The sequence below is a fragment of the Chitinophaga sp. HK235 genome, from assembly GCF_018255755.1.
In the GTDB taxonomy this organism is placed as follows: Bacteria; Bacteroidota; Bacteroidia; order Chitinophagales; family Chitinophagaceae; genus Chitinophaga.
In genome coordinates, this window is record NZ_CP073766.1 from 519,044 (window position 1) to 980,416 (window position 461,373).

General features: G+C 47.0%; 389 protein-coding genes, 3 tRNA genes and 1 riboswitch (2 of these 393 only partly in view). Of the genes, 213 read left to right on the forward strand and 179 right to left on the reverse strand.

Annotated elements, in window-relative coordinates:
• From KD145_RS01415 to KD145_RS01465, 11 genes are all read right to left on the reverse strand, one after another.
• A protein-coding gene (locus KD145_RS01415; protein WP_212004143.1) for a prolyl oligopeptidase family serine peptidase crosses the window boundary here: on the reverse strand, positions 1-172 show its 5' end (the start). The gene continues 614 nt to the left of window position 1, outside the view; only the first 172 of its 786 coding nucleotides appear in the window; its start codon is at positions 170-172; its stop codon lies off the left edge, out of view.
• Between the two features lie 49 nt (positions 173-221).
• Positions 222-956, reverse strand: coding sequence for a TolC family protein (locus KD145_RS01420; RefSeq protein WP_212004144.1), 735 nt, complete (start codon positions 954-956; stop codon positions 222-224).
• Positions 957-958: 2 nt separating this feature from the next.
• Complete coding sequence (locus KD145_RS01425; RefSeq protein ID WP_212004145.1) at positions 959-2,473, reverse strand: O-antigen ligase; 1,515 nt, start codon at positions 2,471-2,473, stop codon at positions 959-961.
• A gap of 131 nt (positions 2,474-2,604) precedes the next feature.
• A complete protein-coding gene (locus tag KD145_RS01430) occupies positions 2,605-3,819 on the reverse strand; it encodes a glycosyltransferase (RefSeq protein ID WP_212004146.1) in 1,215 nt (404 codons plus the stop codon).
• Positions 3,804-5,153, reverse strand: coding sequence for a flippase (locus tag KD145_RS01435; RefSeq protein WP_212004147.1), 1,350 nt, complete (start codon positions 5,151-5,153; stop codon positions 3,804-3,806). Before KD145_RS01435 ends, KD145_RS01430 begins: the two co-directional genes overlap by 16 nt.
• 27 nt (positions 5,154-5,180) lie before the next feature.
• Positions 5,181-6,245, reverse strand: coding sequence for an acyltransferase (locus tag KD145_RS01440; RefSeq protein ID WP_212004148.1), 1,065 nt, complete (start codon positions 6,243-6,245; stop codon positions 5,181-5,183).
• A gap of 48 nt (positions 6,246-6,293) precedes the next feature.
• The gene (locus tag KD145_RS01445) at positions 6,294-8,480 is read right to left on the reverse strand and encodes an exopolysaccharide transport family protein (protein WP_256441249.1); all 2,187 of its coding nucleotides are present in this window, start codon (positions 8,478-8,480) and stop codon (positions 6,294-6,296) included.
• A gap of 102 nt (positions 8,481-8,582) precedes the next feature.
• Positions 8,583-15,389, reverse strand: a complete 6,807-nt coding sequence (locus KD145_RS01450; protein WP_212004150.1) for a fibronectin type III domain-containing protein — start codon at positions 15,387-15,389, stop codon at positions 8,583-8,585.
• 474 nt (positions 15,390-15,863) lie between these two features.
• Complete coding sequence (locus tag KD145_RS01455; protein WP_212004151.1) at positions 15,864-16,940, reverse strand: acyltransferase; 1,077 nt, start codon at positions 16,938-16,940, stop codon at positions 15,864-15,866.
• Positions 16,928-17,686 carry a class I SAM-dependent methyltransferase gene (locus KD145_RS01460; protein WP_212004152.1) on the reverse strand — a complete coding sequence of 253 codons (759 nt, stop codon included), beginning with the start codon at positions 17,684-17,686 and terminating at the stop codon, positions 16,928-16,930. Before KD145_RS01460 ends, KD145_RS01455 begins: the two co-directional genes overlap by 13 nt.
• A gap of 83 nt (positions 17,687-17,769) precedes the next feature.
• Complete coding sequence (locus tag KD145_RS01465; protein ID WP_212004153.1) at positions 17,770-18,963, reverse strand: glycosyltransferase family 2 protein; 1,194 nt, start codon at positions 18,961-18,963, stop codon at positions 17,770-17,772.
• Between the two features lie 517 nt (positions 18,964-19,480).
• Between KD145_RS01465 and KD145_RS01470 the strand changes: the two genes are divergently transcribed.
• The 12 genes from KD145_RS01470 to KD145_RS01525 all read left to right on the forward strand — a co-directional run bounded on the left by KD145_RS01470 (position 19,481) and on the right by KD145_RS01525 (position 33,571).
• The gene (locus KD145_RS01470; protein WP_212004154.1) at positions 19,481-19,864 is read left to right on the forward strand and encodes a response regulator; all 384 of its coding nucleotides are present in this window, start codon (positions 19,481-19,483) and stop codon (positions 19,862-19,864) included.
• A 51-nt stretch (positions 19,865-19,915) separates the two neighbouring features.
• Positions 19,916-21,049 (forward strand): sugar transferase, encoded by a 1,134-nt coding sequence (locus KD145_RS01475; protein WP_249219705.1) that lies wholly within the window; start codon positions 19,916-19,918, stop codon positions 21,047-21,049.
• 21 nt (positions 21,050-21,070) lie between these two features.
• A complete protein-coding gene (locus tag KD145_RS01480; protein ID WP_212004155.1) occupies positions 21,071-21,991 on the forward strand; it encodes a glycosyltransferase family 2 protein in 921 nt (306 codons plus the stop codon).
• A gap of 11 nt (positions 21,992-22,002) precedes the next feature.
• On the forward strand, positions 22,003-23,031 hold the full coding sequence (locus KD145_RS01485; RefSeq protein ID WP_212004156.1) for an NAD(P)-dependent oxidoreductase: 1,029 nt from the start codon (positions 22,003-22,005) through the stop codon (positions 23,029-23,031).
• Positions 23,031-24,164 carry a glycosyltransferase gene (locus KD145_RS01490; RefSeq protein WP_212004157.1) on the forward strand — a complete coding sequence of 378 codons (1,134 nt, stop codon included), beginning with the start codon at positions 23,031-23,033 and terminating at the stop codon, positions 24,162-24,164. Before KD145_RS01485 ends, KD145_RS01490 begins: the two co-directional genes overlap by 1 nt.
• Positions 24,165-24,173: 9 nt before the next feature.
• Positions 24,174-24,947: a bifunctional 2-polyprenyl-6-hydroxyphenol methylase/3-demethylubiquinol 3-O-methyltransferase UbiG gene (locus KD145_RS01495; protein ID WP_212004158.1), complete on the forward strand. Its 774-nt coding sequence runs from the start codon at positions 24,174-24,176 to the stop codon at positions 24,945-24,947.
• Positions 24,948-24,950: 3 nt separating this feature from the next.
• Entirely contained in the window at positions 24,951-26,156 is a 1,206-nt protein-coding gene (locus tag KD145_RS01500) for a glycosyltransferase family 2 protein (protein WP_212004159.1), read from the forward strand.
• Between the two features lie 111 nt (positions 26,157-26,267).
• A complete protein-coding gene (locus KD145_RS01505; RefSeq protein WP_212004160.1) occupies positions 26,268-27,782 on the forward strand; it encodes a bifunctional GNAT family N-acetyltransferase/carbon-nitrogen hydrolase family protein in 1,515 nt (504 codons plus the stop codon).
• 238 nt (positions 27,783-28,020) lie between these two features.
• Positions 28,021-28,323: a thiamine-binding protein gene (locus tag KD145_RS01510; RefSeq protein WP_245957660.1), complete on the forward strand. Its 303-nt coding sequence runs from the start codon at positions 28,021-28,023 to the stop codon at positions 28,321-28,323.
• A 44-nt stretch (positions 28,324-28,367) separates the two neighbouring features.
• Entirely contained in the window at positions 28,368-28,865 is a 498-nt protein-coding gene (locus KD145_RS01515; RefSeq protein WP_212004161.1) for a PH domain-containing protein, read from the forward strand.
• Positions 28,866-29,012: 147 nt separating this feature from the next.
• Positions 29,013-32,153 (forward strand): SusC/RagA family TonB-linked outer membrane protein, encoded by a 3,141-nt coding sequence (locus KD145_RS01520; protein ID WP_212004162.1) that lies wholly within the window; start codon positions 29,013-29,015, stop codon positions 32,151-32,153.
• Positions 32,154-32,167: 14 nt separating this feature from the next.
• On the forward strand, positions 32,168-33,571 hold the full coding sequence (locus tag KD145_RS01525; protein WP_212004163.1) for a SusD/RagB family nutrient-binding outer membrane lipoprotein: 1,404 nt from the start codon (positions 32,168-32,170) through the stop codon (positions 33,569-33,571).
• An 89-nt stretch (positions 33,572-33,660) separates the two neighbouring features.
• On the opposite strand, the gene KD145_RS01530 is transcribed toward KD145_RS01525, so the two are convergent.
• Genes KD145_RS01530 through KD145_RS01540 form a run of 3 tightly spaced genes read right to left on the reverse strand, consistent with a single transcriptional unit; the run spans position 33,661 to position 36,853 of the window.
• A complete protein-coding gene (locus tag KD145_RS01530) occupies positions 33,661-34,344 on the reverse strand; it encodes a DUF2625 domain-containing protein (protein WP_212004164.1) in 684 nt (227 codons plus the stop codon).
• Between the two features lie 4 nt (positions 34,345-34,348).
• Complete coding sequence (locus KD145_RS01535) at positions 34,349-35,593, reverse strand: YeiH family protein (RefSeq protein ID WP_212004165.1); 1,245 nt, start codon at positions 35,591-35,593, stop codon at positions 34,349-34,351.
• A 27-nt stretch (positions 35,594-35,620) separates the two neighbouring features.
• Positions 35,621-36,853, reverse strand: a complete 1,233-nt coding sequence (locus KD145_RS01540; RefSeq protein WP_212004166.1) for a nucleoside recognition domain-containing protein — start codon at positions 36,851-36,853, stop codon at positions 35,621-35,623.
• 67 nt (positions 36,854-36,920) lie between these two features.
• Here KD145_RS01540 and ychF point away from each other — a divergent pair, with 67 nt between their 5' ends.
• The 4 genes from ychF (at position 36,921) to KD145_RS01560 (ending at position 45,236) form a co-directional block, all read left to right on the forward strand.
• Complete coding sequence (gene ychF / locus KD145_RS01545) at positions 36,921-38,024, forward strand: redox-regulated ATPase YchF (RefSeq protein ID WP_212004167.1); 1,104 nt, start codon at positions 36,921-36,923, stop codon at positions 38,022-38,024.
• A 230-nt stretch (positions 38,025-38,254) separates the two neighbouring features.
• On the forward strand, positions 38,255-41,578 hold the full coding sequence (locus KD145_RS01550; protein ID WP_212004168.1) for a HEAT repeat domain-containing protein: 3,324 nt from the start codon (positions 38,255-38,257) through the stop codon (positions 41,576-41,578).
• A 25-nt stretch (positions 41,579-41,603) separates the two neighbouring features.
• Positions 41,604-43,256: an SWIM zinc finger family protein gene (locus tag KD145_RS01555; RefSeq protein WP_212004169.1), complete on the forward strand. Its 1,653-nt coding sequence runs from the start codon at positions 41,604-41,606 to the stop codon at positions 43,254-43,256.
• A gap of 402 nt (positions 43,257-43,658) precedes the next feature.
• Positions 43,659-45,236 carry a reverse transcriptase family protein gene (locus KD145_RS01560; protein ID WP_212004170.1) on the forward strand — a complete coding sequence of 526 codons (1,578 nt, stop codon included), beginning with the start codon at positions 43,659-43,661 and terminating at the stop codon, positions 45,234-45,236.
• Between the two features lie 88 nt (positions 45,237-45,324).
• Here KD145_RS01560 and KD145_RS01565 read toward each other — a convergent pair whose 3' ends face one another.
• Positions 45,325-48,195, reverse strand: a complete 2,871-nt coding sequence (locus KD145_RS01565) for a TonB-dependent receptor (protein WP_212004171.1) — start codon at positions 48,193-48,195, stop codon at positions 45,325-45,327.
• A gap of 276 nt (positions 48,196-48,471) precedes the next feature.
• The gene (gene metX, locus KD145_RS01570; protein ID WP_249219706.1) at positions 48,472-49,527 is read right to left on the reverse strand and encodes a homoserine O-acetyltransferase; all 1,056 of its coding nucleotides are present in this window, start codon (positions 49,525-49,527) and stop codon (positions 48,472-48,474) included.
• A 105-nt stretch (positions 49,528-49,632) separates the two neighbouring features.
• Between metX and KD145_RS01575 the strand changes: the two genes are divergently transcribed.
• The 5 genes from KD145_RS01575 (at position 49,633) to KD145_RS01595 (ending at position 55,149) form a co-directional block, all read left to right on the forward strand.
• Positions 49,633-50,052 carry an OsmC family protein gene (locus KD145_RS01575; RefSeq protein ID WP_212004172.1) on the forward strand — a complete coding sequence of 140 codons (420 nt, stop codon included), beginning with the start codon at positions 49,633-49,635 and terminating at the stop codon, positions 50,050-50,052.
• Between the two features lie 21 nt (positions 50,053-50,073).
• A complete protein-coding gene (locus KD145_RS01580; protein WP_212004173.1) occupies positions 50,074-51,261 on the forward strand; it encodes an O-succinylhomoserine sulfhydrylase in 1,188 nt (395 codons plus the stop codon).
• 252 nt (positions 51,262-51,513) lie between these two features.
• Entirely contained in the window at positions 51,514-51,870 is a 357-nt protein-coding gene (locus KD145_RS01585; RefSeq protein WP_212004174.1) for a hypothetical protein, read from the forward strand.
• Between the two features lie 78 nt (positions 51,871-51,948).
• Positions 51,949-54,468 carry a DUF5686 family protein gene (locus KD145_RS01590; RefSeq protein ID WP_212004175.1) on the forward strand — a complete coding sequence of 840 codons (2,520 nt, stop codon included), beginning with the start codon at positions 51,949-51,951 and terminating at the stop codon, positions 54,466-54,468.
• A gap of 474 nt (positions 54,469-54,942) precedes the next feature.
• Positions 54,943-55,149 (forward strand): hypothetical protein, encoded by a 207-nt coding sequence (locus KD145_RS01595; RefSeq protein ID WP_212004176.1) that lies wholly within the window; start codon positions 54,943-54,945, stop codon positions 55,147-55,149.
• 108 nt (positions 55,150-55,257) lie between these two features.
• Here KD145_RS01595 and KD145_RS01600 read toward each other — a convergent pair whose 3' ends face one another.
• Entirely contained in the window at positions 55,258-55,650 is a 393-nt protein-coding gene (locus tag KD145_RS01600) for a response regulator transcription factor (protein WP_212004177.1), read from the reverse strand.
• A 248-nt stretch (positions 55,651-55,898) separates the two neighbouring features.
• Between KD145_RS01600 and KD145_RS01605 the strand changes: the two genes are divergently transcribed.
• Positions 55,899-56,174 carry a helix-turn-helix domain-containing protein gene (locus tag KD145_RS01605; protein ID WP_212004178.1) on the forward strand — a complete coding sequence of 92 codons (276 nt, stop codon included), beginning with the start codon at positions 55,899-55,901 and terminating at the stop codon, positions 56,172-56,174.
• A gap of 221 nt (positions 56,175-56,395) precedes the next feature.
• Complete coding sequence (locus tag KD145_RS01610) at positions 56,396-57,412, forward strand: rhodanese-related sulfurtransferase (protein ID WP_212004179.1); 1,017 nt, start codon at positions 56,396-56,398, stop codon at positions 57,410-57,412.
• Between the two features lie 178 nt (positions 57,413-57,590).
• On the opposite strand, the gene KD145_RS01615 is transcribed toward KD145_RS01610, so the two are convergent.
• The 7 genes from KD145_RS01615 to abc-f form a co-directional block, all read right to left on the reverse strand.
• On the reverse strand, positions 57,591-60,689 hold the full coding sequence (locus KD145_RS01615) for an efflux RND transporter permease subunit (RefSeq protein ID WP_212004180.1): 3,099 nt from the start codon (positions 60,687-60,689) through the stop codon (positions 57,591-57,593).
• Positions 60,690-60,701: 12 nt separating this feature from the next.
• Complete coding sequence (locus KD145_RS01620; protein ID WP_212004181.1) at positions 60,702-62,021, reverse strand: carbohydrate porin; 1,320 nt, start codon at positions 62,019-62,021, stop codon at positions 60,702-60,704.
• A 13-nt stretch (positions 62,022-62,034) separates the two neighbouring features.
• Positions 62,035-63,126 (reverse strand): efflux RND transporter periplasmic adaptor subunit, encoded by a 1,092-nt coding sequence (locus tag KD145_RS01625; RefSeq protein ID WP_212004182.1) that lies wholly within the window; start codon positions 63,124-63,126, stop codon positions 62,035-62,037.
• Between the two features lie 4 nt (positions 63,127-63,130).
• The gene (locus KD145_RS01630; protein ID WP_212004183.1) at positions 63,131-64,408 is read right to left on the reverse strand and encodes a TolC family protein; all 1,278 of its coding nucleotides are present in this window, start codon (positions 64,406-64,408) and stop codon (positions 63,131-63,133) included.
• Positions 64,409-64,506: 98 nt separating this feature from the next.
• Entirely contained in the window at positions 64,507-65,874 is a 1,368-nt protein-coding gene (locus KD145_RS01635) for a cell wall metabolism sensor histidine kinase WalK (RefSeq protein ID WP_212004184.1), read from the reverse strand.
• 6 nt (positions 65,875-65,880) lie between these two features.
• Positions 65,881-66,567: a response regulator transcription factor gene (locus KD145_RS01640; protein ID WP_212004185.1), complete on the reverse strand. Its 687-nt coding sequence runs from the start codon at positions 66,565-66,567 to the stop codon at positions 65,881-65,883.
• A gap of 78 nt (positions 66,568-66,645) precedes the next feature.
• Positions 66,646-68,619, reverse strand: coding sequence for a ribosomal protection-like ABC-F family protein (gene abc-f, locus KD145_RS01645; protein ID WP_212004186.1), 1,974 nt, complete (start codon positions 68,617-68,619; stop codon positions 66,646-66,648).
• Positions 68,620-68,847: 228 nt separating this feature from the next.
• Between abc-f and KD145_RS01650 the strand changes: the two genes are divergently transcribed.
• Together KD145_RS01650 and KD145_RS01655 are read left to right on the forward strand one after the other, a co-directional pair.
• Positions 68,848-69,438, forward strand: a complete 591-nt coding sequence (locus KD145_RS01650) for a DUF3347 domain-containing protein (protein WP_212004187.1) — start codon at positions 68,848-68,850, stop codon at positions 69,436-69,438.
• A 70-nt stretch (positions 69,439-69,508) separates the two neighbouring features.
• Positions 69,509-71,869: a TonB-dependent receptor gene (locus KD145_RS01655; protein ID WP_212004188.1), complete on the forward strand. Its 2,361-nt coding sequence runs from the start codon at positions 69,509-69,511 to the stop codon at positions 71,867-71,869.
• Between the two features lie 22 nt (positions 71,870-71,891).
• Here KD145_RS01655 and KD145_RS01660 read toward each other — a convergent pair whose 3' ends face one another.
• Positions 71,892-72,416, reverse strand: coding sequence for a hypothetical protein (locus KD145_RS01660; RefSeq protein WP_212004189.1), 525 nt, complete (start codon positions 72,414-72,416; stop codon positions 71,892-71,894).
• Between the two features lie 30 nt (positions 72,417-72,446).
• The gene (locus KD145_RS01665) at positions 72,447-72,758 is read right to left on the reverse strand and encodes a hypothetical protein (RefSeq protein WP_212004190.1); all 312 of its coding nucleotides are present in this window, start codon (positions 72,756-72,758) and stop codon (positions 72,447-72,449) included.
• A gap of 469 nt (positions 72,759-73,227) precedes the next feature.
• On the opposite strand from KD145_RS01665, the gene thrS reads away from it, so the two are divergent.
• Complete coding sequence (gene thrS / locus KD145_RS01670; protein WP_212004191.1) at positions 73,228-75,168, forward strand: threonine--tRNA ligase; 1,941 nt, start codon at positions 73,228-73,230, stop codon at positions 75,166-75,168.
• Positions 75,169-75,337: 169 nt separating this feature from the next.
• Positions 75,338-76,015, forward strand: coding sequence for a translation initiation factor IF-3 (gene infC / locus KD145_RS01675; protein ID WP_212004192.1), 678 nt, complete (start codon positions 75,338-75,340; stop codon positions 76,013-76,015).
• 75 nt (positions 76,016-76,090) lie between these two features.
• Here infC and KD145_RS01680 read toward each other — a convergent pair whose 3' ends face one another.
• Together KD145_RS01680 and KD145_RS01685 are read right to left on the reverse strand one after the other, a co-directional pair.
• Positions 76,091-76,603 (reverse strand): hypothetical protein, encoded by a 513-nt coding sequence (locus tag KD145_RS01680; RefSeq protein WP_212004193.1) that lies wholly within the window; start codon positions 76,601-76,603, stop codon positions 76,091-76,093.
• Between the two features lie 16 nt (positions 76,604-76,619).
• A complete protein-coding gene (locus KD145_RS01685) occupies positions 76,620-77,207 on the reverse strand; it encodes an HD domain-containing protein (protein ID WP_212004194.1) in 588 nt (195 codons plus the stop codon).
• A gap of 178 nt (positions 77,208-77,385) precedes the next feature.
• Here KD145_RS01685 and KD145_RS01690 point away from each other — a divergent pair, with 178 nt between their 5' ends.
• On the forward strand, positions 77,386-78,363 hold the full coding sequence (locus KD145_RS01690; protein ID WP_212004195.1) for a cation diffusion facilitator family transporter: 978 nt from the start codon (positions 77,386-77,388) through the stop codon (positions 78,361-78,363).
• Between the two features lie 101 nt (positions 78,364-78,464).
• Here KD145_RS01690 and KD145_RS01695 read toward each other — a convergent pair whose 3' ends face one another.
• The gene (locus KD145_RS01695; RefSeq protein ID WP_249219709.1) at positions 78,465-79,676 is read right to left on the reverse strand and encodes a serine hydrolase; all 1,212 of its coding nucleotides are present in this window, start codon (positions 79,674-79,676) and stop codon (positions 78,465-78,467) included.
• 319 nt (positions 79,677-79,995) lie between these two features.
• On the opposite strand from KD145_RS01695, the gene serA reads away from it, so the two are divergent.
• The 3 genes from serA (at position 79,996) to KD145_RS01710 (ending at position 83,848) form a co-directional block, all read left to right on the forward strand.
• Positions 79,996-81,231, forward strand: coding sequence for a phosphoglycerate dehydrogenase (serA, locus tag KD145_RS01700; RefSeq protein ID WP_212004196.1), 1,236 nt, complete (start codon positions 79,996-79,998; stop codon positions 81,229-81,231).
• A 214-nt stretch (positions 81,232-81,445) separates the two neighbouring features.
• Positions 81,446-82,231 (forward strand): hypothetical protein, encoded by a 786-nt coding sequence (locus KD145_RS01705; RefSeq protein ID WP_212004197.1) that lies wholly within the window; start codon positions 81,446-81,448, stop codon positions 82,229-82,231.
• Between the two features lie 21 nt (positions 82,232-82,252).
• Positions 82,253-83,848: a S41 family peptidase gene (locus KD145_RS01710; RefSeq protein ID WP_212004198.1), complete on the forward strand. Its 1,596-nt coding sequence runs from the start codon at positions 82,253-82,255 to the stop codon at positions 83,846-83,848.
• Positions 83,849-83,895: 47 nt separating this feature from the next.
• Here KD145_RS01710 and KD145_RS01715 read toward each other — a convergent pair whose 3' ends face one another.
• Positions 83,896-86,139 (reverse strand): family 20 glycosylhydrolase, encoded by a 2,244-nt coding sequence (locus KD145_RS01715; RefSeq protein WP_212004199.1) that lies wholly within the window; start codon positions 86,137-86,139, stop codon positions 83,896-83,898.
• A gap of 135 nt (positions 86,140-86,274) precedes the next feature.
• The gene (locus KD145_RS01720; RefSeq protein WP_212004200.1) at positions 86,275-102,894 is read right to left on the reverse strand and encodes a gliding motility-associated C-terminal domain-containing protein; all 16,620 of its coding nucleotides are present in this window, start codon (positions 102,892-102,894) and stop codon (positions 86,275-86,277) included.
• Positions 102,895-103,325: 431 nt separating this feature from the next.
• On the opposite strand from KD145_RS01720, the gene rpmI reads away from it, so the two are divergent.
• Both rpmI and rplT read left to right on the forward strand, forming a co-directional pair.
• Positions 103,326-103,523 carry a 50S ribosomal protein L35 gene (gene rpmI, locus KD145_RS01725; RefSeq protein ID WP_127035357.1) on the forward strand — a complete coding sequence of 66 codons (198 nt, stop codon included), beginning with the start codon at positions 103,326-103,328 and terminating at the stop codon, positions 103,521-103,523.
• Between the two features lie 49 nt (positions 103,524-103,572).
• Positions 103,573-103,917 (forward strand): 50S ribosomal protein L20, encoded by a 345-nt coding sequence (gene rplT / locus KD145_RS01730; RefSeq protein WP_078673350.1) that lies wholly within the window; start codon positions 103,573-103,575, stop codon positions 103,915-103,917.
• 3 nt (positions 103,918-103,920) lie between these two features.
• Here the strand turns inward: rplT and ispE are convergent, their stop codons facing one another.
• The 4 genes from ispE to KD145_RS01750 all read right to left on the reverse strand — a co-directional run bounded on the left by ispE (position 103,921) and on the right by KD145_RS01750 (position 107,379).
• On the reverse strand, positions 103,921-104,730 hold the full coding sequence (gene ispE / locus KD145_RS01735) for a 4-(cytidine 5'-diphospho)-2-C-methyl-D-erythritol kinase (RefSeq protein ID WP_212004201.1): 810 nt from the start codon (positions 104,728-104,730) through the stop codon (positions 103,921-103,923).
• Between the two features lie 72 nt (positions 104,731-104,802).
• A complete protein-coding gene (locus tag KD145_RS01740) occupies positions 104,803-105,402 on the reverse strand; it encodes a bifunctional nuclease family protein (RefSeq protein ID WP_212004202.1) in 600 nt (199 codons plus the stop codon).
• Between the two features lie 216 nt (positions 105,403-105,618).
• Positions 105,619-106,593, reverse strand: coding sequence for an electron transfer flavoprotein subunit alpha/FixB family protein (locus KD145_RS01745; RefSeq protein ID WP_212004203.1), 975 nt, complete (start codon positions 106,591-106,593; stop codon positions 105,619-105,621).
• Between the two features lie 45 nt (positions 106,594-106,638).
• Positions 106,639-107,379 (reverse strand): electron transfer flavoprotein subunit beta/FixA family protein, encoded by a 741-nt coding sequence (locus KD145_RS01750; RefSeq protein ID WP_212004204.1) that lies wholly within the window; start codon positions 107,377-107,379, stop codon positions 106,639-106,641.
• A gap of 155 nt (positions 107,380-107,534) precedes the next feature.
• Between KD145_RS01750 and KD145_RS01755 the strand changes: the two genes are divergently transcribed.
• Together KD145_RS01755 and tilS are read left to right on the forward strand one after the other, a co-directional pair.
• Entirely contained in the window at positions 107,535-107,846 is a 312-nt protein-coding gene (locus tag KD145_RS01755; RefSeq protein ID WP_113619605.1) for a lipopolysaccharide assembly protein LapB, read from the forward strand.
• Between the two features lie 18 nt (positions 107,847-107,864).
• A complete protein-coding gene (gene tilS / locus KD145_RS01760) occupies positions 107,865-109,199 on the forward strand; it encodes a tRNA lysidine(34) synthetase TilS (RefSeq protein WP_212004205.1) in 1,335 nt (444 codons plus the stop codon).
• A gap of 67 nt (positions 109,200-109,266) precedes the next feature.
• Here tilS and KD145_RS01765 read toward each other — a convergent pair whose 3' ends face one another.
• Together KD145_RS01765 and KD145_RS01770 are read right to left on the reverse strand one after the other, a co-directional pair.
• Positions 109,267-109,872, reverse strand: coding sequence for a rhomboid family intramembrane serine protease (locus KD145_RS01765; RefSeq protein ID WP_212004206.1), 606 nt, complete (start codon positions 109,870-109,872; stop codon positions 109,267-109,269).
• Positions 109,873-109,901: 29 nt separating this feature from the next.
• Positions 109,902-110,375, reverse strand: a complete 474-nt coding sequence (locus KD145_RS01770; RefSeq protein WP_113619602.1) for a 23S rRNA (pseudouridine(1915)-N(3))-methyltransferase RlmH — start codon at positions 110,373-110,375, stop codon at positions 109,902-109,904.
• A gap of 123 nt (positions 110,376-110,498) precedes the next feature.
• Here KD145_RS01770 and KD145_RS01775 point away from each other — a divergent pair.
• The 3 genes from KD145_RS01775 to galB all read left to right on the forward strand — a co-directional run bounded on the left by KD145_RS01775 (position 110,499) and on the right by galB (position 115,935).
• Positions 110,499-110,572: transfer RNA gene (locus KD145_RS01775), tRNA-Arg, on the forward strand.
• 257 nt (positions 110,573-110,829) lie between these two features.
• Positions 110,830-113,379, forward strand: a complete 2,550-nt coding sequence (locus tag KD145_RS01780; protein WP_212004207.1) for a glycoside hydrolase family 2 TIM barrel-domain containing protein — start codon at positions 110,830-110,832, stop codon at positions 113,377-113,379.
• A 24-nt stretch (positions 113,380-113,403) separates the two neighbouring features.
• Positions 113,404-115,935: a beta-galactosidase GalB gene (gene galB / locus KD145_RS01785; protein ID WP_212004208.1), complete on the forward strand. Its 2,532-nt coding sequence runs from the start codon at positions 113,404-113,406 to the stop codon at positions 115,933-115,935.
• On the opposite strand, the gene KD145_RS01790 is transcribed toward galB, so the two are convergent.
• Positions 115,936-116,892, reverse strand: a complete 957-nt coding sequence (locus tag KD145_RS01790) for an AraC family transcriptional regulator (protein ID WP_212004209.1) — start codon at positions 116,890-116,892, stop codon at positions 115,936-115,938. It lies immediately after the preceding gene.
• A gap of 90 nt (positions 116,893-116,982) precedes the next feature.
• Between KD145_RS01790 and KD145_RS01795 the strand changes: the two genes are divergently transcribed.
• Positions 116,983-117,966, forward strand: a complete 984-nt coding sequence (locus KD145_RS01795; RefSeq protein ID WP_212004210.1) for an NAD(P)-dependent oxidoreductase — start codon at positions 116,983-116,985, stop codon at positions 117,964-117,966.
• A gap of 20 nt (positions 117,967-117,986) precedes the next feature.
• Here the strand turns inward: KD145_RS01795 and KD145_RS01800 are convergent, their stop codons facing one another.
• Positions 117,987-118,811 (reverse strand): LexA family transcriptional regulator, encoded by an 825-nt coding sequence (locus KD145_RS01800; RefSeq protein WP_256441250.1) that lies wholly within the window; start codon positions 118,809-118,811, stop codon positions 117,987-117,989.
• A gap of 70 nt (positions 118,812-118,881) precedes the next feature.
• Between KD145_RS01800 and KD145_RS01805 the strand changes: the two genes are divergently transcribed.
• From KD145_RS01805 to KD145_RS01870, 14 genes are all read left to right on the forward strand, one after another.
• Positions 118,882-119,616, forward strand: coding sequence for an ImuA family protein (locus tag KD145_RS01805; RefSeq protein WP_212004212.1), 735 nt, complete (start codon positions 118,882-118,884; stop codon positions 119,614-119,616).
• A 4-nt stretch (positions 119,617-119,620) separates the two neighbouring features.
• Positions 119,621-121,114 (forward strand): DNA polymerase Y family protein, encoded by a 1,494-nt coding sequence (locus KD145_RS01810; protein WP_212004213.1) that lies wholly within the window; start codon positions 119,621-119,623, stop codon positions 121,112-121,114.
• Positions 121,115-121,125: 11 nt separating this feature from the next.
• Positions 121,126-124,350, forward strand: coding sequence for an error-prone DNA polymerase (locus KD145_RS01815; RefSeq protein ID WP_212004214.1), 3,225 nt, complete (start codon positions 121,126-121,128; stop codon positions 124,348-124,350).
• A gap of 5 nt (positions 124,351-124,355) precedes the next feature.
• The gene (locus tag KD145_RS01820) at positions 124,356-124,973 is read left to right on the forward strand and encodes an alpha-ketoglutarate-dependent dioxygenase AlkB (protein ID WP_212004215.1); all 618 of its coding nucleotides are present in this window, start codon (positions 124,356-124,358) and stop codon (positions 124,971-124,973) included.
• Between the two features lie 253 nt (positions 124,974-125,226).
• Positions 125,227-125,300: transfer RNA gene (locus tag KD145_RS01825), tRNA-Arg, on the forward strand.
• A gap of 143 nt (positions 125,301-125,443) precedes the next feature.
• Positions 125,444-125,517 (forward strand) — tRNA-Arg (locus tag KD145_RS01830).
• Between the two features lie 110 nt (positions 125,518-125,627).
• Positions 125,628-126,161, forward strand: a complete 534-nt coding sequence (locus KD145_RS01835) for a GNAT family N-acetyltransferase (RefSeq protein WP_212004216.1) — start codon at positions 125,628-125,630, stop codon at positions 126,159-126,161.
• A 184-nt stretch (positions 126,162-126,345) separates the two neighbouring features.
• Entirely contained in the window at positions 126,346-126,549 is a 204-nt protein-coding gene (locus KD145_RS01840; RefSeq protein ID WP_212004217.1) for a hypothetical protein, read from the forward strand.
• 257 nt (positions 126,550-126,806) lie between these two features.
• The gene (locus tag KD145_RS01845) at positions 126,807-127,256 is read left to right on the forward strand and encodes a hypothetical protein (RefSeq protein ID WP_212004218.1); all 450 of its coding nucleotides are present in this window, start codon (positions 126,807-126,809) and stop codon (positions 127,254-127,256) included.
• 70 nt (positions 127,257-127,326) lie between these two features.
• Entirely contained in the window at positions 127,327-129,174 is a 1,848-nt protein-coding gene (gene treZ / locus KD145_RS01850; protein ID WP_212004219.1) for a malto-oligosyltrehalose trehalohydrolase, read from the forward strand.
• Entirely contained in the window at positions 129,164-131,857 is a 2,694-nt protein-coding gene (treY, locus tag KD145_RS01855) for a malto-oligosyltrehalose synthase (protein ID WP_212004220.1), read from the forward strand. Before treZ ends, treY begins: the two co-directional genes overlap by 11 nt.
• Before the next feature lie 120 nt (positions 131,858-131,977).
• Positions 131,978-133,720 (forward strand): ABC transporter ATP-binding protein, encoded by a 1,743-nt coding sequence (locus KD145_RS01860; protein ID WP_212004221.1) that lies wholly within the window; start codon positions 131,978-131,980, stop codon positions 133,718-133,720.
• Entirely contained in the window at positions 133,704-135,455 is a 1,752-nt protein-coding gene (locus tag KD145_RS01865; protein WP_212004222.1) for an ABC transporter ATP-binding protein, read from the forward strand. The genes KD145_RS01860 and KD145_RS01865 overlap by 17 nt, the downstream gene beginning before the upstream one ends.
• 150 nt (positions 135,456-135,605) lie before the next feature.
• A complete protein-coding gene (locus KD145_RS01870) occupies positions 135,606-136,535 on the forward strand; it encodes a class I SAM-dependent methyltransferase (protein WP_212004223.1) in 930 nt (309 codons plus the stop codon).
• Here the strand turns inward: KD145_RS01870 and KD145_RS01875 are convergent.
• Entirely contained in the window at positions 136,507-137,571 is a 1,065-nt protein-coding gene (locus KD145_RS01875; protein ID WP_212004224.1) for an App1 family protein, read from the reverse strand. The two genes, KD145_RS01870 and KD145_RS01875, sit on opposite strands and share 29 nt — an antisense overlap.
• 25 nt (positions 137,572-137,596) lie before the next feature.
• Here KD145_RS01875 and KD145_RS01880 point away from each other — a divergent pair, with 25 nt between their 5' ends.
• On the forward strand, positions 137,597-138,499 hold the full coding sequence (locus KD145_RS01880) for a diacylglycerol kinase family protein (RefSeq protein WP_212004225.1): 903 nt from the start codon (positions 137,597-137,599) through the stop codon (positions 138,497-138,499).
• Here the strand turns inward: KD145_RS01880 and KD145_RS01885 are convergent.
• The 3 genes from KD145_RS01885 to KD145_RS01895 all read right to left on the reverse strand — a co-directional run bounded on the left by KD145_RS01885 (position 138,489) and on the right by KD145_RS01895 (position 139,707).
• Positions 138,489-138,896, reverse strand: coding sequence for a hypothetical protein (locus KD145_RS01885; protein ID WP_212004226.1), 408 nt, complete (start codon positions 138,894-138,896; stop codon positions 138,489-138,491). The two genes, KD145_RS01880 and KD145_RS01885, sit on opposite strands and share 11 nt — an antisense overlap.
• Positions 138,897-138,908: 12 nt before the next feature.
• A complete protein-coding gene (locus tag KD145_RS01890) occupies positions 138,909-139,271 on the reverse strand; it encodes a DUF1304 domain-containing protein (protein WP_212004227.1) in 363 nt (120 codons plus the stop codon).
• Positions 139,272-139,383: 112 nt separating this feature from the next.
• Positions 139,384-139,707, reverse strand: coding sequence for a KGG domain-containing protein (locus KD145_RS01895; protein ID WP_212004228.1), 324 nt, complete (start codon positions 139,705-139,707; stop codon positions 139,384-139,386).
• Between the two features lie 267 nt (positions 139,708-139,974).
• On the opposite strand from KD145_RS01895, the gene KD145_RS01900 reads away from it, so the two are divergent.
• The 3 genes from KD145_RS01900 (at position 139,975) to KD145_RS01910 (ending at position 141,795) form a co-directional block, all read left to right on the forward strand.
• Positions 139,975-140,472, forward strand: a complete 498-nt coding sequence (locus tag KD145_RS01900) for a DUF6496 domain-containing protein (protein WP_212004229.1) — start codon at positions 139,975-139,977, stop codon at positions 140,470-140,472.
• A gap of 115 nt (positions 140,473-140,587) precedes the next feature.
• Positions 140,588-140,836, forward strand: a complete 249-nt coding sequence (locus tag KD145_RS01905; protein ID WP_113619580.1) for a hypothetical protein — start codon at positions 140,588-140,590, stop codon at positions 140,834-140,836.
• A 77-nt stretch (positions 140,837-140,913) separates the two neighbouring features.
• Complete coding sequence (locus tag KD145_RS01910; protein ID WP_212004230.1) at positions 140,914-141,795, forward strand: mechanosensitive ion channel family protein; 882 nt, start codon at positions 140,914-140,916, stop codon at positions 141,793-141,795.
• On the opposite strand, the gene KD145_RS01915 is transcribed toward KD145_RS01910, so the two are convergent.
• Positions 141,792-142,922 carry a histidine decarboxylase gene (locus KD145_RS01915; RefSeq protein WP_212004231.1) on the reverse strand — a complete coding sequence of 377 codons (1,131 nt, stop codon included), beginning with the start codon at positions 142,920-142,922 and terminating at the stop codon, positions 141,792-141,794. The two genes, KD145_RS01910 and KD145_RS01915, sit on opposite strands and share 4 nt — an antisense overlap.
• 168 nt (positions 142,923-143,090) lie before the next feature.
• Here KD145_RS01915 and KD145_RS01920 point away from each other — a divergent pair, with 168 nt between their 5' ends.
• Entirely contained in the window at positions 143,091-143,555 is a 465-nt protein-coding gene (locus KD145_RS01920; RefSeq protein ID WP_212004232.1) for an Lrp/AsnC family transcriptional regulator, read from the forward strand.
• On the opposite strand, the gene KD145_RS01925 is transcribed toward KD145_RS01920, so the two are convergent.
• On the reverse strand, positions 143,556-145,559 hold the full coding sequence (locus KD145_RS01925) for an ATP-binding protein (protein ID WP_212004233.1): 2,004 nt from the start codon (positions 145,557-145,559) through the stop codon (positions 143,556-143,558).
• A 266-nt stretch (positions 145,560-145,825) separates the two neighbouring features.
• On the opposite strand from KD145_RS01925, the gene KD145_RS01930 reads away from it, so the two are divergent.
• The 4 genes from KD145_RS01930 to KD145_RS01945 all read left to right on the forward strand — a co-directional run bounded on the left by KD145_RS01930 (position 145,826) and on the right by KD145_RS01945 (position 150,172).
• Positions 145,826-146,110 (forward strand): SelT/SelW/SelH family protein, encoded by a 285-nt coding sequence (locus KD145_RS01930; protein ID WP_212004234.1) that lies wholly within the window; start codon positions 145,826-145,828, stop codon positions 146,108-146,110.
• A 116-nt stretch (positions 146,111-146,226) separates the two neighbouring features.
• Positions 146,227-147,402: a BamA/TamA family outer membrane protein gene (locus KD145_RS01935; RefSeq protein WP_212004235.1), complete on the forward strand. Its 1,176-nt coding sequence runs from the start codon at positions 146,227-146,229 to the stop codon at positions 147,400-147,402.
• Between the two features lie 82 nt (positions 147,403-147,484).
• Positions 147,485-148,501, forward strand: coding sequence for an outer membrane beta-barrel protein (locus tag KD145_RS01940; RefSeq protein WP_212004236.1), 1,017 nt, complete (start codon positions 147,485-147,487; stop codon positions 148,499-148,501).
• A gap of 123 nt (positions 148,502-148,624) precedes the next feature.
• On the forward strand, positions 148,625-150,172 hold the full coding sequence (locus tag KD145_RS01945) for an IS1182 family transposase (RefSeq protein WP_212004237.1): 1,548 nt from the start codon (positions 148,625-148,627) through the stop codon (positions 150,170-150,172).
• 153 nt (positions 150,173-150,325) lie between these two features.
• Here the strand turns inward: KD145_RS01945 and KD145_RS01950 are convergent, their stop codons facing one another.
• Positions 150,326-151,279, reverse strand: a complete 954-nt coding sequence (locus tag KD145_RS01950) for an aldo/keto reductase (RefSeq protein ID WP_212004238.1) — start codon at positions 151,277-151,279, stop codon at positions 150,326-150,328.
• A gap of 80 nt (positions 151,280-151,359) precedes the next feature.
• Here KD145_RS01950 and KD145_RS01955 point away from each other — a divergent pair, with 80 nt between their 5' ends.
• The 5 genes from KD145_RS01955 (at position 151,360) to KD145_RS01975 (ending at position 158,403) form a co-directional block, all read left to right on the forward strand.
• Positions 151,360-152,169, forward strand: coding sequence for a hypothetical protein (locus KD145_RS01955; protein ID WP_212004239.1), 810 nt, complete (start codon positions 151,360-151,362; stop codon positions 152,167-152,169).
• Positions 152,170-152,275: 106 nt separating this feature from the next.
• Positions 152,276-152,617, forward strand: coding sequence for a hypothetical protein (locus tag KD145_RS01960; protein WP_212004240.1), 342 nt, complete (start codon positions 152,276-152,278; stop codon positions 152,615-152,617).
• 49 nt (positions 152,618-152,666) lie between these two features.
• Positions 152,667-154,061 carry a TolC family protein gene (locus KD145_RS01965; RefSeq protein WP_212004241.1) on the forward strand — a complete coding sequence of 465 codons (1,395 nt, stop codon included), beginning with the start codon at positions 152,667-152,669 and terminating at the stop codon, positions 154,059-154,061.
• A gap of 31 nt (positions 154,062-154,092) precedes the next feature.
• Positions 154,093-157,290, forward strand: a complete 3,198-nt coding sequence (locus KD145_RS01970; protein WP_212004242.1) for an efflux RND transporter permease subunit — start codon at positions 154,093-154,095, stop codon at positions 157,288-157,290.
• A gap of 21 nt (positions 157,291-157,311) precedes the next feature.
• Positions 157,312-158,403: an efflux RND transporter periplasmic adaptor subunit gene (locus tag KD145_RS01975; RefSeq protein ID WP_212004243.1), complete on the forward strand. Its 1,092-nt coding sequence runs from the start codon at positions 157,312-157,314 to the stop codon at positions 158,401-158,403.
• A 424-nt stretch (positions 158,404-158,827) separates the two neighbouring features.
• On the opposite strand, the gene KD145_RS01980 is transcribed toward KD145_RS01975, so the two are convergent.
• The 3 genes from KD145_RS01980 to KD145_RS01990 all read right to left on the reverse strand — a co-directional run bounded on the left by KD145_RS01980 (position 158,828) and on the right by KD145_RS01990 (position 160,475).
• The gene (locus KD145_RS01980) at positions 158,828-159,472 is read right to left on the reverse strand and encodes a MarC family protein (RefSeq protein WP_212004244.1); all 645 of its coding nucleotides are present in this window, start codon (positions 159,470-159,472) and stop codon (positions 158,828-158,830) included.
• Between the two features lie 59 nt (positions 159,473-159,531).
• Complete coding sequence (locus tag KD145_RS01985; RefSeq protein ID WP_212004245.1) at positions 159,532-160,152, reverse strand: trimeric intracellular cation channel family protein; 621 nt, start codon at positions 160,150-160,152, stop codon at positions 159,532-159,534.
• Positions 160,153-160,217: 65 nt separating this feature from the next.
• On the reverse strand, positions 160,218-160,475 hold the full coding sequence (locus KD145_RS01990; RefSeq protein ID WP_212004246.1) for a hypothetical protein: 258 nt from the start codon (positions 160,473-160,475) through the stop codon (positions 160,218-160,220).
• A gap of 283 nt (positions 160,476-160,758) precedes the next feature.
• On the opposite strand from KD145_RS01990, the gene KD145_RS01995 reads away from it, so the two are divergent.
• Positions 160,759-162,939 (forward strand): DPP IV N-terminal domain-containing protein, encoded by a 2,181-nt coding sequence (locus tag KD145_RS01995; protein ID WP_212004247.1) that lies wholly within the window; start codon positions 160,759-160,761, stop codon positions 162,937-162,939.
• A gap of 121 nt (positions 162,940-163,060) precedes the next feature.
• Complete coding sequence (locus KD145_RS02000) at positions 163,061-163,441, forward strand: hypothetical protein (protein ID WP_212004248.1); 381 nt, start codon at positions 163,061-163,063, stop codon at positions 163,439-163,441.
• On the opposite strand, the gene KD145_RS02005 is transcribed toward KD145_RS02000, so the two are convergent.
• From KD145_RS02005 to KD145_RS02030, 6 genes are all read right to left on the reverse strand, one after another.
• Positions 163,442-164,083 carry a VIT1/CCC1 transporter family protein gene (locus KD145_RS02005; RefSeq protein WP_212004249.1) on the reverse strand — a complete coding sequence of 214 codons (642 nt, stop codon included), beginning with the start codon at positions 164,081-164,083 and terminating at the stop codon, positions 163,442-163,444.
• Positions 164,084-164,092: 9 nt separating this feature from the next.
• Complete coding sequence (gene rocD / locus KD145_RS02010; RefSeq protein WP_212004250.1) at positions 164,093-165,331, reverse strand: ornithine--oxo-acid transaminase; 1,239 nt, start codon at positions 165,329-165,331, stop codon at positions 164,093-164,095.
• A gap of 118 nt (positions 165,332-165,449) precedes the next feature.
• Positions 165,450-166,478 carry a DUF4249 family protein gene (locus KD145_RS02015; RefSeq protein WP_212004251.1) on the reverse strand — a complete coding sequence of 343 codons (1,029 nt, stop codon included), beginning with the start codon at positions 166,476-166,478 and terminating at the stop codon, positions 165,450-165,452.
• A gap of 2 nt (positions 166,479-166,480) precedes the next feature.
• A complete protein-coding gene (locus tag KD145_RS02020) occupies positions 166,481-169,057 on the reverse strand; it encodes a TonB-dependent receptor (RefSeq protein WP_212004252.1) in 2,577 nt (858 codons plus the stop codon).
• A gap of 64 nt (positions 169,058-169,121) precedes the next feature.
• Positions 169,122-170,087, reverse strand: coding sequence for a FecR family protein (locus KD145_RS02025; protein WP_212004253.1), 966 nt, complete (start codon positions 170,085-170,087; stop codon positions 169,122-169,124).
• Positions 170,088-170,141: 54 nt separating this feature from the next.
• Positions 170,142-170,702, reverse strand: a complete 561-nt coding sequence (locus KD145_RS02030) for an RNA polymerase sigma-70 factor (protein WP_212004254.1) — start codon at positions 170,700-170,702, stop codon at positions 170,142-170,144.
• A gap of 306 nt (positions 170,703-171,008) precedes the next feature.
• On the opposite strand from KD145_RS02030, the gene KD145_RS02035 reads away from it, so the two are divergent.
• The 12 genes from KD145_RS02035 (at position 171,009) to KD145_RS02090 (ending at position 185,664) form a co-directional block, all read left to right on the forward strand.
• Positions 171,009-173,429, forward strand: a complete 2,421-nt coding sequence (locus tag KD145_RS02035; protein ID WP_212004255.1) for a glycoside hydrolase family 3 C-terminal domain-containing protein — start codon at positions 171,009-171,011, stop codon at positions 173,427-173,429.
• A 140-nt stretch (positions 173,430-173,569) separates the two neighbouring features.
• Positions 173,570-175,048, forward strand: a complete 1,479-nt coding sequence (locus tag KD145_RS02040; protein WP_212004256.1) for a hypothetical protein — start codon at positions 173,570-173,572, stop codon at positions 175,046-175,048.
• 11 nt (positions 175,049-175,059) lie between these two features.
• Positions 175,060-175,521 (forward strand): hypothetical protein, encoded by a 462-nt coding sequence (locus KD145_RS02045; protein ID WP_212004257.1) that lies wholly within the window; start codon positions 175,060-175,062, stop codon positions 175,519-175,521.
• Positions 175,481-176,320 (forward strand): hypothetical protein, encoded by an 840-nt coding sequence (locus KD145_RS02050; protein ID WP_212004258.1) that lies wholly within the window; start codon positions 175,481-175,483, stop codon positions 176,318-176,320. The genes KD145_RS02045 and KD145_RS02050 overlap by 41 nt, the downstream gene beginning before the upstream one ends.
• Positions 176,321-176,419: 99 nt before the next feature.
• Positions 176,420-177,778: an acyl-CoA dehydrogenase family protein gene (locus KD145_RS02055; protein WP_212004259.1), complete on the forward strand. Its 1,359-nt coding sequence runs from the start codon at positions 176,420-176,422 to the stop codon at positions 177,776-177,778.
• A gap of 77 nt (positions 177,779-177,855) precedes the next feature.
• On the forward strand, positions 177,856-178,611 hold the full coding sequence (locus tag KD145_RS02060) for an SGNH/GDSL hydrolase family protein (protein ID WP_212004260.1): 756 nt from the start codon (positions 177,856-177,858) through the stop codon (positions 178,609-178,611).
• Between the two features lie 170 nt (positions 178,612-178,781).
• Positions 178,782-179,279 carry a hypothetical protein gene (locus tag KD145_RS02065; protein WP_212004261.1) on the forward strand — a complete coding sequence of 166 codons (498 nt, stop codon included), beginning with the start codon at positions 178,782-178,784 and terminating at the stop codon, positions 179,277-179,279.
• Between the two features lie 127 nt (positions 179,280-179,406).
• Positions 179,407-180,255, forward strand: a complete 849-nt coding sequence (locus KD145_RS02070; RefSeq protein ID WP_212004262.1) for an alpha/beta hydrolase — start codon at positions 179,407-179,409, stop codon at positions 180,253-180,255.
• Between the two features lie 109 nt (positions 180,256-180,364).
• Positions 180,365-182,470 (forward strand): copper-translocating P-type ATPase, encoded by a 2,106-nt coding sequence (locus KD145_RS02075; protein ID WP_249219710.1) that lies wholly within the window; start codon positions 180,365-180,367, stop codon positions 182,468-182,470.
• Between the two features lie 71 nt (positions 182,471-182,541).
• The gene (locus tag KD145_RS02080) at positions 182,542-183,657 is read left to right on the forward strand and encodes an SPFH domain-containing protein (RefSeq protein WP_212004263.1); all 1,116 of its coding nucleotides are present in this window, start codon (positions 182,542-182,544) and stop codon (positions 183,655-183,657) included.
• 96 nt (positions 183,658-183,753) lie between these two features.
• On the forward strand, positions 183,754-184,878 hold the full coding sequence (locus KD145_RS02085) for a hypothetical protein (protein ID WP_212004264.1): 1,125 nt from the start codon (positions 183,754-183,756) through the stop codon (positions 184,876-184,878).
• 222 nt (positions 184,879-185,100) lie between these two features.
• Positions 185,101-185,664 carry a DUF4142 domain-containing protein gene (locus KD145_RS02090; protein WP_212004265.1) on the forward strand — a complete coding sequence of 188 codons (564 nt, stop codon included), beginning with the start codon at positions 185,101-185,103 and terminating at the stop codon, positions 185,662-185,664.
• A 64-nt stretch (positions 185,665-185,728) separates the two neighbouring features.
• Here the strand turns inward: KD145_RS02090 and KD145_RS02095 are convergent, their stop codons facing one another.
• The 6 genes from KD145_RS02095 to KD145_RS02120 form a co-directional block, all read right to left on the reverse strand.
• A complete protein-coding gene (locus tag KD145_RS02095) occupies positions 185,729-186,001 on the reverse strand; it encodes a GNAT family N-acetyltransferase (protein WP_212004266.1) in 273 nt (90 codons plus the stop codon).
• 3 nt (positions 186,002-186,004) lie between these two features.
• Positions 186,005-186,445: a (4Fe-4S)-binding protein gene (locus KD145_RS02100; RefSeq protein WP_212004267.1), complete on the reverse strand. Its 441-nt coding sequence runs from the start codon at positions 186,443-186,445 to the stop codon at positions 186,005-186,007.
• A gap of 1 nt (position 186,446) precedes the next feature.
• Entirely contained in the window at positions 186,447-186,848 is a 402-nt protein-coding gene (locus KD145_RS02105; protein ID WP_212004268.1) for an OsmC family protein, read from the reverse strand.
• Positions 186,849-186,860: 12 nt separating this feature from the next.
• On the reverse strand, positions 186,861-187,490 hold the full coding sequence (locus KD145_RS02110) for an alpha/beta hydrolase (RefSeq protein ID WP_212004269.1): 630 nt from the start codon (positions 187,488-187,490) through the stop codon (positions 186,861-186,863).
• A gap of 1 nt (position 187,491) precedes the next feature.
• A complete protein-coding gene (locus KD145_RS02115; protein ID WP_212004270.1) occupies positions 187,492-188,427 on the reverse strand; it encodes a ring-cleaving dioxygenase in 936 nt (311 codons plus the stop codon).
• A 98-nt stretch (positions 188,428-188,525) separates the two neighbouring features.
• Positions 188,526-189,059 carry a YceI family protein gene (locus KD145_RS02120; protein WP_212004271.1) on the reverse strand — a complete coding sequence of 178 codons (534 nt, stop codon included), beginning with the start codon at positions 189,057-189,059 and terminating at the stop codon, positions 188,526-188,528.
• A 387-nt stretch (positions 189,060-189,446) separates the two neighbouring features.
• On the opposite strand from KD145_RS02120, the gene KD145_RS02125 reads away from it, so the two are divergent.
• The 4 genes from KD145_RS02125 (at position 189,447) to KD145_RS02140 (ending at position 194,357) form a co-directional block, all read left to right on the forward strand.
• Positions 189,447-190,814, forward strand: a complete 1,368-nt coding sequence (locus KD145_RS02125) for an exonuclease domain-containing protein (protein WP_212004272.1) — start codon at positions 189,447-189,449, stop codon at positions 190,812-190,814.
• 118 nt (positions 190,815-190,932) lie between these two features.
• Positions 190,933-191,862, forward strand: coding sequence for a phosphoribosylaminoimidazolesuccinocarboxamide synthase (locus KD145_RS02130; protein WP_212004273.1), 930 nt, complete (start codon positions 190,933-190,935; stop codon positions 191,860-191,862).
• 109 nt (positions 191,863-191,971) lie between these two features.
• The gene (locus KD145_RS02135) at positions 191,972-193,768 is read left to right on the forward strand and encodes an ABC transporter ATP-binding protein (protein WP_212004274.1); all 1,797 of its coding nucleotides are present in this window, start codon (positions 191,972-191,974) and stop codon (positions 193,766-193,768) included.
• Between the two features lie 157 nt (positions 193,769-193,925).
• Positions 193,926-194,357: a DUF3276 family protein gene (locus KD145_RS02140; protein ID WP_212004275.1), complete on the forward strand. Its 432-nt coding sequence runs from the start codon at positions 193,926-193,928 to the stop codon at positions 194,355-194,357.
• A gap of 119 nt (positions 194,358-194,476) precedes the next feature.
• Here the strand turns inward: KD145_RS02140 and pgi are convergent, their stop codons facing one another.
• Entirely contained in the window at positions 194,477-196,132 is a 1,656-nt protein-coding gene (gene pgi / locus KD145_RS02145) for a glucose-6-phosphate isomerase (RefSeq protein ID WP_212004276.1), read from the reverse strand.
• 54 nt (positions 196,133-196,186) lie between these two features.
• On the reverse strand, positions 196,187-196,993 hold the full coding sequence (locus KD145_RS02150) for a hypothetical protein (protein WP_212004277.1): 807 nt from the start codon (positions 196,991-196,993) through the stop codon (positions 196,187-196,189).
• Between the two features lie 164 nt (positions 196,994-197,157).
• Between KD145_RS02150 and prfB the strand changes: the two genes are divergently transcribed.
• The 4 genes from prfB to KD145_RS32415 all read left to right on the forward strand — a co-directional run bounded on the left by prfB (position 197,158) and on the right by KD145_RS32415 (position 200,624).
• Positions 197,158-198,253 (forward strand): peptide chain release factor 2 gene (gene prfB, locus KD145_RS02155; protein ID WP_212004278.1). Its coding sequence is split into 2 segments (ribosomal slippage): positions 197,158-197,217 and positions 197,219-198,253, totalling 1,095 coding nucleotides; the frame shifts between segments, so codons are not numbered across the junction.
• 116 nt (positions 198,254-198,369) lie between these two features.
• Entirely contained in the window at positions 198,370-200,001 is a 1,632-nt protein-coding gene (pruA, locus tag KD145_RS02160; protein WP_212004279.1) for an L-glutamate gamma-semialdehyde dehydrogenase, read from the forward strand.
• Positions 200,002-200,088: 87 nt separating this feature from the next.
• Positions 200,089-200,478 carry a hypothetical protein gene (locus KD145_RS02165; protein WP_212004280.1) on the forward strand — a complete coding sequence of 130 codons (390 nt, stop codon included), beginning with the start codon at positions 200,089-200,091 and terminating at the stop codon, positions 200,476-200,478.
• 11 nt (positions 200,479-200,489) lie between these two features.
• Complete coding sequence (locus tag KD145_RS32415) at positions 200,490-200,624, forward strand: hypothetical protein (protein WP_256441251.1); 135 nt, start codon at positions 200,490-200,492, stop codon at positions 200,622-200,624.
• A gap of 6 nt (positions 200,625-200,630) precedes the next feature.
• Here the strand turns inward: KD145_RS32415 and KD145_RS02170 are convergent, their stop codons facing one another.
• Both KD145_RS02170 and KD145_RS02175 read right to left on the reverse strand, forming a co-directional pair.
• On the reverse strand, positions 200,631-201,146 hold the full coding sequence (locus KD145_RS02170) for a peroxiredoxin (protein ID WP_249219711.1): 516 nt from the start codon (positions 201,144-201,146) through the stop codon (positions 200,631-200,633).
• A 67-nt stretch (positions 201,147-201,213) separates the two neighbouring features.
• Positions 201,214-201,843, reverse strand: coding sequence for an outer membrane beta-barrel protein (locus KD145_RS02175; RefSeq protein WP_212004281.1), 630 nt, complete (start codon positions 201,841-201,843; stop codon positions 201,214-201,216).
• A 154-nt stretch (positions 201,844-201,997) separates the two neighbouring features.
• On the opposite strand from KD145_RS02175, the gene pyrR reads away from it, so the two are divergent.
• Genes pyrR through KD145_RS02185 form a run of 3 tightly spaced genes read left to right on the forward strand, consistent with a single transcriptional unit; the run spans position 201,998 to position 203,512 of the window.
• Positions 201,998-202,528: a bifunctional pyr operon transcriptional regulator/uracil phosphoribosyltransferase PyrR gene (pyrR, locus tag KD145_RS02180; protein ID WP_113619533.1), complete on the forward strand. Its 531-nt coding sequence runs from the start codon at positions 201,998-202,000 to the stop codon at positions 202,526-202,528.
• Positions 202,529-202,578: 50 nt separating this feature from the next.
• Positions 202,579-202,806: a hypothetical protein gene (locus tag KD145_RS32420; protein ID WP_256441252.1), complete on the forward strand. Its 228-nt coding sequence runs from the start codon at positions 202,579-202,581 to the stop codon at positions 202,804-202,806.
• Positions 202,736-203,512, forward strand: coding sequence for an aspartate carbamoyltransferase catalytic subunit (locus KD145_RS02185; protein WP_256441253.1), 777 nt, complete (start codon positions 202,736-202,738; stop codon positions 203,510-203,512). Before KD145_RS32420 ends, KD145_RS02185 begins: the two co-directional genes overlap by 71 nt.
• Positions 203,513-203,691: 179 nt before the next feature.
• On the opposite strand, the gene KD145_RS02190 is transcribed toward KD145_RS02185, so the two are convergent.
• From KD145_RS02190 to KD145_RS02200, 3 genes are all read right to left on the reverse strand, one after another.
• On the reverse strand, positions 203,692-206,997 hold the full coding sequence (locus KD145_RS02190; protein ID WP_212004282.1) for a TonB-dependent receptor: 3,306 nt from the start codon (positions 206,995-206,997) through the stop codon (positions 203,692-203,694).
• Between the two features lie 111 nt (positions 206,998-207,108).
• Positions 207,109-208,101, reverse strand: coding sequence for a FecR family protein (locus KD145_RS02195; RefSeq protein WP_212004283.1), 993 nt, complete (start codon positions 208,099-208,101; stop codon positions 207,109-207,111).
• Between the two features lie 69 nt (positions 208,102-208,170).
• Positions 208,171-208,713: an RNA polymerase sigma-70 factor gene (locus tag KD145_RS02200; protein ID WP_212004284.1), complete on the reverse strand. Its 543-nt coding sequence runs from the start codon at positions 208,711-208,713 to the stop codon at positions 208,171-208,173.
• Positions 208,714-208,945: 232 nt separating this feature from the next.
• On the opposite strand from KD145_RS02200, the gene KD145_RS32215 reads away from it, so the two are divergent.
• The 13 genes from KD145_RS32215 (at position 208,946) to KD145_RS02260 (ending at position 223,106) form a co-directional block, all read left to right on the forward strand.
• Positions 208,946-209,467, forward strand: coding sequence for a carboxypeptidase-like regulatory domain-containing protein (locus tag KD145_RS32215; RefSeq protein WP_249219712.1), 522 nt, complete (start codon positions 208,946-208,948; stop codon positions 209,465-209,467).
• 495 nt (positions 209,468-209,962) lie between these two features.
• Positions 209,963-210,472 carry a hypothetical protein gene (locus tag KD145_RS02210; RefSeq protein WP_212004285.1) on the forward strand — a complete coding sequence of 170 codons (510 nt, stop codon included), beginning with the start codon at positions 209,963-209,965 and terminating at the stop codon, positions 210,470-210,472.
• Positions 210,432-210,821, forward strand: coding sequence for a helix-turn-helix domain-containing protein (locus KD145_RS02215; protein ID WP_212004286.1), 390 nt, complete (start codon positions 210,432-210,434; stop codon positions 210,819-210,821). Before KD145_RS02210 ends, KD145_RS02215 begins: the two co-directional genes overlap by 41 nt.
• A gap of 36 nt (positions 210,822-210,857) precedes the next feature.
• Positions 210,858-211,304, forward strand: coding sequence for a hypothetical protein (locus KD145_RS02220; protein WP_212004287.1), 447 nt, complete (start codon positions 210,858-210,860; stop codon positions 211,302-211,304).
• Between the two features lie 21 nt (positions 211,305-211,325).
• Positions 211,326-211,655: a DMT family protein gene (locus KD145_RS02225; protein WP_212004288.1), complete on the forward strand. Its 330-nt coding sequence runs from the start codon at positions 211,326-211,328 to the stop codon at positions 211,653-211,655.
• 148 nt (positions 211,656-211,803) lie between these two features.
• Positions 211,804-212,370, forward strand: a complete 567-nt coding sequence (locus tag KD145_RS02230; protein WP_245957612.1) for an RNA polymerase sigma-70 factor — start codon at positions 211,804-211,806, stop codon at positions 212,368-212,370.
• An 83-nt stretch (positions 212,371-212,453) separates the two neighbouring features.
• Positions 212,454-213,512, forward strand: a complete 1,059-nt coding sequence (locus KD145_RS02235) for a FecR family protein (RefSeq protein ID WP_212004289.1) — start codon at positions 212,454-212,456, stop codon at positions 213,510-213,512.
• A 317-nt stretch (positions 213,513-213,829) separates the two neighbouring features.
• Positions 213,830-216,976, forward strand: a complete 3,147-nt coding sequence (locus KD145_RS02240; protein WP_212004290.1) for a SusC/RagA family TonB-linked outer membrane protein — start codon at positions 213,830-213,832, stop codon at positions 216,974-216,976.
• A gap of 8 nt (positions 216,977-216,984) precedes the next feature.
• On the forward strand, positions 216,985-218,430 hold the full coding sequence (locus tag KD145_RS02245; RefSeq protein ID WP_212004291.1) for a RagB/SusD family nutrient uptake outer membrane protein: 1,446 nt from the start codon (positions 216,985-216,987) through the stop codon (positions 218,428-218,430).
• Positions 218,431-218,599: 169 nt separating this feature from the next.
• A complete protein-coding gene (locus KD145_RS02250) occupies positions 218,600-221,086 on the forward strand; it encodes a PIG-L family deacetylase (protein WP_212004292.1) in 2,487 nt (828 codons plus the stop codon).
• A 5-nt stretch (positions 221,087-221,091) separates the two neighbouring features.
• Positions 221,092-221,265, forward strand: a complete 174-nt coding sequence (locus tag KD145_RS02255; RefSeq protein ID WP_153260024.1) for a hypothetical protein — start codon at positions 221,092-221,094, stop codon at positions 221,263-221,265.
• Between the two features lie 18 nt (positions 221,266-221,283).
• Positions 221,284-221,415, forward strand: coding sequence for a hypothetical protein (locus tag KD145_RS32425; RefSeq protein ID WP_256441254.1), 132 nt, complete (start codon positions 221,284-221,286; stop codon positions 221,413-221,415).
• Entirely contained in the window at positions 221,412-223,106 is a 1,695-nt protein-coding gene (locus KD145_RS02260; RefSeq protein ID WP_212004293.1) for a sodium:solute symporter, read from the forward strand. Before KD145_RS32425 ends, KD145_RS02260 begins: the two co-directional genes overlap by 4 nt.
• A 64-nt stretch (positions 223,107-223,170) precedes the next feature.
• Here KD145_RS02260 and KD145_RS02265 read toward each other — a convergent pair whose 3' ends face one another.
• The 5 genes from KD145_RS02265 to KD145_RS02285 form a co-directional block, all read right to left on the reverse strand.
• Positions 223,171-224,025: a DUF2911 domain-containing protein gene (locus KD145_RS02265; RefSeq protein ID WP_212004294.1), complete on the reverse strand. Its 855-nt coding sequence runs from the start codon at positions 224,023-224,025 to the stop codon at positions 223,171-223,173.
• 43 nt (positions 224,026-224,068) lie between these two features.
• Positions 224,069-224,725, reverse strand: coding sequence for a response regulator transcription factor (locus tag KD145_RS02270; RefSeq protein WP_212004295.1), 657 nt, complete (start codon positions 224,723-224,725; stop codon positions 224,069-224,071).
• A 123-nt stretch (positions 224,726-224,848) separates the two neighbouring features.
• Entirely contained in the window at positions 224,849-225,658 is an 810-nt protein-coding gene (locus tag KD145_RS02275) for a sensor histidine kinase (RefSeq protein WP_212004296.1), read from the reverse strand.
• A complete protein-coding gene (locus tag KD145_RS02280) occupies positions 225,645-226,295 on the reverse strand; it encodes a hypothetical protein (RefSeq protein WP_212004297.1) in 651 nt (216 codons plus the stop codon). The genes KD145_RS02275 and KD145_RS02280 overlap by 14 nt, the downstream gene beginning before the upstream one ends.
• A 45-nt stretch (positions 226,296-226,340) precedes the next feature.
• Positions 226,341-226,772 carry a hypothetical protein gene (locus KD145_RS02285; RefSeq protein ID WP_161964321.1) on the reverse strand — a complete coding sequence of 144 codons (432 nt, stop codon included), beginning with the start codon at positions 226,770-226,772 and terminating at the stop codon, positions 226,341-226,343.
• 382 nt (positions 226,773-227,154) lie between these two features.
• Here KD145_RS02285 and KD145_RS02290 point away from each other — a divergent pair, with 382 nt between their 5' ends.
• On the forward strand, positions 227,155-228,048 hold the full coding sequence (locus KD145_RS02290; protein WP_212004298.1) for a hypothetical protein: 894 nt from the start codon (positions 227,155-227,157) through the stop codon (positions 228,046-228,048).
• A gap of 120 nt (positions 228,049-228,168) precedes the next feature.
• Here KD145_RS02290 and xerD read toward each other — a convergent pair whose 3' ends face one another.
• Positions 228,169-229,068, reverse strand: coding sequence for a site-specific tyrosine recombinase XerD (xerD, locus tag KD145_RS02295; protein ID WP_212004299.1), 900 nt, complete (start codon positions 229,066-229,068; stop codon positions 228,169-228,171).
• Positions 229,069-229,120: 52 nt separating this feature from the next.
• On the opposite strand from xerD, the gene KD145_RS02300 reads away from it, so the two are divergent.
• Positions 229,121-232,576, forward strand: a complete 3,456-nt coding sequence (locus KD145_RS02300; RefSeq protein WP_212004300.1) for a pyruvate carboxylase — start codon at positions 229,121-229,123, stop codon at positions 232,574-232,576.
• A 337-nt stretch (positions 232,577-232,913) separates the two neighbouring features.
• Here KD145_RS02300 and KD145_RS02305 read toward each other — a convergent pair whose 3' ends face one another.
• A complete protein-coding gene (locus KD145_RS02305; protein WP_212004301.1) occupies positions 232,914-233,330 on the reverse strand; it encodes a nucleoside-diphosphate kinase in 417 nt (138 codons plus the stop codon).
• Between the two features lie 164 nt (positions 233,331-233,494).
• Here KD145_RS02305 and KD145_RS02310 point away from each other — a divergent pair, with 164 nt between their 5' ends.
• Both KD145_RS02310 and KD145_RS02315 read left to right on the forward strand, forming a co-directional pair.
• On the forward strand, positions 233,495-234,499 hold the full coding sequence (locus KD145_RS02310; protein ID WP_212004302.1) for a bifunctional oligoribonuclease/PAP phosphatase NrnA: 1,005 nt from the start codon (positions 233,495-233,497) through the stop codon (positions 234,497-234,499).
• A 40-nt stretch (positions 234,500-234,539) separates the two neighbouring features.
• Positions 234,540-235,433: an FKBP-type peptidyl-prolyl cis-trans isomerase gene (locus KD145_RS02315; RefSeq protein ID WP_212004303.1), complete on the forward strand. Its 894-nt coding sequence runs from the start codon at positions 234,540-234,542 to the stop codon at positions 235,431-235,433.
• 100 nt (positions 235,434-235,533) lie between these two features.
• On the opposite strand, the gene KD145_RS02320 is transcribed toward KD145_RS02315, so the two are convergent.
• From KD145_RS02320 to folP, 3 genes are read right to left on the reverse strand one after another with little or no spacing between them, the layout of a single operon-like run.
• Positions 235,534-235,926, reverse strand: coding sequence for a thiol-disulfide oxidoreductase DCC family protein (locus tag KD145_RS02320; protein WP_212004304.1), 393 nt, complete (start codon positions 235,924-235,926; stop codon positions 235,534-235,536).
• A gap of 32 nt (positions 235,927-235,958) precedes the next feature.
• A complete protein-coding gene (gene cdaA / locus KD145_RS02325; protein ID WP_212004305.1) occupies positions 235,959-236,771 on the reverse strand; it encodes a diadenylate cyclase CdaA in 813 nt (270 codons plus the stop codon).
• 20 nt (positions 236,772-236,791) lie between these two features.
• Complete coding sequence (gene folP, locus KD145_RS02330; RefSeq protein WP_212004306.1) at positions 236,792-237,655, reverse strand: dihydropteroate synthase; 864 nt, start codon at positions 237,653-237,655, stop codon at positions 236,792-236,794.
• 165 nt (positions 237,656-237,820) lie between these two features.
• On the opposite strand from folP, the gene KD145_RS02335 reads away from it, so the two are divergent.
• The 7 genes from KD145_RS02335 to KD145_RS02365 all read left to right on the forward strand — a co-directional run bounded on the left by KD145_RS02335 (position 237,821) and on the right by KD145_RS02365 (position 242,880).
• The gene (locus KD145_RS02335; RefSeq protein WP_249219713.1) at positions 237,821-238,357 is read left to right on the forward strand and encodes a DUF1599 domain-containing protein; all 537 of its coding nucleotides are present in this window, start codon (positions 237,821-237,823) and stop codon (positions 238,355-238,357) included.
• A 47-nt stretch (positions 238,358-238,404) separates the two neighbouring features.
• Positions 238,405-239,487 (forward strand): BT_3928 family protein, encoded by a 1,083-nt coding sequence (locus KD145_RS02340; protein WP_212004308.1) that lies wholly within the window; start codon positions 238,405-238,407, stop codon positions 239,485-239,487.
• 6 nt (positions 239,488-239,493) lie between these two features.
• The gene (locus tag KD145_RS02345) at positions 239,494-240,546 is read left to right on the forward strand and encodes an ABC transporter permease (RefSeq protein WP_212004309.1); all 1,053 of its coding nucleotides are present in this window, start codon (positions 239,494-239,496) and stop codon (positions 240,544-240,546) included.
• Positions 240,547-240,784: 238 nt separating this feature from the next.
• Positions 240,785-241,291, forward strand: coding sequence for an RNA polymerase sigma factor (locus KD145_RS02350; RefSeq protein WP_249219714.1), 507 nt, complete (start codon positions 240,785-240,787; stop codon positions 241,289-241,291).
• The gene (locus tag KD145_RS02355) at positions 241,281-241,793 is read left to right on the forward strand and encodes a hypothetical protein (RefSeq protein ID WP_212004311.1); all 513 of its coding nucleotides are present in this window, start codon (positions 241,281-241,283) and stop codon (positions 241,791-241,793) included. The genes KD145_RS02350 and KD145_RS02355 overlap by 11 nt, the downstream gene beginning before the upstream one ends.
• Before the next feature lie 40 nt (positions 241,794-241,833).
• A complete protein-coding gene (locus KD145_RS02360) occupies positions 241,834-242,349 on the forward strand; it encodes a DUF4252 domain-containing protein (RefSeq protein WP_212004312.1) in 516 nt (171 codons plus the stop codon).
• Between the two features lie 18 nt (positions 242,350-242,367).
• Complete coding sequence (locus KD145_RS02365) at positions 242,368-242,880, forward strand: DUF4252 domain-containing protein (protein ID WP_212004313.1); 513 nt, start codon at positions 242,368-242,370, stop codon at positions 242,878-242,880.
• A gap of 5 nt (positions 242,881-242,885) precedes the next feature.
• Here KD145_RS02365 and KD145_RS02370 read toward each other — a convergent pair whose 3' ends face one another.
• Both KD145_RS02370 and recF read right to left on the reverse strand, forming a co-directional pair.
• Entirely contained in the window at positions 242,886-243,173 is a 288-nt protein-coding gene (locus tag KD145_RS02370) for a DUF721 domain-containing protein (protein WP_113619498.1), read from the reverse strand.
• A gap of 116 nt (positions 243,174-243,289) precedes the next feature.
• Positions 243,290-244,369: a DNA replication/repair protein RecF gene (gene recF, locus KD145_RS02375; RefSeq protein WP_212004314.1), complete on the reverse strand. Its 1,080-nt coding sequence runs from the start codon at positions 244,367-244,369 to the stop codon at positions 243,290-243,292.
• 210 nt (positions 244,370-244,579) lie between these two features.
• Between recF and pdhA the strand changes: the two genes are divergently transcribed.
• The 7 genes from pdhA to KD145_RS02410 all read left to right on the forward strand — a co-directional run bounded on the left by pdhA (position 244,580) and on the right by KD145_RS02410 (position 249,882).
• Positions 244,580-245,590, forward strand: a complete 1,011-nt coding sequence (gene pdhA, locus KD145_RS02380) for a pyruvate dehydrogenase (acetyl-transferring) E1 component subunit alpha (protein ID WP_249219715.1) — start codon at positions 244,580-244,582, stop codon at positions 245,588-245,590.
• A gap of 110 nt (positions 245,591-245,700) precedes the next feature.
• Complete coding sequence (locus KD145_RS02385; RefSeq protein ID WP_212004315.1) at positions 245,701-246,399, forward strand: tol-pal system YbgF family protein; 699 nt, start codon at positions 245,701-245,703, stop codon at positions 246,397-246,399.
• 76 nt (positions 246,400-246,475) lie between these two features.
• Complete coding sequence (ribH, locus tag KD145_RS02390) at positions 246,476-246,979, forward strand: 6,7-dimethyl-8-ribityllumazine synthase (protein WP_113619495.1); 504 nt, start codon at positions 246,476-246,478, stop codon at positions 246,977-246,979.
• A 91-nt stretch (positions 246,980-247,070) separates the two neighbouring features.
• Positions 247,071-247,790, forward strand: coding sequence for a (Fe-S)-binding protein (locus tag KD145_RS02395; protein ID WP_212004316.1), 720 nt, complete (start codon positions 247,071-247,073; stop codon positions 247,788-247,790).
• Between the two features lie 18 nt (positions 247,791-247,808).
• Positions 247,809-248,219, forward strand: a complete 411-nt coding sequence (locus KD145_RS02400) for an EVE domain-containing protein (RefSeq protein ID WP_212004317.1) — start codon at positions 247,809-247,811, stop codon at positions 248,217-248,219.
• Between the two features lie 96 nt (positions 248,220-248,315).
• Positions 248,316-249,176, forward strand: coding sequence for a DUF4349 domain-containing protein (locus tag KD145_RS02405; protein WP_212004318.1), 861 nt, complete (start codon positions 248,316-248,318; stop codon positions 249,174-249,176).
• A gap of 28 nt (positions 249,177-249,204) precedes the next feature.
• A complete protein-coding gene (locus KD145_RS02410; RefSeq protein ID WP_212004319.1) occupies positions 249,205-249,882 on the forward strand; it encodes an NAD-dependent deacylase in 678 nt (225 codons plus the stop codon).
• An 81-nt stretch (positions 249,883-249,963) separates the two neighbouring features.
• Here KD145_RS02410 and KD145_RS02415 read toward each other — a convergent pair whose 3' ends face one another.
• Positions 249,964-251,292 (reverse strand): saccharopine dehydrogenase C-terminal domain-containing protein, encoded by a 1,329-nt coding sequence (locus KD145_RS02415; RefSeq protein WP_212004320.1) that lies wholly within the window; start codon positions 251,290-251,292, stop codon positions 249,964-249,966.
• 421 nt (positions 251,293-251,713) lie between these two features.
• Here KD145_RS02415 and gyrA point away from each other — a divergent pair, with 421 nt between their 5' ends.
• On the forward strand, positions 251,714-254,299 hold the full coding sequence (gyrA, locus tag KD145_RS02420; protein ID WP_212004321.1) for a DNA gyrase subunit A: 2,586 nt from the start codon (positions 251,714-251,716) through the stop codon (positions 254,297-254,299).
• A gap of 166 nt (positions 254,300-254,465) precedes the next feature.
• The gene (locus KD145_RS02425; protein ID WP_212004322.1) at positions 254,466-255,719 is read left to right on the forward strand and encodes a lipopolysaccharide assembly protein LapB; all 1,254 of its coding nucleotides are present in this window, start codon (positions 254,466-254,468) and stop codon (positions 255,717-255,719) included.
• Between the two features lie 361 nt (positions 255,720-256,080).
• Here the strand turns inward: KD145_RS02425 and KD145_RS02430 are convergent, their stop codons facing one another.
• The 3 genes from KD145_RS02430 to KD145_RS02440 all read right to left on the reverse strand — a co-directional run bounded on the left by KD145_RS02430 (position 256,081) and on the right by KD145_RS02440 (position 259,468).
• The gene (locus tag KD145_RS02430) at positions 256,081-256,293 is read right to left on the reverse strand and encodes a hypothetical protein (protein ID WP_212004323.1); all 213 of its coding nucleotides are present in this window, start codon (positions 256,291-256,293) and stop codon (positions 256,081-256,083) included.
• A gap of 160 nt (positions 256,294-256,453) precedes the next feature.
• Positions 256,454-258,649 (reverse strand): response regulator, encoded by a 2,196-nt coding sequence (locus KD145_RS02435; protein WP_212004324.1) that lies wholly within the window; start codon positions 258,647-258,649, stop codon positions 256,454-256,456.
• 123 nt (positions 258,650-258,772) lie between these two features.
• Entirely contained in the window at positions 258,773-259,468 is a 696-nt protein-coding gene (locus KD145_RS02440; protein ID WP_212004325.1) for a LytTR family DNA-binding domain-containing protein, read from the reverse strand.
• Between the two features lie 103 nt (positions 259,469-259,571).
• On the opposite strand from KD145_RS02440, the gene KD145_RS02445 reads away from it, so the two are divergent.
• The 5 genes from KD145_RS02445 to KD145_RS02465 all read left to right on the forward strand — a co-directional run bounded on the left by KD145_RS02445 (position 259,572) and on the right by KD145_RS02465 (position 267,407).
• A complete protein-coding gene (locus tag KD145_RS02445) occupies positions 259,572-259,880 on the forward strand; it encodes a DUF6660 family protein (protein WP_212004326.1) in 309 nt (102 codons plus the stop codon).
• Between the two features lie 98 nt (positions 259,881-259,978).
• On the forward strand, positions 259,979-263,110 hold the full coding sequence (locus tag KD145_RS02450; protein ID WP_212004327.1) for an efflux RND transporter permease subunit: 3,132 nt from the start codon (positions 259,979-259,981) through the stop codon (positions 263,108-263,110).
• Entirely contained in the window at positions 263,107-264,339 is a 1,233-nt protein-coding gene (locus KD145_RS02455) for a TolC family protein (protein WP_212004328.1), read from the forward strand. The genes KD145_RS02450 and KD145_RS02455 overlap by 4 nt, the downstream gene beginning before the upstream one ends.
• Positions 264,340-264,351: 12 nt before the next feature.
• Positions 264,352-265,536, forward strand: a complete 1,185-nt coding sequence (locus KD145_RS02460; RefSeq protein WP_212004329.1) for an efflux RND transporter periplasmic adaptor subunit — start codon at positions 264,352-264,354, stop codon at positions 265,534-265,536.
• Between the two features lie 242 nt (positions 265,537-265,778).
• Positions 265,779-267,407 carry a hypothetical protein gene (locus KD145_RS02465; protein ID WP_212004330.1) on the forward strand — a complete coding sequence of 543 codons (1,629 nt, stop codon included), beginning with the start codon at positions 265,779-265,781 and terminating at the stop codon, positions 267,405-267,407.
• Between the two features lie 6 nt (positions 267,408-267,413).
• Here the strand turns inward: KD145_RS02465 and nfi are convergent, their stop codons facing one another.
• The 3 genes from nfi to KD145_RS02480 are packed head-to-tail and all read right to left on the reverse strand — an operon-like array spanning position 267,414 to position 269,993.
• Positions 267,414-268,103 (reverse strand): deoxyribonuclease V, encoded by a 690-nt coding sequence (gene nfi, locus KD145_RS02470; RefSeq protein ID WP_212004331.1) that lies wholly within the window; start codon positions 268,101-268,103, stop codon positions 267,414-267,416.
• 17 nt (positions 268,104-268,120) lie between these two features.
• Complete coding sequence (locus KD145_RS02475; RefSeq protein ID WP_212004332.1) at positions 268,121-269,320, reverse strand: DUF763 domain-containing protein; 1,200 nt, start codon at positions 269,318-269,320, stop codon at positions 268,121-268,123.
• Between the two features lie 7 nt (positions 269,321-269,327).
• The gene (locus tag KD145_RS02480; RefSeq protein WP_212004333.1) at positions 269,328-269,993 is read right to left on the reverse strand and encodes an MgtC/SapB family protein; all 666 of its coding nucleotides are present in this window, start codon (positions 269,991-269,993) and stop codon (positions 269,328-269,330) included.
• Between the two features lie 101 nt (positions 269,994-270,094).
• Here KD145_RS02480 and KD145_RS02485 point away from each other — a divergent pair, with 101 nt between their 5' ends.
• The 3 genes from KD145_RS02485 to KD145_RS02495 all read left to right on the forward strand — a co-directional run bounded on the left by KD145_RS02485 (position 270,095) and on the right by KD145_RS02495 (position 272,501).
• Positions 270,095-270,292 carry a hypothetical protein gene (locus tag KD145_RS02485; protein ID WP_212004334.1) on the forward strand — a complete coding sequence of 66 codons (198 nt, stop codon included), beginning with the start codon at positions 270,095-270,097 and terminating at the stop codon, positions 270,290-270,292.
• 70 nt (positions 270,293-270,362) lie between these two features.
• Complete coding sequence (locus KD145_RS02490) at positions 270,363-270,605, forward strand: hypothetical protein (protein WP_212004335.1); 243 nt, start codon at positions 270,363-270,365, stop codon at positions 270,603-270,605.
• A 117-nt stretch (positions 270,606-270,722) separates the two neighbouring features.
• Positions 270,723-272,501, forward strand: a complete 1,779-nt coding sequence (locus tag KD145_RS02495; protein ID WP_212004336.1) for an ABC transporter ATP-binding protein — start codon at positions 270,723-270,725, stop codon at positions 272,499-272,501.
• A 2-nt stretch (positions 272,502-272,503) separates the two neighbouring features.
• Here KD145_RS02495 and KD145_RS02500 read toward each other — a convergent pair whose 3' ends face one another.
• Together KD145_RS02500 and KD145_RS02505 are read right to left on the reverse strand one after the other, a co-directional pair.
• A complete protein-coding gene (locus KD145_RS02500) occupies positions 272,504-272,977 on the reverse strand; it encodes an acyl-CoA thioesterase (RefSeq protein WP_212004337.1) in 474 nt (157 codons plus the stop codon).
• Between the two features lie 126 nt (positions 272,978-273,103).
• Positions 273,104-275,596, reverse strand: coding sequence for an outer membrane beta-barrel family protein (locus KD145_RS02505; protein ID WP_212004338.1), 2,493 nt, complete (start codon positions 275,594-275,596; stop codon positions 273,104-273,106).
• A 360-nt stretch (positions 275,597-275,956) separates the two neighbouring features.
• Here KD145_RS02505 and KD145_RS02510 point away from each other — a divergent pair, with 360 nt between their 5' ends.
• Positions 275,957-276,715, forward strand: coding sequence for a DUF695 domain-containing protein (locus KD145_RS02510; RefSeq protein WP_212004339.1), 759 nt, complete (start codon positions 275,957-275,959; stop codon positions 276,713-276,715).
• A gap of 31 nt (positions 276,716-276,746) precedes the next feature.
• Here the strand turns inward: KD145_RS02510 and KD145_RS02515 are convergent, their stop codons facing one another.
• Positions 276,747-276,908 (reverse strand): DUF1328 domain-containing protein, encoded by a 162-nt coding sequence (locus KD145_RS02515; RefSeq protein ID WP_212004340.1) that lies wholly within the window; start codon positions 276,906-276,908, stop codon positions 276,747-276,749.
• Between the two features lie 167 nt (positions 276,909-277,075).
• Here KD145_RS02515 and KD145_RS02520 point away from each other — a divergent pair, with 167 nt between their 5' ends.
• Positions 277,076-278,971 (forward strand): hypothetical protein, encoded by a 1,896-nt coding sequence (locus KD145_RS02520; protein WP_212004341.1) that lies wholly within the window; start codon positions 277,076-277,078, stop codon positions 278,969-278,971.
• Positions 278,972-278,998: 27 nt separating this feature from the next.
• Positions 278,999-280,051: a nitronate monooxygenase family protein gene (locus tag KD145_RS02525; protein WP_212004342.1), complete on the forward strand. Its 1,053-nt coding sequence runs from the start codon at positions 278,999-279,001 to the stop codon at positions 280,049-280,051.
• A 13-nt stretch (positions 280,052-280,064) separates the two neighbouring features.
• Here the strand turns inward: KD145_RS02525 and KD145_RS02530 are convergent, their stop codons facing one another.
• The 4 genes from KD145_RS02530 to KD145_RS02545 all read right to left on the reverse strand — a co-directional run bounded on the left by KD145_RS02530 (position 280,065) and on the right by KD145_RS02545 (position 284,865).
• On the reverse strand, positions 280,065-280,613 hold the full coding sequence (locus KD145_RS02530) for a putative glycolipid-binding domain-containing protein (protein WP_212004343.1): 549 nt from the start codon (positions 280,611-280,613) through the stop codon (positions 280,065-280,067).
• On the reverse strand, positions 280,610-282,904 hold the full coding sequence (locus KD145_RS02535; RefSeq protein WP_212004344.1) for an FdhF/YdeP family oxidoreductase: 2,295 nt from the start codon (positions 282,902-282,904) through the stop codon (positions 280,610-280,612). The genes KD145_RS02530 and KD145_RS02535 overlap by 4 nt, the downstream gene beginning before the upstream one ends.
• 135 nt (positions 282,905-283,039) lie before the next feature.
• Positions 283,040-283,846 carry a formate dehydrogenase accessory sulfurtransferase FdhD gene (fdhD, locus tag KD145_RS02540; RefSeq protein WP_212004345.1) on the reverse strand — a complete coding sequence of 269 codons (807 nt, stop codon included), beginning with the start codon at positions 283,844-283,846 and terminating at the stop codon, positions 283,040-283,042.
• Positions 283,847-283,854: 8 nt separating this feature from the next.
• Positions 283,855-284,865, reverse strand: a complete 1,011-nt coding sequence (locus KD145_RS02545) for an NADP-dependent oxidoreductase (RefSeq protein ID WP_212004346.1) — start codon at positions 284,863-284,865, stop codon at positions 283,855-283,857.
• Positions 284,866-285,004: 139 nt separating this feature from the next.
• Here KD145_RS02545 and KD145_RS02550 point away from each other — a divergent pair, with 139 nt between their 5' ends.
• Positions 285,005-285,856: a neutral zinc metallopeptidase gene (locus KD145_RS02550; protein ID WP_212004347.1), complete on the forward strand. Its 852-nt coding sequence runs from the start codon at positions 285,005-285,007 to the stop codon at positions 285,854-285,856.
• A gap of 119 nt (positions 285,857-285,975) precedes the next feature.
• Here the strand turns inward: KD145_RS02550 and pncB are convergent, their stop codons facing one another.
• Positions 285,976-287,142, reverse strand: a complete 1,167-nt coding sequence (gene pncB, locus KD145_RS02555) for a nicotinate phosphoribosyltransferase (protein ID WP_212004348.1) — start codon at positions 287,140-287,142, stop codon at positions 285,976-285,978.
• Positions 287,143-287,203: 61 nt separating this feature from the next.
• Here pncB and KD145_RS02560 point away from each other — a divergent pair, with 61 nt between their 5' ends.
• On the forward strand, positions 287,204-287,599 hold the full coding sequence (locus KD145_RS02560; RefSeq protein WP_212004349.1) for a hypothetical protein: 396 nt from the start codon (positions 287,204-287,206) through the stop codon (positions 287,597-287,599).
• A gap of 2 nt (positions 287,600-287,601) precedes the next feature.
• Here KD145_RS02560 and KD145_RS02565 read toward each other — a convergent pair whose 3' ends face one another.
• The gene (locus tag KD145_RS02565; protein ID WP_212004350.1) at positions 287,602-287,778 is read right to left on the reverse strand and encodes a hypothetical protein; all 177 of its coding nucleotides are present in this window, start codon (positions 287,776-287,778) and stop codon (positions 287,602-287,604) included.
• A gap of 239 nt (positions 287,779-288,017) precedes the next feature.
• Here KD145_RS02565 and KD145_RS02570 point away from each other — a divergent pair, with 239 nt between their 5' ends.
• Both KD145_RS02570 and KD145_RS02575 read left to right on the forward strand, forming a co-directional pair.
• Entirely contained in the window at positions 288,018-288,458 is a 441-nt protein-coding gene (locus tag KD145_RS02570) for a DinB family protein (protein WP_212004351.1), read from the forward strand.
• Positions 288,459-288,461: 3 nt separating this feature from the next.
• Positions 288,462-289,112, forward strand: a complete 651-nt coding sequence (locus KD145_RS02575) for a phosphatase PAP2 family protein (RefSeq protein WP_212004352.1) — start codon at positions 288,462-288,464, stop codon at positions 289,110-289,112.
• Between the two features lie 65 nt (positions 289,113-289,177).
• Here the strand turns inward: KD145_RS02575 and KD145_RS02580 are convergent, their stop codons facing one another.
• The 3 genes from KD145_RS02580 to KD145_RS02590 all read right to left on the reverse strand — a co-directional run bounded on the left by KD145_RS02580 (position 289,178) and on the right by KD145_RS02590 (position 291,565).
• Positions 289,178-289,816 (reverse strand): hypothetical protein, encoded by a 639-nt coding sequence (locus KD145_RS02580; protein ID WP_212004353.1) that lies wholly within the window; start codon positions 289,814-289,816, stop codon positions 289,178-289,180.
• Positions 289,817-290,183: 367 nt separating this feature from the next.
• Positions 290,184-290,990 (reverse strand): phosphatase PAP2 family protein, encoded by an 807-nt coding sequence (locus KD145_RS02585; protein ID WP_212004354.1) that lies wholly within the window; start codon positions 290,988-290,990, stop codon positions 290,184-290,186.
• A gap of 59 nt (positions 290,991-291,049) precedes the next feature.
• A complete protein-coding gene (locus KD145_RS02590; RefSeq protein WP_212004355.1) occupies positions 291,050-291,565 on the reverse strand; it encodes an FUSC family protein in 516 nt (171 codons plus the stop codon).
• A 128-nt stretch (positions 291,566-291,693) separates the two neighbouring features.
• Here KD145_RS02590 and KD145_RS02595 point away from each other — a divergent pair, with 128 nt between their 5' ends.
• Complete coding sequence (locus KD145_RS02595; protein ID WP_212004356.1) at positions 291,694-292,731, forward strand: PCMD domain-containing protein; 1,038 nt, start codon at positions 291,694-291,696, stop codon at positions 292,729-292,731.
• Between the two features lie 12 nt (positions 292,732-292,743).
• Positions 292,744-293,514, forward strand: a complete 771-nt coding sequence (locus KD145_RS02600) for an outer membrane beta-barrel protein (RefSeq protein ID WP_212004357.1) — start codon at positions 292,744-292,746, stop codon at positions 293,512-293,514.
• Between the two features lie 164 nt (positions 293,515-293,678).
• Here KD145_RS02600 and KD145_RS02605 read toward each other — a convergent pair whose 3' ends face one another.
• Together KD145_RS02605 and KD145_RS02610 are read right to left on the reverse strand one after the other, a co-directional pair.
• Positions 293,679-295,217 (reverse strand): S10 family peptidase, encoded by a 1,539-nt coding sequence (locus tag KD145_RS02605; protein ID WP_212004358.1) that lies wholly within the window; start codon positions 295,215-295,217, stop codon positions 293,679-293,681.
• A 104-nt stretch (positions 295,218-295,321) separates the two neighbouring features.
• Positions 295,322-296,116, reverse strand: a complete 795-nt coding sequence (locus KD145_RS02610; protein ID WP_249219716.1) for an AraC family transcriptional regulator — start codon at positions 296,114-296,116, stop codon at positions 295,322-295,324.
• Positions 296,117-296,238: 122 nt separating this feature from the next.
• Here KD145_RS02610 and KD145_RS02615 point away from each other — a divergent pair, with 122 nt between their 5' ends.
• Genes KD145_RS02615 through KD145_RS02625 form a run of 3 tightly spaced genes read left to right on the forward strand, consistent with a single transcriptional unit; the run spans position 296,239 to position 300,212 of the window.
• Complete coding sequence (locus tag KD145_RS02615; RefSeq protein ID WP_212004359.1) at positions 296,239-297,537, forward strand: TolC family protein; 1,299 nt, start codon at positions 296,239-296,241, stop codon at positions 297,535-297,537.
• Between the two features lie 3 nt (positions 297,538-297,540).
• A complete protein-coding gene (locus KD145_RS02620; protein ID WP_212004360.1) occupies positions 297,541-298,614 on the forward strand; it encodes an HlyD family secretion protein in 1,074 nt (357 codons plus the stop codon).
• A 2-nt stretch (positions 298,615-298,616) separates the two neighbouring features.
• Positions 298,617-300,212 carry an MFS transporter gene (locus KD145_RS02625; RefSeq protein WP_212004361.1) on the forward strand — a complete coding sequence of 532 codons (1,596 nt, stop codon included), beginning with the start codon at positions 298,617-298,619 and terminating at the stop codon, positions 300,210-300,212.
• 111 nt (positions 300,213-300,323) lie between these two features.
• Here KD145_RS02625 and KD145_RS02630 read toward each other — a convergent pair whose 3' ends face one another.
• The 8 genes from KD145_RS02630 to glk form a co-directional block, all read right to left on the reverse strand.
• Positions 300,324-301,457 carry a TlpA disulfide reductase family protein gene (locus KD145_RS02630; RefSeq protein WP_212004362.1) on the reverse strand — a complete coding sequence of 378 codons (1,134 nt, stop codon included), beginning with the start codon at positions 301,455-301,457 and terminating at the stop codon, positions 300,324-300,326.
• Positions 301,458-301,488: 31 nt separating this feature from the next.
• A complete protein-coding gene (locus KD145_RS02635) occupies positions 301,489-303,066 on the reverse strand; it encodes a RagB/SusD family nutrient uptake outer membrane protein (protein WP_212004363.1) in 1,578 nt (525 codons plus the stop codon).
• Between the two features lie 21 nt (positions 303,067-303,087).
• Complete coding sequence (locus KD145_RS02640) at positions 303,088-306,510, reverse strand: TonB-dependent receptor (protein WP_212004364.1); 3,423 nt, start codon at positions 306,508-306,510, stop codon at positions 303,088-303,090.
• A gap of 106 nt (positions 306,511-306,616) precedes the next feature.
• Positions 306,617-307,639 (reverse strand): FecR family protein, encoded by a 1,023-nt coding sequence (locus KD145_RS02645; protein ID WP_212004365.1) that lies wholly within the window; start codon positions 307,637-307,639, stop codon positions 306,617-306,619.
• 84 nt (positions 307,640-307,723) lie between these two features.
• Positions 307,724-308,320, reverse strand: a complete 597-nt coding sequence (locus tag KD145_RS02650; protein WP_212004366.1) for an RNA polymerase sigma factor — start codon at positions 308,318-308,320, stop codon at positions 307,724-307,726.
• Between the two features lie 564 nt (positions 308,321-308,884).
• Positions 308,885-309,331 carry a VOC family protein gene (locus KD145_RS02655; RefSeq protein ID WP_212004367.1) on the reverse strand — a complete coding sequence of 149 codons (447 nt, stop codon included), beginning with the start codon at positions 309,329-309,331 and terminating at the stop codon, positions 308,885-308,887.
• Positions 309,332-309,412: 81 nt separating this feature from the next.
• Positions 309,413-310,699: a voltage-gated chloride channel family protein gene (locus KD145_RS02660; protein WP_212004368.1), complete on the reverse strand. Its 1,287-nt coding sequence runs from the start codon at positions 310,697-310,699 to the stop codon at positions 309,413-309,415.
• Positions 310,700-310,745: 46 nt separating this feature from the next.
• Positions 310,746-310,814: riboswitch (Fluoride riboswitch) on the reverse strand.
• A 10-nt stretch (positions 310,815-310,824) separates the two neighbouring features.
• Positions 310,825-311,880, reverse strand: coding sequence for a glucokinase (gene glk / locus KD145_RS02665; RefSeq protein ID WP_249219717.1), 1,056 nt, complete (start codon positions 311,878-311,880; stop codon positions 310,825-310,827).
• 181 nt (positions 311,881-312,061) lie between these two features.
• Here glk and KD145_RS02670 point away from each other — a divergent pair, with 181 nt between their 5' ends.
• Positions 312,062-313,843, forward strand: a complete 1,782-nt coding sequence (locus tag KD145_RS02670; protein ID WP_212004369.1) for a glycoside hydrolase family 15 protein — start codon at positions 312,062-312,064, stop codon at positions 313,841-313,843.
• A gap of 38 nt (positions 313,844-313,881) precedes the next feature.
• On the opposite strand, the gene KD145_RS02675 is transcribed toward KD145_RS02670, so the two are convergent.
• From KD145_RS02675 to KD145_RS02730, 12 genes are all read right to left on the reverse strand, one after another.
• Positions 313,882-316,062, reverse strand: coding sequence for a bifunctional alpha,alpha-trehalose-phosphate synthase (UDP-forming)/trehalose-phosphatase (locus KD145_RS02675; protein ID WP_212004370.1), 2,181 nt, complete (start codon positions 316,060-316,062; stop codon positions 313,882-313,884).
• Between the two features lie 345 nt (positions 316,063-316,407).
• The gene (locus KD145_RS02680; RefSeq protein WP_212004371.1) at positions 316,408-317,376 is read right to left on the reverse strand and encodes a Gfo/Idh/MocA family protein; all 969 of its coding nucleotides are present in this window, start codon (positions 317,374-317,376) and stop codon (positions 316,408-316,410) included.
• Positions 317,377-317,405: 29 nt separating this feature from the next.
• On the reverse strand, positions 317,406-318,311 hold the full coding sequence (locus KD145_RS02685) for an EamA family transporter (protein ID WP_212004372.1): 906 nt from the start codon (positions 318,309-318,311) through the stop codon (positions 317,406-317,408).
• Between the two features lie 9 nt (positions 318,312-318,320).
• The gene (locus KD145_RS02690; protein WP_212004373.1) at positions 318,321-318,929 is read right to left on the reverse strand and encodes a CGNR zinc finger domain-containing protein; all 609 of its coding nucleotides are present in this window, start codon (positions 318,927-318,929) and stop codon (positions 318,321-318,323) included.
• Between the two features lie 403 nt (positions 318,930-319,332).
• Entirely contained in the window at positions 319,333-321,696 is a 2,364-nt protein-coding gene (locus KD145_RS02695) for an ABC transporter permease (protein WP_212004374.1), read from the reverse strand.
• Positions 321,697-321,795: 99 nt separating this feature from the next.
• Positions 321,796-323,544: a hypothetical protein gene (locus KD145_RS02700; RefSeq protein WP_212004375.1), complete on the reverse strand. Its 1,749-nt coding sequence runs from the start codon at positions 323,542-323,544 to the stop codon at positions 321,796-321,798.
• Positions 323,545-324,138 (reverse strand): HAD-IB family hydrolase, encoded by a 594-nt coding sequence (locus KD145_RS02705; protein WP_212004376.1) that lies wholly within the window; start codon positions 324,136-324,138, stop codon positions 323,545-323,547. It lies immediately after the preceding gene.
• On the reverse strand, positions 324,135-324,866 hold the full coding sequence (locus KD145_RS02710) for an SDR family oxidoreductase (protein WP_212004377.1): 732 nt from the start codon (positions 324,864-324,866) through the stop codon (positions 324,135-324,137). Before KD145_RS02710 ends, KD145_RS02705 begins: the two co-directional genes overlap by 4 nt.
• 29 nt (positions 324,867-324,895) lie before the next feature.
• Positions 324,896-326,227: an FAD-binding oxidoreductase gene (locus KD145_RS02715; RefSeq protein ID WP_212004378.1), complete on the reverse strand. Its 1,332-nt coding sequence runs from the start codon at positions 326,225-326,227 to the stop codon at positions 324,896-324,898.
• Positions 326,227-327,114 (reverse strand): decaprenyl-phosphate phosphoribosyltransferase, encoded by an 888-nt coding sequence (locus tag KD145_RS02720; RefSeq protein WP_212004379.1) that lies wholly within the window; start codon positions 327,112-327,114, stop codon positions 326,227-326,229. Before KD145_RS02720 ends, KD145_RS02715 begins: the two co-directional genes overlap by 1 nt.
• A gap of 153 nt (positions 327,115-327,267) precedes the next feature.
• Entirely contained in the window at positions 327,268-328,044 is a 777-nt protein-coding gene (locus KD145_RS02725; RefSeq protein WP_212004380.1) for an acyl-CoA desaturase, read from the reverse strand.
• Between the two features lie 112 nt (positions 328,045-328,156).
• Positions 328,157-329,776 (reverse strand): ABC transporter substrate-binding protein, encoded by a 1,620-nt coding sequence (locus tag KD145_RS02730; RefSeq protein WP_249219718.1) that lies wholly within the window; start codon positions 329,774-329,776, stop codon positions 328,157-328,159.
• 121 nt (positions 329,777-329,897) lie between these two features.
• Between KD145_RS02730 and KD145_RS02735 the strand changes: the two genes are divergently transcribed.
• Positions 329,898-331,550, forward strand: a complete 1,653-nt coding sequence (locus KD145_RS02735) for a M1 family metallopeptidase (RefSeq protein WP_212004382.1) — start codon at positions 329,898-329,900, stop codon at positions 331,548-331,550.
• Positions 331,551-331,702: 152 nt separating this feature from the next.
• Here KD145_RS02735 and KD145_RS02740 read toward each other — a convergent pair whose 3' ends face one another.
• The gene (locus tag KD145_RS02740; RefSeq protein WP_212004383.1) at positions 331,703-332,362 is read right to left on the reverse strand and encodes an NADPH-dependent F420 reductase; all 660 of its coding nucleotides are present in this window, start codon (positions 332,360-332,362) and stop codon (positions 331,703-331,705) included.
• 176 nt (positions 332,363-332,538) lie between these two features.
• Complete coding sequence (locus KD145_RS02745; protein WP_113619763.1) at positions 332,539-333,288, reverse strand: menaquinone biosynthetic enzyme MqnA/MqnD family protein; 750 nt, start codon at positions 333,286-333,288, stop codon at positions 332,539-332,541.
• Between the two features lie 141 nt (positions 333,289-333,429).
• Between KD145_RS02745 and purB the strand changes: the two genes are divergently transcribed.
• On the forward strand, positions 333,430-334,773 hold the full coding sequence (gene purB / locus KD145_RS02750; RefSeq protein ID WP_212004384.1) for an adenylosuccinate lyase: 1,344 nt from the start codon (positions 333,430-333,432) through the stop codon (positions 334,771-334,773).
• 106 nt (positions 334,774-334,879) lie between these two features.
• On the opposite strand, the gene KD145_RS02755 is transcribed toward purB, so the two are convergent.
• Positions 334,880-335,203, reverse strand: a complete 324-nt coding sequence (locus KD145_RS02755) for a hypothetical protein (protein WP_212004385.1) — start codon at positions 335,201-335,203, stop codon at positions 334,880-334,882.
• A gap of 207 nt (positions 335,204-335,410) precedes the next feature.
• A complete protein-coding gene (locus tag KD145_RS02760; RefSeq protein ID WP_212004386.1) occupies positions 335,411-335,758 on the reverse strand; it encodes a YraN family protein in 348 nt (115 codons plus the stop codon).
• Positions 335,759-335,939: 181 nt separating this feature from the next.
• Here KD145_RS02760 and manA point away from each other — a divergent pair, with 181 nt between their 5' ends.
• The gene (gene manA, locus KD145_RS02765) at positions 335,940-337,145 is read left to right on the forward strand and encodes a mannose-6-phosphate isomerase, class I (protein ID WP_249219719.1); all 1,206 of its coding nucleotides are present in this window, start codon (positions 335,940-335,942) and stop codon (positions 337,143-337,145) included.
• 75 nt (positions 337,146-337,220) lie between these two features.
• On the opposite strand, the gene KD145_RS02770 is transcribed toward manA, so the two are convergent.
• The 4 genes from KD145_RS02770 to KD145_RS02785 are packed head-to-tail and all read right to left on the reverse strand — an operon-like array spanning position 337,221 to position 343,241.
• Positions 337,221-338,171 (reverse strand): NADP-dependent oxidoreductase, encoded by a 951-nt coding sequence (locus tag KD145_RS02770; protein WP_212004387.1) that lies wholly within the window; start codon positions 338,169-338,171, stop codon positions 337,221-337,223.
• A gap of 30 nt (positions 338,172-338,201) precedes the next feature.
• Positions 338,202-340,802 carry a polynucleotide kinase-phosphatase gene (locus KD145_RS02775; RefSeq protein WP_212004388.1) on the reverse strand — a complete coding sequence of 867 codons (2,601 nt, stop codon included), beginning with the start codon at positions 340,800-340,802 and terminating at the stop codon, positions 338,202-338,204.
• A complete protein-coding gene (locus KD145_RS02780; protein ID WP_249219720.1) occupies positions 340,786-341,865 on the reverse strand; it encodes a DNA polymerase beta superfamily protein in 1,080 nt (359 codons plus the stop codon). The genes KD145_RS02775 and KD145_RS02780 overlap by 17 nt, the downstream gene beginning before the upstream one ends.
• Positions 341,862-343,241, reverse strand: a complete 1,380-nt coding sequence (locus KD145_RS02785) for a 3' terminal RNA ribose 2'-O-methyltransferase Hen1 (protein WP_212004389.1) — start codon at positions 343,239-343,241, stop codon at positions 341,862-341,864. The genes KD145_RS02780 and KD145_RS02785 overlap by 4 nt, the downstream gene beginning before the upstream one ends.
• A gap of 167 nt (positions 343,242-343,408) precedes the next feature.
• Between KD145_RS02785 and KD145_RS02790 the strand changes: the two genes are divergently transcribed.
• On the forward strand, positions 343,409-344,704 hold the full coding sequence (locus KD145_RS02790) for an O-acetylhomoserine aminocarboxypropyltransferase/cysteine synthase family protein (protein WP_212004390.1): 1,296 nt from the start codon (positions 343,409-343,411) through the stop codon (positions 344,702-344,704).
• Positions 344,705-344,791: 87 nt separating this feature from the next.
• On the opposite strand, the gene KD145_RS02795 is transcribed toward KD145_RS02790, so the two are convergent.
• Both KD145_RS02795 and lepA read right to left on the reverse strand, forming a co-directional pair.
• Positions 344,792-347,212 (reverse strand): AsmA family protein, encoded by a 2,421-nt coding sequence (locus tag KD145_RS02795; RefSeq protein ID WP_212004391.1) that lies wholly within the window; start codon positions 347,210-347,212, stop codon positions 344,792-344,794.
• A gap of 169 nt (positions 347,213-347,381) precedes the next feature.
• Positions 347,382-349,175 carry a translation elongation factor 4 gene (lepA, locus tag KD145_RS02800; protein ID WP_212004392.1) on the reverse strand — a complete coding sequence of 598 codons (1,794 nt, stop codon included), beginning with the start codon at positions 349,173-349,175 and terminating at the stop codon, positions 347,382-347,384.
• A gap of 200 nt (positions 349,176-349,375) precedes the next feature.
• Between lepA and KD145_RS02805 the strand changes: the two genes are divergently transcribed.
• On the forward strand, positions 349,376-349,639 hold the full coding sequence (locus KD145_RS02805; protein ID WP_212004393.1) for an acyl-CoA-binding protein: 264 nt from the start codon (positions 349,376-349,378) through the stop codon (positions 349,637-349,639).
• A 116-nt stretch (positions 349,640-349,755) separates the two neighbouring features.
• Here KD145_RS02805 and KD145_RS02810 read toward each other — a convergent pair whose 3' ends face one another.
• A complete protein-coding gene (locus tag KD145_RS02810) occupies positions 349,756-351,609 on the reverse strand; it encodes a M1 family metallopeptidase (protein ID WP_212004394.1) in 1,854 nt (617 codons plus the stop codon).
• Between the two features lie 106 nt (positions 351,610-351,715).
• Entirely contained in the window at positions 351,716-352,063 is a 348-nt protein-coding gene (locus KD145_RS02815) for a hypothetical protein (RefSeq protein WP_212004395.1), read from the reverse strand.
• A 258-nt stretch (positions 352,064-352,321) separates the two neighbouring features.
• Here KD145_RS02815 and KD145_RS02820 point away from each other — a divergent pair, with 258 nt between their 5' ends.
• Both KD145_RS02820 and KD145_RS02825 read left to right on the forward strand, forming a co-directional pair.
• Positions 352,322-353,392: a ParM/StbA family protein gene (locus KD145_RS02820; RefSeq protein ID WP_212004396.1), complete on the forward strand. Its 1,071-nt coding sequence runs from the start codon at positions 352,322-352,324 to the stop codon at positions 353,390-353,392.
• 9 nt (positions 353,393-353,401) lie between these two features.
• On the forward strand, positions 353,402-353,884 hold the full coding sequence (locus KD145_RS02825) for a polymer-forming cytoskeletal protein (protein WP_212004397.1): 483 nt from the start codon (positions 353,402-353,404) through the stop codon (positions 353,882-353,884).
• Between the two features lie 92 nt (positions 353,885-353,976).
• Here the strand turns inward: KD145_RS02825 and KD145_RS02830 are convergent, their stop codons facing one another.
• A complete protein-coding gene (locus tag KD145_RS02830) occupies positions 353,977-354,201 on the reverse strand; it encodes a DUF3820 family protein (RefSeq protein ID WP_212004398.1) in 225 nt (74 codons plus the stop codon).
• A 97-nt stretch (positions 354,202-354,298) separates the two neighbouring features.
• On the opposite strand from KD145_RS02830, the gene KD145_RS02835 reads away from it, so the two are divergent.
• The gene (locus tag KD145_RS02835) at positions 354,299-354,733 is read left to right on the forward strand and encodes a nuclear transport factor 2 family protein (protein ID WP_212004399.1); all 435 of its coding nucleotides are present in this window, start codon (positions 354,299-354,301) and stop codon (positions 354,731-354,733) included.
• 7 nt (positions 354,734-354,740) lie between these two features.
• Here the strand turns inward: KD145_RS02835 and KD145_RS02840 are convergent, their stop codons facing one another.
• Entirely contained in the window at positions 354,741-355,409 is a 669-nt protein-coding gene (locus KD145_RS02840; RefSeq protein WP_212004400.1) for a DUF4136 domain-containing protein, read from the reverse strand.
• A 184-nt stretch (positions 355,410-355,593) separates the two neighbouring features.
• Between KD145_RS02840 and KD145_RS02845 the strand changes: the two genes are divergently transcribed.
• On the forward strand, positions 355,594-356,019 hold the full coding sequence (locus tag KD145_RS02845) for a response regulator (protein ID WP_212004401.1): 426 nt from the start codon (positions 355,594-355,596) through the stop codon (positions 356,017-356,019).
• On the opposite strand, the gene KD145_RS02850 is transcribed toward KD145_RS02845, so the two are convergent.
• Positions 356,016-356,891, reverse strand: coding sequence for an SAM-dependent methyltransferase (locus KD145_RS02850; protein WP_212004402.1), 876 nt, complete (start codon positions 356,889-356,891; stop codon positions 356,016-356,018). The genes KD145_RS02845 and KD145_RS02850 overlap by 4 nt on opposite strands.
• 60 nt (positions 356,892-356,951) lie before the next feature.
• The gene (locus KD145_RS02855; RefSeq protein ID WP_212004403.1) at positions 356,952-358,139 is read right to left on the reverse strand and encodes a serine hydrolase; all 1,188 of its coding nucleotides are present in this window, start codon (positions 358,137-358,139) and stop codon (positions 356,952-356,954) included.
• A 238-nt stretch (positions 358,140-358,377) separates the two neighbouring features.
• Between KD145_RS02855 and KD145_RS02860 the strand changes: the two genes are divergently transcribed.
• A complete protein-coding gene (locus KD145_RS02860; RefSeq protein WP_113619766.1) occupies positions 358,378-358,851 on the forward strand; it encodes an Lrp/AsnC ligand binding domain-containing protein in 474 nt (157 codons plus the stop codon).
• 74 nt (positions 358,852-358,925) lie between these two features.
• Here the strand turns inward: KD145_RS02860 and KD145_RS02865 are convergent, their stop codons facing one another.
• The 5 genes from KD145_RS02865 to KD145_RS02885 all read right to left on the reverse strand — a co-directional run bounded on the left by KD145_RS02865 (position 358,926) and on the right by KD145_RS02885 (position 362,946).
• On the reverse strand, positions 358,926-360,110 hold the full coding sequence (locus KD145_RS02865; RefSeq protein WP_212004404.1) for a class I SAM-dependent RNA methyltransferase: 1,185 nt from the start codon (positions 360,108-360,110) through the stop codon (positions 358,926-358,928).
• Between the two features lie 71 nt (positions 360,111-360,181).
• Positions 360,182-360,940, reverse strand: coding sequence for a type I methionyl aminopeptidase (gene map, locus KD145_RS02870; RefSeq protein ID WP_212004405.1), 759 nt, complete (start codon positions 360,938-360,940; stop codon positions 360,182-360,184).
• A 72-nt stretch (positions 360,941-361,012) separates the two neighbouring features.
• Positions 361,013-361,555, reverse strand: a complete 543-nt coding sequence (locus tag KD145_RS02875) for an RNA 2'-phosphotransferase (protein WP_212004406.1) — start codon at positions 361,553-361,555, stop codon at positions 361,013-361,015.
• A 1-nt stretch (position 361,556) separates the two neighbouring features.
• Positions 361,557-362,102 (reverse strand): NADAR family protein, encoded by a 546-nt coding sequence (locus KD145_RS02880; protein WP_212004407.1) that lies wholly within the window; start codon positions 362,100-362,102, stop codon positions 361,557-361,559.
• Complete coding sequence (locus KD145_RS02885; RefSeq protein WP_212004408.1) at positions 362,089-362,946, reverse strand: TIGR02452 family protein; 858 nt, start codon at positions 362,944-362,946, stop codon at positions 362,089-362,091. The genes KD145_RS02880 and KD145_RS02885 overlap by 14 nt, the downstream gene beginning before the upstream one ends.
• A 233-nt stretch (positions 362,947-363,179) precedes the next feature.
• Here KD145_RS02885 and KD145_RS02890 point away from each other — a divergent pair, with 233 nt between their 5' ends.
• The 8 genes from KD145_RS02890 (at position 363,180) to KD145_RS02925 (ending at position 369,823) form a co-directional block, all read left to right on the forward strand.
• A complete protein-coding gene (locus KD145_RS02890; protein WP_212004409.1) occupies positions 363,180-363,932 on the forward strand; it encodes a hypothetical protein in 753 nt (250 codons plus the stop codon).
• A 108-nt stretch (positions 363,933-364,040) separates the two neighbouring features.
• On the forward strand, positions 364,041-364,718 hold the full coding sequence (locus tag KD145_RS02895) for a type 1 glutamine amidotransferase domain-containing protein (protein WP_212004410.1): 678 nt from the start codon (positions 364,041-364,043) through the stop codon (positions 364,716-364,718).
• 242 nt (positions 364,719-364,960) lie between these two features.
• A complete protein-coding gene (locus tag KD145_RS02900) occupies positions 364,961-365,746 on the forward strand; it encodes a hypothetical protein (protein ID WP_212004411.1) in 786 nt (261 codons plus the stop codon).
• A gap of 24 nt (positions 365,747-365,770) precedes the next feature.
• Positions 365,771-366,262, forward strand: coding sequence for a MarR family winged helix-turn-helix transcriptional regulator (locus KD145_RS02905; protein ID WP_249219721.1), 492 nt, complete (start codon positions 365,771-365,773; stop codon positions 366,260-366,262).
• Positions 366,263-366,476: 214 nt separating this feature from the next.
• Entirely contained in the window at positions 366,477-366,962 is a 486-nt protein-coding gene (locus KD145_RS02910; RefSeq protein WP_212004412.1) for a GNAT family N-acetyltransferase, read from the forward strand.
• A 262-nt stretch (positions 366,963-367,224) separates the two neighbouring features.
• Positions 367,225-368,019, forward strand: coding sequence for an ABC transporter permease (locus tag KD145_RS02915; RefSeq protein ID WP_212004413.1), 795 nt, complete (start codon positions 367,225-367,227; stop codon positions 368,017-368,019).
• A 1-nt stretch (position 368,020) separates the two neighbouring features.
• On the forward strand, positions 368,021-368,794 hold the full coding sequence (locus KD145_RS02920) for an ABC transporter ATP-binding protein (protein ID WP_212004414.1): 774 nt from the start codon (positions 368,021-368,023) through the stop codon (positions 368,792-368,794).
• A gap of 3 nt (positions 368,795-368,797) precedes the next feature.
• Complete coding sequence (locus KD145_RS02925) at positions 368,798-369,823, forward strand: MlaD family protein (RefSeq protein ID WP_212004415.1); 1,026 nt, start codon at positions 368,798-368,800, stop codon at positions 369,821-369,823.
• A gap of 47 nt (positions 369,824-369,870) precedes the next feature.
• Here KD145_RS02925 and KD145_RS02930 read toward each other — a convergent pair whose 3' ends face one another.
• Entirely contained in the window at positions 369,871-370,512 is a 642-nt protein-coding gene (locus KD145_RS02930) for a YiiX family permuted papain-like enzyme (protein WP_212004416.1), read from the reverse strand.
• 61 nt (positions 370,513-370,573) lie between these two features.
• On the opposite strand from KD145_RS02930, the gene KD145_RS02935 reads away from it, so the two are divergent.
• Complete coding sequence (locus KD145_RS02935) at positions 370,574-370,969, forward strand: DUF2809 domain-containing protein (RefSeq protein ID WP_212004417.1); 396 nt, start codon at positions 370,574-370,576, stop codon at positions 370,967-370,969.
• 51 nt (positions 370,970-371,020) lie between these two features.
• On the opposite strand, the gene KD145_RS02940 is transcribed toward KD145_RS02935, so the two are convergent.
• Positions 371,021-371,476 (reverse strand): YhcH/YjgK/YiaL family protein, encoded by a 456-nt coding sequence (locus KD145_RS02940; protein ID WP_113619378.1) that lies wholly within the window; start codon positions 371,474-371,476, stop codon positions 371,021-371,023.
• A 40-nt stretch (positions 371,477-371,516) separates the two neighbouring features.
• On the reverse strand, positions 371,517-372,281 hold the full coding sequence (locus KD145_RS02945) for a DeoR/GlpR family DNA-binding transcription regulator (protein ID WP_113619379.1): 765 nt from the start codon (positions 372,279-372,281) through the stop codon (positions 371,517-371,519).
• Positions 372,282-372,617: 336 nt separating this feature from the next.
• On the opposite strand from KD145_RS02945, the gene KD145_RS02950 reads away from it, so the two are divergent.
• From KD145_RS02950 to KD145_RS02985, 8 genes are all read left to right on the forward strand, one after another.
• Entirely contained in the window at positions 372,618-374,219 is a 1,602-nt protein-coding gene (locus KD145_RS02950) for a glycerol-3-phosphate dehydrogenase/oxidase (RefSeq protein WP_212004418.1), read from the forward strand.
• 70 nt (positions 374,220-374,289) lie between these two features.
• Positions 374,290-375,780, forward strand: coding sequence for a glycerol kinase GlpK (gene glpK, locus KD145_RS02955; RefSeq protein WP_212004419.1), 1,491 nt, complete (start codon positions 374,290-374,292; stop codon positions 375,778-375,780).
• Between the two features lie 57 nt (positions 375,781-375,837).
• Entirely contained in the window at positions 375,838-376,566 is a 729-nt protein-coding gene (locus KD145_RS02960; RefSeq protein WP_212004420.1) for an MIP/aquaporin family protein, read from the forward strand.
• Positions 376,567-376,644: 78 nt separating this feature from the next.
• Positions 376,645-377,577, forward strand: a complete 933-nt coding sequence (locus tag KD145_RS02965; protein ID WP_212004421.1) for a glycerophosphodiester phosphodiesterase family protein — start codon at positions 376,645-376,647, stop codon at positions 377,575-377,577.
• 39 nt (positions 377,578-377,616) lie between these two features.
• Positions 377,617-380,676, forward strand: a complete 3,060-nt coding sequence (locus KD145_RS02970; protein ID WP_212004422.1) for a TonB-dependent receptor — start codon at positions 377,617-377,619, stop codon at positions 380,674-380,676.
• Between the two features lie 21 nt (positions 380,677-380,697).
• Entirely contained in the window at positions 380,698-382,278 is a 1,581-nt protein-coding gene (locus KD145_RS02975; protein WP_212004423.1) for a RagB/SusD family nutrient uptake outer membrane protein, read from the forward strand.
• Between the two features lie 131 nt (positions 382,279-382,409).
• Positions 382,410-384,038, forward strand: coding sequence for an alkaline phosphatase PafA (gene pafA, locus KD145_RS02980; RefSeq protein WP_212004424.1), 1,629 nt, complete (start codon positions 382,410-382,412; stop codon positions 384,036-384,038).
• Between the two features lie 198 nt (positions 384,039-384,236).
• Positions 384,237-384,803, forward strand: coding sequence for a hypothetical protein (locus KD145_RS02985; protein WP_212004425.1), 567 nt, complete (start codon positions 384,237-384,239; stop codon positions 384,801-384,803).
• 69 nt (positions 384,804-384,872) lie between these two features.
• Here KD145_RS02985 and KD145_RS02990 read toward each other — a convergent pair whose 3' ends face one another.
• Together KD145_RS02990 and KD145_RS02995 are read right to left on the reverse strand one after the other, a co-directional pair.
• Positions 384,873-387,056, reverse strand: a complete 2,184-nt coding sequence (locus KD145_RS02990) for an ATP-binding protein (RefSeq protein WP_212004426.1) — start codon at positions 387,054-387,056, stop codon at positions 384,873-384,875.
• Between the two features lie 203 nt (positions 387,057-387,259).
• Entirely contained in the window at positions 387,260-388,243 is a 984-nt protein-coding gene (locus tag KD145_RS02995) for an ABC transporter ATP-binding protein (RefSeq protein ID WP_212004427.1), read from the reverse strand.
• A 352-nt stretch (positions 388,244-388,595) separates the two neighbouring features.
• On the opposite strand from KD145_RS02995, the gene KD145_RS03000 reads away from it, so the two are divergent.
• Positions 388,596-389,579 carry a GlxA family transcriptional regulator gene (locus KD145_RS03000; RefSeq protein ID WP_212004428.1) on the forward strand — a complete coding sequence of 328 codons (984 nt, stop codon included), beginning with the start codon at positions 388,596-388,598 and terminating at the stop codon, positions 389,577-389,579.
• A 108-nt stretch (positions 389,580-389,687) separates the two neighbouring features.
• Here the strand turns inward: KD145_RS03000 and KD145_RS03005 are convergent, their stop codons facing one another.
• Complete coding sequence (locus KD145_RS03005; RefSeq protein WP_212004429.1) at positions 389,688-390,593, reverse strand: DMT family transporter; 906 nt, start codon at positions 390,591-390,593, stop codon at positions 389,688-389,690.
• Positions 390,594-390,903: 310 nt separating this feature from the next.
• On the reverse strand, positions 390,904-391,305 hold the full coding sequence (locus tag KD145_RS03010) for a VOC family protein (protein ID WP_212004430.1): 402 nt from the start codon (positions 391,303-391,305) through the stop codon (positions 390,904-390,906).
• Between the two features lie 411 nt (positions 391,306-391,716).
• On the opposite strand from KD145_RS03010, the gene KD145_RS03015 reads away from it, so the two are divergent.
• The 3 genes from KD145_RS03015 (at position 391,717) to KD145_RS03025 (ending at position 394,059) form a co-directional block, all read left to right on the forward strand.
• A complete protein-coding gene (locus KD145_RS03015; RefSeq protein ID WP_212004431.1) occupies positions 391,717-392,982 on the forward strand; it encodes an erythromycin esterase family protein in 1,266 nt (421 codons plus the stop codon).
• 217 nt (positions 392,983-393,199) lie between these two features.
• On the forward strand, positions 393,200-393,529 hold the full coding sequence (locus KD145_RS03020) for a hypothetical protein (RefSeq protein WP_212004432.1): 330 nt from the start codon (positions 393,200-393,202) through the stop codon (positions 393,527-393,529).
• A 140-nt stretch (positions 393,530-393,669) separates the two neighbouring features.
• The gene (locus KD145_RS03025; protein ID WP_212004433.1) at positions 393,670-394,059 is read left to right on the forward strand and encodes a DoxX family protein; all 390 of its coding nucleotides are present in this window, start codon (positions 393,670-393,672) and stop codon (positions 394,057-394,059) included.
• A 93-nt stretch (positions 394,060-394,152) separates the two neighbouring features.
• Here KD145_RS03025 and KD145_RS03030 read toward each other — a convergent pair whose 3' ends face one another.
• Positions 394,153-394,578, reverse strand: a complete 426-nt coding sequence (locus tag KD145_RS03030) for a GNAT family N-acetyltransferase (RefSeq protein ID WP_249219722.1) — start codon at positions 394,576-394,578, stop codon at positions 394,153-394,155.
• A 93-nt stretch (positions 394,579-394,671) separates the two neighbouring features.
• On the opposite strand from KD145_RS03030, the gene KD145_RS03035 reads away from it, so the two are divergent.
• The gene (locus KD145_RS03035) at positions 394,672-396,087 is read left to right on the forward strand and encodes a PLP-dependent aminotransferase family protein (protein WP_249219723.1); all 1,416 of its coding nucleotides are present in this window, start codon (positions 394,672-394,674) and stop codon (positions 396,085-396,087) included.
• A gap of 3 nt (positions 396,088-396,090) precedes the next feature.
• Here the strand turns inward: KD145_RS03035 and KD145_RS03040 are convergent, their stop codons facing one another.
• The gene (locus KD145_RS03040; protein ID WP_212004434.1) at positions 396,091-396,735 is read right to left on the reverse strand and encodes a hypothetical protein; all 645 of its coding nucleotides are present in this window, start codon (positions 396,733-396,735) and stop codon (positions 396,091-396,093) included.
• Positions 396,736-396,828: 93 nt separating this feature from the next.
• Between KD145_RS03040 and KD145_RS03045 the strand changes: the two genes are divergently transcribed.
• The 13 genes from KD145_RS03045 to KD145_RS03105 all read left to right on the forward strand — a co-directional run bounded on the left by KD145_RS03045 (position 396,829) and on the right by KD145_RS03105 (position 409,686).
• Positions 396,829-398,508, forward strand: coding sequence for a hypothetical protein (locus KD145_RS03045; RefSeq protein WP_212004435.1), 1,680 nt, complete (start codon positions 396,829-396,831; stop codon positions 398,506-398,508).
• Between the two features lie 20 nt (positions 398,509-398,528).
• Positions 398,529-399,119 carry a Crp/Fnr family transcriptional regulator gene (locus KD145_RS03050; protein ID WP_212004436.1) on the forward strand — a complete coding sequence of 197 codons (591 nt, stop codon included), beginning with the start codon at positions 398,529-398,531 and terminating at the stop codon, positions 399,117-399,119.
• 74 nt (positions 399,120-399,193) lie between these two features.
• Positions 399,194-399,988 (forward strand): SDR family oxidoreductase, encoded by a 795-nt coding sequence (locus tag KD145_RS03055; RefSeq protein WP_212004437.1) that lies wholly within the window; start codon positions 399,194-399,196, stop codon positions 399,986-399,988.
• 54 nt (positions 399,989-400,042) lie between these two features.
• Positions 400,043-400,723, forward strand: a complete 681-nt coding sequence (locus KD145_RS03060) for an NAD-dependent epimerase/dehydratase family protein (RefSeq protein ID WP_212004438.1) — start codon at positions 400,043-400,045, stop codon at positions 400,721-400,723.
• A 31-nt stretch (positions 400,724-400,754) separates the two neighbouring features.
• Complete coding sequence (locus tag KD145_RS03065; RefSeq protein WP_212004439.1) at positions 400,755-401,366, forward strand: Crp/Fnr family transcriptional regulator; 612 nt, start codon at positions 400,755-400,757, stop codon at positions 401,364-401,366.
• Between the two features lie 48 nt (positions 401,367-401,414).
• Entirely contained in the window at positions 401,415-402,119 is a 705-nt protein-coding gene (locus tag KD145_RS03070; protein ID WP_212004440.1) for an alpha/beta fold hydrolase, read from the forward strand.
• 393 nt (positions 402,120-402,512) lie between these two features.
• Entirely contained in the window at positions 402,513-402,977 is a 465-nt protein-coding gene (locus KD145_RS03075) for a GbsR/MarR family transcriptional regulator (protein ID WP_212004441.1), read from the forward strand.
• Between the two features lie 61 nt (positions 402,978-403,038).
• Positions 403,039-404,370, forward strand: a complete 1,332-nt coding sequence (locus KD145_RS03080) for a TolC family protein (protein ID WP_212004442.1) — start codon at positions 403,039-403,041, stop codon at positions 404,368-404,370.
• Between the two features lie 8 nt (positions 404,371-404,378).
• Positions 404,379-405,470, forward strand: coding sequence for an efflux RND transporter periplasmic adaptor subunit (locus KD145_RS03085; protein ID WP_212004443.1), 1,092 nt, complete (start codon positions 404,379-404,381; stop codon positions 405,468-405,470).
• Positions 405,471-405,473: 3 nt separating this feature from the next.
• Entirely contained in the window at positions 405,474-406,736 is a 1,263-nt protein-coding gene (locus tag KD145_RS03090; protein ID WP_212004444.1) for an ABC transporter permease, read from the forward strand.
• 2 nt (positions 406,737-406,738) lie between these two features.
• Complete coding sequence (locus tag KD145_RS03095) at positions 406,739-407,428, forward strand: ABC transporter ATP-binding protein (RefSeq protein ID WP_249219724.1); 690 nt, start codon at positions 406,739-406,741, stop codon at positions 407,426-407,428.
• Between the two features lie 140 nt (positions 407,429-407,568).
• The gene (locus KD145_RS03100) at positions 407,569-408,468 is read left to right on the forward strand and encodes a LysR family transcriptional regulator (protein ID WP_212004446.1); all 900 of its coding nucleotides are present in this window, start codon (positions 407,569-407,571) and stop codon (positions 408,466-408,468) included.
• Between the two features lie 60 nt (positions 408,469-408,528).
• Positions 408,529-409,686, forward strand: a complete 1,158-nt coding sequence (locus KD145_RS03105) for a threonine synthase (protein ID WP_212004447.1) — start codon at positions 408,529-408,531, stop codon at positions 409,684-409,686.
• Between the two features lie 92 nt (positions 409,687-409,778).
• Here KD145_RS03105 and KD145_RS03110 read toward each other — a convergent pair whose 3' ends face one another.
• Together KD145_RS03110 and bluB are read right to left on the reverse strand one after the other, a co-directional pair.
• Positions 409,779-410,303 carry a hypothetical protein gene (locus KD145_RS03110; protein WP_212004448.1) on the reverse strand — a complete coding sequence of 175 codons (525 nt, stop codon included), beginning with the start codon at positions 410,301-410,303 and terminating at the stop codon, positions 409,779-409,781.
• Between the two features lie 29 nt (positions 410,304-410,332).
• Positions 410,333-410,986, reverse strand: coding sequence for a 5,6-dimethylbenzimidazole synthase (gene bluB, locus KD145_RS03115; protein WP_212004449.1), 654 nt, complete (start codon positions 410,984-410,986; stop codon positions 410,333-410,335).
• A 242-nt stretch (positions 410,987-411,228) separates the two neighbouring features.
• Here bluB and KD145_RS03120 point away from each other — a divergent pair, with 242 nt between their 5' ends.
• Positions 411,229-411,747: a VOC family protein gene (locus tag KD145_RS03120; protein WP_212004450.1), complete on the forward strand. Its 519-nt coding sequence runs from the start codon at positions 411,229-411,231 to the stop codon at positions 411,745-411,747.
• A 34-nt stretch (positions 411,748-411,781) separates the two neighbouring features.
• Here the strand turns inward: KD145_RS03120 and KD145_RS03125 are convergent, their stop codons facing one another.
• On the reverse strand, positions 411,782-412,465 hold the full coding sequence (locus KD145_RS03125; protein WP_212004451.1) for a GNAT family N-acetyltransferase: 684 nt from the start codon (positions 412,463-412,465) through the stop codon (positions 411,782-411,784).
• 473 nt (positions 412,466-412,938) lie between these two features.
• Here KD145_RS03125 and KD145_RS03130 point away from each other — a divergent pair, with 473 nt between their 5' ends.
• Positions 412,939-414,711, forward strand: a complete 1,773-nt coding sequence (locus tag KD145_RS03130) for a hybrid sensor histidine kinase/response regulator (RefSeq protein ID WP_212004452.1) — start codon at positions 412,939-412,941, stop codon at positions 414,709-414,711.
• A 9-nt stretch (positions 414,712-414,720) separates the two neighbouring features.
• Here KD145_RS03130 and KD145_RS03135 read toward each other — a convergent pair whose 3' ends face one another.
• Positions 414,721-414,939 (reverse strand): hypothetical protein, encoded by a 219-nt coding sequence (locus KD145_RS03135; RefSeq protein ID WP_212004453.1) that lies wholly within the window; start codon positions 414,937-414,939, stop codon positions 414,721-414,723.
• A gap of 4 nt (positions 414,940-414,943) precedes the next feature.
• On the opposite strand from KD145_RS03135, the gene KD145_RS03140 reads away from it, so the two are divergent.
• Together KD145_RS03140 and KD145_RS03145 are read left to right on the forward strand one after the other, a co-directional pair.
• On the forward strand, positions 414,944-416,269 hold the full coding sequence (locus tag KD145_RS03140; RefSeq protein WP_249219725.1) for a sorbosone dehydrogenase family protein: 1,326 nt from the start codon (positions 414,944-414,946) through the stop codon (positions 416,267-416,269).
• Between the two features lie 199 nt (positions 416,270-416,468).
• Positions 416,469-417,569, forward strand: a complete 1,101-nt coding sequence (locus KD145_RS03145; protein ID WP_212004454.1) for a transglutaminase domain-containing protein — start codon at positions 416,469-416,471, stop codon at positions 417,567-417,569.
• Here KD145_RS03145 and KD145_RS03150 read toward each other — a convergent pair.
• The 3 genes from KD145_RS03150 to KD145_RS03160 form a co-directional block, all read right to left on the reverse strand.
• The gene (locus tag KD145_RS03150) at positions 417,555-418,535 is read right to left on the reverse strand and encodes a hypothetical protein (RefSeq protein ID WP_212004455.1); all 981 of its coding nucleotides are present in this window, start codon (positions 418,533-418,535) and stop codon (positions 417,555-417,557) included. The genes KD145_RS03145 and KD145_RS03150 overlap by 15 nt on opposite strands.
• Positions 418,536-418,574: 39 nt before the next feature.
• Positions 418,575-419,144 (reverse strand): DUF417 family protein, encoded by a 570-nt coding sequence (locus KD145_RS03155; protein WP_212004456.1) that lies wholly within the window; start codon positions 419,142-419,144, stop codon positions 418,575-418,577.
• 85 nt (positions 419,145-419,229) lie between these two features.
• Positions 419,230-420,087, reverse strand: a complete 858-nt coding sequence (locus tag KD145_RS03160) for an AraC family transcriptional regulator (protein ID WP_212004457.1) — start codon at positions 420,085-420,087, stop codon at positions 419,230-419,232.
• A gap of 172 nt (positions 420,088-420,259) precedes the next feature.
• On the opposite strand from KD145_RS03160, the gene KD145_RS03165 reads away from it, so the two are divergent.
• Entirely contained in the window at positions 420,260-420,721 is a 462-nt protein-coding gene (locus KD145_RS03165; RefSeq protein ID WP_212004458.1) for a carboxymuconolactone decarboxylase family protein, read from the forward strand.
• 176 nt (positions 420,722-420,897) lie between these two features.
• Positions 420,898-422,070 carry a TDP-N-acetylfucosamine:lipid II N-acetylfucosaminyltransferase gene (locus KD145_RS03170; protein ID WP_212004459.1) on the forward strand — a complete coding sequence of 391 codons (1,173 nt, stop codon included), beginning with the start codon at positions 420,898-420,900 and terminating at the stop codon, positions 422,068-422,070.
• Here the strand turns inward: KD145_RS03170 and KD145_RS03175 are convergent.
• A complete protein-coding gene (locus KD145_RS03175) occupies positions 422,065-422,427 on the reverse strand; it encodes a hypothetical protein (protein ID WP_212004460.1) in 363 nt (120 codons plus the stop codon). The genes KD145_RS03170 and KD145_RS03175 overlap by 6 nt on opposite strands.
• A gap of 1 nt (position 422,428) precedes the next feature.
• Positions 422,429-422,632, reverse strand: a complete 204-nt coding sequence (locus KD145_RS03180; protein WP_212004461.1) for a hypothetical protein — start codon at positions 422,630-422,632, stop codon at positions 422,429-422,431.
• A 60-nt stretch (positions 422,633-422,692) separates the two neighbouring features.
• Between KD145_RS03180 and KD145_RS32430 the strand changes: the two genes are divergently transcribed.
• Positions 422,693-422,821 carry a hypothetical protein gene (locus tag KD145_RS32430; protein WP_256441260.1) on the forward strand — a complete coding sequence of 43 codons (129 nt, stop codon included), beginning with the start codon at positions 422,693-422,695 and terminating at the stop codon, positions 422,819-422,821.
• Here the strand turns inward: KD145_RS32430 and KD145_RS03185 are convergent, their stop codons facing one another.
• Positions 422,822-423,211 (reverse strand): hypothetical protein, encoded by a 390-nt coding sequence (locus KD145_RS03185; RefSeq protein ID WP_212004462.1) that lies wholly within the window; start codon positions 423,209-423,211, stop codon positions 422,822-422,824.
• A gap of 183 nt (positions 423,212-423,394) precedes the next feature.
• Here KD145_RS03185 and KD145_RS03190 point away from each other — a divergent pair, with 183 nt between their 5' ends.
• Entirely contained in the window at positions 423,395-425,128 is a 1,734-nt protein-coding gene (locus KD145_RS03190; protein ID WP_212004463.1) for a hypothetical protein, read from the forward strand.
• 156 nt (positions 425,129-425,284) lie between these two features.
• Entirely contained in the window at positions 425,285-426,133 is an 849-nt protein-coding gene (locus KD145_RS03195; RefSeq protein ID WP_212004464.1) for a metallophosphoesterase, read from the forward strand.
• Here KD145_RS03195 and KD145_RS03200 read toward each other — a convergent pair whose 3' ends face one another.
• Positions 426,134-426,817 carry a hypothetical protein gene (locus KD145_RS03200; RefSeq protein WP_212004465.1) on the reverse strand — a complete coding sequence of 228 codons (684 nt, stop codon included), beginning with the start codon at positions 426,815-426,817 and terminating at the stop codon, positions 426,134-426,136.
• A gap of 187 nt (positions 426,818-427,004) precedes the next feature.
• A complete protein-coding gene (locus KD145_RS03205; RefSeq protein WP_212004466.1) occupies positions 427,005-427,508 on the reverse strand; it encodes an SRPBCC domain-containing protein in 504 nt (167 codons plus the stop codon).
• A 322-nt stretch (positions 427,509-427,830) separates the two neighbouring features.
• Here KD145_RS03205 and KD145_RS03210 point away from each other — a divergent pair, with 322 nt between their 5' ends.
• The 4 genes from KD145_RS03210 to KD145_RS03225 are packed head-to-tail and all read left to right on the forward strand — an operon-like array spanning position 427,831 to position 433,242.
• Positions 427,831-428,709: a hypothetical protein gene (locus KD145_RS03210; protein WP_212004467.1), complete on the forward strand. Its 879-nt coding sequence runs from the start codon at positions 427,831-427,833 to the stop codon at positions 428,707-428,709.
• Complete coding sequence (locus KD145_RS03215; protein WP_212004468.1) at positions 428,702-431,236, forward strand: DUF4280 domain-containing protein; 2,535 nt, start codon at positions 428,702-428,704, stop codon at positions 431,234-431,236. The genes KD145_RS03210 and KD145_RS03215 overlap by 8 nt, the downstream gene beginning before the upstream one ends.
• Before the next feature lie 4 nt (positions 431,237-431,240).
• Positions 431,241-432,680, forward strand: a complete 1,440-nt coding sequence (locus KD145_RS03220; protein ID WP_212004469.1) for a hypothetical protein — start codon at positions 431,241-431,243, stop codon at positions 432,678-432,680.
• Positions 432,681-432,690: 10 nt separating this feature from the next.
• Positions 432,691-433,242: a hypothetical protein gene (locus KD145_RS03225; protein ID WP_212004470.1), complete on the forward strand. Its 552-nt coding sequence runs from the start codon at positions 432,691-432,693 to the stop codon at positions 433,240-433,242.
• A 58-nt stretch (positions 433,243-433,300) separates the two neighbouring features.
• Here the strand turns inward: KD145_RS03225 and KD145_RS03230 are convergent, their stop codons facing one another.
• The 3 genes from KD145_RS03230 to bla form a co-directional block, all read right to left on the reverse strand.
• The gene (locus KD145_RS03230) at positions 433,301-434,212 is read right to left on the reverse strand and encodes an EthD domain-containing protein (RefSeq protein WP_212004471.1); all 912 of its coding nucleotides are present in this window, start codon (positions 434,210-434,212) and stop codon (positions 433,301-433,303) included.
• Positions 434,213-434,280: 68 nt separating this feature from the next.
• Positions 434,281-435,201 (reverse strand): AraC family transcriptional regulator, encoded by a 921-nt coding sequence (locus KD145_RS03235; RefSeq protein ID WP_212004472.1) that lies wholly within the window; start codon positions 435,199-435,201, stop codon positions 434,281-434,283.
• Positions 435,201-435,956, reverse strand: a complete 756-nt coding sequence (gene bla / locus KD145_RS03240) for a subclass B1 metallo-beta-lactamase (protein WP_212004473.1) — start codon at positions 435,954-435,956, stop codon at positions 435,201-435,203. The genes KD145_RS03235 and bla overlap by 1 nt, the downstream gene beginning before the upstream one ends.
• Positions 435,957-436,260: 304 nt before the next feature.
• Here bla and KD145_RS03245 point away from each other — a divergent pair, with 304 nt between their 5' ends.
• Positions 436,261-436,881, forward strand: coding sequence for an ankyrin repeat domain-containing protein (locus KD145_RS03245; protein ID WP_212004474.1), 621 nt, complete (start codon positions 436,261-436,263; stop codon positions 436,879-436,881).
• Between the two features lie 92 nt (positions 436,882-436,973).
• Here KD145_RS03245 and KD145_RS03250 read toward each other — a convergent pair whose 3' ends face one another.
• On the reverse strand, positions 436,974-437,486 hold the full coding sequence (locus tag KD145_RS03250) for a trans-aconitate 2-methyltransferase (protein WP_212004475.1): 513 nt from the start codon (positions 437,484-437,486) through the stop codon (positions 436,974-436,976).
• A gap of 314 nt (positions 437,487-437,800) precedes the next feature.
• On the opposite strand from KD145_RS03250, the gene KD145_RS03255 reads away from it, so the two are divergent.
• A complete protein-coding gene (locus KD145_RS03255) occupies positions 437,801-438,838 on the forward strand; it encodes an LLM class flavin-dependent oxidoreductase (RefSeq protein ID WP_212004476.1) in 1,038 nt (345 codons plus the stop codon).
• Between the two features lie 55 nt (positions 438,839-438,893).
• Here the strand turns inward: KD145_RS03255 and KD145_RS03260 are convergent, their stop codons facing one another.
• The 4 genes from KD145_RS03260 to KD145_RS03275 form a co-directional block, all read right to left on the reverse strand.
• Positions 438,894-442,346, reverse strand: a complete 3,453-nt coding sequence (locus tag KD145_RS03260; RefSeq protein ID WP_212004477.1) for a hypothetical protein — start codon at positions 442,344-442,346, stop codon at positions 438,894-438,896.
• A gap of 204 nt (positions 442,347-442,550) precedes the next feature.
• Entirely contained in the window at positions 442,551-443,039 is a 489-nt protein-coding gene (locus KD145_RS03265; RefSeq protein ID WP_212004478.1) for a hypothetical protein, read from the reverse strand.
• A 52-nt stretch (positions 443,040-443,091) separates the two neighbouring features.
• Positions 443,092-444,090 carry a tartrate-resistant acid phosphatase type 5 family protein gene (locus KD145_RS03270; RefSeq protein WP_212004479.1) on the reverse strand — a complete coding sequence of 333 codons (999 nt, stop codon included), beginning with the start codon at positions 444,088-444,090 and terminating at the stop codon, positions 443,092-443,094.
• A gap of 132 nt (positions 444,091-444,222) precedes the next feature.
• On the reverse strand, positions 444,223-446,031 hold the full coding sequence (locus KD145_RS03275) for a glycoside hydrolase family 97 protein (protein ID WP_249219726.1): 1,809 nt from the start codon (positions 446,029-446,031) through the stop codon (positions 444,223-444,225).
• Between the two features lie 277 nt (positions 446,032-446,308).
• Here KD145_RS03275 and KD145_RS03280 point away from each other — a divergent pair, with 277 nt between their 5' ends.
• The gene (locus KD145_RS03280) at positions 446,309-448,039 is read left to right on the forward strand and encodes a peptide MFS transporter (protein WP_212004481.1); all 1,731 of its coding nucleotides are present in this window, start codon (positions 446,309-446,311) and stop codon (positions 448,037-448,039) included.
• Here KD145_RS03280 and KD145_RS03285 read toward each other — a convergent pair.
• The gene (locus KD145_RS03285) at positions 448,028-448,390 is read right to left on the reverse strand and encodes a DUF4180 domain-containing protein (protein WP_212004482.1); all 363 of its coding nucleotides are present in this window, start codon (positions 448,388-448,390) and stop codon (positions 448,028-448,030) included. The genes KD145_RS03280 and KD145_RS03285 overlap by 12 nt on opposite strands.
• Positions 448,391-448,484: 94 nt before the next feature.
• On the opposite strand from KD145_RS03285, the gene KD145_RS03290 reads away from it, so the two are divergent.
• Positions 448,485-452,831, forward strand: a complete 4,347-nt coding sequence (locus KD145_RS03290) for a gliding motility-associated C-terminal domain-containing protein (RefSeq protein ID WP_212004483.1) — start codon at positions 448,485-448,487, stop codon at positions 452,829-452,831.
• Positions 452,832-452,855: 24 nt separating this feature from the next.
• On the opposite strand, the gene KD145_RS03295 is transcribed toward KD145_RS03290, so the two are convergent.
• Positions 452,856-453,332 (reverse strand): DinB family protein, encoded by a 477-nt coding sequence (locus KD145_RS03295; RefSeq protein ID WP_212004484.1) that lies wholly within the window; start codon positions 453,330-453,332, stop codon positions 452,856-452,858.
• A 104-nt stretch (positions 453,333-453,436) separates the two neighbouring features.
• On the opposite strand from KD145_RS03295, the gene KD145_RS03300 reads away from it, so the two are divergent.
• The 4 genes from KD145_RS03300 (at position 453,437) to KD145_RS03315 (ending at position 455,992) form a co-directional block, all read left to right on the forward strand.
• Positions 453,437-454,453 (forward strand): hypothetical protein, encoded by a 1,017-nt coding sequence (locus KD145_RS03300; RefSeq protein ID WP_212004485.1) that lies wholly within the window; start codon positions 453,437-453,439, stop codon positions 454,451-454,453.
• A 109-nt stretch (positions 454,454-454,562) separates the two neighbouring features.
• Complete coding sequence (locus KD145_RS03305) at positions 454,563-455,153, forward strand: TetR/AcrR family transcriptional regulator (protein WP_212004486.1); 591 nt, start codon at positions 454,563-454,565, stop codon at positions 455,151-455,153.
• Positions 455,154-455,223: 70 nt separating this feature from the next.
• A complete protein-coding gene (locus KD145_RS03310; RefSeq protein ID WP_212004487.1) occupies positions 455,224-455,682 on the forward strand; it encodes a hypothetical protein in 459 nt (152 codons plus the stop codon).
• Between the two features lies 1 nt (position 455,683).
• A complete protein-coding gene (locus KD145_RS03315; protein WP_212004488.1) occupies positions 455,684-455,992 on the forward strand; it encodes a DUF3817 domain-containing protein in 309 nt (102 codons plus the stop codon).
• Positions 455,993-456,008: 16 nt separating this feature from the next.
• Here KD145_RS03315 and KD145_RS03320 read toward each other — a convergent pair whose 3' ends face one another.
• From KD145_RS03320 to KD145_RS03330, 3 genes are all read right to left on the reverse strand, one after another.
• Positions 456,009-456,983 (reverse strand): amidohydrolase family protein, encoded by a 975-nt coding sequence (locus KD145_RS03320; RefSeq protein WP_212004489.1) that lies wholly within the window; start codon positions 456,981-456,983, stop codon positions 456,009-456,011.
• Between the two features lie 66 nt (positions 456,984-457,049).
• On the reverse strand, positions 457,050-457,619 hold the full coding sequence (locus KD145_RS03325; protein WP_212004490.1) for a Crp/Fnr family transcriptional regulator: 570 nt from the start codon (positions 457,617-457,619) through the stop codon (positions 457,050-457,052).
• Between the two features lie 16 nt (positions 457,620-457,635).
• Complete coding sequence (locus KD145_RS03330; protein WP_212004491.1) at positions 457,636-458,646, reverse strand: D-cysteine desulfhydrase family protein; 1,011 nt, start codon at positions 458,644-458,646, stop codon at positions 457,636-457,638.
• Positions 458,647-458,999: 353 nt separating this feature from the next.
• Between KD145_RS03330 and KD145_RS03335 the strand changes: the two genes are divergently transcribed.
• Complete coding sequence (locus tag KD145_RS03335; RefSeq protein ID WP_212004492.1) at positions 459,000-460,013, forward strand: hypothetical protein; 1,014 nt, start codon at positions 459,000-459,002, stop codon at positions 460,011-460,013.
• A 202-nt stretch (positions 460,014-460,215) separates the two neighbouring features.
• On the opposite strand, the gene KD145_RS03340 is transcribed toward KD145_RS03335, so the two are convergent.
• The 3 genes from KD145_RS03340 to KD145_RS03350 all read right to left on the reverse strand — a co-directional run.
• On the reverse strand, positions 460,216-460,611 hold the full coding sequence (locus KD145_RS03340) for a hypothetical protein (RefSeq protein ID WP_212004493.1): 396 nt from the start codon (positions 460,609-460,611) through the stop codon (positions 460,216-460,218).
• Between the two features lie 145 nt (positions 460,612-460,756).
• Positions 460,757-461,095: a darcynin family protein gene (locus KD145_RS03345; protein ID WP_212004494.1), complete on the reverse strand. Its 339-nt coding sequence runs from the start codon at positions 461,093-461,095 to the stop codon at positions 460,757-460,759.
• A gap of 66 nt (positions 461,096-461,161) precedes the next feature.
• Positions 461,162-461,373, reverse strand: the final stretch of a protein-coding gene (locus KD145_RS03350; protein WP_212004495.1) for a Crp/Fnr family transcriptional regulator. It continues 415 nt past the right edge of the window; the window shows 212 of its 627 coding nt (coding positions 416-627); the start codon falls outside the window, past its right edge — the gene reads right to left on this strand; it ends in the stop codon at positions 461,162-461,164.

The following is a 461,373-nucleotide window of genomic DNA, read 5'->3' on the forward strand; positions in this document are numbered from 1 at the left end:
GGTATCTACGGGTGCTCACATTATAATCATCCGGTAACTGTATCAAAGCCCCGTTCTTTTTTCCACCCGCTGTTATTTTCACTTCTATCTGTTGCATGTTTCGCTGACCGAAGGTCATGTTGTGATACAACGATAAAGTAATTATCAGCAGGGCAGATAATAAATATTTCATTACAATACTTTTAAAATTCAGAATCGTATGCATGAAGTAGTGCTGCCTTTTATTTTTGCAGCAATACTTCTTCGAGTCTTACGCCAATCATTTCCTCTATCTGCAGTTTCACTACATTGAGGTCTCTCTGAAGGACCTTTTGTTTGAACAGTTGTTCGCTGTAGGATTTGGAGGCAGTGCTGTATTCCTGGTATCCTACGCCACCGCTGGAGAATTTCTCCTCTACTGTTTGCAGGTTGGCTGCTTCATCTTCTGCCATTTCTGTTTGAATGTTCAGCAGATCCGCTTTGTTGAGGTAGTCTTCATACAGTGACAGTATTTGTCTTTTAATCAGTCTTGCCAGTGTTTCTTTTTCTTCAGTAGCGATGGCCCTGTTTTTACGGGCAATTTTTACATCTGCAGGTTTGCTGATGAGTGATCCCAGGGGAACGTTGATACCGATGTTCCAGAGCGGGTAATAGATGTTGGCCCGATCAGGATTATTAGCCCTGTAGGCGCCTGTAGTTACCTCGTTGATGTTCATACTGGCAGTTACATAGTTGAGCCAGGAGGCACCTGCTTTGGTGACTTCATAGTCAGTTTTGTCTTTCTGATAACCGGCAATTCTCATCTGAGGATTGTCGAGTGCCAGTTCTACGAGCCGTTCTCTGATGGCATTGTTGGATGGGTTGGCAGAGGGCTGTGTCTGTGTCTGCGACTGAGGTTTCACATGGGGCGTCTTTTTTTGTGCATACATGCTTAAGGAGAGCAGCGCGGAACAGGAGAAAAGAAATATTCGTTTCATGATTAAATTGTTATTGGATTATTGGTATTGGGTTGTTCTTTATCGAACGTGATCAGTTTTATGATTGCGGCCAGCATGGCATAGAAGAAAAAACATCCTGGTATCTGGCCGATAGCTACCTGGGTATAATGGGCGATAATATAGCCGTACAAAGCGGCCACAATGGCCGCATAATAACCTTTAATCTCGGGCGATCGGCTACGATAGTAGTTTCTGATACCGGTACGCAGTATGATGAAGTAGGTGAAGCAGGTAAGTGCCAGTCCTACCCAGCCCATTTCCAGTGCGCTTTTGAGATAGCCGCTATCGGGCGGAAAGCCTGCCAGTGTATGCCCGGGATTATACTGGGCACCTACTACGCCGGAGGTACTTAATCCTCCTCCCAGCGGGTGACGCAGGATATAAGGCTGTATCCTTTCCCTGTTGACATCCCTGACGTTGAAAGAGGCGTCATCTGATAAAAGGAAGGTAGTACGGATACGGCTGATGGTGCCGTTGTGTATTGGTCCAAACAGGATGAATACAAACACCATGACGGCCATGATGGCAAATGCCAGCGTTCTTTTGCTGGTGATGGTCATCATGATAAAAAATATGATACCGGCAGGCAGCATGGCATAAGCGGTACGGGTACCGGAAAAGGCCATGCCCAGTATCATGGGAATACTGATACCTATCAGCGTCCAGCGCAGTTTGCGGTTAACGCTGCTCATAGCAAGCACCAGAGAAAATATCACTGCATCGGCCATCAGCATACCATACGCTGTAGGGTCGGAAAGAAAGGAAAACTTCCGCATACTGCCGGCCTGGAAATATAATTTGAAACGCAGCGGATCGCGGTTTACCCAACTGTCTTCAAATCCCAGCAGTCCATGCCATTCCTGGAAACAGCCGTATAGCCCTGCCAGTAATGATAATCCCAGCCATAACTTTATAAACTCCTTTACCGCTTCTATGTCTTTGAAGATATAGAGTGCTGTATAGAGGATCATAAGGAAGTTGAGAAACTTCCTGAAAGCAAAGATCCATCCGGGTATGGAGTCCATCGAAGGATTAAAGAATTCTACCAGGAAAAAAGCCACAAAGAGAAAATACGCTGTGGTAATCGGATTCCTGGTGTGTTGCCAGTATTTTTCCCTGACAATGGTTTTCCTGAAATAAATTCCGATAAAAGTAAGGGCGATCAGCGCGTCAACGCCGAGTCCTACGGGTAGACTCTCGCTGATCAGCCGGTTGATATAAAAAGCAAAAAAGGAAAGGGTAACAGTAATGTAAAATCCCAGCCTGGTGTTAAACAGACAGATAAACGTAAGCGTGCCACCCAGCAGACCGGCAATCACCAGGAGACCGATCCGTTCATCTATCCTGGCGATAGCAAATGACATGACTGCTGCGGCCAGCCCCATGAGGATATATCCCAGGGGGCTGTTCAGTTTCCGCTCACCAATCTGATGTTTGATCATGTTGGTGAAAGCGGTAAAGATGCCGGTTTTTTTATTGGTGCTAATGTAATTCACTGATATTATCCGGGTTTAGAAAAACAACATTTTTACAAAAAGGAACAGCAGTGTAAAGGCTACGAATGCAGTAACCATGATCTCTAAAATGTTGTCATTACTAAATCTGTTGTCTGTCATAATAAGAATGATTAGTTGGCCTGTAATGCTCTGTAGTGGTCGCTCATCTTACCAAGGCTAGTTTCCCAGGTATGTGTCAGGGCAAATGTTTTTCTTGCTTTTCTGATATCACTGCCTGGTTCTTCCGCCAGTGCTTTTTCTATATTGATGATATAATCTTCTTTTGTTTTACACTGGTAGATATAACCTTCAAATAGTTTCATGGCCAGTGTTTCCGTAACTACTACCGGTTTTTCGAGCACCATGTACTCATCGAGTTTGCGGGGGTAGTTGCCGATGGTCATACCATTTACCAGCTGTGGGTTCAGGCATACATCGAAGAACTGAATGAACTGCGGTACCCTGACCTCTGTTGTATTACCCAGGAAATGTACATTCGGCATCTTATGCAGTTTGCTTTTTTCGAAGGTTTTGTCTTCAGGGCCTACCAATACAATGCTCCACTGCGGCCGTTCTGCGGCGATATGTTCGAGGATGCTGATATCCAGTCGTGAAACGATCAGGGCGCCCATGTAACCGATGATAGGACCTTTGATATGTGCCATCTCTTCCGGCATGGTAAAAGGAGTGGCAGGGAAGAAACGTTCAAAATCACAGCCCTGTAAAATGTTGTAGGTGCGGGGATTGTATTTCCTGCCATAGTCCTCCAGGTAGTCGGAGTTGGTGACTACCATGCTGGCTTTAGCCATCAGAGATGGTTCCAGGCGTTTGCCATGTCTTACGAAAAACGGATGTGTGGCGATATTGTCACGGCTGTAGTAGATACAGTCTGTCACTTCCGGCAACAGCTCAATCAGATACTGACCACGATAGAATTCGTTGTCATTAAACAGCAGTACATTCTTAAATCCGAGTCTTTTCAAAGCCTGGTTGATTTCTTTGGCCAGCCGTTTATTATTGATTTTGTTAACAAAGTCGAATACCGGTGCAAACGGAATCCAGTTAACGGATTCCAGAATGGTACGGGGGTCCAGTGTCCAGAAGTTTGGTCCGATGCTGTTGATGTCATCGGTTTGTTTTTTCAGGCTTTTGAGGCGTGTTTGTACTTTGGGGTCGTCTTTGGAACGAATAAGTGTGATTCTGTCCAGTGCACGGTTCACATACAATACCCTGTTAAACTGAGATAATTCCTTCGCTACATTTTTGCAATTACTGCCAATAGCAATGTCCCAGGGTTGAAGGCCAACTACAAGGATATCCCTTCCTTTGATCATCTTACTTTCCATTTTAATAGAATTTTTTGTTGTAAAACTGCAATGATATCAGGATAGAAAAGTATCATGTGCTTGAATGTATTAAAGAGGCTGCTGCCGATCTTTCTGTACAGAATAATCTGGGTGATAATAAAACAGATAGCATAGGAAGTCATTGTACCGTAAGCGGCGCCCATCAATCCGAAATGCCTGGTAAAACTCCAGCAGATAAAAATATTACAGATAGCGGTGATGGTGTTGACCGCGAAGTTTGTTTTGGGAAGGCCAATGGAATCCATAATTGTGCCAAACTGTTTGATGAAAGGCAGGAACAGCCCATACAGTATGGTGATCTGCAGGATAGGGGCTGCTTCTTCATATGATGATCCTGCGATGATATGCAGCACAATCTTCGGTAACAACAGGATGAAAAAACTTACTGGCAAAGCGATGGCCAGTATGGCACCTACTGCTTTCTCATAATAGAATTTTACTTTCTCCATATTACCGGCTTCCATCATTTGCGCGCTTTTGGGAAAAAGAATATCGGCGAGTACCTGAGAAGGAACATCCACCAGATTGGAGATCCGCAAACATACGCCGTAAAGGGCCACAGAAGCGGTAGACAGATAGGAAGAGATCACAAACTGATCCGTGTTCCGGAATACGGAAGCACTGATGTTGGTCCCAAAAACATATTTGCCGAAGTGCCATAATTTCTTCACCCAGTCCATGTTAACCCGCAAAGTACCCGTCAGAAATTTACGGGCGAACAGGGCAGATACCAGCGCACCACACAGAATACCTGCATCAAAAAACAGGACCAGTTTGGTGAGCGTAATGTGTATGCTAGCCAGGAGGCTGACAACGATTAATCCAAAAGAAACACCTTGTCGCGTAAGGTAAGCCCAGAAGATGCCTTTGAAATCGGCATTGGCATTCTGTACCCATTCAAAATGAGAAAAAGGTACCAGCAACAGCAATCCCGGCAGAAAATAGTACATCACCGGTGCCAGGCCCGGTGCCTGTAAAAGATGGCTGACAGGGCCGATAAAGAATACGATCAGCAGCAGTATCGTCACGGTGGTAATACTGTTGAGGGTTAGTGCTGCAGTATGGATATAGGCATGTTCCTGTTTGTCGCTACTGTTGAGGTATTTAATAACCGCATTCTTAATCAGCGAATGCCGGATCACTTCTATAATAGCGGAGTACACAAGGAAAAGGTTCCAGGTACCCATATCGGGTTTGGAAAGGGTGCGGGTTAAAACAAGCACACTGCCGACACCGAATAACAATACAGCCGCTTTTTGTAAGCCGCTGTAGAATCCGGATCTAAGCCAGTAGGTATATTTTTGATCACTCATAGTTGTTATTCAAGTATGGCTGCGGGTTTAACTTTGTTGTACCTGTAATTTTTCCTTGCCGACAGCAGGCCGCTCGAGGCTGTAAAGCCACCAGGCGCCGGCACGTATGGCCAGGTTATAAATAATGATCGGTACAACTACTGCCATCACCAGACATATCACCAGCAGTAAAGGAACACTGGTAATACCGAATCCTTTCATTAGTACCATCCTGGTAGCAGAAGCTACCAGTACGTGAGATACATAGATGTATAAGGAATGATATCCCACTATCCTCAGCCATTTTATAGTATTGTAACGTTGAAGAATAAACGAAATATTATACATGAAAGCACAGCCGGTCAGCGCAATCAGCGCAAACAAAATCGGCTGGTAGGTTTCTACATACATATTGTCGTTCATCTGCAGGTCTTTGGTCAGGAAGTAATACTGGCCTGCCATAAAAAAGGGGAGTAGCCACCCGAAAGTTTTCCAGGAGGCATACTGCCGGAAGTTTTCCTTGTCCAGTATCCTGGATGACAACAGGTCACCCAGCGCAAAGAAGATATAGTAATGCATGATGTCGTACACAAAACCGAGGTCTATGTGTTTGATGCTGACATAACTCGACAGGATATACAGTACGGCGCCGGCTGTCAGCTGTTGCCAGATCGGCATTTTGAGCAACTGGCGGGTAAAGACGTACAGCACGCTGACATTAAAAAGTGCATACAGGTACCAGAACTGGTCTATCCTGCGGGGGAAAAGAAAAATGTATCCATAGTCAGCCAGGCTTCTGTCTGCATTCACGTATCTGCTCAGGCATATCTGCAGGGAAATCTGCAGCACAGACCATAACAGGTACGGATATAGTAAAGTACTGACCTTGTTGAACAATATTTTGCCTACTGTCCGCTTAGCCAGACTCCTGCTAATAAATACGCCGGACAGAATAAAGAAGAGAGGCATCCTGAAACTATAAAAGACGATATTGGCATTTTCCAGCCAGGCATATTCCGTAGTGGAAGTACCCGTGCGGGAAATTCCCTCAAAAATATGGCGGTACAATACCAGGATAATAGCTATGCCACGGGCATAGTCTATCCATGCCATTCTATTGTTGTTTAAAATATCGCTGTTAAATAGTTTCATATCCTTTTTCTACAGGTCTATATTTTCCTTGTTAACACAGTTCAATATGGCGCCAGTGAACTTTCCATTCATGTTCTGCAGGAACTGAATGGATTCCTTATCGGTTTGTTTGATAGTAGATTTTGCAGAAACAACAGAGATCATGGTGTCGGCATAATTCAGCAGCTCTTTACTGTCTGACCTGTCGTTGAGGGCTGCGCCTTCCATCAGAATATAATGATAGGTGCCGATGAGCGCAGACAGGTGACGTAACAGGTTATCATCGCCCAATACTTCTGCGGGTGTATAATCTCCGCCTTTGCAACCAATGATATCCACGTTTTCGATAGCAGTAGCGGTGATGATGGATTTCACCTTGTCGTAGCTGTAATCGCTGGTAGCTGCAGAGAAGGATTCCAGTTCTTCTTTGGCTTCAAATTCTTTTGTCAGTGTATTGTTGATGAAGTTGGTGTCGATGATGAGCACTTTTTTCTGGCTTCTGCTCAGGCTGTGGGCGAGGGCTTTGATGATCGTTGATTTTCCTTCACCGGGGCGGGCGCTGGTAAACAGGTATATTTTATGGGTGCTGTTTTCAATTTCAAAACGCAGCTTACGCAGGTGTTCACGGAAGGTGACTGCGGGGGCGGAGGTAGCCGTTGCTGTGTCGAAGATGGTGTTCAGCGGAGTTTGTTTCATATTGATTTTATTCACTACACCCAGCAGTTTCAGTCCTACCGTTTTGATGAACTGGGAAGGTGTTTTGATAGAAACATCAATATACTCCAGGAAGATGATAGCCATACAGCAGAATACAAACATGCTTACGCCGGCCAGTGCCAGGGTCATCAAACGTTTGGAGGGCTCCGGCTCTACGGCTGGCTGGCCATAGAGAATCTGCCGGTAGTTGTCCAGTGGCACCACGGTGTTGTTCATCACCGCGTCATAGCGGGATTTAACGTTTTCATATTCCTGTTGGGACAGGTTCACTTCTTTTTGCAGGGCGAGGTTGGTGGCACTGCGGGAGGCGGCGGCACCTACACTGCTATTCAGACTGCGTATTTTCTGTTGATAGGTTTCGATGTTCTGTTTGGAAGAACTGACCTGTATCTCCAGCTCTGTTTTCTTTTGTTGCAGATCAGCTTTGCTGATACCGCCTTCGGAGGGGGCATTGGTGGCCAGACTGGACAATTTGGCTTTATAGGCCGCTTTCAGTTTCTGGTATTTGTTGTACAGCTCTGTATCATTAGAGCCTTTACTGATATATTCCTGGTTGGCATCATTCATCTGGCTGCGCAGTTTGCTGATCTCTGCAGAGGCAGCAGTGGCTGCGCTGGCAGTCTGGGCATTGTTGCGGTCCATGTCAGCCAGTTGTCTGGTGACCTGCTGGAGTGAAAGGGTAGCACTGTTTAAGGTATTCTGCTCCTCGGTCATTCTGCTTTCAAAGGTGCTGATCTGTTCCATTTTACTGGAGCTTTCCACTGTTGCATCTACACCACCCATGGTTTTGAGATTGTTGATCTTCTGGTCCAGGTCGGCCCTTTTCTGGGCTACCAGCTTTTCGAGTGTTTCAATAGACTGTACATTCTGCTGGGAGCGGGAGCTTTCGTTATTTCTCAGAAATTCGGAGCAGATCTGGTTTACCATGTAGGAAGATAATTCGGGATTGGTAGACCAGAACTGTACTTCAATGAAGTCGGTTCTTTGAATGCGGGCAACAGAAAGCAACTTGCGGACAGTTTCCAGATCGTACTGATATACTTTCATCAGCTCCTGTATTTTTCTTTCTTCAGGATCGTAGGAGCTTAACAATTTTTCTTCGGCATATTTTTTCTTCAGTACAGCGATGGCGGCTGCTTTATCCGCGTTGCGGTAAGCAGGTTTTTTCATGGTCTCCGCATCCAGTTTACGGAAGGGTGTCTGCGGTTTTTCCAGATCGTGGAGCATCAGGTTGTAAGTGACCATGCTCAGTACTTTGGTGGAACGAAGGGCTTCGATGATGTTGCTGAACTTTACATCAATCTCATAAATATTAAAGTTTTCATCTTTCAGTTTCACCTGATCACTGGTTGTAAAACCCGTAGCCATCTGGGCAGAAGAACGATAGAGCTTTTTCTGGTTGAGCGTGAACAGAAATGCAATTGCCACCGCCAGCACACTGCTGATGAGGATCAGCCACTTTCTACGCATTAACGAATTGAACAAATAAATCAGATCCATATTGCCGGATTCTTTAAAGTATAAAATAGTTTAATTTAATTGTCACTAAAAAATCCGGTTGTGAAGACCGGATTTTTTAGTGACCGGATTAACGTTTGTTACTTACTGCTTGATCAATTTCACAATTTTCACACGCTTATTATCAGGAGTCAGTACTTGCAGCAGATAGACACCTGGCGCCATATCCCTGTTGAAGTCTACACGGATAGGTTGTGAACCTTCCGGCAGTACGATGCCTGCTTTCGCATACACCATTCTTCCTGTGAGATCAAATACTTTGATGGTCACGTTCTGGGACTTGCCTGTGTTTTTCACCAGGAGGTTGACGAAGGAGCTAACCGGATTCGGATACACGCTTTCGATAAGGATCTCTTCACCGTTTTCCTTAGTGGGTTCTATTTTGCTTACAACACCGGCAGCGCTACGGTTTCTGTTGGCAGCCATCATCACATTATCAGGTGTGATGCTATTGTCGGCTCCTGGTGTATTGTCTTTGGGATAAGCATTGATGACAAGCGCATTCAGGTAAGCATACTGGCCGTTAGGGGCAATGTAGATGACCACACGGATTTCACCATCGCTGTTAGGTACTACATTGTCTATCTGTACGGTCTGGCTGGTGTTGTTCAGTGCATTGAGTGTTACCACTTTGCCATTGATGCTGTAAGCGCTGATCCTGTCGCCTCCGCCGGCACGGCTGCCGAAGAATACGAAGGAGTAAGCCATAGACTGGTTCAGGCCGGAGAAGGTAAGCTGGGCAGTATCTCCTTTGTCGATGTAGTAGGAGGCGGCCATTACATTGTCCGGATAGATGCCGGAGTTGTTACCGGTCACCATACCATTGGGGTTGGTGCCTGTAAAGTTCCGGTCTATGCTCATCACCATGCTGGTGTTGTTGCTGATTTCATCTTTGATGTTATTGAGCTTCTGGCCTTGGAAAGGCAGTGAGTTGGTATTGTTCCATGGTGCACCCTGAGGACTGGTTACATTGATGTTGATGTAAACAGAATGACTATACGTAGCTCCGGTAGCGATATTGCTGTAATCAGAGAATACGGTATTAGCCTTGGCTCTTACTTTATAATAGTAGCGGGTGCTTTCACTGAGACCGTTATCCATATAAGTGTTCACGGTTCCGCCTACAGTGGTAACCAGGCTGTAAGCACCATCTATGCTGGTGGAGCGGTATATTTCCACACCGGTGGCATTGCTGGCTTTGTTGGTCCAGTCCAGTTTGATGGTGTTTCTTGATTTACCGGTAGCGATAAGGCTTTCAGGAGACAGTGGTTGTCCATTGTCAACATAGGACTGTATCACCAGTGCATTCAGATAGGCGAAGAGGGAGCCTGTACCGTTCTGAATGGTAAACTCGATAGTACCGGTACTGTCGGCGCTGAGGCCATTCAGTTGTACTGTTTTGCTGGTATTGCCGGATGCATTTAAGGATACGGACTGTGTACCAACTGTATACACGGTTGTTCTGTTGTCAGTCACATCTGCGCGGCTGGCGAAGAACACCAGGTTGTATTTTTTAGTGCTGGTAAGACCGGTGATCCTGATGCGTCTGGCGGTAGTGCTCTGGTCGTAGTAGAAGGTGTTCATCACATTATCCGGGAATACGCCGGAATTGTTGCCGGTTACTGCACCTACGTTGTTGGCGCCGGTGAGGACATCCACGAGGGTGATGGTAGCGCCGGTAGCGACACCGGTTTCATCCAGCATGTTGGTGATGTTGCGGTTGGCAATTGGGAGGCCGTTGAAATTGTTCCACGGTGCACCTTCCGGACTGAGCTGGTTGCAGTTGACGTAAATGGAAGTGATGTTTTTGTCTCTTACCGCAATGGTAAATGTCTGGCTGGCGCTGCCACCGTGGTTGTCTGCTACGGTAACGGTTACACTGTATCTGCCAATGTTGGCAGCTGTAGGCGTAAGGGCTATGGTAGCGGTGCCATTGCCGGTGGTGGTCAGGGTAGCAAAAGGTGGTAAACCGGTAGCGCTGACAGTCAGGATATCTGACGGATCATCAGTAGCGGTAACAGTGATGTTCTGTACATCATCTGTTTTCATTGACACATTGCTCAGTGTATTCAACACCGGGTTTCTGTTGGCCGCAACGATCGCTATGGTATCTGTATATGGAGAATTACCATAGGTGTTGATCGCGCGAACAGCGTAGAAGTATTTGGTATTGGCGACTACGGTATTGTCCGTATAGGCGGTGTCGTTAGCGTTGGTCGGTGCCGGGTTCATTAACTGGTAGGTACCCAGTGAATCGGTTGACCGGTATACTTCATAACCTGTTTCGTTATAAGCGGCATCGGTCCAGGACAGTCTTACGCCGGTAGGAATATTTCTGGCGGCCAGTTGTCTTGGTTTGGCAGGAGCTGTACCATCGTCATACACGGCTTCTATCACCATCGCATTGATATAGGCGAAAGAAGAACCAGTACCGGCCTGGAGATCGACAGATACTTCACCATTCGAATCAGCAGCTACACCTTTGATGACAACGGTATTGGTGGCGTTGTTGGACGCATTGAGGGAAACAGTGGTACCGTTGATGGTGTAGTTGGCGGTACGGTTATCTGTTACACCGCTGCGGCTTCCGAAGAAGGTGAAGTTGTATTTGAAGGTAGCCTTAAGACCGGTAACCTTAAATGTTTGTTTGGTGGTATTGGTCCAGTAGGAGCTGGCCATTACGTTGTCGGGGTATATGCCGGAGTTATTACCTGGGCGTACACCGGCATTGTTGGCGTTGCTGCCTCCGTTGACGGTTTGCCATGGGGTCATGATCTTCAGAGAGATACCCGTGTTGTTACCGTTCTGATCGGTGAAGGGGCCGAAGATATCATTCTGAGTAACGGGCACCTTGTTGGTGTTGTTCCATGGAGCCGCTGCCTGGTTGGAACCGTCGTTAAAGTTTACTCTTACGAAGTAACCAGGGTTCACATCATTGATCACAATGGTGAAGTTTTTGGTGTCTTCACCGCCAACGCCGTCTGATACCTTTACAGATACAGGGTAGGAGCCGGCATCGCTGTAACCGGGGTTCAGCGTGATCTGGGATGTTTTACCATTGGACACGGCTGTTGCAAAAGCAGGCAGGCCGGTATAGGTCCAGGTAAGGTTATCGGTACCGTTATCATTGGTTACGGCCACATTGATTTGTGAGGTCGTATTTTCACTGATGGTCAGGTTGGACACACTACCTAATACCGGTGCATAGTTGGCATTTACAGTCAGTGAGAACACTTTGGTGGCAATACCATTGTGGTTGTCCTGTGCTTTCACGGTAATGCCGGGATAAGTGGCTTGTGCTGTAACCGGAGGATTGTTAAAGAGAATGGTACCGGTACCGTTGCCGTTGTCGGTGAAAGTGGCGAAAGCAGGCAGGTTGGTAGCGGTAAGGGTGATCGGATCTCCATCAGCATCGGTGGCCACTACATTTACAGACAGCTGGGTGTCGTAATGCATGAAGCGGTTGGGCTGATTGTTGAGGACCGGAGCATTGTTGAGTGTTTGTACATTCAGTTCGTTGCTGTAGGCAGAGTTACCACCTACGTTCACCGCTCTTACCTTGTAATAGTAAGTTACATTGGCAAAGAGGGCGGTATCTGTAAGCACGCCGTAGGCACTATCGCTGCCGGGGATGGTCGCCTGCAGTTTGTACAGGCTGTTGTTGCCAACAGAACGGTATATTTCAAAAGATGTTTCATTGTTGGAATTATCGTTCCATTTGAGACCAATCTTATTGGAGAACACAGTAGCTGCGGTGAGCACGGTAGGTGCTGCCGGCGCTGTAGGCAATGCCAGGGTAGTGGCCTGCATATTGGGATTGGCCAATGCAGAACTGGGGATCAGCTGTTTGGCTATATTGCTTCCAGTGGGACCTTTATAGCTAGCAGTCAGTGTATATCCGCCACCACGCTGGAAAAAGGTAATATAGATGGCATGACGGCCGGCAGAAAGGGTTTTGGTACCGGACCTTTCGGTAGTGCCCTGCAGGTAGTCGTTGTTGACTACTAACCTGGTATTGTCGAAGCCATCGATGTACAGCTTGCTGCCATCATCGGAGGCGGTATAGAAGGTATAGGTACCGCTAACCGGGAGATTGATGTATCCCGCAAATTTCAGTGCAAAATTATTGTCATGGTTGCGGATATCCAGTGTTATATTGTCCACACTACCGCTCTTAACAGGGGTGATGCTGCTAAAGTCGGGCAGCTGGGTAATATCAGAGAACTCATAATAGTCGTACTGCAATCCGCCGCCATCGGCCAGACTGAAGCCGGAATCGCCGTATTTGTTGATTGCTTTCACCTTGTAGTAGTAGGTGGTCTGCGGTTGCAGCAGGCTGTCGGTGTAGGCTGTTTTAGTGGCAGCTGCAGTGGCGATGATGTTAAACGGTCCACTGAGGCTGGTGCTGCGGTAGATTTCAAAACCTGTTTCGTTGTTGCTGTTGTCGGTCCAGGTCAGATTGATTTTGTTATAGGAAGCAGCAGTAGCCTTGATCTGTGTAGGCGCAGCAGGAGTTGCGCCACCGGGGGTGCCTGGATCTTTGAATGCACTGGCAGGAATTTCCTGTCTGCTGCCGGTTACACCATTGATGGTAGACTGCCAGAAGAGCTGCATCACCTGTCCTCCACCTGCCTGGAAGAAGGTAGCGGAGAAAGGATAGGAACCAGCAGTGAGGTAAATGCTGTTGGTCCTTGACTGCGGAGCATGCAAACCGTCATTATCTACCAGTGGAGTTGCGGCATAGCTGTAAGGGCCGATATATAGCCTGCTGCCATCGTCGGAGTAAGTTTCGAAAGTATAGGTACCGGTAGCAGGGATGTTGATATATCCTGTCCACAGGAATGCGTAGTTTTCGTTGGCATCACGGGCACTGATATCTGCAGTAGGTGTAACACCGGTTTTTACAGGTGTTAAAGTACTGAAGTCGGGCAATGCGCTGAAGGTACCAGTGTAGTATTTGTAGTTCAGGCCACTGTTTGCAGTTGTAGCAGACACCTGGTTACTGGCTGGGGACAGATTGCCGGTGAGGTCTCTGGCCTTTACGGTAAAGGCATACACCTGATTATAGACAAGGGAGTTAACGGTAAAGGATGTCTGATCTCCGTTAACAGTATATGTTTTGACACCGTTTACATAGATGTCATATTTGGTAACACCTACATCATCTGTAGCTGCTGTCCAGGAAAGACTAACCGATGTTCTGGTAGTACCGGTGATTTTCAGAGAGCCTGGTGCTGTAGGTGGATTATTGTCTACCTGCGTGGTGGCGCTGGTTTCATTGCTGGCAATAGCAGCACCATTATCATTCACAGCTCTGATAACGAAGTAATAGGCTTTATTGGGATTTAAACCGCTGCTGGAGAAAGTAGTCACGCCCGGACCAGTAATGCCTACCAGGGTATAAGGCCCGCCGGCAGCGGTGCCACGGTATACTTCATAACCGGTTTCGCTGTTAGTGGGATTGGGATTTCTGCTCCAGTCAATAGTGATCTGTGTTTTGGAATCAGCTCTGGCAATGGCATTGGTGGCCGGGTCCGGAGCGGGTGTTCCACTGGCTTTGATAACTTTAAACGGAGCAGAGAAATTGCTGGAGCAACCGTATTGTTCTGTTACGGTCGCTACATACAGGCCGGAGTCTCTAACAGTGAGCATTCTGTCTGTACCTAAAGTGATGGCATCGGTGGCTTTTTTCCAGAGATAGGAAGTATAGCCTGCCGGTAATTGCAGTACTACGCTGTCTTTACCATCCAGCGCAGGAAGTACTTTACTCATCACCCCATTGACGCTAATGTTTGGGGTGATAGTGGGGGTTTTTATTTTGATTTGTACCGGGATGGGAGACCAGGTGGTCCAGTTATCGCCATCTTTAATATGGGCATCATATACACCGGTAGTAGTAGCAACAATGGTATTGCTGTTGGCGCCGGGAATGATAACACCGTCTTTACGCCATTCGTAGGCGTCGAAGCCGGCCGTTACACCTAAGGTAACGTTAATCGTGTCTCCCGGGCAAAACTCTGTTCTGCCATAGAGTGGCCATGGGTTGGCTTTGTGGGCGCGGTTGGCAAAAGGGAAATAGTCAGGTTCGCCCCATGCCTTGTACCATACGCCATGTCCCCAGCCATCATAAATAGTAAGTTTCATGTTGCCGCCAGCGGCTTTTACAGCATTGTATACGTTTTGAGTAACACTGGGGTCGGGGTTGGTGTCATCTCCACCCTGGAAGTTCCAGATGGGGATTAATTTGAATACATCGATATAATCTTTTAATGCCAGCGTCGAAGCGCTGATAGGAGCGGCGGAAGCCACTAGTTTGGGGTAACGGATCATAAAGTCCCAGGTGGCAGTACCACCACCGGAAAGTCCCTGTACCATAATGCGGTAAGGGTCGAGCTTTACCTCCGGAATCATGTAATTAACGATCAGATCTCTGATAGCATCAAACTGTACATTTCCGAAGAAACCACCCTGGTTTTGCGGATAAAGCAGAAAGCCATCAAAGGTGCCGTTGTCAACAGCGTTTTTGTGTAATTCACCACCATGGTACAACTGATATTCGTTGTCATAGATAGTGCCTCTTTCTCCTACACCATGCCAGAAGATGATCATGGGGTACTTTTTGCCATCGGATACACCTGGCTGGTAGGATTTGGGGAACTTTAAACGGAATTGCAGACCATTGTAGTAATAACACTTGTAGGAGTCAGTGTTCCAGTTGAGGCGTTTGGTCCTGACCCACTTGCCCAGTACACCCCAGTTAGGAGGAGTGGGAGGAGCCGCCGGATTGTATTCCACAATGCTGTCGTTGGGGTTTAATACGCCTGTCTGTGCCAAGACCGTATTGATTCCCATCACTAAGAGGAAAGTAAGGAGCGTGTAAAATTTATTCATAGCATTATTGTATCCGGTAATGAAATAATTTAATTAAGTCCGTAAGGTTACTGGCAGCACGTATATGCTGTATGGTTAATAACAACACAGGACCCATTACACAGATCTTCCGCAGGATGTGATGGCTAAAAAATTCAGGGTGATTTACTCCGGGGCTCTGCGTTTCATAACGCAACCTAGCATACTGTAAATAACCGCTCAGGCTTGTGATAGGAGATGGCTGGAAAAAGTTGACATGCTTCTCAGAGACTTTGGTACTGTACTATTAGTAGCGCCTCTTAAAAAACTGGGTGCAAGATATAAAGAAAAAGTAATCACGTTCCTGAAAATTTGTAAAGTGTATAAAATTGCCCGTGAAAATTCAGGATCGGCAAGTGAACGCAGCAATACGTGTTTTGAATTGTATTTTGGATAAAAATAAATTAATAATATTCATAATTTATTAAGATGTCCTAACAGCATGAATGAAAGCACTTAACATCCGACAAAATACTTACTGTATTTCCCAAAAACTTTTCTTGCTGCCATCAAAAAGAGTACGGTAGGAACCAGTACAAACAGGTTACAGAGTGCCCAGGAAAACAGGTTGCCCGGCATCTCATGACCGTAAATCTTATAGCTTACAAAACGTTGTAACAACACAAAAAAGTAATGAATGAAGAATATCCCAAAACTAAGCGTAGCAAGGATATTGATCACCTTGGGTACATACCGTTCCAGTTTCCACAACCAGTAAATATAAAAGCAGGAGAAAAGAATTTTCTGTGTAAAATCTGCCGGATCATAAAACCTGGCAGGCACGTAAAAATTAACGGCCAGTGAAAGGAAAGAGAGCACAGTAATCGGCAGCCAGTATTTTTTAGCGAATTCCAGGTAACGGTCTTTATAGTGGCTCAGGAACATACCAAACAGGTACACGAATAAAAAGTGGATGGCCATCCTGAAAGTATCGGCAAGGGCTGCACGCTGTACCAGTACCGTAGAAACTACGAACAGCGGAAGCAGCACCCAGTACCAGCGCGGGTGTCTGTCAATATAAATTAATACAGGCGCTCCCAGGTAATACAAGGTGATCATGGGTATAAACCAAAACGGTTGCATGTGTGCACCGTGTAATAAATAATAACCAATCTGTTTCCACGCCGGAAAGGAAGCAAAATCAGGGTATACATCCAGTGTATTACCAGGCACGTTACCAGATATAAGACGCGCCACAATAATCGGAATAGAAAGCAGTATATACGGGCAGATAACGCCCTGCAACTTCTTTACCAGATAATCCTTGTACTCAAATTTTGCAGACAGGTGCTGGAAAAGATAACCTGCGATAAAAATGAACATCACCGTGGAATTCTGGAAGATGATGTTCAGTATTCTTTCTACAGGACTGCCTTCTGCCCATTGCAACAATGGGTGGGCAGCTACTACATATAAGATGGCAATACCCCTGAAGTGATGGATGTAGTTCAGGAATGTTTTGGATTTGGGTGTTGATGTGGTTGCTGCAGGCGCCGGGTTGATACCGCCTGATGCCGGGATTATTTGCTGCATAGGTGAATTTCGTCTGTTCTTACCAATCCATAGCGTTCAATTTCCGCTTCGGTAAGCATGTCAGTAATCAGTATGAAATGAGTGTTGAAGCCCTGGGCAATGAGCCTTTGCTCATAGTCCCGGCCATAAAAACGAACATAGTTGGGATCGCCGAATCTGCGGATACGTTCAGCCGGCCCCGTTAGTGTCAGATCTTCATCCGTCACAGCCAGATCTTCCCGTACAGGTACCTGTATAATGGCTTTGCCACCGGGTTTGAGCACCCTGCGCATTTCCCGGAAAGCCCGGGCATCATCAGGAATACAGCTCAGTACATGACTGCAGAGGATAATGTCGTAAGTGTTGTCAGCAATGTCTTTCATATCAGTGATGTCCAGATAGATGGTATCATCAGGATAAGTATTTTCATAGCTGTTCACAAACTTATCACCCGCTGTATATTGTATAGACGGGTCTTTGCTAAGCCGCTTGTAATATATTTCTTCCGGGGCCACATGCAATACTTTCGCACCCTGAAACAGAAACTCAGGATGTTTTTCGAGAAACAGCCAGAAGGTGCGGTCTCTCTCGTTGGACCTGCATCTGGGACACTGTGCCGGCCTGCGGTTGTATCCTATCTCCAGGAAACGGGAGAACGTCCCTTTACAACAGGGACACGCTACTTTGTCTCCCTGATAATACATCCCCCGTAAACTCAGATATACGGGCAGGGCTGTTTGTTTTAGCAGATTTTTTATGGTGCTCATTTGTTAAAAATGAAGATGAGAATTCATATTAATTAATCAAAGACTTCAATCCTACGATCATTAGTCCGGGACTTTAATCCATTTTAGCCCAGGACTTCAGTCCTGGGACTACGTGCGGCTTTTTCCCATGCAGCTGGTTGTCGCTTCCGCATAAACCGGAAAAAGCCTTCATATATCGCTACGTTCATGAATACAAAATAAAAGGGGACATAAAATATCCGGACCTTCACTGATAGTTTTGCCAGTGTATATCCGGCCAGCGCCATTGCATAAAACACTACCTGTGCCACCAGCAGCCACTCATACCATTTGCCGGCATTATTCATTACCAGTAGTATATTAGTGGCCAGTACCAAAAGCAAACTCAGTGGGCATAATGTCCATCTCAGCACCCGGTGGGAAATATACTGGAAAGATAATACAGGGTAACGGAACACATTCAACAGCTCCTTCAATCTTACCATCGACTGAAAGCCGCCTGCACTGATCCGTACTTTTCGTTTATGCTCTTCCCGTATAGAGTGGGAGGGAGACTCCATGGCGTAAGCATCCGGGGCATAGGCAATACGATAACCTTCCTGATTGATCCGCAGTGAAATGATAAAGTCATCGAGTATCACGTCCTGTTCTACTGGGCGGTACAATTCAGTGCGGATAGAAAACAGTTCGCCTGCAGCACCTACCACTGTATATAAAGAAGCATCCAGTTTTTTCAGAGCGGATTCATATTTCCAGTAGATACCTTCGGTGGCTGCTGCGCCTGCAGTGCCGGAAGGGCGTACCTTTTTTTCTCCGGCAACGCCGCCTGTTTGCTCATCGCGGTAATGATGAATAATATTGCAGATGGCATCACTGTTTAATAATGTGTTGGCATCGCAGAAGATGACATAAGGAGTAGTAATGGAACGCATCGCCCTGTTGATCGCGGCTGTTTTTCCTTTGCGCTCCTGCTCATGCATCAGCCTGATCCTGCCGTATTTCTGCACGATGTCCGGCGTGCCGTCTGTAGACCCGTCGGTAATAAATAAGATGTCGAGTTTATCTATCGGATAATCCAGCGCCAGCGTATTCCATATTTTTTCCTCTATAAAGTTGACTTCATTATAGGCGGCCACTATCAGTGTGACCGCAGGTGAATAATCTCCGGAGCTGTCATCACTGGATAAGTTATTGCTTTTCTTAAATCGGAGCAATAGCCACACCAGTATGGCATACCCTATATAACTATAGAACAAAATGAATAGGGAAAAGAAGAGTACTGCTTTGAGAAAAACCATGAATTTCCGGGATTAATTTCGCTGCCAAATTAATTAACTATTATAATTCAATAGGTAAAAGCAGGTACATGTACCGGAGATATTTTATCATTCACTCTGGAAATCACAACTTTCACGAGGAATTTTATATCACATACAAATTTGAAAATATTACGGAATGATTGTTTATATACTTTTACGCCGGATTGCAATTTTGACCTGCTGAAAAATGTCAGGTTGAAAGGATAGCCAAAGAGTATTATGCCAATTTTTTTGTACTATCAGGAATAATGGATATTTTTATCTCGTATTCCAAACTGCAGCCAACAACCATCTCCTCTGAAATTCTTGATGCCATTTTCACCCGGAATGAAAACCCCGTCGTCTATAAATGGATAACATTTATTGATATACGAAATATTCTGTTGGTGACTTTATAACCTTATCCTCCTGGAAGATCAAAAGATGATCATGCACTACTGATGAAGTGGTAATTGTGGTCGCGGAATTAATCTTTTATTTTCTAAAACGGAGTTAAATGAAGAAAACAATTTTAGTAGTAGATGACAGTGCACCAATGCGATATTTGTTAGAGGCGATGCTTGGACAGCGGTATAAAGTTTATTCTGCCATTGATGGACTCACTGCCAGCAAATGGCTCTCTGCCGGTAATGTGCCGGATGTAATTGTATCTGATATACAGATGCCCAATATGGATGGAATGGAGTTTACTAAAAACCTTTCTGCCAACCTGCTGTACAGCGATATCCCGGTGATATTACTCACGGCTATGCAGCTGGACGAAGTAACGTTGTACCCCAATGTAGTAGAGATCATGAGCAAACCTTTTGATCCACTGAAGCTGCTCAGTCTCATAGAAAAGCAACTGATCGTTTCCCCAACCGTGATTGTTGCTGAATAAGATAAGAATACCTCAACATTCATACTTTATTGTAAGATTAAACCGAAACACATGATATCCAATCTGCCCATTCAATTAACAGTGGAGAAAAAGAAAAAAAGTGGGAAGGTGATAGAATTACCGGGAAGTGCAAACACTTTCGTACTGTGCATAGGAGCTGGCAACTTTATGAATCGCGTGGTGGACGGTAAGGATAAATGGACCATTTATGCGGAAAGCACCCAACTGGCCAAAAAAGTGCTCAAAGAAAGATTACGTCTGAAACTGAAACCAGAATTCATTATCTGTAATATCAGCAGTAATACTTTCGACCTGATCGACTTCAGACAGTTTCTGCAGGACACCAAAGGATGTGAAGATATCCCCTTGTTTGTTTACACCGATTTTCTGACTGTGGAAGTTCGCTGGGAATTACAGAAGACTGGCGGCATAGATGATCTGATCACTGCTTCTATTACCCCGGAAGCCTTTGCGGAAAAACTGAAAACTGCCCGCAGGATCAGAGAGCTGTCTAAAAAAGCATCCACTAACACTGCGGGTCAGCGTCGGTCATCAAAATATTATATCAATTATTTCTTCAAACGTACCCTCGATGTTGCAGTGGCCGGAACCGCCCTGCTGTTGTTAAGCCCTGTCTTTTTGCTGGTCGCCATCCTCATCAGGTTGGAATCCAAAGGCCCCATCTTTTATATATCGCACCGCGCAGGTAACGGATACAAAATCTTTGATTTCTACAAGTTCCGCACCATGGTGGTGAATGCAGATAAACTGGTATCTCAGTTATCACATCTGAATCAATACGATGCTACTGATAAAGATCCGGTATTCTTCAAGGTAAGCAACGACCCCAGAGTTACACGCCTCGGCGCTTTCCTGAGAAATACCAGCCTCGATGAACTCCCGCAGCTGCTCAACGTAGTGCTCGGACATATGTCGCTCGTAGGCAACAGACCCCTGCCTTTATATGAAGCCGCTACACTCACCACTGACGACTATGCAGGCCGTTTTCTCGCTCCGGCAGGCATCACCGGCCTGTGGCAGATCAAAAAACGCGGCCAGAAAAATATGAGCGTAAAGGAAAGGATCAACCTCGACATCAGCTATGCCGAAAAAAATTCTGTATTGTATGATATGTGGATACTCGCCAATACCCCCAATGCATTAATACAAAAAGATAATGTCTAGCACAGACAACCGGATAACACTATGGATAGTACACAAAACAAGCAGGATACACCACTGGTTTCAATTATAGCACTCAACTATAATCAAACCACCGTTACGTGTGAATTCCTGGAATCAACAAAAAAACTCAACTACCGAAATTTCGAAACCATCCTGGTAGACAACGGTTCCACCGTTGACCCCACCGCACAAATAGAAGCAGGTAATTACCCTAATCTGAAACTGATACTGAGCCCAGTCAACCTGGGTTTTACAGGAGGTAATAACCTGGGGATCGAACAGGCCAAAGGAGATTATGTGTTCATCGTTAACAACGATACAGAAGTAACACCCGATCTGCTCGACCACCTGCTGGCGCCTTTTAAAACAGATCCATCTATCGGCGTGGTATGTCCTAAAATCCGCTTTTATCATCACCCTAACGTGATCCAGTACGCAGGTTTCCATCAGATGAACCTGCTCACCGGTCGCACCTGGGCGGTAGGCAGCAAAGAAGAGGACAATGGTCAGCATAATACCTCCGGACCTACCTGGTGCGCGCACGGCGCAGCCATGATGGTTAAGAGAGAAGTGATCGAAAAAGTAGGCCGCTTCGCGGATAAGTTTTTTATCTATTATGAAGAATCAGACTGGTCGGCCCGCATACTGAAGGCCGGCTATAAGATATATTATAATGCGGATGGACTGATCTTTCATAAGGAGTCCATCACGATGGGAAAGGAAAGTGCGATCAAGGTATATTATCATACGCGCAACCGTATTCTGTACATGCGCAGGAATACCAACAAACTGCAGCTGACTGCTTTTCTGTTGTTCTTCAGTTTCCTCACCTTCCCTAAATCCGTTGGTACCTATCTGCTGAAAGGCCAGTTTCAACATCTGAAGTCTTTCCTGAAAGGAGTTAGCTGGAATCTGACCACATCAAGTTATTCACCCGTTTAAAAAAATTTAGTATGTCAACTATAAGATCACTCGTTACCGGTGGTGCCGGATTTATTGGTTCACATGTTGTAAAGCACTGCCTGGCGCTCGGTCATGAAGTCGTGGTATTGGACGATCTGAGCGGGGGATTTGAAGATCATATTCCCGAAGGAGCTGTTTTCGTACAGGGATCAGTGTATGATGAAAATCTGGTAGCCAGCCTTTTCGAAGAATACCGTTTTAGCTACGTATACCACCTCGCAGCCTATGCCGCGGAAGGACTTTCACACTTCATCCGCCGCTTCAATTATAATAATAACCTGGTAGGTAGCATCAACCTCATCAATGAATCCATTAAACACAAGGTGAAATGTTTTGTGTTTACTTCTTCCATCGCAGTGTATGGCGCAGGTCAGCTGCCGATGCGGGAAGATATGGTGCCGATGCCGGAAGATCCGTATGGTGTATCCAAATATGCAGTGGAACTGGACCTGAAAGCAGCACATGAGATGTTTGGTTTGAACTATGTAGTATTCCGCCCGCACAATGTGTATGGTGAAAACCAGAACATCGGCGACAAATACCGCAACGTGATTGGTATCTTCATGAACCAGATCATGCAGGGCCAGCAGCTGACCATCTTCGGTGATGGAGAACAGACCAGGGCTTTCAGTTATATTGATGATGTAGCGATTCCGATTGCCAACTGTGTTGACATCCCCGCATCATACAACCAGGTGTTCAACATTGGTGCAGATAAGCCCTATACAGTTAATGAACTGGCAAAAGTAGTGGGTGACTGTTTTGGTGTAACCCCTGATATCAAATATCTCCAGGCCAGAAATGAAGTGATGCATGCCTATTCCGACCATACCAAAGCGCACAGTGTATTTGGTGATGGTTCCGGTGTCAGCCTGCAGGAAGGCATCAAACGGATGGCTGCCTGGGCACAGAAGGTAGGTGCGAGAAAGAGCAAGGAGTTTGAAAATATTGAGATCTACGAAAAGCTGCCACAGGGTTGGGAAAGAAAACCTGAAGGCGCTTCTACAACTACCGCGTAATGCCTGGAAAGGGAAAAATAAAAGTCTTACAGGCTATCCGCCAGGGACTGGTAGGAGGGGGTGAGTCCCACGTCCTCAGCCTGGTGGGAGCACTGGACAAAGATCGTTACGAACCGCTGGTACTGTCGTTTACAGACGGCCCCATGATCACCCGGTTAAGGGAGATGGGTATCCGCAATTTTGTGTTGCCCTCCCTGCGTGCATTTGATGTGTCGTGCTGGATGCGTGTGAAAGCATTGATAGAGAAAGAACAGATCGACCTGGTGCATGCACATGGATCCCGTGCTGCGAGTAACCTTTTCCTGCCGGCGAGAATGGCCGGCCGCCCTTTACTGTATACTATTCATGGCTGGTCTTTTCACGAAGACCAGTCATTTCTGCAAAAGCGACTGCGTATCTGGTCGGAGCAAATGCTGACCAGTGGTGCCCATGCTAATATCTCCGTTTCTGCTTCCAACAGAGACACCGGTGTAAAACACTTCCGGCGTTTCAGATCAACTGTTATCAATAATGGTATCGATCTGGACCTGTTTAACCCCGAGGGGGAACTGCCGGATCTTCGCATAACACTGGGCATCCCGGCCCATCATACTGTTGTGGGCTACATCGCCCGGATCACCCATCAGAAAGATCCGCTGACGATGATACAGGCTTTCTGCCAGGTGCTGAAATCCGAAAAGGATATCACACTGCTGGTGGTGGGAGAAGGAGATATGAAAGCTGAAATGGAAGCGCTGGCAACGTCGCTGAACATAACAGACCGGATACTTTTCCTGCCGTTTCGCCAGGATGTGCCGGCCCTGCTCAAAGCCGTGGATATTTACTGTCTGCCTTCCCTGTGGGAAGGACTGCCAATCGGATTACTGGAGGCAATGGCCATGCGCAAGGCAGTGGTAGTGACAGATGTAGACGGCTCCTGCGAAATAGTACAGCACCGGAAAAACGGCCTGGTAATACCTGTCAGAGAGCCCGAAAAGCTTGCGGCCGCAATCATCGACCTGCATACCAATACATCCCTTCGGGAAGAACTGCAGCATCGTGCAGCCGCTACCGTAGCAGGTAGTTATTCTGTACAGCAGATGGCCCGGCAGGTAGGCACTTTGTATGATAGAATTTTGAAAACTGGAAATTAACCGAATAAAATGACAAACAACGGGCCTGTAACATACGAATACGACCGGATTGCAGATCGTAAGCGGCTGGACTTTATCAGTGCAGCAGTAGCGGAGCGGGCAGGCGATAAGGCCAGTGTGCTCGACGTAGGCTGTGGTAATGGTGTTATCAGTCGTCACCTTGGACAACTCGGATTTAATGTGCTGGGTATCGATGTCAGCGAACAGGCCATCGCCAGGGCAAAGGAGCTGAACACCTCTCCCCGCGTTAGTTTTGAAGTGCTGAGCGCAGAACAGCTGGTAGCGCAGGGCAATACTTTCGATGTGATCGTTTGCAGCGAAGTGCTGGAACACCTGCATCAGCCCTCATCCCTGCTGGCAACACTGCATCAGTCCCTCAAAGAAAATGGTATCCTGGTGGTGACCGTCCCCAACGGCACCGGCCCCCGCGAACTACTGGTGACAAGACCAGTACTCAAAATGAGGGCAAAAAATAACTGGCTCTGGAGACTGGTAGTAGGTGTAAAGAAATTAATGGGATACAGCGGCACCACCGTACAATCCGCCGCCGATAACCTGGACCACATCCAGTTCTTCAAAAAATCAGATCTGGAAACACTTTCGGCTGAGAACAGTTTCCGGATCATTCGCTTCGGTAAAGCCAACTTTATTGAAGATGTATTTCCCTTCTCTTTTTTAGCCAAACGGATTAAGGCGCTTCAATGGCTCGACTGTAAAGTGGCCGATGTATTACCGTACCGTTTTACGGGAGGATTCTTTTCTGTCTGGGAAAAAGTCAGGTAAACTATGTTATACGTACTCTATAATTGTTGGGTGGTCTTTCAGGTGCTCATCGCCTGTTATCTCCTGCAGCCGGCTGTACTGCTGCTGATCTACTGGATCAGAAAGGCCGGTCGTTTTTTGTTTAAGCCCGGCCATGAGGTGAAGACCTCCGTTAATCATCATTACACTTTCGCCGTCATTATCACCGCTCATAAAAATCTGGAGCTGGTGCCTCCTTTGGTGGATTCCCTGCTGAAGCAAACATATGCTGACTATATGGTATATGTGGTGGCAGACAATTGCGGCGACGCTGACCTGGGCATGACCCACCCCAAAGTAAAACTGCTGAAACCGGAAACGCCGCTGAACGCCAAGATCCGCTCTATTGATTTTGCGATCAATAGATTTGTATCTCCACATGAGGTAATGGTGATTCTGGATGCAGACAACCTGGTGCATCCGCTTTACCTGGAAACGCTTAACCGGTATTTCAACCGGGGTTACCAGGCGGTACAGACCAACATGCTGGCCAAAAACAACGATACCGTTTATGCGCAGCTGGATGCGGCCGGTAACTACTTCAGTAATTTCATTGACCGTCGTATGCGTATGGAGCTGGGGCTTTCCGCCAATATCTGGGGGCTGGGCATTGCACTGAAGACTACGCTTTACCGCGAGGTGGTGTATAATCATTTCTTTGGCGGATTTGATAAAAAGATTCAGGCTGATATCGTAAAACTGATCCCTGTGCTGGCCTATGCAGAAGATGCGATGGTGTATGATGAAAAGATTGATACCGGTGATGCCTTGGAAACACAGCGTACCCGCTGGATCAATGCATACTTCAAGTATTTTAAATATGGATGGGATGTGTTTTGTACCGGTGTACGCCGGGGAAGTTTTAACCTGATGTTTTTCGGTTTTAATTTGTTGAGACCGCCATTGTTTCTGCAGGTGCTGTTGGCCCTGGTGCTGGGCGTACTCAATTACTGGATAGCGCCGGTATGGGCCTGGACATGGGCAGCCATCCTGATTATTTTCCCGCTTTCCTTTTTTGCGATTGTGGCCGTGATGAGTAATGATCCACGGACCATACGTGCTCTGCTGCATCTGCCGTTCTTTTTCCTGAGGCAGCTAAAGGCTTTCCTGCATATAAGAAAGGCCAACAAGGCTTTTCTGCAAACCCAGAACAACAAAGTGATGTATATAGAAGACGTATTAAAACAATAATTAAATAATAAAATAAACAAATATTTTAGGTGCTGGTCCTGCTTTCTTGTTAATGAGGAAGGCAGGACTTCTTATTTGAATTAGTTAAATTACAGATAAAAGCATCACACCATGTCAGATACCGTTGAAATCAGAAACCTCACTGCGGAAGATTATTTTGATCTTCGGGAATCCATGGAATCTGCCTATCCTGATATGTCAGGGAGTTATTGGGGAGAGTCCACCATTAAGCGGCTCATCAAATTATTCCCTGAAGGGCAGATAGCCGTTACCGTTAATGACAGGGTGGTAGGTTGCGCCCTGTCGATTATTGTAGACTATGATAAGTTTGGCGACAACCACACCTACGCACAGATCACCGGTTTTTATACGTTTAACACGCACAATCCTAAGGGGGACATCCTGTATGGCATTGAGGTGTTCGTACATCCGGAATTCCGGGGTAAGCGCCTGGCACGGCGTCTGTACGATGCCCGTAAGACCCTCTGCGAGCAGTTGAACCTGGAAGGCATTGTGGCGGGTGGTCGTATCCCCAATTATGAAAAGTATGCCGACAAGATGTCGCCCAGGCAATATATCGAGAAGGTACAGGACAAGGAAATCTACGATCCTACGCTGACCTTCCAGTTCTCCAACGACTTTACTGTCAAGAAAATACTTAAGAACTATCTACCCAATGATGAGGCATCGAAGGGGTTTGCAACCCTTTTACAGTGGTTCAATATTTATTATGAAAAAGACAGCGATACGATCCGGTACAATAAATCTACCGTCCGTATCGGGCTGGTACAGTGGCAGATGCGGGATTATGGCAGCATTGAGGTTTTTATGGAGCAAGTGGAGTTTTTTATTGACGCAGTGAGCGACTACGGATCCGATTTTGTGGTATTTCCGGAATTGTTTAACGCACCCCTGATGGCGGAGTTCAATCAGCTGGACCCGGCGGGGGCGATCCGGGGAATGGCCAAATACACCGAAATACTCCGCGACCGGTTCCTGGAGCATGCTGTATCCTACAATGTCAATATCATTTCCGGTAGTATGCCTATCGTGATCGACGAAGTACTGCACAATATCTCGTACTTATGCCGGCGGGACGGCACCTGGGAGCATTATATCAAGATCCATCCAACGCCGGGGGAAGTAGCTTCCTGGGGGATGAAGGGTGGTTCAGACATCCGGGTCTTTGATACGGATTGTGGTAAGGTAGGCATACAGATTTGTTATGATGTGGAATTTCCGGAGCCGTCCAGGATTCTGGCGGAGCAGGGTATGCAGATTCTTTTTGTGCCTTTTATGACAGATACCCAACATGCGTATAACCGTGTCCGTTTCTGTGCTCAGGCAAGAGCCGTGGAAAATGAGTGTTATGTTGCCATCGCAGGTTGCGTTGGGAACCTTCCCAAGGTGAATAATATGGACCTGCAATATGCACAATCCTGTGTATTTACACCTTCCGATTTTAACTTCCCGGTAACCGGTATTAAGGCCGAGTCTACACCTAATACAGAGATGGTAGTGGTGGTGGATGTGGATCTTGTTTTATTGAAAGAACTGCATGCATTCGGAAGTGTTCAAACGATGAAGGATATACGAAAAGATCTTTATCAGGTAGTGAAAAAGTAGGAGCGGGGTTATATTTTCTGTTATTTTTTAGTTAGATGATTACTTTATGTTGATTTTTTTATTTTGTTGATTTATAGATATTTATGATGATTGTTTGTTAAGTTGATTTAAGCGAAGTCTACATGTTTTTTACCTTCCTCATCAGATTATACCTTACATTCGTAAGGATTTTGCTTCAATCAATAGTGAAATAAATCTTCATAAAATACTAGTAATCAATATAAAAAATTAAGGAGAAATGATGAACAACAAGATCAATTTAGCCCTTCAGATCCTTCCTTCCGTACCTTCCGAACAGGTATATGCCGTAGTAGATGAAGCCATTGCCGTTATCCGCGACTCCGGTGTAAAATACAGAGTATGCCCCTTCGAAACAGTGATGGAAGGAACCTATGAAGAGCTGATGGAAGTAGTGCGCAAAACCCAGGAAGTGTGTTTTAAAGCCGGAGCATCCCAACTGCTGGTGTATATAAAAATGCAGATAAAAAAAGATCAGGATGTGACCATCGAAGAAAAAACCGGGAAGTATGATTCCATATAACATATTTTTACTATCTTTCTAAGTGAACTAAAGGACAGGACTTTATGAGATATGCTGCCACCCTGGATGACAACTCCAGGATCGTTACAAACCTGATCATCATCATTACCCTCGTTATTCTGTGCAGACAGGTTACCGATGTTAATCATGATTCCACCACTACCAGCGTGCTGTTGTTTATCCTGGTCCCGGCCATCATAGCAGCTGCCTGCCTGAGCCCCCGGTATTACAAAATCACCGCAGAAGGCCTGGTGATTAAAAGAGCACTGTTTCCCATTACCATCCTGTTTGAAGATATTGTGCGCCTGCGCAGTATCACGGAAGAAGAACTGGGTACCAGCAGCCGTATGATGGGAATGGGTGGTATATTCGGATATCTTGGTACCTATCGCTCTGCCGAAATAGGAAAGTATCAACGCTGGTGCACCAACCGGGAAAATCTGGTCCTGATCGAATCAAGGACCCGTAAATGGGTGATCAGTCCCTCCGGCGCAGATGATTTTGTAAAAACCGTCAATGGCATCATTAACGTTGCCGGATAAACGTTTTTAATATTTTTAGCGAAAGATTGTATTATGTTGTATTCAACAAATACAATCTTTTTTTATTTAATGTAGGGAGGCCGCATGGATTTTGAATATATATGATGTAACTTATACACATCATTAAACCAAAATCTAATCTTCACCATGAAGTCAACTTTCAGATGGCTGCTGGTGGTGGGCTTTCTTCTTGTATTCTCCCGCACGCTTTATGCCCAACCCCGCACGCTCACAGGCCGTGTCATTGCTGCCGGCAGCAATACTGCATTACCAGGTGTCACTGTACAGGTAAAAGGAGGTGCCAGAGGCACCACTACCGACGTAGAAGGCCATTTCAGGATCGAAGTACCTGCTAACCACAGTACCCTTATTTTTAGTTTTATTGGTTACCTTACCCAGGAGGTATCTGCAGGAACCCAGACCACCCTGACAGTAACCTTGCATCCCGACGCCCGCAGCCTCGACCAGGTAGTGGTTACAGCCATGGGCATCAAAAAGGAAAAAAGAGCTGTTGGATATGCTATCCAGGATGTGTCGGGGGCAGATCTTGTCCAGTCACGGCAATCCAACGTAGTGAACGCCCTCCAGGGAAAAGTAGCCGGCGTCCAGATCTCCGGCGGTGGCGGAGCACCCGGACAGGGTTCCCGTATCCTGATCAGGGGTATCAACTCCCTGGACCCTACCCGTGATAATCAGCCGCTTTTTGTCATCGATGGGATTACCATGGACAACAACACCTATACCACCGGTGGCGCCGATACCAGGGGCATGAGCAACCGCGCTGCCGATATTAACCCTGATGATATCGAAAGTATTTCTGTCCTGAAAGGTGGGGCAGCCACTGCTTTGTATGGCCTTCGGGCCGCCAGCGGTGCCATTATCATCACCACTAAATCCGGCAAGGCAGGTCGTACCCGCGTTAGTTTTACTACCGCTGCCGGCTTCGATAAAGTAGGCAAAACGCCGGACGTACAGTTGCAATACTCCCAGGGAAACAATGGTACTTATGACAACCAGAGCTTCTGGCCGGCATGGGGGCCTTCCGTGGAAGATGCCCGTAAACTGGACCCCGATCATCCGGCAGCCCTCTATAACAACTACAAACAGGCATACAATACCGGCAGCCAGTATCGCAACACACTGGCCGTCAGCGGAGGGACTGATAAAGTCGTATATGCGGCCTCGTTATCCCAGTTCAATCAAAACGGTATCATCCCCTTCAGTAACTACCAGAACTATTCCGCCAGGGTGAGCGGAGATGTCCGCTTCAGCGAAAAATTCAAAATGGGCGTAGCCCTCAACTATATCAATTCCGGTGGCAACCGTGCCAATGCCGACCGCTACGGAGAACAGATGATTTACTGGTCGCCACGCTGGAATATGCGTGACTACCTGAAACCCGATGGTACCCAGCAAACCTACGGTGCTACCGACAACCCCATCTATACTTTATATAGTAACCGGTTTGGTGATAATGTGAACCGCGTAATCGGCAATATTAACTTTACCTATTCGCCCTTTAAATGGCTCGATATCCTGTACCGCGCCGGTACCGACTTTTATACTGACAACCGCCGCCATACCGGCCCCGGTCCCAAAGGCATCGTCGGAGAAGTGGTCAATACCGATAACGGCTTCGGTTTCGTCAACGAATACACGCTCAATCAGCGGTCACTCAGTTCTACCCTGATCCTCAATTTCAAAAACAATATCACCCCCAAACTTACTTCCGATCTCAAACTGGGCCACGACCTGTTTGATCGCCGGCTGAAACGACTGTCCACCGAAGGGGATACCCTCGATATTCCGGACCTGCTCATCATGCAGAACGCTAAAAAGATCGTGTCCAACCAGTACCTCGAAAACTATTATCTCCTGGGCCTTTTCGGCGATTGGACCCTGTCATGGGACCGCTGGCTGTACCTCACCCTTTCCGGCAGAACAGATATCAGTTCCTCACTGCCGGTCAACAACCGGGCCTTCTTTTATCCTTCTGTCAGCCTGGCCTACATTTTTACGGAACACCTGAAATTGCCGGAAAATATACTGTCATTCGGCAAGCTCAGAGCCTCCTGGGCCAGGGTGGGTAAAGACGCCTTACCCTACAATACCGGCTATGGCTATACGCCATTGGCAAACGGTCCAATCGGTAATACCATCATCGGCTGGACCCGCGCCGACCGCCTCGGTGATGCCAACCTCAAACCGGAGTTCACCAACACGTTTGAAGCTGGTGCCGAATTACGATTCCTGCATGATCGTATAGGCGTTGACTTTGCCTGGTATACTTCCAAAAGCACCGACCTCCTGATACCGGTGAAGCTATCGAGTGCTACCGGCTATGAGGACTTCTACACCAACGCCGGCTCCATCCGCAACCGCGGCGTGGAAATAGCCCTTAGCGCTACACCTGTAAAACAGGAGAAATTTCGTTGGGACGTGCGGGTTAATTTCTCTGCCAATCGTAATGAAGTACTGAGTCTGGGTAAAGAACTGTCGGAAGTAGTGGTGGGCAGCCAGTTTGGTTATGCTGGTTCTACCGCTACCATGAAATATATTCCGGGATATCCGGTAGGAGCTATTTTCGGCACCAGCTACCAGCGTTATTCCGGAGGGCAGCCCGACAACGGTATCCTCATCGATTACAGCCGTCCCATTCAGATAGCTGCTTCCGGCAGTCAGGCTGGCTTCCCTATGATCAACTCTGCCCAGAAATACCTGGGTAATTCCCAACCCAAATGGATCGGCAGTATCTCCAATACTTTCTCTTATGGCCCGCTCAGCCTTTCGTTCCTGATAGATACCCGTCAGGGTGTTATGAAATACAATCAGCTGGCTAACTTTATGGGTGCCTTCGGAGAATCAGCCATTACCGCAGACCGCTTTACCAGCAAAGTGTTTGATGGTGTGTTGCCCGATGGTACTCCCAACAAACAGGTGGTGTACCTGCAACAGGCCAAAGGTCCCGATGGCCGCAACTATGGTGGCGGTTTTTACCGGAACGTATACCGCGGTGTCACAGAAAACTTCGTGGAAGATGCGTCGTGGATACGGCTGCGTAATATCAGTCTGTCCTGGCAGCTGCCATCACAATTGCTGTCACGCACCCACCTGATTTCTGCCGCCAGCCTTACCCTTACTGGTAACAATCTTTGGTTACATACCCGCTACACCGGCTTCGATCCGGAATCCAGCTCGTTTAATGCCGGTAGTAACATCGATGCATTTGCCGGGTTCACGTACCCGACTACACGCAGTTTTCTGGCTTCTTTGAATGTAACCTTCTAAAAACTGTTTCGACCATGAAAAGGATTCACTCCATATTATATATAGTCATACTGGCCCTGCTCGCAGCTGGTTGTAAAAAACAGCTGGATATCAACGACAATCCCAATCAGGCGGTAGTGCCTCCTATGAACGGGCTGCTGGCCTCCACCACCTACTTTACTTCGTATAACGTTTACCGTGTTGGTAATATCACATCTTATTTTACGCAGTACCTGGCTTCACCCAATGCTAACGGCGCCAGCGACACTTACGAAGCGGCTGACTATACCAGCACCTGGAAAGCACTGTACGACAATATGACCGACATCCACGACCTGATGGAACAAGCCAGGACTGCCGGTGCTACCCAGCACCTGGGCGCTGCGGAAGTGATGATGGCCATCAACCTCGAAATGCTCAATGACCTCTGGGGATCTGTTCCCTATACCCAGGCGTTTAATAGCAAAATCCTGCAGCCGGGCTACACACCCGATGACAGCGTATTCCTGCAATGTGTCGCTTTGCTTGATGACGGCATCGCTCAGCTGAAGAAGTCTGAATCCAAATATGCACTGGACCCGGTAAAGGATCTGTTACACGGAGGAAAGGTAAGTGCATGGGTCAAAACAGCCTATACGGTAAAAGCCCGTCTGCTCAATCATCTTACCAAAAAAGCAAACTACGATCCGGCGGCAGTACTCACCGCCCTCGCCAACGGCTATACGGATAATTCAGATGATGCTCAGCTGACACTGTTTCAATCACTCAGTCCCTGGAACGCAGCTGCTGTTAACAATGTCAACAACCTCCTGGATGGCTGGCTGAGCGCCCACTTTGTAAATGCCCTCAATGGTAAAACCTTTGGGGTATTTGATCCGCGGTTGCCCCTGATCACCGACACCACCCGTTTCGGTGATTATCGCGGCACCATCAATGGTGCGGGCCGCATTGGTTCGGGTACCAACAAAGAAGAATGTTATCTTTCGCAGAAAGGTTTTTATTCCAAACCCGGAGCCCCGCTGCTGGTAGTGACCAACACTGAGGCCCGCTTCATCCAGGCGGAAGCAGCTTTCCGCAGTGGAAACAAAACCCTGGCTTATCAGGCATATCTGCAGGGGATCACTGTTCATATGAACAAACTGGGAGTAGACTCCTCCCTGCGTAAGGCCTATCTCGCCAATCCGGCTGTAGGAGTGGGGGAAGCCAACATCACCCTGGGTCTCATTCTGAAAGAAAAATATGTTGCGCAGTTCCTGCATCCCGACGCCTGGAACGACGCACGTCGTTATGATTATCAATACCAGGACTTCAATATGCCTGTTAATGCTCAGCTGCCCACTTTTATCAGAAGAGTGGCATATCCGGATTCAGAGAAAAGCCGGAATGGAGCTAATGTGCCGAGTGTGAAGCTGACGGATAAAACCTGGTGGCAGCTGTGATGCAGGTGATGCTGCTGATGCTCCTGATGAGCGGAAGCTAGAGAGATGATCACAGCGAAAATAGGAAGAGGGTGTTTGACACCCTCTTCCTATTTTTCTCCTTCCAGCTGCTGTAGTATATGTTGATTAAAGCTATACTGTTCTTCTACCGGTACTTCTTTTCTGGAAACTTTATGGATGTCATGTCCTTCTTTGGTCCAAAGCATGGGGAAAAAATTAAAGACATGATTGCCATCCAGCCGGGCAACTTCCTGTTGCCAGTTATCCCAGCGCAGATCCTTATAAAAATCAGCCAGATCTCCCTCGAAACAAAACAACAAAAACTCCGTATAGGTAATGTCAAGGGGCTCCCATTTCAGGGTAGCAGGATCAAAGTAATAGGTCTTGCCTTTATCACTACCAAGACCACCACCGTTAACAGCAAAATAGCCACCCACAGCATCATCGGCCACCAGCAGGTATCCTGAGCTGTTATCCTGGAATAATGTTTTGTCCCAATTCCAGGAATGTAAGGTTCGGTTCATTTTAGGATGCCCTGATCCCAGTATTCTTATCCAGCCCTGATCTATAAGTATACCACCACTATTAAAAATGATAGCACCCATAGGAGACCGCGTCGTTACCTGCACTTCGTATAGTGTTTCACGGGCTTTACTTTCAGTAACAGGCAGTATTTCTACTTTATTGGTAGCACTGTCAATCCAGGATAATACATCGGGCCATGCTGGTTCTCTGGTGTTGATCAGTGTTTCAAGGGGGCTTTTATGTTCCATACAGTTACTTGAATACCAGATACGCCACAATCAACGTAAAGAATATATTAAACAGTTGGGCAATGATAAAAGCAAGTGCGGGTTTACCATTTTCAACTTTAAAAATATCGGTGAATTTTGTTTCCAGTCCTATGCAGGTAAAGGCGAGCGCAAACCAATAGGTTTGTATTTCCTTCAGGGCTCCTTTGGTATCGGCTACTACCGTGGACGGCAATACGAAGGAGAACAGGAGGGAGGCGGCGATAAAGCCCAGTACAAATTTGGGGAAGCGTTCCCAAATGGTGCGCAGGGTGGGCTTTTCGTAGTTTGCTTTCTTTTTGGTGTAAGACCAGTACAGGGATATCAGGAAAGCGGCGAGCCCCAGCAGTACGTTCTGGGAGAACTTGACGATGGTGGCGTATTTGAGCGCTTCTTTGCCCAGCATGGTGCCGGCGGCCACTACGGCACCGGATGTGTCGATGGTACCACCCAGCCAGGCGCCCGCTACAGCCGGTGACATGCCAGCCCAGATGGCGATATACGGCATAAACAGCATCATCGGAATGGCTACGATCATCACCAGCGAAATCACATGCGAGAGTTTTTTGTTATCTCCTTCGATAGCGCCGGAGGTAGCGATGGCTGCAGATACGCCGCAGATAGATACGGCACTGGAGATCATCATACGGAACTCATCGTCCAGGCCCAACATCCGGCATAGCCAAAAGGAGAAATACCAGACGGTAAATACCACCACTACTGACTGGATAATACCCAGCATACCAGCCTGCAGGATATCACCAAAGATGATGTTGGTGCCCAGCAGTACCAGTCCTATTTTAATGTATAGCTCTGTTTGGAGGGCCGGTTTGATCCATGCAGGAAGACCAATCACATTGCTGATAAATAAGCCCAGTATCAGGCTGAACAGCACTACTTCTATGCCCAGGTCTTTGATGGTTTTATTGGTCGTGATAAGCTGTGCCAGCAGGGAAATAAGCACGATGGCCAGCAGGCCGGATATCAGCGCGGTGGGTTTGAAATCACCTGCCAGAAACCGGGCCAGCAGGAGACTACCCAGTACCCATAAAAACAAGGTGCATATACGCAGGAGGTTGGACGTGTCCGATACCTGGGCTAACAAGTCGCCTCCGGATGACCAGCTGTATTTAGGCAAGGCTGGCTTCAGTCCGGCCACCACCAGGGTGATGGTCAGGAAAGCGATGATCACCGCAATCCAGTCTTCATGAAGTTTTCTAGGTTGTAACATAGGTTTTATTATACAAGGTTTGAGTGGCTAGTGGAAAAAGAGATACGCCAGCAGGATTGCAGACAGTAATCCGAAAAAGTCGGCAATCAGACCTGCGGTAAGCGCATAGCGCGTATTCTTGATGTTAACAGAACCAAAGTATACGGCCAGCACATAAAAAGTAGTCTCTGTAGTGCCTTGTATCACACTGGCCAGCTTACCCTGGAAGGAGTCTGCCCCATAGCGGGTCATCACTTCTATCATCAGGCCTCTGGCGCCGCCGCCACTTAAAGGTTTCATGATGGCTATCGGCAACGCCGGTACGAAATCAGTGTTGAAGCCCATCCAGGAAAACAGGCCTGCAATAGCGTTGATGAGATAGTCCATACAACCGGTGGTACGGAATACACTGATGGCTACCAGGATGCCCACCAGGTAGGGAATGATCCGGACGGATACCTGAAACCCTTCTTTGGCTCCTTCTATAAAACTGTCGTATACATTAATTTTTTTAACAATGCCTGCGCCGAGGAAAAGGATTACGATGGTAAAGATGATGCCACCGCCGAGGTTGCTCATAGTGGGGCCTATCTTTTCTGCAGGCATATGACGCACCCAGAAATACAGTCCGGTTACCAGGGAGGCAAAACCGCCCAGAAATACCAGTACAGGCAATTTGAACAGATTGATGCGTTGATAAAGGGATACTGTAAACATACCTATTATAAATGCAACAAAAGTAGATATGAGGGTAGGGACGAAGATATCAGCGGGATTGGCGGCACCGGCCGCTTTTCTGAGTGCGATCACCGAGGTAGGGATAAGGATCACACCGGCGGTATTCAATACCAGAAACATAATCTGGGGATTACTGGCAGTGTCTGGCTTGGGATTCAGCTCCTGCAGCTCCTTCATGGCTTTCAGCCCCATCGGAGTGGCCGCATTGTCGAGCCCCAGCATACTGGCGGAAAAGTTCATCATCATAGATCCCATGGCAGGGTGTCCTTTAGGGACTTCAGGGAAGAGCTTGGAGAAAAAAGGATTGACCAGTCTGGAGAAGCGGTTGATCATACCGGCGACTTCGCCTACTTTCATAATGCCCAGCCAGAGTGTCATTACGCCGGCCAGCCCCAGGGAGATCTCTGCTCCGGTTTTGGCGCTGGATAACATGCCATTCATAATGTCTCCAAAGATGGCTGTATCCTGTAAAAACACCGACTTAAAAACTGCTACTACAAACGCGATCAGGAAAAAGCCCAGCCAAACGTAGTTTAATGCCATTAGATTATTGGTTTATTCAAGCAACAAATAAACTAAAATAAACTTATCTTTGCGCAAATTTTAAAAAATGGCTTTGCAAGTTGGAATTGTAGGATTGCCGAATGTAGGGAAATCGACATTATTTAACGCGGTGAGTAACAGCGCTAAGGCGCAGGCCAGCAACTACCGCTTCTGTACTATAGAACCCAACGTAGGACAGGTAGACGTGCCGGACACTCGTATTGACAAACTGGCCGAGCTGGTACAACCGCAGCGTATCGTACCTACTACTATCGAGTTTGTGGACATCGCCGGCCTGGTAAAAGGTGCCAGTAAAGGTGAAGGGCTGGGTAATAAATTCCTGGCCAACATCCGCGAGGTAGATGCCATCGTGCATGTAATCCGTTGCTTCGAAGATGATAACATCCTCCGCGAAGAAGGTGCTATCAACCCCGTTAGTGACAAGGAAATTATCGATACTGAACTGCAGCTGAAAGATCTCGACAGCGTAGAACGTAAAGTGAGCCGTACGGAAAAAATGGCTAAGACCGGTGGTGACCCCAAGGCAAAAGCAGAATTTGAAGTTCTGAAAAGATGCCAGGAACACCTCGAAAAAGGCCGTAACATCCGTGAACTGGGCCTGAGCAAGGAAGAACGTGTAGCAATCGCTGACCTGTTCCTGCTGACCGAAAAACCGGTACTTTACGTAGCCAACGTAGATGAGGCTTCATTGCATACCGGCAACAAATACTCTGAAGCGCTGAAAGAATCCGTAAAGGCTGAAAATGCTGAAGTGATCGTGATGAACAATACCATTGAAGCACAGATCTCCGAAATGGAAGATCCGGCAGATAAGGAATTGTTCCTCGGTGAATACGGCCTTTCCGAGCCAGGCCTCAACCGCCTGATCCGCTCTGCCTATCACCTGCTCAACCTCATTACCTACTTCACTGCCGGCGTGCAGGAAGTACGTGCCTGGACTATCCACAGAGGATGGAAGGCTCCACAGGCTGCCAGCGTGATCCACACCGATTTTGAAAAAGGTTTTATCAAGGCTGAAGTAATTGCCTATGATGACTACGTGAAATACGGTTCCGAATCTTCAGCGCGCGACAACGGCCGTCTGAGAATAGAAGGAAAGGAATATATAGTGTCTGATGGTGACGTCATGCACTTCCGCTTTAACGTGTAATCATTTCCGTTACAATAAGATACTTCATGAAATTTAACCATGAGGTTACAACAAGCATACGGGCCGGTACTTACCGGCCCGTTCTTTTTTTAAAAACAGGAGAATCGGAAATCCTTGCCTGTACTGAATTTTAAACTACGTATACCCCTCCACGTGCCTCTCCTTGAAAAAAATATACTTTGTTAATAACAGTAATTTATTAGTTTAGCCTACTATTTTAATGTTAGCTCATGCGATTAGTCAGGAATGTAAAGCTGTTTTTCCGGGAAGGAAACTCAGATAAGACATATGAAATTGACCTTTGTGAAGTTGGCCCGGAACTATATACTGTTAACTTTAGATACGGAAAACGCTTTGGAACCCTGAAAGAAGGCACCAAGACCGTAAGCCCCGTAGCCCTGGCTGCCGCCACCACTATCTTTGACGCGTTGGAAAAGGAAAAACGCAGTAAAGGATATCTGGGTGAGCAGGAAGCAGTACAGGACCTGTCTTTTGTACCAGTAGATACTTCCCAGGTAGCAGATCCAAAAGATGCCGCCATTCTCAAAAGGTTGCAGGGAGTGATAGAAGGCAAGGCCGCCTATAAAACACCCTGGAAAACTTCCCGTGTCATCTGGAAAGCCGGTGTACACAGATTAAAGGAAGCTGTCCCTTATCTTATCAAGTTGGTAGAAAAGGGAGACGCCATGCAACGTTATGCTGCACTGTGGGCATTGGGTAAATGCGCGGATCCTGCTGCGGCCCCTGTGTTGCGCTCATATGCTGATAATGGCTCCTATAGCCTGAATGTACGGATGCTGGCAGCCAACGGTCTCCTGCTGGTACTTCCGGAGGAGGAACGCAACGCACATATACAATCCCACCTGCTCCGCCTGCCGGAGGCAGTTCAGGAAGTCATCACCACCAACAATGCACAGGCTATCTTCGATATAGTGCAGGAGCGGGTGATGGTAAAAACCGAACTCAATTATCCGATGCTGGAAGATCTGTACATCGTTGCCTATAACAACGAAGCAGTCAAAAACGCCATCGTCGGCTTTTTAGCATACATGCCTTTCCGTCCCAGTTATTTCCAGCATATGCGGCATATGTTCAAACAGGCCGAACTGAGAAATGACCAGGGTATTGTAGGCACCATGGCTATACGCTTTGAACGGGAAGCACCGATGTTTAATCACCCGGGCAAAAGACTGGACTATGATGGTAATGAATATCATCCCAACGTCTATATTCCTGAACTGCAGGAATACATGAAGGTGATCAAAGAACTGAAGAAACCCGCTTCCAGGCTCGCTTATTCCAACAAAACCAGGAACTACCTGAAACGCAGGGTGCTCCGTAATCTGCGCGCTATGGGTGCCGGTGGTGATATGGAATATGTACGACTGGCAACCGCACTGCTGTTGCAGTATGAAGAAGGAAGAGATGCTACGAAGGAATACCAGACACGCCAGTACTCCTGGATCAATGGCAGGTATACTTCCTGGTACAGACAATTTCCTGCCAACTCCCGCGCTGTATTCCTGAATTATATTCTCCGGGGCAACAAGCCTGATCTGAAGCTGGATACCAACGGCACTGTATGGTATTTTGAAGAACCCAGAGATGCTAATGGTCCGACACGCGAAGCAGCCTCTCTGCGCGAACATCCGGATGCAGTGAAGGAAGCAGAAAAAGGTAATCTCCTCAAAAAGCTGTTCAACTGGCTGGGAGGGGAGAAGCAGACACCATCTGCCAGCGCAGTGCCACCGGAATACAAACCAATGTCGGCATCTGCACAACCGGTTAGTGATATACCTTACCTGGAGCTGTGGAACAAAATGCCTCAGGCCTTTGTGCAACTGCTCGTATCCGGCAGGATGGAAGCCGTACATCTGTTTGCGATTGAGCAACTAAAAGCACATCCCGATTACAAAGACCTGAAAGATAAGATGGATGAGAAAGTGATCTACAACTTCCTCATCAGTCCATTTAAAATACCTGCATTATTCGGCCTCGAACTGGCCAAAGACAAATACAATCCTTCCAATCTCTCTTTCTTCCTGCTGTACGCTCTCACAATGAGTCCGCTGGAAGAGGCCAGAGCACAAAGTTTGGAATGGATCTCCCAACACAAGGCTGCCTGCTTTGGTGATGCCGATTTCCTGATGCGTATGATGTTCAACCCATACCTGGACATCCGCAACTATGTGCGCCAGCATTTAACGGCCGATCATCTCCCGATAGATAAGGCCCGTGTACTGGTAGGAAAGTCGGTAGCTGCTTTACTGGCATCTAAAAATCCTTCTCCTGAGGTAAACGACAACCTTAACGATGGATGTCTGATCCTGGAACACTTCTGCGCCGGTGCTCTGCGCGAAGTAGAAATGCAGGTGATCGCAGACCTGATGCAGACCGGTGTACCGGCCAATCAGGCTTTTGCAGCACGATTGCTGATACAGAAACAAGGGCAGATGGATTTCCGCGAAGTATCAGACGAACTGCTCACCAACCTCGTCACCAACGACTACGCGCCGGTTAGAATGGCCGGTGTGTCAGTGCTTGGCGTGATGCCGGAAGATGAGTTGCTGAAAAGACCGGAGCTGCTGCTCCAGATGGTACTGGCTACGCATGCGGATGTACGAAAAGAGATACGCGCATTAATTAAACTGCTTGTTCAGAAAGATAACCGACTGGCGATATATCTCGTCAATGAGCTGGTGCCCCGCCTGATGCGTAAGGAGCCAGTAGAAGGTATACACCAGGATATCGCAAATATTCTGAGTAACGAACTGGTAGAGCATCTGCAGGATGTAGATACGGCTACGGCTCTACGTTTGTTGTATTCCAACTACCGTTCCGCCCAGGAATTCGGTGTAGTAGTATTGTATAAATATATTCCTGCTGAAGCACTCACCGTAAAACAGGTGATCGCTGCAGGCAGCCATGAATTGCTGGCTGTCAGACAATGGTGCTGGTCTTTCTTTAATACCAACGCTGCGCGTATGCGCTACGAGCGCGAGGCTGCTATTGGTTTACTGGATGCCAAATGGGATGATACAAGACTGTTTGCACAGGAGTTTTTCCGTACACAGTTCACTGACAACGACTGGACACCGGAAACGCTGGTAGCAGTAGCTGATAGCGTACGCCCGGATATCCAGGCCTTCGGTCGCGAAATGCTGATGCGTTTCTTCCGTGATGCCGACGGTCCTTCTTATCTGTTGAAGCTGAGCCAGCATCCGAGCGTTGCCATGCAGATATTTGCTACCAACTATCTGGAAGGTTATGCCGCTGGTAATCTGGAATATCTCCGGAGTATGGAACATTATTTCCGTTCTGTGTTAAGCCGTGTCAACAAAGCCCGTGTGGCCAAGGAGCGTATTTTTAATCTGCTGGAAAAAGAAGCGTTGAAGTCGGCTGATGCTGCTACCTATGTAGGAGAGATCATCGCCCACATCTCTGCAACAGTGTCCATTGCAGATAAAGCCCGCTGCATACAGATCATGCGGAATATCCAGCAACAGTTCGAACTTTCATTGCCTATCACGTTAGTGCCTGCCGCCATCCGGTAGGAATGCCAGCTTTTAATCAAAGAGTATGTTATTTAATTACAGATATAGCGGTAACTCCCAGGTGTATAGCAATGCTACATCTGCCGGCATATCCTTCGCGCCGGACACCCATCGTGACCCGACTTTTTTTGTAGGTAAACTCCATAAAAAAATCGCTTTCCGCGAAGCCATATCCGCCCTGCATGATGTAGTGGTGTCTGACCTCCGTTTTAAACCCAAAGACAAAACTGCCTATAAGGAATGGGCCGCCCAGCAGGAATCTGTTTGGCTGGCGGAGTACATGAACGGTTATGACCGGGCCGCGGCAGACAAAAAAATAGAGTCTATCTCCGACGAGCTGAAAAGAGTGAATGAGGAGAAAGACAAAGTGATGGGTCCCTTCTATAAGGCCAGAAAACAATACTTCGACTTCCTCTATCAGAAAGACCGGGATGCCTGGTTTGTACTGGACCCTGTAATCACGGTACATCCGGATGAAATGTTCTTCGAATGTTTTAGTCAGGATGAATCTACCTATGGTAAACTGAGCGCCAGTTACAATGTGTTTAAAGAGGTAAATGAATTTGAATGCGGTACTACCAACATCGATTATTCTGCCGCATTGTACAACGAATTCCAGAAGATCCGTGACTATAAGGAAACAGATTTTAAAGTAGATCCGGGAGGCTTCCAGGTACAGACTTCGCAGGAAGAACTGTACCACGAAGTAAAGATCGACCTGCCGGACAGCTGGGTGAGAGGCTTTTTACAGGTAAGTTCAGCCATGACGCTGCCTGCGGCTACCTTCGATCTGCATCCGATGGATGTATACAATTTCTGTCTCTGGCTGCGCCGCTTCAAGGAAAAAACAGGACCTCGCTCCATCCGTTTTAAACTGGAGCCGGGCAAGCCTGTCAGAGCTGTATTTGAGCCCTGGAATCATGAAATCGTTTGTGCGAGATCGATATACAAAGGAGGACAAAGCAGGGAGATCAGAATATGGGGTAGAAGGAGATTGCTGATTCTGGAGCGATTGATACCTATTGCTAAAAAATTCACGGTACATCTTACCGGCAATGGGCTGCCATCCTTCTATGTAGCCGATCTGGGAGATATGCAGTTTACACTCGGTCTTTCAGGATGGACAGCCAACGACTGGTCCCGGGCAGGACAGTTCGATCTCATGGCACCCCGTGCAATCGTAGATGACAGCGCCAAGCTGAAAGTGTTTGCAGACCTGCGTACCCGCTGGATGGCCAAACCGGAAACCATTGCAACAGCTACCGGGCTGGATAAAGCCACTGTGCTGGGTGCACTGGGAATCTATACACAGGCCGGCAAAGTGATCTTTGATCTGCATACCGGCATGTATCGCCTGCGGGAGCTGAGTCGTGAACCACTGCCATTGGAATCACTGCGTTTTGCCAATCCGCTGGAAGCTGAAGCATCCCAGCTGGTACAGGAGAAAAGAGTTACGCTTACTGAACAGGATATACCGGGAGTAGGTTTACAGCTGAAAGGCAATGTAAAAGGTGCACAGCGTGTATACCATCCCGTTATAGTGATCGATAAGGATGAAAGACTAAGCGAAGCACACTGTGATTGTAATTTTTATAATACCAATAAGTTGTACAAAGGGCCGTGCGAACACATGCTGGCACTGCGTATGACGCATGCTGAAAATATTTCTGCAGAATAAATTTTATTTTTCAGAATTATTTTCTAACTTGCCTGCTCGTTAATAAACAAAGATCTTTGTAAAGAGGAATTGATTGCACTTGCGCCCGTAAAAGGGACGAATGATGTTTCGTCATTCAGGTATTTTGACTATACATGCTTCACTAAATGCAATCTTTACTTTGGGAGGGGCGTACCTAGTGCGAATTTACGGTACGAGCCCCGGGGGCTGAAATTCACACTAGGTACGCCCCTCCCTGGAGTTGATTGATTTAGTCAATGGCTTGCACGAAGGCCTCTTCCTCTTTACAAAAATTTGTTTTCTTCCGCGTCAGGCATGGCTATCGCAGCCACTTCAAGCCGGACCAATCACACTCCCGCTTTAGCTGCTTAACATTCATTTTAAAAGTAAACCGCCAACATTATGGCCGAAGGCTTAACCCGTCAACAGCTGTACGACAGGATACGTGCATCCTCCAAAGAGGAATACATATTGGAAGAAATGACCCGTCTGGGTTTCTGGGCACAAAACTCGTCCCAGCCATCCCTACCGGAAACGCTTATACGTAAAGAAGGTGAGCTACGCCGCGAATTGAATGAGTTGCTGGCAGAAAAACAAAAATACCGCAACAAGGAAAAAATGCTGGCGGACATGCGCAAGGAACGCATGGCCAAAGCCAAACAGAAACGCGCGGAAACAAAGAAACGCAACGAAGAGAAAAGAATAGCCCGCGCTGCCGAATGGGCGGAAAAAAAACAACAGGATATTCTGTACCTGGGTGAAGAAGTGTCTGCCGGACTGAATAAAGTAACACCCGATGAAGCACAGCTGACCAAATTCGGATTACCGGTATTCAAAGATGCTACTGCACTGGCTAATGCGATGGGCATCACACTGGGCAAACTGCGCTTTCTCGCCTTCAACCGTAAAGTGGCCAACAGTAGCCATTACCAACGCTTTCAGATCCCTAAAAAGTCCGGCGGTACCCGTGTGATCTCTGCACCCATGCCACAACTGAAAGCCGCACAACACTGGATACTGGAGAATATACTCTATAAGATAAAAAACAGCGATGCCGCACATGGTTTCGTTCCGGGCAAGTCTATTGTCACCAATGCTGCTCCGCACATAGGTCAGGACATTGTGATCAATATTGACCTGCGTGACTTTTTCCCTTCTATCCCTTACAAAAGAGTAAAAGGATTGTTCTGCAAACTGGGTTATGCCGAGCAGGTGGCTTCCATCCTGGGACTTATCTGTACAGAACCCGAAGTAGATGAAATCCTGCTCGACAACCGCAGGTATTATGTGGCTAAAACAGAACGTCATCTCCCGCAGGGAGCGCCCACCAGCCCGGCCATCACCAATCTCATCTGCTTCAAACTGGACCGCCGCTTTGAAGGTCTGGCAGCGAAATACGGTTACGCCTATACGCGATATGCCGATGATATGACCTTCTCCGCAAAAGCAGCTGTTGCAGACAAAGCCGGACAGGTATTATGGGCTATCAAACAGGTGGTGAAAGAAGAAGGTTTCACCATCCATCCTGATAAGCTGAAAGTAATGCGCAAAGGGGATAAGCGGGAAGTGACCGGAATTGTGGTCAATGAAAAGCTCAGCCTCGACAGAGAAACCTTACGCCGTTTCCGCGCATTGCTGCACCAGATCTCCAAAACAGGTCTGGCGGGCAAAAGCTGGGGCAAAGGCAAAAATATCATCAGCAGTATAGAAGGGTACGCCAACTACGTATATATGGTAAAGCCGGAACAGGGTGCCAAACTGAAAGCTACACTCACAGCGCTGCTGCAAAGAGAGGATATCGAAGCCCAGGCCCGCAGCCTGTGGACAGGTGAACAGGTACCTGCGCAACAACAAGCCAGTCCTGCCTCCCAGACTGATACTACAAAAACAACAGATACTACAGCAACCACCCAGGCTCCGCCTGCCAGCAATCCTTCATCATCGGCTAAAACAGAAAAGCCATGGTGGGATATCCTGTAGCTCATCACACATCTTCATAAAAAGAGAAAGACCTGCGCAAAACATGTTCGCGCAGGTCTTTCTCTTTTATATTTGTTATACAGTTGTACTAGAGGTTGTATCCCAATGAAACATACCATTGTGCGCCGATAGAGGGGTTACCCCAGGATTGCACATAAGCTTTGTTAAGGATATTAACACCACCCAGTTTAACCGTTGTTTTGGCTTTGGGGAAGAATTTGCTGATCATGGCATCGAGTGTGCCGAAAGCCGGAATCTCGCTCAGTCCTGCAGTATTTACGTTGGGTCCTACGAAGGAAGATTGCCATACATAAGACTGTTGCCATTTCCATATAACGTTTACGGCTATATTGGAACCGGCAATGTTACGGTTGCCGGCATTCAGGCTGTAACGTACTTTAGGTGTGTTGTACATGGCAATAAAACTACCCAGGTCTTTCTGGTTGCTCAGCTCATTGTAGGAAATGTTACCACCAGCAGTAAAGTTGAGCGGCAGGCTGTAATCCAGTCCCAGCGCCCATCCCCATGATTTAACAGTTTCTTCAGCACTTACAGGCAGGGAGAACACCTGTTGAGGAGTGGTGCCGGAAGCCGGTTTGATGAGGATCTGGATACCGTTCATGTTTTTGAAATCATTTTTATAGATATAGGCATCTACCAGCAGTTTTTTTGCTACCAGTGCCTTATAGCCGATTTCATAAGCCTGTATTCTCTCTGGTTTGAATTCACGGAAAGTATACTGTTTAGGTGCACCAGCCTGTATTGATTGCAGTGTAAATACAGGGCCTGTAGTCAAACCATAACGGTCACGCAGGAACGGCAGACCACCAATTAGGTGCGCCTGTGGAGTAACCAGGTCTATATACTGGTCCTGGTTGTGCGGGATACGGAAACCGGTCTGATAGGAAACACGTAGGTTATGTGTTTGCAGGAAAGTGTATACAGCAGATAAACGGGGGCTGAACTGGCCTGCGAAGTTCATATTCTTGTCGTAACGCAGGGAGCCGGTGAGTTTCAGATGGTCGTCTATCAGTTTTTTCATGACCTGTACATAACCACCATATTCATTGATACGGAATTCATCGCCATTATCATTAACAGCGAACAGCGTTTTTTCGGAGTTCAGTGCATAGCGACGATAGTTACCACCAACCAGGATTTCAGCGAATTTTATCAGGTTGTGGAAGTTGTACATAAATTCCAGTTGATACAGATTGGTTTTATCCGTAAACTTCGCACCAACACCTTTGGCATCGCCGGGAATGGGTTTGTTTTTCACCTGTTCAGCTGCGGCATTAAACTCCGGTGTACCGGGGAGGAAGCGGCCGGAATCGGCTTTAGCTCTGGCATTCTGGAAGAAAGTAGGCATCGCGGTATTGACGGTATTTTGAGCCGCGGCATAGGCGTCTGCATCAGAAGCGCCTCTTGCGAGTGCTGCACCGTAAGCCTGCGCAAAAGTACCGAGTGCCTGTGTGGCGTAGGTGGAGAAGTACTGGGAATACCATACAGTGCTGGGTTTCCAGGCTTCATTGATACCAGAGGCCAGGGTGCCGCCGGCATAACTGTCACCGGACCTTTCCTGTGTAGTATAAGCTCTCACATAAAAGTCACTACCTCTTAACTCCACTTTATACTGGCCCATGTTGAAATTCTTCAGGGAGTAGCGGTCGGCGCCTGTATACACGGTGGTTCCGGTACCATAGCTACCCTGGATCAACGCTTCCAGTTTTTCATTGATTTTATAGTGGAGAGCAGCATTGAGTTTCATGTTTTTGGTACTATAGTCCACCACGTCAGACTCGTTGTAGCCGGTGCGGGTGATACTGGCTCTGTTGGCAGCCGGGATAGCGGCTTTGAAAATCTGGTCAGGTGTTACTTTACCGCCAAACATGGCCGAAATACCAGCCAGTTGCTGGGCGATCATACCTCCGCCCAGTACGGTGTTCATGTTGACCGTATTTTCATCGCCATACACGTTCACACCGTTATAGCCTTCGTTGTTGGCACGGGTGCCATCCTGCAGGGTGTGGCCATTGGCAAGGCTCTGGTCGCGTTTATCGTAGGCTTGCCAGTCGTCCGCTTTGAGATAACCTACGTTTAATTTGAATGCCCATTTGTTGTTGAAGGCATGCGCAAAACGTACAGACACATCATAAAAGCCAGTGCTGGCGTTGGTACGGCCTTTATCATTCAGGAAGCCGGTTTTTACCTGGGCGCTGAGTCCCTGGTACTGGAAGGGATTTTTGCTGGTCATCAGCACAATACCATTCAGGGCATTGGGGCCATAGAGGGCAGAAGCGGCGCCAGGTATCAGCTCTACGTTGTCGAGGTCCAGCTCAGGAATACCTACCATGTTGCCCACGGAGAAGTTGAGGCCGGGGGCCTGGTTATCCATACCATCATTCAGTTGCAGCACACGGGTGTTACCGTTGCTGTTGAAACCGCGTGTGTTGACAGATTTGAAGGTGAGGCTCTGGGTGCTCATTTCCACGCCTTTCAGGTTGGCAAGAGCATCATAGAAGCTGGGGGCAGGAGAGGCTTTTAAAGCACGTGCATCCAGTTTTTCGATGGACACCGGCGATTGCAGAATGCTTTCCTGCACACGGCTGGCGGCTACCACCACTTCCTGGCCCAGAATTTCGGTGGAGCTGAGGGAGACAGCCACTTTTTCATCAGCACTGCTGACTATTTTTTCGATGCTTTGATAGCCCACATAGGTAAATACAAGGGTCAGAGGCAGGGAATGGGTGGTCTTCAGCTGGAAGTTACCGCCATTGCTTGTTATAGTGCCGGCTGCGGCACCTTTCACCGCTACGGTCACTCCCGGCATACCGCTTCCGGAAGTTTTGTCTGTTACAGTACCGGTAATAGTTGTTGGCGTTTGAGCTGTCGTAACCTGGAATAAGGACATACATAGCAACAGGGTGCCCAAACATGCCTTCAATAGAATGCTTTTCATACGCAGTGGACGTTTAGTGATTTAGACTTGGTTATATCTAAATATAGGGAAAAAACTAATACCAACTATGATGCATATGATCTTTCTGATGACCGGATAAAATAGAGATGGGAGCGGAGATTGTTGGATACGGGAGAAGTTGAGGACAGGGATTATGTTTTGCAAATTCTGCAAAAAAATACCCCTGAGTTTCATCTCAGGGGTATTTTCTTATTAGCTATTAATTTCTATGCATCTTAATATTACCACTCCTCATCTGTTCAGCAGAAAAAATCATTATCTCCGCTCCATCCGGTCATCGGAAAGATCATACGCATCACAGTTCCAGTGGGAGAGTATTTTTCCGATCTTCTCAAACTCAATGAGGAAACCATCATGGCCGTATGAAGAATCTATTTCGTGATAGGTTGCATGAGGCAGATAGGTGGCCAGCAATCGTTGTTCCTCGGGAGGGCAGAGTATGTCGCTGCTGATACCGATCAGCAATACGGGCTGCTGGATATGGGAGAGGGAAGTGCTGATATCTTCATGACGTCCACGGGCGATGTTGTGGCTGTCCATGGCTTTGGTGAGGAGCCAGTAAGATTGTGCATTGAAACGTTTCACCAGTTTGTCGCCCTGGTAGCTGATATAGGAGGATGCGCGGAAACCATCTGTTTTCTCTTTATCAGGATCAGACTGGGTGCGCATAAAGGTCTGGTAGTTGCGGTAAGTGACCATGCCGATGGCTCTGGCGGCTTTAAGACCGTTGTGGCCGGCACTGTGGGTGTTATCTTTCCAGGTGCTGTCGGCTTCAATGGAGAGTCGTTGCGCAGTGTGAATGGCAATGCCCCAGGCACTTTCAGCAGCGCCAGTACAAAGCAGGAACAGGCGGCTGATGATCTCTGGCTCTGTGAGCGCCCATTCCAGCACCTGGTAACCGCCCATGGAGCCGCCTACGAGCAGGTCTATCCTTGGTATCTGCAGGTGTTCACGCAGCAGACGATGTGCCTGTACCATATCACGGATGGTAATGGCCGGGAAGGAATGGTACCAGGGGGTTTCTGTGTCAGGGTTGACCGTATGCGGACCGGAGCTGCCATAACAGGAACCAATGATATTGGCGCAGACGATAAAATGTCTGGCAGGATCAATGACACGGTCATGGCCGATAAGACCACTCCACCAGTCGGCAACATCACTGTTGGCCGTCAGCGCATGACATACCCATACGACATTGCTGCCATCTGCTTGCATGGTACCATATGTATGATAGGCGATATGTAATTCAGGTAATACCTGGCCGGACTCTAACCGGAACGGTGCTTTGCTGTGAAAAACCTTTACAGACAATAATCCAAAATTTTTGCAAATCTACATTATACGCCGGAATTACCTAAGAGAATTGTGAATTACGCAGTTGAATTATTTATCTTTGTTGACAGAAACTCACTTATCATGAAAATAGCATTACAAAGAGTAGACGACGGATTCAACATGGAAGCCGTAGACGAAGGCGGTCATAAAGTGTTGATGGATTCATCCCTGGAAAATGGAGGAAAGAACAACGGAGTAAGACCAATGCAAATGATCATCATGGGCCTTGGTGGCTGCTCGGCCATCGATGTGCTGATGATCCTGAAAAAACAACGTCAGGAAGTGAAGGATTTCCGTATTGAAATTGAAGCGGACAGAGAGAAAGGAAAAGAACCATCATTATGGGAAACAGCTCATATCGTTTTTCACTTTACTGGTAACATCGATCCGGATAAAGCTGCCCGTGCGGTGGAACTGTCTATGAACAAATACTGCTCTGTAGCCGAAACCCTGCGTCAGGCCAATACCAAGCTGACCTGGGAAGTGAAACTGAATGCCTAATACGGAGAAACCACCATATCCATGAGCAAAGAGAATCAATACCAACCAGAAACCAATGCGGTCAGGATACAAACAGCAAGGACCAACGAAATGGAACATTCCACTCCATTGTTCCTGACTTCCAGCTTCTGCTTTGACAACGCGGAAGAAATGAGAGCTACCTTCGCTGATGAAACGGATTTCAATATCTATAGCCGTTTCAGCAATCCCAATGTAGACGAGTTTGTACAGAAAATGTGCGCACTCGAAGGCGCCGAAGCCGGCTATGCTACAGCTTCCGGCATGAGCGCCATCTTCGCCAGCTTCATGGCCCTGCTCAAAGCAGGAGACCATCTGCTGAGTGCACGCTCCATATTCGGTTCTACACATACCGTTATCACTAAATTTCTGCCTAAATGGGGTATCGAATCTTCTTACTTCGACCTCAACGACCCGGCCGGTATTGAAGCTATGATAAAGCCCAATACACGGATGATCTTCGTGGAAACACCGTCCAATCCCGGACTGGAGATCATTGACATCGCCTTGCTGGCAGAAATCGCCAATAAACATAATATCATTCTCAACGTAGACAACTGCTTCGCTACACCCGTGTTGCAAAGACCTATCGAAGCAGGAGCACATATCGTTACCCACTCCGCCACCAAATGGATCGATGGACAGGGACGTGTGCTCGGTGGTGCTATCGTTGGTAAAAAAGAACTGATCAAGGAGATCTATACTTTCTGCAGAAGTACCGGCCCTGCTATGTCGCCCTTCAACGCATGGGTACTCAGCAAAAGCCTGGAAACACTGCATGTGCGTATGGAGCGCCATTCCGACAGCGCCCTTAAACTGGCGCAGGCCCTCGAAAGCAACCCACACCTTACCAGTGTGAAGTATCCTTTCCTGACCAGCCATCCACAATATGAAATCGCCCGCAAACAAATGAGTGGCGGCGGCGGTATCGTTTGTTTTGAGCTGAAAGGAGGCCTCCAGAGTGGTGTCCGTTTCCTCAACGCCCTGAAACTGCTGTCACTGACAGCTAACCTGGGCGACAGCCGTAGTATCGCCTCTCATCCGGCCAGCACTACACACGCTAAACTGAGCGATGCCGAAAAAGCAACAGTAGGCATCACCCCAGGCCTGATCCGCATCTCCGTAGGACTCGAAAACATCAACGACATACTCGCTGATATCGAACAAGCGCTTAATTCGTCCCAGGGCTAAAGCCCTGGGCTAAATTTGTTGGAGAAAATACGAAGGCCTCTGTTTATCCTTTTGACATTCGATAAACAGAGGCCATTTTATTTTGTGTCAAATATTCGTTGTCTCAAGATTAAACCCTTGGCTAACTATAAATCCTCTATTTTATCAGCATCACAATGATAAACAGAGGCCTTCGTATTTTCTCCAACAAATTTAGCCCAGGACTTTAGTCCTGGGCTGGAATAATTGGAGTTATTTTCTTATATTAGAATTATGAAATCCTTTTCCCATTTTCTGCTGATCCTTGCGCTGGCTTATGCTGCCGGCATTATAATGCCCTGGTGGAGTGTAGCGCTGGTGGCTTTTGTTGTTACGCTGGTGTTGCCATTGTCGCCGGGTAAATCTTTTTTCAGCGCTTTCCTGTCCATTTTTATATTGTGGTTGGTGCTGGCTTTTTATTTGGATGTTCGCAATGATCATTTGCTGGCCAACCGTATGAGTGAAATGATCCTGAAAGTACGTAGTGCTCCGTTGCTAGGGGTGGTGAGTGCTTTCCTGGGCGCGCTGGTGGCTGGTTTTGCTGCTTGTAGTGCCGCTTTTTTCCGGGCTCCCCGGAAAGTAGTTTCCTAGCTTATCATGTGCTGTTAAAATTGTGGTAAAACAATAGGGGGCTTATTTGCGTAAATATCAGGAAGTTATTTTTGATATATGATAAAATACTTACCTACCCTGTTTTTACTGTTGTTAACAACATACTGTGAAGCCGCTATAGTCAAAGGTCTGGTGACCGATGACAAAAATACGCCATTGCCTTTCGCCACTGTGCTGATAAAAGGCACTACCATCGGTACTACTACCAACGCTGCCGGACAATATCAGCTGGATATTGCCCCTGGGAGCTATACGCTGGTGTGTCAGTATATTGGTTATCGTAAGACGGAGACAACCATTAACGTAGACGCCACTACGCAAACCATTAACTTCACCCTGTTACCCGTCAATCTGCAGATCAGGGAAGTAGTGGTAAAAGCTGGTGGGGAAGATCCTGCCTATGCTATCATCCGCGCTGCCATTAAGAAAAGGGCTTTTTATCAGCAGCAGGTGCGGGAGTATACCTGCATGTCTTATATTAAGGGCACCATCAATATGAAAGGTATGCCCGAAAAGTTTCTCGGGAAAAAGGTTGATAAAGAGGATATGGGGGTTGACAGTGCCGGAAAAGGTATGGTCTTCCTCTCCGAATCCGTCACTAAGATATCCAGTCGCCTGCCCGATAAAATGAAGCTGGAAGTAATTTCTGACAGAAAGAGCGGCGGCGGTTTGGGGATGAGTTTTCCTGCTGTTATCAGTTTTTATGATAACAATGTATCTGCAGTGATCACACAGATGGGGCCACGGGGTTATATTTCACCTATTGCGGAAAACGCGCTGGCCTATTATAAATACCGTCTGGAAGGTGAATTTATGGAGGATGGCCGGATGGTCAACAAAATCCGTGTGATACCCCGGCGTAAGCATGAGCCGCTGTTTGCGGGGTATATTTTTATTACGGATAATGACTGGCGTATCCATAGTACAGACCTTATCCTCACCAGCGAATACCAGCTGGAGCTGATGGACACCCTCCGCATCCGGCAGACCCACGTGCCTGTATCGGGTGATGTGTGGCGTATTAAAGACCAGGTGTTGCATATGGGCGTCAATAAGTTTGGCTTCGGTATGGATGGCAACATAGTGAATGTTTATTCCGATTATAATCTTCATCCCAATTTTCCGGCAAAATTTTTTGACAACACAGTTATTAAATACGATTCTGCTTTCGATAAAAAAGAAGTACATTATTGGGACAGTATCCGGCCGGTACCGCTGGAAGTAGCAGAGGCCAGGGACTACCACCAGAAGGACAGTACTGCACATGCCAACAAACTGGCGGCCATGTCTGGTAATACACTCGACTCTATGCGCCGCAAACAGAAGCCGGTAAAGGTGATGGACGTATTGTGGAATGGTGTTAACCGCAAATCTTATTTCCGTAGAGATAGTGCCATTGTTTCGCATGATATAAAACTGACAGGTTTGTTACAGGCGCTGAAATACAATACTGTGGAAGGTTTGGTGCTGGCGCTGGAACCGAAGTTCAATTTTAATCTGGGTGAAGAGAAGCAGTTGAAGGTAACTCCGTATATACGTTACGGTTTGAGCAATACTCACCTGAATGCCTATACGTTTTTGACCTATAGTGCCAACAGCCGCGTCCGTAATCGTTATGGCCGCAATGACTGGGTAATAGGAGGAGGGAAGCGTATCAGCCAGTTCAACCCTGACAATCCGATAGATAATATCGCCAACGAGTTTTATACACTGTTCCTGAAAGAAAATTATATGAAGCTGTATGAAAACTGGTTTGCGCAGTTGCAATATAGTCGTACTTTTCAAACGAATGACCGTTTAACGGCCGGCGTGCGTTATGAAAGCCGTATACCGGTAGAAAACACGACCGATTTTGTGATTTTCCGGAATGATAAAAAACAGTTTACACCTAATCATCCGGAAGACCTGGCGAATGTACCATTCAACCGGCACCAGGCTTTTATTGTGGACCTGAGTTTCCGCTTCCAGCCCGGGCAGCAGTTTGTAGAGCTGCCGGATCGTAAGGTGCCGATGGGATCAAAGTATCCTACTTTTGAATTGTCCTATAGCAAAGGGATTCCTAATGTGGCCAACAGTGTTGTTGATTTCGATAAATGGCGGGTGTCTGTATTTGACAATATGAACTTCAAGCTGTTTGGCGAATTCCGTTATCGCCTTACTGCCGGTGGTTTCCTGAACGACCGCAATGTCCAGATTCCGGATTTCCAGCACTTTAACGGTAACCAGACATTCTACAATACCCGGTATCTCAACAGTTTCCAGCTGGCACCATATTACCGGTACAGTAATACCGCTCCGTTTTTTGCAACGGCCAATATAGAACATCATTTTAATGGGCTGCTGACTAATAAAATTCCATTGTTGAACCGGTTGAAATGGAATCTGGTAGCGGGGTCCAATGCCTTTTATGTGAACGGGCAGAACAACTATGTGGAAGCTTTTCTGGGTCTGGAGAATATCCTGAAAGTGCTGAGAGTGGACGTGGTAGCGGGTTATCAGAGCCAGGATGATACGCGTGTTGGCGTAAGAGTAGGATTCGGCGGTATATTCGGGAATCTGGTGCGGTTTAATCAGTAGGTCTGAAGAAGAGCAGGTATTTGGTTATTTGGGGATGAATTTATTGGGGTAAACAAATACCCAAATAACCAAATTTTTTACATCTACTCAGCATGACCTAACGTTTTTTGCTTCTCATTTCCTTTCTTTCATCAAAAAAATAAGCCAGCAGTCTGTAAATCCAGATGCCTACGACAGCGTACATAAAGTAAGTAAGGTAAATACTCATAACATAACATTTTCGGGTTAATCAATTTTTTCGTCAGAACGTTATTTTCAAAAAGGGTGCCAATACGGGGTTGTAACTTACATGCAAAGATATATACAATAAATATCAAATAGTTATAAAACCATAAATATTTTTTTAACACTTTGATGAACATTTGTCAGTTCAGTTATGTTGTAAATCTGAAAACTCGACGCATACACTTTTTGTGGAATTTATCACACTGAAGTGTTATTTTGACCATTACCTCAATGAAAAAACCACTTGCTATGAAAAAGATAGCGTTGATAGCCCTTATTGCCGGAATTTTGCTGGCTGCCACAGCATATATAACGGAAGCGAATGATCTGCCAGGCGCTGTGGAATTACGGACCGTTGGTTTTATCGGTTACATTTTTATCATTAGTGCCGCTGCTTATTTTTCCCTTTATTGGTTATATAAATGGAATAAAGAAGCGGAGACTATTCAACCCTAAGAAATTATGGAACGCCGGATGAAAATCCGGCGTTTTTTTATCTGTCATTTATAAGGATTATGAACCCCTGCTTTAGACAAAGCAGGGAGTAAGTTGTAAAGTTTTGTATTAGTCTTTTCTGTTCAGGTAAGGTACTATACCGGCGATGATCACCTCTCCGTTAACCCCGGCTTTGGAAAGAAAGCAGTCGGCTCCCGCTTCGAAGGCTGCCAGTCTATCACAATCATTAAATCTGTTGGAAACCACGACAATTGGAATGGAAGGGTTCTGGTGCCTGATAGCAGCGATCATTTCCAGTCCGCACATACCGGGCATGACCAGGTTGGTCAGTATGATGTCCGGACTGGCCGTACCCATGGTGTATAGTGCCGTTCGGGCATTCATACAGGTGTGGACTGTAAAACAGGTTCGGATAGTTACCTGAGGGATGATCCAGTTCAGAAAAAAGGGGTCATCATCTACCCAGAAAATTTTGTAGGTCTTGCGCTGCCTGGTTATCATGGGAAACGATGTTTTGATTCTGGGACAAAACGCGCAGGAAAATAAAAGCGCGGAACTCTTGCAATGCTGCTCTAACCGCCAAGTCGAACACAGCAAAGAAGAGCCCGCGCACATACGTCGCGGGCCTCACCTTCTATACCTGTGTTCTTAATTTGGCGGTTAGAACAGGCTAAAAAGCGATGCCTCGTAATATTTTTATTTTTTGGGGAGGCAAAGATAACCGAATATAATATTTTTTTTAAAATGACTTGATCTATCAAGTCAATAATTTTATCCCTTTTTTTGAATTTGTGCCAATGATAGGAGTGCGCAACCAGGATTTATCTAAGAGATTTGGCGAACGATTCCGGAAACTACGTGAGGCGACAGGTCTGAGCACACGTGAATTTGCAGATACAGCCGGCATAGCCTACTCCCAGGTCTGGAGTATAGAATCAGGGAAAGGTAATCCAACTTTGAGTACAATGGAAGCCATTGCTAAAGCACTCGGTACCGATATTTCCGGACTTATGAAAGATTTATAAATATAGCATTTCGCATATGCGTTTTGGCCAATGCTTGCATTGTAGCCTATTCATGCCTGCTCATCAGCAAAAGATCCCGCCGGATTACCTATCTTTGCGGTGCCTGAAAAAAACAGGCTTTTCAGACATACTTTCAAGACGAATCGATCAACAACCTTGTTAACCAGGGTACTGATTGAAATTTTGTTCACGACGCAGGTGTCCTTAAAATTTCAAACAAAATGGTATTACACAACAGAGTATCAGCCGCTGAGCTCAAGAAACGGCTGTTAATGGAAACAATCAACCGCGTTACGATCTCCTTTTACCAGTACGCGAAAATTCAGGATCCGCAAGCTTTCCGCGACCAATTGTACGAATCCCTCTTTAAACTCGATGTTTTCGGACGTATCTATGTTGCCCACGAAGGGATCAACGCCCAGATCAGCGTTCCGGAACACAATTTTGAGGCATTCCGCGATACCCTCTACGCTGTCGATTTCCTCCATGGCATCCGTCTCAACGTAGCTGTAGACGATGATGGCAAATCCTTCTTCGTACTGAAAATCAAGGTTAGAGAGAAAATTGTGGCCGACGGTATCTCCGACCCCACCTTCGACATGGCCAACCGCGGTAAGTACGTTGATGCGAAAGGGTTTAATGCACTGACTGACGACCCCGACACAGTCATCGTTGATATGCGTAACCACTACGAGTACGAAGTCGGACATTTTGACGGTGCAATAGAAATTCCCTCTGATACTTTCCGCGATCAGTTACCCATGGCAGTGGATATGCTGAAAGATCAGAAAGATAAAAATATTATCATGTATTGTACTGGGGGAATCCGCTGTGAGAAAGCATCTGCTTATATGTTGCACCACGGTTTCAAGAATGTTTTCCACCTGGAAGGGGGTATTATTGAATATACCAACAAAGCCCGGCAACAGGAACTACCCATCAAGTTCAAAGGCAAAAATTTCGTTTTCGATGACCGTCTCGGTGAAAGAATAAGTGAGGATATTATTAGTCAATGTCATCAATGTGGGGAACCTTGTGATACACACACCAACTGTTTGAATGACGGTTGTCACCTTTTATTCATCCAGTGCGAATCCTGCGCCCAGAAAAACAATGGCTGCTGCAGCGATGCCTGCAAGGAAGTGTATGCACTGCCGGAAGAAGAAAGGGCCGAACTGCGTAAAGGTGTAGACAAAGGACTGATGTTCAATAAATCCAGAAGAAAAAGACTGAAATAAAAAATCCGCCCCGCGTTGTTTCTTCTCGGCAGGGCGGAGTAGAGATAGATTATAAAATCAGTGGGGGCCGGACCTAGTCCGGCCTTTACCTTTTTCATAACCATTCTATCAACCTATATGCGAACTAAAAAGTTAATAGCCTTCCGGAAAATAATCCACCGGAAGGCCGGTTAATATGTTAAAGTGCTTCCACTTTTTTCTTGTATGCACCATAGAAAATAATCGGAAATACCAGTAACGTCAGCACTGTAGCGGTAATTAAACCTCCAATCACCACAATCGCCAGCGGCTTCTGGGTTTCAGAACCAATACCATGTGAAAGCGCCGCCGGAACCAGACCTATCGCTGCCATCAATGCAGTCATCACTACTGGCCTGATACGGCTCTGGACTCCCAGCTTAATCGCCTCATTCAGACTGATTCTCGCCTCCAGGTTCTTATGAAACACTGATATCAGAATTACACCATTCTGGATGCAAATGCCGAACAGGGCAATAAAACCTACGCCGGCAGAAATACCGAAGTTCATACCTGTAACGTGCAATGCGAGAATTCCCCCTATCAGCGCAAAAGGAACATTCATTAAAACGAGTCCTGCATCTTTCACATTACCCAACATAATAAACAGCACCATAAAGATGGCCACAAGGCTGATAGGCACTACCTGACCCAGTCTTTGGGTGGCCCGCACCTGATTTTCAAACTCACCGGTCCAACCTACACTATAACCTTTTGGCAACTTAATAACTTTGTTAATTTTTTGTTGAGCTTCGCTGATGGTAGATCCCAGGTCGCGGTCACGTACCGAAAATTTTATCCCGATAAAACGTTTGTTCAGATCACGATAGATGAAGGCAGGGCCGGTAATGGTTTTGATTTCCGCGATTTCTTTCAGCGGCACCTTGTTATTGTTGATGGTAGGTACCATCAGATTGGCCAGGTCTTCTTCGGTTTTACGATAGTTGGCATCATAGCGGATACGGATATCGAATTTTTTCTCTCCTTCATACAGCTGGGTAGCAGTTTTACCACCGATCGCCATTTCTATCACTGCCTGGGCATCACCAGTGGATACGCCGTATTGCGCCATCTTGTTGTCATCCAGGTTAATGCTCATCTCAGGCTGACCGATATTACGGATCACACCCAGGTCCTTGATACCCTGTACGCTCTTGAGCTGCGCAATGACTTGCTGCGACAGTGACTCCAGCTGTGTAAGGTCTGCACCGTAGATCTTCACACCATTGGCCGCTTTAAAACCGGCCACTGCTTCAGAAACGTTGTCACTGATCGGCTGGGAGAAGTTGAGGATAATACCTGGGTATTTTTTCAAACGGCCTTCCATCTGACCAATCAGAGCGTCCTGGGTGATTTTACGTTTCCATTCCTCTTTGGGCAGCAGGTCTACCTGGTATTGTATGAAATAAAAACCGTTAGGGTCTGTACCGTCATTGGAACGGCCTACCTGCGATAATACCCGCTTTACTTCAGGGAAATTGCCGAGGTCTTCCCGGATGTTACGCGCCATCTTAACGCTCTCGGTGAGCGACATACTCATCGGCAGCTCAGTGGTCACCCACAGCGAGCCTTCATTGAGCTGCGGCAGGAACTCAGTACCCAGGAATTTGGCAGAAAAGAATGTAACCACTATAAACGCCAGCGAGCAGGTAATGCTCAGACGTTTGTTGCGGTAAGTCCAGTTGAAACCTTTGGTAACAATGCGGTCAAAGAAGTTCACCACAAAGTTGTTCTTCTCCTTCACATTTTTGTTGAGCAGGATGGAACACAGTACCGGCACCAATGTTAAGGTGAACAGCAATGCGCCCAGCAGGGCAAAGCCCAGCGTCCATGCCAGCGGGGAGAACATTTTACCTTCCACTTTCTGGAAAGAGAAGATAGGGATCAAAGAGATAATGATAATGAGTTTGGAGAAGAAGATCGCTTTGGCCAGCTCACCACCGGTTTGTTTGATCCAGCCCAGCTTGGCCATCTTGTTAAACCGCTCCATCCCGTATTTATGGGCCTTATGATCGAGCATTACGAAGATCCCTTCCACCATCACCACAGCACCATCAATGATGATACCGAAGTCGATGGCGCCCATGGAGAGCAGGTTAGCGCTCATACCTTTGATACGCAGACACATGAAGGCAAACAACAGTGCCAGTGGTATGATGATGGACACAATCACTGTAGTGCGCCAGTCGGCCATAAAAATGAACACAATCACGGTCACAAAAATGATCCCTTCTGCCAGGTTGTGCATTACGGTATGGGTACAGAAGGCCATCAGGTTATCACGATCATAGAAAGTCTCCATCTTGATGTCTTCCGGCAGTACGGTCTCATTCAGCTCTTTCAGTTTGTCTTTAAGACGTTTCAGTACTTCGGAAGGATTTTCACCTTTACGCATTACCACAATACCTTCTACAAGGTCGTCGCTTTTGTCCAGTCCCACCTGGCCTACGCGGGGCGCAGACGATTCATGTACAGCGGCGAGGTCTTTAACGAGCAGTGGTACACCATTGATATTCTGAACGATAATATTCTGGATGCCGGAGATGCTGCTGAGCAGACCTATACCTCGCACCACATAAGCCTGTCCGTTTTTTTCGATGACGTCGCCACCTACGTTCACATTACTTTTGGTAATGGCCTGATACAACTCCAGTGGAGTGATATCGTACTTGGCAAGGCGTACCGGGTCGGCAGAGATTTCGTAGATCTTTTCCTGGCCGCCAAAGGCTACCACATCGGCCACGCCGGGCACACTGCGGATCTGACGGTCTATCACCCAGTTCTGCCAGGTAAGCAGATCGCGGGAATCACGTTTACTGCTCTTGAGATAATAGCGGAAGATTTCCCCGGTAGGGCCGTAAGGGGGCTGTACCTCCGGGGATGCACCTTCAGGCAGGTTAAGGCCTGCCAGCATATTATTCACCTGCTGACGCGCAAAGAAATCTTCCACATCATCTTCAAATATGATCTTCACCACAGAAAGACCAAACATGGTAACAGAGCGTACGCTGGTTTTACGTTGTACTGCGTTCATAGATACTTCTATGGGCAGTGTTACAAAACGTTCCACTTCCTGTGCACTGCGACCGTTCCATTTGGTCACGATCACGATCTGGGTATTGGTGACGTCTGGGAATGCTTCGATGGGGGTATGCAGGAAAGAAACCACCCCCGCTATGATCAGCGTGACAACGCTGATAAAAACAAATAGCTTGTTTTTAAGCGAAAAAGCTACAATATTTCTGATGAATTTATTCATAACTCCTGTTCTTTATATAGCCACTCTGGTCCTTAATCCGATGATGTTTACCGGCCCGCGGTCCCTGTTATAGGCGGGATGCAGCACAAACTGGTAATCGGGGCTTAAAGCAATATGTAGCCTGCTAATATTACATTGATAGAAAACTTCTGCGATCATTTCCGGAGCATAGTGCAGCTGGCCATCGCCGATCATAAATCCGGCGCCGCCGGCCTCAAGATAATGACGGTGGTCAGCGGACAGCCCGTTGACTACCATGGCCACGCCTAAATTGTCCTGCGGACGGTGCCACGGGGTACCATGTTCCAGCCATCCGGCGCTCACCGATTGATCTATTTCCGTATAGGCCCAGGTTTCGTTATGACCGTCGTTCCAGGATGCTTTGGCAAAAACGCCGGCATTGTCACTGATCTCCTGGTCTATATTGATACCGAAGCCATATTTGGTATGGCCGTTGCGCCTTACTGATGTGATGTCCGGCGCAGTGTCCCTTGCTGCATCGATGGCCGTTCTGTAGTTGCCCATAGGCGCCTGGTTGAGGAAGGCCATCAACCGTATATTTCCTTGATGTTTTTTCAGTTGGTGTGTATGCGTTACCTCCAGCACCTGACCGTTGGATTGACGGTAGTGATAGTTCAGTTTAGGCCCGTTGGCTACCAGCGGTTCCAGGGAAGTGGCGGCCTGCACCATCCAGTTGTCATGCTGGTACTGCACCGTAAAGGCCATAGTATAACCCCGAACATCAGCCGGATAGTCCCAGGCTGCATTGCTCATAAGCGACCAGTTCAGGAACTGGGTACGGGGATCATGACTGAAGGCATTCTGGTCGAAGAAGTCCGCCAGGCAATACTTACCGCCGATGAAGCGCAGGAACCGGGTAGGGGTGGTACCACCTACGTTGTTCAGGTCGTCCGGATCTGCGGTGTTTTTGCTGGTGAGTGGCAGCGTATAAGCCGCATATGCTCTGGCCAGATAAACAGCCGGCTTTGGATTACCTACACGGAATGTTTCGCCATTAGGGAAACCCGCAATGCCGGTGGCATGGCTGAGACCTTCACCACCAGCAAGTTCCGGGTTTATATAGAGTTCGAGGTTCCGCAAGGGGCGGATGCCTGCATAAATCGTACTGGTAATAGACGTTTTACCGTTTTCGTGTGTCTCAAAGCTGTTGACACCGGAGTACTTCGCGGAGAAATCAGGATGCCACTGGCTGACCAGCGTTTGCTGGAAATGAAAGGTGTAGGGCAGGATGCTGTCCTTTGCCTTGTCCTGTGCTGCCAGCTTGCCGGCAAACAGCGTTATAAGTCCTATGGAAGATAAAAATTGCCTCATGTTCCGTTCCCGCTTAATCTTTCAGTGCGTCGTATATCAGTAACTGGTTTTTGGAAATCACCTTCTCATCTGCCTGAAGGCCTGATTCCAGGTAAGTGAGATCACCGGCGGTTTTGTCTACTTCCACCTGCCTTACAGCGATATTGAATTTATCTTTGAACACCAGCACATAGTTTTTGCTGTTGTCGAAGATGATGGCTGCAGAAGGCACCGCAATCTTCTCCGCTTTGTCGGCATATTTAATGTAAACGGTCGCAAACATTTCCGGTTTGAGCAGCAAGTTTTTATTGTCGATCCGGATTCTTACCTGCATGGTTTTGGTGGCCGGGTCCAGGAAGTTGTTGATCTTGTCAATCTTGCCATGGAAGGGCTGATCAGGGTAACTCACCGTTACTACGTCGGCTTCATAACCTTCCTTGATTTTAGCGATATCTGTTTCAAACACATTGGCCATTACCCATACATCATCCAGCTCGGAGATGGTGAAGATATTGGAACTGTTGTCTGTACGGATTTCCATGTTGTTGTTGATGTTCTTCTCGATGATATAACCGGAGAGAGGAGCGGTAACGAGATAAGTAGCGCCTTTCCCTTTGCGGTATATTTTGAAGAGATCATTGAGGCGGGTAATTTCCGCTTCACTTTTATGCAGTTCACCTTGGGCGTTGACTACGTCCTTTTCGGTGCTCAGGCGGCTGTCATACAGGTCCTGGGCTACTTTCAGGTTTTTCTCCGCTACGGAACGGTCGGAGCGGGCCTGTGCCAGCTGTTTCTCGTAGTCAGCGATTTCGGCACTATGGATTACAGCGAGTACCTGTCCTTTCTGAACATAGTCACCCAGCTGTACTTTAATGTCTTCTACATAACCACTCACCAGTGGATATACTTTCAATACCTTGCCACCATTGGGGGCTACCTTGCCGGATAAACGTACTTCGTTCATCACTGGTTGCAGGTGAGCGGTATCGATGCGGATATTTTTTAACATTGTATCGCTCAGTACGAACGTGCTCTTTTCTGAATCTTCTGCCTGGCTATGTTTGCATCCGCTCCATATAACTGCTGCCAGCAGCGAAAAGCCAACGAGGATAATAGGCTGTTTCATGTGCTTAGTTTTTAAATAATTCTTGTCCTGTTGCGTAATTAAGTTCTTCATAAGCGTTTACCCGGTTGGATAAAAACTTGTTGATGTTTTTGGCGTTGTCGCTGTAGCTGTTGAAATAGTCGATAAACTGCAGCAGAGAGATATTTCCTTTACTGAAGTTTTTGGCTACTTCAGCAATGAGTGTATCAAATTCATCCTGGAAACGGTGCAGATCGAAGCTCTTGTAACGTTTCTCCAGGGCTACGATGCGCTGGTAGGCGTTCAGCACTTCTGTTTGTGCAACAGACTGCTGCTGTTGCAGCTGTTGTTTCTCTGCACCTATCTGCAGCTGTGCTGCGCGGATATTACCCTGGTTGCGGTTCCACAGCGGGAGGTCAATGCCCAGGGTAAGGCCTACGAAATTATCGATATAACTACCTTTTTTGTCATATGTGGCACCCACGTGAAGGTCTGGCACTGCCATGGATTTTTGCAGGCGGTAGTTGAGTTCAGCTGTCTGGTATTGCACGCTCGCAATCCGCACATCGGGCCGGTTGATGGCCACACTGTCGAGCAGCGGGGATAATTGAATATGATCGAGACGATAAGGGGCGAGGTCTGTATTGCTTACCACTGCTTCATAAAAATCCTGGCTATGCAGTAACTGCTGTAGGTTTTTCTGCGCTTCCAGTTCTTCCTGTTTCAGATCGGCATAATCGTTTTCAATACCTACCTGCAGGGCCTGCAGCCTTACCAGGTCGGCATGTGCCACACTACCTTTTTTATCTGCGGCTACATAGGCGTCTACGATACGCTGCAGGTTTTCGAGTTGTTCTTTCAGTACTTTGCCTGTCTGGCGGCGGTAGTAAAGGGTATAGAAGTTTTCGCGCAGATGCAGGCGAAGGGTACGTACCAGCTCATCGAAGGTCGCTTCGTTCATTCTGGTGGCTGCTGCAGCGATCTGGATGTTTTTGTTTCTTTTACCTGCCAGTTGTATCAGCTGGTCGATGTTATATTGTGTTTCGCCGCCGGCGCCTACATTAAAGGGCTTGAACTTGTCTGTACTACCGAAACCCAGTACTGTGCTGAATGATGGGTTGCTCCATAATTTTGCCTGGCGTGTCAGTGCTTTGGAGGCATCGATCTGGTAACGTTGTGCCAGCAACAGATAGTTCTTGACCAGGAAGGAGTCTTCTACGGCCTGAAGAGTGACCGTTTTAACGGGAGATTGTGCCTGTATAGGTTGTATAATGCCCAGGCTGATAATGCATACTGATAGAATCAGTGCCGTCTTGGTTCGCATAATGCCAATTTTCATGGTACAAAGCTCCCCAAGCCAAATTAAAGACGGCTTTAAGATGTATTAAAATCATATTAAAAAAGCATTAAGACAAGATGAGGTCAGAGATGGGGGAGTATTACCGTGAAAGTATTGCCTTCTTCATTGGAGGTTACCGTGATATGGCCATTATGTATCTGAACGATCTTTTTACAGATAGAAAGTCCCAGGCCGTGACCGCGCGTCTGGTGCGCATTTTCGCCACGATAAAATGGTTCAAAGATTTTGTTGATCTCGTCGGCAGTGATAAGCGGCCCCTGATTTTTGATTTGTACAGTAATATATTGGGTAAAGAAATCGATGCATACATGCGCACTGTTATCCGGAGAAAACTTGCAGGCATTGTCTACAAGGTTCAGGAAAAGCACTTTCAGCAGGCTCTCGTTGCCAAAGCAGGTCACCAGCAGTTCGTTTTCGGGTACTTTGATAAACTGAATATCTACCTTGTTTTGAGCCTTCTGTTTTAAACGGATCAGATTAGCCATGTCCATCAACAGTTCATCGATCCGTACATTGGCGAATACAAACTGTTCCTGGTTCAGCTCTGACTGCGCCAGCTGAAGCAGTCCATTGGAGAGGTCTGAGAGGTTTTCCGCATCTTCCAGTACAGAGGCAAGCACCGACTGGTATTCTTCCTTGGTTCGTTCTTTCGACAGAGTTACCTGTAGCTGGCTGATAATGGCGGCGAGGGGAGTACGCAGTTCATGCGAGGCGTTGCTCACAAAACTTTTCTGCAGGTCAAAGGAATCACTCAGACGTTGCAGCATGGTATTGAAGTTAGCGCCCAGTGTGGCAATTTCGTCTTTTCCCTTAACAGCCACCTGGGCATCCTGCATGTTATTGGCGTTGATACTGTCTACCTGTTGTACCAGACGGTCGATGGGTTGTACCATTTTCCGGGCAAAGAAATACCCGACACCCACGAGGATAAGGACAGCGGTGACCAGTTCCAGCAATAGTATCTGACGGAGGTTTTGCAGGTTCTGGAAACCGTATTTATCAAAGGAAGATACCAGCACGATCACCGACATGTCTCCTTCAGTGTAGTACACGCCTACTACTTCGCCGTTGCCTTTATCATAGCTGTACAGTTTATTTTGTTTGATAAAATCCAGCAAGCTGCGGTGAGTACGGATGGTGGTGTCTTTCAGGTTGCTGTACAGCAGGTCGTAGGACGGATTGTATACCAGGATGGTTTCCTTGTACAGGTCCTGGAAAGTGGTACGGTCCAGCTTACGCAGCAGATCTACCTTTACATTGCCATCTTCAATAATTACATTGGCGATAGATCGGGCGCGGTATTCGAGCCTTTCGAGGTATTCGGCTTTTCTGGATTTGGCAGAAAAATAATAAGCGAGCACGGCAAAGGCGATCAGCATCAGGGAAGCTGACAGGGTATAATACAGTGCTATTTTATATTTTATCTTCATGCAGGGTTATTCTTCCGCAAGATAATACCCCATACCGGTTTTGGTATGTAGCAACTTCTGTTCAAAGTCTTTATCTATCTTTTTGCGGAGGAAATTCATGTATACTTCAATGACATTGGTGCCGGTATCAAAATCAATGTCCCAGACCTTTTCGGCAATGGTCAGTTTGGAAATGACTTTACCCTTATGCAGGGCGAGGAAGTCCAGCAGCTGGTATTCTTTGGCGGTGAGGGCAATTTTTTTGCCGCCGCGGGTCACTTCTTTTTTCTCACGGTCTATCTCCAGGTCGGCAATGGTGATCTTGTACTGTGTGCTGTGCGGGGCTTCAGATCCGGCGCGTTTCAGGAATACACGGATACGGGCCAGCAGTTCCCGGAAATCGAAGGGTTTTACCAGATAATCGTCGGCTCCCAGTTCAAATGCCTGCATTTTATCTTCCACACCTCCCAGCGCGGTGAGCATGATCACCGGTACGCGGTTGTTTTTGCGGCGGATGACTTCGCAGAGTTCATATCCGTTGTTATGTGGCAGGTTGAGGTCGAGAATGACGAGGTCATAGTTATTGCTGGCAGCAAGGCTTTTTCCCATCCGCCCGTCGTATGCTACTTCCACGTCGAAGCCATTTTCTTCCAGGCCCTTTTTAACGGCATTGGCTACTTTGACTTCATCTTCGACCACCAGTATTTTTTGCATAAAGGGAGATTTTATGATCAGTTACGAATGATCAATTACGAATGATGATCTGTTCGTAATTGATCATTCGCAATTGATTTAGCTTACCAGGTTGGCTTCCAGCTGCATGATTTTCTCGAATAACTGTTCGTACTGTTCGTTGGCTCTCTCGAGGAATTTCATTACTTCCTGGTATTCGCTTTCTACCTGGGCAAATTTAGTTCTGTCATTATAGGTGCCTGGGTCGCCTAAGGAGGCTTCCAGGTTGGCTTTGCGTTCTTTCAGGCTGGCCAGTTGCCCTTCTACCTGAGAAAACTGTTTCTGCTGTTTTTGCAGTTCCCGCTGTACATCCTTATTGATGGCGCCTTTGGTGGCGGGAGCGGGGGCACTGGCTTCAGGTGCCTGTTTGTTTTCTTTTTTACTTTCGCTGGCGGCAGGGGCTTTTACCTGAGTCTGCTGTGCCTGCGCCTGTGCGGCCATTCTTTTTTTCCACTCTTCGTATTCGGTATAGGTACCTTTAAACTCCTTGATTTCACCATCAACGATTTCCCAGATCTTGTTGGCGGTCTGGCTTACAAAATAACGGTCGTGCGATACCAGTACCAGGCTGCCTTCATATTTGCTGAGGGAATCAATCAGCATCTGCACGGAGTTCATGTCCAGGTGGTTGGTAGGCTCGTCGAGCATGAGGAAGTTGGCCTGGCTGATGATAGTCTTGGCCAGGGCTACCCTTGCTTTTTCACCTCCGGAGAGGATACGGATCTTTTTAAATACGTCATCGCCGGTGAAGAGGAAGCAGCCCAGAAGCTGGCGTAATTCCAGCTCTGTACGGCCGGAGCCGAAGTTTTTCAGCTCGTCCAGGATCTCACTGCCCAGGTCCAGCGATTCCAGCTGATGCTGGGCATAGAAGCTGGTGACTACGTTGTGGCCCGGAACCCGTTCTCCTCCCATGGCTTCCATACCCGCTATTATGCGTAGGAGGGTGGATTTACCCTTACCGTTGGCGCCTATCAGGGCAATTTTGTCGCCTCTGTTGATTTCGGCGCTGGTATTCTTTAATATCTGGATATCACCATAGTTTTTGCTGATATTATTCAGTGTACACAGGATCTTGCCCGGTGTTTTGTCTACGGTGAAGTTCATCTTGATTTTAGACGGACCATTGTCTACCTGTTCCACTCGTTCCAGTTTATCGAGCCTTTTGGCGATACTCTGTGCCTGTGCGGCTTTGGAGGCTTTTGCTTTAAAACGCTCGATAAAGCGTTCCTGCTGACGGATGTAGTCTTGTTGGTTTTCGTAAGCCCTTTGCTGCATTTCGCGGCGCAGTTCCTTTTCCACTTCATAGTCGGCATAGGAGCCTGCGTAGTGGTGCAGTTCCTGCTGATATACTTCCACGATTTTGTTCACCATACGGTCCAGGAAATAACGGTCGTGCGATACGATGATCACGGCGCCATTATAGCCTACCAGATAACGTTCGAGCCATTCGATGGAGGGAAGGTCAAGGTGGTTCGTGGGCTCGTCAAGCATGAGTACGTCGGGCTGCTGCAGGATCAGGCGGGCCAGAAGCACGCGCATACGCCATCCACCGGAAAACTCGCTATAGGGGCGGTCCAGGTCGGCAGTGGTAAAACCAAGGCCTTCCAGCACCTGAGCGGTTTTGTGCTTCATGTTGTAACCGTCCAGCGCTTCAAATTCATGAAGGGCATCACTGAACTGATGCAGCAATTCTTCTGTCTGGTCGTGTTCCAGTTCTTTGGTGAGCCTTTCGATTTCCTTCTCCAGTTCCAGCGCTTTGCCGAAAGCCATCATACCTACGGTGAGGATAGACTCCTGTGTTTCAAAGCTGAGCAGGTCCTGGTTGAAGAACCCGATCGTCAGGTTCTTGCTTTTATTGACGCTTCCTTTGGAAATGGAATATTCGCCGTTGATAATACGCAGCAGGGTTGACTTGCCAGTTCCATTCAGTCCGATAAGGCCAACGCGATCACCCGGCTCAATATGCCAGGAAGAATTTTCCAGGATAACCCTGGATCCAAACTCAAAAGTAATGTCCTGTAATGCGATTAACATAGAATCAAAAATTGTATAAAAACGTGCAAAGGTAACCAGAACTTATATCATTTTAATGTTTAGCTGGTTTTTGTGTAATTTATATGTATTACTAGCTGTTTAATAATTAATTAGAAATTAAAAAGTTTTAATGGAGATTAAGATTTTAACATTTTCTGCCTGATTTTCAGTCCGCTTATTATTACTACTTTTGCGGGGCGATGCTATCGCCTTAAAATGCTACCATCTATGAACTTTAGCGTATGTGTTCCCATAGGGACCTTTTTGATAGCAGCTGCTTTGTACGGATGTCAGCAGGCTGCCCCGAAAACGACAGAAGAAGCGGCTACTACACCTGCCGCAGCTTTACAGGCGCCATACAGCCAGGTGTATTACGACTCCCTGCAGCTGGCGATGCATTCCTATTATCAGCTGGCGGATGCCCTGGTAAAAGCAGACAGCGTGGCGGCCAACAGTGCGGCGGCAGTCCTGAAACAACATATGGACAGTTTGCCGGTTCAAAGCCTGCAGATGGACAGCTCCCATCTGAGCATCATTACCGGCACCACCGGCAGTATCAGTGCTGAACTGGCCGGCTTTGAAGGCGAAACAGGCCTGGAAGGTAAACGCGCCTCTTTCCAGATGGTGTCTGATATGTTATTTGACCTGGTTAAGAATACAGGCCTGAAAGGAAAAACTGTCTACCATCAGTATTGCCCCATGGCATTCGATGATAAAGGGGCTTATTGGCTCAGTGAGAAGCCTGAGATCCTCAATCCTTACTTCGGAAATAAAATGCTGCATTGCGGCGAAACAAAAGATACTTTAAGTTATCAGTAATTACTTTGAAAGGTAAATCGTAAATTACTGTCTATTGTCCTCGCCAAACCCCGGGACAATAGACAGTAATATGAAGATTGTCTGTAATACTGTTACTTTCCTGATAACCCTTATTGTTTGCGTGTCTGCTCAGGCACAGCGCTATACCCTTAGTGGGTATGTAAAAGACAGTACCAATGGCGAATTCCTCCCCGGAGCCACTATTCAGATAAAAGATGCCGGTACCGGCGTGCAAACTAACAATTACGGTTTTTACTCTCTTACACTGCCTGCGGGCACCTACACGGTGATCTATTCTTTTGTTGGCTACGAAAGCAAGGCCTTTATCTTCCACCTGAACAGCAATACAGTCCGGAACATGGAAATGCTGCCACATTCCTATGTAGCCCAAGAGGTGGTGATCACCGGGCAGCAGCAACATGCGAATGTAAAAAGTACAGACATGGGGCGTATTGAAATGACAGCAGTTGACGTAAAGAAACTGCCGGCACTGATGGGGGAGGTGGATGTGCTGAAGGCACTGCAGCTGATGCCTGGTGTGCAGGCTGCGGGAGAAGGTAATGCCGGTTTTTATGTACGCGGTGGCGGCCCCGATCAGAACCTGATCCTGCTGGATGAAGCTCCCGTCTATAACACCGGCCACCTGTTTGGTTTTTTCTCCGTCTTTAATGCAGATGCCATCAAAAATACAACACTGATCAAAGGCGGTATGCCCGCCAACTATGGCGGACGGCTCTCTTCTGTAGTAGATATTGCCATGAAGGAAGGTAATAATAAAACTTTCCAGGGAGAAGGTGGTATAGGTCTCATTGCCTCGCGATTGTCACTCCAGGGGCCTCTCAAAAAAAACAAAGCCTCCTTCATCATCTCCGGCCGTCGTACGTATATTGATCTCATCACCAAGCCCTTTATCAACAACACTAGCTATAGCGGCTCTGGTTATTACTTCTATGACCTCAATATGAAAATGAATTATATCCTTTCTGATAAAGACCGTCTGTTCCTCAGTGGTTATCTTGGAAGGGATGTCTTCAGTTTCTCCAGCTCCAACCGCCGTTTTGAAGTGAAGATCCCCTGGGGCAACAGCACCGCTACTTTGCGCTGGAACCATGTGTTCAACAGCAAGCTGTTTGCCAATACGTCCCTGATTTATAATGATTATAAATTTCAGTTCAACGCCCTGCAAAACAATTTTGATATACGGCTGTCTTCGGGTATCAGTGATGTCAATGCCAAGCTGGATCTGGATTATTTTTTAAGCACCCGGCATCATGTCCGGTTTGGCGGAAACTATATCTACCATGTATTTACACCCAGTACAGTGAGTGGGGGGCAGGACTCCACCAAATTCAATCCGGAGAATGCTTTTAGGAAATATGCCCATGAAGTAGGTGTTTATCTGATGGACGACTGGGAAATATCACCTCGTTTACAACTCAATGCCGGTGTGCGTTTCAGCGGTTTTATGCAGATAGGGCCCTATATACGTTATATCAGAGATGCCTCCGGCCAGTCGGTAGACAGCGTAAAATTTGCCTCCGGTCAGCCAGTCAGGAGCTATGGAGGCCTCGAGCCGCGTATTATCCTGCGGTATGCCTGGAATGATAATAGCTCCGTGAAGGCAGCAGTGACGCGTAATTACCAGTTTATACACCTGGTCTCCAATACGGGCACTACGTTGCCTACAGACGTGTGGGTGCCTAGTACTTACCTGGTAAAACCCCAGCTGTCATGGCAGTATTCGGCCGGCTATTTCCGCAACTTTAAGGAAAATACTTACGAAGCCTCTGTGGAAGTCTATTACAAAGATATGCGCAACCAGATCGAGTACCGGGAAGGATATACACCTTCGCTAACCGATCCGGAGCTGGACTTTGTTTTCGGCAAGGGGGAGGCCTATGGTGCGGAACTTTTTATCAATAAGAAAAAGGGGAGGCTTACGGGCTGGCTGGGTTATACGCTGGCATGGACCTGGCGGGAGTTCCCGCAGTTGAACAAAGGAAAACGCTATCCGGCCAAATACGACCGTCGTCATGATCTGGTGGCTGTAGCCACCTGGGAACTGAATAAGCGCTGGAGTTTGTCGGGTGTGTTTATTTACGGGACAGGCAACACGACCACACTGCCGGAACGATTTTATTTTATGGACGGTACGCTGATACAGGGTTACGGGAATATCAATTCATACCGTATGGCCTCCTATAACCGGTTGGATTTGTCGGCTATCTATACCCCGAAGCCTAAAAAAGAAAAGAGACGGATTAAGAGCAGTTGGACCTTCTCAATATATAATGTGTACAGCCGGAAGAATCCCTATTTTATTTATTTCGATCAGGAGGGAAGTGTTGCTGATGGGTCTTTGACAGTAAAAGCCAAGCAGGTATCATTGTTTCCGATTATCCCTTCTGTGACGTATAACTTCAGATTTTAATGAGAATAGGTGGAGGAGGGGGTTATTTTTTAAATGCCATAAGAAGCCCGAGAATACCTGAGAGGATGATAATGGCTTCTACCACTCCTATGATTTTGATGAATTTGTTGAGGTCTTTGTAATTGGCGTCGATCTTGTTGTTCAGGTTATTGTTTAAACTATCCATCTTGTTGTTCATATTATCCATCTTGTCGAATACCTCTTTGAAATCGGATTTTATTTCTGCTCTCAAATCCTTCATTTCTTTTACGAAAGCATCTTTGGTGACTAGTGTTTGCTCAATTTGGATTTTGAGTTGTTCCACTTTGTTGTCTACCTCCTTTAATTCCGCTTTGGTGGCCATGGTTTCTTTGATCTCACGGATGCTGTTTTCCATTTTTACTTCCAAAAGTTGCAGCTCCGCTTTGGTGGCCAGGGTACTTAGCTTTTCGTCATAGTGGGAACAGATCGTGGTGTCCAGTTCATTGACGAGTTCCATAGCCTTTTCATCACTGAGATGCAGGTCAAGCCTGAAGATGTCATAAATTTTTAGACTGTTAGCGAACATGAATTTTGATTTGGTTTGAAATATGATGAGTTACACAAAGTATTTTTTAAGAAACACTAGTATCAACAATACTCCAAAAAAGAGTCCTTGTACGAAGAAGAAAAGATTTCTGAAACTCAATAAGGAAAAGTCCCATTTTGCTTGCCTTGCCATTTTTTCAAGTTCATCCTGCTTCTGGGTGATTTCCTTTAGATGGTAGTTAATAGGATCAAACTTGCGCCATTCCCAGTTTTCCATCTTGGATAAATCGGCTTCCATCTTATTGATTGTTTCCTTTAGAAGCTTTAATTGGAAGTTTAATGTATTAAATTCATTATCATATGATTTTGTGATTGATTGCACATAATGAATGTTTTTGAATGATATGACAAAGGTATCCCGAGTCATCGATCATCCCAATTTTTTGCACAATATTTTTTTGTATTTTCTTTGGGAGAGAATTGGAAATGAAAGGAAGGGTAGTTGTTGAGTGTGTTTATAGTAGCGGGTTCTGTCGTTTTGGAGACTTGTTGGGATTTCGGGAAAAAACAGCGGATTTTTCTCCGGCTAACGTCATTGTGCAATAAAGATTTTGTCAGGTTTTTGAGAATTTGCCGATCAGCTGTTTTTTAAAGTGAGGCAAATTTGTTATATTTGTTTACTTGTTAACTTTCAGGACTGATACCCCACCGCCGTATGGATAATTATTTTTAAAATCCTGTGATTCACTGGCGGACTAAGCAAAAGCTAACAAACTATTTCTTAACTTCGCAAACATTTTATAAAGGAAATATAGCGCATATAAAAAAGTATGACGCTAATAGTAAAACGTATGATAAATATCACTTTTCCGGATGGCGCAGTTCGTCAGTATGAATCGGGAGCAACTGCATTGGACATTGCCAAATCCATCAGCGAAGGATTGGCACGTAAAGTATTGGCAGCAAAAGTTAATGGGCAGGTAGTTGATGCTACACGCCCGATTACAACGGATGCAACGTTGCAGCTCTTGACGTGGACGGATACAGATGGTAAGTCTACCATGTGGCACTCCTCCGCGCACCTGATGGCCGAAGCCCTGGAAGCATTGTATCCCGGTGTGAAACTGGGTTATGGTCCTTCTATTGAAAACGGGTTTTACTACGATATTGATCTGGGCGACCGCACCATTTCCGATGAGGACCTGAAGACGATCGAAGCTAAAATGGTAGAGCTGTCTAAAAAGAACAGCGAATACATACGCAAGGATGTAAGCAAAACAGACGCACTGGCCTATTTCACCGAAAAAGGAGATCCTTACAAGGTGGAAACCATCAACGAACTGCCTGATGGAAGCATCACCTTTTATACACAGGGAGGCTTTACAGACCTGTGCCGCGGACCACATATCCCCAATACCGGCTTTATCAAATCAATCAAGCTGACCAGCATTGCGGGTGCTTACTGGCGGGGTAATGAGAAAAACAAAATGCTTACCCGCATCTACGGTATTACCTTCCCTAACCAGAAAGAGCTGGATGAATACCTGGCACTGATTGAGGAAGCGAAAAAACGTGATCACCGTAAGCTGGGCAAGGAACTGGAACTGTTCACCTTCTCTGAAAAAGTAGGGCTCGGTCTTCCAATGTGGCTCCCCAAAGGTGCTATGCTGCGTGAAAGACTGCAGCGTTTCCTGCAGGAAGCCCAGTTAGCCAGCGGTTATCTGCCGGTAGTAACACCGCATATCGGTAGCAAAAATCTGTACGTGACTTCCGGTCACTACGAGAAATACGGTAAAGACAGTTTCCAGCCTATCCATACACCGGAAGAAGGTGAGGAGTTTATGCTGAAACCAATGAACTGTCCGCACCACTGCGAACTGTACAAAAGCTCGCCTAAATCCTACAAAGATCTCCCTGTGCGCTTCGCCGAGTTTGGTACCGTATACCGCTACGAGCAGCATGGTGAACTCCACGGTCTTACCCGTGTAAGAGGATTTACTCAGGACGATGCCCACTTGTTCTGCCGCCCGGACCAGGTAAAAGAAGAGTTCCAGAAAGTGATCGACCTGGTGATGTATGTGTTCAACAGCCTCAGCTTTACCGATTACACTGCACAGATCTCCCTGCGCGATCAGGAAGACCGCAGCAAGTACATCGGTTCTGAAGAGAACTGGAACCTCGCAGAGCAGGCCATCATCGAGTCTGCCGCTGAAAAAGGACTGAAGACAGTGATCGAATATGGTGAGGCCGCTTTCTATGGACCGAAACTCGATTTCATGGTGAAAGACGCCCTGGGCCGTAAATGGCAGCTGGGTACCATTCAGGTAGACTATAACCTGCCCGAACGTTTTGAACTGGAATATATTGGAGCAGATAACATGCGGCACCGCCCGGTAATGATCCACCGTGCACCGTTTGGCTCACTGGAGAGATTCATCGCCGTTCTCATAGAACACTGTGGTGGTAAATTCCCGCTTTGGCTGGCACCTACACAGGTGAAAATCCTGCCCATCAGTGAGAAGACCCAGGCCTATGCAGAAAAAGTGGCAGAATTGCTAAAAAAAGCGGAAATTCGCGCAGAGATTGACGATAGGAGTGAAAAAATAGGTAAGAAAATCCGCGATACAGAACTGGCTAAAATCCCTTACATGCTGGTCCTCGGTGAAAAAGAAGCTACTGATAATATTGTAGCAGTACGCCGTCAGGCTAAGGGGGACCTCGGAACCATGACCCTGGAACAATTCATCGCAACGGTGAATGAAGAAGTCATCAACCGTAAGCCAATTGAGTAAGCAATTTCAAATGTGGAAAAAAAGTATATAAAACAATGAACATTCCTTGATTCAGGTATGTTAATTGCACTGAAATTTCCTCTTACTTTTGTATAAGTTGTCTCTGGTCCATGCGTGTAATGTGGACCATGGACTTTGGACAATTAATTAATAAATTTTAATTTTTTTAATGCAACAAAAACCCAGACCAAATTTTGGCGGTAATAATAGGGGTAAAAACCCAAATTTCCGCAGGGAACAACAACAAGAACACCGGACCAACAGGATGATACGCGTTCCTGAGGTCAGACTGGTAGGTGAGAATATAGAGGTGGGCGTCTACAGGACCGAAGAAGCGTTGCGCATGGCCGAAGAACAAGGCCTGGACCTCGTTGAAATTTCTCCGAACGCAGTACCCCCTGTTTGTCGCATCATCGACTATAATAAATTCCTCTACGAAAAAAAGAAGAAGGAAAAGGAAATGAAGGCCAAGGCGCATAAAAGCGAGGTAAAGGAAATCCGCTTTACGCCTAACACCGACGATCATGACTTCGACTTTAAAGCCAAACATGCTGAAAGCTTCCTGAAAGAAGGTAACAAGGTGAAAACCTATGTACAGTTCAAAGGTCGTGCGATCATGTTTAAGGAGCGTGGAGAACTGATCCTGCTGAAGTTTGCCGAAAGGCTGGCTGAGGTCGGTGGTCTCGAAAGCATGCCTACCATGGAAGGTAAGCGTATGATCGCCATCTTCGCCCCGAAAGGAGCCAAGAAGAAAGAAAAAGAACCTAAAGAGCCCAGAGAACCCAGAGAGCCCAGAGAGCCAAAGGAGCCACGTGCTGCTGAAAGCAAACCTGAAGAAAAGGCTTAAGCTTAACTGGTATCTTTAACTTATACAGGCGGCATCAACAAGTAGTTTATACTTGTTGTGCCGCCTTTTTGTTTGTCAAAGGGAGTTCATCACTTTCCTGGCCCTCGAACGAATGCCGGGCGAAGGATCGTTTTCCAACAAGTCTTCCAGTACCACCCGGATCTCGTTTTTAATATCCGGATATGCTTTGGCCAGATTGGCCAGCACTGTCATAGAGAAGGCTTTGATAGCAATCATTTCCTTCGGGTCTTCTATATAATGGAAACAGGCGTTCATCACCTCACCATGCAGTTCGGGAGGCAGATTCATATCCTGCATTACCCTCAGCACATTACGCTTCACAGCGGAAGGTAGTCCCGGCATATCCATCCGGCTTACCATATTCTGTAAATGAGGCTCCAGTAAGGAGGGATGCTTGTCTGCCACAATACTGATAATCCAGGCACTCCGCTGTACTACCCGGTACTCATCTTCCAGAAAGAGTTTCATCAGCAGGGCAAAACGCTGGGCATCCTGCCCAATCCAGCCCGCGATATAGAGGGAATGTTCTTTATTGTGCGCTGTCAGTATTTCCTTGCGTAAATCCATAGACAGCAATATAAAATTATTCTTCCAGTTGGCCATAGGCCAGCAGATACCGCAACATTTTGTCCCGCATACGTTCCAGGTCTGTTGCTGCTACCGGCATATCAGGATCCTTTCCCATATCATCCCATATCCTCAGTTGTATATACTGTTCAAACAAAGGGTCTGCTCTGAACACCATGGCCTCTGATTCTGTCATCGGACCACCCTGGTATTGTAATGTTTCCTTGCTCGCCTCTGAGAGCGTTTCATAGTAGGCGCTGTCTGTCCAGGTCAGGTATCTTTTGGCAGCTACATGGCTGGCCACCAGCTGACCCATTCTCGCCGGAAAACCACAGGATACCAGATAGCGGTAACCGATGGTGTCGTGGGCCCGGGCACCGTAAATGTCCATCTGCCCGCCTGCCTCAAAAAAGTGGCCGATATCATGTAAAAAAGCTGCCAGTATCATCTCATCATCAAAGCCTGTCTGTTCCGCTATCAGTGCCGATTGCATCATGTGCATCAACATGGTCACCTGCTCTCCGTAAGCATGATGGCCATGCTGCTCATACAACCCGAAGAGCTCGTCCACAATAGCGGTAGCCCGGATTTCTCTGTTTGTCATTTTCGTTTATAGGTTTACGTTAGGATTTAAATTGTTATGAGGAACGGGATCTGCCTATTAAGATCGGAAAATTTCTGCTGAAGGGTGTTACCGGAATATTAATTTTCAAGACCGGATACCACTCCCGTTCTGAGAATAACATTACCTTTGCGGTTTATCATACACTCAATCTGGACCCTTGCTTAGAAGAGAATTACGCGTCATCCTGGTGTCGCTTATTGTTAGTTTTATCTTGACGGTGGCCAAATTTGTGGCCTTTTATATGACCCACTCCGTAGCAATCCTCTCTGATGCAATGGAGTCCATCATCAACGTAGTCGCAGGTGGCTTTGCCTGCTATAGTATTTACCTCTCCGGCAAACCCAAAGATGCCAATCACCCTTATGGGCATGGTAAGGTGGAATTTTTCTCCATCGGTTTTGAAGGGGCCATGATCTTTTTTGCAGGTGTGCTCATCCTTTTTAAAGCGGTGCAGTATTTTATCAGCCCGAAAGAGCTGCATAGCATGGAAAGTGGTTTATGGCTGCTGGGAGCTACCACCATGGCCAACCTGCTGCTGGGACTATACCTGATCCGGGCCGGCCGGCAACTGGACTCCATTACCATCAGCGGCAACGGCCAGCATATCATGACAGACGTATACAGCAGCGCAGGGCTGATAATTGCCCTGAGCGTAATTCGCTATACAGGTTGGAACTGGCTGGACCCCGCTGTTTCGGTCCTGATGAGTGTACTGATTCTGACTAAAGGTTACCAGCTGATGCGCCGCTCTATCTCCGGCCTCATGGACGAAACAGATATGAAAGTGGTGGACAAGGTGATTGCTATATTGTCGTCTCACCGGGTGCCTAACTGGATAGACGTTCATAATATGAGGGTACAACAATACGGCAACAACTACCACATCGATTGCCATATCACCATGCCTTATTATCTGAGCCTTAACGAAGCGCATGATGAAATGAAAAGGGTGGAAGTACTGGTCAATAAAGAGTTTGAAGGGGGAGAAGTAGAGTTCTTTATTCATATGGATCCCTGTATCCCTTCCTGCTGCCACTATTGCCTGAAAGATGCATGCCCGGTAAGGCAACACGCTTTCACCGGAGAAATCACCTGGACAAGGGATAATGTGCTGCCCAACAGAAAACACGGGTAGGACTATATCCTTTTTTAGATAAAATAGAGAAGCGAAGATGACCATGCTATGGTAATCTTCGCTTCTCTATTTATACGACTGTTTTAAAAATCCGTTGGAGATTATTCTGCTCCGGCTTCTTCACCATCATCATGTCCCAACATTTCCCGGATAGGCTTTACAGCCTGGTATATGCCACGGTTGTATTTGTTGCCCAGGATGATCAGGGTGGTAGTATCTTCCACAAAACGGTAAAACACAGTATTGTTGCCATGCCACCAGCCATTGTGGTAAACAATATTTCTGGTACTGTCCGGATATACCATCAGCCGCCATCCCAGCCCGTAGTTGCGGATGCCTGCTTTTTCATGGCTGTAAGGTGTATACGCAGCTTTCAGTGTGGCTGAATCGAGCAAATGCCCGGAATACAGTGCCTGGTCCCATTTCAGCATATCGCGTGCGGAGCTGTAAATACCTTTATCGCCCATCACTCCGTCGAAATAAGTATCTGGTTCTGCCTGCCCGTTATACTTATGACTTTGGGTCTGATGCGGATGAGGTGCAGAGGTAGGGTCATATACAAAAGTATTGACCATATGCAGCGGCTTGAAAAATGTCTGCTGCATGAAGTCAGCATATTTTTGTCCGCTGACCTTTTCAATAATCGAAGCCAGCAGGAGATAATTTGTATTGCAATACTGGAAGTGAGTATCCGGCAGATGCTGGATACGCGGCTTATGTTGTTCCATCAGTCTGATCACCTCATCGTTGGTAAGGAAACCAGACTGGTCTTTTACCAGGCTATCGCAGAAATACAGATAGTTGGGCAAACCGCTGCGATGATTCAGCAGCATGCGCACCTTAATACCTTTATAAGGGAAATGTGGGAAGAACTTCTGCAGGGAGTCTTCCAGGCTCAGCTTCTGTTTTTCGGCCAGCCATAATACAGCAGCGCCGGTAAAGGTTTTGGAAACGGAGGCAAGCTGAAACGCTGAGCTGTCCATAACCGGGTTTTTGGTGCGGTAATTTTCGAAGCCATGATATTGTTCGAAAATGATGACACCTTTTTTAGCAACAATGATGGCTCCGTTGAAGCCGCTGCGTAATAGTTTGTTGCTGTAAAATGAACTCAGGTCCTGTTGTAATTGCATGGTGCGCGGAGCTTTGAGGATAGCCTCTTTTTGCGCTGCCGTTAAATTGAGCGTGTACAAAGTACTGTCTGATATGGCTTGTTTTCTGCTTGCTTTGATACGCGCGGCATTGCCCTGACAACTGGAGATAATGGCAATACCTGTGATAGATAAGATGATGCTTACTGCTTTCAATCGCTTCATTAGAGGTGATTCACTGACTTACTTAATGCTGATTCTCTCTCGATAAAATACAAGGCGCTAAAATTATACTCATTGTCTTTGTGTACCAAATATTACCTGACTCTCGGCAAGCTTTTAATATATTTTTAAGCCCGTTGCTTAATAAACATCAAAAAAAACAGGATGGAAGCGCGTTTTTTTTGATAAAAATCTAATTTGATGACAACAGTATTTGATAATTCCTCAACATCGAGTAGGTTTGTGCCTTGTTTGACCCGCGTAACCGCAATTATTAAGCCAATTGCGTGAGTAAGTTTTACATATAATTCTTTATAATATCATGGAACAGGTAAAGTCTACAAGTTATCCGAAAGAAAAGATCAGCATTTTATTGTTGGAGAATATCAGCGACGCTGCAGTGGCAGAATTTACCTCCGCAGGCTATAGTGTGCGTAAAATGGCTGGTGCGCTCGGTGAAGATGAACTGATCAATGAAATCAAGGATGTTCATTTATTGGGAATCCGTTCCAAAACACAGGTCACCCGTAAAGTGCTCGAAGCAGCCAGGAAACTCCAGGCAATAGGTTGTTTTTGTATTGGTACTAATCAGGTAGATCTCAAAGCTGCCACCGAACATGGGGTGGCTGTTTTTAATGCCCCTTACTCCAATACCCGCTCCGTAGCAGAGCTGGTTATCGGTTTGTCTATTGTTCTGATCCGTCGTATTGTTGACAAAAACGCTGCCGCCCACAACGGCATATGGATGAAAGAAGCAAAAGGAAGCTACGAGCTGAGGGGTAAAACACTCGGTATCGTGGGTTATGGTAACATCGGCAGTCAGGTAAGCGTACTGGCAGAAGGGATGGGCATGAACGTGATGTATTATGATGCTGAAACCAAATTGCCTTTGGGTAACGCTGTACAACAGCGTTCTCTGAAAGAGCTGTTCGAACAGGCAGACATCATTTCCCTGCACGTACCTTCCAATAGGTCTACCGAAAATATGATCAATCGGGAAACACTGTCTTATGTAAAAAAGGGTGCTATCTTCCTGAACTATGCGAGAGGAGAAGTAGTTGATCTGGAGGCGTTAAAAGAAGCGCTTGAAAGCGGACAACTGTCTGGTGCAGCAGTTGACGTGTTCCCGGTAGAGCCGGAAAAAAATGGTGCAGCTTTCTCCACGCCGCTGCAAAAGTTGTCCAACGTAATCCTGACACCGCATATTGGTGGCAGTACCGAGGAAGCCCAGCACAACATCGGCCTGGATGTAAGCAGCAAACTACTCAACTATCTGGAAAAAGGTGCCAGCTTTGGTTCTCATACCGTGCCGGCTCTTAGCGTACCACCCATTGAAAATACCCACCGTATTCTGCACGTGCACCAGAACGTGCCCGGTGTGCTGTCTGCTATCAACACCGCACTGTCTGAAAACAAAATCAATATCCTGGGCCAGTACCTTAAAACCAACGACCAGATTGGTTATGTGGTACTGGACGTAGACAGACAACTGTCTCAGGAAGCACTTACCTTGTTGAAAGACGTTAAACATACCATCAAGGCCAGACTGCTGTATTAATTGTTTTATAATAATATAGATAAGGGAGAACGGATATTGAAAAATCCGTTCTCCCTTATATCTTTCTGCTGTAACTCCACATCACCGTTTGTCTTCCTTCCAACTTTATTTAAGGCCTTTTCGTCGATTCTTTTTCCCGCTTATACGCTTTTTCAGTAAATTGTTTCAGATTTGTTTATTAACCTTGCAGGCGTAACAGAAATCAAACAATCGCATGAACAGTATCAAAGTACGTATAGCAGGGGCCGGATTGATAGCAGCACTGCTATGCCAGGTTAATCTAAACGCGCAGGACAGTGAATCCAACAAGTGGGTCCCTGATCATATCAAAATAGACGGCCAGGCCACCGAATGGCCCAAGCCCCTACAATTCTATAATAACGATACCAAGCTTTTTTATACGATCGCCAATAACAAGGATACGTTGTTTATTGTTGTCAGCGTGCCCGACAAACTAAGCCAGCAGCGGATTATGCGCTCAGGAATGAGTATATCCATCAATCCGACGGGGAAGAAAAAAGGAGGAGCGACCCTTACTTTCCCGCTTACGACTGAGGCGGCACCAACACCGGATGTACCCCAGGAGTCGCGGCAAAAGGTAGCGGACGAATGGAAAAAGCAGATCCTGGCTAATGTGAAGGAAGTCAAAGTAGAAGGGTTTACCGGTATTGCAGACGGCAACATTCCTGTAAACAACTCCTACGGCATCCGTACCGCCTCCACTTTCGATGGGGCTGGCAACCTGGTATGTGAAATGGCTGTACCCCTTACCGCAGCAGGAATACCTGCCGGATACGATAAGCCGATCGCATATCGTTTTAAAGTTAATTCGCTCAGTAATGCCGAACGCAAGGAGCACGAAAAAGCCATGAGAGAAAAAATGGCCAAAGCAAAAGAACAGGGTGGCGGCCCCGGCATGGCCATGGACCCCGATTTTAACATGATGTTGTTCTTCTCCAACGAATTCTGGACCAGACAAACATTAGCAACACACCCGTAATTCACTGTCATAACTATTGCTATGTATAAAAATCTGTTTACCTCAGGAGCCAGGGCAGCCTTCACCGGTATTGCCTGCGTGATCATGTTGATTGCCTGCCGCAAAGACAATAAAACGTCTCCGGACCCGACAACCAATCCTGTTAATAACCCTACTGGTAGTCAGTCTAAAGATGAAGATTCCCTGAAATACCTGATGTATCAGATTATGCAGGTTACTTATGCAGATGGAGGAAGAACGCCTTCCCGCGGTTTGCCTACATATTACTGGTATTCACAGGTGCCGTCGCTCAATCCGCTGGACAGCAAGTATGCCAACGCTGACAGTTTGCTGTCAGTTATGAAAACATATGCGATCAACCCGGGAACTACCAAGCCATATGATCATTACAGTTTCCTGGATCGTAACGGCGTACTCACTAACAAGCTCTTTAACGGTGTTTCCGCGCAGACATTCGCTGCCACCAATAAAGGAGACTTCGGTTTTGATTATGGCGTAGCACTGGACAGGTCTAACAATGCCCATATCTACGTGTTGTACGCGGATAAAAACAGTCCCGCCGGTCAGATCGGTGTTACCCGCGGCTGGGAAATCATCTCCGTTAATGGCAACAGTAATATCAATACCAGCCAGGCTTTCCTGGAATCAACGTACAATGCTATCTTTAGCAGCAGCTCCGTTACACTGGGATTCAAACGGCCTGACAATACTACCTTCACCCAAACACTGAATACAGGAAGCTATAATGTCAATCCGGTTGTTTTTGATTCCGTGCTCACTGTAACAAATCCAACGACCCTGGTAAGCAAGAAGGTGGGCTATTTCTCCATGTATACGTTCTCCAGCGTGATCAATTCCAATGGACAGGCTACCTTCACGAGAACAGTGCTGGATCAGCTCTTCTCCAAATTTCAGGCACAAGGTGTTACCAGCCTGATCGTAGACCTGCGCTACAACGGAGGTGGTGCCGTTTCTACCGCGGAATATCTTGACAACGCTATCGCGCCAGCCTCCGCAGCCGGAAACCTGATGTACCACACGATCTATAACGATAAGATCATGGCACAGATTTCTGATGTGAAACTGACGACTACCACCAATTTTGCAGCCTCTACCAGCCGCCTCACACTGGATAATGTGTTCTTTATCACCAGTGGCAGTACTGCTTCGGCCAGTGAGTTAACCCTCAACAACCTGAAGCCATACATGACTGTAAAACTGGTGGGTGAAAAAACATATGGCAAACCAGTAGGGTTCATTGATTTCAACATCTCTGTTTTTGATCAGAACCATAGCCAGAAATACCTGGCAGATCTGTACGCCATCAATTTTGAAACTAAAAACGCAAATGGAGTGGGAGGGTATTATACCGGTATTGATGTGGATGCTGCAGCAGTAGACTACGTCAATGTTCCCTGGGGTAGTACTACCAGAGATGCCAATCTGATAGCAATCGTAAATTATATAAATACCGGCAGCTATACTGTTCCGGGAGCCCGTATGGCTACTCCTGAGCTGGACAATCTCCGGGTAGGAATACCGGCGCTGAAACCGGTGAATGGTTTTAACGGCATGGTGGACTATGAACGTAGCCGCGCTTTACGCTTAAACCGTTAAGGTTATTTGCAGGAAGACGCTTGTAGCGTCTTCCTGCAAATAATTTATCAGTATACAATTATCTCATCCGCAAACATAAATCCCCGTTGTTCATTGCGGGCATGTACCCTGATATAACGGGCTTGCTGTTCTTTCAGGTCAAACTTAAAGTCCTTGAAAGTCAGTGTGGACAAGCTCACCGGAACATCATTGTTAACCTGCTGCACAGTACGGAAATTTTTACCATCATCAGAAAGTTGCACTTCTACCCAAGCCGGTATATATACACCAGGGCCGGTAAGTTGCATGAAGTTGATGGATAAACTGCGCAGTGACGTTACTTTCTCCAGGTCCACTGTTACATCCATATCTCCCAGAAACCCTTGCCACTGACCGTCTCCATAGGTTAATGATCCGCGGTAACCATTTACTAGTGTCGCTTCTTTTTGCGCTGCATACTTTTCATTGTAAGGCCGGTTGTAGATCACCTTTTTTCCCAGTGCCAGATGATCATCCACAGCCAGTACGGTAGGTTTGCCTTTCATCACGGTGTCCTGGAAAATGGCCGCCGTTATGATCGCTGAGCCGGATACCGTAAATCTGCCGGTATACAAGGAAGAATTTTTATCCGGCATTTTCCCATCCAGTGTATAACGGATGGTTGGTTTGTACTGCTCAGAGCTGAAGGTGATGGCCGCCTGATGTTGTGTGATATCTATCTCCGGATGTATATTAACCACATAAGAAGGGCGATAATAATTTACGTTTAACCGTTGGAGTAAGTGATAATGGGATTGCAACCGTTGTTGAAAATTGTCCCAGTTTTTATGCAGCGTGTCAGACCATACTACTTCCGAAAGGGCTATCAGCCTGGGATACACCATATACTCCAGATGGTTGGTATGGGGAATATATTCCGTCCAGATATTAGCCTGGGCGCCGAGTACATGTTGGGCGGCTGCAGCGTTAAGCTCACGGGGAACCGGTTCATAACTGTATACCTTTTCCAACGGAAGATATCCGCTGATGGCTTCCGGCTGTGTTGCAGGATCGGCCTGATAGCTGTCGAAATAACAATGGGAGCCGGGTGTCATCACCACATCATGTCCTTCTTTAGCAGCAGCGATACCACCACTTTCACCACGCCAGGACATCACTGTTGCTTCCGGTGCAAGGCCGCCTTCCAGTATTTCATCCCAGCCCAGCAGTTTGCGGTGGCGGGAGATCAGGAATTTTTCCATCCGGCGGATGGCATAACTCTGCAATTCTTTTTCATCCTTCAGTTGTTCTGTCCGGATGCGTTGCTGGCATTTGGGGCATTGTTTCCATGCCTTAGTGGAAGCTTCGTCGCCGCCGATATGGATATATTTTGAAGGGAAGATGCTGATCACTTCATCCAATACATTTTGCAGGAAAGCAAAAGTGGAATCGTTGCCCAGACAAAATTCCGAGTTTTTATAAGGGGTGCCGGAGCAGGAGAGTTCCGGGTAGATGGCCAGCACTTCTTCAGAATGTCCGGGCATTTCAATCTCCGGGATTACAGTAATACCGCGGGCTGCAGCGTAGGCTACGATGTCACGGGCTTCCTGTTGTGTATAGTAACCTCCGTATGCATTAGGGTCTCCTTCATGAGAATAGCGACGGTCGCCGTTCTTCCACCATTCTTTCCAGTTACCATGGGTGCGCCAGGCGGCCTGGCGGGTCAGTTCAGGATAACGTTTGATTTCCAGTCTCCAGCCCGCGCCATCGGTAAGATGCCAGTGGAAGGTATTCATCCGGTACAATGCCATCAGATCGATAAATCTTTTGACATAAGCAGCGGGAAAATAGTTACGGGACACGTCGAGGTGAACACCTCTGTATCCAAAGCGTGGCTGGTCGCTGATATCGGCACAGGGCAATAAAGATGGGTCGGGCTGCAGCAGGCTTAACTGGAGCAGGGACAGGGTGGCGTTGATAGCGCCTGCTTCTGAACGGGCCTGGACAGTTACACTGGCCGGGGTGATGCTGATCCGGTATCCATCCGGATGTGGAACGGCAGAGGCGTTTACCCGTTTGAAAATGATAGCAGACTGGTGAGGGCCTGCTTTTGCATCAGCAGGCAGGGTCCCCATTTTTTGTAAGAGCTGAGCGGCCTGCCGGAAATCCTTCCCCGGAAAAATCAATCCTTTGGCATTCATCCTGAAAAATCCAGTGCCAGCGGTAATATGTGCTGGTCGCGGGATCAGGTCAAGATTACCGGTATACTGTGCTTTCCCCGGAAGAATACTACAGGCAGTCAATACTAATATGCTGACACAATGCTTAAACATACAACTCAAAAAGATTAAGCGGCAATGATAGGGAAAGAATCACAAAAAAGAGAATGAAAGGGATATAAAAGCAGAAAGCATAAAGCCCGGAGGCCTTATGCTTTCTGCAAACAGGAGTATTCGGTCAACACATTTTTATCTTACCACGGTCACTTCGCCTTTGATAACATTGGAAGGACCGCCGGCTACTTTCTTGTAGGTGAGCCACCATACGTAGGTGCCGATGTCTACAGGTGATCCTTTGAATTTACCATCCCATCCTTTATGACTGTCGGAGGAGACGAAGATTAATTCACCCCAACGGTTGAAGATCCGCAGTTCGTATTCAAACATTGGTCCGCGTACAATTGGTCTGAAGAAGTCATTCCGTCCGTCGCCATTTGGTGAGAAGGCGTTCGGGAATTGTGGTTTTGGTTCGCACTGTGTAAAGTTGACTCTGATGTCGTCTGTTGCGCTGCCGCAATCATTGAACACAGTCACTGTATACGTGCCACCGTTGGTCACCTGCAGGGTGGGCGAGGTGCTGCCATTATCCCAGCGTACGCTGGTGATGCCGCCACCTTCCGCACGGAGTGTCAGGGTTTCTCCTATACACATTACGGTATCATTGCCCAGGTTAATTTTCGGCAGGCCGGTGATGTTTACCCGTACGCTGTCGAGGTATACGCGTTGGCAGAATTTGTCCATTACCGCCAGTTTGTATTTACCGGCTTTGGATACCTGTTTCACCGGATTAGTGTCGCCATCGTTCCAGAGGTAGGATACTGCATCCGGGTTGGTACCGTCGAAGGTGATGGTGCCGTCAGGGCAGATGTTCCTGTCTGGTCCGAGGTCTACATTGATACCTGGTTTCATTCTAACGTTCACGGTATCTCTTACCACACAGTTGTCTCTGCTTACTGCTACCCAATAACCGCCTGGTTTGTTGACGATGATGGAGTTGCTGGTTTCGCCTGTCTGCCATTTGATGCGTCCGCCGTTGGAAGTAACGGTCAGCATGATAGACTGGTCAGGGCAGATAGCCGTATCGCGGCTCAGTGTGATATCTGGTGGCGGATTAACGCTCACTTTCACGGTGTCGATGGTGATACATGCGCTCTTCATCACTTTCACCCAGAATTGTTCCTGTGTGCTTACGAGGATAGAAGAGGTAGTAGCGCCGGTGCTCCAGAGATAAGTAGCGCCCTGCACGTAGGCATCGAGTTTCACGGACTGTCCGCGGCAGATGGTAGTATCAGGGATAGTTACCAGTGGTGTCGGGATCAGGCCCACTTTAATGGTATCGGTAGTTATGCACTGACCGTTGCTTACGCTTACCCAGTAGGTACCGGCCTGTGTAACCTTGATCCGTTGTGTGGTGGCGCCGGTAGACCATTTGATGGTGTAGGCGAAGTTGGAAGCACCTGCATCCAGTACGAGGCTGTTGCCGCCGCAGATGGTGGTGTCGTTACCGAGGTTGACAACCGGTTTCTGAATGTATTTCAGCTGGTATGTCATTGTATCGGAAGAACAACCGGTTTTGCCATCTGTCATGATGAAGGAAGCGGAAGTAGCGCCGTTCAGGTTGAACTGGTTGCTGCTTTGTGTGAGTGGCAGGCCAGGTACCGCGTTGGCAGGTGTTACTGCTACGAGGGTGAAGGTTGGCATAGACACGTTGCCTACCGGTTGCAATGCTACTCTTGGATTGTCAGAGCAGTTGGTTGGCAGGGTAGCGTCCAGCTGTGGCTTCGGACAAGGCATGATGATCACACGTTGTATTACGTCGTTGGCTTTATTGCCGCAGGCGTCGGTGATGGTCCATCTTCTTACGATGGTGTATCCTTTACAGATGTCTTTTACATAAGGATCTTCACTATAAGTTGCTTTTTTCGGGAAGGAAGGATCACAGTTGTCTGTAGCGGTGAGTACCGGAGCAGCCGGGATCTTGTCCTGGCAGAAGATGGTCACATCTGCAGGAGCAGGCATGATCACCGGTCTGGTGGTGTCTTTTACAGTTACCACCTGTTTCATGGTAGCGGTGTTGCCACAAGCATCTTTTGCGATCCAGGTCCTGATGATGCGGTAGTTGTTACCGCATGCGCCCGGTATGGATTCGGTGATGGTCTGGCGTGTTACGGTGAGGCCATTACCCATAGTGCTGCAATTATCCGTTGCTGTTACATTGGTAGCAGGTGCCGGGATGTTGTCGCAGTTAACAGTGGTGTCTGCAGGAGGCACTACCGTGAATACCGGTTTGGAGGTATCCTGTACGGTGATGGTCTGCTGCATGGTGGCTTTGTTACCGCAATCGTCAGTAGCTGTCCAGGTGCGGATTTCCACGTAGTTGCCTGCACAAGCGCCAGGAGTTCTCTGGGTTTTGGTGCTGGTAAACACCTGGATGTTACCGGTACAGTTGTCTTTGGCAGTGATGGTAGGCCATGCTGGCACTTTATCACAATCTACCACGGTGTCTTTAGGCGCAGGCATAGAGAATACCGGTCTGGTGGTGTCCTGTACGAGGATGATCTGCTGTACAGTGTTGCCGTTGCCGCATTCATCCAGCGCGGTCCATTTACGGTAGATAGTGTAGTTGCTGGCGCAGCTGGTGGATTTGCGTACAACTGAGTCTCTGGAAGTAACAGTGATTACACCTGGAGTACAGTTGTCGGTAGCGGTCAGGTTGATAGTGGCCGGTACTTTGTCGCAATCAACAGTCACGTCTGCTGGTGGTCGCATGGTGAACACAGGAGCGGTCATGTCTTTTACAGTGATCACCTGTGTGAGTGTTAAGCCGGTGTTGCAGGCATCTTTGGCTGTCCAGGTACGGATCAGCTGGTAGTTGTTGCCACAGGCACCAGGGATGTCTTTACGAACTTCTACCGGTTGGATGGTGATGTTGCCGGTGCAATCATCTTTGGCGATCAGGTCTACTTTAGCAGGAACCTTGTCACAGTCAACAGTGATGTTGGCAGGAGCATTGGTAATGAATACCGGAGCTTTGGTATCCTGTACGGTGATCGTTTGGGATGCTTTCGCGCTCAATCCGCATCTGTCGATAGCAGTCCAGGTACGGGTGATAGTAGTAATACAAGGAGAGACTACTACGGTCACGTCGTTATAAGTTACGTTCAGTGATACATTATCATATGGTGCATGGCTGAATACCGGTTTACCGAAGAGGGTAGTGTAATCTTTACCCTGTACGCATTCGGTAGTGATAGCCGGTGGAACAGATACCGCCACAGGAGGCTGATTTACCACTGTAATTTTCACCACGTTGCTGATGTTATTGATACAAGCGCCTGAAGTAACGATCCTTCTGTACCAGATATCTGCGCTGAGCAGAGCAGGTTGATAAGTATCGCTGTTGGCACCTGTGATAGTGGTGAATGGTCCTGCTGCACCAGTAGTGCTTTGTTGCCATACGTATGTGTAAGTACCGTTACCGCCGGTCAGTGTATTGCTACGTATAGCCGTTGGTGTTTCAGTAGTACATACGGTCTGGTCAGCCAGGATAGTATTACCCATGATAGGCATACGGTTGATCAGCGTTACGCTGCTGCTGGTAGCAGCACATTTACCGTTGCTTACTACCCAGGTCAGCTGGGCTGTTTCACCGGCAGGTACGGTAACCGTAGTTTTTCTGTCGGTGACGTTGCTGATTTTGATCAGGGCTGCATTGCTGCTGGTTACTACCCATACACCTTTTGCACCCGGTACACCAGGATCGCTGGCGTCCATGTTGAAGGTGGCGTCGTTGCAGTGTTCCTGGTTAGGTCCTGCATTGGCAGCTACAGGTGCCATGTAGTTGATCAGTGTTACGTCATCCCATGTTGAGCTACATACGCCGTTAGTGATGGTCCAGCGTAAAGTAACGGTGTCACCAGGATTCAGTTTTACTTTGGAAGTAGGACTGTTAATAGATCTGATCACAGCGCTACCCTTGATGATAGACCAGAAGCCGGTTGCACTTGGTACACTTGGTGCATCAGCTGCGAGGGTGAAGTCGGTCAGCTGGTTACAAGCTTCCTGATCAGGTCCTGCATTGGCATCAAGTGCTTTAGCATAGTTGATCAGTGTTACCTGGCTAGAGGTGCTGGCGCATTCTCCATTGGTAATAGTCCACTGGAGTACTACGGTGTCACCAACCGGTACTTTCACTTTGGTAGCCGGATTATGAGGCTCATAAATAGTAGCTCTGCCTGGTACGCGGCTGACATCTGTCCAGGTGCCGGTAGCGCTGGATGAGCCAGGATCATTGGCTTCCATCACAAAGTCGGCGAGACTGTTACATTTTTCCTGGTTAGTGCCGGCAGAAGCGTTGGCGGCTGTTTTGTAGTTAATTAAGGTAACCCGGCTGGAGGTTGACTGACATGCACCGTTGGTGATAGTCCATTCCAGTACTACCGTATCGCCAACTGGTACAGTTACCGCTGTCAACGGATCGGTAGGTTTAAGGATGGTCGCTCTTCCTGGTACACGGCTGATGTCTTTCCACATGCCGGTAGCAGTTGCCACGCTTGGAGCGTTGGCTTTCATGATAAAGTTATCTGTTTTGTTACATTCCTTCTGGTCCGGACCTGCGTTAGCATCAGCAGCTACAGCGTAGTTGGTGATTACCACATCATCGGAGGTGGCGGCACAGGTACCGTTGGTAATGGTCCAGGTGAAGGTAACAGTAGTGCCGGCAGCAACTGTTACGTTAGTGTTAGCCTTGGTGGCGTCAGCAATAGTCACACCGGTCATTGTAGAAGCTGTCCACTTGCCGGTTGCACCAAACTGTTTAGGTGCATTACCATTCAGTGTGAAGTTTTCATCATTACAGTGTTCCTGGTCTTTGCCTGCCTGAGCCACATCAGGAGTTTCGTAGTTGGTCAGCACCACATCATCACTGGTCATGGCGCAATTACCGTTGGTAATAGTCCAGGTGAAGGTAGCAGTTTCACCTACTGGCAGGTATACATCAGTAACCGGTTGATTTGGTTTACGGATGATTGCTTTCGGATTGTTGCTGGTCCACAGACCGGTAGCACCAGCTGCAGCCGGATCATTACCAGTCAGCTTGAGGTCTGTAGTGACATTACAGTAGGTTTTGTCTTGGCCTGCGTCGGCTTTAGCCGGCAGTTCGTAGACTTTTACAGTAGCTGATGCGCAGGTAGTGTTACCGCAAGCACCAGTACTTTCTGCATGTACATACCAGGTAGTGGTAGTAGCTACATTTTTGAAAGTAGCTGTTCTGCCATCCGCACTTACAGCATCCGGTGTTACCGGTGTGCTGCCTGCAGTACCAGGGCAGCCATTGATATACCATTTCCAGGTTGCATTGGTATTACCATTCTCATCTGTACCGAGACTGCCACCGTTGATGGTCAGTACCACATCTCCTTTATCACAGATTTCAGCTGCATTTACAGTGATACCGGTAGGAGGTGTAGATGGTACCTGTACTTTCACAGAGAACGGATAAGTAGCCACACAACCAGCATTGTTACCATCCTGAATAGTCAGTACAAAGTTGTATGTACCGGCAGGAGTGGTAGCAGGGAAGCTAACCGGGATAGTGCCGGCGCCATTCCATACTGCATCGATGATGTCTGTGAAGGAAGGCAGAGCACTGGTAGCCGCCGCTTTGATAGAGTATTTAGTGATGTTTCCGGTAGGGTTGGACAGCACCAGGTTGAAAGAACCGTTGCTGTTACATACCGGGTTCACAGCAGCTACTGTTACAGTAGGAGCATCATTCAGAATCAGTTTGATAGACGATTTGCTGTCGGTGCACACGCCGTTGCTGATAGTCCAGGTCACAGTTACCGTTTGTGGAGTAGCTGTGCTGGTGAGCGTAGCGATGGCATCCGGGTTAGTATCGTTATCGAAAGTTACGCCGGTACCGGTCCACTTACCTTGTTCGGTAGCTTTAGGTTTGTTGGCGTGGAGCTGGAACTTGTTGTTACCGCACTGGGTAATGTCGGTACCAGCATTGCTTACTGTGAGTGCTTCTGTATTAGTCAGGATAACCTGTGTAGTAGCGACGCAGGAAGCTTTGAAGTTGTTGGTCACGGTCCATACCAGTGTAACGGATTTACCCGCAGGTACATTGGTAACGGAAGTGGAGTAGTTGTTCGGATTAGTGATAGAGGCACCGAAGTCAGCACCACTGAAGCTCCATTTGCCAGTCTGATCGTTCAGCGGCTGGTTGGCAACCAGATCAAACTTGCCGTTATCGCACTGCTTGATCTCTGGTTGAGGTACAGTGGCTGTAGGCATAGATCTTACCACTACCGTTGTTTTGTCGGTTACAGTACAAGAACCGTTTGTCACGGTCACTTCATACACGTTGTCACCAACTTTAACAGGAGTGTGGGTGAAGGATACTTTGTTGTCCGCAGTTGGGAGGGCAGTACCGTCCAGTGTCCATTTAATGATGTAACCAGCGTTGCTGTTATCAATGCTGAGGGTGGTGGAAGCGCCTTCGCAGATTTCCGCCGGGTTAGCAGTGATTTTCACAGTTGGTTTACCATCAATCTTCACAGAGAATGGATAAGTAGCCACACAACCAGCATTGTTACCGTCCTGGATAGTCAGTACAAAGTTGTATGTACCGGCAGGAGTGGTAGCAGGGAAGCTAACCGGGATAGTGCCAGCGCCATTCCATGCTGCATCGATGATGTCAGTGAAGGAAGGCAGAGCACTGGTAGCCGCCGCTTTGATAGAGTATTTAGTGATGTTACCGGTAGGGTTGGACAGCACCAGGTTGAAAGAACCATTGCTGTTACATACCGGGTTTACAGCAGCTACTGTTACAGTAGGAGCGTTATTGAGAATCAGCTTGATGGAAGATTTGCTATCTGTACAAACTCCATTGCTGATCGTCCAGGTAACTGTAACTGTTTGTGGCGCAGCACCGGATACAGTGGCGATGGCATTTGGTAATGAAGCGTTGTCGAATGTAACGCCTGCAGGACCAGTCCATTTACCTGTTTCGGTAGCTTTTGGTGCATTGGCACTGAGCTGGAATTTATTAATACCGCACTGGGTGATATCAGTACCGGCATTGCTTACTGTGAGTGCTTCTGTATTAGTCAGGATAACCTGTGTAGTAGCGACGCAGGAAGCTTTGAAGTTGTTAGTCACAGTCCATACCAGTGTAACGGATTTACCCGCAGGCACATTGGTTACGGAAGTGGAGTAGTTGTTCGGATCAGTGATAGTAGCACCGAAGTCAGCACCACTGAAGCTCCATTTGCCAGTCTGATCGTTCAGCGGCTGGTTGGCAACCAGATCAAACTTGCCGTTATCGCACTGCTTGATCTCTGGTTGAGGTACAGTGGCTGTAGGCATAGACCTTACCACTACCGTTGTTTTGTCGGTTACAGTACAAGAACCGTTTGTCACGGTCACTTCATACACGTTGTCACCAACTTTAACAGGAGTGTGGGTGAAGGATACTTTGTTGTCCGCAGCTGGCAGGGCAGTACCGTCCAGTGTCCATTTAATGGTGTAACCAGAATTGCTGTTATCAATGCTGAGGGTAGTAGCCGTGCCTTCGCAGACTTCTGCCGGGTTAGCAGTGATTTTCACAGTTGGTTTACCATCAATCTTCACAGAGAATGGATAAGTAGCCACACAACCAGCATTGTTGCCATCCTGGATAGTCAGTACAAAATTGTATGTACCGGCAGGAGTAGTAACAGGGAAGCTAACCGGGATAGTGCCAGCGCCGGTCCATGCTGCATCGATGATGTCAGTGAAGGCAGGCAGAGCGCTGGTGGCAGCTACTTTGACAGAGTATTTAGTGATGTTACCGGTAGGGTTGGACAGTACCAGGTCGAAAGAACCGTTGCTGTTACATACCGGGTTCACAGCAGCTACTGTTACAGTAGGAGCGTTATTGAGAATCAGCTTGATGGAAGATTTGCTATCTGTACAAACTCCATTGCTGATGGTCCAGGTAACTGTAACTGTTTGTGGTGCAGCACCGGATACAGTGGCGATGGCATTTGGTAATGAAGCGTTGTCGAATGTAACGCCTGCAGGACCAGTCCATTTACCTGTTTCGGTAGCTTTTGGTGCATTGGCACCAAGCTGGAATTTATTAATACCGCACTGGGTGATATCAGTACCGGCATTGCTTACTGTGAGTGCTTCTGTATTAGTCAGGATAACCTGTGTAGTAGCGACGCAGGAAGCTTTGAAGTTGTTGGTCACGGTCCATACCAGTGTAACGGATTTACCCGCAGGTACATTGGTTACGGAAGTGGAGTAGTTGTTTGGATCAGTGATAGTAGCACCGAAGGCAGCGCCACTGAAGCTCCATTTGCCAGTCTGATCGTTCAGCGGCTGGTTGGCAACCAGATCAAATTTGCCGTTATCGCACTGTTTGATCTCTGGTTGAGGTACAGTGGCTGTAGGCATAGATCTTACTACCACCGTTGTTTTGTCGGTTACAGTACAAGAACCGTTTGTCACGGTCACTTCATACACGTTGTCACCAACTTTAACAGGAGTGTGGGTGAAGGATACTTTGTTGTCCGCAGTTGGGAGGGCAGTACCATCCAGTGTCCATTTAATGGTGTAACCAGAATTGCTGTTATCAATGCTGAGGGTAGTAGCCGTGCCTTCGCAGACTTCTGCCGGGTTAGCAGTGATTTTCACAGTTGGTTTACCATCAATCTTCACAGAGAACGGATAGGTAGCCACGCAACCAGCATTGTTGCCATCCTGGATAGTCAGTACAAAATTGTATGTACCGGCAGGAGTAGTAACAGGGAAGCTAACCGGGATAGTGCCAGCGCCGGTCCATGCTGCATCGATGATGTCAGTGAAGGCAGGCAGAGCGCTGGTGGCAGCTGCTTTGACAGAGTATTTAGTGATGTTACCAGTAGGGTTGGACAGTACCAGGTCGAAAGAACCGTTGCTGTTACATACCGGGTTTACAGCAGCTACTGTTACAGTAGGAGCGTTATTGAGAATCAGCTTGATGGAAGATTTGCTATCTGTACAAACTCCATTGCTGATCGTCCAGGTAACTGTAACTGTTTGTGGTGCAGCACCGGATACAGTGGCGATGGCATTTGGTAATGAAGCGTTGTCGAATGTAACGCCTGCAGGACCAGTCCATTTACCTGTTTCGGTAGCTTTTGGTGCATTGGCACCAAGTTGGAATTTATTAATACCGCACTGGGTGATATCAGTACCGGCATTGCTTACTGTGAGCGCTTCAGTATTAGTCAGGATAACCTGTGTAGTAGCGACGCAGGAAGCTTTGAAGTTGTTGGTCACGGTCCATACCAGTGTAACGGATTTACCCGCAGGCACATTGGTAACGGAAGTGGAGTAGTTGTTCGGATTAGTGATAGAGGCACCGAAGTCAGCACCACTGAAGCTCCATTTGCCGGTCTGATCGTTCAGCGGCTGGTTGGCAACCAGATCAAATTTGCCGTTATCGCACTGCTTGATCTCTGGTTGAGGTACAGTGGCTGTAGGCATAGATCTTACCACTACCGTTGTTTTGTCGGTTACAGTACAAGAACCGTTTGTCACGGTCACTTCGTATACGTTGTCACCAACTTTAACAGGAGTGTGGGTGAAGGATACTTTGTTGTCCGCAGTTGGGAGGGCAGTACCGTCGAGTGTCCATTTAATGGTGTAACCAGAATTGCTGTTATCAATGCTGAGGGTAGTAGCCGTGCCTTCGCAGACTTCTGCCGGGTTAGCAGTGATTTTCACAGTTGGTTTACCATCAATCTTCACAGAGAACGGATAGGTAGCCACGCAACCAGCATTGTTGCCATCCTGGATAGTCAGTACAAAATTGTATGTACCGGCAGGAGTAGTAACAGGGAAGCTAACCGGGATAGTGCCAGCGCCGGTCCATGCTGCATCGATGATGTCAGTGAAGGCAGGCAGAGCGCTGGTGGCAGCTGCTTTGACAGAGTATTTAGTGATGTTACCAGTAGGGTTGGACAGTACCAGGTCGAAAGAACCGTTGCTGTTACATACCGGGTTTACAGCAGCTACTGTTACAGTAGGAGCGTTATTGAGAATCAGCTTGATGGAAGATTTGCTATCTGTACAAACTCCATTGCTGATGGTCCAGGTAACTGTAACTGTTTGTGGTGCAGCACCGGATACAGTGGCGATGGCATTTGGTAATGAAGCGTTGTCGAATGTAACGCCTGCAGGACCAGTCCATTTACCTGTTTCGGTAGCTTTTGGTGCATTGGCACCAAGCTGGAATTTATTAATACCGCACTGGGTGATATCAGTACCGGCATTGCTTACGGTGAGTGCTTCTGTATTAGTCAGTACAACCTGTGCAGTAGCGACGCAGGAAGCTTTGAAGTTGTTAGTCACAGTCCATACCAGTGTAACGGATTTACCCGCAGGCACATTGGTTACGGAAGTGGAGTAGTTGTTTGGATCAGTGATAGTAGCACCGAAGGCAGCGCCACTGAAGCTCCATTTACCAGTCTGATCGCTCAGCGGCTGGTTGGCAATGATATTGAAGGAGCTGTTATCACACTGTTTGATTACCGGTTGAGGTACAGTTGCGGTAGGCATAGACCTTACCACTACCGTAGTGTTGTCAGTTACGGTACAAGCACCGTTTGTTACGGTTACTGCGTATACGTTGTTACCAACAGTAGGCGGCGTGTGGGTGAAGGATACTTTGTTGTCAGCAGCAGGAATGGCTGTACCGCCCAGTGTCCATTTAATGGTGTAACCAGCGTTGCTGTTATCAATGCTGAGGGTAGTAGCCGTGCCTTCGCAGACTTCTGCCGGATTCGCAGTGATTGTCACAGTTGGTTTACCATCAATCTTCACAGAGAACGGATAGGTAGCCACACAACCTGCGTTGTTACCATCCTGTATAGTCAGTACAAAATTGTATGTACCGGCAGGAGTGGTAGCAGGGAAGCTAACCGGGATAGTACCAGCGCCGGTCCATGCTGCATCGATGATGTCAGTGAAGGCAGGCAGAGCGCTAGTGGCAGCCGCTTTGATAGAGTATTTAGTGATGTTACCGGTAGGGTTGGACAGTACCAGGTCGAAAGAACCGTTGCTGTTACATACCGGGTTCACAGCAGCTACTGTTACAGTAGGAGCGTTATTCAGAATCAGCTTGATGGAAGATTTGCTATCTGTACAAACTCCATTGCTGATCGTCCAGGTAACTGTAACTGTTTGTGGTGCAGCACCGGATACAGTGGCGATGGCATTTGGTAATGAAGCGTTGTCGAATGTAACGCCTGCAGGGCCAGTCCATTTACCTGTTTCGGTAGCTTTTGGCGCATTGGCACCGAGCTGGAATTTATTAATACCGCACTGGGTGATATCAGTACCGGCATTGCTTACTGTGAGCGCTTCAGTATTAGTCAGGATAACCTGTGTAGTAGCGACGCAGGAAGCTTTGAAGTTGTTGGTCACGGTCCATACCAGTGTAACGGATTTACCCGCAGGTACATTGGTTACGGAAGTAGAGTAGTTGTTTGGATCAGTGATAGTAGCACCGAAGTCAGTACCACTAAAGCTCCATTTACCGGTTTGATCGGTCAGCGGCTGGTTGGCAATGATGTTGAAGGAGCTGTTATCACACTGTTTGATTACCGGTTGAGGTACAGTTGCTTTCGGCATAGACCTTACCACTACCGTAGTGTTGTCAGTTACGGTACAAGCACCGTTTGTTACGGTTACTGCGTATACGTTGTTACCAACAGTAGGCGGCGTGTGGGCGAAGGATACTTTGTTGTCCGCAGTTGGGATGGCAGTACCGTCGAGTGTCCATTTAATGGTGTAACCAGTGTTGCTGTTATCAATGCTGAGGGTAGTAGCCGTGCCTTCGCAGACTTCTGCCGGATTCGCAGTGATTGTCACAGTTGGTTTACCATCAATCTTCACAGAGAACGGATAGGTAGCCACGCAACCAGCATTGTTACCATCCTGTATAGTCAGTACAAAGTTGTATGTACCGGCAGGAGTGGTAGCAGGGAAGCTAACCGGGATAGTACCAGCGCCGGTCCATGCTGCATCGATGATGTCAGTGAAGGCAGGCAGCTTGTTTGGAGCGGCAGCTGTGATAGAATATTTAGTGATGTTTCCGGTAGGGTTGGACAGCACCAGGTTGAAAGAACCGTTGCTGTTACATACCGGGTTCACAGCAGCTACTGTTACAGTAGGAGCGTTATTGAGAATCAGCTTGATGGAAGATTTGCTATCTGTACAAACTCCATTGCTGATCGTCCAGGTAACTGTAACTGTTTGTGGTGCAGCACCGGATACAGTGGCGATGGCATTTGGTAATGAAGCGTTGTCGAATGTAACGCCTGCAGGGCCAGTCCATTTACCTGTTTCGGTAGCTTTTGGTGCATTGGCACCAAGCTGGAATTTATTAATACCGCACTGGGTGATATCAGTACCGGCATTGCTTACGGTGAGTGCTTCTGTATTAGTCAGTACAACCTGTGCAGTAGCGACGCAGGAAGCTTTGAAGTTGTTGGTCACGGTCCATACCAGTGTAACGGATTTACCCGCAGGCACATTGGTTACGGAAGTGGAGTAGTTGTTTGGATCAGTGATAGTAGCACCGAAGGCAGCGCCACTGAAGCTCCATTTACCAGTCTGATCGCTCAGCGGCTGGCTGGCAATGATATTGAAGGAGCTGTTATCACACTGTTTGATTACCGGTTGAGGTACAGTTGCTGTAGGCATAGACCTTACCACTACCGTTGTGTTGTCAGTTACGGTACAAGCACCGTTTGTTACGGTTACTGCGTACACGTTGTTACCAACAGTAGGCGGCGTGTGGGTGAAGGATACTTTATTGTCAGCAGCAGGAATGGCTGTACCGTCGAGTGTCCATTTAATGGTGTAACCAGAATTGCTGTTATCAATGCTGAGGGTAGTAGCCGTGCCTTCGCAGACTTCTGCCGGATTCGCAGTGATTGTCACAGTTGGTTTACCATCAATCTTCACAGAGAACGGATAAGTAGCTACGCAACCTACGTTGTTACCATCCTGTATAGTCAGTACAAAATTGTATGTACCGGCAGGAGTGGTAGCAGGGAAGCTAACCGGGATAGTACCAGCGCCGGTCCATGCTGCATCGATGATGTCAGTGAAGGCAGGCAGCTTGTTTGGAGCGGCAGCTGTGATAGAATATTTAGTGATGTTTCCGGTAGGGTTGGACAGCACCAGGTTAAAGGAACCGTTGCTGTTACATACCGGGTTCACAGCAGCTACTGTTACAGTAGGAGCGTTATTGAGTGTTAAATCTACCGTTGATTTTTTATCTGTACATACGCCGTTGCTGATAGTCCAGGTAAGTGTTACAGTCTGAGGGGCTGTACCGCTTAAGGTTGCTTTGGCATTTGGTAATGAAGCGTTGTCGAATGTAACGCCAGCAGGGCCGGTCCATTTACCGGTTTCACCGGTAGCAGGAGCGTTGGCATTGAGCTGGAACACTTTATTACCACATTGTACGATCGGATTACCCGCTTTGCTATCGGAGAGTGGTTTGGTATTAGTTAAGGTGATATTGGCACTTGCCTGACATGTGTTATTATATTTATTACGTACAGTCCAGATAAGTGTAACGGATGTTCCGGCATTTAAACCTGTTACAGTTGTTTGCGGATTGTGTGAATCTGTAATCTGTGCGCCATTGGCAGCACCGGAAATAGTCCATTCACCTTCCTGATCAATGGGCAGTGTGGGTGCATTCAGGGTGAAGTTACCATTATCACACTGAGGGCTGGCTGTACCAGGATTAGGAGCAGGCACTGCTCTTACCACTACATCTTTTGTGGTGGTAACAACACAGGTACCATTGGTGATGGTAACACCGTAGGTATAAGTACCGGCTGCAGTTGGTTTGTGTGTAAGTGTTTGCGTGCTACCTGCCTGCACAGCTCCGTTGATCGTCCATTTTTTGGTATAACCACTGTTGGACGCATCAACGCTCAGGGTGATGGTGGTACCCAGACAGATATCTGCAGGTCCGCTGATGGTAGCATCCGGGTTTTGATCCAGTTTCAGTGTGAATGGCGCGTCATAGGTACATCCCAGGTTGTCGTCATTCTGTACTGTCAGAATAAAATTATAGGTACCGGAAGCACTGCCTGCTGGCAGTGGCACATTAATAGTAGTGCCGGTAGAAGGCCAGGTACCAGTAACATTAGCAAAACCAGGAAGTGCACTGGTCACTCCGGGTTTTACCGTGTATTTGGTAACGGTACCAGTTAAGCCACTGAAAGTAATCGTAAACTGACTAGCGGTCTGGCAGACAGCAGCAGCAGTCGCGGTTACCTTCGGCGCAGGGCGCAGGTGCAGGTTTACTTTGGAGAGGGCATCCGCACATTTGCCATTGCTGAGTGTCCAGGTAACTGTGACATCCTGGGTAGTAGCAGCACCAGTCAGGGTAGCTGTTGTATTATAAGCAGTGGCATCTGTGAATGTAACACCAGCAGGTCCTGTCCATTGACCTGTTTCATACTGACCTGGTTGAACACCACTGATCGGGAACGCCTTGTTGTTACATTGAGTAATGTCAACAGTGGCATTGGATTGTGGCTTCGGCAGGTTGATCAGTAATACTGTATCACTGGCGGAGCATTTAGACAGATTCTTATTGGTGATGGTCCACACCATCGCTACAGATTTACCGATACCCAGACTGGTAACAGTAGCATTGTAAGCGGTAGGATTATTAAGGGTAGCGCCCTGGTTATCATTGTTTGCGAAGCTCCATACACCGGTCTGGTCAGCCAGTGGCTGGCTGCCATTGAGCTGGAACGTAGAGGTTTCGCACTGCTTGATATCCGCATTGGCATTCGGTTTAGGCATGGAGTTGACAATCACCTCTGCCTGATCAGATAGTACGCACTTTCCATTCGTGACCGTAACCGTATAAATGTTCCTTACGGGAGGTACGGCACTGAGGTTGGTTACCTTGGTAGGGGTATGCGTGAGGGAAGTATTCTTCTCACCAGGGATGAGTGTTCCATTGTAATTCCATGTGATGTCGTATACGCTGTTCTCCGGCTGGATTTCCAGTTTGGCAATTTCGCCTTCACAGATGCTTGGAGGTGTCAGCAGTTTAACATTTACGATAGGTTTCTGGTATACCGTAATCACAGCGTGGTTACTGTCACGACAGACCTTATTATTACCGTAGGTTTTTGTACCTACTACTTCATAAGTGGTAGTGACTGTTGGGCTGACATCCAGTATAGTACCCGGTACAGGCGGAACTACTTTCCAGAGATAAGTCGTATAGCCCCCCTGTACTTCCAGGTGGGCATTCTGGCCATTACATATTTCATTACCGGTTACCGTAATCTGTGGTTGCGGTAGAATGGTGATTTTCACCGGTCGGGAAGGTGCGGCGCAGTTCCCTAATTTTACGTTGTCTTTTTCAGTAATACCTACTCTGAAATAATAGGTTATTGGGACCAGAGGGTCTCCCCGAAGATAGCCAGCGCCAAATTGCAATATTTTTGTTTGAGTACCGGTTACCGTACCGCCATTCATGGTGCCATCCACCATATCAGTCCATGTAACATTATCAGTACTGATCTGCCATTGGTAAACGGGGTTGGCAAAATAAGTATCGGGTTCCAGGTAGGCGGTGAGGTTTAAGGGTGCACCACCGCAAATCTGGTCTTCAATTCTTTTTTCATCTTTCAGGCCATCTACATAAGCAAAAAGGTCAGGGCTGCAATAGGTAAATTCGATATCATCAATCGCGATATCGTTACCACAACCTCCCAAGTTGTTATTTTGAACGGTAAGTCTTACAGAAGTTTGATTAGGGGGTATTTTAAAACTACCACCATATTGTTGCCACTCGGGGTTGGCCAGATTCATAGACACATCGTTGGTGTTGAAGCGGGCCAGTTGTGCTCCTGTTGATGGATCCGAGAGGATGAATGTCACACCGGCGTAGCGATAACCCTGGGGGGCATCGGAGGCTCTTGCACAGGTACTGTTGAATACCTCAATTCCGTTAACGTTCATAAACCAGGCCGAGAAATTATATACGGAGCCTGGGCAAAGGTTATTAATCGTTCTTTGATAAAATGCTTTTTTATTGATGGAAGAGTTGGCAACGAGCATACCACCATATGTTTTAGGTGGGTTACCGTTACCGGTATGATCATATGCCTTCACCCATTCCGGTTTGGCTTGGGTATGGTACCATTCAACATAGTAGTCATCACCGATGTTAGGTGTACTTGTCCCACCGCCATAGCGGTAAGATACGGTCGTGCCCAGTGCTTTAATAATGGCATTCTCCCGGGGGGGATCTCCGGCATTGAAAGTTCCGAAGTCTTCCTTGAACCCGGCCATGGTACTAATTGTACCCACACAGGAAGTGATACTACAATCCTTCACCTTAATAGTTCTGGAGTATTGTCTCATCTTGCCGGTGGGGCTATAGATTTTGACCGTGAAGGTGTAGGACCCCACTTTATTGAGCCGGATGGTCATGGCAGTCACACCTGGATAGGCGTCCGGCTTTTGACCTAGCAGGGGATCCGCATTGGTGGTAGGATTGGAGAACAGTATCTCATAATCACTGGCAGCCAATGCCGGTGATATGCTCCAGTCCATGTGGTCCACGGTCATGTCGTTGCCCCATATCAGGCCGTTCATGGTGGCATAGCTTCCTGCGCAGATACTGTCGGGCGCGTTCATAAACGCCGTTTGCGCCATTGTCGTCACCGACGTTAGCACAAAGCCCACTAGCAGGAATAAAAAGGTTAATAGTCGTTTCATAGGTGTAAAACAGTTAAGTGAAAAAAGTATCAGTTCTGAAGGCTTGCACCGGTTCAGTAACTGCTGTTTTTCAACCGCTTACATAGGTCTGGATAGTCGGGAACCCCGTTCCAGTCTCGGTGAGGGAATGTGTAGAATGTTTTCATAGGCGTCAAGTGTTTATACTTTATATGGCTAAAATATGTGACTATTTTAAAATTAAAATTAAAAATAATATAGAGAAATAAAAAAAGTGATAATAATTATAATATGATATACACACTAGATAGGTAGGGTAGTAGGGGAAGCGAAAATTGATTGTCAATCGGTTAACGGAGGTTAAAAAACTATTAAAAAAGTTATCCACATTTCGCAGATGCCCGGATTTATTTGTCTGACACTGTGTTTTATTAGATTAATTCCCTACCTTTGCAGACCAAATTTGATGTAAGATGCCCAAAGTAAAGACACATTCCCGCGCCAAGAAAACCTTCAAGGTTGGCGGGAACGGACAGATTAAGCGGTTTATGGCCTTCAAAAGCCACTTACTGACTAAAAAATCTACGAAGAGAAAACGTAGCCTGAGAGGAAGTACGCTGGTTCACGAAGCAAACCTTAACCTGGTTAAGAGAATGCTCGGTCTCCGCTAATATCCGTCCAACAAATCGAATTTTATAACCTGAGAAAAAACAAAAGAAAATGCCTCGTTCAGTTAACGCCGTAGCTTCAAGAGCCCGGAGAAAAAGGATCTTAAAGCAAGCCAAAGGCTTCTACGGTAAAAGGAAAAATGTTTACACCGTAGCGAAGAACGTCCTGGAAAAAGGACTCACCTACAGCTATGTTGGTCGTAAATTAAAGAAAAGAAACTACCGTCAGCTGTGGATCGCTCGTATCAACGCTGCCGTTAGAGCAGAAGGTCTGACCTACTCTGTGTTCATGAACAAATTAGCTGGTAAGAACATCGATCTGAACAGAAAAGTGCTCGCAGATCTGGCTATGAATGAACCAGAAACTTTCAAAGCTCTGGTAGCTTCTGTAAAGTAAGCGCTAATTAACTTTAAATACCCGATAGCTGGCATCCCACAGGATGTCAGCTATTTTGTTTTTAGGGAAGATGCCCACCACCGCTGAGCCACTACCACTCATGCTGGCATACACTGCCCCCTGGCTGTACATCGTTGCCTTTATCTCTGCCAGCACAGGATGCGCTGCAAACACCGGCGCCTCAAAATCATTACTGATCACACTATGCCATTCCGTTACCGGCAACTGTATCATCTCTTTCAGAGAATGAGCCGGAGCCTGCGGAGTTATCTGACGAAAAGCCCAGCCGGTATTAACATGTATACCCGGATGTACCAGCAGAAAGGAATACCCCGACAAGTCGAGCGAAAGCGGCTCCAGGACCTCACCACGGCCAGTGGCATAACAAGGCCGGTTGGCAATAAAAAACGGACAGTCACTTCCCAGCTGTGCAGCATAGTTGATCAACTGCTCTTGCTGGAGTCCCAGCTGAAATTTACTGTTCATCAGTTGCAGCATAAAAGCCGCATCTGCGGAACCTCCACCCAGCCCGGCGCCGATAGGAATATTTTTATGAAGATGGATATTGACAGGCTGCAGCTGCGGATAATCCTGCTGCAGTAAATGAAACGCTTTCAGACACAGATTGTCGGCAGCATCGCCCGGCACAGGAATCCCGCTACTGGTGAACTGCAGGGAACCTGGCGCGATCACTTCCAGTGCATCAGTTACCGGCAGGGGATAGAATACGGTTTCCAGGTCGTGAAAACCATCGGCACGTTTACCGGTGATATACAGGCCCAGGTTGATCTTGCAGTTGGGAAAAACGATCATGTACGTAACATTGCACGGCAATCCTCCAGCAGTGCATACCTCTGCTGCTTTTACCGCTGTCAGAAAAAAGGATTATTTGCTTTTACGGCTGTTGATTTCGTCGCGGATAGCGATAGCACGGATATAATCTTCCTGCTCCAATACTTCCTGCAGAAGCTGTGTCAGCTCTTCCAGGCTCATGGCTTTCAGATCATCTTCGGCTCCTCTCTCATGCTCGGAAATAGTAGGGGTAACCGGCTTGGTGCTTTTTTTGCCGGCAGGGTCGTCCAGCAGGATACCAGCGCTGTTGAGGATATTTTCAAACGTGTAGATCGGACAACCAAAACGTACGGCCAGCGCCAGGGCATCGGATGTACGGGAATCAATTTCTATCGTCTCATCATTGCTTGAGCAGATAAGCTTGGAGTAAAAAATTCCTTCCTGCAGATTACTGATCACGACCTCATGTAGCTCTATATTAAAAGCATTCATGAAGTTCTTCATCAGGTCATGTGTAAGAGGGCGGCTGGGTTGCATCTTTTCTAACGCCACGGCTATCGCCTGCGCTTCAAAGCCTCCAATCACGATGGGTAAACGGCGCAAACCATTTACTTCTCCCAATACCACGGCATATGAATGAGTCTGCGTAATGCTGTGCGATAAAGCAACTATTTCCAGTTCTATTTTTCTCATATCTGTCTTGCGTTGTCGCTGAATATTTTGTAAGACCGTGAAGTTAGAAAAATATTCCTTATCTAAAAAAAATCTGTCATGATTAATGGCCAATATAGCTGAGAATTACAAATTATAAATTACAAACGACGTATAAGAAGGGAGATTATCAGTTGTTGTCCATCACCTTTTCTCCCTACTCACACGTCGTTTGTCTTTTATAATTTTTTATGGATATCAGCCTTTTCCTTTAAACGCCTTTACCGCTTCGGTCAGTTTCGGTACCACCTCAAATGCATCACCAACTATGCCATAATCTGCAGCTTTGAAGAAAGGCGCTTCCGGGTCTTTATTGACTACCACGATTACCTTGCTTCCGTTTACACCAGCCAGGTGCTGGATCGCGCCGGAAATACCTATGGCGATATACAGATTGGGCCTTACGGTAAGACCTGTTTGTCCAACATGCTCATGGTGAGGACGCCAGCCGGAATCAGCCACCGGACGGGAGCTGGCAGTTGCTGCTCCCAGCGCTTTGGCCAGGTCTTCCAGCATACCCCAGTTCTCAGGACCTTTCATACCACGGCCACCGCTGACAATGATTTCGGCTTCTGTCAACGGAATATCGCCGCTTACAGTCTCCACCTTCACCACTTTTACTTTGAAGTCAGCATCATTAATGGCTGGTGCAAAAGCCTCTACTGTAGCAGTTCCGGAACCAGCCACTGCAGGGTAGGTGTTAGGAATAAGAGAGATAACTTTTTTCTCGGATGTGATATTGATATTAGCGAAAGCTTTACCGGAGAAAACACTTTTCTTTACCACAAACCCATTGCTGGTGTCCGGGTAGGAAACGGCGCCAGCTACCAGTCCGGCTTTCAAACGGGCTGCTACGCGCGGAGCTATTGCCTTACCATCAAAGTTGTGCGGGAAAATAACCACGATAGTATTTTCTTTGGCAGCCGCTTCTGCAATGATTTTGGTATACACGGTACTCTCTACTTCGTGCAGGCGCTCATCGGCTGCGTGTAATACTTTGGTGGCGCCATAGTTGCCCAGTGCGGCCAGTTCTGCATTGTCAGCAGGTCCCAGTACCAGTGCTGTGGCAGTCGTACCCAGTTGCGCTGCTATTTTGGAACCGTATTGTATTGCTTCCAGTGCTGCTTTTTTGATTTTTCCCTGTGTCTGATCGGCGAATATTAATATAGACATGAATACGTTTGGTTAGAAATGAAACAAATAAATACCTGACTGCGCTTAGATGACTTTGGCTTCTTCGTGCAGTAATTTCACCAGTTCAGCCACATTATCCGGGCTGATCATTTTCACACCTGCTTTGGCTGGCGGCAGTTCAAAATTCACCACACTGGTCAGGGTGTCTGCAGCAACAGGCTCCACTACAGCCAGCGGTTTGGTCCTTGCTGCCATGATACCGCGCATGTTGGGAATGCGGGCTTCAGCCATTCCTTTCTGGCAGGACACTACCACCGGCAGTGATACCTCACAGATCTCTTCACCTCCCTCAATCTCACGGTTGATCGTAGCTTTGGTGCCATTGAGATCAAACTTCGCTGCGATAGATACATAGGGAAGGTCCAGCAGTTCAGCCACCATACCGCCTATGCCGGAACCATTGTAGTCAATGGTCTCTTTACCGGTAAATATGATATCGTATTGTTTTTCTTTTGCATGTGCCGCAATCTGTGCCGCAATATAATAACTATCCGCACTGTCAGCATTTATCCTGAATGCCTCATCACCACCAAGCGCCAGCGCCTTGCGGATGATTGGCTCACAATCAGCTCCGCCCACCGTTATCAGATGAACATCCGCGCCTACCGTTTCCTTCAGCTCCAGAGCTCTCACCAGTGCATACCATTCATCGTATGGGTTAATAATAAACTGAACACCAGCTTCATTGAATTTCGTGTTATTGTCCGTGAAAGCTATTTTTGCAGTCGTGTCCGGAGTTTTACTGATACAAACTAAAATCTTCATGCCGTAAACTGTTTGGTTTAAAAATGCGGTATTAGCAAATATATCTAATTAATGTACGCCAACCGCATGGCTATATTATGATTTTAATCAGTATAATAACTGATATATAGTTGTTATTTTTAATTTATTACGACCGGTAAAAGCACATCATCTACATGGATAGAATAGCACAGATTAAACAGATGCTGGAAACCAGCCCAAACGACAGTTTCCTGAAACACGCCCTGGCACTGGAATACATTAAATTAAATAACGACACTGCAGCCCGCCGGCTGTTCGAAGAATTACTTGCCCATGAACCAGGATATACCGGTTCCTATTACCATCTGGGTAAACTGCTCGAAAGAGTGGGAGACAGGGAAGCTGCTATCGCCACCTACGAAAAAGGTATGGCCATGGCCAAAGCTGCCAATGAAAGACATACCTATAACGAATTACAATCGGCCTACGAAGAACTGGTCTATTAATCATTTAAACCTCCAAGTATGCCGCATCACTTACTGACTAATTTTACATCTTATATTACCGGACAACAGCTGTTTGACCCTACCCAGCGCATCCTGCTTGCAGTGAGCGGTGGCGTAGATTCCGTTGTAATGGCGCATCTGTTCAAACAGGCAGGCTTCGCCGTAGGTATCGCCCACTGCAATTTTCAGCTGAGAGGAGAAGAATCGCAGCGGGATGAACAGTTTGTACAACAGCTGTCCACCTCTCTGGACCTGCCTTTATACAACACCCGTTTTGATACGGAAGCCTACACCATACAGTATAATGTCAGCATACAGGTAGCTGCCCGGGAACTGCGCTATCAGTGGCTGGAAGAGGTACGCAGCTGCGAAGGATACAGCTATATCGCTACTGCCCATCATATGCAGGACAGCGTGGAAACAGCCCTGATGAACTTTTGTAAAGGTACCGGCATTGCCGGATTGCATGGTATCCTGCCTAAACAGGACAGGATAATACGCCCGCTGCTGTTTGCTGAAAAGGACATCCTCGTTGCTTATGCAGCCCTGCATCAGATTGCTTTTGTAGAAGATAGTTCCAATATAACGGACAAGTATACACGTAATTTTTTCCGCCACAACATTATCCCGCAGATGCAGGAGATGTTCCCTGCGGCAGTTCGCAATATGGATGGTACCATCTTCCGGATGAGGGAAGCGGAAATGTTGTATCAGGAATCAGTAACCCGCCATCGTAAAAGACTGCTGGTAAAGAAAGATAATTCCTGGATGATACCGGTACTGAAACTGAAACTGACCGTTCCGCTGCAAACCATCGCCTGGGAACTGTTGAAAGAATTCAGTTGCTCCGTGGCTCAAACCCAACAGGTGCTGCAGCTGCTGGATAGCGAATCCGGACGGTATGTGGAAACAGCTACACACCGTATCATCCGCAACCGCAACTGGTTGCTGATTACACCGGTGGCCCGGCAGGATGCATCACTGTATGTGATTGATCAGTCACCTGCTCATGTGGCCTATGGGAATGCGCATCTGCAGCTGCGTCTGCAGGAACGGGGCCCGGCTACTATTCCCACAGCTCCGGCTGTCGCATGGCTGGACGCAGCCAAAGTGAGTTTCCCACTGATATTACGCAGATGGAAACAAGGGGATTATTTTTATCCGCTTGGTATGCCGAAAAAGAAAAAGGTGAGCCGTTTTCTGATAGATCAGAAATTGTCTCTGCCCGAAAAAGAAAACGTCTGGGTACTGGAGTCAGGCAAAAGAATCATCTGGGTAGTGGGCATGCGGATAGACGACCGTTGCAAAATTACTACTGCTACACAACAGGTGCTTTGCATCGAAACAAAATAAACATAAAAAGGCCGACCAGTGTAATGGTCGGCCTTTTAGATTATCATTTAATCCTGAAAGGATTTTATTATCTGCGTGTCAGCAGTTCAAGGAATCTGGTACCCAGCTCCGGATAAAACACCAGCGGGAAAACGATTCCGAACAAGGCACCCCACAGATGCGCATCGTGGTTGATGTTGCCTCCGCCTTTTCTGGACATATAAGCAGAAATACCCAGGAAGAGCACACCGTACAATACCGCCGGTATAGGCAGGAAAAAGAACACCCGTATCTGCACCCAGGGATCTACCATAATAAAGGTGAAAAGCACGGCGGAAATAGCGCCTGACGCCCCAAGGGTTGCATAGTGCTGATTGTTGTGGTGTTTGAGGAAAGAAGGAATATCGGATATGATAATCCCCAACAGATAATAAATCGGATACATCAGCTTCATATTGAACAGCTGAAGGAAAACATCTTCTACATAAGGCCCGAAGAAAAACAGGGTCAGCATGTTGAAAATAAGATGTTGCAGGTCGGCATGTACAAATCCGGAGGTAATAAACCGGTAATATTCCTTGTTATGCTTTACCAGGTAAGGCTGCATACTCAGCTTATCCAGCTGGTCATAGTTGTTCAGCGCTGTATAGGAGATAAGGCTTGTAACGATAATAATAATGATGCTGATGGACATATGCTCAGGTTGTTAGACTATAAATGTAACTATTGATGATGATATTTTTCCCGGTTTATTACCGTATAGGCCCGGTATAACTGTTCGGTGAAAATAAGTCTTACTAGTTGATGCGGGAAGGTGAGGGGAGACAAGGACATCTTTAACTGCGCCCGTTCCAGTAAGGACTGATCGATGCCAAAAGCACCACCTATCAGGATGATCAGCTGCCGGGTACTGGCGTTGGTCCGTTGTTGCAGAAAGTCGGCAAACTGTACGGTGGTCATCATCTTACCTTTTTCATCCAGCGCTACCAGATAATCGGTAGGCTGCAACAGGTCCAGGATGATTTTAGCCTCCTGTTTCTTCAGTTCTGCTACTGATAAACTGGCGGCCTGCTTTACTGTAGGGATCAGTTTTACGTCGAAATCCACGTAATGTTGCAGCCTTTTTTGAAATACTGCCATCCCTTCCCTGATGTAGGGATCGTGTTCTTTTCCTATGCTCCAGAGTTGAATTTTCACTTGTAATAATCATTAAGCAACGTTGTAAAAGTAAGTGTAAACCAGGAAATTGTAGAAAAAATAAATAAATAATTTGGTGGTTTCGAAAAAACGCTTACTTTTGCAATCCAATCACAAACAAACGGCTCTGTAGCTCAACTGAATAGAGCATCTGACTACGGATCAGAAGGTTTCAGGTTTGAATCCTGACAGAGTCACAAAAGCGGGTTATATCTCAGATATAACCCGCTTTGCTTTTTTAGTTAACCCTACATTTTAAACATTATCAGCATCATTGCCGGCTTCATCGTGTTAACGATCAATTTTTACTAATTAATTGATAAATAATTGCATCTTTAAAAGGTCCCCCTGATGTATTTTGCCCCATGGAATAAACCTGACTTATACCAACATGTCTTCGGGTACTTTCTGAGTTTACAGCATTGGTATAAAGGTTAGTTATCAACAGTGTTCAATGAGAAAAAAAATTTGTAGCTCCCGGCAATCAATAGCCAGCGGTGTAGTCTTTAAGATGATTACAGGAAAGGATATAAGATGGTTACTGGTGATGGTTGTTACCGGAATATTTTCAGTTCCGGCGAAGGCACAATCCATGCGTTTTAATGATGGATGGCAATTCAAGGCAGTAGAGTTTATTGATAAGGCAGGTATTGACTCTTTCAAACGTCTCGGAGGGAACTGGAGCGACCAGTTTTTAATTGAGAAGGAAGATAAAGCAGGCAATGTATTATCCGCAGCAGATACGGTGCTGACAGAAGTGCTTCGGCCCGTACAGCAAATAGGTTGGAAGACTGTCATGCTGCCACATATTGCATTCCCCGAACCGCTGGTGATTGTTAAGCCTCGGGAAGGTCTTGCTTACTACCGGAAAGAGTTTGTACTGGCGGATTCACTAAAGGGAAAAGACATCTCGCTGGAATTTGAGGGTGCTATGCAGGTGAGCGATGTATGGTTTAACGGGAAGTATATCGGACGTTATCAGGGAGGCTATTTACCGTTTATTATTGATCTTTCTGATAAAGCACTTTACGGAAGAAAAAATGAAATCGTATTATGTGTAAATAACAAGGCAAACCCTGTAATCCCTCCCGGAAAACCTGTCGGAAAACTTGACTTCGTTTATTATTCGGGTATCTACAGGGATGTATGGTTGCACATAAAACATCCTGTTCATATAACGAATGCCATTACAGCTGATAAACCTGCAGGCGGCGGAATATTTGTATCATATGCGCAGGTCAGCAAAGAACGGGCTGTAGTTGAAGTACAAACGGATGTGATTAATTCATCTCCCCAAAATACCCCTATCAGCATCCGGCAGGAAATTATGGATGCCCAGGGCCATGTGGTAACAACTGTAACAAGTGGTAACATGATAGCAGAGCGGGGAAAGAGCAAAGTATTTAACCAGGTAATGACGGTCCGAACACCTCATCTGTGGCATCCCGACCATCCCTATCTTTACACGCTTCTTACCACTGTATATGCCGGAAATACTCCGGTAGATAAACACAAAACGCGTATAGGTATTCGCTCTTTCGAAATAACAAAAGAGAAAGGGTTGCTGATTAACGGAGCTCCTTACCGGTTAACTGGTACCAACCGGCATCAGAATTATCCCTACATTGGAAATGCCTTGTCTGATGAGGCTTCCTATCGTGATGTATGGATGATAAAATCAGCTGGTATGAATACCATAAGAGCCGGACATTATCCGTCTGATCCTTCTTTTCTGGATGCAGCTGATGAACTGGGAGTGCTGGTACTGGACTGTATTCCCGGATGGCAGTACTTTAACCGTAATCCGGCTTTCGGGGAAAACGTAATGAGAGATATCCGGCAGATGGTCCGCAGAGACAGGAATCATCCCAGCATACTGCTCTGGGAGGTTAGTCTTAACGAAACCTATCCTGATTCTGCCTTCAGATGCAGACAGGCAGAGGTAGCCCGGGAGGAATGGAAAGGCCGGAAGAATTTTTTTACAAGCGGAGATTCTTACTATACCAAAGCTTGCTGGGATGTACCTTACGATGACTGGAACGGTGATCCGGGTACGCGTAATAATACAACGTACCCTGATAATGCCTTCCTGATAAGGGAATATGGAGATTATGAATTTGGTGGGGGAAACAGTACTTCACGGCAGCTGCGTATGGCAGGGGAGAAGAATTTGTTGCAACAGGCCTGGAATCTTCAATGGGAACATAATAAGAACAGGAAAATCTATCCCAGGGCACTGGGAGATCTGACATGGGCTTTCTTTGATGGTCTGGCGGGTTGTACAGTCGGTATTGAAGGATGGGGTATGGCGGATATTTTCCGGATACCGAAGTTCAGTTATTACTTTTTTAAAAGCCAGCAGCCAGTCACCAATCATCCTGATATACCGTTTTCCGGTGGCCCGCTTGTGTATATCGCCAGCTATTGGAGCCAGCCGGTTGATGCTGAAAAAGTGATCGTTTATAGTAATTGTGATTCAGTCAGATTACTGCTGAATGATAAAGCACTAGCCACAAATACTCCGGATAAAGGAGAAGAAACACCTTATGGCAAAGACCTGCAAAATTTTAATGGGGGTAATGCCAACCACCTGGATCATCCGCCTTTCACATTTACTAATATTCATTTTGCGCCGGGAACGCTGAAAGCAATAGGTTTTAGGAAGGGTAAAGAGGTGACAGCCTATAGCATTACTACTCCGGGACCGGCCAGCAAGATCACTCTGGAGCCCGCTATTATGGGGATGCCGTTTCGTGCGAATGGGGATGTGATTTTTGTTTATGCAAAATTGACGGATGACGCGCATAACCTTGCCATCAATTCAGAGATGTCTGTAACAATGAGGGTTACAGGTGATGCAGAACTGGTAAGCCCGGCCACGGTGAATGCTGAAGCAGGTATTGCCACTTTCCTGATACGGTCCGGTTCAAAAAAGGGTATTGTCAAATTACAGGCTACTGCAGCAAACCTGCCGGTAGCTGAAATCAAAATGACTGTTAAATAATCATCATAAGAAGCAAAATTTGAAATGAACAGGATTACCGCGCTGTTAGTGCTACTATTGACATGGATACCTTCAAGTGATGTGTTTTCCCAGTCTCAGATACATAGAGAAGGAAACGCTGATGTACAGCCATTTGACAGTGAATGGAGATTCCGTCGGTTTGGATTGCAGGCAGATGGCTCTCAAACGCCCGAACCCGTTGGACTTGAACAGCAGGGCCTCGACGATCATCAATGGACACAATTGGACCTGCCGCATGACTGGGCAATTGCAGGCCCTTTCAGAATAGAACTTTCCGGCAATACCGGAAAGCTTCCGTGGAAAGGAATCGGATGGTATCGCAAGAAATTTGTAGTAGATACCAAAGATGCAGGGAGAAGAATTTTTCTTGATTTTGACGGTGCAATGGCCTACGCCAAAATATGGGTCAACGGTAAGTATGTAGGGACCTGGCCTTATGGCTACAGCTCTTTCAGAATGGACATCACCCCATTTCTTAATTTCGGAAAGGATAACACAGTGGCTGTAAGACTGGACACAGAATCCTGGGATTCCAGGTGGTATCCTGGTGCAGGATTATACCGGCATGTCTGGCTGGTAAAAACGCAACCGGTCCATACAGCTCATTGGGGTACCTATATCACTACGGATAATATTTCTGAAAAACAGGCCAATGTCTGTTTAAAAGTTAATATACAAAACCAGAGCAGAAAACGCATGACCAGCCAGGTAACGACAGAATTGTTTGAGTCTCCGGATGGAAAAAACACGGGCAGGAAGGTAGCTTATTTTAAACCTCAGTCTGTGGAAATCTCTCCTGATAGTACCCGGGAGCTTTCTGCGCGCCTGACACTGTCTGCTCCCAGGCTCTGGACGTTAGAAGCTCCGGCTGTATATATTGCCAGAACTACTGTAAATACACCAGGGATGAAACCGGATATTTATTATACGGTTTTTGGTGTTCGAAAGCTGGAATTCACGCATGGAAATGGATTTCTACTGAATGGTAAAAGAACTGAGATCAAAGGAGTATGTCTGCATCATGATCTGGGAGCATTGGGGGCAGCGATTAACACTTCTGCTCTGCGGCGTCAGCTTACCATTATGAAAAATATGGGTTGTAATGCTATCCGTACTTCGCATAACCCCCCTGCACCGGAACTACTGGAACTTGCTGATCAGATGGGCCTTTTAGTATGGGATGAATCATTTGATGCCTGGAAGAGAGGCAAACGCAAAAACGATTACAACAAACTCTTTCCCGAATGGCATGAAAAAGACCTGGTAGCGATGGTACACAGAGATAGAAACCATCCTGCTGTGATAATATGGTCTATCGGGAATGAAGTGATGGATCAGCAGGATGTGGCGATCACCCGGGAACTTACGGATATTGTACATAGAGAAGATCTGACACGCCCGGTTTCAAATGCGTATAATGACCCGGATGGCGGAAGAGCCAGCGGAGCTGCCGCCTGTCTTGATTTAATGGGCGTCAATTACTTCTTTTCAAAACAGCCACAGTGGGATAATGATGAACGTTATAAGAATAAGCCAACGATGGGAAGTGAAACATCATCATGCGTAAGCTCCAGAGGAACGTATTTTTTTGGGACCAACTATGAAAACTATCAGGTCACATCTTATGATGTTGCCTGGCCCGGTTGGGGATGCTCTCCGGATGAGCAGTTCCGGATAAATGCCAGATATCCGCATTTATTGGGCGAATTTGTCTGGACCGGGTTTGATTATCTGGGGGAACCAACGCCTTTCAATTCTGACGAAACCAATTTGTTGAATTTCCGTACTGACTCCACCAAACGAAAGGAACTGGAAAAAGCATTGGAGGAAATCAGAAAAAAGAATCCTCCTTCCAGGAGCAGCTATTTTGGAATTGTTGATTTATGTGGTTTCCCTAAAGACAGATTTTATAGCTATCAGGCGCACTGGAGGCCGGATTACCCGATGGCACACATCATGCCTCACTGGACATGGCAGGGAAGAAAAGATAGTATCACTCCAGTGCATGTTTATACTTCCGGTGACATGGCAGAACTTTTTCTGAACGGGGAAAGTAAGGGGAAGAAGTATAAGAGGCCCGGTGAAGATTTCCGGCTGGTTTGGGATAGTGTTGTCTATCAACCAGGTGAATTAAAGGTGGTGGCTTATAAAAACGGGAAAGTATGGGCTACAGACACCATGCGCACGGCTGGTCCTACGCAAAAACTGTTACTGTTGCCTGAAACCAATACGGTAAAAGCTGATGGGGCGGATCTGTGTTATATCACATTACTTGTTTGCGATAAAAACAACAGGATGGTGCCTGGCGCATCAGATAATCTGAAGTTCTCGGTAGAAGGACCTGGTGAAATAGTGGCAACAGACAATGGGGATGCTACTTGCCTTATATCGTTCAGTAGCCCTGTACGCCCTGCTTACAATGGAATGGCCCAGGTTATTATAAAAGCTAAAAAAGGCGCAGGCGGTAAAATAAAAGTGTTGGCACAAACAGATACGGGGTTGAAAAAAGCAGAAACTATCATCAACATAAAATAATTACCGCTTAATCTGTCCAGGTGTTTGCCGGTACTGTCTTTTGAAAGCATGAATAAAATTGCTGGCGTTGGCATATCCCATTAGCCATGCTATCTCGTTTACATGCATATCTGTTTCCTGTAAGAGGTGCAGGGCATGGCTCATCTTCCGTTCCTGTATCAGCTCATACAGACTGGTATCATATTGCAGCCGAAGTTGCTGTTTGATCTGATGTTCTGTCAGGGTGGAATGACGGGCTACATCGGCCAGGCTTTGGATATCCATAAAATGTTCCAGGATGAAATGATATACCGCTTTCATCTCTTGCTGGTAGGCTGTTTTAACCGGTTGGTTTGTATCAAGTGCAGCAAAGATCAGCAGAATGATTTCAGCCACTTTGTTACGCCGGTAGGCAGGCAGCAGATTGTCGGCCATCGGACTATGTAGCAGCGAACGCAGTGCCTGCTGGATTTCCGGAGTCAGCGGCAATGCTTTTTCAGATACCGTAAATGTAGCTCCGCTTGTCAGATGTGCTGCAATATCCCTGGGCGGATGCTGAAACTCCTCCAGTATAGCCTGAAGAAAGGAGGAGCGGAAAGTAATGGCAAGGTATTCAAAGTCCTGTTGGGCTTTGAAATGCAGGTTGGAATGAAAGTCTGTAGAACCATACAGATTATACTGTCCGGCTGTAAGTGGCTGGCTTCCGGATAGTCCCCGGAAATCTGCGCAGGAGCTGCCTTTCAGCTGGAAGTGAAGACTTATATGCGGGACATCCTGTACATGATGTACAGCGATGTCCTGGAGAAAATCCGCCCTGAACTGTATGATATCAAAGTCCTGGTTAAACTGATGCTGTACCTGATGCCGGACAAACGGAATGTCAATGGCACTGTTTTCAAAGCGACCAAAGGAACGGCCGGCTGAAAATCTTCTGGCTGCAATTTCTTTATATGCGTCTCCGCTGATAGTGTACGGCATACTTCAAAGATCACCATTTTTATGTCGTAAATCAATATTCGCTGCGATCAGTGATGTCTACCTTTGTATCATTACAATGAATGATAGAATATGCGAATTTTAGTTACCGGTAGTTCAGGGCATCTGGGAGAGGCTCTGGTACGCAGCTTGACAGCAATGCGTTATAATGTAAGGGGATTAGATAGGATCGCTGGTCCCTTTACCACTGATGTTGGATGTTTGACCGAACCAGGGTTTGTACAGAGATGTATGAAGGGAGTGGAGACTGTTTTTCATGCAGCAACATTGCACAAACCTCATGTAGAAACACATTCCATTCAGCAGTTTATTGATACCAATGTTTCCGGTACGTTGAATTTGCTGCAGGCCTCTGTTGCAGCAGGTGTAAAGCGTTTTGTGTTTACCAGCACCACCAGTGTGTTTGGTGAAATACTGGCACCACCACAGGGCCAACCTGCTATCTGGATCACACCGGAAGTGATGCCTGTTCCCAAAAACATCTACGGTATCACCAAAGTGGCAGCAGAAGACCTGTGCCGGCTCTTTAACAAAAAACATAAACTGCCTTGTATCGTGTTACGTACATCCCGTTTTTTTCCGGAGGCAGATGATAGTAAATTGAAAAGAGATCTCTATGAAGATGCTAACCTCAAAGTCAATGAATATCTTTTCAGGAGAATAGATCTTGAAGATGTGGTAAGTGCGCATCTGGCTGCGGCGGAAAGAGCGGAGGAGAGAGGTTTTGCAAAGTATGTGATCAGTGCTACCACTCCTTTTTCTCCGGAAGATGCACAGGCTTTGCAGATAGATGCACCGGCGGTAGTACAGAAATATTTCCGGGATTATCAGCCACTGTATACACATTTAAACTGGAAGATGCAACCTTCCATTGAGCGGGTGTATGACAATGCCAAAGCCCGTATGGAACTGGGCTGGAAACCTGTTTACGATTTCGGCCATATCCTGATGTTGTTGAAAAGCGAAATGGATTTTCGTAGTCCGCTGGCTCAGCAGGTAGGCTCAAAGGGTTACCACGACAGGGTGTTTGAAGAAGGACCTTATCCGGTTAGCTAAATAAAAAAAGCAGCAAATCCTTAACTTGCTGCATTCCTATCAGACACCAATCTTTCTACTTTTGCATCCAATTTCCCCAATGCCTGCAAAATCGCATCCATATCCGGTTGCGGGGCTAAGTCCGTATTAGTCCAGTAGCTGTTGTATTTCCACATTTCTAACACTTCGCTGACAGGAAGATCATAGGGTTTGAACAAAGGATTCAGTGAAACGAGGTGTAACTGGCCGGTTTGCTGAATGCGGTTGTAAACCACCTTGAACACAATACCTTCATTTTTGGTGATCACCACGCAGGGGGTGCCGTCTTTAAGATGAGACCAGTCCTGGATATACTCCACAATGACAAATGCCCCTTCCGGAACAGGCAGCATCGATTCTCCTTTAACAGGAAACATCCGGAACTTCCGGTCGGCAGGAAGTTGTGGCATATGGAATATCGGAAGACTGGAGATATAGTCAGGGTCGGCATAACCGGCGGTATATCCGGCCTGTGCTTTATGAGACACCATCTCCACCTGCTCTTTATTGTCCGGTGTAATGGTGGTAGCCAGTACACGCATTTTTTTTCCTGTTATGTAGCTCATATCACCGGCTTCCAGTTCCCGCAGGCGCAGTTCTCCCAGTTGGGACAGGTCGAGGCGAACAAATGTATCGATGTCAATCTTAAAAAAATCAGAGATCAGAATCTGGTCTTCCAGCGGCGGATTCCTGGTAGCGCCGGTTTCCAGTGCTTTCAGTTTGGTACGGGTGCATTGCAGGGCTGTTGCCAGATCGTCCTGCGTCATTTTTTTCCGGTTACGTAGAAATTTCAGGTTATGGGCCCAAAAATTATTTTGTTCTTTCATATTTTTTTGGCATTATTACTGCCAGTAAATTGGCATTATTAATGCCAAATGTAAGCTAACTTTTTGAAATATGAAACAGCCAGCTGAAAGAAATGAGGTGATAGCCAGGCTGAGAGGAGAGATTCTTTCTACCAGGGGGCCGGTGTTTTCATCCCATTCCCACGAATATCCCGATCTGGGGCCATTGAACAGGGCCTTTCCGGAGCATTATTTCCCTTTCCGGGGTACACATGAATTTATCAGTCATAATAGTGAAACGGCAGCTGCCACCTTAGGGTTTATGGCGGCGGTGCTGAGCCGTTTGATGAAAGGTCCGGAAATGGCCGTATGGGTGGGGGCGCACAGGACGCTTTTCCCACCTGGACTAAAAGCTTTTTGTCTGGTACCGGACAGGATCATTTTTGTAGATCTGGTATCAGAGAAGGAAATGCTCTGGGTAGTGGAGGAGTGTCTGAAATGTAATGCGCTGGCAGCGGTAGTGGGAGAAATCCCAGATGTACACCCCATTGCATTTCGGCGGTTGCAGCTGGCAGTGGAAAAAAGCGGAGTGCCCTGCTTACTTCACCGGCATCGCCCGCGGAGCGTGGAAAATACGGTCTGTACTACCCGCTGGATGATCACACCGGTAGCTAGTATTACTGATAATGGTTTGCCCGGCGTTGGGTATCCGCAGTGGCAGGTGGCATTGCTGAAAGTGCGTAACGGCAGACCGGGCAACTGGCAGCTCTCCTGGGATGGGCAACAGTTTCAGCATAGCAGTACAGAAAGGATGGAGGAGCAGCATGTTCATATCAAAGCAGGTTGATCATATGAAACGTTACATGTCTGTTTGGTTTCGCCATCTGGCGGCAGACCGGCTGGCGCTGCGTTATCCGGGGCTTGGGCAACAGGTTTTTGTACTGGTAGCGCCGGAACGCGGACGAATGATCATCCGCTCAGTGAGCAAAGCCGCCGGACAACTGGGAATACTTCCGGGAGCAGTACTGGCGGATGTCAGAGCGGTATACCCGGACTTGTTGTTTTATGATGATGACCCTTCACTGGATAAATTATTACGATCCCTCGCTATATGGTGTTACCGTTTTACACCGATAACAGGCATTGACGGTGCTGATGGTCTGATACTGGATATCAGCGGTTGTGCACACCTGTGGGGCGGAGAGGAGGCCTATTTCGAATATATCGTCAGCAGACTGCAGGCAGGGGGCTACCATGTGCGCGCAGCTATCGCCGATACCATGGCAGCAGCCTGGGCAGTGGCCCGATACGGAACCACACATCCGGTACTGTTATCCGGTAGCCAGGCAGAAGTGTTGCGCCCCTTACCACCGGAGGCGCTCCGGCTGGAACTGCCTGTGGTGGACCGGTTGCGGAAATTAGGTCTCACGCAGGTGGGACTGTTTATGGACATGCCACCATCGGTGTTGAGGCGGCGTTTCGGTCTACCGCTGCTGGACCGCCTTGGTAAAGCGCTGGGGCGAATACCGGAAACACTGGAACCAGTAGCACCTCCGGAGCCTTATGTGGAGCGGCTTCCCTGCCTGGAGCCGATAAAAACGGCACATGGTATTGAGGTGGCTATTCAAAAGCTGTTGGAGATGATCTGTCTGCGGTTACAGCAGGAAGAGAAAGGGCTCCGGAAAGCAAGGCTTATCTGTTACCGGACAGATGGACAACAACAATGTGTGGAAATTGGTACCAACAGCCCGGTGCGTAATCTTACACACCTGTTCCGGCTCTTTGAACTGAAGATCGATAGTATTGAACCGGATCTGGGCATCGAACTGTTTGTACTGGAGGCATCGGTAGTGGAAGGTCTTACTACGCAACAGGAACGCCTTTGGGACCTCGATACCGGTGATAAAAAAGATGCGGTGATGAAACTACTGGACCGTTTGGAAGGCCGTATCGGCTCATCGGCTATCCATAGATATCTGCCGGAAGAACACCACTGGCCGGAAAGATCTATCCGTAGTGCTACCGATGTGCATGAAACTACTACCGTTGCCTGGCCTGAACATCTGATGCGGCCTGTGAGCTTATTGGGAGCACCGGTACGCATTGAAGTGTCAGCACCTATCCCGGATTATCCTCCTATGCTGTTTATTCATAAAGGTAAAATCCATAAAGTGGTAAAGGCTGACGGGCCGGAAAGAATTGAACGGGAATGGTGGATTGAAAAAGGACTGCAACGGGATTATTACCAGGTGGAAGATGAAGAAGGAGGCAGGTACTGGTTGTTCCGTTCCGGGCATTATGGGGAACATAAACCGGAATGGTATATACACGGATACTTCGCTTAAACAGTAACGGTATGGGCTATACGGAATTACAAATCACAACGAATTTTAGTTTCCTCCGGGGAGCATCGCATCCGGAGGAACTGGTAGAACAGGCCGCCAGCCTGGGATATAACGCAATCGCGATAACGGATCATAATACGCTGGCCGGTATTGTACGGGCACATGTAGCGGCTAAGGAGAAAGGCATCCGGATCATTCCGGCCTGTCGCCTCGACTTGCAGGATGGTCCGCCATTACTGGCTTATCCGACAGACAGGGCAGCTTATGGCCGTTTGTCAGCACTGCTTTCTACCGGTAATCTCCGTACGGAAAAAGGTAAATGTGAACTGTATAAAAGAGATGTATATAAGTACGCAACAGGGATCAGGTTTGTAATGATACCACCAGCAGGGCTGGACGGAGCATTTGAACTGGATGCGGAATTTAAGAAAGCGGCGCAGGAATACCGGCACTATTTCAGATCAGAATTATATATGGCAGCTTCCTGGTCGTATAGGGGAAACGATGGTAAAAAACTGTACCGCATTGCGCAACTGTGTGAAGAATTGCATATCGGCATGGTAGCCACCAATGATGTATACTACCATAGCCAGGAGCGACGGGAGCTTCAGGATATTGTGACCTGCGTGCGGGAAAAATGCACGATCCATAATGCAGGCTATCGCCTGTACCAGAATGCGGAACGGTATCTGAAGCCGATAGTGGAAATGCAGCGTTTGTTCCGGCGTTACCCGGAGGCATTGGAACGGGCGCAGGAAATAGCCGCTGCCTGCCAGTTTTCGCTGGACAGCCTGGAATATGTGTACCCGGAAGAAATCACGACCGCTGGCCGCACGCCCCAGGAAGAACTGGAAGTCCTTACCTGGGAAGGGGCCGGGGAACGTTTCCCGGAAGGGATTCCGGATAAAATAGCACAAACCATTCAGGAAGAGCTCTCCTTTATGGCCCGGAAAAATTATGCTGCTTACTTTCTAACGGTATACGATCTGGTACGCTTTGCCAGGAGCCAGGATATTTTGTGCCAGGGACGTGGGTCTGCGGCTAATTCCGTAGTATGTTACTGCCTGGGCATCACTTCCATCAATCCGGAAAAAGTAAACCTGCTGTTCGCCCGTTTTATGTCTGATGCACGGGATGAAGCGCCCGATATAGATGTCGATTTTGAACACGAGCGCAGAGAAGAAGTGATACAGTATATCTATACAAAGTATGGGCGCGACCGGGCCGGCATTGTAGCTACGGTTACCCAGCTACACTGGAAAGGCGCCGTACGCGACGTTGGAAAGGCTATGGGCTTGTCCATGGATGCAGTAGACCATCTGGCGAAATCAGGGTATGAATTTACCCAGGAATGGGAGGAGGGTAAAACAGTTTCCAGTGAAGGCTTTAACGCCAAAGATCCTGTATTGATGAAAACACTGGAACTGACGGAACAGTATATCGGCTTCCCGCGGCAGCTGGGCCAGCATACCGGCGGATTTGTCATCACACAACACCAGCTGTCTGATCTTTGTCCCATTCTCAATGCCCGGATGGAAGGCCGCACCAACATTGAATGGAACAAGGATGATATAGAAGCGCTGGGATTCCTGAAGGTGGATGTGCTGGCGCTGGGTATGCTGACCTGCGTCCGTAAAGCATTTGACCTGCTCCGGCAAAACTATGATCGCCATTATACTTTAGCTAATATTCCGGAAGATGATGCTGCCGTTTATGATATGATCTGTAAAGCCGATACAATTGGCGTGTTCCAGATTGAAAGCCGGGCGCAGATGTCGATGCTGCCGAGATTAAAGCCGCGTGATTTTTATGATCTGGTGATTGAAGTCGCCATCGTAAGGCCCGGGCCCATTCAGGGAGACATGGTGCATCCCTATTTGCGTCGACGCAACGGTGAAGAGCCGGAAGAATATCCTTCTGAAGAGTTAAAGGCTATTCTTCAGCGCACAAAGGGGGTACCGTTATTTCAGGAACAGGCCATGGAAATCGCTATGGTAGCAGCAGGATTCACGGCTGCTGAAGCAGACGGTCTTCGCCGCAGCATGGCTACTTTCAAGGCACCAGGACAAGTTACGAAATGGCGTGAGAAACTAATCACAGGAATGGTGAATAAAGGCTATCAGCCGGAATTTGCGGAACGTATCTTCAAACAGCTGGAAGGATTCGGTTCTTACGGCTTCCCGGAAAGTCATGCGGCCAGCTTCGCTTTGCTGGTATATGTTTCTTCCTATATCAAATGTTATTACCCGGATGTTTTTGCCTGTGCATTGTTAAACAGTCAGCCGATGGGGTTTTATGCGCCTTCGCAGATCGTGAGCGATGCTCACCGGCATGGTGTCATCGTACGACCGGTAGATGTGAATCATTCGTATTGGGACAATACCCTGGAAGAACACGCCGGCAAGTACCGGGCGCTGAGGCTGGGATTCCGGCAGGTAAAAGGACTGGCGCAGGAAGAAATGGAACGACTGATAGCAGCTCGTACTGTCGCTTACGTGAATATCCACGGAATCATGGATGCGGGCGTAGCTTTGAGTACGCTGGAACGACTGGCCGATGCAGATGCTTTCCGGTCTATGACTATGGACCGCCGCAGCGCTTTATGGGAAGTATCGGCGCTGGCAGACCGGCCACAGGCTCTTTTTGAAGGGCAGCCATCAGAGAGCGCCAGCGAAGCGGCGGTGGAACTACCGCTCATGACTCCTTCGGAACATGTGGTACAGGATTATGCTACCATGGCCTTGTCGCTCAAAGCCCATCCGGTGAGTTTTGCAAGACGGCGGCTCTTTGAACACAATGTGTTGTCCATCCGGGAGCTGGACCAGTGGCCTGATGGCACGCCGCTGCGGGTAGCGGGCCTGGTACTGGTGCGTCAACGGCCCGGCACGGCCAGCGGTGTCTGTTTTATCACGATCGAAGACGAAACCGGCAGTGCCAATCTGGTGGCTTTTGCGAAAATTTTTGAGCGTTTCCGTAAGGAGATTGTGACATCCCGTTTACTGATGGTAGAAGGAAAGTTACAGCGGGAAGGAGGTGTGACCCATGTCATCATTAAAAAATGCTATAACTGCAATGCGCTGTTAAACCAGCTTTCACTGCCTTCAGATGAAGAACACTTGATGAATGCATCCTACAATGGAGAACACACCCATAAAACTGTACCACCTGCCGCTAAGAAGCCTGCTCCCAAAATGGTACAGGCAGAGCTTTTCCCGGCAGGCAGAAATTTTAAATAGAAATCATGCAATTGAAATTATTTGATGATGACAGACAACTGATGCTCCCGCAGGATTTGATGGAATACTATCCGTCTTTTCTGAACCGGGCAGAAAGCGATCAGTTATTACAAGAGCTGTTAAATACTGTTCCCTGGCAGCAAAGTAAAATTATGATGTACGAAAAAGAAGTGCTGACACCGCGTTTGTCTGCCTGGTTTGGCAGTGAGCCGATACGGAGCGGAGACCAGCGCCCAGTCTTGCCATGGCCGGAAGTATTGCAGACACTGAAAACAAAAGTGGAGGCGCACACCGGCATGTCGTTCGATGGTGTATTACTCAATTATTACAGGGATAACAACGATTCTGTAGCCTGGCATTCGGACAAGGACACGGTACCGGGTTTAAAAACGGAGATCGCATCCATCAGTATAGGAGAGGAGCGGAATTTTGACTTCCGTCGTAAAGATAACCACCGCCATCGTTATGCCATCCGGTTGGAGCATGGCTCGCTCCTGCTGATGAAAGGAGATCTGCAGCAGTATTGGGAGCATCGTATCGCTAAATCCACTCAGCCTATGAAAGCCAGGATTAACCTTACTTTCAGGAAAGTGGGTGCAGATAAAATGCTTTCTTACACATGAACAGGGGTAATGAACAGTTTGCCATCGATGGTGTCTTTGTAGAGGTGGTAGGATAGGTGCTCCCTGCGCAGTCGCCTTCCAGGAGCTGAACGGGGCGGCCCATACCATCAGGATAAATGCATCCGGTGAATCAGCCGTAATCATGTCTGTCTCAGTTTCGTGTAGGGGTCAACGGTAGTGTCTCAAAAAAAATCTCAAAAAAAATTTGTTTAAATAAAAACTAATCCTACATTTGCAATCCCAAAACGGGAATGGCCTTGTAGCTCAATTGAATAGAGCATTTGACTACGGATCAAAAGGTTTCAGGTTTGAATCCTGACAGGGTCACTACTTAAAAATCACTGCATCTTAAAATGCAGTTTTTTTTAACTCAATAAAAACATACTGTTAAAAAGTAGCAGATGTAAAAAGTTGAAAAATAATTTGTTAGGATAATAAAAATCATTATCTTTGCAATCCCAAACGGGAACGGCCTTGTAGCTCAATTGAATAGAGCATCTGACTACGGATCAGAAGGTTTCAGGTTTGAATCCTGACAGGGTCACATCATCAAAGAGGTTGTTTTGGCATCGCTGAAACAACCTCTTTTTTTTATAGTTTGTTTGCCTCACTCAAGAGTAATCATTAACTTTAGCTACCCCGAAATCTCCCTATATGAAAGTTTATATTGAAACACCGCGCTTGTTGCTGCGGAGCTGGAAAGAAACAGACCTCCCGATTTTTATTGCGATGAACCAGGATGAACGTGTGATGGAATTTTTTATGACCAGACGTACACCGGAAAACACAACGGGTTTTTACCAGGAAATCTGTGAAGAGCTGGAGAAATACAACTTTGGCCTCTTTGCAGTGGAACGTAAAGAGGAGGGCGACTTCATTGGCTTTATCGGTTTACATCATCTTACCTATGAAGTTGACTTTGGACCCGGCGTGGAAATAGGCTGGAGGCTCATTGCAGAAGTCTGGGGACAAGGGTATGCTACCGAAGGTGCGAAGGCCTGCCTGGATTATGCCAATGAACAAATGCATCTCAAAGAGATATTTTCATTTACAACGTTGGCGAATATACGTTCCGAAAATATTATGAAAAAAATCGGTATGGAAAGAGTAAAGGAATTCGGTCATCCACTGGTGCCCGTAGATCATCCTTTGTATCCGCACGTGTTATACCGGATATCGTTCCGATAATAGCCCAGGACTTTAATCCGGTCATAGCCCAGAACTTCAATCGTAGCCCAGGACTTCAATCCCCATCATAGCCAAGACATCAATCATAGCCCAGGACTTTAGTCCTGGGAATAAAAAAATCAATCTCTTCCTTTTTCATGGCATAAGTCTTGGCGCAAAAGCTAAGGATTAAAACTCCATCACCATGAAAAAAATATTGATTGCATCCACCATTGTAGGTACAGCTGCCGCAGGGATCATCATTTATCTGGTTAAAAAAAGCAGGGCACGGTTAATAGACAGGTCTGCCGGTGTTATGGAAGACGACGTTCATACCAAACAGAAAATATTCGGCCATAACCATCATCCGCTGCAACAGGAAGATATCTATAGCAGTGCAATGGGCTAACAAAAAATTAATACCACCAATGACCGGCGTCATCAAAAAATGACGGCCGGTTTTTTATTTTTCCATTTTCCTGCGATCTCCGGCTCTGCCGTTGTTGTGACTATTCTACACGAAACGGGAACTTTATCTACAGCAGAAAAAAATAACCGTGTGGGGCGTTGGAATATAGTAGTAGTTTTGCACCGGCATCTCTTTTGAAGACCTGCTGGAGTAGACCATTTTTGTTTACCATGTGAATTAATAAACTATCCGATAAAATGAGAAAAAAGATCACCTGCTTGTTGATAGATGAACAGAAAGATAGCCGTAACCAGTTTTTTCTTGCGCTCGATTTGTTACAGATAAGTAAAGCCTGCATTTGTTTTGACAATCCTGGTCAGGCTTTGTCCTACGCAGCAATGCATCAATGGAAACCTGATTATATTTTTCTGCGTACCAACCGGCCTGCTCTGGATGGAAAAAACAACCTCGGCCACCTGCAGCGGTTGCCCTTGCTCGCCGATGTTCCGGTTATTTTTTATGCAAAGGAGTTTTGTCCGGATGATATGACCAGAATGAAGTACCTCGGTGCAGCGGATTGGTTGATCAAGTCATCCGATCTGCACGCCCTGCGCGATGGGTTAAAGCTGATATTTGAAACGGTGAAAATGAAACAGCCTGCACGTGGTAAACTGATGACAGCAGAAGATTCTGCTGTATTGGTGTAGTCCGGTACCGGCTGCGTTTGCCGACCGGATAGCTGGAATCAGTATTCGTAAACCAGAACCCCGGGAGAAGATGATACGTTATCAACAGCAAGGCGCTTTTCTCAAAGAAAACGGAGACTGTTTTTTTCGGGTATGGGCGCCGTTCCGCAAGAGTGTAACGCTTTTACTGCTGGGCAGTGAAGAGGTTTCTTATCCGATGACCTCTGAAGAAGGAGGGTACTGGAGCACTACAGTACAGGAAGTGGCCGACGGCATGCACTATTATTATCTGCTCGATGAACATCTGCAGCGCCCGGACCCGGCCTCCCGGCATCAGGAGAGTACTGTACACCGTGCTTCCTGCGTTGTAGACCCCGCTGCCTTTACCTTCACCGATGACAACTGGAAAGGCCTCGAACCCCGTGACCTGATCATTTACGAAATACATATTGGTACTTTTACGAAGGAAGGCACTTTTCAGGCTGCCCGGGAAAAGCTGCCTACGCTGGAAGCGCTGGGCATCACTGCCATAGCACTGATGCCGGTATGCCAGTTTCCCGGCGACCGCAACTGGGGATATGACTGCGTATATCCCTTCGCGTTACACAACAAATACGGCACTACCGCTGAATTTAAAGCGTTGATCAATACCGCCCACCATCTGGGCATGGCGGTCATCCTCGACGTCGTTTATAACCACGCCGGGGGTGAAGGCAACTACCAGCCCGATTATGGCCCTTACTTTACGGATAAGTACAAAACCTTCTGGGGACCCGCTGTCAATCTGGATGACAATTGGTGTGATGCTGTGCGTGATTATTATATACAGAATGCGCTGATGTGGCTCGGTGAGTTTCGTATTGACGGCCTCCGGATCGATTCACTGCATGAATGTCAGGATAGCAGCGCCGTCCATTTTGCATGGGAACTGTCTGAAGCGGTGGCCGGACTGGAGCAGCAGTCAGGCCGGCGAAAACTGCTGATTGCCTCCACTGACCTGAACGATCCTCGTTATACCAATCCAGTGAAGATAGGTGGGTATGGACTTACATCCCAGTGGGCAGATGATTTTCATCATGCCCTGCATGCCTGGCTGACAGGTGAACAGCAAGGGTATTATGAAGACTTCGGCCAATTCCAGCACCTGGAAAAAGCTTTCAGGGACGCATTTGTATATACCGGACAGTATTCATCTTTCCGTAAACGCAAATTCGGGCTCCTTTCGGATGATGGTGATTGCCAGCGGATGATTGTTTTTTCCCAGAATCACGAGCAGGTTGGCAACCGCATGCTGGGTGAACGGCTGGGCAGCCTCGTATCTTTTGAAGCGCTTAAATTGGCCGCTTCTGCCGTACTGCTTTCTTCTTTTGTCCCGCTGTTGTTTATGGGAGAAGAATATGGGGAGAAGAATCCTTTTCTGTTTTTTACTGCTTATAGCGACCCGGCACTGGTGGAAGAAGTTAAAAAAGCCCGCAGTCGCTGGTTCTCCGCTTTTTTTAATACCAGTAAATCCATCCCCGACCCGCAACTGGAAGAGTCTTTTACCCGAAGCAGGCTGGGATGGGACACGAGTTCCCGTAGTAATGCAGCACTGCTGGCCTGTTACCGCTTTCTGATCGCATTCCGGAAACACCGGCCCGCTATGCGCACAGTCAGCAAGGAATCGGTTAGTTTACTTCCTGCCGGCAACGATCAGGCATTACTGGCTATAGAACGAACCAGCGGGCAGGATAAGGTGTTGATACTACTGAACTTTGATACGGCAGTGCAAACTTATCATCATACGGCCCCGGCGACATTAAAAAAGATATTTGACTCTGCCCATGAAGAGTGGAACGGCCCCGGTATAAAGGCCGCAGATGAAGCTTCTGTAAATGACACGATTTTACTGCAGCCCCTGTCTGCTGTGGTATATGAAATGGCGCATCATGAGGAATGAGTTCTTTACCCCGGTAGCGACCTACCGCATACAGTTTAGCAAGGATTTTACCTTTACTGATCTGGAAAAACAACTGGACTACCTTCACCAGCTGGGTATCACTACCATTTATGCCTCTCCCGTATTTGAAACAACACCGGGAAGCCTGTACGGCTATGATATCACCAATCCCCGCGAAATCAACAATAACATCGGCTCCCTGGCTCATATGCGCCAATTGCATGTAAAACTCCGCTCCCTCGGCATGAGCTGGATCCAGGATATTGTACCCAATTACATGGCTTTCCATTGCAACAACACCCGGTTGATGGATGCCCTGGAACGGGGTACTATTTCACCTTACTACAATTATTTCGATATCGACTGGCATCATCCGGATGCTGACCTTAAGGGAAAACTAATGGTGCCCTTTCTCAGAAAGACACTACGTGAAACCATCACCGATGGCGGCATCCAGCTCAGTTATGGCCGGCAGGGACTGGGCATTGCCACCGGTGGGCAGCTGTATCCTTTGTCTGCCCGTACCTACCGCTGGTTGCTTAGCATACTGCCGCCAGGGCTGGATCCGGTCAAAGAATGGCTGACAGAAATGAAAAGTAATTTGTTGCAACGAAGGCCACTACCGGAATGGGAGGCCATGAAGAACCTGATCAAACCTCCCCGTAAACAGGCTTTTATGCCATTGTTAAACCTGGTGAACAATGATGAAAATCTGTTGTATGAACTGCTCGGCCAGCAACACTATACTTTTACGGCCAGTAGCGAAGCGGATTTCCGCATCAACTACCGCCGTTTTCTGGGTGTCAATAAACACATTGCCCTGCGGATGGAAGACAAAGCTGTATTTGAGGAATACCATGGTTTCCTCCACCGGCTCTATCAGGAAGGTATTATCCAGGGTCTGCGCATCGATCATATTGACGGGTTACAGGACCCTGCGGAGTATATTTACCGCCTGCGGGAACTGTTTGGCAATAACTGTTATATCATCGCAGAAAAAATACTGGCAGGACATGAAACACTGCCAGAACGCTGGGCATTGCAGGGCAGCACCGGCTATGATTTTCTGGCAGGTGTCAGCCAGTTGCTTACAGATGAAGAAGGAATGGAAAAGCTGGGACGCTTTTACCGTGCACACTTTCCGGAGTTGTCGCAATATCCCAAACTGGCCCGCAGTAAAAAACAGCTGGTACTGGAAAAACAATTGAACGGTGAATGGGACAACCTAGTAAGGGAAGCGTTCCGCCTGAAACTGGTGCTGCCTGAAACTGACAAGGCAAAACTGAAAACCGCTTTAGGCGATTTTATGGTATGTCTTCCGGCGAACCGTGTCTACCCGGACAGCTGGCCCCTGGCTCCTGATGATGCACTGGTGCTCGACCTCGCAGTGGAAGATGCTATCCTGCGCAACCCTGCCACCGGCACAGCACTGGAGCTGATCCGCGCCTGGTGGGACTCCGATAAAAAACAGCAACAAGCCGCTGCTGCATTGACATTGCTGAAGAAAATCACACAGTTTGCCGGCCAGCTTAGCCGTGAAGGACTGCAAGAAACAGCCTACTACGTATACAATGCACTGCTGTCCCACAACGAGGCCGGTGACTCTCCGGTACAGAACAAATGTACCCTCGATGGCTTTCATGAAAGGATGGCTGTCAGGCAATATCTTGCTCCTTTCTCCCTGAATACCACCGCCACCCACGACACCCGCTGGGGAGAAGATGCCCGCATCCGGCTCAATGCCCTCACTATTTTCCCGGACCTGTGGATTCAGCAGGTGCAGTCATGGCATACCATGAATCATGATCTGGTAACCCTGATAGACGAAAAACCTGCACCCGATCTCAACGATGAGTATTTTATCTATCAGGCTGTCCTCGCTGGTCTGCCTGTTTCGGGTGAAACAGGCCCCGGATTTACCGCGCATGTCGCTGCTACTTTCCTGAAGGCGGTACGGGAGGCTAAAGTCCACAGCAGCTGGCTAATGCCGGACACCGCCTATGAACTGGCCAGTCTGCAGTTTATCGAACAGATACTGGACCCAAACAGCGCTTTTATGGACAGCATGCGCACGCTCACTGAAAAACTGGAAACGCATGCACATGTGTTTTCACTGACCCAGGCATTGATTAAAATTACAGCGCCCGGTGTGCCGGATATTTATCAGGGATGTGAACTGTGGGACTTCAGCGCAGGAAGCGGCGACGGCCGCCATAGCGTGAACTATACCCTGCGCCGTAAGCTGCTGGCCTCCTGGCAGGAGGGAGATACACACGGTCACAACTGGCCCCGGGAGCATATCGGCACCAAAGCCGCTGTAGGAAGAGAAAAATTATACCTGATCTGGAAAGCTTTACAGTTTAGAAATGCACATCCCGCTATGTTTATCCATGGCGAATATATACCCCTCAGTAGCGGGGATAGAAACAGCCAGATCGCCTATGCCCGCAAATACCGGCAGGATTGGTGCATCGTGGTGGCGCCGCTGTTGCCCGCCGCACATGCCGGTAGCAAACATGAACTGGCCCCTTTGCCCATGCCTGCCAATTCCCCGCTGAAATGGAAAAATGTATTTACCGGTGAAATACTCACCCAACAAAATGGCCGGCTGGTACTGTCAGGTACAGAAGCGTTCCCGGTAGCGCTTTTCAGCCCTGTGCCCGATCATAAATTCCACCGTTGAAAAATTTATTTTATATCGTTACAATATTTTAAAGTGGAAATCGTCTTCCTGATGTTTACAGCTTTAATTTTAATTTTTAAGTTTGTATGATCTTGCTTATTGTACATTAACCACTGCAAAATGAAACAACCCTCCGGAAGTGGAAAGAAACCATCAGGTATTTTTGGTTTGTTACGCCCTTACAAAGGAATGATAGCCTTGCTGATTTTATTTGCCCTCATCGGCAACAGCCTTAATTTATGGCTGCCCAGAATTATCGGGCATGCCATCGATGACTTTTCCCGTGGCTCCTTTGTATATCAGCCGCTGATACTGAAATTCAGCCTGGCTGCTTTGTTCATCTTTATCTTTACCTATCTGCAGAATATTATCCAGACTTATGCTTCCGAACTGGTCGCTAAAAATCTGCGTACCCAGATAGCCGAAAAGATCTCCCGTCAGAGTTATGCCTGGATGGAACAGGCCAATCCATCCCGGTTACTGACAAACCTTACCGCCGATGTAGACTCCATTAAACTGTTTGTGTCTCAGGCAATCGTGTCACTGGTATCCTCTGCATTTATCATCATCGGTGCCAGCATCCTCCTGCTTACGATCAACTGGAAACTGGCATTGGTAGTTATTGCAGCCATCCCCGTCATGGGCTTTACATTCTATGCCGTACTGAAAAAGGTACGTACCCTGTTCCTCCAGAGCCGCGAAGTCATGGACCGGCTGAACAAAGTGCTCAACGAAAGTATCCTGGGTGCAGCATTGGTGCAGGTGGTCAACTCACAGCAGCGGGAGTACGAAAAATTCCTCGATGCCAATGGTAAAGCACTGGGATTTGGCCTCTCCATCCTGCGGCTGTTTGCCGGGCTGGTACCGGTGATCAACCTGACGGCCAATCTTACCAGCCTCGCCATCCTGGCCCTGGGTGGACATTTTGTAATCAACGGCAGTATGAGTATGGGTGACTTCGCTGCATTTGGCAGCTACCTGACTATCCTGATATTTCCCATCCTGGTGATCGGTTTTATGAGCAATGTGATTGCCCAGGCCTCCGCTTCCTATCAACGTATAGGAGTTGTACTGGCTTCTCCGGATATGCTGGAAACAGGTACAATGGAGAAAAAACTCGAAGGGAATATTGTTTGTGAGCATGTTTCTCTGTCTTATGGAGAGAAACCGGTGCTGAAAGACATCTCCTTTGAAGTAAAAGCCGGGTCCAAAATCGCTATCATAGGGCCTACTGCAGCCGGTAAAACGCAGCTGCTTTACCTGCTGATGCGGCTGATCAAGCCGGGAGAAGGCAAAATACTGATAGACGGAGAAGATATTGCCGCCTACGAAAGTGAATCGTTTCATCAGCAGGTAGGCTTTGTATTTCAGGATAGTGTGATCTTCAATATGAGCGTGCGGGAAAACATTGCTTTCAGTGATGTGGTAACAGACGCCTCCCTGGAGAAGGCTATCACCACTGCTGAAGTAAAGGAGTTTACCGATATGCTGCCAGAAAAACTCAGCACCATTGTATCTGAAAGAGGTGTCAGCCTTTCCGGAGGACAGAAACAGCGCCTCATGCTGGCCCGTGCGCTGGCCCTCGAGCCTAAAATACTATTGCTGGATGACTTCACCGCAAGGGTAGACACACATACCGAACGGAAAATACTGGCCAACGTACACCGTAATTATCCTGACCTGACACTGGTATCTGTGACCCAGAAGATCGGTGCAGTAACCCATTACGATAAAATTATTCTGCTGATGCAGGGAGAAATGATCGCTGCCGGCACCCATGAAGAACTGATGGAAAGCAGTCCTGATTACGTACAAATTTTTAACTCTCAGCAAAGCACCAGCAACTATGAATTACAATCTTAGCAAACCCGTTCAGGGAAAAGGGCTGTCTAATTATGCCGCTTTTAAAAGCCTGCTGAAGCTGATCTCTCATGAAAAAAAGAGACTGGCGCTGGCACTGCTGGCCACTATCGGTAACTCCGGCCTTAGCCTGCTGGGTCCATTGCTGACAGCCTATGCCATTGATACCTATGTGATGCACAAACAATATCACGGTGTACTGGTATATTCAGGTATCCTCTTAGCCATATACCTGGCCGCCTTTGGCATCAGCTTCCTGCAAACAAAACTGATGGGTACAGTAGGACAACGCACCCTTTATTCCCTGCGTAATACCATCTTTCATAAATTGCAGCATTTGCCTGTGGCTTTCTTTAACCAAAACAAAGCAGGTGATCTGATCTCACGCGTAAACAACGATACCGATAAACTCAATCAGTTCTTTTCCCAATCTCTGATGCAGTTTGTGGGAAGCATCATCACCATGACTGGTGCCGGTATTTTCCTCTTGATATTGAATATAAAACTGGGACTGGTATCCTTGTTACCAGCGCTGATCATCCTCGTTTTCACACGTTTACTGTCTCCCTGGGTGAAAAAGAAAAACGCACAGAACCTGAAAACAGTGGGAGGACTGAGCGCCGAGATACAGGAAAGCCTGAGCAACTTTAAAGTGATCGTGGCTTTCGGGCGCCGCGATTATTTTATGGACCGCTTTAACGAGGCCAACAAAAAGAATTTCAAAACAGCGGCTGCGGTAGGTATTGCCAACAATATTTTCCTGCCCTTCTATACCTTGTTGTCGAGTATAGCGCAGCTCATGGTGCTGGCGTATGGCATTTATCTGATCGCTGCAGGCGAATTCACCATTGGGCTGCTGGTGAGTTATCTTGCGTATGCGAACTATTTCTATAGTCCGTTGCGCCAACTGGCGGCCCTGTGGGCCAACTTCCAGACGGCTATGGCAGGGTGGGAGCGTATCTCCGAAATACTGGACCTGGAAAACAATATGATCACCATTGAAGATCATACCAGGCAGTCAGGTGCGCCTTTACTGGAACTGAAACAGGTACATTTCGGTTATCCGGAAGGCCGTGAAATACTGCATAATATCAACTTCAGCCTGGAGAAAGGTAAAACCTATGCGTTGGTAGGTCCTACAGGCGGTGGTAAAACTACTACGGCTTCACTGATCGCGCGGTTGTATGATCCTGTAAAAGGCAAGGTGCTGCTGGATGGAAAGGATATCAGGGCGTATAGTCCCGAAGAACGTACGCGCAGGATCGGATTTATTTTACAGGACCCGTTACTGTTCACCGGTACGGTGCGGGAAAATATCCTGTATGGCAACCAGGAGTATGAAAATTATTCCAATGCCCAGCTGGAAGAAGTGATCCGGGCAGCTAACCTGGAGAAGTTGCTCGCGATATTTGAACAGGGCCTGGAAACACCCGTGCAATCAACAGGAGAGGGGGTGAGTCTTGGACAAAAACAGCTGATCGCTTTTATGAGGGCAGTGCTGCGTAAGCCAGACCTGCTGATACTGGATGAAGCCACTGCCAACATCGATACGGTGACAGAAAAGCTCCTGGGAGAGATCCTGGAAAAACTGCCCGCCAGCACTACCCGTGTGATCATCGCGCATCGTCTTAATACCATCGAAAATGCAGACGAGATCTTTTTTGTGAACGACGGAGAAGTGACCAATGCCGGCTCTTTCCACCAGGTAGTAGACAAATTGCTGCATAGCAGGAATTGATAAAATCGTGTATGCATCAGGGTTATATAAACCCGGCAAATGTATACCTGTTCTTACATCACTATAGCGGGATGCACGGCCTGATGGCTGTCATCCCGCTATAACATTAAAACCAGCCGGATTGCCTGTTTTTCCGCTTATCTTTGTAAGATGATCTCTCCACGAATATTACAAAGCATCAACTCCCAGTATCATCAACATGCCCACCGTAATCTGTATTACCAGGGAACTGCTTCTGTATTGCCCTGGACCCGCCTTACCTGTGAGCTGCTGACAGACTGCCCGGAAGAAATACTGGCCCTGGAGGATACGCACAAAAGCCGGGAGGTAGTCAGTTACCTCACCATGCAGGCGAGGCAGGCCTTCTGTCATACCAACCAATATCTCGATATTTCAACAGCGCATACCGATTCACTACAACAGGTGTATGCCAGGCTGGTGGAGGATATTATCGGCGCTGTAAAAGACCGCAGGATAGATGAAGCTATACTATCGGCCCGGCATAGTGTACGGCTGCGTGAATGGCTGAGGGCTTCGAATCCTTTTACAGAAAAGGCTTTTGCTGTTGCCGGAAGACAGCTGGAGCCTGTGGTATGTGCTGAATATGAAGCCACCCTGCAACTGGAGGTGTTGCAACTGAATACCAGCAGTATTACAGGGCCTTTGCTGGATATCGGTTGTGGGCCGGAGGCATATCTGGTAAAATACCTGCGTAGCCAGGGTATTCAGGCTTATGGAGTAGATCGTTTTATTGCTGCTCCGGCAGCATTCCTGCAGGTCGGCGACTGGCTGGATTTTTCTCTGCCACCCGGCTACTGGGGGACCATTGTTTCCAATTTGTCATTCTCCAATCATTTCCTGCATCATCATCACCGCAACAGTCCTGAGTGCGCGCGTTATGCCCGCAAGTACATGGAGATCCTTCAGGCACTGCGTCCCGGCGGAAGTTATCATTATGCACCTTCTCTGCCGATGATGGAGGTCTATTTACCTGCCTCGCAATATACTGTCAGCAACATTCCGGTGACAGCACATTTTTCAGCTACTGTGGTTACGAAGAAGGCAACAGTGGAGGAATAAGACCTACCTGCCGGGAATGTGTTATGGCTTCTGCGCTGTGCTGAAAGTAACAGCAGGCGATATCCAGTGCCTGCAGGTTGCCGACTGCCGCCTCTACAGCTGCTTTGTTTTTATGGCTGACATGCCGGAGGTATACGCAGAGTATTCTTTGCGGGAAATGGCGGGCTATCGCTTCATAGATATAAGGGTCCTGCTGGGTATCGTCGCCCAGCAGCACAAAGGGCATGTGGGGGTAACTCTCCAGTATACGGGCAATACGGGTGAATTTGGTGTTGTGTTTTCCTTGTCCGGTGTTGACCAGTTGAGTGAAACGTTTCAGCTGGTTGAGCAGGTACACGCCTTGTGGTAATTGCCATGCATCAGCAAACTCGCGGATATAATCATACAGGTTCCATTCACTGCTGCTCACATAAAAGAAGGGGTTGGGGAAGGCTGGGGTAGTGTGTCCGTGGCTCAGGAGCTGATAATGGTGCACTACTCCTTCAAAAGGTTTTCTGCTGCTGGCATTATGGGTGAGTAGTACATAGAGTTTTTTATAGAGATGACTGGAATGGGAGATGAGGAAGGTATCGTCTATGTCGGATATGCAGCCGTACTGTGTACGATGCGGAATGTACAGTTCCCCGTACCCGGTTGCGATGATGGCACTTTGTTGTACATGAGTGACCGTTACCGGATGCCAGCCGGCAGCGGTAGGATATTCGGGCTGCCACTGAAAATGAAAGAAGCCATCATCCGCGGTGCGGGCAGAGATAATTTTGCCCTGCCATTCCAGTTGTACAGCAGCATTGGGCTTGGGTTGTACCATAAACAACCGTAGCAGCGACCATATATGCAGCCATACATTACCGCGGGAACGGGCTTCCGGCGCAGGGCTGCGGGTCAGTACATGGCCGAAGAGCTGTAGTTGCCCATCGTGTCCATAACCTCTGTAAACCTTTACCACCGTAGTCGTGCTGATGCCGATGCTGTTCCACAGCCTTTGGGAGAGGCTTTTTTTTGCGGCGTTATATTTGTGTTTCCGGGATGAGTACATATCAGCTACAACTTAATGGGCCAGTATGGAAATGCAAAAGAAGTTAAGATTATTATTTGTGATCAATCCTGCTTCAGGGGTAGCCAGAAAGGTAACTCCGCAAGAAGTAGTCCAACGTTTTTTTGAGCGCAGACCTGAAGCAGAGGCGGAGATGCTGTTGTTGACAGGGCGTCCGATGGCTGATGGTAAAAGGTTGAGAGAATTGGTGGGGGCGGGTGGCTGGACAGGGGTAGTGGCCGTAGGAGGAGATGGTACGGTGAAGATGGTGGCGTCCTGCCTGTTGCATACCGGTATTCCCTTAGGTATTCTGCCGGCAGGATCGGCCAATGGGATGGCGAAAGACCTTTGTATTCCGGAGTCGTGGGCGGCTGCGCTGGAGTTGGTGTTGAATGCAAAGGTGCAGTTGATCGATGTGGTGAATATCAATGGCGCGGAAATCTCCATCCATCTGAGTGATATTGGTTTAAATGCCTTACTGGTGAAGTATTTCGAGAAGTCTGGCGTGAGAGGTAAGCTGGGATATGCGCGGGTGGCATTTAAGGCACTGTGGTACCGGCAGCGGTTTGCGGTGCAGATAGACAACGGGAAAGACCGTGTATCGAGAGACGCATTTATGATCGTACTGGCCAATGCCGGGAAATATGGTACGGGGGCTTGTATCAATCCTTACAGTGACCTGAGTGATGGTATTTTTGAAGTGGTGCTGATAAAGCGGCTATCGTTACTGGAAGGACTGAAGATGCTGTTTGTACGTCGTCCCTTTAACCCGCATAAGACAGAGATCATCCGGGCGAGGAAGGTATACATCTATACCCGCAAGCGGGCGGAGCTCCAGATTGATGGGGAGTATATCGGTAAGGTGCATGAAGTGACGGCAGAAATTATTCCCCGGTCCCTGGCTGTTTTTGTGCCGGAAACTAAAGAGTGAGTTCATCTCTGCTGAGGGCATGAAACAGGTTTTGCAGCTGATGTACATGCACGAGGGGGCGCCCGTAAGGAACGAATCCGCCAGGAGCTTCCGTTACCGGCTGGAAGCAGCCGTTTTCGTACCGTATATGCAGGCTGTGGAGCCGGTTGTATTTAAGGGAATAGATGTTTTCATCTTCACCTTCTTCAGGTGCACCACGGATAAAGTCGAATTTAATGAGCTGGTACAGGTCCAGCATGACGGGGTTGGCCTTTTCGCAGGCAATCTTGCTGCGGGGGAGGCCGGAGTTATAGATATACCCGTTGAGTATACCTTCCACTACAAATACGGATTCCTCCATATTATAGTCAAAGTAAGACACATAGTTGCCTATCCTGATATCTGCTTCATCGATCATTGGAAGGGGATTTTATGAAAGGTGAAGTAATATCAGGGCTATCAGGGCAGGCAGGGCCTGTACAAAGAAGATTTTTTTCTCTGCTGTCAGGGCTCCATAGATCCCGGCTACGATGATGCAGCCCAGGAAAAAAACAGCAGTATGCCGCGCCCATTCCGGGTCGGTGATGAGCAAGGACCAACATAGGCCGGCAGCCAGAAAGCCATTATAAAGCCCCTGGTTGGCAGCAAGTGGTTTGGTGGCCGGGAATAATGCTTTGGGGAATTTTTTGAATACTTTAGGCCCTTTTGTGGTCCAGGCAAACATTTCGAACCACATGATATAGAGGTGTTCCAGCATTACAAAAGCTATCAGGAACTTGGCCAGTACTAGCATAACCTTGAATTTGATCGTTATGCTAAATATAAGAAGAATTATGACGAATTGCGGATGACGAACTGCGAATTTTAGCTGAGAAATCGATTCACCTTTCGTCATCCATCAATTCCTACAGGGTATTTTCTTCAGGGGTAGCATTATTCTTCTTTTTACCGCGGTTAGTACCACCTTTTCTTCCAATGGCCGCCATGTGTTCGCGGTTGCGGCTTACAGCTTCACCGCCTTTTTTGCCTGCAGCGCGGGCTTCTTCAGATGTGAACTTGTGTGCTACGCCTTGTTGATGCGCGGCTCTTCCGCCTTCCCTTGAAATGGCCCGTTGTTGTTCAGGGTCCATGGAGGCAAATCCTCTTTTACTATGTTTAGGTTTGTCCCCTGGGGTTTTCTCCTGATTTTCGGCACCTGGCGCGAATTGTTGATACCTTATGTGTTCCATAATCCTGGTTTTATAGTGTAGTGAACAATGTTGCCAGAAAAATGATCAATATACATGCCACCGGCCGAATCGCTTTGTATAAAGGGTATTGAGTTTCAAAGTATTCACCTGATGGGGCAATTCATTCCACAATACATAGAATTTTTAACACAGTTTCAGCCTCGTTTCCCCAGATATTGACCCTCTTTTGCCAGTTGGCAGCTGGCTTGTAATTTGTTTCGTTTACACCTGTTACTTCTTTTTTTAACCCATTTAAATCTTCAGATCATGGCAAATTATTCCAGGAGATCTCAGAGGGATGTAGAAAAATCCATGCATGAGATGCACAAAGGCACACTTAAAAGTGGCCGTGGTGGTAAAAAAGTAACCAACCCTAAACAGGCAATTGCAATCGGTTTGTCTGAAGCCAGAAAAGAAGGCGCAAAAGTCCCTAAAAAAACAAGCAGCAAAACAGGAACTACTAAAATGGTTGCCGCTAAAAAATCAACCGCAAAAAAAACAGCCGCAAAAAAAACAACTACCCGGAAGATGACTTCTTCCAAAATGGCTACCCCAAAAATGGCAACTAAAAAAGCTGCCCCTAAAAAGGCCGCCGCTAAAAAAACAACCGCTAAACGGGTAACTGCCAAAAAGGCAACTGCCAAAAGAGCAACCACTGCAAAAACAATGATGAAGAAAAAAGCAACCGCAAGAAAAGCAACCCCGAAAAAAAAGGCAGCAATGAATAAGAAAACAACCAGACGCCGTGCTATGGCTACCGCCTGATAAGTGGTCATTTTATCCTTCTATTATATACAAAAAAGACCGGTAACCGTACGGCACCGGTCTTTTTATATGGCATAAGCCTTGTTGTTTTTATTATGAATCAAAACCAGTTTGTATGGAACGTCATAGTATAACGGTGATGATTAATGGAAAACCATACGGGCTGACCATCAGCATCAACAGGGTGGCTTTTGAGACCATTTATGAAGTGATCCCTGATGTACACATGTTGGACGATTATCAACCCCATACCCAGACCTTCATGATTGACCACACAGATACGCCGGAAGGCAACCTGCGCATCGTAGAAAGCGAACAGATTGCCCGTATCATCTGGACAGAAATACTGGATAAAATGAAGTAATACAGCCATGGCTGCTGTTCACACTTTTTTTAAACCAGTGTCCTTTTGTACTTTTGCCGGAAAGCGCGTGGGAAACTATGATGGTAACCGATAAAACCTATAAAAATACCAACCGCCGGGAGCGGATTATCTTCTTTATTAAATTGCTGATCTATTCCGGCATCGTTTATTTTAACATCGAACATCCGGCTTTCTACGACAGGTTCCCATGGCTGTTTAAAATTACCAACGCCCTTTCCTTTTTCCTGGGCGCTAATCTTGTCATCTCTATTGCATGGCTGGTGGTGCTTTCCTGGTATACCCGCCGCCATCGTACCAAACCCCTGGAGAAAGACAATTTTATCCTCGGAATCAACCGCATCACTTCTGTGATGAATACTGCATTTTTCCTGCTCGCTATCCCCATCTTCTTTGGTCAGGATCTGATGCAACTGATCACCAGCATCACCATCGTAGCGGCTGCCATCGCCTTATTAACAAAAGATTATATCTCCAATATGATCAATGGGCTGATCGTGATGTTTTCTGATCAGCTGTCGCTGGGAGACCAGGTAAGGATAGGGGAGTACCGTGGTAAAATCATGGATATCACCCTGATCAACGTAGTGCTGCAGAACGATGACGACGAAATCGTGATCATCCCCAATTCAGTCGTGTTTACCACCATCGTTATTAATCAATCCAAACAAAACATCAAAAAACTCTCGCTGGAATTTGAGTTGGACCATAAGCACAAATTCACACCCGAAGAGCTCGAATCCAGGCTGCGTACATCGATCTCGGCCTATCAGCGCTATTACCGGGAAGACAGTTTCTCTCTCAAAACGCTGGAGATCAGAAAAGACTTTGTACAGTTTAAGGTGCAGCTATTGGTTCCGTCCGACAAAGAAAAAGAGCGCCTGATCAAACGGGCGCTCAATACAGAAATCATTGCTATTGCGGAAGGTGGCAGAGGCTAGACCATGACTGTGGCAGCAGTCATTTCTGCCAGCAGCTGGTCGATCTGTGCAGTCTCCACATTGGGCATGCAGATAATATGTGACCAGCCGTTTTCTGATGCCAGCTGCCACTTCCGGCGGATATTCCCGGGCGGGTCCGGAAATACCACCGTAATGGAGTCAGGGTTACGCCATGCGTCGATGCCGTTTTCTCTGAAACGCTCAACTGCATAGGCTGCTACGGACAAGCTATGCCGGGCCCTTTCCTGAAGGCCCGCAATACCCAGGCTTTTGAGGGCATACCATAGAAACAACGGACTGTGGCCGTTCCTTGAACCCGTGATGGTAGTGTCCATGCTGCCGATATAAGCAACAGAGCGGGCTATCCTGTCACGGTAAGATTTTTTGGCTACTACTACACCACAAGGGATAGGGGAGCCTATAAATTTATGTCCGCTGATGGCAATACTGTCTGCTCCGTCGGCAAAGTCAAAGGCCGGCCTGGGGTCTAAAAAGGCGCAATAACTGCCGGAAAGAGCACCATCAGCATGGATATAGTGATGACGGATGGCCAGATCTTTTAAAATACCTTTAATCCGCCCGATATCATCCCGCGCTTCTGTCATCGTAGTGCCAATATTCGCCAGCATGATCACGGGCATGTGGCGGTTCATGCTCATTGTCTGCTGCAGGTCATCATAATCAATTTCGCCGTTCGGCAGCGTACGGATCATAATGCTGGGCATATTAAGCAGATGCAGGTTCTTCTGTACGCTATAATGTGTTGCCTCAGAATAATAAACCATGGCTTTGGGATACAGCTCACGGGCCAGATACAGCCCGTACAGATTGCCTTCTGAACCACCATTGGTCACATATCCCCACCAGTCATTTGCGGGTGCACGAAACAGCCGCGCAAAAAATTCCACGACATGGCGCTCCATCTCCCTGGAACCTACAGTGTAGGTGGAGTCTACAAATGGATCCCCCAGGTTATTGAGCGGATACTGCAAAAAAGGGTATAGCGGACTATAATCAAAGTCTTTGGATACAGGATATCCCAGGAAATGGTGTGTGTGCGTCCTCACTTCGGTCAACAGACTATCCAGCGTAGCTGCGTCGGCAACAGATAACGGGTAATCTTTCATAAATCGGTCAATTACAGGTGTACGATGCTGCGAAGCTATGTAAATGCAATTGAATTAAACCGGCATTATGGCAATATTAGAAAATATATACTAGTTTTGGAGATGATATAGTTTAGTTTAACTGGAAAAGATGCCCTGTTGCCACTTTTTCAGATAAAATCGTCTGACATGGAAACACTCGATAAAACAGACCGCCGCATACTGGAAGTATTGCAGCAAAACGCCCGCCTCAATACCAAAGAGATCGCGCATCGTATAGGCCTTAGCGTTACACCTACCTATGAAAGGCTGAAGAAGATAGAAAAAATGGGAGTCATCAAAGATTATGTCACCCTGCTGCATGCGGATAAAATAGGTAAAACCCTTGTCGCTTTCTGTAACGTATCACTGCAGCTGCATTCACAGCCACTGCTGAAAAAATTTGAAGCTGCCATCAGTCAGATGGAAGAAGTGATGGAATGTTACCACGTGGCCGGTACTTTCGACTACCTGCTCAAAGTGGTAGTAGATGATATGCGTAGCTATCAGCATTTTCTGACCAACAAACTGGCGGCCATCGAAAACATTGCACAGGTACACAGCTCCTTTGTGATGACGGAGATCAAACACGGTACGGCATTCAGACTGGCGTAACTATCTTCTCAGTACGCTCATGCCACTTACAGGATTGTCCTGTAATACTACCGTATAGCCGCGGGCGTTAATATCCTGTTCATCAGACAAGGGAACGGTAAAATAAAAGCAGCTGCCTTCTCCATGTACGCTGGTAAACCAGATGCGGCCATGGTTGCGCTCCACAAAATCCTTGGAGAGGTGTAATCCCAGCCCGCAGCCTTTCTCGTTGCGGGTGCCGGTAGTGGAATAATATATATTGGAGAAAATACGATGCTGGTCATCTGCCGGAATACCGGTGCCATTGTCTTTGATGGTCACTTCTGCCTCGCCGTTTTCGAACCTTGAGGAGATAACGATCTCGCCGCCGCCGGGAGTGAATTTGATGGCATTGTTAATCAGGTTGCGCAATACGAGGCGTATCATATCAGGATCTGCATAAACGAGAATGGCACTCTTCAGCTCATGCGACAGTTTCACATCTTTCTGCCGCGCCAATGTCTGCAGTAATTCAAATTCCTGGTTGAGCAGAAGGGTGAGGTCGAAGTCATCTGATTTTACACTGATGCCTTTCATCTGATTGCTGGCCCATTGCAGCATGTTGTCCATCATGTAGGCCGTATTTTTTACATCTCTCCACAGCTCGTCGGTATAAAAACGAAACTGCTGGGCATCCATCTTTTCATCTTTCAACAGAAAAAGCAATCCTTCCAGAATAGCCAGTGGAGAGCGCAGGTCGTGAGAGATCACGGAAAATATTTTGTCCTTAACCTGGTTGAGGTTTTCCAGTGTAGCGTTTTGTTCGAGGATAATATGATTTTGCAGGGACACTTCCTGGGTTTTGCTGTTCAGCTGCCGGTACAGTTCCTGCTGATGTTTGTACAGTCGATATACCATTACGGTAATCAGCAGCAGTGCAAGGAAAAGGGCGGCCCCGGAGAGTACAAGTACCTGTTGTTGCTGTATGGTGGCGAGATGTAGCTGCTGTTCCTTTTTCAGCATGCTGTTTTCCCGTTGTTTTTTCTCTGTTTCATATTTCATCTGCGAACGGGTAATCTGCCGGCTTTTTTCCAGGTTGAAGTAATCGATGTTACGTTCGCTGAAAGCCTTGTAATGCCGCAGGGCAGAGGCGTAGTCATTGCGGGCGGAGTCGAGTTTGAAGCGGATCTTATAATAGATCATTTCATTTTTGACGTTGCCCAGTTTTTCATTGAGCGCTTTGGCGGCATCCAGATTTTTCTCTGCGCTCTTCAGATCGCCCAGCTGCGTCTGTACTTCAGCCAGGTTAAGACTGGCTTTGGTAAGTCCGGGCTGGTTGTCGGTAGCCTTGTAGTATTGAGCAGACAGCAGGTGGTACTGCAAAGCCACATCATAATGCTCTTCCAGCATCGCCACAATACCCAGATTTTCATAGGTATAGGCCAGCCCGCGCTCATCGCGCAGTGCTTTTTTGAGCTTTTCGGATTTATATAGATAGATAAGGGCAGAATCGGTTTTTTTCAGGGCAATATAAGCGGAGCCAATGTTATTCAGGGTTTTACTGATCTCCGGGGTTTCATTGAGTTGTTCTTTTAACTGTAAGGATTTCCGGAGATAGATCAATGCATCACGGGGGCTGTTTTGTTCGGTGAAAATATTACCAACATCATTGTTGAGGATGCCCAGGGTGCGGATATCTCCCTGTGTTTCTGCCAATTTCAGCGCGGCCAGGGTATATTCCAGCTGTTTGTCGAGGTTACCTTTGGTATTCTCCACCAGTGCGAGGTTGCGGGTGGCCCATATTTTCCCTTTGGTATATCCCAGTTCGCTGCTGAGATTGAGGGCTTCCTCTCCGTATCGGGCTGCAATGACGGCATCTTTGGTAAAGTATATGCGTGACAGTTGGTTCAGCAGGTCTACCCTGATGGTGTCTTTCTGTGTGTGAGCGTTAAGGGTCTGCTGCAGGCTATCTATTCCGCTTTGCTGAGCCCTGGTAGCAGGAGACAACAGTAATAAGCACAGGGGAATAAAAATGCACTTTTTCAAAGGTATGGCCGGCAGCATAGTGTAATATTGTTGGCAGTGACATAGTAGAGCGATTCGGGGACGGTCCACTTAATTTATTGCATAAAAATAAAGATAATGGAGCACGATTCAAAAGAACGATGGATAAAATGTGTGTTAGAACGTGTGATTTTTGTGTTATAGGCTGTGAATGCCAATCTGGTCGTATCTTCACAATGTACCGGCAATAGATAAATTTGTCTAGCTATTGCCGTTAAACATAAACTTTTAAATTTCAGGCGATTAATATGAAACCGGTTATTACCATAGCTTATTGCCCCAAATGCGGATGGCTGTTACGGGCTGCGTATATGGCGCAGGAACTCCTGACATCTTTCACAGAAGAGCTGGGCGGTGTTACTTTACGTCCCAGTGAAACTGCAGGTACCTATACCATCTTCCTCAATGAAGAAAAAATATTTGACCGGAAAGAAGCCGGGCATTTCCCGGAGATAAAATTCCTGAAACAGCTGGTACGCGATCATGTAGCACCCGGCAAAAGTCTGGGCCACTCAGACAGGAGTACTGATTAATTGGAAGATGGTCATCATGATACAGGCATAAATGCAATCGATTATGCGTTAGGGTTAGGATGGTTTCTTCCCGGAAATCCGTAGTTCGTAATGCGTAATTGTTTACATTTGCGCCCATGTATAAAGCACTTAAGATCACGGTGTTGCTAACTTCATTGGCAATAGGTACCCAGGCGCAACAGGATACAGTTACAGCAGATAAAACAGTTCCGGCAGACAGCCTTGCATTCCGGAAAAAGAGCTTTTTCCCACTGCCGGTTTTAGGCTACTCTCAGGAGAAAGGTCTCGAAATAGGAGCGGCGATGTTGTATTCTTTTTATACGGATAACGCCCACCCGGATATCACAACGCGTAACTCCACGCTCAACCTGATCCCGGCTGTGACCACAGAAAATCAGTTTAAAATTGATCTGAAGGCCAATATCTGGACCAGGGGCAACACCTGGCACTATAAAGGAAACCTCCGTTATCATAATTTCCCGCTGTATTTCTTCGGCATCGGCAACGACACCCGTTATGACACCCGCTCCCTGCTCAATAATATCCGCTATAAGGCCCATCTGGAAGCAGAACGCCGTATTACCGGTCATTTCTATGCGGGGGCTTCCCTGCTGTATCAGAACGACTCCTACAGCAGCAAAGACGATAAGGGTCTATACAACACTTTGCCGCTGATAGGAAAAGAAGGCGGGCATGTTACCTTCATCGGACTGACAGGCATCTTCGATAACCGCGACAATCAGAACTATACCCATAAGGGCTGGTGGCTGAAATTGAATGCGGCCTATGCGCCGGCATTTGTCAGCTCAGAACCCCTGTTCAAACTGGAAGCGCAGGGAGTCCATTTTATCTCCCTATCCCGCAAAAGCACGCTGGGCCTGAATGGTATCTTCAACAGCCTGCAGGGTTCCAATTTACCATTTTACCTGCTGCCGGAACTGGGCAACGACCAGATGATGCGCGGATATTACACCGGCCGTTACCGCGATCAGAACTACCTGGCAGCACAGGCAGAATACCGCTACCTGATCGATCCGAAAATTCATATACACATCTGGTTTGTAGATGTGAAGCCTAAATTCGCACTGGCAGCTTTCGCTGGCGCGGGTTCGGTGTTTAATAACCACAATTTTGCCTTGTCTGGCTTCAAACCCAGCATGGGCGGTGGTATCCGCTACTTCTACGATGAAAATGCCAAACTGACTATTCGTATAGACTACGCCGTGGGTGAGAAACTCGCTGGTGAGTCAAGACAAAAGGGATTGTACTTGTCGCTGGCAGAAGCATTTTAAACAACTTTCTGGGCTGCTTGTTATGTGAGAACAATTCTTTAACTTCCTAGAAGTTGAAACCCATCTCACAAAACCACTGTTTATGAAAAAAGTGCACCTGTTTTCAGCCGCTATGCTGGCATTAGCACTCGCAGGAAACGTTCAGGCCCAGGAACGTTCCGGAGTTGCCCCTCATTCAAAATTTTATCTCAGAGCATTTGGCGGTTATTCGTTTAGTGTTTTCTCGGGACAATTCCCGAATGTTGGCCCATTTCCACCACAAGACCTGCATACCGAATTTAATCCGGCTAATCCCAACCCGCTGGACACCATCAGCCGAAAAGTACTCACGGGCTCTTATGGCGAGGGTGTCAGAGGGGGGCTGGCCTTCGGTTACAACATCAACAAGTACATGGCCGTGGAAGTATCTTTCGATTACTATCACAGTAAGAAAAACCTGATGACCAAAAATCTGACCACACTGGTTGGCAATGGTAAGCAACTGGTAAGTGTTGAATCTAACGGTCATGTAAATGCCCTGATCTTTACACCCGGTTTTGTACTGAGCCCGGGTTTTGAAAAGGTCAACCCCTACATCCGTTTTGGGGCGGTGCTGCCGCTGTGGGGTCGCCTTTATATTGACACGGATGTGGACCAGCTGAGTACAGTGCCCAATATTCCTCCTGGTACACAAGTACATACGGTTATTCATCGTAAGGAAGAAGTAAGGCCCAATATCACCCTGGGTTTTCAGGGCGCCCTGGGCGTATCCTTTTACCTGAGTCCCCGCTTCGACATCTTCGTGGAAGCAGAGTATAAAAACGTACCGGTAAAAAGTAAAAACAAGGAAGTCACCACCTATACGGAAACCAACACCCTTGTTAGCGCTGCTTCCGGTGCTACTTTGCAGCAGTTGCCAGGCCGTGGTCTCAGTGACCTCAGTCAGGCAGAAAAGAAAGTTGATTATGTGACTACCCTCGATCGAAGCTCCAATACCAAGGTTAATCAGATTGGTGCCAGGGTGTTTTATAAAAATGATAACGCGCCCTCCAACGATCTCAAGTCATACATTAACATCGGTGGATTGGGAGCAAATGCAGGGATCAAATTCAGACTATGATGAATAATGATACTGCTGATGCGCCTGATCAGCAGAGATAAAAAAGGGGGTGTCTCAAAAGACACTCCCTTCTTTTTTTTTGGGGGGGGAAATCTGCGGGGTAGCTTTTTCCGTTTTTATAGTATGCCCAAAGGAAAAACACTATCAGTAGTCTTTAAAGCCAATCAGCAGCACCAGGCTATGCTTTTCCCTCCCGAGATTGGGGATCTGATAGCCGAGAATCACCCAGTTCGTGTGGTGGATGACGTAATAGAAAAGATCGATATAACTTTATTGCTGAAGCGTTATAAAGCAGGAGGAACCAGCAGTTACCATCCCAGGATGTTATTGAAAGTCCTTATTTACGCTTATATAAATAACATTTACAGTAGCCGTAAAATAGAGGAGGCACTAGGCCAGAACATCCACTTTATGTGGCTTAGTGGTATGAGTAAACCCGATCATAATACGATCAACAGGTTCCGTGGTGAACGCTTGCAAAAGGTATTACAACCTATATTCACCCAGGTGGTATTGTTGTTATGCGAAGAAGGCTTACTGAACATAAAAGAACTGTACACTGACGGGACAAAGATAGAATCGCAGGCAAATCGCTACAGTTTTGTATGGAGCAATGGCATTAAGTACAGTAAAGAAAAAATAAAACAGCAGCTTAATGACTTGTGGAAATATGCACAATCAGTGGCAGCTTCAGAATTGGGTGATGATACGGACCCATCCGGATATGACAAAATCGACAGTGAAAAAGTCAGTAAAACAATAGCGGCCATCAATGACGCCCTCAAAGAAAAACCCATAGACAAGCGGATCAGACAAAAGCTGGGATATGCTCACCGTAACTGGCCTTCAGCGTTGGATAAGTATGAGCAACAGGAACAAATAATAGGCTCTAACCGCAATAGCTATAGCAAAACAGATCCCGCCGCTACCTTTATGCGTATGAAGGAAGATCATATGAAGAATGGTCAGCTTAAACCAGCTTATAATCTCCAGATAAGTACTAATAATCAATACATCGTCAATTACAGCCTTCATCAGCAGTCCACGGATACATCAACTTTAATCAGTCATCTCCTGCAGTATATACGGTTATATAAACGAGTGCCCGCCAATATTACAGCGGATGCAGGGTATGGCAGCGAACAGAACTATCAATGGCTGGAAAACAGGAGAATTACGGCTTATGTTAAGCATGCTTCCTTCGATCGCAACCAGCACTGGTCAACTAAAACCAGGGAAATGTTCAAGGCCCAAAACCTACCCTACAATGCTGAAAAGGACCACTATATCTGCCCTGCCGGCCAGCGAATGCGTAGAAAAAGTACGTTCCCAAAAACAACTAAAAACGGTTACAGGCAAACAATAACTACTTATCAAGCCAGAACATGCGAAGGATGTACATTACGGCAGATGTGTCATGATCAACAAACAAATCGCATCATAGAAGTAAATCATAATCTAAATCGTCTTAAGGCGCTGGCTGACAAACGATTAAAAGGAAGAAAAGGAATACAGAAGCGTAAACAGCGTTGCCATGACGTGGAATCTGTCTTCGCAAATATTAAGCATAATCATGGCTTTAAAAGATTTATGCTAAAAGGGATGGATAAAGTGTCAATCGAAATGGGATTAATGGCTATGGCACACAATCTTAGAAAGAAAACAGCATAAAATCAGGTTAACCCTTCACTTCTAAAAATGGAAACTGGAGAATCATTATAACAACCGGAATTTATAAAAAAGAAGCCGTCTCTTGTTTTGAGACGGCCCCTTTTATCAAAAGTGATCTCCGTTCATCCGGAGCATCAGCAGTATCAGCATTCATCACAGTTCATAGTTGCTGGCGGTATTCAACAACAACACAGCTTCATGGTCCAGCTGGAGCTGGACGCCATGCATAATTTCCTGGAGCTGCACTATGTTGGTAGCGCTGGCGATGGGTGCTGTGATAGCAGGGCGGGTGAGGAGCCAGGCAAGCGCAACACCTGCAGGTGTGCTGTTGTAACGGGCCGCTATCTTGTCCAGGGCCGCGAGTATACGCATACCCCTATCGTTGAGGTAGTTGAGTGCTTTCTTGCCGCGGGCTTTACTTTTGGCGACATCTGCCTGGTTTCGATATTTACCGCTAAGGAAACCACTGGCCAGGGAATAGTAGCAAATCACACCGATCTGATGTTTTTCGCAAACGGAGGCCAGTTCTTTTTCGTAGCCGGCGCGGTCATAAAGATTATATTCCGGCTGGAAGGTATCGTAGAGGGGATAGCCGTGCTGCTCGCTGGTATGCAGACTTTCTTCCAGTCTGGCAGCGCTCATATTGGAAGCCCCGATGGCCCTTACTTTGCCTGCTTTTTCAAGGATGGCATAAGCTTCCAGGGTTTCTTCCACTGGTGTACTGCTATCATAGTGTGTTTGATAAAGATCAATGTAGTCTGTTTGCAGGCGTCGCAGAGAGTCTTCAACAGCCTTGAGGATATAGGCTTTGGTGGTGTTGGCTCCTTGTCCCATATCGCCGCCTACTTTGGTGGCAATCAGTACTTCGTCCCGGTTGCCACGTTGCTGCATCCACTTGCCGATAATCGTTTCCGATTCGCCACCCTGATTGCCAGGTACCCAGCGGGAATAAACATCGGCGGTATCGATCAGACTAAACCCGTTATTGGTAAACTCATCCAGCAGTTTAAAGGAAGTGGCTTCATCCACAGACCAGCCAAACACATTGCCACCAAAGGCGAAGGGCGCTGCTTCCAGCCCTGATTTTCCAAGTTTCCGTTTTTCCATGGTTATTTATTTGATGCTGAGGTCAGCTTATCCATAGCTAATTTAACTACTTTTGTGTTTCATCTTTTTATTTTATGCGAATGCAAACAGGAATATCACAGGAAGACTTCAACTGGGTGACGGGCAATTTTGGTAAACAAAGTGGCAATTCATACATGGATATGAAAGAAGATGTGATCCATGAAATATTTCCGGACAAGGTTGTGATCGGCACCCGTTTTCTGAACTGTGCTTCGTATGAACTTTCTTTTGCAGACAATCAGCTCCACATTAAGAAGAACAGGCTGGACAACCACATGTTGCAGGAGAAAGCGAAGATGATTCCGGATGAGATGCAGGAAGAAGATGTGGAAGAGCTGGTAACCCTCTGGGAGAATATGCTGCGCGAACTGAAGATGAAGGAAAAACTGAAAAGTCTCTCCAATGCCCGGGAACTCATGGCTCAGCTGTACCTGGATATTTTTGATGAAGAAGAGGCGGAAGAACAGATTGATAACCTCCCTGAAGTGGTAACCCCAAATGTGACGGTTATCTGGGAAGAGTTGCAGGTGGCATTACAGCAAACCGGCAACCTGGCTGATTTTGAATGGAAGGAACTGTCAGATGAAGGTACCTATGCGCTGAATGAGTTGTCGCCGGTGGTAAAAGCCGGTGCTTCCCTGGAGGCCCCTACCCAGGACGAATATGAAGAGATCCTGGCTGCCGAAGATTTTGCCAAAGCATTGCTGGATCATTTCAATCGTCAACTGGAAGACTATGAACTGAAGATCGTCGCTATCGGTCCATCTCTGGATGAATATCAGTCTTTTGCCTGTTTCCCTATGCAGGACTTCAGACTGGCCAATGCAGTGCTCAAAATGGAAGAGCTGTGCCTGATCTGCTTTTTCTGATGTACGAACATGCTTCCCTCGCATTAAAAAATCCTTAAAATGTAGGTAGTGACTGGCTAAAGCCAGTAGCATTGAATAACTTTAGTGCATATAAAGTTAGTTGGGTGTGAAACTACTAAGGCTGTTATTCCTTGTACTCATTGCAGTATGTGTGCTACCACAGGTGGAGCAGGCAGACAGCTATGCACGTGCAATGGTAGGGCAGCATAGCTTCAGTGTTACACAATATGTGCTGAAGCATACGCCTCACTTCCATACTACCATCAAAAAATTAAAGCGTCGTCCGGTAGGCCTCAACGACAGTAACAGTCAGGTATGTTCTATCATCAGCTTTAATATTCCTCCCCGTTTTATTTATGTAGATGATGCCACCAGTGGGTATCATTGTAATCCCTATCTCAGTGTTCCTGTTCCGCTCAGAAGCTGGCGAGGCCCTCCCGTAGCCTGATTCCTCCTTTTTTAGATATTTTTTACTGACCAATCTTTCCAGCGAATTTATGCGTATACATATAGCCGCGAAAAAGAGGTATGGGCTATTGTTATGTCTGTTGCCCTTTACTTCTTTGTTCGCCGGACCAGTTGCAGACAGCCTTTCACTCAGGCAGGCTGTTGAACTGGCCCTATCCAATTATCCTGCCGTAAAGGCAAAGCAGGCCCTCGTAAAAGCGGGCCAGGCCAGTGTTACAGATGTTAAACATAACTGGTACCCGGCCCTGAAACTACATGAACAAATAGATGCAGGTACCGATAACAGTATATATGGGTCTTATTTTTCCATGGGTTTGATTCCGTCTACTTCAGGCGGTATCCGGAGCGAAAACAATCCGGCCCTCATGAGCGGCAATATCGCCATGGCCGCCATGCAATGGGAGATCTATAACTTCGGTGCCTATGGTTCCCAACAGGCTGCTGCCCGTCAGGACCTGCACGTAAATAAGGCCGATCTGGGCAATACAAACAACCAGCTTACCTTAACAGTGATCCGGGACTATCTCGAACTGTTACGGCTAAACGAACTAAAACAAATACAGACAGATAATATCCGTCGTAATGCGGAAATGGCGCGTGCCGTGACCGCTATTGTACTACACGGTCTGAAACCGGGTGTAGACAGCGCCATTGCTGCCGCAGAACTTTCCAAAGCCAGGCTTAACCTACTGGAAGTATCTAACCGCTTCGATCAAGTGCGCATTGAACTGGCAGCTTTTACCGGACTGGATACGGCCCGGGTAAAGCCCCGTATCGATAGCAGCGCTGATCTTCCCATGCTGCTGCATCCGGACACGGTGGGTGTTACTGATCAGCATCCTTTGCTTGAATACTACCATGCCCTGTACCAGCGGCAACAGGCGCAGGAACAGGTAGTCCGCAAGCAGCAGCTGCCCAAGGTCAACCTGATGGCCGCCGGCTGGATGCGTGGCTCCAGCGGCTCCTTCAACGACATGTACGATAAGAACCTTTTGAGCGGACTGGGATACAGCCGCTACAACTATCTGCTGGGATTAGGCATCACCTGGAACGTTACAGATCTGAAACATACCCGGGAAAAGCTGGCGGTACAACAACAGAAGTCTGCCGCTGCAGAACAGGAGCTGGAAACATCCCGCACTGTGTTGCACAGCATGTACCAGCAGGCTCAGGCCGATATACTAACGGCACAGGCTAAACTAAAAGAACTGCCCTTGCAGCTACAGGCCGCACAAGCCGCTGCCAGACAGCAAATGTCTCTTTACAGACACGGGCTGACCAGCATTATAGAGGTGACCAACGCGCTGTTTGTGCTCAACCGGGCAGAAACAGACCTGGTTCAGGCTCATGACGAAGCATGGAAAGCGCTTTTCCGTGCGGCCTATGCAGACAACAATCTGCAGCAGCTGGTTAACAACCTTTAAAGAAGGAGGTTTTCATCTTAAAGTTATTATTATGTCTTTAGTTTCTTCAGCCTTGAAAAAGCCGATTACAGTGGTGGTAATCACCACTGGTATGTTGCTCTTTTCTATACTGGCTATCATTAATATTCCCATAGATATCTTCCCCAAACTGAACCTGCCCACTATATATGTGATAGAGCCTTACGGCGGGATGTCTCCGAAACAGATGGAGGGCTTTTTTGCTACCGGCCTGCAGGATCAGTTTTTATACGTAAACGGTGTGAAAAATATCTCCACCAAAAACATACAGGGGTTAACGTTATTGAAGCTGACTTTTTATGAAAATACCGATATGGCGGAGGCGTCCGCCCAGGTGGCGTTACAGGTAAACAGAGCGATGAAGCTTTTTCCCCCGGGAGCCCTGCCTCCGCAGGTGGTCCGTTTTGATGCGTCTTCGCTGCCGGTGGGAGAGCTGGTGATCAGTAGTCCTAACAGACCGCTGAAAGAGATTTCCGACCTGGCTGCTACCCGTATCCGGCCTATGTTTGCATCGGTGCCTGGATTGTCGGCCCCACCTCCTTTCGGAGCCAATTCCCGTTCCGTGGTAATCAATGTGGATCCGCAACGATTGCGCAGTTTTAATCTGGCAGCCGATGAAGTAGTGGAAGCTATTGCTAAAAACAATGTGATGACACCTTCCGGCAATATCCGTATTAACAATACCATGTTTGTGACTACTATCAACTCCCTGGAGAAAGAGGTAGAGGATTTCGGTGAAATTCCGGTGGTGACAAACGGCAATGCTACTGTTTTTGTGAAAGACGTGGCCAGGGTGGCTGATGCAGCGGATGTAACGGTGGATTATGCACTGGTAAACGGAAAACGTTCGGTTTATATCCCGATCGTAAAAACAGCCGACGCCTCTACCTGGGAGGTGGTGAAAAAACTGAAGGCCAAACTGCCGGAGATGCAGAATCTCCTTCCTGATGATGTGAAAATATCTTATGAGTTTGACCAGTCTGTATTTGTGATTAATGCTGTGAAAAGCCTGGTAACAGAAGGTTTGCTGGGAGCTTTGCTCACAGGGCTGATGGTGTTGCTTTTCCTGCGTGACCTGCGCAGTTGCCTCGTAGTAGTGGTCACCATTCCGATTGCCGTTTTGTGTGCCGTGATGGGATTACAGCTGGCAGGGCAGACCATCAATCTGATGACCCTAAGCGGATTGGCACTGGCCATCGGTATCCTTGTAGATCAGGCTACAGTGACCATTGAAAACATACACCAGCATCTGGAAATGGGCAAGCCCATCCGACGCGCCATATTTGATGCCTGCGAGGAAATAGCATTTCCGCTGTTGCTGATATTATTGTGTATCCTGGCGGTGTTTGCACCGTCTTTTATTATGACGGGTGTGCCCAAAGCGATGTTCCTGCCATTGTCTTTGTCTATTGGCTTTGCGATGATTGCCTCTTACTTTGCCGCACAAACGCTGGTTCCTGTGGTATCCAACTGGTGGCTGAAAGCGGAGAAATTTAATCATGCTCATGCTGGCCTGGCACTCGATAATGCTGAAATAGCGGAAGTAAAAGAACATCTTGAATATCAGGAAACAACAGCACCAGAAAAAAAGGATTTTTTCGAGCGATTTAAAGGCCGGTTTATACAGGTGCTGGAAAACAGTATGAAACGTTCCCGGCTCATCGTAGGAATATATGTGACCGGAGCCTTGCTGCTGGCTGGAGGCTTTTACTGGTGGATAGGGAAAGACCTGATGCCGCATGTGAATGCAGGCCAGTTTCAGCTACGGCTGCGGCTGCCGGATGGTACCCGGCTGGAGCGTACAGAAGCCAGTCTTCACGAAGTGCTGGATATCATCGACAGCACGGTAAACGGACATGTAGCTATCAGCTCCGCCTATGTGGGACTGATCCCCAGCAGTTATGGTACGAGTAACCTGTATATCTTCAACAGCGGTACCCATGAAGCGGTGTTGCAGGTAAACCTGGATGAAGATTACAAGGTGGATATTGAAACGCTGAAAGACAGGCTGCGCGCCAATATCAGAGCTAAGATACCGGAGATGCGTTTGTCTTTTGAACCGATTGATCTGACAGAAAAGATCATGGCACAAGGTGCTTCTACACCTATAGAACTGCGCGTAGCAGGAAAAGACATGAAGCAAATAGCCGGGTTTGCAGAAGTATTGGTGGAGCGACTGAAAAAAATACCTTATCTGCGTGATGTACAAATAGCACAGCCTCTGCATTTCCCGGTGATCAATATTCAGGTCGACCGGTTAAAGCTGGCACAGATGGGATTAAATATTTATCAGGTGGCACGTTCGGTAACAGCTTCCACTTCTTCCAGTCGTTTTACAGAAAAAAACCAGTGGCTGGATGAGAAGGTAGCCTATACCTACCAGGTGCAGGTACAGGTGCCGGAATACAGTATGACTGCTGTCAACGACCTGAAGGAAATTCCGCTGGTGCCCGGACAACCCAGGCCGGTGCTGGCAGACGTAGCTACTTTCAGGACTGGTGAGATGCCGGGAGAATATGACCGTAGCGGACCGCGTAGGTTCGTTACTGTTAGTGCCAACGTTTCGGGTAAAGATCTGGGGGCAGCAACAGCAGCGGTGCAAAAAGTCGTGGCAGCAGCAGGCGTGCCGCCAAAAGGTTTGGTGGTAGAGCTGAAAGGCGCTTCCAGCCTGCTGATGGAGACGCTGGACAGTTTACAACATGGGCTGGCCATCGCAGTAGTGGTGATCTTCCTTTTGCTGGCAGCCAATTACCAATCGTTTAAACTGTCTATGGTGGTATTGTCTACCGTGCCGGCAGTAATTGTGGGTGCTTTGCTGGCCTTACTGCTGACCGGTGCTACGCTCAATCTGCAGTCTTATATGGGGATGATCATGTCTACCGGTGTATCGGTAGCCAATGCCATCCTGATTGTTACTAATGCAGAGAAACTACGTTTGTCTTATGGTGATGCAGGTAAGGCGGCTGTGGTGAGCGCGGGTATTCGTTTAAGGCCGATCCTGATGACGAGTCTGGCAATGATTGCCGGTATGATTCCAATGGCATCCGGTTTGGGAGAAGCAGGTGATCAGACAGCTCCGCTGGGCCGTGCAGTAATAGGAGGGTTGATTGCCTCTACATTCGCTGCATTACTGATACTTCCGCTGGTATATGCGCGGGTACAGCGAAAAACAACCATGGATTCTCCTTCTTTAATGCCTACAGATCTTTAAATACTTTTAAAAATATTATTTATGAAAAATATACATATTGTTTGGATGATGCTGGGCCTGGCGGTTGCGCTGGCAGCCTGTCATTCGGAAGCCAAACCTGAATACAGGGAGCCTGCCACAAAAGGACGGCAATACCAGCTGGCAAAGGTGGTACAGGAGCCGCTGTCGGGTAGTATTCGTCTGCCTGGCACACTGGAGGCATTTCAGAAAGTGAGCATTTACCCGAGAGTAAATGGTTTTGTGAATCGTGTCCTGGTAGATCGTGGTTCCCGTGTAAAAAAGGGACAGGTGCTGCTGGTGCTGGATGCTCCGGAGATCACACAACAATATTATGCAGCGCAGTCGAAGTACCTGCAGGCTGCTGCCATGTATGCAGCCAGCAAGGATAATTATGAGCGTACGATTGCCACCAGCGATGAAACACCAGGTACTATTTCCGCGCATGATCTGGAGCTGTCTAAAGCCCGTATGCTGGCGGATAGTGCATTGATGAACAGCGAACAGGCCAACTTGCGGGCGAGAGGTGTTATGCGTGATTATCTGACTGTAACAGCACCATTTGATGGTGTGATCACAGAAAGAAATATACACCCTGGTGCGCTGGTGGGCCCTGATACTAAAGTAGGGGATAAACCTATGCTGATGCTGGAAGAGGAAGACAAGCTGAGGTTGATTTTACAGGTGCCTGAAATTTATAGTGGGCAGCTGATGAATCAATCGGGTGTGAACTTTGGTGTAAACGCTATGCCCGGGAAAACCTTCCAGGGAACGATTTCCCGTGAGGCAGGTACCTTGAATGACCGGTATCGTTCTGAGGCTGTGGAGATAGATGTAGAAAACAGTTCACGCACCCTCAAACCAGGTATGTATGCAGAAATCACCATGCCTGTAAATGGTTCGGCAGCTGCACTGGTAGTACCTTCTTCAGCGGTAGTGATGTCTACGGAAAGAAAATATGTGGTGATGCTGAAAGATCATCGTACCAGATGGGTGGATATACAGGAAGGAAATCACCATAACGATTCCACAGAAGTGTTTGGAGATTTGAAAGCAGGAGATGAGGTGATTGTGAATGCTACCGACGAAATCAAGGAGGGGACTACAGTTCATTAACTTCAGCAGTTATAAAAACATGCCGTCCCGAGGACTCGGGACGGCTTTTTGCTAACTGTTCCGTCTATATTGATTTCTTTTGTTCCTATTGAAAAAAGGGAACGGTAACATCCACCTAGTAATCAATAACGGATATTTACCTGTTGTTCAACTAAAAAAAGTTAATGATCACAAAAGTATATTGACATGTCCTTCGACATGAATATTGTAGAACTGAAAAAATGGAGGATTTGGTTAATCAGACTGCCCTTATAATAATAAATTTGTCATATCGGGTTAACTTTCCCTGGATGATGTGTGTACTGAACAAACTCAAAGTGGTCCACGCCAATAGCTGTTTATCAAATAACTGGATAACTATTTCGTCCGCGTCATTGCTTAAATAACACGAAACGATTTGAAATTGTTGTAAAGGAGGGAAAAATTAGAAGTTGAACAGCTCTTTAAGGCCAAGGGCGAACATCTGAACCCCGATCACCGCGAGGATTAGCCCCATCATTTTGGTTATTACCATCATAACGTTGGTGCCGATAATGCTGACAATACGTTCACCGGCGATAAACAATAAATAGGTGATGTAACATATAATGGCGTATACAGCCATAACAATGGCAAGATGAGTCAGGTCTTTGGCGGCTGAATAGCTCATGGAGGTAGTGATAGCGCCGGGGCCTGCCAGTAATGGCATCGCCAGTGGAGTGATGGCCACACTGATGCCCTGGTCAGCCTTTACAGGCTGGTCGCCCAGTTTCTCGGCCTGTACGCTCTCGCTTTTGCTGCGCACCATTTCATAACCAATCACAAATACCAGGATACCGCCGGTTACACGCAGTGCGGCCAGTGTAATCCCAAATACATGAAAGATCAGCTTCCCGGCCACACTAAATACCAGGATGATAGAAAATGCTATCAGCACGGATTTGGTGGCAATGTTCCGCTTCGCTTTTTTATCCATATAGGAAGTAAGCTCCATAAAAACGGGAATAGCGGAGATGGGATTGACAATAGCCAGCAATCCCATGAATACTGTAGTGGCAAACGCGAAGTAATTATCGAACAGAGACATCATAATAGCAATATAGGAAATTTATTAATCCATATATTTCAAAAATTCAAAATCTCTAAATATTATTTTCTATTGTCGATACGTGGTAGTTGCCAGTTATAACGCAGACTTAAGAGACGTATGCTCACTATAACGGTAACGGATATACTCTGTATGATATCACCGGAGCAGTTAGTGAAAATACCTGCCAGCACATAAAGGCAACCACCTGCGATGGAGGCTACCGCATAGATCTCACGGGTAAACAGAATCGGTTGTTCGCCGGTAATAACATCGCGGAGCAGACCTCCGAATGTTCCGGTGATAACGCCCAAAGCCACGCATACCGGCACTGGCAGCCCCGCCGCCATGCCTTTGTTGATACCGGTGATAGTGAATAGTCCCAAACCAATGGCATCAAAAATATTGAGCCAGCGTTGCAGTTTTTTTACATAGGAGAAAAATACAGCAGCGATGATAGCGGCCGCAATGATGGCCGTATTACTGAGTTCATCGGTCATCCAGGCTACAGGAGTGGCGCCGATCAGCAGGTCACGTATCGTTCCGCCCCCAATGGCGGTAATAAAAGCAAGGGCCAGGAGCCCTATAACATCGTATGATTTATTGATAGCTGCTGTTGCACCGGAAACAGCGAATGCAAAGGTGCCGCATAGTTCCAGCCCCTGTATATAGGTGAGTTGCATTTCCCTCGTCTGATTTTACCGCAAGATAAACAGTCTGCAGGAATTACTTCACAGTCAGCTACAGATCAATAATCGTAATCGTATTCACCACGCAGGGTACGCTCAATCTGATTGCGGAGGTCGGTACTGAAGCCTTCCACTTCTATTTTAGGATGATTGTCCAGGTTGATACGAAAATGGCCTTTTTCAAGGGCAAGGAGGTCATATATATCTTCTAGCAGGGCATACAACAGTTTTTTGGTGTTCTCGGCAATCTGGGCCAGAAAAGTGTCTTCAAATTGGAAGAATTCGCGGTTTTTATAAGATAAGGTAACTTGTATCATAACCAGATGGTTTTTCCAGGATAATAATTTAAAAGTAAATGCTGCTGGCAGGTCTGATAACCAGCTGATAATCATTAATTAATTGTTATTAATTGCATAAAAATAGAAAAAAAGAAATTATTTTTTTTCAATATGTCCACTTTTTTATCCACATCTCTCGAAAAAAGTTAAAAAAGGTTTTATCTTCCGAAGTTAACCATCACCAACCGGATGCATCAATTGGTCAATATTGTTGCAGTTTACTTCTAAAATTTTGGCTACCATTGTGTTTTATATATCCACAATGAAGAAAATAACACTATTGGTCATCGTGTTGGCAGTAAGTAGCACCAGTCTGTTTGCCCAACCAGGAAAAGGAATCAGATGGTCCCGCGATGGACGGGCCACACTAAAGGCTGAACCAGAGGGCATTGTCGCCAGCCCCTTATCCGGAGCAGCTCCCACCGTGGTAGTACCCTCCTCACAATACACCCCGGCAGGTACCGCCAAAGCACTTCCCATCCGGGATTTTTATTTTTCCGCTGACGAAAAAAAACTGCTGATCTACACCAACGCAAAGAAAGTATGGCGTTACGAAACACGTGGCGATTACTGGCTGCTGGACCTGGCATCCGGTAAAATGCAACAGTTGGGTAAAGATAAACCTGCTTCTTCCCTCATGTTTGCCAAACTCTCACCCGACGGCAGCAAGGCGGCCTATGTCAGTGACCACAACCTCTATGTGGAAGACCTGAAAACAGGCGAAACCAAAGCGCTCACTACCAACGGTACCCGCCGCTTTATTAACGGTACTTTTGACTGGGCCTATGAAGAAGAATTCGGCTGCCGCGACGGTTTCCGTTGGAGCCCCGATAGCAAAAGCATTGCCTACTGGCAGATTGATGCTACCAAAATCCGCGACTTCCTCATGATCAACAATACCGATTCCATCTATTCCTTCACTGTGCCGGTAGAATACCCCGTAGCAGGAGAGAGCCCTTCTGCCTGCCGTGTAGGCGTGGTCGATATTCAGACTGCCGGTACTCAATGGCTGGAAGTGCCCGGCGATGCGCAACAGCACTATATTCCACGGATGGAATGGGTGCCCGGAAAAAAACAACTGATCATACAGCAACTTAACCGTAAGCAAAACGACAGTAAAATTATGCTCTGCGATGCTACTAACGGTAAAGTACGTACGCTGTATGAAGAAAAAGATAGCGCCTGGATCGATGTGAAATCCCGCTGGGATGATGATAATATTGCCGGATGGGACTTTATCCGCAATGGAAAGGAATTCATCTGGGTGAGTGAACAGGACGGATGGCGCCATCTTTATAACGTCAACGCAGAGAACGGGAAAGCTACGTTGCTGACACCCGGTAACTATGATGTGATCAGCATCGCCAAAATAGATGAAGCCAATAATCAGATCTGGTTTATGGCCTCTCCGGATAATGCAACACAACAGTATCTGTATAAAATATCGCTCAGCGGTGGCAAAGCTGAACGCGTAACACCTGCCGACCAACCCGGTACACACGAATACCATATTTCCCCTTCCAGCTCCTGGGCCATACATCAGTTCAGCAATGCCTGCACCTATCCGGTGAGTGAAAACCTGGAGTTGCCTGGCCATACCAGCAGTACCCAGGCTGTCGCCAAAGCGATCCGGGAATCAGCCTCCGCGGGTAAATGTGTGGAGTATTTCCAGGTTCAGACTGCCGATGGTGTTACTATTGACGGATGGATGCATAAGCCGGTGAATTTTAATCCTTCAAAAAAATATCCGGTTGTATTTTATGTGTATGGTGAGCCCGCAGGCGCCACTACATTGGACGCTATCGGTGCAGGCCGCAACTTCCTGTACAATGGAGACATGGCTGCAGATGGTTATATCTATGTATCGATGGACAACAGAGGAACACCGCTTCCCAAAGGACGTTACTGGCGTAAAAGTATCTATCGTAAGGTGGGCGTGCTCAATGCCCGCGATCAGGCACAGGCTGCCCAGGCGCTGATGAAAAAATATGCTTTCATTGATCCTGCCCGTACAGCGGTGTGGGGCTGGAGCGGTGGTGGTTCCATGACGCTTAACCTCCTGTTCCAGTATCCTGAAATCTATAAAACCGGTATTGCTATTGCAGCGGTAGGTAACCAGCTCACCTATGACAACATCTATCAGGAACGTTATATGGGCCTTCCGGAAGAAAACCGGGAGGATTTTGTTAAAGGGTCTCCCATCACCTATGCCCACAACCTGCAAGGCAATCTGCTCTATATTCATGGTACCGGTGATGATAACGTACATTACCAGAATGCAGAAATGCTGCTCAATGAACTGATCAAAAACAACAAGCAGATACAGTTCATGGCCTATCCAAACCGCACCCACAGCATCTCTGAAGGTAGTGGTACCTTTACACACCTCTCTACGTTGTACACCAACTATCTGAGAGCGCACTGCGAACCTGGAGGAAAATAAGGATGATATTTTGGTATTTTGATATTTTGGTATTTTGACATTTTATAATCCCAATACCAAAATATCAAAATACCAGAATACCAAAATTCTCTAACTTGCGGTCTTTAACAAATTGAATTACATGTCTAAAACTTCTGTTATCGGGATTCTTGCTGTAGTGGTAGTGATTATTTGCGCATTTTTCCCGTGGGCTGCTATAGAAAGCCGGCACCTGGTTTTTACAGGATTAAATACTACCGGGTCCAGCTATGGAGAACCGGGGAAACTGAATATTTTCCTGGGAGTAGCGGCGGCCCTCATCTTCCTGTCCAAAAATAAATGGGTAGCAAGAATGAACCTGTTTGTAGCTGGTTTCCTGTTGGCCTGGACCTTCCGTAATATGTTGCTTTTTTCGCGTTGTGAAGCTGGCATCTGCCCGCAAACGGGCATTGCGCTCTATGTTTCAGTAGCAGCAGCGGCAGTGGTGTTTGTATGTGTACTGTTTACCCGTACACGTCCCTGATCAGAATATTTTATGTAATACCCACGCTCCGCAAAATACTCCGGCGCCCATTATCCAGTAACGTAATACAACTGGTAATGGGCGCTGGTTCGTTATTTTAGCTTTTATAAAACTGAATACTGTTAATCCGAGGAAAACCAGCATCATACTGGTTTGTGAGGCAGCCCCGAAATTCTCGTTGGACAAATAAGGTCCGAACGACAAAGACGCTCCCAGTAAAAAAAAGAAGGCAGCAAATAAAGCACTGCGTACAGCACGGCTACGGTTAAACGTAGTTTCCACTACCTGTTCCTGCTGAAGGGTGGTTTCCCATAATACAGCATCTTTTTTCATTTCATCCTCAATATGGGCGATGGTGTTGTCATGGATGTCCAGCTTTTGCAGCTTCTGTCGTTCTTCATCAGACAGGAGGAGGCTATCATGCTGGGCATCGCCTTTATTGGCCTGGTAGGTGCTATATATTACCAGGAGGCTTCCGGCGATACAGATGCCCAGATGGATATTGTAGAAGGTTTGCACTTCCATGGGGAAGGTCTGCATGACCTGGGTAGCAAAAAATAGCAGGAACAATCCATCGGGAAAGCCAATCATGAAGTCGGTTTTCCACCCGGAACTGCGGATGGCTTTATGTGATGCTGTCATACTTTCCAGTTAGCGGAATGCCTTTTCCATGCTTTTTTGAATGATCTGAACGCAGTCCGTTACCTGGGTGGCATTGATGACCAGCGGTGGTGCAAAACGGATTTTATCGCCGTGTGTGGGTTTGGCCAGCAGGCCATTTTCTTTCAGTGTAAGGCACAGGTCCCAGGCTGCTTCCGGATCCGGATGTTTGATGACGATAGCGTTTAACAACCCTTTACCACGGATAGTAGTGATAAAAGGTGATTGCAGCTCCTGCAGACCGTTGCGTAGCAACTGGCCCATCGCTACGGCATTCTCGGCCATCTTCTCATCTTTCAATACCTGCAGTGCTGTAATAGCAACTTTACAGGCAAGCGGGTTGCCACCGTACGTAGAACCATGTTCACCTGGTTTGATGGTCAGCATGATTTCATCATCCGCAAGGACTGCACTTACCGGCAGGGTTCCGCCGGATAAGGCTTTACCCAGTATCAGAATATCAGGACGTACATTTTCATGGTCGCAGGCCAGCATACGGCCGGTACGGGCAAGGCCTGTCTGTATTTCATCGGCGATGAATAATACATTGGCATCCTGGCAATAGGCGCGGGCTTTAGACAGATAGCCGTCGTCCGGCACTACCACGCCAGCTTCTCCCTGGATTGGCTCTACCAGAAAACCAGCTACGGTTTTGTCTTGTAAGGCCTGTTCCAGTGCTGTCAGGTTGTTGTAAGGGATCACCTCGTAACCCGTCATATAGGGCCCGAAGTTATTGCGGGCTACCGGGTCGGTGCTGAAAGAAATCACATTCAGGGTACGGCCATGGAAATTGTTGGCGCAGACAATGATCTTTGCCTTGTTTTCCGGAATACCCTTTACTATATAAGCCCAGTGCCGGCAGAGTTTCAGCGCTGTTTCCACCGCCTCCACACCCGTATTCATGGGCAATACTTTATCATAACCAAAATAATCGGTAATAAATCTGGCATATTCTCCCAGCAAGTCACTGTGAAATGCACGGGAAGTCAATGTCAGTTTCTGCGCCTGTTCTATCAGTGACGCAATGATCCGGGGATGGCAGTGTCCCTGGTTAACAGCTGAATAGCCGGAAAGAAAATCGTAATAACGCTTACCGTCCACATCCCATAAAAAAACACCCTCTCCACGCTCCAGTACTACCGGTAAAGGGTGGTAGTTGTGGGCGCCGTATTGCTCTTCCAGTCCAAGAAAATGCTGTGTCCTTTCGCTTATCGTAAATGCTGGTATCATATCCCAAAAATACGGAATCGGGATGAATTAAAATCGCAAAGGACGCAAAGTGAGCCAGGAATGCAGTGAATGCGGAAATTTAACACCGTGCCCAATTTTTCCTGTAGTGACAGCAGTACTATAACTTATCGTAATATAAGGAATAGGACATCTGGCTGCAACCGCCTACTATGCCGAGGCCGTTAGCAACATTGTTACGTAGCTGGATGGCCTGTATCAGGCTGTTAAGACCCGGGTTACGCCTTACTTTTTCGTAGGTCAGCAGAAAGTTGTAATAATCCGGACTCACGGATTTTACATTGACCAGTACGCGGCCAATTGGAGGATCCCCGCCTTCAGTACTGCCGGCAGTAAGCGCAGTGGCATTGATGTACAGCAGGGTATTGAGCGGCTTGTTGCTATTCTGTGTAAACAGAATACTGTTATAGTTTTCATTGAGCCCGCCCACCTGATTGTTGTCTGCATTTTCATCCTGCGTATAGCAGGGGATGCGGAGATAACTGTTCAGGTAGAGGGTGTCTTTATAGAAAGTGACACCGGGCAGATCTTTCACCTGATTAAAAAGTGCGCGGCGGTCTCTCACCCTGTACCGTTGCTGGTTATAGAAAAAAACAGTGTCCAGCTGTACCATTTGTTTAAGGGCTTCCATCACAATAAATTGTTTGGCGCTAGACCCCTGTATATTAAAATGAAACCTTAACACCGGTCGGCCGTTGAGCGTGGTACGGAGCGTATCCTGTAGCTCCACCTTGATGGGGCCCGGAGTTACAGGAAAGGCGGTAGCAAGACCTACACCCGGCATTTCCACCTTCACCTTGTAGGCTCTGTTGCTTTCTATTCGGGTGTTGCCCCTGTAAAAGGCCATGTTGGTACTGGTGTCCTTCACATAATGCAATTGTTCAAGCAGGGTTCCGTTCATGTCCTGAAGCTGAACAGTGGCGTCTGTTATCGTTTCAAAATTATTATCAACATCCTGTCCTACCGACTTGCTTTTGCCAATACGCATCTCCACTTTTTTACCAGCCACCAGTTCACTGTATACAACAGCCCTGGGCTTACTTCCGGAAGGAGGAACCGGTAGTTCGTGTATACATCCTGTTAAAACTGCAACACTAAAAACGCACAAAAATTGAAACAGGTACTTCATCACTAAAATTTGAGTGTGTAACTGATATATGGTAATGTCCGGAATAAACTGTATTGATACAGCTGCAACGGATAAATTTCATCATAGGTCGTAGTAACAAACTGGTCGTAACTCACAATAAACGGATTGCTACGGGAATAGATGTTGTAGATACCGGCTGTGAGTGTATGGTAGATAGCGTTAGTATGGCCAAGGTAAATGTTGGTGCCCAGGTCAAGATGATGTACGGCTCTTAACCGGAAATTGTTAAGCCGTGTGATATATGGCAGATAATTGATCTGGTTATTGGCAAAAGGTGAATAACGTTCGTCCAGCTTACCATTGATGTTGCGGCCCCAGTCGTAGTCAGGGAATATCTGTGCCGGGAGGGTGAATGGTGCACCGCTGGAGAATTTCCAGGAGGCAGACAGACTCCATCCGGGCTTCAGCCGGTATTTGAGCGCCAGTGAAAGATTGTGGCGGCGGTCTTCTTTGTAAGGGAACATTTTACCGGCGTTCATACGGGAAAACTCACGCCAGGCCCAGGCCAGCGTGTAAGAGAAAATACCGGTCAGCCTGCCGGTGTTTTTTTCCAGCAATAATTCGCTGCCATAATTGTAGCCTTTGCCACTGATTACTTTTTTCTCCCACAGATCGGAGTTGTCGAAGATGTTGAGCACCGTATTGGTGGCAACGAGATCATTCAGTTGTTTGTAGTAGATATTGACATTGAACCGCCATTTGTTGTCCCACTGTTTCTGATAGGAGAGGCTGTAGGAATAGGCTTGTTCAGGTTTGATATTTTCAGTGCTGGGCACCCACAGGTCGGTGGGCAGATTGATTACAGGGGTGGTCAGCTGGTGAATGAACTGTGTCATCTGGGCGTAGGAAGCCTGAATATACTGGGCATTCGGCAGATTCCACCGTATCATCAGACGTGGCTGGAGACTGGAATAAAAAGAATGGCTTTGTGCCAGTGCGCCCAGGTGGAGCCCGGGTCTTACAATGAATTTATCATTGTTGAAACGCAGCTCATCTTCCCCATATAAGGTGAATTCAGACATGTAATATTTGGGTGCTTCACGTTTGATGGCATCACCCGGATTTACGTTACTGGTGTAGGCTGTGGGCGCAAAATTATGGTAAGTGTAGCCACCGCCGAAAGACAGCCGCTGTGTATTGCTGATGGTAAACTCTGTTTCATTGTGCAGGGCGATATCCCTGTTTCTGGATACCCCTTTCCCGTTGATCAGTAATGATTGGTCAGGAGGGATTTTAATGATGGCACTCTGGGAAAACAGGTTGTAAAAACGACTATAGCTGGCAGTGGTATTGGTAAATATCCTGGGAGTGATCACCTTGGTCCATTTGAGGGCAGCCGTGATATTGCTCCAGGCAAATTTATAATCTTCCGGAAGCGGGAATAAGATGTTGTCTTTAGGGATAGTCATGTTATCCTGCCCTTTGTAGAAGCTGAGGTAGATCCTGTTTTTGTTGTTGATGATCTGGTTCAGCTTGAAGTTAACATCATAGAGCGCATATTTCCCGTACTGTCTGGTGAGTTGTCTTCCATACAGCCCATCGATCAGGGATCGGCGGAAGGAGAGGAACATGGCGCTTTTATCCTTAACGAAGGGGCCTTCCAGTTCTGTGCTGGCCGATACCGGGCTGATGGTGGCTTTGCCGTGCCAGCCTTTCATGTTACCGTCTTTGGTGCGGATATCCACAACAGAAGACAGGCGGCCGCCGTAGCGGGCAGGGAAGGCATCTTTATAGAGAGACACGTCTTTCAGTGCGTCACCGTTGAATATGGAGAACAGTCCAAAGAGGTGGCCGGTATGATAGAGTGGAACACCATCGAGCAGGTAAAGGTTCTGGTCGGCACCACCACCACGTATCAGCAGGTTACTGCTGCTTTCGAGGGAGCTGCCGGTACCGGGATAAAGCTGAAGGGATTTCAGCACATCCTTTTCGCCAAGCAGCGCCGGGAAGTTGGAAACGTAGCCTACCGGCATTTTGATATAGCCGGCCTGCAGTGTTACTGAGTCCTGGTCGCCTGTCACGACTACTGGTTGCAGCGGGTTGCGGGGCTCCATATGGATGTCGAGCTGGCCGTCGTCGGGAGGGGGCAGGCGCTGTGTCACTGTTTCGTAGCCTACATGAGAGAAGACGATACTGGTACAGCTGTCTGGCACCTGGATGCTAAAGAAGCCATAAGAGTTGCTGATGGTGCCTTTGCGGGTGACCGGGTCGTAAATGGAGGCGCCGATGATGATTTCCTTACTGTTTTCTTCCTTTACAAACCCGCTGATGGTATAATATTGGGTTTGGGAGGTTTCCCGCAGCAGAAAGATTTTACCATTGATAGCGGCGGCCTGAATACCGGTACCTTGCAGGATGCTGGTAAGCACCTGTCCGGTACTGTGTTCATTGCCTGTTAACTGCACTTTTTTGTTGAGATGCAGAAAACTGGAGCTATAGGAGATATTGATGCCGGTCTGGCGCTGGATGTCCTGTATGTAGAAGAGGATGGAACCTTCTTTGGCTGGCGGTGAATAAGACTGTTGCAGGATAGCGTCCTGCTTGGTTTGCGCGCGCAAATGTGCCGCCGGCAGTATCAGCAGAAGGTAATGAAAGGCATATCTGATAAAATGGTTTAGTAAGCTACTTGCTGATGACGATCGTATCGCCTTCCTGTCTGTAGTTGAAACCAAGCAAAAGTTGTAATTCATGCAAAACCTCGTCACAAGACTGGTCCTGGAAGCTGATCGTAGCTTTCTGCTGGGCAGCAGTAGCCTGATAACTATCCTCAATCCTGATGACTTTACCGTAAAAGTCGGCTAATTGTGGCAATATTTCAACAAGTGATTGATCATTAAATTGCAAAATTCCGGTTTTCCATGCCATAAAGTTGGGATCATCGTTGTCGGCAGCACTGAGCTGACCATCTCCCCAAGTGCCTTTTTGGCCACTGGTAAGGATTACAGAGGATGTGTCGTTTTCCATGCCCAGTTTTACCTTACCGGAGGTAACGATAACGGTTGTATGGGCATCGACTGTTTTTACGGTAAAGGAGGTACCCAGTACTTCTACAATAGACTGGTTAGGTGTTTTTACCACGAAAGGATGGCGCGGGTCAACGGCTACCTCGAAGTAGGCTTCGCCTTCGAGCTCTACCACACGTTCGGCTCCTTCGGAATATTTGATTCTGGCGCCTGGGCGCAGGGTGATCATGGATTTGTCTGACAGTTCCAGGCTTTTGATTTTACCATCGTTGGCAGCCAGTTCCTGTACTTTCAATGACGGACGGCTGGCGAGCCACCAGGCGCCGGCAGTCAGCGCTATTAATAATACAGCCGCCGCTGCGTATTTAATGGTGGCCATGCGGATAGTCCTGACAGGCGCTGCCTGATGAAGGGCTCGGTCTACTTTATTCCACGCGGCTGCAGTATCAAATTGTTTTTGCTGAGGGAGACGGCTGGGAGTGTCCTGCCATATCTGCCGGGTTTTCTGGTATTCCGCCTCATTTTCCGCAGATGCCTCCCGCCATTGCTGAAGAACAGCGTCTTCTTCAGGTGAGGACTGCGATGACAGTTGCTTGGCGACTATTTCATATATGTAGGTATCCATGTTAATTACAGTGTGCTCTAAAGTTAAAACGGGCAAAGGTGGTCATACCCCCTATTATTTGTTAAATATATTTAACAAAAAAAATAAAATCCCGGGTAACCCATACTGGCCCAGGTATTTACGGAGCAGTTTAAGGGCTCTCCCCATATAGTTCTCAACCGTTTTGGCAGACAATCCCAGCTTGGTGGCAGCCTGTTGGTGCGTCATACCTTGAAGGCGGCAACAGGTGAACACCTCCCTGCATTGAGGGGGGAGGTTGGCAATTGCCTCATAAATCAGCTGTTCATAAAAAGGCTTGGCTTCTTTTATTTCCAGGGCATCGGGATCATCACTGACATCCGCCACCCATTCAAAGCCTTTGTTGCCTGCCTCCTCAGCATTCCGCTTTCGCAAAACTGAGATGGAATTATTACGTACAGCCCTGTACAGATAGGCTTTTATATTCGGAATACCGATCAATTCCCGGTGTTTCTGCCATAGTTTGATAAATGTTTCCTGTACTACATCTTCTGCAGCAGCATCATCATCCAGAAAACTATTTGCGTAATTACACAACTCACCATACAGGGAATGGAAAAGCTCATTATATGCTTGATAAGAAGGTGATGTTATCATTTAACCTTCAAAGAGTTTTTAATGATGAATTGAACCCCGCTAATGTAGGTATTTTTTATTTTTCCTCAATAGGGGGATACCCTAATTTCTGCGTTATCAGTGTATAACGCCTAAGCCTATATGCTGTAATGTCTTTTCAGTTTTTAGTTTGTGTTTTTTTAGTTACCACCGGTTGCATAGTTATTATGCAACCGTTTTTTTATCATTTCTATAATCTTCACCGATACTGGTGCAATTTTCGGCATTATTTGTAATCCGGTGCCCAGGCCTGTAACTTAGGCGCCTGCTGATAATGGCACAAAAAGCATGCACGAACAGATTAAATCTTTTTCCGCGATAGCATTGGCATTTGCCCTGACAGGCAGCTCCGCTATGGCACAGAAACAGTCGCCTATTTACCGGCAGGGCTGGATAGACTTTAACAAAAACGGTAAAAAAGACATCTTTGAAGATCCCGCACAGCCGGTGGAAAACCGGGTGGCCGATCTGCTCTCGCAGATGACACTGGACGAAAAGACCTGCCAGATGGCAACACTTTACGGCTATGGCCGGGTGCTGAAAGATGAAATGCCTGCTCCCGAATGGAACAACAAAGTGTGGAAAGACGGGATCGCCAACATCGATGAGGAACTTAACAGCCTTCCGTTCAATAAAAAGGCCCAAACCCAGTGGTCTTTCCCCTATAGCAAACACACGGCCGCCATCAACACCGTTCAGCGCTGGTTTATAGAAGAAACCAGGCTGGGTATTCCGGTTGACTTCACTAATGAAGCCATCCACGGCCTCTGCCACGACAGGGCCACACCTTTCTGTGCCCCCATCGGCATCGGCAGCACCTGGAACAAAGCACTGGTGTCCCGGGCCGGACATATCGCCGGCCGCGAAGCCAGGCTGCTGGGATATACCAATATATATGTCCCTATCCTGGACCCTGCCCGCGATCCCCGCTGGGGCAGGGTAGTAGAGTGTTATGGCGAAGATCCTTTCCTCATTGCGGAGCTGGGCAAACAGATGACCCTGGGTGTACAAAGTGAAGGGGTGGCGGCCACACTCAAACACTACGCCGTATATAGCGTGCCCAAAGGAGGCCGGGATGGCAATGCCCGTACCGACCCGCACGTAGCCCCACGCGAAATGCATCAGATTTACCTGTATCCCTTCCGCCGTGTAATACAGGAAGCCCATCCAATGGGTGTCATGAGCAGCTACAATGACTGGGACGGAGAACCTGTGACCGGCAGCTATTATTTCCTGACACAGCTGCTGCGGAAGGAATTTGGTTTCGATGGATATGTTGTTTCCGACAGTGAAGCGGTAGAATACCTCTTCAGCAAACACCATGTGGCAGCCGATTATAAGGATGCTGTATGGCAGGCGGTGGAAGCCGGACTGAACGTACGTACCAACTTCACCCCGCCGGAAGACTTTATCACGCCTCTCCGGGAGCTGGTGAAGGAAGGCCAGTTGTCTATGAAAACGCTCGACAGCCGTGTGGCGGATGTATTACGGGTGAAGTTCAGACTGGGGCTGTTTGATAAGCCTTATGCAGATCCCAGACTGGCTGACAAAGGTGTACACACAACTGATGACGAAGCCTTTGCCCTGCAACTGAACCGCGAATCCCTGGTGCTGCTTAAAAATGAAAAAGAAACATTACCTCTGGATAAAAAACAACTCAAAAATATCCTCGTTACGGGTCCGCTGGCGGCTGCCTCTACCCATGCTATCAGTCGCTATGGTCCTTCCAATAATCCTGTTACCACTGTGCTGGACGGTATCCGTCAGCAGGCAGGCAAGGAGGTGAATGTGATGTATGCTAAAGGATGTGATATCGTGAATCCGGGATGGCCAGGTACGGAAATCGTTCCTACACCGTTGGATGCCAGCGAACAGGCGACTATCGCGGAAGCGGTGGAAATGGCCCGTAAGTCAGATGTGGTTATTGCTGTGGTGGGCGAGGATGAAAAAAGAGTGGGAGAGAGTCTCTCCCGCACTGATCTCTCACTGCCCGGCAGACAACTGCAGTTGCTGCAGGCCCTCCATGCTACCGGTAAACCGGTAATAGCAGTGCTAATCAATGGACAACCGCTGACGATTAACTGGGAGCAGCAAAACCTGCCTGCTATTCTGGAAGCCTGGTTCCCCGGCCCTCAGGGCGGTACTGCCATCGCAGAAACACTTTTCGGTGATTACAACCCTGGTGGCCGTTTGTCTGTCACCTTCCCCAAATCGCTGGGGCAGATAGAACTCAACTTTCCCTTCAAACCCGGTTCACATGCGGACCAGCCATCATCTGGTAATAATGGTTTTGGCCGCACCAGTGTAAATGGTGCCCTGTATCCCTTCGGCTATGGTCTCAGTTATACCTCCTTCACGTACAGCAATCTGGTGGTGTCTCCTGAAAAACAACGTTCACAGGGAGATATTCAGGTAAGTGTGGAGGTAACTAATACGGGCAAACGAAAAGGTGATGAAGTGGTGCAACTCTATGTTAAAGACAAAGTAAGCAGCGTGACAACCTATGTAATGCAACTGCGCGGTTTTGAGCGGATCTCTCTGGGACCGGGAGAAAAGAAAACTGTCAACTTTACACTCCATCCGGAACACCTGGCCCTACTGGACAAAAATATGAACTACACCGTGGAGCCGGGCGAGTTTGAGGTCTTGATTGGTAGTTCCTCGGAAGACATCAGACTGCGTAAGAACTTTTTAATTGCGCAGGACTAAGTAATACTAAGTGATCAGCAGGATTATCCGGTGATTATCATCTTTCCCTTAATAATCCTGTAAAATAATCCTGCTGATCTTATCTTCCCGTGTATTCGTGCCCGTAATTTATTATATTGCCACCCCAAAACACCTTCCCTATGAAAAGATTAGCAAGTATGTTAATCCTTTTGCCTTTGATGGCATGCTTTTCATGTAATACCAATAACGGTCATGCCACTACGGAAGAGCATGCAGATACGGTCAGAACAGTACCTTTTAATTTTCAGGCGTGGTCCAAAGCCCTGAAGATGATGGAGAAGCCAATCGATATTTATTCCCTGGAAGATGTTACCAATAACCCTGGTCCCTTTGCCGCTGGCGGCTTTAAAAAAATCTCTGCCGGCATACTTTCCCGAAGTAAAAGTTATATGGCCGTAATCGCCTGGTGTGAAACAAAAGAGAAGGAATCTGGTTCTGTTACCCTGTTGCTCACTTATACACCCGATGGTAAAGAAATTGCCAGGCAGGAAATAGGCCGCGAAAAACAGGAGACCCGCGAAGATGAGTCCAATTACCTGCACAAATGGCCGGAGATAAAAAATGACTCTATTGTACTGGTGAAAGAGATCTGGTATACTGTCCGGAAAGGTGGGGACAATTCCGGCGAAAACAAGGCGAGGATGAAACAGTATAAGATAAGCCAGCAGGGCGAGGTGACAGTTATTCCGCAGGAAACGGAATCTTTCGAAGCATTCGCCGGACGTTTTAATATGCTGACGACCCCGTTAAACATCACCATGCCGGACCTGGCCCAGCTAAAGCCCCTGTCGCTGCTTACGCCTTACTATGACTTCAGCGGTGTACTTTATTTTAATGATATCAGATTTTACCATTATGGTAAGATCCCATTGCCAGGTAAAAGGGTTTACCTCCTTTATGCCGCCGCGCAGATGTATGGGGATGAAGCAGAGATGGATTCTACTGTACAGTTGATTGCCTACACATCTGACGGAAAGGAAACCGACCGGGTACGGCTCAATGGAATTTATGCTTCGGAAGGTCTCTATGATGCCAGTAAAAATGCCACCATTGCTGCCGATGGTACCATCAGTGTAACGGAGGAGTCCAATGAGGACCAGATGGGGGATGTCTTTTATTTTTCATCAATGGTGTCGGATAAGGTTATTTACAAACCCAATGAGGAAGGGAAACTGGTACGGGAGTTAAAAGCCAGAGAATACAACAGTAGTGATTTCTCAACGACAAATCTGAAGGAGATGCTGGTTTCCAGGAGAAAGGATGTGGACAAGCCTGATACGGAGCTTGACCAGCCTTTGTTTACGATCCCTCAGGAAAAAAACATGTATGTACGGGTGCATGTTTATGATAATGGTCAGGAACAACTGGTAGAGTTGTATACTGTAGATACTGAATTGCACGTGCTGGATCATCACATAATATACAATACGCTGAAAAACGTGTCTTACGAGAAAGCATCGGCAAAAGATAAAACTACTATCGAAGGAGAGTCAGATCCCGACCCTGATAAAAAGGCGTTGTTAAAAGGCCCTGCTACTATTCGCCTCAAAGATAAAACACTGCTGATAACGCCGGAAGGCAAATTTCAGGTGCAATAGTATCAATACACATGAAACATTTTAGTGGGTTACTGGCTGTGTTATTGTTCTTTGCCTGCAATACCCGCAATACAGAACAAAATGGTACAGCGTCGGATGTTCAAACAGTATCGCCTGTATTGGTAAAGGCCTGGTTAAAAAGACTGCCTGTTATAAAATTACAGGATGGCAATATTGTTCCACCGAGGTTAATTGATAATCCAGGCCCTTTTGCTGTGGAGAAATACGACCAGTTGGCCGCGGGCATTTTGCTGGGTAGACACAGTTTTATTCCGGTTATCGTCTCGTATGTTTATTCCTGTGGAAAAGGCAGTGATTGTCAAAAAACACTGCTGATTTCCTATACACCTGAAGGAAAGGAAATAGGAAGAGAGGAGGTGGGTATTTACCTGTTGGAAAAAACGATTGGAATGTATCCCGGATATTACCCGTTTGAAAAGAGTGTGCAGATTAACACCCTGGCTTGCCTATAAAGAAGTAATTGATTTTGATCCGCTGGATATCTATCATTACGGAAAAATAATACTTCCCGGAAAATCATTCCTGTTATTGTACGCCTATAATAAATCACTATTAAATGGTGAGATGCAGGACACGACTGTACAGTTGGTAGCCTGTTCCCCTGATGGAAAAGAGACGGACCGGATTAACCTGTATACGACCACACATGATGAAGATTACGTGTTTCGTTCATACGATGCTGTTAACCATGAAGATGGCAGTGCAACTGTGAATGAAACAGCATCCCCTGAGGAAGGCTCGTCTATATTGGACCCGAAAAGTAAGTTACTACGGAAGATTACCTATCATGTAGACGGGAATGGAAAATTCCGGGCAGCCATCAACGAGATGACCTATACAAGCCCTTCTTTCTCCGCGGAAGGGATCAGGAGGGCATTCCATACTTTTCTTAAAATGGAATCAGAAGAAAGTTTTGAAGAGGTCATTCAGGGACCGGATTTTAATACGATGCTGTTTGATGCTAGCTTTAGTGTCTCCAACAAGATAGAGGTATGGGTACATTTTTATCAGAATAACGGAGCACAGCTGGCAGAGTTGTATATCATTGGGGCAGATAAGAAGATTACAGACCGTTATGTGATGTATAAAAATCTCAGTGAAGCAGACTTTCAGCTTGTTTGTGCCAGGGATGAACCAGGACAACGGCATGATAACGCTGCTGCCAGCAGTATACTTTCCGGTTCAGCGAAGATATTAACAGAGGATAAGACACTGCAGATAACGCCGGAGGGTAAGTTCCGGGAACAATAAACGCTTTTCTTTAAGCTGATGCGGGCCAAGGGAGGAAAGGATGACAACCTCTTTCCGTCTTTGGCCCGCAATTCGTATTTTCACATAAAACCATGTAGTATGTCCGGAACGTTTTCAAAATTGAAGAATGCCTATCATCTGCTGAAGAGCATCGATTTCAAAATGCTGGCGAAACTGTCTGAGAAGGTAGACCTGTCGCAGGTGATGGCTACTGTTGCCAAAATGGATGACCAGCAGTTGAATGGTTTGATGAAGATGCTGACCAGCAGAGGAGGCAAGAAAAAACTACCACCGATTGACGGGGATTTTTATGACCTGAGCAGCCGGCTGAATGCAGAAGACCGGGCGCTGCAGCTGAAGGTGCGGGCTTTTATGGAGAAGGAGATTCAGCCTATTGTTAATGAGTATTGGATGAAAGCGGAATTTCCGTTTGAAATTATCCCGAAGTTCAGGGAGCTGAATATCTGTGGTGTTACCTATGATGGTTATGGATGTCCCAACCGTTCTTATCTGATGGAAGGGATTATTGCGATGGAAATGGCCAGGGTGGATGCATCCATTGCTACTTTCTTTGGGGTGCAGAGTGGGTTGGCGATGGGGTCCATCTATCTGCTGGGTTCTGAAGCGCAGAAAGATGAATGGTTGCCCGGCATGCAGCAGCTGAAAACAATCGGGGCATTTGGACTTACAGAACCGGAAGTTGGTTCCGGTGCTGCCGGCGGGCTAACGACCACGGCCAAACGGGAAGGGGATACCTGGATATTGAATGGCCATAAAAAATGGATCGGCAACGCCACCTTTGCGGATGTGATCGTGATCTGGGCCAGGGATGTGGATGATAACCAGGTGAAAGGCTTTCTGTTGCGGAAAGGTACACCGGGCTTGTCGGTAGAGAAAATGCATGATAAGATGGCCCTGCGTATTGTGCAGAATGGCCTCATCTCCATGAAAGACTGTCGCGTAGCGGAATCTGACCGCTTACAGCGGGCCAATAGCTTCAGGGATACCAGCAAGGTGCTCCGCATGACACGTGCCAGCGTGGCCTGGGAGGCAGTAGGCTGTGCCCGTGGTGCCTATGAAAACGCATTGGCGTATACCCGTAGCCGTGAACAATTCGGGAAACCGATTGCTTCCTTTCAGCTGATACAGGGGCATCTGGTGGAAATGTTGTCCAACCTCACCGCTATGCAGACGATGGTATACCGGCTGTCTGAGATACAGGATGAAGGAGGGCTGAAAGATGAACATGCCTCCCTGGCAAAAGTGTTCTGTACCCTGCGTACAAGGGATGTGGTAAGAGGGGCGAGGGAAGTAATGGGCGGAAACGGTATCCTGCTGGAATATAATGTGGCCCGTTTTGTGGCAGATGCCGAAGCTATATATTCCTACGAAGGGACAAAGGAAATCAACTCGCTGATTGTAGGCCGTGCTATTACCGGTATCAGCTCGTTTGTATAAAAAATCAGAATCTTTTTTATAGATTTAAGGCTTTACAGGGCACGCCCGTAAAGCCTTCATCATTTTAAAAATCCGTTATGAATCACTCGAACCGTCGAAACTTCCTTAAAAACGTTTCCCTGGGGAGCCTTGCTGCCATTAGCATCCCTCAGATAGTGTCTGCTGCTGTAGTGGCGGATAAGATCAAAAAAGTAACTATCAAAAAAGAAGGTGTGATCCTTTTTCAGGGGGATTCCATTACAGATGTGGGCCGCAAGCGGGATGCAGCCGATCCCAACAATGGTCAGGCACTGGGAGGCGGATATCCGCATCTGACAGCAGCTTCTCTGTTGCTGAAGCGGGCAGGCGATAACCTGAAATTTTATAACAAAGGTATCAGCGGTAATAAAGTGTATCAGCTGGCAGAACGCTGGGATACTGATTGCCTGCAACTGAAGCCCGATGTGCTCAGTATCCTGATTGGGGTCAACGATTTCTGGCATACTCTCAACGGAAACTATAAAGGTACTTCCAAAGTATACCGTGATGACTACGACAAACTGCTGGACCGCACCAAACAGGCGTTGCCTGATCTGCAGCTGATCATCGGTGAACCTTTTGCTGTAAAAGGCGTAAAGGCGGTAGATGAAAAATGGTATCCTGTTTTCAATGAATACCGTGCTGCTGCCCGTGAATTGGCAGATAAATACAAAGCAACTTTTATTCCCTACCAGGCTATTTATGATAAAGCCCAACAATCAGCTCCTGCTGTCTACTGGACACCCGATGGCGTGCATCCAAGCGTAGCGGGTGCACAGCTGATGGCCGAAGCCTGGCTGCAATGCATAAAATAATTCCATCGTCTTCAAATCAACAAAGGTGCAAAGTATCTTCAGCTTTGCGCCTTTGCTGTTTTTTGTTGTGTTGTGACTTGTACCGGTTTTTTCAATTAAGTATTTCTACTGAGCGTGTAACCCCTTGCAGGTAGTAGGTTTGCATGCAATAACCCCATAAATACTTAGTCATGAAAAAATCGGTTTTTAAATGGTTTGCCCCAACAATAGTGATGTTGTCCATGCTTTTGTTCACCTATTGTAAGAAAGACAAGGATACCCCTAAAGATGCTCCTTTTGGCAAAGAATTTCTCGTAGGTAAAAAATGGCAGATGACTGGCTATACCGTTAATCCTGGTATGGACGATGGAGAAGGACATATTATTACAGATGTATACGCTGTTCTGCCAGCTTGTATGAAAGATGATTATACCGAATATTTTGCGGATGGCACCGGTGTGCAGGATGACAGTGCTGACAAATGCGCCGGAAGCCCGCAGCGGGAGACATTCAACTGGAGCCTGAAGGCAGATGGTAGCATGGAAGGACATGCTGATGATGATTTTACAGGAACCTATAAAGGGGAGAAAATCAATGGCAGCAGCTTTAAGGTGACGGGTACCGGATATTTTAAAGATGAACCAAATAAACAGCAAACAGTTACCCTCACTTTTGCCATTATCAAATAAAGAGTAGCAAATCGACATATAGCAAGAGGACCGGGTGCTTAAATGGCAGGACAGCTTCCAGAGGGGAGGCTGTCCTTTTATGTACAGGAAACATTTGTTACATTTGTTGAGACCCAAATTTCCCGTTATGAAACAGCTCTTTACCTTCATCCTGATATTTACGCAGTACGTTATGGTCTATGCTCAACAGAAAGAAAAGATACATCTGTGGCCCGGTGCCGTGCCTGGGGAAACAAATGCCCGACATCCGGCCGTTGTTACACCGGATGGCAGCAGGAATGTAGTTAGGCTGACAGATGTGACCGATCCGGTACTGGAAGTATATCCAGCCACCGGAGCACATCGTACAGGCGTTGGCGTAGTCGTATGCCCCGGTGGGGGATACAATATCCTGGCCATCAACCTGGAAGGCTATGAAATTGCTGCCTGGCTCAATAAGCTGGGTTATACTGCCTTTGTATTACAATACCGGGTGCCCGGGAAAGAAGCCGGCGCATTGCAGGATGCGCAACGGGCGATACGTGTGGTACGCAGCCGCGCCGCTACCTGGGGGCTGGACCCGGAAAAAATTGGTATGATGGGCTTTTCTGCTGGTGGTAGCCTTACCGCCAGAGCTGCTACCCTATATAACGTACAAACCTATACGCCGGTAGACAAGGCCGATTCGTTATCTGCCCGCCCGGCATTTGGTATGCTCATCTATCCGGCTTATCTCGATAAGGGAGAAGGGCGTAAACTCACTCCAGAGCTGGCCGTCAACAAACAAACACCTCCCATGTTTATTTTCGCTACTGCTGATGATACCTATGGCAACAGTGCGCTCGTAATGGCTGGCGCTATGCGGGATGCAGGCGTACCGGCTGAGCTGCATTTCTATGCCAAAGGCGGACACGGCTATGGACTTCGTCCGGGCAATACGGCTGCGGAGATATGGCCCGTACTGGCCGCCAAATGGATGCAACAGGTAATCCCATGATATAATCATGTAAATCTTTCCAGGGATTATATAAATTTTCCTGCTATGTAATCGGCAATTTTACAACAATTAAACTATACAGTTGTAATACCTAAAACCGGTTATCGCTATGGAAAAACACCAGCACATGCATATGCACATGGACCATGACCATCACGACAAAGAGCCTATGGACCACGTACATGACCACACGAAGCATGAAGAACATCCCCACCATCATCATACAGACCATACTAACCATGACGCCCACACGGAACATGGTGGACATGGCGGACATGCGGGCCACGACCATCAGGCGATGATCAACGATTTCCGTAAAAGATTTTATGTGGTATTGGTATTGACTGTTCCGGTAATGCTGCTGTCTAAGATGATACAGCTCTGGCTGGGATTACAGATCAGTTTCCCTGGTGATCAGTATGTGCTGACTGCTCTTTCTTCCATCATCTTTTTTTACGGAGGATGGCCCTTCCTTTCGGGCTGGTTGTCAGAGATGCGCCAGCGTAACCCGGGAATGATGACCCTGATAGGTTTTGCCATTACGGTGGCTTTTATTTATAGCCTGGCCACGCTGTTTGGTTTACGGGGTATGGACTTCTTCTGGGAACTGGCCACACTGATTCTGATCATGTTGCTGGGACACTGGATTGAAATGAAGTCGGTGGCCGGAGCATCCCGTGAGCTGGAACTGCTGGTGCAGCTGATGCCTGCGGAAGCGCATCTGGTGGAAAATGGCAGTATCAGGGAAGTGAAAACAGATAGCCTGCAACCGGGTGATGTGGTGCTGATAAAACCCGGAGAAAAGGTAGCTGCTGACGGTACTGTAACCGATGGCAGCAGTTATCTCAATGAATCCATGTTGACCGGTGAATCAAAACCCGTGAAAAAAAGTATAGGCGACAGGGTTATTGCCGGTTCCATCAACGGTAACCATGCATTGCATGTAAAAGTATCGCATAACGCAGCATCTTCCTACCTCTCCCAGGTCATCAAACTGGTGAATGATGCGCAGCAGGCTAAGTCCAATACACAACTGCTCGCCGACAAGGCAGCCCGTTGGCTGACGCTCATCGCCATTGTAGCAGGTATCAGCACTTTTGTATACTGGCGTATAGATGGACAGTCTATTTCTTTTGCCATGGAAAGGATGGTAACGGTGATTGTGATCTGCTGTCCGCATGCCCTTGGTCTGGCAGTGCCGCTGGTAGTAGCACGTTCCACCACCATGGCTGCCAAAAACGGGCTGCTTATAAAAAACAGGACGGCCTTTGAAAATGCCCGTAAAATCACTACGCTGGTATTTGATAAAACCGGTACCCTCACCGTTGGTAAGTTTCAGGTGGTGCAGATGGAAACACTCGACAATAGTTACTCCCGTGAAGATATACTGGTACTCGCAGCAGCAGTGGAACAACAGTCAGAGCATCCTATTGCCACTGGTATTGTAGACAAAGCCCGTTCACTGGGACTGCAGATCCCCGTTGCCTCAGAGATGCAGGCGATGGCTGGAAAGGGCATTCAGGCAAGTGTCGCAGGTAAACAGGTGATGGTGGTGAGCCCCGCCTATGTAAAAGAACAGTTTCCACAACAACAGGAAGTGGCGCAGAATGGCACTGGTACGTTATCCTATGTGATTATTAATAACAAGCCTGCAGGTTATGTAGTGCTGGCAGATGAACTGAGGCCTGAATCCTTCCCGGCTGTGCAGACACTGAAGAAGGAACGTATCGCCACTGTACTGCTCACAGGCGACAACAAAAAAGTAGCGGCGGCTGTAGCGAAGCAGTTGCAACTTGACAGTTATATTGCAGAAGTGCTGCCTCACCAGAAGCTGGAAGAAATCCGCAAACTACAGGCTGCAGGGCAGTTTGTAGCAATGACCGGCGACGGTATCAATGATGCACCGGCACTGGCTCAGGCGGATGTGGGTATTGCCATTGGCTCCGGGTCTGATATAGCTGCAGAAACAGCAGGTATTGTACTCGTCAATAGCAATCCACAGGATATCGTAAGCTTGATACGTTTTGGTAAAGCCACTTATCGTAAAATGATCCAGAATCTGGCCTGGGCTACCGGTTACAATGTCATCACCATGCCGTTGGCAGCCGGCGTACTTTATCACTGGGGCGTGTTATTGAGCCCAGCTGCCGGTGCGGTGTTAATGACAGTGAGTACGGTAATTGTGGCTATCAATGCCAGATTGCTGAAATTATAACACTTCATTATTAGTATTTCCAATAAATAATTCTATAAATTTGACCAGTGATGTTCTAAAAAACCTGTTATATGGGAATATTTGATAAACTCCGGAATGAATTTATTGACATTATTGAGTGGACAGACCCGTCCGCAGACACCATTGTATGGAAGTTTCCCCGTTACCAGAATGAAATAAAAATGAACGCCAAACTGACGGTCAGAGAATCGCAGGTGGCTGTTTTTATGAATGAAGGTAAAATTGCTGATGTTTTTCAACCGGGCATGTATACACTGACTACTCAGAACATGCCTATACTCACCACTTTACAGGGATGGAAATATGGTTTTAACAGCCCCTTTAAAGCAGATGTGTTTTTTATAAGCATGCGGCAGTTCACCAACCAGAAATGGGGCACCAAAAACCCGGTTATGCTCCGGGATGTGGAATTCGGACCAGTACGCCTGCGTGCTTTTGGCAGCTACGCTTTCCGTGTGAACGATGCAACTACATTCCTGAAGGAAGTTGCTGCCACCAACCCTGAGTACACCGTCGATGGTATCAATGAGCAGCTGCGTAATCTGGCCGTTTCCCGCGGTATGGATGCTATCGCGGAAGCGAAGATCCCGGTGCTCGACCTGGCGGCAAAGTATGATGAAGTATCACAACTGATCACCGATAAGATCCGACCAGAGTTTAACGAACTGGGTCTGGACCTGACAAAGTTTCTCATCGAAAATATTTCCCTGCCACCGGAAGTGGAAGAGGCGCTGGACAAACGCAGCAGCATGGGTATCGTGGGCAACCTGGGCGCTTATGCGCAGTTCCAGGCAGCCAATGCCATGGAAAAAGCCGCTGCCAATCCTTCGGGTGGCCTGGCTGCCGCCGGCCTGGGTGCCGGTATGGGCGCTGCCATGATGGGACAGGTAGGAAATGTGTTCCAGAACAACCAGGTTAATCAACAGCAGCCTGCCGCCGGGCCAGGCATGCCTCCACCATTGCCTGGTACAGAACCGTTTTATGTAGCTGTTGAAGGTAAACAGGCCGGTCCTTACAATATGGACCAGCTGAAACAACTGGCTGCATCCGGCGGTTTACAGTCACAAACACTGGTATGGAAAACAGGTATGGCCGCATGGGCCGCTGCCTCCACGGTACCGGAACTGGCCCCTGTGCTGGCTACCGTACCGCCACCACTGCCTTAAACCTATTCCCGATAGTAAATGTAAGTGAATGGCGTATATCCGTGGACGATATACGCCATTCATTATTCTGATGTATAAATTTTCCCGCTATCATCTATGTCTTTTGAGGAAAAAACAAGTGAAACAGTATCCTCGCTGAAATGTCAGAATTGCGGCGCCATACTGCATTATGCCCCCGGTACCAACAGCCTGAAATGTGAGTATTGCGGCACAGTGAATACTATTGAAGAAGAAAATGCAGTACCCGAAAGTATTCATGCATTTGACTATGATACTTTTATTGCAGATCTGCAAGGTCATACAGAAAATACGGAGCAGGCTGTGGTGGTGAAATGTAATAGCTGCGGTGCCTCTACTACCATGCTCCCCAATGTTACTGCTGATGCCTGTCCTTTCTGTGCTTCGCCGCTGGTAGTGCAGCAGGGGACTTCAACAACCATCCTGCAGCCACATTATGTACTACCTTTCGTAGTGAGCGATAAGGAAGCCCAGCAATATTTCCAGCAATGGATGAGCAAGTTGTGGTTTGCGCCGTCTGATCTGGTAAGAAAAGTAAAAGATGCTTCCAGACAGCAACTGAAAGGGGTATATATACCTCACTGGAGTTATGATACCAATACCGTGACTTCCTATCGTGGTCAGCGGGGAGAATACTATTACACTACCGAAACCTATACAGAGGAAGTGAATGGTAAAACGGAGACACGTACACGTCAGGTGCGTCATACAGCCTGGTACAACGCTTCCGGCGTAGTAGATAATTCATTCCGTGATGTATTGGTTACTGCGAGTCCTTCGCTGCCCCGTAAAATGGCAGAGATACTGGAACCCTGGCATCTGGACCAGCTTAAAGCCTACGATGGGCGCTATCTGAGCGGTTTCAGGGCAGAACTCTACCAGACCAATGCAGAGCAGGGACTGGCCATCGCCAAAAAGAGAATGGACCCCGTTATCCAGGATGAAATCCGTTCAGATATTGGTGGTGATGAGCAGTCTATTGACAGTTACAATGTCCAGTATAACGAGCTCGGACTGAAGTACCTGTTGCTGCCGGTATGGTTGAGTGCTTACCGTTATGATAACAAGCTGTATCATTTTGTAGTCAACGCCAGCACCGGCGAAGTGACGGGCGACCGCCCCTACAGCTGGATGAAAATAGTCGGTCTTATTGTCGCTATTATCGTTGCAGCTGTCATTATCTATCTTGCCACCCAGCAATAACTTTATAGGGGTTGATCAATTACGATCGACCCCGTTTTTTTATCCCCCGTTATTTTACATACTGAGGAAATGCTTCTACAATAAAGCATCCCCGGCCATTAGCCTATCTTCATTACATCTTCTTCCTTAATAAATTAATGCTGCTTCTTCCGCACATGGTACCTTTTTTGTCGCATGCAGGGAGAAAGAGAAACCTTTATTTACCCAATAATTTCAATAGCCATGAAAAAGTCAATCTTTTTTGTAACGGCGCTGTTGGGTGCATGGATGTTGCATTCCTGTGGCAATAGACACAATCCACAACATGAGAAACCTGAAGATTCAGCCAACGCCATCAATGAGACAATGAGAAAAGTGGATGACACCTCTTCTGCGTTTGCAGTGGACGCAGCTGACAAAAACATGATGGAAATACAGTTGGGAAAACTGGCGCAGGAAAAGGCTGAAAACCCGAGAGTGAAAGCATTTGCCACTATGATGGTGGAAGAACATACCAAAGCCAATGATCAGTTAAAGACAATTGCCAGCAGAAAAGGAATTGTACTGCCAACAGAACTGTCTACCGCATCAAAGAATTTTATCGATAGATGGAGCAAAAAAAAGGTGGAACGCTTTGATAAGGAATATATACGCGAGATGGTGGACCACCATAACCAGGATGTGAAGGATTTTGACAACGCCGCCAATAACCTGCAGGATGAAACACTGAAAGAATGGGCCAGAAAAATGTTGCCTGTTCTGATGGTGCACCAGGATTCCGCCAGGGCTATTAGTGAATCTCTGTAGTCAATTACGAATTACGAATGAATGAAAAATTGTGTTAATCCGTAATTCGTAATTGATAACCTGATCATAATAGATCGTTGTATTCCGGGTGTTTTTTCATATAGGCGTGTACGTAAGGGCACAAGGGTTTTACCTTCAGATGGTTGGCCCGTGCATACTCCAATACATATTTGGCCAGTTGGGAGGCAATACCTTTACCTTCCAGTTCCGGCGGTACTTCCGTGTGTATATAGGCGATGCCGCCGGGGAACAGTTTATAAACAATAAAGGCGGTGTGCCCGTCTACCACTGTTTCGAACTGGTGTTTGGTGGTGTTTTGCTGAATAGTAAGTTCCATATATTATTCGTTGTCTGTAAATCCTGTTTTAATATGTGTACCGTCGCAGTAGGGCATATTGGAAGAGCTCCCACAGCGACAGAAAGCGGTAACCTTATACTCCTGTGTTTCGTGGCCGGATGTATCCTTTGTATGAATGCTGCCATATATCAGCCTCGGACCATTAGGTACTATCTCTGCCAGGCTGCTTGCGGTTATCTCCGGAGATGATCCATCTGCCAGCACTTCCTTGTTCATAAAATAAGTGAGCGCACCGGATGGACATTTTTTTACCTGTTGTATGATCCGTTCTGTGTTACTGCCTGCAGCATTGATCCATGGTTTGGCATGAGGATCAAATACCTCAGGGAGGCCGCGGAAACATACTTCCGAGTGTTTGCACACTTCGGGTTTCCATACGATGGTTACTTCACCATTGGAGTATGTTTTGGTAATGTCTTTCATATCAATCTGCTTTAGTATTGATAATAATAGGGTTCGAAAGTACTTTATGAACAGGGCATGCATGGGCTATTTCCATCAGCCTTTTCCTTTGTGTTTCATCGAGGTCGCCTGTAATATGTACGAGGCATTCGATGACGGTTGTTTTTGGATCTGGTTTGGCATCACTGTCAAACCGGAGTTCTACATCTATCTTTTCCACCGGCCATTTTTTTCGTGCCGCATACATAGTGAGCGTGATGGCGGTACAGGAGCCCAGACTGCTGAGTAATAACTCGCCGGGAGTAGGGCCGGTATCGCCACCAGACACCTCTGCCGGTTCATCTGCCAGCCATCGGTGGTCTCGTGCTGAAATTGATACCTGATACGGAATTCCTTCGATACTTACTTTTACTTCTTCGTTCATTTTATTGCGGTGTTACCGGAAATTTTCCTTTACCCAGCCTGCGGCCAGGTCAATATCCTGTTGTGTTAATTGATGTCCTGCATTGATATCGTAGTTGCTTACCTGGAAGCCGTTGGCAGTTAGCAGGGTGGCATAGGCTGCGGTGGCAGCAGGTTCTACGGTGTGGTCTGTTTTTCCTGAGCTCATGAATACAGGCTGTTGCCGCGTGGTTTCAAACGGATCTTCAATACCATGCAACGGCTGCATAGGCCGGAAAAGTACGGCGCCTGCCAGCAGTTCGGGATAGAGCATCAGCACAGCCCCTGCAATATTGGCACCGTTGGAATACCCGGCAGCTACGAGCTGCTGCAGGTCAAACCCTTCTTTGGCCGACAGTTCCTTAAGAAAGTGGACCATTTCATGTGTTCTGAAATGTACATCCTGCTCATCAAAAACGCCCATGGACAGCCGGCGGAAGAAGCGGGGCATACCCTGTTCCTGTACATTGCCCCGAAGGCTTAATACATGGAAATGCGGTGCCATAGCCGGTGCCAGCGGCAACATATCCCGCTCATCACCACCGGTACCATGCAGTAATAATAACGTATAGGCGTTATGGTTAGCTGCCGGCTGGTAAATATATTGCAAGGGTTGAAAGTCCATCTTAAACCAGTTTAATCAGTTTCTGTTCTATCTCTGCCCGCTGTGGTTCGAATTGAGCGGGCAACATCAGATGCGTACCCAGTTCGTCAACAGACTCATCTACAGTGAATCCGGGCGTGTCTGTAGCCAGTTCAAAAAGCACGCCGCCCGGCTCTCTGAAATATACAGAGCGAAAATATTTCCGGTCCAGCTGTGGAGTGGCATTTAATCCCAGTGCTTCCAGTTTTTCACGGTAGTGCAGTTCCATAGCATCATCTTTCATGCGGAAGGCAATATGATGAATGCTGCCACCAGCCACATGGCCGCGGAGTTCGCCCTTGGCTTCTACCAGATCGATATAATTGGCGGTATCGCCGGCAGGGCTGGCAAAACGGTACCGGTTGGCATGATGTTTAATCAACTCAAACCCGAAAACGGATACCAGCAGATCGGCGGTGGCCTGTATGTCGTCCAGGGTCAGCGTGACATGATGAAAGCCACGGGTGGCGTTTTCAGCGCTCACCTCGGCTGTTTCCCAGGGTACACGGTCATCTGTTTTTTCAGGTACGGTCAGCTCTATCTTAAGTCCGTCCGGGTCCAGGAAAGTAAGGTATATCTCCCCGAATTTGGAAGAAGGCTTGTTGTAAATAATATTGGCGGCATCCAGCCTTTTCAGCCAGAAATTAATGCTGCCCTCCGGTATGGAATAGCCAATCTCTGTGGCCATATGGGTGCCTCTGCGTCCGGCCATTATATCTTCCCAGGGAAAGAATGTCAGAATTGTGCCAGGGCTACCTGTTTTGTCTCCATAGTAAAAGTGATAGGTATGCGGATCGTCAAAGTTCACCGTTTTCTTAACAAAACGCAATCCCATTATCCTCGTATAAAAATCATAATTCTTTTTTGCATTACCGGAAATCGCGGTAATATGATGCAGTCCTGTTATTGCTTGATCCATATGCCTTTTCATTTTGAGGATTCTTTGATTTTCGATTTTCTGATGAATGCGTAGTCACATCAAAAAATCGAAAATCAAAAAATCAGTCGTCAGTATTATTACTGCTTCAGCAGTTGTACTTCACATTGTATCTTTACTTCATCGCTGACCATTACGCCACCGGCTTCTGTCGCGGCGTTCCATGTCAATCCGAAATCCTTGCGGTTGATTTTACCATTGATCGTAAAACCGGCTTTGGTATTGCCCCAGGGATCTTTTACAACGCCACCGAATTCAACATCCAGCTTCACGTTTTTAGTCACATCACGGATGGTCAGATCGCCATGCAGTACATAAGAGCCGTCATTGTCCACACTTTCAATTTTGGTGGCTGCAAAACTGATGTTCCGGAACTTGTTGACATCAAAGAAGTCGGGGGAACGGAGGTGCTCATCACGCTGCGTATTGGCTGTGGTGATTGAATCCACATCAACCGTAGCAGTAGCTTTGGCGTTTAGAAAGTCTTCTCCTTCTGTTTCAGCTTCTACCCGGAAGTTGGTAAACCTGCCGGTAACATTGGTAATCATCAGGTGTCTGATCTTGAAAGAGAGTTCGCTGTGATCGGCGTCGGATACCCATTTTAGTTTTGCCATAATCGATGAGATGTTTTATTGATGATTAAATAGTTTGTCTTATTGACACTGCAAATTTCAGATAAAGTGCAGTGGGTTGAAATGGATAAAATAAACTTAATGATGTACAAAAATTTCCCGGACTGGTTAAATATAACGCTTTAGTAAGGAAGTATGCTGTCTCAGCTTATGTTTAAATTTTTTTGCATAATATAAACATTATGCATGAAAAATTGTTCAATTGTGTTGAGGCTGTCGTCGCTGCTGCCGCTGACACCTCCATTGTACAAACAGGGGGATCACGCAGGATCAGTGATTCACCTGTTGTGTCGTAGATTTTTTATCTTTTGCTGGCATTAAGGCAATTAAGAAGGTTGAACAAAAAGCAACAACCTTTATCTTTGTAAGGTGTACGCAATAGTAGATATAGAAACCACAGGCGGCCATGCCAGCGCCAACGGAATTACCGAGATCGCCATCTACCTGTCTGATGGCCGGGAGGTCACCCAGCATTATCAGACGCTGATTAATCCGGGTGTTCCTATTCCTTATTACATAGAATCACTGACGGGCATCACCAACAGTATGGTGGCAGAAGCTCCGCCCTTTGAAGCGGTGGCACCGATGATACATGGGCTGTTACAGGACCGGATCTTTGTAGCGCATAATGTCAACTTTGATTATTCCTTTGTAAAGCATCATCTGGCGGCTGCCGGCTTCGAACTGCAATGCAAAAAACTCTGTACTGTAAGGCTGGGCCGCAAAATCTTTCCGGGCCTGCCTTCGTATAGCCTGGGTAACTTCTGCCGGCATATGAATATTCCGGTCAACGGCCGCCACCGCGCCGGCGGCGATGCGGAAGCTACCGCCAAACTTTTTGCCCTGATGCTGCAGCATGACACAGAAAAGGCCATCGCCACCGCCCTCAAAGTAGGCTCCAAAGAGCAGTTCCTGCCACCTAACCTGGAGCCGGAGGTGGTGAAACAGCTTCCGGAAGTACCGGGTGTCTATTATTTTCATGATGTCAAAGGCAAAGTGGTGTATGTAGGAAAAGCCAAGGATATACGTAAACGTGTCAACAGTCATTTCTCCGGTCATAGCGCCAGCAGGCAGCGACAGAATTTCCTCCGGACAATCTTTAATATCACTTATCAGGAAACCGGTACGGAGCTGATGGCCTGTATCCTGGAGTCGGTGGAGATAAAGCGGCTCTGGCCGGCATTCAACCGTGCCCAGAAAAGGGTGGAGTTCCGCTACGGCTTCTATCTCTTTGAAGACCAGGAAGGGTACCTCCGGTTGGCAATCGAGAAAAGACGGAAGTTCAGTACGCCCGTACATGCTTTTAACATGCTGATAGACGGGCACCGGCTGCTGCGCGCCCTGATCAAACAATTTGAACTGTGTCCTAAGTTGTGTTTTCTGCAAAAGGGGGAGGGTACCTGTGCCGGTGTGACGGCTGCCACCTGCCATGGAGCCTGCGACAAACGGGAAGCCCCTGAAACCTATAACCAACGGGTGAAAGCGGCCATCGCTTTTTTGCAGGAGCAGCAACCGTCTGTAGTGATCATGGACAAAGGCCGCAATAGCGATGAACAAAGCTGTATCCTGCTGGAAAAAGGCCGGTTCTACGGTATGGGTTATGTGCCGGCACACCTCCGGGCTACTGACGCCGAAACGCTCAGGCCCCATCTCACACAATACCCGGAAAATGAAGTGATCATTAGTTTGCTGCGGCCTTACGCTACAAACAGCAAACAATTATCATCCCCCCAATAAAATCAACAAAAGGTAAAAAAATCAGAAGAATCAGTTTGAATCATGCAAATCATAGTTACTTTTGCACCTCGCAATTGTGATAATTAATCTGTGATATTCAATCTTTAATTAATAGTTCATGTTAGAATCAAATTTCAAATTCCCGGGTCAGACCGCCTTTTACAAAGGGAAAGTACGTGATGTATACACCATTGAGGACAGACTCATGGTAATGGCCGTTAGTGACCGTATCTCCGCGTTTGATGTGGTATTGCCCCGTCCTATTCCTTACAAAGGACAGGTACTGAACCAGGTAGCGGCCATCATGCTGGAAGCTACTAAGGATATCGTACCTAACTGGGTAAAAAGTACCCCGCTGCCTAACGTAACCATAGGTTTGAAATGCGAAACCTTCCCGGTAGAAATGGTAGTTCGCGGAAACCTCACCGGTCATGCGTGGAGAACTTATAAAACCGGACAGCGTGTACTCTGTGGCGTTACTATGCCGGAAGGCCTGAAGGAAAATGACTTTTTCCCTGAGCCAATCATCACACCAACCACCAAAGCACATGAAGGTCACGATGAAGATATCTCCCGTGAAGAAATCATTGCCCAGGGTCTGGTGAGCAAAGAAGATTACGAGCAACTGGAAAAATACACCCTCGCGCTGTTTGCAAGAGGTAAGGAGCTGGCTGCACAACGTGGTCTGATCCTGGTAGATACCAAATATGAATTCGGTAAAATTGGTGACACCATCTACGTGATCGATGAAATCCACACACCGGATTCTTCCCGTTACTTCTATGCTGAAGGTTACGAAGAAAATCAGCAAGCCGGCAAACAACAACGCCAGCTTAGCAAGGAATTTGTTCGTGAATGGCTGATGGAAAACGGTTTCCAGGGTAAAGACGGTCAGCAGGTACCTGAAATGACCGACGCTTTCGTTAACAGCGTGAGCGAGCGTTATATCGAGCTGTTTGAGAACATCACCGGTCAGAAATTTGTGAAAGAAGATGTGACACCGGAAGAAGCAGAAGCGAAAATCGTCGCAGCGCTGAAACAATTCTAAACTGTCACAGACGCAAGATAAAGAAAAGACCCGGGCATGATCTGCATGCGCCGGGTCTTTTCTTTGATGCGTAATTCGATTGACTTATTTTTGCAATAAAGATATCCGATTGAAACATTTAGCCGCACTCAATAAATACTTCATAGCCCAGAAATGGCGCCTTATCCTGGGACTGTTGTTTACCGCCATATCTATCGTATTCAGCATTTTTCAGCCCATCATGGTCCGGCAGATCTTTGACCTGCTGTCGCATAACCTGGATGAGTACCGTATACTCAGTGACACCGGACTTAAAGGTGCCTTCCGGTCAGATTTCTCCCATATCCTGGCATTTTACGGCGTCAGCATTCTGGTCTTTGCTTTGCTGAGCGGTTTCTTTCTCTTCCTGCAAAGACAGACGCTCATTGTGATGAGCCGTCATATTGAATATGACCTGAAGAATGAAATTTATCAGCACTACCAGCGGCTTGACCTCAACTTTTTCAAAATGCACCGTACCGGTGACCTCATGAGCCGTATTACGGAAGATGTTTCCCGGGTGCGGATGTACGTAGGGCCTGCCATTATGTATGCTTCCCGCACGGTGTTTCTGATTGTGATCATCGTATACCTGATGCTAAAGGTAAACCCGCTGCTGACACTGTATACATTATCGCCGTTGCCCTTTCTGGCCCTCATGATTTATTATGTGAACCGGGTTATCCATCGCAAAAGTGAGAAGATACAGGCTGAGCTGTCTAATATCACGTCTATTGCCCAGGAGTCCTATTCCGGCATACGGGTGATCAAATCCTATGTACAGGAAGGAGCCAGTGGCCGGCATTTTGAAAGCGCGAGTGAAGCTTACAAGAACAGCTCCATCAGTCTGGCAAAAACGGACGCACTATTTCAACCCGCCATGGCACTGATGATCGGGCTGAGCGTTATCCTCACTATTTTTATTGGTGGTATACAGGTGATCGCTGGTAATATCACAGTGGGGAACCTGGCGGAGTTTGTGATTTATGTAAACATGCTGATGTTCCCGTTTTTATCTATCGGGCTGGTGGCAACGATGATACAGCGTGCGGCCGCCTCACAGCAACGCATAAACGAATTTCTGCAGATTGAGCCGGGTATTAAAGATGAACCCGGTGCCCGGTCTGTGGAGCTCAACGGCACCATTCGCTTTGATCATGTAACGTTTACATACGCTCATACGGGTATCACCGCGTTAAAAGATGTCAACCTGCGTATTGAGGCTGGGCAGAAAGTGGCGATCATTGGCCGTACCGGTTCCGGGAAGAGTACGCTGGCACAGCTGCTGATCCGTATGTTTGATCCCCAGGAAGGTAAGGTAATGCTGGATGACCAGGATGTGCGTTACCTGCATCTGGAGCAGCTGCGTTCCCGGATCAGTTATGTGCCGCAGGACGTGTTTCTGTTCTCTGATTCCATCGCCAACAACATCCGCTTTGGTGATCCTGCAGCTAATCTGCAGGCTGTCCGGCAAGCTGCCCGGCAGGCTTCGGTGGAGAAAGATATCCTTGGCTTTAATGAAGGTTTCGACACGGAGATAGGAGAGCGCGGCGTAACCCTCAGCGGTGGCCAGAAACAACGTATATCCATCGCCCGTGCCCTCATCAAGGACCCTGGTATCATGATCTTTGATGACTGCCTCTCTGCCGTAGACGCCCGTACGGAAAAAGAGATCATCGGTAACCTCTATGCCTATCTGAAGGATAAAACCGCGCTGATCATTACCCATCGTATCTTTTCACTTTTTGAGTTTGATAAGATCATTGTATTGGATGAAGGAAAGATAGTGGAAGAAGGGACACATGAAGAATTATTATCATTGAATGGTTACTATGCAGAGCTGTACGCAAGACAGCAATCCGGTGAAGACGAAAGTGTAACTGAGTAACAATCATAATCTTGTATATGCCCGGCCATAGCCCGTTACAGGGAAGTTTTATGTTTTTTCAAAATCATTTAAAAATATTTTGATATTTGTAAAACAATAGTATATTTGTTCCTTATTGTAACAGGATTTGATTCGTTAACACTTAAATCTATCAACTGTGGCGTACGAAAACAACAATCAACAGGAAAGAAACAATGATAGCATCTTTTCTAAACGATTGAAAGCGGGCAAAAGAAGAACGTACTTCTTTGATGTAAAGACCACTCGGGGAAATGATTACTTTCTTACTATTACGGAGAGTAAGAAACGTTTTAATGACAACGGTTATGACAGGCACAAGGTATTCCTGTACAAGGAGGACTTTAACAAGTTCCTGAATGCATTAACCGAAACTATCAACTATGTAAAAACAGAGTTGATGCCCGATTTCGATTTTGATGCCTACAATCACGATTATGTGCAGGAAGACCAGGAGGAAACAGACGGCGACAATGAGGTATCCCGTACCGCAGATGTAGCAGTTTCCGCGCCGGTTGTTGCGGCATCCGCCCCAGCTTCACATAGCGCTGACGAGGTAGATAAATGGTAACGGTGATGCCTATGATGCCCTTCTGAAACCAACAAGAAAAATCATAGGTTTTCTTTTAACTTATAAAGCGAATCGCCCATTGATACATATCAATGGGCGATTCGCTTTTTTTGTTGTGTTTATTGTTTTCTTAACTTCTTGAATGCGTTGATTAATCCGTTCGTACTGGCGTCGTGGTTAGTGATAAGCTCTTCGTTCTGCAGTTCAGGCAGGATTTTACCAGCGAGCTGTTTACCCAGTTCTACGCCCCATTGGTCGAAGCTGTAGATGTTCCAGATAACACCCTGTACAAATATTTTATGTTCGTAGAAGGCGATCAGCATACCAAGGGAGCGGGGGGTGATTTCTTTCAGCAGGAAGGAGTTGGACGGGCGGTTGCCGGTAAATACTTTGTAGGGCAGTACCCGTTTGATTTCTTCTTCTGAAGTGTTGGCCTGTTTCAGTTCTGCCAGTACTTCCGCTTCGGTTTTACCATTCATAAGGGCTTCCGTTTGTGCGAAGAAGTTAGAGAGCAGTTTCACATGGTGGTCGCCGATAGGGTTGTGGCTGATGGCCGGTGCGATGAAGTCGCATGGAACCAGGCGGGTACCCTGATGTATCAATTGGTAAAACGCATGTTGACCGTTGGTGCCTGGTTCACCCCAAACGATAGGACCTGTTTCGTAATGTACAGGCTGGCCGTTGCGGTCTACATGTTTTCCGTTGCTCTCCATATTACCTTGCTGGAAGTAGGCAGGGAAACGGTGCATGTATTGATCATAAGGCAGGATAGCTTCAGTGGCTGCACCCAGGAAGTTGCAGTTCCAGATGCCTGCCAGCGCCATGATAGCAGGTATGTTTTCGGCCAGGGGTGTTTGTGTAAAGTGATTGTCGGCTGCATGTGCACCATTGAGCAGTTCGATGAAATTTTCGTAACCGATCGTCAGTGCGATAGATAGGCCGATAGCGGACCACAGAGAATAACGGCCGCCAACCCAGTCCCAGAATTCAAACATGTTATTGGGATCGATGCCGAAGGCTGTCACTGCTTTTTCGTTGGTAGATAAAGCAGCAAAATGTTTGGCAACGAATTTTTCGTCTTTAGCGTGTTCCAGGAACCAGTTCCGCGCAGTATGTGCGTTGGTCATGGTTTCCTGCGTGGTAAATGTTTTCGAAGCAATGAGGAAGAGCGTTTCATCAGGAGTGATGTGCTTCAGTGTTTCCGCAATGTGTGTGCCGTCAACGTTGGAAACGAAGAAAGGCTGGATGCCTGGCTTCCAGTAAGGTTTCAGGGCTTCGGTCACCATTACCGGACCCAGATCAGAGCCACCGATACCGATGTTGACAATATAACGTATAGGCTTGCCCGTATAACCTTTCCATTCACCGGAATGTATCTGCCGGCAGATATGATCCATTTTATTCAGGACGCCGAGTACGTCCGGCATAACATCGCGGCCGTCGAGCAGTACGGGTTTGCCGGAGAAGTTGCGCAGTGCGGTATGCAGTACGGCACGGTTTTCTGTGACGTTGATTTTTTCTGCATGGAACATGGCTTTGATGGCGTTGCTGACGCCGCTCTCTTCTGCCAGTGCCAGCAGCATGCTGCGGGTTTCTTCGGTTATCAGGTTCTTGGAATAGTCAAACAGGGTGTCCTCCAACTGAAGGGAAAACGTAGCAAAACGTTCTCTGTCTTCCATAAACAAGGTACGCATCTGTACCTTTTTCATTTCATCGGCATGTTTTTGCAATGCCTGCCACGATTTCGTGGCTACAGGACTGATAGTAGGAAACATAATTTCTGTTATTAATTGCGCCTCAAAAATAATCTTTTACTTTTTATGATTGCGTTATGATCGCGGTTTCCTGTACAATTGCCAGGAAATAGCGATTGCGATAATACCGATGGCAATGATGCAGGTATGGATGATGGGTTGTTGTTCCATCATACCTGCATCTCTTCGTTTGATGAGTATGCCGTAAAAAGCCCATACTGCTACCAGTGCATGAATAATATTGTTTCTGCGCAGCACCATGATGATACTGATCAGTGTGCCGAGTGATATCATGCTGATAGTCCATACTATCTGAAACCCGCTGCTGCCGGCCCATCCGGTGTATGTCAGCATAGTGGTGATGTTTGCAAGCGTAGCAATATTTACCCAGCCGAGGTAGAGACTGAAAGGAAAATAAATGAATAATTTTTCAGGTAGGGTAGCCGGTTTACTGGCGATTCCGACATTGATATGAATGATAAAAAGTGCCGCCAGCAGAATGAGTATAAGCCCAACAGTTACAGGTATCAGTTCATAATGCCAGGCGAAGAGCCAGGTAGTGTTGGCCACACAACTAATCAGAAACCATTCTTTCAGACAGTTCATCACATGAGCCAGTAGCCGGGGTTGTTTGCCGGAAAAGGCCAGCCATAACTGATATACTATAAAACATAATAACGATAGATAGATCAGGCCCCAGATGTAGAAAGTGAAAGGCGGCGGTGTAAAGAGGGTAGGGTATTCATCTGAAACCTCTCTTATTTTTTTGCCGTTGATAGGCAGCAGCCATGCCAGCGCATTAGCGGCAAGCATGATGATAAAAGCCAGTGTATTAAAAACGGATTTGTTTTTATAGTGGAGGGTTTCATGGGATACCATCATGTAGCAGAAACTTTTTTTATATTAAGTTTTTTGATATTATGGATATGGTTACCAGCAGATTCAGCAAAAATTATGCTAAAGCTGTGTTAAATGATAGCAGTATCAACCGGTAGAATTGTATTGACATTAGCAGAATTGTACATTTTTCCTTACATTTGCCCGCTATGACAATAGAGCAACTTAAAGCTATGAGGGACCGTCTTTACGTCCTGGGAGGTTTTCTTTAACGTCCCTGACCGATTAGCTAAAATAGAAAACGACAAACAATTAAGCCTGGCCCCCGGTTTTTGGGATGATAACGCCAGAGCTACGGCTATCCTGAAAGAAATCAAGGTAAACAAATATTGGGTTGACCTTTATGATCAGGTACAGACTGCTATCGAAGACAGCAGCGTACTCAATGATTTCTTCAAAGAAGGAGAAGCAACGGAAGAAGAAGTAGCGCAGGCTTACAGCAACGCGTTGTCTGCTTTGGAAGACCTGGAATTCAAATCCACCTTGAATCAGCCGGAAGACGAAATGCCGGCAGTACTGACAATCAACTCCGGCGCGGGTGGTACCGAAAGCCAGGATTGGGCGGAGATGCTGCTGCGTATGTATCGGATGTATGGTGAAAAACAAGGCTGGAAAGTTTCTGAAATCGATACCCAATACGGGGAGGGCGCCGGTATTAAATCTGCCACCCTCGAATTCGATGGAGACTTTGCCTACGGACATCTGAAAGCAGAAAGCGGTGTACATCGCCTGGTACGTATTTCCCCGTTTGATTCAAATGCACGCAGGCATACTTCCTTCGCTTCCGTATATGTATATCCGTTAGTGAACGACACGATCGAGATCGCTGTCAATCCTGCCGATCTGGAATGGGAGTTTTACCGTTCCGGTGGTAAAGGCGGACAAAACGTAAACAAAGTGGAGACAGCTGTGCGATTGAAGCACGTTCCTTCCGGCATCATCATCGAATGTCAGCAGGCACGTACACAAGGTGAGAACCGTGAAAAAGCACTCACCATGCTGAAATCCCGTCTGTATGAAGAAGAACTGCGTAAACGCGAAGAGCTGAAAAACGCTGCCAATGCCAACAAACGTAAAATCGAATGGGGCTCGCAGATCAGGTCTTACGTATTTCACCCCTATAAAATGATCAAAGACCACCGCACCGACTATGAAGTAGGTAACGTGGGTCCCGTGATGGACGGTGAGCTGAATGGTTTTATCAAGGCTTACCTGATGATGCAGAAGGAAGAGGACAATAATTGATAACAATAGGTAAATAATGAATAGGTTTCTGCTGCAAATTGCTTTGTAAATTTGCAGCGGAAACTTTTTTTGTTATTAGTTGATTCTTAATTGATACACCAACAAAATCTGAGGAAATGAATACAGGATATTTTGAATATGCAGCACCTGCGAATGAGCCAGTACTGAGTTATGCACCGGGTTCTCCGGAAAGGGCTGCGCTGAAGAAGCAATTGGCAGCCTTTAAAGCTGAAGTGGCAGATATTCCAATGTATATCGGTGGTAAGGAAGTTCGCACCGGTAATACTGTGGATCTCCGTCCGCCGCATGAAATCAAACACAAGTTGGGCCATTTCCACCAGGGCGATGCTTCCCATGTAAAAGCCGCTATCGCTGCCGCACTGGAAGCCCGCGAAAAATGGGCGAACATGGACTGGGAACAACGTGCCGGCATCTTCCTGCGTGCAGCTGATCTGATCGCCACCAAATACCGTTTCCACATAAACGGGGCCACTATGCTCGGTCAAAGTAAAAATGCCTTCCAGGCAGAGATCGACAGCGCCTGCGAACTGATCGACTTCCTCCGTTATAATGTTCACTTCCTGAGCGAAATCTACCGCCAACAGCCTGTAAGCGCACCTGGCATTCACAACAGAATGGAATACCGTCCGCTGGAAGGTTTCGTACTGGCCGTGACACCATTCAACTTCACCGCTATTGCCGGCAACCTGCCTACTTCCGCTGCCATGTGTGGTAACGTAGTAGTATGGAAACCTGCCAACACACAGGTATTTGCGGCTAACATGATCATGAAGATCCTGATTGAAGCTGGTCTGCCTGAAGGTGTTATCAACCTCGTATACGCCGGCGGTCCGCTGATCGGTGATATCTGCTTCGCAGATCCGCATTTTGCAGGTATCCACTTCACCGGCTCTACCGGTGTGTTCCAGACCATGTGGAAAACCATCGGCGAAAACATCCACAAATACAAATCCTATCCCCGCATCGTAGGTGAAACCGGTGGTAAGGACTTCGTGGTAGTACACAAATCCGCTGACGTGGACATCGCTGTGACTGCACTCGCCCGTGGCGCTTTCGAATACCAGGGTCAGAAATGCTCTGCCGCTTCCCGCGCTTATATACCAAGCAATCTTGCAGACGAAATAAAATCAAAACTGGTCGCTGAAATTAAAACCATGAAAATGGGTACCACAGAAGATTTCAGCAACTTCATCAATGCCGTGATCGATGAAAGATCTTTTGATAAGATCGCTCAATACATCGACAACGCTAAAAACGATCCTAAGGCTAAAGTCATTGCCGGCGGTAATTACAACAAAACAGAAGGTTACTTCATCGAGCCAACTGTGATCGAAGCTGCCGATCCTAAGTACGTGACAATGCGCGAAGAAATCTTCGGACCCGTATTAACGATCTATGTTTACGAAGCAGATAAATTTGAAGATTTACTGACTACCGTTGATTCTACTTCTGAATACGCGCTCACCGGTGCTATCATTGCTCAGGACCGCTATGCAGTAGAACTGGCCACCAGAAAACTGGTGAACAGTGCAGGTAACTTCTACATCAACGATAAGCCAACCGGCGCAGTTGTAGGCCAGCAGCCTTTCGGCGGCGCCCGTGCTTCCGGTACCAACGATAAAGCCGGTTCCATGCTGAACCTCTACCGTTGGCTGAGTGCAAGAAGCATCAAGGAAACTTTCGTTCCGGCTACCGATTACCGTTATCCGTTCCTGAAAGAAGCTTAATGTGAAATGTTCATGACTTGATATAAAGGCGGTGAATGTATATTCACCGCCTTTTACTTATTTTGTAAGCGAAAACAATATGACGATATGGAGGCTCCAAAGGAAGATATAATTACCATCGTGAAGGGATATTTTGAAGAACGCCACAAAATATGGCGGGTAGGGGATCTTGAGCAACGTCTGATTGCCAACGGTTACCAGCCACAGGTAGCCAGCCGTGAGGCTCTTATGGCTTTTGGAAATTTTTTCAAAGAGAAGAAAAGGAAAGATGGTGTCAGGGTATTGGTTTACCTGGGATTGGCCGCCGTATTTCTGATAAGAATATTACTGATGAGTAACAAGATTGGCAACGTACCGGAAGTGTCCGGATTTCTGGCCCTTACTGCGTTTGCACTGGTGATGGGGCTGATCGGATTGCTGAAATTGTTTCAGCTGAGAGAGGAAATTGTTTCTTTCAGAGACCTGCGTAAACTGTAGGCTACTACTGCATGTGCTATCGCTGGCAGAATGATACTACACTGAATACAACTATCCTGCACTATGGACATGGTAACGACGTCCCGCTGCTGGACAGTACTATGAAAGTTTACCACCTGCAACGGGACGGCTGGATTACCGAATAAAAAATATTACATTTTCTTTAATGCTTCCAGCGCTTCCGTGACATGTTTTTCTCCATCACGGAGACTGTTGAATTCATGCACTACGATACCATTTTTGTCTACCACATAAGTCACACGGCCCGGAATTACAAAGGTTTTGGGCACCCCAAATAATTTCCTGACTTCATTTTTCGGATCACTCAGCAACGTAAAAGGCAAATTGTGATGCGTTGCAAAACTCCGGTGGGAGGCCACGTTATCTGCACTGATACCGATTATCATCGCTCCGTATTTCTGAAAATCATGGTACGAATCACGGAAAGAACAAGCTTCTTTGGTGCATACACTGGTTTCGTCTTTTGGATAAAAATAAATTACCAGAGGCTGCTTGCCCAGTACTGTGCTGAGGTCGAAGGTTTTACCTTGCTGGTCCTGCAGGCTGAACACAGGCACTTTGTCTCCGGTTTTTATTTGTCCCTGGGAGGAGGTGCCCCAGAACTGTAAGAAAGCGGCCATAGTAATGATTAGCTTTAATGTTTTCATAGCTTCTATTTGCTATTACTAAAGTACGACAGATGAAGGTAAATCAGGACAACTAATTTCCCCGACATCAGAAGTGAAAGTTGACCCCAAACTGTATATTGTTAATACCAAAGTTTTTGAAGAGTCCTACCTGTGTGTAATTGTTTTTGGTGTCCCCTACATCGGTCGTAGTCCGATTGGCGCTAAACATAGATCCAAGATTCATGGTCACAGAAAAGGCCGGCGTTATATGAAAAAGCAGTCCGGGTGTGATGTTCAGACCATAATTTGTCTCTTTGGTTTTGGGATAGTAGACATTATTGGGCCAATCGGAATGCGCATCTATGGAACCAAAAGTAACGCCTAGTGAACCGTCTGCATATACTGATAATTTATTCCAGATGGATTGTTCGTACCGTACAAAAGGGCTGATAGTCCAGAAATTTGTTTTGTACTGCGATATTCCTTGTTTGCTGCTGGAATAAGAGAGCTGAATACCCAGTGCCCAATGCTCATTCAGATAATAACCATAGGCAGGAGCTATACTAAAACCGGATGAGCTTACTTTTTCGGGGTAGCGTCCCCCTTCCGTCGGTTTGGTATTGGAGTCGTAATAATTAAATCCAAGGCTGACGAAGTTCTTTTTTTGTTGGGCCCGCAGTGTATGCGAAGACAGGAAGGCGCTTACAGCCAGTACAGATAAAAAGATTTGTTTCATAAAATGGCGATATTTAATATAATTTGTTCGCTATTTATATCAATCCTCCTATAGTAAAAAATAAAAAGAGGGAATATTTATCCAGTAGTTTATGATATTCACCTTTTTATGTGTGGCATTAATCATTATTTTTGGCGTCTAAAAACGTTGTGTTTTGAAAACCATACTAAACGGTAAGCAGCTGGCTATTACGATAGACAGGCTTTGCCATCAGCTGATAGAGAATCATTTGCAGTTTGAAAACACGGTGCTGATAGGACTGCAGCCACGGGGCATCTACCTGAGCGACAGAATCTATGAAACATTAAAGAAATTGCTACCGGATGCTACTATCCATTACGGAAAGCTTGATATTACTTTTTACAGAGATGATTACAATAAGGGTAAAACCCTGCATGTGCCCAGTGAAACCAACATAAATTTTTCCATTGAAAACAAGAAGGTGGTGCTGATAGATGATGTATTGTATACAGGACGGACCATTCGTTCAGCGCTGGATGCCATGCTTGACTTCGGCCGGCCTGCGTCGGTGGAACTGCTGGCCTTGATAGACCGGCGTTTTAGCCGTCAGCTGCCCATTCAGCCCGATTATACCGGGCGCACCATTGATGCCTTTATTTCCCAGAAAGTAAGGGTATTGTGGGAGCAAAGAGACGGTAAAGATGAAGTAATTCTGGTTGATTAACATAAACCGGATTTCACAATTCAGATTTCACCCTTTATATTTGCACATTAATGTCACTTTCTGTAAAACACTTACTCGGAATTCGCGATCTGCAGCGCCAGGATATAGAACTTATTTTTCAAACAGCCGACCAGTTTAAGGAGGTTTTACAAAGGCCGATTAAAAAAGTTCCCACGCTGCGCGACACTACTATTGTAAATTTATTTTTTGAGAACTCAACACGTACCCGCATCTCTTTTGAGCTGGCGGAAAAAACGACTGGGCGCAGACACCATTAACTTTTCTGCTTCCGGCTCGTCCGTTTCCAAAGGAGAGACGCTGATCGATACGGTCAACAACATCCTGTCCATGAAAGTGGACGTGGTGGTGATGCGCCATTCGGCCAGCGGTGCGCCACACTTCCTGGCCAAACATATCAACGTGCCCATTCTCAATGCCGGCGATGGTATCAATGAACATCCCACTCAGGCCTTGCTGGACGCTTTCTCTATCCGGGAAAAACTGGGCAGCGTGGAAGGTAAAAAAGTGGCCATATGTGGTGATATCATGCATTCCCGTGTGGCTCTCTCCAACATCTATTGCCTGAAAAAGCTGGGTGCTGAAGTAACGGTTGTAGGTCCTCCCACACTGATTCCAAAATATATGGCGGCAGCCCTGGGCGTTAATGTTAGTTACAATATCCGCGAAGCCCTGCAATGGTGCGACGTGGCCAACATACTGCGTATACAGCTCGAAAGGCAGAACACTCCGCTGTTCTCTTCCCTGCGCGAATATTCCCTGGCCTACGGCGTTAACCGCCAGCTGCTCGATAGCCTGAACAAGGAAGTCGTGATCATGCACCCAGGTCCTATCAACCGTGGTGTGGAAGTAGACTCAGATGTGGCCGACTCCGGACAGTCCATCATTCTCGACCAGGTAGAAAACGGTGTAGCGGTAAGAATGGCTGCATTGTATCTGCTGGCAGGTAAGAAGGGGGAACTGTGATGTAGCTTGATACTACTGATGTTCCTGATGGGCGTTGATTAGTGCTGATTTTAGGTTAAAACATTTTTATAAAATAAAACAGGGCATATCATTGATATGCCCTGTTTTATTTTAAGCTATTATTCTTCCTTTATTATTCATATAAATCTCCGCTCATCAGGAACATCAGTAGTATCAAGCTACATCACAGTTATGTTGAGTCCAATCGTATACGATCTGAAAAACGGATAGGCGTTACCGATATATCCCCCTGCTTGTTCAGGATCGTAATATCTGATCTTCATTTTGGTAGTTTCCCAGAGGTCCTGACCAGAGAAATAGAGGCGCAGATTTCTGACGCTGATTCTTTTGAGCCACGCGGCGGGAAGGCTATAACCTATCTGTAGATTTTTAAGGCGGATGTAGGCTCCGTTCATGGCCCAATGGCTGGAGGGGACCGTGTTCTGTGCATCCCGCAGGTAAAGACGGGGAAATAATGCATCGGGATGATCCGGTGTCCAGTGGTCCAGGTTGATATCCCAGGGTTGCTGCCAGCCGCTGGTAAACGGAACATTATAACGGGGATCCGGCATTACTTTCCGGTTGCTGACACCCTGGAAGAAGACAGAGACTTCTATGCCTTTCCAGGAGAAACCTGCGTCTATGCCGTAGGCCAGCTGAGGGTCTGTACTGCCTAGGTAAACGAGATCTTTGTTGTCGATACGTTTATCACCGTTGATGTCGCGGTAGCGAAGGTCACCAGGACCTGTTTTGTCGCTTTGGAAGGCATGCTGCTGCACTTCGGCAGTTGTTTGGAAATAGCCGTCGGTCATGTATCCAAACAGAGAGGAATATGGGTAACCAGGTATGCCCAGGTTCCAGCCTGGTTGCGGGTTCACGCCATCGTTGCGCAATACTTTTGTCTGGTTGTTAAACAGATTGGCGTTGAGGTACCAGGTAAAAGGTCCATGACTGCTTCTCCAGCCGGCATTCAATTCCCAGCCCCATGATCTCATCTCACCGGTATTAAAGCGTAATGGCCATGCACCTGCTGTCGAAGGCAGTTGTACGGGTATCCGCATATCGCGGTTGTGTTTCACGAAGTAGTCTGCAGAAAGGGTCAGCCTGCCCCGGAAAAGAGTAGCATCCCAGCCATAGTTGTTGGTTGAAATGTTTTCCCAGCCGGAAGCCTGCGGGATGGGATTTTTATAAACAAAAGGAGAGAACGGATTATTGAAGCCGAAAGTAAAAGTACTGAGTCTTTCATCATTATCAATCATGTTCCAGCTATTGACATTGCCCAGTCGGCCCCAGGACCAGCGTAGTTTGAACTCATTGAAAAAATGCAGTGCATGGTTAAACCATTCCTCATTGTTGAGCCGCCACCCGGCGGAGAAGGAAGGAAATGCCTGCCATTGTTCTACCGGCGCAAATGCGCTGCTGTGTTGTGATAAACGGGCACCTATCAGGTTTGCTTCCAGCAGATAACGGTTGTCATAGTTGTAATTGAATTTTCCGAACAAAGACATCAGCGTACCGCTGGCCAGTTGTGTCATATTGTATTGTGGAGGGTTGCTGAATCGGTATGCATCCACTTCCGCTTTCGTGATATTGTAGGAGGCAGCAGTATGCTGGTCTGTATTATAGGTTTCCTGCGTATAGCCACCGAGGAGATGTATATTATGTTTATTGATTCTGGTATCGTAATCGGCCAGTAGCTGCAGGTTACCGCCTTTAGCCTGTAGTCTGCTTTGCTGCAGCAGATTGTTTTTTTGTACAGCGTCTACCGGTGCTATCTGGTTCCAGAGCTCAATCGTGTTGCGTCCGAGGTTATCGTGCAGCGTATGTTTCTGCGGGCTGTAGATCAGCCGTAGGGTAAGGCCTTTGGCAAGGCTGTCTGCCCGTAGGGTGAATACGGCATCTATGTAATTGTTTTTTTCTTCGCGGGCGCCGCCATCATGAAGGATAGCGTAGATGGGGGCACCACCGAAAGCATAATGTTCTGTGCCAGGTACAAAAATGGGTACATTGCCCGGACCGCGATAAAGCCCTGCCAACAACCCTTGCGGACCTTCCACCGGCTGTGAAGGAGACAGTGTATTGGTTTGAGCATAGGAGAGGCGGGTTTCGAGGCTGAAGTGTTTACTGAAACGGTTGTTTAGATTGACACGCGCATTAACGCGATGGGTCCGGTCCGGCCCTACTGCGAAGATGCCTTGCCGACCGAAGTATCCGAGAGAAGCGGAAAACTGGGTCAGGGAGTCACCACCTTTTACAGAGAGATTGTAGTTCTCTACGCCGGTTTTTGTTTTGGTGAGCAGTGGCAGCTGATTAAAATTATAATAGTATTTATAGTATCCGGGATGAGCATAGTCCAGTGCGTAGTGGTTGCCCGTTTTCATCAGCTCAATTTCATAGGGCTGCCAGGGAGCAAAGCCACCTGCATTTTCCGCCGCTTCATTTTCCATGGAGGCCTGCACATAAGAGGGGGGCCGTTTGGGCACGCGGATAGGTGTTTCAAAACCAGCGAGGGTATTGAAGTCGATGGACAACTGACCGGGTTTGCCACTGCGGGTGGTGACAAGCACTACACCGCCAGCTCCCCGGGCGCCATAAATGGAGGCTGCGGAAGCGTCTTTAAGGATAGATACTGATTCTATGTCATCGGGATTGAGTACAGCGAGAGAGCCGGGGACCCCGTCTACGATAACAGGTGTATTGTTGCTGCCGGAGTTTACTCCACGTACCTGTATATTAAAACCTTCTTTGCCTGGCTGTCCGTTGCTGCGGGTGACTACCAGTCCGGTGGCGGTTCCCTGCAGGGCAGCGATGACGTTGGGTACGGGCCTGCTTTTGAGTCTGGCACCGTCTATTTGTGCGATGGCGCCGGTGATGTTGGCGCGTTTCTGCAGGCCATAACCCAGCACTATCAGTTCATTGAGTTTTTTCAGATCGGGTTGCAGGGTGATGGTGATATTGTGTCGGTCTCTAACAGATATTTCCCTGGTTTCAAAGCCTATCAGGGATACGGTAAGGACAGCCTGTCCAGAAGCGAGTTCTAGTTTGAAGTTACCGTTTTCATTGGTAGCGGTGCCGTTGGAAGTCCCTTGTTCCCGGAGGGATACGCCGCTGAGTGGTACCAGCCCGTCGGTGATGGTGCCGGTAAGCAGCCAGCGGTTGGGGCTGACGACTCTGTCGGCCGGATTACCTGAGAGGTCAGTGGGAGCTGTGTTTTGCGGTATGACGATAATTTGGCCGTCTCTGATCTCTACGCGGTAGCGTGCGGGTGGAAACAGCTGTCGCAACACGTCGGTCAGGGAGGCATGATGTACATGGATACTAACGCCCCTGCGGGTCTCCAGTTCTTCGCTCGAAATAGCAAAAGTGTATTTGGTTTGTTTTTCGATGTCCCGGATCACGGTTTTGAGGCTGGCACTGACATATTGGAGGGACACCTTTTTGGAGAGGGCATCAGGCGTCTGGGCGGCTACTAATGTGCCGGCCAAAACCAGGATAACAATGAATAAAAAATATACAGGCACGCACCTGGACCTGGTGTGAGGATGCGGCGCCTGTTGCATCGTATGCTGCAGCATAAGCGAGAGGTCGGGCGCCGGTTAGTGGATTTCTACCAGGTTGTTTTTATAGGTGATGTTGATTTGAAGTGTTTTCCGCATGATGTCCAGCACTTCCTCCAGCGGCATATTGGGGAAGGTGGCCAGCAGTTTTTTATCAGCGAGTTGCTGGTTGCTGATGATAACCTGTACATTGTAGAAATCGGATAGTGCAGCAGCTACTTCGGTGAGCGGAGCATCATCGAAGGTGAGGCACCTTGTTTTCCAGGCCAGGATATTGTTCTTTTCTTTATGCAACCGGGTATCGATGCTGTTGCCATGGCGCAGGAGGGAAGCTTCCTGACCGGGTGTCAGGATCACTTTCTTCTCTGTTCCTTTATAGGCGGCGCTTACTTTTCCGGATTGTACAAATACTTTGACGCCGGTTTTGGCGGCTTTTACATTAAAGGCGGTACCCAGTACCTGTACTTCCACATCCGGTGCATCTACTTTAAAAGGAAGGGCATCATTTTGCACTACGTCAAAGAAAGCTTCTCCTTTATCAATTTTTATCTGCCGGTTATTCTTGCCAAAAGAGCGGGAATAGCGGATGGTACTGTGTGCATTTATATATACCATGGAGCCGTCCGGGAGGTGGAGGCTGTCAAGGTTTTGTGCGGTAGTGATGGTTTTATAGCTGCCGGGCCCGAACCATGTCCAGGTGAGGCCAGCAGCGAGTACTGCGGCGGCTGCCCACCAGTAGCGTGATTTCATTTGGATCACGCGGGATTTGCGGGAAGCGGTTCGTTTAGCCGTAGCCGTAGTTTCAGCTGGCAGGGTTTCAAGGGCGGTATTCAGTTGTAGCCACTGGCCCTGGGTATCAAAAGCAGATGCGGCTGGAAGGGGATCGCCCTGCCACATAGCCTTCATGTCCAGGAAGATATCCAGATTTGCGGTATCCTCTTGAATCCAGTCGTTGAGCTGCTTTTTGAGCTGCTCATTGTCCGGATCTTCCAGATAACGGATCACTATATCTATGTCTGTATTCTTATTCATGGCTACTTATTAACTATACAATCGGAAAAGGGTTTACCATTAAGCGGGCTCGAAAAAAAATCCGGCAACTTACTCCTTGTTGATTAAAACAACCCGCAGTTTTTTCAGTGCGGTGGTGAGATGAGCGTATACAGTATTAATAGAGATATTCAGTTGTTCTGCTATTTCAGCCGGGGACAGGCCTTTAAGACGGCTCATTTCAAACACACGGCGGCATTGTTCCGGTAATTTATCGAGGGCAGAGCGGTACTGTGCTTCCAGTTCCTTATGTTCCAGCAGGGAATGGGTGTTGTCAGCAGGAGAGGCTGTCAGCAATTGTTCTTTTGCATATACTTCTTTCCGTTGTTCTTTTTTAATACGGTTCAAACAGGTGTTCACAGTGGCGCGGGCCAGATAATGATTAATGGGAGCGCGCTCATCCAGGTTTTCCGCACCTTTCCACAAATTGAGGAATACGTCCTGCACCATATCGTTTGCATCATCTTCATCTTTTACATAACGATAGGCAATATTATACATAGAAGGGGCGAACTGTTTGAAAACAGCTTCAAAGACCTCCTTGTCCCTGCTTCTGATGCCTTTAACTATTTCGTCGTTACTTAGTTGCAACATGCTTTGATCTTTTGTTTCCGCCAGTGCGAAGATAGATTTTAATCCCCTTTGCGCTTAGTAATTCTTGAATTTTTTGTCTTTAACATTTCTTTCACTAATGGTAAGTGCATTGTCAGATGTATTGTTATTATACGGCGGTTGAATAATGCTTGCCTTATAACAAAAACCATGCACAATCAACTGGTTACAAGATAGTAATCATAAATTTTAACCATACAAAAAATTGAATGCCATGAAAAAAACAATCACAGGAATGTTCGCTTTAGCTGCAATGGTAGTAGGAATGTCTTCGTTCAGAAGCGCAGATGCAACGACTGTCAGGTCTTTGGAAAGTGCTTCAATCAAAATTGATTCTCTGTCTGCAGCAGACTCATTAGCCCGTTTTGATTCTCTTTCCCTGGTAGGACTGGATTCAGCGGCGCGTATTGATTCTTTCACCAGTGTAGATTCCATATCCCGCTTTGCAGGCCTGGATTCTGTTAAAGGTATGGATTCCCTCCGCGCAGTCGAAGGTGGTTCTATTACTGGTAAAGTTACACCTGCCGAAGGCGCTACAGCTGTAGAAGCCGATAACGGTAGTGAAAAACTGAAAGGTACTGTTTCCAGCGGTTCTTTCGCTATTCCGGCTGCCAAAGCTGGTACCTACACCATCACTATTCATGGTAAGGCGCCTTTTAAAAACGCCGTTATCAAAGATGTAAAAGTAGAAGATGGTAAGGCTACTGACCTCGGCGAAATCAAGCTGGAACAATAAAATTGTATAGCATCCAACAATTCAATAGCATCCTGAAATGGGGATCCCATTTTGGTTTGATCTCAGGGGAGCTTTCTCGGCCCCCCTTTTTTTATGCCTGTAACTCATCGTTACAGGCATAATTTTTTTACTTATATGCGCATAAATTGAATTTAATAGAAATTATTTTATTGAAAAATTGATTTATAATGCAATAAATATTTTTTCAGTTTGAAAAACTTTCTTACTTTAGTGCTCGTATTGATGTTTAAGTAAATTTTTATTTCATCCATGTCAGTTTGTAAAAACCCGAAAGAGCCGGAAACGGCTCTTTCTTTAATTGTTCTTCAATTTTTGGGATGTTTATAATTTACTTTTAAGCTATTTGTTGACATTTGTCATTTCAACCATCATCTCTGGTAAATTAAACCAGTATTCATTAGTGTCATTATTTGTATCCAGATACAGTTCTGTCATGAGTTTTATTTTCTGTACAGTTAAACCCAAGCAGTTCACGTGAATTACGAAATTATTGAGATGCAGCAGTTCTCAGGAAGGAAAGCTGGCATTTATTCTGTCATGATCGCTAACGACAATCTGAGCTTGTTTGAGCATTTTGTGAAGGACCATATCGGAGAGCACGCTATGGAAATAAGAAGCATTACCCAGTATCTTTCTTATATTGGCAACCGTTATGGAATGCAGAACAGATTTTTTAATGTGAAGCGGGGGAGAAGGGCCGACAGTGTTTGTGCCTTGTTCGACCATCCGGAGCAAAAGCTCCGGTTATATTGTTACCGGGTAGGGACGGTGGCACTGATCATCGGAGGAGGAGCCGCCAGGCCCGGGAAAAAAGGTGCGGCAGGGCTGCCTGAAAAGTTGCTGGCCAGTATCTCCCGGGATATCAGTAGTAAGATTCGGACAGGGGATATCTACTGGTCGGAAAAGGATGCCCGATTATCAGGAAACTTAATATTTACAGTAGATGGAAAACAATCATCAGGGGGCCCGGAAATACAGCAGTGAATTCATTGCTGATGTGATGGCCAGTATTACACCGCTGGAAAGCCTGCAGGTGGAAACAAGGTTTGTACTGGCAGGCCGCATCGCCGGTATTATGGACTCCCAAAGACTGAGCAATAAGGAACTGGCCGCCAGAATGGGTAAAAATCCATCGGAGATTTCCCGATGGCTGAGTGGTACCCACAACTTCACCATCGATACGCTATCGGAAATAGCTATCGCACTGGAAGTGCCTGTCATGGAGTTTTTTACACCTTCTCAACCTAAAGTGATCCAGGATGTGCAATTGACAGTCAGCTCCGAAAACATTCCTGCCAATAGTTCATCATTCTCTCCGGTCTATCATATATAGTGACCACTTAACTGAAATCATTGCTTATTCACGCTCATGACTAAACGATCACCACAGAACAAACCGACGCCACAGCAGCTTGCTCTCCAAAGCATAGACCTGCTTGAGAGTTCCCTCCATTATCCGGGGGAACATCCTCCTTTCAGCAGCTTTCATTATAATATACATATTACCAGCAAAGCTGATGATGAAAAGAACCTGGTGCTAGTTACCGTAAAAATTGCCGTGCATAATGAAAATATTCATCAGCAACTGGGAAGCCTTGCTGTCAACTGCGTTTTTACCATGAGTAACTTTGCAGAAGTGGTTAGACTTAACGCAGCCGGCCAGCCGGATATGCCAGAGGACCTGGTGGAGCATCTGCACAGCACAGCATTGTCCACTACCAGAGGGATCATGTTTGCCACTTTTAGGGGTACTTTCCTCCATCATGCTATACTGCCACTGATTGCACCCGGCGCTGTTACAGAAGACAAAAAATAGTTATCTCAATTATTCAATAGTATGCGTACAGTCATTTTCCTGACCATTTCCAATACCTTTATGACCTTTGCCTGGTACGGACACCTTAAACACCAGGATGTAGCCCTGTGGAAAGTAATCCTGATCAGCTGGGGAATCGCCTTTTTTGAATACTGCTTTATGGTACCGGCCAACCGTTTTGGAGCGATGGAAGGATTCAGCGGGTTTCAGCTCAAAACAATCCAGGAAGTGATTACCCTGGTCGTATTCAGTGTGTTTGCCGTATTTTTTCTGAAAGAGCCCTTGCGCTGGAATTATCTTATATCATTCGTGTTTCTGATCGGGGCCGTATACTTTATGTTTAAGAAATAAAAGCGTGGTTAGAAAATGCCCGCCTGTAAAATCCCGGAATTTTTTTTCTCTTTTTATGCAAATGTTTCTGACTGACATGTTAAAATACGGTTATTCCTGATTATCTTTAGCCACTTTATTTTAACCCAACCAAATAACCGGCTATTCATTGAGGGAGGACGTGAATATACAACTGCTGGCGGAACGCATTGCATCGCTAGGCGATGAACAGGCTTACAAAGCGCTGTTCCGGCTTTTCTACAAACCACTCAGCCAGTTTGCCTATTCTATCGTGAAATCCTGGGAATCAGCAGAAGAGGTGGCTTCCGATGTGTTTGTGAACATCTGGAAACATCGTGAAAGACTGCTCCAGGTACAGAATCTGAAGGTATACCTATATGTATCCACCAAAAATATCGCGCTCAACTATCTGACCCGTGCATCCAGAACGCAGCATTTTAGTCTGGATGAACTGGAAGTGGATTTCAGTACCGGTTATGCCACACCGGAACAGATCTTTATCTCGGGGGAAATGGTGAAACGCATTGAGGCCGCAGTCAACCAGCTTCCACCTAAAAGGAAAATGATCTTCAAACTTATCCGGGAAGACGGGTTGAAATACAAAGAAGTAGCGCAGATACTGGACATTTCTGTGAACACCATCGATGTGCACATGGCCCAGGCGCTAAAAAAAATCAGTGAGGTGATTAACCTCAATTTTACTCAATCAAAATAATTTTAAATTTTTTTTGTGATAGAGTAGTAGATTATTCCAATCTGCTTGTCCTACTATTACAATCATGCTTTTGCAATATTGACATGGAACAGGAAAGAATTTGGTTATTGCTTGGAAGAAAGGTATCGGGCGAAGCCACGATGGCTGAATTGCGCGAGCTGGAAGAGCTATTGGTGCAATATCCGGAGCTAAGGTATAAATTTTCAGTGCTGAGCAACTGGCCCGCGTCTCTGATGCAGGAAGCATGGGAATCAAAAACGGAAGGCGCCTGGCAAAGGCATATGGCCAGAATGGAGAGTGATTTTGCTACAGATGGCCAGGAGCAGGGACAACCTGTTACCATCAGAAGAGGAAACAGGGCTGGACTGCTGGCCGCCTTGTCTGTGCTGGTAGTATTGCTGGCGGGTTTTTGTGTCTTTCTGATCAATAGTAAAACTAAAAGAGAGGCTGCAGCTGAAATGGCTGAAATCCAGACCCGCAACGGCTCCCGGTCCCGTGCCACACTGCCGGACGGAACAGAAGTCTGGCTGAACGGCGGAAGCCGTATCACCTACCAGCGGGATATGAATAACCAGCTGAAAAGAGAAGTAATGCTTTCCGGTGAGGCATTCTTTAAAGTAGCAAAGGACGCAGACAATCCTTTTATTGTCCGCACCAATCATATGGTGGTCAACGTACTGGGTACTTCTTTTAACGTCAAAGCATATCCCAACGAAGACCAGTCAGAGACATCCCTGATCACCGGGGCCGTGGAAGTGATGCTGGCAGATGATCCGGCCCGCAAAGTGAAGCTGATGCCTCACCAGAAGATGATCATCACCCATACACAGGATGGCAATCCCAAACCTGGACTGGGTTACAGCATGGAACAAGTGAAAATAGACGATCAGGATGATATGATCCATGAAACAGCCTGGTGTGACAACTTCCTGGTGTTTGACAATGAAAGTTTCGCTGCCGTGGCGTTGAAAATGGAACGCTGGTTTGGCGTAAAAATACATCTTACGGATAAAAAGCTGAAGGCATACCGGTTTACGGGCACCTTTAAAAATGAATCACTTCCACAGATATTGGAAGCGCTGAAGGTTACATCATCATTCCGTTGCCAGATAAAAGGCAACGAGGTATTTATCAACCAGTAGAAGTTTATATGTCTGATAAAAAAGAAAAGATACCATTGGCATAAAAAAAGGGCAAATGCTGGAAACATTTACCCTTTTGTTCAGATCCAACGGCAGAATGCTTCACTTGGCAATGTAGTACTGTCGTCGTTTTATTGACCTTTAACAACCTAAATGTATGTAAAAAAACCATACATTTTGTCATCCTTTTGCACAAAACTTAAGGGAAAGTTGTACAGCTAATGAAACTGGTGTCCTTTATAATTCTGATTACCTCTTTACATATAACGGGTCATGTGTTCGGACAAAGTGAACAGATATCGGTGAAAGCGGATCAAATGCCTCTTATACGCCTGTTAAAATTGATTGAGAAAAAAAGCAATAATCGTTTCGTATATCGGAGCGACCTGATACCTGCGTATACACGGGTAACGGTAGACCTGCATCAGGAGCCGATGGAAGAAGTGATGAAACGGGTTTTACATAATACCGGTCTCACCTTCAAAACATTGTCTGATGGCCTGATCGCCATTATTCCTGATACAACGGTTGTAAATACCGATATCCTGGTCAATGGCCGTATAACCGATATCACAGGTCATCCGCTGCCAGGGGTAAGCATCCGTATTGCCGGCATCAATAAAGGCGCCACCACCAACATGGAAGGAGTTTTCCGGGTAAAGGCCCCTTCAACGGCAACACTGATATGCTCTTTCATCGGGTACGAGGAACAGAAAATCGGGATCAACAACAGATCCGCATTGGATATTGTGCTGAAAGACGACGCTAGGGGATTGAATGAAATAGTAGTGGTAGCTTATAGCGTTCAGACAAAAGGTTCTTTGACAGGTTCAGCTGTTATGGTTAACACGGCTTTATTTGATAAAGCTCCCCGTAGCAGCTTCCAGGAAAGCTTACAAGGAAATGTCCCGGGACTTCAATCTATGAATGGTTCCGGTCAACCCGGATCGGTACCCAGTATCCGTATCCGTGGCATAGGCTCTATTACTGCCGGCAGCGCCCCGCTCTATGTAGTGGATGGTGTGCCGGTAGTGACAGATGACCTGACAGATTTTAATGTGAATTCATTGGCTGGTATCAACAGTGCCGACATTGCTTCCATCTCTGTTTTAAAAGATGCCGCTTCCGCTTCCATCTACGGTTCCCGCGCCGCCAATGGCGTGATCCTGATCACGACCAAAACCGGCAGACCAGGTAACACCCGTATCAGGGCGAGCGTACAAAGGGGCGTCAACAAACTCACCATCCCCAAAAGCAACTATCCGCTCAATACCAGCGAAATGATAGAACTGCTCAGGGAAGGATGGTACAATAAAGGAGATAGCAGTGGAGAAGCCGGATTCCAGAAAGAATTACAGGCCCGTGGCATCGATACCACCATTAACACCAACTGGATGGATTTGCTCACCCGCTCTGGCCCCTATACACAGGCTAATCTTTCTGCTGCCGGCGGTAATGAGAAAACAAAATTCTATGTGTCTGGCGGGTATTATGATTCCAAATCTGCTCTGAGAGGAGTAGACTACCAGCGAATGACAGGAAAGCTGAATCTAAGCAACAATGCTACAGATAAACTTTCTTTTAACGTCAATCTTTCTCTGGTCTATCAGAAAGCCAACGCTGTAGGAGATGTAGGACTGCTGGCCAATCCGGTACGATCGCTGGCCCGTATGCAACCATGGCTGAAAGTCTATAATGCAGATGGTTCCTACGACTTCAGTTACAACAACACATTTAATCCGGTAGCCGTGCTCGACGAGGCAACCCGCACTGGTTCTATTTATGGCCTGCTGGGTGGGGTCGGCGCCAAATACAAATTGAAAGAGGACTTATCGCTGGAAACCAGGATCAGTCTCGACCTGAACTATGCCCGTAGCAATTCTTTCTACCCTCCGGGATTCGGAGACGGCAGAAATACCAACGGACGGGCTTATGTCAATAATAACCTGTGGAACAACTGGGTATCCACCAGTATTCTGCGATACAACCACCGCTGGGGTTATCACGGACTGAGCACTTTCGCAGGATTTGAGGCGCAGCGTACCGGTAATACCGGCAACTCTGCTTCTGCCACCAACTTCCTGCCCGGCAAAAACGAACTTGCCGATGCATCCAAACCAGAAGCCATTAATTCTGTTAATGTTGCCAACTCCCTGACAGGTGTATTCCTCAATGCAGGATACGACTATCAGCAAAAATATTATGTCTCCGGCTCCATCAGAAGGGACGCCTCTTCCAGATTCGGCAAGGAAAAAAGAGGTGCCAACTTCTGGTCACTCGGAGTAGCCTGGAATATCTATAAGGAGACCTTTATGCAGGATATTCCCGGTATTAACGAATTAAAATTACGTGCTAGCTACGGCAGCAACGGAAACCAGGCTATTGACAATTACGCCTCGTTGTCATTGTACAATCCGGCAAATGATTATGATGGGAAACCGGGGTATGTTCTGAGTCAATACCCCAATCCCTACCTTACCTGGGAACAAAATAAACCCTTCAATGCCGGTATCGATTTTGCCATACTTAAAAATCGTATATCCGGTACCGTAGAATATTATAACAGGGTCACCTCCCGGCTGTTACTGAATGTGCCGGTATCATCCGCTAACGGAATTACCGCTGTATTCCGCAACAATGGCGAGATGCGCAATACCGGCTGGGAATTATCACTCAGCACACGTAACATCGTGGCGCATGATCCGCAGGCATTGTCATGGCGATCGGACTTTAATATATCTACCTTAAAGAATACCATTACCAGGCTGGACAATCCAATGACCAGCACTATTTATAAGCGGGAAGTAGGTGGTGATTTCTATCAGTTTTACCTCGTGGGGTATGCTGGCGCTGATCCGCAAACAGGAGAAGCCCGCTGGTATGCCAATGCTGACAAGACCACTACCACTCGTGTCTTCGGGGAAGCGCAGCGCTTTAATCAGGGCAGCGCTCTCCCGAAGTTTTATGGAAGTCTGACGAATTATTTTAGCTATAGGGGCTTTGAGCTCAGCTTTCAGTTTTACTACAACTGGGGCAGCAAAGTGTATGACAACTGGGGCTCTTTCACGGAATCCGACGGCAGCGGCGGATTTGGTGCTACCTCCAAACTGTCCAGGCGTATCTACGAAAACCGCTGGCGGAAACCCGGTGATATCACCAATATCCCGAAAGTGGTGTTTGGCGGCACACAGACCGGACTTAGCAACCAGGCTTCTTCCAGATTCCTCTATGATGGTAGCTTTATCCGGCTCAGAGATCTGATGCTGGCCTATAACATGCCTAAATCATGGCTGACCCGAACAGGATTGAGTGAAGCCCGGATCTACATGAGAGGCAATAACCTCTGGACATTTGTAAAAGATGCTCAACTAACCATGGACCCGGAAGTGCCGGTGACTGGTGATTATGATCAGCGACCACCTATATTCAAAACATTCCTCGTCGGGGTAGACATCAATTTTTAATACAGTTCATGTTGCAACGATATAAACATATTGCCTGGATGTTAATAGCTACACTGGTTGCCAGCTGTAGTAAGGATTTTCTTAACCAGGACCCTCAGTCGGCTACGGAAACACGACATACCATTAAAGATCTGGCAGGGCTGCAAGCAGCCATTAACGGGGTGTATTCACTAATGCAAAATGAAAACTATTACGGCCGTACCATGTTACTGTTGCCGGACCTTCGGGCAGACAATGAGTATGTCAGTGTCGTCAACAGTAACAGGTACCGTAATCTGGATCAGTACATTGTAACAGCCAACGATGTTTATATCACCGATGCATGGAACCTGCTTTACAGAGTGGTAGCCAATGCCAATATGGTGATACAGAAAGGCCCTTCCGTATCACTGTTGCCCTTTGCTGCAGACAGCAGCGAAGCAGGACAGATTGTGGCGGAAGCCTATGCATTGAGAGGACTGGTATTTTTTGACCTGGTACGATTGTACGCGCAGGCTTACAACTATACGCCGGATGCCTCGCACATGGGAATTCCGCTGGCCACTACTACCAATATAGAAGAGGTACAGTCGCCTTCCCGCAGTTCTGTAAAAGACACTTATACACAGATCATCAGCGATCTGAATAAGGCAATCAGTCTTTTCCAGGAAAGCAAAAGTCCGGCCTTCTCGTCCGGCAGGCTCAATATACTGAGCGTAAAGGCTTTGCTGGCAAGGGTATTGCTGTATAAAGGAGATTGGGTAGCGGCAGAAGCCGCAGCCAGCTTTGTGATCAGCACCGGCAAGTATACATTGCTGCCAGGAGATAAGTTGGTCAGCGATTTTAGCCAGACAGGCAACAGTGAAACGATCTTTGAAATCATCAATACACCAACAGACAACCTTAGCACCGATGCGCTGAGTTATATGTTCAGCCAGATGGGTTACGGAGATGTACTGGCTACTGATGATATATGGAAAATATATAATGAAAAAGATGCACGACTGGGATTTATAAAAAGAGATAGACGTGCGGGCACCGGAGGAGAGAATCCGGCCAACATCGTTACCAAGTACAGGGATGTGGCCACGTTTGCGGAAGGTATTAAGGTGATGCGGCTGGCAGAGCTGTATCTTATCCGGGCAGAAGCGCTGGCCCATCTGGGTAGAGATGCAGATGCACAGCAAGCGTTGAATGATATTGTAAGAAGGGCTAATCCTGGTGCAGCGCCGGTAATGGCCACAGGCCAGGCCCTGTTGGATGCTATTGCGCTGGAAAGGCGCAAGGAGCTGGCCTTCGAAGGACACCGGCTTTTTGATCTGGCCCGCACCGGAGCGCCATTTATAAAGTATCTCGCCAACAACAAAACTATTTCCGTGGCTTTGCCCGGACCTAAAATAATCTTACCTATTCCCCAAAGAGAGCTGGATGCCAATCCAAATATACGCCACCAGCAAAACGAAGGATACAACTAATCTGAACCGCCTTTGTTGACAATTGGTTTTTGCAAGCTGGTTGGTTTTTGCTTGTAGGGTCCCGGTAACACACCGGGACCTTTTATTTTATTTCGCCGTTCAACCCAATTCTCTTCCTTCACATGAATTTATTCCTATTTTTGGCGACTCTGTAAATCACGTTTTATTCATGTTTTTAAGAATCCGCACTGCACTGGCTTTCCTGATCCTCCTGATTGCCAGCATACCTGCACTGGCACAACCATCACCCGTATGGAACGCTGCTGACATAAAACTGCAGCTGAAAAAGCTGGATACGCTGGGAAGCGTATTGTATCTGGCAGCCCATCCTGATGATGAAAACACCCGTTTGCTGGCTTTCCTGGCCAAAGAAAAACTTTATCGTACCGGCTACCTGTCACTCACCCGTGGTGATGGTGGTCAAAACCTCGTAGGCAACGAACAATCCGAACTATTGGGATTGATCCGTACCCAGGAACTGCTGGCAGCCCGTCGTATTGATGGCGCTGAACAGTTCTTCACCCGGGCACAGGACTTCGGTTTCTCCAAAAATCCAGCAGAAACATTTACCATCTGGGACAAGAAAAAAATCCTGGGTGATGTAGTATGGATGATCCGCAAATTCCAGCCGGATGTCATCATATGCCGTTTCCCGGCCGACAGTCGCGCCGGCCACGGACATCACACCGCCTCCGCTATGCTGGCGGCAGAAGCCTTCACCGCTGCCGCTGATCCCAAACAATATCCCGAACAACTCAAATATGTACAGCCCTGGAAAACAAAAAGGCTGTTGTGGAATACCTTCAATTTCGGTAATACCAATACCATCTCGGAAGACCAGTTCAAGGAGGATGTAGGCACCTACAATTATCTCCTGGGAAAAGGTTATGGAGAGATTGCTGCCGAAAGCCGCTCCCAGCATAAAAGCCAGGGTTTTGGCGTTCCTGCGGGCAGAGGTTCCAGCATGGAATATTTCCAGACCATCAAGGGTGATGCACCCCGCCATGAACTGCTGGATGATGTAAACACCAGCTGGTCACGTGTTGCTGGCGGCGCTGCTATCGGCAAAATGGTAGACAAGGCTATCCAGTCTTACCGTATGGAAGATCCGGGAGCTTCGGTGCCTGCGCTGCTGGAAATACGCAAAGCCATCCAGGCGTTGCCTGAGGGCTACTGGCGCAATCAGAAGCTGAAAGAAACAGAACAGCTCATCTATGCCTGCGCCGGCGTCTGGGCTGAGGCTTACAGCACTTCCCCCAGCGTAGTGCCAGGATACAGTATGGAAGCGACAGTACAGCTGATCAACCGCGGACATGTCCCTGTTAATCTTCGCAAAGTAGACCTGCCCGGTAAGTCGGACGCCATCGGCGCCCGCGAACTGGCTTACAATAAATTCAACAGCATCTCCCATACACTCACGGTACCGGCAGAAACAAAAATCTCACAGCCTTACTGGTTGTCTGAGTCACATCCGCTGGGTACTTACGAAATCCCTGATCCGTTACAGGTTGGCAATCCGGAAAATGTTCCGCCTCTCGTAGCCAGGATACACCTGGAAATAGGAGGGCAGGAGTTCCTGTTACAACGTCCGCTCCAGTACAAGTACACCGACCCGGTAAAAGGAGAACTATACGAACCATTAGTGATAGCGCCTCCTGTAGTGGCCAACCTGAATAACCAGGTATACATCTTTACCAGCAATCAACCACAAACAGTGCCTGTGAAGATCTCCGCTATGGCTGATGGCGTAACTGGCAACGTGCACCTGAAACTACCCGCGGGCTTTGCTGTAAAGGAAAGCAGCCTGCCTTTCAAACTGGAGAAAAAAGGCGATGAACTGGAACTGCGTTTCAGCATTCAACCGAAAGCAGCAGCGACCACCAATCAGGTAGACACGTTTACGGTAGTGATGGATTGTAACGGTAAAGCCTATACGCAAAGTATACAGCACATCCGCTATGATCATATCCCGCTGATCACCCTCTTCCCTGAAGCATCCGCGAGACTGGTAACCGTTGATCTGAAGCACAACGGCAACAAACTGGGATACATTCCCGGTGCCGGTGATCTGGTGGCTGCTTCCCTCAGACAGGTAGGCTACGATGTAACCGAACTGAGTGAAAAAGAAATCATGGGCAACCTGCTGGCTCAATACGATGCCATTATTGTTGGCGTACGCGCGTATAATACTAATCCCCGCATGAAGTACTGGCAAAGCCATCTGATGGATTATGTGAGCAAAGGTGGAACACTGCTGGTACAATACAATGTAAACAATCCGCTGGTGACGCAGGATCTGGGTCCATATCCGTTTAGCCTTTCCCGTGACCGGGTAACAGATGAAAAGGCCGCGGTGACCTTCCTGCAGTCGGATAGTCCTGTATTGCATTATCCCAATGAAATCAGCGCTGCTGATTTTAATGACTGGGTACAGGAGAGAGGATTGTATTTCCCTGTTAATATTGACAAAGCATATCAGAAACTGTTTTCGATGAATGATAAGGGAGAATCACCGCTGGATGGTTCTACCATTGTGGCGCAGTATGGCAAAGGCAGGTATGTGTATACAGGCCTGGCGTTTTTCCGTGAACTGCCTGCCGGTGTGCCCGGTGCCTATCGTTTATTTGTGAACCTGATTTCTGTTAAACAGCACTAGGCGAGATGGCAAAAAAACATGTACAGAACCGCCCCAGGCTGAGGATTGCAGCAATACTCTGCATCCTCCTGGGGCTGTTTATCGGATTTGAAATTAAAAGGGTCCATATCGGACTGCTGATTGGAATTGCGCTGGGACTACTGACCGGGAGCATGTGGTCCAAAAGCACTGATGATTGAATGTATAAATACTGAAGCATGACGGAAAAAGACCTGCAGGAAGAGAAACCACCACTGTTCCCGGCTTGGGGTTACTGGTATGTACTGGTGATCGGCTGGTTGGGGATGTTGATCATGCTCTTCTATTTATTCACCAAAACATATTCATGAGTTCTTTAGACTGGGTAGTACTCGTTTCTACCCTTACCATCATTATACTGTATGGCATCTGGAAAAGCCGGGGAAAACAAAACATGGAAAGTTATTTCCTTGGCAACCAGGCTATGCCATGGTATATTGTCCTGTTGTCTATTATAGGCACCCAGGCCAGTGCTATTACTTTTATATCAGCTCCCGGTCAGGCCTATACGGACGGGATGCGGTTTGTACAATATTATTTCGGGCTGCCACTGGCTATGGTAGTGCTTTGTATCACCTTTGTACCTATCTTTCATAAACTGAAAGTATATACGGCCTATGAGTTTTTAGAAAAGAGATTTGACCTGAAAACCCGTACGCTGGCGTCTTTCCTGTTTCTGGTACAGCGGGGCCTTTCTACCGGCATCAGTATCTGTGCACCCTCCATTATTTTATCATCACTGTTGGGCTGGAATCTTTACTGGACCAATATGATCATGGGCGGTATGCTGATCATCTATACGGTGGCCGGCGGTACCCGGGCTGTTGCCTATACGCAGACTTTACAACTGGCCATCATTTTTGGAGGTATGTTCCTGGCAGGCTGGATGGTAGTGCATTTGCTGCCAGCGGATATTGGCTTTAAACAGGCATTGCAGGTGTCAGGCAAAATGGACAAGCTGAATGTGATTGTAACCAAATTTGACTGGAACGATAAGTACAATATCTGGAGCGGGTTGATAGGCGGGTTTTTCCTGGCACTGTCCTATTTCGGGACTGACCAGTCGCAGGTAGGGCGTTACCTGACGGCCCGTTCCGTAAAGGAAAGCCGTATGGGCCTGTTGATGAATGGTCTGGTAAAAGTACCAATGCAGTTCCTGATTCTGTTGATCGGTGCCATGGTATTTGTGTTTTACCTCTATTTCCGCGCACCTATTTTCTTCAACGAATCTCAGTTGGCCCGTGTGCGTAACACCTCTCAGGGGCCTGCCTTACAACAGCTGGAAAACCAGTATAATTCACTGAGTACACTCAAACAGCAACAGGTAAAAGACCTGGCAGCAGCCCTGGAAACCAAGGATGCCGCCAGTACTGACATCGCCAAAAAAGCACTGCTGCAAACGGATGAACAGGCACTGGCTATCAGGAAAGAGGCACTGACGCTGATGAAAAAGGCCGATCCTACTGCCGATACCAACGATACGAATTACATCTTTCTGCATTTTGTAGTCAACAGTCTTCCCAAAGGATTGGTGGGCCTGCTGGTCGCTATCATTTTCCTGGCGGCATGGGGTAGTATTGCTGCAGCGCTCAATTCGCTGGCTTCCACTACAGTGATAGATGTATACCAGCGTTTGTATAACGGTCACGCCACTCCGGAGCATTATATGCGTATCTCCAAATTGTGGACTTTGATATGGGGCGTATTTTGTATTGTGGTGGCGCAGTTTGCCAGTGGGCTGGGAAGTTTGATTGAAGTGGTGAATATATTGGGCTCCTGGTTCTACGGTGTTACACTGGGAATTTTTATGGTAGCGTTTTACCTGAAGCGGGTAGGAGGTACAGCCACCTTCTGGGCTGCCATTGCCGCTGAGGCAGTGGTGCTGGTGATGTACGGGTTGGAGCAGGTATCTTTCCTTTGGCTCAACGCTATCGGGTGTATACTGGTAATTGTTTTTGCAACGATTCTGCAGCCTTTCATAAAGAAACCGGCACTTTCATAAAATGACAGCGGGATTTAAAATAATGATATTTTAAATCCCGCTGTCAGCATTAAATCAGGAAGAATTATTTCAATGTGGCCAGCAACTTGTTGTTGAGTGCTACATAGTCATCATTTTTAGCAGCTTTCGCCAGCTCGATGGATTTCAGAGCAGCTTCTTTGGCGCCTTTCACATCTTTTGCTTTCGCATAGATTCTGGCTTTCTGATAGAAAACCCAGAATGCATCCGGACTCTGAGCAGCGGCCTGGTCTATCCATGTTTTGGCTTTGTTGATGTCCAGGTTGTGCTCCAGGTAATAAAATGCAGCCTGGAAGTATGGTTTTTTGTCGCCGGGAGCAGCCATGGCGGCTTCTATCTGTCCTACGATTTTGTCGTTGATGTCGGCAGTGATTTTTACCGGCACTTTAACTTTTTCCCAGCTGATAGCCAGTGTCATAGAGGATTCCAGCACATCTTCAAAGTCGATGGTGAAGCTTTCCTGAGATGCAGGAAGTGCTACTGGTTTTACATTAACACGGGCAATGTCATTTTCCTTTTTGTACATGGAAGGGCTGTTTACGTCGAGGCTGCTGGAGAGGATCACGGTCCATTCTTTGGCACCGGGGATCGTGAGCAGTCCGTATTTGCCGGCTTTCACAGGTACTCCGCCGAATTTCACATCTTCACCGAAGGTAATAACGGTAGGGGAATTGGCGCCGGTTCTCCATACTTTGTTGTAAGGAACAACGTCACCCATGATCACCCTGCCTTTTTTTACCGGACGGGAATAGCTGAGCTCTACATTGGAAAGAGCAAAGTCCTGTTTTACAGTCTGGCCCGGGCTGGGAGCTGGCATTTTGATTCCCTGCGCTACAGAAGCACCAGCGTATAACAGCAGCATGGCTGCGGCAGATGCTGTGAAATTTTTAACAGTTTTCATATTAGGTTCTATTAATTGGTGGCAATGAAGGGAAGAGGGATGGTTATTCGATCAATCCATTACGGAATGCATATAACACCAGTCCTACGCTGTTTTTTACATTCAGCTTTTCCAGCAGTTTTTGCCGGATACCTTCCACGGTACGGGGGCTCAGGAATATCTTCTCGGAAATTTCCTGTGTCGTGTATTCGTTACAGATAAGCTTTAACACTTCCTGCTCCCGGTCGTTGAGTTGTATTTCATTTTTAAGCGTAGGCTTGAATTGTTGTTTATTCTTGTGTAGAACTTTCTTTAATAGTGCCAGATTTACGTTTTCATTAAAATAAAAGCCTTTCTCATAGGTAGTGCAGATGGCTTCATAAATTTCTTCCGGATCAGCGTTTTTCAGGAGATAGGCGTTGGCGCCGTTTTCTACCAGATGAACGATAAAGTTGTCGTCTTCATACATAGTAAGGATAATAATCTTTACGTTGGGATATTTCTCCTTTACTTTGATGGTGGCTTCTATGCCATCCATATTGGGCATTTTCAGGTCCATCAGGATAACGTCCGGCTGCTGTTGTTCCATGATCTCCAGCAGGTGAAGGCCGTCATCTGCCTCAAAGACAAAGCGGATATTTTCATACGGAATCAGCGTGTTGATCACTCCACTGCGGAAAATCTTGTGATCATCCGCAATGGCCACTTTGATGTGCGCCATAGTGAACAGTTTATAGAGAGGTAATTATAATTATTTTATTGTTAATAAATAGCTGTAAGTCATGTTGTTACATAGATATACAACAAAACCGGATGGCAATTTAGTAATAAAACAACATATACATCAACTATTCGGTGCCGGCACTTGATAATTTTCTACATGGATGGTAGCAACAGTACCTTTCGGAGCACCAGAAGTGAATTGGATATCTCCGCCAATAATATTAAGCCGGCTTTCGATGTTTTTGAGACCCAGGCTACCGGTTTTCTTTTTACTGCTTTCCAGAGAGGGCAGCAGCTGGCCATTTCCATCATCCGCAACGGTGATAGTAAGCAGGGAAGGAGTGGTCTGGTAGGTAATGGTTACCTCCGAGGCCTGGGCATGTTTAAGAATATTGTTGATCAGTTCCTGCACAACGCGGTAAACGTTCAGTGCTTTCTCTTTGTCTACCGACTGCCCATTACCAGCTACTTCAAAGTTGATTTTAACCTGTTTGTTTTTGTTCATCAGGTTACAGAAAGAGTCCAGTGCATGGGCCAGTCCCAGATTTTCCAGGGCCTGTGGATGCAGGCTCTGGGAGATGAACCGGAGTTGTTGTATTATAAGGTCGGTGAAGTCTTTGGTTTCTTTCAGCCGTTCTGCCTCACCATTGCCGGTTTTGAGCAATGGCAACAGGCCACCCAGATTCAGCTTGAGTACAGATAGTTGGGCACCTACTTCATCATGCAGGTCTTCAGCAATTCTTTTTCTTTCCTGTTCCTGTCCTTGCAATACTGCTATCAATCTTTCCCTTTGCAGTTGAAGATCTTTATCTCTGATAAGCAATTTGTGTTGAATAACCTGTTTTTGCTGAAACATCACCAGCAGAATCACGATGACTCCAAGGATTAACATTACTGTAGTACCAATTACAATAATATCAATTGTCTGCATACCCAAACCTTTTATTTTTTGAGAGCCCAATATACAGCAGAAACATGGCAATCATAGCAATTACATAGTTAATACTTAGCAAAGTAAGGATCATTGCCTGGGCGTTGTTCTGATTGGTGTTCTGGATGAGGTTATAGCTAATGGAAAACAGAAAGGAGCTGCAGAAGTATATAAAGATGGCAGCATTATACCAGAATACGGGGAGGGTATTGATGTAGATGGCTTTTTCAATAAGCTCTTTATCGGTCATTAACTGAAGGAAAAAGATAATACCATAAGCGATGATAATGCCGGATTTGAGGCCTGCACTAATAGAGTTATAGGATTTAAGGCCTTCAATCATCCCGGCATCTACCAGACATAGCCCAAATACCAGTATAGGAAGCAGGGTAATTACCTGTTTGATGGTAGTATGCTTGATGATTCTGAGGTAGAAAAGAGACAGGATAATAAACTGAACAAAATTCATCAGGCTGAAAAACCACATATTGTTTAAACCCGCATTGGAAAGGGCCGCAGATCCTGCTGCAAAAAACACACTGCTGATGATATAAAAGCAGGCCCATTTACCGGGAATATCCAATGTTTTATATCTTAACAGGAAGGGGATCAAAATTAAAACTTCGATCCCCATCATAGTGTAAAATATACCAAGAAATATATTCAGATTCACGATGCGATTTTAGGGTTGTGTAGGTGGTTTAGTTGTGCCTCCTCCTCCTCCAGAGCAGTATTGCGGACAAGGAAGTCCCTGGTCGAGTATTTTGGCAGATACCATACTTTTGGCTACAGAACCAGTGGCCGGATCACCTGCCGGAGGCAGAATGTCATTACCATCGCTGTCTACAGCTACCAGTACCATTTTCTTTTCTTTAATGCCATCACCATCTGTATCGATTTTCAGGCCGTAATAAATTCTCAGCGCTGTGCAATCGGGATGGTCCAGCAGTTCCATTACTTTGTCTTTACCAAAGCACATGGCTTTAACATGTCCGCCCAGCGCTTTCTGCTGTGCATGCTCGTCATCATGATTTTTGGTCAGTATTTCCATTTCCTCCCTGGAAATAAAGCCACCTGCATCTGCAGGAATAGGTCTTTGTGTAGAATCACTCATAGTGGGTAGTTTAAGGTTTGGGGTAAAATTATCACAATATTACACTATTACAATATTGAATGTACTATGTCTGAAATAGCCCGGGAAAAGCCCCTTTCAGGCAAAGTCTTACTGACAGGGAATTGTATATATATAAAGATTACAGGTAGTTACTGAAATAACGTAACACCCACTGTAAAATACGTATAAATACGCATTCTTACATTTCAGGTTTCCAACGCTTGACAGCTTACAGATTGTTATTAATCTTTGTGGGAACAACCGTGTTATTTTTTAAAGATACATTGGATCTGTAGATACTATCAGGCCTTTCTACCATGTTTGTTTTTTATTTAGTATGCAGAGGGTTTTACTCGTTACCCCCTTTCTTAAATTAAAAACCATGAGTTACCTGTTAATTGGAAACATCTCTGCGCTTATTTGTGACGATTGCATAGAGCCCCTGGCAAACGCACGGATACGCGTATACCTGCCGGATACACGGTATCCGGCCACATGCCAGCCGAAAGGTATTTTTAATGACCTGCAGCCATTGTCTGCCAAAGATGTATTGATGAAGGCTGATCGTTTGCTGGCAGAAACTACACTGGATGATCAGGGAAATTTTACCCTGGCCTGGCAGGAAGTACACCTTTTCACCGAACCACTTGAACTGGACCTTTGTCTGGATACCCTTCCAGGAGGTAACGGTTCTATACAGCCCCGCAACTTTCATCTCTGCAGCGCCGTCTTGCACTGGAAGCGCGGAGCAGATGGTTATATCGGAGCCTATGCCTATGTGGTGCCTTCCGCCATGTGGAGCAAAATATGTGGTGATGCCGGCGCATGGGTGATCACCGGTACCATAAAACGGCACCGGCCCGTCATCCAACAGCCCATCCTCAGAGTGGAAGCTTATAATGCCATTTCCGGTAAAATGATCGGACATGCCTATACGAACGAATATGGCCGATATACCTTGCGTTTTTCCAGGAAAGACCTGTATAATGGTACGCTGCAACCTGTAAAGCAGGGGCGCTGCCATATGGGGCCCGACGTGTATTTCCGGATTTACCAGCAGGACCGGTTGGTGCTGTCAGAAAATGAAGAGCAGGCTGCTGCACCGGAACGTCAGGACCTTGCGCCCTGCAGCTGCGTGAATCTCCGCTACCGGCCTTCAGTAGTCAAATGGGCCTCCGGGCATATACAGGGATGGATCAACGATGTGATTACCCTCTCCGGTGGCAGAAGTAAAAAGAAACGGGAACAGCTGCGGCTCACCAACGCCCTTCTTTAACCGGATACGTTTGTTGTAAAAAGTCATTGTTTAGAATGCCTCTGAAGTAATTTCAGCAAGTCCCCTTGTTTGAAACCCTTCCATGGTCTGACAGCTGCCCGTAATGGCGGCTGTCTTTTTTTAAAACCGGGGATGATAACGGGAAAGGGTATCCCGCAGGTACTCCCTATCGATATGTGTATAGATTTCTGTGGTGGAAATGCTTTCATGACCCAGCATCTGTTGTACCGCCCTGAGATCAGCCCCGCCTTCCACCAGATGTGTGGCGAAAGAATGCCGGAAGGTATGGGGAGACACATTTTTTTGGATGCCGGCCATCTCCGTCAGCTCCTTAATGACCAGGAAAATCATAACCCGGCTAAGCTGTCCGCCGCGGCGGTTGAGGAACAGTGTATCTTCTTCCCCGTACTTAACGGGCAGGTTTATACGGATATTACGACGGTAAATATCGATGTGCCGCATGGCGTCCCGGCCAATAGGTACCATCCGTTCTTTGTTACCCTTACCTACCACCCGGATAAATCCCACGTCCATATGCAACTGCGTGATCTGCAGATTAATGACCTCGCTTACGCGCAGGCCGCAGCTGTACATCGTTTCCAGGATCGCCTTGTTGCGGTGCCCTTCCGGCGTATCCAGTTTTATCTGAGCGATGATTTTTTCGATTTCATCGAAACTGAGTACATCCGGTAGTTTACGTTGCAGCTTGGGAGCTTCCAGCAGCTGGGTGGGGTCTTCCTGGGTCATGTCTTCCAGCAGCAGGAATTTATAAAAAGCCTTAATGCCCGAAATAGTGCGGGCCTGCGAGGCCGGCGTCATACCTAGTTTACTGACCCACTGTACACAGCCTTGCAGGTCTGCCAGCGTAACATCCTGCGGACGAAGTTTTTCACCACCGTGGGCCTGGAGGTACTGCTCCAGTTTCTCAACGTCCCTTAAATAGGCCTCTATCGAATTGTCTGACAGAGACCGCTCCAATTTCATATATCCTTTAAACAGTTTCCGGAATGATGCCCACATATTGTGGGCAAGTTAAAAGTTTTCCCCTATTTTTAAATCATAACTCCATGATATGTCTACCCCATCCTTCAGAAAAATATCCAAATTGCTGGTGGCCAACCGTGGCGAAATCGCGGTACGTGTACTCAGGGCCGCCGCAGAACTGCGTATCAGAACGATCGCTGTTTTTACTTATGAAGACAGATATTCCCTCCATCGTTATAAGGCCGACGAGGCTTATCAGATAGGACGTGATGACGAGCCGCTGAAGCCCTATCTCGATATTGAAGGGCTTATCAACCTGGCTAAAACCCAGCACGTGGATGCTATTCATCCCGGTTATGGTTTCCTGAGTGAGAATGTACACTTTGCCCGTCGCTGCCAGGAAGAGGGTATTATTTTCGTAGGTCCGTCACCGGAGATCATGGCCCGGCTGGGAGACAAGGTAGCTGCCAAAGCCCTGGCCCGTGAAGCGGAAGTGCCGCTGATAGAGGACAGCAGGCTGCCGCTGGAAGATGTGGCCACTGCTTTGCAGGAGGCACGTCGTATAGGCTTCCCGGTGATGCTGAAAGCGGCGGCCGGCGGCGGTGGACGGGGGATGCGGATGGTGCCCGGGGAAGCCGCCCTGGAAAGGGCTTTCCTGGAAGCCAGCAGCGAGGCGGCCAAGGCTTTCGGAGATGATACCATCTTCATAGAAAAATTCATAGAAGAACCCAAACATATAGAGGTGCAGCTGATGGGAGACCATTATGGTAACATCATACATCTCTATGAGCGGGACTGCTCCGTTCAGCGCCGTTTCCAGAAAGTGGTGGAAATAGCACCCTCCCCCAATCTGCCCCAGCATACCCGTGATAAGTTATATGAATACGCCCTTCGTCTGGCACACCGGGTGGATTTTAATAATGTGGGCACAGTAGAGTTTCTGGTGGACAAGGCTCACCACATCTATTTTATAGAAGTGAACCCACGTATACAGGTAGAACATACCGTAACCGAAGAAGTGACCGGGATCGACATTGTTCGTTCCCAGATACTGATAGCGCAGGGACACCGGCTATCGGATCCGGAAATATTCCTCCGGGGTCAGGATGATGTACAACTCAACGGATTTGCCATTCAGTGCCGTATCACCACCGAAGACCCGGAGAATAATTTTACACCTGACTATGGCACCGTCATCGCCTACCGCAATGCCGGTGGCTTCGGGATACGGCTGGATGAGGGCAGCACCTATTCAGGAGTGAAGATCTCGCCGTTTTTTGATTCCATGCTGGTAAAGGTGACCGCCTGGGGTCGAACATTATCGGGCGCTGCAGGCAGGCTGCACCGCACTTTACGGGAATTCCGTATCAGAGGGGTGAAGACCAATATCCGCTTCCTGGAAAACGTGATCACCAATGATGTTTTCCGGAAGGGGAATTGTACCGTGGCTTTTATAGACCAGCATCCGGAGCTGTTTAAACTATCACAGATACGGGACCGGGGTACCAAAACACTGATGTACCTGGCCAATGTAACGGTAAATGGTCATCCCGATATAAAGGGCCGGCCAGAGAGCAGGACCTTCCGTACACCGGTCATTCCTTCCTATGAACCACTGAAGCCCTATCCGGCCGGTATGAAAAACCGCCTAGAGGAAATGGGGCGGGAGGCTTTCGTACATTGGCTGCGACAGGAAACACCGGTCTATTATACAGACACCACCTTCCGTGACGCGCACCAGAGTTTGCTGGCCACAAGGGTGCGTACCAGGGATATGCTGGCCGTAGCAGAGAGTTATGCCAAAAACAATCCGGAGATATTTTCCATGGAGGTTTGGGGTGGGGCCACCTTCGATGTGGCCATGCGTTTTCTGCATGAATGCCCCTGGCGGCGACTGCAGCTGTTACGTAAAGCGATGCCTAACATCCTGTTACAGATGTTGTTCCGGGGATCTAACGCTGTCGGCTACTCGGCGTATCCCGAAAACCTGATAGCGGCTTTTATAGAAAAGGCCGCAGAGAACGGGATCGATATATTCCGCATCTTCGATTCCCTGAACTGGGTGGAAGCGATGGCGCCCAGCATCCGGTTTGTACGGGAACGCACCAACGCTATAGCCCAGGCGGCCATCAGTTATACTGGTGATGTATTGAGGCCGGCCAATAATAAATATACGTTGCAGTACTATACAGACCTGGCCCGGAAACTGGAAGACGCCGGTGCGCATATGCTGGCTGTCAAGGATATGGCTGGCCTGCTGAAACCTGAGGCGGCCACGGTATTGATCGGAACACTCCGTAACGCTGTGCAGCTGCCGGTAGTATTGCATACACATGATACGGCCGGAGTACAGGCGGCTACTTATCTTAAAGCTATAGAAGCGGGCGTGAGTGTGGTGGATACTGCCATTGCCTCCCTTAGTGGTCTCACTTCCCAACCCAATCTTAATTCCATGGCGGCTGTGATGGATAGTCATGCCCGCGGTAGCCGGATGAATCTGGCTTCCCTGAATGAGCATAGTAATTACTGGGAGGATGTGAGGGAATATTATTATCCTTTTGAGTCAGACATGAAAGCCGGTACGGCACAGATCTATGAGAATGAAATCCCTGGTGGGCAGTATTCCAATCTGCGCCAGCAGGCGGAGTCGTTGGGGCTGGGAGACAAGCTGGAGGAAATCAAACAGAACTATGCTGCTGTAAACCAGCTCTTTGGCGACATCGTCAAGGTGACCCCCAGTTCCAAGGTGGTAGGTGATATGGCCTTGTTTATGACCAGCAACCAGCTGACTGCGGAAGATGTATTGGATGAAACCCGTAACCTGGCGTTTCCGGCGTCGGTAAAAGGCTTTTTCCGGGGAGAGCTGGGTGTGCCATATGGTGGGTTCCCGCCAAAACTACAGCAGATAGTATTGAGAGGGGAACAACCTTTGGCCGGCAGGCCTAATGAGCACCTGGCCCCGGTGGATTTTGAGGCGGACTTTGGTGCTTTCCGGGAAAAGTATCCGCATGCGGAATTTCTGGACTACCTGAGTTATCATATGTTCCCCAAGGTGTTTGATGAGTACTATCAGCATGCGATGGTGTTTGGTAATGTAGAGGCGATCCCTACGCCTGCTTTTTTCTACGGACTGAAACAGGGAGAAGAAATCCTTATTACACTTAGTAAGGGGAAGACGATTATTGTCAAGCTGTTGTATGTATTACCAGCAGATGAGCATGGTATGCGTACGGTGGTGTTCGAGCTGAATGGGTATGCACGTAAGATACAGGTAAGGGATCATTCGGTAAAAAGTGTGGTGGTGGAGAATAAAAAGGTAACCGACCCGGCGGTGGAAATAGGAGCACCTTTGCCGGGAAAATTGTCGAAGGTATTGGTGCATTCAGGAGACGTGATTACACCTAATATGCCATTGTTTATAATTGAAGCAATGAAGATGGAAACAACGGTAACGGCTACTCGTGAAGGAAAGGTGAAAGGGGTGCGGTTAGGGGAGGGAAGTATGGTACAACAGGATGATTTGGTGATTGAAATTGAAAAATAGTGATTTTTTTGAAGTATAGGATTAGGTAATTTGTGTTTTTGTATTGAAAATGAGTTGTTTGTGATGGTTTAATTTGTGATCTTTAAACCAGTTATTTCCTAATGAAAGCTGGGATTTATAGCCTGAAAATCAAGCCTTGAATCCGTTTTGCCGATTGAAATATGTCAAATGTCTGGCTATCTACTCTGGTACTTTAAGTAAACTGATATAAATCATTTAAAATCAATTTTTTAAAACAAAAAAATAACCTGATTTCTTACAAGCGGAACCAAATGTCCGTCATGGTTTGAAATCAGGTTATTTATGCTTTCAGGTGGCTGTAAAAGTCACCGGCAGATTAGAATTTTTCCAGGGCGCTGAAGAAGAAGTCACCTTCGATCAGTGCATTTTCGTTAGAGTCGGAACCGTGAACAGCGTTACGGCCGATAGACTCAGCGTATTTTTTACGGATAGTACCTTCTTCTGCATTGGCAGGGTTGGTAGCTCCGATCAGGTTACGAAAATCTTCTACTGCATTTTCTTTCTCCAGGATAGCTGCTACAATGTGCCCGCTGCTCATGAATTCAACCAGTTCACCGTAGAAAGGTCTTTCTTTGTGTACTGCGTAGAATTCGCCTGCTTTCGCTGATGACAGATGGGTCATTTTCATGGCTACGATACGGAAACCTGCGGCATTGATCATGTTCAGGATGCCACCAATATGCCCGTTTGCTACCGCGTCAGGCTTAATCATTGTAAATGTTCTGTTGCTCATATATGTTTTATTCCGAATTACAGATTAGGCCGCAAAAGTAATTACATTTTCTTTAGTGGTAAAAAATTTTGAAATTCTGCATCAAATAAAGATCTTCGCACTTCGTTTTCTGTCGCAATGGATTGGTTGTGACCAGAAATTACTCTTAACATTACAGTTTTTGAATGAAGTCGATCGAGGAAATTAAACCTTTACTGGAAAATCCTAAGAAAGTGGTAGTAACGATGCATCAGAAACCTGATGCGGACGCAATGGGATCTTCACTGGCATTATACCACTATCTGGTACAAAAAGGCCACCAGGTGACTGTAATATCTCCTACCAATTTTCCGGATTTTTTAAAATGGATGCCCGGAGCAGATAGCGTGATTGATTTTGAGTCTTCTACCGACAAAGCACTGGAAGCACTGAAAGGTATTGAACTGCTATTCTGTCTGGACTTCAACGCGTTATATCGCACCAAAAATCTGGCGCCTCACCTGGAAAATCTCAACTGTGTCAAAATACTGATTGATCATCACCTGGAGCCTCATCCCAGTTTTGATTACGGTGTCAGCGATACTTCCGCCAGTTCAACTGCACAGCTGGTTTATGAAACCATCTACAAGCTGGGAGACGAGCGGTTGATCAATCTGAACATCGCCGAGTGCATCTACGCTGGAACGGTAACAGATACCGGCTCCTTCCGTTTTGCCTCTACTACTGCCCGTGTTCACCGGATGGTAGCAGACCTGATGGATAGAGGATTGAAACATGAACTGATCCATCAGGAAATATATGATAACTTCCTGGAAAACCGCCTCCGCTTCCTGGGCCACAGCCTCCTGAACCGGATGGAAGTATTCTATGAATATAATACGGCTATGCTCGCCATCCCTTATTCCGACCTGAAACGGTTTGACCTTCAGACCGGTGATACAGAAGGACTGGTGAATTTCCTGCTCTCTATTCAGGGTATTAAGATGGCTGCGCTGATCATTGACCGTAACTCAGAAGTGAAATTATCTTTCCGCTCGAAAGGAAACTTTGATGTAAACACTTTCGCCCGGAAATACTTCGACGGAGGCGGGCATTTCAACGCCTCTGGCGGTAGAAGCACCGATTCTTTGGAAAAAACAGTGAACCGATTTATTAAGGCAGTAGAAGAAAACGAAACACTTTTACAATAGTATAACTGTTACTAAGTATATCAACTACTAATACAATCAAATGAAAAGAAACAATCAGTTATTAGTTGCAGCGTTAGGCTTATTGATAGCCAGCTGCGGAACAGGTGTTAAAAAAACACCAGGCGGTATTGAATATATCGTTCACAAATCCGGCAGCGGAGCACAACTGAAGCTGGGAGATACCGCCCTGATGAATGTGACTCAGCGCATTAACGACTCTATCCTGGGTGAATCCCGTAAAATCGTGGGAGCTCCTATTCCCGTGCTGATCTCCAAACCACAGAATAAGTACGACCTGATGGAAGGCCTCGCCCTCCTGCACGAAGGTGACAGTGCTACTTTTGTAATTCCCTGGGATTCATTACCGGCTAACGAGCGTCCTCCATTCGGTAAAAAAGGCGACAAACTGAAAATCACTTTCGCGGTTGAAAATAAATTCTCTGCTGCAAGCCAGAAAGAGAAAGATGAGAAAGCGATCAAGGAATACATGGAGAAAAACAAAATCAACGCTACTAAAAACCCTGATGGTGTATACATCGCTGTTACCCAGGAAGGTACCGGCAGCACACCTAACCCAGGTGACACCGTAGTAGTACACTATACTGGTAAACTGACTTCCGGTAAAGTATTTGACTCCAGCCTGGATTCTACGCTGCGTCCTGGTATGCCTTTAGAGCCTATCAAATTCCCGATTGGCCGCGGTTTCGTAATCAAAGGCTGGGATTCCGGTCTGAGCGGACTGAAAAAAGGTTCCAAAGCAACACTGCTGATTCCTTCTACACTGGCTTACGGTTTACAAGGTAGCCCTCCGGCAATTCCTGGTAACTCCATCCTGGTGTTCGACGTTCAGCTGGTTGATATCAAACCTGGTGCACCCGAACCAACAGCTCCGGTAGCAGCTACTCCTGCTCCAGCTCCTGCTAAGAAGAAATAATTACCCTGCCTCCGGCAGATAAATCATAAAGCCTCATTATTAAACTGTTGATGTTTGATAATGAGGCTTTTAGTTTGCAATTATGAGCGGAGGAATTTTTTTATTGCAGAAACCTGCTCCTGATCTCCGGCGTAGGTATCATACAACTGTCTTTTTTCCCGAACCAACGGTAACGGTTACGCGCAATAAGGGAATAAACAGCATCGCGGATAAAGCGGGGTATTATAATAAAAGCATACATCCCTCTCCAGGGAAAGGGGAGTTGCCGGGCTACCCGGAGGGCTGCCGTACTTTTCGTATATACTTTTCCGTTTTGTACCAGTACAAACGTCTCCAGCCGGCTGGTATCGAAATGGAGGGACGTACCTAATGCCGCGGCAGTTTCTGATTGTAAGGGGGCAAAGCGAAAGCGTCCTTGCCGGTCGTGACGGATCACAAAATTGATGCTGGCATCACAGAAATTACAAACCCCGTCAAATAAGATAATGTCCATAGGTTATCATTGTGGCGTTCACGTTAATATGCTCATGCATAACCATCAATCAACACTTCATACAGTTTTACTTTAAGGTCTTCCAGTGAAACGTCGGTCTCCAGATTGCCGTCCTGCGCGTAGGAAATAGTACCTCTTTCTTCAGAAACGATGATGGCCAGGTTGTCACTGTGCTCGGTGATGCCTACTGCAGAGCGGTGGCGCAAACCTACCCTTGTAGGCAGATTGGGATTTTCCGAAACAGGCAGGATTACTTTAGCCGCCAGGATTTTGTTGCCTACAATGATCAGAGCACCGTCGTGCAGGGGACTGTGTTTTTCGAATATACTTTCTATCAGTTTGGAACTAACGTTGCCGTCGATGGGAATGCTGGAGGCGGTGTCAAATTTCAGACGGTAGGTGGTGGCAATTACGATCAGCGCACCGGTATAGGTGGCCTGCATATGGCTCACTGCTACAATCACCTCATTAATAATATTTTCTTCGTCTTTGTAGCTTTTAAATTTGTCGGGCAGGAAGAGTTTAGTCAGAAAGCTGTCTTTGCTCAAAGGGGTCTTCTTGCCAAGCACTAGCAGGAACTTGCGGATCTCCGGCTGAAAGATAATGATGATGGCGATGATGCCCACATTGATGAAGTTCTGGAGGATGCTGGTGAGAATAGGCATCTGCAGAGCCCTGACCAGAAAAAAAACGGCATATACCATCAGAAGCCCTACAAAAATATTGAAGGCCAGGCTACCTTTTAATAAACGATACAGTTGAATAATTAAAAAAACGACTATCAGCAGGTCCAATACGTTCAGCCAGCGAAACTCATATCCATATAATTGTATTACTTCCTTCATAATTGTAAAAATAGTAAGATTTAATTGCCTTTCATTTTCTCCGTAATCCTGACTGCTTCCACAGCTGCTTTTACATCATGCACCCTCAGTATGTGGGTACCATGTAGCAATGCGATGGTGTTGAGTACTGTTGTCCCATTTAATGCTTCAGAAGGACTAATATTTAAAAATTTGTGAATCATTGATTTGCGTGAGATGCCTGTAAGTACTGGTGTCCCCAGTATCTGATGAAAGAGCGAAAGGTCCTTCATCAGGGCGTAGTTATGTTCCAGGGTTTTCCCGAATCCGAATCCCGGGTCGGCAATAAAATCCCGGATCCCGGCAGCCCGGCATTCGGCCAGTTTTTTCGCCATATAGTCCAGTACGTCCTGTACCACATTTTCATAGTGCGGCTTCTGCTGCATGGTAGCAGGTTGGCCCTGCATATGCATGGCAATGTAAGGGACCTTCAGGCTGCCGGCTACCGGGATCATGTCTTTATCCAGGTCACCCGCACTGATATCATTGATGATGGAGGCGCCGGCGTGTATGGTTTTTTCCGCTACTGCGGCATACCAGGTATCTATGGAGATGATGGTCTGAGGGTAACGGTTTAAAATAGCATGAATAGCCGGCAACAGCCGGTCCAGCTCTTCTTCCGGTCCTATCAGGGTAGCGCCAGGCCTGGTGCTCTGTGCACCAAGGTCGAGGATTGCAGCCCCTTCCTGCAGGTGCTGGCCGGCTTTCTCTACCACCTGGTGTAACCCATGCATTCTGCTGCCTTCATAAAAGGAATCTTCTGTTACATTGATAATGCCCATTACCACCGGACTGGCAAGTGAAAGTAATTGCCCCCGGCAGTTAATAGCAGGTTCCGTTAGGGTATTGATATGGTGTGGTCTCATTTAATGGTTTTTATTCTTTATTTTGCCACCTGAATCGCTGTTCACAAATTTAAGTAATGCAAAATAAAGGAATTACGCATGCAAAGGAACAAAGAAGACAAAGTTTGACAAGGACTTTATATGCCTTCCTCTCCCAGACATGCACAATTTCCTGTTAATAGGATCATGAGTACATTAGCACAATACGAAGCCGCAATCGCAGGCTGCAAAGACATCTTCCTGAAAAAAACAAAAGATTACGGCACTTCCTGGCGGGTGTTACGTCCCATTTCAGTGGTAGACCAGATTTTTATTAAAGCCCAGCGTATCCGTAATATACAGGAGATCGGCGCACAAAAAGTGGAAGACAATATTGAAGGAGAATTCAAAGGCATCGTAAATTATGGGGTTATTGGATTAATCCAGATGGAGCAGCACGGTAACCCCTATACGGATTTACCTGTAGAAGAAGTGGAGAAGCTCTATAATCATTATATTTATAAGATCAAAACGGTCATGGAGGCCAAAAACCACGACTATGGAGAAGCCTGGCGTGATATGAGCCAGGAGTCTTTTGTAGACCTCATCCTGACCAAGTTATTGCGAATCAAGCAAATCCTGCGCAACCAGGGGCAAACACTGATATCGGAAGGAATAGATGCCAACTATGTGGATATTGTAAACTATGCATTGTTTGCGCTGATCAAGATCAGCGAAGCATAACAAATGAAGTTATGGTCTAATTCATCACTTAACCATTAAACTATTTTATGAAAGTTATCCTGAACCTATTGCGGATTATTGTTGGAGTATTGTTTATCTTTTCGGGCCTGATCAAAGCCAATGATCCGCTGGGCCTCAGCTATAAGATGGATGAGTTTTTTGAGGTACTGCACCTCACTTTTCTGTCACCCTATTCCCTGGCATTTTCCATCATCATGAATGCCTTCGAAATCATTGCCGGTGTAGCGGTACTGGTGGGATATCGTATGCGTATCTTCTCCGTACTGCTGCTGTTACTGATCATCTTTTTCACCTTCCTCACAGGTTATGCCCTGTTCAGTGGCACCATCCGGGAATGCGGTTGTTTCGGCGACTGTATCAAACTGACCGCAGTGGAAACATTCTGGAAAGATGTAGCCCTGCTGGTAATGATACTGGTAATCTACTTTTTCCGCAACCGTATACAACCACTATTCAAAGGAGCGGGCATTGTATTATTCATCGCTGCGGTGTTTTCATTTGGTGTACAGTGGTATACCCTTAAGCACCTGCCGTTTATCGATTGTCTCCCTTATAAAGTGGGCAACAATATCCCGGAAAAAATGAAACTGCCTCCTGGTGCTACTCCTGACGTGTATGAGATGATATTTATCTATGAGAAGAATGGAGAGAAAAAGGAATTTACTGCCGACAACTACCCCTGGTCAGACAGCACCTGGAAGTTTGTAGACCGTAAAGACAAACTGATCAAAAAAGGTAATGCCGAACCGGCTGTCAAGGACTTCATCCTGACTGATCTCGACGGTGTTAACCAGACACAGGCCATCCTGAACGAAACCAAACCGGTATATCTCTTCCTGGTGCAGAATGTTGAAAAAGCAGGAAAGGGATGGGATGAGAAAATGAAAGCAGTGCAACAAAAATGGAAAAATGGTGAAGTCCTGATATATGGTGTGTCTGCCTCTACCAAGGACCAGATCGCTGCCTTCGAAAAACAACACGGACTGGAATTCCCCTTTGTACAGATGGACGGTGTGGCCATTAAAACTGCCGGCCGCAGCAATCCATGTCTGATTTTACTCGACAAAGGCACTATCAAAGGTAAATGGCATTATAACGATATTCCGTAAGTTTCTATGTTACGTTTTCTTCTCCGGAAAACAGGATATGGCCTGTTGGTATTGCTGGGTGTGGTGGTGCTGGTGTTCTTCCTGTTTAATGTATTACCTGGTGATCCGGCCCGGCTTACCCTTGGACAGCGTGCCGATGTGTCTTCGCTGGAAAATGTCCGTAAAGAATTGCACCTCGACCAGCCGGTGGGGGTGCAGTTCCTGCTCTATCTCAACGATCTTTCACCGCTAGGTGTGCATGAACAGGCTGATGCTACAGAAAATCTGCACTATGTGACGCTGGCTCATCTGTCAGCCGGAAAAATACTGGTATTAAAGACACCCTATCTGCGCCGCTCCTATCAAGGGAAAAAGCCGGTATGGGAGATCCTTACCGAAGCATTGCCCGGTACTTTACTGCTGGCCACAGCAGCGATGCTCTTTGCTACTGTGGTAGGAATAGGCTTAGGGGTGCTGTCTGCGGTTAAACAAAACACCTGGATGGACACGAGCGCTGTCTTTGCCAGTGTGATTGGTATATCAGCACCGTCTTTCTTTGCCGGTATTGTGCTGGCTTATTTGCTGGGTTTTGTGTGGAGCGATTATACCGGTCTGCATATGACTGGCAGTCTCTTCGATGTAGATCCGTTTAAGGGGAGGGTGCTCAACCTGCGCAATCTGATATTGCCTGCGATCACACTGGGCATACGTCCGCTGGCCATCATCGTGCAACTGACGCGCAGTGCTATGCTGGATGTGCTGCACCAGGATTACATTCGCACAGCTTACGCCAAAGGACTTTCCCGCTCCCGGGTGATCTGGCATCATGGACTCCGCAATGCACTCAATCCGGTTGTTACCGCCATCACCGGCTGGTTTGCTGAACTGCTGGCAGGTGCTTTCTTCGTAGAATACATCTTTGGCTGGAAAGGAATCGGAAAAGTAACAGTGGATGCGCTGGACAAATTCGATTTCCCCGTAGTGATGGGCGCGATCCTGTTTACCGCTGGCATCTTTGTATTGGTCAATATCCTGGCTGATATGCTTTACTCCGTAATTGATCCCCGCATTAAATTATAACTATTTAGGTCCCAGGGCTAAAGCCCTGGGCTATTTTCGTGGGAAACCACAATACTTTATAAAGATTTTTAGTTTTTATCAGAACTCATTTAAATAAATAAGGAATTCATCCTTCCAAGCAGCCGTAAAAACAATTTTAGCCCAGGGCTTCAGCCCTGGGAATTTTTTTTTAAGATTGTTGTAACATCGTATTTGCTGAGTCGTCTTCTTATTACAAAACGCAATATTCCGCATGTCAATGGACTTATTTCTTACGCAGGTAGTTCCCGTCAGGCAAAAGCTTTATCGCTTCGCCTACCGCCTGCTGGGCAATGAGGAGGATGCACAGGATGTGACCCAGGACGTGCTGATGAAGGTCTGGAGCCAGCAGGAGAAAATGACTGAACTGCAGAACATGGAAGCCTGGTGTATGCGGATTACCCGTAACCTGGCGCTGGACAAGATCAAATCGAAGAAGTATCGCCTGGCTGATGAACTGGACAGGGCTGGTGATGTGCCGGCTACACAGCATAGTCCGCATGCCATGGCGGAAAAAAACGATGTAATGATCAAAGTAAGACGAGTAATCAGTGAATTACCGGAGAAATACAGGACCATCATCCAATTAAGGGATATGGACGGTTATTCCTACCAGGAAATTGCGGATATCCTGGAGCTGGACATGAATGAGGTAAAGGTTAACCTGCACCGGGCACGCAAAGCGGTGCGGGAGAAACTGCAAAACATACAGGTATATGGATTATAACGAAATCATCGTACTACTGGAAAGGTATTGGGACGGAGAAACTTCTTTGGAGGAGGAAGCGCTGCTACGCCGGTTTTTTAGCGAGCCACATCCTGATATGCCGGAGGCTTTACAGGAAGCTGCTCCCTTGTTTGGTTATTTCCAGGAAGAAATAGAACGGGAATATGTCATGCCGGAAAAACCGGAGCCGGTGCCGATACCTGTTGGGGCTACCGCTAAAGTAGTGCAGTTGTCGCCTTTCCGGCATTGGATGAAATATGCAGCCGTGCTGCTGATGGGGGTGGGGATGGGATATGCGATGAAGCAGTATCAGCGGCAGGAAATGAAAGCCAGTATTGCGGCAGCGCAACAGCTGAAGATGGAGGAAGAAGCCCGGGTAGCCTATATGGAAACCAAAAAAGCCCTGCAGCTGCTGGCCAAAAACCTGAATAAAGGAACAGACAAAATGCAGAAGCTGGCCTATTTCAATGAAGCTGCCGGTTTGATAGACAGTTCCAATTAATCAAGGGCCTATTTTAAAACCTGATATAAATTTTAAGAAAATGAAACGTTCACTTTTATTGCTGGTAGCGGTTTTTGCCAGTCTGCACCTCTCAGCGCAGAGTAGTATAGACCGCTTTTTCCAGAAGTATGAAAACGACCGGAACTTTACACTGGTCAGTATCACCCCTAAAATGTTCTCCATGTTTTCCAAACTGGATCTTAACGATCCGGATGCCAAAAACCTGATGCGGGTGATACAGAAACTCAAAGGGCTGCGTATCCTGGCTAAGGAGAACACCAGAGACGGTCAACGCCTGTATAAGGAAGCAGCCATTTTCCTGACTTCAGATTTTGAAGAACTGATGACGGTGAGGGATAAAGACAGCGACCTGAAATTTATGGTGAAAGAAAACAGTCGTGGCAACATCAACGAGCTGATTATGCTCGTAGGCGGCAACAACGAGTTTCTTGCCATGAGTTTAGTCGGGGACATTGATCTCAACGAAATATCACAGATTGCCAGCTCTGTCAATATTCAGGGCATGGACAAACTGAAGAATCTGAAAAAGAAATAATCCTTAAATCCAAAAACCATGAAATCATTATTGTTTGGTTGTTGTCTGATGATTGCCGGCACTTCAGTGACCATGGCTCAAGACAAGTCACTGCGTGAGTTTCGTAATAACTACCGGGGTAAGGCAGAAGTACACAGTATCAGTGTAGGCTCCATTCCATTGCGTTTTTCTGCCTGGGTGCTGAAATTTGGTGAAGCCGGAGATGAAGATGTAAAACAGGCACGTCAGCTGCTCAGAGGGGTCCGCAAAGTAAAACTGCACACCATTGAAAATCCTGAGGGCCTCCATATTACCAATAGCGATGTAGAAGCATTAAAACAAAAGTTGCAGACCAAAGATCATTTTGAGACCCTGATGGAAGTAAGGGAAAAAGGAAATATGATACATGTGCTCAATAAAGGAAAGGATGATGAGCTGGGCCATGTGGTGATGCTGGTTCAGGAAGAAAATGAATTCCTGATGGTAAACCTGCAGACTAATCTCAAAATAGAAGATATCAACCGTCTTATCCGCCAGTTCGCTTCCAACTGATTATTTTATCGGATCATCACTTCCTTGACAATATTCTCCCCCAGCGTTTCATTCACCAGTTTGATGATCTTGTCTTTAGAGTAAGTTAATTCCTGTTTTAAGGGTGCTACAGTAGTGGTTATGATAAGCTTATGGTCTATCAGCTGGATGCTCTGTGTGTAGCGCGCAATGGTTTTGCCCATTATTTTTTCCCAGTTTTCCTGAATTCTGACTTCAGTAAGACGGGGTTTGAGCCTGCTTTTGTTCATAAATTCCCGAAGGGCATCTCCTATACTGGTTGTTCCGTGGCGCATGGGGGCGAAGCTATGAAATATTTAGGGATTTTTTGATTTGGTTATTATTTGATTTTGTCAGTGGTGATTGTGTTTTTCAAATCCCGCAATCCCAAAATTCCAACATCTCAAAATCCCTAAATTTTTATGAGTTGAATGGATTGTCCGGTAGCCTCAAAACTATGCTGAAGTCTTTCAGCATGCGTATCTGTAATAAACACCTGGCCATAGGAATCACCTGCCACGAGGGAGATGAGCCGCATCACCCTTTCCTGGTCTAGTTTTTCAAACACATCATCAAGAAGAAGGAGGGGAGCAAATTGTTTATGCTGTCTGATGACTTCAAACTGGGCCAGTTTCAGGGCGAAGAGGAAGCTCTTGCGTTGTCCCTGGGAGGCACTGTTTTTCATGGGGTGTTCATTGAGGAGGAAGAGGAGGTCATCACGATGAATGCCGGCGGTGGTGCGTTGTAGTTGCAGGTCCTTGTACCGGGCGGTGTTGAGTTGGGCGGCGTAGTCTTCTTCCTGCAGGGTGCACTGGTAGCGGATATTGACAACTTCATGGGTGCCGGAGATAAAATCGTATAGTTGTTGTACCTGCGGAATAAAAGCGGTGAGGAAAGCCTTCCTTTGTTCAAATACGGGGGTGCCATGTTGTACCAGTTGCTGGTCGAAGACGTCGAGGAGGCTGTCCTGGTGTTGTCCGGTTGCAGCGATATTTTTCAGCAGGCTGTTACGTTGCAGCAGTATTTTCTGGTATACGATGAGATGTTCGAGATAGTCAGGGTAGAGCTGAGACAGGAGTGTGTCCAGCCATTTGCGGCGTTCTTCACTGCCGCCGAGGATGATTTCGGCATCATCGGGTGCTATCATGACGGCCGGGAACTGGCCGATGTGCCGGGAAAAGCGGTCGTATTTTTCATCGTTGAGGGATACTTCCTTTTTCCCGTCTTTAACGGTGCAGACGATTTTTTCTTCCTGTCCCTGTTTTTCGAGGAGGCCTTCTATGCGGAAGCCATTGGTATGGTACTGGGTGTTCTGGCTTTCGCTGCTGGTAAAATAGCTACGGGTAAAGCAGAGGTAATAAATGGCGTCGAGCAGGTTGGTTTTACCGGAACCGTTTCTGCCGGTGATACCAACGATCCGTTGTTGAAAGCGGAAGTCCTGCCGGGCGTAGTTTTTGAACTGTACGAGTGATATTTTTTGTATATGCAGCAAAGAAAAAAGTTATGTGTAATTAATAATATGCAAATTCTGCAATATCTATAAGTGATAAAGAGCCCGGTCCGGCGGGCTTTCTCGCTCAGGAAACTGCAATTAAATGCAAAACTGTTTGAAATTGATGAATTTGCATAATTTAATAGTAATTGGATTTGATATTTACATTTTAGGATTTTCCTGTTATATTTGCCAACAAATTTAGAAAGAGTGCAAACTAAAACAGACGTGAAGACGAAATTCACCAAAGAGACATATCTGTACTGGTATGAATTGATGCTTTTGCTGCGCCGCTTTGAAGAGAAGACCGGCCAATTGTACGGAATGCAGAAAATTCGTGGTTTTTGTCACCTGTACATCGGACAGGAGGCAATTGCTGCTGGTGCGATCACTGCGACGAAGCCGGAAGATAAATTCATCACCGCGTACCGCGACCACGCTTTGGCTATAGCCAAGGGTATTTCTGCTAAGGCTTGTATGGCTGAGATGTTTGGTAAAGCAACCGGCTGTTCAAAAGGTAAGGGAGGTAGTATGCACTTCTTCTCCAAAGAACACAACTTCTTTGGTGGTCATGGTATCGTAGGTGCACAGATCGGCACTGGCGCCGGCCTGGCACTGGCAGAACAATACCTGGGCACTGACAACGCTGTACTGTGCTTCTTTGGTGATGGTGCTGCCCGTCAGGGTATGCTCCATGAAACCTTTAACATGGCAATGACCTGGAAGCTGCCTGTTGTTTTCATTTGCGAAAACAATATGTACGCGATGGGTACTTCTGTAGAACGTACTTCCAACGTACTGGATATCTATAAGCTCGCTGACGCTTACGAAATGCCTGCCGATTCTATCGACGGTATGAGCTGCGAAGCGGTACATGAAGGTGTGGAAAGAGCCGTAAAACGTGCACGTGAAAATGGTGGTCCAACCCTGCTGGAAATCAAAACATACCGCTACCGTGGTCACTCTATGAGTGATCCTGCTAAATATCGTACCAAGGAAGAACTGGAAGAGTACAAAGAAAAAGATCCGATCAGCGAGGTACTGAGAACCATTCAGAAGAATAAATGGGCTACGGAAGCTGAAATTGAAGCGATCCATGAGCGCGTTAAACAGGAAGTGGAAGAATCTGTGCAGTTTGCTGAAGAGTCTCCATGGCCTTCTGATGATGAGCTCCTGAAAGACGTTTATGTTCAGGAAGATTATCCGTTCATCGTTGACTAAAGCTTAATAGACCGCAACAGTTAGCTTTTACCTTTGACCAAAAAGGCGGAAGCTAACTGTTGTTCATTGATACCTATTAAATAACCAAGCAATCACAATTACCTTTTAAAATGGCAGAAACTAAAGATAAAGCCACCACACCGCAACCTGCAACAAATTTTGACCTGGAGAAGTCCATGCACAAAGCGGAAGACTTTTTCATTAAAAACAAAAACGTCATTACTATTGCATTGCTGGCAGTAGTAGTGGGCGTAGGCGGTTTCTTCGCCTATAACCATTTTGTTAAACAGCCCAACGAGAACAAAGCACAGGAAATGATTTTCCACGCACAGAACTACTTTGCTGTGGACTCCTTTAAACTGGCTTTGAACGGTGATGGCAATAACTATGGTTTCTTACAGGTGGTAAACAAATACGGCGGCACCAAAGCTGGTAACCTCGCAAAATACAGTGCTGGCGTATGCTACATCCGCCTGGGCGAATATCAGAAAGGTATCGACATGCTGAATTCCTTCAGCTCTGATGATCTGCTCCTGCAGCCTACTGCACTGGGCCTGATCGGCGACGCTTACATGGAGCTCAACAAAACTTCTGAAGGTATCGAGGCTTACAAAAAAGCAGGTCACTACAATGATAACGAACTGACTTCCCCTGTTTACCTGTTCCGCGCAGGCATGGCCCTGGAAAAAGCCGGTAAACCAGCAGAAGCCATCTCTATCTATAAAGAAATTAAAGAGAAATTCCCCCTCACCAACGAAGGTCGTGAAATGGACAAATATCTGGCGAGACTGGGAGATGTGAAGAACTAATCTACTTATGAATAACGGATTACGTGTGAGATTAACATCCGCCGTAATCCGTTCTTCGTAATTATAAATTGAATGTATGTCTGAGCACAATAAAAGCTTGTTAAATGATACTGGCATTCTCAACCTGGAGGATGCCAGTGTTGTTATGGTATATACCGAATGGAATGATACCATTGTGAATGAACTGGTAGCCGGATGTGAAAGGTCCCTGGAACAATATAAGGTGGCCAAATCCAATAAGATCATAGTACCCGGCGCTTTTGAAATCCCTTACGCCTGCAAGCAATACTGGGAGAACACCAAAGGTACCGGCAATCAGCCTGGCGCTATTATTGCTTTCGGTTGTGTGATCCGCGGAGAAACACCTCACTTCGATTATGTGTGTAAAGCAGTCACAGAAGGTATCCTGCAACTGAACCTTCAATTACCCGTTCCCGTTATATTCGGCATATTGACGGTAGACAATGAACAGCAGGCCCTTGACAGACTGGGTGGCGCTCATGGCCATAAAGGCGAAGAAGCTGCCATCACCGCATTGAAGATGATTTCATTACAAAGAGACCTGGCGAGAGGACTTTAGCACCAGACCAATGGTTGTCAGCCCTGCCGGTCCCCGTTGTCAAAGAGTTTGCCGCTGAACAACTAAAGGTCAACCGCTAAATATTATTCAGATGAATGTACAGTTATTTATACCGTGTTTCGTAGACCAGCTGTTTCCTGAAACTGCCTTTAACATGGTGAAAGTGCTGGAGAAACTAGGGTGTAACGTGATGTATAATCCGGAGCAGACCTGCTGCGGCCAGCCGGCTTACAATGCCGGTTATCAGGACGAATGCAGGACCGTTGCTACCAAATTTGTAAAGGACTTCAAAACTTTCGACTACATTGTTGCCCCCAGTGGCTCCTGCACCGGTTTCGTTCGTAATTACTACAATAAACTGTTTGATAATTCAGCAGCACATAACGATGTGAAACTGTTGCGCAAAAACCTCTACGAATTCACAGAATTTCTGACGGAAGTATTGCATGTAACAGATCTGGGTGCCACCCTCAACGGAGTGGGCACCTACCACGATGCCTGCGGCGCCCTGCGTGAATGCGGTATCAAGGAAGGCCCCCGGAAACTGCTGGAGAAAGTAAAAGGCCTGGAATTAAAAGAGATGAATGATTGTGAAGTGTGTTGCGGTTTTGGCGGTACCTTCTCCGTGAAGTTTGAACCCATCTCTATCGGTATGGGCGAACAAAAAGTCCACAACGCTGTCAACAGCGGAGCAGACTACCTCATCTCCACAGACCTGTCCTGCCTGATGCACCTGGATGGCTACATCCGTAAGCATGGTACCAATATTAAAGTGATGCACATCGCCGATGTACTGGCGAGTGGCTGGTAAAATCCAAAAACGTTACAAATGAACTATTGGCTCGTCAAATCGGAACCCTTCAAGTATTCCTGGGACCAGTTTGTAAAAGATAAAGTGACCTTCTGGGACGGCGTACGTAATTACCAGGCACGCAACAATCTCAAAGGCATGAAAAAAGGAGACAAGGTATTGTTTTACCATAGCAACGAAGGCCTCGCCGTTGTAGGACTGGCTACCGTAGCAAAAGAACATTACCAGGATCCCACCACACCGGACCCGAACTGGGTTGTGGTAGACCTGAAGCCTGTCAAAGCCTTCAAAGTACCGGTAACCCTGGCACAAATGAAGACGGAGAAAAGGCTTGCAGACCTCTCCCTGATCAGACAAGGCCGCCTGTCTGTATGCGACGTCACGAAAGAACAGTTTGACGTAATTATGGAAATGGGAGGCATGGAATAATACTTTGTTACCGGGCTGTTGATATTTTAGAACAGCCCGGTAACCTATTATGGAATTTTTCGCCTGGCTGCATCCTACCGGAAAATTCCGATTCCCATGAAGTACATAGCCCATCTCATCGTCGTATGCTTCCTGTTTGCCTGTGGTAAAACATCTTCCCCCAGTATCACCAGTCAGACATCAACAATTGCTCAGGACGAAACAGTAGCCGCGACAACAGACCGTCTCGCTTTTGCAGAAAAGAATGTCAACAAAGACAATACCCCGCCTACACCCGCCGAACCCGCATCTCAGAAAATTATTAAAACCGCAAGGATCAGTTTCGCCGTAGACGATTTTGCAGCTGCCAAAAAACGTATAACCGATATCGTTAGTAAGACCGGTGGTTATTTATCATCAGAAGTAGAGAGCCGTGGCAGTACAGAGTGGCGTAATCATCTGGAGATAAAAGTACCCGCCGCGGCATTTGATAGTTGTGTGGGAAGTCTTACCAGCGGCGTATCCCGGCTGGATCAGAAAAACATCACTTCCCAGGATGTAACGGCTGAATATGTTGATCTCGATGCCCGCATGAAAACAAGGATAGCCACTGAACAACGCTATCTTGATATTTTGAAACAAGCCCGCAACGTAAAGGAAATACTGGAAGTGGAAGTGCAGCTGAAAGCAATCCGGGAGGAGATTGAAGCGGCTAAGGGGCGTCTGCAGTATATCGATCATCAGGTGAGCTATAGTATGATCTACCTTGATTATTACCAGACCCTGGCCTTGTCAGCACCGGAAGGCCCCGGTTTCCTGCAGCGGTCCTGGCTGTCGGTCCGCGAAGGGTGGAATAGTCTCCTAGGCCTCACGATAGAAGGATTGGGCTTGTGGCCGTTTATGCTGATTATCATTTTTATTTTTATATTTATAAAAAGGCGACTGAAAAGAAACAGGAAACAAGCGGTAACGTCCTGACAGCGCCCATTTATTAAAACTATACATTATGAAACCAAGATTAGTGGTGTTGACCGGAGCCGGCATCAGTGCAGAAAGTGGCCTCCGGACATTTCGTGACTCAGATGGCTTATGGGAAGGGTATGACGTATATGAAGTGGCTTCCCCCAAAGGCTGGGTAAAGAATCCCGGCCTGGTACTGGATTTTTACAATGGCCGCCGCCAGGACGTGAAGGCGGCTATGCCCAATGAAGCCCATACAGGGCTGGCAAAGCTGGAAGAAAAGTATGACGTGCGTATTATCACACAAAACATCGATGATCTGCATGAAAGAGGTGGTTCCTCACGGGTACTGCATCTGCATGGTGAGATTTTCAAGATGCGCAGCGCTACTAATGAACAGCTGGTGTACGACATCTATGAAGACATCCGGCTGGGAGATATTGCAGCTGATGGTGGGCAGTTGCGCCCGCACATCGTGTGGTTTGGTGAGGATGTAACGATGATGAAACAAGCGGTGATGGAAGTATTGTGGGCAGACATCTTTGTGGTGATCGGGACTTCGTTGCAGGTGTATCCGGCGGCAAGTCTGCTGGACTATGTGAAGCCACATGTGCCCATCTATGTGATCGATAAAAAGATCCCGGAAGTAGAAACCAGTGGCAAGGTAGTGTGTATTGAAAAGCCGGCTACTTCAGGAGTGGCAGAACTATTATCATTATTATAAACATAAAAAGCTCCCCGTTGACGGGGAGCTTGCCACAAGTCCTTCTTCTCCGCGAGTGTTCATCATAGGAAACAATCATTTCTACTCAAAACTTTCTTCAAAGCGGATATCGTGTTCTTCGAGTTCCTTTAATACCGGATTATATACTTCAGGCATCACTGGTATCTGCAGGCCAGTGAGCGTAATTTTCTCCTGTAGCAGCAGTTTGGCCATGATACCCAATGGCAGGCCAACAGTTTTGGCCATGGCAGTGCGCACGTTGTCTTCTCCCTGTGTAATCATGTAACTGTGCATGCGGGTGGCCATATTACGGCGTTCGAATTCAATTTCATGCAGCATCACGATCATGTCTTTATCAGACGGCTCCATTTTCAGTTTATCTTCCACCAGATGTTGCAGAATACCTGCATTGGTTTGTTCTCCCAGATTAATGATATCACCGTTGAGCAACCCGAGGAAACGCAGCTGGCGGATCACTTTTGATTTGCTGCTGACGCCCAGGAACCTGGCCATTACTTCTTCATGTCCGGCTTGTTTGTCGGTGCCTTCGATATGCTGGGCAGCCCAGTCAAAGTAGGTGAGATGATCGGTTTGTAGTTTATTGGTATCGTTGGTAAGGCCCAGTTTGATGAGTGCATTCCAGCCTTCACAGAAATCCGGAAAGCGGAGTGTTGCCCGCATAAAGGTCGCAATATTTTCCAGCTTGTAGGATTCCATATATCCCAGGGAGTCGCGGTTGGGATAGTAGGCCAGTTTGCCCAGTCCGGGTACCGGGATGGTTTTATTGTGGTCGAAGAGTTGTTCGTAGGCAACTTCCCTTGTTTTACCTTTTTCGCGGTAGACGGCGCCGGAGCTACCGGCCAGCACTACGTTACGGGCATTCCAGGAGATTTTGTACTGCCAGGGATTATCGATACTGTCGGGGGAGATAAGGCCGCCGCAGTAGGATTTAAAGGAAAATATCTGTCCGCCTTTTTTCTCAATGGAGTGAATGAGTTTCATCGCAGACATATGATCGATGCCGGGATCGAGGCCCATTTCATACATGAACAGGAGGCCGGCTTTTTCAATGTCCTTTTCGAGTTTGCGTACTTCAGGGTCTATATAGGAAGCGGTGAGGAGGTTTTTTTTGAAATGGAGGCAATCTTTTGCCACGATGATGTGTAGATGAGGAGGGAGCAGGGAGATGACGAGGTCTGTTTCCTGTATCAGTTGCTGCCTTGCTGCCTGGTCTTTGATATCGATAGCTGCCGGGGTAGCGTAATATGACTTGCCGGTTTTTGATTTGATGAGCATCAGGTCATGGTCTGCCACAGTGAGATGCCATTTTTGTCTAGGGGCATTGGCCAGCAGATAATCGATCAGGCTGGTCGCCGATTTTCCGGCCCCAAACAACAGTATATTCTTCATAGTCTTCTTTAGAAAAGGTTAAGAATCAGGGGAATAACAGCATTTTAGATACTTATGTTCGAACTCATAGTAAAATTCGGTGCATATCCCGCCTAATCTGCAACTTTAGGTGATTCGATGGATTGATTATCAGTCAATTAAAAACAAATTCTTTGCCAATATTTAAATTCTGATATATTTCCCTATTTATACATATTTTAGATAAAGTAAAATTAAACCATTACACGTATTAACGCAGAAAAGCAAAAAATGGTTGTTGGTTATAAAAAAAATCAGTCATATATCGATAGCGCTATATAATTGATTTAAACAATGATGTTTTTATTCACATTTCTGCGATTTTCGGCCGTAATAAGGGCTGAAATGGCTATATTTGCCACTATCTGTTTTCAGCAGAAAAAACTGTAAATCAACACACAAAATGACAGAGCACACGGAAAATCAGCAGGAAGGGAGAATTGTTCAGATAAACATCGAGGAACAAATGAAGACGGCTTATATCGATTACTCCATGTCAGTAATCGTAGGTCGTGCCTTGCCCGATGTGAGAGATGGTTTAAAGCCTGTACACCGCCGCGTTTTATTCGGTATGAATGAGCTGGGCAACACCAGCAGCAAGCCATACAAGAAGTCAGCGCGTATTGTGGGTGAGGTAATGGGTAAGTACCACCCGCATGGTGACGCCTCTATCTACGACACCATTGTTAGGCTGGCCCAGCCCTGGAGCATGCGTTACCCCATGGTGGACGGTCAGGGTAACTTCGGATCGGTAGATGGCGATATGCCCGCTGCGATGCGTTACACCGAGATCCGTCTTCAGCGTATTGCAGAAGCTATGCTGGAGGACATTGAAAAAGAAACGGTAGATTTCACCAACAACTTCGATGACACCCTCGAAGAACCCACCGTATTACCTACCCGTATTCCGAACCTCCTGGTAAATGGTGCTTCCGGTATCGCGGTAGGGATGGCCACCAACATCATGCCTCATAACCTCAGCGAGGTGGTAGATGGTGCCGTAGCCTATATCGACAACAGGGACATCACCGTTGAAGAGCTCATCAAATACATCAAGGCACCCGACTTCCCTACAGGAGGGGTGATATATGGTTTTGAAGGCGTTAAACAAGGCTTTGAAACCGGAAGAGGAAGAGTAGTGGTAAGAGGTAAGATCAACGCTGAAACGGCTAAAAACGGCCGCGAAAGACTGGTGATCTATGAACTGCCTTACCAGATCAATAAAGCTGTACTGCACCAGAAGATAGCTCAGCTGGTCAACGATAAAATCATTGAAGGCATCACCGATGTGCGTGACGAAAGTGACCGCGAAGGAATGCGCCTGGTGATCGATCTGAAGAAGGAAGCTATTTCCAACGTGATCATCAACCAGTTGTTTAAATATTCCGAACTCCAGACTTCCTACGGTATCAACAACGTAGCACTGGTAAAAGGCCGTCCGCGTATCCTCAACCTGAAGGATATGCTGGCTGAGTTCATCGACTTCCGCCACGAAGTAGTGGTAAGAAGGACCCGCTTCGACCTCCGCAAAGCAGAAGAAAAAGCACATATCCTCGCAGGTTACCTCATCGCATTGGACCACCTCGATGAAGTGATCGCCCTGATCCGTGCCTCTAATACGCCGGATGTGGCCAGAGACGGACTCATGTCCCAGTTCGGCCTCTCCGAGATCCAGTCCAAAGCAATCCTGGAACTTCGTCTGCAACGCCTCACCGGCATGGAACGCGATAAGATCCGCGCTGAGTACGACGAGATCATGAAACTGATCGCCTACCTGAAAGATGTACTGAATGATGAGGCGCTGAGAATGAACATCATCAAGGAAGAACTGCTGGAAGTGAAAAAGAAATTCGGTGACGAACGTAAAACCGAGATCCAGTACCTGGCCAGCGAAATGAGGATCGAAGATATCATCGCTGAAGAAGATGTGGTAATCACCATCTCCCACCTGGGATATATCAAACGTACTTCTGCCTACGACTATCGTCAGCAGAAACGCGGCGGCCGTGGCGCCATCGGGGGCAAGACCCGTGACGAGGACTATATTGAACATTTGTTCGTAGCCTCTACGCACCATACCATGCTGTTCTTTACTGAAAAAGGACGCTGCTACTGGCTTAAGGTATATGAGATCCCTGAAGGCGAGAAAAGCGGCAAAGGACGTGCTATACAGAATATGATCCAGCTGCCGGCCGATGATAAGATCCGTGCGATCATCGATATCAAGGACCTGGGCGACAAGGATTTTATCAACAATCATTACATCATACTTTGCACCAAAAAAGGTATCATCAAAAAAACACTGCTGGAAGAGTTCTCCCGTCCTCGTCAGAACGGTGTAAACGCTATTACCATCAACGAAGGTGATCAGCTGCTGGAAGCAAAACTCACCACCGGCGACAGCCAGATCATGATGGCTATCCAGAGCGGCCGTGCTATCCGTTTCCCGGAAGCTACCGTGCGTGACACCGGCCGTGGTGCTATCGGTGTGAGAGGTATCGAAGTAGACAGTGAGAAAGATGAAGTGGTTGGTATGATTTGTGTTAATAAGGACGACGAATCACGGACAGTGCTGGTAGTATCTGAAAAAGGTTTCGGTAAAAGAACAAATATTGAAGAATACCGTATCACCAACAGAGGTGGTAAAGGGGTAAAAACCATCAATATCACGGAAAAAACCGGTAGCCTCATCGCCATCCTGGACGTAACAGAGAAACATGACCTGATGATCACCTGTAAGTCTGGTATCACCATCCGTATGGCGGTATCCGATATTCGCGAAGCTGGCCGTGCTACCCAGGGGGTACGCCTGATCCGCCTCGACGACGCAGATGAAATTGCAGCTGTAGCCCGCCTCGATGAACAGGAAGAAGAAATAGTAGAAGTAGAAGGAATGGAAGGTGAAACCGGTACTGAAGCAAATGAAAGCACTGACAGTGCAGCAGACCAGGAAACTGTAGCAGAAGGTCCTGATGCTCCGCAGGAATAGTCACAACAAACCTGAAAAATAATTGCTCTTAACAGGAGGCCTCCCAAGGGCCTCCTGTACCAATAAAAAAATTACAGCCGGCTTTAGTGGTAACGATGAGCCTGATTGTATTGGACTATTGGGAGCACCATACTCTTATTGTAATCAGCAACTAAAAACTAGAGACATGAAAAAATTATTGGTATCTCTTCTCTTTTGTACGGCCAGCGCGTCGGTGATGGCCCAAAGGGCAAAAGTTAGCAGCGCAGATGAGAACCTGAAAAAACAAGATCTGGAGAAAGCCAAAGCAGATATCGATGCAGCGTTACAAAACGAAAAGACAAAGAACGATGCAAAGACCTGGCTGGTAAACGGTAAAATCCTCGAAGCGATGGGCACCAAACAAAAAAGTGCAACACTCGCCCTCGAAGCTTATTCCTCCTTCAAAAAAGCATTGGAGATAGATCCTAAAATGAAAGAAGCCATTCTTGAAATGAGCGGACCTATGTTCAACGTATACGCTACTGTAGCCAACGCTGGTTACGGTTTCCTGAATGAACAGAAATGGGATTCTTCAGTAGTAGATTTCAAACATGCCTTCGAAATTGCGGACTACTATAACAGCAAAAACCTGGGTACTACCATCCCTACAGATACAGCACTCACTTTTTATACCGGTTATGCTGCAAACATGGCCAATAAAAAAGATGATGCATTAACCTTCCTGAAAAAAGCTGCCGACCTGCAGTTCAAAGGCGAACCTGCATTGTACGTTGTACTGGGCCAGCTGTATGAAGAAAAAGGTGACCAGGCCAACTGGCTCAAAACCATTGATCAAGGTAAAGCTTTATTCCCTAAGGATAAACGCTTCAACGATATGGAAATGGCCTTCTACAGCAAAACCGGTAAAACCAACGAGTTACTGTCTATGCTGGAAAAGAAAATGGCTGATAATCCAAATGACGAAGCAGCCATCCTGGATTACGCTATCCGCGTAGACAACCTGGCTAATCCCCGCGACGAAAAAGGTAACGACGCGCCTAAGCCAGCTAACTACGAAGAGCTGATCGGCAAAGCAGAAGGTGCTTATAAAAAAGTACTGACTTTAAATGCTAATGATGCTACTGCTAACTTCCAGCTCGGCGCCCTGTACTTCAACAAGGCCGTTGTATTCAACAAACAACTGAACGATCTGGATAGCAAACAACAGACATCTCCAAAAGCAAAAGAACTGCAGGGTAAAGTAGAAGGCCTGATGAACCAGGCATTGCCTTTCTTCGAGAAAGCTGATGCCAGCTTCACTGCTAAAGCCAGCAGCCTCGATGCCAGCGACAAACAGACTTACGAAAGCTGCCTGTACGCACTGCAGAAAATCTACGCTATCAAAAACCAGACTACGAAAGTAGAAGAAGTGAAAAAGAAACTGGACGCACTGAAATAGTAAATAGCTAAACATCATAATTGAAAAAAATCCGCCCGCTAGTGGCGGATTTTTTTTTGCTCCCAGGGCTAAAGCCCTGGGCTATGTTTGTTTGAGGGGGGCTTGCGGATATTAGAGTACTCTTGTATTGGAGTGCTTAAATTCTGTAAGACTGCAATAAAAATATAGCCAGGAACTAATGGCCAGGGCCTTGCTAGGGGAGTAATTCTTGCTTGTACAAGAATATTTGACAACCATATCAAATTCCGCATGGCAGCAGTAGACGAACATAGCCCAGGACTTTAGTCCTGGGAACTATGAGCAAAAAAATAGCTCCGGGAATCCCGGAGCTATTTTAACTCAAACGCTGTATAATTGCGAATTATGCGGCTTTTTTAGCAGCTGGTTTAGCAGCAGGTTTAGCTTCAGCTTTTTTGTGAGCAGGAGCTTTTTTAGTTGTATCAGCAGCTGGTTTAGCTTCTGCTTTAGCTTCAGTTTTAGCTTTTTCTTTCTTAGCTGGTTTAGCAGCAGGAGCTTGAGCGAAAGAAGCAGCAGAAATGCTCAGTACCAGGGCAGCAGCGATGATTTTTTTCATGATGATTGTCTTTTAAAAATGATTAATTAAAGATGTTTTGTTCAGTATTGTGATGTAAAAATAAGACGGGTTGTGCAGTGATCCGGAGAGGTTTCGGTGAACTGGTTATTAGTGTCGTTGAAAAAGGAAAAATGGACGGTCATGCAATCAGACCGCACTGTCAGATCGTGATATCGATAGCTTCCTGGATAGCCTGTAAACACAGCTGTTTCAGTGTATAGAACAACTCTTGCACTGTGGCGGCGTTGTAGGTGTTTTCATCGATCTGTTCCAGCTGTTCGAGGATAGGGTAGAGATGGGTTTCCAGCCCGGTAAATGACACGGTTGTTTTGAGATTATGGGCCGTGGCTCGAATGCTGACAGGATCATTGATCATGATGGCATTTTTAAGCATGGAGAGATCTTCGGGCAGCTGCGTAACAAACTGCTCCAGCATGCTTTTTTCGAAGGCTTTATCACCTTTGGACAGCTCGCGGATGTACTGCATATTGAGCAGGTGAGTATGACCGTTTTCGCCATTATATACAGGCGGTGGCATTACTTCTCTCGCGGCAGATTTGCCGGTATATACCTGTACCATGCGGTAGAGCGTGTTTTCATCGATGGGCTTGGAAATATAATCATTCATGCCCATCTGCAGGCATTTCTCCCGTTCTCCTTCCATCGCGTAGGCTGTCATGGCAATCACCGGGATATTGGAATGCAGTTCCTTCCTGATTTTGGTGACGGTGGTATACCCGTCCATCTCTGGCATCTGGATATCCATCAGCACCAGGTCAAATACCTGTTTCTCAAGCGCCTGTAGGGCTTCCCGGCCATTATTGACAACCCGGTACTGCAGCTGCCAGCTGCTGAGCAAATGACGCAGCAGGTTCTGGTTCATGCGGTTATCTTCTGCCACTAAGAGCCGGATATTGGGATGGATAGGCAGTTGGTCGTTTTCGTATAAGGAGTCTGCATCTTCCGGCATCATTTCTCCCAGTGTGTAAGGAAGTTCTACCTTAAAGGTAGATCCCTGGCCAGGTTTACTTTCTACAGAGATGAAGCCGTTTTGCAGTTCTATGAGTTGTTTTACAATGGTAAGCCCCAGACCGGTACCGCCGTATTTACGGGTGGTGGAGACTTCTGCCTGGTTAAAGCGGTCAAAGATGCTGTCCAGCTGTTCCGCTTCTATACCGATACCGGTATCTCTAACGGTGAACAATAAACGAACATTTTTTTCTTCTGCCCATATTCTGGCCACCTGTATATTGACTTCCCCTTCCGGCGTGAATTTGATGGCATTGCTGGTAAGATTGACGAGTATTTGTGTCAACCGCATTACATCACCGTAGAGAAGGTCGGAGACTTCTTCATCGGCTTGTATGCTGAAGTGCAGGTGTTTCTCTTCTGCTTTGGCTCTGAATAGGGTATCGATGGAATGCAGTACGCCGCGCAAACTGAAGGAGGTTGCTTCAATGCGCATCATACCGGATTCTATTTTTGAAAGATCAAGGATATCGTTGATAATTTCCAGCAGATTACGGCCGGCGCCAGCAATGGCGTTAACATATTCTTTGGATTTTTCGTTGAGAGGCTGGGCTTGCAGCAGATGCGTAAAACCCAGTACGGCATTCATGGGCGTCCGTATTTCGTGGCTCATGTTGGCGAGAAACTGATCTTTTACGGCGGCGAGGTTTTTTTCCTGCCGCTGGGATTCATCCAGGGCTTCTATCAGCTGTTCCTGTCGATGAATACGGCTGGTGATATAGAGGAATGCCAGCAGGCTGGTAAGGCATGCAAACAGTACCAGCACAGTGCCCCAGCTCTGAGCCTTCTGCCCGCTGGTATCAATGAGGCGGGTGGTCCGGTTTACTTCTGTCTGCCGTGTGGTGTCCAGCTGGTGTAATATATTGGTGATAGCTTCTCCCAGCCGTTTTCCACGCTGATTGTTGATCATCTTCTCCGCGGCGCTTTTACCACTGCTGTAGAAGGTGTCCAGCACCAGCAGATTGTAGCTGTTTTTCTCATCTACCAGGTAATTGAGTTGGGTAAGCAGTTTTTCAGTGCTATCGTTTTTGACAATTTTATTGATTTCTTTCAGGTCAGATTTGATGATAGCAATCTCCACTTCAATGCCGGTGACGTGGTTGGTGTCCTGAGAAATCACGGCGCCCCGCACTTTGCTGTCGGTCTTTGCCAGCGAAGTTTGCAGCTTCTGTATTTCGTTCTTTACATTGAGCTCTTGTAATAGTTGCTCGTTACCGGAAATAAGTTTGCGGATATTTTTTGCGGAGTTAAACTGCAGCACGACGAACAGGATCATACCTGTAATGAACAGGCCAAGCAGATAATATTTTATTCTTTTCGGCTGCATGACATTATTAACGCTGATGAAGGAAAGGCTGTTCAAAATACGATAATAAAGGTCAGTGGGTATAAATTATTGTTAAACGGGCGATAGGTATCGGTCAAAACGGAGAAATGGTCGTTAAGTCTGTTAAAGAAGATTTAATTTATTGTTAAGTGCTGCTTTATAGGTATCAGCCACTGGTATAGCATTTTTTTGTATGATGATATTACCGTCTTCTATGGCTTCTATTTTATCGAGGGCCACGATATAGGAGCGATGTACCCGCATGAACCTGCTGGATGGTAGTTTTTCCTCCAGGGCTTTCAATGTGGTGTGTATGGCATGGAACTTCTGGGAGGTATAGAGTTTAACATAATCGCCCATTGCTTCCATAAAGAGGATATCTTCTGTTCTGATTCTTTTGAGGACACCATTGTCGCGGATAAAAACAAACTCAGTATCTGACACCTGGATCTCCCGGCTATTGCTGTCAATGATTTCACGGGCTTTTTCGATAGCCTGGATAAAGCGGGCAGGGGTAACCGGCTTGATCAGATAATCGGCCACATTCAGCTCAAAAGCCTCTACAGCATAGTCTTTGTTGACGGTGGTAAAAATGATGACCGGTCTTTTTTTGCCCAGATTGCGTGTTAGCTCGAGGCCGCTCATACCCGGCATCTCGATATCCAGCAGCAGGATATCGATTTTTTCTTTCTGGAGAAGATTATAGGCTTCCATGGCGCTGCTGCATTCACCGGTCACCTGTAGCTGTTCAACATGGCTGGCCAGCTGTTTCATGGCACTACGTGCCAGCTTATTATCATCTACGATCAGGCAATTCATGCAGCTAATTTAATAACAAATCATAATATACAAACATCACACTCGCAACGAAGATGCAGTTTTTCCTGTACCATTTTATTTTTTAATTTTTACATTTGCAGACATGAAATGGTTGATTTACATAATGAGCCTCTATATCCTGGTGTTGTCCTGCATCCCCTGCAACGACGCTCAGGCTGTGGCCATGTACAACCATACCGAAGTTACAGCGACTCACGAACATAACCACGAAACGCAGGTGGATTTTTGTTCCCCGTTATGCGTATGCAGTTGTTGCAATGTGCAGGTCACTCCAGCCACTTCGGTCATCCTTCCCTACCATATGCACCAGGTGCAGGTACTTTTCCCTGTTTTACCGGTGACACCCCTTCCTTTATCGTCCAACACCATCTGGCAGCCGCCCCAGTTGTAATCCTCTCTCTACAGGTGTTTTTGCTATGAGTTGAGGTTATGCCGTTTCCCGGTATAACTACAGCTTAGGTACCTCTTTTTATTTCATACCAACCCATTATGCTTGATAAGATCATTCGTTTCTCTATCAGAAACAAGCTTATTATCGGGATACTCACGCTCGCTCTGACCGTTTGGGGTATCTTCTCACTGACACGGCTACCCGTAGATGCGGTGCCCGATATTACGAACAACCAGGTGCAGGTGATTACGCTGTCACCCTCTCTGGCTGCACAGGAAGTGGAAAGGCTGATTACCTTTCCTATAGAACAAACTATGGCCGTTATTCCGGAGTTGAAGGAAGTGCGCTCTATTTCCCGCTTTGGCTTGTCTGTGGTTACTATTGTTTTTCATGATGATGTAGATATTTACTGGGCCCGCCAGCAGGTCAACGAGAAGCTGGGCGAGGCCAAATCCAATATACCACCCGGTATTGGCATGCCGGAGATGTCGCCTATCTCCAGTGGCCTGGGTGAAATTTATCAGTACGTGGTACACCCAGCCAAAGGATATGAACAAAAATATGATGCACGGGAACTACGTACAATACAGGACTGGTACGTGCGCCGGCAATTGCTCGGAACACCAGGAGTGGCAGAAGTGAATAGCTTCGGTGGCCAGCTTAAACAATACGAAGTGGCGCTCAATCCTGATAAGTTGCGCAGCTACAACCTCAGTATCGCAGATGTGTTTAATGCGCTGCAGAAGAATAATGAAAATACCGGCGGTGCTTACATCGACAAAAAGCCAAACGCTTATTTTATCAGAAGCGAAGGGTTGATCGGCACCATCGCAGATATAGAGCGCATTGTAGTCAGGAACACTCCGAACGGGATGCCGGTATTGATGCGTGATATCGCCACTGTGCAGATCGGCAGCGCCAACAGATATGGGGCCCTTACCCGTAATGCCGATGGTGAAGCGGTTGGTGGCATTGTGATGATGCTGAAAGGAAAAAACTCCAACGAAGTTGTGAAAGCGGTGAAAGCCAGGGTAGACCAGATCCGCAAGACCTTACCGGAAGGAGTGGTGATAGAGCCATTCCTCGACCGGAGCGAGTTTGTGGGCAGAGCCATTGGCACGGTGGAAAAGAATCTCATAGAGGGAGCGTTGATCGTGATCTTTGTGCTGGTGCTTTTCCTGGGCAATATCAGAGCCGGTCTTATTGTGGCTTCTGTAATACCACTGGCCATGTTGTTTGCTATTGCTATGATGCATCTGTTTGGTGTATCCGGCAACCTGATGAGTCTGGGAGCAATCGACTTCGGCCTGATCGTGGATGGGGCGGTGATCATCGTGGAAGCCACCTTGCACCATCTGGGTACAAGAGTGCAGGGCAATAATACTGTACAGCTAAGCCGCGGGGAAATGGATGAGGAAGTATATACCTCTGCTATCCGTATCCGCAGCTCTGCCGCATTCGGAGAGATCATCATCCTGATTGTTTACCTGCCTATTCTGGCGTTGGTAGGCATTGAAGGCAAGATGTTCCGGCCAATGGCACAAACCGTTTCCTTCGCTATTCTGGGCGCCTTTATCCTCTCACTGACTTATGTGCCGATGATGTCTGCGCTTTTCCTGAGCCGCAAAATATCCGGTAAGCCTACTATTGCGGACAGTATCATGTCATTCTTTCATCGTATATACGATCCCGTTATTAAAGGTGCGTTGAAGGTGAAAGCCGTGGTGGCGGGAGCTGCATTGCTGCTCTTTGTAACGGCGTTGATACTGTTCGGCCGTATGGGCGGAGAGTTTATTCCTACACTCGAAGAAGGTGACTTTGCTGTGGAAACAAGGCTTCTCACCGGTAGTTCTCTGTCGGAGACTATTGACAAAGTGAGCAAAGCTTCTGACATCCTGCTGAAAAAATTCCCGGAGGTAAAAGAAGTAATTGGTAAAATAGGAGCAGCTGAAATTCCTACGGACCCAATGCCCATGGAGGCCTGCGACCTGACCATCTTACTAAAACCCAAGAAAGAATGGACCAGCGCTTCGAGTCGTGAAGAACTGGCCAATAAAATGCAGGAAGCCCTGGAAGCAATACCTGGTGTAGCTTTTGGCTTCTCTCAGCCAATACAGCTTCGTTTCAATGAACTAATTTCAGGTGTACGTCAGGATGTTGGGATTAAGATTTTCGGAGAAGATCTGACTATACTGGCTTCCCTGGCGCAGAAGGTTGGCGGCATCGTTACCCGCACCGAAGGAGCCCGGGACCTTTATGTAGAGCAGATCGGCGGACTGCAGCAGATAGTAGTGTCTATCGACCGTAACCGTATTGCACAATACGGGCTGGACGTGGCAACTGTGAATCAGGCTATCAATACAGCTTTCGCAGGACAAAGTGCAGGTTTGGTGTATGAAGGAGAGAAACGTTTTGACCTGGTAGTAAGACTGGACAGGCAAAGCCGTAAAGATATCCGGGATGTGCAGGAGCTTTACATCACCACACCTTCCGGGAATCAGGTGCCTTTACAGCAACTGGCTACAGTACAGATGGCTACCGGACCTAACCAGGTACAGCGTGAAGATGCCAAACGTCGTATCATTGTTGGCTTCAACGTGAGAGGTCGTGATATCGCCAGTGTGGTTAAGGACATAGAAGCCGCTATTGAAAAAGAAGTGAAACTGCCTACCGGTTACTTTATCCGCTATGGCGGGCAGTTTGAGAACCTTAAAGAAGCCAATGACCGTTTGTCACTTGCGGTGCCGGCAGCCTTGTTGCTCATCTTTGCATTGCTGTATTTTACTTTCAGTTCAGTCAAACAATCCCTGCTTATTTTCACTGCTATCCCCATGGCGGCCATTGGTGGCGTATTTGCGCTGTTGCTGAGAGGCATGCCTTTCAGTATCTCTGCGGGTGTGGGTTTCATCGCCTTGTTTGGCGTGGCTGTGCTCAATGGTATTGTATTGATAGGAGAGTTCAACCGATTAAAAAACGACGGACTTACAGACCTTAATGATATTGTATTGAAAGGAACGGCCACACGTTTAAGGCCTGTGTTGATGACGGCCATGGTAGCGTCGCTGGGCTTTTTACCGATGGCGCTGGCTACCAGTGCAGGAGCAGAAGTACAGCGTCCGCTCGCTACTGTGGTGATAGGAGGGCTGGTAACATCCACGCTACTTACACTGCTGGTGTTGCCCTGCCTGTACATCTATTCTGAAAAATTATTCAAAAAACGTAATTCATGAATTTCCGTATAATCATATGCCTGTTATTTCCGATAGCGGCATTTTCCCAATCCCAGCCGCTGACCATAGACCAGGCGGTGCAACTGGCGGTGGCACAGAACAAGGGGCTACAGTCTACGGCTGCCGCTGTTGCTTTTTATAAAGAGATGGCCCGTACCAGTGCAGAGATACCGAAAACACAGCTGTCTATGCAATATGGGCAGAACAACAGCTATGCAAATGATAATAATTTCAATGTATCACAAATTATCCCTTTCCCGACACTGTTTGCAGCCAAAAAGCAGTTGAATGAAGCACAGACGGAAAAAGCTGTTTGGCAAAAGGCTGCCACACAGAATGATCTGATCTTTCAGGTAAAACAGGTGTATGTTCAATTGTTATATCTCCGGGAGCAGCGGACACTGCTGAGGAGCCAGGACAGCTTGTTTACCAGCTTCTCCCGCAGTGCGGCACTGCGATATAAAACAGGGGAGAGCCGCCTGATTGAGAAAACAGCAGCAGAAGTAAGATTACAGGAAGTCCGTAATCTGTTGCGGCAGAATGAAGCAGACGAACAGATCTTTCTGGCACGTTTACAGGCGTTGCTGGGGAGCACAACACCGGTGAGCATTGCAGATGCCAGTATTCCGGCTGCTGCCGTGAATGTATTGGAAGATTCCATGGCCGTGGCCGACAATCCGCAACTACATTTTGCAAAACAGGATATTGATATTGCCGGCAAACAGAAAAAAGTAATCAGCGCTGGTATATTACCAGATCTGACAGTCGGTTATTTTAACCAATCTTTGATTGGTACACCGGTGAATGCATCCGGAGCGCCACTGGCCAGCAGCGGCAACCGCTTCCAGGGCGTTCAGGTAGGCCTGGCATTACCACTGTGGCTGGGTCCTATGAAAGCCAGGGTGAAAGCAGAAGAAAAACAGCAACAGGCAGCAGGTCTGTTTTATGACAACAGCGTTATACAGCTGAAAAGCCAATACCGACAAGCCGTGCAGGAGTTCGTAAAATTGAAGAACAGCCTGGATTATTATTCGGCTACGGCTTTGCCCAATGCCGACCAGTTACAGCAACAGACCGTCAAATCCTTTGTCCTGGGGGATATCGGCTATGCTGAATATTTTCTGAACCTGGAAAGAGTAATGTCGGTACGCCAGGGATATCTGCAAACACGGCACGATATCAAACAGTCTGAATTATATATTGTTTACCTCAGTGGGCATCAACGTTAAAACCATCTTCATATGAAACTTAATAAATATCATATATACGCTTCCGTTATACTGTTAATGTCCGGACTGATAATGGCTTCCTGCGGAAGCAAAAAAACAACTGCAGAAAAATCAACGGAGGAACATGAACACGAAGAAGCTCCCAATACTGTAACGCTGACGAATGAACAGTTTCAAACAGTGGGTATTGTTTTGGGTGCCCCGGAACAACGGGAAATCAGCAGTGCCGTGAAGGTGAACGGTTTGCTGGACGTACCTCCGCAGCAAGCAGTAAGCGTGTCCGTACCAATGGGCGGCTTTATCCGGCAAACAAGTATGCTGCAGGGAATGCCTGTTAAGAAAGGTCAGGTACTGGCTGCGCTGGAAAACATTGACTACATCCAGTTGCAACAGGATTACCTGGACGCCCGAAGTCAGCTGGAATATGCAGCTACGGAATATACCCGTCAACAGGAGCTTTCCCGCGAAAATGTGAATGCCTTGAAAACCGTGCAGCAGGCAAAGGCTACCTTCGAGTCTCTGCAGGCAAAGGTGAAAGGTCTCAGGGAAAAGTTATCCCTCATCAATATCAATATTGCAGGGCTGGAAAAAGGTAATATACAGCGGAGTGTAAACGTATACGCACCTATCAGCGGTTATGTGACCCAGGTGAATATCAACCTGGGGCAGTTTGTGAATCCGGCAGATATCCTTTTCCGGATTGTGAATACGGAACACCTGCATGCAGAGCTGACGGTGTTTGAAAAAGATATTCCCCGGCTGAAGATAGGTCAGCCGGTACGTTTTACCCTGGCCAATGAAACAAAGCAGCGTAAAGCCACCGTGCATCTGATCGGACGGGAAATCAGTCCGGAACGTACTGTCAGGGTACATTGCCATCTGGATGAGGAAGATACCCAGCTCTTGCCTGGTACCTATTTGCAGGCAATGATTGAAGCCGGTGCGGGCAACGTACAGGCGTTACCGGAAGCTGCAGTTGTGAATTTTGAAAACAAGGCTTATGTGTTCGTAAAAGAGGCTCCCGGTAAAGACAGTACCCATCATTTCAAAATGCTGGAAGTTCAGCCAGGCAGTAACGAACAGGGCTATACGGAAGTAAATTTCCCTCAGGGAAATACCCCTAAGGAAATTGTAATCAAAGGAGCATACGACCTGCTTGCCAAAATGAAGAACAGCGGCGAAGAACATGGACATTAAAACAATTACGATTGGGAAAAATAAAAGGTGTATCAGGCATTGATACACCTTTTATTTTTCCATCTCCCCAAATATCTTCCTTCACCTCCGCAAGCTGCCCCCAATAGTACCTGAAATATCATTGTCCCCCAAGTCAGATCCAATACCTCCGTAGCTGCAGACAACAATTTTAGCCCAGGGCTTCAGCCCTGGGGATATAATTATGAATAATTATATATATTTGATATTAATAATTAGTGAAAATGAACTATATCAGATCAGTTGTTTTATTTTTCTTTTTTTTCTGTCCGGCAGCCTGCCTTGCACAGGTGCCTATCGTGACGCTGGGACCTGCCGTTGAAGAGCCATTGGACGGATGGGACAAACTGATGCAGTTAAAAAATGGTAACACCTGCTGGCTGCACTTCTCCAAAAAGGAAGGACTGCGGGTATCTGTATACGATCCTAAACGGGAGCTGATAGCTACAGACTCGGTGGTCAGCAGTTTATGGAACTCCACTGATATTGAATCAACAGAAATAGACGGTATCTATGAGATAAACGGGCAGCCGGTGGTTTTCCTGCAGCAGCTGGTGAAATATATCCCGGTATTTTTCAGGCTGGTGCTGGACCCGCAAAGCGGTAAACTGATCAGGGAAGACAGATTGGGAGAATTACCATCGGTACAGCATCGCAGTGTATATGTCCAGGAAAACCTGGCCACACACGATTGTTATGTAGAGAAAGATCCCAACAGCGATTATTATGCAGTGGCATTTTTCAATGGTACGGAAATACAGCGCAATGACAGTGTCCGTGAGCGTATCCGGGTGCTGCATTTTTCTCCGTCACATGAGCTGATTCACACCGGATTTTATTATCTGTCCGATTCATCGTATAGCTATTTCAGTTATATCCATATGTCGGTGCAGGGAAAGGAAAAGGTATATATGGGTACGGTAGGGTTTAATACCAAACGTAAAGGAAGTGAGCCCTGGTCTAAAGTGATTTTTTCCGCTTTATCGCCTGATTCGGCCACCTTTGCGCATCGTGAACTGGACTATACCGCTAATTACGGAGATGTGAGCGGTTACCTGCAATATGTACCATTAAGGGATGAAGTACGGATGCTGTTGAATGTACCTGGTCAGCGTTCTGATGGTAGCAGCGGTATTTTCATGAATACTCTCCTCGCATCCGGTAAGCTGCGTAAACATATACAGTTATCCTTTCCGGAGTTGTCCAGAAACGCGCAGATCAACCTGGGCTATAAAGACGAGCCATACAAAGGGGCGCCACAGCGTGTGCTAATGGAACCGGATGGTAAATGTACACTGCTGATGGAAACCCTGACCCGTTTCAAGCAGGGCAACAATCAGATCAATAAGCTGCATACCAATATGGGAGATGTCGGGATTGCCCTGCTGGACACCGCCGGCCGCGAAGATGAAACACTGGCGGTAACCAAATACCAGTCTATCACTGGTGTCTGCGAACCTTTTTACCAGCATCGCAGGGCAAAGAGCGAATGGGTATTCCGTAATAAGATCGCAGCCTTGAATACCAACACTTATCTGTCTTATGATTATGTGCGTATCCCCAATGCCTCTTTTGTATTGTTTAATGATTACCTGCAATACCTTGACACAGGTGGTCAGGATAAAGTGAAGAAGCCGCTGAAATATATCAATGACGCTAACTTCGTTTGCTACCGGTTTTATAACGGGAAGATGGAACGGCTTTTCCTGTTCGGCAATCCTGAAGTCACCAAAGGATATTATTGTATGATGGGTGCTGCAGATTATGACAGCGCAAAGCGTATATACGCTACCGTGATGATCAGCCGTAAGGGTACTGAAAAGAAAGCCTGTGTGGCCTGGGTACAGTTTTAACCGTGATTATGCGGGTGTATAGCCCTGAGAGAGTGTACCCAGCCTGAACTGGTTTACCGCATTGTGTGCGAGCCGGGTGGGCTCTGGCAGCCGGTAGCGCTGTACGCATTGACTGACGAGGTCCAGGCTTCCGGCAACATCAATGAGATGGCCGGGAGAGATGAAGATAGGTTTTACATTTTGTTTGCTACGATATACGGTACCGATCACTGCTCCCTGTTTATCGGTAAGCGGTGAGTGATCACCTTTTGCGGGCCCTGGTTCTTCGTATAGGCCAAACAGTTTTTTCTTGGCGCTGCCAATGGTTACCTGGTTGGCCAGCACACCGAAGTGGGAGGCAATGCCCATCCTGCGGGGATGCGCGATGCCGTGTCCATCTACCACCAGTACATCGGGTTTTTGTGGCAGCTGCTGCCATGCATCCAGCAGGGCGGGCACTTCGCGGAAGGCGAGGAAACCGGGTACATAGGGAAATGTCACTTCCTTTTTTACAAGACTATATCCTACCGGCTGCATGCTGGGGAAATGCAGCAGTACAATGCCGGCGTATACCGTTGTACTAAATTTATTGAAAGAAATATCTGCCCCGGCCACATATTGTACTTTGCCCTTGAAGGGTGTTGTAATGACTTCTTTACGTAGTTCCTGCTGCAGCCGGGTAGCTTCCGGTACGCTGAGTTCATTGTAGTTTATCATAGTTTCCGCTGTTGCTGTCAGAATAAAGATAACTGATCTCCGTCTTTGGGTTTACTTGCTTTCCCAAACACGGTCCTGCCGCCATATTTCCAGGAATCCCGTCTTTCCTGTGCCACCACTTTATCGAAGTTGGCATTGGGCTCAAAGTCCTTTTCCAGTTGCTGGGAGAGGACAGACAGTTTCCGGATGGCGTCCTGTTTATCGGTATGTCCTATTTTGGCTTTGTTGAGTGCATCCCGGAGTGTTTCGATCGTTTCGTCGTATATGCGTGTGGGTACCGGGAAGGGATGGCCATCTTTGCCGCCATGTGCAAAAGAGAAGCGGGCCGGATCTTCAAAGCGGGAAGGGGTACCGTGGATGACTTCACTGACGAGGGTCAGCGACTGTAAGGTCCGCGGGCCTACGCCTTCCAGCATGAGCAGGGATTCGAAATCGGAAGGATGTACCTCATGAGCCAGGGCCAGCACACTACCCAGTCGTTTAAGGTTCACGTTTTCGGCCCGTACATCATGATGGGTGGGCATTACCAGGTTGCGTATTTCCGGTAGCAGCTGAGCGGGCTTTTCTTTCAGCAGCTGAAGGATACCTGTTTTAGTGGATGTTGCTGCCGTATCGGTAAGATTGAGTATCATGCCCTGATTGCGGCCGTAGATAAAGGTATGTGGTGCTTCCGTATAGGAGCTGAAAGCCGAAGAGTGCCAGTGGTAGCGGCGGGCCATGCTGCTGGCGTCGTTCATACCTTGTTGTACTACGGCCCATTCCCCATCTTCAGAAAGAATAAAAGAATGCAGGTATAGCTGGAAGCCATCCTGTATGGCTGTATTATCTACTTTAGCCGTCAGTTTGCTGCTGTGTACCAGCTGTTCACCGGGCAGCCCTGTTTTCTCGGCGATGCGCATCAGTTCTGCCGGTGTTTCCCGGCTGAAACGCCCTTTGCCGCCACAGATATAAATACCGAGTTCCTGTGAACGCGGATTGACTGCTTTTTTCAAAGCACCCATAACACTGGTGGTGATACCGGAAGAGTGCCAGTCCATGCCCAGTACGCAGCCGAGGGCCTGAAACCAGCATGGGTCGCTGAGTCGCCTTATCACTTCACTTTTACCATAATCTGTCACTATCGCCTCTACAATAGCGCCGCCCAGGAGCGACATCCGCCTGGCCAGCCAGACAGGCACGTGGCCGTAATGTAAAGGCATATCTGCATATGAAGGCATCTGTTGTTTATAATGGATTTAGTTGTACCTGAAATTGAGATATATGTTCGTTCTGTAGCAAAAATTCATCTAATCGTTCCATTTTGCTACGATTTCCACGGACTGTGTAATTGACTTCTATCTGGTCTCCCTTACGCATGATGAGCACCCGTTTATATTTCAGTCCGAAAGTATTGAGGATATGTTCTATGTTCAACTGTGGAAGTTTATCTTCATGGAAGAAGATAATGTAGTAACGTTTGTCATTGACTTCTGCGATACTTTTCTCTGTAAACTCCATCAGTATAAGTACAATCAATGCACCAATGAGACCGGTGGCGGCTAGTACGTACTGGCTCATGCCGATGGCCATCCCCAGAGCGGCGGCTATCCAGATGGAAGCGGCCGTGGTGATGCCGTCGATGGTATACTCGTTTTTGAAGATAACACCCGCACCAATGAAACCCACGCCTGTCAGGATATTGGAGGCCACACGATCCGGACTGCCGGGGAATCCCAGTTCGGCAGACAGGATGGTAAAGATAGCACTGCTTACACAGATGAGCGTCATGGTGCGCATACCAGCCGCCTTACGTTTGTATTCCCGTTCCAGCCCCAGTATGGCGCCTGCCAGCAGGGCTATACAAACTTTTAATACCTGGTCTTCCTGTATGATCTGTAAGACATGTTTCATGTTAAGGGGAAAATCTTCTTACAAATGTAAGGGTTGGCACAATTCTTTCCTTTAATATCAAAAAATGATCTGATAACATATTTGTTTCTAATACCAACCATATGCAGCCTTTTATATATAAATTTTTTATCGTGGCCTGTATCGCCGGAATGTTGTGTATTCTGCTCTTTGCCTGCAACAGCAGCAAAGAAACTACCACGGAGGTAGATTCCCTGGCAGTGGCCACTCCCAAGGTGGATAGTACCAGTGTGGTACCGGTAGACACCATGATCACCAAACCAGACACTTCCCATCGTTAAGGGTGCTTTCAGCAGGTGAAGACTATTATACCTAAACTGTTTTTCTTCACCTTTAAAAAAAGACCATATCATGAAAGTAACCTGTCTTTTGCTCGCTGCCGGCATATCGGCCATTATGCTGACCTCCTGTGGAAATGGTGCACAACCCAAACAGGATTCTATGAAAATGGACAGCGATGCCGCTGCAGACACAGCAGCTATCCTTCCGGATACAGCTCCGGCAGCAGAAAATTCTCCGGAAGGGGTCAATCCGGGGGCAGATCCCGCCCACGCAGGTGATTCTTCCAAAAATCCGACACACAAACATCAGTAGCTGTAGCCACTGATTTTTGCCTTACTACGGAATAAATTATTTCTTCCGCAGTAAGGCAATTTTTTATACAATATCTTTGTACTCATATCCGTCCCCAATAACAAAGACTATATCCTAATGCAAAATGAAACCAGTGCAACACCAGCACCAAAACCAAATCTGAAATGGAAGTCCCTGAAAAAGACCTTTCGCTTGTTCCGTTATGTAAAGCCTCACTGGGTTGAATTTGCCCTGGGTATGTTTTTCCTGCTGATCTCCAGCCTGGCTGGGTTGGCTTTTCCCCGTTTACTGGGCGATCTGGTAAACCCTAAAAGCGTTACGGACCTGTTGCATGGTTTTAACAAGGCTGGTCTGTTACTGGTAGCTGTCCTGATCGGACAGGCGGTGTTTTCATTTTGCCGTACCGTTTTGTTTGTTAATGTTACTGAGAAAACGCTGGCAGCCCTGCGACAGCATGTCTACGCCCATATGATCAAACTGCCCATGAAGTTTTTTCTGGAGAGGAGAGTAGGAGAGCTGACCAGCCGTATTTCGTCAGACATATCCCTGTTGCAGGACACCTTAACCACCACGCTGGCTGAGTTTATCCGGCAGATGATCATCATCATCGGTGGTGTTATTATTCTGCTGATCACCTCCTGGGAGCTGACCGCCTTTATGATGGCCATTCTGCCGCTGATGATGGTTGTGTCTGTATTTTTCGGTAGGTTTATCCGGCGTTTTGCCAAGCAGGTACAGGCCCAGGTGGCTGCCGCCAATACCGTAGTAGAAGAAACCCTGCAGGGTATCCTTAACGTAAAGGCTTTTGCCAACGAATATTTTGAAATAGCCCGGTACCGTCAGCGCACCAATGAAGCAGCCCGTATTGGCATGAAAAGCGGTAAATTCAGGGGGGCCTTCTCTTCCTTTATCATCCTTGGTATCTTTGGCGCCCTCGTAGCCGTTATCTGGCGGGGTGTTTCCATGGGAATGACCACGCCTGAACTGATGTCGTTTATCCTTTACTCTGTGTTTATCGGTGGCTCCATTGCCGGTCTGGCCGAAGTATATACCAGCCTGCAAAAAAGTATTGGTGCTACCGAAAACCTGCTTGAAATACTGGACGAGCCCGAAGAGGCTATTACGCCCATAGAACAGATTTCACTGGCCGACCAGTTAGGAGGTCAGATCAGTTTCCGGGATGTTTCGTTTCATTATCCTTCCCGCCCCGATCTTACCATCCTGCAAGGTATATCCTTTAATGTGAAGCAGGATCAGAAGGTGGCGCTGGTAGGTCCCAGTGGTGCCGGTAAAAGTACTATCGTGTCTTTATTGCTGCGACTGTATGATCCGGAACATGGCCGCATCACTTATGATGGCAAACCGGGAACTTCGATTCCGTTGTCGGTGCTTCGCTCACAGATGGCAGTAGTACCGCAGGACGTGTTCCTGTTTGGTGGCACCATCCGCGAAAATATCGCCTATGGTAAAACCGATGCTACTGATGAAGAGCTGGAAGCGGCAGCACGGAAAGCCAATGCCTGGGAGTTTATCCGGCATTTCCCACTGGGGCTCGACACTATTGTAGGGGAGAGAGGTATACAGCTCTCCGGCGGACAACGCCAGCGTATCGCTATTGCGAGAGCCGTATTAAAAAATCCACGTATCCTCATCCTGGATGAAGCTACTTCTGCGCTGGATTCAGAGTCTGAAAGGCTGGTACAGGACGCATTAGACAAATTAATGGAAGGTCGTACTTCTATCGTCATCGCCCACCGCCTGGCCACTATCCGGCAGGCAGATAAAATCATTGTGCTGGATAAAGGCCGTATTGTGGAGGAAGGTACGCATGCTGAACTGATCGGTGTAGATGGAGGTCTTTACCGGATGCTGAGTGAAATGCAGTTCACGCACTAATTCTACATATAGGGTTTCATCTCTTCGTCAATATCTTTACGGAGGTCCATTAGTTTTTTAGCATAGGTCTCCATTTTAATTTCATTTTCGGTACGCGGTGTCCACTTGGGCACCGTTATCGTTTTACCCTGATCATCTACTGCAGCAAAGACCATCACGCAGTGAGTAGTCTTCTGCTTTTCCTGCTGACGCGGATTGCCGGCGAAAACATCGATAGAGATATGCATGCTGGTTTTGCCGGTATAGATGATGGATGCATTGATTTCCACGAGGTCGCCGATAGCGATAGGTTTGAAGAAGCGTATACCGCCCACATACACGGTTACTGCATATTGTCCGCTCCAGTTGGCTGCACAGGTATATCCTGCCTGGTCTATCCATTTCATAACAGAGCCGCCATGCACTTTGCCGCCGAAATTAACGTCTGATGGTTCTGCCAGAAAACGCAGGGTAATAGTATGATAAATAGAGTCCATGAAGTTGGTTTGTGAAGACGAATGTAGAAAAAGTTCGCGGATCTTCATGCAAAGACAAAAACAACAAAGGCGCAAAGGTTTTTTATTGAACCCTTGCGCCTTTGTCTTATGAAGAATGATGTGTGATTATTCTCTTTCTCCGCCACCTATATCGTTACCGTTTTCTTTTCCGGACTTGTTGTTTTTCCGTTTAAACAGGTTGTAGTCCATCTTACCGAAGCGCCAGGTGGCATTGAGGCGCAGCTCGCGGCTAAGACGCTTGCGATAGTTTTCCTGTTCGGAAAACGCAGTGGTAGTATAACTGAGGTTACGGTCTGAATTAAAGATATCGTTCAGTGTAAGCGACACAGACAGTGCTTTGTTTTTCAGCATATCCTTTTTGATGCCGGCATCAATGGAGTATTGTGGTTTCCTTTCGCCCTGGGGAAGGATCTGACGGGACTCATACTCACCTGTAATCTGCAGTGTAAGATTCCAGGGTAATTTGGTATTACTGTTCAGTTTACCAAACCAGGTAAAGCCCTGATTGGTCAGATTATCACCCTGGTTGCTGGCTGTGATCTTAGTCTGGGCCAGATTGAAGTTGGCCGTCAGGTCCCAGGCTTTGGTGATCTGGCTGCGGATCGTAAACTCTGCACCATAGGAATTACGTGTGCTGGCATTGATCGGATAAGACAACAGTACCCTTTGCGTTTGTCCGTTCAGGTTAAGGGTGGTATCAACATAAAAATCCGTGATGGCATTGTCGGTGTTACGATAGTATAATGACACCAGGATATTGTGTTTATGGGCAAAGTCTTTCAGGTAGGACAATTCAAAGGAGTTGGTGAACTCGGGGCGGAGGTCCGGGTTACCGCGGTTGGCGTTCTGTCCGCTGTATTCGATAGTAGGCAGGAGATCTCTGAACCAGGGCCGGCGGATGCGGCGGCTGTAGTTGAGCTGGAACTCATGATCGCCTTTCAGTTTCTGAGACAGGAACACACTGGGGAACAGGCTGATCGGGTAATTGATCTTGTAGGAATCCTTCTGTCCGAAGCGGGTTTCGCCGGAGTAGTTGGACTGTTCAGCCCTTAAGCCAACCTGGTAGCCGAAGTTGGAATGGGCACCCGTATAACTTACATAACCGGCGTTGATCTGTTCCTGGTAGTGATAGTTGTTGGATAGCGCGGAGTCTATCGTAAAATTACCACTGGGATAGTTCTGTCCGAAGGTATTGGTGTAGTTATCGAACTTGCGGGTGTTGGTACGCAATCCCATCTCTATCTTTGACTTTTCGGTAAGTGGTCTTATGTAGTCGAGCTGTCCGGTGATATAAGTTGTTTTACCATCACCGCTGCCATAGCGGTTTTGCGGTTTAATCGGACTGAAGATGCTATCACCTTTCAGGTTAAAATACTGAAGGGAATATTCAGAACTGTTATCACTGGTCGCGTAGTTGTAGGTGAAGTCGGCGGTCAGCTCTTCACCTTCATGGGCGAAAGTATGTTTGTAACCCAGCTGGGTAGTATAGTTGCGGAAGCCGTTTTTGCTGTTGTTGATGCCAGTGCCATAGCGTACCAGTTCACGGTTGATGTCCAGTTCGTTTTGTGTCTGATCGTTATAGCGGTTGAAGTTGCCGCCGGTGAGGCCTTCGGAAATGGTAATGGTATTACGGTTGTCGATGAACCAGTCGAAGCCGATGCGGCCGGTTTGGAAGTTACGGTAGAAATCGCCGTCCTGCAGCTGTTCGGTGTAGTTGGTAGTATCTCTGCCGATATTTTTTCTAAAGAGACGGCTGGTCATGGGAGATTTGCGGTTGCGTGTACCGTAGTTGATGAAGAAGTTGAACTTCTCTTGTCTGAGGTTAAAGTCAATGCCAGTGTTGGTGCTGCCGAGGGAGGTAACGCCCGCACTAAGCTGACCGTTGATACCTGCTTTTTTATTTTTTTTCAGAACAATATTGAGGATACCGCTCATGCCTTCTGCATCATATTTAGCGGAAGGGTTAGTCACCACTTCAATATTGGCGATGGCATCAGCCGGAATCTGGTCGAGTGTAAGCGTGGTAGGGCGGCCATCTACAAAGATAGTAGGGGCGCCATTCCGTACGCTCACGTTGCCATCGATGTCAACACTCACGGAAGGCACCTGTTTGAGTACATCGGTAGCAGTACCACCTATACTGGCGAGGTTCTTTTCCACGTTGAACACCCTTTTGTCGATTGCCATCGTAAAGGCGGGTTTCTCGCCTACTACATTAACGGTTGCGAGCGATTTTACATTGGGATGCAGTTTGATGTTACCGGCATCCAGGGCGGCGGTTTTACCACTGAACTGTACGGGCTTAAAAAAAACTTCATAGCCGATGAAGTTAATCTTCAGTATATATTTTCCGATGGTAAGATTATCAAAATTAAAATCTCCGTTAGGTTTGGATAGCATACCGGTGAGCACGGAAGAGTCTGGGCGTAAGATGGCTACAGAGGCGTATTCAACGGGTTTTCCCGTTTGCGCGTCCAGTAGTTTGCCATAGATTGATCCGGTATTGGCCGCGGGATTTTTTCCGCCGGGTTGCTGGGCCATTAATGTCAGGTTAAACAACACCATCCATCCTGTCAGGAGTAATACAACTTTTCTCATAATTTCTGTTACTAGCGTCCAACTATTTATAGCGGCGGTAAATTTACTTTTTATGAGGATAGAAAATCACTTTTTTAGGATGAAAGGTGTGATGAAATCCTTTGCAGTAACATGTTTTAACTTCAGAATCCAGCAGGATTGTTTGCTGGTAAGGGTTTGGGAAGGAGTGTGCCTGAAAATCCACGAGTGTTAAATAGTGTTAAGCCACCATTGGATAGGAAAAGATAAATGGGCTAACGGTGAAAATCATACGTTAATTTTTGGGGATAAAAAAGCCCAGATAATTTGTTTATCATTTCAATGGTAACGGATAGGGTCGTATCTTTACAGCCAGCTGTTGCGTTATTTTAATTTTTTTATATGCATAAGGATTACCGACCGGACTGGGATATTTACACGTGCCATATTGAAGAAAGTCCAGCAGTAATAGGCCTTGACCTGGATCTGAGACGATTTGCACCATTGAAGGAGAAGCCGAATGCCATATATATTACGGTGTACCTGAATAATCCGCGTGAAGACGGATTTCCGCAGAATGATGAATTTGCCATCATGGGAGAAATAGAGGACAGCCTGGTAGAACAGCTAACAACCAAACTGGATGCGCATTTTGTGGGCCGTACTTTTTCAAATGGTGTGCGTGATTTCTATTTTTATACAGGCAATACATTGCTGCATGATAAATTCATTGCCGATGCAATGATCGAATTCCCGGACTATCGTTATGACTACGGAGTAAAAGAGGACAATAACTGGGAACTCTACTTCGATTTCCTCTTCCCGGACGTATACGAGTTTCAGCGGATACAAAACAGGAAAGTGTTGCGTATGCTGCGTCAGCATGGAGATATGTCTGAGCGGGAGCGTCCTATAGAACACTGGATACATTTCAGAACAGAAGAAGACAAAACAGCCTACTGGGAACATATCCGGGAGAATGGTTTTGTCATAGCCCATGACCTTAAGGCGGACAATCCGGAATTTCCCTTCAGGTTATGTATATCCCGTTCCGATAAAGCCAGTGAGGCCACTATCGACAGTGTGGTCATGAGCCTCTGGGAACTCGCCCATCAGGTAAATGCAGAATATGACGGCTGGGAAACCAGCATTATAAAATAAAAAAAGCAGGGATGGTATCATCCCTGCTTTTTTATTTCCTCAACATCCCTGTGATGAAGGAGATGATAAAGAGGAGCAGGAAAATAAAGAAGAGTATCTTGGCAATGGATGCCGCGTCCTCAGCAATACCTCCAAACCCGAAGATGGCTGCCACAATGGCCACGATAAAGAATATTAATGCCCAACGTAACATAAAAAAGAGTTTTTAAAGAGTTGTAACAAATCTTCCTTATCCAGCGTCTTCATACAATTATTATTCCCGGTCTGTACAATAATTGCATTACGGGCAATACGGTTTTTTTTTAATATACTTGCCACCAGTGGCGAACCTTGAAGACGGACTTGAAAATATTAACTACTATGGCTGTTACCTGCTGGCTACTGTGCTGGTACCAGGCCGTATTTGCCCGTATGGCCGCCTTTCAGGACAAACCCGTTGCCGATACCGTCCCAAAAAAAGGGAACGGCCTGATGAAAAAGATCGGGGAATACCGGGATTCTCTCCGTAACAAGGAATATCGTCAATCCTTTATCAAGCGCATCACCAAACAGGACGTTGAGCAGAAGATAGAGGACTCCGACAGCGCTATCATCAAAAGTGAGGCATATTTTACCCCCTTTGTGGGAAAGGTGATCCGGAATATCTACTATCGGAAAGTAAAAGTATTTGGTCCCCGTAACATCAACGATACTACTTTTACCACCAGCATGAAACTGATACATCTGGCCAACCGCCTGCATTTCGACTCTAAGGAATGGGTGATCCGCCAGTCTCTTTTTTTCCGGGAAGGCACCCGGCTGGATCCCTTCGAAATGGCAGATAACGAACGTTATCTGCGTAACCGCCCTTTTATTTCCGATGCCCGTATACATGTCAGGATTCCCGACCCTACTTCAGATTCTGTGGACGTAGAGGTTATTACAAAGGATGTATTTGAATACGGGGTAGACCTGTCTCAATTCAGTGCAACGAATATCAAAGCCAGGGTTTCCAATAACGACCTGCTGGGAGCCGGACAGGGGCTGCAGGTGGGCTTCCAGTGGCGCAGCGACTATACCCCCACCTGGAACACGGAGGCGCGTTATACCAAGTACAATTTACTGGGTACCTTTATCGATCTGAATGTTGGATATTCCACCCTTAATAATACCACACCACTGGATACCAATGTGTATGAGGGAACGATGTACCTGAGCCTGAACAGGCCACTGTACCGCAATGCGGCCAAATGGGTAGGAGGTCTTACCCTGGCCAACAATTGGTCTATCAATATACACGGAGCTGAACCCCAGGCAGAAGACAGCCTTTACAGGGATTACCGTTATACCGTCTTCGATGGCTGGATAGGGTACAACTTTATCAATAACTACACACTTAACGGCACCATTGGCAATAAGCCCAACGTTGCCGTGCTGTTCCGGCACTATAACCTTAATTTTTCCAAAATGCCGGAACAGGAACGTTTTAAGAACGACGCGGTGTATAATGACCATCGTTACTACCTGCTGCAATTCCAGGTATACCGGGTAGACTACTTTAAAGCGCATCAGTTCTTCGGCTTTGGCAGAACAGAGGATATTCCGCTGGGATATACCTTAAATGCCACTACGGGTTGGGAAACCTGGAAAGACCGGCGCCGGTTGTATAGCGGACTGGAAGCCCAGAAATACTGGACCACCAGAAGGCAAGGCCTTTTTAATACGACGGTGGGTGTGAGTACCTTCTGGCAGGGAGGGGCCCTGGAAGATGCTGTTATACATGGCCGCCTGGAATACTACAGCCGTCTCTTTACTGTCCGGAAAGCCCGTTTCCGTCAGTTCCTGAACATCGATTTCCTCGAAAGTCCCAATCCGTTTTTCTACAAGCGGCTGAACATTAATATGGACAATGGTATCTGGGGCTACCGGAATACCAAACTGAATGGGTATCAGCGCCTGAATATGGGCTCTGAAACAGTATATTACAGTCCGCTGAAGTTTCTTGGGTTTAAATTCAACTTCTTTGCTTCGCTGGAGGCGTCGATGCTCACTGCCAAAAATGATGATCTGCTGAAGAGTCCCATCTATCTTGGCATCGGTGGTGGTTTCCGTATAAAAAATGAAAACCTGTCGCTGAATACCATTAAGGTGTCGGGGTATTATTTTCCCAACGCACCGGCCCCTATGGGCAATAGCTTGTTGGAAATCACGACGGTGGTGGATTTCAGGTTTGATGTGTCTGCATTGAGAGCGCCGGCTTTTCTGAGTTTCTTTTGATAATTGTTAAACGGAAAAACATTACATATGGAACAAAACAGACTGACAACACTGCTTAATATCCGTTATCCTTTTGTACAGGCTCCTATGTTGGGAATCACCACGCCAGCCATGGTGGCGGCGGTAAGTAATGCAGGCGGGCTGGGATCGCTTCCGGTGGGAGGATTGCCTCCCGAAAGAGTGACAGCACTTATACGGGAAGTGAAAGCAATGACCTCCAAACCGTTTGCAGTGAACCTGTTTATCTACGAGGAGCCTGCACTGGACAATCCATCTGCTTTTCAGGAGATGCAGCAGTGGCTGCTTACTTTATACAGGTCCCATCATTTGGTAACCGCCCCTGTTGTATATGAAGACATCAGAATCTATTCCTACCGGGAGCAACTGCCAGCTCTGCTGGCGGAAGGGGTTTCCCTGGTGAGCTTCACTTTCGGGGTACCTGATACAGGGGGTATTGCTACATTAAAAACACATCATTGTAAGCTGATAGGTACTGCCACTTCTGTTGCGGAAGCACAGGTATTGGAGAAAGCAGGAGTAGATGTGATTGTAGCGCAGGGGATTGAAGCGGGTGGTCATCGTGGTAGTTTCCTGGAAGGTCCTTTGCCCGAGGTGGGCACCATGGCACTGGTACCACAGATGACAGATCGTGTAAGCCTGCCCGTTATAGCAGCAGGCGGAATATCTGATCCGCGCAGCATCGCGGCGGCGTTTAGTCTGGGAGCAGCAGGTGTGCAATGTGGTAGTGTGTTTCTGAGAAGTCATGAAAGTGCGGCCACTCCTCATCATAAAGCGATGTTGTCTGGCATTGCTGATACAGGTACACGCCTGACCAGAGCGTTCTCCGGCCGCTGGGCCAGGGGGATTCCAAATGTGTTGATGGACAGTATAGAAGCATCGGGTCTGGAAATAAACGCTTATCCTGTTCAGGATGCCCTGACACAACCGGCGCGTAAGGTGGCAAAAGAACAGGATAACCCTGATTTTATTGTTATGTACGCCGGACAGGCCGCACAAATGGCCAGGGATCTACCGGCAGCCGTGATCATGGAAGAGCTGGTCGCCGGTATTCTGTTATGATGCCTGAAAACGATTAGTAAATGCGCGTAAAAATGCCCGGATAATCCTTTACAATACCATGTTCATCGAGCGGAAGCTCTGCACGGAAGCCGCTGACAGCGTTTTCGTACAGGTACAGGCGATTGTCCAGTTTGGTATAGTGCTGTGTTAATTTCTGTAACTCAAACTCCGGCAATTTGATGTAAAGCATATGGAGTGTCTTTTTTTTACCTTTTTCAAAATTCAGCCGGCGAACAGGTAATGTGTTGGTAAAAGGAGTGAGTGAGATATCGATATCTATACAGTTGTCAAAGGCATCTACATGATTTCCGTCTTTATCAAACCAGTGACCGTTAAGATCGGATGTCAGCTTTAGTTCAGTGCTTTCGATACCATTGCGCCGGATAAAAAAGGAAGATACTTTCCAGTCAGTAGTGATTTCGATTTCGTATTGAATACTGAAAGGCTGTCCGTCGAGGCAGCCATTGATAGTGCCGTTTGCTTGCCTGTTGTGCTCATGATGTTTTACTGTCAGAAATTCCGTTGCAGGCCATTTGGTGGCTTGCCATACTACTGGTCTCATATTTTGTTGTTGATGGTAGATGATTTTATTTTGATAATGACACCTTTGGATACCGGCGTGTTGCTCTTGTCGGCCACTGTGTTTACCGGCACCAATACATTGGTTTCGGGAAAATAGGTGGCTGTGCACCTTTCGGGTATATTATAGGCCACGATAATGAAACCATAAGCGACTCTTTCCGTTTGCCCGTGATTGTTATACAGGTCTACTATTTGCCCGGCAGAGAAACCACTGTTACGTATATCTTCCGGATTCATAAAGATCACCCTGCGTTCGCTGTGTACTCCTCTGTAACGATCATCCAGGCCATAGATAGTTGTATTGAACTGATCATGGCTGCGAATGGTCATCATCATGAATTCGTCCGGCCCCAGCGGGTTTTCAGGCACATCTGCCACATTAAAATTGGCTTTGCCGGTGTTGGTATTAAATTTACCTACCCTCGACCCGTTGGGAAGATAAAAGCCTCCCGGATTTCTTACCCGTTTGTTATAATCTTCAAAGCCTGGAATCACCTGTTCGATGGCATTCCGGATATGATCGTAATGCAGGGCGTACTGTTGCCAGGGAACTTTACTTTGAGATCCCAGCAATGCCTGTGCCAGTTCGCAAACGATCAGGGGTTCGCTTTTCAGATCGTCAGATATCGGTTGAAGACTACCTTTTGACATCTGTACTACACCCATGGAGTTTTCGCAGGTCACAAACTGGGTTTCCTGCTGCTGAATATCTTTGTCGCTTCGTCCGAGGCAGGGAAGGATCAATGCTTCGCGGCCATGGACGATGTGGCTGCGGTTGAGTTTCGTAGAGACGTGCACGGTAAGGTCACAGTTGCGCAGTGCTTTCGCCGTGTAGGCGGTATCAGGCGTGGCCGACAGGAAATTGCCCCCCATGGCAATAAATACTTTGGCATCTCCCTTATACATGGCATGGATGGCATTCACCACATCATAACCATGATGCTGCGGCGGTTTAAAGCCATATACCGTTTCCAGCTTTTGCAGGAAGGCGGGGGCTGGTTTTTCATAGATACCCATGGTCCTGTCGCCCTGTACATTACTATGACCGCGCACAGGGCAGGTGCCGGCACCTGGTTTGCCGATACTGCCTTTTAGCAGCAACAGGTTGACAATCTCACGGATCGTATCTACAGCGTTTTTATGTTGGGTAAGTCCCATCGCCCAGCAGGCGACGATTTTATGTTTGTGCAGCAGGGCCGCAGCAGTTTCACGGATTTGTTTTGTTGGAATGCCGCAGGCCTGCGCCAGATCGGCCAGCCGGTGTTGCCGCAAATGAGAGATATATGTATCGTACCCGGCAGTTTGGCCGGCGATGAAAGCGTTGTCGAATACGGTACCCGGATTTTTTTCTTCTTCTTCCAGCAACAGCAGTGTAACGGCTTTCAACAGGGCCATATCCCCGTTGATCTTTACCTGAAGGAATATATCAGTGAGTGGAGCTTTCATCTGTAACATGCCTTTCACCGTTTGTGGATTGAGGAAGTTGAGCAGACCTGTCTCCATCAGTGGGTTGACTGCGATAATGGTAGCGCCGTTTTCCTTGGCTTTCTGCAGCGCTGTAAGCATCCGCGGATGGTTGGTACCCGGATTTTGTCCAAGAATGATAATCACTTCTGCCTGATGGATATCTTCCAGAGTCACAGAACCTTTGCCTATGCCTACGGCCTCTCCGAGGGCTACTCCGCTGGATTCATGGCACATATTGGAGCAGTCGGGCAGATTGTTGGTACCGTATTCCCGTACCATCAGCTGATAAAGGAATGCTGCTTCGTTGCTGGTACGGCCAGAAGTATAAAAGACCGCCTGGTCCGGTGATCCCAGCTGCCTGAGATGAGCGGCTATTTTACCATAGGCGTCTTTCCACGATATAGGTGTATAATGTGTTGCGCCCGGAGCCAAATACATGGGCTGGGCAATCCTTCCTTTTTTACCGATCTCATAATCTGTCAGCTCTCCCATGGAAGCCACACTATTGGCAGCAAAGAAGGCAGGGCCCAGTTTCCGCGTGGTGGCTTCTTCAGCGATGGCCTTGGCACCGTTTTCACAGTATTCTGCAATTGGAGAGCGTTCATCATCAGGGTCCGGCCAGGCACAGCCCGGACAGTCGAAACCATGTTTCTGGTTTAACTGCAGTAAAGCTTTTGTACCCCGGAAGGCATTCATCGCCTCCAGAATATGTTTCATACTGGACCATACGGCTGGAATACCTGCCGCCACTGTAGGAGGCTTGGTTAACTTAAGCCCTGTGAATTTTACCGGATTTTCTTCCATAACCGCAACCGCTGATTTATTTGATTTTACTGATTCTCCTGATGTGCAAAGGTCGGTTTTTATCTTTATGATTGATTGTTGTTGTTATTGGAACAATCATCCTCCTCACTTATATGTAGCATTAGTAAAAGAAACCTACGTATAAATATTAAATCGTTCTTCCTTTAAGAAGCCTATCAGGGTTATGTTCCAGGCTGCGGCCATTTTTACGGCCATGCCGGAGGGGGCACCGATGGCCGCAACTACGGGTATGGCGGCCATGGCGGCTTTCTGGATCAGTTCAAAACCGGCCCTGCCACTCAGTAGGAGCAGGCTTTCGTGTAGAGGTAGCCGTTGTTCCAGGGCGGCACCGATGATTTTATCGACAGCATTGTGCCGGCCAATATCCTCATGCAGCAAAACGATCTGTCCTTCCTGGTTAATGAGTGCCGCAGCGTGCAGACCACCGGTATGCCTGAATACCGCTTGTTGCTCTCTCAATTGCTGTGGAAGTGGGTAGAGCAATTCTGCCGGGAAATGAGGCCGGTTTTTACCGCTATTAACGGCAACGCCTGTATGAATATCCGTGATGGAAGATTTGCCACATAAGCCGCAGGCGGCGGTGGCCTGAAAGTTACGCTGACTGTGGTCGAGGGAAGGGATGGCCTGTTCCTTTAAGAAAACAGTAGCCACACTTCCGTTGGTTGTATCCGACAAGGTAATATGGTGTATGTCGGCTACCTGGGGGATAATACCTTCTGTGAACAGGAAACCTGTGGCCAGTTCCTTATCCTGGCCAGGTGTGCGCATAGTAACAGCAATGTTCTGCTGACGGCGGTTATGGGTAGGACCATGTATCAGTCTTATCTCCAGTGGCTCTTCGGCAGCCAGTATATCTTCGGTGTCTGTAATACCGGCTGCCGTTACTTTCTTTATACGTGTGTGAACAACAGCTTTTGTCATATCTAAAGTTACACTTTCACAATCATCTTACCACTGTTTTTGCCTGAAAATAATCCCAGCAGCGCAGTGGGCAGCTGATCGAAGCCTTCTACGATCGTTTCTGTGAATTTTATTTTTCCGGCCTTTACCCATTCGCCCAGCTGTTTGATGCCTTCCTGATAACGGGCAGTATAGTTGCCGATGGTAAAGCCCTGCATTAAAACGCTGAATTTGATAAGCGTAGGCTGTATACGCGGCCCCATGGGTATTTCGGTGCTGTTGTAAAGCGCTATCTGTCCACATACCGGTATACGGGCAAAAGGATTCAGGTGATACATCACTGCATCGGAGATCTCTCCGCCTACATTATCGTAATAGATATCAACACCGTTGGGGCAGGCGGCACCAATGGCGGCCGTAATGTCGGGATTGTTTTTGTAGTCAATGGCAACGTCGAAATTGAATTCGTCTGTCAGCATTTTTACCTTTTCAGCACCGCCGGCGATGCCCACTACACGGCAACCCTGTATTTTGGCTATCTGGCCGGCTACCAGACCTACAGCACCGGCAGCACCGGATATCACCACGGTTTCGCCGGCTTTGGGCTTGCCGATGTCCATCAGCCCGAAGTAGGCGGTCAGGCCGGGCATACCCATGACGCCCAGATAGTAGGTGGGTGGGATACTGCTGTCAATTTTACGCAGATGATCACCAGAGAAAATGCTGGCCGTTGCCCATGGGAAGAAGTTTTTGCCGCCGGAAGGCATTACCAGGTCACCTTCCCGGAAACGCGCATCTTTACTTTCGACTACAGCCGCTACTCCGCCGCTTTCTATTGGTTCCTGTATCTTGAACGGCGGTATATAGGATTTTTCATCACGCATCCTGCCCCGTAAATAAGGATCTACAGAAAAATATACGGGCTTTACCAGTACTTCCCCTTCGGCAGGTGCCGGCAGCTCAGCGCTTACGGTCTTAAATGTATTGGGGGAGGGTATACCTTCCGGTCTGTCGTTGAGTAGTATCTGTTGTATTTTCATGATGAAAATGGTTTATTCTTTTAAACGGGCAAAATCAACTTTTGTTTAACAGTGGGCTCTTCCTATTGTCTATGCTAGGAATTATCCCGTAAAAATGTATTTTCGGGTTACAATTAAAACCACTAAACCCTAACTGTCTATGCGTTTGGATGATGAAAGATTAAGTGACAATGTCGAGAAGCGTTCCGGTGGCGGAACGCGGACACTGATTGGCGGCGGTATCGGCGGCGTCATTGTGATCGTGCTGGCACTGTTGTTTAAACAGGACCCCAATCAGGTGAATCAGGTACTGCAGCAGGTACAAGGCCCCGGTCAGACCGAGCAGGCTGAAAAACTGACGAAGGAAAATGCCTCTGCCATTGAATTGTTTTCTTCTAAAATACTGGCCAGCACAGAAGATGTATGGCAGGAAGAATTCAAAAACATGAATATGCGGTATGTGCCACCTAAAATGGCGTTGTTCACCGATGCCACCACTTCCGGTTGTGGTGCTGCTGAATCAGCGATGGGGCCGTTTTATTGCCCTGCAGACAAAATGGTGTATCTGGACGTATCCTTCTTCAACGAGCTGGAGCAGCGTTTTGGCGTGAAAGGTGATTTTGCCAAAGCCTATGTGATTGCGCATGAAGTAGGTCACCACGTACAAAACCTGCTGGGCATCAGCCGTAAAGTACAGGCTATGCGGAACCAGCTGAGCGAAAAAGAGTACAACAAGCTGTCTGTAAAACTGGAACTGCAGGCCGACTTCCTGGCAGGACTCTGGGCCAATCACGCGCAGAAAATGCGCAATATCCTGGAAGCCGGTGATATTGAATCCGGGCTGAACGCTGCCAGCGCAGTGGGTGACGATAAACTGCAACAGGCCGGTACGGGCCGTGTGGTGCCGGACGCCTTTACACATGGTACTTCCGAACAACGGATGTACTGGTTTAAAAAGGGCTACGATACCGGAGAGCTGTCACAAGGTGACACCGGAATAGGATTAAGATAATGATCCCATCATAAGAGCGAAGCCTCTGGCGTATATACGCCAGAGGCTTCGCTCTTGTTTCCCAGGACTGAAGTCCTGGGCTAAAATGGATTGAAGTTCTGGGATAGGATGGTTCTTGGCTATAACTGCAGCATTTCCTTCGCCAGCATAATCATTTTCTCATCACCGGTGTACTTTCCTTTTTCATCAGACAGCTTTACCACCGGCGTCCAGCGGGGCGCATCTTCCGGCCGGGCCTCATACATTTTAATCACAATATTCAAAGGGGTTAATCCTACATCGTTAGTAAAATTGGTGCCTATACCAAATGACATTCCTATACGTCCCCGACAGTAAGCCGCGATGGCAGCCACTTTGTTATAGTCAAGCCCATCAGAAAAAATAATGGTTTTGGAGAGTGGGTCTATACCTTTTCCCTGATAGTGCCGGATGGCCTGGTCGGCAAACTGCAGCGGGTCGCCGCTGTCATGCCTTACCCCATCAAACAGTTTAGCGAATTTCTTATCGAACTGCTCAAAGAAAACAGGTGTTGTATAAGTGTCGGATAAGGCTATGCCCAGATCACCGCGATATACCTGTACCCAGTATTCCAGTCCCAGCATATTGGCCATTTTAAATCCGTATTTGGCCGCATGGAACATAAACCATTCATGGGCATGTGTGCCTACCGGTTTCACTCCATTAAGCATCGCCAGATGAACATTGCTGGTACCGATGAAAGTCTTGTCTCCATATTGCCGCAATGTTTGTACAACCAGTTTATGTACTGCCAGCGAGTGCCGCCGCCGCGTACCAAAATCCGCGATAGTAATGTTGAGGTCTTTATAGCGTTCAATTTTCCTGCAGGTAATTTGTATAACCTCTTCATCGGTAACACGCTGCTGACCGGTAGCCTGATAGTATAATTCACAAACCAGTGACATCAGAGGAACCTCCCACAGGATTGTACGGTACCAGTAGCCATCGACATGTATTTCCAGCTCTCCGCCCTGTTGGGAAATATGTACTTCAGACGGGTGGTAACGGTATCCCTGCAGGAAATCCAGGTAGGTAGGATCAAGATAGGGGCAGGTGACAGCCAGAAAATCCTTTTCCTCCCGACTCAGCTGCAGGTAGCGCATATCATCCACAGCCCGGCGTAACAAGGCGTCGAAGCCCGGCGGAAATACATGCTGACCGCGATTGATAAACTTATAACGGGCACGGGCCTTCGGAAACAGTTTTATCACACAGTGCTGCATGGTAAATTTGTAGAAGTCATTGTCCAGAATAGCGTTTAATATCATAACCTGCGGTTTATATAATAATTATACCATATTTTTGCGTTCTTAATCATATCCATTCAAAATGAAACAAATCAAAGTTAAATTCCCCCTTAACCCACAGGAAACCGTTTTGTTCAAAGTAAACGGATCCTACCTCAAAAGCAAATGGAAAGCAGAACAGGCGGCATTATGCCTGACTAATGAGCGGATCGTGATGGAAGGTAAACCCATGTTGATGTTTTTCCTGTTTGGTATTATTGGCTGGTTGTTGACCAGAACAAAAAAAGCCAAAGAGTTCCCGCTGACAGATATTACGAACTTCAGCCGTGGCAAACAGGGCTTCAATAAAAAAGTGGCCGTGTTTGAACTGCTGGACGGCAGTACCGTTCGTTTTGCCATCACCGGTAAATGGGAGGTTTTTGAAGCAGCCTACCATAAAGCTATGATGGACGTGAAACCCTTATTCTCTCTGCATTAAGATTACAATTTCGTTCCGCAATATTTACAATAGTCCGCATTGGCATCGTGTCCTTCACACATGCAATGCGGACATATTCTTTGGGCCACTTCCTCTTCTCCCTTCAGTTTGCTCATCTCCACCGTTACAATTCCCGTAGGCACCGCAATGATAGCATACCCATGATCATGATCAATCATAAAACAAAAACACCGGTATGAATGTTTATTGCGTCCCAGGACTGCAAAAACCATATCAGAAGATATCGGTACATTCGTTACATCCATATGAAAGCCTGTATTTTATTTTGCTGAGCTATGGAGACTGCCAGGAACAGAAAAAGTATACCCGTTAGCGTTATTTGTGATAGTGTAGCCAAAAGAGTATACACAACACTGGAAATAATTTGGCGTTAATCAATAGTGCTTATCTTTATCATATGCTTACAGAAATACTTATCAACTTATTTGAACGCGACCTTAGCCGTCTCGAAGAAGAAATAGCAGCCTATGAAACGGAAGCTGCCATCTGGCGTGTACCTCAAGGGATTAAGAACTCAGGAGGTAACCTTTGCCTGCATCTCTGCGGCAACCTTCAGCATTTTATCGGTGCTATACTGGGCCATACCGGTTATGTCCGGAACAGAGATCTGGAGTTTAGTGCAAAAGATGTACCCCGTGAGGAGCTGCTGGCGCTGGTGGGGACAACACGACGTACAGTGCTCACCGTTATCCTGAGCCTTTCTGAAGAAGACCTTGAAAAAATATACCCGGAGAAAGTGTTGGGGGAAACCACCACGGCCCATTTCCTGGTGCATCTTTGTACACACCTCAGTTATCATCTGGGACAAATCAATTACCATCGCCGGTTAACCCAGTAAGTTATGGCACAACCTACTTTTGCCCAGCGTTTCCTGCAGGTGTACCTACAGCTCAGGATGCTGATATGGCCTTTTATTGTGTTGTTGGTTGGGGTGCTGCTGCTCCGCAGTTTCTATGGGCGGGAAGACATTTATTTTTACATTAACCGGCTGCATACCAGCTGGGGTGATTGGTTGTTTCCTCGTATTACAGAACTGGGCAGTACTGCAGCCTGTGTGGTGATCTCCCTGCTGTTATTTTTTATCAATAGAAGAATGGGGACCGTGATGGCCGCAGCTTATGTGTTTAACTCCATGGTCAACTTTGCACTTAAGTTTATGGTATCGTTTCCCAGACCACGTCGTTACTTCGCCCAACGGCTACACGATATTTATTTTGTTCCTGGTGTAGAGGTGCTGGATAATTTCAGAAGTTTTCCTTCCGGACATAGCGTATGTGCCTTCACAGCAGCCACGGTATTGTCTTACTATGTCAAAAACAAATACTGGTCTTTGTTATTCCTCTTGCTGGCTGCGCTGGTAGCCTATTCGCGGATGTATATGAGTCAGCACTTTCTGGAAGACGTAACTGCCGGCGCTACTGAAGGGATTCTGCTGACGATGTTAACTGTGATGTATGCTGACGTAACTGATTTTCCTGATCGGGGAAGATGATGTAGTATCATAAATACTTGATTAATGCCTGATTAATGCGAAAGGTTGATATCATCAACCTTTCACTATTTTCGCTCATCAGGAGCATCAGCATCATCATTGAATATCATCGTTGCGATTTGGTACAACATCCCCGGATTCAATCCTCCATTTAAATCATTTATTCTTCCATTTATTCCTTCATTTGTTTCTCCGTTTATTCCTCCATTCAGCAAGTGGTTGGGAGGTATTATGCCGGGTTTGAATTCCAGTGTGGTGGCGTTGTAGGGAGGAGTGGAGGGAATATGCCGATGGGGTTTATAATTGGAGGGTGCTGCAACATAACGGGCCCATAATACTTCATAGCCGATATAGATCTGGTTTTGTCCTTCCATGACATGGTCTGCATGACCGAGGCAGCATTCATCGGCGGGACCGAGATTTTCAATGAGACGGGTGCGGGTGGTAGTGCCTACCTGTGTACTGATTACCTGGCGGATGGCGACGGTAATAAAACGGTCTGCGGAGGTATTGCGGAGATTACGCAGGTACCTTGAAATACGAAAGGAGCTGTTGACAATTCCGGTGATCATAATATGGGCAGCTGCATCTTCACCTTCAGGAGGAGTATATTGCTGCTCAGGCGGTGTAGAGGTGCTGACTGCACAGGCTTTATAAATGGCATACCCTGTTATACAGGTAAGAAGGGCCAGGATAAAGTACATATATGGGTTATGATTAAATGTGCGCTTCAAATATACTAATGACCAGACGCTCTATTTGTAAACCCAATGTTAATCCAATTATTATGATAATACTATTTTCATATTTACAGATGCTGTATTAACAAAGAAGCCATCTTGTGGATGGCTATAAGGGTGATTAACAATTAAATCACAAAAAATACAAAAAGAATACCCCAACTTTGCCTGACTATTTTTTAGGGTGTTTGTAAGCTATGCTCTCTTTTGACTATATCTGTTTTACCCCAATTTTTTTCCGAGAAAATGCTCCTGCTTCCGATAAACGGAAGGTTTGACTGTCATGTCATTACCAGAAGTATTTATCAGAAGAAGCATTTGTGGCAGCGTATTATCTGGGAAATAATACTACGCTTAATCCTGCGCTGTGCCATTGTGCATTGTAATAAGGCAGTACTGTCGTACTAGCATGCCCGTTAGTGCTGTTCTTAAACAATTTGCGCTGTATCCACGGATATACCCAATACGCGGCTTTGGTACTCAAAATACCAAAACCTGCTCCGGCCACCACATCACTGAACCAGTGTTTATTATTGTACATTCTTAGTGCTCCTGTAGCAGTAGCGGCAGCATAACCCGCTACGCCATACCAGGGGGATACATCTTTGTATTCCTGCCGGAGAAATTCTGCGGAAGCGAATGCAGTAGCAGTATGTCCGGATGGAAAAGACAGATTATCGCTGCCATCAGGTCTTACTTCATGAGAAAGATGTTTTACTGCTTCTACAGATCCGGCAGTAAGCACGGCTGTAATCCCGAGAATAATAGTACGGTCGCGGAAATTATGTTTCCCATGTATACCCGCCGCATTCAGCACATACACTGCAGCTACGGGTGTATATTGCAGATAGTTGTCAATACTGGTATGGAAATCAGGATTATGTTCTATTAATTCCTTATTGGTGGAGTGATTGAGATCTACCAGGGAATGCATGTTCAGGGCTGCAAAACCGTAACCGATCATCACTGCCGGTACTACCAGACCAGCGGCGGTACTACGAATAGCCGGTGGGGGTGTTACGGTCAGGTGAAAAGTATCTTTAACGGTTTGAGAGAGGGAATCTGCCTTCATCTGGGCTTTTAAAGTGCTGGTCATGGTGCCCAGGGCCAGGCCAGTTGTAAGTATCATCTTTTTCATGCATCACTCCTTAATTGGCCAAAAGTAGCGGGCAATTCTGGAGGAATTCTGTACTTCGTTTATTCGCCTCCACGGTCGGTGATGGAGAAAATCATTTCGGCGGTTTGTTTGGTATACCGGTTATGAAAGATAAAGGTAATCAGAAGACCGAGCAGACAACCTGTGAGTACTGATATTACCCGGCCTACAGCGGTATCCCACAGATGGGCCCCGGCCTCATGGGTCATTACAATGATGGTGGCTGCCAGTGCCGTACGGGTAGCCGCTTCCAGTTTGAACAGGTTACATAACACCACTGTCACGCATACGGCTATACTCATCGTGATCAATAGATTGGGATGAAACAACAAAAGCAAAAAACCGGATGCAGCCCCTATTACATTTGCTTTGATACGGGTCACGGCCAGTGTCATGGCATCAGAGCCATCAGGCGATAAAACCAGCATCACCGATATCAGCACCCACACTACATCTTTATAATCCAGCAGCCACGAGAGAAGCAGCACTACCAGTACGCCACTCACACATTTGGCAGCGTAAATCAGTAACCGTTGTAATCTTGCTTTATTGACCATACCGCAATGTTAGGACATTTGTTACATATATCGCTTAATGTATATGTAGATTGTTCAGATTGAGTTTTGTTACCTTTGGGACTTTTTTTAATCAACTGATAACCATGAGACTACGGAAACTATGCTACATGGCAGCTGTTATCGGTTTATTACAGGCCTGTATAAAAGAAGCACCTGTAAATCCCGAGGCTGACATTGAAACCTTTGCCGTTGACAAAGAACAACTGACCGGAGATGTGTTTATTGACCATGCTAACGGGACTATTCTGGTGTACCTGACACCTGATGCTTACAAACAGGGGATAGCCCCTACACTCACCCTTTCTGCCGGCGCTACCGTTACACCCGCATCCGGCGACTCTATCCACTTTGACAGTACCCACGTAAATCAATATGTGGTGACGGCCGCCGACGGCATCCATCAAAAAACCTACAAGGTGGAAGGTATCGATAATGGTCTTTGGAAATGGGACTTTGAAAAGTGGATGCTGAATCCTAAAGACAAATACCAATACCTGATCAATGACGACAGCACGGTGCTATGGTCTTCAGGAAACCCTGGCATTGCCATGGCCGGTGTGCCTAAAGACCCGAAAGAGTATCCGCTCAGAGCTACTACCGATGCCTATCACGGACAATATGCTGCTGAAATGGTAACCCGCAAAGGGACCGCCCTGTCTGGTATTATGGGCATCAAACTGTTTGCCGGCTCACTTTTCCTGGGTGTATTTGAAAGCAAGAATGCTCTTACGCAGCCCCTGAAAGCCACACAATTCGGACAGCCGTACCGCGGAGAACCGCTACGCTTTACCGGCTACTACAAATACCAGCCCGGTGCCAGTTATCAGGACAAGTCCGGTACCATTATCCCGGGCATGACCGATTCCTGCTCTATTTATGCTATCCTGTATACCGGAACATCCCGACTGGATGCTACTAATATACAGACCTCAGACAGGATCGTCGCAAAAGCGGTTTTACCGGATGGCTCTGCACGTCCCCAATGGACCCGCTTTGATATCCCGTTTGTCATCACCCGGAAAATCAGCCACTCAGAAAAAATGATGATGGCCATCGTGGCCTCCTCCAGTAAAGATGGAGACAGCTACAAGGGCGCTATCGGCAGCCGCCTGGTACTGGATAGCCTCCAAATCGTTCACCAATAATGTTTTGATCCCATGAATATAAAATTCAAAGGACTGTTGGCCGTTATGCTGTTTACAGCCGGACAACTGTTTGCGCAGGAAAATAACAGTAATAATAAAAATACGCCCACCTTTACACCTGGCCTGGAACATCGTATTCTGGCCGGGTTTAACTTCGGCGCTACCGCACCGGTAGGATTACCCAACACTATCCGCCGGATCAATAGTTTCTGGCCTGAATTCAGTCCCTCCCTGGGATATGAACTGTCTTACCGCATTACCTCCAAATGGGGCGCTTCACTGGCGGTAAAACTCGACTATAAGGGAATGGGCACTAAAGATGAGGTACAGTATTTCCCTACCATCATTACCACAGAAGATGGAGGCAGCTTTTCGGGTAACTTCAGCGGCAAAAACAAAACAATAGTGCGCAACGCCTATGTAGCTTTCCCGCTGAACGCCACTTTTACACCTAATGCCAAATGGCGCTTCAGCCTTGGTGGTTATGCCGCATGGCTGTTCAGCTCCAATTTTTATGGTACCGTATCCGATGGTTATATCCGCAATGGCGGCCCTACCGGCGAGAAAGTAATCATCGACAAAGCTACCTTCGACTTTGGTATCGATGTACGGAAATTCGATATTGGTTTGCAAGGCGGCGCCATGCGAAAGGTAGGCCGTAAGCTCGAAGTGATGGGCAACCTATCATGGGGATTAAAGCCCATTTTTCCGGATGACTTTAAAGGATTGGATTTCCCATTGTACAATATCTATCTGACACTGGGAGTGGCTTATAAAATCTAAGTCCCAGGACTGAAGTCCTGGGCTATATTTGTAGGATGTAAGTACGGGGGGTATTGAAAATAGAAAGCGCGCAAGTTAAGTTCTTGCGCGCTTTGTGTTTTTTGTGTTTATGCTTTTGATGCTTTTTATGTTTTTTGTGATTTTATGATTTTTTATGATGAGTATTAGTATTTGGCTGGCTGGCCGGCTTTAGGCAGGGATTTCTTAATGAAATCGCGGATATCATCATTGCCGGTGGTCAGGTCATCTTTGCGGAGGTACATCATATGACCGCTACGGTAGCCTTTCCAGGACAGCCGGCCTTTAAGCTTTCCGCCAGGGTCCAGTTGCCACATGCTGTATTTGGCGTTGAAGTAGTCACAGGCACCATCGTAGTAACCGGACTGTATCATCACGTTCAGGTAAGGGTTGGCAGCCATTGCCTGGCGCAGGTTTTCACCTGTTTTATCTCCATTGCGGTCCCAGGGATGTACCGGGCCGAACATCATATACTTCAGGTCAGTAGGGAATTTGAGCTCTTCCCGCAGGTAGATGTTGATAGCCGGTGTAAAGGCATGGAGCCAGGAAGTCAACTCTGCGTTGTAGTCGGGATTATTGCCGGCGTCTTCCTTGTCCTGTCCCAGATAGCGTGAATCCAGGCGGCCTACGGTATAACCTCTGTCTCTCAGCAGTTCTTTCCAGAAGAAGTCGGGCGGTATGTTCAGGTTATGTTGCAGGATCACTTTCTCGGAAAGGCCGGAGTAACGGGCCATACGGCCGGCTATCTCTTTCCTTTTCTGTTCATCCAGGAAGCCGCCCTGGCTGATGGCTGGAATCAATTCGTGAATGGTGAAGTTCTCCACTTCAGGCAGCATGGCTGTCAGGTCTTTTTGCTGGAGGTCTGCTGTCAGGGCTTTGTGGTACCAGGCGGTAGCTGCATAATAAGGCAGGCTCAAAGCTGCATCCACAGGGCCGTTGCGGGAAATACCCAGATCGGTGGGAGATACCAGTATTACGCCGTTCAGATACATCCACTGTGCATTCTGTAATTCCAATGCGAGACCGGACACACGGGTAGTCCCATAACTTTCGCCGATCAGGTATTTGGGAGAGGCCCAGCGATTATGCCTGGACACAAAGGTATTGATCCATTCGGCCAGATATTTTATATCGGCATTAACACCGAAGAATTTATCGCGCGGTGCATCTTTATTGATCCTTGAAAAACCGGTATTGGCGGGATCTATGTACACGATGTCTGCAATATCGAGAATAGACTGTGGATTTTCGTGTATGCCATAGGGTTGTACCGGATAACCCTCATCATCGATATTCAGGAGGCGGGGACCGGTGTAGGCGATCTGCATCCAGACAGAGGGTGTACCGGGGCCGCCGTTGAAAGAGATTACCAGCGGCCGGGAGGTACGGTCTTTTACATCTGTTCTTTCATAATAAGTATAAAAGAGACCGGCCATCACTTTACCATCCTGGTCCCATACAGGCTGGGTGCCGGCGATGGCTTTATAAGGGACTTTTTGTCCTTTGATAGTGACGTCATGAAAACTGGTGACAGCTGTGTCCGGATTAAGAGATAGACCAGGGTTGGCTCCTGTGAGTTCTGTTTTGGGCGCGGGTTTAGCGGGTTGTTGCGCTAATGCCGGTTGCAGCCCTGCCAGTCCGGTTGCCAGCAGTGGCAGCCATATGGCCTTGTTGATTGCGTTCATATTTAGATTAGATATTTGGTTTAGCAGGCGTTGTAAGCCATTGCGCTAGTTTATAACCAAATATCCGGATATCCAAACCGGCCATCCCTTTCTTGTGGGTAATATCAGCGCAGCTGAAAATCTGATGGGCGTTTGCCGACCAGTTTAAAGAAAGTATTGCTGAAAGCGGATACACTGTTGTAGCCTGTGTCCCAGGCTATTTCACTGATTGTCTTTTCTGTTTCCAACAGATAACCCATCGCCCGGATCATGCGGGCCAGCTTCAGGTACTGGAAAAAAGAGATGTCCATTGTGGAACGGAACAGCCGGGTAAGCGTACGTTCGCTGATATTGAAGGCTGCGCTGATACTCTCCAGCGTAAGCGGTTCAGCCAGGTTGGCCTGTATGTATTTGAGTACAGGCTGCAATCTGGAATTGTCGGTGGTAGGCAGATTGATGGGCAGCGGTGAGGTACTGATATCCGGCAGAATGTTTTTAATGGCTTTGACAAACCGGTAGCCTTTGGAGCCAGGTAGCACATCTTTATCCCATTTGGCTGTATAGAGGATCATCTCCAGCAACAAGTTGTTTACCGGATAAATACCAGTGCGCCGGTAAAACGGGTCCTGTTCATCATCTTCATCTAAAAAAAAGTAAATAGTCCGCACAAAATTGGCGGGATAACGATGGGCAAAATAATGTTCTACCCCTGCCGGTACCCACATATAGTGGCGGGCAGGGAGAAAGTAGGTCTTGTCCCGTGTATATAAAAAGGCAACACCTCCTTCAACATAGGTGAGTTGTCCTTTGTTATGCTTATGGAAGGGGAAGTGATGTTCCGTTTTCCAATGCCATATATAGGCAGATTCCGGGATCTTATCCACTTCCTCAATGATCATTTCTGGTTTAAAATCTTCCATATGGCCGGATTTAGCAATTTTATGGCAATTTATAGCAAATATTTTAACCGGGATGGATTGAACTTTGCATCTTCATCAGATTAAATATGTTTTCAAATAGTAATAAGTGGCTTGTCGGAATCTTGCTTACCGCATTATTTACCAGCAAAACAGCCATTGGTCAGAACCCTGAGCAAAGCCCCATAACGTTAACGGATGTATGGAATAAAGCCGCAGTTTACAACAAACAATTGCAGATGCAATATCTCCGTGTACAAGGCACCCAACAGCAGGTTAAAGCCGCCAGAGATGAGCGTCTTCCGGAAATAAAAGCAAATGGAACTTACGCCAGAGTGTCTAACCTGGCCATCTACGACAAGGGGTTGTTTAATGCCCCATCCCAGTTTCCGGTAGTACATCAATTCTATCAGATAGGAGCAGATGCCTATCTCAACCTTTACAATGGCGGTAAAACATCCCGGGAAATACAGGTCAGACAAACAGAAAGCGAGCTGGCTCAGGAACAAAGCAATCTTACCGGTACAGAAATAAGATACAAGGCGGCAGGTCATTATCTGGACATATACCGGTTTCGCATGTACGAAAAAGTATTGTTGCAGGATATTAAAGAAAGAGAAAAAGAACTGGAAGAGATCCGGCAGCTAATGAAGAACGGCGTGGTGCTGAAAAGCGATGTGTTGCGCGCCGAACTGAAACTCTCCAAACAGAAAGTAACCCTGCTGGAAATACGTAACAGCCTGCAGATCGCCAACCAGCGGCTCAATATCATGATCGGGCAGTCAGACAGTATCGACAACAAACTGGCGCTGGACACGCTGGACCTTTCCTCCATACCGCAGAAGAGTTATGAAGCATATCTGGCAGATGCTAATGAGCATTCTTTTGCCTTTAAGATTTCAGAGAAGGAAACAGCCCTGAGCGAATTAAAACTTAAAGAGGTAAAATCCAATATACTACCTAAAGTAGGCCTGTATGCCGAATACGCCTATACGTACCCGCAAATCCAGTTCTTCCCTTATGCCATCAGTCTGTATGGTTTGGGACAGGTAGGCGTGAAAGCCGGTATGCCTATTTCGGCGCTGTACCAGAACAAACATAAAAGAGAAGCCGCCAGGATCAACCTGGAACGCCAGGAGATAGAACATGCTGATACCCAGGACCAGGTACGCCAGGAAGTAAGAGCGGCTTATCTCCGTTATACAGAAGCACTGGAACGTATAAGGGTGGCACAGGAGAATATTCTTCAGGCACAGGAAAATTTCCGGATCGTCAATAATACCTACTTCAACCAGCTGTCTTTACTCACGGACCTGCTGGACGCCGAAACACAGCTGCTGCAGTCCCGCTTCGACCTCACCACGGCAGAGGTGACTGCACAACTGCAATACTATCAATTACTGAAAGCAACTGGCAACCTTTAATATATGAGCAACACAAACACTAAAACGAACACGAACAAAACAGACAGGATTATCTCGAGGATCACCACAGTTGTTGCCTCCATTGTTGTGATATGCCTTGCCATATGGGGCGTGAAAACACTGCTGCACCAATGGAAATTTGAAGAAACCAATGACGCACAGATTGATGAATATATTAACCCTGTTGTGGCTAAGGTGACCGGGTACGTGCAGGAAATCCGCTACGAGGAAAACCAGGTAGTAAAAAAAGGCGATACCCTGGTGCTGATAGACGCCAGCGAGTATGCCGCGCAGCAACAGGAAGCAGATGCAGCCCTCGTGAATGCTGAAGCCCAGGTAAGCGTGATACAGAGTAATGTAAACACCGCCGGCGAAATGGCCAAAGTATACCAGTCGCAAATTGCGGCCGCCAAAGCGAAACTGCGCAACCAGCAGCAGGAATACGATCGTTACAAAAAACTGTACGATGTGGAGTCTGCCACCAAACAGCAGCTGGATAAGGTAGAAGCCGCACTGGAAGTGGCCCGTTCAGACTATAATACGTCAGTAGGTGCTTACAACGCAGCCCTGGCAAAAATCAATGATGCCCGTGTACAACAGAGTGCGCTTCAGGCAGAAATCAAAAGAAGAGCAGCAGTAGTTGAAAAAAACAACCTCACTGTTTCCTATACTGTTATCACGGCACCCTACAACGGCAAAATGGGACGCCGTACCATACAGCCCGGACAGCTGTTGCAGGCAGGACAAACACTTGCCTATATCGTAGACTGGGAAGCCGGTAAATGGGTGATTGCCAATTTCAAGGAAACACAGATCCGCCATATGACCATTGGTGAAACCGCAGATATTGTGGTGGATGCTTTTCCGGGCAAGACTTTTACCGGTAAGATAGAATCTCTGTCCGGAGCCACCGGCAGCCGTTTTTCTCTGTTGCCTCCGGACAACGCTACTGGTAACTTCGTCAAGATAGCCCAGCGTATTCCGGTGCGTATCCGGATCAATGGTACGCCGGAAGAGCTGAAAGCGTTATCTGCCGGTATGAGTGTGAATGTATCCGTGTCTAAAGTCCGTCACTGATCATGAGTAAGGGTAAACGTATTTTCAGACCATGGGCACCGGAATGGCTGACCAGGCTAACCATCTTCCTGGTACTGCTTCCTACCGTTATGTTGTTTGCGCTGTCTACTGCTAATGTAGGGGCAGCTACAGGATTCTATGGCGTAGAGCCGGCAGATATTCAGTTTTCCATGCTGTTGTATTATGCAGCACTGGCCAGTTTTACGCCGCTGGAACGGCGTTTTTTCAGCCGTGTTTCCACCAAGGAGTATTTCCTCATCTGCCTGGTTTTGCAGGTGCTGATCAGTTATGCCTGTTATCATACCAGAATGTTACCAGTACTCTTTGCATGTCGCTTTTTACAGGGAGTAGTAAACTGCGGGGTCACCAGTATCTGTCTGACACTGCTTTTCGGGGGATTGAAATCAGAGCATGCGCGGGAAATAGGGTACACACTTTTTTATACAATGATTCTGTGTTCGGCTTCCTTAACCTCGCTGGTGACAGCGCCTCTTGTAGATAATTATGAATACAATGTATTGTATAAAATGATCATCTACACTTTTGTACCGGGTGCCATCTTGTTACTGTTGCTGATGAACAAGGTGCATCTGGTGAGAAGGGTTCCGCTGTATCAGCTGGACTGGGCGAGCTTTTTCCTATACAGCCCCATCCTGATTCTGTTCGCTTATGTGGTCACCTATGGTCAGCAATACTATTGGCTGCAGGATGAATCCATTGTATGGAGCATTGTAGCGATCATCTTCCTGATGATCGTTTTTGTAACCCGGCAGCTTACACGTAAACGACCATTTATTCACCAGGAAGTATTTCTGTCGAGGGCTTTCCTGTTTGGCATATTCCTCATTGGGATGCTTTATCTGATCAGAGGAGCATTCAGTATCACCACCACCTATTTTTCAACGGTACTGGGCATGGACCCTATCAATCTGTATGAGCTGCTTATTTATAATATACTAGGCATATTGATCGGGGCTGTTATTGCCGGAAGGCTGATAATAAAGAAACGACCTATGCAGTTTATCTGGCTGGCCGGTTTTTTTCTGTTATTGCTTTTTCACGGAGGGATGTATTTCCTCTTTGCCTCGGAAGCGGACATGCGTACTTTTATTGTACCGCTGCTGCTGCAGGGAATGGGCGCGGGAATGGTGTTTACACCGATTTTGTTGTTTACGATATCCTCAGTGCCTGAAGGTATCAGCCAGTCGGCTGCTGCTGTAGGGGTGTTTATCCGTTTTGCCTTCTTTGGGATAAGCACGGCGCTGCTCAACTACTTCTCCCTGTTCTATTCCAAAATCCATGGCATGCGTTTGAGTGATCATATTTCCCCTACAGACTATGGATTGCAGGAGCGTTTGAACCTGTATCAATCAAGCCTCGCAGCAAGAGGGATGCAGCCCGATCTTGCTGCAAAGGCGGCCACAGGTCTGCTGGACAAGGCATTACAAAAACAGGCTTTTCTGAGATATGCCATGGACTATTATGAAATGGTGGTGATATTGATTCTGGGATTGATGTTGCTCATTATTATGGCGCCGTTTATTAACCGCATTATCATTGATGTAAAGGCTAAACAACCAGCTGCTGCAACGTTTTAATAATGACTTCAGGAGAATTTTTATAATATTCTGATTTTAAGTGGATTATTGGGGGTAAAAGAAAAGACGCATGAACTGCGTCTTTTCCATTTTATGCCTTTACTTAAAATTTTATTGCAAGAGCTCCTGCAGTTTTTTATCAAGTGTTGTGCCTTCGAGCTTTTGGGCGATGATTTTGCCTTCCGGACTTATAAGATACAGTGTGGGTAACACCTGTACATTAAACAGGTCTTTGGCTACTTCACTTTTGGGATCATGTGCCTGTGCCCAGGGATTGTTATCTTCTTTCATCGCTTTTAGCCAGGCTGCCTTATCACGGTCAGTGGAGATGCTGAGTATTTCAAAATTCTTCCCTTTGTATTGGCTGTACAGTTCCCGCATATGTGGAAAAGACGCTCTGCAGGGGCCGCACCAGCTGGCCCAGAAATCGATCAGCAGATATTTGCCTTTATAGTCTGACAACCGTATACTTTGATCAGCAGCATTCTTTAATACAAAATCAGCCGGTGTAGCGCCGTCAACGCTGAGCTTCCGGGCAGAGATTTCAGTGGCCACCGCTGCAGCTTCCCGCAGTGATTTAATAGCGGGGCTAAGCCGCTGGTAAAGTGTGGCCAGTGTTGTATTATCGAGAGCGCGGCTGTTGCGCTGCAGGATGACAGCTGCTGCATAAGAGCCTGGATGTTTGCTGACATATTGCGTTACCAGCTTTTTTGCGGATGCATTTTCCAATGCTTCCATATCTGCTGCTGCGGCGGCGTTAGGCTCTCCCTTGCCATTCAGTCGTTTTAAAATGTCTTTGCCATATTTCTGCTGTAGTGTTTTTTCATTTGTTTTCCAGGCTATGTCCATGTCTGCAGAAAATGCAGCATATACCTGCTGGGCATCTCCATTGGTAGCGGAAAACCGGGTGCCGGTGCTGTCTATTTTTGCAATCACCTGGTAAGTACCGGGTTTATCGATGAGAATGCCCTGCGGCGCATAACCACCCAGCACTTTGGAATCATGCAGAGAGGAAAACATCTGTCGGTAAGGTGCTTCAAAAGGTAGTTCCAGCGTAAAGGTCTTGTTTATCACCGTCAAAGAATCATATCTGTCGGGATTCCGGGAGTACATGTCTATACGATTGTATCCTTTGGTGTCGCCAATGACGGTGCCTTTGATAATAACATTTTTCTGCTGAGCATAGCTGCTGGTATACAAACCAGTGAGCAGCAGTATGATACGGGTGCTTGTTGAGAGTTTCATTCTGACAAAGTATTAAATTAAATGATAAAAACTATTTCCATTCGGGGTTCTGGCGGAGTTCTTTTCCTGCAGGATATTTATTGAGTACATCCAGCGGGATGGGAAAGAGATACATCATCGGAGCCGTGAAAACCCGGTCTTCAATTTTGGTGCGGTTATAGCTTCGTTTGCCATTGGCAACGGTTACCACCATTCCATAAATAGGTTGGCCTACCAGCTCCGGGCCTTTCTGCCAGCGGCGTATATCAAACCAGCGCTGTCCTTCAAAAGCCAGTTCCACCGTCCTTTCTTCCACATATTTATCCCAGGTCATTTCTCCGGCCGGGATAACGGGCATGCCTGCACGTACTCTGATGAGATTGACGTAGGTCCTGGCTTCTTCCATATTACCCAACTTCAGCTGACACTCGGCATAGTTGAGATATATTTCTGCCAGCCTCATGATAATACAGTTGTTGAAGTTGGGCACTGACACACCTTTCAGGTCATAGGTAGTGTCGAGAAACTTTTTCAGGTAGTAGCCGGTAGGAGTGCCTCTCTCGGATGGATTGGCGGCACTGCCTTTCTGCAGGTCAAGCACTTCTCCCCGGAAAAAAATACCATCATACAGCACACTGCTGTAGAAGCGCGGATCCCTGTTGGCATAGGGATGCTCCGGATCATACAGTGGTGAAGTGTTCCAGGGTTTACCATCTTTCATCATAAAAGCGTCTACAATGTTCTGGGTAGGATCATTGATACCACTGGCGAAGCCGGTAAAATTCCTGGGGTATTCGTAATCGTTCAGAGAGTGTTTCTGTTTACTTTGCAGGCTACCGAATTGTTTGTCGAAGATGACCTCCACATTGTTATCATTTCCAGGTTGGAACAGGGATTTAAAATCGGGGAACAACTGGTATTGGTTAAGGTCTATTACTTTTTTAGCTGCATCGGCAGCACCCTGGTAGTCCAGGGTATTCAGTAGCAACCTGCATTTCATGGCATAGCAGGCACCTTGTGTAGCCCTTCCTGTTTGTGCCGCGTCATATTTTACAGGCAACAACGAAGCTGCTGTTTCGAGATCCTGTACAATAAAACGAATGCATTCCTGCGGCGTAGCTCTGGGAATGGCCAGTTCATCATTCAGTCCCAATGGCTTTTGTATAATAGGAAAGGAGCCGAAGTGAGCATAGATATCCATGTAAAACCAGGCACGCAGAAAGTAGGCTTCCCCTCTCATACGCTGCTGCAATGCAGCGCTGAAGGGAGCGGACTGCAGTTGGTCCAATAGCTGATTACATTTCCGGATGCTGGTATAACCGGAGGTCCATACATCCGCGAAAACGCCGGTACTGGAATTATATTGGCCCAGGTTTACCTGTTGTGATTGCAGATAAGGGCGGTTGGCTTCTCCTTCATCTGTAATGCTCATCATCAGTTCTCCACCAGCCCGGTCATACTGGGAGATAATACCTGAATAGATATTGGCGATATAGAGATTTACCAGGCTACTATCTTTCCAGATCATGTCATCAGTGAATTTATCAAGCGGCCCCTGATCCAGAAAGCCTTTCTGACAGGCGCTCAGGCAGTAAAGACTGAGCAGTAATATATATGCGTATTTTTTCATGGTGTCTGTTGTTTTTATTGATTACAGCTGTATGTTGATACCGCCGTTGTAGCTGCGGATGATCGGGTACATGATAGTGGAGTTGGCGCCTGCTTCAGGATCGATCTGTTTAAGACGGCTGAAGGTGAGGAGGTTGTTGCCACTGAGATACATTCTTACCCCTTTGATACCCGCATGCCGTAACCATTGAGCGGGAAGGTTATAGGCTATCTCCAAATTTTTCAGCCGTATGTAGGAGGCATTGTGCAACCAGTAATCCGAATGCTCTGAGTTGTTGGCATAAGCAATGGATAGTCGGGGAGAGCTGGCATTTGGATTTTCAGGTGTCCAGTAATCCTTGTGTATTTCCTGCGGATGTCCGTCGTTTTTGAAAGGGAAGGCGTATGGGCCATATACATAGGTCTGCACATTTCCACTTCCCTGCCATAACATGTTCAGTTCAAATCCTTTGTAACGTCCACCTAAAGCAATACCGTACTGTATTTCGGGGTAATTGCCTTTGTCAGTCAGTACTTTGTCGTTGTACGTGATCTTTCCATCTCCATCAATATCCGCATAACGGATATCACCGGCAGCAACGGTAGGGTACAGGGGCTTAGGTCCTTTCTCTACTTCATCCTGTGATTGATACAATCCCTGTGATACAAATTTTGGGAAGGTACCTATGCCTACAGATTTGCCTGTAAGCCGCTGCCATTCAGGAATAGCGCCTGCTTCGGGATAGTACACTACCTTGTTGCGGGCAAAGGTGAAATTAGGGCGCACGTAATAGGAGAGTGCACCTGCCTTGTTTTCATATCCCACACTGATCTCGATACCTTTGTTGTCTACAATGGCGGCATTTTCTACCGGTAGATTTACACCGATAACATCGGGGAGGGCTTGCGCACGCGGAGCCAGAATGTCTTTGGTGCGTTTGTAAAAGTAATCGGCAGATACACTGATATGGTTGTCCCACAGTTGCATATCAAAACCTGCATTGCTCATCACGGCTTTCTCCCATGTGAAGTAAGGATTGGGCAACACATTCAACTCCAGGCCCTGATAATAGTTGGGACTGATACCACCGAAGGAATAACCATGACTCACACCATATCTATCCGTGCCTACGAGATTATAGGTAGACAGGAACTGATAGGGATCAACACGGTCGTTGCCCATCTGGCCCCATGAACCCCGCAGTTTCAGGAAATCAATCAAACCCGTCTGCGGAAAGAATGATTCCTTGGATACTACCCAACCTGCGCCCACAGAAGGGAAGAAACCGAAACGCCCATTAGGAGGAAATATATCAGAACCATCATACCGGAAGTTCATTTCCAGCAGGTACTTCTGTTGATAGTCATAGGTGAAGCGACCAACGAGCCCTTGCCGGTTGCGGCGGGTGGCAGTTCCATCTACACCAGCATTGGTAGGGTCGGCAGCATTGAGTATTTCCAGTGCAGGAGAAACAAAGTTATTCCCGGTAGCCCTGAAGTTGTTGCCCGCATCTGATGTTTGTGTGTACAACAACATACCACCTACATGATGATGATGGAAGGTATGATCGTAATTGATGGAAAGCTCGCTGGTAGCGCTGTACGACTGTCGGTATGTTTCTATCAGTCCGGGTGTGGCAGGCAGGTTATTGGCTTTTTTCAGATTCCTGGCATTGTCCATTGTATACAGGACATAGGGAGTAGAAAAGTTTCTACCATAGGTCAGATACCGGTCATAGGCGTATAGTCCTTTTACAGACAACCCTTCTATGAATGGCAGTGCATATTGCAGTGACACATTCCCATTGAAAGAAGTGCCGGTGCTTTTGTTATAACCGTCTGCCCCTCTGGATTGCTGATAAATATTACCTCTGGCAGCGGGAACAAAACTGTACAAGCCGTTGCTGAAGCGGTTAGCATAATAGGGGGGACTTGAAACAGCTATTTTCATGATGGTGGCGCTTCCTGCTCTGGCATCATTATTTTCAGTCATGAACCCTGCCAGCTGCAGGTTGAAAGTCAGGCCCCTGGCTACTTCAGACTGAAGATTGGAGCGAAGGTTGTAACGTTTATAGCTGATCGTCGGATAAAAACCGCCTTCATTATTGTAGCCGCCGGAAACGAAGTAACGGGTTTTATCGCTGCCACCGCTCACAGTGAGATCATAACGTTGCTGAAGGGAAGTGGGAGCGAGCACTTCACGGTACCAGTCGGTATTAGGGTAGAGGTCGGGGTCACTGCCGGTCCTGAATTTCTCCAGTACATCATCGGCATATCCCTTTCCAGCAGCGGGATTGAAGCTGTTTTCATTTTTAAGCGCCTGGTTATACATCTGTGCGTATTCGTAAGAACCAAGTGGCTTCAGGGCTCTGGTCTGTTGTTGCACAGCTTCGTTGCCCGTAAAGCTGATAGAAGGTTTGCCGGCATTCCCATTTTTAGTGGTCACCAATAGTACTCCATTGGCAGCCCTTGCGCCATATACTGCAATAGCGGAAGCATCTTTCAAAACGGTGATGGTCGCTACATCGGTAGGAGAAATGTTATCGAGGTTACGGCCCGGGATACCATCTACTACGATCAATGGGCTGGAGTTGTTGGTAGTACTGATGCCGCGGATATATATGGAGGAGCCTGAACCTGGAGCACCATCGGTTTTGGTAATAAATACGCCTGGCACTCTTCCTGCCAGCGCATCAGATACGCGTGCCACCGGGGCTTCCGTCAATTCTTTACCGCTGACAGTACCAACAGCACCCACCAGGTTGGCTTTTTTCTGTTGGCCATAACCTACCACCACAACTTCGGTCAATGCCTGTAAAGAACTGATCATAGTGATGTGCAGGGGAGTACTGGCAGTAGCCGTGATTTCCTGTGGTTTGTAGCCAACGCCGGATATCAGCAGTTTTTTATTGACAGCCCTGGAGATAGTAAACATACCGTTTTCATCAGTATGAGCGCCGGTGTTTGTGCCTGCCAGCTGTATACTGATCCTTGGCAACGGTAGACCTTTTTCATCCGTGATTTTCCCGCTGACGATTTGATCAACAGGGGAGAGTGTTACGGAGGAAAGTGCCTGTGGTACTGTATTCTCCTGCGATGAAGTCTCTGTGCCTAAAAGATCTTTGTTTCTGTTTTTGTTGATAGTAATGGCATAGTAATCCTTTTTAATGTAGAGAAATAATAGTCCATTCGGATAGAGAATGGATTTGAGCTGGTCTTCCACGCTTTCCTGTCTTGCATTGTCCGGATTGAAGCTGGTGTATAATCCACTCAGCAGGGTTTTATCATAAACAAAAGTAGTCCCGTATTTTTTTCCCAGTTTCTTAAGGGCTGCATCTACCGTTATTTTTTCCTGGACGGTTTTAGTAACAGGTATATTATGCTGGGCCGAAACCTGCCAGGGGGCAGCGGTTACGGCAGCACAAAACAATACCATCCCCAAAGGGAAGAATAGTTCTTTCCTCATAGTGTAGTTGGTTTTATATGATTTTGGTTAGCGTTAGCTATTTACTGTTGTGCATACAGTCTGAGGAGTGGTGGTATTCCGGACTGGATGGTTGATGATCGTTGTTTTATTTTCGGTTACTGAAATACATGGTGTCGTTCTGTTTACTGATTTGGATATCCAGTACATTGGAAAGAATAAAGAGGATGTCAGCTTTACTTTCCAGGTAGATGATTCCTTCGATTCTTTTTTCCAGCAAATTATTATCGTTCACTATAATTTTCTCTCCATAGTTGTTTTCCAGAATCTGAATGATTTCAGACAAAGGAGCATTGATGAGCGTGAGTTTGCCATGCATCCAGCTGCTGTAAGTGCTGTCTGTTTGGGCGGATGAAACCTGTTGCCGTAAAGCATCATATATAATAAGGTCTCCTGGTTGCAGGATGATGCCTGGTGTTTTTTGCCGATGGAAGTCGATGCGGATTTTTCCGGATTTTAGAAAAACACTGGTCTGATGATGGCGTTGTTTCAGATCAAATTCAGTTCCCAGTACGGTAACATCCGCATCGATGGAATGCACAACAAAACCCGCTACAGGATGGGTTTTATCTGGATGTACCCGGAAATAGGCTTCTCCCTTGAGCCATACCTCCCGTTGTTGTTTGTTCCACGACCGTTTGTAACGCAGTTCGGAATTGGCTTGTAAAGTTACGAGGGAACTATCGGGAAGGAGTACTTGTTTGATTTCCCCGAAAGCGGTTCGTATCCGTTGTGGAGCCAACAGCTGTGACCATGTATATTGGGCAATGATGCCTGCACATATGATCAGCCCTGTCCATACTGCGGCCTGGCGGAACCGGAACAATTGGCGTATGTTGCTGGTGCGGGAGGTTTCCGGCATGTTGGCCACAGCAGCCTTGAACCGGTTTAATGACTGCTCCGCGGCGATATCTGTTGGTAGATGATTCACAAAACGTATCTGCAGCAAAAGTTGGCGTGCAGTCTCCAATACAGCAGCTTGTTCCGGATGTGCAGTGATCCATTCCTGCCACGGGCCGTCCTGGTGTAAAACCCACTGCTGAAAGGAAGGGTCTCCCAGAAGATCTGTCACGCTATATGTATTCCGCTCCGGTCTATCGTTATGTCGCATTCCTGTTTTTGCTGTTTGCTGATATATAAAAGTCAGCCGGGGCAGATATTACCCCATGAGACTCCTGTTTTTTTAAATTTTTTTTCACTGTTTGATAAACAGCAAGCGGAGCATAGGTAAGAGTAGATAAAAGGGAAGATTGACGAGTAGTTTAAGTTCGTCCAGTGCTCTGGCCATGAGCTTGTAGGTTGCCTTTACAGAGATGTCCATGACCGCTGCAATTTCATCATACTGCATATTCTCATAAAAACGCAGGTATACCGCCTCGCGCTGTCGCGGTGTAAGTTGCTGTAGCGCCTGCAGGATGGTCGCTTTCAGTTGTTGGTCCTGTTCTCTATGAATGATGAAATGGTCAGCGCCAAATTCAGGTACGCTGGAGAGCGTAGCGCGTTCTTCGCGCTGCATGCGTTTGATGGCTTCCTGGTGATAACGGAAAAGTTTACGACGGAAACTGCTGTAGAGATAACTTCTGCTGGTATCCAGGGATGAGTTTCTGCTATGGGCCTGCCATATAGAGATGAACACGTCATGGATGGCGTCTTCGATCAGACTTGTATTATCTGTTAGTTTTCTGCCATAATTATAAAGCTGTTTATAGTAGTGTTTATATGCGTCAGCGGCCTCCAAAGAATCCTGGGCTTTGAATATGGCATTAATATTCCATTGTTGATTCGTATCCATCAGCGGGTCTAAGATAGAGTTTTTTTTCTCAACCTGTCAAGTGGGTAATTGTATTTGCGTATAGGCGAGGGCGTAGTTACTGTATATGGACTGCATACGGGATCAAATTCGTATACGCAATTCTCAGCGCCTTCGTATGGGAGAGAGGGATGCCGGGCTATAAAAATTATCCTCAGATTTTTCGCAGGATATCAGCGCAAGGCCGGAAAAGTTATTACAGGTTCATTGGGACCACCTGTAACCTTTATGGAAGCCACCCCCGGGGCGGTTGAATTTCGCCCCGTCAGGGTAGATACCTTAAATTCAGATTTAAATGGTCATTTTTCTATTTAACATAATGTTTATTATAGGAATAACATGAATCAGTTTTTATCCTCATCGAAGCGAATTGTTTCTAAGAAAGTTCGGGGGTAAAATTCTCATGTGAATCTGCCAAATGAAGCCGCTGAGAATTGTTTATATGAATTTGTGATGATGTATGGTATGCATATTTAATGCTGGGCGCACTGCCTTTAGCCAGGAAAAATGGAAAGCCCCCTATTACTATCTCCTTTATAGATATCATCATTTCTCCAGCATCGTAATAAATTCAATCACCTCGCCATCAAGCCCGTAAACCAGTGCATTACGAACTTTGAGCGGCGGCTGTCCCAGTGACAAATCATTCGGGGCGATGCAACTGGTAGCACCCAGGGAAAGTGCATGCTCATATGCAGCATCCACATCCTTTACGCTAAGCGCCAAATGCAGCAAAGCTCCGATGACAGGTGTTTCTCCGGCATTTCTGCGTCTGCCCTGTGCTGCTACCTGAGCGTCTTTATCGAAGATTTCGATGTAGGAATCTGTGCCAGGAATTTTGAGCAAGGCGGCATGGGTAATGCTGAATTCCGGCAGAGACCAGGAATGAAATGGTACGAGCCCCAGCGCTTCATAGAAGGCGCAGGTAGCTGAAAAGTCGTTGGCTTGTAGCGCCAGGTGGTGTATTCCGGTAATAGTGGCTATTGCTTTCATGCAGCAAACTTACATAGTACCGCAGGTATAAAAACCGGACTAACAAAATTGTTAGCGCTGAAATCCTTTACTATAGCAGGTTTACTGATCGTATTTTTTCACTACCAACCGTTGGGAAGAGTAAATTCCGGAATGTCCGCTGAAATAATAAGCAGTAAAACAGGCGATGGCATAATATAATACGTTATTGGCACCAAACAATTCAACGCCCATTAGCGTACAGGCAAGCGGGGTATTGGTTGCCCCGGCAAAGACAGCAATAAAACCAAGTCCCGCGAATAAATCTACAGGGGCGCCCAATAGCAGGGCCAGCGTATGCCCAAGGGTGGCACCCATAAAAAACAGGGGGGTCACCTCCCCTCCTTTAAATCCCATTCCCAGTGTTATGGCGGTGAAGATCAGCTTCCACAGCCAGCTCCAGTCGGATATCGTACCTGTGTTACTGAAGGCGTTGACAATGCTGATGCCATCCGGCGATTGACTGTATACGCCCAGACCCAGATAGTCACGGGTGCCCACTATATAACAAAGCAGGATCACAACCACACCGCCAACGACAGGTATAAGCCACGGTATCTTAATATAGGCATTGGCGTTATACTTAATCGTATGGATCAGCCAGGAGAAAAGGAAACCGGTGAGCCCAAAAGCAACGCCCGCCAGTATTACCTTTACCAGCAACAAAAAGTCTGTTTTTAAAAATGGTATAAACGACGAGGATACTCCGGTATACAATATATGATAGTGTGTATGGGAAATCCCCCAGGAAGAACAAACGATGTCTGCAAGCACAGCTGCGATCAGGCAGGGCACCAGGGCATCATATCGCATAGCGCCAATGGCCAGTACTTCCAGGGCAAATACTGTTCCTGCGATGGGTGTACCAAATACAGCCCCAAAACCTGCAGCAATTCCGGTCATCAGTAATATACGTATATCCCTGGCCGTTAACCCAAGCTTTTTACCGATCCAGCCAGCCACGCTCCCACCAATTTGTACCGCCGTACCTTCTCTTCCGGCTGAACCACCAAACAAATGGGTAATCACTGTTGTAAGCAATACCAGCGGCGCCATCCGAGCGGGCACTCCACCACCTGGCTGATGGATCTCGTCCATAATGAGGTTATTGCCTTTTTCTGCATTCTTACCACCCAAACGGTAAAGCCAATAGATCAATACACCCGCCAATGGTAGCAGGTACAATAACCATTCATTATCAAACCGGTAATGGGTGGCTTTGTCGAGCAGCCACAGAAATAAAGCGACCAGGCTGCCCACCATTATGGCAACAGGCAATACCAATACAGTCCATCTCAGCAGCTGATAAGCTACTGTCAATTGTTCCAATGATTTTTTTTCTTGTTTCATGTCCTACAAACAGCAATTTATAATGGTATAAATGATACCATCGTTATGATTTGTAGGCGCCATCAGTTTCGGACGAAACGGTTCGGAGCAGGAAGACACCATTTCCTGTGGTTGTAAAAGTATAATTAATCTTCCAATAATCCAGCATAATATGCTGCGCCCCAGAGAGCTGATTTATCATTGTTCACAATATGAATCGGTACACTGGCCAGCAGTTCTGCCATCCGGTCACCCTGCAGATAATGATGGTAGAAGTCTCCTGTTTCCAGCAGTGATGCAATTTTGGGAGGAATGCCGCCACCGAGGAACAAGCCTCCGGTAGCCTTCATCTTCAGCACCAGATTGCAGGATTCCCGCGCCAGGTACCGCACAAACAGTTCCATCGTTTTTACACAGATCGGCACTTTCCCTTCCAGGGAAGCTTTGCTGATGGCCGCTGCCGGATCACCGCTACTAATAGCCGCCTCCAGCGCTGAAGGAACATCCATTCCTTTTATATCCCGAAGGAATTCATAAATAGCCACAATGCCAGGGCCTGATATCACCCGCTCCCAGCTGGCCACTTCATATTTCTCCTGCAGATAACGCAACAATAAAATATCCAGATCTGTCCGCGGAGCAAAGTCACCATGACCACCCTCTGTAGGAAAGGGATGATGGTGTTTCCCATCCCAGTACAGACCAGCCATCCCTAAACCGGTGCCTGGCGCAATGATCGCCATATTGCCCATATTATCTGTGGCTCCCCTATGTAGCGTAATCAGCTGGCTGGGCGACAAAGTAGCCAGCCCATAAGCCGTTGCCTCCAGATCATTGATCAGTGCTACCGACTGGATACCGGTCACCTGGCGGATTTCATCTTCGCTCAGTTCCCGGGACAGATTGGTCAGCTCTACTTTTCCCTTTACTACCGGTCCGGCTACGCCAATGCATATACGTTGCGGGGCATTCGTTGTTCCTTCACTGATAAAATGCTGTATGATCTCAGAAAAACTGGCATAATTCCGTGAAGCATAAGTTTCTTCCCGCACCAGGTCCAGCACTCCTTCTGTAGCACGAAACAAAGCGAGGTTGGTTTTCGTGCCTCCCAGATCTCCTGCCAGAAAATAACTGTCTTCTCCCGGCTGGTAAACCGGAGCAACAAACCTTGGTAAATAATGTTGTTTTTTCATCGTCTGCATAACATCATTAACTTATCTCCTAAAAATAAATAAATTGGAACAGCATTTGCCCCCCTCTGAAGAAATTTCTGAAAAAAACGCCTCGCCATAATAATAGTCCTTTCTTCCCTGATACCTTTCCCCTACCGGCACCGATCCGTGATTTTTTGGAATAATATAACACACCATAAAATTGATGCTAATGGAAAGACATACCTATCAGACTGGACTTATCGGCAATTGCGCCTTTCTGGCGCATATCAACAAAGACACCAACATAGACTGGCTCTGCTGGCCGCGGATGGACAGCTCTTTTATATTTGGTGGCTTACTGGACAGGAAACAAGGTGGGGAATTTTCCATCCTGCCAACCGGGGATTTTGATTCCCATCAATATTATATGGAGAATACCAATGTTCTCTGTACAGAAATAAAAAGCTACGAAGGCAGCTACAGGATCACCGATTTTGCTCCTCGCTTTTTTCAGTATGAACGTTTTTTTAAACCGCTGATGCTGATACGAAAGGTGGAACCGCTGGAAGGCTCCCCCCGCATCCGGGTGAAATGTACGCCCACCTGTGATTATGGTGCGCTGAAGCTGCATGCGATGCGGGGCAGCAGCCATATTGAATTCACAGGTAGCGAAGAAAAAATAAGACTGACGACCAATATTCCGGTCAGTTATGTTTTTGAAGAGGATTTTTTTGTGTTGAATGATACCCGCTACCTGATCCTTACTTACGGACATCCCCTGGAAGCTCCCCTGGCGAGTACCGCTGAAAGGTTCCTCCGGGAAACGATCGCCTACTGGCGTACATGGATCAAACACTCTTCTATCGCCAATTATTTCCAGCCTTATGTGATCCGTTCGGCACTCGCACTGAAGATACACCAGTATGAAGATACCGGCGCCATCATTGCGGCCAGTACCACCAGCCTCCCGGAATTCCCTGAAAGCGGCCGCAACTGGGACTACCGCTTCTGCTGGATGCGCGACACCTATTATGTAATCACCGCCCTGAACCATATCGGCCATTTCGAGGAGATGGAACGTTACTTCGGGTATATCACGGACATCTCTTTTTCAGGTGACTTTCGATATCAGCCCTTATACGGCATTACCGGCGGGAGAGATCTGGTGGAAACAGTCCTGCCCGACCTCAACGGGTATATGGGCAACAAGCCCGTACGTATTGGGAATCAGGCCTATGAGCATATCCAGAACGATACCTATGGCCAGGTGCTGATTTCGATGCTGCCATTATATACCGATCATCGTTTTATTTTTTCGGAGAGAAAGGATTCGGACCGATGGATCGACCTGTTGCTGAAGAAGATAGAACGTACCATAGATGAAAAGGATGCAGGCATATGGGAATTTAGAAACATGGCTAACGTTCATTGCTATACGAATCTGTTTCAGTGGGCAGGTTGCAATGCTGCCGAAAAAATGGCCCGTACCATCGGCAATGAGGACCTGATTGCCCGGGCTGTTGCCCTGAAAGAGCGTGCCGCCACTCATATTGAAAGCTGTTACGACCCTGTCAGAAAAGTATACACCAATGCCGCCGGCAGCCAGCACCTCGATGCCAGTACCCTTCAACTAATCATGATGAACTACCTGGACCCGGCTTCCGAAAAAGCCCGGGACCATCTGACTGCGTTGGAAAAGGAACTGAAAACACCTGAAGGGCTGTTTTACCGCTACCGTCATTCCGATGACTTCGGGCTGCCTAAAACAACTTTCCTCGTATGTGCCTTCTGGTATGTAGAAGCCCTTGCCTGTGTAGGCCGGGTCGATGATGCCCAACGCGAATTCGGTAAACTGCTGCAATATTCCAACCACCTCCTCCTCTTCAGTGAAGATGTGGAATCTGCAAATGGCAGTCAATGGGGCAACTTTCCACAGGCCTATAGTCATGTAGGTCTGATGAATGCCGCCTATCGCATCGCCATGAAACTGGACAAACCAATTTTCATATAACGATGATAAATGCTGATGGGAGATCCCATCAGCATTTATCACAGTTGCTGTTTGAGCGTCCTCAACAAATGCCGTACTTCATGAGGACTGCGGAGGTAATACTGGGCTGCTGAGACCTGGCTACCCACTTTGATGGTAATAGCCTTCGGAGGCATGACCTTAAAAATATCTTCGTCGGTAACATCATCTCCCACGGCCATAATAAAATCATATTTTTTATGGTTTAGCCAACTGAGGGCCGCCTTGCCTTTGTTGATCTCGATGTTTTTCACTTCTATGACTTTGTCTCCCGGCAATATCTGTAATCCTTTCTCAACGGTATAATAGCGTAGGGTTCCCATCAGTTCATTGGCTCTTAATTCACCCAGGCCGGATTCTACCTTCCGGTAATGCCATACCAGGGAATAGCTTTTTTCTTCGATAAACGAACCCGGGGTCCGGTCCGTGACCTGTTCCATTATAGGCTGGATTTCCTGTTTCCATTTATCATTGAGGCCAGGAAGCTGGTACCACTCTCCTTCCCGGGTCTTCTGCCAGGCACCGTGTTCGGCGATGAGGTCCAGTGGCAGATGGCCCAACCACTCTCCCAGCGTTTCATGTTTACGGCCACTGATCATAACAATATCGTTTCCCGGAATAGAGGCAAGTTCCCTCAGCAGCTGGTACAGGTCCGGATCAGGGGAAGCCATGTCTATATTGGTCTGAAAGCCCACGAGGGTACCGTCGTAGTCCAGAAAGATGATTCTCTTTTTTGCCTGCCTGTATTGCTGGCGGATCATCACGGCCGTTTCCTGGTTTACCCGGCGGGCCAGCATGTTCTGCTGCATCTCATTCACCTCCTGCAGCCGTGCCATAAAGAGCTTTACCCAATGGTGGATGTTAAACTTAGACACTATCTGACGCATCTGTTTCATCCGTCGCTGTTGTTCGGGCAGCGGCATATTAAGCGCATCCACAATAGCCTGGGTGATGGCACCAATGTTATTGGGGTTGACAATGATGGCATCGCTCAATTCTTTAGAAGCACCAGCCATCTCACTGAGAATCAGTACACCATCGTTGTTGTTTCGACTGGCCACATACTCCTTGGTGACCAGGTTCATCCCATCGCGCATGGGTGTTACCAGACAGATATCTGCAAAATTATAAAGGGCAGACAACACCTGCAGCGGGAAGGAACGGTAAAAATATTGTACCGGGTGCCAGGCGAGTGTACGGAAGCGGGCGTTGATGTTGCCAACCTGCTTGTCTATTTCATCGCGAAGCTCTTTGTATTGTGGCACCGTATCGCGGGAAGGCACTACGATCATATACAAGACAACTTTATCCACGTATTCCGGATGCATTTGCAATAACAGCTCAAAGGCCTGCAGCCGCTGAAGGATACCTTTACTATAGTCCAGGCGGTCTATCGACAACACTATCTTTTCCTGCTGAAAGTTTTCCCGGAGGTTCTGCAAATGAAGCTTCACTGCCGGGTCTTTGGCCAGGCCGGCATACTTATCAAAGTCTATTCCCATGGGAAATGTCTCTACCACTACAGCACGATCATTATAGGAAACGACATTAGCGTTGGTATTGACTGGCAATATCCGGCTGGCGGCATTCAGGAAATGTCGGGTATCATCAAATGTATGGAAGCCCAGCAGATCGGCCCCCAGCATGCCCTCTATCAGTTCGGCCCTCCAGGGAATCAGCCTGAACAACTCATAAGAAGGAAATGGGATGTGGTTAAAGAACCCGATCGATATCTCCGGCATTTCTGCCCGTAGCATACCCGGCAATAACAACAGATGATAATCATGAATCCAGATAGTATCTCCCTGCTCAGCCACCTGCATCACCATATCCCGGAACTTCTTGTTGACCTGGTAATAGGCATCCCAATAGTTTTGTTCATAACGGGCATACACGGCCATATAATGAAAAACAGGCCATAATGTTTCATTGGAAAAACCTTCGTAGTAGTTATTGATTTCATCCTGTGTCAGAAAAACCGGCACCAGGTTCATTTGCCTCAGTTGTTTGGTTATTTTCTCCTGTTGTTTGGGTTCACTGATTTCTAAACCCGGCCATCCCAGCCAGATGTTATTTCCTTCCCTGTAAATAGATCCTAAACCGGTTGCCAATCCTCCTTCGCTGGGCTGCAGCGTAAATTCTCCAGCTTTCTCCGTAATCTTAACCGGTAACCTGTTCGAAACAATAATAGTCTTTCTCATAGTCTGTTTTATATCTCTGGTTATCAAATTACTTTGCAAAGCGAGCCGCTACAAAAACAAATAGCACACCCAAAAGAGCGGAACCGATACATATAAATAAACATAATGCGGCTAAAATGGCTATGGTTCATCAACAGGGCTTATCCGGAGGTGGATAATGGGTTTTCCTGCGAAAGGGTGATTTCGCAATATAATGATTTTCAATGGTAACGGAAAGGGAAATATCTCCCCTCCCTGCGTAATCCTTACCACGCAGGGGCATTAAAACATATATAAATAAATTATACTTTAAGGAAATTCAGGAGAGAACAATTAAAGTTCCTGGCTGTCCGGGGCGGAGATATTTTATTCTTCGTAAGAACGGGTCAGTTGCTCCATCAGCTCCATACCTGTCACTGCCTCTTCCACACTGCAGGGGTTGGCCACTTCCCCACGAAAATACTTCACAACATCAGCAATCAGGGGCTGCTGCACATGAGCGGGAGTATCGAAATTGAATACTTCTTTTCCGGTGGCTGTTTCCAGTGTCACCTGGTGGAAGTTGCTGAAGAAATGGAAACGGATACTGCCTTCCTCCCCGATGAGGATACATTCATCGGCATTTTGATGGGGCGGCACGATGAAATTCCAGGAACCGTTAAAGAGCAGGTTGCGGGAGAATAACAGCTGTCCGCTAACAATATCGGCTATACGGGGATCGGATCCTGTACTGATTCCCTTGGCTTGCAGGGGCTTACCGAAATAATACAGCAGGATGTCAAGCTGGTGGGGTGCCAGATCGTGGAAGAAACCACCGCCAGACAATGATGGGTCCAGCCGCCAGCCTGCATTTCCTTTAGATGCCGACTTCCAGAGGCGCAGGTTGGCACTGTAAATTTGTCCAATGCGGTTTTCTTCCAGCAGCTGTTTGACAAACACAAAGGCAGGCAGGCGCCGTCGGTAATGTGCAACACTCACCCGCATACCGGTAGCATTGACAGCGGCGGCTATACGACGGGCGGCCGCCGCATCAATCCCCAGCGGTTTTTCTATATATACCGGAAAACCTCGTTCTATGGCTGACAGCGCGTAGGCTTCATGACTACCCGGAGGGGTGGCAATATAGATCGCATTCACACCGGCATCATTGAGCAAATCGGAGGCGTTGTCGTAATAACGGGCTACATCATGTCGCCGGGCATAGTCCTTTGCCAGGTCTTTATTCCTGCGCATAACAGCCACCACATCACTATCTTCCGCCAGCCTGAAAGCCGGGCCGCTTTTTACTTCCGTCACGTTGCCGCAGCCGATGATACCCCATTTAATCGTAGCCATAGTCATTGATTATGAAGCCAAAATACAAATTACTTCTTCAAAGTCATCAGTACAACACCTGAAATAACGATCGCAGACGAGATACCCACCATACTGTCTATCACTTCATTACCGATCGCCCAGCCCAGGAACATGGCCACAATAGGATTTACATAGGCGTATGTAGCAGTCAGGCGCGGAGGGGCGTTTCGGGTAAGCCAGCTATAGGAGGTATACCCTATTAGAGAGCCAATCATGACAAGATAAAAATAAGCCAGCCAGCCTTGCCCCGTCATGTCCGGTAAGGTGCTCCAGGCTCCATTTTCGAGACAGGCACTTAATAGGAAGGAAAAAATACTGCCGGCCAGCATCTGTATAGCGGTGCTGGTCATCTGCGTAGGCATCTGCAATCGTGGTACCATCAGGGATCCGGTTGCCCAGCAGATATTTCCAAATACTACCACGGCAATAGGCCATAATGGGAAACTACGGCTTTCATGATGTCCAAACGGATTAAACAGGAGAAACAGTCCCAGGAAACCCAGGACTATACCCAGGGAGGTGAGCACAGATGGACGTTTCTTACTGAAGAAAGCCCAATCCAGCCCCATAAACCAGGCTGGCATGGCTGCCACCAGCAGGGCCACGAGGCCCGATGGCATATAATGAACAGCCAGGGCTACGGTGGTGTTGCCAATGCCTATCAGTAACACCCCTACGAAAGCGGCTGACAATAACTGCCGCCGCGATGGAATAGTCCTTTCCTTCAGATAGCCAATTACCAGCAGGATAGCACCTGCCAACAGGAAACGGAGACCGGATAACAGAAACGGGGGTACGTTTTTGGTAGCTATTTTCATACCCAGGTAGGTGGAGCCCCAGATAATATAAACCGCCAACAGGTACAATAATGTTTTGGACATATTGTTATCCTGTGTCTTTTCGCTGATGATCATTTTGCGCTTCTATTTATTACGTTGATAATATTGTTGTACTTTATGAATGTCTCCACACGTACTCATGCTACACCATTTACGGGAACCATTGCGGCTTTTATCGAGAAACAACCATCCACAGGCAGGACATTGCCGTACCTGCTGCAACGTTTTGCCAGTGTATAGCTCCAGGGCAGATTTTACCAACCACCAGTTCACCTGTTCCAGAGCCGGGGCATTAAATGACAGCTCCCCCTGGCCAAGGGATGGCTTCCAGGTAATTTCGATGTTGGCATAAGCATCCGTCACATAGGTATTAAACAATTGTACATCTGCTGCGCCAGGTGCTTTCCGTTGGATAGCTGCTATAAAAAGACGCAGGAGTAATTCGCGTAACTGAATGCTCTTGTCAAAAACCATTACTGCCTTTTGAGGGTATCCTTTAGCGAGTCGTTCTAGGGTATGGATTACCTTGGTTGAAAGTACTCCGGTACGGGTATACCACTCCAGTAATTCCTTAAATCCGGGGAGGTAGTCAAACGGTTCCGGTCTGTTTCGGTTGCAAACAGTGTTAACAAAATCAAGGCAGAAAATACCGCCGTCGAGACGTAACGTAGCGATGCTTTTTTCAGTTGCCATACACTTGTTTTGATGGGTTGCTGCACAAATGTAAGGCATCTGTTTAACCGGTAAAATTAATTTTGGTGGTTAATCGAAAAATAGCAAAAAATGAGTGCTTCTACTATCTAAAGCAAGAGATCAACAAATAGTATTAATAAAGTTTAAAATCAGTATTTTATAAAAAAGAAAAGAGCCAATTGCTATGGCTCTTTTTATATCACAGTGATGGTATTTTAATTTGATTTTTCGGGAGATGACCTTCATTTTTTGATCCTCTTTTGCTCCGTTGATTTTACAATAGAAACGGGGGCAATATTACACTAAAAAACGGAACTTCTAAATGAATTTACGCATAAAGATAAATTTAATATTGTATAATATACAAATATTTTAATTCTACAATTTCTACTTCCAATATGCCCTACTCGGCTTTTAATGCAGTCACCGGATTGGTCATCGCCGACCTCACCGTTTGCATCCCAACTGTCATGATTGTCACCATAAAAGTGGCTAGTCCGGCCATCCCGAAAATCTCCCAACCCATTGCTGCCCGATAGGCAAAATTATCCAGCCACTGGTGCGTCACCCACCAGGCCAATGGCAAACCAATCCCAATTGCCAGGGCAACTGACCATAACAAGTCTTTCGACAACAGTACCATTACCTGGCCTATTCCTGCACCCAATACTTTACGAATACCAATCTCCCTTCGACGGCTCTCCGCAGTATAGGCTGCCAGTCCAAACAATCCCAGACAGGAAATCAGTACCGCCATCAGCGAAAAGTACCCTGACAGCATACTTACCCGTTTCTCGGCGATATAGAGGGATTGATACTTATCTTCCAGAAAACGGTATTCGAAGGCATAGCCCGGGTTAAAGGAAGTGTAAAACGCTTCCAGTCTTTTCATCACCGCTGGTTCCATACCGGTCTGCATTTTTACCATCACGGTACCACCCCTTGGCTCTGCCTGAAAAAACAACGGCTGCACCCTGCTATGCAAGGACTGAAAATTAAAGTCATTTACAACGCCCGCCACTTCCCGCATTGCCCCGCCGAAAGGAATGATCTTGCCCACAGGGTGTTCCAGACCCATCGCGGCAACTGCAGTCTCATTTAAAATAATCCGGGAGGTATCAGCTGCATAGTTGCCTGTAAAACCCGGTCCTTCCTTTAGTGTGATCCCCAGGGTCTCCAGCATACCGTGGCATATCAGAAAAGGCCGGAACAAAATATTCTCTTCACGACCCTGCCATTTCCAGTTAATGGGAACAGAAGCCTCTCCGAAAACATTGCCCACCATACTGGAAGCATTTACCACCCCCGGAATGTCTTTTACCGCCGCCAGAAATGCATCCATATTCAGCGGTACCTTACCCTCCGCTTCAAAATATACCACATGCTCTTTCTGGTAGCCCAGATTACGATGCCGGATAAAATCCAGCTGACGGTGCACTACAAGCACCGCCACAATGAACATTACAGAAAGGCTGAACTGGAAGACTACCAGCCCTTTCCTCGCCCATAAGGCGCTGACACTATTGACCAGCTTTCCTTTCAGTACCAGTACCGGCCGGAAACCAGACAGAAAAAAGGCGGGGTAACTACCTGCCAGTAACCCTGTGAGCAGGGTAATGCCCCCAAACAACGCTAGCATTGACAAACTGAACTCCAGGCGCAGCTGCTTTCCCGTGATAGTATTAAATGGCTCCAACAGCAGCCATACCAGAGCGGTGGCTAGCAACAGGGATATAGCTGACAATAACAGGGACTCTCCCAGATATTGCAGCACCAGCGATAACCGGCCGGCTCCTAGCGCCTTGCGCACACCCACTTCCCGCATCCGGTTGCTGGCCCTGGCGGTAGACAGGTTCATAAAATTGATTGCTGCAATAAAAATGATAAACAACGCAATGAGCGAGAACAGTTTCACATAGGAAATACGGCCCCCGGACTGCCGACCGTTTTCATATGTGCCATACAGATAGCTGGCCGCATAGGGCGCTACAAAGGATGTCCGTGCCTTGTTGCCTGTATGCTCCTGAAGGAAGCGGGTCAATTTACTATTGAATCCGGCCACGTCTGTTCCTTTCTTCAATAGCAGCCAGGTAGTAAAAGGACCTCCCGGCTCCAGATTATCTCCTATATGCATCAACGCCTTGAATGCACCAAAGGGCAGCATAAAATCAAATTGTACGGAAGAGTTGCCCGGCACATCTTTAAATACCCCGGCTATCACCGCCGGCTTTCTGAACTGGTCTATCTGCCAGGTAATGGTTTTCCCTATAAGATCGTGGGTAGTATTAAACAACCGCATCGCCAGGCTTTCCGAAATCACTACATTACCATTGTCTGCCAGCACTTTACTTTTATCACCTGCCAGCAGTGGATAAGAAAACAGGTTGAAATAATCTGCTCCGGCAAACATACCTGCCGCTTTCAGGTTCTTCCCGTCCGCAGAAACATTCACTTTTGAAAACCAGGACGGCGGTGTGCTCACCACAGCCATTTCCACCTCCGGCATTTCCCGCGGCAGGATGTCTGCCAACTGCGCTGGCGACTCAGCACTCGTCATAATCCCTTCTACGTGAGGCTTATTTTCCATCACGGTAAATAACCGGTCACTTTTTTCATGAAAACGGTCTACGCTCCATTCGTCTTTTACCCATAGACAGATCAACAGCGTACAGGCAAGCCCGGTAGATAAACCAATTAAATTAAGCAAGGTAAACAGACGGTGTTTCAATAAGTTCCGCCAGGCAACAAGGAGGTAGTTTCTTAACATGGCAACGTGGTTGATGGATAGCTACAAAAATTAAAAAACCGGCACCAGGATGGTGCCGGATAATAAAATACTTTTTTACAATATCTAAAATATTAAATATTATCTCAAAGTGTCCGCTTTCTGTAACAAGGTGTCCGTATATGAACGTGTAGCCGCCTCCGATACATACACTTCGATCATGGCATTGGTAGGACGACGCGGAGCCAGAAATGAATCTACCATTGTATAGTGTTTCTTCAGTTCATCACGCAGGGCAAAGGGGAAGAAATTGTTTAACGAAGGTGCATACTCATAGAGCACCACATCATAGTGCCGTTGCTGTACTTTTTCTGTAAAAGCTGCCAGCTGCCGGTTGAACATGGCTACTCCCAGGTGATACCAGAGCGGGTAGTCGGGTCCGGTTTCGAGTTTAAACGGCATAGCCACCGCCAGCGGAGTCAGCTCTGTCATATTCAGCACTTTGATGTTATCCTTTTTCTGCTGCACTACCGGTAAGGCCAGTACGCGATCTATACCTTCCACTGTCTGAGGAGGCATATATATATGGTGAAACACCGGCAGTTTGCTGAATGCCCATTTGGACACGGGTACATCTGAACTGTCGGCTTCGATCATATAGTTACGGCGGGATACTACATTCTCGTGATGCGGATCGTTGGGCGCATAAGCAGCTTCCTTGTCCGGAAACAGCCGGTCTGCATATCTACCTACATACTTCCACCAGGTACCGGACCACCAGAACAATACCAGTGCGGTGGCCAGCAATACTGATCTGCCTGTGTTAAGCGGTATTAATAGCAATTGACATAACCAGCTGGCAATGAAGGCAAAAGCAAAACTGTGAAAGAAAATATTATTGTCCGGAGGTGTGTAGCTGGTCACCTGAAAGATAGCCGCTTCCCCAAGGATACCAATGGTGAGCAGGGCAAACAACACCTCCCTGCGCTGATGTATCCAGGTACCCCATTGTTTAACTCCGGCAGCCAGACAAAGCGCCGCCAGTAAAACATACACCTTGATCCAGTTGGAGTTGCCCATGATCTCTTCTGTAAAATCGTTTACAGCTAACCGTGAGTTATGCGGTGCCTGTCCATGGTTAAACCAATATGCAAAACCCGGCATCAGCGGCAGGATAAAGACCGCAGCGATCAGGCCAAAGAAACCTATAAAAGCAACTATATCCGACCAGCGCCTGGTTTCCAGCGAGTTATACGCCAGCAGGGCCAGACACAACATCAGTGCCATGCCACCGCCGTCTTGTTTTGTAAAGATGGACAGAAACACAAACAGCGCAGCCAGCGCCATATAAACATAATGGAGTCCTCGTTTCTCTGAAAAAAATGAACGGAGCAAAAAGCTTATTCCCACCAGCTCATAAACAATCACCGTATGATTGTACCAGGGCCAGAAATTGAAGAAAGAATAAGACATGACAAATACCAGTACGGAGAGCAGCCGTATCCCCGGTGTCACCCCCAGACTCCTGAGGATAGAACGGAAAGACAGCCCGGCTATGATATTGATAAACACCTGGGCCTTCACCAACGTCACCATCTGCGGACCGAAGAGCTTAAAGAACAAGGCAGGTATAATCCAGAATCCATAGCCCAAAGGAGTTCCGAAGTCTTTATAGGGTACCTGACCCGAAGACAACCGATAGGCACCTTCCCAGGACAGGAAGATATTAACACGGTAAGGGAAGGTTACAAATAACGGCACAAGTGCCAGTGCTACAATGATAATAATTTCTAAAAACGCCCACCTGCGGGCATTAGGAGACAAACTTGACATAGACGATCTGTTATAGTGATGCTGGTCCTGACGTATAGGCGTTATGGCAGCTGTCATTTATTTTCTGAAAGGTTTGTATTCGGGGTGCTGAGCCAGCGCGAGCATTGGCCTGTCGCCTTCGCTGTCGCCGTAGGCGTATATTTCCGTATAGTCATGGAGGTTAAACTGCTGCCTGATCCGGTTCACCTTCTCCGGCCCGTTGCAATTGTTTCCCTGCAGATTACCAGTCAAACGCTGATCTGTTATCTCCAGCCGGCTGGCGATACAGCTGATATGCTGCACCTCGCACCAGGGAGCTACCCAGTCTTCTGCAGAGGCGGAAACGACCACCACCTGGTTTCCCTGCTGCTGGTGCTGTCGGATAGCAGCCAATGCCTGATCTCTTACCAGCAACGGTAACCGGTCTGTACAAAAACGTCTGCAACCTTCTTCGAATTCCTGTTGGGATATGTTCCCGAAATAATACCGCAATACTCTTTCCTTCATCTCCTGAGCAGCAAGCCTTTTCAGCTTAAAACTGATCAGCGCTGGTAACAGTCGCACCATTCCCCCATAAAGAGCCATACTTCCCTTATGAAAACGGATCACTTCCCAAAGGGTATCTTTGCGGGTGATAGTCCCATCAAAATCAAAGAATGCGATGCCGCTCACAGCTTAAGTTTTTTGAAAATACCTTCTGGTATCATTTTGATAATCAACATAATATATTTCCAGGGCCATTTTACGTACAATACGTTCCTGCTGCGTTGTGCGGCCTTAAATACTGCATTGGCCACCTGGTCCGGCTGTGCTGTCAGTAAAGGTGGCAGGTTCAGGTGTTGGGTCATCCGGGTATTGACAAAGCCGGGCTGAACACTCATCACGTGGACGCCACTACGAAAAAGACGGTTCCGCAATCCACTTAGGTAAGCTGTAAAGCCAGCCTTGGCACTACCATATATATAGTTGCTTTGGCGCCCCCGCTCTCCGGCCACCGAACTGATACCAATGATCATTCCTTTTCCGCGGGCTTCGTAGCTTTCTGCTATTATGTTTAATACTGATACAGCACCGGTATAGTTACTGTGTATGATGGTAGCTGCTTCCTGCCAGTCACGCTGAGCCAGTTCCTGATCACCCAGGTACCCGAAGGCACAAACGGTGATATCAGGCATGGTTGGTAACCCGGCAAAGAAAGCGGCATGCGTACTATAGTCGGTAGCATCAAAATCATGGGTGGTAGCGGTAATCCCGTAGCGGACCTGCAGGTCCTGCTGCAAGGGCTGCAGAGCGGCGGCCTTGCGGGCAGCCAGTTGTATGTCGTAATGGGCAGCGGCAAACTTCCGGGCTATGGCCACAGCCATATCGGAACCTGCGCCTAAAAGGAGTACTGTCGGCATCGGAGGTGTTTCGTTAATAAGGGATATTATTATTTTGTCAGTAATAATCTTTCGGATTGAAGCGACTCAAAACGTTTACCAGGATTGTAGGTCTTTACAATATCGGCAAAACGATTGGCGTTGGGGTAACTCTTCCAGAAAACGTCCTGTTTCATACGGGCGTCTTTGGACAGATATAAACGGCCTCCATACTGCAATACAATTTCGTCCAGCTCATCCAGGAATTCAAAAAGGCCCTTCCGCACCGGAAAATCCAGCGCCAGGGTATATCCCTCCATGGGGAAAGAGATCAGGGAATCCTGATGACCAAAGACTTTCAACACAGCCAGGAATGAGCCCCATCCTTTTTCACTGATACGCTGAAGAATAGCTACCAGCCCGGCTTTATGTTCCAGCGGCAGTACAAACTGATATTGTATAAAACCAGCCTTACCATAACCACGGTTCCAGTGCAGAATAGCGTCCAGCGGGTAAAAGAACGGCTCATAGGGCACCACATTATTGATTTCCTTTTTGAAGTTCTTACCGTAGTAGAGCCAGTTAAAGGCTTTTACTGTGAAAGTATTGAGAATAAATGATGGCAGATTAAAAGGTACCGTCAGCCGGGGCTTTGCCGGCAATTTCAGGGGCGCCTCCTGTTGTTTGGGGTTAAGGTCTGCTTTGGTGGCGTGTTCTCCTACGATCAGGATGCTGCGGCCAAAGGAGTCGCCTTTCTGCAGGCAGTCGATCCAGGCCATGGAATACGTATAGTGTTTGTATTCGTCAAACAGCCGGATCACCTCTTCCAGGTTGCGGGCCTTCAGCTGCTTTTGTTTGATATAGGCTGTCTCAATTTTTTTGAGGTCAAATTTAACACGGGTGATCACGCCCGTGAGCCCCATGCCGCCACAGGTAGCCCAGAAAAGATCGGTATGCCGCCCCTGGGAACAGGTAACGGTTTCACCATCGCCGGTGATGACATCCATCTCCGTGATGTGGCCCGAGAAGGCACCGTCCACATGGTGGTTTTTACCATGTACGTCGGAAGCTACCGCTCCGCCAACAGTGATAAATTTAGTCCCGGGCGTTACCGGCAGGAACCATCCTTTGGGAACAATAATGTCCAGTATCTGGTCCAGTGTTACACCGGCCTGGGTTTCGAGGAAACCATTTTGCTCGTCAAAAGAAAGGATCTTGTCGTACTTCAGCATGGATATACTATGCTTTCCCAGGGAAGCATCTCCATAACAACGACCATTGCCGCGGGCAATCAGTTGATGATTGGACACAACAAAATCCCGGAGTTGCTGCTCCTGCGTAAACGCATTTTCCTCAGATGTAATCGCGGGGTAATTTCCCCAGTTAGCTAACCGCTTTTGCATTATTCAAAAAAAACTTTATTAGTGGGCCAATAAATCAGCACATAAAAACTCAGCACCCACAGGAGTATGGTTAATTGAATAAAACGGTCTTTATATAGGATCTTGGTGGGAGAACCAGTATTGTTCTCCACGTAGGTTATTTGCAAATATCGTAATAATCCGCCAATTACAAAAAGCGTAGTGTAATAAAGGCGGTAGGTATGAAAACGTACCTGCGTTTCCGGTGCCATCGTATACATCAGATAACATACAATGATCACCGCTGATACCAGTGACAGGATCACATTCAGATAGTCCAGGTTATACCCTTTTGCCGCCTTGCGCATTTCCTGCCCTGACTGTATCTTGATAAGTACATCATCCCTTCTTTTGGCGATAGCCATAAACAGGGCGAGCAGAAAAATCATCACCATCAGCCATTCGGACATGGCGATATTACCGGCAATACCGCCGGCTTTTACCCGCAATACAAAACCAATGGCCAGAATAATAATATCGAGAATGGATATATGTTTTAAGCCGAAACAATACAACAGGTTCATTACAAAATAGATCCCCAGTACAAAAAGGAATTTAAGTCCCACCCAATATCCCAGGCCGGCGCCAGCCAATATACAGAGTGCAAACAGCAGCAGCGCTGCCGGTTTGGAAATCTCTCCTGAAGCCAGCGGACGTTTACATTTCTCGGGGTGTTTGCGGTCTGCTTCTATATCCTGATAATCATTGATGATGTAAATACTACTGGCAGTAATGCTGAATGCCATAAATGCCAGTAACAACTCGAGTAGCTTTTCCGGTTTAAAAATTTCTCCGGCAAAAAACAGCGGGATCAGCAGGAAAGTATTTTTTGCCCAGTGTTTGGGGCGGAGCAATTTGATATACTTCATGGGGACTCAAAAGTTGACGCGGCCAAGTTACAATAAACTGAACTGTGGTGTATGTGATTTTTATGATTTTTCTGATATAGGGGCAATAAAAAATGTCCCACCATGACAGTGAGACATTTTTTTTATTGTAACAGATTGATTGTACGGTGTTGGTTAAGCAGCCTTGGATTTCAGCTGTGCCTGCGTTACTACGGCAGGTTTCAGTTTGATGATACCTACCAGATTCATCAGCTTCATTACCTGATAGCTGGGATCCAGCTCATACCATTTTTTGGCGAAGTTAGGACTATCCTTGAATTTGTGGTGGTTGTTCTGAAACAGTTCACCCAGCAGGACGATGCCCCAGGGAGAAGTATTTTTAGACTGGTCTCCGTTGTCGAAATTGCTGTAGCCATATTTATGACCGCACCAGTTAACGACAGCGCCTTGTACAGGTCCCATCAGGAAGTGGATAGGCAGCAGCAGATACAGGTACCACATACCGGCAGGCACAAAAGCTACATAAAAAGCGATGTAAAGGGCTATCCAGGTAAGACGGGTGATATTGCTGTCCCCGAACTTATCCATAGCGTCCCACTCTGGTAATGGCTCCTGTGTAAACATCGGGTCTACAGTGCTTGTACGATGCACGAAACCGTTGTATATTTTACGGGTCTGTACCATCATGGTCCACACGTCCTTAAAAAAATGCGGGGAGTGCGGGTCTTTCTCCGTATCACTGTATTCATGGTGCATGCGGTGCATTACGCCATAGGCTCTGGGGATCAGGTAAGAAGATCCCTGGAAGAACCAGGTACTGAAATAAAAGAAACGCTCCCAGAATTTATTGGTGGTATACATCTGGTGAGATGCATAACGGTGTAAATAGAATGTGTGGAAAAACAAGGAAAAGAACCAATGCACACAGAAGAATATCAGTATCGCCGTCATTAGATTGCTTTAAAAATTGACAAATAATCTTTCAAAGATATGCTAAATCCTTGTAACTCACACTATTTTGCTGTCCTGTATAGTGAATGAAATGTTAAAAAAAATCCCAATTTTATTTTTTACGGACATATCTTAACTCCAACAGGTTCATTCCGTTATTATAAAATCCTTTTATACCGGGCTGTACCAACCTTACTACCTCGTCATAAAACAGTGGTACCACCGGTGCGTCCGCTATGATCTGCCGGTCCATTTCCTGGTACAGGGTGTACCGGAGGCTATCGTTGTTTTCTTCCAATGCCTGTTCATATAGTTTATCAAAGGCTGCATTGGCATAGCGGGTATAGTTGGGAGGTGCAGGATTACGACTGTAAAACATGGCCAGGTAACTTTCTGCATCCGGGTAGTCGGCAATCCAGCTGCCTCTGAAAAAGAGTGCCTGTGATTTGGCCGTCTGTTCCAGCAGCAGACTTTTCTGTACCACCTCTACCTGTATACGAATACCGATTTCCTGCAACTGGTTGGCTACATAGTCCGCCATATCTGCATAGATGGGAATAGACATCAGGCGTATCTGCGATAATCCCTTTCCTCCCGGATAGCCGGCTTCCTGTAACAGCTGCCGGGCCATGGCCGGGTTATACGTGTATCCCTTTACTTTACCGGTATCAAAAGAAGGCAGTCCTGCCGGCACAAAGCCGGATATAGCGGGTATACCTTTCCCATTACGCAGGTAGGTGATCATTTTCGTACGGTCTATACCGTAGTTAATGGCCTGACGGATCTTTTTCTGTCTGGTGGGCGAGCCTTTCACCAGTGCATTGGCACTGTCTACCAGGAAGCCCAGGTATTCTACGTTGAGGAACGGCTTTTTGTCGAGTACCATCTTACCTTTCCATTCGGACTTCAGCCGGCCCTGTTTGGTCAGTACCTCATCTTTAAAGGAGGCATCAATATCATTAATGAAGTCGAGCTGTCCCTGCCGGAACAACAGGAATTCGGAAGCTTTGCTGTCGAGGAAGCTGATCTGCACTGCATCCAGATAGGGTAACTGGTGGCCGCTGCTGTCTTTCTCGAAATAATGCGGATTGCGGTGCAGCACCAGGCTCTGGCCTTCATCCCAGAAAAAAAAGCTGAAAGGGCCGGTACCACAGGGATGATTACGGAAGTCCTTACCATACTTCTCAACAGCCTCACGAGGTACTATCGAACAGTACTGCATACTGAGGATGCCCAGAATAGGATGGAAAGGTCTTACCAGGGTCAGCTCAAAAGTAGAGTCATTGAGTGCACGGAACCCACCGTCTGCAATGCGGCCGTTGAATATCCAGGCTCCGGGCGAAGCGGTGGCCGGGTCGGTAATACGGCTCAGACTGTATACCACATCCTTCGCTGTCATCCGCCTGCCTTTACCACCGGGGAAAACATCACTATCGTGAAAGAACACATCTGTCCGCAGATCAAAGGTATAAGTGCGGTGGTCGGGAGATACCCGCCATTGTTTGGCCAGGGAAGGCCGGATGGTGAGATTGGTATCTGGTGCCACCAGTGTATTATACAACTGGCTTACCGCCCATATGACTGCCTGGCTTTTGGCAAAGGCCGGATCGAGGCTGCTGATCCCTTCTGTCTGATTGTACCGGAATACCTGCTTATCGTGGTTCTCCGCGTTGCCACAGGCCCCCAGCAACAGGCTGCTCACTGCGCCCAGGCATATAATGGCTCTAACCACTTGACAATAACAACTTTTCATTTGGCGGTAAAATAATATCTTTCCGGCTAAAATCTATTAATATTTGTGTATTGCATACCCATGTTTTGCAATATCTTTCCGTAAAATCTATCAGTAGTTTATGTATCGTGTACCCATGTTTTGTATGGCCCTGCTGGTGAGCTTCACCGTCAGCGCCCAGCAACACTTCACCAAAGCAGATACCCTTCGTGGCACCATCACTCCTGAAAGGGCCTGGTGGGATGTTACCTCCTATGACCTGCATGTACATGTCAACCCGGATGACAGCACCTTCAGTGGTTTTAACACTATCACGTATAAGGTCCTGAAGCCCGATTCCACCATGCAGATAGATCTGCAGGAACCAATGGTTATAGATAGTATCCTGCAGGATAAACACTCCCTCTCCTTTACCCGTGATGGCAATGCATGGTTTGTAAAGATGAAGGCGCCACAGGTAAAAGATAAGACCAAACATATCACCGTGTACTACAACGGCAAACCAAGGAAAGCCAAAAATGCACCCTGGGACGGCGGTGTGGTATGGACCCGTGATACACAGGGACGTCCCTGGATGGCTACTGCCGTGCAAGGACTTGGCGCCAGTATATGGTGGCCCAACAAAGACCACCAGAGTGATGAACCGGAAAACATGACCATCAACGTGACCGTTCCCGCCGAACTGACCGATGTGTCTAACGGAAGGCTGAAGAAAAAAACAGATAACCCTGACGGCACTGCCACTTATACCTGGTACGTCAGCAATCCGATCAATAACTACGATGTAGCCCTGAACGTCGGCCATTATACTGAAATAAAAGATAGTTATTCCGGCGAAGGCGGTAAACTGGACCTGAGCTACTGGGTACTGGACTACAACGTAGACAAAGCCAAAGAACATTTTACAGTGGTGAAGCCTATGCTTAAATGTTTTGAATACTGGTTTGGCAAATACCCTTTTTATAAAGACTCGTACAAACTGGTGGAAACACCTTACCTGGGCATGGAACACCAAAGTGCTGTTGCATATGGTAACAAATTCCAGATGGGTTATATGGGCCGCGACCTTTCCGGCACTGGCTGGGGCTTGAAATGGGATTTTCTCATTATACATGAAAGCGGCCATGAATGGTTTGGTAATAGCATTACCAGTAAAGATATTGCCGACATGTGGATTCATGAGTCCTTTACCAACTACTCCGAAAGCCTGTTCACCGAATGCCAGTACGGCCTGAAAGCAGCCAATGAGTATGTGACAGGTACCCGTAAGAACATCAAAAATGATATTCCCATCATCGGGCCTTACGGCGTTAATACCGAAGGTAGCGGCGATATGTATTACAAAGGAGGTAATATGATCCATACCATCCGCCAGATCATGAACAATGATGAAGCTTTCCGTCAGATGCTGAGAGGATTAAACAAAACCTTCTACCATCAGACCGTTACCACACAGGAAGTGGAGCGTTATATGAGCAATGCCGTTGGCTTTGACCTGGGCCGTGTGTTTGACCAATACCTGCGTGATACAACCATTCCTACACTGGAATACCGTATCATTGGCCAGCAGGTCCAATATCGCTGGGTGACAGATGTGAAAGACTTCAATATGCCGGTAAAGGTAAAACTTAGTGAAAGTGGCTACAAGCTGATCTATCCGGGTACCAGCTGGCGTACAGCCAGCATCAGCCTGCCAGATCCCAATCAGTTTGAAGTGGACAAGAATTTTTATATTAATGTAAGAAAGAGAGCTGCCACCGACAACAAACCATAACGGTGATGAATGCTGATACTTCTGATGCTCCTGATAAGCGAAGATCTACAGGTAAATAATAAAGCAAAGAACCCATTGATCATTACATCAATGGGTTCTTTGTTTATGTCTTCGCTTATCAGGAGCATCAGAAGTATCAGCATTCATCACCGTTAGTGTTTCAGCAGTTTAAATGCATGCCCGCTACTATCATTCAGGAAGCCGTAGGCAGACCATAAAACGGCCAGTGGCTCTATGCTGCGGCTCATTTCAATTTTACCTACGTCGGCGATATCATACCAGCCGATTTCGTTAAGCAGGTTGATAACGGTTTGTTTGGCTTCCTGCTGGTTGCCTGCAATAAACATGGTGGGGGACCCTTCTTCAAAATTGGGAGACAGCATGTGCTGGTAGCCTATGCAGCTGAGCGCCTTCACCACATTGGCATCCGGAGGGAGCCAGGCCTGTATTTGTTCGCCGGCTGAGTTGGTATGTCCTATGACCAGGTTGAGCCGGCCGTTTTCATCGGGGCCTTTGCCATCTACCGGGTTGGTAACATCCACTACCGTCTTTCCTTTAAAGTTCCAGATACCGGCGGCTTCGATGGCTTTTTTAGTGCCGATCCAGCTGGTACAGATGATAATGAGTTCTCCAAATTCCGACGCTTGTCTGAAAGTGCCGGCGGCGGCGGGTTTTCCATGTTCCTTTATCCACTGCTGCAAAGCTTCTCTTGAAGGATTGCGGGTACCAATAGTAATCTGGTGGCCTGTCTGGATAAGTCCTTTTCCCAGTGTCAGTCCAACTGGGCCACTGCCAAGGATGCCGATTTTCATGACCGCGGAAGTATTTGGTGAACTATGAAGTTACTGTATTTAAAGATTGGATGGCGGGGTTATTTGGTTTATTTAACCTTCTTCTAAGCGAAAACAGGCTGTTGCGTGTTGAGAGAAAAATTTTCTTTCCCTCAACATGCAACAGCCATCAATCAAATAATCGAAATATCACATAATCAAATTCCCAAATCTCTCAGGTATCCCAGGAACTTCTGCACACCCTGGCGTTTGGCCGGTGTAATGGGATAACTCAGGTTGTGTACGTAGTAGGTGGTAAGATCGTATACGTCGTATGGATTTTCGGCTACTACGGCCGGAATATTTTTGATACCGATACCAGTGGCATCGTTGAATTGTTTTGTAAACTCAGCTGGCAATGGTTTGTTGCTGATCCATGCGGCAAACACGAAAGGCAGGCTGGTAAAGCGCACCCAGTGCTCTGCCAGGTCATAGATGAAAGGCGATACTTTCCTTTGTGCCAGGGCACGGTCGCCGATTACGAGGCCTGCGTCGGTGCCTTTTATTTTATCCTGATAGTCGCCGGTGGTGGCCACCAGTTCAACATCTAGCTTCCAGTATTCCCTGACCAGTATTTTCAGGAGGGCTACAGAAGTACGGCTCTGGTAGTCGAGGTAGATACGCTTTATCTCGTTCAGCGGTACTTCGCTATAGAGACAAACAGAGGCCACCGGACCTTCTGCGCCAATACCATAATCTGCAATAATATAATGTTCTTTCAGTTTAGGGATAATAGCTACTGGCACCAGGGCCACATCTACCTCTCCATCTATCAGCTGCTGGGCTATTTTAGAAGGATAATCCACTGACAATTCCATCTGGTCCATTACCGGATGATTCCTGAATCCGTATAACAAAGGCTTCGTATTCAAATAACTTACAGCCGCAACTTTTACTTTCCGTTCCAATTTCAGTAATTTTGAAGCTGCAAAAGTAACTAAATCCCGGATAACAAGTTCCAAATCCAAAATTCCCCCTGGAGGCAGGTGGTGAGGAAGGGCTTATTTTCCGACAACCTGGTAAATTGTAATAACTGGAATACATATATTATGCAACTACAACCATTAACTGCCATTTCCCCGCTGGATGGGCGCTATCGCAAGCAACTGGACGAGCTGGCGAATTATTTTTCTGAATTTGCGTTGATCCGTTACCGTGTGATGGTAGAGGTGGAATATTTTATTGCACTGGCAGAACAGAAGCTGTTTACTTTACCCAAAGCCAAAGTTCCTGCCCTGCGCAAGATTTATCAGGAGTTCACCATCGAACATGCCCAGCTGATCAAAGACACTGAAAAGATCACTAACCACGACGTGAAGGCAGTGGAATACTTCCTGAAAAATGAATTGAAGAACCTTGGCCTGGAAGACAAACTGGAATGGGTGCACTTTGGTCTTACCTCCCAGGATGTAAACAATACCGCTACCCCCCTGCTTTGGAAAGACGCTGTAGAGCATGTATATATGCCGGCGCTGGCCAACATGATACTGGCACTGAAGAAGATGGGAGAATCCTGGATGAAAGTCCCCATGCTGGCACGTACCCACGGGCAGCCTGCTTCTCCTACCATTCTGGGTAAGGAAATACTGGTATTTGTAGAAAGACTGGAAGGCCAGATCAAGCTGCTGGGCGACATTCCGTTTGCAGCCAAGTTTGGCGGTGCTACCGGTAACTTCAACGCACACTATGTAGCTTTCCCTAAAATCAACTGGGAAAAATTCGGGGAGAAGTTTGTAAACAATACCCTGGGGCTGCAAAGAATGAAGTATACCACGCAGATTGAGCACTACGATAACATCGCTGCCCAGTTTGATACGCTCAAAAGAATCAACAATGTGCTGATGGACTTCTGCCGCGACGTGTGGACATACATCTCCATGGATTATTTCAAACAGAAGATCAAAAAGAATGAAGTAGGTTCTTCTGCGATGCCGCATAAAGTGAACCCGATCGATTTTGAAAATGCCGAAGGTAACCTGGGCCTTGCTAATGCACTGTTTGAGCACCTGAGCGCCAAACTGCCTGTTTCCCGTTTACAACGTGACCTGACCGATTCTACCGTACTCCGTAACATCGGCGTTCCATTCGGGCATACACTGCTGGCCACCAAGTCTATTCAGAAAGGTCTCGACAAACTGATCCTCAACGAAGCCAAACTGAAGGAAGATCTGGAGAACAACTGGGCCGTAGTAGCGGAAGCTATCCAAACTGTATTGCGCCGTGAAAACTACCCACAGCCATATGAAGCCCTGAAAGAGCTGACCCGTGGCGGTGAGCAGATCACCCAGAAGAGCATGCATAAATTCATCGATGGACTGAAAATCAGTGCTGCACTGAAAAAAGAACTGAAAGCCATTACGCCGCACAACTATACCGGCCTGTGGTCGATGTAAAAAACATTTAGGGATTTTTTGATTTACGATTTTGAGATTTGTAAATCCCTAAATCGTAAATCAAAAAATCCCTAATCAATATGACTCCCGAAAGCGTAAGACAGCTTTACTGTCTTATTTCGATATTTTCTTCTGCGACCCTTCCGGCCACGGTTACACGGGCAATATATTTTCCGGTTGATAAACCGGTCAGACATATCAGTTGCCCCGCTGATATACTGCTTGGCGCAATTGGGACCATGCGCACAGGTGAGTGATGATTGTCAAATATTGTCAGCAGTAAATTCTCCTGTACTTCCACTCCTTCCAGCTTCACAAAGAGATGACTACTGTTGTCCTGTTGTTGTATTATAGTACATGGTAGCTTATTATTGATAGCTACTGCTCCCACGGTTTGTTGAATAAATAACATCAAGCTCCATAAGTTCATAATAATGATCTTTTATGATGAACAATACCTTAAAGGCGTTGTACGGAGTTTTTCCAGGGAGATGATTATGGTAACATACCCGGCTAATATGGGCTGTAATACATCATAGGGGTCTTTTTAAAAGCAGTGCAAAGATATAAAATATCTTTTATTAAATATAGATTATAAGCGTTTATTTTGTTAAGTATTGGTTAATGGAAAAACCTGCTAAAACACGTCCCGCAGGTGTAAGAGCTCATAATCATCTTCCATAAAAGTGATTGCAATAATATCAAATCTGACTGCTTCCGGATACAGCCTGAAACACTCCAGGTATGCGGCTGCCACCGATTGAATATTGGCTTGTTTCTGATAGCCCACTGCCTCTTCCGGATCGCCAAAACGGCCGGTGCTTCTGGTTTTCACCTCTATAAAATAAATGGTGCCATTGTGTGTGGCGATGATATCAATTTCCTTTCTGCCGTATTTCCAATTGGTATGTAAAATGGTACAATACCGGCGAACATAGTCCTGCGCTATTTTCTCACCCTGACGGCCAATATCCTGACTACTCATTATTTCAAGGTTTAAACAAACAATACAGAAAGATAAATAATTCCGCTCAACCGCATTTTAACTATTTGGCAGCCTGTTGTTTAGAAATCTGAATAATTTGACAGTAATTTGCAAAAGTTATGCATGCACGCTGTTCGGCCTGCCTGAACACAGTCAAACTTTAAACCCATAAATTGTTTATATGAAATTATTCAGACTGGATGGAAAAATTCAGCATTACGCCTGGGGAGGATCTACTTATATTCCTGCGTTGCTTGGCATTGCCCCATCAGAAAAACCCAGTGCAGAATACTGGATGGGCGCGCATCCCAGTGCTCCTTCCACCATCACTACCGCCAATGGCCCTGTGCCCATGAACCAGCTGATTCAGCAGGATCCGGCAGAGATAGTAGGCCCGCAGGTATGGCAGCAGTTCAAAGAGTTGCCTTATCTCCTCAAAATACTGGACGTTAAAGACATGTTGTCTATCCAGGTACACCCCACTAAAGAAGAGGCGGAAAAAGGATTTGCCCGTGAAAATGCTGCAGGTATACCGTTGAATGCGCCTAACCGCAACTACAAAGACGATAATCATAAACCGGAGATCATGGTAGCCCTGAGTGAATTCTGGCTGCTGCATGGTTTCCTGCCGGAAGAGAAACTGCTGCAGGTGTTGCAGGACACCGCAGAGTTCACCTCACTGGTAAGTATATACGAAAATGAAGGTTACTTCGGACTGTACAAAAGTGTGATGGAAATGCCACAGGCATTGGTTAACATCATACTGCGTCCGCTGACAGACCGTCTGATACCGGAATACAGGGCAGGTAACCTTTCCAAATCTGACCCTGCTTTCTGGGCAGCCCGTGCAGTACTCAATGATCCACAGGGCGCCGACAATCTGGACAGAGGTATTTTCTCTATCTACTTCTTCAACATTGTGCACGTTCAGCCCGGACAGGCCGTATTTCAGGCCGCTGGCATACCGCATGCATACCTCGAAGGCCAGAATGTAGAGCTGATGGCCAACTCTGACAATGTTCTGCGCGGCGGGCTTACTCCCAAACATGTGGATGTACCTGAACTACTGAAACACACCCGCTTTGAAGCAGTACATCCTAATATCCTCCAGGGTGAAAGCATCTCCGGCGGACTTGAAAAAATCTATAATACACCAGCTCCTGATTTTGTTGTCAGCAAAATCAATCTGGAAAAAGGACAGGTGTATCAACATACCGCCCAGGCCACAGAAATCATGATCCTCATAAGCGGTACTGCTACCGTTAAAGGCTCTGATACACTCGCACTCCATAAAGGACAGAGCGTGATGGCTGCCTACAATGAGCATTATGAAATCACCACCGCGGACAACGTGGAAATATACAAAGCTACTGTTCCTGTGAAATAATTATAACGGGAACAACTATACTAAAAAGCCGCGGGATATATTCCCGCGGCTTTTTTATAGGCTAAATAAAAAAGACTACATAATAATGACCGTTTTGCCTTTTGCTTTCCCTTGCCGGCTGGCGGCAATAGCATCTGGCACCTGTTCCAGCCTGATTTTATTTTCTACCGGAACCTTTATCTGTCCCTGGTCGATAAGACGGGACAGCTTGTCCAGCGCAGCAGGACCACCTTCTGTTTCGAAGTTGCCTCCGTGCAGGTTCTTTGTTTTCAGCACTTCCTCATCGGCCACAAACAAAGTCGTGAAAGCTCCACCACCTGATTTTACGAGGTCAATGTTTTTCTCGAATCCTGCTTTATCACTGACCATGTCGATCAGTCCATTTATGCCTTCGGGGAACTTTGATTTCACCTGTTCGGCCAGGGGTGCTTTTTTATAGTTGACCGTAGTGAAAGCGCCCAGCTCATGCATCCTTTTGGCTTCAATGTCGTCTGCAACAGTCGCAATCACTTTGAGGCCCAGTGATGCAGCTATCTGCGTGGCAAAAGAACCTACGCCACCTGTAGCCCCATTGATCAGCAGTGTATCGCCTTTCTGCAACTTCAGTTTTTCTATCAGTTGCAGCGCAGTCATACCGGATGTGGGCACCGCAGCGGCTTCTTCCGGACTAATACGCATAGGCGCCATTGTGAGACCTGATTTCTCCGGTACAATAGCATACTCTGCATAAGATCCTTCTCCAATGGGCATATGAATGAATTGGCCGTATACCAGGTCTCCCTTTTTAAAACGGGTGACTCCTTCTCCTACTTCGTCAATAATACCGGCGCCGTCTACTCCCATGATCAGGGGAAACTGATGAGGCGTTTTTCCATTGTCCATGATACCATCCACCATCTTCCAATCGAAGGGATTGATTCCGGCGGCCTGTACTTTGATGATAACAGCTCCCGGCCTGATTTCCGGCCTGGGCAAATCCATTACTGTTGGGGTACCTTTAAATTCAGATACGGCTACGGCTTTCATATAGTTAGTATTTAATGTCAAATGAATGGGTTACAATCGGGGGTCCACCGGTTCACTTTCCAATGCTAATATACCAAAAACACACTGATGCACCGCTTGCAGTGGCTCCTTGCCTACAAAGCGCTCCAGGCTTTCCATTCCCAATGCAAACTCACGGAGGGCCAGTGAGCGTTTGGCGCCTAGTCCTCTGGAACGCAGGCGTGTGAGGTTTTCCGGCGCATCATATTCCGGTCCGTAAATGATGCGGAGATAATTTTTACCTCTCACTTTTACTGCAGGCTGTATGAGCCCTTTGGCGTCCGAAGATAAGAAAGTATATGGTTTGATGACCATCCCTTCCCCTCCTGCCGCAGTAAGGTTTGCCCACCATTGAATAACGGCCTGTTCACTTTCAGCATCTCCGATTTCCACGGTATGGTAAGTAGTGGCCAGCAGCACAGCCGGATCGGCCTCACAGATCTTTTTGATGGCCGTCATATGCCAATCATGATCTTTATCGAAATAGGTCTTGCCTTCTGTAGCCAGGATATGGAAAGGTGCAAGCTTATAGTCTTCCAGTTTTTCCACCGGCCAGCAATATTGCCTATAGGCCGATACGTAGTCTGTTACCTGTGCATGGCGGTTACGATACTTTTCCAATAACAGTTCAGCAGGTACATTGTTGCGGACAGCCTGTTCCAGTGCAGCCGTTACTGCCGGCAAGGCCTGACTGGCAGCGGTGCCTACTGCCGCATACTGGTGCTGCAGCAATGCCTGGGCTTTAGCACTCCAGGGCATCAGCTCACAATCCAGACAAACCCAGTCTGTCTGATAGGAATCATAAAACCCGGACTGCTCCAATGCAGCATTGATACGGGCTATGAACAACTGTTCCAGCGCTTTGTCCGTGAAAAAACTACGGCCTGTACGGGTATATACCACACCGTTCCCTTCGCCTTCCACACCGAAACGCCGGCGGGCAGTATCTTCATTGCGGCACACTACTACAATTGCACGGGAACCCATATGTTTTTCCTCGCACACCACCTTGTTTATGCCGGCTTCACGGAAATATTCCAGGCCTCCGGCCGGATGTTCCAGTAAACCAGGCAGTTTCGATGTTTCCACCGGCGACATCGTTGGTGGCAGATAAATCAGCCACTTAGGGTTGATGGCAAACCGGCTCATCACTTCCAGCGCGGCAATACTGTTCTCTTCCCGGATTGTGATATTATGATTGTAACGGGTGCTGATAATACTTTTGCCGATAAAGTCAGTAATATCGAGCATGCCGTCATATTGTTGCGAGGCACTGAGCCTGCTGTCTGCATTATAACCGATAGGTCTTGCCGGTACAGCATATTGCTGTATAGCAGGTACAGACACCAGTTCTTTTTCCGGATAACGCAGGGCAGTCAGTTTACCTCCAAACACACATCCTGTATCGATATCAATGGTGCGGTTCAGCCACTGAGCTTCCGGCACAGGCGTGTGGCCATATACTACCATGGCCTTCCCTTTATATTCCAGTGCCCAGTTGTAACGTACAGGCAATCCGAATTCATCTGTTTCGCCGGTGGTTTCACCATACAAACAAAACTCACGTACGGCACCAGAGCCGCGGCCCTGCATATTTTCCTTCAGCCCGGCATGTGCTACCACCAGCTTGCCGTCGTCCAGCACATAGTGGCTGATCAGGCCATCGATGAAGGACTTTATCGCTTCCAGGAACTCCGGCGGTTCTGCGCCCAGCTGTTCTACTGTCTTTTCCAGTCCGTGCCGCAAATGTACCTGCCTTCCGTTGAGCCAGCGCAGCAGTTTGGCGTCGTGGTTGCCCGGCACACATAATGCCGATCCGTTATTCACCATGTTCATCACCAGCCGCAACACCTGCGGGGAGGCAGGCCCTCTGTCTACCAGATCACCTACAAACAGTGGCTTACGTGTGCGCGTATAGCCGTTGGCGTCAGTCGTCTGCGGAGCACTGATCAGCTCTGCATGTTCCTTATCGATCACATAGCCCAGTTTCTCCAGCAGCATGTACAGTTCGTCATAACAGCCATGCACATCGCCAATGATATCGAAAGGACCATGCTCATCTTTTTTGTTATTGTATAACGGGGTGCGAATGATGGATTCCAGTATACCCGCTTCTTCTTCCGAGCGTATTTCATAGACCTGGCGGAAGCCCTCTTCCCTCAGATTACGCAAGTCTCTTTTCAGCTGGCTGATCTGCTGCGGGATTACATGTTTACCGAAGTTGCGGTCCGGCCGCGTCTCATTCCTGGCCTGACATACTTCATGCGGCATATTGAGAACGATGGCCACGGGTAGCACATGGTATTCCCTGGCCAATTTTATCCAGTCTTTGCGGCTTTCCGGCTGTACGTTGGTAGCGTCTATAACGGTAAGCAGCCCGTGTTTCAGGCGTTTGGCTGCCATAAAACGGGCCAACTCAAATGCGTCTGCAGAAACAGCCTGGTTATTTTCATCATCACTTACCAATCCCCGGCAGACATCCGAGGAGATAATTTCAGTCGCTTTAAAATACTTCCGGGCAAAAGTGGACTTGCCGGAGCCAGAAGGCCCCACCAGCAATACCAGTGATAACTCCGGAATTGAAATATGGGATAGTTTATTGTTTCTTGCCATAAAATTCTTCTCTGATCTTAATAAGCAGTTGTTCTGTATCTGCCGGATCAGGACGTTCCGGCAGATCAGCTACTGCATACCATGCTTGTATTTTTTCCAGTTTCTCTGTTGCCATCTGCAACAGTGTATCGTAGGTAAAGGCTCCATTGCGTATACTCAACAGGAAATCACGGTCCTGACGGTATACCCTCACTTCCTTATAACGTGCAATTTCTTCCGCCATTTCCAATAGCCGGAAAGTATGCATCATATGTTTGCTGTCATAGTCTGCTCCCAGCTGCTGATTGTGCTGGTATCGTGCTTCGTTGCGGTTCTCCACCCAATCCCAGTAAGCTGCAAACTCTTTACAGTACACCGTATATCCGTCTTTGTTAAAATGCATGATAGCGGCAGGTTCCGTGCCGGTCGGGATAGCACTCAACTGCACGTCATTGGCCTGTTCACCTGAGAATATGCCTTTAAAAGATACAGGGGTGGTAAACTGTTGCCGGTAAAACAAGGCGTATGCATCACGAAAGTGGTCTATTCGGGAGAGCCCACAATCCTGTTGCTGTATCTGGTGTTGTTCCAACCATACCTTCATCGGCACGCTATGACTGCCCTGCACTGCATAACAGAATTCAAGGATGTCTTTTCTGACTTCCGGGAATGACTGATTGATTTTTTTGTTGAGCCCCTTAGCCCTTTTGATCTGCGTTTTAGCGTAACCAGCAAAGGTTTCCAGACAGAGGCGGGACAAAAAATCTTCCGGTCGTACCAACTGCATCAGCGGATGTCGGTACAACTGATTATCAGCATGAGTGCTAAGCAGCTCCAGGATGTTGGGATTGTTCTTTTCCAACAGTTCCAGAAAACGTCTTACCTCAAAATAAACTTCATCGTTAGTAGCATTGGCCACCTGATCTGTATAGGTCATACCATACAGTTCCTGCTGAGGCAGTATAAATATACCTTTCAGGTCTGTGTCAGAAGTGGGCGTATGCAGGTTGTAAGCTCTGCTGCCGCTCACACATTCCAGCAGGAGGTATTGCCTTTGTTGTTTCAGTGTCTCAAATGTCATCATGCTGCTGCAATTGAAAATAAAGCCAGCTGACTGGGCGCTCCTACGGCTTCATCATAATCTCCCAAAGGTTTGAATACAACGGTATATCCAAACTGTGTGGCCACCTTGTTGGCCCAGGATTCAAATTCTGCCCTGGTCCACTCAAAGCGGTGGTCTTTATGCCGGAAAGCACCTGCGGAAAGCGCTTCATATTTAACATTATACTCAGCGTTTACAGTCGTGATAATCACGAGTTGTGGACGGGCATATTCAAATACTACTTTTTCCAGTACAGCCAACCTGGGCATATCGAGGTGTTCGATCACTTCTACCAAAGTAGCTGCTTCAAAGCCTGATAAACGTTTGTCTTTATATGCCAGGGAACCCTGGATCAGTCCAATCCGCTTCTTTTGTAATTCCGGCAGGCGGTCCAGCTTTAGTTTCTCCCTGGCTATTTCCAGCGCATGATAACTAACGTCCATCCCAAGGATACGGCTAAAGGCACTCTTTTCCATCAGCAGTTTCAGTAACTTGCCTTCACCACATCCCATATCTGCCACGGAAGAAACGTTATGTTCCAGCAGCAGGTCCCGTACAGTCTGCAGCCGCAGATCGTGCAGGCGGATTTTTTCGGCCGGCAGCCTTTCCGGTTCGGGCACATCCTCATCTTTCATAATGATGCTGAGTGCCTGACGGGTAAGTGGGCCCAGGTGTTTGAGGTAACGACGCGTAATCAGCTCCCTGGCCGGATGGTTTTCCAGCCACTCACGGCCTTTCTCCATGAGCTTCTCTATTTCATGCTCTCCTACAAAATAATGTTTATCGTTATCACATACCGGCATCAGTACATACAACTGTGACAGCAGCAGGCGTAGTGGCAGGGTATGCTTCAGGGTCACCTGAAAGTAACGGCTCTGTCCCCAGGCGGGGTATTGTGTATCCAACGGAAAAGACTGTACGCTTACTTCATAGCCCAGCGGTTCAAACAGGTTACGGAGCAAAGGCTCTCCGCCATTTACCGGCAATACCGACAACGACACTTCAAAAGGAAATGCTATTTCTACCAGTTCGGGCTTGTCTTTACAACGGCCATTCATCGCGGAGGAAAAAGCCTGGGATATGGCCGCACTCATAAAGGATGATGCCACATAAGGCCGGTCATTTACATAAGGTTCCAGGGCAAAGTCATTACTCCCCGGGCCGCTTTTACGGGTAAGCTTCACCGGGTCCAGGTCGAGCAATAAGGCTGCCGTGCACTTTTCTTCCGTTGCTTCCGGATAAAAAACATGGGCATCACCAGCAGTAAAAGGAAACGTTTGAACCTTAGCGGGGTGTTTATGCAATAAATAGCCAAGGTCTGTGGCGGGGTAACGTGTAGTGGTAATAGTTAATAACATAGGTTCATCTGTACGTCATAAAATTATCCGAAGATAATATTTTCTGCTGTTCCCGCCCAATGCGGCTGAAAAATGAGCCATAGCCACGAATGAATTTGAAAATACAATTTAGTCTACTATATTTGTAGACTTACCAATATTCCATCGACCCTTTAAAATCTTACATTATGTCCAGGAAGTTACATTTTGAAACATTACAGGTTCACGCAGGATATAACCCCGACCCTACCACCAAATCGGCTGCGGTACCTATTTACCAGACAACATCCTATACTTTTGACAATGCAGAGCATGCGGCAGATTTGTTTGAGCTGAAGCAGTTTGGCAACATCTACACCCGCATTATGAATCCTACCACTGATGTGTTTGAAAAAAGGGTGGCTGCACTGGAAGGCGGCGTAGGTGCACTGGCAGTAGCTTCCGGACAGGCGGCTCAATTTATTGCCCTTCATAATATCCTGCTGCCGGGAGACAACTTTGTAACATCGTCTTATCTCTATGGCGGCACCTACAATCAGTTTAAGGTAAGCTTTAAAAGGATCGGTGTGGAAGCGCGTTTTGCAGACCTCGACAACCTGGAAACCTTCGAAAAACAAATCGATGAAAATACCAAAGCTATTTATGTAGAAACCATCGGCAACCCTGGCTTCGCTATCCCTGATTTCGAAAAACTGAGTGCTATTGCCCGCAAACATGACCTGCCACTGGTTGTAGACAATACCTTCGGGGCTGCCGGATATCTGAGCCGTCCGCTGGACCACGGCGCCAACGTTGTAGTACAGGCAGCTACCAAATGGATAGGCGGACATGGCACCAGCATTGGCGGTGTGATTGTTGACGGTGGTAATTACAACTGGGGCAATGGTAAGTTCAAACAGTTCAGTGAGCCGGATGATGCTTATCACGGCATGAAGTTCTGGGAAGTATTTGGCAGCCATAGTCCATTCGGCAACATTGCCTATATCATCCGCGCCCGTGTGACCGGCCTTCGCAGCTGGGGCCCTGCACTGGCTCCGCAGAACTCCTTCCTCTTCCTGCAGGGCCTGGAAAGCCTCTCTCTGCGTGTACAACGGACGGTGGACAATGCCCTTCACCTGGCCCAGTGGCTGCAAGAGCAACCACAGGTAGAATATGTGAACTATCCCGGTCTGCCAGACAACAAATACCACAACCTGGCTAAAAAATACCTGCAGAACGGCTTTGGTGGCGTGCTGAGCTTCAAAATAAAAGGAGGCAAGGAAGCAGCGGATAAATTCGTACAGTCGTTACAGTTAATCTACCACCTGGCTAACGTAGGCGACAGTAAAACACTCATCATTCACCCGGCTACCACTACCCACTCGCAGCTCAGTGAACAGGAACAAAAAGCAGCCGGCGTAGAACCAGGCCTGCTCAGGATTTCCCTGGGAGTGGAACATATAGAAGATATTAAAGAAGATATCAGACAGGCGTTTAGTGCGTAATATTGTCCCAGGGCTGAAGCCCTGGGCTATCTTGCTAAAGCCCAGGGTTATCTTGCCTGAGCCTTGGGCTATTTTTTGCAAGCATTGCTAATCTCCTTTCCCTAGTTTGATCTTTACTTTGCCATCACTACCCGACACAGCATGAAGGCGGATAATGATTCCCCGCCGGCTTCTGCGTCGTTTTTCTTCCTTATCTGTGATGCCCGAATCCTTTGCCGGGTTACGCAAAGGAATTTCCATATTGATATTTGTGCCTCCTGCAAAACCATAAACGCCGTTGAGGTCTATATTGACTACACTGGAGGCTATACGCATGGGAGGAATATTAATTTTAGTCCCCTGCAATTGCAGGGTATTGCTGAGGTTTTCAAATGTAACGCTGTCGAGGCGACGGCGGCGGAACAGAAAATTACCGATATCTTCCAGCGGCCCGAAATTAAGCAGGGCGCCATTTTTCAGATTGAAGTTGACTGTACCGAACAGTGAATGTTTAACCAGATTTCCATTGTCGAGTACATTTCCTTTGATGTCTGCTTTAGCAGATACAATACCTCTGAGGTTCTCTGACTTCAGAGCAGACTGGCCAAAGTTATCAAAAGCATAAAACAGCTGTGCAATGCGGACGTTGGCGATATTAGCATTTACTTTGAAAGTATTGTTCACACCTTGCTGATGCACACTACCGGACACCTGGGCGGTACCACCTGCATGCTGGAAGGCCATTTTATGCAACAACAGATCTGATGCCGTCAGTGACAGGACGGCCGACACGCGCTGGGCCGTAAAATGCTGAAACACCACTTTATCCAGCAGTACGTCCATCCTCACATTACTGGCTGCCAGCACTTTGTCCAGCTGTTTGCCCACACGGCTGAGCTCCTGGGCTTTCTGATGAGGATCAGGTACCTTTCCTTTCTTACGGGCACCCAGAAAACTCGTAAACTCGTTCAGGTCTACCAATGCACTTCTGATTTTCCAGTCCAGCTCTATTTTCTCCGGCGCGGCGAAGTACAGGTTGAGTAAATTACGAACTGTTCCTTCCATTTGAAGGGCACTTTTCTGCGATTGTAACCGTACATTTTGTACCAGCAGATCCTGACCTGTGAACTGCAGCGTGGCGCTACAGTCATGGAACGTAAGGTCACGTGGCAGATAGGTAAAACCACCATTCTGTATTTTAACCACCCCTTGTAGCGAAGAAGGGGTATTATCATTTTTCAGTACTGGCCCGGTATAGTTAAGATCGGCCGTGGCAGTGCCTTCCCTGAATTCAAGCGGCACATCTCCTGCTGCCGTATTAAGATGGGACAGCGGAAACGCAGATTCGAAATGTCCATGTAACAGCGGCTGTTTAAGGTTCACCACACGAATAGTGTCTGCCTTCAGGGGTATTCTCCCCAGTGATGCCTGCAGCTGGAATATATTAACTGCGGAGTTTTCATCACTATGTCCGGCGCCCGGTATCACCTCATTGTTGAACCGCCCGGTAAAACTACAGTTCTCCCATTCTCCCATATCAGTGACCAAAGTATTGCGGGAGGTTTTCCAGGTCACCACCACATGCGGGGTATCCCGGTATTTCATATGTCCCTGCAGGGTAGCTTCAGCATCCAGCGGAGCTGTCAGCTGGATGTTGGCGAGTTTACCGGAGATGTTGGGAGACAGCCAGGAGGAGGCGTCCTTCAGCAATACCTGATTGGCGTTGATTCTGAGGAAGAATGGTGGTGGCTTCTCAGAAAAGTCAAAGGTTCCTGCAATCTGTACGGGGGTGGCATCTATCTTTATCTCTTGTTGGGGTACAATCAGCTGTTTGGTAGCCTTTTTATAAAACAGTGAGAGATTTAGTCTGAGGGTTTTATTTTTCAGGTAACTCCCTTTGTTGGTATTAAAGGCAAAATCCCTTGCTTCCATCCGGGAACGCATGTCCAGGTGCGTACCAGAATCGGTACTGTTGAGCCGGCCGTACATTTCCTGGATGTCGAGCTGGAAAAGTTTAAACTTCTGCCGGTTGTCTATTACGAAAGTAATGTGCGCTATGGAGAAGCGGTGGATATTAGCCTCCTGTGATCCGCCTTTCTTTTTACCGGCATTACCTGTCAGCACAGCAGTATTGCTGTATCCTGTACTGTCTGTATACAGGTAAATGATACCTTTTTCGAGAGAGACTTCTTTTACATCTACGTGCTTGCGTAACAGTGATAACGTATTCACCCGTACGAAAATATAATCCAGGTCAATCAGCGCATGATGATGCTGTTGCCAGAGACTATCATGCAGTTCTACTCTTTTAAGCGCCAGGGATACATTGGGAAAACTTCTGAAGAAGGAGGGTTCCATATCTCCAATGGAAAACTCTCCGTTGATGTTCTCATTCAGCTGATCTGTAATCTGCCGGAGGAAGGTAGTTTTGTTGGCTTTCATGTACCAGGCCAGTCCAAGTAACAAAACAATGACCAGTGCAATGAGGCTTCCCGCTGTAATCAACATGACCTTTAGCCATTTACGCATGTAGTGGAAGTTTTAATGCTATAACAGTCAAATACTTAAACAGTTTACGAAATTTCTCTGATTTATGACGCGTGGGAGCTGAGTGCTTTGCACTATGGCATAAAAAAAACAGCGAAGAGATATCTCTTCGCTGTTTATATAAAACATCCTTAATTGAAAAATGCTGCTGTTAATCGTCCAGTTTGAGTACCGCGAGAAACGCTTCCTGTGGTACTTCCACGTTTCCGATCTGACGCATACGTTTTTTACCTTCTTTCTGTTTCTCGAGCAGTTTACGTTTACGGGAGATGTCACCACCGTAACATTTGGCGGTAACGTCTTTACGCATAGCGCTGATGTTTTCACGGGCAACGATCTTAGCACCGATAGCTGCCTGAATAGCGATGAGGAACTGCTGGCGTGGCAGCAGGTCTTTCAGTTTTTCGCACAGCTTGCGACCGAAGTCCTGCGCTCTGCTGCGGTGGATCAGGGCGCTTAAGGCATCCACTTTATCACCGTTGAGGAGGATATCCATTTTCACGATATCGCTGTCGCGGAAACCGATCGGTGTGTAGTCGAAAGAGGCATAACCACGGGTCTGGCTCTTCAGTTTATCGTAGAAGTCGAAAACGATCTCTGTAAGCGGTAATTCAAACATGAGCTCTACGCGGGTGGTGGTGAGATAGCTCTGGTTAAGGAGAATACCACGTTTACCCAAACAGAGGGTCATAATGTTACCAATATATTCCGGTTTGGTGATGATCTGAGCACGGATGAATGGCTCTTCGATCCTCTCCATACGGGTAGGATCGGGCATTTCGCTCGGGTTGTTCACAATCACGACACCTTCGTTGGTAGTATGTGCAATGAAGCCTACGTTTGGAACGGTGGTAATAACGGTTTGATTAAACTCCCTTTCGAGGCGTTCCTGGATAATTTCCATGTGCAGCATTCCAAGGAATCCGCAACGGAAACCGAAGCCGAGTGCCTGAGATGTTTCCAGCTCATAGGTGAGGGAAGCGTCGTTCAGCTGGAGTTTGTCCATACATTCCCGCAGCTCTTCGAAGTCTTCGGTCACTACAGGGAAGATACCGGCAAATACCATTGGTTTTACTTCCTGGAATCCTTTGATACCTTCTACACAGGGGTTGGCCGCCAGGGTGATAGTATCACCCACCTTTACTTCCTTGGCGCTTTTGATGCCGGTGATGATATATCCTACATCGCCTACATTTACCTCTTTTCTGGGGTCCAGGCCCAGTTTGAGGATACCCACTTCATCTGCTTCATATTCTTCGCCGGTATTAACAAATTTGATTTTGTCGCCTTTTTTGATGGAGCCATTGTATATGCGGAAATATGCAATGATACCACGGAAAGAGTTGAACACGCTGTCGAAGATCAACGCCTGCAGCGGTGCATCCTGACTGCCTTTAGGGGCAGGGATGCGGGTAACAATCGCTTCCAGGATTTCTTCGATACCGATACCGGTTTTACCGGACGCCAGCAGGATATCTTCGTCTTTCACGCCGATCAGTTCGATGATCTGGTCTTTCACCTCTTCAATCATAGCACCTGGCATATCAATTTTATTGATAACAGGGATGATTTCCAGGTCATTTTCCAGGGCGAGGTAGAGGTTGGAGATAGTTTGCGCCTGGATACCCTGAGCAGCGTCTACCAGCAGCAGCGCACCTTCACAGGCAGCCAGTGCACGGGATACTTCATAGGAGAAGTCTACGTGGCCGGGGGTATCAATCAGGTTGAATGTATATTTTTCACCGTTTTTGGCGGTATAGTCCATTTGGATAGCGTGACTCTTGATGGTAATCCCCTTCTCACGTTCCAGGTCCATATCATCCAGTACCTGCGCCTGCATGTCACGGTCAGAGATGGTTTTGGTAAATTCCAATAATCGGTCGGCCAGGGTACTTTTACCGTGGTCAATATGGGCAATGATACAAAAATTGCGAATATTCTTCATATGTTGATTTACTGGTCTATTGGCGGTTAATTGTCCCCTTTAAACCTTTTACAGGGCGCAAAGGTATTGAAATTAGTTTATTAGTCAGCGGTTTCAAGCGATTATGTTTTGATAAACATGCTATATGCGGATTGTCAATTTTTCATATATTAGTATAAATCCCTTCCCAGGGGTTATTTTATTCACCTAAAAACAATAGTATGGACCTGAAAGCACAATTTGAACAAGCCGTAACCGACAGTAAAACCCTCTCTGAGAAACCGTCCAACGACATCCTACTGCAATTATACGCCCTTTACAAACAAGGTAGCATAGGAGATAACGATACCGAACCGCCTTCCAACCCCTTCGATTTTGTGGCTAAAGCCAAACATGAAGCCTGGGCAGCCCTGAAAGGGAAAACCCAGGAGTCGGCGATGCAGGATTATGTTGCCCTTGTAAAAGAGTTACAGCAAAGCCACTAACAACCGCTGATGTTATTTGATTTTTCTAATGCTCCTGATAAGCATCCATCTTCGCTCATCAGGAGCATCAGGAAAATCAGTAACGAGCACATTCAAATTAAAATTCAGCTACAAGGTTACTGCGTCGTAACATTATCATCAGGGTTTACGTCGGGCACCCAGGTGCTTCCCAGCGTTACCTTTTTAATCTTTTTGGGAGATGTGAACGACAGGTTTACTGTTTTATTTCCTTTTTCCCAGACTGCTATGCTTTTGTGCAGTTTAAGTGTTGTATTATCGTCGAAATAAACCGTTACATCTACCGGTACGGGTTTGGTTCCTTTGGAAAGAATACTGATGTCGCAATTCTGTCCTTTACGGGTAACCTTTTCGATCGCCAGGTCGGGGTAGCCACTATCAAAGAACCAGCTTTTCCAGAACCAGTTCAGGTTTTTACCGGATCCCGTGTTCATACAGTTAAAGAAATCATATGGCTGCGGATGTTTACCATTCCACAGGCTGATATAATGATGCAGCGCTTTCATGAACAGGCTGTCGCCCAGCATATCCTTTACATACAGATAACCCAGGCCCGGTTTGGGATAGGAGTTTGTCATGTAGGCATCTGTCAGCTGGTTGGACGGAGTCATGATAGGCACGTCCTGCAGTTTGCCGGCGATGTTGTTATAGTTGGACATACCGTAATTATCCACGATGGTAGAGTCTATCATGGGTGAGATGATCCATTCCCCGATCGTTGCCCAACCTTCGTCCATCCAGGCGTAGAGCGTTTCATTGGTACCCATGTAAAAAGGGAACATCGTATGAAAGATCTCATGGTCTGTCAGCTCTATGGCTGCGGCTTTATTGGCCACCGGGTTATCATTTACCATCATGGGATACTCCATTTGGTCGAGGCCGTCGAACACACTCACATGTGAATACGGGAAAGGCCATTTAGGGAACTGGTGGCTCATTTTATCCACGGTGGTCCGTGCGAAGTCAATGACCTCAAAATAGTCCAGGTGACTGGGATTAAAAGCCACATCTACCCTGCTCCGGCGTTTGGTGTTATGGTCCACCTCCACGCTGGCAGCCTTCCACAGGTAGTGGTTGCTGGTGGCAAAAGCAAAGTCCGGCACGTTGGCAGCCTCAAAGCGCCAGGTATTGACCGGATTGTTTTTTGAAATCTTTCCTTTGCGAAGATCTTCCTTGTCGATGATATCTATCACCTCGTTACTTTTTTCAGCGCGGGCAATGCGTTCCAGATAAGTATCGTTATATACTTCCTGCCCGTTTTTCAGATCACCGGTAGCCCATACCTGGTAATTGCCCGGCACGGTAATGGCTACCCGAAAATCGCTAAAGTCGTTGTAAAACTCGGTAACGCCGGTGTAGGGTATCATATCCCAGCCACAGATATCATCGTATACGGCTACACGCGGAAAGAAGTAGGCGATGAAGTAAGCACCGGTATCTACAGAGCCTGTACGGATATGTGTGTTCTCATTCAGTATGTAGGAGAAGTCAAGGGAGATGGAAGTCTGTTCACCGGGAGCCAGTTCATTGATGGATACAGGCATGTTGGTACCTACAATGGATGGAGCTGATTTCTGCACGCCTTTGACCTTGAAATTAGTGATGGACACTCCCTTGTGGAGGTCATCCGCCGTCACCACCATATTACGGACGGCGCCATGCTGGAAGAGGTTGGAGAACAACTTAAAGTTCAACATCCGCAAGGTATCCGGACTATTGTTGGTATAAACGATGGTTTCTGAGCCGGACACCTGGTTGGTAGCAGGTTCAAATTTCACCTGAATATCGTAACTGGCCTTATTCTGCCAGTATTTGGGGCCTGGGGCACCGCTTTCACTGCGGGTGTTTTTGTCATACGCCTGCCGGATGTTTCGCGGCATGAACAGGGATTGTGCGACCAGTTGTTGCCAGCCTCCCAGCAACAATAATAAAAGAATACGCTTTGTCTTCATAAATCAATCATAAATGCTCCTGTTGACAGGAAGCGGTCATGATTCAAAAGTAGGTATTTAGGCGCGTAAAAATATTTTTCAGCAGGCGTCATTCAACAATTAAAGATCAGTGTCCCGTCCGGGCGCTGTCTGCCTTGGCCTTTACTGCGGTGCTGTCCGGGCGGCGGGTGGCAGAGTCCTGCCCCATATAATAAGCTCCGGTGGTGTTTTTAACAACCACTACCCTCGGGGCCAGACTATGCCGTTTACCGGTGTAACTCGTTATCACACCTTGCTGTTCCATGTCTTTCATTGTTTTTTTATCAAAGAGATATTGAGGATGTTTTTCCGGGCGCAGTCCTTTGTCGAACTGAGCTTCAGCGCCCATAGCGGGAGCTGAATAAATCTTCCGGGAAATCTTCCGGGAGTTGTTGCAAGCCCATAGCAACACTAAAAGTAACCAGCTGTGTCTCATGCAAAAACGGATAATGGGGTGAGTATAGGTAGGGGGACAATGGGTACTTTTTTAACAAATGGGATTCATATCTGTTTATTATCCTAAAAAAACAGGTCAGATTTTGTAATTAGAGGAAGGTGCATTAAATTTAACTGATATTAATTGATTGTCATTCCCTTGTTTACTAATATTTTATATATTTAAGCCCTGTTTAGTGTCCCGATGAATCCCTCATCCAGACTAAATTGAGAAAAAAGTTATTATCAACAAATCACTATGAAAGTATCTACAACCAGCTTCCCGAGCGTTTTTGAAACGGCATTTGGGAACACCGAAAATTCAAGCAAAGACCTACTCAACGGCTTGAAGATCAAAAAAGATGAAACCTGGTATCTGGTGGGCAATCTGGCCAAGAGAGGAGGAATCAACCCGGGAAGGATCACCAACGCTGCCCCTACCGAAGAAGACTATGAAATCCTGTTCAAAGCAGCCTTGCTCAATACAGCGGATAAAGTGCAACAGCCTATTGCACTCACCATGGGATTCCCCTTTTCTACCTACAATGTCTACAAAACAGCGGCAGAGCAGTTTTTAAGCAAAAGACATTTTCTGATCGACTATGATACACAGACTTTCAATACCAAAGGCTCCTTTAAAAAAGCCATGTTTGATATTGAAAAATATGAGATCATCCCTGAAATTGTAGGTGGTATCATCGGGCTGAAAAAGACAATCAATGAACCGCAGTTGGACAACTTCATCGCGATCAGTATCGGCTTTGGTACGATAGAAGGAGGCATGGCCACCGGCGATGGCCTGGTACACCGTACCTGCTTCAGCTCTCACGGCATCCGTTATGCTGTCAATAACCTGACCCGTGAGCTGAACCAGAAACATTATCTGGAGATGAAAAACGAGCATCAGGTGGATGATGCCTTTATGAAAGGGTCTATTTTCACCAACCGTAAGCGGATCGACCTGCGTGAAATGCGTAAAGGAGTACTGACACAGTACTATAAAGAAGTGGTTTCCCCGCTGATGCGCAGTTACTTTACCGACCTGGATTTTGAAGCCTGCGAAAAAATTTACCTGATGGGTGGTGGTGCTTACTATAAAGAGCTGACCGATGCCTTCCAGGAAGAATTCAGGGATTTTGTTCCAGTGGAAGTAGCACCTGAACCTGAAAAACTCATGAGTATTGGTTATCTTTACAATAGTCTTCGGATTTCGGACAACAAACCTCAACGGAGTGTAGGATTAGACCTTGGTAACTCCAGCTCTATCATTTCCACTTTCGATGACGACCATCAACCAATTGTAAACAATCCCATTCCCATCACCCTCTAATTTGTTTGTGTGAGAAGTGCGAGACATTTTTTCCGAAACATCATTGTACCGGGAGCATTTCGTATCCCTAAAGAAGTATCCGTAAACGGCAGCATCGACGCTACCATTTCGGGGCGGATAGATGGAAACGTTAAAGGCAACGTAAAAACTACCGGTAAGCTGGTAGTGAGTGAAACCGCCAGTATACGTGGGCATATTTATGCTTCCGACCTCGTTGTACATGGAAAAGTGTATGGAGACGTGTATATCAGTAACAAAGCACACATCAGTAACCAGGCTTTTGTAAAGGGAGATGTGAATGCCATCGTCCTTGAACTGGAAGAAGGTGCCGTAGTAGAAGGCGCCATCCGTAAAAATGTACAGCCAGTACTCAAAACGGAAACACCTCCTGTTGCAGACCATCACCATCAGGTGGTAGGCGAGGCAATCCCCGCTCCTGCTGCGCCCGCAGCCAATGAAGAAGAAGAAGAACAGACCACCAGCTGGTTCTAACTTGTCCTGACTAAACAACGTATAGATAATAACGTTATTTAGAGAGGCTGCCTGGAATTCCAGGCAGCCTCTTTTATGAATACATAATCCCTTTATTTTTTCAATGGCGTCAGCAGGTGAGTGAGTCCATTCATTTTTATGACCAGCATTGTTTCCAGCATCATGCCCAGCTTCCCCTTAGGAAAACCGTTACGCTGGAACCATTCCAGATAACTGACCGGCAGGTCACACAAAACCACATCTTTATACTTCCCAAAGGGCATCTTCATGGTCACCAGCTGTTGCAATATCTCCGGGTTAGGTTGTGTCATCTCCATAAAAAATCACTTAAAATGGGGCAAGTTAAAACTATCACCCGTATTTACCATTCTTCTTTACGCCCAATATTTTTATATTGTTAAAAAATATCCTGCTATGAAATTGTACTGTATGCTTTTATGCCTGTTAATGGCTACAGCCTGTGTGCAACCCGGAGGCAGAAGCAGCCTCACCAATCCCAACATTCAGGTAGTAAATGGAATGTTTGCCGCATTCAATGAACATGATTGGCAAAAGATGGCCTCCTATTATGCTGATTCAGCACTGTTCCTCGACCCCGCCTACGGACACGAACCAGTTATACTTACCCGCCGGCAGATGGTAGAGAAATACCAGGAACTGCATAAAATACTCCCGGATGTACAGGATGAAGTAAAAGAAATCTATGCCGATAAAAACCACATCATTGTTGAATTTATATCAAGCGCTACCGGCCAGGATAGCAAAAAATGGCAGTTACCCCTCTGTGTGGTTTTTACCATAGAGCATGGCAAGATCATCAGTGACCGTACCTACTACGACCAGGAATAAACAACTATCAACGTTTCAACAAGCCTCCGTTCTGCAGCGCGTCTGCCACCTTTTTAGCATACGCAGCAGCAAAGGATTCCAGGCTGTTGGGGTTGTAGGTTTCTGACTGACCGGACCATACCAGTTTTCCGTTCTGGCCCAGGTCATACAGATTGCTTTCCATGAAGTAGATTTTGTCGGTGGTATAGTATCCCGGCGAATATACCGAGTTGTACATATAACCGTAGTATCCCCAGAAATTGCCGTACCAGCCGTATGCAGGATAGGGTGCATACATTACTGTGCCCGGTACATACCGGGTTTCGGATTCCTTATTGACAAGGGATACGGTCAGCACCGCATGAAAACCAGCCGCTTCAATTTTGCCTGAAGCTGCTTTTATGGACTCTTCCTTTTTAGGGTCAAAGTTAGGAGGAAACAGGTCCGTGCTTTTACCGGCCGCCACCCCATGAGCCTGCAGCTGGGTAGCCAGTTTGTTTTCCACGATTCCACGGGCAGTAAGGTTGGAGCTCAGGCCCGCTACCAGGATATTATGATAACCACCAGACTGGGCAGAAGGATCCTTCCAGGTACCAGTCATGTGTACGCTTGTGCCGCAAGCTACCAACAGCAGCAAACCCAGCAGCATCCAACATCTCTGCAGGCCTCGGCTTAAAGTTGCAATTTGTGTACGCATAAACTTTTTTTTAACAATAACTGGCAAAAAGGCTTATTATCTATATAGGTAACACCCACAAACTCAAAATGTTTAGGTCAAAATGGGTACATATAGCCGTGAACGTGAATTAATTATGCGTAATTGCTCACCATTTTATCGCAGAATAAAACGTACATTTATAACCTAGTGACCGCTATACAATATGTATAAGAATAATGGAGAACTGAAAACACTGTTGTTGGTAGACGATGATCAGGACGACCAAGAGCTGTTTAAGTTGGCACTGGCAGAACTCAATCATCCGATACTCTGTTTTACAGCAGGCAATGGCCAGGAAGCACTGGACCAGCTATGTACCCGTGCTTACCGCCCAGACCTGATTTTCCTGGACCTGAACATGCCATTGATGAATGGTATTGTGTTTCTGGAAAGGATCAAAGACATAGAACACCTGAAAGACATCCCGGTGATCATTTACAGCACCAGCGATGAACCCCGCGAGATGTCTACCGCCCGCTCTATGGGCGCGGTAGATTATATCATTAAACCAGCCCGGTTTAATGAGCTGTGTAAACTTTTACAGGTAGTGTTAACCAGGGGAGCAACGACCCCATTTCAGCAAGACTAGGCTTCCTGCCGGCAGGCAAAGGCCACCCGATAAAATTCATATCCTTCCTCCTTCTCTCTTCCCTCCAGATAAAGTGCTCGGTATTCATCAGCTCCCAGGTCTTTCATCAATGTAAAGCCATACTGTTTTAAATAAGCACTGAGTGCTTCCGGCTCAAAACCAAAGGTCCATTTCTCTTCCAGGCCCGCCACATCATTTAGCAGTTTTTCTGCCCCTATAAAAGAGGTCGGGTTTTTCAGCACGTCCAGGTGGACGTAAGTAAATATCACATGGGAACCTGCCGCAAAACGTTGCAGAAAGGCAAACGTGTTGTTGATGGCTTCAGCGGTGAGATAGTTGGTCACACCCTCCCAAATAACCGCAGTAGGCAATGAAAAGTCGAAATGATGCTGTGCACTCAGCTGGTCGAGGCTCTGGCGGTTGAAGTCAATCTGGTAATACCGGATATGTTTGGGTATATGCAGCTGACTCAACCTCGATAGTTTATACTTTGCCGTATTGGGATGATCGATCTCTATTACCGGGATATTGTGTAAAAAAGGTAATCGCAGGCCGCGGGTATCGAATCCGGCTCCCAATATCATCACCTGCTTTGCTCCTTTGCGGACAGCTTCTTCCAGCAGTTCGTCGATAAGCCGGGTACGGGCGATGCCGGAAGTATAGGCGCCGGGAATTTTTTTATGAATAATGTTTTCAGCCATACTGCGAAAAGCCCGCAGGTGACTTAATCTGGCAGCTATCCTCAATCCGGCAGGCAGAAAAAGATGCGCATATTTATCAGTGAATAATCTGCTGGTTTTGGAACGGGTTGTTTCCATTGCACGGAATAACGCCATATACTGGGCTGTTTTACTCGTGGCAGTAGCCTTCATAGTGTTGTGTCTTTTTTGGGAGAAAGACAATTTACATAATCGGGCCCAATTTTCACAACCTTATTTTAGGGAGATGCGATCATAGGGTATATAGTTCTCCCATTCCCATGGCGTGTATACGTCACCGATAGCAGTAGCCAGCAGCTCTCTGAAAATACTTTCCCCGTTGTCACTATTAGTCATGATGGCAATAGCGATCTGTTTATCCGGGAAAGCGATGGTATAATGCCCCCATCCTTCGCTATGGCCTTCCTTAAAAAATGCGATCCCATATGGGGTTTTGAGCAAGCCGATGCCAAGGCCGTAAAAGATGGTAGTAGTAGCAGGTGTTTTATCATATACCCAGGCGTCGTTACCAAATTGTTTTTTGGATAGTACAGCTATCTGCGGCCGCCGCATTTCTGTTATGCTTTTACTGCTCAGCCCCTCGCCGGTGAGCATGGCAGTAATAAAGCGGTCCCAATCGGTGATGCTGGTATACAGGGAGCCTGCAGCGTGCGGACTGGTCCGCTGATCAAACTCGTATGGATGTTGCAGGCTGTCATGTCCCAGGCAATGCCTGTCATTAAAGACCGCCTGCCAGATATAGCTGCTGCGGTCCATCCCTAATGGTTTAAACACTTCTTCCCGGGCGATGGTCTCATAACTTTTGCCGGTGAGCTGTTCCAGTACAAACTGCAGGAGATAGAGCCCTTCCCCGGAGTAACCATAGAGGGTACCGGGATCTGATTTGATATGCAGTTTGCCGTCCAGCTCAAAGCCACGGTAGTTGGGAAAGCCGGTAGTATGATCGAGGCACATGCGGGCGGTGATAGACTCGTATCTTTTATCATTGCGGATATCCTGATAACCTCTTGTTTTTTTGGTGAAGACATAATCTGGTAAAGGTTTAGGAAGATATTTCACCAGTGGTGTATCCAGATCAATAATATGCCGTTCAGCGAGTTTCATCACGCAATAGGCAAATACAGCCTTGCTATAGGAACAGGCCCAGAAGATAGTACTGGTGTCCATTGGGATGCTTTTGGATTTATCTGCAAAGCCAAAAGCCCTGACATATACCGGTTTGTTTTTATTGAAGACGGATACAGTCATGCCGGTCACCTGTGCGGTATCTATGAGTTGCCGGATTCGGGTGGTGAGGGAGTCTGCGGAGATGGTAGTGTTATTGATACGCTGGATACGTTGCCCCTGGGTATGACCGCAGAACAGGAGGACAATCAGCAGCGTAGCGAGTAGTGCTTTCATTATAACGTGTTTTTGCTGACGAGGAGAGCAAAAACATGCCGAAAACATAAAGAATTGATTTAAAACAACTTAAACACAACCTACTCAGCTAAAAACGTCCGGAAATGGCCATCCTTGTGCGATCTCGTAATATGCTGCACAAAAAAACCGGTGTCCGCCGCGGGTGGTTTCATATTTTTTTGCGATTATTGCAATAATATCCATATTTTTAGAAAATATTCTAAATCGCACCGCGAAAATGAGCCACTCTTTAAATATTGACAAATTAGATTTGCAAATCATTTCGGAAATGTCAACTGATGCCGGCATCTCCTATGCAGAGCTGGGGAAAAAACTATTTGTTTCCGGGGGTACTATCCATGTACGTATCAAAAAGCTGCATGAAATGGGCGTTATCAAAGGTACCCGCCTGCAGGTGAACCTTCGGGCAATTGGTTACGACGTACTGGCTTTCATTGGCATCTACCTCGAGAAAAGTTCACTGTACGAAAGTGTAGCCAAACAGTTACTGAAGATCCCGCAGGTAGTACGGTTAAATTATACCACCGGCGCCTACAGCATGTTTGCAGAGATCATCTGTAAAGACAGTGCGGAACTGCGTAAGATCCTCCAGGATGATCTGCAGCATATCAAAGGGATAGAGCGTACCGAAACCATTATTTCCCTGGAAGAAAGCTTCTCCAGGCCAATCAATGTCAGCGAGGTGCTTTAAAGACTTTGTATTAGTATAAAAAGCCAGGCGGCCATCGACACTATGTCAATGGCCGCCTGACTTTTTATGTTCTTTTAACTGATGCCCAGCTTGCGGGTATCGCGGGTACCGGCATACAGTTCGTATTCAAGGAGACGGCAATCGAGGGTACTATTGTAGAATTCAATCCTGCGTTTGGCTTTAAGGCCTATTTTCTTTGCCAGGTCGAGATTACCGGTAAAAATGTAACCGTGGTAGCCTCCGCATTTTTGTTTCATGAAGTCACCAATACGGCTATACGTTTCTTCCAGTTCGGTGATTTCTCCGAGGCGCAAACCATATTCCGGGTTCATGAATACCACACCGCCGGCATCCGGTGGCACAGGAGTAGCAGCAAAATCGCAGACGGAGAAAGTGATCATATCGGCCACTCCGGCAGCTCTGGCGTTTTTACGGGCATTCTCTACGGCCTGGGGGCTCAGATCAGTAGCAATGATACGCAGTTCGGGCACTTCAACGATTTGTTTTTCCAGCCGGCCCCTCTCCTCGTGATAAACGTTTTCATCATAGCCCTGCAGGTGCATGAAAGCGTAATTGTTGCGAAAAAGGCCCGGGCGGCTGTTGGTGGCAATCAGGGCTGCTTCAATGGCCACGGTACCGGAGCCGCACATTGGGTTAATAAAAGGAGCTTTGCGATCCCAACGGGTAGCCAGGATAGTGGAGGCAGCCAGGGCTTCCAGCATGGGCGCCCGTCCGGGTATTTTGCGGTAGCCGTGACGGCCCAGAGAATCACCGGAGGTATCTATAAATATTTCTGCTTCTTCATTTTTCCAGAAAAGATGAATGACTGCACCGTTCAGCTCAGCCCCGGTAGAAGGTCTTGTGCCGGTTTTATCACGCATACAGTCTATCACCGCATCTTTCACACGCAGGTTGGCGAACATGCTGTTTTTAATAGTATCGTTCTGTACATTGCTGGTAATGGAGAAATAACCATCCGGATGCAGGAGTGTTTCCCAGGGAATTGCTTTGACCCGCGCATAGATTTCGTCGGCATCCCGGGCGTCAAATTTCCGGAGGCTGTATAAAACCTGGCTGGCACAGCGCAGGTTCAGATTAAGCCGGATACATTCATTGATAGAGGCAAACAGGCGTACACCCGTTACAAAAGTTTCTTCAACCTTAAAACCCAACTCGTTTACTTCCTGTTCCAGGTAAGGCGTCAGCCGCTTGTGGCAGGTGATGGTTACCGGTGCTTTCTTCGTGTATAAAGACGTCATCCGGCAAATGTACGGATTTAGGGATTTACGGATGGATTTAAAGAATTGCCCATCCGTAAATCCCTGTATGGTTAAATCTCGTTGGCTGCTGTGAGGATAACGGGTTCACCATCTGTAATAACGATGGTATGTTCATGCTGGGCTACAAAACCACCTCTATTACCAATCAGTGTCCAGCCGTCCTGAGCCTGGTTGGCATAATTGGAGCGGGTGGAAATAAATGTTTCCACAGCCACGACGCTGTCTTTGCGGAAACGCTCCTTATTACGGCGTTCGTAGCAGTTCAGGATATCTTCCGGTGCTTCGTGCAGGCTTCTGCCTACACCATGCCCTGCGAGATTGCGGATCACGGTGAAGCCTGCGCGTCCGGCTTCGTTTTCAATCAGTTTGCCGATATCGGCGATCTTCACGCCCCCTTTTATCTGATGAAGCGCTTTGTAGAGGATAGTGCGGGAAGCATCCACCAGTGGCTGATGCTGATGCAGGTCCTGCCCCAGTACAAAAGAGCCGCCGTTGTCTGACCAATAACCATCCAGCTCCGCAGACACGTCAATATTTACCAGATCTCCTTCCTGCAGGATCTTTGTTGCAGAAGGGATACCATGTGCGATCTCATTGTTTACGCTGATACAGGTCCAGCCTGGAAAACCGTATGTAAGTCTGGGAGCAGACTTTGCACCCAGCTTTTTTAATATTTCACCACCATACTCATCCACTTCTTTGGCAGACATTCCCGGCCTGGCATAGTACCTCATTTCCTTTAAAGTAGTAGCTACCGCCTCGCTCACTCTCTTCATTCCCTGTAAATCCGATTCTGATGTAATAGACATATCCACTGGTTTTGGTGTAGTTAAAGGTAGGGAAACCTCTGCAAAACATCAAATTGGCAAAGCTGTTTGTCTTTAGCAATCAATGTACTTCGCTGGTACATGATCCGTTAACCAAACATTGTTTGCAGACTTGTAGAACTTCACACCATCGCGGTGCATGCTGCCACTGCGTACAGTCAGTATTACCGGCAGTCCGCGCCGGGAGCCTACAGCCTGGGCTGTTTCCTTTAATTCGGACAAGTGTACATGATGGCGGCTCATCTTCAGCAACCCTTCCTTCCTGATAGATGACATAAATTTACTGACGGTGCCATGATAAAGATATTCCGGTGGCTCGGCCTCTTCCAGGTCCAGCGATACGTTGATGGAATGTCCCTGGTTGGCCCGGATACGGGTTTTATCTTCGTTGAAGGCAAACCGTTGTTTATCATTTTCTGCCACTACAATGGATAATTCCTCCAGTGTAAACTGTTGTCCTTTACGGCCCGCTTTAGCCATCAATTCCTGTACATCGGCCCATCCGTTGGCATCAAGTTTAAGACCAATGATTTCCGGGCTATGCCGGAGTATGAGACTAAGAAATTTGCTTATATTTTTTATTCTATTCGGATTCATGTTATGATAATTTGTCCCTTACTTCCATCAGTGCATAACCCAGCAGGTTTTGCCCTCTCCATCGCAAGGGATTTTCAATATGTTCGTGATCGGCTTTCATGCCAATGCCCCAGATAGCGTCTACAGGGCTGGCTTCTACCAGTACACGGTCTTTTGTGTTCAATAAAAATGTTTTCAGGTCTGCATGCTGTGAAAACTTCAGCAGGTTACCAGCGGCTACAATAGCTGATTTTTGCTGGTCCCATATCACGGGATCGAAACGGTGTACCTGCCTGCCGAGCTTTTTGGCGGCGGCGGGAGAACCGGCTTTTAGTATTTTCTCCAGTACTGCATCGTCTTTAAACAACCGGGCTTTTCCAGCCATCATCCAATGTTCGGCGGTAGGATACACGATGCCGTTTTCTTCGAAAGGCGCAGTCCACCACTGACTCAGGCAGCTTTGTGTGACGCGGCCATCCGGCGAAACCTGATGTCCCCAGAAAAAAAGGTATTTTATTTTTTCGTTTGCTTTATATTTTTTGATCAGCCATTGATTATCGTATAGCATATGACGTTATATTCTTTCTGAATGTATTAATGGTTTCCTGTTTTTCAGTGTTATCGTACACGGCAAAAACGATTTTGGAAAATGCGTGACGGAATCTGTCGTCGGCCTGCAGGAAGGAGGCAAACCAGGCTGCCACCTCTTCTTTGTTGTTACGGAACACGCCACATCCCCAGGCTCCGAGTATGAGTGTGGTCTGTTGATGTGCTATAGCCACAGACAACAACTTCTCCATCCTGGACAACATCACCGGTTTGATCCTGCCGATGTTCTGCGGTTCATTATCCTTTACCGCTCCGGCATTGACAGCAGGCGCTGTGATAACAGAGACGGTATAATAATCGTCCAACAGTGCATCCCTGTCGTTACGGAAAACGGGTACCAGCGGTGAGTATATCATATGGTCTGTGTAGAGGCAGGTACCACAGTTCCGGTTGGTCTGGTACATTTCACGTTGTGGCTCCAGACAACGATACAGGCCACTGGCTCTTGCCAGCGCTTCTTCCTGCGCATGTGCACCGCTCAGAAAGCCACCGCCTGGATTTTTGGCAGAGGCAAAGTTCAGGCAACATACATTATCCAGTTTTTCTTTTACCACCAGTCTGTAAGCAGCAGCGAAGGTACTTTCACCAGTCACCTCAATGGAGCAGTCATAATGGGGAGCTTTCCGGTCCCGTTCCATAAACACCTGCTCAAAGTCTTCCGGTCTGTATAATACGGAGTGATCTGCGGCATATTGCAGCGATTCTTCTATCACGACTTCTTTTCCTCCGGGGTTAGTATAGGAACCGTTGTTGAGGATATCCACTGTTTCCCAGGCTATTCTAGCCCTCTCCTGTTTTTTCATATGGTCTTCATTTTGCTCATCAGGTAATTGAAAGCGCAGAAGGGGTTATTGCTTCCTATGCTGATAAGGCGTTAATTTTTTGTTTACGTCAATCTGACGCAAAGTAAAACATTTTTATTTTAACAAACAACAATTTTTGCTGATACAGCGGAAATGGCGTTTCTCGTCAGTGACTTTCAGGATATTTATCATAAAGCTTATTATTGCTGTCATAAATTTTCAAGTATTGATCTATGGACATTTCAACTATTGCTGTCAAACTGTTTCCTGCTTACGAAGATGTTTTTTATGACGAGCAGGAAATGCATCAAAAGCATTTCCTGCCTTTATGTTCTGTAATGTTTCCATCGGCGGGCATCGCAGAAGGCCAATGGCTGCACTTTGTTTCTGTAAAGGAATTGTACGATGGAAGAGTTGGAGAACAATCCCGTGCTCATCATACCCGGTATAGCCAGCCCGACACTTTTGCCTTTGATGTGATAGACGGCAAGTATAAATTTGATGCAGACTGGCGTTTTTTTGGTGATCACCGTCAGATTGAGCCTGGAGCTTATCAGGAGAATTACACTGACCATGAAATAGCATATAACATGAATGAGTCGATGTATGCGCTGAAAAAGGCCTACTATCAGCAATTCAGGAAATTGTACCAGGGCGACTTTAACCGGCCCGGGTTAATGGTAGAGGACATCAGAAGACTGGAAAGACTGAGAGCACTGAGCCCTGATGATCTGAAGCAGGACCCGATAGACAACTATCTGGTCGAAAGGCAACAACAAAAGAAAGGTCGTCTTTTTGACAACATATACCCAGACCTTTTTCCGGACGAGGGCGACGTAATAGCGCCTGTGGATGAAGCAGGCAATCCTTTTACTTTCATTGGCAACCTGGACGGATACCATTTCCAGCATCACGCACCGGAGAATATCTGTTTGTTTTACGATCAGACACTTCAAAAAGCAGTTGCTTGTCTGGGCAACAGCTGAGACAGCGCACACTAGCTTCCGGGGCAAGTTGGCACATGAAAGAACAATGCAGGCAGTTGTGGGTTATCTGTAAAGCGGGTATGCCTGCATAAGTCTAAAAACACATTTATGAGAGTATTAATTGTGCTTACTTCCCATGATACGCTGGGTAATACCGGCCACAAGACCGGTTTCTGGATAGAAGAATTTGCGGCACCTTACTACGCCCTGGCCGATGCGGGGGCAGAGGTTACCATTGCTTCTCCGAAGGGAGGCCAGCCACCGATAGACCCCAAGAGTGAGCTGCCTGATTTCCAGACGCCCGCCACCAAACGATTCAATGAAGATGAAACATTAAAGAATAAACTGGCACATACTGCCAGGTTAAATGAAGTCATGGCGGATGACTATGACGCCGTTTTTTATCCCGGCGGACATGGCCCGCTATGGGACCTTGCCGACGATCCGAATTCCATTGCATTGATAGAAGAATTTTACCGGCAAAACAAACCGGTAGCTTTTGTTTGTCATGCGCCTGGTGTCTTAAAAAAAGTAAAAGCCCCCAATGGCGCATCTATTGTGAAGGGCAAGGAAGTCACCGGTTTCAGCAATACAGAGGAAGAAGCGGTGCAGCTCACGAAGGTGGTACCTTTTCTGGTAGAAGATGTTTTAAAGCAAAACGGAGGCATTTACAGCAAAGAAAAAGACTGGCACTCCTATGCCATCAGAGATGGGCTGCTGATCACCGGACAGAACCCTGCTTCCTCTGAAGAAGTAGCAAGGATTCTCATTGAAATGCTGTCCTGATATTACAGATTACTTTCCGGATGGCCGACAATCCGGGTATTACCGCAACAGAAGCGCAGGAAATAGAAACGCTGGTCACTCCCCTGCTGAACCGGCTCAAAGCCGGATTTAAAAGCTGATGATCTACCTCTTTAAAAACTGCGGTAGCCCGCTATTACAGGGAAACCCCCATAATAATTTCACTTATTTTGGTGTTAATACAATGCGTAATCTATTATCCACCTAACGCCCCTGCTCTTTAGATGCAACAGAAAAATGTTCCGCTGACGACAGCCGATACGCAGCTGCTGCAGCAACTGGAGACCCTGAACCCACAGGCAGTGAACAGTCTTAAAAACATTTACCGGAAAATGATCTGTAGCGGTTATCTGGTAAAGATGGAGTTAACCCCAGATCAGCTGCTGCGTTATATCTTTGATGACGGCCAGAGTATAGTGGTATGTCCATTACTTCCGCCACAGCAAGTGCAGGAGGAGCCATCACACTCCCTGATAGCAGAAGGACTTTCCTATCAGCCCGTAGTACTTGAAATCATCAGCCATCCCCATAAGCCTGATTTATTGTTAGCAGCCCGCTACGACAACTATCCTGCGCAATTGCAGCACCAGACAATACTCACAGCCAACCTATCCAGGTTGCGGAAAGAAACCGGTCTGGTGGCCCTGGTATTTGCAGTGGAGTTATGTGCGTTGCTGATTACGGTCTATACCGGCAGTTTCAATACTTCCATTATACTGATGGGCTGGGCTCCGCCACTGTCCATAGCAGGTATTGGTTTGATCATGATGATGAAAAAGTACCGCAGCAGCCTGAAAAAGGCTATCCATCAAACTATCGTAAGTGGTATCGTGACAGAAAGATTCTCCGATGGGAGGCTAAGCTGGTACCGGATCGGGGAACTACTGTTTGAAAGCGGAGATGGTACACTGGCGGTTCCGGGGCAGCCTTTGCAGGTGGTATTTACAACGGACTCCCGTGGTTCGCAGGGAGCGGTTTTTCATACCACAAAAGATTCTTCCCGTTTTTAACAGGCTAGTCCTTATTTTCGTCGCATGATTAATGCGATAGATCAATCCGGCATACTGGCCATCTCTACCCGGCTGCAACGGCTGGGCGAACTGTTACGAAAAGACGGACAACAGATCTATAAAGCCCATGGCATTGACTTTGAGCCTAAATGGTTTCCCGTGATATACAGCCTCCATGCCAATGAGTCACTGAGCGTTGTAGAGATTGCCAACGAAATTGGCTATACGCATCCTTCCACCATCAGTCTTCTTAAAGAACTGGAAGCCAAAAAACTGGTCCGTTCCCGGAAAGACAAGACAGATACCCGCAAACGCATGATCAGCCTGACTGAAAAAGGACAGCAGCTGGTAACGCAAATGAAGCCGGTGTGGGACATCATTACTGCAGCGCTGAACGACCTTACCAATAGCACCCATAACATCATGAACGCTGTGAATGAAGTGGAAGCCCGTTTCAAGGAAAAGAGCTTCTTTGAAAGAGCGGAAGAAATAAGAAAAGAACAGGGCCGCCAGTAGCCATAAGGCATCCCCTTCATTTTAAAATCCAACCTGAAACCCCATTACATCGGTCCATCCACTGCTATCTTTTACCATTATACCCACGGTGCTAAAATACGGACCAATCAGTCTGAGCAGCTATTCCTAAGCCTTATGTTGGCCATGACTATTTTTCGCAGATTTTTTTTAATTTATGTAGTCAACTACATATATTTGTATAAACGTTCACAACATGGCTATTACATACAAACCAATAGGCGATACTTATTCCGAAGCGGTAATCAATCTGATTTTACCGATACAGCAGCAGGAGTTTAATGTAAACATCAATCTGGAGGCACAACAGGACCTGCTGGCTATAGAAAAACACTATCAGCAGACGGGAGGTGGTTTCTGGGGAGCGTTTGACGGGGACAAGCTGGTAGGCACCATTGCGCTGATAACGTATTCACCGGATGCCGGGGCCTTGCGTAAGATGTTTGTACGCCGGGAATACCGGGGCAAGGAGTTCGGTATTGCCGGTGCCCTGCTCGATACCCTGCTGGAACATGCATCCACCAAGGGTATCAGGGATATATACCTGGGTACGGTTAACTTCCTCCATGCCGCCAGACGCTTTTATGAGAAAAAAGGATTTGACGAGATAGCGGCAGACAGCCTTCCGGCTGCTTTCCCAAGGATGGCGGCAGACGACGTATTTTATCATCTGCATTGTTGACCAGAAAGCCGGGAACAGGGCCATTGCTGTTTCCGGCCTATTTTTAAAACTCCGGACAGGGGAAAAAATTATCCCCCATCGTATACCGTTGCCCGTTAATTCCCATCCTGCACTGCTACAAGCTTCCACCCTTTTCATGCTCCGTTTCCGCCATTGTCCGCATAAAAATATGTGGATTAAGTTCTGGCCTGAATAACAAAAGAGAACGTTTTTTGTAATATTATTGGGCTCAGATTTAGTTTAAGTAGTTAAAAATCGGCAAATGGATTCCAGCAACGGACAACCTGAAAAACCACTCATATCACCTGGGGTTGACAACTTTTTCATTGGCGTACACACCACCTTCCTTTTTGTGGCCCGTTTTTTCCGGGAATTATTCCGGTTCCCCTTTGAAACACGGGAATTTATCCGGCAGTGTTATATGGTTGGCTATAAATCATTGGCACTCATTAGCTTAACTGGATTTATCACCGGACTTGTTTTTACAAAACAATCACGGCCGTCTCTGTCTGAGTTTGGTGCCACCTCCTGGCTCCCCTCGCTGATAGCGATTGCGGTAATCAGGGCACTGGCACCACTGGTAACGGCCCTGATCTGTGCCGGCAAGGTAGGCTCCAGCATAGGCGCGGAACTGGGCTCTATGAAGGTGACAGAGCAGATAGATGCGATGGAGGTATCGGCCATTAATCCCTTTAAATACCTGGTGGTGACCAGGGTACTGGCGACCACCGTAATCATCCCGATACTGATGGCCTATACCGGCCTGGTGGGATTGATGGGCTCCTATCTGGATGTACATATCAATGAACAGACCAGCATCACCGCTTTCTTTCTGAAAGCATTCAAGGACATTACCTTTCTGGACCTGTTCTCCTCCACCTTTAAATCCATGGTGTTTGGCTTTACCATTGGCATTGTGAGCTGCTACCAGGGATACAATGCCTCACAGGGCACACAGGGCGTGGGTAAAGCAGCCAATACCTCCGTAGTGATCTCCATGTTCCTGATTTTTATTGAGGAGGTAATCATTGTTCAGGTAGTAAATTCGATCAGGTAGTATGAAACAACGTAGCGCAGAAATAGACAGGAACGAAGTAGTGATTTCGATCAGAGACCTTTATAAGTCCTTTGGTTCCAATCGTGTACTCCGTGGTGTAGATCTGGACCTGCATAAAGGCGAGAACGTAGTGGTACTGGGACGTTCCGGTACCGGTAAATCCGTATTAATCAAAATAATTGTAGGACTGCTTTATCCCGATGCGGGCACCGTAAATGTACTGGGCAGGGATGTGAACACCCTTACCGAAGCTGATCTGCGCGAGCTGCGCATGCAGGTAGGCTTCTCCTTTCAAAGCTCCGCATTGTACGATAGTATGACTGTAGGGGAAAACCTGGCTTTCCCATTACGTCGCAACAATAAAAGGATCAGCAATGACCAGGTACGCCGTATGGTGGATATTGTACTGGACGCCGTAGGGTTGTCGCAGACCATCAACCAACTGCCGGCAGAACTTTCCGGCGGTCAGCGCAAACGCATCGGCATTGCCCGTACCCTTATTCTGAAACCACAGATCATGCTGTATGATGAACCTACTGCCGGACTGGACCCTATCACCTGCATCGAAATCAATAATCTGATCAACGAAGTACAACGCCGGTTCAATACCAGTTCCATCATCATTACCCATGACCTCACCTGCGCCAAGGAAACCGGCGATAGCATTGCTGTGATGCAGGAGGGAAAGTTTGTAGCCAAAGGCTCTTTCGACGAAGTGTTCGATAAAGAGAACGACCTGATTCAAAGTTTTTATCAATACAATTTCATACAGTAAACCATGATTAAAGAAAGCAACAAGCGCACAGTAATAGTAGGCATCTTCATTTTTGTTGGACTGATCATTTTTACTGTAGCCATCCTGTTTCTGGGCGGGCAACGCAAAACCTTTACCCCTTCCGTACGGGTAAAGGCTATGTTCCATGATATTAACGGACTTACCGCCGGCAACAATGTGTGGTATTCCGGGGTTAAAGTAGGTACGGTCAAAAAAATCACTTTTATCAAACATGATGTGATAGAAGTGATCATGAATATCGAAAAAAGCTCACGGCAGTTTATCCATAAGGACGTAAAAGCCAAGGTAGGCTCAGATGGACTGGTAGGCAACAAAATCGTAATACTTTCCGGCGGCACAGAAACCCTGCCTGCTATTGAAAACAACGATGTGATTGTGGCGGAAACAGCGTTAAGCCCTGACAACATTATGGCCACCCTGCAAGTCAACAATGAAAACCTGGTATCTATCACCGGCAATCTCAAAGAGATCATGAAACACATCGCAGAAGGACAAGGCACTGTTGGTAAACTGCTGAAGGACGATTCTGTCTACAACAATGTGCAGGCAACGCTCAACAACCTGAAAACCACTGCTGCCAACACTCAGCGCCTGACCGACAAGCTGGCTGACTATGCCGCCAAACTGCAGACGAAAGGCTCTCTGGCCAACAACCTGATCACCGACACCGTGGTGTTCAGCCACCTGCGTGCTACCATGGCCCAGATGGATGACGCTGCCCAAAAGGCCAATAGTGTAGTGGCTGATCTCAAAAAAGCCAGTAGCACTGTCAGCGAAAATATCACCAATGATCAGTCTCCCGCCGGTGTGTTGCTGCATGATCAGGAATCTGCAGAAAGCCTGAAAAAAATCATCACCAACCTGGAATCCAGCACTTCCAAACTGGACCAGAACATGGAAGCGCTGAAGCATAATTTCCTGCTGAGAGGTTACTTCAGGAAACAGGCCAAACGCGAGCAAAAAGAACAAGCCGAAAAAGCGAAAATATTAAACAAGTCCCAGGACTGAAGTCCTGGGCTATATTAGCTAAAGTACTGGGATAAAGTCCTGGGATATTATTTTTCTGCGACTGTTGTCAATAGCGGGGAATTAAACATACTTACCGGGGATATGATCTGCTCAGAGAGCGGGATCTTATCCCCGTAAATTTGTTGCATCTGTTTTTTTACAGCAGGACTGTTCAGGTCGAAATCCTTCAGCTGTTGCAACTTCCCCAGTTCCAGGCCGGTTGCTTCCTTATATATCTTCCACACCAGCTCAGAACAATAGATTCGTTCGTCTGACCAACCGAAATAAAAATCATAATCCTTTCCGTTGTACTTTTTGCCGGCCTCCATCATTTTATCCAGTGTTGCCGTGGTGAGTACGCTGTCTGCATTTTTCAGGCGCTTGATAACATAATGTCCGTTGCGTCCGCGGGCCATCCAGGCCGACAACGGCGTGTAACGAACAGGCTGCACCGCTTCGTAAACATACAGTTCACCGCCAACGGTAAAGATAATGCCGCAGTGGCTGTATTTGGAATGGGTAGCGAATTTGATAGCGGTGCTGAGGCCAGACACAGACTCCTGAAAGATCACATCTCCTGGCTTTACTGTAGGGGCTTTCAGTGCTACAGGCGTACGTTGCTGGCAACCGGCACTTAAAGTCAGCAGCGGCAATATCAACATTAACACCATCAGTTTTAAGTTGGCCATTTTGTATTTTTTTGTAATGATAAATTTTTTCCTTCACTTATGCTTAGCGTATTTTTAGCGAATGAAAGTTAAAAGACGTTGGCTTTATTTTATCCTTATTCTGTTGAACATACCCCTGGGATTAGCCACCAGATGGGCACCGCAGTATTTTCCCACTATTATTCGCGTATATGGCGGTGACGTATTTTCAGCTACCTGTATCTTTTTTGGTATCCGTTTTTTGTATCCGCTAAAGGCTGTTTCCAAAGTAGCGCTGATCAGTTTTCTGGTATGTATTGCCATTGAAGTACAGCAGCTGTATCAGGCGGAATGGGCCGTGAGACTGCGTAATACCCCATTGGGTATTTTGCTGGGGCATGGCTTTTTGTGGAGTGATTGTGTATGTTATGCGGTAGGAACGCTGATGGCGGCGGCGCTGGCGTTTTTGCTGGAGCGGACCAGTTATTTCCGAAGCTGATGAAATGATATAGGATGATGTGGTATCTGCATCATCCTATATCCTGATCAATTAATTCACGCCTATTTTTATCACTACCTTTTTAACCGCCGCTGGCTGATCGATAAGGAGATTAGGCATATGGAGATCGGTTGGGAAAAAGATGGCGAAGTTGTGCTGGTCTAGCCGCGTGAAGAAAGCCGGCTTTTCGGCAAACAGCATATAGTCTTCTGTTTCACTGTATGGTTTTGAAGGAGTTTGTTCCCGGAGGAAGTCATGTCCTATCAGTTCTGCACCTTTCACGATATACTGAATATCGATATATTTTTTATGTGCTTCCATTTGTTCACCGGAAGGGTCTACGGTATCATATTCATTGACGATCGCGAAGATGTTGGTGCCGTCGATTTCATACTTTCCTTTTTCCAGTGTGCTGAAGTCGGTTTGTGCGAGGTATTCAAAAGCCTTTACAAACCTGGGGCCCAGGCAGTGGTAGCGATGGGCGTTTGTTAATGTGTCGAGTATCATGTGAGCTAAAAAAGCAAAGATATTCAGAAAACGCAGACTTTTATACGATGGTCACTTTAATGCCCATATCTTCCATGGCTTTGACCACGTGCGGGGAGATGGCGGTGTCGGTGATTACTTCATCCACATCTTCCAGGCCACAGATACGGCCAAATCCTCTTTTCCCGAATTTGGTGGAGTCTGCGAGTACGATGATTTTTTGAACGGTGGCAATCATTTTCTGGTTCAGATGGGCTTCCATGATGTTGGAGGTGGTGAGACCGAATTCAAGATCGATACCGTCTACGCCGAGGAAAAGTTTGCTGCAGGAGAAGTCTTCCAGTATTTTTTCTGCGTAAGGTCCTGTAACGGAGGAAGAGCTGGTGCGTAGATGGCCACCGAGCTGTATTACTTCCACATCGGGGATGCGGATGAGTTCCAGCGCTACGTTGAGAGCACCAGTGATGATGGTCAGGTGTCCTTTGGGATGGATATTCTTAGCCAGAGAAAGTACGGAGGTACCGGAGGCGATAATGATGGCATCATTGGGTGCGATGAGTGCTGCGGCAGCCTGTCCGATTTTGTTTTTTTCCTCGCTGCGCAGTTTCTCTTTTTCATTGACCGGCTTATCGTTGGTGTAAGGATTATTGATGGTGGCACCTCCATGAGAACGGAACAGTAGTGCCTTATCTTCCAGCAGCTTCAGATCTTTTCGTATAGTCACTCCCGATACATCCAGTTCCTTGCAGAGGTCAACAACATTCACATATCCTTTTTCGGCCAGTTTATCCAGTATATACTTATGGCGTTCAGCTATATTGATCATAGACATATCGCATAAAAGTAACGTATTAAGCGCTATTGACAAGTTTTTCTGAAAGCGTTTTAACCTAACCTTAACCGTCTGATTTCATTCTATTTTCTATTGTTACTTTTTTATCCAGATACCCCTTTCACTTTTAATAACAATGAAATACTATGAAGGGTTGTAAGTTATAAGTCGATGATCGCCATTGCTCCCAGCCATTTTCCCATTCATCCAGAAAAATATTTCCTTTTCTGATTAAATTTTCTATTTTACTTTCGAATTATTTTATTTTCTTTTATTTTACATTCAAATTTAAAACATTTCGAAAGTAATTAAAAGATATATTATAACAATATGAATAGACCGGAATCCATAAAAAGCCTGCGAGCAATGCCCGCCAGGACCTGGGACATGATCATCATCGGAGGAGGTGCCACAGGTCTGGGGATAGCCATGGACGCTGCTTCCAGGGGATATAAGACACTACTGCTCGAACAGGCTGACTTTGCCAAAGGTACCTCCAGCAGAGCTACCAAGCTGGTGCATGGCGGGGTGCGTTACCTGGCCCAGGGAGATATAGCCCTGGTGCGGGAAGCACTCTATGAAAGAGGGTTATTATTGAACAACGCCCCTCACCTCGCACATAATCAGCAGTTTATCATTCCTCACTATTCATGGTGGCAAGGGCCTTTCTATACCATCGGCCTTAAAATATATGATATGCTGTCTGGCCGTCTGAGCCTGGGTAAATCCAGCCATATCAGCAAAAACGAAGTCACCAACCGCCTCCCTAATATCAAGGCCAGTGGCCTCAAAGGCGGTATCGTATATCATGACGGACAATTTGACGACGCACGTCTGGCTGTCAATATCGCACAGACAGCCGCAGAAAACGGCGCCGTTATGCTCAACTATTTCAAAGTAGACGGCCTGCTGAAACAGGATGGTAAAGTAGCCGGCGTAACCACCACCGATATGGAAACAGGCGAAACCTTCCAGCTGAGCGCCCGTACCGTGATCAACGCCACCGGTGTATTTGTAGACGAGATACTGCAACTGGACAATCCCGGCGCACGTCCGATGGTACGTCCGAGTCAGGGTGTACACCTGGTGCTCGACGCCTCTTTCCTGAAAAGTACCAGTGCCATTATGATACCCAAGACTCCGGACGGCCGTGTACTCTTTGCGGTGCCCTGGCACAACAAAGTATTGCTGGGCACCACCGACACCCCGCTGGAAGCACACAGCATGGAGCCGGTAGCGCTGGAGCAGGAGATTGATTTTATTCTCAGCACTGCCGCCCAGTACCTCACGCGCACGCCTACACGTGCCGATGTACTCAGCATGTTTGCCGGCCTCCGTCCGCTTGCAGCACCTCAGAAAGATACCGGTAGCACCAAGGAAATTTCCCGTAGTCATAAGATCCTGGTAGCTCCCTCCGGCCTGATCACCATCACCGGCGGTAAATGGACCACCTTCCGGAAAATGGCAGAAGACACTGTAGACGAAGCTATTCGCCAGGGTAACATCACTCCGGCCAAATGCAACACCAAAGGCATGCGTATCCATGGCTATCAGAAACAACCTATGGCGCTGGCCCCACTGGATGTTTACGGCAGTGATGCTGCACAGGTGCAGGCTATCGCCGCCATGCAGCCCGAACTGGCTAAAACACTGCATCCACGGCTGCCTTATATCAAAGCACAGGTAATCTGGGCAGTTAAACAGGAGATGGCGCGCACCGTAGAAGATACCCTCGCCAGAAGGTTGCGGGCACTGTTCCTCGACGCACAGGCCGCCATAGACATGGCTCCGGAAGTAGCCTCCATCATGGCCGCGGAACTGGGTAAAAACGAGGAATGGCAAGAACAGCAGGTGAAAGCCTTTTATGCTGTAGCTCAAAATTATCTGCTGAAAAATATCCGTACACGTGAACAATTGCCTGTAACTGCCTAGCATATTACTATACCGGTAATTCCACTGTCAACTATAGCGATACTGATTATCCACGTAGAAAAAGAAAAACATGACCAAATACATCATGGCCCTTGACCAGGGCACCACCAGCTCAAGAGCTATTATCTTTGACAAGACAGGGGCTGTTATTTCCGTTGCCCAGAAAGAGTTTACACAACTCTTTCCTGCTCCGGGATGGGTAGAGCACGACCCTTCTGAAATATGGAGCAGCCAGATAGGCGTAGCCACCGAAGCAATGGCCAAGGTGGGCCTGGAAGGCGGTAACATTGCAGCCATCGGTATTACCAACCAACGGGAAACAACCCTGGTATGGGACCGGGAAACGGGCAAACCTATTCACAACGCCATTGTGTGGCAGGACCGTCGTACCGCCGCTTTCTGTGACAACCTGAAAGCCGGTGGCAAAGAAAATCTTATCCGTGAAAAAACCGGTCTTGTTATCGACGCCTACTTCTCCGGCACCAAAGTAAAATGGATACTCGACAACGTAAGTGGTGCCCGCGAACGGGCTGCACAGGGTAAACTGGCCTTTGGTACCGTTGACTCATGGCTGGTATGGAACCTTACCCATGGTGCTGTTCATGCCACTGATATTACCAACGCCTCCCGTACCATGCTATTCAACATTCACACCCAGCAATGGGATGCTGAACTGCTGGCATTACTGGACATCCCTGCTTCCATGCTACCGGAAGTTAAAGAGTCCAGTGAAGTATGCGGACTGACAGCGCCTGGTATCTTCGCTGCACAGATACCCATCGCTGGCATTGCCGGAGATCAGCATGCAGCCTTATTCGGACAGATGTGTACCGCACCCGGCATGGTAAAAAACACCTATGGCACCGGCTGTTTTATGTTGATGAACATCGGTGAAAAACCTATCCTCAGCAAAAACAACCTGCTTACCACCGTAGCCTGGAAAGTAAACGGCCAGACTCACTATGCACTGGAAGGCAGCATCTTCATAGCAGGTGCTATCGTACAATGGCTGCGTGATGGCCTCGGTATTATCCGCTCCTCATCTGAGGTGGAAGCCCTGGCCGCCAAAGCAGCGCAAAACGATGGCGTATACCTGGTACCCGCTTTTGCTGGTTTGGGAGCTCCGCACTGGGACCAGCATGCACGCGGCACCTTAGTAGGCATGACCCGTGGCACCAACCAGGCCCACATTGCCCGTGCTGCTCTGGAAAGTATTGCCTATCAAACCATGGATGTACTGAAAGCGATGGAAGCCGATGCAGGCATCAGCATAAAAGAACTTCGTGTAGACGGTGGCGCTACCGGCAACAATCTGCTGATGCAGTTCCAGGCCGATATCCTGCAGGCCAAAGTAGTACGTCCGGGTATTACAGAAACCACTGCGCTGGGAGCAGCTTACCTGGCTGGCCTGGCTACCGGCTACTGGCAAAACCTTGAAGAGATACGCAACCAGTGGCAGATGGAAAAAACATTTGCGCCAGACCTGGAGCAACCACACAGAGAAACGTGGATCGAGGGCTGGAACAGGGCTGTAGATGCCACCAAACACTGGGCCCAATAGTTTAAACGGAAACCATGCCTTCTTATCATGTAGCAAACCAACAAATCACCAATATCTATGTCTCCAATTTTAGCTGAATTTATAGGCACGGCCTTGTTGCTCCTGCTGGGCAATGGTGTTGTAGCCAATGTGGTACTTAACAAAACCAAAGGCAACAGCAGCGGATGGATTGTCATCACCACCGGATGGGCGCTGGCTGTATACGTTGGCGTAGTAGTAGCGGGCCCTTATAGCGGCGCGCACCTCAACCCTGCCGTAACGGTAGCGATGGCATTTGCCGGCAAATTTGCCTGGGCAGATGTGCCTATGTTTGTGATCGCACAACTGACAGGCGCTATGCTGGGCACTTCCCTGGTATGGTACAACTACAAAGACCATCTGGATGCTACGCCTGACAACGGCCTGCAACGTGCCTGCTTCTGCACGGAGCCGGCTATACGTAAACCACTGCGTAATTTCATCTGCGAAGTGACAGGCACTTTTGTGTTGTTGTTTACCATCTTCTACTTTACCAATGCTGAGATGGGTGCAGAAAAAACACCCGTAGGACTGGGCTCTCTGGGCGCAGTACCTGTGGCTTTGCTCGTATGGGCCATCGGTCTTTCTCTGGGCGGCACTACCGGTTATGCCATCAATCCGGCCAGAGACCTGGGCCCCAGAATCATGCACGCGATCCTTCCAATGAAAGGGAAAGGACATAACGACTGGGGTTATGCCTGGATACCGGTAGCTGGTCCGTTGACCGGCGCCATCCTCGCAGCCGCCCTCTACCTGTTTCTGAAATAACCAGTAGCCATAACTGGTAAGCCTATACGCTTACCCGTACACGTTAGAAAAAATGTATACACCTGTAAATCATCAACAATGAAGAAACAAAGGAATGTCCGGCTGATGGCCTGTGCCATGGCAGCTGCAGCAACCGCTTTTACAGCCTGTAAAACATCCAGACCAACCACTGCACACAACAGCGATCTTCCTGCCTTCTTTAAGGTGGGTCACCGCGGCACCAGGGGACTGATGCCTGAAAACACTATCCCTGCCATGTACAAAGGACTGGAAACAGGATCCAACACCATCGAATTTGATGTACACATCACCAAAGACGGACAGGTAGTGGTTTACCACGATGCCTCCTTCACACCATCCTACACCACTATGCCGGATGGTAAAGATATCCCGGCAGCAGACCGTAGCAAATATGTTTTATACCAGATGAACTATGCCGACATCCGGCCTTTTATCATCGGTGAAAAACCATATCCAGCCTTTCCGGAACAACAGCGGCTCCGCTCCTATGCTCCCCTGCTGGGCGAGATGATCGACTCAGTAGAACACTATACCCGTACACATAACCTGCCACCAGCCTACTACCTGCTGGAGGTGAAATCTTCTGAAAAAACTGATGGCATTGAACAGCCTTCTCCGGAAGAATATATGAAGATCATGATGGCGGTAAAACAGTTAAAACCATTAGGAAACCGGCTGCTGATACAGTCTTTCGACATGCGCCCGCTGCAGGTGCTGCACAAAACACACCCGCATATCAAACTGGGCTTCCTTACCGGCGACAAAAACACCACATTCGAACAGCATCTGCAACAACTGGGCTTTACACCAGCGTTCTACAATCCATCCTACAACCTGGCAACACCAGAACTTGTAAAAAAATGTCATGATAAAAATATACGAATCGTACCCTGGACTGTACAGGAACAGGCGGAAATGAAAAAACTGAAAGCCATCAGCGTAGACGGTATTATCACTGACTACCCTAACAGGCTGCAGGAAGCACTGTAATTCAATCAACCAAAAAAACACAGGAAAAAAACACAGTTTATGAAATTGCGAACAAGATTCCGGGCATTCCGTCCGGGCGCTATTTTTTTGCTATGCCTCGGGATCATTCTATCAACCTCCACTGCCCTGTTTGCCCAGGACCTTGCTATTACCGGTAAGGTAACCGGCACCGGCGGTATTCCACTTCCCGGCGTGAACATACAGATAACCGGCACCAGCAAAGGGGCCTCCACCAATGCCGACGGTCAGTTTAAACTGAGCGCACCGGCAGGTTCTACGTTAAAAATCTCATTTATCGGCTACCTTTCCAAAGAGGTAAAAGTAGTCAATGCACTTCCAATGCACATTACACTCGAAGAAGATGTACAAAAGCTCAATGATGTGGTGGTAGTGGGCTATGGCACACAGAAAAAAGCCACGCTGACAGGGGCTATTACTACTGTTTCCATGACTGAAAAAGAAGGCCGGCCTATAACCAACGCCAGTAATGCATTACAGGGCGTTCCCGGCATATTCACCAACCTGAGCAACAGTCAGCCCGGTGTAGACAGAAGCACCATCCGTATAAGAGGTGTAGGCACACTGAGCAATAATGATCCGCTGGTGCTTGTGGATGGTATCGAATACTCCATGGACGAGCTGAATCCAAATGACATTGAAACCATCACGGTACTGAAAGACGCTGCTGCCTCCATCTACGGTTCCCGTGCGGCCAATGGCGTTATCCTGGTGACTACCAAAAAAGGAAAAGGCGCCTCTAAAATCAACTACAGCTATTATCGTGGCGTGCAGAAAGCCACCTATCTACCGGACATCATTACCGACCCGATCGCGTATATGATGCTAAAAAATCAGGCTAACCTGAACGAAGGAACCGCCAAAGTAGATTACACGGATGCCCAGATCACAGAATACGAAAAAGGAATGCTGACTGATCCGATCACTTATCCGGCTAACAACTGGTATAAGATCGCACTCAAGAATGGCATTATCCAGAAACATGATCTGAGTGTTTCCGGTAGCACTGACAAGTACCAATACCGGTTGTCACTGGGGTACCTCGACAGGGATGGTATTCTCTTCGGACCTGGCAACCATGAGAAAAAATACTCTGTAGGTTTGAACAGCTCTATGCAAGTAACCAAAAAGTTAAGAGCAGGCCTCACGCTGGATGGCTATTACCGTAACTACACACAGCCTTTCTACAGCTCTACCTGGGAGTACCTCGCGAGAGCCCTGCCTATCCTCACCGATACGCTGGCAGACGGACGCTATGGTAACTCCTGGCTGAGAACAGCCGGACGCAACAACTGGGAACACCCCCGTATGCTTTCCTACAACGGCTTACAAACAAAAGTAGTACAACGTTTCCTGGCTACTATTTTCGCAGAATACAAACTGCCTTTTGATATCAACTACAATATCAAATTTGGCGTGGACAAATACGATGGTCAGCTAACACAGTTTACACCGCGTATGCAGACGTTTGACCCGAAAACCAATGCTGCCACCAACTGGAACAATCCCAATACAGCACCCCGTTCCTACAAAACGGACTACAATGACATGAACATTCACTTCTACAATACCCTGGATTGGAAGAAGACGTTTGCATCCAAACATAACCTGAGTGCCATGGTAGGTGCGAGTTACGACAACTTCGACAAAGATCAGTTTGATGCCAGCATGTATGGTTATCTGGATGCTACACTGGACGCTCTGAATGCAGGCGTGTACTGGAATGCTACATCCGGCAACACTACCCGTGACGTACTGGAATCTTATTTTGGCCGTGTAAATTATGATTATGATGGAAAATACCTGTTTGAAGCAGCTTTCCGTTACGATGGCTCTTCCCGTTTTGCCAAAGGAAACCGCTGGGGTCTTTTCCCATCTGCATCAGCAGGATGGCGTATCGATAAAGAATCATTCTTTCAGTCTAAGCTGATAGATGTACTCAAACTGCGTGCTTCTGCAGGCCAAATGGGCTCCCAGGCTGTACCCCTCTATAATTTTCTCCCTTCTGTTTATTTAGGCGAAGATTACAGTTTTGGTGGAACACTCAGTTCTGGTGGTGCTGCTAAAGATGCAGTTGACCCTAATATCAAATGGGAAGTAACAACCACCTACAACGCTGGTGTAGACATCAACCTGTTTAAAAGTCGTTTAGCCGTTACCGTTGATGCTTATAAAAAACGTACTGATGGTATCCTGCGCCAGGTTAACATACCTTCTCAGGTAGGTAATCTTAATGGACCTAAACGAAACGTAGGAATAGTGGATAACACCGGTATTGAATTGGTAGTACAGTACAAGAACAACATAGGCAACCTGGATTATGGTGTATATGGGAATGTGGCCTACAATAAAAACATGGTGGTTGACTTGAAGGGGGAAAAAATCATCAGCGGTAATACCATCACTATTGAAGGTCATCCTATAGATGCCTACTATGTATTACTGTCTGACGGCATCTTTCAGTCTAATGAAGAAGTAGCTAAAAGTGCTACACAGAGTGGCAGAACAAAAGCTGGTTATATTAAATATAAGGATATCAATGGTGATGGTATCATTAATGATGACGACCGTGTGATATTGAACAGTTCATCATCGGCTCCCAAGTATACTTTTGGGTTTGGGTTTAACCTGGGTTATAAAGGTATTACCCTCAGTGCTTCTTTCCAGGGAATAGCCGGCATCAAGGCATATCCGGTAGGCAATCTGGCGTTACCATTCGTGAATGGCGCCAATGCTACCAAAGAATGGCTGACGGATGCCTGGACACCTGAAAAAACCAATGCCCGTTTGCCTATTGTTACTACCGCCACCAATGGAGTTGATAATTTCCGCGGTTCTGATTTCTGGTTGAGAAACAACTCATATGTAAGAATGCGTAATCTTCAGCTGGGCTACTCCTTACCCGACAGATGGTTGTCCAAAGTAAAGATCAGTAAAGTGAATGTTTTTGTGAATGGTGAGAACCTGCTGACTTTCTCCCGTTACAAAGACTTTGATCCGGAAGCAGTACTTGACCAAAGTAACCTGTACCGCTACCCTATGCTGAAAACCTTCAATGGTGGACTGAATGTTACTTTTTAATCGCACCCAACAATGAATCAAATGAAAAAGATAAATTATATAATTCTGGCTGCGGGATTCCTGGCCACAGGCTGTAACAAAAGCCTGCTGGAGACTGCACCACATGACAGATATACAGAAGAATCTTTCTGGAAAACACCAGAAGCAGCCAACGCAGGGCTGACCGGTTGTTATGCCATTTTGCGGTATGATGGGTTATATGGTGGTAATAAATCATCCAGTAATACCACCGCTTTATGGGATGAAACTCTTTCACCCAATGCCTATACGAAGACCAATGTCATGAGTTTTAATGCTATCGCTTCCGGGCAGCAAATGCCGGGCAGCGGTGGTATTATCAGCTCCAGGTATAGCGATTGTTATGGTGGAATAGGCCATTGCAATACCTTCCTGAAAAAGGTAGACGAAATACCAGGTATGGACGAAAGCCAGAAAAAAATCATGAAAGGGCAAGCTCTCTTTCTGCGCGCCTTGTATTATTTTCAATTACAGAATTACTATGGAGGTGTACCGCTGATTATTGATCCGCCGAATGTTGCTACCCAGGCAACTTTGCCCAGGAATAAACGGGAAGAAGTGGTAGCACAAATACTGAAAGACCTGGACGATGCGGCGGCTGTTTTACCACTCACATACAGTGCCAGTGACAGAGGTAGAGCTACTAAAGGCGCCGCCATGACACTCAAAGCAAGAGTACTGCTCTATGAAGCCAGCCCTCTGCTGAATCCTGGTAACGATCAAAACAAATGGGCCGCTGCTGCAACTGCCGCCAAAGCGGTGATGGACCTGGGAGGAACAGGTTATGGACTGTTTGCCAACTACCGCAAATTGTTCCTGAAGGAAAATGAGAACAACAAGGAAGTGATCTTTGATGTACAATACCTGTTTCCCAACCAGGGCAGTTCCTTTGACCTGATCTGTTCCCAATACAACTCAAACGCACCATTGCTGGGCCTTGCACAAGCCTATTACATGAAAAACGGCCTGCCTATCACCGACCCCGCTTCCGGTTACGATGCCAAACGTCCTTATATCAATCGTGACCCTCGTTTACAGGGGACTATTACCTTCCCTACCGACATGTATCAGGGTAAAACGGTGGATTCAAGCCGTTTTGCGATCACCGGTTATGGCGTAAAAAAATTCAGTGTATATGACACGCTTGCTCCTGTTCAGGCTGATAAAGACCTTAAAGCCGGACAATCAGAAATCAATTTTATTGTGCTGCGTTATGCAGACATCCTGATGATGTATGCTGAAGCTCAGAATGAAGCGGTAGGCCCCGACGCCTCCGTATATGCCGCGCTCAATCAGATCCGCGACCGTGTAGGTATGCCTCGTTTCACAGCCGGCCTCTCCAAAGACGATATGCGTAAGGAAATACGCCACGAAAGACGCGTGGAGTTTGCCTGTGAAGGATTATACTACAATGATATCCGTCGTTGGAAAACAGCAGAAACAGAGCTAAACGCTGATATCTATGATTATGCCGGCAAATTACTGGAAAAACGCACCTTTAATCCCAAAAGGGATTACTGGTGGCCTATCCCAAGAACGGAGAGAGACCTCAATCCCAATCTGGAGCAGAATCCGGGATACTAGTATTCATCCAGCTATTTGTCCGTTCATACATAAAAGCAGACATAATTGCTGAAAACAAAATAAACTTAGCGGTTCTGGCCGGAGGGACCAGAACCGCTAACTATTTACAGCACTATTGAAATCTAAGAATTATGACCAGACTTAAACTCTCCGCCATGCTGATGACGGGAGCCTTTGCCCTTGCGCAAAGCCTGTCAGCGTTGGCACAAACACCCGAAAGGCCCAAGCTTATTGTAGGGATCGTTGTAGACCAGATGCGTTGGGATTACCTGTATCGTTATGCCGACCGCTATGAAGCCGGCGGCTTTAAAAGAATGCTGAATGAAGGTTTCACCTGTGAAAACACTACCATCAGTCATCTTCCGTCCTTTACCGCTGTAGGACACAGCACCGTATATACTGGCTCCGTACCGGCCATCCACGGCATCACGGGCAACGACTGGACCGACCAGCAAACCGGCAGAAAATGGTATTGCACCGAAGACACCATCGCCAAATCAGTAGGCAGCACCTCCACCGCCGGCCAGATGTCGCCACGCAACCTCCTGGCATCCACCATCACCGATGAACTGCGCCTGGCCACCAACTTCCGCTCTAAAGTAGTAGGCGTATCCCTGAAAGACCGCGCCTCCATTCTCCCCGCAGGACATACGCCCAACGGCGCTTTCTGGTTTGATGATGCCAACGGCAGCTTCATCACCAGCACCTACTATATGAATGAACTGCCAGAGTGGGTAAAACGTTTCAACGCCAGACAACTGCCTGCCCAGCTCATGTCCAAACCCTGGGAAACACTCTACCCGATCAATACCTACGTGCAAAGCTCTGCTGACAATGTTTCCTGGGAAGGTACCTTTAGCGGCGAAAAAGCACCGGTATTCCCCCATAACTTAAAAGAGATCTATAAAAAAAATCCAGGTAGTCTGCGCACCACCCCTTCCGGCAACACCCTCACCCTCGAATTTGCCAAAGCTGCCGTGGAAGGATATGATCTCGGCAATGGCACCGCCACCGACTTCCTCACCATCAACTGCGCCTCCACCGACTATGTAGGCCATCAATACGGTCCCAACTCCATAGAAGTGGAAGATACCTATCTGCGCCTCGACAAAGATCTTTCCGCCTTCTTCACTTACCTGGACCAGAAAGTAGGTAAAGGCAATTACCTCGTATTCCTCACCGCCGACCATGGTGCAGCACATTCTGTTGGCTTTATGCAGGAACATAATCTGCCAGCAGGTTTCGTGAAAGACAAAGCCATGATGAGCAGCCTCGACAGCCTCCTGGCAGCCCGCTTCGGCGTGAAGGGACTGGTACGTTCCGGTATGAACTATCACGTGAACTATGATGTGGCCAAAATAGAAGCCAGCAAACTGGACTATGATGCCATTAAAAAAGAAACCGTCAAATTCCTTCAGCAACAACCCGGTATCCAGTTCGCCGCTGATATCGACAACCTGGGTAACAGCCCTATACCGGAGCCCATCAAAACCATGATCAGCAACGGCTACAACCCAAAACGCACCGGCGCTGTTATGATCATCCCCGAACCAGGATGGTACCAGGGCTTCGAAAAAGGCACCACCCACGGCAACTGGAACCCTTACGATATCCATATTCCACTTGTATTCATGGGATGGCATGTGAAACACGGCGCCAGCAACGAAACCGTGCACATGACCGACATCGCAGCCACCCTCGCCGACATGCTGCGCATCCAAATGCCAAACGGCTGCGTTGGACGCCCTATCAAATTTTGATCCCAGGGCTAAAGCCCTGGGCTATATTAGATTGGGGTTAAGACGGGGTGTTTTGAAAGAGATGGATGTTTTGATATCTTTTATATGAGTTGGTTAAATAATCGTTTTTTAAAGAGAATGTTGTTTTTATATCTTCATGTTAAATAATCGTACACGAAAATAGCCCAGGGCTTTAGCCCTGGGATTTAATTATTTTGTATGGGAATTATTGAGCAGTTAGCATCTTCATTAGGCCGCCGGGACGAAGTTCCCAATCAGGAACTGGCGGCTGCTATAGCCGGTAGCAAGGACAGTGGTGCTGTAAAGGAGCTCGTAACACTTCTTCAACACAAGGATAAAAACATTCAGCACGACAGTATCAAAGTGCTATACGAAATTGGTGCTGTACAGCCGGCCATGATAGCATCTTATGTAAAGGATTTCATTGCGTTGCTTGATAGCCGCAACAACCGGATGCAATGGGGCGCTATGACCGCACTGCAAGCCATTACAATGGAACAGCCGGCACAGATCTATGACTCATTGGGTAAGCTGGCTGCCATTGCCGACAAAGGTTCGGTGATTACCAAAGATAATTACATGAGCATCCTTGTAAAGCTATACTCCGTAAAGGCTTATGCAGAAGCCGTATATCCCCTGTTCAACGAACAACTGCTGCAAAGGCCCCGTCAACCAGTTGCCGATGTATGCAGAACTCATGCAACCCTGCATTCAGACGCCCCACAAAACATTGTTCCGCCAGACACTGACAGCCAGACTTCCTGATATGGAAAAAGAATCCAAAAGGAAAAGAGTGGAGAAGGTCCTTAAAAAAACTGAAAAGTAAGAAGCCCATCAGGGATGCTGAGGCTCCTTACTTTCTATTCGCAGATTTTTCCGGATTACCTGATAAATATCCTTTTCCCGGAAAGGCTTCATCAACCAATCATTAAACCCTGAACGTCTGAAATCACGAACATCCTGTTCGGTAATATCCGCTGTCAGCGCGATTACTGCCACATTGGCCTTTTGGGGATCATTATCTTTTCTGATCTTTTCTATTACTTCCAGCCCGCTGAATTTAGGCATATGAAGGTCCAGCAGCACCAGATCATAACGGTTGCGCTTAAAAAGATCCAATGCGATTTCCCCATCACGGGCCATATCAAAACGACATTTCCAGCGGGTAAGTATCATTTTCATTAACAACAGATTCATCTCCTGATCTTCCGCCACCAGCACATAAAGGCCTTCCATAAAGGCACCTGAAGGGGCTTCTGTTTTCTGTTGGGTAACAATAACCGTCTGCGGCATGGACACAACTTCATATGGTATCCGGCAGATGAACTGTGTTCCTTTGTTGACTTCACTGGTATAGGTGATCTCTCCCCCATGCAGTTCCACCAACCTTTTGGTAATAGCCAGGCCCAGACCGGTGCCCTTTACAGTCACCCTTGCAGGTGCAGCCTGATAGAAGCGTTCAAAGAGGTTAGCCTGCGCTTCTTTGCTGATGCCTTCTCCTGTATCAGTGACAATAAATGTAAACAGTGCACGGGTTTCGGTTTGCTTCTCCAGTTTAGCCGTCACCGTTACACTGCCACTGGAAGTATATTTGGTGGCATTGCTGATAAGGTTTAACAATATCTGTTTAAGGCGAAACGCATCTCCCCTTACTTCCCAGCGATGATCACCTTCAAAGTCGGGGAAGAACCCCAGATTCTTTTGCGTAGCCAGTATACGGGTAGTGCTGATTACCTCTTCGAAGGCTGTATACAATACGAATGGCTCTTGCAACAGTGAGATATAATCTTTTTCGAGCTTGGAAAAATCAAGTACATCATTCACCACCTGCATCAGCATATCAGCGGCCACTTCTACAGAACGCAACTGCTCACGCTGGGTGGCAGAGAGCCCCGAGTAGGAAAGCTGTTCACTGAAACCTACCACGGCATTCAGCGGTGTACGTATTTCGTGACTCATGTTAGCCAGGAAATCGGTTCGCATACGGGCTTCTTCCCTGGCAGCAGTTGCACTGTCCATGAGCTGCCGGTTCTTTTTCCTCAATTCATATGCTGCCCCTGTCAAAGCCAGCAATAGAAGAGCCAGCAGGCTTCCACCCCATACAGCAATCGTTTTTATTTTACCAGTGTCCTGGTGTATTATGCTGCCGGCGTGTTGCCGTTGTTGTTCCAGTGCGACAGTAGCTTTATCTCTCAGTGCAAGGATCAGCGTGTCCATCTGCGCCAGCATGGCGATATTGGTACCTGCCAGAGATTGCTCGCTGGTATTGATTTTCATCCGGTTGGCCAACTGAGTGCGCAGTATCTTTTTATAGTAACCATTTACATCGTTGATGATATCTTTCATGCGCTGGGCATCATAGTCTGACTTATCGACCACCTTGCCGCTTTTCGTTTTCACCATCACTGCCATCTGTGCTTTGACCGTATCTCCCTTGTTCTTATTGGAGAAGGCATTGCCCAGGCGTTTAAAGAGTCCCTTCTTTTTCTCCGGCGCCGACACAATGTTACTAACGGTATCCATGGTCACGTTATCCTTTTTGATCTGTGCAACCTTATATGCGGGGATACTATTGAGCAGTTTATCGATCCTGTCATCTGTCAGGGAGGAAGAAAGCATGGAGTCGGTGGCTTTTTTGAGCTGCGTTATCCGCTCCGACATGGCTGTTTTTTGAGCGATCAATTCGTTGAACTGCTGATGATCATTCAGTCCGCTCAGCATGCTGCTGATGGAATCTACGGCCGACAATACCTCTGCCAGTTGTGCAGAAAAGGATTTCAGAAAATGTTTATCATAGGTTACGGTAAACAGGCGAAAATTACTTTCAGCACGGTTGAGTGTCAGCAATGCATCGTCCATGAGGCGTATGCCGGGATTGTCCTGTAGTAAGGTATCCGTTGATTTCAGCAACTTACCGGCACTTTGCTGGTGTACAGAGAATCCATAATAAAAAAGCCAGCCTGTAACAGCTACAGTCAGGGCTATCAGTACTTTAAAAAAATTAAACGATCGAAGCATATTAGCTTTAGCATTGGTTTGTTTTAATAAACAAGGGATAGAAGAGTCACCGGAAATTCGACAATCTTTGGGTCATTCGAATAAATGCAGCGATATGGTTAGTATATATTCCGGAACCAGTAAGATACTAAAAAAAGAATATAAGGATCAGCCTGCTGGCGCAAATTGCACCAGCAGGCACTTATGCAGAAAGGTTGTTCCTGTTAAAGATACCAGACTTCATCGGCGTGTGTGGAGATGTACACGGTATCTCCTTTTTTCACCTGGCTTTTGCTTGTCCGGATAGTAATCGTGTCTTTGGACAAGGTCACAACAGTTTCATAGAAACTACCGAAGAAGTGTACACTTTTTACTTTTCCTTTCAGGGCAGACTTGCCTTCTTCCACGATCTGAAAACTTTCGGGACGCAGGAAGAGGCTTTTGCCATTTTCCACCACTCCTGGCAGACCGGCAAATTTTTTGGCTTTAGCAGGGCTGATCAGGTTATAGGAACCCAGCAGACCAGCAGTATATTCATTAACGGGCTGGCCATATACCTGCTGAGGTGTACCTCTTTGTACAATCTCTCCATCTTTCATGATCATCACTTCATCTGCCCACGAAAGCAGGTCCTGCGGGTCGTGGGAGATCAGCATGCAGGTGATGTCCAGGTTTTCGGAGATGTCCCGGATCACCTCTTTTAGTTTGTTTTTATGGATCAGGTCCAGGTTGGAGTAAGGTTCATCGAGCAAAAGCAGGCGGGGAGCTGTTACCAGCAGACGGGCCAGAGCAATCCGTTGTTTCTCTCCTCCCGACAGCTGGTCTGTTTTACGTTTCAGCAGATGCGTGATCTGACAGAGATCAAACAGTTCCACGGAAGAGTCTTCCGTCAGTTTGTTGTTATAGGAAAGAATTTCTTCTACCCGGTAGTTATTACGCAGTTCAAAATGCTGGGAGAGATAGGCGATGCCCGGCTGTCCCGGGATCAGCACTTCCAGCGGTCCTTCTACTCTGACTTCCTCAAAGGATACTTTGCCGGCATCGGGCTGTACAAAACCACCGATCATTTTCAGCAGCGTACTTTTACCAGAACCGGTTTCCCCCGCAATAGCCACTTTCTGGAATTTTTCTACCGTAAAACTGATATCCTTTACTACCGGTACCCCCAACTGGTTTTTACTGATATTGGAGACTGTTAAAAAACTCATATTTCCTGTTTATACCTTGCCCTACAGCAACAAAAAAACCTCTTGGTACAAGAGGTTTTATATTCCTGTGGTCTTGATGGCGTTTATTATCAAAAAATCATTCTGTCCGAAATTAGCGCTTGATATCCATCTCCGGCAGGTGTTAATAAAATCCATTTAAAAGAACTTTAATCCGACAAATATAACAGAAATCGGGGCAAATGGCAAGTCTGTATGACCATCGGGATCTGTCACGCAGGCTGGTGGCGGGTATACGCCCTCACAAAAAACAGGCGGACATCTGCATCCAGAGGGTGTATATACGCCAAAGTGAGGGGTTGATCCCGACAATGAGCTGATTTACCTTTAACAAATGAAACACATATCAATCCTGGTTCCGAGAGGAGCCGTGCTGGGCAGTATTGAAGGACCCCGTCAGGTGTTTACCGAGGTAAACAAGATGCTTAAAAACATCGGGGACGCTTCCTTATTTAAGATACAACTGGTAGGGCTTAGCCCGGAAGTGCCGGCATGCGGAGGTACGTATACTGTTTTTGCAGATGCCACCATCAAGGAGATCCCCAAAACAGATCTCATTATTATTCCGGCACTGGATGGTGATATGAACAAGTTGCTGGAACAAAACAAAGACTTTATTCCCTGGATCATACATCAGTATAAGGCGGGTGCCGAAGTTGCCAGCCTCTGCGTTGGTGCTTTCCTGTTAGCCTCCACGGGTCTGGTAACCGGGCGTAAATGCGCTACTCACTGGATGGCGGCCAACGATTTCCGGAGAATGTTTCCGCAGGTAAACCTGGTGGAGGACCGAATCATCACCGATGAATTTGGTATCTACTCCAGCGGTGGTGCGTTTTCCTATCTCAATCTTATCCTTTACCTGATTGAGAAATACTGCAGCAGACAGATCGCTGTTTTCTGTGCCAAAGCGTTCCAGATAGACATTCAGCGCGACAGCCAGTCGCCCTTCACTGTTTTCAGAGGCCAGAAAGACCATGAAGATGAACCTATCCTTAAAGCACAGGAATTCATTGAACAGAATTACACCGAAAAAATAACGGTAGACCAGCTAGCCTGTATGTTTACATTGGGCCGCAGAAACCTGGAACGCCGGTTCAAAAAAGCCACTTCCAATACAGTAGTGGAATATATCCAGCGTGTGAAAATAGAAGCCGCTAAAATGAGCCTGGAATCATCCCGTGAGAATGTTAACGAGGTGATGTACAATGTAGGATATACCGATCCCAAAGCCTTCCGGATCACATTCAGGAAGATTACCGGGATGTCGCCGATACAGTATAGGAATAAGTATAACAAGGAAACCGAACTGGAACTGTGATGGGTGTGATAATTGTGATGGATGTGATAGATGTAGATGATAAATGTTTTACTGCTCTTATCTTATTATGATCGGGTGGCTGTTGATAGCAGCCACCCGATTTATATTTTAGTGTAAGGCTTCTTTCGTCCGTCGTGATTTCAGCAGGTTCAGCATGGCTGTGGCTACCAGCATGATGATCACACCCAGCCATTGCCGCCCACCTACTTCTTCTTTCAGGACCAGATGCGAGCAGATCACCGCCACCGGCAGCTCTGCTGTCATAATGATGGCGCTGAGGCTGGCGCCGATTTTTGGGATACCAGCCGCAAACAATACCGGTGGTATTACAGTCCCAAACAGAGACAGGAACAGCGCCCATTTCAGTAATCCCGGTCCGAAGTGAGTACTGGCTATCAGGTCCGGAGCATTAAAAAGAAAAATACCCAGCGTGGACCCGGCCATGATTACCACACTTTTGCGCAACGGCTGTATAAGAGTGCCTACGCGGCTGTTGGCCACCACATATATAGCGTACAACAAAGCAGAAAGTCCTGCAAAGGCCAGACCGGTGACAGAGAGTCTGCCACTCCCCTGTTTGAGCAGCCCGCCAGACAATACCGTTCCACCGAGAATAAAAAGGATTGTCAACAGTTCGGGCAGCCCGGGCCGTTGTTTATAGAACACCCAGTCTATCAGCACACCGATCCAGGTGAACTGCATCAGTATTACAATTGCAATAGAAGCCGGGATGTATTGTACGGACACATAATACACAAAGGTGGTGAGTCCTATCGTGGTGCCGGTGAGCAACAACGGCCAGCGGTCCTGCCAGGAAAGACGAACCTGATCTGTGCCCTGTTTACGGTTACCGTATAGCCGTACCAGTAGCCATAAAAACATCATCCCTGAAAATGCCTGTGTAACGGCTATCTCCGCCGCTGTATATCCTTCCCGGTAGGCTAATTTGACAAAAGTGGATAAAATGCCGAAGCTACATGCGCCGACAAAAACCATCCATATATACCTGTTCATTGATCGCTGATTGTTTGAAATTATTTAAAAGAAAAATGTAATACAGAAGCCTGTTGAGCTACAGGCGCAACAAAACAACCAGGTCAACGGACACAGAAAATCATATGAAGGAATAGACTATCGCTTCAGAAAAGAAATGCCGGAGCAGCTATATACCGGTTGTTTTGCTTAGCAAACAACTGCGGGCGGAGGTGTATTGGAGAAGATTACCTGAAACATATTTTTTTGATTATGGGGACAAGATAGAAAAAAAAGATGAATTACAAGCTTGAAACGAAGTGGGTTCGCATCAGGCTTGTAAAACAATCGCTTAATTTTCAGCTTCCTGTTCCATATACATAAACTCCCAGTGGTGACCGTCGATATCCTGGAAACCATGACCATACATAAATCCATGGTCTTGTGGCGCCTTGGGAGCGGTAGCGCCGGCAGCTACTGCTTTGGCCACAATTATGTCTACCTCTTCCCTGCTGGATACAGATAAGCAGTTAATACATTCTGTATGCCGGCTGGTATCACAGATCTCATTATTGGTAAAGGTCTTAAAGAACTTTTCTAATATCAGCATTGCATAGATAGTATCGGAAATTATCATACAGGCGGCCTTTTCATCTGTAAACTGTTCATTGAAGGTATATCCCAGCATTGTAAAGAAGGCCATGCTTTTGTCGAGGTCTTTAACGGGTAAATTAACGAAGATCATCGTTGCCATAATTATCTGTTTTAAGTCTGACACAAACTTACCGTCAATAATCGTCCCGGATGGAGTGTTAAAGCGACAATCTCGATGGTAGATTACGACTTCTGCAATATGGCAACCGGGGCATAAACAGCCTTCCATCAGGGCATTAAAACAAAATATAAAACCAGCATCAGCAGTATTCAAAATGGTTGTGATGCGCCGATGATCAGATGACTGGTGGAGAGTTTACCCCAATCCGGGTATTCTGTCAGACACTTATACCACCCGAAGGCAGCAAGCTTTGAAAAGAGCCGGAGCCCTTACCGACGGTGTACATGATAAGACGGAAGTGATTTATTTACCAGGATGTCGCTTCTTTATAGTACTTTGATGTCCCCAATGCGACTTCCCTTTATACAATCACTTTATGTACTAACAGCTATGCTTATACGCAAATTACTGGGGACTACGGTCCTTGCCATGATGACGTCCTGTAGTTTTACCTATGCTCAGACATCGAATCTTGAACATGTTTCCGTCCTGCAATCTATTGATCCTGCCAATGACAACTATGCAGACCTGGAAGGGTTAAGGCAGTCCATTGGTAAATCCAGGATAGTGCTGCTGGGCGAACAGACTCACGGAGAAGCCTCTACTTTTCTGGCCAAAACCAGGATGATTAAATTCCTTCACGAGAAAATGGGATTTGATGTACTGGCTTTTGAAAGTGGTTTTTATGATTGTGCCCGTATCTGGGAGAATACCCTCCATGGTAGCCCGTTTGTAAAAGAGCTACCAGGCAGTCTGTTTTACATGTATGCCACCAGTAAACAGATGATGCCGTTGTTTGACTACATTCAGGCCAACATCAAATCAGCATCTCCGCTGACAGTGACAGGTTTTGAAAGCCAGCACACCGGCCAGTATGCCAAACAGCAGCTGTTCCCTGATTTCGAGCAGTTCCTGAAACAACAGCATCCTGCCCTGGTGGATGACAACTGGGCACTTTTCCGCCGGGTATCACTGGCTACCTTCCCTTCTAATACTTACCGCCCTACTGCTGAAGAGCAACAGACTTTTTTCAGGGAGTTAGACAAACTTAAAACGGTTTTATCCGGCAGTAAAAACAAAAGCACTCATTTCACCACATCTCCGGGGTTCTGGTATCAGGTAACCTGCAGCATTGAATCACAGGCAAAACGTTACTGGGGGCTGACTACCGGCAATGAGCTCAGTGTACGTGACAAGCAGATGGCCGATAACCTGATATGGCTGGCAGAAAAAGCATTTCCCGGCAAAAAGATTATTGTGTGGGCGCATAACATCCACATCGCTAAAAATACCAGCGAACTGGAATACCATACCGGTGGCCCTGTTCCTTTCCTTCAAACATTGGTACCTATGGGCGCCACTATAAGCCGGCATTTCGGTAAAGATGCTTATGCCATTGGTTTCTCCGGTGCAGCAGGTAACTATATTGATTATACGAATGATAAGCTAACCGCTGTGCCTCTTCCTCAGCCAGCCAGTGTGGAAGCACAGTTTACCGGCTACCAGAACGCCTTTTTAGATTACCGTACCGCCAAAGGCTGGCTCCAACAGCCGCAGCAATCCACCCTGTTTGATTTTAATCCGTTGAAGGGTATCTGGCCTCATGTGTTCGACGGACTTGTTTTTATTCGTACGTCCATACCGGTGGACCGCTGATAATTACTTTTTTATAAAATATATAATAACTGCGTACGGAGATTATTTTTTAGCCATAAATCCCTGTACGCAGTTGCATTTTATAGTGTCATCTTCCGGTTGCCGGAAAGCTTTTCTGCGTTGAACCAAAAATAAAACCCGCTTTACCGTAAAAACTATTCAACTATTTATTATCTTAGTAGGATCCTCATCGCAGCAACCAATTTATTTTAACCATATGACCGCGTCATTACAGTTCGAGAATGTTTCCGCCATATTAGCGGAAAATCCGGGAATATTTGGTAAGCCAGCAGCAGAAGAGTTATTGGGTCTCACTCATGGAGACGTAGTTTGTTTGTTTTTTGTTGTAGGCTTTAGCAGTACCCGTGGCCACAAATCAGAAAGAATACTGGTAAAGATCACCGATATGCAGCATCACTGCTATAAAGGTGCCTTGCTTACCCCATCGAAGTACCGGCACGACCTGCAACCCGGTGACGAAATCACTTTCCACAGCGAGCACATAGCCGCTGTGCTGGCGGAAAACTTCGCCGCAATTACCCCCTAAGAATGTCGTATTTACACAACGTTGATTACCATAATTGACAGTAAGTTTGTACCAGCAAATCACGCAACAGTTTTCCGGAAGCGTTGCGGGATCTGCAGAAAATCACTATCGATTAAAATCCTAAACAAACTACTACTATTATGACAACGACCATAACACCTTCGAAATCTGCACGCTTAACCGGTAGAATCATCAGCATCCTTGTAATTTTATTTGCGCTGGTAGACGCTATCATGAAAGTATTCAAAGCAGGGCCTTCGATGGAAGGCTCCACCGCATTGGGTTGGCCAGCCGACCAGGTGCAGTTTATAGGTATCCTTTTACTCATCGGAACCATTCTGTACGCTATCCCGCGTACTGCCATACTGGGCGCCATTATCATTACCGCTTACCTGGGCGGAGCGGTAGCCATTATGGTAAGGGTAGCACAACCTTACTGGTTCCCTGTTCTTTTCGGAATATTAACCTGGGCAGCCCTCTATCTTCAGGACACCGGCTTAAGGAACATGATCCCCATGCGCAAAGATTAATTTACGGCAACCATGAACAATATCAGCCGGGAAGCAGGAGTATCCTGCTTCCCGGCTTTTTTATCAGGCGGCACCTTAAAGAAGGGATTTATATCAGCGGTGGACATCTGGCCGATATACCTCCATGAGCATGTCAGGATTATTCAACTGTTTAAAGCCATAGTTGCCGTAAAGTGTATGTGCATCTTTTGTATTCAGCATCAGCCGCCGCAATTTAGCCACCCATGGCTCATCCGTCATATGCTGCATCATCTTTTTGGAAATACCCCTCCCCCTATATTCCGGTAATACAAACACATCTGCCAGCCAGCCAAAAGTGTGATAGTCCGTAATCACCCGGGCAAAGCCAATCTGCTTGTCTCCCATAAATGCCCCGATACAATAGGAATGCTCCAGCGACGCTTTCACCAGGTCGTAAGAGATACCTTGCGCCCAATAAGAATCGTGGCTCAGGTAATGGTGGATAGCAGGGATATCCATCTGTGCTACTCCTGTCTTAATTTCTATCTGATTAATCATTCCAGAAAATTTTCAGCAAAAATGACTAATAACACAATATGGACACAGTTACAATTTTATTATTTTTGATGGACACAGTTAAAAACTGTTGAGATGATGACCAAAGATTACAAATACCAGCATATAGCGCAGAACATTACCCGACTGATAAAAACCGGTGTATTAAAGCCCGGGGATAAACTTCCATCCATCCGCACTATCTGCCAGGAACAGGGGATCAGTATGAATACGGCCAAACGGGTATATCTGGAACTGGAGAGCAAGGCGCTGATCATATCACGGCCACAATCCGGATATTTTGTAGCACAGGTACCACTGAGGCAGCTGCCACTGCCGGCAACAAGCCATCCATCCGGCAAAGACAGCCGTCCCCTGCCGGTACAGCTGGTCAGCCATGTTTACAAAGACATGGGCAAAAAGAACCTGACCCTTTTCTCCATCGGTATACCAGCGCCGGAACTGCTGCCAGTGGCCAAACTCAACAAATGTCTGCTCAAGGCTTCAAGGGAGTTGAAAGAAAGCAGCGTTGGTTACGAGTCCTTACAGGGCAACGAAAAACTACGACGGGCCATTGCACGCCGTTCTTTCATGTGGGGCGGCAGTCTCAGCCCGGATGATATTATTACCACCAGTGGTGGCATGAATGCCATCAGCCTGTGTATGATGGCCCTTACCAAAAGCGGTGACACTATCGCTACAGAGAGTCCGCTATACCCTGGCATACTGCAGTTGGCGCAGAGTCTGGGTCTGCGGGTATTAGAACTGCCTACTCATCCGCAAACCGGTATAGACCTGCAGGCGCTGAAGACTGTTGTAAAAGAAATCGATCTCTGTTTGCTGGTGACCAATTTCAGTACACCACTGGGCTGCTGTATGCCCGATGAAAATAAAAAGGCGGTAGTGGAGCTGCTGGAGAAACATCATGTTCCCCTGATAGAAGATGATATTTACGGTGACCTTTACTTTGGGCCATCACGGCCTGTTTCCTGTAAATCGTTTGATAAAACAGGTAACGTATTATGGTGTAGTTCCGTTTCCAAAACATTGGCACCGGGTTATCGCGTGGGCTGGGTTTCTCCGGGCAGATATAAGGAACAGCTACTCAGATTAAAACATCTTCATGTGCTTTCCAACACCACCATCACACAGGAGGCTGTAGCCGGTTTTCTGGAAAGCGGCGGTTATGATCATCACCTGCGCAGATTAAGAGACATCCTGCAAACTAACTGTATACACTATACGAATACCATTGCCTCCTGTTTTCCGGCAGGTACCCGTATATCGCGGCCACAGGGCGGTCTTTCGCTGTGGGTGGAGCTGCAGAAGGGAACAGATGCAGCGGTGCTTTACGAGGCTGCTATCAGACAGAAGATTAGTATTGCACCAGGACGTATGTTTACCTTGCAAAAACAGTTTGACAACTGTATGCGCCTGTCACTCGGGCTGCCCTGGACGGAGCAGCTGCAGCGGAGATTACAGCAACTAGGCAAGATTGCAGGGCAACTGTAGATTTTATAATTCCCCAAAATCATAACGGTCTATCATTAACTGCATTTCACTTTCCGTTCTGCAGGAAAGAAAAAGGCTTTCTCCTACTCCGCCCTGCGGGTCAGGGAAATACCACACCAGCTTGTCACTGCTCCAGTATATGATTAGATTGTTAGGTTGATCCACCACTTTTTCCCAATGAGTGGCAAGGTCCTGCAACACTACAGTTATCATTGCATCATCTATATCATTGTACAGAGAAGCCATGTAGTTGTAACCTCCCTGGGCAAACTGATAATACAAACATATCTCCAGAAAAGCCTGCAGGCTTGCATCTTCGGCATACCATACCTTATCCGGTACAGGACATTGATATACTGTTTCGGGCGCAGCAAGAGAGATACCCCATACACAAACACCCTGGTTTTCTTCCAGAAAAACAAGTTTATCATCCTCTACATACAACTTATCCAGTGGAGCAAAATGCTGGAAAACATCCATCACGTCCTCGTTACGACCAGCACACAAATAAAATGTTTGCAGTAACTCCGGTAGTTTTACTGACAGCCGGGTTTCGGTATCCTGTATCATTGTAATACTCACTCCATCCTCTGCGCTGAGATTTCTCCCCAGTAATCTTTCAATAATAAATCTTATACTATTTTCCATATTTACAAAAATGCGATAAAATAATTTACCAATTTAAAACTGCAGAGGCGGCATAGAAATTGTTATTAAACAGTTACCAAAATTTTCATTCCTATGTCCGCCAAAACAATGTTAGCCAGTCTGTGCATAATAGCGACCAACGTATTTGCACAACCATCTTCTCCAAGCGTTCAACGCAGCGAGCCTTTCCCAGAACCCACTTCCGGTGCCAACCGACTACTATTCATGCCGGATGGACATACGCTTTTCTTCCGCTTCACACCCAGACAGGGCATTGAGGTCACGGTTTACAATCCGAACCATCAGGTCAGTGCAACAACCCGTTCGTCTATCCGATCCTGGAACAACAGGCGGATGTACACATCACAACTGCGAGGGCTATACGCCATCAATGGACAGGCAGTGGTATTCCTGGAGCAGCATATCCATCTGAAGCCCGCCTTGTACCGGCTTATATTCGATGCCCATAGCGGTGCCTTGTTATCGGATACACTGATAGCCCGTCTTTCCAGACCACGCATGATTAATCATCCCATCTCCACCAATCCGGAAGAGACACCTGCATTCGTGATTAAAAAAGATCCGGACAGTGACTTTTACGGTATAGCTATGACCAACATGCGCACCCGAAATGCAGCAAAACGTATACGTACACTACATTTCAGCCCGCATCACACGCTGCTCAACGATGCGTTTTTTGAGGTCCCCGACAATCACCTTAAACACATCGACCTTGCTGACATGCATGTAAACGCCGATTCAGCCGTATTTCTGGCAACATTCGCCTATAACAACGGATTGTTTTATACCCGGAATTCCCGTATTATCATCGGCAAACTAAAACCCGGATACCAGTCTTTTCAAACAGCAGTACTGGAACACACCGCCAACATGCAGGTGCAGAATGCAGCACTGCAATACAACCATCAGGATGGCCATATCTATCTGCTCACTACGGTTCAATCACGCACCACAGAAGAAAAGGCTATCATGCGCACCAATCTGATCAATCGATTTGCGCTGCTGATGAATGTAATAAATCCGGACAGCCTGACTGTTAAAAACCATTATTTTGTCCGTCACAATTTGCTGGATACATACGCCCAGCAACATCTCCGGTACAAGTATCCTTATTATGGTGAGATACAGGATTTCAGGCTCAATCCCGACGGCTCGGTACAACTGCTCATGGAAGAAACCGATGTGACCGGCCGGACTAGTTATGACAGCAGCCGTCTCCACCACATTAAAACTCCTACCACCAATACGATAACCCATCTGGGTGGAATCGGTCTTGTGAAGCTTGACGCTGAAGGCAAAGAGCTGGATGGTTATGCCATTGCAAAAGACCAGAGAGCAGAGGCTTTCATCAATACTTTTGCGCTTAACAAACGTAATCAGTCCGGCTGGACTTTCCGGGCAGCCGACAACTGGATGAACCTTTCCGGCTTCTGTTCCTACGATTTTTTCACCGCTGATGGCAGGGATTATGTGATATATAACGATTATCCGTCCAACAAGGAAAATACCAGCGAGCACTATCGTTCACAGAAAACAGTATCCCTGATATCCCGTACCAACACCGTATGTGCAGTGTATGACGGTCATCAGATCAATAAAACCTGGCTTTACGGAGAGCCCGCTAGCGGAGAATCCCGCTTCACCCAGATGGAGATGATCGCCCGGAAGCCGGATGGGAAATCGTTTGCCACGATGATGATTGAAAGAAAAGAAGGGCACAAACAGGCCTATATCGTTTGGGTAACGCTGTAATATCTTACCTTTACGGCAATATGCCGCACGATCCATATCATAAAATCATAGCGCAGTTAAATGCACTGGTTCACCTGGATGAAGAAGAACAGACACAAGTTCGTTCTTCCTTTGAACCAGTGCATTTTCCCAGGCGCACTATTCTTGTTAAAGAAGGCAGTATTTCCCGTTATATGTATTTTATCAATTCCGGCTACCTTCGCACGTATTATGTAAAAGAAGGGCTGGAAGTGACCAATCATATCAACTGTCCGACGGGCTTTATCACCGCTTTCAGCAGTTATATTACCGGCACACCTTCCTATGAATATCTCGAATGTATTACTGCCTGTGAACTGCTGCGTATCCCCAAAGAGAAGCTGGACGCGCTGTTTGTCAGCAATCACAAATGGGCAGAAGCAGGCCGTATCATTAACGAAAATGTTGTGCTGTATAACGAACAACGTACCCGCGATATCATCAGTAAAACTGCAGAAGAAAGATATCTCCAGCTGCTGGAAGAACATCCGGATTATGTTCATCATGTACCACTGCAATATATAGCCTCTTTTATCGGAGTGAAGCCTGAATCGCTCAGCCGTATCCGCCGGACCTTACAGACACAGGGCTAAAATAAATTCCTAACATAGGTCAAGTAGTCCTGTCTCCAGTCCCCTTAATTTTGCCTTTATCAAGCTGATAAATTATGAAATCACTTAAAGGTAAAACTGTATTGGTCACCGGAGCCTCATCCGGTATAGGAGAAGCATTTGCAAAACAATTTGCGGCATATGGCTGTCATCTGGTGCTTACCGCCCGTTCCGGTGACAAGCTTCATCAGACGGCCCGGGAGCTGAGTAGCGCCTATGGTATACAGGCCACAGTCATCACAGCTGACCTGAGCAGACCTGGTGCAGGCAAGGAGCTGGCCGCGGCCATCTGGCAGCAGCAGCTGGAAATCGATATACTCATCAACAATGCCGGCTTCGGTAAATGGGCTGGTTTTCTGCATGAAACGCCGGAGACCTATCAGGACATGATACAACTCAACACCACCACTATCGTAGAGCTCTCCCACCTGTTTCTGCCTTATATGCTGAAGAAAAAAAGCGGTGGCATTATCAACATAGGCTCTACTGGCTCTTTCCAGCCTGCACCTTATATCGCAGTGTATTGTGCCACCAAAGCCTTTGTACTTAGTTTTTCCGAAGCCCTGTACGGCGAATACCGGGACAATGGCGTTACCGTTACCGCAGTATGTCCGGGTAATACAGAGACTGCTTTTTTCAGGGTGGCCAATGCCAATACCAAAGGGATGCCAGCCGCAACTCCTGAACAGGTGGCCAGCGAAGGTGTAAGGGCTTTCCTGAAAGGTAAAAACTATATTGTCACCGGTGGATGGAGCAACTACCTGCAGTCGCTTTCCTCCCGCTTCCTTCCCCGTAAAGCTGTTATTGGGATTGTGGCCAGCATGTTCAAAAACAGGGTAAGCCATGGCTGATATTTTTGGGTAGTAAGGTAAAAGCGATTATCTTTCTATATATAAAAAACCCTTATGAGCAATACCCGGCAACTCAAAGTAATTGTTACCGGTGCGAGCGGCATGGTGGGTGAAGGCGTGATGCATGAATGTCTGCAGCATCCGCAGGTGGAAGAAGTACTGGTCATCAACCGCAGGCCCTCCGGCATCGTACACCCCAAGTTAAAAGAGATCGTCCATCAGGACTTTTTTAATCTTTCTCCCATTGCAGATCAGTTGCGGGATTATGATGCCTGCTATTTCTGTCTGGGCGTATCTTCTGTTGGCATGGCCAAACAACAATACTACCGGCTTACCTATACGCTCACCATGCATGTAGCAGAAACCCTGAGCCGCAGAAACAGCAATATGATATTCTGCTATATTTCCGGTGCCGGCACAGACAGCTCAGAACAAGGACGCAGTGCCTGGGCCAGGGTAAAAGGTAAAACCGAAAACGACCTGCTGAAACTGCCGTTCAAAAAAGTGTATGCCTTCCGGCCCGGTTTTATCAAACCCACCAAAGGTTTAAAACATGGACATGCTTTTTACCGATACATCAACTGGCTCTTCCCGATAGGAAGAGCCCTTTTCCCCAGCGGTTTTTGTACGCTGGCAGAACTAGGGCGTGCTATGATCAATATAACCCTGTACGGCTACGGACGGCAGATCATCGAAGGAAAAGATATCATAGCGCTAGCCGGAACACCCATCTGAGGTATCGGTAATTTTTATTTATTTTACACCCATGATAACATCCTATCTACCTTCCTATTATGACGGATTGATGAAAAAATATCCGGTGGTGACACAAGAAGAATGGCAGTTGCTGGACAGCATCGCTGTAATTAAACATATCCGTAAAGGAGATTCCTTCCTCCGCTATGGTAAAGTAGCACGTTATTCCGCTTTTGTGATTTCCGGTCTGTTCAAATTTTCCATCCTGGATGAAGAAGGAACAGAAAAAATCATCCGTTTTGGTTTCCCCGATGACTTTCTGGCCAACTGTGAGAGCTACAATAAAAAAGCGCCTTCCGCAATCAGCATTACCGCCATGGAAGATTCCGTAATATTGCGGATCAATATCAAAAGGCTGCAGCCCTTGTATAATCTGCATATGAACCTGTTGCATGTCAACCTCCAGCTGTTTCAGGAAATATCTGAACAACAAACGGAACATCAGCATATCCTGTCTTTAAAAAGTCCACTGCAGCGGTACCGCTTCTTACTGGAAAGACGCCCGGCCATTGTTCAGAAAATATCACTCACCAACATCGCCCGATACCTGTATATCAGTCGCGAAGCCTTGAGCAGAGCGCGTTTATACCTGCTGGACCAGAACCGTAACTTTTGTGATTGAGATCACGGACACAGACATACTGAACTGATAGTTTTGCTATAAAAAAATATGAAGCAAAGCATGATCTTGTTGCATGGTCTTTTTGGCGGGCTTAGTAACTGGCACGGAGTAGTTCAGAATTTTGAATCACGCTATGACATTCACATTCCGCCATTACCTATTTTCGACCAGCATAACCAGGACAATCTCGAATACCTGGTCAACTTCCTGGATAACTATATACAGCAACATCAACTGGAAAAGTTAATACTGATAGGCAATTCCCTTGGGGGCCATGTCGCGATCCTTTATACTCACCGGCATCCGGAGATGGTCGATAAACTAATACTGACCGGCAGCTCCGGCCTTTACGAAAACAATAGCCTGGGCAGCTTTCCCAAACGAGGCAACTATAACTATATCCGGGAACGGGTAGCCTACACGTTCTATGATCCAGCCACTGCAACCGATGCACTGGTAGATGAGGTCTTCAACACTACCTCCAATGCCGCCAAATGCATGCGTATCGTCCGTATGGCCAAATCAGCCCAACGCAATTATGTCGGACCTTTATTGCCAGAGATACCCACCAACACTTTACTGATATGGGGAGAAGATGACAAGATCTCGCCCCCGGATGTAGCACACGAATTTTTACAGTTCCTGCCTAACGCCTCACTGGTGATGCTGCCTAAATGCGGCCATGCCCCTATGATGGAGCTTCCTGAATTATTTAATGACGCACTGGAGCGTTTTCTTCTCTCCCAGGGCTAAAGCCCTGGGCTATATTTGTTTTTTGCCGGAGCGGTGTAATTGGGAATAATTTAGCCTTGAAGCTTTGATAATTTTAGAACTGATATAAGGGGATGATAATTGGCACTGAGGCTTCGATGATTTCCAGGGATGATAATCTAGGATAGGCGATGTCGGCTCTAATGTCACTTCCTGTGAACTTCGATGATTTCCAGGGATGATAATCTAGCCCGTAATTTTTTTCTTCGCAACAGCTGATGTGAATAAAAGAATTACGGGCTAGCTTTTATAATTCCCACAGGGGTTAATATAAACTGACACTAATTTAGCCCAGGGCTTCAGCCCTGGGATTTGGTTCTTTTTTTGGAAAACTAATTTTATTTCTTCAATTTTGATGTTACATAAACGACAGATTTGGAAAAGTACAGAGACAGGATCGAAAAGATAAGTATCGCTATGGAGAGCCTGGGGCTGACCCCGGTGGCTGCGCGCGTGTATATCTATCTGTTGCTCAGTGAGGAACATCAGGCGACCTTTGAACAGATCGTCGATTATTTCAAAGTGAGCAAAAGTGCTGTTTCGAATGCTCTCAAAATGCTGGAGTCTGTAAAGATGATAGAGTCCAAAACCATTGGTGGGCAAAGAAAGCGATACTTTTCCGCCAACCTGCAGACTATCCTCCGGGAAGAATACATGACCGCCAGGGTAAAAGTATTTTTTGATATCATGGATGATATCAGGTCTATCCGGGAGGTAGATGATGCTTTCAGCAAAGAACTGGAAGATGTGTCTATGCTGTATAAGATGATGATGGTGGAAATTCCGATTTTGCTGGAAAGGTGGAGAAGGACCGTTGCTTTGAACAGAAAAGACAAATAGTTTCTTTTTGCCGGTCTTTTAGTTCTTAAAGTTCAGAACTAAAAGAATAACAATGATTCAGATGAAAAAAAGTATCATTTTACATTTGCTGGTTACCTATGCCATAGGATCAGCAGGGCAATCCATGCCCTCAAAGGATACAGCCGCACCTGCCACCACCTGGGATCTACAGCAATGCCTGGATTATGCCAACAGCCACAACAACGAACTCCTCAGCAAAGCCCATTCCGTTAACGCCGCCATCCTGGATAGCAAAGCAGCCTTATTAAAACTAGCTCCCGACATCACCATCAGGGCTGAGGTAGACAACTACTGGAAGATACCTGTACAGGTATTTCCAGGCGAATTGGTTGGCCAGCCTTCCGGCACGTTTGTACCCATAAGGATGGGAACCCCGTGGATGGGCAACTATGGCGCAGATGCAGACCTTCCGCTGGCAGACCTGCAGACATGGCAAAATATCAAACTGGCCAGACTGCAACAACAGTCCGGCCAGAGCGAATACCGCGCCCTGCAACGCAGCCTGCTGAAAAACGTACGGATGGCCTACTACAACGTGCAGCAACAAATGGAATACCTGGACGTATGTAACCGCCTCTATGGGAACTATCACCAGATCCATGATCTGATTACCCTTCAGCTCAATAGGGGTTTTACGGATAAAATCACTTTTAACCAATCGGCCACCTTGCTGAAAACCAGGCAGGAAGCAGTAGACAAAGCACAGGTAGGCCTGGAGGAAGCCTGCCTCGACCTCCGGTTCTGGATGGGTTATCCACTGAATGGCAGATTAACTATTGCTCCTGCAACAGCTTTGCCGCCGCTGGAAATCAGCGGCTACAATACCATACAGCTCCCCGATTACGAAGCAGAGCAACTGAAGGTGCAGGTAGCTAAACAACAGTACCGTAATGCCTATACAGCCCTCTACCCCACCCTGCATTTCAAAGCTTCCTACCAGCAGCTGGGTTTCGGTGATCATCTCAATTTTATTACCCACTCGCCCTGGTTTACCGTAGGTTATGCCGGTATAGCATTACGCCTTCCACTGTCAGCAGCCAATTTCTCCAACCGGCCCCGTAACCAGAAAGCCTTGTGGCTGGCTGCCGCTACGCGGTTCAAACATTACACATCCGAACAGGAGAAAAAATATCTGGACGAAAAATTACTACTGGAAAAAGCTTCACGTGACATACAACGGCAAAAGGAAAACATACGCTTGTCAGAAGAAAATGAAACACTCAGCAGTCAGAAAATCAGCAAGGGTATCATCGATATGATACAGCTCAGAGAAGTACAGCAGGACCTGTATGATGCGCAAACCAAGCTGAATGAAGCCTGGATGGACTTTTACAAACACTTCACTGAACTTAACTACTTACAAAATCAATAAGAACCTGCATGAAAAAGTTTTTGATCATAGCACTCGCTGTTTTCATGGCTGTTGCCTGCAAACAAAAAACCGCTACCTATACGGTACAGTCACGCCCCCTGAACGAAGCGGTATACGCTTCGGGAGAGATCATGCCTGAAGCCTATTATTTCCTGAAGTCCAATGCAGCCGACCTGCTGATGAAAGTGATGGTGAAAGAAGGTGACGCGGTCCATAAAAATGAAGTGCTGGCTGTATTAGGCACTCCCAGCCAGTTGACACAGGAAGACATTCAGCACAGCCAGGTAGCTCTGGCCGGTAAAAATGCACAGCCAGGCTCTTCATCGCTCAGTGAGCTGCAAAAACGTATCGCCCTGGCCAAAGCCCAACAGGAACAGGACGCCCTGAATGCTGACCGTTATACTGAGTTGGCCAAAAGCCAGGCTGTTTCCGAAAAAGATGCAGAACAGGCCCGGATGCAGGCAGCCAGCAGCGCTACAGCATACAAGACATTACAGGAACAATATCTTACTCAGCAACATGAACTGACCGGGAAACTACTACAGGCCCGTCAGCAGCTGGCCGCTACCAGTCAGGGCCGGGAAGGCAAAGTATTAAAAAGTCCGGTTGACGGATATGTATACAAGGTTTATCTCAAAGAAGGAGAACTCGCACAACTGAATGATCCCGTGCTTATGGTGGGTTTACCAGGACAATTCAAACTGGAACTGCTGGTAGATGAACGTGATATCAGCCATGTGAAGATTGGCCAGAAAGTATATTTTGAAACAGACGTATATAAAGGCAAACAGTTTGTGGCAAGTGTCAACAAGATCATTCCACTGCTGCAAAAAGAAAGCCGCAGCTTTCAGGTAGAAGCAGCCGTACAGGATACAGCGCAATTCTACCCTCAATCGTCTGTAGAAGCGAACATCCTTGTGCGGGAACATGTCACCGTATTGGTAGTACCTGCAGACTACCTGCTGAAAGGTGACAGCGTATACCTGCTACAAGGCAGCAAACTTCACAAAACAGCTATCCTTACTGGTATCCGTAACGGCAGCTGGGTGGAAGTTAAATCAGGTCTCAAAGCCGGTGATGTGATCGCTATAAAAGAATGACACATGAAACTGTTTACCAACATAAAACTGGCCGCCTCTATTGCCCTCACGCATATGCGGGCCAGGCTGAAACAAACCATCATTGCCACGGTGGGCGTCACCTTTGGCATTACCGTGTTTATCTTCCTGGTCAGCTTTATACAGGGCTCCAATGATTTTGTGAAGGCCGTGGCCTTTGAACAATCACCGCACCTCCGCCTGTACAACGAAGTACAGACCGCATCCGAAAGTGTATTGGACAAGGCTGAGCCGCATGCCATCAACATCGTGGCCCATGTGAAACCCAAAGATATCCTGCTCAACCTGAAAGACGGCCGGCAGATTGTGCAGGAGCTGCAACAGGACCCGCGCGTAGCCGCTATCTCCGGATCCATCAGCAGCCAGGTCTTTTACCGCCTCGGCTCCAGTACAATCAACGGCTCCATCAATGGTATCCGCTTTGAAGAAGAGAATGCCCTCTTTCATCTTCAGGCCAAACTGCTGGACGGCAGCTTTCAAGACCTGGCTACGCTGCCCAACAGCCTGGTATTAGGCGTAGGACTGGCCAAACGCCTTAATGTAAAAACAGGCGACCGGCTGGAAGTGACCACTGAAAAGGGCAACAACTTTTCCATAAAAGTGGTGGGCATCTTCAAAACAGGCATGACAGACATCGACAAACAGCAGAGTTATGCCAGCCTCAATACCGTGCAGCGTTTTCTGGAAGTGCCAGCCTCCTATATCACCGACATCAAAATAAAACTGCATGATATGGAGCTGGCTCCGGAGATGAGCCGGGAACTGCAGGACAAATACAGCTTTCACGGCTCAGATTGGAAGCAGGACAATGCCGCACTGCTGGAAGGTGATGCGCTCCGTAATATGATCGTTTACGGTGTGGCCATCACCATTTTGCTGGTAGCCGGTTTCGGTATCTTCAACATCCTCACCATGATGATCTATGAAAAAATGAAAGACATTGCTATTTTAAAAGCCATGGGTTTCTCTGATGCTGATATCCGCCGGATCTTCCTGATACAAGCCCTGATCATCGGTATAACCGGCTCTTTGATGGGGCTGGTATTTGGTTTCCTTGCCGCCTATGGCATATCCAAAATGCCTTATAAGAGTGATGTGATGATCACACTGGACCATATGCCCGTCAGCTTCAGTATCGTATATTACGTTACCGGCTTTACTTTCGGTATTCTCACCACTACCCTGGCGGGCTACCTGCCTTCCCGCAAAGCCGCCAATGTAGATCCTATCACTATTTTAAGAGGATGACCATGAACCTGATAGAAGTAAGGAACGTCAACAAGTATTTTTTTCAGCCGGCACGCTTACAGGTGCTGACGGATGTGAATTTTGATATAGAACAGGGAAAGTTTATTTCTATTACCGGCAAATCCGGCAGTGGCAAGTCCACCCTGTTATATCTGTTATCCACTATGGACACAGATTTTGATGGCAGTATCCGCATCAACCATGAAGAGATGCGTGGCAAGAAAAACGGATGGCTGGCCGATTTCAGGAACCACCATATTGGCTTTGTGTTTCAGTTTCATTATCTGCTGCCTGAGTTCAGTGTGCTCCGGAACGTGATGCTGCCGGCCCTCAAACTGGCCAGGTACAGCCCTGCAGAAATTGAGCATCGGGCTATGGACATCCTGCAGCTGCTGGACGTGTCAGAACAAGCCACCAAACGGGCTTCTCTCCTTTCCGGTGGCCAGCAGCAGCGGGTAGCCATTGCCCGTGCACTGATCAACGAGCCGCTGATCATCATGGGTGACGAGCCTACCGGTAATCTGGACAGTCATAACGCCGCTATCGTATTTGACCTCTTTAGACAATTATCTGCCGAAAAAGGACAAACCATACTCACTGTTACCCATGATGAAGATTTCGCGCGGCGTTCAGACCATATTATTCACCTGGTAGATGGCAGCATTGCGAATGGAACAAGTAACTCACGTTAAAGACTACACGATTCATTAATCCCCAAAGCTATCAGATTAAATTATTATTCCCCAAGCCAATAAGAAGGCTAATATCAATTTTAGCCCAGGGCTTCAGCCCTGGGAAATTGTTGTAAATTGTTGATACAAATACAGCTGTTATGCTCTCTACGCACCATCAGGTCTTTATTGAAGTAGCCAGAGAGAAAAGTTTCTCCAAGGCCAGTCAGACGTTGTTTATATCGCAGCCAGCCATCAGCAAACATGTGAAGTACCTGGAAGAGTATTACAGGACCAGACTTTTTGAGCGCAAAGGCATACAGATTTCACTGACGGATGCCGGCAGTTATTTACTGAAGCGTTTGTTACAGGTAGAAAACATACAGGCGGAAACGGAGTTTGAGATGGCGGCCTTCAGTGACAAGCATCAGGCCAAAGGTGTGCTGAAACTGGGTGCCAGCACTACGGTGGCCTTGTATATTCTGCCCAAAGTGCTTTCCGTATTTCAGCAGGAATATCCGCAGGTGGAGATCAATCTGCTGAATCGCAATGCGGAAATTGTGCTGGAGGCATTGCTTAACCAGGATATCAACCTGGGTATTATTGAAGGCCGGGGAAAGCTGACGAATGTGGTGTACCATCCGTTTATCAACGACCAGGTGATTGCAGTTTGTGGGCGGAAAAGTGATTTTTCAAAGACCCGGCACTATCCTTTAAAAGCGGTACTGCAGATGCCGGTAGCCTTGCGGGAAAGAGGCAGCGGTACGCTGGAAGCACTGAAGTATGCTTTACAAAAAAACAAGACCGGCATCAACGATCTGCAGGTAAAAGCGCGGCTGGGTGGCACCGAAGCATTAAAGAACTTCCTGATAGAATCGGGCTGTATTGGTTTTCTGCCCAAACGTTCGGTGCTGAAGGAATTAAAACAGGGAGATCTTACGGAAATTTTCTTCGAAGGGTTGCATATAGAACGAAGTTTTTACTTCATTCAGCGTAAGGGAGAAACCAATGAACTGAATAAAAAACTGATTCGCTTCGCCAGAAGCATTTATAACCAATAGTTATAGGTTATAACCAAAACGACATCTGTTTGTTATAGGTCATTCCTACATTTACAGGGAATGACTATTACACGAAAAAACATATCATTGGCTACTGCATTGCAGTGTCCCCGTTGCGGAAGGTTATACGAAACAGGGATATTGCAATCTTATGCCACCTGTTGTCAGCAACCGCTGATAACAATCTATAGTGGTGATTTACCAGACCCTTCCTTTCTGAACGGACGGGAGCATACTATATGGCGGTACCGGGAGATGCTGCCGGTGATGGACCCATGGTACATTGTAAGCCTGGGCGAAGGCGGAACACCTTTGCACAGGTTATCTGCTGTGAGCCGGAAACTGGGAGTACGGGTACTGTTAAAGGATGAAAGTATGAATCCCACCGGTTCTTTCAAAGCAAGGGGCATCAGTGTGGCCGTATCCAAAGCGCTGGAACTGGGCGTCAATCACTGTATCATGCCCTCTGCCGGCAATGCCGGCGGTGCCCTGAGCGCCTATTGCGCCAAAGCAGGTATCAAGGCCACCGTTATAATGCCGCGGCATACGCCCGCCACTTTACAGGAAGAATGCCGTTTGCACGGCGCAGAGCTGATACTGACAGACGGTCTGATAGACCGCTGCGGTCAGATAGCCCGGCAGCTGGTAAAAGAAACCGGCGCCTTCGATATGTCTACGCTGAAAGAGCCCTACCGGCTGGAAGGAAAAAAAACCATGGGTTACGAAATAGCGGAGCAGCTGCACTGGCAGCTTCCCGACGTCATCATATATCCTACCGGCGGCGGTACTGGCCTGATAGGCATGTGGAAAGCCTTCAGGGAAATGCAGCAGCTGGGCTGGATTGGTAGCAAGCTACCCAGAATGATCATTATTCAATCTCAAAATTGTGCACCTATGGTTCAGTACATTGAAAACGGAAACCTCCCTGAAGATTTTCAGGCCTATCCCTCGAAAGCCTATGGTCTGGCTGTTCCACAGCCTTTTGCAAAAGACATGATGCGGGAAGTAATTCAGCAAAGTGATGGTAAAGCCCTTACCATAACAGAAGAGGAAATGGAAGAAGGCATCCGGGAAATGGCCACCACCGAAGGTATACTATTATCACCGGAAGGTAGCGCCACCTATATGGGACTCAAAAAACTCATTGAAAAAGACTGGGTCCAGGAAGATGAGGAAGTGCTGTTGTTTAACACCGGCTCATGGTACAAATATCGCTAATGATCACCTGTTCTATCAACAATATCAAGCCGCGCGACGCTCATGTTTGCGCGGCTTCTCACACTTATACGCTTACCTCGCATTATGCTGCTTTATTTTCCTTCCTCCCTGCCTTCAAATAAGGCTGCCAGGAATTTTTTGGATTTAATGCTTTCATACTTAAAAGCCCCCAGTGTAACAGCATATACAAACAAACACAACAACACCTGTGGCAAAAAAGGGATATTCCCCAACATACCCAGCGGAATGATATTCTCTCCGGTGCTTGATTTAACACTAAACAAAATCACGGACATCAGCAGCATCCAGATCGCCAAAAAAGCGTAAACAAATACCGCCATCGTCATCTTTATTTTTATCGCAGTATGCACTACTTCATGCGTAACCACACCGGTGATCTCCGGCAGAAAAGAATTACGATAGTTGATAATCCGCTTTATCACAAATTTATTCCCCTGAAAAGTCCCTTCATAAGGCCTGTCTGGGTCTGACTGCGACCCAAAACTGAAGGAAAATGTGCGGCGTTTTAAATTCAGTTTTTCTTCCAACCTTCTCTTCACTTCTTCCGGGGACAAATAGGTTATAAGAGTATAATCTTCAAATGGTACAAATTTCACAGGTATTGGTTTGGGTTATATAAGATTATTTAATAGGTATTATAAAAAACGGCTGTATCCTTCATTTTTCTCTTTTCCCATTGTAAGAGTTCCAGCTCCGGTGAAGTATAAAATCCATCTGTATATCCCAGGCATAAATAGGCTACCAGTTTGTTTTCTTCCGGTGCTTTTAATATATTTTTTACCTGCTCAGGGTCCAGAATACTCACCCATCCTACCCCTACATTCAGTGCTCTGGCCATCAGCCAGATATTTTGCACAGCACATACTACGCTGTACAAACCTACTTCCTCCATGGAAGTTTGCCCTAACACCGGCTTGCCGGCCGGCTTATAAAAGACGGCAATATTTAACGGTGCTTCCAGAATCCCTTCCAGCTTCAGCCGGATATATTCCGGTTGTTTATCTGCATCAAACAACGAAATGGCTTTTTCATTTTCTGCTGCAAAGCTGTCTCTTATCTGCTGCTTTAAGTGATTGTCTTCAATCAGCACAAACTCCCATGGCTGGGAGAAACCTACTGAGGGCGCATGCAAGGCGGCATCCAGTATTTTATTGAGTGTATCAGGGGCAATGGGTTTATCAAGAAAACGGTTACCCCGTACATCACGTCTGTTAACAATAACATCTTCCAGAACAGTAGCTTCTGCCGCCGTGAACAATTTACCATTTAGTATATCCATATGGTCTTCAATGATCATCGAAGATATTGACTTCAATTTAATTTATCCAATTTCAATTAAACAGCCTGAGGTTGTCTGATAACATTTCCGGCAGTAAACTGTTTCATAGACAAGGAGACACGCAATAAGAATGTCGCAAATCTCCTCTTTAAAGTCGTCCTATCCCCCCAGAGTACAGTATAAACCGTTTTACCTTTGAATGACCCCCTACTATTATTCAATAGTTATTAAACTAAAAAATTATGGCAAAGAAAATCATTTCCCAAAGGATTACACCGCATTTATGGTTTGAAAAACAGGCGGAAGAAGCCGCGAAGTTTTATACCAGCATCTTCCCCAACTCATCAATAGGCCGTATTTCCCACTACACCAAAGCAGGCTTTGAGATTCATCACATGCCGGAAGGCACTGTGCTCACCGTAGAGTTCACCCTCGACGGGCAGGAGTTTCTGGCACTCAATGGCGGGCCTGTGTTTCAGTTCAACGAATCGGTTTCTTTTTTGGTAAACTGTGAAAATCAGGAAGAGATCGATTATTACTGGGAAAAGCTCCGGGTAGGTGGCGACCCTAAGTCAGACCAATGTGGATGGCTAAAAGATCAATTCGGTCTGTCCTGGCAGGTGGCACCCGTACAGCTGGCTGATATGATGGTGGACAAGGATATCAACCGGCTGAACCGGGTAATGGCTGCTCTTTTCAAAATGAAAAAACTGGACCTCCGGGCACTGGAAGAAGCCTACGGCACTTCTATCCCTGCCTGATAACGGTCATGGATATACTTTTTCAGAAAAAAACCTATCCCCTGGTGATCTTTCTGAACACGATAGTTCTTCGTGTTACGAAGCCCATATGTTCATACAGGCGAATGGCCCGTTCATTTGCCACCGACACATGCAGCATGGAGGTCACGCCTTCTTCGGCATGCTGGTGGCAAAGCCGTGTGATCAACTGCTGCGCATAACCTCTACCGGTATAGGCAGGATCTGTTACGATGGCGCTCAGTTCGGTAAAGCCGCTCATACGCATCCGTTCTCCGGCCATGGCCACCAGCCTGCCTTCCTGCCAAATGCCATAGTAGGTGCCCAGCAAACGGGTACCCGGATTATAATAACCTGGCTGTACCTTGTTAACCAGATCATACATAGCAGTGGCATCATCGGCTGTCAGCATGGTAATGGTTGCCGGTTCCTTTACAGGAAGGACCACCTGTGACCGCAGTACCATTTGCGCACAGGGCAACTCATTTACTATCTGCCAGTCTGCCGACAGCACAGGCAGCTCACCGATCAGATAAAAAGATTCCCCTTCGTTTATCCATGGCTGCAACTCTTCCAAAGCACTTTGTTTTGCATCTTCGCAGGCAATAAAGGAAAGAATCTCCTTCCGGTATCTTTTCACCCGCTCCGTTCCCATCGACAAAGGTGCCTGGGTGGTTGTCAGCGCGCTCCATGCCGGATTATCCAATAATATCTCACTCATAATAAAAGCCCGCAGGGCTGCAATGTTTTAAATTCAATATAAAGTTTACAAGCTATAAAAAATTTAATAAAACCAACAGCAGCCTGTAAGATGTATGCTGTACATTTTCGCGCTGTCAGCAGCTACATTCACCTTCTTCCCGTAAGATCTTCATCCTAACTTTTCATGATGATTTCTTTGTTCATACCTAATTCCTGCAAAGAGATTGCAGGAATTTTATCTTTCTGTTAAATGTACATGACAAGCATCTGCTATAAAATGTTTTTTAGTGAATGACACTACACTTTTAATCTTATTTTTTTATTATATTTACTGTGAGCTTCGCCAACTAGACAAAAAAACAGTCACAATCCCTAAACGGAGCCACCATTGAACACAAGATCAAACCCGTAAAAGACATGCTTACCTGCGCACTTTAGACACATTTGAAAGGAAACGTGCGACCCTCAAAAAACTATTGAAAATCTTATTTAATGCTAGACATGTACATTCACAACAAAATCCTATCCGGCTTTATCCATTTTTTAGGAAGACCATTATTTGCCGGCACCAAAGACTTCACTTACAAGGAAGACAAGAGACCTGTCATTCTGGTAAATGCATTGGGACTGCTCATGACCATCCTGGTACTGGGCATTGGATCTTATTTTTATTCTCTGCATCCCAGTATGGTGATTCTCCTCCCCATTTTGATTGAGGCAGCTGCCTTTATTTATGTGATCGTTTTAAACCATTTAAAAAAATATTTCAAGGCCAGTCTGGTGATGCTCATCGCCAACAGTGTTTTTGCGGTGTACTGGAGTACTGTTTTTGGAACGGCCATCCCTATAGATCTGGTGATGGCTTTTCTGGCCACGATCGTTTTCCATCTGTGCAGCACCTTTTTCCTGAGCAAGGAGCGAAAGGTACTGGTATCCTGTCTGATCATCACGGTGATTGCCCTGATACTGGTACAGGTCAATCAGCGGCAGCGTTTCATCGCTCCGCTGGAACTGGCTCCGGATACAGCCTATATCATACATTTAATCACCTCCTCCGCTTTTCTGGCATTGATCATTCTGGTGATGTCTTCCTATATCGGTAAGATTCATGCGCTGTTGTATTCTGAAAGAAAACTAAAAGATGCTTCTGTTGCCAAAAGCACCTTCCTGCGTGAAACGTACCATGAGCTCAGAACGCCGCTGAATGCCATTTACGGCATCGCACAGCTGCTGCAGCTCAGACGAAATGGTTATAGTGCAGAAGAAAAAAGGGAAATCGACGATCTGTATTCTGCCTGTTATATTGCCCGAAACATCATCAACAATGTGCTGGACATGTCGCGTATTGATGCAGGCAGATTTAATACTGTTACCAAAGAATCCCTTAACCTGAAGGAGTGTGTGGGACATTGCACCGCTATCAATCAGTATATCGCACTTTCCAGGGGTATTACCATCCGGGAAAGTTTTGACGAACAATTACCGGCTATCATCAACAGTGATAAGATCATCCTCACCAAAATCATCAACAACCTGCTGTCTAATGCTGTGAAATTTGCCACAGGCAATAGTTACGTAGAAATCCGATGTCAGCGTGAGCATCATCAGGTAATATTCAGGGTGATCAACCAGGGCAGCATTAACCATGAAAAAGCTGCTCAGATTTTTGAAGCTTTTGTATCTGAGCGCAACCAGATCACCGAAGGTACCGGGCTGGGGCTCTCCATCACCAAACACCTGGTAGAACTGCTAGGCGGACAGATATTTATTGAGCCGGATGAAAAGCATACCCATACCATCATTGCTTTCACACTACCCCTGGAAGCCGCCAGAGGCAAAAGCAGTACAGCCAGCAAACAGCACTATCGCAGAAACGTATTTCCTGGTGCCACCGCGCTGGTGATTGAAGATGACCCTATCAGCAGTTCGCTGCTCACCAAGATACTCACGCATATGGGCCTTACCTCTACCCTCTGCCATACAGGCGAGGAAGCTATGGAGCTGATACAAATAGAAAGACCCGATGTAATCATCTCAGATCTGCATATGTCCAATATGAGCGGAAAGGAACTGCTTCAGCATTTACGCAGCCATCCCCTCTTCAAAGACATTCCAGTGCTGATTGTATCCGGAGATGCTTTTACTTCCGTGAAGGAAGACATACTAAGAGCAGGTGCCAACGCCTATATTTCCAAGCCTGTGCATTTTAATGAACTGTACCTGGCCTTGTCCAGGCACCTGCCTCAGTTTCAGGCGCAGGCATAATATCTGCTATTACCGTTTGTTTGCACCTTGATATTTGTTAATCCCCGGATTCATTTCCGGTGCCATATTGCGCACCCGGGCATGTGTATTTATTTTATCAGGCAGGTCCCGACTCATGGATATTACCGGCTGACCAGAAATTTGCAAATTCTTTCCATTAATTTCGTATTTTCTTGCGCCCCAATATGGGCTATGGATACAAGCATCTATTTGTTGTACTAAATACATTACTATGAAAACAGGATTAGCGCTGACATTGTCAGACAGCAAGCCTTTAAAGAAGTTAGGCCTGTTCCTTTTGCTTCCGTCTGTCATGCTGGCTCTTCACAGTTGCCATAACAACGCTCAGCCGCCGACAGCCGGACTGACAGCCGACAGTGGCAACGTAGGACTGCAACTCCCCGAAGGATTTGGCGCCCTGCGGTTTGCCGACAGTACCGGCAACGCCAGGCACCTGACCGTCAACAAAAACGGAGTGGTGTTTGTGAAACTGGAATCACCGGTGAAAGGCAACGGCATCGTAGTGCTGACTGATAAAAACGGGGATGGTCGTGCAGATGAGCATAGCGGCTTCGCGCCGTATGGTGGCACCGGCATAGCCATTAAAGATGGTTATCTGTATGCCTCTTCCAACACCAGCGTATTTCGCTACAAACTCAACGACAAGCTGGAAGTAGCAGACCCTCAGCACCCGGACACGCTGGTTAGTGGCCTGATAGACCGCGGTCAGCACAACTCCAAATCCATTGCACTGGATAATAACGGTAACCTCTATGTGAATATCGGTGCACCTTCCAATGTATGCCAGGAAAAAGACCGTACCAAAGGCTCTCCCGGTATGCAGCCCTGCCCTTTACTGGACTCTGCAGGCGGCATCTGGGTATTTAAAGCCAACGAGCTGCATCAGGGTTATCACAACGGCAAACGATACGCTACCGGCCTTAGAAACGTGGTGGGCCTCGACTGGAACCAGGCTACCAACGCGCTGTACGTGATGCAGCATGGCCGCGACAACCTGCACGATTTTTTCCCGGAACTGTATGATGCCAAAACATCCGCAGAACTGCCTGCAGAAACCATGTACAAGCTGCATGAAGGTTCTGATTGCGGATGGCCTTATATCTATTACGATCAGTTCCAGCAGAAAAAAATCATTTCTCCGGAATATGGCGGCGATGGTAAAAAAGCCGTTACCGATAAATACGATGATCCTATCGTAACTTTCCCTGGACACCTGGCTCCTAACGGGCTGCTGTTCTACACTGGCAACATGTTCCCTGAAAGATACAAGAACGGCGCCTTCATCGCCTTCCATGGCTCCTGGAACAGGGCTCCTGAACCACAACAGGGTTTCTTCGTTGCTTTTGTGCCTTTCCAGAATGGTGCTCCTTCCGGTAAATGGGAAATCTTCGCCAAGGGATTTGCGGGCAAAGAAAATATTGTCGCCCCTGGCGATGCTGCCCACCGCCCCTGTGGCCTTGCACAAGGACCTGATGGCTCCCTCTACGTGTCTGACGACAAGATGGGCACCATCTATCGCATTATCTATAAAAAATAATTACTGATATAAAACAAGCCCCCAAAAGACATTGTGCTTTTGGGGGCTTGTTAATTTATATGTGTTAGTAAGATGCTGGCGGAGATGATGGACCCGGATATTCTGTGCAGTAATTTTATCTACCTAAAGATAGACAATCATCCGTTATCGCTTAATACTTATCTTCCGGCCAGGAAACTGATTTTATCGTTTAGTCACTATGCGTTATACCTGTGTTTTTCTGGCCATACTGCTGACACCTTTTTACGTTTATCCGCAGGCTGATATGCCAAAGAAGGATTTCGCCTTCACTGACAGTCTGGCCCGGACAATCCGTTATCACGGCGACGTGTATACGCATACCCGTGAGCTAACCACCCCGTACAACGATCAGCTTTCCAAAACCAGGGCTATCTTTATCTGGATCACCGATAATATCGCGTATGACTATAAAGCGGTCAATAAAGGCAAACCAGCACCTCGCATACCTCCCTGTGTACCTGGTACAGACTGCCAAAGGGTGATGCAGGACTGGGAAAACAAATACCTGCAACGGATACTGAAAAAGAAAAAGAGTGTTTGTGAAGGTTATGCCAGGCTCTTTAAGAAGATGTGCAACATTGCCGGCGTCCGTTGCGAAGTGGTCAGTGGTTATATTAAAACACGGTACTATCATATTGGCCGTGCCGGCGCTGTAGATCATGCCTGGAATGCTGTGTACCTGGACAGTTCCTGGCATATGGTAGATCCCACCTGGGCTGCAGGTGGCTGTGATGAGGATGAAAATATCGGCAAGCTCCAATCTTTTGAAAAGCTGTTCAATAACTATTACTGGCAGGCATCCTACAGTGATTTTCACCGCAACCATTATCCGGAGAAAGGACAATGGGCTTTTAAGGAAAACTATACCAAAGAGAAGTTTGCTGCTGCACCATACATTGCCGGCAGTGTTATCAGTGACCTTCGCCTGTTGTCACCGGAGCCCGGCATTATCCAGGCCCGTAAGGGAGATACGATCCGATTCAGGTTTACTTACCGCGGCCAGCTTACTTATCTGCAGGCCAACTCCAATCTGTTCCGCAATCCTACAACTTACCGCATGGAGAAAGTATCCAGACGGCGCTGGCAACCAGTATGGGATACCTTTGCCCTGAAAAAACAACAATACGTTTCGTTTCGCAAAAGCTTCCGCGGCTACGCTTTTGAATATGTGGTTACAGATGAAAACCTGAACTACATAGACATTCTGTTTGACTACGAAAGGGCTTTCCGTTATAAGGTGAACATTATCCGGGAACCGGTGCAGTTAGCGGGTAAATAAGCTTACTTTATGATCTGTAGTGAGCACGGCCACTGTGTCCAGCTCTTTGCTGTAGGCAATCTGCTGCGGTTTAATATGATGGATGATGGATGAAGCCTGTTCGCTGGCAGGAAATCCTTCCAGCTGGTCAATGATTTCGCCGGTTCTGTAGTTGATGACTTTAGGAAAACGGAAAAAGTCCCAGGCATAGGTTTCATTGATCGGAAACAGATTGCCGAAGGGACCATTCACCGTTACAACTGCAGACAAACTGCTAGTAGTGAGATCCCATATCGCCAGCTGTCCTGGCAGCAAAGGAGCAGATTCTTCATCATCGTACAGGTCAGCACCATCAATAGCGCCGATCAGCACTTCGTGATTGCTGATGAACCCGGCGGTATTAACTTCGACAGTCACATCCGGACGCAGGGAGCAGGTGTCTAGTAACAGCGGATTTTCCATACAGGAAGGAATATGATAGGCAACCACCATATCCATCGGTTGCCATACCCAGCCCTTGCTGATGAGCCATTTATTGTCGGGGCTGACTTCCAGGCGGGAATGGAAAAAATCGGCGGGCGCGCGGCCGGCGATGCAGGTAATGATCTCCCCTGATTCCACATCCTCAAATTCCAACTGACAATATACTTGAGGGCAATGCGCCAGGTAAGTCCTTCCGTTTTCTGCCACCAGAAATACAGCCGGATATTCGTATGTTTCCGCATGATAATAGGAACGATTGATCTCCCGCAGCATTTCCCCATTTTTGAGCAACAGTCCTTTGGTGCCGAGTTTGGTATATAGCAAAGTATATTGTCCGTCTGCCGAAGTGATAGCTGCATCGAAGCTGTAAGAAAAGTGACGGGTAACACCTGGTTGTTTCTTTTCCGAAGAATAGATCTGTTCTCCCAGAGCCCAGTCTACCAGGTCGTGCTTACGCCAGGAAATTGTTTGCGTATAGGCATGTTCGATAGTCCGCTGTTGCATATGCTATGGCTGTTTTACCAGCTTCAAAGATACCTAAAACTAAGCATCCTTCCTGCGTTGCAGATAAATAGCCGCAGACTCACTCATGGTGATCAGCGCACCTCCCAGGATGACAATATCTTTCACTACCAGCCGGCCGCGGCCTGAGAGGTAAGGGAATCCCCACTGATGATCTGTAAGATGTGGTACCCATGATTCAGGTGTCGTGATCAGAAAAGACAGCGTACCCAGCGTCGTCACAAATACAAGACCACTACCCACCATACTGGCCAGTGGCGCCACTTTATACAAGGCTACCAATATACCCAGTATGATCAGAAAAATACCCAGGCCATAGGAAAACACATAGGTGTTGTTGGCCTCATGCCATTGATGATTAGCCGTTATCAGTTCTCCTTCCTTGTTTATATGGCTTTTGTACTCTTCCGGGTGATGATAGAAAAAGGACATAAAGGGGCTGTTGGCCACAAAGGGCACAATACCATCAGCTTCATAAGTAAAAAATTTCAGTCCGCCGATCCAGAGGAAGACCAGCACAATACCGTATCGGATGGCTTTTTTACCCAGCTGGTCAAGATTTGCGATGGCGTTCAGTAGCTTGTTTTTCATGTTCATTCATTTGTGTGTGACCGTCAATAATGACTACACAAATGTAGATCAGCCACATGGGGCAGACCATGGAAGGAACAGGTTATTACATGGACAAATCTGCCACCACCGAAATGCCCGTTCTGCGGCGGAAAGTACGGGGTGATACTTTTGTCATCTTCTTAAAAAAACGGCTGAAATAAAACTCATCTTCAAACTGAAGTTCATAGGCAATTTCCTTGATGCTCTTCCGGGTAAGGTGCAGGTGTTTTTTAGCTTCCAGCACCAGTCTGTCCTGAATCAGTTGTGACGGGGATTTGCCAAAATACCCTTTACAGCGTTTGGAGAGATGATTAGGTGAGATAGCCAGCATAGCGGCGTAATCCGCAGGCTTGTGCAAAGACCGGTAGTGCTGGTCCAGCAGCTGTCGGAATTGTTCCATCTGTTGATCCCGCGGCTGTTCATCCGGCCGGGCTGTTTGTGTTTGCAGCCGGATGGTGCTCGATTTGGCCAGTAGTAGCTGCAGATAGGCTTTTAATACAATGCCGGAAGGTGGTTCCTGATGCAGTTCATTGTCCAGTTGAGTCAATAGTTGCGTAAAATCCGCTGCCTGGGTGGCAGACAGACTAATATAAGGCCATAGATAAATATTGTTAAACAACAGTCCGTTGCAGGCTACGTCACTGTGGTGCTGCTCTATGCAATAAAAATCACCATGGAACTGCAGCAGCAAAACTTCCATGTCTTTATCTGCCTGCAAACGCAGGGCCTGAAAAGGTGTTGCAAACAATAATACCGGGCCGTTGAAGGAAAACGTACTAAAATCGGCGTGATAAGTGCCACTGCCGGATGGTATAAATATAACTGTGTACTCCGAAAACTGTGAGGGCCGCGCCAGCGAAGCTGCTGTTGCCGGCTTTAGTCCGAATAAATATTCTCCTGTATCTGCATGTACCGCTTTCATGATAGTTGGTTTAAATAGGCTATAAGACTACGAAAATAGCACAATCCCCACTTTATAAACTCAATTTACATTACAAAAATAAAAATATAAAATTCTTGTCCCAAATGAAAAAAGTGAGTTGTCATCATTACAAACACAATCAAACATCATTCACTATATAAAATCAATACAAATGGAAACAAGAATAACCTTCGCTGACATCAATAAAGGCTTTATGGACGGACTGTTCAAAACTGGTAACTACCTCCGCCACTCAGAGCTCGACCGCAAACTGATGGAGCTGATACACTACCGTATTTCCCAGATCAATGGTTGCGCCTATTGTCTGGACATGCATCACAAGGATGCTATTCATCTGGGAGAAACAGAGCAGCGCCTGCATTCGCTGCCAGCATGGCCGGAATGTCCGTATTATACTGAAGAAGAAAAGGCTGTACTGGCATATGCCGAAGCAGTAAACAGCGGTCATGTGAGCGATGAAGTGTTCAACAATCTGGCTGCTTTTTATTCCAAGGCAAAGATTGCAGACCTTACATTGTCAGTTGCTGCCATTGGCACCTGGAACAAGCTGAACAAGGCTTTCCGGACGGAGCCCGGCACTTACGAGATTGGACAACATGAGTCCCAGGACTAAAGTCCTGGGCTATATTTGGTGCTAAAGCCCGGGGTTATAAAACTCCGGGCTTTAGATTTTGGCAATGCCCTGGCCCTCGAATTTAGCCCAGGACTTTAGTCCTGGGAAAATTGATTATATTTGTTGCTTCCCTATGTCAGTAAAGCTTTGCGGGGGCCACCAATATAATCAGTAGTATGAATTATCACCTGATGATAGACGATAAGTTTATCAATGACTTTATTACAGATGCAGAAAAAGCCGCGCCGGGCAACAATATTTACATCATTGACCAGCACCTTGAACAGGCTGCCCATGTAAAGTCGCCACTGGCGAGGTTTGCGCCTTATCACACTCCTGCCTTTCAGGAGCTGGTAAAAGGCATTGGTGCCAACGATAAAGTTTTCATACACTGGTTATCCGAATCTGCGGTGGCATTCGTTCTTTCTTTACCAGAAGCTGTTCCGGCAGGTGTATGTTTCTGGGGCGGTGACATTGTGGAGATTCCTTTCTCCCGTTTCAAACGCACTATTTACGGACCTAAAACACTTAAGTATTTTGAGCGGGAAGAAGAGCGGACCAAAGTGGAATGGAATCTTTTAAAACCAAAGCTGCTGTTTAAAACCTTCAAGAGACGTTATATAAAATATCCGAAATCAGAACGTCATATTGCTACACAACGGGACAGGTTTTTCAGAAGGCTCAACTTTTTCCTGAACTGGAATGAGATTGATCACCAGTGGATACATCAACACTATACCACCAATGTAACCCTGAAGTATTTCTTTTATAATGTGAATCCGCAGCCGGACAATAACGGGGTGGCTTATACGAAAAAAGAACCGGGAGTAACCACTATCCTGCTGGGTAATTCCGCCACGTCCACCAACAACCATCTGGAAGCCCTGGAGGCACTGGCGAAGTTTAAAGACGAGCCTATCAAACTGGTGATTCCGCTGAATTATGGTAGCCGGCAATATGGTGATTGGGTAGAACAGAAGGCTGTGGCCATGTTTGGCCGGGAGAAGGTGAACGCCCTACGTGACTTTATGAATAGGGACGACTACTACCGTTTGCTGGACGAGGTAGATATTGCCTTTATGCCCCATTACCGTTCACAGGCCGTAGGCAATACCCTGGCTATGCTCTACAGGGGTAAAAAACTTTTCCTGCATCACAAGAGTTCTGTTTATCAGCTCTTCAAACGATATGATGTGAATGTTCACGATGTGGCCAATGTCCCCAACATGACCTTTGATGCGTTTAAAACCGCGACCGCTCCGGAGGAAATAGCCAAAGACATTGTCCGTATGGAAACCATCTTTGACACCGGAAAAAAAATGCAGGTGTTGAAGGAATTGTTATCATGATGCCGGTACAGCTTTCTTAAGCTGGGTAACATAATAACACAGTGCGCCGGAGAAATACGCCGCCACATCCAGCCAATCGCCCACATAACGGGGAGAATAACGTGGCATGATCCACTCAAAGACTACAGACACATAAACTGCAATAAACAGTATGTATGCCAGCGGAAGCTGGTAGCTGCTGTCTTTTGCTATCCAGCGCTGTACTACCACCTGGCAGATCTGCGCCATGAGCGGTACGGCGATAAAGTCGGTCAGATGTCCGTTCACATACGGCAGTGGCTGACCATACCAGCGCGGCACATGTACAAGCAGCCAAAGTAAAGCACAGGCTACTCCCATGTAGAGCAACTTCTTCATATTACAGTGCAAATGATATGGCTATTGCCAGCAGCGCAGTCACCACACCGGCTACCGCCAGGAAAGCCGCAAACCCAATCTGTTTCATCACTTTTACAGGGGCGGAGTCTTCCGGCTTAATCGGTATTACGCTGTCTCTTAACCGTTGGATAAAAGATTTTTTGTCTTCTTTTTCTTCTTCGTTGTTCATGGTGTATTCGCTCATTGTTTTCTATTTTAGGCCAAATGTACTAATTTTTATTTAAATGATTGCACTAACTTTTAAATGACAATTTTAAAAGATGTTTATTTGATCACCATGCTGACTATCAGCATCATCACGCTGGGTACTGTGAGTTATCAGGCGATAAAAGCGGCTGTTGCCAATCCGGTTAAAAATCTGAAAGCGGAATAATCACCCGGATGTGACCGGCACCAGATCTGTAGTATCAAATCCAAGCTCCTGCAGCCAGGTAATACCATCCGGCACATTCAGTAAGCTGGTGCCTGTCCATCCTTTTTTAAGACCCAGCAAAATCATTTCCCGGATGTATCGGGGATAGTTCATGTTAAGATAACAGTAGCCTTGTGTTTTGTAATTAAACAACATTACACCCATATTCAGGGGATTGCCGGTAATATATCCTTCTCTAACCAGAAACTCAATCACCAGTGGGTTTGACCGAGCGTGTTCGAGGAATACCCTGAGGATAAACCGGCTTAAATCCGGTCTTATCTGCTTTTGCAGGGTACGATACAGATAGGTATTATTTTCGATGACTATTTTTCGAATCTTTTTTTTCATACTGAAACAATCGGTGTGTAAGATAAAAATTCTACCCAAAACATTGACTGCACACTGATTGCAGTCCGTCCCTCAGATAATGTAAGAAGTTTTAAATTTCACTTGACTATTATCAAAAAAAAGTTATTTTGCGCCCCGTTCCCGTAACTGTTCACATGCATCTATCAACCTATAACCCAATGCATGAAAAGGATTACTATCATTATTACACTGACCCTGTTATCCTCTTATCTGTTCGCCTACAACTACGGAGAGCACAAGCTCATCGGAGATGCCGCCTTTCTGCGGTTTATCCAATCCATATCCAACAACAAGACCCTGCTGTTGCGCTATCTCGACGTACAGGATGACGGGGAAGGCCATTATTATTTCGGAGGGCTATCGGGTAAAGACAGATGTCGTATATCCTACGGCGTATTAAACGGGCTTAGCGGCGACCATGAACGTAACCCGCTGATGCTGGAAGAACAGCTGCGATACAAGAGTTCTGTTATGGAACGGATCATTCTGCTGCATGAACAGTATATAAAAATGGGTTATACCGCTGCCCCGGATGGTAAGTTATCCAAACTTGACTTCAGTTATGCCTTGAAAGCAGCGGTCAATATGTCCCACTTTTATGAGTATCGCAAAGGCTTCAAGGAGCAGCTGCGTCATTTTGATAAAGCAGCTATCAAAAAATGTGAAAACCCTTCTCTGGTAGATAGCATCTTTAACAAACTGGGCAAGACCAATGCGGTCAATATGTACGTCACGCTGCATGTACTGGCTATTGACCTGGCCGAACAGAGTGGGCTGATGAGCAAACAAGATCCGGCAGCTGCACAGGAACTATTCTTTTATGCCATCCTGTTCAATGGTTTTGCGGACCATTTTCTGGAAGATGCGTTTTCTGCAGGCCACCTGGTAGTTAACAGGACTATATTCCAATCTGTTACCAACAACAAGTCCCTGCATGATTTTTATTCTGCCAACGGCACTACGGTAGTTAACCGGGAAGGTGAAATATGGCATGCCTATGGTGATGGTCAGTTCAACAATCCTCACGACAAATGGAAAAAGGCTACTACGCTGCTGGATATACGTTATGCTACGTATACTCCCGAGGCTAACAGGATCATAGAAGCGGTGAACCTTTCGTTACAGGACCTGTCTGCCGCATTTGAGCGCGGCGCCGGAGATGTGGCTTTTACCCCTTTTCTGGTCAGTATTCCGGACGACCGCAACAAACAGCCGCTGTACCTGATTTACCATATTCCCAGTCTGCAATGGGTACCCATCCCCTACCACTCCAACATGAACGAGCTTTTTGAAGATCCGACCACCATTACCGCTGCCATGCGGAAAGCCAATGAACCATTGCGCTACCGCGACTTTATCCGTAGCCGCGTAGGTAATTCACTGGTAGTAGGTGTCTTAGGTGGATTCTTCAGTGAACACTACCTCAGAGGACCTGAAATAAGGATCAACGCCGGTAATTTCAGCAAACGTTTTGATTATAACAGTGATGGCGGTAAAAGAGGAAAGCTGGACCGCTGGCTCGGCTATACGGTGTGCGGCAGTTTTGCCAACCTCAAGGATGATAATTCAGAAAGACTCACCACCGCAGCACAACAGGTGAGAGCCGGCATCAAAGGGAATTTTGACTACTGGGTGAGCAATAAACGATTTATCGGCATTTACAGTTATGTGGAAGCCGGTGCCCAGTTCACTTCCGGAGGCACTGCCTTTGTTTTTGTGCCGTCTGTGGGGCTGCAATGGTCATCGCTGGTAAATATCAACATACAATCGATGCAGAGCTGGGTACGTATACCACTGCAATATCTCATTCCACTCAAACTGCGCTATGGCGTGGTGGTTTCTCCCCATGAACTACCAAGGTATTTTTCCTCCGTAGACATAGACATTCTGCTATAAGTAATTGCCGGGAGCTGGTCAGCCAGCTTCCGGCGATATTCTTGTGCCTCCCGTAGCAAGGTCTTTTCCGGATCTATCTCATCATTTTCAAACCGGTTATGGCCCCTGGTAAATCACTCAGGCATGTATTTTTAGCACATTTCTTAATTTGCAGTCATGAGACTAGCTATTTTTGCGGATATCCATGGAAAGATTCTATTGCCTTTTAAACTCGCAGACCTATATCAGCAGCAGACTGGCAGGAAAATAGATTTTATATTACAGTGCGGCGATATTGGCGCCTACCCCAGTTTGGACAACCTCGACAAAGCCACCCTCAAACATGCGCAGCAGGACCGTGACGAACTTGGGTTTCATGACTATTTCACCCATGTAAACCCTGCCATACAAACCTATCTCAACAAACTGAATATAGACATGATCTGCGTACGGGGTAATCATGAAGACCACGACTACCTCGACCAGCTTGAAAAAGAAAACGGACAGCTGTCCCGTTTTCCAATTGATGTTTACAAACGGGTGTTTGTATGCAGGTCAGGTGTAAGACAGGAGTTGCGGAAAGGTGATGAAGTACTGCATCTTGTTGGGATCGGCCGTATCGGTGACCAGAAAGGGAGAACAGACAAACGTTTTATACAGGAATATGAAAAGAAGGAAATCAGGAAACTGCTGAAAACCAATCAGCATTTTGATGTACTGATTACCCACGACAAAGATGACAGCAATGAGCGGGGATATGGCATGGCAGCCATCCGGGAGGTGCTGGACAATGTAATCTTCCGTTATCACTTCTACGGACATACGGGAGAACCATTCAGGCAGGAAACAGACTACAACGGCATTACCCAATCCGTTAAAATCAGCGAGCTGGAGTACGGCCACAGCGGCATCCTGCCTGAAGGGTCTATGATTATCCTTGAAAAAAAAGGAGAAAATGACTTTCAGCTGGAGGTGGCGTCACAACAATTCACTAACCAGCTGACCCGGTTCAACTGGAAAGACTGATCAGATATCCAGTCGAAGCCCAAATGCAAGGCTCAGGTGCGACAGGTTTTCTTTATGTTCGCCCTCCAGGTTTACGCGCACCCTGCTGTTACCGTCTTCACGGGTATAGCTTTTCAGGTCTCCGACGATAAGGTCAAGCTGGCCGCCGGCAAACAGTTTGCGGGTTAACCGGACATCGTAGCCCATGCCAATGCCCATACCAACAGTTGCACCATTCAATATCACCTTGTTGCGGTATACCCAGCCATTGTCATGAAACCCCAGATACCCAACAGAGAAATTGATGTATACGTACTGTGTTCTGGAGGCGTTAAATGACTGTACACTAAAGGTTGGCGCGATGAAATTAATGGAGATATTATCCATCACATTGGTCCTCATATTACTGCCCTCCACGACCACCGGAATTACAGCGCTCCGGGAAGACTGAAAACGGACATACTTAATGCCTGTGCCAAATGAATAATTAAAATAATAGGTTGCATCTGCCCCCACATTAAAACCCGATTTAAGCCGCTGCATATAACTTCTGGCTTCTCCGTTAATATCGGAAGCTACTTTGCCCAGGCGGTAGCTATAACCACCATTAATGGCAAACCTGAAGTAAGGCACATAGTTTCTTTTTTGCGCATAGCTGCCCATAGCTATTACGCTCATAATAGCCATAAGGGACAATTTCTTCATGGAATGATAGATTAAATGTATTAGTTGACAATTTGCTCTTGTACAGTCTTATTTTAAAGCACAGATGATACAGGGACACTGTTTTAAAAAACGATAATAGTAATAATAGCTGAGATATCCGCGCATTTAACGATCAGGATAACCAGCAGGTTGGATGGTAAAGGAAGGGATATGATGGATAACTGTTTTATTGACGGAGATAAGCGGCCAGCTTGCCGAATGTAGCGTTGAAGCCCTGTTGCATGCTACGGTTGATATTCAGGAAAGAGGCCATTTCTTCCGGTTCAGGGTCTACTGGTTGTCCGGTGAGGGTCAGCACAGTATGGCCGTTTTCCTCCCTGAATTCCAGTCGGTAAAAAATTTCCAGCGGAAAAGGTATTTCAAAGGGAGGCTTCACAACCCTGGCCTGGTCATCCGCAAAAGCATTGGTAAATTCCAGCAGGTCGCATGGCTGGATGGTGCGGTACAGGAAGCGGCCATAGGCTACTTCGTCGTTACTGAATTCCATCCTGAAATGGAAAATACCACCAGGCCTGAAATCCAGGCTCACCACACTGTTTTTGCTCTCTACAGGTCCCCACCATTGATTCAGGGCATCTGCATTACTGAAGGCATTAAACACCAGCTCTTTCGGAGCTTTAAACGTGTGTACCAGGCTGAAGTGGGCCGGCATGTCTGTGGTATGGCTCATTGTGTAGTTTTTTTATCCCTTTGTACTTTTTGAAGATAGTTGTCCAGGGGGGTACTTGCAATATAAATGCAAGCACTTCCCTGCGCAAATTTTATTTTGTAAAAAAAGCTGTATTTTCATCTCACTAAACCAATAGTTCGCCATCCTGCTAAAGTGGAGCAATGGCAACCCGTTAACCTGGAAATTAAAGCACCATGGCATTAACCATTCTGAAAAGCCGCACTGCCACCCCATTTATTACTGGCAGGGCACCTGATTCTACCCAAAGGGCATTTCATGCATTTATGTATGATAATATTATCTGTAAAAACCAACGCTGCAGATGATGTCATCTTTACTATTAACCAATACAGACCTTCGCCTGAAAGAGGAATTCCGGCGCAGTTACCGTTTTACGATGGCTGGCTATACGAGAATACACGAACAGACCACTGAAAACGAGTTTACCCGCGAGCTGGACATGGAATACGCTCCTGCGGCCGATCCTTCCGGTTTATCTTTCTGTTCGTTTAGCGTTCACCGTGAGAAAATGTTGCTGGACCACCGCTCCTCTCATCTGGAATACATCATCCAGGCCGTGAGCAGTGTTACGCAGGAAGTACACTTTCACCTCCAGGAAACTACGGGCACGGTTACACTTGCCAACTGGAACGATATCCGGAACAGATGGACTGCCGTAAAGGAGAAGCTGTGGAACGACTACAAAGGCACAGAGATACAGCGGTTTACCGAAGGTTATGATAACAGGATGCAGAACAAACAGGCCCTCACCGCCTCATTGCTGCAGTACAATCTATATGGTCTGTTCATGAACCGCATTCATATCCGGTACGGCTATACGGGGCAACAAACCGAAAACAGGGACATCGTCCCGCTTTTTGGCAATACCGCCCTGCCAGTACAGGAACTGAGGACCGTCAAAAATACCGCAGAAGGTATCAAGGTAGACATCGGCGGCAACATCGACGAAAACAGGCTGGACACCACGGCCATCGGACACTTCGCCTACCACGACCTGTCACTGGCTGAAAATGAGGATACAGACCTGCTACTACAGCGGTATTCCGGCCATTACAACCTGGAGCACGACACCTGCATCTTACAAAAGGCCCTCCTGCAATACAATATTGTCATCGGAGATGCCTGGCAGCGCAAATGCAGATTTCATATTAACACCATTGAACCATCATACAATGCCTAAACATCCCCAGAACAAAGCTAAAAAACAGGACCCGCAAAAAGGCAAAGACAAGGAGAAGAAAGAAGAGAAAAAGCCCGCCACCACGGGCAATAAATATGTGTGCGACCTAGCTGAAGTGAAATGCACCTGCGGCAGTAATCCCGGCAAACTGAAAGTGACGTCCAACCCCGGCGTATATTTGCAGGATACCCTGAAAGCCACGGCCAAAGACAAAACCATCACGCCTAACTTCGGCAGCTGTTCTTCCCAGAAAAACAATCCCTGCCAGCCGGCGCTGATGGAGTGGCAGGACCTGGCGGCTGATGTCAGCCTCGGCGACCAGGCCCATTTTCTCCTGGAACGGTCTACCAACCAGTGTTCTGCTGGTGGCGGCAAAATCACCATCACCAGCGGCAAACAGAAATCCACTGTTCAGAACATCGACCCCCCTGCACAGGACCTGCCCATCGTAGCACCGCTGGAAGTGAAAAACAAAGAGGTGGTATGGCTCGCCAGCAACGAAGTATACAACGATGTGCCGGAAGCCGACCTATGGTACAAACTGGAAGGCAAAACCTTTAAAAAGGCTACCCTTACAGACGCTATCATCCAACAATTACAGGCAGACCCTGACAACGATACGATCGCCTATCATACCAACGACAAAGGCGTACAGACCACCTATAAAAAAGGCGTGTCCCAACCTGCAGATTACGGCAACAAGCTCGCTTCGAACGACGAGAAGCTGCATTCTGCCTACCCGCTTTATCTCCGTAACGGCGTTTTTACCAACGCCTACCCTACCTACAAACTCTATGTTTACAAAGGTGAGAACGCAGGCGATGCCAAGAAGAAGGTGGAACAGGACATCGCGGGCAACAGCCATGGTAACGCAGCGCTCATGCTGGAAACAGCCCGGCATACCCGGGATAACAATACCGACTATATGAAACAGGGCGGTCCGGTGCCTCCTACCGGCATCAACGGTCAACCTGAATACTATAGCCTGATTTACACCGTTACCAGTACACCCCGTTTCAGGGTGGTGCTGGACAAGGAAGATACCAGCGGGCTAGTCATCGTAAAAGCCAAGACCCGCCAGGATGTTTCCAGGGCCGGTGTTTCCATCGACCCGTTTGTTTCTGCAGACCTTGAAGGCTGCCTGGGTATCCGCGATGGCAAAGGCGGTTATTTCCAGGCACTCACCGGCGGCAAAAGCGCATATTTCACACAGCTGAACAACAAGCTGATTGAGAAAATCCCTGAACTGGCCTACATCTATCGTGTCCAGAAAGGTACAGGCAAAATAGCGGAGAAAAAGTTTGATGAAAAAGAAGAAGCGTTGTTCTTTGTGAAAGTAGACCCACTGCCGGAAATAAAAGCCAAAGAGATATACGAACCCTGGCAACAGGCCACCCAACAGAAACGGACCAACGCAGCTGCACAACCTGCACCCGCACAGCAACCGCCTGCCCAACAGCCACCAGCACAGCAGCTTCCAGGGCAACAACATCCGGGGCAACCAGGTCAGCAACAACCCGGGGCCCAGCCACATGACATGCAGGAACGGCTACAACACCCCGCCCATCCATTATGGCCAAGAGTGGTACAATCTGTACTGCTGCTGATACTGTTGCAACTCTGCTTTAGCTCCCACACCCCTGTGTGGGCAGCGCCAATAGCCGGTTACCGCTTACAGTCTGCCGATACCGCCAACGCCTGGATGAAAGTCATCGACAGCGGCGATAGCACACAGGTGCTAAAACTGCTCTCCAAAGGCTATAATCCCAATACAGTCATATTACCCGATACCAGCGTCCGCTATAGTGATCTGGGCAATCTCCCCATCCATATCAAACGGTATACTCCCTTTACCTACATCATCGACTACAACAAAAATCCGGACAATCATTTTTTCGATGACAGTAAAGGAGAAAACAGTTACGAACGGATCAAACAGAAACAGGGAAGGTATGCGCTGATGCTGATACGCCACGGCTATCATCCTGTTGCCGAAGACCTGGAGCTGTTGCTGCTGATAGCTCCGCCAGCAGACCAGTTCAAAGCTATCGTACAGCAAAGCCGGTTTAATATTGCTGCTGCCAAAGACAATCATTTTGCGGCGGCGGCCCTGCGGGGCAACTGTCCGGTGGGTTTGCTGAGTTATCTGCTGGAACAGGGCGCCGGTACCAACGGTGTTACGGATGCCATCCGGCAGCAGTACGCAAAGAATTACACCATCTCTCTACGTCAACTGGAAATACTGGAAAAATATCATTACAAGCTGTATCAGCAGGCAGGCTTTAGTCTACTGCATTACAGCGCATACGTCAACGATCCGGTGGCTGTAAAAAAACAGCTGGCGGCAGGCACACCCACCAATCAGCGTACCACCTGGTTTTATGAGGCAGATGATATGACAGATGGCGGCAAACCGCAAAAACTAACAGCACTTGAGATCGTACGGTCGAACCTTGTGGTCCGCCAATACAATAAAACAGGCGCTGTCAACGCACAGGCTATCATTAAACTACTGCAAAAGAAATAACACCATGGCCCGTATTAACCCGCAACCGGACCCACAGCGCCCCCAGGATGCCCCGGAAGAGATTCCGAGCGCCATACCAGATGCCGATAAAGACGGCTATGATGCCGACTTCAACGGCCTGCACGACAAGGAAGAAGACGGCAAAAAAAAGGATGCTAAAGATCAACAGTATGATGGTTCCGCTGTGAATGAGAAAGAAGAACCGGAAGATGATACCAAATGCCCCCACTGCAAAGAGGATATCACGCTGGACCAGATCAAGGCCATTACCACCATCGATGCCAAAAATGAAACATTGGTCAGCAAAATACTGGAATATCTCAACCTCTACAAAGCTGATCATAAGATAGACACCTGTGTTCGGAAAGCTCATTTTATAGCCCAGGCCCTTCATGAATCCGGCAGTTTCACGGTACTGGAAGAAGACCTTAACTACCGGCCTTCCAGCCTGTTAAGCTACTTCAAGAAAGATGAATACATTACCCTCACCGACAGTAATCTCACCAAATACAAGGACTACTTTTCGGTAGCTCCACCCAAGGCCGCCAAAGGAGCCAAGGATGCAAAGGACGCCAAACCGGCCGCCCCCGCGGCCGACCAATACAAGGACTACTCTTTGAATCCGGCCTATATTTACGGCAATACCAACAAGGAAACCACAGCCAAGTTAACCAGCAGCGACGGAAAAAGTAAGATAGAAATCGAGCTGAAGAAACACAAGGCGGATGAAAGAGTGGTCGGCAACAGAAAATACGGTGGCAGGGATGGTAACGACAAAGATAGTGACGACGGCTACAACTTCCGTGGACATGGTATTATCCAGCTTACCCATAAGCCGGCTTATGAGTCGTTTACCACTTTTGCCAAGAACACCGGTTTCAACAAAGAAAAAAGCACCATCGATTTTACCGAAAGCAAGGAAGAAAAAGGCGTTAAAACCTGCAACTCTGACCTGCTGAGTGATAAAAAAGATCCCAAATACGCAGTACAAAGCGCTGTATGGCTCTGGAGTACTTATAAAATCAGTTCCAAGCTGGAGGTCAAATCAGATGAGGAAAACTTTGCAGGCGTCACCAATGTTATCAATGGTGGCAACAACGGCACCAAAGACCGGTACGATAAGCTTCTGAAAGGAAGAGAACAACTGAAAGTATATGATCACTACAAATATTTGCTGGAGAACCAAAAAGACGAAAAGAAAAAAACGAAGCTAAAAGCAGCCTTAAAGCAAATGGCCTCTTCACAAACAGTTTATGCTTTCAACAGAAAAACAAAGAAATTTGACACCGATGGTATTACCGTAGATAGTGACCCCAAAGGCCAGGAAATCCTGGATGAATTTGGGGGAGATCCGGCCGGTGATAAAAAAACAGATAAACCAGCAGACAAAAAAACAGATGCTCCGGCCAAACCAGCTCCTGGCAAACCGGCGCCTAAAAAATAAAACCAGCAGCATGAAGAAACTGTTCTTTTTCCTGTCATTACTGAGCGGTGCAGCCGCCTGCGCGCAGCAACCAGCTTCCGGCAACGACATCAAAAAGTTTATACCAACCGGTTATGAAGTACGGGATAGCGTTAGCGGCGACCTGAACGGAGACAATATCCCCGACCTGGTACTTGTTTTACAACAAAAGACACCTGCCTCCGATACGGCAGACCGTCCGTTGCTATTGCTGCTCGGCGACAGCCACCATCACTGGTCACTGGCTGCACGCAATAAAGACCTGATCTATCCCGCAGATATCGGCGGCACCCTCGGTGATCCGTATGTACAAACGACGATCGATCATGGTTGCGTTACCATTGAACAATACTATGGCAGCCGGGAAAGGACCCGCTCTGTTGTCACCTTCTGTTATCAGCCTAAAAACAAAGACTGGATATTACAACAGGTGGCCATCACCCATGAAGATGCCCTTCATGCAGATGCTGCTAAAACAACCATAAAAAAAGGAAAACAACTAAAACCGATCAGCATCCGGCGTTATGCCGGAGAGTACGAATAAGCTGTCCTCCTTTCAATCATAGTAAAGAGGCTGACCTTGGATGGTCAGCCTCTTTCACTTATTCCGTTTTGCCATGTAGTAATAAATTCCTTACATCTTCCCGGGTCTGGTTAATCGCTCCTATTGCCTCAATCAATGCATCATTGGTGGCGCCCCGCAGGCCCGCATTAGTGATTTGTCCGTCGTAAGCCATCGTATACCTGCCGGCACTTTCAAAGACATGTACCGCCTTAAAACAAGCCGCCATCCTGGTTGTCAGCTGTTCAAATGCGGCCGTATGATACAGTTGCTTTACAGCAGCCACATTGCCGGCACAGATTTCCAATACATAACGGTGTTGTTTTTCCGGAGCCAGATAGTGGTTAACATCCGGTGCGGGCGGATTGGGCGTGGTATTGTCGTGCGGTGCCAGGATATGATAGCGCACCCGGCTGATCTGCTCACTGTCTGCAAAGGTTTTCACAAACGTTTTCAGGAAAAAATCATCTGCTTCTTTCAGTGAGACATTATCAGCAGGGCTGATAAAATAATAGAAGAACTTCCTGCCGTCTGAATAATTGGTTACCAGGCTTTGCTGCCGGTCTTTCAGCGTATGGGAGCTGTTATCACAATAGTAGGCTACTGTAGTATCAAAAACATTTCTTTCATCATCAAAGAGGATAGTGGTATGCGGCAGCCACTGTTCCAGTGCGGCGTTTGAAAAGAATCCTATTTCCGCAAAACCGTCCCAGTCGTTGGATGCATCTACCTCCCTCTCTATGCCGGTGATGGCGGGAAACAGGTCCGGATTGGCTTTTTGCATATGATGCTGGATATACATCCCAAGGTAGGGCAAGCGGGCACAAACCGGCCCGTGGATGTCTTTCCAGTAATCGTTGAACTGTTGGCTGGAAAGCCCCTTCCTTCTTATAACGGGCGTGATGGAGAGTGTGGTGATCCTGTTGTCTGTAAAGGGTGTTATACTTTGCATGGTTATCTGTTTTATTTGCATGCAAAGCTATAAACCGATGTAAGGCTGTTGTTGTACGGATTATTGTATTATTTGTGCCGGAACTTTTCCCGGTAGGCCGATGGTGACAACTGCATATTTTTTCTGAACCATCGGGAGAAATGGGCCACATCGTAAAAGCACAGTCTTCCTGCTATTTCACCGATGGTAAGATCTGTTCCCAGCAACAGGAATCGGGCTTCTGCAGACATTTTCTCCCGGATAATGACAGAAGCATTTTTTCCTGTAACATCCCTGCAAAGGATCCCCAGGTAGTTATCATCTATATTTAACAATGCCGCATATGCTTTCACAGAAAACACATCAAAGTCGGCCACCTGTGTACCTTCCAGCTTCTCCTGCACCAGCAGCTGAAAATCCCTCACTATTTTTTCACTTCGTGTATGCATTACCGGTGCATCACCGGAATAATCTGTTTCCAGCATGGCTGTAATCAATAAACGCAGGCAGTGCCGCGCCATTTCAGGCTGATGCCGGTACTGATAAAGCGAAGCAAAGGTTTGTTGAATGAAAAGATCATTGGGGCCGGTACTTTTATAATAAAAGTTGCCTTCAAAGTTCAGTTTGTTATCGAGCCGGTACAGCGGCAGCAGGCCCACATCGTAAAAATCGGCTGCAAACAACGTATAGAAGCCGGTTTGCGGCCCCTCATCCAACTGCCACTCCATGACTGCCTCCGGCCTGGAAATGATGACCATAGGCGGCTTCAGGGCGAAATGATGTCCGTCTATCGTAAAGGTGCCGGTACCACCGGAGATGAGGGATATCTTGTAAAAACCTCTGCGATGCAGGCTGGTATGCATCGCACAACGGGTAGTATCCTCTTCCCTTCTGAAGACGGCAAACTGCCGGAGGCTTTCTTCCGCCGTCACAAAATCATTCTCAGGATTCAGCTGCTGAATATAGTCGTTCATAGCGAAACTGAGTGCCCCTTTGTTGCTGCGCTTCATTATTTGTTTTTACCAGCGTTGTAGGTTTGGATCAGCTCCAGTGTATGGTTGCAGGCTTTGTCCTTGTTGCTCAATTCCCCGTGGCCTGGTACCGTGAAAACAGGGTTCGGGAATTTTGCTTTCAGGCGAAGCATGGAAGGTGTCCAGGCTTTGGGATCGGCATCAGACAGGTTGCCCAGGTCGGCAGCGTCGGTACTTTTAATAAAGCAGCCGCCGTACAGCACCTTGTCTTCCGGTACCCATACCACAATGTTGTCGGGCGCATGACCGGGGCCAGGATAAAACACCTGCAGCCGGCGATCTCCCAGGCGGAAGGTAGTATCTTCCGGGATGACATAACGGGCCTCTTCCTTGTGGTTATCTTTACACAGTTTCAGGGTATGGGCGGTAGAATAGGTTTTGATGCCGCGTGCCGCGAGTGCGTTGAGTCCTGCGGTACGATCTTCATGGAAATGGGTAGCGATGCAGGCGATAACGGCTTTGCCATGCTGTTTTTTGATCTGGTCCAGCAAAGGCACCAGTTGCGTGGTATCCCAGGGCACATCGATCATCACCACGCCTTTTTCTGTAACCACATACATACTATTGGACGGATAACGGGAGCCATCAGACAACTGGCCTATGGTTGTATATACGTAACAGTTACCAGCCAGGTGGCTGATTTTTAAAGGAGCTTCTTCTGACTTATGCTGAGCGTTGGCAGCTTGCATTCCCAGACACAGGGAAGCACCGAGTATATATTTAAATATCTTCATTTCTATAGTAATTTATCGGGTGTAAGAACGATGCGGTTTTTCAGGTAATTAAGTCCGCAATGATAGATAAGTTACACGAATCTGCAAAACCGATTTTATAAGCTACAGAAATAACAAGTAACGAAAAGTACCATCATAGTAATAATCAGTACCTTTTTAAGGGAAATGATCTGTTTAATTTCGGACTGTGATACTTGTGATGTAGGATGATGATAATAATAAATCAAGATTGTGGATGATGAGTAAGAACCGATCTCAGTGGCCTGTCTGGCCCGCTATCCTGCTTATTTTAATGATGATAGTTATGAATGGAAATGCTCAGGACAAAAACAACAGCACATTATTGCTCAAGGCAGCGGCCGCCAATGACACTACAGCGGTGAAGCAGCTACTGGCAGCACATGCCGATGTAAACGTAAAGGACCACAAACAACGCACTGCGCTGATGATAGCCACCTACCAGCATCATACGCCGGTAGCCGCACTGCTGATAGCTGCCGGAGCCGATGTGAACGCCCAGGATGACATACTCAACAGCCCTTTCCTCTATGCAGGAGCCGAAGGTTATCTGGATATCCTGCAACTATGCATAAAAGCAGGCGCTAACTATAACATATACAATCGTTATGGCGGTACCGCCCTGATACCAGCCTGTGAGCGGGGTCATATAGAAATAGTGAAAACGCTGCTCCAGGACAAGTCCTTCCCTATCGATCATGTAAACCGCCTGGGATGGACCGGATTGCTGGAAGCGATTATTCTCAGTAATGGCGGCCCTGCCCATGTACAAATTGTACAGATGCTGGCAGATGCCGGCTGCAATGTAAACCTTGCGGACAAAGACGGCGTAACGCCACTTGCACATGCCCGCAGCAGAAGGTTCAAGGCCATTATTGCTATACTGGAAAAAGCCGGTGCCCGTTAATAAATTTCCCTTAAAACAATCTGGTTGATAGATTGCCTGTTACACAACACAAAGCATGGCCGTAATAGCCATGCTTTTGTTATTTTAACACATCATCTGCCAATTGCTACGGCATACATCTTCCCTGCCCTGAAAACGGAATTTCTTTCTCCCAGTAGTGTCACCTCGTGAAAGCCTTCTACCGCAAACAAACGTTTGAGCGCGGCAAGCCTGATGGGATAAGGTACCCAGGCATTGGCTGTATCCGTTTCATACTCTACAATGATAAATTTTCCCTGGGGAGATAAATACCTGATGAGGCGAGACAACAATGCCGGCTTGTTTTTCACATAATGCAGGGAGTTGGCCATCAGTATACCTTCCAGCTGAGCTGCCGGTAAGTCTTCCATCATAAAATCCAGCTGTTGGGGAATGATCCTGTTGTGTGCCGGATTGGGCTGAGAGGCGAGGTGTACCGGTGATTTATCTATGGCGTAGATAGTACTGCCGGCAGGCAGCAGATTGGCCAGCGCATAGGTGAACAGCCCGCTTCCGCAGCCCAGATCGGCCCAGGTACCCGGTGAATATGTATGCTGAATCAACTGAATAGCATCCTGTAACTCCATGATGATCGCTTTTATTTGAGCTACCGGAAATCACCCGGCCGCTATTAATCATTTGCTGAAAAGTATTGCTGAAAGCGGTAAGAACTGAATACTCTACCTCATAGGCTATTTCACTCATACCACCCTTCAAAATTAATATGGCCAAAACTAAGACTAAACAACATTTTTTTAGTTTCTTCCAATCCGGATAAATTAATTCTATGGGCCCGTCTTGTCAGTAAGGTTGTTGACAAAATGAACCAGATAAAGAAAACATTGTTCACATTCAGTATGTGTCTCTTTCAGTCAGAAAGAACATGCGTAAAACAACAGCTATGGAAATAGGCATTGACAGCTTTATAGCTACCGGCGCATATGGGGGGCCGTTAAACCCACAGGAAAACCTATTAGCGATGGAAACCTTATTGGCAAAAATCGAATTTGCCGAGCAGGCCGGGCTGCATGTGTTTGGTCTGGGAGAGCATCACCGGAAAGAGTTTCTGGATGCGGCACCAGCAGTGATATTAGCCGCAGCCGCTGCACGCACCCGACAAATACGCCTGACTAGCGCCGTTACGGTATTAAGCGCCGCTGATCCGGTGAGGGTATTCCAGGAATATGCCACACTTGATATTATTTCCAAAGGTCGTGCGGAAATTGTGGCCGGCAGAGGTTCATTTATTGATGCATTCCCTTTGTTCGGATATAATCTTAATGACTATGACGATCTGTTTGCAGAAAAAATAGAACTACTGCTTGCTATCCGTGACCATGAAACCTTGTCCTGGAAAGGCCGGTTCAGGCCGGCATTACAGGAACAATCCGTGTATCCGCGTCCGTTACAGGACCCGCTCCCGATATGGATAGGAGTAGGTGGCACCCCCCAATCGTTTGTACGTGCAGGTATGCTTGGCCTGCCACTGATGGTGGCTGTCATCGGCGGGGAAACACATCATTTCCGGCCATTGATCGATTGGTATTACGAAGCCGGGAAAAAAGCGGGTCATGCTCCTGAAAAACTTAAAGTAGGATTACATTCCCTGGGTTATGTAGCCGATACCACACAACAGGCAAGAGACGAATATTTTCCGGGATATCAGGAAATGTTTGGCAAAATTGGCAAAGAGCGGGGTTGGTCAGCACCTACACGCGCCAGTTTCGACGCGCAAGCCGGGCCTACCGGCGCTTATCTGGTGGGTAATCCTGAAGAGGTAGCCGAAAAGATTCTGCGTCACAGTGAAGCGCTGGGTGGCATCTCCAGGCTCACTTTCCAGATGGATAATCCAGGGCTTAGCAAGACACAGGTTTATAAATCGATAGAGCTGATTGGTACAAAAGTAATCCCCCTGGTAAACGGATCGACAGGCCGATAAGGCACATACTGCTTTAAACAAAGCGAGGCCTTACGGCCCCGCTTTTAATTGCTCTCTAGAAGATGATATTCTTAGCATCGCAGCTGCCCAATCCGATACCGCCAGGATAATGTGCAGATATACGTTGTGCTTTATACCGTTTCAGCAGGAGACTAACACGAGGTAGAACAAAACCGCCGTTGTCCAACAACAGGTTGATGGTTTCTATCTCTTTATCACCCGCATAAAAGGTAAGCAGGACTTTTCCCGCAACCACACGACTTCCATCTACGGTAACAATATGTCCGCGTACCATATCCTCTTGTTTCAGATACTCAAACTGATCAAATCTGGTAGCATGACCGGAGGCGACATTGATTTGTGCGCCACCCAGCAATACCGGGTGTGAAACAGCTTCCGGCGGAATACCGTAACCAATCAGGTTGATACGGGTATCAGTGGAGAAAAACCGCTCACCGTATTGTTTGAAGAAGTCTGCCAGTCTGGGGTCACCGTACTGGGATTCCACCATGACCTGCACCTTCCTGGTTTCACCGGGGTCCAGGCGCAGTGCGGCGTGTTCCATATACAACCGGTAAAATTTAGCGAAGTATCCCCGTATCTGTGGTACTACGTAGATATCAGCTCTTTCAGAAAACGGATTATGCAGGGAGATCTGTGTGATTTCTCTTTTTGCAGGGGAAGATGCTGCCGCAATGTACCGGGTGTAGTTAGACTGCGCCATATTGTTGCTGTCGGTAATTTCCACGATGTTGGGATTTACGGAAGCATCAATATACAAGGGTGTTCTGGCGATGATACATTTGTGGCCGTCGTTGGGCGGAATCCAGTTAAAGGAAAATTCCACAAAAGGCACCATTGATTCCGGGGGCACATCGTGGGTATCGCTGCCTACGTATACTTCCGGGGCGCCGCCTACGGTAAAGTCTTTTATATAGAAATCAACCTTTACATTGGTAGCGGTAACAGGGCCACGGTTGCGGTAGCGTGCAATCACGGTATTGGAATGTCCTACCCATGGTACATTGGTCCAATGTGCAGGATCGGCCATGGAGCGTGCGTTTCGCACTTCTATATCCGGACTTTGCCAGTTATCTCCACCGGGCCATGGGCGGATATACAGATCAGGCCGGCCATTGGTACCATACTGTATCCGCACTTTTGCCGTGTTACCGGTGATAGATACGACAGTCATTTTAAAATCTGAAATGGCCATACTGGAAGTATCTGTTTCCTTATAGTCCTGGCCTGCGGCAAAGAAAGAGTTTTCTCCTTCCGCATCCCTTGCCAGGCGCATGATCTGTGGCCGTGCAATCGGGAAATTAAAGGATTGTGAAATCATGTCAGTGCCCAATACGACTGCATTATCGGCGTCATTCGGTGCAGTGAGCGCCAGTTCCTGATCGCCTATCTGTGTAAGCTGTCCTTTGCGGAATTCAAAATAATAATTCCATCCATCTGCAATCCGGATCTCTATAGCGGTGAACTGCCCCGCGGGTGGCGCTCCCAGCTCGCTGGCCTGCAGTGTTACGATGGTATCCAATGGGATAGTGGACCGCGAAAAATCAAATGACCGTACCCATTCCGGGCGAACCCAGCCTGTTTCCATCTTTTGTCCTACCGACATATGCGGCAGTTCCCCTTCACTGCTCATCAGGTCAAAATTGGTAATGTCTCTTGCCTGAATAGCCGGTGTGTAAAATGGGTTAGCATTGGTATACAGATCGGGATAACCCAGGTTATGTCCGAGTTCGTGTGACAGTGTTTCGTAGATGGTACGGCTGTCGCGGGTAGGGTTCCAATCATCCGGCATGCCCAGCACGCGTATATTGGCACTGCCACCGGGAACGGTAAACGAGCCTCCCCATGCCTGCGGCCAGAAGAAATTATCACTGGATGCAGATCCCTGTGAACGGATGACCATAATAAGTGTTTGCACCTGCTGGAAGTTGACCAGTGGATTACCGCCACCATCTACCAATGCAGCTGCGGCAGATATACAGGTTTGTGCAAAGGCAGTATTGTTGATGGGCGCAAATGAATTGCCGGGCCAGGGCGCAGGCATCATACTGAAATTATCTGTCCAGCTGCTGTTAAGATGAATACTGAGCACCTGTCCGCCTGCGAGGTTCAGTGTAAAAGCATTATGAGAAACTTCTTCATAATAGGCTTTGGCACTGCGTACTTTTCCATCGGGATCAGGCGTGGTGCCTACGGCTCCGTTGCGCCAGCTGCTGGTAATGCTGTTAAATGCCGCCCCTGTAGGATATAAGGAAGTAGTAGTGTCTACCGTGAGGATGCAGATATTCCTGGTGCCTGATTGCGGGATCACATCCACATTCTGAGGCGTAGTCGGACCACCACCCCAGGTATAGCCGGTTATAAAATCAGTGAGCTCACCCACCATCCAATGTCCGGGACTTTTATCCTTATCTGTCCATACATTGACGATTTCATACTCCATCTCCCCTACCAGACTATGACTCACCTTATCAGTTACCTGCAGCTTATACAGTCCAGGCTTGAATCCTACCAGCAGCATGATTTCGTTGGGAGCTGAGAGATCATCCCTGGAATAGGAAATAGTGCCGCCGGCAATTTCATCCGACACTTTGATATCCACTGTATCGAAGGTCAGACCGGAAACACCAAAATCCACCTGGATACGTTCAAATGTACCGATAAATGGTTTTGGGTTGCTCATGTTCAGGGTTACCGGCAACATAGGAGCATTATTCAACAGATCGTACCAGAGCAGCCTTTTAAAATCGGCTACCACCAGCAGGTTATTTTCCCTCCACGCAGCGATAGGATGCCCGCCCGCTGTATGGGAAAGCACTACCTGTTTGGCGCCGGTAGCAGTCCTGACGGAACTTACGTATCCGATAGTGGTACGCTCCGTAAACAGGATATTCGTTTCTGTTTTATCTTCCCAGGAAAGGTATAGCGGGAGTTTGAGCCCTGCTACCAGTACTTTTTTCTTTTTACTGGCAAAATTATACTCAAGGATACTACCCGCTTTACTATCGGATATCCAGGCATTTTTACCGGCAGCATCTACCAATAAGCCTACGGGAGCCATCAGACCGGAAAGCAATACTGTGGGGGCCTTGGTAACCAGGTCTATTACCACCAGATCCCTGGCAAGCCGGTCTGCATAATACAATGAATGACCCTGAAGGGCCAGCTGCATAGGATGCCCGTTCCCTTTAATAACAGGATGGGCTTGCGTTTGATCGGCAGCAGTGAGGGTACACTCATAGATGGTAAACTTCTTATGCACGGTATCCATGTCCACTAAAAAAATACGTGCACCGTCGGGGGATGCAGTGATCCCACCGGGTTCATGATAGCCTTTACCGATGGTTTTAACAGCACCGGTATGCAGGTCCTGCGTGCGTACCTCGGAACCCTCTGTAAACAGTAAAAACGGAGTGGCAGGGCTGCCGCTGTGTATTACTACACCTCCATGCGGATGGTCTGTGAACGTCTGTTTTAACGTTGCCATAATGTTGAGTTTTGGGGTAAAGAAATAGCGCTGCCATTAGGGCAGGTCCCTTTCGTTATTTTGGAGTTTTAAAAAATGATGCTATTATGTGTGACGATGGTCTGTTTCTGAACTTGTAGTGGTTATTGGGGTACAACCTTGATAAAAATAGCACTCTTTATTTAGCCCGCAAAAAAATTAACATATAGGCTTCTCCGAAGATTTTCACATCTCCCAATACTTTGCTCCCTGCGCATGATCCAGCTTTATCAAAAATTCACATAACGATTCCGCAGCCTTAGGCCAATCACATCGGGCATCCAAAGGCAAACATATATATACAGCGCCACTGGCATCCATCAGCAATAGATCAGCATCTCCATAAAAGTGACCAAATACAGTATCATTCACTGAAATCTCATCCCCTACCTGTTGTTGCTCCCTTGTTAAGTCCCGGGTATCTTCCGGCGAAAGTATCGTCATTCCCCATTGTCCATATGCTTCATCCATGAATAGATCTGCCCGTTCAGCTATTTCCCAGCAACGAATCAATTCACCTGCCGATGCAGGAAAACTATTGATATACTCTTCAGCAGGGGCAGCAAAAGTACACTTTAACAGGAAGGGACACACTTTTCCAAAATGAATGGCCCCCGCTGCAACAGACCAGTTCATTTTCATTTTATCTATGATCGCTTTTAGTTCGTTCATCATACGCTTTTGCAGCCGGCCAAGGTAAACCTTATTTACTTATTTAGTTATTTAACTATTTAGTTAGTTGCTTATTTACGAGTATTGTTTTCAATACTACTCCTCTCCGGTCGATGGCCTGTACCTGCACATTTTCCGGCAGTATAGAAAAAGTCATCAATCCCTGTATGGGCTCGAAAAAGTCGTAGTTGCCTCTCGGTTTCAGATTTTCATTGGCTTCAGAACCGGCACCGGAAATGAAATGGTGTGTATGTTTACCAGCGGGATGATAATATTGCAGATGATGTTCATGACCACTGATATACAGGTCAACCTTATATTTTTCCAGAACCGGCTCCAGGGAATAACGGATATAAGGTGTATTCAAAGCCCTGTTACCAGCGGTATAACAGGGATGGTGCGCGATAACGATTTTCCAGCGGATACTGCTGCTGGTATCTGACAAGGTTTGTTCCAGCCAACGTTTTTGCGCGGCAGAATCCTGGGCCAGCAGCTCATTGCCATATGCAGAGCGGTAGGCTTCGGGGTCCAGTGGATTGGTGTCCAGAAATACAAACAGCGCTTCAGCATTGCCGGATATCTTTCTTTTAAAAGCATAGTAACGTGACGGCATATGCCAGCGCTGGCTCACTTTGGAGTAGTCTATCTGTGCCTGTGCGTTCCCGTGATAATCATGATTGCCCAGTACGGCATACCAGGCACGGTGCAGCGGATATTGATAAAATACATTTTCGAATGAAAGGTTCCATAATGGATCGTGTACACTGGCCACTCCATCAGGATAAATATTATCCCCGGTAGCAATAATAAAAGCAGCATTGATACCGGTTACTGCTTCCGATAAGGTGTTGGCCACATCTTTCTGGAAGTATTCTCCACCTCTGCCAAAATCTCCCAGCACAGCAAATTCCAGTGCATCTTCCCTACTCAGTTGCCCGGTGATAAATCCTCCCCGGTATCCCTTATCGTATTCTGCCAGATACTTCAGGGTCTGTGCTTTCAGACCTGTTGCTGCAAAATAAATACAGCATGCGATTAACAAAATCCTTTTCATGAAAAAAGTTTAAAGTGCGGTGTACAGCTCTATCATTAAAGGTACACCGGCGCTATCAAACAGCTGTGTTAAATATTTAGCCATCATTTCATGAACGGGAAACAATTTTTCTCAACCTGATAAAATCAGATTTTAATTAACAGGTTTCAACCAGATGGCCTGTCCCCCAGACGGCAGCAGGTGACTGTCTAAAACAGTGGATGCATCAACCGTAACTTTTCTTATGGACACCCTTGTACGTACAGGAGACGCCGGGTCGTCATAATAAATGGTGGCTTCATATTTCTTACCAGGAGCAAGGAAAGAACAATCAATGCGAAGATCCCTGGCATCATTATTCGTAATGCTTCCCACAAGCCATTCATTATTGCTTTTGCGGGCCACCGTAATGTATTGTCCGATTTCTCCATCCAGCACCTTTGTATCATCCCAGACTGTTGGTACATGATCAAAAAACACCAGTTCCGGTTCATCCTGCGAGTCTTCCGGCTTATCGTACCAGTACATAAACTGTAACGGGCTATAATACACAACAGATAAAGCCATCTGGTGCACCGAAGTTGTTTTGAGTATATTTTTATTCTGCGTTTCTACCAGGCGTTTCTTCAGTTCCGGCCGGTGATAATAACAGATGGTGTAGTCTGCCGCTCCACACAGGAAACGGGTAAAGGGAAGCACCGTATTATGGGTAGCATCCGGCATCTCCTCATTACCTCTGATGCCTTCCTGGGTAAGGAGATTGGGAAATGTTCTGCTGAAACCGGTTGGCCGGTATTCATCATGAATATCCACCATTAAATGATGTTGCGCGCATTTTTTCACTGCATCATGTAACCATTTGGTCCAGCGGTAGGAACCAACATTAACAAAACCAAACTTGATACCTGCTACGCCCCATTTTTCATACAATGGCAGTATTACATCCAGTTGTCTTTCCAGCGCTTTTTTGTTTACATACAAAAACACGCCGATATTTTTCTTTCTGGCATAACGGATTACTTCCTGCAGATTCAGATCATTTACCGGATTGCGAAGGGGATCTACACTGACATGTGTGGCATCTGCAGCCGTATCTTCTTCAGCCCCATACCAGCCTGCATCAAAATGAATGTATTGCAGATGGCGCTTTTCAGCAAAGTCCACCAGTTTTTTTGCTCCGCTTGTTGACAATGAAATTTCCCGCATCACCTTACCTGGTTTAATCCATTCCGTATGCTTAATAGCACAGGGTGGATTGAGGTTCAGCAACAGATCACTATGCTGCAAAAGTTGTGTGGGTTTTGTTGCGAGCATCATCACTCTCCATGGCGTCGCAAATGGTACTGCCTGAAGCACCTTGTCAAACATAGCACAGGCAACGGTATTGGGTTTAGCGGGATGCAAAATAAATTTTGTTCTGCAATAATCTACCACCGCTGCTTCCGCAAGCGCCACATAAATACCGTTCTGTAATTGCAGGGTCAACGGGCGTTCAGCTTCTCCGGGCCATTTATCCAAAGACAATAACTGATAACTTCCCTGCGCCTGACCCGTGAACCATGCCTTTGTACCGGCCGGAAAAGAAAACTCAGTCAGGTCTTTACTGATAGCAATATCCTTTGAACCGGGTGAGGTTTTGGGAAATGCATAACGGAAAGCAATTCCTTCATTGTAGGCCCGGACTTCAATCTGCATGGATTCAGGTGCGCCGGCACCTTTAACGAAGGTGAAAAATGTCGTATGATACTGGTCCCGTATACGATTTCGTTCTCCGTAAACAGGTTTCCAAAAGTCATCCTTAGCCGCAGCACGTACCGATTGCAGGCTTAAACCATCCTGCCAGCCATCAACTCCCAGAACGGATGCTTTAATAATTTCCTTTTGCTGATAAGATACCTCATAATGAATAATACCATCTGTAACGGTTAAACGAAATTCAATATTACCATCCGGTGATTTCAATGAGAGAGGCGCTTGTCCAACCGTTTCAATTGTTACTAATAATGAGATTAGAAGAAAAAAAAGTCTATACATCTGGAATAAAACTGTCTATTACACAGTAAAGCTATACGACTGCTTTTAGAAATTCCTCCAGCAGATTGACCATTACCACCGCTTTTTTGACCGATGTAAGTAAACCTGGTTAAAATGAAGGCATATTCTGTTAATTATTGCAAACACATATCTGTCAAAGAAGGTCATATTTAATACATCACCACGTATTGAAAATAATATTGCTATGCCTGAAACGTCTCAACCGCTATCTCACCCCAAAGGTCTTTATATCCTGTTTGTCACTGAAATGTGGGAGCGGTTCAACTACTATGGAATGCGGGCAGTACTGATTCTTTTTATGACCAAGGCGTTGTTGTTTAGCAAAGTATTTGCAGCCAACCTGTATGGGAGTTATACTGGTCTTATTTACCTTACTCCTCTGTTAGGAGGCTACATCGCAGACCGCTACTGGGGTAACAGGCGCTCTATCATTATTGGTGGCATCGTGATGGCTATCGGAGAGATGATCCTCTTTATAAGCGCCTCTTTATTTCATAGTTATCCTTCCGCCTCGTTACTGTTGTTTTTTTGCGGCCTCGGCTGCATGATTGCCGGTAACGGTTTCTTTAAACCGAATATATCGTCTCTGGTAGGGCAATTATATGTTGAAGGAGATAAAAGAAAGGACACTGCCTATACCATTTTTTACATGGGGATTAATACCGGTGGGGCGTTAGGTCCCATCATCTGCGGACTTATGGGTGATACCGGTAACCCCGCCGATTTTAAATGGGCATTTTTAGCAGGTGGTATCAGCATGATCATCAGCGTGATTGTACAGCTGGCATTTCATCACCGGTATGTGACCGATCCCGGTGGTCATGTGCTGGGACTGACACCGGAGCAAGCGCCGGCAAAGCTATTGCAGCCATTCGTTATTATCCCCGGATTGGTACTCACCACTTTTCTAATGATCGGTTTATTATACCTGGACACCACAGTAGTTAATTACCTTTCATATCTGTTGCTGGCGGCAGTAGGATTAATTGCAATAATCATCCTTCGGGACAAATCGCTCACCCGAACGGAAAAACAACGGATTAAAGTAATTTTCATTATCTCCTTTTTTGTGATATTCTTCTGGGCTGCCTTCGAGCAGGCGGGTGCTTCGCTGACTTTTTTTGCAGACGAACAAACCAACAGAAAGTTGAACTGGAAAATACCCGTATGGAGCATTCTGCTGCTATCCGTTTTTTTAATGTATGGGTTATACAACTTGTTCAGAAAGACGCAAAAACAGCTATCATCCGCCGCAGATCATTTATTACGTCGTACCATATACGGATTATTATTTCTTTTTCTCCTGGGTATTGTGGGAGTGGATGTATATTTACTAATGCGCCGGGAAAATGTGCTGTTGCTGGATGAAATACCTCCCAGTCTGTTTCTTTCTCTGGGTTCTATCTACATCGTTATTTTCGCGCCTTTCTTTGCCTGGCTGTGGCCCAGGCTGGGAAAACATGAACCTTCAGCCCCTGTTAAGATGGCTATCGGGCTGCTTTTGCTGTCATTGGGCTATTTGTGGATTGTATTTGGAGTAAAGGAGATATCTCCCGGTACCAAAGTAAGCATTATCTGGATTACCGGGATGTATGCTTTGCATTCGTTTGGAGAGCTTTGTCTGTCACCGATAGGGCTTTCTCTTGTCAATAAATTATCGCCTCTTAAATTCTCTTCTTTACTGATGGCCGTTTGGTTCCTGGCAACAGCCGCTGCCAACAAACTGGCTGGAGTATTAAGTACTTTATATCCGGATAAGGGCAAGACGATTATTTTTGGAGGGTACGCTATCCACAGTGCTTACGACTTCTTTCTGCTTTTTGTCATCATGGTAGGAGTAGCGGCGATGGTGTTGTTAATGGTTTCAAAACGGCTATCAGCCATGATGGTCACCCCTAAAAACTTATCCAGATAACTTTTCAAGCGCCAGCTCAGTAGAATCCAGGAAATTAACCTGGCGGCCTTTATTGCTTTCATAAATAAAATCCTTGATGCTCTTGCCCGGATATTTTGTGAACTCGCCAACAATGGCCAGTCTTATCCGGTAGTTGGTGAATTTCTGCAATATTTCTCCTGCTATACCATTTTTCAGGTCGAAGAAAGCCGGTGTTATATTCTTTTCATGAAGGATGATCCGCTCTACATCTTGATAATAAAGATCGCCCATTATTTGCAGGGCATCTTCTGTATTATTGATCACTACTTCCGTTGCTGTTATTTCCGCAATGCTGATATCTCCTGTCTTATGTATTGTAATATCCATCATATTAATAGTTAATATCCGCAAATATAGAGTAAATCGGATTGCCGGTTTGCCGCTGTGTTGTTGAATAATTACATTTGCCGCAATTTGTCCCTATATGTCTATACCGTTGTCCCGTATTGCTGTCGTACTGTTTTTTTTACTATTTGTTTATCAACGATCTGTCCATTCCCAACAGTGTTATCCTACCTTTTACAGTTTATTGTCTGTGAATGGCGATGCAGCAGGCAATTCCGTCGTGTATACGTCAACGGGAGCCATTGTTGTTGCCGGCAAGGCCAATCTGAACAGGAACAGTAAGTGGGATGGGTTGTTGCTGAAAACGGACGATCTCGGCAATGTGCTCTGGGCGCGGTCTGCAGGTGGTCCGGAGAATGATGTGCTGGTAAAGGTAAAGGAAACAGCTGACAAAGGTTTTGTAGCAGTGGGCAATAGTGAAGAAGCCGGGATACCCCGGTTGTGGGTAATCAAAACCGATGCAGCCGGACAATTATCCTGGAGTAAAGTAATTGACATAGAAAACAAACCACTGGCGGGGAAAGATATCATTGAACTTTCTACCGGAGGCTTTGCCCTGATTGGCAACGCCTATGACAGCACCGCACAATCCGATGGTGTACTGGCCAGGCTGGATGCTTCAGGCAATCTTTTATGGACGCAACTTTATGATGGTGGCGGTGCAGATGGTTTTAACAGTCTGCTTGAAGTAAACGGGGAATTACTGGTGGCAGGGTATATAACCAGCGATCTGAAAGATGCTTTTCTGTTGAGAGCTGACATGAGCGATGGCCATCCGTTGTCAACCCTTAAATACAGCCGTTATCAGGGCTGCGAAGAACAAGGACTCTCTCTTACGGCTATTCCTGGTGGTTATAGCTGGAGTATCAAAATTTCCCAAGCTACCAGCTATCCGGATGTATACGTGGTGAAAATAAAAGCGTCTGCCAACGGCAATAATTATCTGGTACAAAACCATAAACTATATCCCAGCGGAGGCAATGGCGTGGTAAATCTGCAGGTGTTGCCCTGTAAGGACAATAACGGTTTCGTATATATTATGGATGGCCCACCCAGAAACGGCTGGCCCCAGTTTGGTAAAACAGAATCGGCAGGTCCCCAGGAATGGAACAGGAGTTACAACTATCTCGCGGGTAATTTCTGCGGACTTGACTTTACCGGAAACGTCGGGTACATTATTACCGGTAATGCCAATGATGCCGGTCAGGCCATCTGTCTGATCAAAACAGATCTTGCGGGCATTGGCGGTGGCTGTGGGTTTAACGCCACTGGTGGCGCCCAGGGCGATTATGACGAAATCACAGGCACACCGTTCACATGGGCTTCCAACCGGCAACCGGCTGCCACCGAACACCTACCCTCTCATGTGATAACAGATGAGGTAGTCACTGTTAAAACACCCTGCAAGGCCCAGGTCTGTCCGCCACTTCCCCCTACCGACAATGGCAACAGCTGTGCCACCTCCTTCATGACCGAAATCAGGGAACAATATTCCACCCAACTGATGGATGCCGCCCGCACCAGTGATGGTGATATTGTGACCATCGGCACCAGAAGTTATTACTGGTCCATCAGGCCTCAGATCATCAAACTCAAGCCAGGCGGCAATATCCGATGGAGCAAACAATTCCTTGTGAATCGCAAAGATGAGTCTGTTTTTCCTGACTACCGGAGAGTGATCAACACTAAAGACAACAACATCCTCGTTCTGGGCTCAGATGCTATCACTTATGGCAACTATGTACACGATTCAGGCGTAGTCATGAAACTCGACTATAACGGAAATATCCTCTGGTCGAAGCGGATGGCCAAAACCTACGGTGAATACTTTTCCAATGTACAGGAAACGGAAGATGGCTCCTTCATCATCACTTCCACCCAAAACTACGGTTTTCCTCCACTGGGTAATGCCATCATGCGGCTTGATAAAAACGGGAATATCCTATGGCAGAAGTCTGTCACAGGCTACTTCATGGACAACCGGACCTTACGGGCCATGTACTATGACAAGGGCAGCATCTATCTGGCCTTCGATTATTACATCAGTTATTCAAGGCCCAATGACATGCTTGTTTTTAAACTAGATGCCAATAATGGTGATTATCTGTGGGGCAAACATTTTAAAGGAGGCGCCGAAGAGATCAGTATAACAGGCATCACCAAAATAAAAGATACTGTATATGTGGGAATAGGCTTAGATAAATACATCTCCTTTGGCAACAACGAGCTCACAGCTGCTGTTATCAAGCTAAAAGATGCTACCGGTGAACAAATGCAGGGCTTCCGCCTGAATCAGCCCTGGATCATCAAACATAAGGATTATGTATGGATGTCTGAAAGGACCAATATGACGTTTACTAAAAGTATCGATGATCAGCTGGTCGTCGCCCGCGAGAGTGCAGTCAATAAAGACACCACCATCCGTATTCACAAACTGGCCCTTGATGGCAGCATAACCTGGTCCAGGAATTTCACGCAGCTGAAAAAACAGGTGGTGAGTACCATACGGCCTGACGGCAGCGGTTTTCTGGTCACCGGATTCAAATACGGCACCCCTGTGCTTTATGATCCGGCCAATGAAGGATTTCTTATGCGCCTGAACAGCAATGGAGAAATCGAGAACAGTACCGGCAGTTGTGTGAGCCAGTTACAAAGTACAGGTCCGGGTGGCGCCTATACCACCCCTGTATTACTGACAGAAGAAACAGGTGAAGTGTTCGGCACCGGGCCTTCCAATGTAGTGGCCAAAGATTTCCGGCCGTTGCCACTGGACAACCCGACCATGTCTTATCCTTCCTGTGCCAGTTTCTCCGCCTGTCAGCCAGCTACCTTACAGGGACCAGCCACCATCTGCGACCTCTCACGTACATGGACATACGACGCTTCACGGCCGGGTGGTTGTAACACGCCCCTGCTATGGCAAACAGATCCCGCTTACACCGATATCCTGTCACAAACAGAAAATCAACTGACAGTGAAATTTAAAATGGGTGGCACGACCGCCATCAAAGCGGTGGTGGATGCTGGTTGTGGGCTACTGCCCACAACCGTGGATGTAGAAATCCCCAAACCCGCTACCGCACTGGACCTCGGCCCCGATACCGAAATATGCAAAGACGCCATGCTGAAGCTGGATGCCGGAACCGGATTTGCCTCCTATAAATGGAATGATGGCAGCACCAGCCAAACCCTGGAAATCAACAAACCTGGTACCTATGCTATAACGGTAACGGATAAATGTAATAACCAGGCAAACGATCAGATAACGATTGGCGATGGTAATAACTATCCCTTCAGTATGGGGCCTGATGTACTGAAATGTGCTGAAACCATTGTCACCAGAACACTTCCGGCGGGGTTTCAGAATTTTAAATGGAACATCGATTACAACCGAAGAGACCAACCCAATGAAGTAATCTTTTTTCCGGAAAAAGACACTGCCTATATGCTGCAAGCCGACCGGGCCAATGGCTGTATTTTTAAAGACACCCTGTATTTCAGGATTCAGCAGCCACTTGCCGTGGGCTTACCAGCTAATCAAACAGTATGTGAGGGAGATTCTGTAAAACTCAGTATAGACAACAACTTCAGCAACATCCAATGGAATGGCGGATATACCGGTAATATACTAATGGCCAAAACAGCCGGCAGATATATTGTACAATGTACAGATCTTAATGGCTGTAATACCGCCGACACTTTTGACCTCCGGCTCAACCCCGCGCCTCGTGTGACATTGCCCAAAGAGCCATTCATCTGTAAAGGTGTCACGAAGATGCTGGATGCCGGCAATGAAGGAACCAGTTACTTGTGGAGCACAGGAGACCGTTCCCGCAAAATAGCTGTCAGCAGCGCCGGTAAATGGTGGGTGCAGGTTACCGGCAGCAACGGCTGCAGCACAACAGACACTGCATGGTACAGGGAAATATACGACGGTCCCAAAGGCTTCCTGGCACAGGATACTACGATGTGCCTCCGGGGAGAAATCACCATATCGGTAAAGGGTCAATTCAGCACTTACCGATGGAGCAATGGCAGTACTTCCCCGCAACTCATCACCAGAATACCCGGCACGTACTGGCTGGAAGTAACAGACCTTTCCGGTTGTTCCGGAAAAGCATCCGTCCGTATCAATACCAGGGACTGCGGATGGGGTGTGTATATGCCTACAGCCTTCTCTCCCAACAATGATGGTATGAATGACTATCTGCGGCCGGTAATCCTGGGCCGTGTCAGCAAATATCTGTTTACAGTATATGACAGATGGGGCCGGATCGTATTTCAGTCCAATGAGGTCAATAAAGGTTGGGATGGAAAAGTCAAAAATGTAAATGCCGATATCGGGGCATACGTATGGGTTTGTATCTATCAGCTGGAAGGAGATCCGGAGAAAATAATGAAAGGAGCAGCTACATTGGTGAGATAAAATTTATCTCACCAACCATTATGCCTATACGACATTAGATGCTCCTACCATTTTGCGGATCAGTGAAATCTGACCGAGATGATAATGCGTATGCTCCGTCACACCCATCAGGTTCCGGTAATAGTTGCCATATCTGGCATCCGTAAAATCCTCGAACAACTTTTTTTCATCCAGTGCTTCTATCAGCGCTGCCAGCACTTCCGCTTCGGTCAGCGCCTTGTTGACCAACTGTTGCCAGTCTGCTTCCGAAGTAATCGGGGGTACATCAAAACTTAACTTATCGTGCCCCTCCAGTGGTCCGCCTTGCAGCACGCGGGTAATGACACCCACATAATAGTTGATATGAAACGTCAGCGCTGCAATGGTATTCAGATCCTGTACTTTGGTGGTAGCCTGCTGCCAGTCTACATTTGCCAGGGTATCCTTCAGATTGACACAGGTCCAGTTACCCCCAAAATGAACATCTCTGAAATGTTTCGCAATTTGTTTGATTAAAGCCATAGGTTTAGATGTAGATTGATGAACAGGAATAAGATACATTTTTTTCCGGAGGATATGGTGTATAAAGAATTGTTTAACTTTCCGGTAGAATAACCGATCAGCATATGAAAGTAAGCGCTACAAGAGTATACCGAAAGACGATTATTGAAGGATTATCTATTCCTGCAATTATCCATAACAGTAGTTATTTTTTCACCGACCTGGATATCTATGAAGATGGCAGAGTGGAATACTGGGACATAGAGGATTTTAAGCATTTCAAACAGAAAATGCGGAATGGCTGGATTGTAACGGCCATCCCTGATGGTTCTTCCATCTCAATACATGGACTCGGCGCATGGCCGGTCACAGCTGGTTCCTGGCTCTTTAATAAAAAGAGTTTTGTGCCCCATGTGGAATCGCTGGTCCGGACATTAAATCCCCGGATGGAAAATATTTACACCTACCGTAAAAAAACGGTGAACGGTATCAGTATTAGCGAAAGTGGTAAAGGGACTGTTTACAAAGAAAACAAACGGGGACCTTATGATCCTTTTCCTGAAAAAATAAACGGCGACAGTGAAAACCTGTTCTATCAAACTACTGAAGGATATTACCTCGTGCGCGTAGTGCTGTACCCCGACCATACCGTCTGCCTGGAGAGGCTGGAAACGCCTATCCAGCTGTCTATGCAGGAATTTGAATCACTGGTCAGTCAGGGTATATTGCTGAGTGAAATTCCGTTGTATGCGAAAGTGCATATATACGGGTTGGGTAGTTTCGTTGCCGGTGAGGCCGACTATAGTATCAACATAGATGACAAGCTCGATGAAATCAGGGACACATTAAGGAAACTGGCCGGAGCCCCTTCCTCCATAGCCCTGTGCAGACAGGCATATGAAGCCTATATTGCAGATCCGACTGTCTCCAATAAGGTCATACTCAAAGAACGTTATGAAGCGGTGCCCCAGCATCAGAGAATGTATGTGGGAGACATGGACACCAAAGACACCGCTGTCAGAATGATCATATACGGAGAAGATGAGATCAAGGGATGGTCGCATTACCAGCTGGCATTACATCAGGGACTGCCTTTGCCTTCGATACATATTCCAACAATGAAGAAAGACGATGAAGTGTAGCCTGCTTTCCGTGATAGTGCCGATTGATCAGTATCGGGCCCTGGGAGAGAGTTTGCCACTATCAAAAAAATCACTTCCTTTACATCAGTAATGCTAAATGGTAAATTTCATGAAAAAGGCAGCAGCAACCAGACTCAACATATTACAAAAAGCGTTTGAATTAATATACGTTAAAGGCTATCGGACTACGAGCATAGATGACATTATTGCCACCACGCAGGTAACGAAAGGGGCCTTCTACTATCATTTCAAAAATAAGGATGAAATGGGGCTGGCTATTATCCATGAAATAATGAAACCCTCGCTCACAGACAGTTTGATAGTACCGTTTCAAAAGGAACCTAATCCTCTCCGGGCTATCTACCAATCGATGCATCATTTGCTGCTAGGTGACAAATTCCTTAAGCCGGAATATGGCTGTCCTGCTTCCAATTTCACCCAGGAGATGAGCCCCTGGCACACTGATTTTAATAAGGCATTGGATGAACTGGTTGACCAATGGAAGAAAACACTGATCAAAGCTATCAATGACGGTAAAAAAAATGGCTATGTCCGTAAGGATGTGAATGCAGTACAGGTAAGCTTATTCGTTATGTCCGGTTACTGGGGCATACGAAACCTGGGTAAACTGGAAGACAGCCGACCGGTATATCTTGCCTATTTAAAAGAACTCAAAAATTACCTGGATACGCTGCAATAATTTTTTTCCCAAAAAACATACTAACTAGTATGTTTTTAATATACCTTTGTTTTGTTCAACAAAATGAAGGATGTATTCAACGCTTATTTTCCTCCATTCAGCCGCCAGATGGCTGGTGGTGGGCAGTCTTTTCTATGCCATATACAGGGCATATACAGGTTATAGGAGCGGCCGGCCATTCACGGAAACAGACAATGCTATCCGGCATTGGACGGCCACCATTGCACATATTCAGCTGGTGATCGGCATGATACTTTACACACAGAGCCCTATCATTCAATTCTTCTGGAAATCTCCCGTAACGGAACCTCACTTATTTGAGCACTTGTTTTTTGCGTTGATCCATCTGATATTGATGCTCACCGCCATTGTATTACTGATAGCTGGCTCGGCCATCACAAAAAGGAAAAAGACAGATCAGGAGAAATTCAGGTCCATGCTGCTCTGGTTTACCATTGCATTCTTCATCCTTTTCGTTGCCATCCCATGGCCGTTTTCGCCCTTATCTCACCGACCATATTTCAGATAACATGATACACTTATTTAAAACGAAAATCGGACGCCTCCGCATCATCGGCATACTGGAAGGCATTTCATTGCTGGTGCTTATTTTTATTGCGGTACCTATGAAATATTTCCTGGGAAACCCGGAATGTTCCAGAATAATGGGCCCTGTTCACGGTGCGCTTTTCCTCCTGTTTGTATTCAACACCCTGAGTGTGGGGGTAGAATATGAATGGAAGTTCCGCACCACCACCTGGAAAGTATTACTGGGATGCATGATTCCCTTTGGCACCTTTTATATCGACAGAAAAGTGCTGCGTAAAATGGAAGCGTAAAGCAGAACCGGTCAATTTACCTGGAGTTTCCATTCAATCCCAGCAGGCGATCGGCGTTTCCGCCTGCTATCCGGGCTATTTGCTCCGCAGACAAGGGAATATTTTCCAGGAGTTTTTTCCCGGCTTCATTTGTACTGAAAGGATAATCTACCGAGAACATAATATTATCGATGCCGAAAGTTGCCAGGGCAGCCATCAGCGGAGGCTGGGTAAAAATACCGCTGGTGGTGATATGTACCTGGTCACGTAATGTCTGGCTGACAGACCGCTGATGTTGTCCGGTATTGCCGGGACTTAGCCTTTCATCGATCCGTGCCATCATCACCGGTATCATTTCACCCATATGGCCAATAATGAGTTTTAAACGGGGATAACGGTCGAGGGTACCGGAAACGACTAAACGCAGTACATGCAAGGCTGTTTCAGCATGCCATCCCCAGCCGGAAGCGGCCAACACTGTCCCTGCCGATCCGGGCAGGTCACTATAATAAGCCTTTGCGACTGCTTCCGGCGGCAGACCCGGATGCAGGTACAGCGGCAGCTGTAATTGTTCCGCTCTTTCCAGCAGTGGCCGGAACGACGGATGATCCAGGAATCTGTCGTTGACAAGCCCGTTGATCAGCGCACCACAGAAGCCATATTCGACGCGGGTCCGCTCCAGTTCATCGGCAGCCGCCTGTGGAGAAGCCATCGGTAAATGTGCAAACGCCTTAAAACGATCCGGGTATGGAGCAATCCGGGACGCAATGGCATCGTTATACCGAACTGCAAACGCCAGATCCTTTCCCGGCGGCAGCAATTCAGCTCCCCTACCTACTACAGACAATACCTGCATATCAATCCCGTTTGCGTTCATAGACGCTAAACGGGCATCGTTAATGTCTGCCAGCTGCTCTTCCATTCTACTAATCGCGGATAGCTGTCCCGCTTTATCTATCTCCCGAATAAATTCAGGAAAGACAATATGTTCCTCCAATGTTACAATACGCATAAATGAAATATTTGAACACTAAAGTCCAAACATTTCATTTAGCAAACCTTGATCCCGATCAATAAATCAGCTATCAGATTTTATTCTGCTAAGCGCTTCCTGGGTTATGTTCAAATAATTCGCTACCAGTTTATTAGGCAAACGGAGGACTACTTCCGGGTTTTCATCCAGCAACAAACGGTAACGTTCACGGGCGCTCAGGGTAATAAAATCCTCCAGGCGCCTGGTATTGGTTACATAGGCATATTCAAGAAAGCTTCTGTAAAACAAATCCCAGCCAGGTATAGTATTTACCAGGTCATAAAAATCAAGGCGGTCAATATACAACAGCTCTGATGGCTCCACGGCCTGGGTGGATTCCTTTAGTAAATCACCACCGATAAAAGAGGTCAGTGAAGAGGAAAATGAATTTTCGAAAGCAAAGCGCCGTGTGACTTCTCTCCCATCCGGTTTAATAAAACACACCCGCAGACATCCGGTGTTTACAAAAAACATACGCCTGGAAGGTTCTCCGATCCTTGCCACCAGCGCATTTTTTTTCACCTGCAAGGGTTTAAATGCAGCAAGCACTTGCTGTAAGTGCTCTTCCTTTAACGGGCTACGGTCTGTAATATATTTAGTTAGCTGTTCATACATGCTGAGAAAATCATTATCATCCAACCAAATCCTGATAAGCAAAAAGTCCGGCTGTACCACCCGTCATTATAAACAGTATATTACTGCCCTTGGGGAACTTTTGCTGTTCAATATCTCCCAGCATGCCTGCAAACGCTTTTCCGCTGTATACCGGGTCCAGAAATATTCCTTCCGTTTGGGCCAGTAATCTTAACGCACGCCACATGGATGAAGTGGGAATACCATACCCTTCTCCACGATAGGCATCATTAACAAACACTTCAGTATCGTGAATCATCTCCGTGTATCCCAGCAGGTTAGCGGTGGCGATTGTTTTTTCGAGGGTGGCCTTTTTCGTTTGTACTTCGTCGGCCAATACCGCATAGGAGCGGATTTCAGGGCCAGCCTGTGCTGCAAATTTCTGACCTGCCAGCAACCCTGCATGTGTACCACTGCTGCCATTGGGCACCAGGATATGGGAGAATGCCATATTCATCTGCCGGCTCTGCTCCATGATTTCCATATAACAATTGGCATATCCCAGACACCCCACCGGATTGGAGCCACCCATGGGCATGACATAGGGTTTCTTTCCTTCAGCAATCAGCTCTGTGCATCTTGCATCGAGGAAAGTCTGTACTGTTGCGCCTTTAGGAATAATCTGCACCGTGACGCCCATGATCTTTTCCAGTAAAATATTTCCATTGTTGTTGTAGTTCAGGGTATCAATGGGTACCGGTTGAGACAGCACCAGTTCGCAGTGCATTCCGGCGCGTGCCGCCGCCGCTGCCGTGAGCCGCGCATGGTTGGACTGTACCCCTCCTGTAGTCAACAGCGTATCTGCCCCCTGATTAATAGCATCCTGAATAAGATATTCCAGCTTACGGAGTTTATTGCCTCCCAGACCAATATCCATCACATCATCCCGTTTCAGATAAACCTGTACATCCTTTAATTGCCGGTTCAGGTTCGATAAAGCATGGATGCCTGTTGGATTCCCGATCAGAGGATAGGCCTGATATTTATGTTCTAAATAATTCTTTTTCAAGATATATAAATTGATTTCGTTCGAATAATAATGCTCAAAAATACAGTTTGTTGTTTTTCAGGCATAAAAAAATAAATGAACAATACACCGGCAAAATTGTAATTACCTGTGATGATATGATGGCCGCATCAACAACTTTTAGTAAATTAGAAAAATCATGAGCAACTGCGTAGCCAAACGCGCAGGTTAACCAGCACCCGGATTCCACGTTCAACCCGACAATCGGACAGTGAATAACGACAAACAACGATGGTTCCCATTGCAGCCTTCATCTTTCAGACTTCAAAAGTGTAGCTGTCCCTTATGGATACATACATTAAACATATTCTTTTTTAAACCAAATCTGAACAACAATGAAAATTTCAAACCCTGTGCAAACAGTGACTGCTGCGGCATTGCTGTTGTCATCCTTCTTTCTGATGAACGCCTGCACTAAAAACCTGGCTGACACCACCCTTTCGAAACAAGCCACAGACGCGGCAAAACAAGTCGCCATTACTACCGCAGTCATTGCCGACAGCAACCTGCTCGCTTACAAAAAGAGCGCGCATGAGATCTACGCCGGCTTTTACCGCTTTCAGGGCCCATGCTATGGCGCCGCTCCCAATGGCTCCAACTTTTCACAGGTACCCGACAGCCTCGATGTGCTGATACTGTTCTGTTTCAGCCCCACTTCACCCATTGCAGACAGTGTTCCCAAATGGATCAACACCTTACATGCCAAGGGAACCAAAGTGATTGTAACAGGCAACCTGGACCTGGCCCCAGGTGCCCCCGACAACAGTACCGGCTATACGATAACTGCCCAGCGGATCATGGACAGTATCGTTAACAGGTACGGATTTGACGGCTATGATATTGATATTGAAAGTAACCCGACCAGCACCACGTTGACCAGAATGGCCGGTGTTTACACCGCCCTGTCAAAATTCCTGGGCCCCAAATCCGGTACCGGCAAACTGCTGACCTTCGACACCAATCAGAGCGGCAGTAACAACCTGTTCAGAAAAGTATACACCTTGGTAGACTATGTATGGCTTCAGGCATATGGCCGCGGAGCCTCCACACTGCAGTCAACCTGGAATACATTTTCTCCGTATATCAAGTCCACACAGTTTGTTCCGGGTTTCTCCTTCTACGAAGAAAGAGGATATCCCGGCAATGTATGGTATGACGTGACCTACCCTGTAAACGGTACAGGCAGAGCGTTTGACTATGCACGCTGGGAACCTTCAGGAGCCAAAAAAGGCGGTGTATTCAGCTATGCCATAGATAGGGATGCACCACTAACCTCATCTACGGATAATACCCTTTATACACCTACTTATATTGTGAGCAAGAGATTAATACAAATTATGAATCCCTAGGGCTAAAGCCCTGGGCTATATTAGATGAGATACGACGGGGGATTAAAAGGACTGAGACGCTGAAATAAAAAGGGATAAATTAGATGAAGACTGGCTAAGAAGGGCTTCGCCCATTATAGCCCAGGGCTTCAGCCCTGGGAAAAATAAGGCTATCCATCGCGGATAGCCTTAACTCAATCATTCCTTTAAAATGGTGATGGGATTACTTTACGTCTCCCCAATAAGTTCCATCAGCATCTTTGCCGATAGTCAGTACTTTTCCGGCATTTAACTGCTTATTACACCATTTTGCAAATTCCAGTTTGTCTTTTGATGTAAAGGAGTGTTTTGCAGCTAAGGCAGCCGGTCCCTGGTCTCTTCTGGAAGAAACACCAACGATATAAATGCCTTTACCGGTCTCTAACGCCAACGTATACACATTTCCTTTTGATAACAAAGCATCATATTGAGCCAGAAACTCTTCTGCATCCTGGAAATAAACTTGCTGTGGTACAGATACATAGGTTGGGTTAACGACCAGGTTTGCTTTTACATTGGAAATAGCGACATTGCTAACTAAAATACCTCCTGCTACTAAGGAGAAAAACAGTTTTTTCATAAAGGGTAACATTTTGATAATCCTAAAAATAACGAGGATTACTGTTACAGCATTTGCATTCACTTTTACTACAGCCCATAAAATAATTGCTCAATACAATAAACATTGTTAGCACTGTTTATTATATCGAGCAATCACCTTAATACTAACCGGTAATATCTGCAATATCCAGCGATCCTCTGAAGTTGTTGGGAACACCTGTGATAATGTTCTTTACTTCAAAGTAGGGAACTGCAAATGTCTTTGACTCCCGGAGATAACCCATCAGGTAACCAAAGTCTTCCAGGTTGCCGGTTTCGATGATTACAAAGTCAGACACGCCTGCACAGGTAAAATCACTATCAAACAATTTCACCTTGCATTTATCAGCAAACTTGTCAAAAATCGGGTTTACTTCATTTTGAACAAACCGGTCTCTCTCCTTCCGGGGCAATGTAAGCCATTGCGGAGTAGCATTAATTAGAATAATAATCGTATAGTTCATAGTTTAATAGATGAACTACAAAACTATTCCCTTGTTTTGGGGTTGCCATTTACATAGGTAAAGAAATCAGCCGCCTGTCATTTTCCGGCGAATACGGCTGAGTTGTGTGGCGGAAACGCCCAGGTATGAGGCAATATGATACTGAGGCACCAGCTGCTCCACTTCTGCAAAAGCCTTGCGAAAATTGATATAACGCTGTGTGGCATTTAATGACACCAGCTCTATCTCCCTTTCTTCTTTTTCCACAAAAAGTGCTTCGGCCCATTTCCTTGAAAACC

What these genes read in the sequence shown, in the direction of transcription:
- KD145_RS01420 (WP_212004144.1), bottom strand. Translation starts at nt 956, where the DNA reads ATGAAACGAATATTTCTTTTCTCCTGTTCCGCGCTGCTCTCCTTAAGC.
- KD145_RS01430 (WP_212004146.1), bottom strand. Translation starts at nt 3,819, where the DNA reads ATGGAAAGTAAGATGATCAAAGGAAGGGATATCCTTGTAGTTGGCCTT.
- KD145_RS01435 (WP_212004147.1), bottom strand. Translation starts at nt 5,153, where the DNA reads ATGAGTGATCAAAAATATACCTACTGGCTTAGATCCGGATTCTACAGC.
- KD145_RS01440 (WP_212004148.1), bottom strand. Translation starts at nt 6,245, where the DNA reads ATGGCATGGATAGACTATGCCCGTGGCATAGCTATTATCCTGGTATTG.
- KD145_RS01445 (WP_256441249.1), bottom strand. Translation starts at nt 8,480, where the DNA reads ATGGATCTGATTTATTTGTTCAATTCGTTAATGCGTAGAAAGTGGCTG.
- KD145_RS01450 (WP_212004150.1), bottom strand. Translation starts at nt 15,389, where the DNA reads ATGAATAAATTTTACACGCTCCTTACTTTCCTCTTAGTGATGGGAATC.
- KD145_RS01455 (WP_212004151.1), bottom strand. Translation starts at nt 16,940, where the DNA reads ATGCAGCAAATAATCCCGGCATCAGGCGGTATCAACCCGGCGCCTGCA.
- KD145_RS01460 (WP_212004152.1), bottom strand. Translation starts at nt 17,686, where the DNA reads ATGAGCACCATAAAAAATCTGCTAAAACAAACAGCCCTGCCCGTATAT.
- KD145_RS01465 (WP_212004153.1), bottom strand. Translation starts at nt 18,963, where the DNA reads ATGGTTTTTCTCAAAGCAGTACTCTTCTTTTCCCTATTCATTTTGTTC.
- KD145_RS01470 (WP_212004154.1), top strand. Translation starts at nt 19,481, where the DNA reads ATGAAGAAAACAATTTTAGTAGTAGATGACAGTGCACCAATGCGATAT.
- KD145_RS01475 (WP_249219705.1), top strand. Translation starts at nt 19,916, where the DNA reads ATGATATCCAATCTGCCCATTCAATTAACAGTGGAGAAAAAGAAAAAA.
- KD145_RS01480 (WP_212004155.1), top strand. Translation starts at nt 21,071, where the DNA reads ATGGATAGTACACAAAACAAGCAGGATACACCACTGGTTTCAATTATA.
- KD145_RS01485 (WP_212004156.1), top strand. Translation starts at nt 22,003, where the DNA reads ATGTCAACTATAAGATCACTCGTTACCGGTGGTGCCGGATTTATTGGT.
- KD145_RS01490 (WP_212004157.1), top strand. Translation starts at nt 23,031, where the DNA reads ATGCCTGGAAAGGGAAAAATAAAAGTCTTACAGGCTATCCGCCAGGGA.
- KD145_RS01495 (WP_212004158.1), top strand. Translation starts at nt 24,174, where the DNA reads ATGACAAACAACGGGCCTGTAACATACGAATACGACCGGATTGCAGAT.
- KD145_RS01500 (WP_212004159.1), top strand. Translation starts at nt 24,951, where the DNA reads ATGTTATACGTACTCTATAATTGTTGGGTGGTCTTTCAGGTGCTCATC.
- KD145_RS01505 (WP_212004160.1), top strand. Translation starts at nt 26,268, where the DNA reads ATGTCAGATACCGTTGAAATCAGAAACCTCACTGCGGAAGATTATTTT.
- KD145_RS01510 (WP_245957660.1), top strand. Translation starts at nt 28,021, where the DNA reads ATGATGAACAACAAGATCAATTTAGCCCTTCAGATCCTTCCTTCCGTA.
- KD145_RS01515 (WP_212004161.1), top strand. Translation starts at nt 28,368, where the DNA reads ATGAGATATGCTGCCACCCTGGATGACAACTCCAGGATCGTTACAAAC.
- KD145_RS01520 (WP_212004162.1), top strand. Translation starts at nt 29,013, where the DNA reads ATGAAGTCAACTTTCAGATGGCTGCTGGTGGTGGGCTTTCTTCTTGTA.
- KD145_RS01525 (WP_212004163.1), top strand. Translation starts at nt 32,168, where the DNA reads ATGAAAAGGATTCACTCCATATTATATATAGTCATACTGGCCCTGCTC.
- KD145_RS01530 (WP_212004164.1), bottom strand. Translation starts at nt 34,344, where the DNA reads ATGGAACATAAAAGCCCCCTTGAAACACTGATCAACACCAGAGAACCA.
- KD145_RS01535 (WP_212004165.1), bottom strand. Translation starts at nt 35,593, where the DNA reads ATGTTACAACCTAGAAAACTTCATGAAGACTGGATTGCGGTGATCATC.
- KD145_RS01540 (WP_212004166.1), bottom strand. Translation starts at nt 36,853, where the DNA reads ATGGCATTAAACTACGTTTGGCTGGGCTTTTTCCTGATCGCGTTTGTA.
- ychF (WP_212004167.1), top strand. Translation starts at nt 36,921, where the DNA reads ATGGCTTTGCAAGTTGGAATTGTAGGATTGCCGAATGTAGGGAAATCG.
- KD145_RS01550 (WP_212004168.1), top strand. Translation starts at nt 38,255, where the DNA reads ATGCGATTAGTCAGGAATGTAAAGCTGTTTTTCCGGGAAGGAAACTCA.
- KD145_RS01555 (WP_212004169.1), top strand. Translation starts at nt 41,604, where the DNA reads ATGTTATTTAATTACAGATATAGCGGTAACTCCCAGGTGTATAGCAAT.
- KD145_RS01560 (WP_212004170.1), top strand. Translation starts at nt 43,659, where the DNA reads ATGGCCGAAGGCTTAACCCGTCAACAGCTGTACGACAGGATACGTGCA.
- KD145_RS01565 (WP_212004171.1), bottom strand. Translation starts at nt 48,195, where the DNA reads ATGAAAAGCATTCTATTGAAGGCATGTTTGGGCACCCTGTTGCTATGT.
- KD145_RS01575 (WP_212004172.1), top strand. Translation starts at nt 49,633, where the DNA reads ATGAAAATAGCATTACAAAGAGTAGACGACGGATTCAACATGGAAGCC.
- KD145_RS01580 (WP_212004173.1), top strand. Translation starts at nt 50,074, where the DNA reads ATGAGCAAAGAGAATCAATACCAACCAGAAACCAATGCGGTCAGGATA.
- KD145_RS01585 (WP_212004174.1), top strand. Translation starts at nt 51,514, where the DNA reads ATGAAATCCTTTTCCCATTTTCTGCTGATCCTTGCGCTGGCTTATGCT.
- KD145_RS01590 (WP_212004175.1), top strand. Translation starts at nt 51,949, where the DNA reads ATGATAAAATACTTACCTACCCTGTTTTTACTGTTGTTAACAACATAC.
- KD145_RS01595 (WP_212004176.1), top strand. Translation starts at nt 54,943, where the DNA reads ATGAAAAAGATAGCGTTGATAGCCCTTATTGCCGGAATTTTGCTGGCT.
- KD145_RS01600 (WP_212004177.1), bottom strand. Translation starts at nt 55,650, where the DNA reads ATGATAACCAGGCAGCGCAAGACCTACAAAATTTTCTGGGTAGATGAT.
- KD145_RS01610 (WP_212004179.1), top strand. Translation starts at nt 56,396, where the DNA reads ATGGTATTACACAACAGAGTATCAGCCGCTGAGCTCAAGAAACGGCTG.
- KD145_RS01615 (WP_212004180.1), bottom strand. Translation starts at nt 60,689, where the DNA reads ATGAATAAATTCATCAGAAATATTGTAGCTTTTTCGCTTAAAAACAAG.
- KD145_RS01620 (WP_212004181.1), bottom strand. Translation starts at nt 62,021, where the DNA reads ATGAGGCAATTTTTATCTTCCATAGGACTTATAACGCTGTTTGCCGGC.
- KD145_RS01625 (WP_212004182.1), bottom strand. Translation starts at nt 63,126, where the DNA reads ATGAAACAGCCTATTATCCTCGTTGGCTTTTCGCTGCTGGCAGCAGTT.
- KD145_RS01630 (WP_212004183.1), bottom strand. Translation starts at nt 64,408, where the DNA reads ATGCGAACCAAGACGGCACTGATTCTATCAGTATGCATTATCAGCCTG.
- KD145_RS01635 (WP_212004184.1), bottom strand. Translation starts at nt 65,874, where the DNA reads ATGAAGATAAAATATAAAATAGCACTGTATTATACCCTGTCAGCTTCC.
- KD145_RS01640 (WP_212004185.1), bottom strand. Translation starts at nt 66,567, where the DNA reads ATGCAAAAAATACTGGTGGTCGAAGATGAAGTCAAAGTAGCCAATGCC.
- abc-f (WP_212004186.1), bottom strand. Translation starts at nt 68,619, where the DNA reads ATGTTAATCGCATTACAGGACATTACTTTTGAGTTTGGATCCAGGGTT.
- KD145_RS01650 (WP_212004187.1), top strand. Translation starts at nt 68,848, where the DNA reads ATGAACTTTAGCGTATGTGTTCCCATAGGGACCTTTTTGATAGCAGCT.
- KD145_RS01655 (WP_212004188.1), top strand. Translation starts at nt 69,509, where the DNA reads ATGAAGATTGTCTGTAATACTGTTACTTTCCTGATAACCCTTATTGTT.
- KD145_RS01660 (WP_212004189.1), bottom strand. Translation starts at nt 72,416, where the DNA reads ATGTTCGCTAACAGTCTAAAAATTTATGACATCTTCAGGCTTGACCTG.
- thrS (WP_212004191.1), top strand. Translation starts at nt 73,228, where the DNA reads ATGATAAATATCACTTTTCCGGATGGCGCAGTTCGTCAGTATGAATCG.
- infC (WP_212004192.1), top strand. Translation starts at nt 75,338, where the DNA reads ATGCAACAAAAACCCAGACCAAATTTTGGCGGTAATAATAGGGGTAAA.
- KD145_RS01680 (WP_212004193.1), bottom strand. Translation starts at nt 76,603, where the DNA reads ATGGATTTACGCAAGGAAATACTGACAGCGCACAATAAAGAACATTCC.
- KD145_RS01685 (WP_212004194.1), bottom strand. Translation starts at nt 77,207, where the DNA reads ATGACAAACAGAGAAATCCGGGCTACCGCTATTGTGGACGAGCTCTTC.
- KD145_RS01695 (WP_249219709.1), bottom strand. Translation starts at nt 79,676, where the DNA reads ATGAAGCGATTGAAAGCAGTAAGCATCATCTTATCTATCACAGGTATT.
- serA (WP_212004196.1), top strand. Translation starts at nt 79,996, where the DNA reads ATGGAACAGGTAAAGTCTACAAGTTATCCGAAAGAAAAGATCAGCATT.
- KD145_RS01705 (WP_212004197.1), top strand. Translation starts at nt 81,446, where the DNA reads ATGAACAGTATCAAAGTACGTATAGCAGGGGCCGGATTGATAGCAGCA.
- KD145_RS01710 (WP_212004198.1), top strand. Translation starts at nt 82,253, where the DNA reads ATGTATAAAAATCTGTTTACCTCAGGAGCCAGGGCAGCCTTCACCGGT.
- KD145_RS01715 (WP_212004199.1), bottom strand. Translation starts at nt 86,139, where the DNA reads ATGTTTAAGCATTGTGTCAGCATATTAGTATTGACTGCCTGTAGTATT.
- KD145_RS01720 (WP_212004200.1), bottom strand. Translation starts at nt 102,894, where the DNA reads ATGAAACGACTATTAACCTTTTTATTCCTGCTAGTGGGCTTTGTGCTA.
- rpmI (WP_127035357.1), top strand. Translation starts at nt 103,326, where the DNA reads ATGCCCAAAGTAAAGACACATTCCCGCGCCAAGAAAACCTTCAAGGTT.
- rplT (WP_078673350.1), top strand. Translation starts at nt 103,573, where the DNA reads ATGCCTCGTTCAGTTAACGCCGTAGCTTCAAGAGCCCGGAGAAAAAGG.
- ispE (WP_212004201.1), bottom strand. Translation starts at nt 104,730, where the DNA reads ATGATCGTTTTTCCCAACTGCAAGATCAACCTGGGCCTGTATATCACC.
- KD145_RS01740 (WP_212004202.1), bottom strand. Translation starts at nt 105,402, where the DNA reads ATGAGAAAAATAGAACTGGAAATAGTTGCTTTATCGCACAGCATTACG.
- KD145_RS01745 (WP_212004203.1), bottom strand. Translation starts at nt 106,593, where the DNA reads ATGTCTATATTAATATTCGCCGATCAGACACAGGGAAAAATCAAAAAA.
- KD145_RS01750 (WP_212004204.1), bottom strand. Translation starts at nt 107,379, where the DNA reads ATGAAGATTTTAGTTTGTATCAGTAAAACTCCGGACACGACTGCAAAA.
- KD145_RS01755 (WP_113619605.1), top strand. Translation starts at nt 107,535, where the DNA reads ATGGATAGAATAGCACAGATTAAACAGATGCTGGAAACCAGCCCAAAC.
- tilS (WP_212004205.1), top strand. Translation starts at nt 107,865, where the DNA reads ATGCCGCATCACTTACTGACTAATTTTACATCTTATATTACCGGACAA.
- KD145_RS01765 (WP_212004206.1), bottom strand. Translation starts at nt 109,872, where the DNA reads ATGTCCATCAGCATCATTATTATTATCGTTACAAGCCTTATCTCCTAT.
- KD145_RS01780 (WP_212004207.1), top strand. Translation starts at nt 110,830, where the DNA reads ATGAGAAAAAAAATTTGTAGCTCCCGGCAATCAATAGCCAGCGGTGTA.
- galB (WP_212004208.1), top strand. Translation starts at nt 113,404, where the DNA reads ATGAACAGGATTACCGCGCTGTTAGTGCTACTATTGACATGGATACCT.
- KD145_RS01790 (WP_212004209.1), bottom strand. Translation starts at nt 116,892, where the DNA reads ATGCCGTACACTATCAGCGGAGACGCATATAAAGAAATTGCAGCCAGA.
- KD145_RS01795 (WP_212004210.1), top strand. Translation starts at nt 116,983, where the DNA reads ATGCGAATTTTAGTTACCGGTAGTTCAGGGCATCTGGGAGAGGCTCTG.
- KD145_RS01800 (WP_256441250.1), bottom strand. Translation starts at nt 118,811, where the DNA reads ATGAAAGAACAAAATAATTTTTGGGCCCATAACCTGAAATTTCTACGT.
- KD145_RS01805 (WP_212004212.1), top strand. Translation starts at nt 118,882, where the DNA reads ATGAAACAGCCAGCTGAAAGAAATGAGGTGATAGCCAGGCTGAGAGGA.
- KD145_RS01810 (WP_212004213.1), top strand. Translation starts at nt 119,621, where the DNA reads ATGAAACGTTACATGTCTGTTTGGTTTCGCCATCTGGCGGCAGACCGG.
- KD145_RS01815 (WP_212004214.1), top strand. Translation starts at nt 121,126, where the DNA reads ATGGGCTATACGGAATTACAAATCACAACGAATTTTAGTTTCCTCCGG.
- KD145_RS01820 (WP_212004215.1), top strand. Translation starts at nt 124,356, where the DNA reads ATGCAATTGAAATTATTTGATGATGACAGACAACTGATGCTCCCGCAG.
- KD145_RS01835 (WP_212004216.1), top strand. Translation starts at nt 125,628, where the DNA reads ATGAAAGTTTATATTGAAACACCGCGCTTGTTGCTGCGGAGCTGGAAA.
- KD145_RS01840 (WP_212004217.1), top strand. Translation starts at nt 126,346, where the DNA reads ATGAAAAAAATATTGATTGCATCCACCATTGTAGGTACAGCTGCCGCA.
- KD145_RS01845 (WP_212004218.1), top strand. Translation starts at nt 126,807, where the DNA reads ATGAGAAAAAAGATCACCTGCTTGTTGATAGATGAACAGAAAGATAGC.
- treZ (WP_212004219.1), top strand. Translation starts at nt 127,327, where the DNA reads ATGATACGTTATCAACAGCAAGGCGCTTTTCTCAAAGAAAACGGAGAC.
- treY (WP_212004220.1), top strand. Translation starts at nt 129,164, where the DNA reads ATGAGGAATGAGTTCTTTACCCCGGTAGCGACCTACCGCATACAGTTT.
- KD145_RS01860 (WP_212004221.1), top strand. Translation starts at nt 131,978, where the DNA reads ATGAAACAACCCTCCGGAAGTGGAAAGAAACCATCAGGTATTTTTGGT.
- KD145_RS01865 (WP_212004222.1), top strand. Translation starts at nt 133,704, where the DNA reads ATGAATTACAATCTTAGCAAACCCGTTCAGGGAAAAGGGCTGTCTAAT.
- KD145_RS01870 (WP_212004223.1), top strand. Translation starts at nt 135,606, where the DNA reads ATGATCTCTCCACGAATATTACAAAGCATCAACTCCCAGTATCATCAA.
- KD145_RS01875 (WP_212004224.1), bottom strand. Translation starts at nt 137,571, where the DNA reads ATGTACTCATCCCGGAAACACAAATATAACGCCGCAAAAAAAAGCCTC.
- KD145_RS01880 (WP_212004225.1), top strand. Translation starts at nt 137,597, where the DNA reads ATGGAAATGCAAAAGAAGTTAAGATTATTATTTGTGATCAATCCTGCT.
- KD145_RS01885 (WP_212004226.1), bottom strand. Translation starts at nt 138,896, where the DNA reads ATGATCGATGAAGCAGATATCAGGATAGGCAACTATGTGTCTTACTTT.
- KD145_RS01890 (WP_212004227.1), bottom strand. Translation starts at nt 139,271, where the DNA reads ATGCTAGTACTGGCCAAGTTCCTGATAGCTTTTGTAATGCTGGAACAC.
- KD145_RS01895 (WP_212004228.1), bottom strand. Translation starts at nt 139,707, where the DNA reads ATGGAACACATAAGGTATCAACAATTCGCGCCAGGTGCCGAAAATCAG.
- KD145_RS01900 (WP_212004229.1), top strand. Translation starts at nt 139,975, where the DNA reads ATGGCAAATTATTCCAGGAGATCTCAGAGGGATGTAGAAAAATCCATG.
- KD145_RS01905 (WP_113619580.1), top strand. Translation starts at nt 140,588, where the DNA reads ATGGAACGTCATAGTATAACGGTGATGATTAATGGAAAACCATACGGG.
- KD145_RS01910 (WP_212004230.1), top strand. Translation starts at nt 140,914, where the DNA reads ATGATGGTAACCGATAAAACCTATAAAAATACCAACCGCCGGGAGCGG.
- KD145_RS01915 (WP_212004231.1), bottom strand. Translation starts at nt 142,922, where the DNA reads ATGAAAGATTACCCGTTATCTGTTGCCGACGCAGCTACGCTGGATAGT.
- KD145_RS01920 (WP_212004232.1), top strand. Translation starts at nt 143,091, where the DNA reads ATGGAAACACTCGATAAAACAGACCGCCGCATACTGGAAGTATTGCAG.
- KD145_RS01930 (WP_212004234.1), top strand. Translation starts at nt 145,826, where the DNA reads ATGAAACCGGTTATTACCATAGCTTATTGCCCCAAATGCGGATGGCTG.
- KD145_RS01935 (WP_212004235.1), top strand. Translation starts at nt 146,227, where the DNA reads ATGTATAAAGCACTTAAGATCACGGTGTTGCTAACTTCATTGGCAATA.
- KD145_RS01940 (WP_212004236.1), top strand. Translation starts at nt 147,485, where the DNA reads ATGAAAAAAGTGCACCTGTTTTCAGCCGCTATGCTGGCATTAGCACTC.
- KD145_RS01945 (WP_212004237.1), top strand. Translation starts at nt 148,625, where the DNA reads ATGCCCAAAGGAAAAACACTATCAGTAGTCTTTAAAGCCAATCAGCAG.
- KD145_RS01950 (WP_212004238.1), bottom strand. Translation starts at nt 151,279, where the DNA reads ATGGAAAAACGGAAACTTGGAAAATCAGGGCTGGAAGCAGCGCCCTTC.
- KD145_RS01955 (WP_212004239.1), top strand. Translation starts at nt 151,360, where the DNA reads ATGCAAACAGGAATATCACAGGAAGACTTCAACTGGGTGACGGGCAAT.
- KD145_RS01965 (WP_212004241.1), top strand. Translation starts at nt 152,667, where the DNA reads ATGCGTATACATATAGCCGCGAAAAAGAGGTATGGGCTATTGTTATGT.
- KD145_RS01970 (WP_212004242.1), top strand. Translation starts at nt 154,093, where the DNA reads ATGTCTTTAGTTTCTTCAGCCTTGAAAAAGCCGATTACAGTGGTGGTA.
- KD145_RS01975 (WP_212004243.1), top strand. Translation starts at nt 157,312, where the DNA reads ATGAAAAATATACATATTGTTTGGATGATGCTGGGCCTGGCGGTTGCG.
- KD145_RS01980 (WP_212004244.1), bottom strand. Translation starts at nt 159,472, where the DNA reads ATGATGTCTCTGTTCGATAATTACTTCGCGTTTGCCACTACAGTATTC.
- KD145_RS01985 (WP_212004245.1), bottom strand. Translation starts at nt 160,152, where the DNA reads ATGCAACTCACCTATATACAGGGGCTGGAACTATGCGGCACCTTTGCA.
- KD145_RS01990 (WP_212004246.1), bottom strand. Translation starts at nt 160,475, where the DNA reads ATGATACAAGTTACCTTATCTTATAAAAACCGCGAATTCTTCCAATTT.
- KD145_RS01995 (WP_212004247.1), top strand. Translation starts at nt 160,759, where the DNA reads ATGAAGAAAATAACACTATTGGTCATCGTGTTGGCAGTAAGTAGCACC.
- KD145_RS02000 (WP_212004248.1), top strand. Translation starts at nt 163,061, where the DNA reads ATGTCTAAAACTTCTGTTATCGGGATTCTTGCTGTAGTGGTAGTGATT.
- KD145_RS02005 (WP_212004249.1), bottom strand. Translation starts at nt 164,083, where the DNA reads ATGACAGCATCACATAAAGCCATCCGCAGTTCCGGGTGGAAAACCGAC.
- rocD (WP_212004250.1), bottom strand. Translation starts at nt 165,331, where the DNA reads ATGATACCAGCATTTACGATAAGCGAAAGGACACAGCATTTTCTTGGA.
- KD145_RS02015 (WP_212004251.1), bottom strand. Translation starts at nt 166,478, where the DNA reads ATGAAGTACCTGTTTCAATTTTTGTGCGTTTTTAGTGTTGCAGTTTTA.
- KD145_RS02025 (WP_212004253.1), bottom strand. Translation starts at nt 170,087, where the DNA reads ATGGATACCTACATATATGAAATAGTCGCCAAGCAACTGTCATCGCAG.
- KD145_RS02030 (WP_212004254.1), bottom strand. Translation starts at nt 170,702, where the DNA reads ATGATAACATCACCTTCTTATCAAGCATATAATGAGCTTTTCCATTCC.
- KD145_RS02035 (WP_212004255.1), top strand. Translation starts at nt 171,009, where the DNA reads ATGCACGAACAGATTAAATCTTTTTCCGCGATAGCATTGGCATTTGCC.
- KD145_RS02040 (WP_212004256.1), top strand. Translation starts at nt 173,570, where the DNA reads ATGAAAAGATTAGCAAGTATGTTAATCCTTTTGCCTTTGATGGCATGC.
- KD145_RS02045 (WP_212004257.1), top strand. Translation starts at nt 175,060, where the DNA reads ATGAAACATTTTAGTGGGTTACTGGCTGTGTTATTGTTCTTTGCCTGC.
- KD145_RS02055 (WP_212004259.1), top strand. Translation starts at nt 176,420, where the DNA reads ATGTCCGGAACGTTTTCAAAATTGAAGAATGCCTATCATCTGCTGAAG.
- KD145_RS02060 (WP_212004260.1), top strand. Translation starts at nt 177,856, where the DNA reads ATGAATCACTCGAACCGTCGAAACTTCCTTAAAAACGTTTCCCTGGGG.
- KD145_RS02065 (WP_212004261.1), top strand. Translation starts at nt 178,782, where the DNA reads ATGAAAAAATCGGTTTTTAAATGGTTTGCCCCAACAATAGTGATGTTG.
- KD145_RS02070 (WP_212004262.1), top strand. Translation starts at nt 179,407, where the DNA reads ATGAAACAGCTCTTTACCTTCATCCTGATATTTACGCAGTACGTTATG.
- KD145_RS02075 (WP_249219710.1), top strand. Translation starts at nt 180,365, where the DNA reads ATGGAAAAACACCAGCACATGCATATGCACATGGACCATGACCATCAC.
- KD145_RS02080 (WP_212004263.1), top strand. Translation starts at nt 182,542, where the DNA reads ATGGGAATATTTGATAAACTCCGGAATGAATTTATTGACATTATTGAG.
- KD145_RS02085 (WP_212004264.1), top strand. Translation starts at nt 183,754, where the DNA reads ATGTCTTTTGAGGAAAAAACAAGTGAAACAGTATCCTCGCTGAAATGT.
- KD145_RS02090 (WP_212004265.1), top strand. Translation starts at nt 185,101, where the DNA reads ATGAAAAAGTCAATCTTTTTTGTAACGGCGCTGTTGGGTGCATGGATG.
- KD145_RS02095 (WP_212004266.1), bottom strand. Translation starts at nt 186,001, where the DNA reads ATGGAACTTACTATTCAGCAAAACACCACCAAACACCAGTTCGAAACA.
- KD145_RS02100 (WP_212004267.1), bottom strand. Translation starts at nt 186,445, where the DNA reads ATGAAAGACATTACCAAAACATACTCCAATGGTGAAGTAACCATCGTA.
- KD145_RS02105 (WP_212004268.1), bottom strand. Translation starts at nt 186,848, where the DNA reads ATGAACGAAGAAGTAAAAGTAAGTATCGAAGGAATTCCGTATCAGGTA.
- KD145_RS02110 (WP_212004269.1), bottom strand. Translation starts at nt 187,490, where the DNA reads ATGGACTTTCAACCCTTGCAATATATTTACCAGCCGGCAGCTAACCAT.
- KD145_RS02115 (WP_212004270.1), bottom strand. Translation starts at nt 188,427, where the DNA reads ATGGATCAAGCAATAACAGGACTGCATCATATTACCGCGATTTCCGGT.
- KD145_RS02120 (WP_212004271.1), bottom strand. Translation starts at nt 189,059, where the DNA reads ATGGCAAAACTAAAATGGGTATCCGACGCCGATCACAGCGAACTCTCT.
- KD145_RS02130 (WP_212004273.1), top strand. Translation starts at nt 190,933, where the DNA reads ATGTTAGAATCAAATTTCAAATTCCCGGGTCAGACCGCCTTTTACAAA.
- pgi (WP_212004276.1), bottom strand. Translation starts at nt 196,132, where the DNA reads ATGTTTCCTACTATCAGTCCTGTAGCCACGAAATCGTGGCAGGCATTG.
- KD145_RS02150 (WP_212004277.1), bottom strand. Translation starts at nt 196,993, where the DNA reads ATGATGGTATCCCATGAAACCCTCCACTATAAAAACAAATCCGTTTTT.
- pruA (WP_212004279.1), top strand. Translation starts at nt 198,370, where the DNA reads ATGAATACAGGATATTTTGAATATGCAGCACCTGCGAATGAGCCAGTA.
- KD145_RS02165 (WP_212004280.1), top strand. Translation starts at nt 200,089, where the DNA reads ATGGAGGCTCCAAAGGAAGATATAATTACCATCGTGAAGGGATATTTT.
- KD145_RS32415 (WP_256441251.1), top strand. Translation starts at nt 200,490, where the DNA reads ATGTGCTATCGCTGGCAGAATGATACTACACTGAATACAACTATCCTG.
- KD145_RS02170 (WP_249219711.1), bottom strand. Translation starts at nt 201,146, where the DNA reads ATGAAAACATTAAAGCTAATCATTACTATGGCCGCTTTCTTACAGTTC.
- KD145_RS02175 (WP_212004281.1), bottom strand. Translation starts at nt 201,843, where the DNA reads ATGAAACAAATCTTTTTATCTGTACTGGCTGTAAGCGCCTTCCTGTCT.
- KD145_RS32420 (WP_256441252.1), top strand. Translation starts at nt 202,579, where the DNA reads ATGTCACTTTCTGTAAAACACTTACTCGGAATTCGCGATCTGCAGCGC.
- KD145_RS02195 (WP_212004283.1), bottom strand. Translation starts at nt 208,101, where the DNA reads ATGAATAAGAATACAGACATAGATATAGTGATCCGTTATCTGGAAGAT.
- KD145_RS02200 (WP_212004284.1), bottom strand. Translation starts at nt 208,713, where the DNA reads ATGTTGCAACTAAGTAACGACGAAATAGTTAAAGGCATCAGAAGCAGG.
- KD145_RS32215 (WP_249219712.1), top strand. Translation starts at nt 208,946, where the DNA reads ATGAAAAAAACAATCACAGGAATGTTCGCTTTAGCTGCAATGGTAGTA.
- KD145_RS02215 (WP_212004286.1), top strand. Translation starts at nt 210,432, where the DNA reads ATGGAAAACAATCATCAGGGGGCCCGGAAATACAGCAGTGAATTCATT.
- KD145_RS02220 (WP_212004287.1), top strand. Translation starts at nt 210,858, where the DNA reads ATGACTAAACGATCACCACAGAACAAACCGACGCCACAGCAGCTTGCT.
- KD145_RS02225 (WP_212004288.1), top strand. Translation starts at nt 211,326, where the DNA reads ATGCGTACAGTCATTTTCCTGACCATTTCCAATACCTTTATGACCTTT.
- KD145_RS02235 (WP_212004289.1), top strand. Translation starts at nt 212,454, where the DNA reads ATGGAACAGGAAAGAATTTGGTTATTGCTTGGAAGAAAGGTATCGGGC.
- KD145_RS02240 (WP_212004290.1), top strand. Translation starts at nt 213,830, where the DNA reads ATGCCTCTTATACGCCTGTTAAAATTGATTGAGAAAAAAAGCAATAAT.
- KD145_RS02245 (WP_212004291.1), top strand. Translation starts at nt 216,985, where the DNA reads ATGTTGCAACGATATAAACATATTGCCTGGATGTTAATAGCTACACTG.
- KD145_RS02250 (WP_212004292.1), top strand. Translation starts at nt 218,600, where the DNA reads ATGTTTTTAAGAATCCGCACTGCACTGGCTTTCCTGATCCTCCTGATT.
- KD145_RS02255 (WP_153260024.1), top strand. Translation starts at nt 221,092, where the DNA reads ATGGCAAAAAAACATGTACAGAACCGCCCCAGGCTGAGGATTGCAGCA.
- KD145_RS32425 (WP_256441254.1), top strand. Translation starts at nt 221,284, where the DNA reads ATGACGGAAAAAGACCTGCAGGAAGAGAAACCACCACTGTTCCCGGCT.
- KD145_RS02260 (WP_212004293.1), top strand. Translation starts at nt 221,412, where the DNA reads ATGAGTTCTTTAGACTGGGTAGTACTCGTTTCTACCCTTACCATCATT.
- KD145_RS02265 (WP_212004294.1), bottom strand. Translation starts at nt 224,025, where the DNA reads ATGAAAACTGTTAAAAATTTCACAGCATCTGCCGCAGCCATGCTGCTG.
- KD145_RS02270 (WP_212004295.1), bottom strand. Translation starts at nt 224,725, where the DNA reads ATGGCGCACATCAAAGTGGCCATTGCGGATGATCACAAGATTTTCCGC.
- KD145_RS02275 (WP_212004296.1), bottom strand. Translation starts at nt 225,658, where the DNA reads ATGCAGACAATTGATATTATTGTAATTGGTACTACAGTAATGTTAATC.
- KD145_RS02280 (WP_212004297.1), bottom strand. Translation starts at nt 226,295, where the DNA reads ATGATGGGGATCGAAGTTTTAATTTTGATCCCCTTCCTGTTAAGATAT.
- KD145_RS02285 (WP_161964321.1), bottom strand. Translation starts at nt 226,772, where the DNA reads ATGAGTGATTCTACACAAAGACCTATTCCTGCAGATGCAGGTGGCTTT.
- KD145_RS02290 (WP_212004298.1), top strand. Translation starts at nt 227,155, where the DNA reads ATGAGTTACCTGTTAATTGGAAACATCTCTGCGCTTATTTGTGACGAT.
- xerD (WP_212004299.1), bottom strand. Translation starts at nt 229,068, where the DNA reads ATGTGGGCATCATTCCGGAAACTGTTTAAAGGATATATGAAATTGGAG.
- KD145_RS02300 (WP_212004300.1), top strand. Translation starts at nt 229,121, where the DNA reads ATGTCTACCCCATCCTTCAGAAAAATATCCAAATTGCTGGTGGCCAAC.
- KD145_RS02305 (WP_212004301.1), bottom strand. Translation starts at nt 233,330, where the DNA reads ATGAGCAACAGAACATTTACAATGATTAAGCCTGACGCGGTAGCAAAC.
- KD145_RS02310 (WP_212004302.1), top strand. Translation starts at nt 233,495, where the DNA reads ATGAAGTCGATCGAGGAAATTAAACCTTTACTGGAAAATCCTAAGAAA.
- KD145_RS02315 (WP_212004303.1), top strand. Translation starts at nt 234,540, where the DNA reads ATGAAAAGAAACAATCAGTTATTAGTTGCAGCGTTAGGCTTATTGATA.
- KD145_RS02320 (WP_212004304.1), bottom strand. Translation starts at nt 235,926, where the DNA reads ATGGACATTATCTTATTTGACGGGGTTTGTAATTTCTGTGATGCCAGC.
- cdaA (WP_212004305.1), bottom strand. Translation starts at nt 236,771, where the DNA reads ATGAAGGAAGTAATACAATTATATGGATATGAGTTTCGCTGGCTGAAC.
- folP (WP_212004306.1), bottom strand. Translation starts at nt 237,655, where the DNA reads ATGAGACCACACCATATCAATACCCTAACGGAACCTGCTATTAACTGC.
- KD145_RS02335 (WP_249219713.1), top strand. Translation starts at nt 237,821, where the DNA reads ATGAGTACATTAGCACAATACGAAGCCGCAATCGCAGGCTGCAAAGAC.
- KD145_RS02340 (WP_212004308.1), top strand. Translation starts at nt 238,405, where the DNA reads ATGAAAGTTATCCTGAACCTATTGCGGATTATTGTTGGAGTATTGTTT.
- KD145_RS02345 (WP_212004309.1), top strand. Translation starts at nt 239,494, where the DNA reads ATGTTACGTTTTCTTCTCCGGAAAACAGGATATGGCCTGTTGGTATTG.
- KD145_RS02350 (WP_249219714.1), top strand. Translation starts at nt 240,785, where the DNA reads ATGGACTTATTTCTTACGCAGGTAGTTCCCGTCAGGCAAAAGCTTTAT.
- KD145_RS02355 (WP_212004311.1), top strand. Translation starts at nt 241,281, where the DNA reads ATGGATTATAACGAAATCATCGTACTACTGGAAAGGTATTGGGACGGA.
- KD145_RS02360 (WP_212004312.1), top strand. Translation starts at nt 241,834, where the DNA reads ATGAAACGTTCACTTTTATTGCTGGTAGCGGTTTTTGCCAGTCTGCAC.
- KD145_RS02365 (WP_212004313.1), top strand. Translation starts at nt 242,368, where the DNA reads ATGAAATCATTATTGTTTGGTTGTTGTCTGATGATTGCCGGCACTTCA.
- KD145_RS02370 (WP_113619498.1), bottom strand. Translation starts at nt 243,173, where the DNA reads ATGCGCCACGGAACAACCAGTATAGGAGATGCCCTTCGGGAATTTATG.
- KD145_RS02385 (WP_212004315.1), top strand. Translation starts at nt 245,701, where the DNA reads ATGGCAGAAACTAAAGATAAAGCCACCACACCGCAACCTGCAACAAAT.
- ribH (WP_113619495.1), top strand. Translation starts at nt 246,476, where the DNA reads ATGTCTGAGCACAATAAAAGCTTGTTAAATGATACTGGCATTCTCAAC.
- KD145_RS02395 (WP_212004316.1), top strand. Translation starts at nt 247,071, where the DNA reads ATGAATGTACAGTTATTTATACCGTGTTTCGTAGACCAGCTGTTTCCT.
- KD145_RS02400 (WP_212004317.1), top strand. Translation starts at nt 247,809, where the DNA reads ATGAACTATTGGCTCGTCAAATCGGAACCCTTCAAGTATTCCTGGGAC.
- KD145_RS02405 (WP_212004318.1), top strand. Translation starts at nt 248,316, where the DNA reads ATGAAGTACATAGCCCATCTCATCGTCGTATGCTTCCTGTTTGCCTGT.
- KD145_RS02410 (WP_212004319.1), top strand. Translation starts at nt 249,205, where the DNA reads ATGAAACCAAGATTAGTGGTGTTGACCGGAGCCGGCATCAGTGCAGAA.
- KD145_RS02415 (WP_212004320.1), bottom strand. Translation starts at nt 251,292, where the DNA reads ATGAAGAATATACTGTTGTTTGGGGCCGGAAAATCGGCGACCAGCCTG.
- gyrA (WP_212004321.1), top strand. Translation starts at nt 251,714, where the DNA reads ATGACAGAGCACACGGAAAATCAGCAGGAAGGGAGAATTGTTCAGATA.
- KD145_RS02425 (WP_212004322.1), top strand. Translation starts at nt 254,466, where the DNA reads ATGAAAAAATTATTGGTATCTCTTCTCTTTTGTACGGCCAGCGCGTCG.
- KD145_RS02430 (WP_212004323.1), bottom strand. Translation starts at nt 256,293, where the DNA reads ATGAAAAAAATCATCGCTGCTGCCCTGGTACTGAGCATTTCTGCTGCT.
- KD145_RS02435 (WP_212004324.1), bottom strand. Translation starts at nt 258,649, where the DNA reads ATGCAGCCGAAAAGAATAAAATATTATCTGCTTGGCCTGTTCATTACA.
- KD145_RS02440 (WP_212004325.1), bottom strand. Translation starts at nt 259,468, where the DNA reads ATGAATTGCCTGATCGTAGATGATAATAAGCTGGCACGTAGTGCCATG.
- KD145_RS02445 (WP_212004326.1), top strand. Translation starts at nt 259,572, where the DNA reads ATGAAATGGTTGATTTACATAATGAGCCTCTATATCCTGGTGTTGTCC.
- KD145_RS02450 (WP_212004327.1), top strand. Translation starts at nt 259,979, where the DNA reads ATGCTTGATAAGATCATTCGTTTCTCTATCAGAAACAAGCTTATTATC.
- KD145_RS02455 (WP_212004328.1), top strand. Translation starts at nt 263,107, where the DNA reads ATGAATTTCCGTATAATCATATGCCTGTTATTTCCGATAGCGGCATTT.
- KD145_RS02460 (WP_212004329.1), top strand. Translation starts at nt 264,352, where the DNA reads ATGAAACTTAATAAATATCATATATACGCTTCCGTTATACTGTTAATG.
- KD145_RS02465 (WP_212004330.1), top strand. Translation starts at nt 265,779, where the DNA reads ATGAACTATATCAGATCAGTTGTTTTATTTTTCTTTTTTTTCTGTCCG.
- nfi (WP_212004331.1), bottom strand. Translation starts at nt 268,103, where the DNA reads ATGATAAACTACAATGAACTCAGCGTACCGGAAGCTACCCGGCTGCAG.
- KD145_RS02475 (WP_212004332.1), bottom strand. Translation starts at nt 269,320, where the DNA reads ATGCCTTCATATGCAGATATGCCTTTACATTACGGCCACGTGCCTGTC.
- KD145_RS02480 (WP_212004333.1), bottom strand. Translation starts at nt 269,993, where the DNA reads ATGAAACATGTCTTACAGATCATACAGGAAGACCAGGTATTAAAAGTT.
- KD145_RS02485 (WP_212004334.1), top strand. Translation starts at nt 270,095, where the DNA reads ATGCAGCCTTTTATATATAAATTTTTTATCGTGGCCTGTATCGCCGGA.
- KD145_RS02490 (WP_212004335.1), top strand. Translation starts at nt 270,363, where the DNA reads ATGAAAGTAACCTGTCTTTTGCTCGCTGCCGGCATATCGGCCATTATG.
- KD145_RS02495 (WP_212004336.1), top strand. Translation starts at nt 270,723, where the DNA reads ATGCAAAATGAAACCAGTGCAACACCAGCACCAAAACCAAATCTGAAA.
- KD145_RS02500 (WP_212004337.1), bottom strand. Translation starts at nt 272,977, where the DNA reads ATGGACTCTATTTATCATACTATTACCCTGCGTTTTCTGGCAGAACCA.
- KD145_RS02505 (WP_212004338.1), bottom strand. Translation starts at nt 275,596, where the DNA reads ATGAGAAAAGTTGTATTACTCCTGACAGGATGGATGGTGTTGTTTAAC.
- KD145_RS02510 (WP_212004339.1), top strand. Translation starts at nt 275,957, where the DNA reads ATGCATAAGGATTACCGACCGGACTGGGATATTTACACGTGCCATATT.
- KD145_RS02515 (WP_212004340.1), bottom strand. Translation starts at nt 276,908, where the DNA reads ATGTTACGTTGGGCATTAATATTCTTTATCGTGGCCATTGTGGCAGCC.
- KD145_RS02520 (WP_212004341.1), top strand. Translation starts at nt 277,076, where the DNA reads ATGGCTGTTACCTGCTGGCTACTGTGCTGGTACCAGGCCGTATTTGCC.
- KD145_RS02525 (WP_212004342.1), top strand. Translation starts at nt 278,999, where the DNA reads ATGGAACAAAACAGACTGACAACACTGCTTAATATCCGTTATCCTTTT.
- KD145_RS02530 (WP_212004343.1), bottom strand. Translation starts at nt 280,613, where the DNA reads ATGAGACCAGTAGTATGGCAAGCCACCAAATGGCCTGCAACGGAATTT.
- KD145_RS02535 (WP_212004344.1), bottom strand. Translation starts at nt 282,904, where the DNA reads ATGGAAGAAAATCCGGTAAAATTCACAGGGCTTAAGTTAACCAAGCCT.
- fdhD (WP_212004345.1), bottom strand. Translation starts at nt 283,846, where the DNA reads ATGACAAAAGCTGTTGTTCACACACGTATAAAGAAAGTAACGGCAGCC.
- KD145_RS02545 (WP_212004346.1), bottom strand. Translation starts at nt 284,865, where the DNA reads ATGAAAATACAACAGATACTACTCAACGACAGACCGGAAGGTATACCC.
- KD145_RS02550 (WP_212004347.1), top strand. Translation starts at nt 285,005, where the DNA reads ATGCGTTTGGATGATGAAAGATTAAGTGACAATGTCGAGAAGCGTTCC.
- pncB (WP_212004348.1), bottom strand. Translation starts at nt 287,142, where the DNA reads ATGATATTAAACGCTATTCTGGACAATGACTTCTACAAATTTACCATG.
- KD145_RS02560 (WP_212004349.1), top strand. Translation starts at nt 287,204, where the DNA reads ATGAAACAAATCAAAGTTAAATTCCCCCTTAACCCACAGGAAACCGTT.
- KD145_RS02565 (WP_212004350.1), bottom strand. Translation starts at nt 287,778, where the DNA reads ATGATTGATCATGATCATGGGTATGCTATCATTGCGGTGCCTACGGGA.
- KD145_RS02570 (WP_212004351.1), top strand. Translation starts at nt 288,018, where the DNA reads ATGCTTACAGAAATACTTATCAACTTATTTGAACGCGACCTTAGCCGT.
- KD145_RS02575 (WP_212004352.1), top strand. Translation starts at nt 288,462, where the DNA reads ATGGCACAACCTACTTTTGCCCAGCGTTTCCTGCAGGTGTACCTACAG.
- KD145_RS02580 (WP_212004353.1), bottom strand. Translation starts at nt 289,816, where the DNA reads ATGTACTTTATCCTGGCCCTTCTTACCTGTATAACAGGGTATGCCATT.
- KD145_RS02585 (WP_212004354.1), bottom strand. Translation starts at nt 290,990, where the DNA reads ATGAAAAAGATGATACTTACAACTGGCCTGGCCCTGGGCACCATGACC.
- KD145_RS02590 (WP_212004355.1), bottom strand. Translation starts at nt 291,565, where the DNA reads ATGGTCAATAAAGCAAGATTACAACGGTTACTGATTTACGCTGCCAAA.
- KD145_RS02595 (WP_212004356.1), top strand. Translation starts at nt 291,694, where the DNA reads ATGGCAGCTGTTATCGGTTTATTACAGGCCTGTATAAAAGAAGCACCT.
- KD145_RS02600 (WP_212004357.1), top strand. Translation starts at nt 292,744, where the DNA reads ATGAATATAAAATTCAAAGGACTGTTGGCCGTTATGCTGTTTACAGCC.
- KD145_RS02605 (WP_212004358.1), bottom strand. Translation starts at nt 295,217, where the DNA reads ATGAACGCAATCAACAAGGCCATATGGCTGCCACTGCTGGCAACCGGA.
- KD145_RS02610 (WP_249219716.1), bottom strand. Translation starts at nt 296,116, where the DNA reads ATGGAAGATTTTAAACCAGAAATGATCATTGAGGAAGTGGATAAGATC.
- KD145_RS02620 (WP_212004360.1), top strand. Translation starts at nt 297,541, where the DNA reads ATGAGCAACACAAACACTAAAACGAACACGAACAAAACAGACAGGATT.
- KD145_RS02625 (WP_212004361.1), top strand. Translation starts at nt 298,617, where the DNA reads ATGAGTAAGGGTAAACGTATTTTCAGACCATGGGCACCGGAATGGCTG.
- KD145_RS02630 (WP_212004362.1), bottom strand. Translation starts at nt 301,457, where the DNA reads ATGAAACTCTCAACAAGCACCCGTATCATACTGCTGCTCACTGGTTTG.
- KD145_RS02635 (WP_212004363.1), bottom strand. Translation starts at nt 303,066, where the DNA reads ATGAAAAAATACGCATATATATTACTGCTCAGTCTTTACTGCCTGAGC.
- KD145_RS02640 (WP_212004364.1), bottom strand. Translation starts at nt 306,510, where the DNA reads ATGAGGAAAGAACTATTCTTCCCTTTGGGGATGGTATTGTTTTGTGCT.
- KD145_RS02645 (WP_212004365.1), bottom strand. Translation starts at nt 307,639, where the DNA reads ATGCGACATAACGATAGACCGGAGCGGAATACATATAGCGTGACAGAT.
- KD145_RS02650 (WP_212004366.1), bottom strand. Translation starts at nt 308,320, where the DNA reads ATGGATACGAATCAACAATGGAATATTAATGCCATATTCAAAGCCCAG.
- KD145_RS02655 (WP_212004367.1), bottom strand. Translation starts at nt 309,331, where the DNA reads ATGAAAGCAATAGCCACTATTACCGGAATACACCACCTGGCGCTACAA.
- KD145_RS02660 (WP_212004368.1), bottom strand. Translation starts at nt 310,699, where the DNA reads ATGAAACAAGAAAAAAAATCATTGGAACAATTGACAGTAGCTTATCAG.
- glk (WP_249219717.1), bottom strand. Translation starts at nt 311,880, where the DNA reads ATGCAGACGATGAAAAAACAACATTATTTACCAAGGTTTGTTGCTCCG.
- KD145_RS02670 (WP_212004369.1), top strand. Translation starts at nt 312,062, where the DNA reads ATGGAAAGACATACCTATCAGACTGGACTTATCGGCAATTGCGCCTTT.
- KD145_RS02675 (WP_212004370.1), bottom strand. Translation starts at nt 316,062, where the DNA reads ATGAGAAAGACTATTATTGTTTCGAACAGGTTACCGGTTAAGATTACG.
- KD145_RS02680 (WP_212004371.1), bottom strand. Translation starts at nt 317,376, where the DNA reads ATGGCTACGATTAAATGGGGTATCATCGGCTGCGGCAACGTGACGGAA.
- KD145_RS02685 (WP_212004372.1), bottom strand. Translation starts at nt 318,311, where the DNA reads ATGATCATCAGCGAAAAGACACAGGATAACAATATGTCCAAAACATTA.
- KD145_RS02690 (WP_212004373.1), bottom strand. Translation starts at nt 318,929, where the DNA reads ATGGCAACTGAAAAAAGCATCGCTACGTTACGTCTCGACGGCGGTATT.
- KD145_RS02695 (WP_212004374.1), bottom strand. Translation starts at nt 321,696, where the DNA reads ATGTTAAGAAACTACCTCCTTGTTGCCTGGCGGAACTTATTGAAACAC.
- KD145_RS02700 (WP_212004375.1), bottom strand. Translation starts at nt 323,544, where the DNA reads ATGACAGCTGCCATAACGCCTATACGTCAGGACCAGCATCACTATAAC.
- KD145_RS02710 (WP_212004377.1), bottom strand. Translation starts at nt 324,866, where the DNA reads ATGCCGACAGTACTCCTTTTAGGCGCAGGTTCCGATATGGCTGTGGCC.
- KD145_RS02715 (WP_212004378.1), bottom strand. Translation starts at nt 326,227, where the DNA reads ATGCAAAAGCGGTTAGCTAACTGGGGAAATTACCCCGCGATTACATCT.
- KD145_RS02720 (WP_212004379.1), bottom strand. Translation starts at nt 327,114, where the DNA reads ATGAAGTATATCAAATTGCTCCGCCCCAAACACTGGGCAAAAAATACT.
- KD145_RS02725 (WP_212004380.1), bottom strand. Translation starts at nt 328,044, where the DNA reads ATGACGGCGATACTGATATTCTTCTGTGTGCATTGGTTCTTTTCCTTG.
- KD145_RS02735 (WP_212004382.1), top strand. Translation starts at nt 329,898, where the DNA reads ATGTATCGTGTACCCATGTTTTGTATGGCCCTGCTGGTGAGCTTCACC.
- KD145_RS02740 (WP_212004383.1), bottom strand. Translation starts at nt 332,362, where the DNA reads ATGAAAATCGGCATCCTTGGCAGTGGCCCAGTTGGACTGACACTGGGA.
- purB (WP_212004384.1), top strand. Translation starts at nt 333,430, where the DNA reads ATGCAACTACAACCATTAACTGCCATTTCCCCGCTGGATGGGCGCTAT.
- KD145_RS02755 (WP_212004385.1), bottom strand. Translation starts at nt 335,203, where the DNA reads ATGAACTTATGGAGCTTGATGTTATTTATTCAACAAACCGTGGGAGCA.
- KD145_RS02760 (WP_212004386.1), bottom strand. Translation starts at nt 335,758, where the DNA reads ATGAGTAGTCAGGATATTGGCCGTCAGGGTGAGAAAATAGCGCAGGAC.
- manA (WP_249219719.1), top strand. Translation starts at nt 335,940, where the DNA reads ATGAAATTATTCAGACTGGATGGAAAAATTCAGCATTACGCCTGGGGA.
- KD145_RS02770 (WP_212004387.1), bottom strand. Translation starts at nt 338,171, where the DNA reads ATGAAAGCCGTAGCCGTATCTGAATTTAAAGGTACCCCAACAGTAATG.
- KD145_RS02775 (WP_212004388.1), bottom strand. Translation starts at nt 340,802, where the DNA reads ATGGCAAGAAACAATAAACTATCCCATATTTCAATTCCGGAGTTATCA.
- KD145_RS02780 (WP_249219720.1), bottom strand. Translation starts at nt 341,865, where the DNA reads ATGATGACATTTGAGACACTGAAACAACAAAGGCAATACCTCCTGCTG.
- KD145_RS02785 (WP_212004389.1), bottom strand. Translation starts at nt 343,241, where the DNA reads ATGTTATTAACTATTACCACTACACGTTACCCCGCCACAGACCTTGGC.
- KD145_RS02790 (WP_212004390.1), top strand. Translation starts at nt 343,409, where the DNA reads ATGTCCAGGAAGTTACATTTTGAAACATTACAGGTTCACGCAGGATAT.
- KD145_RS02795 (WP_212004391.1), bottom strand. Translation starts at nt 347,212, where the DNA reads ATGCGTAAATGGCTAAAGGTCATGTTGATTACAGCGGGAAGCCTCATT.
- lepA (WP_212004392.1), bottom strand. Translation starts at nt 349,175, where the DNA reads ATGAAGAATATTCGCAATTTTTGTATCATTGCCCATATTGACCACGGT.
- KD145_RS02805 (WP_212004393.1), top strand. Translation starts at nt 349,376, where the DNA reads ATGGACCTGAAAGCACAATTTGAACAAGCCGTAACCGACAGTAAAACC.
- KD145_RS02810 (WP_212004394.1), bottom strand. Translation starts at nt 351,609, where the DNA reads ATGAAGACAAAGCGTATTCTTTTATTATTGTTGCTGGGAGGCTGGCAA.
- KD145_RS02815 (WP_212004395.1), bottom strand. Translation starts at nt 352,063, where the DNA reads ATGAGACACAGCTGGTTACTTTTAGTGTTGCTATGGGCTTGCAACAAC.
- KD145_RS02820 (WP_212004396.1), top strand. Translation starts at nt 352,322, where the DNA reads ATGAAAGTATCTACAACCAGCTTCCCGAGCGTTTTTGAAACGGCATTT.
- KD145_RS02830 (WP_212004398.1), bottom strand. Translation starts at nt 354,201, where the DNA reads ATGGAGATGACACAACCTAACCCGGAGATATTGCAACAGCTGGTGACC.
- KD145_RS02835 (WP_212004399.1), top strand. Translation starts at nt 354,299, where the DNA reads ATGAAATTGTACTGTATGCTTTTATGCCTGTTAATGGCTACAGCCTGT.
- KD145_RS02840 (WP_212004400.1), bottom strand. Translation starts at nt 355,409, where the DNA reads ATGCGTACACAAATTGCAACTTTAAGCCGAGGCCTGCAGAGATGTTGG.
- KD145_RS02845 (WP_212004401.1), top strand. Translation starts at nt 355,594, where the DNA reads ATGTATAAGAATAATGGAGAACTGAAAACACTGTTGTTGGTAGACGAT.
- KD145_RS02850 (WP_212004402.1), bottom strand. Translation starts at nt 356,891, where the DNA reads ATGAAGGCTACTGCCACGAGTAAAACAGCCCAGTATATGGCGTTATTC.
- KD145_RS02855 (WP_212004403.1), bottom strand. Translation starts at nt 358,139, where the DNA reads ATGAAAGCACTACTCGCTACGCTGCTGATTGTCCTCCTGTTCTGCGGT.
- KD145_RS02860 (WP_113619766.1), top strand. Translation starts at nt 358,378, where the DNA reads ATGAGCCACTCTTTAAATATTGACAAATTAGATTTGCAAATCATTTCG.
- KD145_RS02865 (WP_212004404.1), bottom strand. Translation starts at nt 360,110, where the DNA reads ATGACGTCTTTATACACGAAGAAAGCACCGGTAACCATCACCTGCCAC.
- map (WP_212004405.1), bottom strand. Translation starts at nt 360,940, where the DNA reads ATGTCTATTACATCAGAATCGGATTTACAGGGAATGAAGAGAGTGAGC.
- KD145_RS02875 (WP_212004406.1), bottom strand. Translation starts at nt 361,555, where the DNA reads ATGAATCCGAATAGAATAAAAAATATAAGCAAATTTCTTAGTCTCATA.
- KD145_RS02880 (WP_212004407.1), bottom strand. Translation starts at nt 362,102, where the DNA reads ATGCTATACGATAATCAATGGCTGATCAAAAAATATAAAGCAAACGAA.
- KD145_RS02885 (WP_212004408.1), bottom strand. Translation starts at nt 362,946, where the DNA reads ATGAAAAAACAGGAGAGGGCTAGAATAGCCTGGGAAACAGTGGATATC.
- KD145_RS02890 (WP_212004409.1), top strand. Translation starts at nt 363,180, where the DNA reads ATGGACATTTCAACTATTGCTGTCAAACTGTTTCCTGCTTACGAAGAT.
- KD145_RS02895 (WP_212004410.1), top strand. Translation starts at nt 364,041, where the DNA reads ATGAGAGTATTAATTGTGCTTACTTCCCATGATACGCTGGGTAATACC.
- KD145_RS02900 (WP_212004411.1), top strand. Translation starts at nt 364,961, where the DNA reads ATGCAACAGAAAAATGTTCCGCTGACGACAGCCGATACGCAGCTGCTG.
- KD145_RS02905 (WP_249219721.1), top strand. Translation starts at nt 365,771, where the DNA reads ATGATTAATGCGATAGATCAATCCGGCATACTGGCCATCTCTACCCGG.
- KD145_RS02910 (WP_212004412.1), top strand. Translation starts at nt 366,477, where the DNA reads ATGGCTATTACATACAAACCAATAGGCGATACTTATTCCGAAGCGGTA.
- KD145_RS02915 (WP_212004413.1), top strand. Translation starts at nt 367,225, where the DNA reads ATGGATTCCAGCAACGGACAACCTGAAAAACCACTCATATCACCTGGG.
- KD145_RS02920 (WP_212004414.1), top strand. Translation starts at nt 368,021, where the DNA reads ATGAAACAACGTAGCGCAGAAATAGACAGGAACGAAGTAGTGATTTCG.
- KD145_RS02925 (WP_212004415.1), top strand. Translation starts at nt 368,798, where the DNA reads ATGATTAAAGAAAGCAACAAGCGCACAGTAATAGTAGGCATCTTCATT.
- KD145_RS02930 (WP_212004416.1), bottom strand. Translation starts at nt 370,512, where the DNA reads ATGGCCAACTTAAAACTGATGGTGTTAATGTTGATATTGCCGCTGCTG.
- KD145_RS02935 (WP_212004417.1), top strand. Translation starts at nt 370,574, where the DNA reads ATGAAAGTTAAAAGACGTTGGCTTTATTTTATCCTTATTCTGTTGAAC.
- KD145_RS02940 (WP_113619378.1), bottom strand. Translation starts at nt 371,476, where the DNA reads ATGATACTCGACACATTAACAAACGCCCATCGCTACCACTGCCTGGGC.
- KD145_RS02945 (WP_113619379.1), bottom strand. Translation starts at nt 372,281, where the DNA reads ATGATCAATATAGCTGAACGCCATAAGTATATACTGGATAAACTGGCC.
- KD145_RS02950 (WP_212004418.1), top strand. Translation starts at nt 372,618, where the DNA reads ATGAATAGACCGGAATCCATAAAAAGCCTGCGAGCAATGCCCGCCAGG.
- glpK (WP_212004419.1), top strand. Translation starts at nt 374,290, where the DNA reads ATGACCAAATACATCATGGCCCTTGACCAGGGCACCACCAGCTCAAGA.
- KD145_RS02960 (WP_212004420.1), top strand. Translation starts at nt 375,838, where the DNA reads ATGTCTCCAATTTTAGCTGAATTTATAGGCACGGCCTTGTTGCTCCTG.
- KD145_RS02965 (WP_212004421.1), top strand. Translation starts at nt 376,645, where the DNA reads ATGAAGAAACAAAGGAATGTCCGGCTGATGGCCTGTGCCATGGCAGCT.
- KD145_RS02970 (WP_212004422.1), top strand. Translation starts at nt 377,617, where the DNA reads ATGAAATTGCGAACAAGATTCCGGGCATTCCGTCCGGGCGCTATTTTT.
- KD145_RS02975 (WP_212004423.1), top strand. Translation starts at nt 380,698, where the DNA reads ATGAAAAAGATAAATTATATAATTCTGGCTGCGGGATTCCTGGCCACA.
- pafA (WP_212004424.1), top strand. Translation starts at nt 382,410, where the DNA reads ATGACCAGACTTAAACTCTCCGCCATGCTGATGACGGGAGCCTTTGCC.
- KD145_RS02985 (WP_212004425.1), top strand. Translation starts at nt 384,237, where the DNA reads ATGGGAATTATTGAGCAGTTAGCATCTTCATTAGGCCGCCGGGACGAA.
- KD145_RS02990 (WP_212004426.1), bottom strand. Translation starts at nt 387,056, where the DNA reads ATGCTTCGATCGTTTAATTTTTTTAAAGTACTGATAGCCCTGACTGTA.
- KD145_RS02995 (WP_212004427.1), bottom strand. Translation starts at nt 388,243, where the DNA reads ATGAGTTTTTTAACAGTCTCCAATATCAGTAAAAACCAGTTGGGGGTA.
- KD145_RS03000 (WP_212004428.1), top strand. Translation starts at nt 388,596, where the DNA reads ATGAAACACATATCAATCCTGGTTCCGAGAGGAGCCGTGCTGGGCAGT.
- KD145_RS03005 (WP_212004429.1), bottom strand. Translation starts at nt 390,593, where the DNA reads ATGAACAGGTATATATGGATGGTTTTTGTCGGCGCATGTAGCTTCGGC.
- KD145_RS03010 (WP_212004430.1), bottom strand. Translation starts at nt 391,305, where the DNA reads ATGGCAACGATGATCTTCGTTAATTTACCCGTTAAAGACCTCGACAAA.
- KD145_RS03015 (WP_212004431.1), top strand. Translation starts at nt 391,717, where the DNA reads ATGCTTATACGCAAATTACTGGGGACTACGGTCCTTGCCATGATGACG.
- KD145_RS03020 (WP_212004432.1), top strand. Translation starts at nt 393,200, where the DNA reads ATGACCGCGTCATTACAGTTCGAGAATGTTTCCGCCATATTAGCGGAA.
- KD145_RS03025 (WP_212004433.1), top strand. Translation starts at nt 393,670, where the DNA reads ATGACAACGACCATAACACCTTCGAAATCTGCACGCTTAACCGGTAGA.
- KD145_RS03030 (WP_249219722.1), bottom strand. Translation starts at nt 394,578, where the DNA reads ATGATTAATCAGATAGAAATTAAGACAGGAGTAGCACAGATGGATATC.
- KD145_RS03035 (WP_249219723.1), top strand. Translation starts at nt 394,672, where the DNA reads ATGATGACCAAAGATTACAAATACCAGCATATAGCGCAGAACATTACC.
- KD145_RS03040 (WP_212004434.1), bottom strand. Translation starts at nt 396,735, where the DNA reads ATGGAAAATAGTATAAGATTTATTATTGAAAGATTACTGGGGAGAAAT.
- KD145_RS03045 (WP_212004435.1), top strand. Translation starts at nt 396,829, where the DNA reads ATGTCCGCCAAAACAATGTTAGCCAGTCTGTGCATAATAGCGACCAAC.
- KD145_RS03050 (WP_212004436.1), top strand. Translation starts at nt 398,529, where the DNA reads ATGCCGCACGATCCATATCATAAAATCATAGCGCAGTTAAATGCACTG.
- KD145_RS03055 (WP_212004437.1), top strand. Translation starts at nt 399,194, where the DNA reads ATGAAATCACTTAAAGGTAAAACTGTATTGGTCACCGGAGCCTCATCC.
- KD145_RS03060 (WP_212004438.1), top strand. Translation starts at nt 400,043, where the DNA reads ATGAGCAATACCCGGCAACTCAAAGTAATTGTTACCGGTGCGAGCGGC.
- KD145_RS03065 (WP_212004439.1), top strand. Translation starts at nt 400,755, where the DNA reads ATGATAACATCCTATCTACCTTCCTATTATGACGGATTGATGAAAAAA.
- KD145_RS03070 (WP_212004440.1), top strand. Translation starts at nt 401,415, where the DNA reads ATGAAGCAAAGCATGATCTTGTTGCATGGTCTTTTTGGCGGGCTTAGT.
- KD145_RS03080 (WP_212004442.1), top strand. Translation starts at nt 403,039, where the DNA reads ATGAAAAAAAGTATCATTTTACATTTGCTGGTTACCTATGCCATAGGA.
- KD145_RS03085 (WP_212004443.1), top strand. Translation starts at nt 404,379, where the DNA reads ATGAAAAAGTTTTTGATCATAGCACTCGCTGTTTTCATGGCTGTTGCC.
- KD145_RS03090 (WP_212004444.1), top strand. Translation starts at nt 405,474, where the DNA reads ATGAAACTGTTTACCAACATAAAACTGGCCGCCTCTATTGCCCTCACG.
- KD145_RS03095 (WP_249219724.1), top strand. Translation starts at nt 406,739, where the DNA reads ATGAACCTGATAGAAGTAAGGAACGTCAACAAGTATTTTTTTCAGCCG.
- KD145_RS03100 (WP_212004446.1), top strand. Translation starts at nt 407,569, where the DNA reads ATGCTCTCTACGCACCATCAGGTCTTTATTGAAGTAGCCAGAGAGAAA.
- KD145_RS03105 (WP_212004447.1), top strand. Translation starts at nt 408,529, where the DNA reads ATGACTATTACACGAAAAAACATATCATTGGCTACTGCATTGCAGTGT.
- bluB (WP_212004449.1), bottom strand. Translation starts at nt 410,986, where the DNA reads ATGGATATACTAAATGGTAAATTGTTCACGGCGGCAGAAGCTACTGTT.
- KD145_RS03120 (WP_212004450.1), top strand. Translation starts at nt 411,229, where the DNA reads ATGGCAAAGAAAATCATTTCCCAAAGGATTACACCGCATTTATGGTTT.
- KD145_RS03125 (WP_212004451.1), bottom strand. Translation starts at nt 412,465, where the DNA reads ATGAGTGAGATATTATTGGATAATCCGGCATGGAGCGCGCTGACAACC.
- KD145_RS03130 (WP_212004452.1), top strand. Translation starts at nt 412,939, where the DNA reads ATGCTAGACATGTACATTCACAACAAAATCCTATCCGGCTTTATCCAT.
- KD145_RS03135 (WP_212004453.1), bottom strand. Translation starts at nt 414,939, where the DNA reads ATGTATTTAGTACAACAAATAGATGCTTGTATCCATAGCCCATATTGG.
- KD145_RS03140 (WP_249219725.1), top strand. Translation starts at nt 414,944, where the DNA reads ATGAAAACAGGATTAGCGCTGACATTGTCAGACAGCAAGCCTTTAAAG.
- KD145_RS03145 (WP_212004454.1), top strand. Translation starts at nt 416,469, where the DNA reads ATGCGTTATACCTGTGTTTTTCTGGCCATACTGCTGACACCTTTTTAC.
- KD145_RS03150 (WP_212004455.1), bottom strand. Translation starts at nt 418,535, where the DNA reads ATGCAACAGCGGACTATCGAACATGCCTATACGCAAACAATTTCCTGG.
- KD145_RS03155 (WP_212004456.1), bottom strand. Translation starts at nt 419,144, where the DNA reads ATGAAAAACAAGCTACTGAACGCCATCGCAAATCTTGACCAGCTGGGT.
- KD145_RS03160 (WP_212004457.1), bottom strand. Translation starts at nt 420,087, where the DNA reads ATGAAAGCGGTACATGCAGATACAGGAGAATATTTATTCGGACTAAAG.
- KD145_RS03165 (WP_212004458.1), top strand. Translation starts at nt 420,260, where the DNA reads ATGGAAACAAGAATAACCTTCGCTGACATCAATAAAGGCTTTATGGAC.
- KD145_RS03170 (WP_212004459.1), top strand. Translation starts at nt 420,898, where the DNA reads ATGAATTATCACCTGATGATAGACGATAAGTTTATCAATGACTTTATT.
- KD145_RS03175 (WP_212004460.1), bottom strand. Translation starts at nt 422,427, where the DNA reads ATGAAGAAGTTGCTCTACATGGGAGTAGCCTGTGCTTTACTTTGGCTG.
- KD145_RS03180 (WP_212004461.1), bottom strand. Translation starts at nt 422,632, where the DNA reads ATGAGCGAATACACCATGAACAACGAAGAAGAAAAAGAAGACAAAAAA.
- KD145_RS32430 (WP_256441260.1), top strand. Translation starts at nt 422,693, where the DNA reads ATGACAATTTTAAAAGATGTTTATTTGATCACCATGCTGACTATCAGC.
- KD145_RS03185 (WP_212004462.1), bottom strand. Translation starts at nt 423,211, where the DNA reads ATGAAAAAAAAGATTCGAAAAATAGTCATCGAAAATAATACCTATCTG.
- KD145_RS03190 (WP_212004463.1), top strand. Translation starts at nt 423,395, where the DNA reads ATGAAAAGGATTACTATCATTATTACACTGACCCTGTTATCCTCTTAT.
- KD145_RS03195 (WP_212004464.1), top strand. Translation starts at nt 425,285, where the DNA reads ATGAGACTAGCTATTTTTGCGGATATCCATGGAAAGATTCTATTGCCT.
- KD145_RS03200 (WP_212004465.1), bottom strand. Translation starts at nt 426,817, where the DNA reads ATGAAGAAATTGTCCCTTATGGCTATTATGAGCGTAATAGCTATGGGC.
- KD145_RS03205 (WP_212004466.1), bottom strand. Translation starts at nt 427,508, where the DNA reads ATGAGCCATACCACAGACATGCCGGCCCACTTCAGCCTGGTACACACG.
- KD145_RS03210 (WP_212004467.1), top strand. Translation starts at nt 427,831, where the DNA reads ATGATGTCATCTTTACTATTAACCAATACAGACCTTCGCCTGAAAGAG.
- KD145_RS03215 (WP_212004468.1), top strand. Translation starts at nt 428,702, where the DNA reads ATGCCTAAACATCCCCAGAACAAAGCTAAAAAACAGGACCCGCAAAAA.
- KD145_RS03220 (WP_212004469.1), top strand. Translation starts at nt 431,241, where the DNA reads ATGGCCCGTATTAACCCGCAACCGGACCCACAGCGCCCCCAGGATGCC.
- KD145_RS03225 (WP_212004470.1), top strand. Translation starts at nt 432,691, where the DNA reads ATGAAGAAACTGTTCTTTTTCCTGTCATTACTGAGCGGTGCAGCCGCC.
- KD145_RS03230 (WP_212004471.1), bottom strand. Translation starts at nt 434,212, where the DNA reads ATGCAAAGTATAACACCCTTTACAGACAACAGGATCACCACACTCTCC.
- KD145_RS03235 (WP_212004472.1), bottom strand. Translation starts at nt 435,201, where the DNA reads ATGAAGCGCAGCAACAAAGGGGCACTCAGTTTCGCTATGAACGACTAT.
- bla (WP_212004473.1), bottom strand. Translation starts at nt 435,956, where the DNA reads ATGAAGATATTTAAATATATACTCGGTGCTTCCCTGTGTCTGGGAATG.
- KD145_RS03245 (WP_212004474.1), top strand. Translation starts at nt 436,261, where the DNA reads ATGAATGGAAATGCTCAGGACAAAAACAACAGCACATTATTGCTCAAG.
- KD145_RS03250 (WP_212004475.1), bottom strand. Translation starts at nt 437,486, where the DNA reads ATGGAGTTACAGGATGCTATTCAGTTGATTCAGCATACATATTCACCG.
- KD145_RS03255 (WP_212004476.1), top strand. Translation starts at nt 437,801, where the DNA reads ATGGAAATAGGCATTGACAGCTTTATAGCTACCGGCGCATATGGGGGG.
- KD145_RS03260 (WP_212004477.1), bottom strand. Translation starts at nt 442,346, where the DNA reads ATGGCAACGTTAAAACAGACGTTCACAGACCATCCGCATGGAGGTGTA.
- KD145_RS03265 (WP_212004478.1), bottom strand. Translation starts at nt 443,039, where the DNA reads ATGATGAACGAACTAAAAGCGATCATAGATAAAATGAAAATGAACTGG.
- KD145_RS03270 (WP_212004479.1), bottom strand. Translation starts at nt 444,090, where the DNA reads ATGAAAAGGATTTTGTTAATCGCATGCTGTATTTATTTTGCAGCAACA.
- KD145_RS03280 (WP_212004481.1), top strand. Translation starts at nt 446,309, where the DNA reads ATGCCTGAAACGTCTCAACCGCTATCTCACCCCAAAGGTCTTTATATC.
- KD145_RS03285 (WP_212004482.1), bottom strand. Translation starts at nt 448,390, where the DNA reads ATGATGGATATTACAATACATAAGACAGGAGATATCAGCATTGCGGAA.
- KD145_RS03290 (WP_212004483.1), top strand. Translation starts at nt 448,485, where the DNA reads ATGTCTATACCGTTGTCCCGTATTGCTGTCGTACTGTTTTTTTTACTA.
- KD145_RS03295 (WP_212004484.1), bottom strand. Translation starts at nt 453,332, where the DNA reads ATGGCTTTAATCAAACAAATTGCGAAACATTTCAGAGATGTTCATTTT.
- KD145_RS03300 (WP_212004485.1), top strand. Translation starts at nt 453,437, where the DNA reads ATGAAAGTAAGCGCTACAAGAGTATACCGAAAGACGATTATTGAAGGA.
- KD145_RS03305 (WP_212004486.1), top strand. Translation starts at nt 454,563, where the DNA reads ATGAAAAAGGCAGCAGCAACCAGACTCAACATATTACAAAAAGCGTTT.
- KD145_RS03310 (WP_212004487.1), top strand. Translation starts at nt 455,224, where the DNA reads ATGTATTCAACGCTTATTTTCCTCCATTCAGCCGCCAGATGGCTGGTG.
- KD145_RS03315 (WP_212004488.1), top strand. Translation starts at nt 455,684, where the DNA reads ATGATACACTTATTTAAAACGAAAATCGGACGCCTCCGCATCATCGGC.
- KD145_RS03320 (WP_212004489.1), bottom strand. Translation starts at nt 456,983, where the DNA reads ATGCGTATTGTAACATTGGAGGAACATATTGTCTTTCCTGAATTTATT.
- KD145_RS03325 (WP_212004490.1), bottom strand. Translation starts at nt 457,619, where the DNA reads ATGTATGAACAGCTAACTAAATATATTACAGACCGTAGCCCGTTAAAG.
- KD145_RS03335 (WP_212004492.1), top strand. Translation starts at nt 459,000, where the DNA reads ATGAAAATTTCAAACCCTGTGCAAACAGTGACTGCTGCGGCATTGCTG.
- KD145_RS03340 (WP_212004493.1), bottom strand. Translation starts at nt 460,611, where the DNA reads ATGAAAAAACTGTTTTTCTCCTTAGTAGCAGGAGGTATTTTAGTTAGC.
- KD145_RS03345 (WP_212004494.1), bottom strand. Translation starts at nt 461,095, where the DNA reads ATGAACTATACGATTATTATTCTAATTAATGCTACTCCGCAATGGCTT.